Here is a 459,083-nt window from a genome sequence, read left to right on the forward strand (position 1 = left end):
ATCGCCAAAGGGAATCGGCTGATGGCTTATCATTTCTACTCCATCCGCGCTTCTCCTGTGGATGGTTCTTTTCTTTTGAATCAATGTGTGATATAGTAAAGTTATCTTCCGTAAGGGGACGGAAACCCGCAGGAGTCCTTGAAGAACCCCTTGATCTGGTATTGCAATTTATCCCCGTAAGGGGACGGAAACCGGAAAAACTCGTTCCAGATTTTGACGTATGCTCATTGCAATTTATCCCCGCAAGGGGACGGAAACCTTTCTTATTATTCACATTTATAATATATCATTATTGCAATTTATCCCCGCAAGGGGACAAAAAAGCACCTCTGCCACTGGCGTTTGCCAGCAGCGGAGGTGCTTTGCTTTTTCTTATATTCTATTTTACAGGTTGGGAGCTGCGCCCGACGGGATTGTCTTTGTGACAGGCAGCGCCTTGACGCCCTGCGGGACGTTCCGCTTCAAGGGGCGGATCTCATGCAGGTAGTCGGTGATCTTTCGCAGGGTCTCTTCAATGCTCTCGGTATCCAGCGGCAGAACGCGATCGCTCAACAGGCCCAAGTCACTGCCGCTGGCGTGATTGATCTGGTTGCGGTACTTCACCACGCGCTGGTAGAGCAGGGCAGCCTGCTCCAGCTGCGGGCGGATGGCAGGGTCGATGGCCAGTTGGTCAGAGGCAAGCACCATATCCAGATAATCGTGCATTTCTGCGGCATTTGCTACGCCAAGCAGCATATTGCCGCCCGCATCATCTTTACTTTTGGTCAGGCGCAAATCGGTTGTGCAAATTTCTTTCAATTTTCCATTCTGCAACAATGCCAACCAGCAGAAATGGAAATGGAACAGCGGGTACACCCACGGCTTGCCCTCGTTCTGCTTCTGATCTGCCAGATAGTCCCAGCCTCTTGCAGTGGGCTGCACAAAGAGATGCTGGCAGACATATTCCGGCATCTGCTCGCACAGCAGGGTCAGCGCCTGCTGGTACATCCCGTGCTTGGCGCACCAGCTCACCAGTGCAGGCAGCGCCTTTTCGCCGGAGGTAAGCAGCTCTGCAAACTCGGTGCTGAAACGGTCTTTCAGCAGCCGGAAGAACAGGTCGGTCAGGTTCTGGCTCTTCTTGGGCGTTTCTTTCAGCGCCTGGGCGATCTGGTTCAAATCGTCGTTCAGCTTCCGCACCCGGCACAGCGCCAGGTCATCTGAAAACTGGTTGATGCGGGTCAGCAGCGTGTGCAGCACCGGGTCTTTTTCGCCCTCGCTCCACAGATAGCTCTTCAGCTTTTGCGCGGTGCCGGTGGAGAAGAACTCGTCCATGGCGGTAACAAAGTCGAACAGATCATATAGCTGGGTGCGGTCGTGCGCGACAGGCTCTTCCCCGCGCAGCTCTGCATAAATCACCCGGCGGGTCTGCACACCGCGCAGGTCCCGCATACAGCGGGCAGCGGTCACCAGCAGCATGGCAGTGTCCCGCATACCGCCGGAAAGGTCGATGGAAAGGGTGTCCTCTTTTTCGATCTTGTCCAGTAGCTGCGAGATGGCCTGAAACTGCTTTTTCTCGTCATCCATGCTGTCCGGCACTTCGATCACCACCAGCCGCTCTGCCGGGATGCCCACCCTGCGCAACGCATCGCGGAAATATTCCAGCGTGGTGCAGGTGCTGCCGTCCGGCATTTCCACCATAGCTTTTTTGCGCACCGTCTCGCTGCACAGTGCCAGAATGCAGTCCGGGGTCTCCTTTTCCTTTATCAAATACCGCACCGCGCCCTCGTTGGTCTGGGTCTTGTAGTTCGGGTTTTTCGGGCTCATATATAAAAGTAAAACATCGCGTCCCATCTTATCCATCCTCCTGTTCCGTTTTCATCTGCGCCAGTTTTTGCTGCCATGTTTTGCGCCGCTGCGACACCGCCGCCCGGCTCACACCAAGAAATTCTGCCACGGTCTTATCCTGCGCCGGGTTGCGCTCCGGGTCCAGCAGGGCGTGGAGCGCGGCACATTCCAGCGCTTCGGGCGCATAGGGCGGCTGAACGGTAAACTCCACGTACCGGTGCAGCAGCAGGATATCCCACAGGCAGTTGTCCTGTTCCAGCGGATGCAGGTCATCGCAGTTTGCCAGCCGCGCGGGCGCATCCTCTGCCGGAGGCAGCGCGTCATTGTTGCGCAGAAAGCCCATCAGCACGCTGCTCCACAACGGGCCAGCTGTCTTGCCGTATTTTTCCTTCTGCTGCAGGTTCATCAGCCCTATGCCGCGGTGCAGCCATGCCAGCATTTCACTGCTCTGCTCCACCTTTTCTTCCACGCTTTTTTCTTGGGAAACCACCCGGTCGCCCAGCGCCGAATCCTCTCCGCCAGTGTCGTCCAGACTGAGCACCGACTGCTTATTGCGCAGTGCTTCCCGCAGGGTCTTTACACCCACCCCAACAATATCGGCGATCACCTGTTCTTTTTCCGGGTCACGGCAGAGCACACTCTCTGTCATTCCGTTCTTTTCCATGTACTCCAGCGCTTTTTTGATCTTGCGGTTCGTCTCGCGTCCGAAACCCGTCACAGCCATTTCTTCCTGCTGCTGGTCGTGTGCCTGTGCATGACGGACGGCGGCGCGCAGATACATACTGAAGGTCTGCCCCGGCTTTGCTTCCCAAAAATCAAACGCATCCAGAAACGCCTTGCAGAAATCCACGCTGTTCCATGCATCCTCTCCCCTTCCGGGAGCCTGTACGGTCAGAAAGCATTCCGCCCAGAACGTGCGGAACCGTTCATCATTGGCATCGTGCAGTTTTTTGCGCTGTTCCGGCGGCAGCTGCAGCAGCGGCGAAGCATCAATGTCCGCCCATGTTTTCACATCATTCATCGCTGCTCAGTCCTCCCGGTGCTCGTTCATCCAGATCAGCTGATGGAACACTTGTTCGGCGGTCCTGCTGTCGCGCATAGTACCTACCAGCCCGGAAAGCTGATACAGTGCCGCCATATCGTAAAGCCGCGCGCTGAGCACCCGCCCGTTTTCCCGCTTGACCTCACCATAATACACACCGCCTACTTCCAGTTCCGTATGGGTAGCTTCGGCGCAGGTCAATGCCGTCAGCGTGACCACCGGGATGCTCTTGGAGCCGTAAGTGATGCAGGCGTACACCCGGGTGACCTGCGGCAGGGCATCCACCAGATCCCGGCACAGGCCGATCAGTGTTTCCGGACACTGATTCAATCCTCCGGCAGGTCGATCTGCCGCACCTGATGTTCCGCAATTCCCAGCTGCGCCAGCTCTTCCAGCAGGCGCTGATAATTGCGGGCGGTATCGGCATTTTCCTGCCGGATGGCCAGCAGCTGCACCGTGTCCCCGGGTTCAAGGGTATCCCGCATCACCTGCACGATGGGAAAACAGGTGGCCGTGGGGGCCTCTGCCCGCTCCCGCTGGTACAGCATAGGGTCCAGCTTTCCCTGCAAAGGCACGGTGGTGATATAAGTCTTCAGCACAGGGCAACACTCCTTTTTATAAGATCCATTATTTGCATCATACCATAAAAAGACCGCTGCTACAATGGCTTAAAAAATTTATGCAGATTTATTTTTTTACGCCTTAACTGCGCCCCTGCCATGGGCTTCTGGTAGGTGAAAGGAGGTGAAAAACATGTTTGAGCTGATCTCTACTCTGGGCTGCGCCGCAGCCGGTGCCGTCGCAGGCGCCGTGAAGGGCGCCACCATGGGCATCGCCGTGGGCGGCCCTGTCGGTGCCATTGCCGGCACCATCCCGCTGGCCATCGTTGGCGGCGTTACCGGCGCTCTGGCCGGCAACAACATCGGCCACCGCATCGACAAGCGGTGAGCCCCGCGCCAGCGCTCCCGTCCGTTTTGTGCGGACGGGAGTCTTTTATAAAGAACCGGGAGGTACACGCTATGTTCATCAACTTTTCCAACCACCCCTACGCCCTGTGGAGCGCCGAGCAGCAGGCGGCGGCGCAGCGCTACGGCACGGTGGTCGATCTTGCGTTTCCCGCCATCGACCCCGCCGCCGACGAGGCCGCACTGGACTCCCTTGCCGCGGTATACGCCGACCACATCCTGCACCTTAACCCGGACGCTGTGCTCTGTCAGGGCGAGTGCACCTTTGTGTACCGGGTAGTCCAGCGTCTGGAAGCCGCGGGCATCCCCACGCTGGCCGCCTGCTCCCGCCGCAAGAGTCAGGAGACCACCTACCCGGACGGCAGCACCCTGAAGCGCAGCATCTTCGCCTTTGCAGGCTTCCGCCGCTATGGCTCGCCCTGAAAGAGGGTTTTCTTTCTATCCTCCACGGCACAATAGTGGTTCAGGATCTATCGTTGTCCTTTTCGCGCGGTTTCACTTTATTTCAATAAAGTGAATAGTTTTCAGGCATTCAGCTCTTCCATTTTACGATCTTCTGTGATATATTTAGTGTACCATCCCCGTAAGGGGGCGAAAACATATTCGTACCTCCTATAGTACGTTTTCTTTTGGTACCATCCCCGTAAGGGGGCGAAAACTAATAGCGATCGACAGCTTCTTCCGCTTTACGCGTACCATCCCCGTAAGGGGGCGAAAATCCATTGCTGCCATAGGTCTTCAGTCCAAAGCTGGTACCATCCCCGTAAGGGGGCGAAAACGCAGTCTTGGTGGTGGCGGACTTCTTCATATTCGTACCATCCCCGTAAGGGGGCGAAAACACAGCAACGGTGCATACGGCCTCAACCTTCTTAGTACCATCCCCGTAAGGGGGCGAAAACCGGTAGCAAAACCGACCACCTTCCTCAATACGAGTACCATCCCCGTAAGGGGGCGAATACTTCTTGCGGATGTTCTTGGTAGCAGTCTTGATGGTACCATCCCCGTAAGGGGGCGAAAACTGCTGCCTAGGAATACAACAGAACAGAACAGAAGTACCATCCCCGTAAGGGGGCGAAAACTGCCCGGATATCATCAAGGGACTTAAAGCGTTTGTACAATCCCCGTAAGGGGGCAGAAACTTCTTTGCCATGCCATCAAAGTCTTTGTACCAGACTTCAACTTCTCCCCGCAAAACCCTCTCAGGCGCTGCGCGCCAGCTCTCCCGAAGGGAGAGCTTTTGCAGCTGCCACTTACCTTGTACTAAGCTCCCCCTTTCGGGGGAGCTGGCACGGCGTAAGCCGTGACTGAGAGGGTTCTCCCCGTAAGGGGGCGAAAACTAAACATAGTAATTTCCTTTCTGCGTATCTTTAAGTACCATCCCCGTAAGGGGGCGAAAACACGCAGCCTCAAGTATTTCGTCATTAAATGGATTGTACCATCCCCGTAAGGGGGCGAAAACCTCGCCGTTCCACATGAGACCGCAGATAAGCATGTACCATCCCCGTAAGGGGGCGAAAACCTTTATGGACATTTTCAACGACCAAATGATTCAGTACCATCCCCGTAAGGGGACAAAAAACTCCGCATCAAAAAAAGATGCGGAGTTTTTCTTTTGCAAACCTTAACTTCTTGTTTTCCGTGGGCTGTTCCTCTATGAACGGAACGATTGCAGCTGCTGTGATATTTTCTCTGCTGCGGCTTTTACATAGCGACAAAATGTGTTATAATAAAGCCAATTCCAAGCATCTCTTACAAAATCAACAAATACATTTTCCGTTTATTGTGCAATTCTTCCACAATCCGTAAAGGAGATGGTATTTTGAACGTTCTCACCCTGCAGTCCACCTATGGCGGGCTGCTGCACGACACCGGCAAAGCGGTGTACCGTGCCGGTGGGCAGCGCGGCAGCCACAGTGAACAGGGCTACCAATTTTTGCACGGCGTTTTGTCCGGCGCAGACTGGGCCCCGGTTCTGGACTGCGTGCATTACCACCACGCCGCCGCGCTGCGCGGTGCAGCAAAGGCGCTGCCGGCCGATTCCCCGGCCTATATCGTTTATCTGGCAGATGATCTTTCTGCCGCCGCAGACCGCCGGGAGGTCGAAGGCGAAAGCAGTTCCTTCCGGCGGGACTTTCCGCTGGACTCGGTGTTCACCCATCTGAACGGTTCCCACCCCGGCTGGATGATGCCTGCGCAGCCGCAGGACGGCAGCCTGAAGCTGCCACGGCAGCAGCAGCCGCTTTCCGCTTCCGTCTATGCAGATGCCGTGCGCAAGCTGAGCGAGTGCCTGCCGGATTCTGCAGCCGCAGCCGGAGTGGATCAACTCGCTGCTGGGTCTGCTGGAAACGCAGTTCAGCTGTTTTCCGTCCAGCACCTTTACCGGCGAAAGCCCGGATGTTTCCCTGTTTGACCACGCCAAGACCACCGCAGCCATTGCGGCGTGCATCAGCGAATATGTGCAGGCAAACAACATCACCGACCTGCGCAAGGCACTTTTTGAGCAGGAGAAGGATTTTTGCCAGAAGGACGCTTTTCTGCTCTATACCGCCGATTTTTCCCGCATCCAGAAGTTTCTTTATACCGTCCATACCGAAAACGCCCTGCGCTCCCTGCGCAGCCGGTCGTTCTTTCTGGAGCTGCTCATGGAGCACTATCTGGACGAGCTTCTGGCCGGGTGCGGCGTGTCCCGCGCCAACCTGATCTACAGCGGCGGCGGGCACTGCTATGTGCTGCTGCCCAACACTGCCGCTGTGGCCGATACCCTGACCCGGTGGAACCGGCAGTTCAACCACTGGCTGCAGCAGCAGTTCGGCACCCAGCTGTTTCTGGCCAACGCATGGACACCCTGCTCCGGCAACGACCTGACCAATACCCCGGCTGAAAAAAGCCCCTACAAAGAGCTGTTCCGCCGGGTGAACCGGCTGCTGGAACAGCACAAATTCCACCGCTATACCGCAGAGGATCTGCGGCTGCTGAACAGTACCGCCGCTTACCCGGATGGCCGGGAATGCAAGGTGTGCGGCACCAGTGCCAACCTGAAGGATGATCTCTGCCCTTGGTGCAAACTGTTCGTAGATCTTTCCATTAAGATCCAGAACAAGCGCGTTCTGGTGGTAAGCCGTCAGCCCTCGGCTGCCGATGACTGTACGCTGCCCGCACTGGACGGCGGCAGCGAATATCTGTCCCTGACGGATCAGTTCTCTGCCCGCAAACGGCTGGCTTCCGGCGAGCCGGTCGTGCGTGTATATACCAAAAATGCACCGTTCACCGGCCTTACTTACAGCACCAACCTGTATGTTGGCGATTACGCCGCCAGCAACAGCATGGAAGAACTGGCCGGGCAGTCCGAGGGCGTGCGCCGCATTGCGGTCTGCCGTATGGATGTGGATAACCTCGGTCATGCCTTCATCTCCGGTTTTGAACAGGAAAACGAGAAAGACCCGGTCAAACGGATGCACTATGTTACCCTGTCCCGCACCTCGGCGTTCTCCCGGCAGATGTCACTGTTTTTCAAGTGCTACATCAACGGCATTCTAGAGGGCTTGCATGTAAGCATCGTCTATGCCGGCGGCGACGATGTATTCCTTGTGGGCGCATGGAACGATGTTCTGGAAGCAGCACAGCGCATCCAGCGTAATTTTACCGCATTCTCCTGCGGTGCACTGACTCTCAGCGCAGGCATCGGCATCTTTGATGACCATTACCCCATCCGGCTTTCCGCCGAGGAAACTGCCGCGCTGGAAGAAGCCGCCAAGCATCTGCCCGGCAAAAATGCAGTGGCCCTGTTTACGCCGGAGCGCAAAGCAGTCCGGGATGCAAAGGGCAATCTGCTGGTGCAGCCGGAGCAGGGACATATCTATGCGTGGGATGTATTCCGTACAAAGGTCCTGACCGAAAAGGTCGGCTGCCTGCAAAGCTTCTTCGGCAAGGATAACGCCGAGCATGGAAACGCCATGCTCTACAATCTTCTGGCACTGCTGCGGGAAGCAGAAAACGACCGCATCAACCTTGCACGGTACGCTTACCTGCTGGCGCGGCTTTCCCCCAAAAAGAATGCGCCAGATTATAAACTTTACGAGCAATTCTCTCACAGCATGATGGATTGGGCATTGGATGCCGTACAGCGTCACCAGCTCATCACCGCAATTTATATTTATGTCTATCAGAACAGAAAGGGTGGCGACACAGATGGCAGGATGGAATGATAATGGCCGGGGCGGCTATGGCGGCGGTGGCTATAACAACAACCGGAGCGGATATAGCAATAGCTACAACGGAAACCGCAGCAGTTCCGGCAGCTATAACAGCCGTAGCAGCTATGGGCAGCAGAAAGAGCTGCCGCCGGAGATCACGCCGAAAAAGGTGCCGGAAGATTATGTAGACGAAGCCGAGCGTATTATGCGCAGCCTCATGAGCGGCGGCAAGACCGTGACCACCAGCAAAATCCGCAACCTGTTGAGCCTCGTGACGGATATCTTTAATACGGAAAACATCCGCACCGATGAAAAGCTGCGGCCAGAAAGCATCGTGAAGCTCAACCTGATGCGGGTCCGGGTGGCTTATGAGTGCGGCCGTGATGATACCGTAAAAAGCTTTGTGGCGCAGACGAACCTGCTGGAATACCTCAAGGGCATTTCCACCGACCGTGCGGACCTGATCCGCTTTGCACACTACATGGAAGCGCTGGTCGCTTTCCACCGCTACTTCGGCGGCAAGGAGGGGTAATCATATGTATGGAAAAATTCTGATCCGGTGCGATCTGGAAGTGCGCACCGGTATGCACATCGGCGGTTCCTCTGCCTTTTCTGCCATTGGTGCTGTGGACAGCCCGGTGGTGCGTGACCCCTATACCGGTTATCCCATCGTACCCGGCAGCAGTCTGAAAGGCAAACTGCGCACCCTGCTGGCCCGCAGCACCTGTCAGGATATCGAACACATGCCTGCTTTCGACAAGGACGACGAGCGCATTCTGCGTCTGTTCGGTTCCTCGGAGCCGGTGCGCCGTTCCCGCCTGCAGTTTGCGGATGCCTTTTTGTCCAATGCAAAAGAGCTTTCCAATGTGGGTGTGACCGAGGTCAAGACCGAAAACGCAATTTCCCGTGCCAACTCTGTGGCCAATCCCCGCCAGATCGAACGTGTGATCGCCGGTGCAAAGTTCGGTGTCAGCATCGTTTACGATGTAATCGACCCGGCACAGGTCGAGGAAGATCTTTCTCTTCTGGCCAAAGGCATGAAGCTGCTGCAGATGGATTATCTGGGCGGCCATGGTTCCCGCGGCAGCGGCCGTGTCAGCCTGAAAAACTTTGCGCTGGAAGGCTATGGCGCGCAGGCGGATCTCAGCCACCTGAAATCCCTCTTTGATGAGGTGGATAGTTATGAACTATTTTCTGTTTAAGCTGCAGTTTGACACAGCTGTTCATTTTGGAGGGGCCGACTCTGCATTGTCGCTTTATACCTCCGAAGAAACCCTGCGGGCAGATACCCTGTTTTCTGCCCTCTGCCATGAGACCCTCGTCCAGCACGGAGAAGAAGCCTTAGAACAGCTTTGTGCGCAGGTCCGGCAGGGAAAATTCCTGCTCAGCGATACAATGCCCTGGTATGGCGAAACGTTTTACCTGCCAAAGCCCATTGCCGCGTCAGAATCCACTGAGGAAGTGGAAACCACCCTGCGCAAAAAGGTAAAAAAGCTAGCCTGGATCCCTGTGTTGGAATTCGACCGCTACGCCAGAAGCCTGCATGAAGGTCATTTTACCCCTGACGAGCAACCGGAAAGTTTTGGCACCCACTATGAGCAGACCAAGGCAGCCGTTCCCATGCAGGGGGATACCATGCCGTATCAGGTTGGACTGTTCCGTTTTGCACCGGACTGCGGACTGTATTTCATCTGCGGATTTACCGAAGATGGTCAGGATGAAGATCTGGAGTATTTGCTGGATTGGCTGGGCGCTACCGGCATCGGCGGCAAAGTCAGCTCTGGTTACGGAAAGTTCCATGTAGTGCAAAAGCTTTGTCTAAATACACCCTCTGACGCGCAGACCAAGTGGCTGCGCCGTGCACTTTCTGCCAACCGCGCACCCTATCTGCTGCTGACCACCAGCCTGCCGCAGACAGATGAAATGGATCATGCATTAGAGGGTGCCTCCTTCCAGCTGGTGCGCCGCAGCGGCTTCATGGCATCCGATCGTGTGGAAACTCCACTGAAGAAAAAAACGCAGTATGCCCTTTCGGCAGGGTCTGTCCTGCAAAATCGTTATCAGGGTGCTTTGTATGATGTTGGTTTGTCGGATGTGCATCCGGTATACCGCTATTCCAAGCCAATCTTTATGGGGGTGACATTATGATTCAGCAGGATCATCTGCAGATCTTTGACCTTACTCTGAATGTATGGGCACCTCTGTTTGTTGGCAACGGCAGCAGCTATACCAAAAAAGAGTACATGTACAACACCCGCAATGGCAAAGTCTCCTTTCTGGACGAGCAAAAATTTTTCAGTTTTCTGGTCGAGCACGATCTGGTGGACAAGTACGGACAGTTTATGCTTAGCGCGCAGTCCAATCTCTGGGCCTTTCTGACCAAAGACTGCGGCATTTCCGATGCAGAACTGAAAACGCTGACGCGCTATCAGATCGAGGTGGGAGATGCGCTGGATGCTGAGCACTCGCTGAAAGAGATCCATGCTTTCCAGCGTGATGCGCAGGGCCATGCCTACATTCCCGGCAGCAGCATCAAGGGTGCGCTGCGTACTGCATGGCTGCTGAGTGCGGTATTGGCTGACCGCAGCACCGGACACAGCCTTGCACCAAACCGCCGGGCCGCCTTTCCGGAAGAGAAATATGTCAACCAGCTGCATCTGCGCACTCTGAAAGATGGAAGCATCGCTTCGGACGCTGTCAACAGCATTTTCCGTGGCATTCAGGTTTCCGACAGCCTCTCAATCCCGGACAACTGCATGATGCTGGCCGGAAAAACAGACTCCGCCACAGATGGCGGAACCCACAGCATCAACCTCTGCCGGGAATGCGCCGCACCGGGCACAGCCATCCGGTTCAAGCTGACCCTGGATCAGTCTGTGCTGAAGGGCCGCATTACAAAAGACTCTCTGCTGGAAGCCATCCAACAGTTCGATGCATCCTATCAGCAGACCTACGCTCGGCATTTTACCCTGCCGCGCGGTGCCGTCAACCTGCCGCAGCAGCCCTATCTGATCCTGGGCGGCGGCTCCGGGTTCTTTGCCAAGTCGCTGGCATATCCCTATCTGGGCGAAAAAGAAGGTTTGCGCTGGACAGCAGAGCAAATGGCTCAGATGTTCCGTAAACATAAGCATGAGCGTGATGCCGAAAAAGGTATTTCCCCGCACACCATGAAATATGCTCGCTTTCGTGGTCGACTTTATCCCTATGGATATTGCGGGGTGAGTATCTTATGATCCAGCAGATTCAACTGGTTTTATCTTCGCCCAATGATGTGCGGATTCCCCAGTCGTGGTCCTATCGTCTGTATGGCTGGCTGATGTCACAGATTTCTTCTGAATTTGGAGAGCAGATGCATCTGCAAGGGGAACACCCCATTGCGCATTTTCTATGCTTTTCACCGGAAAAGCAGTCTTTGATCTGGACGGTCAACCTGCTGAATGACGCTGCTCGACAGGTAGTTTTTCCCGTTTTGGAATCTGCAAAGGAAATCCCTCTGCATGAATTGACACTCCCGGTTTCAGAGGTCCGCACCTTTCCGGCAATCTCCGCTGAAGAGCTGATCCGTTCTGGGCGCTCCCGCAGCGAAACCCGTGCCAAAATTGCTTTTCTGTCGCCTTGCGCCTTCAAACAGTCCGGCCGCTATACTATTTTCCCGCAGGAAACTCTGCTTTTGCAAAGTCTGATTACGCATTGGAACGCTGCCTTTCCAGAATATGCCCTTATCGATTCTGATGCACTGCAGGCTTTACAGCAAGGGCTTCATATTGTGGATTATAATCTCCATACCACACGTTATCTGTTGAAAGAAACGCGCATTCCAGCCTTTCAAGGCAATGTGACCATCGAGGCACGCCTTGCGCCGCCGCTTCTGGAACTTTGGAACGCGTTGCTCTCTTTTGCATCCCATGGCGGAGTTGGCATCAAAACCACTCTTGGAATGGGAGGCGCTGCTACGGATTTTTATAAAAAAATGCCCGTTATATAAGCCTCATTGCTATCGAGAGACTGTTGCACTGCATCAGTCTCTTTTTATTGTAGCATCATACTATCCATCTTGACCCCCGGGCCATCTACAGCAAAAAGGTCTGCTTCAGCAGGCTGTGCGTCCGCGCAGGGGCGGCATAAGGCCAATCAGCTGGTCAATGATGAAGTTCTGACCACAACGAAGGCATAACAACTTCAAAGAGAAAAGCTGCTGATCTGTGAGAATCTTTCTCTCATGGATACAAAAAATCGCCAATGCATGAGAGAAAAATCTCTCACGTTTGGCGATTTCCTTTTTACCCTAAAAGTACTCTTGCTCTGCGCTGTACCTCTTTTTCGATCATCTTCAAGCGATTTGGCGGCAGATTATAACGTGTCGCTCTGCGGTCAAAATGGAAATCCAGCAGCTTATGGAACATTGCACGGTGACGAGGTTTCATTGCGCTCTTTGCAGCTGCAAAGAAATCATCGTATGCAAGCGGAAGCAGTGTGCGGGCATATTCATCAAATGCTTTCTGGTTGTCCCAAAGATTCGTTCCGCCCAGACTGAACAGCGAGTTTCCGTGGTCAAACAGCGGTGCGGGTGCCGCAATCGTGTTGGTCTTATTATCCACCAACACGCCAAAGTTTCCATAGTGGCGGTCAGTGTTGCAGATGATTGCATCAAAGACCAGCATATCTTCCAGCGCATCCACAAAGGTCTGGCCTAACGTCTGATAATACGCAAAAATTGCTTTTATTCCACCTTTGGACACAAGCTGTCCGATGGGAATATAAGAATACTCTTTGCTGGTGAACAGCTCACACTTGGAACAAAGCGTCTTTTTCAGGTCTTTCGTTAGAGTGTAGCGAATTGCATTTACACCCATTGCCTGCGCAACTTGATAGGCGTACAGTTCCGAGTACGGTTCAAATCCCAGATTACTGAACCCTGACGTGCCACCTTTATAAAGATAGATTTTTCCGTTTTGTCTGCGCCAGCATTTTGGCAGCATCCCGTTGGTCGAGAACTCCGGGCAGGACGCAAGCGAAGTTCGTATGCTGCTGCCATATCCTGTAAAGGCGATTGCTGCCAGCACCTGACTGAATCGGTTATCGTAAAGATTTACTTTTTCAAAGGTGTCACCGGAGCCCTCTGCATCTACCCAAAAGCAATCATTGAGTGAAAGACCTTTATTGGCTGCAATAATTCCAAGCGGTCGATTCAAAGAAAGCCCCACCTTAGAGAGCAGAGCGTCTACATACGCTCGGTTCTTCGGAATTGTGCGATGCCGCAGCCAGCGTTCTACACCATCTTCTGATACAGTCAGGTTCAAAGGTAAAAAGGAACGGTTTTCTTCGTAGACCTTTATAATATGGAGGTCAGTATCTGCACTGTCCATGTTTGCTTCAAAGGTAAGCAGCGGCAAATCAAAATGCCTGATGGTGTAGCGCACAGTGCTTTCTCCTTTCATCCATGATCTTTTCCTTTATTGTACGGCATCAGAATCCGAATGGAAAGCGTCGCCGTCATTCTGCACAAAATTCAAGGATAAAATTTTATACCCCAAAATCTGCAAAAATCGGGTTTTCAGAGCCATTTTGCCGTTCGTCCCCGAATTTTGCTACAGATCTGCTACAAACTTGCTACAAACGACTGAAAAGGGGGCTTAAAGATTTCAAACCATTCTCTGACCAGCTGGACTTTTGAGCATCATCCCCGGTAGACATTCCTGACCGTTGGAACCCGCGCACGAATCAAAGCAACGGGTTGCGTTTGCTGATTTTTCTTCAGCCCCTTGGCAGGGCTTTGAAAAATCAGAACGCGGCCCCAACAACTCCTCCCTGCTTCAGCCGCAGGCTGCGGTCGTCGTTGCTGCTGCTAGGGCTTTGATTGCCCCGCCTGCGGCGCGGCCGTGCTGTTCGAGTCCCTAATTCTCCATACACCAACATAAGTCCGCGTATAACACAAAAAGAAAAGCCACTAACTTCTGTTAGTGGCTTTTGCATGGTGGAGCATTGTCCACAGCACTCGAACCCAACACTTCCTCACGGGTGACCGTTTTGGCATCATCCGTGAAGTTGAAATTGAGTACGACCCGGTCATCAAAGACGTAGACCGAGTTGACAAAGGTATCAATGATCTGCCGCTGGTGTTCCGTGCTGCCCACGTCACCCTTGCGGAATTTTTCAAGCCAGAACCGAATCCACTCACGGGTCAGGACGGGCTTTTTCAGCTCTTCTTCCAGAATGCTGGTGTTCAGGGCTTCTTTCCGGGCTTCCAGCTCGTCCAACCGCTGCTTGGTGGTCGGGGTCAGGATGCCCTGTTCAATGGCTTCCAGAAGGTTTGCGAGTCGTTTCTCCGTATCCCGGAGTTGCTCTTTCAGAACAGGCAGCCGGGTGTTCTCCTGCTGCTGGGCTTCCATGACCAAATCTATCAGCCGTTCGATGATTTCGTCGCTAAAAATCACCTTAATGGCGGTGTCCACCACGAACCGCTCCAGCGGCTCCTTGCGGATGGCTTTCAGGTCGCAGTGCGCCTTGCCGTGGCGTTTGGCGTTGCCGCACTTGTAGTAATAGTAGGTGTTTCCCATGTGGCTGGTGCCGCTTTCGCCACCCATCAGGGTGCCGCACTTGCCACAGAACAGCTTGGTGGTCAACAAATAGCTCACATCCTCTTTTGCAGGCCGACCATGGGCGATCCTGTTCTGCTCAAAACGCTGCTGCACCCGGTCAAACAGGTCCTGGTCAACAATGGCCGGAATGCCGCCCGGCGTCACAATGTCCTTGTAGCGGTATTCGCCGATGTAGCGGCGGTTGCGGAAGATCTGGAAGAAGCTGTTCTTCACGAACGGCTTCCCGGTGCGGGTACGCAGGCCGCGCTCATTCAGGGATGCTGCAATCTTCTCAGCCGGTTCGCCGTCGGCGTACCGGGTGAAGATCCTGCACGATGGGAGCCGTTTCCGGGTCGATATGGTACAGCCTGTCCTCCTTGCCGATGGTGAAGCCCAGCGGCACCACACCGCCGTTGTACTTGCACTGGAGGGCGTTTTCGCGCTCACCGCGCGCCACTTTCAGGGCGAGTTCGGCGGAATAGTATTCCGCCATACCAATCAGCATACTCTCCACCATAATGCCTTCAGGCCCCTGCGAGATGGGTTCCATGGCAGACACCAGATGGACACCGTTCTTTTCCAGCTGGTACTTGTAGTTCACGGCATCGAACCGATTCCGGGCAAAGCGGTCGAGTTTCCAGACCAGAACCACATCGAAGATTTTCTTTGCGCTGTCCTTAATCATCCGCTGAAAGTCCGGGCGGTCATCTGTTTTGGCAGAGTAGGCGCGGTCAATGTAGGTGCCGACCACGGTGATGCCGTTCTTCTCGGCGTAGTCCTTGCAGTCGCGCAGTTGTCCTTCAATGGACGCTTCACGCTGGCTGTCGGATGAATAGCGGGCGTAGATCACGGCGGTCATGGTTGCACCTCCTTGGCGCGTATTCGACTTGCCTTTATAGTATCGGGTCAAGCGCAGCTTGTCAACAATCTGCGAGCAGATTGAAATGTGAAAATTGCGAAACGCAGCGAAAAAGGTGAGAGCAAGAATCGTCCCGTGGCCACAAATTTTCAATTCTTGAAAATTCTTGCCCCTTTGGGACAGCTTCTTGTTGGGGCGTGCCTGCCCCAAACCCTGCTAGGAACGAGTACAGCAAACTGGAACTTGTCGGGGCGAGACCCCTCCATCTTGTTGCCGCAAGACCGTTCTGTCACTTAAAAGCCCCACTGGGGCTTTCATTGTTCCGCTTCGCTCCACAAACGCGAATTTTACTTTATTTCTACATTCTCTACTTTTACTTTGAACATAATAAAATGTTCCATTCCTACCGCACCAAATCTCTGTTGTAAAATAGGACATTCTTCAAGCATTCTTTGCTTTAACGCTTGATTATCACATTCTGTTGCTATACCAGTAATTCTAATCCATTCCCTTGATTCTGCTTTCTTTGCGACAATCTGAATATGCTCATTTTCTCGCATCTGTTTGTGAGCATCGTTCATGTCATTTGTAGATAAGTATAAATCATCTCCAACTTCCATTACTGCACCGAAAGGTCTACCTGCTGGATAGTCACCATTTATAGACAATACAAAAAATGCACCACATTCTTTCAAAAATTCATATGCTTTACTCATTTTATTTTTCCTCCGTTAAATTCTTATTTGTTGAACTAAGCCGAGTATACCATACTCTCCAATGAAAGAACACCCCGATATAGTGAAATTTTGCCATTTTTCTGCGTACGTACGTACACGCTCCGCAGGGATTCTAAGGGGCTTGGCCCCTTGGCATACAGACTTTGGCACAAAGTCTAGTGTGTTACACCTTGTCAGAGGTGTACAGGCTCCCGGTACGCACGTACGCAGCGACTACCCCCAAACGCGCCATATAGGGGGATGATCAAGTTCGCACAAAGCGAACTTGATTCCGCAAAGCAAAAGGCAGGATACCACCGTCATGGTGATACCCTGCCTTTGCTCGTTTACTGTTCCGAGTAGTCCTTTCGCAGAACCTCCGATAAACAAAAAACGTACCCGAACCCTTTTTCATAAAGAATCGGGTTCGAGTACGAACTGTATGGTGGAGAATTAGGGACTCGAACCCCAGACCCCCTGCGTGTGATGCAGGTGCTCTAACCAGCTGAGCTAATCCTCCATATTTTGTTTCGTGCGCTCCGAACTGGAACGTGATTATTATAGCACGGCCTTTGCCAAAATGCAAGCCCTAATTTTAAAAAAATCACACTTTTTCTTTTTACTTTCCGTTGCCCTTCGGGGCAAAATCGTGTATACTGAATGCGGAAACCTTTCCTTCCGGAAAAGAGGTACAGAAAAATGTTGACACTTCGTGGAATCATCACGCTGATCGTTCTGGTCATCCTGTTTGCACTGGCCGTTGTATGGATCTCCAAGCAGGGCGGCTGGAAGGGCGAAGGCTGCGGCGGCAACTGTGCATCCTGTCACAGCCGCTGCGAAAACCCGGACCCCGGCAAAAAGCACTGAAATCCATTTCGCAAGCAGGGCACGTCCAAGCAAAAAGCCGTTCCGGCGGTGCGCCCTGCGCATGGAACCGGTATCTCAACTTAAAATGCCCTCGGATGCTGCCTGCTGGCATGCTCCGGGGGCATTCGTATTCTTCAGCTGTCTGTTTCACGGTAGAACACGCCGCGCTCGGCCGCGTACACCGCCACGGTGCTCAGCAGATCCTGCTGGGCTTTTTTATAGGTCGTGCGCCCGATGTGCAACCGGTCCATGACATCGTCCTCTGTGCGGTGCTGGACATAGCGCAGCTCAAACAGGTCGGCGCGCAGCGGGTCGTGCTGGCGGTAATAGGTCAGGCTCTCTTCGATGGCGGCGCACCAGCTGTGTTCCACCGGATTGCGCGCCCTCTGCCGCATCCCGTACCGATACAGCGCCAGCCGGGTTTTATTTCTCTGCTCGTTTGTCACACTCTCCCCTCCTTTTTTCATCCGCACGGCGCGCCAGCGCCTCGCGGCGGTTCTGCTCTTCAAAAAAGCAAAGGTCCCGCTCGTACATGCTCAGACCCAGCACTGCGCTGAGCCGTTCCGCTTCGTTCAGCTTGAACTGCGTGTGGCCCTGCAGTTTTTGTCCCAGCGCGTTGGGGCTGATCTGCATTGCCCGTGCCACATACTGCAGCTTGTAGCCGCTGGCACGAATGTACTCCCGGATCATCTCTGTATTTGCCATGTTCCTCTCTCCTTTTTGTATTTGCATCGACGTGTAACAATCTTTGGTTGTAGTATATTCCTGTATTGATTTATTGTCAACACATTTTTCCAAATCCACCGAAAAAAGTTGATTTTAATGCAATTATCTGGTATACTGAGGGCAGCAGACCTTCACTTCAACAAACAACCATACGTTTATAAGAGAGGTTTTCCATGTCTGAATTATCCACCCGCCTGCGCCTGCGCCGCAAAGAGCTGGGCCTCTCGCAGGAGGAGCTTGCCCAGCGCATGGGCTACCGTTCCAAATCCTCCATCACAAAGCTGGAAAAGGGCGTCAACGACCTGCCGCAGGCCAAGCTCGAAGAGCTTGCCGCCGCGCTGGAGACCACTCCCGCCTACCTGCTGGGGCTGGATGCGCCCTGTCCGCCGCCGGGCTTTGAGCCGCTGCCTGCCATGGTGCGGGTCCCTCTGATCGGGTCCATCGCCTGCGGCACGCCCATCACCGCAGAACAGAACGTTGAACGCTATATCGGTGTTCCCGCCGCGTGGCGGGCCGACTTTGCCCTGACCTGCCACGGCAACAGCATGTCTCCCACCATCTGCGATGGGGATATCGTATGCATCCGCTGCCAGCCGGAGGTGGAGCAGGGCCAGATCGCAGCGGTGCGCATCGGCAGCGAGGCCACCCTCAAGCACTTCCATCGTCAGGGGAGCACCGTGATGCTCATTGCCGACAACGCTGCCGTCTGCCCGCCCATGGTCTACACCGGCCCGCAGCTGGAAGAACTGCACATCGAGGGCCGGGCCGTCGGCCTGTGCCGGGGGCTGTGAGCCGCCTGCAGTCTTTCAGGCACGTTTCATAAAAGAAGGAGGCTTCTCATGTTTTTCTCCCGCAAAAAGCCTGCCCGTTCTTACGACCCCGCCACCCAGCAGCCCGCACTGCGGTGCAGCATCTGCACCGGGGAGCAGGTGGCCGGTTTCATCTCCCCGGATGGCCATTTTGAGGACGTTCAGCTCATTCGCACGCCCCAGGAACTGGACGCATTCCGGGCACGGTACGGCATCCCGCCGGAATGCCCCCTGAAAAAGATCTATTAAAAGGAGTTCGCCATGCCAACTGCACCCGAAGAGATGACCCTGAAGGTCATTGCACATATCCACACGGCCTTTCCCACCAAGTTCGGCATCCCACGCCAGAGCGGCCTTGTAGAGGAGCTGCGCGGCGAGGTGGTGTTCACACCGGAATACCGCAGCGCCGACGCGGTGCGCGGGCTGGAAGATTTCAGCCACATCTGGCTGGTGTGGCAGTTTTCCGGTGCAGTGCGGGACAGCTGGTCTCCCACCGTGCGCCCGCCCCGTCTGGGCGGCAACACCCGCATGGGCGTGTTCGCCACCCGGTCGCCCTTCCGGCCCAACCCGCTGGGCCTTTCCAGCGTGCGGCTGGAAGCCATTGAGCACCGGCCGGACGTGGGCCCGGTGCTCATCGTACGCGGTGTCGACCTGATGGACGGCACCCCCATCTACGATATCAAGCCCTATATCCCCTATGCCGACTGCCACCCGGACGCCGCCGAGGGTTTCACGGGGCAGACCCGGTCCCACCATCTGCAGGTAGCGTTCCCGCCGGAGCTGCTGGCACAGGTGCCGCAGACCGACCGCGCCGCCCTGACCGGTGTGCTGGCAAACGACCCGCGCCCCTCCTACCAGCACGATCCCCAGCGGGTGTACGGCATGGAGTTCGGCCCGCTGGAAGTCCACTTCACCGTGGACGGGGAGCTTCTGACCGTGACCGGCGTCTGCCGCCGCTGAGGGGGTCTGTCTATGGAACTGCGGAACATCAACACCTTTTTGCACATTGCAGAGCTGCACAGCTTTTCCCGCACAGCCCGGCATCTGGGTTATTCCCAGTCTGCGGTGTCCTCCCAGATCGCCCAGCTGGAGGCTGAGCTGGGGGCCCCGCTGTTCGACCGGGTGGGCAAGACGGTGCGGCTTACCGATGCAGGCCAGACCTTTCTGGGCTACGCCCGCACCCTGCTTGCCACGGCCCAGCAGGCACAGGCCGCGCTGCAGCCCGCAAAGCAGATCAGCGGCAGCCTGCGCATCGCGCTGGCGGATTCGGTCTGTTCCACCTTTCTGCCCGGGCTGCTCAAGCGCTACCATGCCCTGTGCCCGCAGGTGGAGCTGGTGCTGTGCACCACCACGGCAGACGGGATGCTGCAGATGCTGGGCACCAATCAGGTCGATCTGGCCTACACGCTGGATCAGCCCCTTCTGCAGCCGAACCTCGTTCTTGCCGCCGACGTGCCGGAACCGGTGTGCTTCATCGCCCCCTCCGGCCATCCGCTGGCCGGGCAGGCAGAGGTCTCGCTGGAAGAGCTGACGCAGCAGGAGTTTCTGCTCACCGAGCGGGGCATGAGCTACCGGGACGCGCTGGACCAGTGCCTTGCGGCCCGCGGACTTGCCGTGCACCCGTATCTGGAGCTGGGCAGCGCCGCCCTGCTGTGCCAGATGGTGGAGCAGGGCATGGGGCTTTCCTTTTTGCCGGAATACATCGTGCGTCCGGCGCTGGCCGCAGGGCACCTTGCCCGGCTGAGCGTGCCGGACTGTGCCGTGGAGATGCACCGCCAGCTGTTCTACCACCGGGACAAATGGCTCACACCTCAGATGAAGGCTTTTATCGAATTGGTGCGCCAGCCCGCCGCCCCCACCTGAAAGGAGTGCTTTATGCACAAGCCAAAGATCCTCTTTTTTGACATTGACGGCACCCTCATCGACATGCAGAAAAAGTGCATCACACCGCTTATGCTCTCCACCCTGCACAAATTGCAGGCAAACGGCATCCGGCTGGCCATTGCCACCGGGCGTTCGCCCATGACGGTGCCGCTGGAAGAGTTCCCCGGTGTGCAGTTCGATGTGTTTATTACCTTCAACGGCTCCTACTGTTATGATAAGGACCGGGTGCTGTTTGCCAGCCCCATCCCCACAGAGGACATCCGCACCCTGCGCCGGAATGCCGCCGCGCTGGGCCGGCCCATGTGCCTTGCCACCGAGAGCCGCCTTGCCGCAAATGGCGCGGATGCAGACCTTGCCGATTACTGCGCCATTGCAAAGATCCCCGTGCCCATTGCAGAGGATTTTGACGCACTGGCCGCAGGCAAAGTGTACCAGATCATGATCGGCGGGCGCGCCGAGGAATATGGCCGCCTGATGCAGGATGTGCACGGTGCCAAGATCGCCGCATGGTGGGACCGCGCCATGGACATTATCCCCACCGCAGGCGGCAAGGGCACCGGCATCGCCCATGTACTGGCGGCTTACGGCATCGACAAAGCCGACGCCATGGCCTTTGGCGACGGCAACAACGATCTGGAAATGTTTGGCGCTGTGGGTACCGGCGTGGCCATGGCCAACGGCTCGGACGCATTGAAAGCCGCAGCCACAGACATCTGCGGTGCCTGCGCGGAGGACGGCATCTATCATTATTGTGTAGAGCATGGGCTGATTGAAGCATGAACAAGCGAGGTGTGCTATGACAGAGGAAGAAAAGCGGGAACAGCTCCGACAGCTGGCAGGCAAAGTTTCGGCCTGCCATTTGTGTAAAACGATTTATTCTTCTCCCGGCTATCGGAAGGGCGACCATTTGTGTCATGCGCCATCGGCCGATCCATCCGTTATCAATCACTGGAACACTTGGGTGAGAAATTACAATCCCGATATTCTGATCGTCGGGCAGGATTTTGGCAGACTTGACAGCCCGATCACGAACTTCGATTCACCAACAGACCGCCGGATCAAAAAATTTCTGGGGCCTTATCTGAACCGTTGTTTTTTCACGAATGCCGCCTGCTGCTACCGTCAGCGCAATAATTCCGGCCCTGTCAACGAAAGTTGGCTCACCCTTTGCGTCAGCCAGTTCTTCCGGGATGAGCTTGAAATTCTTGATCCCAAAATCATCATTGTTTTAGGGGAAGCTGCTTTTCGTTCACTGGCCTGCTGCCGGAACAGTCTGCTGGCCTTGCCGCAGGATCCCATGCCTGACACTTCGTTCCGCAGCCTTGTAGACAATACCGCTCTCGTCGAACTGCGGCTTTTGGATCGATCCGAGCAGGTAGAAAAAACTTATCCTGTTTATCCGGTCTACCACCCCAGCACCACTCGCAACCGGGATGATGATCTACAGAACCATGATTGGCAGCGCATTCTGTCTCGATTGAACAAACCCACCTAAACGAAAAACCGCCGAAGGTTTCTTTCCTTCGGCGGTTTCTCTTATGATAGGAGGATCAAAAATGATCGTCGCTAAAATGTTTAGTTCAGGATGGTCAGCTCGGTCTCGACGTCGAACAGGTGGACCTTGTGGGGATCGAATGCAACGCGGACGGTGTCTCCGTTGCGAGCCTTGGAGGTGGGAGCCACACGAGCGGTCATCTTGTTGCCCTTGTACTCCAGATACAGGTAGATCTCAGCACCCATCATTTCGGAGACGTCCACCTGAGTATCCAGCTGGCAGTCAGCGTGCTTTGCCATAAACTCGGGCTCATCGTCGATGTCCTCGGGACGGATGCCCATCTTGATCTTCTTGCCGACGTAAGCATCCAGCTTGCCGTCTGCGGTCTTCTCCTTGGGCAGGGGGATCACGTCGCCGCCCAGGTCAACACCGTACAGGTCGCCCTTCTTGATCAGGGTGCCGTCCAGGAAGTTCATCTGGGGGCTGCCGATGAAGCCGGCAACGAACATGTTGCAGGGCATATCGTACAGGTTCTGCGGGGTATCGACCTGCTGGATGATGCCGTCCTTCATAACAACGATACGGTCGCCCATGGTCATAGCCTCGGTCTGGTCGTGGGTAACGTAGATGAAGGTGGTAGCCAGCTTCTTGTGCAGCTTGATGATCTCGGTACGCATGGAGGTACGCAGCTTGGCATCCAGGTTGGACAGGGGCTCGTCCAGCAGGAAGACTGCCGGGTTACGAACCATTGCACGGCCCAGAGCAACACGCTGACGCTGACCACCGGACAGAGCCTTGGGCTTGCGGTCCAGCAGGTGCTCGATCTCCAGGATCTTGGCAGCCTCGTGCACGCGCTTGTCGATCTCGTCCTTCGGGGTCTTGCGCAGCTCCAGACCGAAAGCGATGTTCTTGTAAACGGTCATGTGGGGGTACAGAGCGTAGCTCTGGAACACCATGGCGATATCACGATCCTTCGGGGGAACGTCGTTGATCAGACGGCCGCCGATGTACATTTCGCCCTTGGAGATCTCCTCCAGACCGGCGATCATACGCAGGGTGGTGGACTTGCCGCAGCCAGAGGGGCCGACGAAGATGATGAACTCCTTATCCTGGATCTCCAGGTTGAAGTCGGTAACGGACGGGGCAGTTGCGCCCGGGTAGATCTTGTAGATGTGCTGGCAGCTGATGGAAGCCATAAGCGTTATCCTCCGTTTGATATTTTGTGTTTCACGCACTTGACGGCGTGTTGTTTCGTTGGTACTATAATAGCAGATAATTTTGTGATATAAAATAGCATTTTATTGATTAGAGGTGTCAGATATTGCTGTTTGACTGGAACGTTGTCGCCGCGCCCTCTTCGGTGCAGGATCTCCAGCTTTCCGCACCCCTCACCCTGTCGGGAGAAGGGCTGTGGGTCTGCCTTGTGTCCAGCGGCAAATGTACCGCCTCCGTCCCCGGGGCCGGGCCCTCGCCGGCGGGGGCCGCGCTGATCCTGCCGCCGCAGTCGGTGCCCGCCGGACACCTGATCCTGAGCCGTGCGCCGCTGTCTCTCGTGCCGGAAAGCGCCTGTCACCTGCTCTGCGTCCAGCTCACCGGGCAGGCCGCTTCTCAGTTTCTCACCGGGCTGCGGGAGCTGCCCTTCCTTGCCAAGGGCGGCTCCTGCCCTGCTGCCGCCGAGCTGATGGGCCGTCTGGCCGAGGAAAAATCCTCCCACAGCCGGGCGCGCAGCCAGCTGGCCTACGCGCTGCTGTGTGAGCTTTCTGACGCCGACAGCGCCGCCCCTGCCCTGCCGCCGCTGGTACAGGCCGCCATTGAGGACATCCGCGCCAACTACGCGGGCCTGTACGGCGTGGAAGAGCTGAGCGAGCGGCTGGGCGTGTCCAAGAGCCATCTGGTGCGCACCTTTACCGCTGCCATCGGGGTACCGCCGGGCCGGTATCTGACCACCGTGCGCATCGAGGCCGCCCAGCGGCTGCTGCTCCACCGGGAATACACACTGGACGTGGTCGCCAGCCTGTGCGGCTTTTCCGGGGCCAACTACCTGTGCCGCGTGTTCAAAAAGAAACCGGCCAATCCCCCGCACAGTGGCGGGCAATGGCCGGTCATGCCGCGCAGTCCGGGCTTTCCCCGGAAGAATCCCTGCGCGAACAGGAGCTTTATATCTGAGAAGCTGCGTCTGTTTCCTTCATGTGGGCCTCTTTGCACGCATTTTTGGCGTGATACATGGCCTCGTCGGCGCGGCGGAAGGCTTCCTTCACGCTTTCTGTGCCGGTGTCAAAGGCTTCCCACCCGACGGAAATGCTCATCACGGGCTGGCCGCTCTCAACATGTCCCTTGTGCCATGCGTCAAATTCAGCGTTCAATTGCTCCACCCTGTCCAGATCCCGGCGCAGCACCACGCAGAACTCGTCGCCGCCCATCCGGAAGCAGCGGCCGCTGGCGCCGTACACCTCGCGCAGGCCCTGCGCCACCGTGCACAGGCATTTGTCGCCGACCGCGTGGCCGTAGGTGTCGTTGATCATCTTGAAGTGATCCACATCAAAAAACAGGATCACACCGGCACCGCGGTACCGCTTGAGGTGGTCCTCAAAGCTCCACCGGTTGCCCAGCTCGGTCAGGCCGTCCACCTGCTGCAAGATGTCGCCGTAGAATTTGTACAGCATAATGGCCGAGATGGCCACCACCAGCCAGATGATCTCCACATTGTTATCGTACAGGGTCACCGCGATGCCGCTGGCCAGAAAGACCGTGAGCAGCAGCACCATAACGCTGCCGCTCTGCTGGTAGCGCCGGAAGGTCTGCAGCCCCTGCACCAGATAATATACGGTGCTGAAGCAATAGAACGCAATGTACACAATGTACAGCGGGCCGTGGTGGTAGATGTTCTGCGCATCCACATACCAGATCTGCCCTGTGAACAGGCTCACGGTCTCCAGCATCACATGGAATGCCAGCAGGCATCGGATGCCCTTTTCCCACAAAACGCGGCTGCTGAGGCTTTTGCCGCACAAAAGGCCCAGATACGGCGCACTGCACAGCTCGACATATTTTACCAGCTTATGCAGCCCGATAGATTCTGCCGGGGTGCCGTCCAGCGCATTGCCCAGCCACTCGCACAGTGCCGCCGTGCTGATGACCAGAAACAGGACCCGGGTGATATTCTTGCGCTGCTGATCCAGCGTTGTATTGAAGCTGACCGCCGCCAGCATGATCATCATGGCCAACACCACAAAGATGGTATTGGCTGTATAATAAGGATTCATAGCAGTTCCTTCATTTCATGATTAAGCTCCTCGACCATTCACCTCTCTGTGTATTATACCTGTTTTTTATTCCCATTTCAAGAAAATACTGGCTTATTTTTACATTTTATCCGCATCTCCGTGGGGGCATCCGTGCCTTATTCTGTCTTTGTTCGCCGCAGCAGCAGGAACAGGGTCAGCAGGGCCGTCAGCAGCTCCGACACCGGGAACGCCGCCCATACGCCGTTCATGCTGAACAGGCGGCTCAGCACCAGCGAGCAGACCACGATGGCCGCCATGCCGCGGCAGATGGAGGTGATGGACGCCTCTGCCGGGCGGTCGGTAGCGCTCAGGTAGCCCGCCGCCACGATGTTGAACCCGGCAAAGAAGTAGCCGACAAAGTACAGCCGCATCCCCATGTGGGCAAACTGGGCCATCCGGACGGAGTTCTCGCTGTTGAATATGCCCACCAGCGCATCGGTGGCACCAAAGACCACGCTGTACAGCACAGCGGCCAACACCAGCGCTGTGCCGCTGCCGAGGAGCAGCAGCTTTCTGGTCCCGGCCCGGTCGCCTTTGCCGTAGCACTCGCTCACCAGCGGCTGTGCACCCTGTGCTACGCCATTGAAGATGGCCGTTGCCACCAGCGCAAAGTTCGCCACCACGCCATAGGCCGCCACGGCCACATTGCCCGCCAGCCCCAGCAGCAGAAGGTTGAACACGGTGGTGGTAACGCCGGAGCTCATCTCGCCCACAAAGCCGGAAATGCCCAGCTGGCAGCTCTGCCCCAGCAGCTTCACCGAGGGCATCCGGCGCACGAACTCCACGCCGTTCTCCTTTTTAAAGAAGTGCCGGCTGCAGATAGAAATGCTGATGATGGGAGACACGGCGGTGGCCAGCGCCGCACCGGCCAGCCCCAGACCCATGGGGAACATAAAGATGTAGTCGAACATCACGTTGAACAGGCTGCTGCTCAGGGTAGCCACCATGGCAAGGGAGGGGTCGCCGTCGTTGCGCACAAAGGCCGACACGATGTAGTTGCACATGAAAAACGGCGTGAACATAAGGAAAATGCGGGCATACGGAATGCCCAGCGCCACGATCTCCGCGTCGCCGCCCATCAGCCGCAGCAGGCTGCCCGGCGCAAAAATGCCCGCCAGCAAAAACGGCACGCTGAGCGCGCAGGCGCAGAAGATGGCGTTGGAAAAATACCGCTGACAGCGTTCATCGCCCTGTGCCCTGAGGATGGCGTAGCGGGTAGCTGCGCCAATCCCGACCATGGCACCAATGGCAAAGATGAAGTTGTAGATGGGCAGGCAGAGGTTGAGCAGGGTGACGCCGTCGGTGCCCGCCGCCTGCGAGATAAAATAGGTATCGGCCAGAATGTAGCACGAGGTGCCCAGCAGACCGAAAATGTTCTGCGATACATATTTGAAGAATTGCTTTGTCAGGTTCATCCAAGTTCCCTTTCATGGCATTTTTTACGCATACCGGCATATTTTAGCACACCCCAAAATGCAAGTCAACACAAAAACGCCCTGCACCGTGCAAAAAAGCATTGACAGCCCGGGCTCTGGCCCTTACACTGGGAGCGGTCACAAAGCCATCCCCCGCGCCGGGGGAAGCCTTTTATTACCAGCATCTTAATTTGGGAGGTTCTCTATGTCCGGCAGCACACTGTTTTCCATTGGCGAAGCACTCATTGATATGATCCCGTCCAGAGCAGGCTGCTCTTTTGACGAGGTGCCCTCGTTCAGCCCGCGCACTGGCGGCGCACCGGCCAATGTGTGCGCAGCCTTCGCCCGGCTGGGCGGCAAAAGCGCCTTTTTGAGCCAGCTGGGCGATGACCCTTTCGGCCATAAGATCGCCCGGGAGCTGGCAGACTGCGGCATCGACCTCTCCCATCTGGCCTTTACCGACAAGGCCAGCACAGCCCTTGCCTTCGTCAGTCTGGAAGCGGACGGCAGCCGCACCTTCAGTTTCTACCGCAAGCCCTCTGCCGATCTGCTCTATTCTCCGGAGCAGATCGACCCGGCATGGTTTGCCGATGCCTTTGCCCTGCACTTCTGCAGTGTCTCGCTGGTAGACAGCCCCATGCGCTACGCCCACCTTGCGGCCATCTCCGCCGCCCGGGAGGCCGGCAGCATCGTCAGCTTTGACCCGAACCTGCGCTTTCCCCTCTGGCCGGACCGCGACATGCTGCGCGGGACGGTGCTGCAGTTCCTGCCGCTTTCCAACATCCTCAAAATTTCGGATGAAGAGCTGGAATTTCTCACCGGCACTGCGGACATCGAAGCCGCCCTGCCGCAGCTGTTCGTGGGTGATGTGCAGCTGGTGGTCTACACCTGCGGCAGCAGCGGTGCCCACGCCTACACCCGCACCGCCCATGGCTTTGCCCCCTGCCGGAAAGTCCGGGCTGTGGACACCACCGGTGCGGGCGACGGCTTCATCGGCTCCTTTCTGTGGCAGCTGGAACGTGACGGCGTAACGCGGAACAAGCTGGAAAAGCTGAGCCGTGCCCGTCTTTGCGAATATCTTGCCTTTTCCAACCAGTTCTGCGGCATCAGCGTGCAGCAGCACGGTGCCATCGACAGCTACCCCACCCTTGACCAGATGCAGTAAAGGATGCAAAAAGCCCTGCGTCCAGCACCGCAGGGCTTCTTTTCTATTTACAATTTGTAGTATTTCGTTGCTATATTCCGGTTTCATCCTGTTTCCGACATCTTTTCTGCCGGTTTAAGATTTGTTTATCCTTTGTACAAGCCTTGTTCTTATTCTCTGCCCGGTTCCATGTTACCATAAGGGCAAGAACAACAAGCAGGGAGGCTTTATCCATGTCCTTTGAATTTACCCTTCTGGATGCCTTGCAGGCTCTGCGCTGTCCGGTGCTGGATGCACTGGCGGTGTTTTTCGATCAGGCCGGTGCCCACGGCGAGATCTGGATCGCCTTCACGGCGGTGCTGCTGGCGTTCCGGCGCACCCGCCGGGCCGGGCTGGCCATGGCGCTGGCGCTGGGCCTTTACATGCTGGCAGGCCACTGCGCCTTAAAGCCGCTGTTCGCACGCCCGCGCCCCTGCGACCTCCGTCCGGAGATGCTCACGCTGGTGGCCCGGCCCCATGGCTGGTCCTTCCCTTCCGGACACACATCCTCCGCCTTTGCCGCTGCCTTTGCGCTCTGGCTGCAGAACCGCAAGCTCGGCGTCCCGGCTCTTGTGCTGGCCGGGTTCATCGGCTTCACGCGGATGTACCTGTATGTACATTTTCCCACCGACATTCTGGGCGGCGTGGCACTGGGCCTTGCAGTGGGGGCCTGCGGCTCTCTGCTGGCAGATAAAATCAGTAACAACTGGGCGAAACGCAGTGAAGTAAAACGAACTGTATAAACCAATTTCGTCTTGCACTCGTTCTTGCTTTGCTTTTTGCATTCAGATGAAGTATCTCGCTTCGACCCTATCCGTGAAAAAGAGCCTCGGAAAAATCCGCAGATTTTTCCGAGGCTCAACGAATGATAATAGAATTTCCGCTAAAACAGCCAAAGCGCACGCGGCGGCTATTCCCAATCGTTCTGTTGCATTCAGGTAAAAACAAAAGCAGCCAGCACCGTGGAAAGGAGGATAAAGCGGTGCTGGCTGCGGTATGAGAACTCCCGAACTTTGCGGTGGATCAGGAGGGATTTGGTAGTCTGTCCGCCGCCCGGGCTATTGCCTGGCATGGGACGGGGGACAGTGTTTTAATAAGGATCTGCTGGGTCGTGCCCAAAGCACCGGCCCCCGCAGAGGAAAGCCCTTGTCGGCTTTTGGGAGGTGTCTTTGCATCTCCCTGACTGCACCCTTATACTACCAGACAATCGTGGCATTTCTTTGTGGAGTTTTTGAACAATTTGCAAATAGATTTTCAGGTGTTTTCAAAGGGGCCCCAGCGCGTAAGCGTTGGGGCGGGACTGGAGTCCCGGGCTGTTCGCGGAGAAAGCTCCCTGCTGGCCTGCCCACATAGCGCTTACTGCGCCCCGAAAAATTCCTTGGCGATGTCGGCGCTGCGTTTGGCATCCTTGGCGTACCAGTCCGCGCCGATCTTCTCGGCATATTCCGGGGTCAGCACGGCACCGCCCACCATGATCTTGCAGTCCAAGCCCGCTTCGTGCAGGGCGGCGATGGTCTCCTCCATGCTCTTGAGGGTAGTGGTCATCAGGGCAGAAAGGCCCACCAGGTGCACATTCTTTTCCCGCACGGTGTTCACCACCGTCTCCACCGGAACATCACGGCCCAAATCGATCACCTCAAAGCCGTAGTTTTCCAGAATGACCTTGACGATGTTCTTGCCGATGTCGTGCACGTCGCCCTTGACGGTGGCCAGCACGATGCGGCCCTTGCTGGCGCTGCCCTCGCCCTTCTGGGCAATGACATTCTTGATTTCTTCAAAGGCGCTCTGGGCCGCACTTGCGGCCTGCAGCAGCTGCGGCAGGAACAGCGTGCCCTTCTCGTACTTTGCGCCCACGATGTCCAGCGCCGGGATCAGTGCTTCGTCCACCACTTCCAGCGGCTGCTTTTCGGCCAGCAGTGCCTTGGTCTGGGCGGCAGCATCACCCTTCAGGCCCTTTTCCACCGCCTTCATCAGCAGGGCATAAGGGCCGGTAAGCTCTGCGCTCTCACCGGATGCCGAAGCCGCAGGCACCGCCTGCGCGGCCTGCCGGATGGCTGCGGATGCAGGCACACGGTCGGCATACCGCTCAATGTACTTGGTGCTCTGCGGGTCGCGGTTGGTCAGCACGTTGTAAGCATACACCGCCGCCATCATCTCCTCGCTGGAAGGGTTCATGATGGCAAGGTCCAGCCCGGCGTACATGGCCATGGTGAGGAAGGTGGTGTTCAGATAGGGGCGGCAGGGCAGGCCGAAGCTGATGTTGGACACACCCAGAATGGTGCGCACCCCCAGCTCCTTTTTGCAGGCTTCCAGCGCCTGCACGGTGGCCAGAACGTCCTTCTGCTGGGCGCTGGCGGTCAGGGTCAGACAGTCGATGTAGATGTCCTCCCGCGGGATGCCGGCGGCAAGAGCCGCCTCCGTGATGCGGCGGGCAATGGCCACACGGTCCTCGGCGGCAGGCAGGATGCCCCGCTCATCGATGGCAAGGCCCACGATGGCCGCACCGTACTTTTTGCACAGGGGCAGAATGGCGTCCAGCTTTTCCTGCTCGCCGTTGGTGGAGTTGACGATGGGCTTGCCGTTGTACACGCGCAGACCGTTTTCCAGCGCCTCTACATTGGAGGAGTCCAGCTGCAGCGGCAGGCTGGTGACGCTCTGCAGGGCCTTAACCACCTTGGGCATCAGGGCAGGCTCGTCCACGCCGGGTGCACCCACATTCACGTCCAGCACCTGAGCCCCGGCCTCCACCTGACTGACCGCCTGTTCCAGAACGTAGTTCATATTCTCTTCCCGCAGTGCCTGCTGGAAGCGCTTTTTGCCCGTGGGGTTGATGCGCTCACCCACCACCGTGATACCGTCCACATTGACAAAGTCCACCGGCGTGCAGAGCACCGAGGGCATTTTGTGGGCCGGACGGCCGGGTACGCAGCCTGCAAAAACGCTGTTCAGCAGCTTGATGAACTCCGGCGTGGTGCCGCAGCAGCCGCCCGCCGCGAACAGATGCAGCTCCCGGTAGGGCTTCATTTCCATGGCGAAGAGCTGCGGGGTGATATCGTAGCCGCTGCCGTCGGCCCGGGGCAGGCCCGCATTGGGCTTGACGAACACCGGGAAATCGCCGGGCACAGCCTCCGCCAGACGCTTTGCCATGGGGAAGATCTTGGGACCCAGTGAGCAGTTGATACCCACCGCGTTGGCCCCCAGACCGCGGGCGGTCACGCCGAAGCTTTCCACCGTGCAGCCGGTAAAGGTGCGCCCGCCGGCTTCAAAGCTCATGCTGGCCAGAATGGGCAGGGTGCTGTTTTCCTTTGCGGCCAGCAGAGCGGCTTTCAGCTCGTAAAGGTCGGTAAAGGTCTCGAAGAAAATAAGGTCGGCCCCGGCGGCAGCACCTGCCCGGACGATGCGGGCGTACTCGCTCACCGCATCCTCAAAGGCCAGCGTCCCGCTGGGTTCCAGCAGTTCGCCCAGCGGGCCCACGTCCAGCGCGGTCAGGGCACCGTAGGGCGCACAGGCGCGCTTGCAGTTGGCGATGCCCGCCGCAATGATCTCTTCCAGACTGTAGGCGCTGCCCGCCAGCTTGTGGGCCGATGCGCCAAAGGTGTTGGCGTTGACAATGCGGCTGCCCGCAGCGGCATATTTTGCATGGATGCTCTCGATCAGCTCCGGGTTGGTGATGTTCAGTTCCTCCGGCTTTGCACCCAGCTTCAGGCCCGAAGCCTGCAGCATGGTGCCCATGCCGCCGTCCAGCAGGACGGTATTGCTCTGTTTGAAAAGTTCACTCGCTTGCACAGGTCTTTCCCCTCTTTCTGTATTCGCAACGGGTGCGCAGCACGCAGTGGCCGCACCCGGCCAGTTTTCCCTTTACCGGGTGGCCGCTGACCCCCAGAATGGCCGTCACGCTCTTGCGCGGAGTCATCAGATTGGTGTCGGTGACGCACAGGCCTGCACGGCGCACCGTGTCCAGCGCGTTTGCCACCAGCGGCTGCACCGCGATATCCCAGTCACCGTAGCCGGGCGAAAACCGCCCGGTGAGATACTTTCCCTCTTTTGCGGCCCACTGGCGCAGCTCCGCTTCTGCCGCGTCTGCGGCCTGCTCAGCCAGCGCGCTGCCCAGCGCGTCGGACGCTACGCCCGCCGCAATATCGCCCACACCGGCACGACGGATCTGTGCATCCACGCCGGGCCCCAGCGTCACAGCCAGCAGCACCGCCTGCGGACATCCTTCCAGATGGCGCATCACGTCCCCGCCCCGCAGGATGCCGGCTTCGGCAAGGGCAGCCGTGTCCGCTTCCAGCCAGACCGCCCGGGGCGTTGCCGCCGCCAGCAGCGGCAGGGCACATGTTTCCAGCAGCGCCATGGTTTTTTCGTCCGGCTCACCGCGGGCACCAAAATATCGTGCGGCCTGTGCCGTATCAATGGCTGCCGGTTTTGCCAGCGGCAGCGGCCTTGGAGCACCGATCATCCACCTCACCTCCCTGCTTTTTTAAAATAAAGTGGTTTTAAGTATACCGCACCTGTGGGATTTTCGCAATCCCGCACAGAGAAAGAAAGCGATTTAGACCGGCCTCCGCTGCGTTCTGACTCTCTTCAAAAAGGCAAACACGCATCCGGCAGCTTTCTGCTTTCCGGTTTTGTTCTTTTTTTATTTACAAACAGTACCTTGACACCGAAATATCCTTTTTGTAATCTGGAAGAGTATTCTGAATGTAAGTGAATGCCGTCCCGAATCAATACGGTTTTTCGGGCAGGACGGCAGTAGGAAAGGAGCAACACACCTATGGATCATCTGCAGAACGTGATGGGATATTTCGACCAGCAGCAGCCGCTGTGTGCCGAGCATGACCGCATCGCCAAAGATCTCTACCGGGAATTTGGCGTCAAGGCGGGCCTGCGCGACGAAAACGGCAAGGGCGTGCTGGCGGGCCTGACGAATATTTCCGATATCCGCGCCTTTCAGTATGTGAACGGCGTAAAAAAGCCGGCGGACGGCCAGCTGCTTTACCGCGGCTATGATGTCAAGGACCTGATCCGGGATCGTCCGGCAGCCGGTTTGCCTTTGAAGAGGCGGCCTACCTGCTGCTGTTCGGCGAACTGCCCACGCAGGAAAAGCTGGAGGAGTTCTGCCGGGTGCTGGGCGAGTGCCGCACCATGCCCACAAACTTTACCCGGGATGTCATCATGAAGGCACCCAGCCATGATATCATGAACTCCATGGCCCGCAGCGTGCTCACGCTGGCCTCCTACGACCCCATGGCCAACGATCTGGATATCTCCAATGTGCTGCGCCAGAGCATCCAGCTGACGGGCATTTTCCCCATGCTGGCCGTGTACGGCTACCACGCCTACAACCACTACGAAAAGGACGGAAGCATGTACATCCACCGTCCGGACCCGACCCTTTCCACCGCAGAGAACTTCCTGCGGATGCTGCGCCCGGATATGAAGTACACCGAGCTGGAAGCGCGGGTGCTGGATGTGGCCCTGCTGCTGCATGCAGAGCATGGCGGCGGCAACAACTCCACCTTTACCACCCGTGTGGTCACATCCTCCGGCACCGATACCTACTCTGCCATGGCGGCAGCGCTGTGCTCCCTCAAGGGCCCGCGCCACGGCGGCGCCAACCTGATGGTGATGCAGATGATGCAGAACATCCGCGAAAATCTGCATGACACCGAGGACGACGAGGAGCTGGAAGCCTACCTGAAAAAACTGCTGCACGGCGAGGCCTTTGACCGCAAGGGCCTAATCTACGGCATGGGCCACGCAGTCTACTCCCTCAGCGACCCCCGCGAGGTGGTGTTCAAGGGCTATGTGGAGCAGCTGGCCCACGAAAAAGGCCGGGACAAAGACCTTGCCCTCTACAACAAGATCGAAACGATGGCCCCGCAGCTGATCGCAGAAGAGCGCAGGATCTTCAAGGGCGTCAGCCCCAACGTGGACTTCTACAGCGGCTTTGTCTACGATATGCTGGGCATTCCCATGGAGCTGTACACCCCGCTGTTTGCCGTGGCACGCGTGACGGGCTGGAGCGCCCACCGCATTGAGGAGCTGCTCAGTGCCAACAAGATCATCCGCCCGGCCTACAAGAGCCTTGGCGGCGACCACGAATATATCCGCCGCAATGAACGGTAAGATGCTGCTTTTGCAAGCAGGATCGAGGACAAAAAACCGCTTCTGAAGGAGGAAACGATATGGAACTGAAACATCACCCGGAAGAATGGTTCTTTCTGCACAATTTTGATGCAGACAGGGTGTTCAATACCATCCAGCGGGCCGACTATCTGATTTTGTACTATATCAAGATGGAGGCCGACCAGCACCCGGAGCAAACGATCTATCTGGCAGATCTGGCTGCAGTGATGGGGCTGAAGATCACCGAGCTGTCCAAGGCGGTGGAAAAACTGCAGGACAAGGGCCTTGTGGCGTGGAAGACCGACCGCGAGGCGGGCCGCACCTACGTGGAGCTGTCCAGCAAGGCGGTGGAGCTGATGGCCGAAGAACGCGATTTTATGAAGCGCTGCTATGCCCGCCTGCGCACGGAGCTGGGCGACGATGAGCTGCGCCGCGCCGTGGACATCATGCAGAAGGTGACGGCTGTATTGCAGGAGGAGCGGGAGAAGAACAGCTGAACCTGTTTTGCTCTGCAATACAAAAAGCCCGCTTGACAGGCGGGCAGAAAATCACTATACTGAAAATAGAAAACGGAAAAGGTGCTGTGCCTGACAGCCAGCTCCTTACCGCGTATCACTCACAAAAAGCGAGTAACCGTATCCGGTTGGGGAACTAGAAGGCGGTCATTCGCTTTTTTTGTTGTCATCGTTCTGCCTGTCGTGAGACACTTTCCACGCGATGTCAAATGTAGTGTTGACCACACTGATGATCAGGGAACCAACTGCGACCAGAAGGGTCAGCAGTAAGAGCAATTCCGACAATGTCATGGGACATTCCTCCTCTCTCGCATTGCACGAGTGGGAGGTTCAACTTCAAAAAGCCAGCCTCCCGGCAATCCGTTCATTCCATGGGAACATGAAACGAGCTGATACCGGCAAGGGAGCCGCCTGCGTTCAGAACACAGCACCTATCCGCCGCTTTTCAGCGGCATTCTCAGTTTAACATACTTTTCGGCAGCAAACAAGGCCCCGCCCCTGTTCTCCACAGGAGCGGGGCCTTGCTGTTGAAAGTTTTACTTTCTGGCGATCATTTCGGTGTAGGCCAGCACCAGCGGGCCCACGCCCTTGGCGTCGTTGCAGACCACCGGCTCGCTGAAATAGTAAGCCAGAGAGCCGTCGCGGTGATCCTTGCCGCCAAGACCCGCCACCAGACAGATGCCGTCCAGCTGCAGGCTGCCGTCCGGGTTCTTGGAGAGGTACTTGTCACAGGTGCCGTAGAAGGCCTTTTCGGCCCATGCAGCCATGCGTTTGGGCAGGTAGCCCAGACGCACGCCCTTGAGCACGGCGTAAGCGAACAGGGCGGTGCCGCTGGTCTCGAGGTAGTTGCCCTCCACGCCGGGGTGGTCCATCACCTGCCAGAACATGCCGGTCTTTTCGTCCTGGAACTTGTGCACATCCTCAATGGTCTGCTTGAGCATTGCCATGATGCCGCGGTACTCGTTGTACAGCTGCTCGTCCATCCGCTCCAGCACATCTACCATTGCCACCATGAACCAGCCCATGGCACGCAGCCAGAAGTTGGGGCTGCAGCCGGTGACGGGGTCGGCCCAGTACATCTGACGGCTCTCATCGTAGCCGTGGTAGTACAGACCGGTCTTTTCGTCCCGCATGTGCTTTTTGATGTTCATGAACTGCTTGTAGCTGTCGATGCAGCCCTGCATCTTGTTGAAGCGGGTCTCGTATTCCATGTAGAAGGGCTGGGCCATGTAGGTGCCGTCCAGCCACACCTGCCACGGATAGATGTCCTTGTGCCAGAAGTTGCCCTCTTTGGTGCGGGGCTGGGTGGCCAGCTGGCTGCGGATGGTGTCAATGGCCCTGCGGTACTTCTCGTCACCAAAGATATCGTACAGGGTGAACAGGTTCTTGCCCTGATTCACGTTGTCCAGATTGTACTCCCTGGGGTCGTAGGTCTTGATGGAGCCATCCTCCTGCACGAACCAGTCGATGAAGTTCTTGGAAAAGCTCAGGTACTTCTCATCGCCGGTGGTCTTGTACAGGCTCAGGCAGGCGGTGATCATGCAGCCGTCGATGTAGTTCCACTTGTTGGGCTTTCCGCTGCGCACCTTTTCGATGTTCCACATGGGTGCTTCAGCGCTGGAATTGGCGATCAGATAGTCCACGTAGTCGCCCAGCATGGACAGGATCTCTTCATGGGTCATGGTTTCAGTCCTCCTCAAAATGGCCGACGTTGGCAAAATGCAGGCGTTCGCCCTCGTAGCCCTCGATCTTGACGTTGTGCAGGTCGATCTCCTTGACGTTTTCGGCATAGATGGCCAGCTTCTTCACCAGCGGGCGGTTATCTGCCATGGCGGCCTGACCTTCCTTGGCGTTGGGGTCAAAGGTGATGGTGACATTCTTCATGGTAACGCGCTCAATGGGCTGCTCCGGCAGGCCGTCGAAGTAGCAGCCGGCGAACTGGGCGTCGGTGGCCACGATGTCCTCCATGGTCAGGCTGCCCAGCTTGGGGGTGTACTCGTCCACGGGCATGGCGTCGCGGCACTGCACATAGGGGCCGTGGCCGTCCGGGTCGCAGAAATAGAACATGTTGATAACGAAGGGAGCCTTGACGCCGCGCATTTCCACATTGCGGAACACCAGCCCATCAATGACGGCGGTGTTGCCGCGGCCGCGGCGGGTCTTGACCCGCAGGCCGCGGTCAGTGTGGTCCATCAGGCACTGGGTGACCACCATATCCTTGACGCCGCCGCTCATTTCGCTGCCGATGACGATGCCGCCGTGGCCCTTGTCCAGCAGGCAGTTGCGGATAACGGTGTGCTCGCAGCTCTTTTTCAGCTTCATGCCAAGGAACACCTTGCTGGCCTTCATGGCGATGCAGTCGTCGCCCACATGGATGTTCACGCCGATGATGCGGATGTACTCGCAGCTTTCGGGGTCGATGCCGTCGGTGTTGGGGGCGTTGTAGGGGTTGTTGATGTTGAAGTTCAGCAGGTCAAGGTGCTTGACGAAGATGGGGTGGATGGTCCAGGAGTAGCTGTTCTGCACCGTGATGCCGTGCAGACAGATGTTCTCGCTGTCCACCATGGCCACGGCACGGGGACGCCATGCGATGCGCTTGATCTTGGGCGTCACCCACCAGTCGCCGTTCTCCGCGTCGCAGTCCAGCGTGCCCTCGCCGGTCACAACGACATCATGCACCTGCGTGATGTTCAAAAGGCCGGCAAAGCTGCTCAGAGGGTTGCCCTCCCAGCCGGTCAGGTAGTATTCGTCCACCTCGTTCTCGCTGGGGATGACACCGGGCAGGATGGGATAGTGGGTGCGGTCGTTGTCGCCCAGCAGCACAGCGCCCTTTTCAAGGTACAGGGTGGTGCAGCTCTTCATGAACAGGCTGCAGGTGCGGTAACGGCCCGCCGGCACATACACCGTGCCGCCCTTGGGGCAGGTGGACAGGGCAGCCTGCAGCTTGAGGGTGTTGTCCGTGGTGCCGTCGGCCACCAGACCGTAGCGGGATGCATCCACAAAGAAGGTCTCGGCCTCGGTGGTAAAGGTGCAGGTCAGGCTCTCGCCCTCAGCCTGCACGCCCACCGTGTATTCCGTGCCGGGCAGCAGGGAGAACAGGGAGAACACGTTGGTATTGCAGGCTTCGTAGACGGTCCTGCCGTTCAGGGTAACGATGAACGGATGGGCCGGACGGTAGCACAGGTCGTTTTCCAGCTCGAAAACAGCGCTGCGCGTCATGGAACGGATAAGCGACAGATTCATGAGAGAACCTCCTGATGGTTTTGTCTTGCCCAAATGCCTTGGGCATGGTATGATGAAAAAGAACCCTCTCAGTCAAACCCTTTGGGTTTGCCAGCTCCCCCGAAAGGGGGGAGCTTTTATGGAGCGGAACGGTCAAATGCATAAAACCTCGCCCTTTGGGAGAGGTGGCATCGCGCAGCGATGACGGAGAGGGTTTTCCCTCGGAAGATGATGAGAAGTGTATTATGAGATCAGAACGTGAAAAGATCACCGGCAAGGTGGCCGCTGCCACCCTGCGCCTGAATGCGAACCGCCACGAGCTGCTGCCCGACGAGGACACCTGTTATCTGCTGCTGGTGTCCGAAGGCAGCGTGATGCTGGAATCGGGCGGCCAGAGCGTACTGGTAAACCCCGGCAGCGCTGTGCTGCTGGGCCCGGGCGGCTGCAGCTTTCTGCAGACCGGCAGCGCCGTGCCCCAGATCGTGGGGTGCCATTTTCCGCTGGGGATGCTGCATGACCTGAAAACCACGGCAGGGCGGGATTTCGGCCGCCTGTTTGCGCCCGGGGAGCGCACCGTGCTGTATGCACCGGTGCAGTGGACCAGCCGGATACGCACCCTGCTGGAAATGATGAGCAGTGCAATGGACGAACAGGATTATCCCGGCCCGCTGTATCTGCTGCTGATCCTGCACTACGTGGAGCAGGAGTGCTTTGCGGAGAGCAGTGCCGTGGCACGCCCCCGCAACGAGACGGTGGAGCAGATCTGCGCCTACCTTGCGGCCAACTACCGGCAGAAGTTTTCCCTCACCGAGGTAGCAGCGCAGTTTTATCTTTCGCCCTACTACCTGAGCCGGTTGTTCCGGCGGGTGACAGGCCAGTCCATCGTGGATTACATCAACAACCGCCGCATCGAAGCGGCCCAGAAGCTGCTGGAGACCACAGAGCTGTCCATCAGCGCGGTGGCAGAGCAGACCGGCTTTGCCAGTGCCGCCCATTTCCGCCGGGTGTTCCGCGAGGTGATGGGCACCGGCCCGCTGCAGTACCGCAAAGGACATAAGAAATGATCATTCCGCTGCGGCGAATACATCATTAAAAACACCCCCTGTGCCATCTACGGGAACGGCACAGGGGGTGTTTGTATCAGAGATCTTATGCTTGTGCGCGGGGCTTAGCCCTTGACGGCACCGGCAGAGATACCTTCAACGAACTGGTCCTGTGCGCAGAAGAAAACGATCAGCTGCGGCAGGATGGAGATCAGCGACAGAGCAAGGATCTTGTTCCAGGCGAAACCGGTATCACCGTCCATGGACAGCTTGACGAACAGGGACATGGGATACTTGCCGGGGGTGCTGACGTAAAGCAGCGGGCCCATGAAGTCGTTGCAGCTCCACATGAACTGGAACAGTGCGCAGGACACCAGAGCGGGGCCCAGCATGGGCACGATGACCTTGTACAGGGTCTGGAAGGAGGAGCAGCCATCGATGGCGGCAGCTTCGTCCAGATCACGGGGGACATTGCGCATGAACTGCACCAGCTGGTAGACGAAGTAGGTCTCGGTCGCAAATGCGCAGTGCACCCAGATGGCCAGATAGAAGGGGCTGTCCAGCCAGCCGAACTTGTTGTACAGCAGGTACTGCGGCACGTTCAGAACGACCTGCGGCAGGAACAGAGTGGCCAGCATGATGTTGAACATCAGCTTACGGCCGGGGAAATCGAAGCGGCCAAAGCCGTAGGCAGCCACACAGGCGGAGACCACCGTGCAGATCACCTTGGGGATGACGTAGCTGTAGGTGTTCAGCATGGCCTGCAGGATGTTGATGGAACCGCCAAAGTTGTTCAGAGCGCCGCGGTAGCCATCCAGAGTGGGGTGCTTGATCCACAGGCTGATGCCTGCAAAGATCTCGCTGTTGTCCTTAAAGGTAGCGCTGATCATCCACAGCAGAGGATAGATCATGATGACGCCGACCAGGATCAGGACGAAATACTTGAAGAAGGTCGCGATTTTGTTCGATGCTTTCATTCCCATACTGGTCACCTTACCTTTCGTCAGAGTAGTAGACCCACTTCTTCTGGCTGGTGAATGCAATGATCGTCAGGATGCAGACGATGATGAACATGATCCATGCCAGAGCGGATGCCATACCCATGTCATAAGACTTGAATGCGTAGTTGTAAACCAGCAGAGAGATCAGCGTGGTGGAACCACGGGGGCCGCCGTTGGTGATGATGTACGGGCCATTGAACTCCTGGAAAGCCTGGCAGATCTGAGTGACCAGGTTGTAGAAGATGATGGGAGTGATCATCGGAACGGTGATGGAGAAGAACTGACGCCACTTGCCGGCACCATCAATGGTGGCAGCCTCGTACAGGTCGGCAGGCACGCCCTTCAGAGCAGCCAGGAACAGCACCATGGCAGAACCGAACTGCCAGATGCGCAAAAAGCAGATGATCCACAGCGCGTAGCTGGGGTCAGACAGCCACTCGGGGCCCTGCACCAGACCAAAGGTGACGGCGCGCAGAACGGTGTTGAGCAGGCCGTCCACACTGAATACAGCCTTCCACAGAACGGCGATAGCAACAGAGCCGCCCAGAATGGAGGGGATGTAGTACACAGTACGGAACAGGTTGACGCATGCGATCTTGAAGTTCAGGATGTATGCGATGAACAGCGCAAAGACCAGCTTCAGCGGCACGGTGATGAAAGCGTACTTGAAGGTGATGATCAGCGCCTTGGTGATCTTGGTGGTGGTAAAGGCCGTGATGTAGTTGGCCAGACCAACGAACTTGGTGCCGCTCTCGAAGAAGTTCATATCGGTGAAGCTGTAGTACAGCGACTGACCGAAGGGAACTGCCTTAAAGACGACGAAGCCGATGATCCAGGGGATCAGATAAAACAGGCCCTGATATTTGTCCAGCCACTTCTGGAACGGGGTGCGCCCGACGGCGGGAGCATTGCTTTCTTTCATCTGGGAAATCCTCCTTTTTAAGGAATTTCGGAGCATGAGACGGACGAAGGGGTAACAGACTGGATACAACTTTGTCAAGATTTTGTAATATATCTCTGACAAAAAAGGGGCATCTGCCGGTCGGGCGGCAGGTGCCCCTCAGGTTCAGTCAAAGGGTGCCCTTTTCTGTGCGTGACCGCACACGGCGGCACTCAAAAATGGTACTTAGCCGATGGTGTAGCCAACAGACTCCATGCCGTCCAGCAGGGTGTCGACAACGTCTGCGCCGGCAACGCCGTCGTAGTCAACGGTATCGAACACTTCCTGATAGATGCCGGTGCCGGAAGCCTTCAGGTCGTTGTTCTCGAACAGGGGATCCAGCTTGTTGGTGGTGAAGGCCATGACCTTGGCATTTGCCTCAGCGACCAGATCCTTGACAGCGCCGGCAGCCTGAGCAGCAGCCAGACCAGCCTTGGAAGCGGGGATGCCGCACTCGGAACCCATGATGGAAGCGCCCTTCTCCTCGTTCAGCAGGAAGTTGATCAGGGTAGCAGCCTCAGCAACACACTTGCTGGTCTTGGTGATGGCCAGACCCATGGAGACCTTGGAGAAGCCGCCGTTGTTGTCGCCGAACTTGATCTCTTCGCCAACGGTGAAGCCGTCCTTGTTGGCGTCATCCAGAGCGGAGGAGTACTTGGAAGCAGCGGAATCCCACTCGAAGATGCCTGCGATCTTACCGGTGATCCACTCGTTGGACTGGTGGGTAGCGGTATCGGAGTTTGCAGAGTAGTAGGTCTTCAGGTTCATCATGACGTGGCCGTCCACCAGGCTCTTGATGAAGTCGATGCCCTCAGCGATCTCGTCCTCGGTGTAGTTCAGGGTAGAGGTGACGGGATCAGCCCAGTCCTTGCCGTACTTGGACTCGAGGTAGAAGACCATCAGGATCATACGGTCGTATGCGCCCAGGTGCATGGGGTAGTAATCATCGCCCAGCTTCTCCTTGAATGCCTTGCCGGCAGCCATCAGATCATCCAGAGACTTGGGAACTTCGGTGATGCCAGCTTTGTTGAAGGTGGTCATGTTCCAGAAGAAGATACGGCCGGTCATGGAAACGGGCACGCACTGCTGGCTGTTTGCAACGTAGCAGGCGTCCATGGCAGCGGCATCCCACTGGGTCAGATCCAGGAACTTGGAAACAGTGTTCAGGTCCACGAACTTGCTGCCGTCGGCAGAGTAGTTGTACAGCCAGTTCCAGTTCACCTGGCACACATCCTGTGCGTTGCCAGCGATGAAGGCAGCTGCCATCTTCTCTTCCCAGCCGGACCATGCGGCGAAGGTGGGCTCGATGGTGATGTTGGTGTGCTCAGCCTGGAACTCCTTGATGGCGTTCTGGTAAGCCTCGTGACGGCTGTCGCCGCCCCACCAGCTGATGGTCATGGAAACAGGGCCGTCAGACAGTGCCAGGCTCTCGTCTGCAGAAGCAGCGGGAGCGGTGGAAGCAGCAGAGCTGGATGCAGCAGAGTTGCCGCCGCAGGCAGCCAGAAGGCCGGCAGCGCCCACAGCGCCGGTGACCTTCATGAAATCACGACGAGAAATTGCCTTGCTCATTTTCGTTCTCCTCCTAAATACAGAAAACATCATCTCGAACGGGGGTTCTGCACATACCCCGTTGTATACAATTATGATAACAAAACAACAGCCAAAAAGAAAGACGCAAATTGCAGATATCTAAACAAAAAACGTACAAATATTGCTCTTGTTTTCGCGCAAGAATTGACGCCTTCGCTGAAATGAATAAACTTGGCTCGAAAAACTGTGCAACATGTATACTTCGCTATTTTGCATAGAAAACTGGGATGCATCATAGGAGGAACGTCGAATTTTGCAATAATTTTGTAAACATTCCGTTTCAGAACGTAGAATCGTTGCATACATTGTGGACGAACAACAGCTTAAAAAGCCCGGATGGGAGCCTTTAAACTGATATATCAATAGCGCAAAAAATGTTCACTCTGATATATCAATTGTTTGCGGCGGGCATCCGGCACTGGTCTGCGGGCATGGAAATCGGTGCTTCTTCGCCCTTTTTGGGGGTAAAAAAGCACCGACAGCGACATATTTTGCGCTGCTGCGTGGACTGCGCCCGTAGGCCGGGGATAAAAAAGAAAGGCCGCCGTGTCGTTGGACACAGCAGCCTTGTATACAAGTTTCAGTCAGCCTGCGAAGCAGCTTTTTCGGCGTAGAACGCGCGCTTTGCCTTGAAATAGCACTGGGGGCACATGCTCACGTACTGCACATCGTTTTCCAGATCGATGGCCACCTGCTCGCCCTCAAAGACGAATCTGCCGTTCACCTTGCGGCAGTTGCAGATGGCCTTGCGGCCGCAGGTGCAGATGGTTTTCATTTCCTCGATGGTGTGGGCCAGCTCCAGCAGCCGGGTGGAGCCGGGGAAGCCCTTGAGGGAGAAATCTGCCCGCAGGCCGTAGCAGATCACCGGGATGTTCAGATCCACCGTGACCATGAACAGCTGCTCGGCCTGCTCCGGGGTGAAGAACTGGCTCTCGTCGCACAGCACGCAGGCAAGGGCAGCGGTGCTGTTGGCCTGACGCACCGCCTCGAACACATCCGTTTCCGGCGGGATCAGCAGATCGGCCTTGCGGCGGACGCCCAGACGGCTGACCAGCTCACCGCCGCCCTTGGTATCCACCTGCGGCTTGAGGATCAGCACCCGCATCCCCTGCTCCTCGTAGTTGTGGGCCACCTGCATCAGGGCGGTACTCTTGCCGCTGTTCATCGCGCCGTAACGGAAATACAGTTTTGCCATTTGAAAAACTCTCCTTACAGAAAGAACCCTCTCAGCCAAAGCCTGACGGCTTTGCCAGCTCCCCCGATGGGGGAGCTTTTCTGCATCTTCCGGGCAGGCTGTCCCTTCGCCGGAGAAGCAGAAACTTTCCCGTCCCCACTCATAAAGCTCCCCTTTTGGGGGAGCTGTCGAGCGTATGCGAGACTGAGAGGGTTCGGCGGCATCTCAGGCTTTGACTGAGAGGGTTCTCTTATTACTTATAATAGGTACGTTCAGTCCTGATTGCGCAAACGGTAGCCCAGACTCATCAGGCTGTCGCCCAGATGGACGTTCTCCACCACCACATCGGGATACGACACCGAAAGGTCATAGTGGGAGAAATTCCAGAAGCCCTCGATGCCCAGATCCACCAGACGGCCGCTGACCTGCTCCGCACCGTCGCGGGGCACACAGAGCACTGCGACCTTGGGGTGATGCTCGGCACAAAAAGACTCCAGCTCGTCGATATGGCGGATCTGGATGCCGCTGATCTCCTTGCCCACCTCGCTCTGTGCCACATCAAAGGCGGCGATCAGGCGGTAGCCGTTGGTATCGGTGGTGATAAAGCGGCTCACTGCCTTGCCCAGACGGCCGCAGCCGATCAGGATGGTGGGCAGGCGGTCGCCGTTGCCGAACAGCAGGCCTTCCAGAATGGAGAGCAGGTTTTCCACCGAGTAGCCGATGCCCTGCCGGCCATTCACATCGCCGATGCAGTTGAAGTCCTGTCGTACCTGCGAAGCGGTGGTGCCCATCTGAGCAGCCAGCTCGCGGGAGGAAATGCTGTTGATGCCGTCTTCCTGCAGAGAGCGCAGATAGCGGTAATATTTGGGAAGACGCTTGATAACGGGAAGCGAAGCCTTTGCAGGGGTGCTCATAGAATACTTTCTCCTTTCGCTCTATCGCAGTACTTGCCGCAGCTGCCTGCTTTACAGATGCGGCGCAGAGAAGCCCCGATCCATTTACGGGTTCATATTGCAGATATTACAGTTTGCAGATATTACAGTCAATTATTTAAAGTATACAGCACGGATGGAGAATGTCAAATCATTCTCAAAAAAATTTTATGAAATGTTACCGTTTTTTTGCTGCGGCGGGTCTGTATAGCCCGGCACAAGCCGGGGAATGCTGACAAAAAACGCAGGAGGAAAGCATATGAACGATGAAACGCAGCAGACCGACGCAGGTCGGCTGGAAAAAGAGGAGATCGAGGATCTGGGCACGGTCACACTGGCCCGCGGCGGGCATGTCATCCACTGCCTGACCGTCATCGGCCAGATCGAAGGCCATTCGGAAGCACCGCAGGGCCAGAAGACCACGAAGTACGAGCATGTCATCCCGCAGCTGGTGGCCGCGCAGGAAGATCCTCGCATCGAAGGTCTGCTGGTGCTGCTGAACACGGTGGGCGGGGATGTGGAAGCGGGCCTTGCGCTGGCGGAGCTGATCGCCAGCGTATCCAAGCCCAGCGCAACGCTGGTGCTGGGCGGCGGACACTCCATCGGCATCCCGCTTGCCGTCAGCGCCCGGCGCAGCTTCATCGTGCCCACAGCCACCATGACCGTGCACCCGGTGCGGCATTCCGGCGTCATTCTGGGGGTGCCGCAGACCATGCGCAGCTTTGAGCAGATGCAGCAGCGCATCACCGGCTTTGTGGCGGCCCACAGCGGCATGACCGAAAAGCGCTACACCGACCTGATGCTCCACACCGGCGAGCTGGTGATGGACATGGGCACCGTGCTGGACGGACGCCGGGCCGTGAAGGAAAAGCTCATCGACGAGCTGGGCGGGCTTTCGGATGCGCTGGCGTGGCTGTATAAAGAAATCGAAAAAGAGTAAGAAGACAGGACGGCAGATAGTTTCTCCAGCGAATGTCCTGGGGGTGGGACCCTGCTGCCGCAGGCAGTAGGGCGGGACTGGAGTCTTGCAACAGCGACGACCGCTGCCCGCGGCAGAAAACAGGGAGAAGCTGTTGGGGCAGCGGCCAGCAAGACGCAAGCGATAGCGAAGCGGATGCTGGGTGCCGCAACCCGTCGCTGTTCGCGGAGAAAGCTATCTGCTGGCCTGACGGGCTGAAGAAATTTGTACAACAATAGGTTTGCCATTTTCTTCCCTGCGTGGTACAATAATAAAATCAAATAGTGTGTCTACTACAAATGTGGGGAACAGAGAAGAATGGCGACAAGAAAACGTAAAACGACAACACGGCGTGCATCATCGCGCAAAAAGCGCGCCGAACAGCGGCTCCCGGCAGGGCTTGGCACCCTGTTCGCAGGCCTTTTGCTGGTGGTGCTGGCCTTTGTGGAGGGAGATTCGGCATGGAAGGCCCTGCACGATGTGCTGTTCGGACTTTTTGGCTGCGGCAGCTTTGTGCTGGGCGCGGCAGTGTGCTGCCTTGCTGTGCAGTATACCCGGGGCGAAGACCTTCTGCCCCCGATCTTCAAGCTGATTTTGGGGCTGGTGTTTGCCTGCGGGACCGTGATCGTTTTTTCGGATATCCAGCCGCAGGGCATGTCTGCATTCCAGATGACCGCTGCCTGCTATGCCAATGGCGTGAATGCATGGCTGGGCGGCGGCGCACTGGGCGCACTGCTGGGCGGCAATCTGCTGCTGCTCTGCGGCAGACCGGCGGCAAACCTGATCATGGCGGTGCTGGCGCTCTGCGTCAGTCTGTACATTTTTGACCTGACCCCGGCAGAGGTCTGGCAGTGGCTGTGCGCCGCATTCGGCGGGGTGCACGCAAAGGGCGCAGCCCTTGCCCGGCAGAGCGCGGAGCGCCGTGCGGAACGTGCGGCTGCCCGTGCGGCAGAGGCCGAGGAGGCCGAGGAGGAAGCCGAAGACGAATATGAAGAAGAGGAGCCGGAGGACGAACCGGCCGGCCCTGCATTCCATATCGGTGTGCCGGACTGGCTGAACGGCATCCGGCATTGGGGCCACAAGGTGACTGAAGAGATGGAAGCGGAGGAGCCGGAGGCAGCCCCGCAGCCGGAGCCGCCCGCAGACACTTCCGGCCAGCCGCTTGCCCAGCCGGAGCCTGCCGCCCCGGCCATCACGCCGGTGCAGGTACGGGTATCCCGGCCCCGGGCTTCCTTTGACGTAGACCTTGGCCCCGACCACACTGAGGTAAAGGAGGGCGGCAGCGAGCCCATCGAGCCGCTCATCGTGGGCCCGGGCGGCACCTTTGGGCAGAACCCGCTGCGCCCGGCCCCCGGACCTGCCCCGCAGCCCATCGTGGCAGATGCGGTGGAAACGGATGCGTCCGACTTCTTTGCAAAGTCCGCACAGCCGGTACAGCCTGCGGCAGAAAGCTTTGATACGCCGGTGATGCCCACCGTCCCGCCGGAAGCTCCGGCAGCGGCCATCACGCCGGAAATGCCTGCGGCACCCATCCAGCCCGCTGTGCCGACGGCACCCGCCCGTGTCAGTGCAGAAAACGCGGCGGCCATGCGCAGCGCACCGGATGAGGACGGCTGGATCAGCATTACCGCTGAACCGGTGGAGGAAAAGGACATCAGCACGCTGGTAGCAGCGGCAATGGAAAAGCCCGCCGCCTCCGAGCAGGCCGCGGCAGCGGCCCCTGTGGACGAGACCGAACCGGTGGATACCTATCAGTACCAGTACCCGCCCATCGAGCTGTTTGAAAAATCGCAGGACGAGACCGACCCCGGTGCGCAGGAAGAGCTCAAGGCCAATGCCCAGAAGCTGGTGGACACGCTGGAAAGCTTTGGCGTGCGCACCCGTGTGCTGGACATCTCCCGGGGCCCCTCCGTCACCCGGTACGAGGTGCAGCCCATGGCGGGCGTCAAGATCAGCCGCATCACCTCGCTGGCGGACGATATCGCACTGAACCTTGCGGTGGCGGACGTGCGCATGGAAGCGCCCATTCCCGGCAAGCCCGCCGTCGGCATCGAGGTGCCCAACCACAAAAAGACCCCTGTGTATATCCGCAGCGTGTTCGAGAGCCAGAGCTTTTTGCGCATGACCTCACCGTTGGGCATCGCGCTGGGCAAGGACATTGCCGGTGTGGCGCAGGTAGCCGACCTGTGCAAGATGCCCCATCTGCTGATCGCAGGCAGCACCGGCAGCGGCAAATCGGTGTGCGTGAACAGCATCATCATGAGCCTGCTGTTCCGCTCCAGCCCGGAGGACGTGAAGCTGCTGCTGATTGACCCCAAGGTGGTGGAGCTGGCCGAGTACAACGGCATTCCCCATCTGCTGATGCCGGTGGTCACCGAGCCGAAAAAGGCCGCCGGTGCGCTGGGCAGCGCCGTGCAGGAGATGGAGCGCCGCTACCGCCTGTTCGCGGAGAACAATGTGCGCGACATCAAGTCCTTCAACAAGCTGGCCGCAGAACGGCCGGAGCTGGAAAAGATGCCCTACATCGCCATTATCATCGACGAGCTGGCCGATTTGATGATGGTGGTGGGCAAGGATGTGGAGGACTCCATCTGCCGCATCGCCCAGAAGGCCCGCGCGGCCGGCATGCACCTGATCGTGGCCACCCAGCGCCCCAGCGTGGACGTCATCACCGGCCTGATCAAGGCCAACATCCCCAGCCGCATCGCATTTGCGGTGTCCAGTCAGGTGGACAGCCGCACCATTCTGGACGGCTCCGGCGCCGAAAAGCTGCTGGGCATGGGCGATATGCTGTTCATGCCGGTGGGTGCACCCAAGCCTACCCGTATTCAGGGCACCTTTGTGCGGGATGAGGAGATCAGCCGTGTGCTGGACTTCATCAAGCAGAGCGGCACCGTGCAGTACGACGAAGCCATGATCGAGGCCATGGAAAAGCACGCCATTCAGGACGGCAAAAAGGGCAGCAGCGGCGCAGATGCGGACGAAGAGCCGGACAGCGACCCCATGTTCAAGCAGGCCGTGGAGGTGGTCATCGATGCCGGTCAGGCCTCCACCAGCCTTTTGCAGCGCCGCTGTAAGCTGGGCTACGCCCGCGCGGCCCGCATCATGGACGAAATGGAGCAGAAAGGCGTCATTGGCCCCTACGAGGGTGCCAAGCCCCGCGCAGTGCTCATCAGCCGCCAGCAGTGGATCGAACAGCAGATGAACCAGCCGGAGGAATGACCCTCTCAGGCGCTGACGCGCCAGCTCTCCCGAAGGGCGAGCTTTATGAGTGGGTAAGATATCGTCTGCCTTCAAAGAAAAACCGGATGAAAAGATGCAAAAAGCTCCCCCTTTGAGGAAAGACTTCCCCCGCTCCGGGGGAAGATGTCGCGCAGTGACAAAAGGGGGAATCTGGCAACGCCGCAAGGCGTTGCCTGAGAGGGTTTAACAATAAAAGGAGCATTATGGACAACTCTTCCCCTAAGATCTACACCGAATTTCTTCCCATCAGCCGGGCCGATATGGAGGCCCGCGGGTGGGAGCAGCTGGACTTTGTGGTGGTGGGCGGCGACGCCTATGTGGACCACCCCAGCTTTGGCACCGCCATCATCAGCCGTCTGCTGGAAGCCGAGGGCTATAAGATCGGCGTGCTGGCCCAGCCCCGCTACACCGACTGCGAGGACTTCAAGCGGTTCGGCAAGCCCAAGTATGGCTTTTTCATCGGCGGCGGCAACGTGGACAGCATGGTCAGCCACTATTCCGTGGCAAAGATCCCCGCGCCGAGGACGAATACTCCCCCGGCGGCAAGGGCGGCGCACGCCCGGACCGCAGCGCCACCGTGTACACCCGCCTTGCCAAGCAGGCCTATCCCGACCTGCCGGTGATCCTGGGCGGTCTGGAGGCGTCCCTGCGCCGCTTTGCCCACTACGATTACTGGCTGGACACCGTGCTGCCCAGCATTGCCGAGGATTCCGGCGCGGACATCATCAGCTTTGGCATGGGCGAGCACCAGACCGTGGAGATCGCCCGCCGCCTTGCCGCCGGGGAGCCGGTGGAGAGCATCACGGACGTGGACGGCACCTGTTACATGACCGACTTCGACCATCTGCCCGAACGCTACGTGGAGTGCGCAGGCTTTAAAAAGGTGGCGTCGGATAAGACGGCGTATGCCAAGGCCTGCCGCATCCAGATGGACAATCAGGACGTGGTCAGCGGCCAGATCATCGTGCAGAAGCAGAGCGAGAAGTATCTGGTGCAGAACATCCCCGCAAAGCCGCTGGTGCGCGGGGAACTGGACAAGGTCTATGCCCTGCCCTACACCCGCCGGTATCACCCCATCTACGAGAGCATGGGCGGTGTGCCCGCCATCCGGGAGGTGCAGTTCTCCATCATCCAGAACCGCGGCTGCTTCGGCGGCTGCAACTTCTGCGCCATCCAGCTGCATCAGGGCCGCCGTGTCACCAGCCGCAGCGCGGACAGCATCGTGGCGGAAGCCGAGCGCATGACCCACGAGCCGGATTTCAAGGGCTACATCCACGATGTGGGCGGCCCCACCGCAAACTTCCGCTTTCCCTCCTGCCGGGAGCAGATGCTGCGGGGCATGTGCACCGGCGGCAAGCACTGTCTTGCCCCCACCACCTGCTCCCACATGATCGTGGACCACAGCGACTACCTGAAGATCCTGCGCCGGGTGCGGGAGCTGCCGGGCGTGAAAAAGGTGTTCATCCGCAGCGGCATCCGGTTCGACTACCTGATGGCCGACCCGGACGACACCTTCTTCAAGGAGCTGGTGGAGTACCATGTGTCCGGCCAGCTGAAGGTGGCTCCGGAGCACTGTGCGCCCAATACGCTGGCCTACATGGGCAAGCCGCCCATCGAGACCTTCAACAAGTTCAAGGATAAGTTCTATGAGCTGAGCAAAAAGGCGGGCAAAAAGCAGTATCTTGTTCCCTACCTGATGTCCAGCCACCCGGGCAGCACCCTCAAGGATGCGGTCTATCTGGCGGAATATCTCTACAAAAACCACATGCGCCCGGAGCAGGTGCAGGACTTCTACCCCACCCCCGGCACCGTGAGCACCTGCATGTTCTACACCGGTCTGGACCCCTACACCCTGAAGCCGGTGTTCGTGGAAAAGACCCCCGAGGGCAAGGCACTGCAGCGAGCGCTGCTGCAGTACTACGAGCCCCGCAACGCCGAGAAGGTGGTCAAGGCACTGAAGATGACCCACCGGGAGGACCTGATCCCCCTGCTGGTGCCCGCCGCAGGCCGCCGCGCCATGCAGCGCTCTGCCCGCCGGGCCGAAGCCGCCGATGTGACCATCCACAATGACGGCACCTATACGGTGCGCCCGAACCAGAAGGGCCATAACGGCAAGCCTGCCCACGGCCAGAGCCGCGGCGCTGGACCGGCAGGCCGTGCGCCCAGCCCCGGCGCACGCTTTGCGCCCCATTCGGCACCTGCGCACAAGCCCAAAAACGATCAACAGAAAGAGAACGCAACGTGGAAAACTGGAAAGAAGAAAAAGTGACCCCGCATAAAAAAAGCCTGTGGCAGCGCCTTGCTGCGCTGGCCACTGCCGCCGCGCTGGTACTGAGCCTTGCAGGCTGCAGCGGGCTGCCGTCCGTTCCGGGCGGAAGTGCCGATGTGGTGCCGAACCCGTCCTCTGCCGCTGCGACGGTGGACACGGTGGATGCACCGCTGGAGGTGCATTTTATCGATGTCGGTCAGGCGCTGAGCGTGCTGGTGGAGTGTGACGGACAGTTCATGCTCTACGACGGCGGCAATGTGGACGACGGCAGTCTGGTGGTGTCCTACCTGCAGAGTCAGGGGGTGGAGCAGCTGGAATATGTGTTCTGCTCCCATGCCCATGAAGATCATGTGGGCGGTCTGGCTGCGGCGCTGGCCTACTTCCCGGCGTACCATGTGTACAGCCCGGTGACCGATGCCTCCACCAAGTGCTTTCAGGATTTTGTCAAGTACACCCAGCAGCAGGGCCTGCAGGTGGAAGTGCCTGCCGTGGGCACCATGTGGCCGCTGGGCGGCGCTACCGTGACCATGCTGGGGCCAGTGGCACAGTACAGCGACACCAACGATACCTCCCTCGTGCTGCGCATCGACTACGGCTCCACCAGCTTCCTGCTGACCGGCGACATGGAAAAGACGGCGGAGACCGACCTTGTGAACAGCGGTGCCAACCTCAGGGCCGATGTTCTTCAGGTGGGCCACCACGGTTCCAGCACCTCCACCAGCTACCTCTTCCTGAATGCGGTGCTGCCGGAAATGGGAGTCATCTCCTGCGGTGTGAACAACAAGTACGGCCACCCCCACGAGGAGACCCTGAGCATCCTGCGGGACGCCGGGGTGGATGTCTACCGCACCGACCTGCAGGGTACCATCACCATTGGTTCCGACGGCCAGAACTACACCGTGGGCACCGAGCACTTTGCGGCAGATTCCGCACTGAATCCCACCGACCCGGCGGCGTCCAGCACAGCCCAGCAGAGCTACATCGGCAATGTGAACAGCAAAAAGTTCCACCTGCCCAGCTGCCCGAACCTGCCGGCAGAGAAGAATCAGGTCCTGTTCTCCAGCTACGAGGAAGCCGTGGAAGCAGGCTATACGCCCTGCTCCAGCTGCATCAAATAAACTCGTCAGATCTGATGAGACAAAGAAAAACCCACGGAAAGACGAATTTTACAACGTCAGACCGTGGGTTTTATTCATATCGGAGTGGCGAGACTCGAACTCGCGGCCTCCTGCTCCCAAAGCAGGCGCGCTACCAACTGCGCAACACCCCGGCATCCGGCGGCACTGCTGCACCGCCGGGATATAGTATATCGTTTTTTTAGCCGTTCGTCAATACGGCATTGTGCACCAACAAGGAAATCAACTTTTGCAGCTTGACCCGGAGCTAAAGCCTTCACCCCTTGGGGGAAGGTGGCGCGTAGCGCCGGATGAGGGGTATTTAGGGCAAGATGCTGTTGTCCTGCACCCTCATCAGTCACCTGCGGTGACAGCTACTCCCCTCTTTGTCACCTACGGTGACATTTCTCCCCGGCGCGGGGAGAATCTGTCCCTTCCGGGGGAAGCCTTTATTCGGAAAATTGATTTCCATGGTGCACCAATGGGGCAAAAACGGGCAGATCCTGCGCCTTCCCTTAATTAAAGGAGCGGAAGCCCTTGCCGATGATCTCGCTGGAGTTGACGATGGTGATAAAGCTCCGGGGATCGTTCTCGCGCAGGAAGTTGCGCAGCTGCAGTGCCTGACGGCGGGTCAGCACCGTGACCAGAACGCTGAGCTCGTGGTGGGTGTAGGCACCGTAGGCCTTTTCCACAGTAGCAGAGCGGTTCAATTCCTTGATGATGAAGTCCAGAATGGGCTGCGGGTTGGCCGTCACGATGGTGCACACCTTGCGCAGGCGGATGTTCTCGATGGCACCATCCACCACAAAGCTCTTGCCGATCAGGCCGAGGATACAGTACAGGCCGGTGCCCATGCCAAACCGCCATGCCGCCGCCAGCACGATGAGGATATCGCTGACCATCAGGGCCTTTCCGATCTCCATAGAGGTATATTTTGCCAGGATCAGGGCCACAATATCCGTACCACCGGTGGAGGCACCAATGTCGAACACGATGGCCGCACCAAGCGCCGGCAGGAACACTGCGAACACCAGATCCAGCATGGCGTCACCGCTCATGGAAACATTGACGGGATAGAGCCACTCGCACACCGACACGAAAAAGGACAGCGCAAAGGAAGAGTAGATCGTCCAGCCCATGGTCTTGATGCCCAGAAAGACGAAGCCTAGCACCACCAGGATCAGGTTGATGATCCACATGAAGCCGCCCACGTTGATCCGGGGGAACAGGTCTGCCAGCAGAATGGACAGGCCCGAGGTGCCGCCAAATGCAAAATGGTTGGGATTTTTAAAGTATACGATGCCGACCGCAGTCAGGATCAGGCCAAGGTTCAGCTCACAAAAGAAATTTAAATTCTTCAGCATATTTTTCCAGCTGAACACTTCTTTTAAACTGTTCATGGGGTTCCTCCTATTATAAACACGGCAAAATCCGCCTTACACCATGCAAAAATATACTCTCCTTCTCTGCCGGTGTCAAGGGATAGGACAAAAGTTGTGGAAAATAGGTATTTCTTTCTCCATGGGAAGCCTTTTATCGCTTTCTCTTGAAGAAATCGGCAGAATAGTGTATTATATAGTATTATGGAATATGTAGGCACTTTGTGCCTTTGACAGGGGGAAAACATATGGCAGATAAAAACTTTCTGACCGACATCATCGACGCCGATCTGGCCGAGGGCAAGATCCGCGAGATCCATACCCGCTTCCCGCCCGAGCCCAACGGCTACCTGCACATCGGCAGTGCCAAGGCCATCTACATCAACTGGTCCATTGCAAACCAGTACGGCGGCAAGTTCAACCTGCGTCTGGACGACACCAACCCCGCCCGCGAGGGTGAGGAGTACGTCAACAGCATCATCGAGGATCTGCACTGGCTGGGTGCCGACCCCAACGGCGGCATCTTCTACGGCAGCGACTACTTTGATAAATGCTACGAGTATGCCGAAAAGCTCATCATGGAGGGCAAGGCCTACGTGGACGACCTGACCCGCGACGAAATGCGCGAGTACCGCGGTGCCGACGCCGGCAAGCCCAGCCGTCCTTCTCCGTGGCGTGACCGCACCCCGGAAGAGAACCTGGATCTGTTCCGCCGGATGCGTGCCGGTGAGTTCCAGGAGGGCGAAAAGACCCTGCGTGCCAAGATCGATCTGGCCAGCCCCAACATGAATATGCGCGACCCGGCCATCTACCGCATCAAGTACGCCGAGCATCACCGTCAGGGCAGCAAGTGGTGCATCTACCCGATGTACGACTTCGCACACCCCATTCAGGACGCCATTGAGGGCATCACCCACAGCATGTGCAGTCTGGAGTTCGAGAACCACCGTCCGCTGTACAACTGGGTCATCGAGAACATCTTCGGCACTGCCTTCCCCAAGCAGCGTGAGTTTGCACGCCTGAACATGACCAACACCGTCATGAGCAAGCGCTACCTGCGTGAGCTGGTGGAAATGGGCATCGTGGACGGCTGGGACGACCCCCGTATGCCCACCCTGTGCGGTCTGCGCCGCCGCGGCTACACCCCCACCTCCATCTTCACCTTCGTGCGGGAGGCCGGTATCTCCAAGTCCGACAACCTCATCGACATGCGCCAGCTGGAAGCCTGCATCCGCAGCGAGCTGGACCTGACCGCACAGCGCCGCATTGCCGTGCTGGACCCCGTAAAGCTGATCGTGGACAACTACCCGGAGGACAAGACCGAGTACTTTGATGTGGCCAACAACCCCAACCGCGAGGCCAATGACACCACCACCCGCAAGGTGGCCTTCACCCGCGAGCTGTGGATCGAGAGCGAGGACTTTGCCGAGGTCCCGCCTCCGAAGTTCAAGCGCCTGACCGTGGGCGGTGAGGTGCGTCTGATGGGCGCATACATCGTCAAGTGCGAGAGCGTGGAAAAGAATGCCGACGGCAGCATTGCGGCCATCCACTGCACCGCCGACCTTGAGACCGGCAACGGCAATCCCGCCGACGGCCGCAAGGTCAAGGGCACCATCCACTGGGTGAGTGCTGCCCACGCCGTGGACGCCGAGGTGCGCCTGTACGACAAGCTGTTCACCGAGGCCAACATGAACGCCATCCCCGAGGGCAGCGACTACAAGGACTACCTGAACCCGGAAAGCGTGGTGGCACGCAAGGGCTGCAAGCTGGAAGAAAGCCTGAAGGACGCAAAGCCCGGCGATAAGTTCCAGTTCGTGCGCACCGGCTTCTTTACCCCGGACAGCAAGAACCCGGGCGTGTACAACCGCGTCGTCACCCTGCGTGACAGCTTCAAGCCCGCAAAGTAATCAAAGGAGCATCCACCTTTCATGAAAAACAAAATGACCCGGAACGTGATCCTCATGGCTGTTGTTACCGTTATCATGGCAGTTGCGCTCAGCCTGTACATCCAGAACACCGGCACCGTGCCTGCCGCCGACAACGCCGCCAGCCTGACCGATGGCACCTATACGTCCAGCGCGCAGGGCTACCTGAGTGATGTGACTGTCAAGGTCACGGTCACCGGCGGCCGGGTGACCGGTGTGGAGATCGACGCTTCCGGCGAGACTCCCGAATTGGGCGGCACCGCTGCCGAAGCTCTGGCAGCTGCATTGCTCAAGACCGGTTCTACTGCTGGCGTGGATGCTGTTTCCGGTTCCACTATGACCAGTCAGGCCATCTTTACCGCTATGGACGACTGCCTGCGTCAGGCTCAGTAAGCGGCAAAGCGCCTGCATCCCGGATCAATTCCAGGCATAGAAAAGGCCCCTGCGCGTCCTGCGCAGAGGCCTTTTTTCTGTTTTTCAACGCGCTGCCGCGTTTTCTCATTGCTTACTGAAAAAGATTGCGGAATGCACCGCCGCTCTGCTGCTTCTGCGCAGCCACAGCGCCGGTGTACACCTTGCAGGTGGCGTTCCGGCCTTCCGGGGTGGACGCCGTAATGGTGGCTTCGCCTTCGCCCACAGCCGTCACCGTGCCATTCACATCCACCGATGCCACCGCCGGGTTGCTGCTGCGCCATGTGATGGGCACTGCCGCCGGGTTTTCCACGGCCACGCTGGCGGTAAGAGCCGCCTTGCCGCCCATGTCTTCCAGATACAGGCGCGACTCGCTCAGGCTCACCCTGCCAATGTTGTTCGTCACCGTCACGGCACAGCTCAGGGTCGTGCCACTTGCCGTATCGGCATACACATTGGTGATGCCCTCCGCACAGGCAGTCACTACACCGTCCGGGCTTACGGTCACGATGGACGGGTCTGCACTGCGCCAGCTCACCACGCTGTCCCCTGCCGTGTCCAGCGACAGCTGCTCGTGGGGTGCGCGATCGTTGTACTCAATGTTCAGATACAGAAACGTACGGTTCAGCCGTGCACTTTCCTCGCGGGTTGCCGGGCCGTTTTCGGCCATCCGATAGTTGGATGCAGCCGCCGCACCCAGCGGCACCGCCAGCAGAATGCCGCAGGCCAATGCTGCCGCAAACACCACAGACTTTTTGACTTTCATAAAGGTTTCCTCCCTTCGCGCTGCAATCTCTACAGCTTTCCATTCTTATAATACCCTATTTGTGTGAATTTTTCTAGTTATTTTGCGAATTTCAAGAGAAACAGCAGCAGCTTGAGCAGGCTGCCTTCGCCCAGCAGCTTGGAAAGCAGTAAAATAGCAGATAACATGAAGTTCTTCTCCTTTGCGTGATTCCGGACCAGCGCCCGCGCAAAGGACAAACCTTCGGAGCGGTCTTCCGGGCCGTTCTGCCAGAGATACGTCCGGGCCGCGCAGAAGATTGCAGGAAAAAATTGGCAGCCTTTAAACAAAAAGCACCCGTACCGCCGAAAAAGCAGTACAGGTGCCATGGGAGCAGTTGGCGCGATGGGCCGCTCAGCGCTTCACGTTGAAGGCTGCCATGCCGGGGTAGACCGCGCTGCCGCCCAGCTGTTCTTCAATGCGCAGCAGCTGGTTGTACTTCGCCACACGCTCGGTACGGCTGGGAGCGCCGGTCTTGATCTGGCAGGTGTTCAGAGCAACGGCCAGATCGGCAATGGTGGTGTCCTCGGTCTCGCCGGAACGGTGAGAGCTGATGGCGGTGTAACCGGCCTTGTGGGCCATCTTGATGGCCTCCAGCGTCTCGGAAACAGAACCGATCTGGTTCAGCTTGATCAGGATGGCATTGCCGGCGCCCAGCCCGATGCCCTTGGCCAGACGCTCGGTGTTGGTCACAAAGAGGTCGTCGCCCACCAGCTGGACCTTGCCGCCCAGCTCGCGGGTCATCTCCTGCCAGCCCTCCCAGTCCTCTTCATCCAGACCGTCCTCGATGGAGATGATGGGGTACTTTTCCACCAGACTCTTCCAGTGTGCGATCAGCTCGCTGGAGGTGAACTCGGTGCCGGCCTTGGGCAGCTTGTAGAAGCCCTTGCCCTTGGGGCTCTTCCACTCGGAGGAAGCAGCGTCCATTGCCAGCATGAAGTCCTTGCCGGGCACGTAACCGGCCTTTTCGATGGCGGCCAGAATGGTCTCAATGGTCTCCTCGTCGCTGGACAGGTTGGGCGCAAAGCCGCCCTCATCGCCTACGGAGGTAGCCAGACCTCTGGCCTTCAGGATGGAAGCCAGCGCATGGAACACCTCAGCGCACCAGCGCAGCGCCTCCTTGAAGGAGGGTGCGCCCACCGGCATGATCATGAACTCCTGCGTATCCACCGTGTTGGTGGCGTGTGCGCCGCCGTTTAGAATGTTCATCATGGGCACGGGCAGACGGTTGCCGTTTACGCCGCCGAGGAAGCGGTACAGGGGCATTTCCAGCGAAGCGGCTGCGGCGCGGCAGGCTGCAATGGAAACGGCCAGAATGGCGTTTGCGCCCAGATTGGATTTATCCTTGGTGCCGTCGGCCCGGATCATGGCGGCGTCGATGGCGTAGATGTCGGAAGCATCCATGCCCACCACTGCGTCCGCAATGACCGTGTTGATGTTCTCCACAGCTTTGGTCACGCCCTTGCCCAGATAACGGCCCTTATCGCCGTCCCGCAGCTCCAGCGCCTCGAACTCGCCGGTGGATGCGCCGGAAGGTGCACAGCCGCGTGCCACGGTGCCGTCGGCCAGCGTGATCTCCGCTTCCACAGTGGGGTTGCCGCGGGAGTCCAGGATCTCGCGGCCTACAACAGATTCAATTTCCAGATAGTTCATCTCGAAAACCTCCTGAATATCATTTCCTTCCCGGTGCTGCCCGGGCGGGCAGACGGGTGGCTGCCTGTTTTGGATAGTTGTGTCTAACTAACCATGAATATCCTACCACGCTTTGTGCCCCGGTGCAAGAGCCGGTGCGCATGTTTGCAGGCATAAACTTTTGACCGGACGCAAAACAGAGGTCTCGCGGCCGTCAGAACGCAGCTGCGGCACCGGGCAGGGGAGAAAAAGCATATGGATAGTCTGCCCCTTTTGCAAAGCAGGGATGCGTTGTACCGACCATGTAAATTTCATATGGCAGATACGCCAAAATTTTTCTTTACTTTTTGGCATGGTCGTTCTATACTCTGTTTTGGTTCGGATCATGTTTTTTACAGGATAGAGGAGGATCTACATATGAATAAGGATCTGACGGTAGGCAAGCCGTCACAGGTTTTGTGGCAGTTCTGCCTGCCCATGTTCGGCAGCATCATTTTCCAGCAGCTGTACAACATTGCCGACAGCCTTGTTGCCGGCAAGTTCATCGGCGAAAACGCATTGGCTGCTGTGGGCAACAGCTATGAGATCACCCTGATCTTCATTGCATTTGCTTTTGGCTGCAACATCGGCTGCTCAGTCATCGTGTCCCGCTATTTTGGTGCCAAGGATTACGATGAAATGAAGACCTCAGTCTACACCTCGCTGATCGGCTCTGCGGTGCTGTGTGCGGTGCTGATGCTGATCGGTCTGGTGGGCTGCCACGGCCTGCTGGAGCTCATCAACACCCCGGAGGAGATCCTTGCAGATTCTTCGCTGTATCTGGATATCTACGTGCTGGGCCTGCCCTTCATGTTCTTCTACAACATCGCCACCGGCATCTTCTCCGCTCTGGGCGACAGCAAAACACCCTTCTACTTTCTGGCAGTCTCGTCCCTGTCCAACATCGGCGTGGATATCCTGTTCGTGGCCGGTTTCAAGATGGGCGTAGCCGGTGTGGCATGGGCCACCTTCCTGTGCCAGGGCGTGAGCTGCGTGCTGGCCATGGTGGTGGTGTTCCGCCGCATCGGTGCCTTCAAGTCCACCCACAAGGTGGTGCTCTTCTCCTGGAACATGCTGGGCAAGGTAGCCATGGTCGCCATCCCCAGCATCCTGCAGCAGAGCTTCGTCTCGGTGGGCAACATCATCCTGCAGAGCGTCATCAATACCTTCGGTGCCAGCGTCATCGCCGGTTACTCCGCAGCGGTCAAGCTGAACAATATGGTCATCACCTCCTTCACCACTCTGGGCAACGGCATTTCCAACTACACCTCCCAGAACATGGGTGCCGGCAAGATGGACCGTGTGCACGAGGGCTTTGGTGCAGGCCGCAATCTGGTGTGGATCATCTGCGTGCCCATCGTGCTCCTGTACTTCTTCTTCGGCCGCTTCCTGCTGCTGCTGTTCATGAATGACCCGCAGGGCCCGGCCATCGACACCGGTATGCTGTTTTTGCGCATCCTGTCTCCCTTCTACTTCGTGGTGTCGGTCAAGCTGGTCACCGACGGCATCCTGCGCGGCTGCGGCATGATGGTGCGCTTTATGATCGCCACCTTCTCCGATCTGATCCTGCGCGTCGGCATTGCCATCGTGCTCAGCAGCACCGCGCTGGGCTCCACCGGCATCTGGATGGCATGGCCTGTGGGCTGGTGCATCGGCACCGGTCTGTCGCTGGTGTTCTACTTTACCGCCATCCGCAAGGTCCTTGCAGAGTCTCCGGCCAAAGCAGAAGCAGAGGGCGAAGCTGCCGGGGCGCGTGCTGAGGCTGTGTTTGCCGCAGACGCCGAAATGGAGGCCCTGTAACCCTTTTGCAATTTGTGAATTGGATTCACCTGACGCACAAATGAAATGAATAACTTGAAATAGTGCACAAAAACATCTGTGTGGTTTTAGCCATTTTGTCAACAAAGTCCACAAACGGAAGCCAAAAGTATGGACGGTTTGTGAATTGCGCATTTGCGGCGGCTGGTCTATAATATTGATAACGAAGCAAGGTCGCTTTGAGGGAAGGGGCCTTGCTTCCGTTTTTATAATTGAATCACGAATGTTCCCAAGGAGGAAATTCACTATGAAAAAGATGATTTCTCGTCGTAATTTTCTGGCCGCTGCTGGCGTTGTTGCTGCAGCCGGCGTTCTGACCGCCTGCGGCGGTTCTTCCAGCAGCACTGCTGCTTCCACTGCTGCTTCCACCGGTGCTGATGCTGCCGCTTCCGGCGACACCATCAAGGTCGGTGTTCTGGGCCCCATGACCGGCGATGTTTCCGTTTATGGTCTGGCTGTCATCAACGGTGCTACCCTGTACCTGAAGCAGGTCAACGAAAAGGGCGGCATCAACGGCAAGCAGCTGGAGATCATCACCATGGATGAGCAGGGCGATGCAACACAGGCTGTCACCTGCTTCACCAAGATGTGTGATCAGGGCATCACCGCTCTGGTGGGCGATGTTACCACCACCCCGACTCTGGCACTTGCTGCCGAGAGCGCAGACTACAACATGCCCATGGTCACCGCTTCCGCTACCGCCGAGGCTGTCACCTACGATGCCGAGACCGACACCGTGAACGAGAATGTGTTCCGCGCAACCTTCACCGACCCGTTCCAGGGCATCAAGATGGCTGACTACGCTTACCAGAAGCTGGGCTACACCAAGGCCGCTGTCATCTTCCAGAAGGGCGCTGACTACAACGAGGGTCTGGCAGAGAACTTCGTCAACGAGTTCGAGAGCCTGGGCGGCACCATCGTCGATCAGGAGACCTACTCCGAGGGCGATGTGGACTACAAGACCCAGCTGACCACCATTCTGGGCAAGGCTCCCGAAGTGGTGTTCTGCCCCAACTACTATCAGGAAGTCGGTCAGATCCTGGCTCAGGCTGAGAGCGTCGGTCTGGCAGTTCCCTTCCTGGGCGGCGACGGCTGGGATGGTCTGGAAGGCTACGCAACGGCCGACCAGCTGAAGGACGCCTACTTCTGCGCAAACTACGCAAAGGGCTCCAACCCCGACTTTGAGAACGCATACAAGACCGAGTACGGCGAGGAGTACCCCAACGGCTTCGCTCCTCTGGGCTACGATGCTGCCATGACCGTTGTCTACGGCATTCAGGCTGCTGAGGATGCCGGTCTGGCTGCTGGCGATGACGACTACAAGCAGGCCGTCATCGATGCCATCGCAGGCGGCACCATCAATGGCATCACCGGCACCTTCACCTTCGATGAGCACCACAACCCCGTCAAGCAGACCGCTATCCTGTGCTTTGACGGTGCAACCCCCGTTCTGAAGGAAATGTTCTGATCTGCTTTGATCCTGCGCACCGGTGTGCGGCATAAAGGCAGTACTCAGAAATAAATGACCCATTGCGGAGACCGCCGGAACAGGTTTTGCTCGGCTGTCTCCGCTTTTTTGGTAAAAAAGTGTATCCCAAAAGGCGGGTCCTCCGCCGCAAAGAAAGGAAGTATCAGTCCATGACAGTGTTTTTTAGCCAGCTGATCAACGGCCTGTCCCTTGGCAGCATCTATGCACTGATCGCACTGGGTTACAGCATGGTGTATGGCATCATCCTGCTGCTGAACTTTGCCCATGGCGATGTCATCATGGTTGGTGCATACATGTCCTGGTTCGTGATGAACCAGCTGGGCCTTGGCCCGGTCACCGCTGTGTGCGCCACCATCATCACCTGCACGCTGCTGGGTGTCGTGATCGAAAAGATCGCCTACACCCCGCTGCGCAACGCGCCCCGTATCTCCCTGCTGATCACTGCCATCGGCGTGTCCTTCTTCCTGGAGTACGCCGCCGAGCTGATCCTGGGTTCCGGTGCAAAGGTCATTCCGGCCTACTACACCAACCAGACCTTCCGCATTGGCTCGGTGCCGCTGGGCCTCACCTCCATCATCACCCTGCTGGTCACGGTGCTGTCCATGCTGGTGCTGACCTTTCTGGTGCAGAAGACCAAACTCGGCAAGGCCATGCGCGCCGTCTCTGAGGATATGGACGCTGCCCGCCTGATGGGCATCAATGTCAACAGCACCATTTCCTTTACCTTTGCGGTGGGTTCCGCTCTGGCCGGCATCGGCTCGGTGCTGTACTGCTGCTCTTACCCGCAGGCGACCCCCACCATGGGCTCCATGCTGGGCCTGAAGGCCTTTGTTGCAGCCGTTCTGGGCGGCATCGGCTCCATTCCCGGTGCCATGATCGGCGGCATTGCCATCGGCCTGTGCGAGTGCTTTGTTTCCGCCATCGGCCTTTCCGCATGGAAGGATGCCGTCACATTTGCGATCCTGATCATTGTGCTGCTGGTCAAGCCCACCGGCTTCCTTGGCCGCAAGGTTCAGGAAAAGGTGTAAGGAGGGCATGAAGATGAATACCAAACGCAAAACGCTCAAAATGCCCGTGCGCTACCTGATGAACGCCGTGCTGGTGGCTCTGCTGTTCGTGGGTCTGTCCTTCCTCACCCAGAACGTGCTGTCCACCTACCAGAACAAGGTGCTGCTCACCGTGGGCATCAACATCATTCTGGCCGTCTCGCTGAACATCGCCACCGGCTATCTGGGCCAGCTGCCGCTGGGCCATGCCGGTTTCATGGCCGTGGGTGCCTACACCTGCGCTTTGTTCACCAAGTACAGCAATCTGCCCTCCGGCGTTGCTTTTGTCGTGGGTCTGGTTCTGGCCTGCATCGTGGCTGCGCTGTTCGGCGTGCTGATCGGCATTCCCGCCCTGCGCCTGACCGGTGACTATCTGGCCATCCTGACGCTGGGCTTTGGCGAGATCATCCGCATCACCCTGAACAACATCGATGATGTGCTGGGCTTCAAGCTGTTCTACGGTGCCAAGGGCCTGAAGAACATTCCCAAATATTCCAACTACTGGAACGTGTTCCTGTGCGTGGTCATCACCTGCTTTGCCATCCACGCCATGATGAAGAGCCGTCATGGCCGCGCCGTGCTGGCCATCCGCGACAACGAGATCGCAGCCGAGAGCTGCGGCATCCAGACTACTTATTATAAGGTCATGGCCTTTGCCTTTTCGGCTGCCTTCGCCGGTCTGGCCGGCGGTCTGTACGCCTGCTATCTGGGCGTTCTGGACCCCTCCACTTTCGGCTTTATGAAGTCCATCGAGATCCTGGTCATGGTGGTTCTGGGCGGCATGGGCTCCATGCTGGGCTCCATCCTGTCCGCGACCGTGCTGACCATCCTGCCCGAGGCTACCCGCAGCTTTGAGAGCTACCGCATGGTGGTCTACTCGCTGGTGCTGATCCTGATGATGATCTTCCGCCCGGGCGGACTGCTTGGCAGCTATGACTTCTCCATGAGCCGCATCGTGGAAAAGATCATGAACGGCGAGCTGTTCCGCAAGAAAGCAAAGGAGGGTGCAGACCATGAGTGAGTTCCAGACCAAGTTACACAGTGTGCCCTCCGGCGGCTTCCTGACCGACCGCGACAAGGACAAAAAGCCCATTCTGGACGTGCGTGAGCTGGGCATCGACTTCGGCGGTCTGACCGCCGTGGACGGCTTCAATCTGATGATCGGCCGCAACGAGATCACCGGTCTGATCGGCCCCAACGGTGCCGGCAAGACCACCGTGTTCAACCTGCTGACCAACGTCTACCAGCCCACCCGCGGCTCCATCCTGATCGATGGCATGCCCACCGCCGGCAAAAAGACCTATCAGGTCAACCGCATGGGCGTGGCCCGCACCTTCCAGAATATCCGCCTGTTCAAGGAACTGAGCGTCATCGACAACATCAAGGTGGGCCTGCATGAATCCATGAAGTACAATCTGGCCTCCTCTCTGATCCGCCTGCCCAACTACTGGAAGGAAGAGAAGAAGTGCACCGAGCGTGCACTGGAGCTGCTGGATATCTTCCACATGGCAGACCTTGCCAATGTTCAGGCCGGCAGCCTGCCCTACGGCGCACAGCGCCGTCTGGAGATCATGCGCGCACTGGCCACCAGCCCGAAGCTGCTGCTGCTGGACGAGCCTGCTGCCGGTATGAACCCCTCCGAGACCGCAGAGCTGACCGAGACCATCCGCCGCATCCGCGACGAGTTCAACATCGCCGTGCTGCTGATCGAGCATGACATGAGTCTGGTCATGGGCATCTGCGAGGGCATCGCCGTACTGAACTTCGGCCGCATCATCGCCAAGGGCACACCGGATGAGATCCGCAACAACCCGCAGGTCATTGAGGCCTATCTGGGCAAGAAGGAGGGCTGACAAATGGCTGATACGTTACTGAAGGTCGATAACATCAACGTTTATTACGGCAACATCCACGCCGTCAAGGACATCTCCTTCGAGGTGAATCAGGGCGAGATCGTCACCCTGATCGGTGCCAACGGTGCCGGCAAGTCCACCACCCTGAAGACCATTTCCGGCCTGCTGAAGCCCAAGACCGGCGATATCCTTTACAAGGGCAGCAGCATCAAGGGCATGCGCGCCCACAAGATCGTGGAAGCGGGCCTTGCCCACGTGCCGGAAGGCCGCCATGTGTTCCTGCACATGACCGTGGAAGAAAATCTGGATATGGGTGCCTACACCCAGCCCAACTCCACCATTGCCCCCAACAAGGAAAAGGTGTTTGAGCTGTTCCCCCGCCTGAAGGAGCGCCGCAAGCAGCTGGCGGGCACCATGTCCGGCGGCGAACAGCAGATGCTGGCTATGGGCCGCGCCCTGATGAGCAACGCCTCCATGCTGATGCTGGACGAGCCCTCCATGGGCCTTTCGCCGCTGCTGGTGCAGGAGATCTTCGACATCATCCAGAATGTGCACAAGGAAGGCATGACCATCCTGCTGGTGGAGCAGAACGCGCAGATGGCCCTTTCCGTGGCAGACCGCGCCTACGTCCTTGAGACGGGCCGTGTGGTCATGGATGGCACCGGTGCCGAACTGCTGACCAACGAGCGCGTGCGCAGCGCCTATCTGGGCGGCTGATCGCTGTAAAACAAAAAAGAGCTTCTGCACTGCAAAAGCTCATAAGACGGACCCCGGGACCGCAGGGCTGAAAAGCACCTTGCTGTTCCGGGGTCCTGTTTTTTTACGGCGGCAGGCTCTGCACCGGAAGCAGATACTTCTCCCCCATTGCCGCCCTATTTCATTTATGCTACAATAGTCCTATCAAACAGTTTGGAGATTTGCTCATGAACTACTACGCTGCTCCCATGGAGGGCCTGACCGACCGGGTGTGGCGGCAGGCGCACCAGAAATGGTTCGGCCCCGCCGGTGCCGCCGACCGCTATTACGCCCCGTTTCTCTCCCCGCCGGAGAACCGGGTACTCATCAAAAAGAAGATGGCCGAACTGGCCCCCGCAGCCAACCCCGGCGCACCGGTCAATCCCGCAGCTGCTGGCAAAGGACGGGGAGCTGGCCGCATGGATGATCGGCGAACTGCGCAAACTGGGCTACACCGAGGTGAACCTGAACCTCGGCTGTCCAGCCGGCACGGTAACAGCCAAGGGCAAGGGTTCCGGGATGCTGCGGGACCTTGCAAAGCTGGACGCCTTCCTTGCTGCCGTGTTCGCCAATGCGGAAGGGCCCATCTCGGTCAAGACCCGGCTGGGTGTGGACAAGCCGGAGGAGTTCGCCGCCATTCTGGACATTTATAACCAGTATCCCATCTGTGAGCTGACCATCCACCCGCGCGTGATGCGTCAGCAGTACCGCGGACAGGCCGACCGTGCGGCCTTTTCTGCCGCCCTGCCCGGTTGCCGGATGCCGGTGTGCTACAACGGCGACGTGACCACTGCCGCCGACCTGCACACGTTGGAAGAGCAGTACCCGCAGCTGTCCGGCATCATGGTGGGGCGCGGCCTCATTGCGGACCCTGCCCTGTTCCGGGTGGCGCGCGGCGGTGCGCCCGCCGCACGGGAAGAGCTGCGGGGCTATCTCGATGACCTTTACCACGGCTACACCGAGCTGTTCGGCAGTGCCGGGTGCGCCGTCAGCCGGATGAAAGGGCACTGGTTCTACCTGATCCACAAATTTGAGGACTCCGAAAAGCTGGAAAAGCAGCTGCGCAAGGCCCGGGAACCGTGGGAGTATGAGGTGGTGGTGAACCAGATCTTTACGCTGCCATTCCGGCCGTAACGATCGGCATGGCCTCCGTTTTGCTCTGGCCATCTTCACCGGAGGGGCTGTAACGGTAAACAGCATCTGCATTCTGTTATGAAAAAGCCCCGCCATCTGAAAGACGGCGGGGCCTGAGCAGATAAGGGGTATCAGACGTTCAGATAGCTGCGCAGCATGGCCTGCAGCAGATCGTCCCGATCCACCTTACGGATCAGGGCACGGGCATTCTTGTAGGTCGTGATGTAGGTGGGGTCTTCGGACAGGATATAGCCCACCAGCTGATTGACCGGATTATAGCCTTTTTCCTTTAAAGCATCGTACACCTGCTGCACGATCTCATGGATCTCATAGTCCTTTTTGTCGTGGATCGAAAAAATAGCAGTCTCGCCACTCACGGAATACACCCCCTTAGGAAGAACTACGTTCATTGTACACGAATTGCGGGGAAACTTCAAGATAAACGGACCGGATTTGCACAGTTTGCATAAAATTTCCGGTTCAGATTTTGCAGGCTGACGGCCTGCAGCGCCGCAAATGCGGCAGAAGGAGGCCTTTTTATGCTGTATGGCATCGGCTGCGACCTGTGCGAGCTGGCACATCTGGAAAAAAGCCTTACCGGCGCACATGCTGCGGCCTTTGTCCGCCGGGTCTACGGCGAGGCCGAGCGTGCCGCTCTCGGGCTGGACGCTCCCCTCCCCGCCGGGCGCAGCGCAGCCCACCGGCTGGCCAGTGCTGCCGCCAACTTTGCCGCCAAGGAAGCCTTTTTAAAGGCAGCAGGCACCGGCCTGCGGGAGCCCTTTTCGCTTTGCGAGATCGAAGCCATCCGGCAGGAAAACGGCGCACCGGCCTATCGCTTCAGCGGAAGGACGGCAGAATGGGTGCAGGCCCGCAGCCTGACCGCCCGGCTCTCCCTGAGCCATGAAGGCGGCATGGCGCTGGCGTTCTGTACACTGGAAACGGAAACCTGAGCCGCTTCTGTGCATACAATGGAATATCCCCCGTGCTTTCTGCTCATACTGAGAGCAGACGAACGATGCGCCGGACGCATCACATAGCGGGGCGCATCCTCCAAATGCAGGGAGGGAGATTCCATGGAGGTACACAGAGGAGAAGTTTTTTACGCGGATCTTTCGCCGGTGGTGGGGTCCGAGCAGGGCGGCGTGCGGCCGGTGCTCGAATCGTGCAGAACGAGATCGGCAACCGGCACAGCCCCACCGTCATTGCAGCGGCCATTACATCCCGGCTGGACAAAGCCCGCCTGCCCACCCACATCAACATCCGGGCGGCGGACACCGGCCTTGCCAAGGACAGCGTGGTGCTGCTGGAGCAGATCCGCACGCTGGATAAGCACCGCCTGCGGGAGCGGGCCGGGCAGATCACGCCGGAAGACCAGAAACGGGTGGATCAGGCTCTGGATGTCAGTCTCGGACTCACGTCCTATTGAGCGTCTGCCGGGAAGTGAAATCGTATACAAAGCAAAAAGACCCGGGATCTTTTCGAGCCATTTCGGCCCTGAAAGATCCCGGGTCTTATACGATCTTTTTTCAGCAGGCAGTCCTGTGGACGGAACGCTTACAGCAGCGGAATGCCCGCCTTGGCGCAGGCCTCACGGGTGGCAGCGTCCCAGACGCTGGCCTGCACCTCGCCGATGTGGGCGCTGCCCAGCAGCAGCATGCACAGACGGCTCTGGCCGATGCCGCCGCCGATGGAGTAGGGCAGCTCACCGTTCAGCACGGCCTTGTGGAAGGGCAGAGCACGGCGGTCATCGCAGCCGGCCATGGTCAGCTGTTTGTCCATGCTCTCGGGGCTGACGCGGATGCCCATGCTGCTCAGCTCGTAGCTGCACTGCAGCGGGTCGTTCCAGAACAGCAGGTCGCCGTTCAGATCCCAGTCGTCGTAGTCGGGGGCACGGCCGTCATGGGGCTTGCCGCTCTTGAGCGGAGCGCCGATCTTCATCAGGAAGGTGGTGCCGTTCTCCTTCACAAAGGCGTTCTCGCGCTCCTTCGGGGTCAGATCGGGATACTTGTCCTCCAGCTCCTGGGTGGTGATGAAGGTGACGTTGGGGCTGTGCAGCGGCAGCTCCTGCAGCTGGGGGAACATGGCGTGCAGGTTCATCTCGGTGGCGCAGACGGCAGACACGATGGAGCGCACCACGCTCTTCAGGTATGCTTCGCTGCGGTCCTCCAGACGGATCGCCTTTTCCCAGTCCCACTGATCCACATAGACGGAGTGCAGGTTGTCCAGCTCTTCATCCCGGCGGATGGCGTTCATATCGCAGTACAGGCCCTTGCCCACATGGAAGTCGTAGTCCTTCAGAGCTTTGCGCTTCCACTTTGCCAGCGACTGCACCACCTGTGCCTCAATGCCGCTGTCCTTGATATCAAAGGTGACCTTGCGCTCCACGCCGTTCAGGTCGTCGTTCAGGCCGGTGGACGCCTCCAGAAACAGCGGAGCGGACACGCGGTACAGGTTCAGCGTGGCGCACAGAGTGTCGGCAAACAGGCGCTTGACCGTGCCGATGGCGCGCTGGGTGTCGTACAGGTTCAGCGCAGGCGTGTAGTTTGCAGGAATGATGGTCTTGCTCATAAAGGATACCCCTCTTCTTGTTGGATTCCGGCCCTGCTTTCCCGGTACAGGGCGCAGTTTTTGAACCAAAAAATACTGGCTCCATTATGGCACATTTTCTTATGAAAGTAAAGTGAGGCGGCAAAAAAAGAGTACCCCGCGCAAGCCGCAGGAGCATCCCCGGTTTTGAGGGCACACGTTACGACTCAGAATTTAGTGATTGTGTCCGGCCCCGGAATCTGCTAGAATACAAAAAGGAAGTTTTTTCACTATATTATAAGGAGTGGGTCATTATGGGCGTATTAACCAACCTGGAACCGGCATCGGTTTTTCATTATTTTGAAGAGATCTGCAGCATCCCGCACACCTCTCATCACGAAAAGGCGCTGAGCGACTACTGCGTGCAGTTTGCAAAGGCACACGGCCTTGCCTGTCGTCAGGACGAAATGGGCAATGTGCTCATCAAGGCACCGGCCACGCCGGGCTACGAGAACCAGCCTGCCCTGATCCTGCAGGGTCATCTGGACATGGTGGGCGACAAGACCGCCGCCTGCCCGCTGGATCTGGAAAAGGATGCCATCCAGCTGGTGGTGGACGGCGATTATGTCCGCGCCGAGGGCACTACACTGGGCGGCGACGACGGCATTGCCGTGGCCTACGCACTGGCTGTGCTGGACGCAAAGGACATCCCCCACCCTGCGCTGGAGGTCGTGCTGACCGTCTGCGAGGAGGTGGGCCTGCTGGGTGCATCTGCCATGGAGCTTTCCGATCTGGAAGGTCGCCTGCTCATCAACATCGACTCGGAGGAAGAGGGGGTGCTGACCGCAGGCTGTGCAGGTGGACGCCGCGTTGAATGCCATCTGCCCGTCACCCGTGCAACTGTGACCGGCACCGCCGTAAAGGCAGACGTGACCGGCCTTGTGGGCGGGCACTCCGGCACCGAGATCCACAAGGGCCGCGCCAACGCCATCGCCCTGCTGGGCCGCTGGCTGACCCTGCTGACCGAAAACGGCGTGGACTACACGGTGCTGGCCCTTTCCGGCGGTGCAAAGGAGAATGTCATCCCCAAGGAAAGCAGCGTCACACTGGTGCTGCCCACCGGCATCACGGAGGGCGTCCGTGCTGCCTCTGCCCAGTTTGCCGCTCAAATGAAGGCCGAATACGGCACGGCCGACCCGGAGATCTGTCTGCAGCTCACCGAACAGGGCTGCGGCGGGTATCAGGCACTGGACGGTGCTTCTGTCCAGCGGCTGCGCAAGGCCCTGCTCCTGATGCCATGGGGCGTGCAGGCCATGAGCATGGATGTGCCGGGCCTTGTGGAGACCTCGCTGAACCTCGGCGTTGCCGAACTGGACGACAGCGAAGCCATCCTGCGCTTTTCCCTGCGCAGCTCGGTGCCCTCGGCGAAGGAGCTGCTGAGCTGCAAGCTGCAGACCCTGACCGAGCTGCTGGGCGGCACCGTGCGGTTCCACGGCGACTATCCCGCTTGGACCTACGCCCGCGAAAGCGCCCTGCGCGACCGCTGCGTTGCTATGTACGAGGCACAGTACGGTGCAAAGCCCCAGATCGTTGCCATTCATGCAGGTCTGGAATGCGGTATCCTCTCGGGCAAGATCGACGGGCTGGACTGCATCTCCTTTGGCCCGAACCTGCTGCATGTCCACACCCCCAATGAGCGCGCCGATATTGCATCGGTGGCCCGCGTGTGGGAGTACCTGAAGGCTATTCTGGCTTACAAAGCATAACGGCCCAAAACACAAAACGGCACCTGCGGAACTAGCAGGTGCCGTTTTGTGTATAACTCCCTCAGGCACGGCTCACGCCGCACCAGCTCCCTCAATGAGGGAGCCTCCGGCGAAAAGATAAAGTTTTCCGCTCGGCCAAAGCCTCCCTCCTTGAGGGAGGTGGCATTGCGAAGCAATGACGGAAGGAGTTTAGTCCAGATACCGGATCTTGCCCGGTTCGATGCCCTTGATGCCGAGGCCCGGCTCGTTGGAAACCGTGATCTCCTTTTCGTTGAACACGGCACCGCCGAGGATGGGGTCCTCGCTGCACAGCACGGGGCCGTCCAGATCCACGCGGGTGATCAATCTGCTTTGCGCAGGCCAGATGCACGGCGGCATTCACGCTGATCTTTGCTTCCAGCATACAGCCGATCATGCACTCCACACCGTACACCTCGGCGGCAGATGCGATCTTGAGGGCGTTGTACAGGCCGCCGCACTTCATCAGCTTGATGTTCACAAGGTCTGCGGCTCCCATCTGCATAATGGTCAGTGCGTCCTGCGGGGAGAACACGCTCTCGTCTGCCAGCACCGGCACATAGGAGCGCTCGGTGACGTACTTCAGGCCGTCAAAATCGTGGGCCTTGACCGGCTGCTCCACGAATTCGAGGTCCAGTCCCCGCTCCTGCATCCCGTTCAGGATGCGCACGGCCTCTTTCGGGGTCCAGCCCTGATTGGCGTCGATGCGGATGCAGGTCTCCTTGGGCACGGCGGCACGGATGGCGCTCAGGCGGGCGATATCCTTTTCCGGCTCCTTGCCCACCTTGACCTTCAGGCAGTCGTAACCGCGCTGGATGGCGTTCTGCGCGTCCCGCACCATCTCTTCAGGGTCGTTGACGCTGATGGTGATGTCCGTGACGATGGACTTCTTTGCGCCGCCCATCAGCTTGTACACGGGGATCTTGTACAGCTGGCCGTACAGGTCCCACAGGGCCATATCCACAGCAGCCTTGGCACTGGTGTTCTTCTGGATGCAGGCATTCAGGGCGATCATCAGGTCCTCAAAGTCGTCCACATCGCGGCCGATGATGGTCTTTGCGATGTGGTCGCGGATGGCACCGATGATGGCACCCGTGGTATCGCCGGTGATCACGCCGGTAGGAGGTGCTTCACCGTAACCCACCGCGCCGGTGTCGGTGTGGATCTCCACGATGACATCCTCCACGCTGCTGACCGAGCGCAGCGCCGTTTTGAAGGGCACACGCAGCGGCACGGAGATCAATCCGAGACGTACTTCCGTAATTTTCATACAAAACCTACCCCTTTCGAATAAAAAAATATTGCCAGATTCTATGATCTATGATAACATTGTATACGAAGTTGTCGATGTTGTAAAGACAATTGTCCGTGAAAAAATCGTAAAAAAGGAAAGGGGTCCGGAATTATGATCACCAATGGTTTCACCTATATTGCGGTGCTGATCTTCATTGCCGCAATGCTGGTATGGCTCCAGCGCTATACCAAATCGAAGTTCTTCGACTACGCACCTCCCATCGTTCTGCTGTATCTCATCACCATGATCCTCTGCACGCTGGGTGCATGGGACATGGAGGCCACCAAGCCTGCCTACTCCGTGCTGAAAAACAACCTGCTGTATGCAATGATCTTCCTGATGCTGCTGCGCTGCGACATCCGCAAGATCATCAAGCTGGGTCCCAAGATGCTGGGCGGCTTCTTTGCCGCTTCCGTCTCCATCTCGCTGGCCTTCATTGCCACCTTCGCCATCATGAAGGGGCCCCTTGGCTCCGAAGCATGGAAGGCGCTGGGCGCTCTGTGCGGCAGCTGGATGGGCGGCTCCGGCAACATGATCGCCGTGCAGGCTGCGCTGGACATCGGCGAAGGTGACATGGCCTACGCACTGGTGGTGGACTCCATCGACTACTCCATCTGGGTCATGTTCCTGCTGTGGGCCATCAATCTGGCTCCCAAGTTCAACAAGTGGGTCAAGGCCGATACCACCACGCTGGACGAAGTGTCCCGCCGTCTGGAAGAGGACGCAAAGGCCAACGAGGACAAGGCCAGCTTTGTCAACCTGATTTTCCTGCTGGGTCTGGCTCTGGTGATCTCCGCCTTCGGTCAGGACATCGGCGCAACCCTGAACAGCGCAATGCCCTTCCTGGACAAGGCCACCTGGACCGTCCTGCTCATCACGCTGTCCGGCCTGATCGGCGCTGTCACCCCCGTGGGCCGCATGGCAGGCAGCACCGAGCTGTCCAACCTGCTGCTGTACTCTGTGGTGGCTCTGCTTGCCTCCCGCGCAAGCTTCCTGGAGCTGACCGATGCACCCGCATGGATCCTGGCAGGCTTTATGATCCTTGCCATCCACGGCATCGTTCTGGTGCTGCTGGCAAAGATCTTCCATCTGGATATGTTCACCTGCGGCGTGGCATCTCTGGCAAACATCGGCGGTTCCGCATCTGCTCCCATTCTGGCCGGTGCCTACAGCGGCGCTCTGGTGCCCGTTGGCGTTCTGATGGCTCTGATGGGTTACGTTATCGGCACGGCAGGCGGCCTGATCACCGCAAACATCATGTCGCTGCTGGCATAATGTTCTCCGGCTTATAACGCAGTCCGTGGCCGTTGAAACCAACACGCGGCCTCAGTTTACAACAAAAAAAGAGATAGGCGGCCCCTTCCGGGGAAGCCTATCTCTTTTTTATCGGGACTGTTTTGCAGTCGTCCCTTTTATCTCGTCCGCGCAGGACCGGGACGGTCCCGGAGCATCACTCTGCAAACAGCGGAGTGGAAAGATAACGGTCGCCGGTATCGGGCAGCAGGACCACGATGTTCTTACCGGCATTCTCCGGGCGCTTTGCCAGCTGCAGCGCAGCATATACGGCGGCACCGGAGGAAATGCCCACCAGAACGCCTTCCTTGTGGCCGATCAGACGTCCGGTGGCAAAGGCGTCATCGTTCTCCACCGCGATGACCTCGTCATACACCTTGGTGTCCAGCACGTCCGGCACAAAGCCTGCGCCGATGCCCTGGATCTTGTGCGCACCTGCAACGCCCTTGCTCAGCACGGGAGAAGAGGCAGGCTCCACGGCAACCACCTTGACGTCCGGGTTCTTGCTCTTCAGGTACTGGCCCACGCCGGTGACGGTGCCGCCGGTGCCGACGCCGGCCACGAAGATGTCCACCTTGCCATCGGTATCCTCCCAGATCTCGGGGCCGGTGGTCTCGATGTGTGCCTGCGGATTGGCCGGATTCACGAACTGGCCGGGGATGAAGGAATCGGGGATCTCCTTTGCCAGCTCATCTGCCTTGGCAATGGCACCCTTCATACCCTTTGCGCCTTCGCTGAGCACCAGTTCTGCACCATAGGCCTTCATCAGCTGGCGGCGCTCCACGCTCATGGTCTCGGGCATCACGATGATGATGCGGTAGCCCTTGGCTGCAGCTACAGCCGCCAGACCGATGCCGGTGTTGCCGGAGGTTGGCTCGATGATGACGGAGCCTTCCTTCAGCAGGCCCTTTTCCTCGGCATCATCGATCATCTTTTTGGCGATGCGGTCCTTGACGGAACCGGCCGGATTGAAGTATTCCAGCTTGGCAATGATATGGGCAGACAGCTGCTGCTCCTTTTCGATGTGGGTCAGCTCCAGCAGCGGAGTATGACCGATCAGCTGATCTGCGGCAGTATAAATCTTGCTCATTGTAGTTTCCTCCCTGATACAGTTACGGGCACATGTGCCCTGCCGGATGACCCGGTTCTAAATCCTTTATACCAACATTGTTTGTGGGTTTGATGGTATTATAGTCTCCCTTGGGTCGCTTGTCAATGGATTTTTTGAAAAAAGTGGGATTGAAATATTATTTACCCTGTTGTATAATAGGTTAAAATTCAATTTATAACCAGCAAAGGAAGTACCGTATTATGATCGTGTCCACCAAAGGGCGCTATGCACTGCGCGTGATGATCGACCTTGCCGAACATCAGTCCGAAAAATATGTTCCCCTCAAAGAAGTCGCCGCCCGTCAGGAGATCTCGGAGAAGTATCTGGAAAACATCCTCAAGGTGCTGGTGCAGAACGGCTTTTTGGAGGGCCTGCGCGGCAAGGGCGGCGGCTACCGCCTGACCCGCAGCCCGGACCAGTACACCGTAGGCGAGATCCTGATGCTGACCGAAGGAAGTCTGGCCCCGGTGTCCTGCCTGACCCCCGGTGCGGCCTCCTGCTCCCGCATGGCCAACTGCCGCACCTATGAAATGTGGAAGGGCCTGAACGACCTGATCTCCAACTACTTCGGCAATATCACTCTGGCCGATCTGGCCCTGCCCGATCAGGCCGGGAACGATTATGTGATCTGAGAAAGCTCTGCCATCGGCGCACCGTTTCTGCGGTGCGCCTTTTTTTGCACAGTTCTGGGAAAAATGTGCAATTTTTCTTATCCAGAATCACGGTTGATGGTTTGGAGCTCCTGCGGTATACTTTACATTCGATGTGACTTTTTACACTTTTACCCGAGGAAGGAGCGTTTTGCTACGAAATACATTTTTCAGTTTGCACGCATTCTTGCGTTTTGCTTTTTAGGTGAGATCCTTCACTGTGTGCTGCCCCTGCCGGTGCCGGCCAGCGTGTACGGGCTGGTGCTTTTGCTGCTGGCTTTGAACTTCCGGCTGATCAAGCTGGAGGACGTAAAAGAGGTGGGTACCTACCTCACCGGCATCTTCCCGCTGCTGTTCGTGCCCGCTGCCGCCGGTGTGATGGAGCTGTGGGCAGAAATGGGCGAAATGCTGCTGCCCATCCTCATTGCCATCATCCCGGTGACGGTGCTGGTGATGGTAAGCGCAGGCAAGACCACGCAGGCCCTGAGCGGCCGCAAAAACAAGGAGGCCGACAATGACGCAGCTGCTGAATGATTTTCTGTCCGGCTCTGCCGCATGGGGCGTGCTGCTCACACTGGCCGCTTTTGCGCTGGGCGCCCTCATCAATAAGCTGACCGGCAAGGCCATCTTCAACCCGCTGCTGCTGGGCAGCATTTTTGTCATCGTGTTTCTTTCGGTGTGCAAGATTCCGTATGCGGACTATAAGATCAGCGCAGCACCGGTGAATTACCTGCTGCTGCCCGCCACGGTGGCACTGGCCATCCCGCTGTATGAGAAGATCGACCTGCTGAAAGAGAATGCCGCCGCCATCATCGCGGGCATTTCAGTGGGCACGCTGGTGAGCCTTGGCAGCGCGCTGGCGCTGGCACTGGCGCTGGACCTGACCCGGGAGCAGTATGCCACCCTGCTGCCCAAATCCGTGACCACCGCCATCAGCATGGATGTGGCCGCAGAGCTGGGCGGCATTGCGGCGCTGACCGGTGCCATCGTGATCGTCACCGGCATCGTGGGTGCCCTGCTGGCCGAGACTGTGTGCAAGCTGTTCCATATCACCGACCCCATTGCCAAGGGCGTGGGCATCGGCACTGCGGCCCATGCCGTGGGCACCAGCAAGGCCCTGCAGATGGGCGAGGTGGAAGGTGCCATGAGCGGCCTTTCCATTGCCGTGGCCGGTGTGCTGACCGCCGTGCTCTGCCCGGTGTTCGTGAATCTGATCAATTAAACGATTTAAAATGGCCTCCGCGTTCGCTCTGCAACAGCGACGACCGCTGCCAGCAGCAGAAACAGGAAGGAGCTGTTGGGGCCGCGGCCTGCAAGATGCGAGTGCCGTCCAAGGCACGAAGCAGCTGCAGGGAGCCGCAACCCGAATATATCAGCGGAAAATTTTTTGATATTGCAGATCAGCCAGGCCTGCGGGCCTGGCTGATCTGCTTTTTCACGAAAGGGGCCGGAAAGGAAAACGTCCTCTGCCTGCGCAGGCTCTCTGCCGGAGCAGCTGTGTGGAAGGAAGAAGCTGACATAAAATGGTTCCAAAGCAGAAGCCCCCGGCTGCGAATTGCAGCCGGGGGCTTCTGCTTCTCTATGAAAAGAGGTTCATCATGAGTTCTCGGAAATGGCTTATCAGAACTTGAACAGGTTCACGATGCGCTGCCACAGACGGGTGAAGATGTTGCCTTCCTTCACGGTCTCGGTCTCGGCTGCAGCAACGTCCACAGAGGCAGCCGTCTCGGCAGTCTTATAGACGAACTTGACGCTGCTCTCGGCGTCATCCGGTGCACCGGCAAAGCTGGTGTAGTCGTTCAGGCGGTCGGTCATCTCGTCCAGCACGGTCTTCAGACCATGGAGCTGATCCTGATCCAGCGCGCCGGTCAGCTTGGAGATGCCTTCCTCGTTGAACTGGTTCAGGCCGTCGTTCAGCCGGCCTGCGCCGTCATTCAACTGGCCTGCACCGGTGTTCAGGGTGTTCACGCCGTCATACAGGGTCTTGGTACCTGCGGCCAGCTGAGCGCTGCCATCCTTTGCGGAGTGGGCACCGTCCGCAGCGGTCTGCACGCCTGCGGTGTACTGGTTCACGCTGGAAACAAAGAACTGGATCTTGGAAAGGCTGTCCTTCAGGGCGCGGACATCGGCCATATCCTGACTGTTCTCCACCTGATACTTCAGCTCGGCCTTGGCGGTGTTCTTGGCATCCTCGCTGGTCAGCAGCTGCACCAGACCGCACAGCATGGAGGGGTCGTAGTTCTGCATCAGCTTGAGGGCTGCTTCCAGATCGTGGTTCGTCTTGGTCGCGGACAGGTACAGGGCCAGATCCAGCTGGCTGTCCTTGAAGCTGGGAGCCTGCTCCCACACGGTGCGCACGATCTTGCGGCGTCCGGCAGCGAGGGTCTTATCGTTCATGGTGAGGATGTTGTCGATCACAGCCTCGTAGTCCGACCATGTCATGTCCTCGTCGATCAGGCCGCCTTCCTTCAGGGTCTTGTTGGCAGAAGCCAGCACACCGTCCGCCACCTGCTGCGCACCGGCGTTCAGTGCGGAATTATTGGCACTCAGGGTGTCCAGACCGTTGGTCAGCTGGCCAAGGCCGTTGTCCAGAGCAGCAGCGCCGTTGTTCAGGGTGTTGGCACCGTCCAGCAGGGCCAGAACACCGTTTGCCAGCTGAGAGGTGCCGTCCACCAGCTGGGAAGCGCCGTCCATGAGCTGGCTCATGGCGTCGTTCAGCTGGTTGATGCCGTCGGTCAGGTCGTTGATGCTGCTCAGGTCGAACACATTGCTCGTGCCCAGAGCGGCCGTGCTGGTAGCGCAGGCCACCATGACCTGCGGGCAGGTCAGCTCGGTGACATCTGCCTCAACGGTAACGGTATCCTGCAGATAATCTTCGATGCTGTCCACCTCATCGGGCAGCAGGCCGGACAGGGAATCCTTCACGCCCGGCAGGGTGACAAAGGCGGCAACACTGCTCTTGGCGGCGCTCTCGACCATGCCGTGTTCTGCGGTCACGTTGGAAGCATCCCCGCCAAGAATAACGCCCACAGCGGTGATCAGCGGGGTGACGATGGTGCGGTCCTTACCGTTCACGTTCACGGTGCCGGTCTCATTGTTCTTCAGGGCAACGGTCACGGTCAGATGGCCGCTCTTACCGATGAGGTCTTCCAGCGCAGCTTCCTGCCCGTCCAGAGCGTAGGTCACCTTCACATCGATGGGCAGGGCCTTGTCGGTATTGCCCTTGTAGTAAACATCGGTGTCCTCGGTGTTCCAGACCAGCTCTTCGCCGTTCTGGGTGAACTCGGCATCGCTCTCGGTGTTCTGGATGTCGGTCAAGGTGGTCTTGTCGGTGACGCTGGACAGGCCGGAGGCGCTGTACAGGTGCTCGCTGACGGTGGTGTTCTTGATGGAGCCGTCGCCGTTCATCACGGCATAGACGGTCTCGGATTTGGAAAAGCTGCTCTTACCAGCTGCAAATGCAGGCATGGCGCAGCCTGCGGCGAGTGTCAGAGCCAGCGCCGCACTGGCGAAACGAAGCGATTTTTTCATAACGCAATTACTCCTTTTCAGACTTCTTGGCGTTGGCGGATTCGGGTATCATCCACTTGAGGGTGGTGTGGCGGATGATCCAGTCGCACAGCATCAGGGCTGCGGGCAGCATCACCAGAATGACCACCATGCTGATCAGTGCGCCGCGGGAGATCAGCAGGCAGATGCTCTTCAGCAGCTCCATCTTACTGATGGCAGCCACACCGACGGTGGCGGCAAAGAAGGTCAGGCCGCTGGTCAGGATGGACTGGCTGCAGTGCTCCAGCGACTGCTGGGCGGCTTCCTTCGGGGTGCGGCCAAAAGCGCGCTCCTCGTGGTAACGGGTGGTCATCAGGATGGAGTAGTCCACGGTAGCACCCAGCTGGATGGTGCCGATGACGATGCTGGCAATGAAGGGCAGCTGCGTACCGGTGAAGTACGGGATGCCCATGTTGATGGCGATGGCGGCTTCAATGCTGGCCACCAGCAGCGCCGGGATGGAAATGCTCTTGAAGGAAATGGCGATGATGACCAGAACGGCCATGATGGACCAGACGTTGACGTTCTTGAAGTCCACATCTGCCACTTCGATCAGGTCCTTGGTCATGGCACCCTCGCCGGTAATGACGCCCTCAGGGTCTACGTTCTTGATCAGGCCGATCATCTCGTCCAGCTGGTTGTTGATGGCATCCGTGCCGGTCTTATAGGAGCTGTTGGCCAAAATCAGCTTGTAGCCGCCGGACTGCAGAATCTCCATAATGCTGTCGGGCAGCAGCTCGGTCTGGAAGCCCGGGCCGGTGATGGAATCCAGACTCACGACCTGCGTAATGCCGTCCACGTCCTTGAGTTCATCGCACAGGTCGCTCACCTCAGTGGCGGTCAGGTCGTCATGCACCAGAATAAAGTGGCTGGTGGTCATGCCGAAGTCCTCGCCCAGCTTGTTGGTGCCCACGATACCGGTCAGGTCCTGCGGCAGGGAGTCAAACAGGGTGTAGTACACCTCGGTCTTGTTCTGCGCGATGACAAAGGGGATGAGGACGAGGATAAAGACGACCACGATGGGCACCGAGTGGTTGGAAACAAAGTAGCTGAGCTTTTTCAGCTTGGGGATCACGGTGCGGTGCTTGTACTTTTCCACCCATTTATCAAAGGTAAGGATCAGGGAGGGCAGGATGACCACGGTGCAGATAACGCCGAGGGCAACGCCCTTTGCCATGACAAGGCCGATATCGCGGCCCAGCGTCAGACGCATGGCACACAGTGCAAGGAAGCCTGCAATGGTGGTCAGGCTGGAAGCGGAGATGGAAGTCATGGTCTTGCAGATGGCGCTGGTCATGGCCTCCTCGTTAGAGGAGCGCAGCTCCTTTTCTTCCTGATAGCGGTGCAGCAGGAAGATGGAGAAGTCCATCGTGACGCCCAGCTGCAGCACGGTGGCCAGTGCTTCGGTGATGTAGCTGATCTGGCCCAGAAAGATGTTGGTGCCGAAGTTGTACGCAATGGGGAACAAAAGGCCCAGCATGAACAGCAGCGGGGTGATGGTGCTTTCCAGCGAAAGGAACAGCACCAGCAGGCTGGCACCCACAGCGATCAGGATGTACATGGGCATTTCCTGATTGACCAGTGCCTTGGTGTCCTGCAGGATGACGCTCATACCGCCGAAGAAGCAGTCCTTGCGCAGCACCTTTTCGATCTGAGCGACGGCTTCCATGGTCTCGTCGCTGGCGCTGGGAGCGTCAAAGCGGACGATTAGCATGGTGGAATCGTTCTTGCCGAACATGAACTGCTGCACATCGGCGGGCAGCATCTCGGTGGGAATGCTGGGGTCGATCACATCGCTGAGCCAGAAGGTCTGGGTGACGCCGGGAACGGCTTCGATATCCTTCTTCATGGCGATGAGCTCGTTTGTGGGCAGGCCCTCTACCGTGATCATACCGGTGGAGGCCAGATGGAAATCGTCCTCAAGGGCTACCTCGCCGATCATGGAATCCAGATCCTGCGGCAGGTAGGTGAGGATGTCATAGTTGATGCGGGTGGCGATCGCGCCGATCGCGGAAGGGATCAACAGCAGGAATGCTACTGTCAGGATCAGCTTGCGCAACCGCACGATGCCCTGTGCGATCTTTTTCATGAGAACCCTCCATAGAAAGTGGTTTGGTTAAAGAATCTTAGTAAAATGACTCTCGGTCATTTCTAAGCAAAATCTATTATAATCATGCCGGACCGGGTGTCAAGAATAAAAAATGACCAAAGGTCAGTTTTCTTATCAACTGCCTGAAATTGTATAAGAATTGGCCCTTGCGCTATCCTTCCGGGACTGCTAAAATATTGATACAGCACGAATGAACGAGAGAAAACAAGAGGAAAAGAGGAATCGTCAGGGACTATGGGTACCGTCGAGGGCAAAAAGCAGGAGAAGCGCCGGGCGCTGCTGGAGGCAGCCTATGATCTGTTTCTGGAGCGAGGTGCCGCAAAAACCAGCGTGGAGGACATCACCAGCCGGGCCAAGGTGGCCAAGGGCACCTTTTATCTGTATTTTCAGGATAAAGGTGCGGTGATGCAGGCGCTGCTGGGCCGGGTGAGCTACCAGCTGCTGAGCGACGCGTGCGAAGCGGTGGAAAAGCAGACAGAGCTCGAAAACTTCCCGGACAAGATGGTGGCGGTGATCGACCGCATCATCGAAGCGCTGCGGAAGGATACGCTGGTGCTCAAGTTTCTGGAGCACAACTTCATATGGCCGGGGCTGGACCAGATCGAGGCCAGCCGCGAAGCCGAGCCGCTGATGCGCAAGCTGCTGAACGTGGTGCTGACCAGCCCGGAAATGGCCGGCCGCACCGAGCGGGAGATCTACCAGCGCATCACGGCACTGGGCAGCATGTGCATGTCGGTGTGCTATTCCAGCGTGCTGGAAGGCAAGCCCGATGACATCGAGGCCATGAAGCCGGTGCTGTATGATATCGTCCGCAGGTCGCTGAAGGTGGAAAAATAAAAAATCACAGAAAAGTATTGCTTTTTTGCACAGGCTGTGGTAAACTATTCAAGTCGATATGACTTATGGACGGTTAGCTCAGCTGGTAGAGCATCTGCTTGACGTGCAGGAGGTCACAGGTTCGAGTCCTGTACCGTCCACCATACAGTTCGTACTCGAACCCGATTCTTTACGAGAAAGGGTTCGGGTACGTTTTTTGTTTATCGGAGGTTCTGCGGAAGGACTACTCGGAACGGTAAACGAGCAAAGGCAGGGTATCACTATGATAGTGGTATCCTGCCTTTTTCTTTGAAATCAAGTTATCATTGTGCGAACTTGATTGCCCTTATGGAGAAAATCATTTTACTGGTCTGCGCTTTCGTACATCTGGGTCGTTGTGCCGACCTGCTCCGTACCAGCGTTCTCGTCAATGGTCACATCGGCAGTGCAGCTTTCAATGGTGCTGCCCTCGGCGCGGCCTGCAACGGTACCGGGTGTAACGGCACCGTCAATGCTGCCCTTTACCGAGCAGTTGGTGATTTTGAAAACCGTCTCCTCACCGTAGTAGTACAGACCGGTACCCACAAGGCCGCCCACATGGGTGGCACCGTTTGCCTTGATGTTCACGGTCACATTGCAGTTGTCAATGACAGAGGGATAGTTTTTAGTGGAGAAGCCTTCCGTCTCAAGGCAGATATCCGGGTTGGAATGAGTACCCGCATAGCCGCATAAACCGCCAATGGCGTGACCGCCGTTTTCGCTCTCGATGGTCACATCAGCGGTGCAGTTGGTGATGGTGTCCATCATTTCCAGACAGCCACCGATGCCGCCCAGACCCACCGGCTCATTGCCGGTGGCTTTTACGGTGCCGGATGCGGTGCAGCTGTCGATGCTGCCGCCAAAGCTGCCGCCGACTACCAGACCGCCGCACTCGGCAATGTCTGCCTGGATGATCTGATCGGTAAAGTGATTGTCACCGATGACGACCACGGTAGCGCCCTCCACCGTGCAGTTGGTGATGGAGTTGTTGTTGCCGCCCACGATGCCGCCGACACAGTTGTTGCCGGTAATGGTGGAATCACCTTTCAGTGTGACGTTGTCTACAGAGCCCATGTTGTAGCCCACAACACCGCCAATGGCCATGGAAGTGCCTTCCGTTACTGCGACCGTGGCATTTTCCAGTGTCAGATTTTTCACCTCACCGCAGCTTACGCCGAACAGACCGGCACCGCAGTTGTAAACATTCGAAGTATAGTTCAGGTTGGAAATGGTATGGCCGTCGCCATCAAAGGAGCCGAGGAACAGGGTGGAGTGTGTTTCCATGTCGTTCATGTTGCCGATGGGAGCCCACTCGACGCCAGACAGGTCCAGATCACTGGTCAGCTTGAAGGAAACACCGGCATAGCCGCCCTGCGAGCCATCGTTGACGTTGGAAGCAAAGGTCAGCAGGGAATCTACGCTGTTGATCTGGTAGGGGTCTTCCTGCGTGCCGGAACCACCGTCATAGTTGGCGGAAACAGCAGTGGTGCTGATGGAAGAAGCTGCCGCAGAACTTGCGGCAGTGCTGCTTGCGGTACTCTGGGCGGAAGAACCTGCACAGCCTGACAGGAGAGCGGCGGCGAGGCATACGGCAATCACGCCGGTTTGAATTCGTCTCATAATGGAATATCCTTTCTTTGTTAGTTTCTTCTAACCAGAAAGTATAACAAAACAAAGACGGTCTGCCACTCCGAACCGTCAGGAAACATCCAATTCGGACGGCGAGTTTCGGAACAGAGTGGGGCTTATGCCGTATTCCTTTTTGAACGCTTCCGAAAATTTGCTAGGGTTATCATAGCCGAGTGTAGCTGCGATCTCGGTCACACTGCGGCTTGTATCCTGCAAAAGGACGCGGGCGGTCTGCATCCGGTAGGTTTTCATGTATTGATAAATGGAGCTGCCATAAACGGCTTTGAAGCAGAGCTTCATGGAAGTCTGCGCAATGCCGAACTGCCGGGAAAGCTCAGCCAATGTGTAATGGTGACTGAGATCTTGTATCATTGCATCGTGTATCGCCCGGACAGCCGTGACCTGACTGCGGGAGAAAAACTGCCGCTTTTCCGAGAAGGACTCCTGCGGTAGGTCGTTTAGGAGCATGAGCAGTTCCAGTACCTTGGCTTTCAGGTAGTGTGCCATCCGTTCCGGTGGGGCGGCATACAGCTCCGAGAAAATGTGCGCGACTTCCCGGTTGCTGCGCAGCACATAGCAGCTCTCTTCCCGGCAGAAACGCTCGGCGATGGCTTCCAAATGAATATCAAGATCGCCCATGATGGCTTCCAGAGAAGAAAGCGTCTGCTGCGCCCGCGGCAAGTCGATGGTGATGGAAATGCCGTGATAGTGCGCCAGTGGAAAACGGGTCTGCCGGGTGGTGTGGCTCAGCCGGTGAATGGACAGGTCGCCCGCACCGATATACTGATAATCGCCGTTCTGAAATTCGCACTCAAACCGCCCTTCCCGGCAGTGATTGATTTCGATGGTATCCGGCATGGGGCGTTTGTTCTGATTCTGCCCGTCCTTCATGTGAAAGTCATTGTAGAAAAGATCGATCCCCGACAGGATCGGATATTCAGAGATGAACCCTTCGCCGGTGTCGTTTTGCATCCGGTAAAGTCTGCACCCGGCAGATGCGGCCAAATGCTGCACCTCCGGGTCAAAGAAATCAATGGGACACTGCTTCATTCCAGCACCTCCTCACAGCCCTATTATAATAAATGCATGAGTTTGGAACAAGCCACACCTTTATCCATTGAATCTATAAATTCCAGCTTATAGCACGCGTTCCTAGCAGGGTTTGGGGCAGGCACGCCCCAACAAGAACACTTCGGAAACTCGCAAGAGTTGAAGAAGTGAAGTCCCGGATGGACAGGAAATTTTCAAGAACTGAAAATTTGTGGCCACGGGACGATTCTTGCTCTCAGCTAATAAGCTCAAATTCGATTTTCCGTAATTGTTTCCAAATTGTTAAAACGCATAAGCGGGCAAAGAACTTTTTTCATCTGAAGTGGTGGTGTTCACGATGAGCACCACCACTTTTCCGTTTTGTTTTTCTTGCAAACAGGTGTGAAATATGGTATATAGGTTATACGAAACATTGCGTTGATTCAATGATGTGCAAAGAGAGGTGCTACCATGACCGCCGTAATCTACGCCCGCTATTCATCCGACAGTCAGCGCGAAGCGTCCATTGAGGGACAACTGCGCGACTGCAAGGACTACGCCGAGAAGAACGGCATCACCGTGGTCGGCACCTACATTGACCGTGCCTACTCTGCCAAAACGGATGACCGCCCAGACTTTCAGCGGATGATCAAGGACAGCGGAAAGAAAATCTTCGATGTGGTTCTGGTCTGGAAGCTGGACCGCTTTGCCCGGAACCGATTCGATGCCGTGAACTACAAGTACCAGCTGGAAAAGAACGGTGTCCATCTGGTGTCTGCTATGGAACCCATCTCGCAGGGGCCTGAAGGCATTATGGTGGAGAGTATGCTGATCGGCATGGCGGAATACTATTCCGCCGAGCTCGCCCTGAAAGTGGCGCGCGGTGAGCGCGAAAATGCCCTTCAGTGCAAGTATAACGGCGGTGTGGTTCCGCTGGGCTTCACCATTGGCAAGGAGGACAGGCTGTACCATATCGACCCGGAAACGGCTCCCATCGTGCAGGAGATCTTCACCCGGTACGCCGACGGCGAACCGGCTGAGAAGATCGCAGCATCCCTGAACGAGCGCGGCCTGCGTACCCGCACCGGGAAGCCGTTCGTAAAGAACAGCTTCTTCCAGATCTTCCGCAACCGCCGCTACATCGGCGAATATCGCTACAAGGACATTGTGACGCCGGGTGGCATTCCGGCCATTGTTGACCAGGACTTGTTTGACCGGGTGCAGCAGCGTTTCGAGCAGAACAGGATCGCCCATAGTCGGCCTGCAAAAGAGGATGTGAGCTATCTGCTGACCACCAAGCTGTTCTGTGGCAAGTGCGGCACCCTGATGGGTGGCGAAAGCGGCACCAGCCACATGGGAAACACCTACTATTACTACAAGTGCGGCAACGCCAAACGCCACGGCAAGGCGCACTGCGACCTGAAAGCCATCCGCAAAGAGCCGCTGGAACGGTTCGTGGTAGATACTGCCATTAAGGTGATTTTCAGCGATAAAATTATCGAACGGCTGATAGATTTAGTCATGGAAGCCCAGCAGCAGGAGAACGCCCGGCTGCCTGTCCTGAAAGAGCAGCTCCGGGACACGGAGAAGCGGCTGGCAAACCTTCTGGAAGCTATTGAACAGGGCATCTTAACACCGACCACCAAGCAGCGGTTGGACGAGCTGGAAGCCCGGAAAGAAGCTCTGAACACCAGTATTCTGGAGGAAGAACTGAAAAAGCCCGTCCTGACCCGTGAATGGATTCGGTTCTGGCTTGAGAAATTCCGCAAGGGTGACGTGGGCAGCACGGAACACCAGCGGCAGATCATTGATACCTTTGTCAACTCGGTCTACGTTTTTGACGACCGGGTCGTGCTCAATTTCAACTTCACGGACGATTCCAAAACCATCTCCCGTGAAGAGGTGTTGGGTTCGAGTGCTGTGGACAATGCTCCACCAAAACAAGAGCCTCTGACTTTGGTCAGGGGCTTTTTTTGTTGCGTCATCCACTAACCCACGTCAGAGCAGGACGGTACAGGACTCGAACAGGGCGGCGGCGCATAGCGCCGTAAGCAAAGGCAGGGTATCATCGTGGTGATGGTATCCTGCCTTTTGCTAATTTTAACAGCGTATGGTATACTCGGCTTAGTTCAGCAAATCGGAGTTTGACAGAGGAGTGTGATTATATGGGTAAAGCGATTTTGGCAGCAATCGTTACATTGATTGTTGGTTATTTAGGTATGGTCGTAGGACTTGAACTTTTAGGTAATTGGGTTGAGTTTGGATTGCTCTTTGCTATTGCAGTAATGGGTGCTTTTATCATCTATTTCAATGACAAGAAGTAAGATAATTCCAGTTTGCCGTACTCGTTCTTAGCAGGGTTTGGGGCTCCGCACGCCCTAACAGGAATCATCAGCCTCGCGTCCGTAGTCATTTTGTGATACAATATTCCTGACAGGAGGTGTCCCGTATGATGCAGACGTTCGTTCGCCCTTCCCGGGATCTGCGCAACCATTACGCCGAAATTTCGGAAAAGATCATCTTTCCGCTGCAAAAATAAGTTAAGAAAACGGCAGCCGCCGCAGAAGTTCCGGAAACGGAAGGACTGCGGCGGTTTTCTTTTTGCAGCTTGTTGGATACATCTGCTTGTAAAAAACTTACAAATATATTAGTTCACATTTGGCAGTCCAAAACCGAATGCGCACGCAAAACGACCGATTTTCGCACGCATCTTGCGAAATACGGTCACTCTGATAAAATAATGACAAAGAACAGAAAGCAACAAAAAATCACTGTACCACAGCAAAAACAGGGGGAATCGGATGCGTAGTATTGCAAAGCTCATGAAGGACTGGCAGTTCACCGGCCCGAACGGCGTTACCACCGCCGTAGAGCTGCCCCATACATGGAACGCCCGGGACGGTCAGGACGGCGGCAACGATTACTGGCGGGGCTGCTGCACCTACTGCACCTGCTTTGCAGCACCGGTGTACGACCCGGCACAGCAACAGGTATGGCTGCAGTTCGAGGGCATCAACGCCAGTGCCGCCGTACTGCTGAACGGTCAGCAGCTCTGCACCCATGACGGCGGCTACTCCACCTTCCGGGCAGAGGTCACGGAACTGCTGCAGGCAGAAAACCAGCTCACGGTGCGGGTGGACAACAGCGTCAACGACCGCGTTTACCCCCAGAAAGCGGACTTCACCTTCTACGGCGGCATCTACCGGGATGTGAGCCTGCTGGTGGTGAACAAGAACCACATCGCACTGGGACACTTTGGCGATACCGGCGTGAAGATCACCCCGGCCCTGCAGGAGAACAGCGCCGACATCCGGGTGGAAACGCTGGTGGAAGGCAGCGGCACCGTGACGGTGGAGCTGCTGGACGCCGAGGGCCGCACCGTTGCAAAGGGCGAAGGCGAAAATGCTTCCCTCCATCTGGATGCTCCCCACCTGTGGAATGGCGTCAAAGACCCCTACCTGTACACCTGCGTGGTTCGTCTGCTGCAGGACGGCCAGCCGGTGGACGAAGTGACCACCCGGGTGGGCCTGCGCAGCTTCTCTGTGGATGCTATGTGTGCAGCGTGCCCTTCTTCCTGCTCACCGTCCGCACCAGCCAGAAGGAAGGCCAGAAGGCCAGCCTGATGAAGTACGTCAGCGTGGCACTGGTGTGCTATGTGGGCGTGCTGGTGCTGCTGCTGCTCTGGGGCCGCGGCGATGCCTTTACCCTGTCCATTCTGGGCGAGAACGGCCTTTCCATCAACCTGTACACCATCCTGTTCATCGCCTTCTTCGGCATCGGCTACGGTGCCTACTACGCCACTGCCGATATGCCCATCCCCATGGTTGCCGACTGCTCCGACTACGAGACCTACCGCAGCGGCAAGTATATCCCCGGCATCATGGGCACCCTGTTCAGTCTGGTGGACAAGCTGGTGTCCAGCCTGTCCGCCACCGTGGTGGGCATTGCGGTCAGCTTTGTGGGCCTGCAGAGCCTGCCCACCCAGTATGATCCTTACACCCCGGGCATGAACTGGGTGGTCATCGTGCTGTTCTGCATCATCCCCATGGTGGCATGGGCGGCTACCCTCATCGCCATGAAGGGCTACACCCTGACCGGTGCCAAGATGAAGGAGATCCAGGCGGTCAACGCCTGCCGCCGCGATGCAGTGGCCAAGGGCATGAAGCTGGAAGAGGCCATGGACAAGTGGCAGACTATGGATCAGCTGCCGGCGGAATACCGGAGCTGAGGCCCTGCGCGAAGCATCTCTCATTGTGGACGGCTGCCTGAACAAAAGCAGCCGTCCATTTTGTATGCCGGGAAAAGCTTTGAAAAAACTGTTGTGTTTCCCGGCGGCGCAGAGTATAATAAAATCATTCTAAGCGGTTCTTTTGTTGTTTCCGGTTTCCGGCACCTGCACAGCAGCGGCTGCACTGCAAGCCCGGCCTGTCTCCCCAAAACAGGCGCAAAACGCTGTGCACGCAATGGAAAGGAAGACTGTGAGCATGAAAAATATCCTGTGCTATGGCGATAGCAACACCTTCGGCTTTACCCTGCACGGCGGACGCCACCCTTATGACGTGCGCTGGACCGGGCGGCTGCAGCTGGCCCTTGGCCCGGCGTACCGGGTCATTGAGGAGGGCTGCGGCGGCCGCACCACTGTGTTTGAAGACCCCATCGATCTGGGCCGCAATGGCCGCACCAGTCTGCCGGTGTGCCTTGCCAGCCACAACCCGCTGGATCTGGTCATCCTGATGCTGGGCACCAACGATATGAAGCACTACTTCCAGAACAATGCCTGGAGCATCGGGCAGGGAGTGGCCCAGCTGCTGCACCTGATCCAGACCTATCCCTATGCGCCCAATTATTCTGCCCCGAAGGTGCTGGTGGTCTCGCCCATCCATATCGGGCCGGATGTGGCACACAGCCCCTTCGGCAGCTTCCAGCCGGAAGCCATTGAGATTTCCAAAGGTCTTGCCGCAGAGATACGGCGTGCAGCAGAACAGGCGGGCTGTGCATTCTTTGACGCCGCCGCCGTGGCGGGCCCCTGCGACGAGGACTCCATCCACATGGACGCCGCAAACCACGCAGCGCTGGCCCGGGCACTGGAGCCGCTGGTCCACCAACTGCTGGACTGAGAAACCGTTTTCGGAGAGATGCCTATGCCGACCAAGGAAAACAGCAGCCTGCCGCTGCTCATCAGCCCGCGGCTGGAGGGCGAGAACAACCGTGAATATGCCTACCGCGTGCTGCGGCAGAACATCATCACGCTGCAGTTCGCGCCGGGCCAGACCCTGAGCGAGGCAGAACTGAGCGAAAAGCTGGAAATGAGCCGTACCCCAGTGCATGAGGCTGTGATGATGCTCAAGAACGAGTGGCTCGTGGATGTGCAGGCCCAGCGCGGCAGCAGCGTTTCCATGATCCGCGTGGACTACCTGCGCGAGGGCTTCAATATGCGGCTGATGCTGGAAGCCAGCATCATGCAGCAGCTGGCGGGCCGTCTGACCATGCAGCAGCTCAAGCCGTTTGCCGCCTGCATCGAGGCGCAGGCCAAAGTGGCCAACAGCGGCAACTATGAGACCCCCGGGCAGGAGTTCGTCTCGCTGGACAACGACTTTCATCAGCTGCTGTACCACTATGGCGGTTACGACCGCGCATGGCAGGCTGTGCACAACGTCACCTCGCACTACGACCGGGTGCGCTACATGACCAATGCGGTCATCCGACAGGATGAGAACCGTGTGGTGGAAGAGCACCGCCGCTTTTACAACTACCTCATGCTTGGCATTCCGCCCACGGTGGATATCCGTCAGGAGATGGAGGAACATCTGGGGCATTTCCGCGATGGATTCCAGCAGCTGCTGGAAAAGTTCCCGGATTTCTTCGAGTGATATATCATAACAGGTCAAGACCCGTCAGCAGAGCTGTATCCGCTGGCGGGTCTTTTTTGCTTCACGATATAAAAAGTGCGAATCCACGCTTTTTAAGCAGTTCCGAAGCAAAAGCAGAAACTCGCATCTGTCAATGGATTGCATTCAATATATCAGTTAATGCCGTGAATCTTCCAAGAAAATCAGTCTTTGACTCCGTGAAAAAAGGCTTATTTTTGTGCATTATGCTCTATTTTCGCAGAAAATATTCGGTTTGAGAGAATATGTGTTTTCTATTGACGAATCTATTGAAATGAACTAATATATCATTAAAGAGACGGTCATCCCGTCAAAGTAAGATCACCGCCCGGCGTGGGGGCCGGGCCTGACGCAAAGCCGGAACACCAACCCGAACGAAGCAAGCAAAAAGAACGCTTACAAGCAAAAAATCCGACAAGCAGAAAAGGAGAAACACCATGCGTATTCACAAGATCAGCCGTCGCAACTTCATGCAGATCACTGGTATTTCAGCTCTGGCAATGGGTCTGGCCGCCTGCGGCGGTTCCTCCAGCAGCACAGCAGCAAGCTCCACCGCATCCCCTGCCGCTTCTTCCGCTGCGGGCAATGCCTCCTACAAGATCACCATTGCGCATCAGCAGGACGAGACCGACTCCATGCATCTGGGTGCTGTGGAGTTCCAGAAGTATGTGCAGGAAAAATCAAACGGCCAGATCGAGGTCGAGATCTTCCCCAACGGCCAGCTGGGCCCCGAGGTGGACATCATCCAGTCCATCCTCTCGCAGGGCGGCTGTGATATCACCTTTACCGGCGAGACCATGCAGACCTACGAGCCGGATCTGGGCATGATCGGTATGCCGTACCTCATCCAGAGCGATGAGCACATGGATAAGGTGCTCAACGGCGAAGTCGGGCAGGAGCTGGAGGACCTGATGGAAGCCGCAGGCATGAAGTGCCTTGCCTACTACACCCGCGGCCCGCGCTACATCACCTCCAACCGCAAGATCACCTGCGTGGCCGACTGCAACAATCTGGTCATCCGCACCCCAGCCGCCGCCATGACCGTGTCCGCCTTTGAAGCATTGGGCGCCAAACCCACCCCGATGGCTTTGGCCGAGGTGTTCACCTCTTTGCAGCAGGGCACCATTGAGGCACAGGAGAACCCGCTGGCCATGATCTACACCAAGAGCTTCTTTGAGGTGCAGAAGTATCTCATCCTCACTGCACACCTGCGTGCATGGGTGTATGTGGCCATGGGCAAGGCCCAGTTCGATGCCCTGCCCGCCGAACTGCAGCAGGTGGTGATGGACGGTGCCGCCGCCGCACAGGCCGCCGAGCATCAGCTGTTCCTGGACAACGAGGAAAAATATTACAACGAAATACAGGAAAAGGGCATGGAGTACGTTGAGGTGGATACGCAGGAGTTTGCCGACGCCATGATCGGCGGCGTGCTGCCCACCCTGACCGACAGCCAGAAAAAGCTGTACGATAAGATCGCAGCTCTTGCCTGAACCGCTTTCATCCCTGATGCAAACCAGATGAAAAATCCGACGGGCCCCATCCCTTGACTTTGCCCTTGCGGAAGAGTATACTGCGGGGCAGTGAAATATTCGGCTATGACGAGAAAGAGTACCCGGAAAGAATGCCGCAGAGAGCTGCCGGATGGTGCAAGGCAGTGCAGGGCGTCCGTGGGAAGATCCTCTCCGAGCTTTCCGGCTGAATGGGCAGCATCTGCGCCCCAGTAAGCGGGAACGGCAGGCCCCCGTTATCACGGGCCGCGCATTGTTGGATGCGCACTGAGGGGCCGGGCTTTGCACCGGCAATAAGAGTGGTACCGCAGAGGAATTTTTACGCCTTTGTCTCTTACGAACCGTAAGGGGCAAAGGCGTTTTTATTTGCGGGAAAGCCATTTTCCGGATGTTTCATCGTCTTTGCATCCGCAAAAATAAAGTGTTCAGAAAAAAGGAGAGTTCATCATGAAAACACTGGAAAAAGTAAGCGACTTTGTGGGCAAGTACATGGCCGCCATCGTCATCGTGGTGGCGGCACTGGCCCTGTTCTTCCCGGGTACCTTCAGCGTGGTCAAGACCGCATGGGTCAACACCCTGCTGGGCATCGTCATGTTCGGCATGGGCCTTACCCTGAAGCCGGAGGACTTCAAGGTGGTGTTCAGCCGCCCGAAGGACGTCGTCATCGGCTGCATTGCACAGTTCACCCTGATGCCCTTTCTGGCATGGGCACTGACCCAGGTGTTCCACCTGCCCACCGAGCTGGCCATCGGCGTCATCCTCGTGGGCACCTGCCCCGGCGGCACCTCCTCCAACGTGATGACCTATCTGTCCAAGGGTGACGTTGCACTGTCCGTTGGCATGACCGCCGTTTCCACCGTGCTGGCTCCATTCCTTACCCCGCTGCTCACCCTGCTGTATGCCGGTCAGCGTGTGGATGTGAACCCCATGAACATGTTCCTGTCCATCGTCAAGGTGGTGCTGGTGCCCATCGCACTGGGCTTTGTGGTCAACCACTTCTTCCATGCCTTTACCCAGAACGCCGTCCGCGTGCTGCCGCTGGTCTCCACCACTGCCATCGTGCTCATCATCTGCGCCGTTGTGTCCGCAAACTCCGCCAAGATCATGACCAGCGGCCTGCTGATCCTTGCTGTGGTCATCCTGCACAACCTGCTGGGCTACCTCACCGGCTTTGGCGTGGGCAAGCTGCTGAAGCTGGATTCCACCAAGTGCCGTGCAATTTCCATCGAGGTCGGTATGCAGAACTCGGGCCTTGCCACCTCTCTGGCCGCTGCCCACTTTGCACAGTATCCGCTGGCGACCATCCCCGGCGCTGTGTTCTCGGTGTGGCATAACATTTCCGGTGCCATCCTCGCCAACTTCTTTGCCCGCACCGCAGAGAAGAAGGACTGATCTTTCATAAAGCAGCAGGACCCCCGGCAGAGCATTGCATTCTGCCGGGGGTCCTGCTGTATTTTTTTGAAAAGCCGCTGTAACACTGGTTATTTTCACCAGAAAATGTTATAATTTTGGGTGGACAGACTGCGCTTTTGCTGCGCAGCAGATGCAGATTTTATGATGAATAGTACGGAGGGTTAAGCGTATGATCATCCAGAGCAAGAAGGTATGGCTTGCCGACCAGTTTGTGCCGGCTGCATTGGAGCTGGAGCAGGGCCGGATCACCGGCATCTTCCCCTATGGGGAAAAGCAGGCCGATGTGGACTACGGCTCCAAGCGCATCGTTCCCGGTTTTATGGATATCCACTGCCATGGTGCCTATGAGTTCGACACCAACGACGCAAAGCCGGAGGGCCTGCGCTACTGGGCCAAGCATATCGTCTCCGAGGGCGTGACCAGCTTTCTGGCCACTACCGTCACCCAGAGCGTGGAGGTGCTGACCAATGCCGTGGCCAATGTGGCCGACGTGATGGAGGGCGGCTACGAGGGTGCCGAGATCCTTGGCATCCACTTTGAGGGTCCCTACCTCGACATGAAGTACAAGGGCGCACAGCCGCCGGAGTACATTGCAAAGCCCAGCGTGGAGCAGTTCAAGCACTATCAGGAGGCCGCCCGCGGCCACATCCGTTATGTGACCCTTGCACCTGAGCACGACGAAGGCTTTGCCCTGACCCATTACCTGACCGAGCACGGCGTGGTGGTCAGCATCGGCCACAGCGCCGCCACCTACGAGCAGGCTGTGATGGCATGGGCCAACGGTGCCCGCTCCATGACCCACGTCTACAACGGCATGTCCCCCTTTGCCCACCGTGCAAACGGTCTGGTGGGCGCAGCCTACCGCATCCGCACCATGTACGGCGAGATCATCTGCGACGGCTGCCACTCCACCCCGGCTGCCCTGAACAACTACTTTATGAGCAAGGGCCCGGACTACGCCATCATGATCTCGGACGCACTGATGGCAAAGGGCACCCCCATCGGCAGTGAGTATATCTTTGGCGGCAACCATATCACCATCTACCCGGACGGCAGCGCGCATCTGGACAACGGCACGCTGGCCGGTTCCACCCTGAACATCAACAAGGGCCTGCGCATCCTCGTGGAAGAAGCCATGGTGCCCTTCAACTACGCGCTGAACGCCTGCACCATCAACCCGGCCCGCTGCCTGCATCTGGATGACCGCAAGGGTTCCATTCAGGTGGGCAAGGACGCCGACCTTGTGGTGCTGGACGACAACTACGATGTGCTGCAGACCTACTGCATGGGCAAAGCCCAGCTGTAAGTGCCCGGCCAACACGAACAAAGGATGTGGAAACCGCTATGATCCAAATCGCATTCTGCGACGACGACCAGACTGTTCTGGATCAGCTGTCTGCCCTGCTGGAAAAATACCGCACTCAGCGCTGCATCCAGATCCAGTGCACAGCGTTCCGCAGTCCGCTGGATCTGCTGGCCGAGATCGAAAAGGGCGTGCGGTATGATATCCTGTTTCTGGATGTCATCATGCCGGCTGAAAACGGCATCACCGTCGCCAAGGAGATCCGCCAGTACGACACCGCAGTCGAGATCATCTTTCTCACCTCTTCCACCGAGTTTGCGGTGGAATCCTATATGGTGGGTGCTTACTTCTATCAGCTCAAGCCCATCTGGGAGGAAAGCTTCTTCCGACTGACCGACTCGGTCATTGCCGAGTGCTGCCGGGCCGACCAGCGCAGTCTGGTGCTGCGGTGCAAGACCGGCATTTCCCGCATCGAGCTGGATCGGCTGCTGTACTGCGAGGTGCTGGGCCGCACCCTGCTGTTCCACCTTTCAGACGGCGGCGTTCTGGAGAGCACCGGCAGCATGGACGATCTGGCCCGGCAGCTGGCCCCCTATGAGATCTTTCTGCGCCCGCACCGCTCATTCCTTGTCAACATGGAATATGTCCAGAACATTTCCAGCCGGGCCGTCACCCTGACCAATCTGGTGCAGATCCCCATTCCCCACGGCAAATCCTCCGACATCCGCCGGCAGTATCTGGAATACGCCTTCCGCCGAAAGCAGGTGATGCTGTGAGCAGCCTCCTGACGGAAGCTCTTTCTCTGTGCAACCTTGCCGCAGTAGGCATTTTCGGCATCGTGCTGTCTGCCGCCTTCTGTGAGATCGAATGGACCCGCTGCCACAAACTCCTGCTTGTGGGATGCACCATCCTGATGCTGGCGCTGCAGGGCGTGGTCAGCCTGCGCTGGGGCACCGGCCTTGCCCGGTATCTCTATCCGCTCATCACCCATCTGCCGCTGTGGCTGCTGCTGGCCGCCATGACCCGCCGTGCGCTATGGCCGCTGGTATCCGTACTGACGGCTTACCTGTGCTGCCAGCTGCGGCGCTGGGCCGCGCTGCTGGTCATTGCGCTGTTCCCGGCAGGCGGCACCACGCTGCAGGACGCCACCGAGCTGATCGTCACCCTGCCGATCCTTCTGGTGCTGATCCGCTGGATCGCACCGTCGGTGCGGGCGCTGTCCCGCTCCCCGCTTTTGCTGCAGCTGCAATTCGGTATGATCCCGCTGCTGAGCTATCTCTTTGACTACTTTACCCGCATCTACACCGATCTGCTTTCCAGCGGCAACCAGGCGGCTGTGGAGTTCATGCCCTTTGTGTGCAGTCTGGCCTATCTGGGCTTTGTGCTGCACACTACACAGGAGCAGCAGCTGCGCAGCCAGCTGGAACAGACCCGGAACAGCCTGAACCTGCAGGTGGCTCAGGCCGTGCGTGAGATCGAAGCCATGCGGGAGAGCCAGCGCAAGGCCAGCACCTACCGCCACGACCTGCGCCATCATCTGCAGTATCTTTCTGCCTGCATCGAGAACGGCCGCACGGAAGCCGCACAGGAGTACATCCACAGTGTGTGTGCCGAGATCGAAGCCAGCAAGGTGAATGTTTACTGCGAGAACGAGGCCGCCAACCTCATCCTCTCCTCCTTTGCTGCCCGCGCACAGCACGATGGCATCGATTTCCGGGTCCATGCAGCCATTCCGCTGATTCTGCCGCTGCCGGACAGCGACCTGTGCGTGCTGTTTTCCAACGCGCTGGAAAACGCCCTGCACGCCGGGCAGCGCCAGAAGCAGGCCGGAAAGCCCGCTGTTGTGGAGACCACCGCCTACGAAAAGGATGGCAGGCTGTTTGTGCAGATCGCAAACTCCTGCTCTTTCCCGGTCCAGTTCGACGCGCAGGGCGTTCCCACCACCAGCCAGCCCGGCCACGGCCTTGGCGTGCGCAGCATCTGCGCCATTGTGGAGCAATACGGCGGCATGTACAGCTTTGCCCGGCAGCAGGATCAGTTTGTGCTGCGCATCTCCCTGTAAAAGGTCGATTCAATGCATTTTATGGGCGGTTCATGCCAAGTACCCCCCTTGCCGCACATTTTGTGTTATAGTAAGCTCAGACGACTGTACTGCCGCCCGATTTTACTTCTTTGAAGGGAGGTCTCCTGTATGATATACGTACTCATCCCATTGCTGCTTCTGCTTGCAGTCTGGGTCGGCGCAATATATCGCCGTCTCCGCCAGCTGGACGACAACATCAAAATTGCCATGGAACAGATCGGCCTGCAGCTTTCCTCCCGCTTCCGCGCACTGGAAGCGCTTCTGGAACTGCTCCGGAGCTATGGCCCTTCGGCTCAGCTGGTACTGCCGCCGTCTTCCATCCACGCGCTTTCCACTCCGGCACAGGTGCTGGAACAGGAGCAGCGGCTTGCGCAGGCCATGAGCTATGTGACCGCCGTGGCCGAGAGCCGCCCAGCCATCAAGGCAGACAAGACCTACCAGCGCTGCATCGAAGCGGCCAACTGCTACAACCGCATGATCTATACCAGCAGCCTGATCTACAACGATTCGGTCACACGGTTCAACAATACCCTGAAACAAAAGCATTTTGCCCCGCTGGCCGGGCTTCTGGGCTTTGCCCCGCGGGAATATCTGCAGTTTGCACCGGACGCCCCGGTGGTCTGCTCTGTTCAGCCCACCCCACCCACGCAAAAAGCACCCGCCTGAGATCGTTCCGGTCGTAAGCACACAAAAACAAAAGCAAGTGCAGCGCTCTTTTCAAAAACCAGCGTTTTTGATGGAGATGTGTGCACTTGCTTTTTTATATCGTTTGGTCTTTCAGCTGCTGTTCCTGCTGACCGGGCAAAATGCCCCGTCTATTCACGCAGCTTATGGGAAGCAGCTTCTTATTTATTCGTGATCCGGTTGAAGCGCTGCCTGTCCTCTTCGTCCTTCTTCGGCTCCGGCTTATCCGCCGGGGTCAAACGCACTTCAGTCACGCGGCGCTTGGCCGTGCGGGTAACGACACCGTCGTACTCGCCCAGCGTGAACCGGTCGCCCACCTTGGGCAGATGGCAGGTTTTTTCCTGCACCAGACCGTTCACCGTATTGGAATCGATATCTTCATCCTCCGGCAGGCCCAGCCTCTCATACAGGTCGTCCACACCGGCACTGCCCAGCACGATCCAGCTGCCGTCCGACTGCCTGCGGAAGTCCTCGGTCGCTTCGTCGTGCTCATCCCAGATCTCGCCTACCAGCTCTTCCAGAATATCTTCCAGCGTGATGATGCCCTCGGTGCCGCCATACTCGTCCACCACCACCGCCATGTGATGGTGCTGCTCGCGCAAGGTGCGCAGCAGCTGGGAGATCTGGGTGGAGCCGGTGGTATAAAGGGTGGGCTTCACAAGATCTTCCAGCGTGGTATCCTTGCGCAGACGGCCAAGGTAAAAGTCCTTTTCATGTACCACACCAATGATGTTGTCAATGGTGCCGTGGTAGACGGGCAGACGGGAATATCCCGATTCCGCAAAGGTATCGGCCACATCATCCAGCGAGAGGTCGTCCTCCACCGCGATCACATCCACGCGGGGCGTGAGGATCTCCTCCACCTCCACATCGTCGAACTCAATGGCGCTGCGGATGAGCTGGCTTTCCCGGTCGGTCAGCTCGCCGTCATTCTCGGCCTCGCTGACCATGGTCATCAGCTCACCCTCAGTGATGGTGTCCTCCTCGGTGCTGTGGATGAAATGCCCCAGCAGGCGCTTCCACTGGGTGAACAGCCAGGTCAGCGGGGTGAACAGGATCAGCAGCAGGTTCAAAAAGGGTGAAACCGCTGTGGCAACCGTCTCCGGCATCTCCTTTGCAAGGCTCTTGGGGGTCACCTCGCCAAAGATCAGCACCACCACGGTCAGCACTATGGTGGACACCGTCGCGCCCCGCTCCGGGTCCAGCAGGCGGGTGAACAGCACTGTGCCAATGGATGCTGCGGCAATGTTGACGATATTGTTGCCGATGAGGATGGTGGAGAGCAGCTTGTCGTACTTTTCCGACATAGCCAGCACGCGGGCTGCTGCCGAATCGCCATCCTCAGCACGGCTTTTCAGGCGGATCTGGTTCAGGGAAGAAAATGCGGTCTCAGAGGCGGAGAAAAAGGCGGAAAATGCCACCAGAATGATCAACGCCACTAAAAGCGTAATACTGCCATCGTCCATAAAAAGGGAAATCACACTCAACTTTCTGTTTTTGTTTGAGCCCTCTCAGGCATCACGCAGCCTGCCCCTTTCACGCAGAAGGTGCTGCTGCCCGGGATATTGCACACTGGCGCAACGCGCCTGAGAGAGTTTTGGGATAAATGTTCTTACATACAAAAATGTGCTCCCCATCGTTGCTGTTCCGCGATGAAAAGCACATCAATGTTATTTGTAATCATACCATATTCTGTACGGTGGTGCAAGCTTTCTGGCCGCAAAGTCCGTACAAAACAGGTAAAATCCGCGTTATCGCAGGGTCAAAGCGCCATTCTCGCAGTCTACCGTCAGGGTGTTGCCCTCGGTATAGCTGCCCTGAATGATGGCCTTGGCGATCAGGGTCTCCACGCGGCTCTGGATGAACCGCTTGATGGGACGTGCACCATAGACGCTGTCGTAGGCAGAATCGATGATGAAGTCCTTGGCGGCGGTGGTGACCTCCAGCTTGAGGTGCTTGCCCTCCTCCATGCGCTTGCGCAGATCCTGCAGCTGCAGATCCACGATCTTGCGCATCTCGTCCTTGGTCAGGCTCTTGTAGTAGACGATCTCATCCAGACGGTTCAAAAACTCAGGACGGAACTTGCTCTTCAGCAGCTGGTCGATCTGGTGCTTTGCTTCCTCGCTCAGCTCGTTGGAGCCGTTGGCACGGCGCTGCTCCAGATCGTTCAGGATGATGTCGCTGCCCAGATTGGAGGTGAGGATGATGACCGTGTTCTTGAAGTCCACGGTGCGGCCCTGACTGTCGGTGATGCGGCCATCGTCCAGCACCTGCAGCAGGATGTTGAACACATCGGGATGGGCTTTTTCCACCTCATCGAACAGCACCACACTGTAGGGCTTGCGGCGCACAGCCTCGGTCAGCTGGCCGCCCTCTTCGTAACCGACGTATCCCGGAGGCGCGCCGATCAGACGGCTGACGCTGAACTTCTCCATATACTCGGTCATATCGATTCGCACCATGTTGCGCTCGTCGTCAAACAGAGCCTGTGCCAGTGCCTTGGCCAGCTCAGTCTTGCCCACGCCGGTGGGGCCGAGGAACAGGAAGCTGCCGATGGGGCGGTTGGGGTTGGCGATACCGGCGCGACTGCGCAGGATGGCCTCGCTCACCTTGGTCACAGCCTCGTCCTGACCGATGACCCGCTGATGCAGCACATCGTCCAGATGCAGCAGCTTCTCGCGCTCACCCTCCACCAGTTTCTCCACCGGGATGCCGGTCCAGCGGGCCACGATGCGGGCGATCTCCTCGTCGGTCACGCGGTCACGCAGCAGGCTGTCCTCTTTCTTGGCGGCGGCGATCTTCTCTTCCTCTTCCAGCTGTTTCTGCAGCTGAGGCAGCTTGCCGTATTTCAGCTCAGCGGCCTTGTTCAGGTCGTACTCACGCTGAGCCTTTTCAATGTCGGCATTGGTCTGCTCGATCTGCTCACGCAGGGATTGCACCTTGCCGATGGCGTTCTTCTCGTTCTCCCACTTTGCCTTCATGCTGCGGAACTTGTCCTGCAGCTCGGCCAGCTCCTTTTCCAGATCCTTCAGGCGGCTCTGGCTCAGGGCATCGGTCTCCTTTTTCAGGCTCACCTGCTCGATCTGCAGCTGGGTGATGCGGTGGGCCAGATCGTCCATCTCGCTGGGCATGCTGTCCATCTCGGTCTTGATCATGGCGCAGGCTTCATCCACAAGGTCGATGGCCTTATCCGGCAGGAAACGATCCGTGATATAGCGGTCGGAAAGGGTGGCAGCGGCGATCAGGGCGCTGTCGTTGATCTTCACGCCGTGGAACACCTCGTAGCGTTCCTTCAGGCCGCGCAGGATGGAGATGGTGTCCTCCACGGTGGGTTCATCCACCTGTACCGGCTGGAAGCGGCGCTCCAGAGCGGGGTCTTTCTCGATATACTGGCGGTACTCGTCCAGCGTGGTGGCACCGATGCAGTGCAGCTCACCCCGGGCCAGCATGGGCTTGAGCAGGTTGCCTGCGTCCATGGCACCATCGGTCTTGCCGGCACCCACGATGGTGTGCAGCTCATCGATGAAGAGGATGATCTTGCCCTCGCTCTTCTTCACCTCGTTCAGCACGCTCTTCAGGCGCTCCTCGAACTCGCCGCGGTACTTTGCACCGGCCACCAGAGCGCCCATGTCCAGACTGAACACGATGCGGTCCTTCAGGTTTTCGGGCACATCGCCGCGCACGATACGCTGTGCAAGGCCCTCTGCAATGGCGGTCTTGCCAACGCCGGGCTCACCGATCAGGCAGGGGTTGTTCTTGGTCTTACGGGACAGGATGCGGATCACGTTGCGGATCTCCTGATCGCGGCCAATGACGGGATCCAGCTTCTGCTTGCGGGCAAGGTCTACCAGATCCTGACCGTATTTCTGCAGGGCGTTGTAGGTATCCTCCGGGTTGTCATTGGTGACGCGCTGGTTGCCGCGCACTGCGGTGAGCTGCTGCAGGAACTTATCCTTGGTGATGCCAAAGGCACGGAACAGCTCTGCCGTGTTCTGATCCTGCTCATTCAGCAGGCCCAGAAACACATGCTCTACGCTGACATAGTCGTCCTTCATGGCCTTTGCCTCGCGGGCTGCGGCGCTGAGCACCTTATCGGTGGCCTGCGAGATATAGACCTTGTCGGGGTCACGGCCGGAGCCGGACACCCGGGGCAGAGCCGAAAGCTTTTCGGCCACGGCGGCAGAAAAGCTGCCGGGGTCCACGTTCATCTTTTGCAGCAGCTGCGGGATCAGGCCCTGCTCCTGCGAAGCCAGTGCGTGCAGCAGATGTTCGGGTTCCAGCTGGTTATGCTGATACTCCACAGCCAGCTGCTGCGCTGCCTGCAGAGCTTCCAGCGTTTTCTGCGTATATTGATTGGTATTCATAAAGTCAAGCCTCCATTCATACCGGAAGGTTTATTTTAGCGGACATGACAGCCGTTTGCTAAAAGCCCGGCGCAGAGATGCTGCCAAACGGGAAGCAGCGGCTATCCTTCAGTTGTTTCACGGTTTCGTGCACCTCCTGCCGAACCGGTTTTGCTTGTTTTAGCACTCTATCTGTTCGACTGCTAAAAATATACTCCTGTTTCCCCACTTTGTCAATAGGGTTCATAAAAAGTTTGCAAATCATAATTTTTCAACAAAAAAAGCACCACACAGCTTTTCAGCCGTGCAGTGCATCCTTGCAATTTGTCGAATGATATGATACTCTATACTTGCTGCTTCTGTAAGCAGCAAGGCACTGCATACAACGGCAGGCGGTTCAGCCCTCGCTTCCGAAAGGAGGTGAGAGTCATGCCTATTACTTTTACATTCCATCTGCTTGGGCTTACGTTCACGCTTCGGATTTCTAAAGGTAAAAGATGAACCGCCACCCTGGCCGGTGACGGTTCGTTTTAGAATCCTAAACCTAAAGGGCTGACCGCTTGTCGCAGTGCCTTTTCTATTTGTAGTATAGTTACTTTTTATAAATTTGTCAAGGCTTTACGTTCAGCCCTGCTTTTTCCAGCGGCGCATCACGCCCATGCCCAGCGCATAGGGGCCGGTGTGCACGGCAATGGTGCAGCCGATCTGCAGCAGGCCCACTTCGCACTGTGCGCCGGGATACTTTGCACGCAGAGCCGCACGCGTCTGCATCCACAGGCGCTTGCCCTCGTCGGCATCGTAGCCGTAGCCTACGGTGATGCGGTAGTCGTCCGGGGTGCCGCCGTGGGCATCCAGATAGTTCATCAGCTGTTCCAGCGCTTTTTCAAAGCTCTTCTGACGTCCGCGGGCCACGCCGCCGGAGAAGATCTCGCCATCCTTGAACAGGATCATCGGCTTGATGCCCAGCATGTTGGCTGCACGGCCCGTCACCTTGCCGATGCGGCCGCCTTTGATGAGATAGTCCAGATTGCCTACCGTGAAGAAGATCTGGTTGGTGGCCTTCTCTGCTTCCAGCCATGTCACGGTCTCGTCCAGCGAGCAGCCTGCGTCCCGCATGGCCACGGCGTTTTCCACCATGGTGGACTCGGTAACGGTAGCTGCCGCGCTGTCAATGACCTCAATGCGGGCATCGGGAAAATCTTCCAGCACCAGATCCCGGGCATTGCGGGCGCTGCCCACGCAGCCGCTCATCTTTCCGGTAAACACCAGACACAGCACAGCCCGGCCCGCCTCAGCATGGGCACGGAAGATCTGTTCAAAGTCCTCGATGGAGGCAAGGCTGGTCTTGGGGTAGGCCGAGGGGTTGTCCACCATAAACTGGTAAAAATCCCGCACGGCGATCTCGGTGCCCTCCTTGCGGTAGTGCTCGCCGTCCAGCGAGACGTAGAAGGGCACGACCTCAATACCAAGCTGCCGGGCCGTATCCGGCGTCAGGTCGCATGCGCTGTCGGTAATGATATCAAACATCTGTGACGCTTCCTTTTCTGCAACATTCGGGGCTGCCGGGAACATCAGACGCGATGGATGTAAGCCTCACGCTCGGCACCCACCGAGATATAGGTGATCTTGCAGCCAACAGCCTTTTCCAGATATTCCACGTAGTCCTGTGCTTCCTTGGGCAGGTCTTCCCACTTGCGGGCCGCGGTGATATCGCAGTGCCAGCCGGGCAGGTACTCCACCACGGGCTGTGCGGTATCCAGAGCTTCACCCATGGGGAAGCGGGTGGTGGTGCTGCCGTCGGTCAGCTTATAAGCGGTGACCATGGGGATCTTTTCCATGTAGTCCAGCACGTCCAGCAGGGTCAGGGCAACTTCATCGCAGCCCTGGCAGAACACGCCGTAGCGGCTTGCCACCAGATCGATGGGACCCACGCGGCGGGGACGGCCGGTGGCTGCGCCGTACTCGTGGCCAGCCTCACGCAGGTCGTGCTTTTCCTCTTCGGTCATTGCCAGCTCGGCAGCGAAGGGGCCGTCGCCCACGCAGGAGGAGTAAGCCTTCATGACACCGATGGAGTTGTGCAGCTTGTGGCCCGGGATGCCTGCGCCGATGGGAGCGTAGGCACCGATGACGTTGGAAGAGGTGGTGTAGGGGTAGATGCCGAAATCGATGTCGCGCAGAGCGCCAAGCTGTGCCTCAAACAGCACCTTCTTGCCCTCGGCATCGGCATCGGCCAGATACTGGCCCACATCGCAGATGTAGTCCTTGAAGATGGCGGCATACTTTTCGAGCCATGCCCACATCTCATCCACGCTGATGGGAGCGGCGTTGTAGCTGCCCTCCATCACCAGATTCTTGGAATCCACCATGGTGACCAGGCGCTTCTTCACCGCGTCGTCCAGATGCAGCAGGTCGCCCATGCGCAGGGTCTTCTTCATGTACTTATCACCGTAAGCGTAGGCGATGCCGCGCTTGGTGGAGCCGAACTGTGCGCCGGTCTTGGACAGACGTGCCTCTTCCAGACCATCCTGCTCCACATGGTAGGGCATGGTGATGGTTGCACGGTCGGAGATCTTCAGGTTTGCCGGGCTGATTTCAACGCCCTGCTCCCGCAGCTTGTTGATCTCGCCGTCCAGATGATGCGGGTCGATGACCATGCCGTTGCCCATGACGCAGACGACATTGGGGCGCAGGATGCCGGAGGGCAGCAGGTTCAGCACGAACTTGCCGCGCTCGTTCTTCACCGTGTGACCGGCGTTGTTGCCGCCCTGATAGCGTGCAACGATGTCATACTCCTGGCTGATGAGGTCGACCATGCGGCCCTTGCCTTCATCGCCCCAGTTGATACCCGTAATTGCAGTAAGCATAATAAATGACCTCTTTATCATTTTTTCAAAAGACAGCCTTTTCCGTGCACCTTGCCCGGGATACGCCACCTTGGGAAAGCGCACCGGCGCATCATGCACGCACCAATGCTAGTATAGTATAGCACAGTTTCCCGCGCAAAAAAAGAGGAAAACGCAGCTTTGAGCTGCGTTTTCCTCCAAAAAAGTGCGCGTAAAATTGTGCGTTCAGCTGCGGGGCTTCTCAAGGTCGGCACGGAGGGTCACCTTGTGGATGGTGCCGTCCGGCTCCTGAATGGAGGTGTTGGCCAGCTGTGCGCGCAGGCTGGCCTTCATATCATCGATGTACTCGCGGCGCAGGGCCTGCTGCTCTGCCTTTTCGGCCTCGGTCAGGCCGGTGGTCTTGCTCTTTTTTGCCAGCTCGTTGATGCGGGCGATCTTTTCCTGTGTCATGGGGCCTCCTGTATTTTCAAGCGGAATATGTTATAATAAGAAAATAAACCCTCTCAGTCATTGCTATGCAATGCCAGCTCTCCCGAAGGGGCGAGCTTTTTAAGGAATTTTCTCAATCAGTATAGCAAAGGATGATAAAAATGGCAACTCAATTGAATTTTGCACAGCAGATGGATGCCGTGCTCAAGGAGCTGGGCGGCACCCGTCCGCGCCTGCTGCTGCACGCCTGCTGCGGGCCCTGTTCCAGCGCCGTGCTGGAACAGCTGTGCCAGTATTTTGAAATCACGGTGCTTTACTATAACCCCAACACCTGGCCTGCGGAAGAATACCACCGCCGCGGCGAGGAACTGAAGAAGTTCGTGGCGGCAGCCCATCCTCTGGGTGTGACCGTGGTGGAGGACCACTACGACCCGCAGGAGTTCTACTCCGCCGTCACCGGCCTTGAAAACGAGCCGGAGCGGGGCAGTCGGTGCACGGTCTGCTACCGGCTGCGGATGCGCCGGGCGGCACAGTACGCCAAAGAGAACGGCTTTGACTGGTTTACCACCACGCTGTCCATCAGCCCCCACAAGGACGCCAAGCGTATCAACGCCATCGGGCAGGAGCTGGAGGCAGAATTCGGGGTCAAGCATCTGCCCTCGGACTTCAAAAAGCACAACGGCTACCTGCGCAGCCTGCAGCTTTCGGAGGAATACGGCCTGTACCGGCAGGATTACTGCGGGTGCGAGTTCAGCGCGAAAGCACGTGGCATTGAGAGATAACCCTCTCAGTCATTGCTGCGCAATGCCAGCTCCCCCGAGAGGGGAGTTTTTTCTACTTCCCAACGGTTATTTTCTTTACTGAAAAGAGAATACCAAACGGTTTTAGCGCATAAAGCTCCCCCCTTCGGGGGGAGCTGGCGCGATAGCGCCTGAGAGGGTTTATTCTTCCGGCAATCTAGCTGCCAGCAGGGTGAAAATAATCAGCCCCACACAGGGCACGATGTTGGACGCCATACCGGCGGCAAGGCCCGCCTTTTCGGCCACGATGCCGATGATCCACGGCATGAGGATGGCACCGCTGGACGCCGCCGGCAGCATGATGCCCATGCTGGTAACGCTGGTCATGCGGCCTGCGCTGGCGACCGCAGTGGGGTTCAGACCTGCCATCGAGAATGCAAATGCAAACAGCAGCACAATGGCCATGCTCTGCGTGTCGGCCCGCACCAGCAGCACATAGAAGAAGGTGCACAGCACGCTCATACCCACCATGGCCTTGCGCGGGTTCTTGAACGGGAACACGAACGCAATGAGCAGGCGTGCCACCAATGTGGCACCCCACATCACCGTGACGGTGTAGGCCGCCAGCGAACCGGCAATGATGCCGCTGCCCTTAAAATAGGTCACCATCCAGCCGGTAACGCTCTGCTCCGCCGCGTTCTGGCAGAACAGAAGGCCGGTCAGCAGCCAGAAGCGCGGCGCGTGCAGAAAGCTCCAGTCGATGACCTCTTTCGTCCGGGCTGTTTTCTGACTCCCGCCGCCCAGCGGAGTAAATCCATACACCAGCCAGAGCATCAGGCCCAGCACTGCCAGCAGGAATACTGCCAGTGCGGTGCTCACCCTTGCCGCCGCTGCAATGAGGAAGGGGCACAGCAGCGCACCGCAGGCGTAGCAGCTGTGCATCAGGTTCATGCCCCGGGTGCGGTTGGCCGAGTTATCGCTGACCAGAATGGTGCAGGTGTTCATGACGCTGCCCTTGGCAATGCCCACCAGAAAAAACGCCAGCGCCAGCACCGCCACGGCCCCCGTCAGGCCCATCAGGCTGTAGCCCACCGCGTAGCCGATGGTCAGCAGCAGCACGCTGCGTTTCATGCCCAGCGCACCGGGCAGCACGCCCACCAGAAACCCGGCGATCAGGTTGCCGATGCTCATGAGCGAGAGCAGGGTGCCGGTCATGCCGTAGGCAAAGCCGTACTCTTCCTGCAAAAGACTGACCACAACGCCAGCGCTGATGGCGCAGATGCCGCTGAAGAAGAAGGTAAGAAAGCCTGTATTCCGCAGGCGTGCAGACTGTTGTTCCATAATCGTCCTCTTTCTGTGAAAATATCCTCCTTCTATTTAACCATAATTCCGCCTCATTGCAACCGGATTTTCTTACAAAAAGTTGCAAAAAGCCCGCCGGGTTCGGACGATTTAAAATGCCCTCCGCTTGCGCTCTGGGCATAATTCAAGGAAATATTACTCTGGATTTCGGTAGAACGGAACGCCTGCGGGCGTTCCGTTCTACCATTTTCACGAGAAGAGTCGCAATGGTAAACTGCATTTGCAGCGCCGCTTCCTTCGGAAGCGCGGCGCTGCGGAGTGCGTTGCTATTTGCCTTTACAGCCTCTCCCGTGAAAAAGTGGTTCAGAGCAACACGGAGGGCATTCCCAATCATTTTCTATGTAAAAAGCCCGCCGGGCATCGCTGCACGGCGGGCTTTGGTTTTTACAGTTTACTCTGCCTTGGTCTCGGGCTTTGCCTCAGCCTTGGCTTCCGGCTTTGCTGCGGGGGCAGCAGCGGGAGCGGCGGGCTTCACCACCGGCTTCGGGGGATTGGGGTCATCCTTCAGCGGGAAGAGGATGATGTGCTTGGGGCACTTCTGGGCACACATGCCGCAGCCCTTGCACTTGTCGTAGTCGATGCGGGCCACGCCGTCCACCACGTGGATAGCGTCAAACTTACAGGTGCGCTCGCACATACCGCAGGCAATGCAGGAGGTGGTGCAGGCCTTCATGGCCACAGGACCCTTGTCCTTGTTGGAGCACATGACTACCGGCTTGCGCGGGCCGCCCACGTCGATCATAATGACCTGCTTGGGGCAGATGTTTGCGCAGGCACCGCAGCCGGTGCACTTGTCCTTGTCCACCTTGGCAACACCGTCCACAATGTGGATGGCATCGAACTTACACACCTTGGTGCAGTCGCCCAGACCAACACAGGCAAAGGAGCAGGTCTTGGGGCCGCCGTACAGCGCAGCAGCGGCTGCACAGGTCTGGATGCCCTTGTAATCGTAAGCAGGCTTGCAGTGCTCGGAATTGCCCTGGCACTGGACAACCGCCTTCTTTTCCACAGCGCTGGCCGTGCCGCCCATGATCTTGGCAATGGCAGCGGCAGCCTTGGGGCCGCCGGGTGCGCACTTGTCGCAGGGCACGCCGTCCATGACCACAGCCTTTGCGTAGTCCGCACAGCCTGCGTAGCCGCAGCCGCCGCAGTTTGCACCGGCAAGGCAGTTGGTAACTTCTTCAATGCGGGGGTCTTCCTCCACCGCCATGAACTTGGCCGCTGCGACCAGAACGATCGCGCCGACTGCGCCCACGATGGTACACAGGATAACAGCAGATACAATATTCATAATCCTGTTCCTCCCTTACAGCGTGACATTGAACAGGTTTTCGACGATACCGCCGAAGCCCATGAAGGACAGGCTGGTGATTGCTGCTGCGATCAGGGTGATGGGCAGGCCCTTAAAGGGTGCCGGGGATCGCAGGCTTCCACGCGCTTGCGCACGCCGCTGAACATGACCATGGCCAGCATGAAGCCGCAGCCTGCGCCGATGGCACAGACCAGAGCCTCAATGTAAGCAACACCGAAGCCCATAGCAGCCACATCTGCGCCGTAGTCGCCCACGACCAGAATGGTGACAGCCAGAACACAGCAGTTGGTGGTGATCAGGGGCAGGTAAACGCCCAGAGAGTTATACAGTGCAACCACGTACTTCTTGAGGAAGATCTCGATGAACTGCACCAGAACAGCAATGACCAGAATGAACACGATGGTCTGCAGGTAGCTCAGACCAGCCGGGTCCAGAATGAAGATCTGGATGGGGAAGGTAACGGCCGTTGCCATGAACATGACGAAGATAACAGCGCCGGACATACCAACCGCAGAATCCAGCTTTTTGGAAACGCCCAGGAACGGGCAGATACCGTAGAACTTCACCAGCACGTAGTTGTTGACCAGGATCATGCTGAAGAAGATCGCAGCGAGTTTTACTAACATCTTATTCTGCCTCCTTCTTCAGGTTATCAAGGTCGCAGCAGCTCTTGCGCTCGATGCGGGCATCCAGCTTGCCTTCCAGCCATACACAGCCGGCCATCAACAGGCCAAAGCAGAAGAATGCGCCGGGAGCCTGCGTCATGATGGAGACCTTGGCAACGCTTTCCGGGATCACCTGGAAGCCCAGCCAGGTGCCGCTGCCCAGGATCTCACGGATGGAGGCCATCAAGGTAGCGGTGAGGGTGTAGCCAACGCCCATGCCCACGCCGTCCAGTGCGGAGTCCACGATGCTGTTCTTGCAGGCGAACATCTCGGCACGGCCCAGAATGATACAGTTGACAACGATCAGGGGCAGGAACACGCCCAGAGCGTTGTACAGGCTTTCCATGTAAGCCTGCATGAACATCTGAACGATGGTCACGAAGCTTGCGATAATGACGATGTAGCAGGGCAGATGCACCTTGCCGGGGATCACCTTGCGCAGCAGGGAGATCATGATATTGGAGCACACCAGCACGAAGGTGAAGGCGGCACCCATGCCCAGAGCGCTGGAAACTGCGGTGGTAACTGCCAGAATGGAGCAGGTACCCAGAACCAGACGCAGAACGGGGTTTTCTTTGATAATGCCGTTGGTAAGGATGCTTACCTTGGACTTATTTTCTTGTGCCATTTCTTACCAACCTCCTTTACGCCAGCTCGTTGTAGCAGTTGACACAGTCATTGATGGCAGCAAACAGAGCGGTGGACGAAATGGTTGCGCCGCTGTAGGCATCGTAATCCTGATTCATCACAATGTTCTGGGTGCCATCCATGCCATCGAACTGCGCCAGGAAGTCGTCACTGCTCACGTTGGAGCCGATGCCCTTGGTCTGGGTGGAAGCGTCTACCCAGATGCCGGTCTCGGCACCATTGGCATCAAAGCCCATGATAACGGTCAGGATACCGCCGTCAAAGCCCTTTTCCTCGGCCTTGATCGCAGTGCTGCCGTCCGGAGTCTTGACCACGCCGGTGATGCCGGCGGTGGTGTAATCGGTCACTTCTTCCAGCTCGCTGGCGTCCGAAACGGAGGGCAGCACGCCGACATAAGCGGCCAGAGTGGTGCGCTTGGTGTTCTCGGCAATGACCGGGGCGGTCATGCCGTTCACCAGTGCCAGCAGCAGGCTGGCGATCAGGGAGATAACGCTCAGCACAACAATGGGCTTGATGGTGCTCTCCCAGTTGGAAGACTTACTCATTTGCCAGCACCCTCCTTTGCTTTCTTTGCAGGCTTGATGTAGCCATACGGGGTCTGACGGGTCAGATCGTTGATGTAGGGGACCCACAGGTTCATGAACAGCAGTGCGAAGGACACGCCCTCGGTGTAGCTGCCCCAGTAACGGATGGCAAAGGTGACGATGCCCAGTGCCACGCCGTACACCAGCTTGCCCTTCAGGGTGAAGGGGCTGGTAACGTAGTCGGTAGCCATGAACACGGCACCGAACAGCAAGCCGCCGCTCAGCACGGCAACCAGAGCCTCGTGCACGCTGTGGGTAGCAATGAGGTAGAACACGAACATGCTGCCGACGTAAGAAGCCGGGATGGCGATGCTGATGGTCTTGGTGGCCACCAGATAGACAAGGCCCAGCACGATGGCCAGTGCGCAGGTCTCGCCCAGCACACCGCCATGGATGCCCATGAACAGATCCAGCAGGCTCAGCTTGGACTTATCGGCCACAGCCAGCGGGGTAGCGCTGGACAGCTGGTCCACCGCTGCATCCGGGAACACCCACTTGTTCATGGAACCGGCAAAGCTGATGAACAGCACGATACGGCCCACCAGAGCGGGGTTGGCAAAGTTCATGCCGATGCCGCCGAACAGCTGCTTGACGATGACGATGGCCACCAGATCACCGATGATGAGTTGGCCGATGGGCATGCCCACGGGCACGTTCATGGCCAGAATGATGCCGGTGACGACGGCGGACAGGTCGCTGATGGGGTTGGGCTTCTTGAGCAGCTTGCAGTACAGCCACTCAAAGGCCACGCAGGCCACCACGGACACGGCTGTTACCAGCAGTGCACGCACGCCAAAAATGATGGCAGAGGCCACCACGCAGGGGCACAGGGCGACGATCACGTTGGCCATCAGGCTCTGGGTGGTCTCTTCGCTGCGCACATGCGGGGAAGCCGAAACAATAAGCTTCGTATCCATTACTTATTGCCTCCTTTTTTGATTTCACCAAGGTAGAACGCCTTTGCCAGACTCATCATCTGGGTAACAGGGCGCTTTGCCGGGCAGACGAACGAGCAGCTGCCGCAGTTGAAGCAGTAGTCTGCATGCAGCTTGCCCAGCTCCTGCACATCGCGTGCAGCGTAAGCCTGATTGACCTCCACAGGCTCCAGACCCATGGGGCAGTACTCCACGCAGCGGCCGCAGCGGATGCAGGGATTTACCGGTGCAGGCTCTGCAGCGGCCTTGCTCAGGAAGATCAGGCCGGAGGTGGTCTTGGTGGTGGGGTAGCTCAGGTTCTCCACAGCGGGGCCCATCATGGCACCGCCGGCAACCACCTTGCCCAGCTCGCCCTTGACGCCCGCAAAATCGATGATGTCCTGATAGGCAGTGCCCACGGGGACAACGATGTTCTGGGGCTTTGCGCAGGCGTCGCCGTCCACGGTGATGGTGCGCTCGACCACCGGCATACCGGTAGCCAGATACTTGCCAAGGGTGGAGACGCTGGTCACGTTCATGACGATAGCGCCGGCATCTGCGGGCAGACCGCCGTGGGGCACTTCGCGGCCCAGACACTTTTCAATGAGGATCAGCTCTGCGCCGGTGCCGTAGACACTGGGCAGGGGCTTGACCTCGATGGTGCTGTCGCCATTGGTCTTTTTGCACAGCAGGTCGATGCACTCGGGCTTGTTGTTCTCAATGCCGATGACGCACTTCGGGATGCCGGTGTACTGCAGCACGGCCTTGATGCCGCGGATGATATCATCGCTGCAGTTCAGCATCTCCTGCGTATCGCTGGTCAGCCACACTTCGCACTCGGAAGCGTTGATCAGCAGGGTATCCACCTGCTGCTTGGGCTGCAGCTTTACGTCGGTCGGGAAGCCTGCGCCGCCCAGACCGACCAGGCCGCACTCACGCACAGCCTTGAGGAAGCTGGCCTTATCGGTCACTTCCGGTGCCTTGACAGCCGGGTCCACGGTCTGTTTGCCATCGGTCTTGATAACGACAGAGTCGCACATGCGGCCATTGGACAGACGGAAGGGCTCCACCGCGGCAACCGTGCCGGAGACGCTGGAGTGGATGTTTGCAGAGACGAAGCCGCCAGCCTCGCCGATCTTAGTGCCAACGAATACCTCGTCGCCCTTTTTGACCAGAGCTTTGGCGGGAGCGCCGATATGCTGGCTCATGAGGATGCGTACCTGCGCGGGCAGAGGCATCGGGATCGGTTTGCTTGCAGCAGTTGCCTTGTCATGCGGCGTATGCGCGCCAAGCGCCGCACGTTTCAGCTTGTTCAACATGGAATTCAAATCCCCCATTCTGCTTGAATTGCCGCCCCCACGCCCATGCAGGCGCACTGGTACAGGGACAGCAGCTGCTTAACACACTTATTGTATCATTTTGGCGTGGGAAGTCAACGACAATGGCACAAAAATGATGTATTTTCCTGAACTTTCTTTTCATTTTTTCGTGGTTATATACAACTAACCACCGTATTTTTCTTCCTGCATCCGGTGTTTGCCTTTGTATGCGGATTATGCTATACTAAGGGCAAGCAAAAACTGCGGAACGTCCCCCGCTCCGCGCCAGACTTACCAAGGAGGCTTGAAACGATGAAGGTTCTCAAAGCACTGCTCGCCGTCCTCACTGCTCTGGCGGTGGCCCTGACCGCCGCGCTGCTGTTCATTCAGGATAAGAACGCACCCCGTTATATCCAGATCTACGAGAACGAGCAGTAACCCCGCGTCCTGCACAAAAACATCCCCCAGCCTGAGCGGCACGCCGCTGCCCGGGCTGGGGGATTTGTGGTTTTTTTGCCGGGTCGGCAGATGTTGACAGACACAGAAAAGGCGCTGGCCGGAGCCAGCGCCTTTTTGTTACGCTTTAGAGTTTGGGTTTTGCTTAGTCTTTGGTGGTGCCAGAGGCAGGAGTCTCAACGGACTTCGCTACCACCACGATGTACTCCGTATCGCCGATCTTGACGGTGCCGGCACCAAGCTCCAATTCATCCACATTACCCAGATTAGCCGGCTTGCCGACTTTCTGAATATGATTCATGGTCTGATTTGCCATCCACGAGATTTTCCGTTCTTCGGTAGTAATCGGGCTCTGGGGTTTGTAGTTCTCAGCATAGCTGACAAAATAAGCCGTGTTCTTGAGGTCTTCCGCAGTAAAACCGGCAGCTTTAAGGACCGCGTCGTTAACCAAAAGATTCTTTATACCCGTTTCTTTGGCGTTCTCGGCATTTCCTGCACTTGTTGCCAGTGCGGCTGCCAGATCATCCATCTCACCGGTATGCTTGGCTCCGATCTGCTGACTCTGATTTAAGGTATCGACCAGCATATTTGCCAATTCACTTGCTGTACTGGTGCTGCCCTTACTGCCAGCACCGCAGCCCACCATGGACAGGGCCAGAACAACGGCCAGTGCGGCTGCTGCCATTTTCTTAAACAATTTCATGGTTCTATTCCTCCTAAAAAGCGATTCTTTCAGGCTTCGTTCTTATCGTTACTCATTTTCACGGCTGCTCTGTAGACGCAGATACTTTCACCAGCATCAGGAGGTACTCCGTACCACCGATTTTACCGTTTGCAAGGCCGTATTCTTCTGCCTTTACATTAACGCTCTGGTGTTCCATATTGGACAGCCCGTTGTACAGACCATTGCCAAGTGCCTCGACCTTATTATCATTATAGAAGTTGCTGGTGAAGGTGGACTTGACCAGCACAAACTGATAATTTTGGGCGTTTGTAATACCTGCAGCCGCAAAGACCGCTCGATCACCTACCAGCTGAAGGACCGTCTTACCCTTGTTTGCTTCGTCTTCAGAAGCCTCGTTTGCTTTCTGAATCAGCTTTTCTGCCAGTGTATCCAGCTCATCCTTGTGTTCAGCCGTAATGTCATAGTTCATTTTGATCTGGTCAGCCAGATAATCTTTGACTGCACCTGTAATGTCGCCGCTGCCCGTGCCGCCTGCACCGCAGCCCACCATAGACAGGGCCAGAACAGCTGCCAGAGCGGCTGCTGCCAGTTTCTTGAACAGTTTCATTTTGCATTTCCTCCTGAATATCAGAGTTTTTTCACACCCAAGCGGAACCCCTCCGGCTTGGATGAGTTAAGTTTACCCCCCCCCCGTACCCTTTTGTCAATGCGCGGATGCCACAAAAAAGCGGTGCACTTTTTGGCAGTAAAGTGCACCGCTGACACAGAAAAGGCGCTGGCCGGAGCCAGCGCCTTTTTGTTATGCTGTGAATTTCCGTATTTGTTTAGTCCCCGGTGCCCGGAGTAGTAGCAGTCTTTACTTTATGGGCATCATGACCACAACCGCATAGGTCTTGTCGCCAATTTTACCAACAGCAACGCCGACATCTGCTTTCTTTGTTGTATTGATCCGACTGCCCGGCAGCACAGTAACGCCGTTCTGCGTCAGCTGCACAGTAAAGCTGCTCTGCATCAGATTCATAAAGAAGAATTGCTGCTTATAAGCATTCGGCATCAGACTGCTATTGTACTGATGATCCTCTGCGCAGCTGACCAGATAGGTTTTGTCTGCTTCAAAGCCCATACCGTCTTCCTTGCTGGCAGCTATCAGCAGAGCATCCACAGACTTCTCATTCTGTTCTGCAGAGCCATAAAGCTCCGCTGCCTTATTCAGCAGGTTCTGTGCAATGCCATCCATTGCAGCAGTGTTGTTGATCTCTGCACCACCCTGATCTGCACTATCAGCAATCAGGTTCAGCACGAGCTGCTTGGTAGCGTTGACACTATTTGCCTTGCCGCAGCCCACCATGGACAGGGCCAGAACAGCTGCCAGTGCAGCAGCTGCCAGTTTTTTGAACAATTTCATGTTCTTGTTCCTCCTAAAATCTATTTACAGGTTGATGTTCTGTTTTAGCCGGTCGGTCAGGCCCTTGCATTTTGCACCAGCAGAACCAGATAGTTCCTGCCCTTGATCGTACCCGTAGCTACGCCCATCTCGATCGAATCGTTATCACTAATTCCAGGGGTGCCGATTTTAACGATCATATTATCATAGGAACTCGTCTCGCCGTAATTGTGGCTTTCGGTTGCCCAAGCGAGTGCGCCCTGCATGTCATAAACGTAGTTTTGCTGCCACATTTCTGTACGCAGCTGGGTATAAGGCGCAAAGATCGCAATGTAATTGCCCTTGTCGTACTTTTGCAGAAGTTCTTGCACCGTCTCATTATTGCCTTCTGCTTCTCCAGCCTTTGCAGCAGCAGCAATGAGTGCAGCCGCTTCCGTATCCATGGCAGTGGTGTGGGTCGCAGTCTTGCCACTCAGGTAGTATTCATCTTCGATCAGATTCAGCACTTCGTTCTTCAGATCAAGTGCCGAGCCCGTGCCGCCTGCACCGCAGCCCACCATAGACAGGGCCAGAACAGCTGCCAGAGCGGCTGCTGCCAGTTTCTTGAACAGTTTCATTTTGCATTTCCTCCTGAATATCAGAGTTTTTTCACACTCAAGCGGAGCCCCTCCGGCTTGGATGAGTTAAGTTTACCCCCCCCCCCCGTACCCTTTTGTCAATTCGCGGATAACACAAAAATAATGTGTATTTTTGTGCAGTCCCGCTTGATGGCCAACCGGAGTGGTTTTATGTTTTTTCATGGCATACAAAAAACACCGCCGGGTCTCCCTCAGCGGTGTTTTTATACAAAATATTCCTTTTAGTAATCTTTTTCGCAGCCCAGCAGGTATTTCATGTGCTCAAAGGTGCGGTCATGCCCAAGGTCACGCACCATTTTCAGCAGCTCTTCCAGCAGGGCACGGGTCTCCGGGTGGAGCAGGTAGTGGGTCTTGCTGCGCTCGTAGTATTCCCACGGGGAAGCATCCGTGTACTTGTCGCCCAGATAGATCTGGCTGGCGGCCACGCGGTCGCACACCATTTCGCACACATAGCGCAGGGGCATCTTCATGCCGGCAAGGCCCGCCTTCCGGGTGCTGTAGTCGATCCAGTATTCCAGATGGTGCTTGTTGCGGCCCTTGTGGTGCAGCCACGCGGAGGAGTAGCCCCGCGCCGCGCGCTCGGCCTCGTTGGGGCTGTGGTCGCCCTGATAGTAGATGCACCCCGGGATGAACTCGGTGGGGCTGTACTTGCTCAGGTCATGGGCAAGGCCCTGCTTGTAGAGTCCGCAGGCAAAACAGTATTTCATCACCAGCAGCTTGTGCCGGGTGATGGTCTCAAAATGGCCTTTGATGTTCATTTGGTGCTCCTCCTAATAACCCTCTCAGCCATCACTGCGCTCACGTCAGTGCGCCTGAGAGGGTTCACCCCCTCCACTGCACCGTGATGCGTCCCTCTTTCAGCCCGCGCAGATCATTGCTTTCGGAAAAATCCTCCCGGTCCATGGTCAGGTTGGGGTTATAGTAGGGGTCGTGCAGGATGTTCGCCTTGCCGTGCACGGCATACAGCCGCTGCTGCTCGGCGGCAAAGCGCCGGGCCTTCACCGGGTCTTTTTCGTCGCCGCCGCGGCTCTTGCTCTCGTAATGGGTCAACTGGGCGTAGGGTGTCCATGCAATGCGGCAGCCTGCATCCCGCACCCGCAGGCAGAAGTCCACATCGTTGAAGGCCACCGCAAAGGCTTCGTCCAGACCGCCCACTTCGTCCCATACGCTGGTCTTTACCAGCAGGCAGGCACCGGTGACGGCGGAAAAGTCCTGCACCGTTGCAGCGCGGAACATGTAGCCGCTGCCACCCGCCTTGCGGTATTTGTGGCTGTGGCCCGCGTAGCCGCCAAGGCCGGTCACAACGCCCGCATGCTGCAACGTCTCGTCCGGGTAAAGCAGCTCCGCGCCGCAGATGGCCGCGCCGCCGGGGTGAGCACACTGCCGCAGCAGCTCGGTGAGCCAGTCGGCATTGCGCACCTCCACGTCGTTGTTCAGCAGCAGCAGGTAATCCCCGCTGGCGTACTGTCGGCCAAAGTTGTTGATGCCGGAGAAGTTGAAGCCCTTCTGCGGGTAGTTGACCACCTGCAGGCCGTCGTAGCGCTGCCGGGCTTCCTTATAATAGGTAAAGGTGGCCGGGTCGGTGGAGTTGTTCTCGATGACGATGACCTCAAAGTTCTCCCAGCTGGTTTTGGTCCAGATGCTGTGCAGGCACTTTTCCAGGTCCCCGGTGTGGTCCTTATTGGGGATGAGGATGCTCACCTTCGGTTCGCCCACAATGTCCCACTTCACCCGGTAGGTGCTGGGAAACAGGCCATCCTCCACGGTGCCGGTGCGTCCGGTGCGGGCCAGATGGTCGGCCAGCGCCTTTTTTGCCGCCGCCGCCACATAGGGCTTGGCGTCCGCGCCGCCGGAGGTGGAGCCTGCGTGCACCCGCCAGTAGTACAGCACCTGCGGCACATGGGCCGCGCCGCCGGTCTTTTCGGCAAGGCGCAGGAACAGGTCGTGGTCCTGACTGCCGTCGCACTCCGGGCGCTCGCCGCCAATGGCGTCCCACAGGGCTTTCCGGAACACCGCCAGATGGCAGATGTAGTTGCAGCACAGCAGGTAGTCCGGGGCGTAGTCCGGCTTGAAGTGGGCCACCATGGGCCGCTGGATGCTCTTGGAAAAAAGTGCCTCATCGCTGTACAGAAAGCCGTCCGGCTCGCCGCGCTGCCGCAGCTGCAGAATGGCTTTGCCCATGGTGTACAGGGCATGGGGTGCCAGAATGTCATCGTGGTCGGCAAGGGCCAGATATTCCCCTGCGGCAAGCTCTGCCGCCGCATTTGTGTTGGCCGCAATGCCCTTGTTTTCGATCTTTTTGTATACGATACGTTGATATTTTGTCTGATATTCCTCTACGATGCGCTTCACATCGGCATGTTCTGCATCGGAAGCATCCGCAAGGCAGAGCTGACCGTTGGGGGACGTCTGGTTCACAAAGGAATCCAGAAATTCCCGCAGGTATTTTTCCGGTGTATTATACAGCGGGGTCAGGATGCTGATGGTGGGCAGGCCGCAGTCTGCCGCCGTTTTGCCGGCCATTTCTGCTTTTTGGGCTTCCAGCACCTTTTTGGCGGGCAGATAGCGGGCACGCTTGCCAAAGCAGCGGCGCTTGACAAAGCCCGCGCCCCGTTTGAGCATGGTGGGCAGGCCCTCGTCCCTCGTCAGCTGCACCGCATAGCCTGCCAGCTCTCGGGCGCGTTTCAGTCGTACATTCATATCAGGCCTCGCCGCGCTGCGTTGCCTTGTAGGCCGCGCAGACCGTTGCCGTATCGCCGTTCATTTTCAGGTGGCCGTGGCTCAGCCATGCCACCTTGCTGCACATGCGCTCGATCTGCTCGATGGAGTGGGACACCAGAATGACCGTGGTGCCGCCTGCCATCAGCTCCTGCATCCGCTTTTCGCACTTCTGCTGGAACAGGAAATCGCCCACCGAAAGCACCTCGTCCGCAATGAGGATATCGGGCTTGGTGATGGTGGCAATGGCAAAGCCGATGCGGGCCACCATGCCGGAGGAGTAGTTTTTGAGCGGCACATCCAGAAAGTTCTGCAGCTCGCTGAACTCCACGATCTCATCAAATTTTTCGTCCAGATACTTGGGCGAGAAGCCCAGCACCGTGCCGTTGAGATAGATGTTCTCGCGGGCGGTCAGGTCCATATCAAAGCCCGCGCCCAGCTCGATGAGCGGGGCGATGGAGCCGCGGACCGTCACCTTGCCCTTGCTGGGCTTGTACACGCCCGCAATGGTCTTGAGCAGGGTGGACTTGCCCGAGCCGTTCAGGCCCACAAGGCCGTAGAAATCGCCGGGCATGATGTCCAGACTCACGTCCTTGAGGGCGTAAAATTCATCGTACTGCAGGCGGCCCTGCACCATGGCAAGGAAGTATTCCTTCAGGCTCTCATGCTTTTCCTTGGAGAGGTTGAAGCACATGGAAACATTGTCCACTTTGATGATCGGTTCCATTGTTCTTCCTCCTTAAATATGCAGCACAAAGCGGTCCTGCGTTTTGCGGAACACCCACACGCCCACCAGCATGGAGAGCACGGCGCAGCAGCCGCACACCGCGAACATGTTGAAATCCAGCGGGATGCCCCACATCACGGTACGGCGGAAGCCTGTGATGTACCAGTACATGGGGTTCAGCTTGATGATCTGCTGCATGTTGAACCCGCCGATGGAAAAGGTCATCTGGGTGGGGTCGTAGAAGATGGCGGAAAAATACAGCAATGCGGTGATGAACACGCTCCAGATGTGCATGATATCCCGGAAGAACACGGTGGCCGCTGCCAGAAGCAGGCCCACGCCCAGACTGAAGAAGAACAGCGTCACCAGCGGGTAGACCGCCTCGATGAGGGTCAGGTGGAAGGGTGCACCGGTGAAGATCATCACCAGCAGCAGTGCCACAAAGCTGAACACGCAGTTCACCATGGCAAAGCAGCACTTTTCCAGCGGGAAGATATACTTGGGGATATACACCTTTTTGAGCAGGGGCGCTGCGCCCAGCACGCTGCTCATGCCGGTGGAGGTGGCCTCGTTGAAGAAGTTGAACAGCAGCTGGCCGCACATCAGGAACACGGCAAAGTTGTCGATGCCGCTGCCCCGCATGTCCATCAGACTGCTGAACACGGCCCAGTACACAAGGCACATGAGCAGCGGGTTCAGAACGCTCCACACCACGCCCAGCACGCTGCGGCGGTATTTGAGCTTGAAGTCACGGCTGACCAGATTCCACAGCAGGTAGCGGTAGCGCCAGAAGCCGTTCCACATTGCTTTGAATTTTGCCACAGGCGATCACCACTTTTCAAAATATTCAAACTTCTGTGCAGCAAAGGGCTCGTGCAGCTTGTCCTTTGCGCTGGTCTTGTGCTCACAGCCGCAGTCCGGCCACTGCACGTTCACGGTGGGGTCATCGTAGGGGATGCCGCCCTCGCTGGTGGGGTCGTAGACATCGGTGCACTTGTAGCAGAACTCTGCCACATCGCTCAGCACCAGAAAACCGTGTGCAAAGCCCTCCGGGATATAGAACATCTTCTTGTTCTCCTCGGACAGGGTGACGCCCACCCACTTGCCGAAGGTGGCGCTGTGGGGGCGGCAGTCCACGGCCACATCGAACACCTCGCCCTTGGTCACGCGCACCAGCTTGCCCTGCGTGTGGTTCTTCTGGAAGTGCAGGCCGCGCAGCACACCGCGGGTGGAGCGGCTCTGGTTGTCCTGCACGAACTCCTTATCGATGCCGGCTTCGGCAAACTGATCCTTCTGGTAGGTCTCCATAAAGTAACCGCGGTCGTCGCCGAACACCTGCGGCTCAATGACCACAACACCGGGGATCTCGGTCTGAGTAAACGTAAACTTGCCCATAGTTTTGTACCTCTCTTTTTGTAAAGCGATTTTGGAAGCGGTCTTCTTCGCGGTGTTCGTCCGCATAAAAGCCGCTTCTCATTTTTATCTGGAAAAGTCTGCTTCTGTGCAGGCTTTTGCGCATGATCACCGGCGGCCGGCCCGGCGCTTTTTCCGCTTTGCCAGCAGCCGCACCACCACAAGGGTCACTGCCGCTGCCGCCGCCGTGGACCCCAGCGAAATGCCCAGCAGCCACAGCACCCGGCTTTTGGGCTTTACCGCTTTGGCCGCTTCCAGCTCTACGCCGGTGCTGCCGTCCAGCAGCTGGGCAAGGCCGGTCACTTCGGCTTCCACCCGGACGCTGGTCTTTTCCTGCTTTGTGCCGCCTTTGACGGTGTACACTGCGTACACCTCCGGCTCGGTGCCCAGCAGATAGGTCTCCGGCAGCTCCAGCGCCACGTCCACATCCTCCGCGGTCAGGCCGTCGGCCAGAAGCAGCCGCACGCCGGGGTCGGAGACGGTCACGGCGCCAAGGCTCCCGCCGCCGCCCATCACCGGCAGCTGCGCGGTCACGCCCCGGGCGGGCAGGTCGGTGTAGCCGGTAAAGGTGCTGAAGGCGTAGTCCAGCAGGGTGCGGACATCGTTGTATTTATCGGTGCTCAGCTCGCTCTGCATGGTCACGCAGATGAGCCGGACGCCGTTCTGCTCTGCCAAACAGGCGTAGCTGTAGCGGGCCGTGTTGGTATAGCCGAGCTTGGAGCCCTTGACCGATGTGATATGGTACCGGCTGGAGCCGATGCGCAGCTTGTCCTGCTGGGAAAAGTAGCGGGTCACGGGCTGGATGTTGGTGGGGTCCATGGTGTACATCTCATTGCGGGTGAACACCTGCTCAAACCCCGGCTGCTCCAGTGCCCAGCGCAGGATCTGCGCCATGTCGTAGCAGCTGGTGTAGTGGTCCTCGTCGCTGATGCCATGGGGGTTGGAAAAGTGGGTGTGCGCAAGGCCCAGTTCCTTCACCTTTGCGTTCATCTTCTCTACGCCGTCCGTGATGGTGCCGCCGCCGAAATATTCGGCCAGCAGGTTGGCGCCGTCGTTGGCGCTGGCCATCTGGGTGGCATACAGCGCATCCGTCAGGGGGACTTCTTCGCCCTCAAGCAGGGCGATGTGGCTGGAATCGGTGCCTGCCAGCGAGTACACATCCTCGTGGCTCACGGTCAGCTTTGTATCCTCCCAGTTTCCCTGCGCCTTTTCACAGGCAAGACCCAGCGTCATCACCTTGGTGATGGACGCCGGGTGCAGCTCTTCGTTCATATCCTGCTGTGCCAGCACAAGGCCGGTGTCTGCATCGATGATGCAGTAAGCGCGGGTGGCACCAAGGGCAGGGCCAGCCGCCGCAGCCCCCGGCACGAACATACAGAACACAAGCAGCACAGCACACAGCGCTGCGGTCAGTTTTTTCATCTGGTTTTCTCCATCGAAGCTTATTTTGCCCGGCCGTACTGCACCGGCAAAGCATCAAATTCAGTATACCACATTTTGTCCCGGCTGAAAAGCCATTCAGACGTTGTTTTGCAGCAGAACGGGCTGCAGCTGCCGCCCGGCCAGCGCAGCGTCCAGTGCAGCGGGCAGACGGGCAAAGTCCGCCTTCAGGCTGCTGGGCTTGGCAATGGGGTCATCCTGCCCGTAAGGCACAAAATAGTAATGCTTGCGCTGGAAAAGCCGGGCGATGTTCTCCCCCGATGCTCCCAGCCCATCGTTGGTGGAAATGCCCACCAGCACCGGGCACCCCACCCGCAGCAGGCTCTTTGCCGCCAGCGTCACCGGCGTATCGGAAAGGCCCGCCGCCAGCCTTGCCAGCGTGGCCCCGGTGCAGGGCGCAATGACCAGCGCCTGTGCCATCTGTCTGGGGCCCAGCGGCTCCACGGCCTGCAGGGTATCCAGCACCGGGTGCCCGGTAAGGGCCTCCAGCCGTTCCTTCCAGAACGTTCCGGTGCCAAAGCGGGTGTCCTGCCCGGCCGCAAAGCTCATGATGGGCAGCAGATCCCAGCCCTGCAGTGTCAGCATCCGCGCCGCTTCCAATGCCGTTTCCAGCGTGCAGAAGCTGCCGCACACCGCAAATGCGGCGCTTCCCCTTTTCTGTGTGGTCATGTGCATTCCTCCCGCTCCCGCAAAATGGCCAGCACCGTGCGTGCCACCGCTTCGCCTGCTGTTTCCGGCGCGCAGACCGCCGGCAGGCTCAGTGCATGGATGGCACGGAGGCCCAGCCGCTGCGCTGCCGCAAAATCCGTTCCGCCGGGCTTCGAGGCCAGATCCACGATCAGGCTTCCGGGCCGCAGGGCCGTCAGCACCGGCTCTGTCAGCACCGGTGCAGGAATCGTGTTCACCACCCGGTCAAAGGCCGGGGCCAGAGCGCCCAGCCGGGCCAGCTCTGCACCGCGCAGGCCAAGGCTCTCGGCCAGAGCCCGCTGTTCCGGACGCCGGGCGCAGACAGTCACATCCGCTCCCAACGCTGCCAGCCGTACCCCCAGCGCCTGCCCCACCGGGCCAAAGCCCAGCAGCAGGATGTTTGCGCCCCACAGGGTGCGGGTGCTCTCCCGCAGCAGGATGCCGATGCACCCTTCCGCCGTGGGGATGGCATTGTAGATGGCCAGCTCCGGCCGCGCGTAGTAATCCACCAGCTCCACGCCCGCTTCCTGCGCGATGGTCTTTGCCTGAGCCGAGAGCCTGCCGCCCAGCGCCACCGCGCCGGGCTTTGCGGCACGCAGCAGCTCTGCCAGCGGGGTGCGGCTCTCGTCCAGCGGGAGCGGCAGCAGGATGCAGTCTGCCCGCGCCACCTGTTCGGCCCCGCTCACCGCACAGCCCGCCCGTTCCAGCGCCCGGCCTGCCGCCGCCTGCCGGGCATCGGTGCCTACGATCGCAAACTGCTTTGTCTCCATGCCGTTTCCTCCCCTTTTCCGCTGTGCGCCATCCTATGCAAGAAGATGAAAATACGTGAGAGGGACGATTTTGAATGCGCTCCGCGCATCTTCAGCGGAAAAAAGATTTTAAATTTCGGGTTTCAGGAAAGTCTGCGGACTTTCCTGAAACCCATTTTCACGGGAAGGGGCTTGGGCGGTGAACACCATATGCTGTCGCTGGCTCCCTGCGGGAGCATCCGCGTCAGCATGAAAACATGCATTTTTCAATACGGCCTTTTTGTGAAAATGCGTTTGGAGCAGCCTGCAGGCTGCGACAAACGCGAATAAAAAATAAAATTTCCGCTAATTATGGCCAAAGCGAACGCGGCGGCCATTTAAATCTGTATCCGTACAAAAAGAGACTGCCGCACGCAATGCACAGCAGTCCCTTTGAAAAACTATTTTTACGGAATGCGCCGCCCTGACATTCGGCACATCTTTTATTTTACGAACTTTGCCACGGCACGGGCTACGATGCCGCCCAGAATGCCGGAGACAAGGAACTCGGCCACGCCCTGCACGCCGACCAGCAGCACCACGAACATGAAGGGGTTCGCAGCGCCCTTGACGGACACCAGGTTCTGCACGTAGTCGCAGCCATAGAAGGCCAGCACGATCCAGCCCATGAAGAACACCGTGTTCAGGAAGGGTGCGCTCATGGCGCTGAGGATGTAGCTCCAGGTGCCGGGCTTGTCAAAGCGCTTCAGGCCGCTGAAGATTAGGCCGCAGCACAGGCCCATCAGCACACGCATGCCCACACACAGGATAAAGGTGTTGACGGGGCTCACCTGAAACAGTGCGCCGGTCATGGCGGAAGCACCGGTGATGGCGTCATAGAAGCTCACTGCGCCGAACACGCCGCCCAGCAGCGCACCCACCGCCGGGCCCATGGTGATGGCGCCCACCGCGATGGGAAGGGTCAGGAAGCTCATGTACAGCGGGCCCACAGGCACACTGCCCAGACCCACCATCTTCATGACCAGCTCAATGGCAACCAGCAGTGCCACACGGGTAAGAGTTTTCGTATTTTTCATATTCAGTTTTCCTCCTGCTGCCGTTCCGCCCGATACGTCGGATACGGCGCAAACCTGCCCGCTCTATGCGGGTTTTGGGTAAATATTCAAACAGATCGGAGCGCGTTTTGTCAGGGCGTGTTCCAATGGAAATGGCTGTTTTGGGGGTCAGCGGTCGCACGGGAAGCGGATGCCCGCACTGCGGCGGGCCACCGTCAGCACACGGCTGACCGCGATGGTGGTATCCTGCATCCGGGTGCACAGCTCCTGATCGCCGTTTTCCAGCGCACGGGCAAAAGCTTCAAACTCTGCCGCCTGCCGGGGCCTGCCGCCGTTCAGATTGTAGTGCTCCTCCTTGCCCTCGTTGGGGTGGAAGGTGATGCCGCCGCAGCAGTTAGCGGTGGATTTCTGCAGGATATAGCCCTTCGTGCCCTGAATGATGTACCGGGCCGGGGCCGCGCAGTCCTTGGCGGCAATGCTCACAGCCTTGAAGCCGCTGTAATCCATCGTCAGGATGCCGCTGGTGTCAATGCCGCGCTCCATGTTGGCGGTATATTTTACCTGATTCGGCTCGCCGAACAGGCCCACGATATAGCTCACATTGTACACGCCCAGATCCATCAGGGCACCGCCGGCACAGGCCGGGTCAAAGGCAGGCTGTACATCGCCTGCACAGAAGGCATCATACCGGCTGGAATACTGGCTGAAATTGCACTGTACCAGCTTTACGGTGCCGATGCGGGGCAGCAGCTCCCGGATCTTTGCGTAATTTTCAAGATACTGGGTGGTCACAGCCTCGAACAGAAACACCTTTTTGCGCCGCGCCAGCTCCACCAGCTCTTCGGTCTGTGCTGCCGAGGGGGCCAGCGGCTTTTCCACAATGACGTGTTTGCCCGCCTCCAGCGCCACGCGGGCGTAGCGCACATGCTGCAGGTTCGGCACTGCAATGTACACCACATCCACCCACTGCAGCAGCTCCAGAAAGTTGGTGGTGTGCTGCGGCACGCCATACTGGCCGCAAAGGCTTTGGGCCAGCTCGGCGCTGCGCTCGGTGCTGCAGATGGCCTGCACCGCAAAGGGCGTGTGCTCCACCAGCCAGGGCAAAAATTCCCGCACGATCTTTCCCGTGCCAAGAATGCCTAATTTCATCTGTTTTTTCTCCCTATCCTATCGTCCCGCATCAGCCTGCCAGTGCTTCCGGCTCGCGGCGGGTGCGCTTTTTGCTGTAGGAGCGCTGTTTTGCGTGGCCGTGCTGGTTCTGCTTGGCATAATGCCTGCCGCCGCCCGCACTGTGACGCGGCGGCTGCGGTGCGTTGAGCTGGTACAAAAGGGCCAGACCCTTCATCAGCAGCTCCGGGTCGTAGGTCAGCGCATGGCGGCACAGCGGCGTCACATATTTTGCCAGCCCTCCTGTTACCACCAGTGTTGCCGGGCGGCCCAGCTCTTCCTCAATGCGCTGCACCATGCCGTCGATGAGCACAGCGGTGCCCATCACGGAGCCGGACAGCATGCATTTTTCGGTGTTGGTGCCAATGGCACTTCTGGGTGAGCCCAGATGCACCTGCGGCAGCTGGGCACAGCGGTCGCCCAGTGCCCGCAGCCCGGTGGAAAGCCCCGGGCAGATGACGCCGCCCCGGAATACCCGGTTTTCATCCACCACATTAAAGGTCGTGGCAGTGCCAAGGTCCACCGTGACCACCGGCAGCGGGAAATTTGCCGCCGCGTAGGCCGCATCCACCAGTCTGTCCTTGCCCACGGCATGGGGTTCATCCACCCCCATGATCAGGCCCGTGTGGATCTCCGGTGATATGATGACCGGTTTCCTGCCGGTGTAATGACGAGCGCACTCCGCCAGCGCCCCCGTAATCTGGGGCACCACGCTGGTGAGCACAGCGCCCTCAAACCGCATGGGCCGTTCCGGGTGGCGGCGATGCGCAAAAATTTTATCCATTTCGGCACGATATTCTGCAGCCGTGCGGGTGCGCACCGTGTCCATGCGCGCCACAAAGCATACACGTCCGTCCCGAATGCCCCCAAGGGCGACGGTGGTGTTGCCTATATCAATGGCTAAGATCATAATTCTGTTTTCCCTTTATAACGCGGCAGTATCCGGCAGGACGGCGGGGAGTTTCTCCGGCGAACGTCCTGGGGTGGGACCCTGCTGCCGCAGGCAGCAGGGCGGGACTGGAGTCCCGGGCTGTTCGCGGAGAAAGCTCCCCGATAGCCTGCCCCTCACCGCAGTCTGTCCATTCTTTGTCAAGCTGTATTTTACCGCATTTTGCCCCCAGTTACAAGCCCGTACAAAGATTTTGTTGTGCTGGCGGAACTTTTGCATTATACTAAGGTAAGAAATGTGGAAACAGTACGTTTTTGCAGGAGGTTTAACCAATGGATCTGAACGGAAAATGCGTCCTTCTGGGCGTAAGCGGCGGCATTGCCGCCTATAAAATGGCCAACGTGGCCAGCGCACTGCGCAAGCTGGGAGCCGATGTGGAGGTCATCATGACCCGGAATGCCACCCAGTTCATCACTCCCCTCACCTTTGAGACCCTCACCGGCCACAAATGCATGGTGGATACCTTTGACCGCGATTTCAAGTTTGAAGTCACCCATATCTCGCTGGCCAAAAAGGCAGATGTGATCCTTGTAGCACCGGCCACCGCCAACATCATCGCCAAAATGGCCCACGGCATCGCCGACGACATGCTCACCACCGTGGTGCTGGCGGCAAAGTGCCCCAAGCTGGTCTCTCCGGCCATGAACACCGGCATGTTGGAAAACCCCATCACGCAGGATAACCTTGCCACGCTGCAGCGGTACGGCTTTACGGTGATCCCCTCCGAGAGCGGCGTGCTGGCCTGCAAGGATGTGGGCAGCGGACGTCTGCCCAAGGAGGATGTGCTGCTTGAATACATCCTGCACACCATCGCCCGCCCCAAGGACCTTGCCGGTCTGCGCATTGCCGTCACTGCCGGCCCCACGCAGGAGGCCCTGGACCCGGTGCGGTACCTGACCAATCACTCCACCGGTAAGATGGGCTACGCCCTTGCCCGGGCCGCCGCCATGCGCGGCGCGGATGTCACCCTCATCCACGGCGAGACCGCTCTGCAGCCGGTCCGCTTCACCACCGATGTGCCCGTGACCACCGCCCAGCAGATGTACGAGGCCGTCACCAGCCGCTTTGAGGACACAGATGTTCTCATCATGGCCGCTGCCGTAGCCGACTACCGCCCCGCTGCCGTAGCAAACGACAAGATCAAGAAAAAAGACGGCGACATGTCCATTCCTCTGGAACGCACGCCGGATATTCTGGGCACCATCGGCCCCCGGAAGGCCCACCAGTTCCTGTGTGGTTTTTCCATGGAGACCCGCGACCTTGTGGAAAACTCCTCTGCAAAGCTCACCCGAAAGAATCTGGATATGGTGGTGGCAAATAATCTCAAGGTGGCCGGTGCCGGTTTTGGCGTGGACACCAATGTAGTCACCCTCATCACCCCGGACGGTGCCCGGGAGCTTCCGCTGATGAGCAAGGCGGATGTGGCCGACGCCATTCTGGATGAAATTTTAAAACGCCGCTCCCAGTGAGAAAAAGTGGCTGTCGCATGTGCAACAGCCACTTTTTTATTTTTCCTTCCGTGCAAACACGATGCCAATGGTACCCGGGCCGGAATAGCCGCCGATGGTGGTGCCGATGTCTGTCTCGTGGCATTCCTTGAAGCTGCCGTATTTCTTCAGCCCCGCCTTCACTGCGTCCATGCAGCCGGGCTTCGGCTGGCAGGAGGAGATGAACACAAGGCTGTCCTCGATGTCGTCGCGTTCCACCAGACGGTCGGTGATGTACTTGCCCACGCAGATGGGCAGGCTGCCGCGGTATTTTTTGACTACCTTCAGCTCGCCGTCGATCACTTCCAGTGCGGGCTTGATGCCCAGCAGGTTTGCCCCGAAGGCCAGCACACCGGAGCAGCGGCCGCTCTTGGCCATAAAGTCCAGCCGGTCCAGTACAAAGCTCAGCTCTACCCGTTTGGCAAGGCTCTGCAGCCGCATCGTAATGTTGCGGGGGAGCAGGCCATCTGCAGCCCACTTGGCCGCTTTCAGCACCAGATAGCCCTGCCCGGTACAGATATTCTGGCTGTCCACCACATAGACATTCTCGAATTCGCCTGCCGCCAGCTTCGCATTCTGGAAGCAGGACGAAAGCTTGCTGCTGACCGAAATATGGATCACCGCATCGCACTCTTTGGCAAACGGCTCAAAAAATTCGGTATATTCCACCAGATTTGCGGCGGCGGATTTGGGCATTTTGCCGCCCGCATTCACATAGGCAAACACATCTGCCGGGTAGATCGTTACGCCGTCCAGATAGCTATCCTCGCCCATCAGAATGTGCATGGGCATCAGGGCAATGTCCCACTGTGCCAAAAGCTCTTCGGACAGGTCGCAGGTGCTGTCCGCTGTGATCTTGATTCTCACATTATTTCTCCTTTTATAAAACCGTTCTGCATCCTCTGTCGGCCGCACCGACGATCCCTTAAAAAATTGTCCTTTTCTATTTTACCACAGATGATTCAAAGTTGTTAAGTATTTTGTAAAGGCAAATGTAAATCTTTTATGAAGAAGTTGCCGGTTTCGGTTTTCTTGTACACTTATCACAAATTCCGAATTGGATTTATGGTTCTTTCCGAAAATTCGGGATTACCTGTTTATTTTGTCCGTCAAAAATTATATAATAAGATGTATCCTAATAGAATGGATCGAGCCGGTCTGCTCTGCGGCCGTTATTTATTTGGAGGTTGCCTTACTATGTTCATGTACACCGATTACAACCAGCACCTGCTGGACAATGTAAAAAAGATCCACTTCATCGGCTGCGGCGGCAGCGGCATGTATCCGCTGATCCAGATCCTTGCGGCCAAGGGCTACCAGATCTCCGGCAGCGATGTGCTGGATGGCAGCATCATCCGCTACGAGCGGGAGATGGGCGTCAAGGTCAGTCTGGGCCACAGTGCAGACAATGTCATCGGCACCGATATGGTGGTTTATTCCGCCGCTATTTCCAAGGATAACGTGGAGCTGAATGCCGCTGCCTCCTACGGCATCCCCACCATCGAGCGCAGCGTGCTGCTGGGCTATGTGAGCCGCCTGTACAAGCAGAGCATCTGCGTCTCCGGCACCCACGGCAAGACCACGACCACTTCCATGATCACCACCGCGCTGGAGCTGGCAGGCCGCGACCCGTCCGCTGTCATCGGCGGCAAGCTGCCCCTCATCAACGGCTACGGCAAGGCCGGCAAGGGCGACGACATCGTGATCGAGTCCTGCGAGTTCGCCGAGACCTTCCTCAAGCTGACCCCCTATCTGTCCGTTGTGCTGAACATCGACAACGACCATCTGGATTACTACGGCAGCATGGGCGAGCTGAAGTTCGCCTTCAAGCGCTTTGCCCTGATGACCAAGTTCATGATCTTTGCCAATGCGGACGACAAGAACACCATGGATGTCATGTACACGCTGGACCGCCGCGTGCGTACCTTTGGCATCCAGAACGACGGCGATTATCAGGCATTGAACGTGAACGAATACAAGCCCGGCTTCTTTGAGTTCGACCTGAAGGAGTGGAACAAGGTCACCGGCCATATCCGTCTGGCTGTGCCCGGCTACCATAACATTTACAATGCACTTGCCATGTGCGCCGTCTGCCGCTTCATCGGCCTGACCGTGGAGCAGTGCGCCGATGCCGCCCTGAACTTCAAGGGTGCCGGCCGCCGCTTTGAGGTCTACGGCGAATGCAACGGTGCTTTGGTCGTGGACGATTATGCCCATCATCCCACCGAGCTGCGCGCCACCCTGACCACAGCCAAGGAAATGGGTTATAAGCGGCTGATCGCCGTCCACCAGCCGTTTACATACAGCCGCACCAAGATGCTGTTCAACGACTTTGTGGATGTGCTCAAGATCCCCGACATCACGGTGCTCACTCCCATCATGGGCAGCCGTGAGCCCAACGATCCCAGCATCACCAGCGCAAAGCTGGCTGCCCAGATCCCCGGCTCTGTTCTGGTGAACAGTCTGGAGGAGGCCGCTGATTGGGTCAAGCAGAACGCCCGGGAAGGCGATCTGGTCATCACCCTCGGCTGCGGCGACATCTACAAGGCCAGCAAGATGATGGTGGCCGAGCAGCCGTAATTTTCGCTTATCACAGCAGACAGCCCGGTGCGAAAGGGTTTCGCACCGGGCTGTTTTCATTTTCTCTGTCGATACTTCAAAGGGGTCTGCACCTCGGCACGGATCTTTCCCAGATAGGTGCGGGTCTGCTCTGCACCCTGCAGAATCGCTTCCACCTGCGCCCGCTGTTCCTCAGTCAGGTCATCCTCCGCCAGTAGCTCCGCGTTGCCCTCGATGATGGTCAGCGGCGTTTTCAGCTTGTGGGACAGCTGAATGATCTGCTCCCGCTGCCGCTGCTCCATGTCCCACTGCTTCTGCAGGCTGCCGGTCAATTCATCGCCCATGGTCTGCAATGCCTGCAAAGCGCTCTCATACTCCCGCACCTTCGCACCGGAAAACACGGCGCTGTCCAGATCCTTCCGCGCCACCGCCTGCGCGGCGGCGGTCAGCTTTTCGGTCTCCCGGGTCAGGAAGCGCCCGGTCCTGCGGGTGCTCCACACCACCGCGCCTACCAACAGCAGAATGCCCAGAATGCAGTGCACGGTCTGCATATCCGGCAGCACGCCCCGCAGCGCAGGGTCGGCGTAGGGCACGGCATAGTCAAATTGCAGCAGGCAAACCGTTCCGTCCTGCAATTTCGACGTCATATAATACTGTGTATAGCCAAAATGCCAGTGGGTTTTCCCCTGCCGGTTCTCCATTGCCCGCTGCAAGTGCCCGGCATCCATGTTGGTGGCCAGCACCTCGCTGCTGTCCGGCGCGGCAAACAGGGCGTACCGGCACAAGGAGTCCAGCTGGGTCTCATCAAAGGTGGCGACAGTCATGCCCGGCAAAACGTCCTGTGCGGCCTTCTGGCAGGCCTGCGCGGCCTGATTCGCGGGCAGGAACAGCCCGCTGTTCTGGATCCACAACAGCAGCACCAGCAGCCACCCCACCGCGACCAGCAGGCAGGCCAGCGCCGTGCGCACCAGATATTGCAGCAGCACGCTGCGCAGAGAAATCAGTCTTCGCTTTTCCATCGGTACCCCACGCCCCATACGGTATTAAGCAGCTTTTCCGGCTCCGGCACGCCCGCCGCCCGCAGCTTTGCCCGGATATTCTTGATGTGCTGGGTCACGGCGGTGTCGTTCGCAGTGCCGTCAATGCCAAAAACTGCTTCGTAAATTTGTTCCTTGGTAAAGGTCTGCCCGGCGTGCAGCGCCAGATACTCGCAGATGGCATACTCCGAGCGGGTCAAGGGCAGCGCCTTCCCCTCTACCGCCGCGCTCCGGGCGGTCAGGTCAAAGGCCACGCCGCTGCGCACCATCCGGTGTGCCGGGGTGCGGCTCTGCCGCCGCAGATGTGCCGCCACCCGCGCCCTCAGCTCAGCCACCCGGAAGGGCTTGGACAAAAAGTCATCTGCCCCGATACCCAGCCCCTCCAGCACAGCAGCCTCGTCGGTGCGGGCGCTCAGAAACAGAATGGGTGCTTCGGTCAGGCTGCGGATGCGCCGACAGACCGCAAAGCCGTCCTCCCCGGGCATCATCACGTCCAGCAGGATGCAGTCTGCCCAGCGGCATAGCGGTTCGGTCAACGCCCCGCCCGCCTGCCGCGTTTCTACCCGGTGACCGTCCCGCTCCAAGGCGGTGCGGATCAGCTTGCAGACCTCCAGATTGTCATCCACTGCCAGAATGTTTGCCACAAGATCACCTCAACACGTTATAAAGCAGGCAGGACGCCCCATACAGCAGATACACATGGGCGGGATAGAACCAATAGAAAAGCTGCTTGTGCCCGCTGCCGCGCTGCCCGTTGTACAGCAGCATCAGCAGCACCGCCGCTACGCCGAACCACTCGTAGTAGTCGGTGAACATCTGCGTCCACACAAAGTCCGCCTGTCTGCAAAACATCCCAAAGGTCGGCACAAAATCACATAGGAAAATGAGCACGGCCCATGCCGTCAGCTGTACGCGGCGATGCCCCCGCAGGGCATACAGCAGCACACCGCCCAGCAAAAAGCTCCAGCCGCCGTCCGTGATGGTTGTCCACATGGGCAGCGGGCTTGTAATGACAAAGGCCACGATCGTTGAAGCAATGGGCATCTCCTGTACCCCGGGGAAGAGCAGCAGAAATACTACCACCACATACGGCCAGCACAAAACGGCGGCAATGGCGCCAATGCCCTTTGCGAATTTTTTCTCCCGCAGCCAGTCAATGCCCTGCCAGACGATGCACAGCAGCACAAGATCCTGAAAAATAGCATTCTGCGGGTAGAAGCCATCCCCGCGCCGGAAGGCCTTGGCGTAAATCATAAAAAATTCCAGCGCCGCCATGGCTGCGCCGATAGCCCAGATGCGGATAAAATACCGCCTGCGGTCATGGGTATGGGCAAAGCCCTCTACCGTGCAGAACAGAAACAGCGGCGCACTGAGCCGCCCCAGCATACTGAACACCGTCGGGATGCAGCCGGTGAACTCGAAGAAATAATGAATGTGGTCCAGTACCATCAGCACCAGTGCAATGGTCTTGAGCTGGGTACCGTCCAGCCCTTTTTTCGTCAATTTTTCCATATAGACTCTCCTTTCCTTGTGCATTCAGTGTAACAGGAAAATCTGTAGAAAGTATAAGGTTCTGCTTTTATAATACTATTTTCTGTCCCGAAACGCAACAAAAAAGCCCTAAGACTTTCATCTCAGAGCTTTCTGTTCAAGTCGGCGACTACCTATTTTCACGCGCCGTTTCCAGCGAACTATCTTCGGCACAAGTGAGCTTAACTTCTGTGTTCGGAATGGGAACAGGTGGAACCTCACCGTCATTGACACCGACCGATCTGACTGGCCTAGTATAACATATCTGTTGTACTTTGTCCAGTGTTTCTTAGAAGGACGTGCCTTCAAAACTGAATAATCACTGCTAACATTTTTTCGTTGACTCTCAGAGTCTCAAGCGAATTGTGGTCAAACCCTCGACCTATTAGTACACGCTTGCTGAATGGATTGCTCCACTTACACATCGTGCCTATCAACCTTGTAGTCTTCAAGGGGTCTTACTTGTTTGAAACAATGGGATATCTTATCTTTGGGTCGGCTTCACGCTTAGATGCTTTCAGCGTTTATCCGATCCGTACATAGTTGCCCAGCTATGCTCTTGGCAGAACAACTGGTGCGCCAGGTACGTCCGCTCCGGTCCTCTCGTACTAGGAACAGCTCCCATCAAATATCCTGCGCCCACGACAGATAGGGACCGAACTGTCTCACGACGTTCTGAACCCAGCTCGCGTACCGCTTTAATTGGCGAACAGCCAAACCCTTGGGACCGAATACAGCCCCAGGATGCGATGAGCCGACATCGAGGTGCCAAACCTCCCCGTCGATGTGGACTCTTGGGGGAGATCAGCCTGTTATCCCCAGGGTAACTTTTATCCGTTGAGCGATGGCATTTCCACTCACATACCACCGGATCACTAACTCCAACTTTCGTTACTGCTCGACCCGTCAGTCTCGCAGTTAGGCTCGCTTCTGCGTTTGCACTCTTTTGCTTGATTTCCGTTCAAGCTGAGCGAACCTTTGAACGCCTCCGTTACTCTTTAGGAGGCGACCGCCCCAGTCAAACTGCCCACCTAACAATGTCCCCCGCCTTGATTCAAAGGCGCAGGTTAGAATTCCAATATCGCAAGGATGGTATCCCAACGGCCACTCCACAAGCGCCAAAGCACCTGCTTCCCAGTGTCCCATCTATCCTGTGCATGCAACATCGAAACCCAATATTAGGCTACAGTAAAGCTCCATGGGGTCTTTCCGTCTTGTCGCGGGTAACCGGCATCTTCACCGGTACTACAATTTCGCCGGGCGGGCTGTTGAGACAGTGCCCAAATCATTACGCCTTTCATGCGGGTCAGAACTTACCTGACAAGGAATTTCGCTACCTTAGGACCGTTATAGTTACGGCCGCCGTTCACTGGGGCTTCGATTCAATGCTTGCACATCTCCTCTTAACCTTCCAGCACCGGGCAGGCGTCAGCTCGTATACGTCATCTTTCGATTTAGCACAAACCTGTGTTTTTGGTAAACAGTTGCTTGGGCCGATTCTCTGCGGCTGCATTGCTGCAGCACCCCTTCTCCCGAAGTTACGGGGTCAATTTGCCGAGTTCCTTAACAACCCTTCTCCCGTTGGCCTTAGAATCTTCTTCCTACCTACCTGTGTCGGTTTGCGGTACGGGCACCGCAGAAATACACACAGCTTTTCTCGCCATCTTCCATCCCGGACTTCGGTACTAATTTCCCTCGATCGCTACCGGAACCAACACCCGGCTCCGAGACTTCATATGTGTCCCTGTGTTTAACTCTTTTGGTGGTGACGGAATCTCTACCGTCTGTGCATCGGCTACGCCGTTAGGCCTCACCTTAGCTCCCGACTGACCTGGAGCGGACGAACCTTCCTCCAGAAACCTGAGGCTTTCGGCCATGCAGATTCTCACTGCATTCGCGCTACTCATTCCGGCATTCTCACTTCTATACACTCCACAGCCGCTTACGCTACTGTTTCACCGCGTATACAACGCTCCCCTACCCAATACATTGCTGTATTGCCTAAGCTTCGGTGTCAGGTTTAGCCCCGTTAAATTCTCCGCGCAAAGACGCTCGACCAGTGAGCTATTACGCACTCTTTGAATGAGTGGCTGCTTCTGAGCCAACATCCTGGTTGTCTGCGTATCTTCACATCGTTTTCCACTTAACCTGACTTTGGGACCTTAGCTGTAGATCTGGGCTGTTTCCCTTTTGACAATGACATTTATCTGACACTGTCTGACTCCCAAGCATCAATACTCTGGCATTCTGAGTTTGATAAGCTTCGCTAACCTCTCGGCCGCTAGGCTATTCAGTGCTTTACCTCCAGGTATCTAACTTGAGGCTAGTCCTAAAACTATTTCGGGGAGAACCAGCTATCTCCGGGTTCGATTGGAATTTCTCCGCTACCCACAGTTCATCCGCCGCCTTTTCAACGGAGGTCGGTTCGGTCCTCCATGGAATTTTACTTCCACTTCAACCTGACCATGGGTAGGTCACCCGGTTTCGGGCCCATTGTATGCAACTTAACGCCCTTTTCAAACTCGCTTTCGCTTCGGCTCCAGACCTTAAGTCCTTAACCTTGCTGCATACAATCGCTCGCCGGACCGTTCTACAAAAAGTACCCTATCACGCATTGACGCGCTCTAGGTGCTTGTAGGCACAGGGTTTCAGGTTCTTTTTCACTCCCCTCCCGGGGTGCTTTTCACCTTTCCTTCACAGTACTATACGCTATCGGTCACTGGGTAGTATTTAGGGTTGGAGGGTGGTCCCCCCGTATTCCGACCAGGTTTCACGTGTCTGGCCGTACTCTGGAATTCTGCGCAGCTCTCTCCGTTTTCACCTACGTGGTTCTCACACTCTCTGACCGGCCTTCCCATGCCGTTCGGTTAACAGACTTAAGTCCTAAAAGCAGTCCGTACCCCGAAAGTATTTCTACTCTCGGTTTGCCCTCTTCCGCGTTCGCTCGCCACTACTTACGGAATCTCGTTTGATGTCTCTTCCTCGCCCTACTTAGATGTTTCAGTTCAGGCGGTTCCCTCGATATACCTATTTTGAAGTTCAGTATAACGTACCTGAGTATGAACCCAGGTGAGTTTCCTCATTCAGAAATCTCCGGATCAATGCTTATTTGCAGCTCCCCGAAGCTTATCGCAGCTTATCACGTCTTTCATCGGCTCCCAGTGCCAAGGCATTCGCCCTGCGCCCTTGTTCGCTTGACCTTTCAAACGTTCTCTTGGAACATTTGGTATCCTCTTGATTCTCTCTTGCCAACGAAGATTATTGTTACCCTTCCTTTTGAAATTGTAATATTTCTTAAAAAGAACTTACTATAATCTTTGTTTCGCAGTTATTATTCAGTTTTCAAGGTACGTCTTTGAAGGTTCTTTCATGGTGGGAGACTCGAACCATCGACCTCACGATTATCAGTCGCTCAAAATAAGGGAACAATATCTAGGTGCTCTCCCAGCTACTCGTTTAAACCTGTCCTGTCCGACTGTCCATCTTTTGATGTCTGTCCTTGCCTGACTCCTTAGAAAGGAGGTGATCCAGCCGCAGGTTCTCCTACGGCTACCTTGTTACGACTTCACCCCAATCACCAGTTTTACCTTCGGCGGCGTCCTCCTTGCGGTTAGACTACCGACTTCGGGTCCCCCCGGCTCTCATGGTGTGACGGGCGGTGTGTACAAGGCCCGGGAACGTATTCACCGTGGCATGCTGATCCACGATTACTAGCAATTCCGACTTCGTGCAGGCGAGTTGCAGCCTGCAGTCCGAACTGGGACGTTGTTTCTGAGTTTTGCTCCACCTCGCGGTCTTGCTTCTCTTTGTTTAACGCCATTGTAGTACGTGTGTAGCCCAAGTCATAAAGGGCATGATGATTTGACGTCATCCCCACCTTCCTCCGTTTTGTCAACGGCAGTCTGGCCAGAGTCCTCTTGCGTAGTAACTGACCATAAGGGTTGCGCTCGTTGCGGGACTTAACCCAACATCTCACGACACGAGCTGACGACAACCATGCACCACCTGTCTCCTTGCTCCGAAGAGAAAACATATTTCTATGCCTGTCAAGGGATGTCAAGACTTGGTAAGGTTCTTCGCGTTGCGTCGAATTAAACCACATACTCCACTGCTTGTGCGGGCCCCCGTCAATTCCTTTGAGTTTCAACCTTGCGGTCGTACTCCCCAGGTGGATTACTTATTGTGTTAACTGCGGCACTGAAGGGGTCAATCCTCCAACACCTAGTAATCATCGTTTACGGTGTGGACTACCAGGGTATCTAATCCTGTTTGCTACCCACACTTTCGAGCCTCAGCGTCAGTTGGTGCCCAGTAGGCCGCCTTCGCCACTGGTGTTCCTCCCGATATCTACGCATTCCACCGCTACACCGGGAATTCCGCCTACCTCTGCACTACTCAAGAAAAACAGTTTTGAAAGCAGTTTATGGGTTGAGCCCATAGATTTCACTTCCAACTTGTCTTCCCGCCTGCGCTCCCTTTACACCCAGTAATTCCGGACAACGCTTGTGACCTACGTTTTACCGCGGCTGCTGGCACGTAGTTAGCCGTCACTTCCTTGTTGGGTACCGTCATTATCTTCCCCAACAACAGGAGTTTACAATCCGAAGACCTTCTTCCTCCACGCGGCGTCGCTGCATCAGGGTTTCCCCCATTGTGCAATATTCCCCACTGCTGCCTCCCGTAGGAGTCTGGGCCGTGTCTCAGTCCCAATGTGGCCGTTCAACCTCTCAGTCCGGCTACCGATCGTCGCCTTGGTGGGCCGTTACCTCACCAACTAGCTAATCGGACGCGAGGCCATCTCAAAGCGGATTGCTCCTTTTCCCTCTGCTCGATGCCGAGCCGTGGGCTTATGCGGTATTAGCAGTCGTTTCCAACTGTTGTCCCCCTCTTTGAGGCAGGTTCCTCACGCGTTACTCACCCGTTCGCCACTCGCTCGAGAAAGCAAGCTCTCTCTCGCTCGTTCGACTTGCATGTGTTAGGCGCGCCGCCAGCGTTCGTCCTGAGCCAGGATCAAACTCTTTATAAATGATATTTATCACTTAAAAGTGTTAAATCTTGTTCGCTCAGCACGCAATCGCTTGCGTCCTGTGTGAATTACTTTTGGAATTGTTTTAAGTGTTTTTCCAAACACATAAAGGTTCCTTACAAGTTTTTCGATATTGTTCAATTTTCAAGGTCCTGTGCGCCTCAGCCTTGCGGCTGACGACCTGTTTATTGTACCACCGAAGTGGTTTTTTGTCAAGCCTTATTTTTTAGAAGCTTTTGAACTTTCTGAACTTGGGCACTCAAGAAGTTTCTCAGAACAAACCGTGAGCTTGTCGGGGTGAGACCCCTCCATCTTGCTTTCGCAAGACCGCTCTGTTTGCTTGAACGCCCCACTGGGGCGGTTCATTGCTCTCGCAACCGCAAAACTTTTCAGCGTCTATTGGTTCTTTTCAAGGGCTTCCTGCTGAGGCTTCGGAAGTCATTCTTTTGCCTCAGCGCTTGGCGCTCAAGTATAATACCACACCCCCGCCTCCTTGTCAACACTTTTTGACAGATTTTTTCCAATTTCTTTGCAGGATAAAGGATCTCCCTGTTTTTCACCCGTTACAGGACGCGCCTTTTTCTTGACAAGGCAATGGGCAGAACGTATTATGGAGTCATCCCCGTATCCTGTATGATATAGCTATACTTATTCTATAAAGGAGAAGCGCCATGTCCTGTGTCAACATCCGCGGCTGCTGCATCGGCGAGGGCCGCCCCAAAGTTATTATTCCTATTGTAGAGCCCACAGAAACCGCCATTCTGGAAAAGGCCGCCGAGTTTTCCACATTGCGCGCCGATTGTGTGGAATGGCGCATCGATTGCTTTGAAGGTGCAAAAGACCTTCCGGCCATCGTGCACTGCGCCGCAAAACTTCGCGTTGCCTTAAAGGATCAGCTGCTTCTTTTCACCTTCCGCACAAAGTCCGAGGGCGGCAAAGTCGCTCTGGCCCACGAAGAGTATCTTCATTTTATCCGCACCGTTCTTGCCACCGACTGCGCTGATCTGATCGACATTGAATTTTTCACCGCAGGCGCAGAGCTTCCTGCGCTGATCGAAGAAGCCCGCACCGCCGGGGCTGCAGTGGTGTGTTCCAGCCACGACTTCCATAAAACGCCGCCGCGCGCCGAGCTGGTGAGCCGCATGGTTGCCATGCAGCGGGCCGGGGCTGACCTGCCCAAACTGGCTGTGATGCCCCAGAGCCGCACCGACGTGCTGGAGCTTCTGGCTGCCACCGCTGAAATGGCCGACCGGCATCCGGAGACTCCCATCATCACCATGAGCATGGGAGCTTTGGGCGCTGTGAGCCGCCTTTCCGGCGAAGCCCTCGGCTCTGCCATGACCTTTGCCAATCCCGGGCAGGCCAGTGCACCGGGGCAGGTGTCGCTGGACATCGTAAATGAAGTGCTAGATGCACTGCATTTGTAACCGACAAATCGGAACTTGTCGGGGCGATGCCCCTCCATCTTGCTGCCGCAAGACCGTTCTGTCACTTAAAAGCCCCACTGGGGCTTTCATTGTTCCGCTTCGCTCCACAAACGCGAATTTATATATAAAGGAGAATATTGATGAAACTGTTTTTATGTTCGCACTTTTCAAGTGTAGGAAGTCTGATAAAGGAAGAAATTGAAAATAAAAAAGTCGCATTTATTCCAACAGCTTCGCTGCGTGAAGGCTACACCGGTTATGTCGGCTCGGCTCGAAAATTATTCAAAAAGTTGGGAGCAATCGTAACTGAAATTGATATTTCAACGGAGGCTTCTTCAACGATACAGTCTGTTTTTGAAGATGCGGATGTGATATATTTTACCGGCGGAAATTCTTTTTTCCTTATAGACCAGCTCCGTAAAACGGGAACGGATGAGCTGTTGAAGAAAGAATTGGCAAAGGGAAAACTGATGATTGGGGAATCGGCAGGTGCGATTATATGCGCTCCAAGCATCCAATATATCGAGCAAATGGATGAAAAGCCGGAGGACTACTCACAAGAAGATGATGCAGGGCTTGATTTGATTGATTTCTATGTTCTTCCGCATTATCTTACAGCACCATTTAAGAAAGTTACCGAGAAAATAATGACTGAGTTTTCGGATTTGAATCTATGCCCAATTAACAATCGTCAGGGAATTGTAATTGATGGTGAAGGTTCAAAGGTTATTTGCAAAGACTAATTTGAAAGTTCGCGTTTGTGGAGCAAAGTGGAACAATAAAAGCCCCAGTGGGGCTTTTAAGCGACCGAACGGTCTTGCGTCAGCAAGATGGAGGGGCCTCGCTCCGACAAGTTCGCGTTTGCAAGTACAGAAACCCTCTCAGGCCGCTTCGCGTCCAGATTCCTCCTTTTGTCACCTGCGGTGACATCTTCCCCCGGCCGGGGGAAGTCTTTCCTCTCAGGGGGAGCTTTATAGGTGCTTTCCGTCAGCTGCAAAGAGCTCGCCCTTCGGGAGAGCTGGCAAAGCCGTCAGGCTTTGACTGAGAGGGTTTATGCTGCCCCGACAAGTTCCAGTTTGTCGCACATCCTGCCTAAAACACAAACCGGAACGATCTTCCCTTTTTCGGGTGGATCGTTCCGGTTTTTATGTTATATTGAAAATCGTTTTATGCCAGCTTGGCTTCCAGACGGGTGCGGATGGCCTTGATAAAGCCCTCACTGTCCACGGCGGTGGGGGTGATACCCTCAGCCAGACCGCACAGGTCTTTCGTCATGATGCCGTCGTTCAGGGTCTGCAGGCTGGCGGCTTCCAGTGCCTCGCCAAACTTCACCAGCTCCGGCAGGCCGTCCAGTTCACCGCGCTTCTTGAACGCGCCGGACCATGCAAAGATGGTCGCCATGGGGTTGGTGGAGGTCTTTTCGCCCTTCAGATACTTATAGTAATGGCGGGTGACGGTGCCGTGGGCGGCCTCGAACTCGTACTTGCCGTCCGGGCTGACCAGCACGCTGGTCATCATTGCCAGAGAGCCAAAGGCAGTGGAGACCATATCGCTCATCACGTCGCCGTCGTAGTTCTTGCAGGCCCAGACAAAGCCGCCCTCGCTGCGAATGACGCGGGCAACGATATCGTCAATGAGGCTGTAGAAGTAGGTGATGCCTGCGGCCTCGAACTTTGCCTTATACTCGGCGTCGTACACCTCCTGGAAGATATCCTTGAAGGTGTGGTCGTACTTCTTGGAGATGGTATCCTTTGCGCCGAACCACAGGTCCTGCTTCACATCCAGTGCATAGTTGAAGCAGCTGCGGGCAAAGCTGCGGATGGAATCGTCCTTGTTGTACTGGCCCTGCAGAACGCCTGCGCCCTCAAAATCAAAGACGGTGGCACGCTGCTCAGAGCCATCGGCACCAGTGAACACCAGTTCAGCCTTGCCGGCACCCGGGATGCGGAACTCGGTGCACTTGTACACATCGCCGTAGGCGTGGCGGGCAATGGTGATGGGCTTTTTCCAGTTTTTGACCACCGGCTTGATGCTGTCGATCATAATGGGTGCACGGAACACGGTGCCGTCCAGCACAGCGCGGATGGTGCCGTTGGGGCTCTTCCACATTTCGTGCAGCTTGTACTCGTCCATGCGCTGGGCGTTGGGGGTGATGGTGGCACACTTGACCGAAACGCCGTACTTCTTGTTGGCAAGGGCGGCATCCATGGTCACTTTATCTGCGGTAGCGTCGCGGTTGGGCAGGCCCAGATCATAGTATTCGGTCTTGAGGTCCACAAACGGAAGGATCAGCTCATCCTTGATCATCTTCCACAGAATGCGGGTCATTTCGTCGCCGTCCATCTCGACGAGGGGCGTGGTCATTTTGATCTTTTCCATAGCAGGGTTCCCTTTCCTCTCTTGCGGTTTGTTTTCAGCCCCGCGCAGCCGATCGCCGCGCCGGAGCGGTTCGGCTTGTTTATTTGCGGTAGGCCGCCGCCAGCTTTTCAAGGGCCGGCAGACTGCGCTGTACCTTCTCGGTGTCGATGCAGTAGGCAAGGCGCACGTAGCCCTTGACGCCAAAGCTGTCGCTGGGCACCAGCAACAGGTCAAACTCCCGGGCCTTTCTGCAGAAGGCGTTGGCGTCCTCTTCCAGCGCCTTCGGGAAAATGTAGAAGGTGCCGCCGGGACGCTCCACCTCAAAGCCCAGCGCGGTGAGCTTATCGTACAGCAGGTTCATGTTGGTCTCATACACGCTCAGATCGCTGGTCACATCCTGACAGCGGCTTACGGCCCGCTGGATGATGCTGGGCGGGCAGTTGTGGCCGGTGAAGCGGGAGAATCTGGGCCATCATGTCCACAAGGATGTCCTCGCCTTCACAGCCCGGACGCACCGCCACATAACCAAGGCGCTCGCCGGGCAGGCTCAGGCTCTTGGAATAGGAGAAACAGGTGAGAGTGTGGGGGTAGAAGGCTGCCGGGTAAGGCACCTTTTTGCCGTCAAATGCGATATCCCGGTAGGGCTCGTCGCTGACGAGGAAGATGTTGTGGCCGAATGCCCGGCTCTTTTCGGTCAGGATCTCTGCCATGCGGGTGAGCGTCCCGGCAGAGTAGACCACACCGGTGGGGTTGTTGGGGGTATTGATGAGCACCGCCGTCACCTTCTCGGTGAGCATCTGTTCAAAGGCATCCAGATTGGGCTGGAAGGTCGGTGCCTGCGGCGGCACCACCTTGAGGACTGCCCCGGTGCCCGCCACATAGGGGCCGTACTCCGGGAAGTAGGGTGCAAAGGTCAGCACCTCATCGCCGGGCCGGGTCACTGCGCGGATGGCATGGGCAATGGCACCCGCCGCACCGGTGGTGGGGAAGATGTGCTTCTGCTCATAGGACAGGCCAAAGGTCTTTGTCAGGTGCGCTGCCACATCGGTGCGGAAGCCCGGGTCACCCTGACTGGGGCAGTAGCCGTGCAGGTTTACCGGTTCCTCGTTGGCCAACAGGTCCTGCATGGCGGCAGTGAACTCTTGCGGGCAGGGCACGCTGGGGTTGCCCAGCGAGTAATCGAACACATTCTCATATCCGATCTCTGCGGCACGCTGTTTGCCGTACATGAAGGTCTCGCGGATGACGCTCTTATTGCCGAGCATCGCGCGGTAGGTCTCATTCAGCATAATACTTCCCCCTGAGAGTTTATTTGTGGGCAGCCGTATAGCTCTGCTCCACCTTGATGATGCAGCTGTAGGCTGCATCCTGTTCCTTGATGAACTGTTCCAGCTGAGTCAGCAGCTCCACCTTATCCCCTGCATAGCCTGCCGGAAGCACCAGATCGAACAGCACGTTGGTGTGGGTCCTGCCCGGCACGATGCGCAGGTCGTGCAGAGAAAGCTCCGGGTCCATCTGACGCAGCTTTTCGGTCAGACGGGCACGCAGCACCCCCACTGCGGCGTCCGAGGTGACGATGGGATCGTAGTGGATGGTCACCATGAGGTTGTCGTTTTTAAAGAAGTCCCGCTCGATGTTGTCGATCAGGTCGTGTGCCTCCAGCGGGTCCTGCTCGGCGGGCAGCTCCACATGCAGGGAGGCGAACTGGTGTCCCGGGCCGTAGTCGTGCACCATCAGGTCATGCATTCCCAGCACGCCGGGATAGGAGAGCACCTTCTGCTCGATGTGATCCACCAGATCCTCGCTGGGGCTTTCGCCCAGCAGCGGGCTGAGCGTATCCATCACAAGGCCCCAGCCGGAGATCAGGATGAAGGCCGCCACTCCTACGCCCATCAGACCATCCAGCACATCCCAGCCGGTCACGCGGCACAGCACCGCCGCAATGAGCACCGCGCCGGTGCTCAGCACATCGTTGCGGCTGTCGGCAGCAGTGGCAATGAGGGTCTCGGAGCCGATGATGCGCCCGATGGTGCGGTTGAAGCCGCTCATCCACAGCTTGACGAGGATGGACGCCGCCAGCACTGCCACCGTGAGCCAGCTGAACATCACCGGGGTGGGGTGCAGCACCTTGACCACCGATTCCTTCAGCAGCGAAAAGCCGATGCCGAGAATGGTCACACTGACTGCCAGCCCCGCCAGATATTCATACCGGGCATGGCCAAAGGGGTGCTCTGCGTCCGGGGCCTTGGCGGCCAGCTTGAAGCCCACCAGACTGACCACGTTGGACGAGGCGTCCGACAGGTTGTTCAGGGCATCTGCCATGATGGCAATGGAGCCGAACAGGGTGCCCACGGTCAGCTTGCCCAGACACAGCAGCAGGTTGCACGCCATACCCACCCAGCAGGCAAGGTTGCCATAGACGGCGCGCACCTTAGGGTCCTGCGCATGGTCGGGCTGGCGAATGAAAAGACGGATCAAAAACTGAGTCATAACGGTCCTCCATGGGCAGCGCTGGACACCTGCATACCCTGTTATCGCTTATAGTATAGCATTTCGCTTTATCGTTTTAAAGTATTTTCCGTAAACTTTTGCCCGGTATAGAAAGACCCCGGCAGAGCGGGATGCCCTGCCGGGGAGCTTTATGGGAACGGTAAACCGGGATTCTCGGATGAATTACTTCTCAGAAGGCTTGCTCAGGTCCACGCTGCGGATGATCTTGCGCACCGGCAGGATGCTCTTGGCGTTCATGGACAGCTCGTCCACACCCATGCGCAGGAAGGTCTCGGTGAGGGCGGTGTCTGCGCCCAGCTCACCGCAGATGCCCACCCAAATGCCGTGGCGGTGGCCCGCCTCAATGGTCATCTTGATGGCGCGCAGCACAGCGGGATGGTGCGGGTTGAAGAACGGCTCCAGCTTTGCGTTCTGGCGGTCCAGCGCGCAGGTGTACTGGGTCAGGTCGTTGGTGCCGATGGAGAAGAAGTCGCACTCGGCAGCCAGCTCGTCCGCGATCAGTACAGCGGCGGGGGTCTCGATCATGGTGCCGACCTCGATGTTCTGACCCATCTTGACACCCTCGGCGGTCAGCTCCGCACGGCACTCTTCCAGAACAGCCTTGGCGTCCTGCAGCTCTCGCAGGCTGGTGATCATGGGGAACATGATGCTCATGTTACCGTAGGCAGAAGCACGCAGCAGAGCGCGCAGCTGGGTCTTGAAGAAGTCCCTGCGGGTCAGGCAGATGCGGATGGCGCGGTAGCCCAGAGCGGGGTTATCCTCGTGATCCAGCTTCATGTAATCGACGGTCTTATCGGCACCGATGTCACAGGTACGGACGACCACCTTGCGGGGTGCAAGGCTTTCCACCACCTGCTTGTAGGCCTCGAACTGGTAGTCCTCGGTGGGGAAGTCCTTGCAGTTCAGATAGACGAACTCGGTGCGGAACAGGCCCACACCGCCGGCGTCGTTCTGCTGCACAGCGCCCACATCGCTCATGCCGCCGATGTTGGCAAAGACATTGATGGTCTTGCCGTCCAGCGTGGTATTGGGCTTGCCCTTCAGCTCCTGCAGCAGGGCCTGCTTCTTCTGATCTTCCTGCTGGCGCTTCTTCAGGCTCTTGAGCAGGTCGGGGGTGGGGTCAACGTAAACGCAGGCATTGTAGCCATCGATGACCGCCATCTTGCCGTCCCAGTCGTCCTGAATATCCTTGCACTGGATCAGGGCGGGGATGTTCATGCTGCGGGCCAGAATGGCAGTGTGGCTGTTGGAGCTGCCCTCCCGGGTGATAAAGCCCAGCAGCAGGCTCTTATCCATGCGGACGGTCTCAGACGGGGCCAGATCCTCCGCGACCAGAATGCTGGGCTCAGTACCCTGCAGGCTGGCGTTGTCCACCCCCTGCAGAATGTCCAGAATGGCCTGTGCAATGTCCAGCACATCTGCACTGCGGGCCTGCAGATACGGGTCATCCATGGCGGCGAACACCGCAGCCTGATTGTTGCCGGCGGTCTTGACGGCGTACTCGGCGCACATCTTCTGCCCGTTGATGATCTCCTTGATGGCGTCCACAAAGTCGTCGTCATCCAGCATCATGGCGTGGATGTTGAACACCTCGGCGATGTCCTCGCCGGCTTCTGCCAGTGCCTTTTCGTACAGGGCGGTCTGCTGCTCAATGGCCTTCTGGCGGGCAGCTTCAAAACGCTCCAGTTCTGCGGCAGTATCTGCCACAGGGGCGGTGGAAATAGCGGTATCTTTTTTCTTATAGATCTTCAGCTTGCCAATGGCGATGCCATTGAGTACGCTTTTGCCGGTGCCTACCTGCATTGCACACTACTCCTTCTTCATCTGTGCCGGGGCCGCACTGCTCCGACAGTCCAAAAAAAGCCCCCGCAGCTCACCCGCGAGGGCCTTCCTCATGTTAACTGCGGAATCAGACGTTCTCGGTCAGGAACTTCTGGACAGCTGCAGCTGCAGCTTCCTCATCGTCGCCCTCGACCTTGATGGTAACGGTCTCGCCCTGCTTAACGCCCATGCCCATCAGAGCCATCAGCTTGCGCATATCGCAGCTCTTGCCGTCCTTTTCAAGGGTGACGCTGCTGGCAAAGCCCTTGACGGTCTTGACGAGCAGGCCGGCGGGACGAGCGTGGATGCCGCATGCATCCTTAACGGTATACTGGAATTCCTTCATAATCATTTTCTCCTTACTTAGATCCCGTGCGGCGCTTCTGCACCTGCGCCGGACGCAGCCCAGCTGCGGCACGGTTGATACTTCTATTATAAACCCTAGTCGGAAATTTTTCACCATTTTATATTGCTAATTTTTTATGCAAAATTTTGGTACAATTGAACATACAAATGTGACAAAAATGCGCAAATTTCACTTTTTCTTCCGCTTGTGCGTAAATTTTAGGCATTTTGTCCTTTGGCTTTGCAGCAGGAGCCAAAGGCATTTCCGGCTGTTCCCGGTTTTTGCGGGCCATTCCGGTGCTCATTCCACCGGGTAGCCTTCCGCATCCAGCGGCAGTTCTGTATACGGCACCGCCTGCGGGGCAGCGTCCGGCTCACCGGAGGTCTGCTGCGCATCCAGCTCTTCGTCATGGCGTTCGCCCCAGTCGCCGCTGTAGTCCTCGCCGGAGGTCTGCTGTGCTTCGTCGGTCAGTTCCTCGTCGTGGCGCTCGCCCCAGTCACCGCTGTAATCCTCGCCGGATGTCTGCTGTACTTCTGCCTCTTCCATGGCGGCCTGCATGTCTTTCAGGCCCACCACCACGCCGGAAGGCCGTTCCAGCAGATAGGCCCCCACAGCCTTTTTCTTATACACCAGCAGCACGCCGTAGCGGCTGGTCTCGCCGCTGCTGGCTGCAGGATCAGGGCCGTCCATTTCTCCACCGTCTTGCCCTTATAGCGGGCAAGATCCATGCCGCTCTGCTGCACCACCCCGTTGAAGGCCGAAAAGCTGTCATCCCATTTGCGGGGGATCTTTACCTTATCTGCCGTGATGGACGCGCCGTCCACATCCAGACCATAACCGGTGAACCAGGTCTGGATATCCTGCGCGCTCTCGATCCGGTTCACCGCCGCCGAGACCGTGACCGTGCGCTGGCTGATGAACCGACCCAGCAGGGCACTGCACACCACCAGTGCGCAGCACATGGCGCCAAGACCCAGTTTTTTCAGGCTCGTTTTGCTCAGTGTAATTACAAACATATCCCCATGCCTCCCCAGCCTGTTTATTGCTCTGAGAACAATTTATTCAGAGTCCGGGCAGGTTATGACGATTTAAAATGCCCACCGCCCCTCTGGCGAAGAGGAGCGATTTTCGGTTTTGCCAAGGGCCCCCTCCGTGAGGGGGGGCTGTCTGCGGAGCAGACTGGAGGAGTTTGATAAGATGCAGTTTTCCTTCACGACCTCTCCCGTGAAAAAGTAAATCCGAAAAGCCCGCAGGCTTTTCGGATTTACTAATTATAAAATAATATTTCCGCTGATATTGCAACGGCGACGACTGCGGCCTGCGGCCAAAGACTTCCCCCGGCCGGGGGAAGATGTCGCATAGCGACAAAAGAGGGAATGCAGGGAGGAGCTGTTGGGGCCGTGGCCAGCAGGATGCAAGGCCCGCTCAAGGGCCGTAGTAGCCGCTGGGTGCCACAACTCGTCCAGAGCGAAGCGGAGACAATTCTAAATCAGATTTTTCTCAATGCGCCTTCACAAAATCCTCCGGCGAGACTTCGCCGTTCTGGCGGAGCACCTGTTTCAGCACCTGCATCACGCCGTATTCCCGGTGGGACGGTGCCAGAAACGGCACCTGCGCCCGCAGCGGTTCGCTGCCGTTCTCCATCAGGAAGCCGTACTTTGCGGTGGTGAGCATCTCGGCATCGTTGTAGGTGTCGCCAAAGGCCATCATGCTGTCGGCCGGAATGCCCAGTAGTGCTCCCACCTTTGCCAGCGCTGCGCCCTTGTGCACACCGGGGTTCATCACGTCCACCCAGTTTCTGCCTGCCACCGCCACCGAGAATGCACCGCCATTTCCGGTGTGGAATGCGCCGTAGGTCCGGTCGAAGGCTTTCTGCGCGTCGTCGTTGGGCAGATAGATGGTAAACTTATCCGCCGCCGCTTCCACAGCAGTCAGGTCATCCACGTACTCCACCCGGGTGTAGAAATTCTTGAACACGGCATCGTATCGTTCATCCCGCTTTTCCGCGTAGGCCGCCTGCAGTCCGCACAAAAGGCCCACATCTCCGGCCTGCTTCGTGCTCCGGGCCAGCTGCCGCCAGCCTTCGGCAGGCATTTCGGACACAAACAGATCCTTGCCTTTCCAGCGGGCCGCACCGCCGTTATCGCCAATAAGGATGATCTCCTCCAGCAATTCCGGGAACATGGTCTCCAATGTGTAAAGCGGTCTGCCGCTGGCGGCGGCAAACAGGATGCCCTGCCCGGCCAATGCGCGGATCGTTTCCGCAAAATCCGGCGGGAGCTGGCTGCGTTCGTCCAGAAGGGTCGCATCCATGTCCGACGCGATCAGGCGAATGTGGTCCATAGATTCCTCACTTATCCAATGTAGCTGATGTTCACATCCATATCGCCCTTATAGCCGGGCAGACGTGCCGTGCAGGTGCCCTGCCACAGTGCGCAGTCGATGGGGCTGCTGGCAACGCCATAATGTGCGTTCCAGATGGTATACTTTTTCAGTCTGTTCAGATCGATACGCTTGCGGTACCACAGGGTAGAGGCGTACACGCCGGGCTTGTAGCCCTGTGCCTTGACCTCCTCACAGAAAGCGATGGCACACTTGGTGCGGTCCTCCATACCCAGACCGTCTGCGCGGCCGGAGCCGTTGGAAGCGCCGGACGCCTCGGTGTCAAAGAAGATGGGGTAATCCAGCTTGCGTCCGTTCAGCACATAGGCGCAGGCAAAGGCTTCCTCCTTGGCTTCCGCTTCGGTGGTGGCCTGACTGAAGAAGTACACGCCCACCTTCAGGCCTGCGTTCTTCACATTGGTGAAATGCTCCTCGAACATGGGGTCCAGCACCAGCGTACCGGCCGCACCATAACCGCGGTAGCCGATGCGGACGATGACAAAGCTGACGCCCGCCTTTTTGATCTTCGCCCAGTCCACATTTTTCTGATACTTGGAAACATCCACGCCGAAGGTCTTGCCCTTTTCCAGCACGCCGTCCGCATTGAAATAATAGAGTTTATTGTCGATGCACTGGATGCCGGTCACCGGCTTGTTGGTGCTCTGGCTGTAGTAGTAGGTCTTGCCGCCGGAGGTGCGCCAGCCGGAGTAGGCCGGCTCCGGCTGGGACTCGTCTTTTTTGCCCAGCCAGCCAAACAGGAAATTGAACAGCCAGCTGAAAAAACCGTTCTCATCGCTCAGGTCGATGCACTGAGCTTCGGCGGCATCCATGGCACCGGCATCCAGCGCGGCACGGATCTCCTCCGGGGTCAGTACGACGCTGTTTTCCGGGGTGTGCTGGTTCGTGCTGTTTTCTTCGGCTTCTGTGGCCTGTACGGGCGGTGCCTCCGGGTCCTCGGCGGCCAGCTCCGGCGTCTCCGGCTGCAGGGTGGGCATATCCGCCTCCTGCACCGTCCCGACAGACGCTGCCGCTTCCTCCGGCTGTGCAGCCAGTGCCAGCGGTGCGCTCATCGAAAAGGCAAGTGCCGCCGCCAGAACCGCCGCCGCACTGCGGACCTTGAACTTGTTCCAGAACATTTTTTTCATGCTGTGCTCCAAACTTTCTGAATTTATCGGGATGCCGCCCTCGCAGAGAGCAGCATTTCATATTTCGGATACGGTTCCAGTATACACCCGCAGACAAGCTCCCGTCAATTGCCGCTCCTGTGCCGTGCGCCCTCTGCGCTGTCCAAGACCCCGTACCAGAAAATGCTCCAAAACAGATACGTCTGCACCGGCAAAAACATTGCACAAAGCCAAAAATTGCAGATATTTCCAGTAAAATCAACGTTTCATCTTGCTGTCTTGACATGTGTATGGTATTATACTTGACATGCAGTTTTTGCATCGAATCAACCATCTTGAAACAGAAAGGCAGTTTCTCATGTCAAATGTGAAAGATTTCTTAAAACGCAAGGATATCGTCATCACCCCGCAGCGCTATCTCATTGAGGCGCTGGGTGCCATGGCACAGGGCCTGTTTGCCAGCCTGCTGATCGGCACCATCATCAAGACGCTGGGCCAGCAGACCGGTCTGGACGTGCTGGTGGATCTGGGCGGCTACGCCACCGCCATGAGCGGCCCCGCCATGGCCTGTGCCATCGGCTGGGCACTGCACTGCCCGCCGCTGGTGCTGTTCAGCCTGATCACCGTGGGCTACTCTGCCAACGCTCTGGGCGGCGCAGGCGGCCCGCTGGCCGTGCTCATCATCGCCATCGCGGCTTCCGAGCTGGGCAAGGCCGTGAGCAAGGAGACCCGCGTGGACATCCTCGTGACCCCGCTGGTGACCATTTTTTCCGGCGTGGGCCTTTCCATGCTGATCGCCGCTCCCATCGGTGCCGCTGCAAGTCAGGTGGGCACCCTGATCATGTGGGCCACCGAGCAGGCCCCGCTGGTCATGGGCATTCTGGTGTCCGTCATCGTGGGCGTTGCGCTGACTCTGCCCATTTCCTCTGCCGCCATCTGCGCCGCGCTGGGCCTGACCGGCCTTGCCGGCGGTGCTGCCGTGGCAGGCTGCTGTGCCCAGATGATCGGCTTTGCCGTGATGAGCTACAAGGAAAACGGTGTAGGCGGTCTGGTGAGCCAGGGCCTTGGCACCAGCATGCTGCAGATGGGCAACATCGTCAAGAACCCCCGCATCTGGATCGCACCCACGCTGGCCAGTGCCATCACCGGCCCGCTGGCTACCTGCGTGTTCCACTTTGAGATGAACGGTGCCGCCGTGTCCTCCGGCATGGGCACCTGCGGTCTGGTGGGCCAGATCGGCGTGTACACCGGCTGGGTCAGCGACATTGCCGCCGGCGTCAAGACCGCCATCACCCCCATGGACTGGGCTGCAATGGTGCTGCTGTGCTTTGTTCTGCCCGCCGTGCTGAGCGTGATCTTCTGCGAGATCGAGCGGAAGATGGGCTGGATCAAAGAGGGCGATCTGAAGCTGAACTGATTTTTTAAGCGGAAAATTCTTTTTTGATAGAGCAAATCCCGGCAGGCTGCGGTCTGCCGGGATTTGTCTTTTCACGGTTAAACACACGACTACGCTCTGCACAGGAAGCGCTCAAACGATCCGTTTCCCGTCCAGCACCGCCTGTTTCAGCGTATCGCCTTCATACACCAGCTTGAGGGAAAAATAAGGCCGGTCCTCATTCAGCAGCCGGAAGAAGATCTTGTCGCCCTCCCAGATGGGCAGGCCGGTCACCTTCTCCTTCGGCACCCATTCCAGCACGCCCTCCCTGCAGGCGCTGCCCCGCACCATTTCGCCTTCCCAGCGGTCGGCGGTATACAGATGGATGAACTCGGTCATGTTGCCCCAAATAAAGGTCAGCAGGCCCCGGGCGCGGAAGCGCTTCAAAGTCAGGCCGGTCTCCTCCTTCACTTCCCGCAGCAGACAGTCCTCCGGGCTTTCAAACCGCTCAAACTTTCCGCCTACACCGATCCATTTGTCGTGGTTGTAGTCGTCCTGCTTTTTGATGCGGTGCAGCATCAGGTAGGCATCCTCCCGTTCCAGATAACACAGCGTGGTGCTGAAAATGGGAAATTCCGGGTTCATGAAGGCTCCTAGATTCATTGCGTTCTCCTTTTGATCTTGTTTTTGTGGAAAATGCCGTTTTTCGCTGCGGCCCCTCCCGGGAAAAAGCACCCCGGCAAAGCCCGCAGGCTTTGCCGGGGTGCAAACCAAAAATAACTTTTTCCTCTGAATATGCCAGAGCAACGCGGCGGCAATTTAAAGTCATTGACCCTTCCGGCTTGCTCTTCCCTTGCCCGCATTGTTCAGCTTGCGCACAAGGTCGTTCTGATGCTTGCGCTGGCTGGGCGTGGGCTGCGGGTCTTTGGCCTCCTCGGCACGGCGTCCGCTCTGGGCGGCGTCCGGGTCGATGCGTTCCAGCGTCCATTCCTGATTGCCGCCGGCCACAAAGTTCCAGATCTGGGCCTGTGCGCCGTTGGCGGTGTTCATGCCCACAAGGTCGATGTATTTATCCGCCAGCACATTGCGGATGCGGGTGCGCCCGCTGCGGGTGGGCTCCAGCGCCCAGCACTGACTCAGCCCGCTGGTGCGGCCCCACTGGTGCAGCCATGTGCCCTCCACCACACCGCCAAGGGCCAGATCCATCATCTTGCCGGTAAAGCGGTTGCAGATGCGCCAGCGGCCCTCGCCTGCATCCACGAACTGCCACTGCTGCCACGGATGGCCTGCATAGCTCCACAGCTGGATGGCCGCGCCATTCTCGGTGTTGAAGTTCTTTACTTCCAGCACCTTTCCATTGGGGGCTTTGATGATATAAAATTCATTTTCCAGAATGACTGCCTGTGATGCCTTTGCCATAGAGCACGACTCCTTTCCAGTTTGGTAGCCCTATTATAACGTATTTGTCCTTTGGCAGCAAGAATGCTTTTCCATAATCTTTTTACGTTTTATTGTGCATTTTGACATGATTCCCGCAACAATAACGTTTACGCGCAACAAAACCGTCTCTGCAGGGAATTTCTTTACACTCCGGCCCGTCTTGTGATACAATAAAGGCACACGCTTTTAGGGAGGGATTTGGAATGACCAACGAAACCTTGGAAACCATTAAGAGCCGCCGCAGCTGCCGTGCCTATAAGCCGGAGCAGATCACCGACGAAGAGCTGAATGCCGTGCTGGAAGCCGGCACCTACGCCGCCAGCGCCATGGGCCGCCAGAGCGCAAAGATCGTGGTGGTGCAGGACGCTGCCACCCGCGCCCAGCTCACCCGCATGAACGCCGCTGTCATGGGCAAGGACACCGACCCTATGTACGGCGCTCCCACCATTCTGGTGGTGCTGGCCGATGCCGGTTCCAAGAATGCCGTGCCCGACGGCAGCCTTGTCATGGGCAATCTGATGCTGGCCGCGGCCTCGCTGGGGCTGGGCAGCTGCTGGATCAACCGTGCAAAGGAAGAGTTTGAATCCGACGAGGGCAAGGCCCTGCTCCGGCAGTGGGGCATCGAGGGTGATTGGGTCGGCGTCGGCCACTGCATTCTGGGCTATCCTGCTGCAGACCCCAAGCCCGCCGCCCCCCGCAAGCCGGATTATATCGTAAAAGTATAAGGAGAATTATGAAGCCTGATTACAAGCTGGTCGCCAAGGCCAAATACATCCACGCCACCGCCGACCTTGCCAGTGAGCTCTGGCACGAGGTGTACAAGCGCTATTACCCCGCAAAGCAGCTGGACACCCTTGTGGAGGAGCTGCAGAGCGCAGACGCCATCGAAGCGGACATCGACAACGATGTGAACTATTTTCTGGTCGTTCTGGGCGGCAAAACCATCGGCTACTTTGCGTGGAAGATGGAGAACACCGCCCTGCACCTGATGCACCTGTACCTCAAGCCCGAATACCGCGGCAAGGCACTGGGCCGGGACATTGTGCTCTCCTGCGAGCGGCTGGCCCGCGGCGAGGGCAAGGGCCGTGTGTGGTGCACCGTGCACGCCAAGGCCCTGCCGGTGCAGCAGTTCTTCAAGGCACTGCGCTACCGCAATTTGAAGCCTGCTGAGCAGGACACCGGCACCGTCCCCCGGGACGAAGTGGTGTTTGAGCATACTCTGGGCTGATTTTGCTGCCGGAAAACCGTAAAATGCTATTGAATTTTTTCTTCGTTTGTTCTACACTAATGTAGTGTAATAAAGTGCCTGCCTGTGGGCGGCATCTGCAAAAAAGGAGAACGACATGGCAAAAGATCATCCTACCGGTCAGTCCGGTTTGTATCAGGCATTTTTGCAGCTCAAGACCCCGGAACAGTGCTACCGCTTTTTACAGGATGTGTGCAGCTATTCCGAGCTGAGCGCAATGGAGCAGCGCTACAACATTGCCGAAATGCTGGTGGACAAGCGCATCTACACCGAGATCATGGATAAGACCGGTGCGTCCAGTGCCATCATCAGCCGGGTCAGCCGGGTGCTCAGTGCCGACGACAGCGTGCTTCGCGGCCTGCTGGAAGCGGAGAAATCTGCCGGAAAAGCCCAAAAATGAGAAGCTGTGCCGCGTGCCGCCCGGAGCGGCATGCGGCTTTTTTGTCATCCAACCGGAAAGCAGCCGGTTCCCGCCGCGCGGGATCCCGCGCTGCCTTTCTCCGGAGAAAACCTTCACAGGAGGGATATTTTATGAGTAAAGCTGTTGTATTTTTTGCCGAGGGCACCGAAGAGTGTGAAGCCCTGCTGGTGGTCGATCTGCTGCGCCGCGCCAAGGTGGAGGTGACCATTGCCAGCGCCACCGGCAACCGTGCCATCACCAGCAGCCACAAGGTGCACATCACCGCCGACGCACTGGCAGAGGACATTGATTACTCGGATGTGGACATGGTGGTGCTGCCCGGCGGCATCCCCGGCACCCCGAACCTTGCCGCCAACAAGACCGTCACCGATACCTGTGTTTCCTTTGCACAGACGGGCAAAAAGGTCGCCGCCATCTGCGCCGCCCCCAGCGTGCTGGCACAGCTGGGCCTGCTGGAAGGCCGAAAGGCCACGGCTCACGCCGGTTTTCAGGATCAGCTGGCCGGTGCCGAGGTGCTGGATGCCGAGGTCGTCGTGGACGGCAATATCACCACCAGCTACGGTCTGGGCGGTGCCATTCCCTTTGCGCTGGAGCTGGTGCGCCAGCTGGCCGGACAGGCTGAGGCCGACCGCATCCGGAACGCCATCGCCTACCGCCACTGAGGGAGGGAGTCCACATGCGTTTTGTTACCTGCCGCCTGCCGGACGGCGTGGAAGATCCGGCCATTCTTTCTGCCGACGGCACACAGGTCTGGCCCCTGAGCTGGCTGGGCCTTTCCTATGAAACCTTGTCCGACGCCATCCCCTTTCTGACCCCGCAGGTGCAGGCCGGACTGCAGCTTGCCATTGCAGGCATCCCGGCCCTGCCCATCGATGCCGTACAGCTGCAAAGTCCCATCCCCTGCCCTGCGCAGGACGTGGTGTGCCTTGGCATCAACTACATGGCCCACTCGGACGAGGCGGAGAAATACTCTGCCGATGCCTTTGCCACAAAGCATCAGGACGCCATTTATTTTTCCAAGCGGGTCAGCCGCGCTGTGCCGGACGGCGGCTTCATTGAAGCCCACACCGACCTTGTGCAGAAGCTGGACTACGAATGCGAACTGGCTGTGGTGCTGGGCCGAGACGCCCGGGACGTGCCCGCCGGGCAGACGAAGGACTATGTGTTCGGCTACACCATCCTGAACGACGTTTCCGCCCGCGATGTGCAGACCGCCCACAAGCAGTGGTATTTCGGCAAAAGTCTGGACGGCTTTACGCCCATGGGTCCCTGCATCGTTACCGCAGACGAATTCGACACCTATCCGCCCAAAATGGGCATCCGCAGCTTTGTCAACGGCGAAAAGCGGCAGGACTCCAGCACCAGCCTGCAGATTTTTGACATCGACCATGTCATTCACGAGCTGACCCAGGGCATGACCCTGACAGCCGGAACCATCATCGCCACCGGCACCCCGGCAGGCGTGGGCATGGGCATGGACCCGCCGCAGTTTCTGAAGCCCGGCGACACGGTGCGCTGTGAGATCGACGGCATTGGCAGCCTGACCAACACCGTGCGGTGAGCACTGGCATTTGTGCCAAATATCCACTGCGTTTTCCGTCTGTTTGCATGAAAATCCGCAGCGGCACTGCTCTTTTCGGAGCGGGTGTGCTATACTGGCTGTATGAATGAAAAATGCGGCCCCGGGCCGCAGAAGGGGTAAATGAACTATGAAGGAATACGCATTCGGCATCGATCTGGGCGGTACCACCGCTAAGATCGGCCTGTTCAAGACCACCGGCGAGCTGCTGGAAAAGTGGGAAGTTCCCACCGACACCTCCAACGCCGGTGAACACATTCTGGAAAATCTGGCCGCTGCCGTGCAGGGCAAGATGCAGGAAAAGGGCCTTGCCGCCGCTCAGGTGGAAGGCGTGGGCGTGGGCGTGCCCGGCCCTGTGCTGGACAGCCGCATCGTGCCCATCATCTGCGCAAACCTCGGCGGCTGGGGCAAGCATAATGTAGCTGAAGAGCTGAGCACCATGCTGGGCGGCATCCGGGTCCTTGTGGGCAATGACGCCAACGTGGCTGCTCTGGGCGAGATCTGGATGGGTGCGGCCAAGGGCTGCCGCAGCGCGGTCATGGTCACGCTGGGCACCGGCGTGGGCGGCGGCGTCATCGTCAACGGCAAGGTCATCGATGGCACCCACGGTGCCGGCGGCGAGATCGGCCACATCACGGTGGACCGCCACGAGACCGCTGCCTGCGGCTGCGGCAAGCACGGATGTCTGGAGCAGTATTCCAGTGCTACCGGCGTTGTGCGCTGCATGAAGAAGCTGCTGGACGAGAACCCGGACACCCCCTGCACCCTGCGCGGCACCGAGTTTGCCGCCAAGGACGTGTTTGATGCCGCCCGCAATGGCGACGCCCTTGCCGCCCGCGAGGTGGACGAGATGACCGATACCCTCGGCATGGCGCTGGCAACCATTGCCGCCACCGTGGACCCGGAGATGTTCATGGTGGGCGGCGGCGTGTCCCGCGCAGGCGAGGTGCTGTTTGCCCCGCTGCGGGAGCACTTCAAGGTCTATGCCTTCAAGTCCTGCCGTGAGACCCCCATCGTGCCCGCCATCCTCGGCAACGATGCCGGTATCTATGGTTCTGTGCGCCTGATCGTGGGCGAATGATCCCTCTGTACGCAAAAAGCTCTGCCGTGCTTGCGGCAGAGCTTTTTTGTATGCGTGCTTTTTTACAGTGTATCTTCCCCCGGCAGCTGGTTCCACAGGCGGTAGTAGACGCCCTGCTTTGCCAGCAGCTGGTCATGGGTGCCGGACTCCACGATGCCCTCTTCGCCCAGCACAAGGATGCGGTCATAGTCCTTGATGGTGGTCAGGCGGTGAGCGATGGTAAGGGTGGTGCGGCCATGGGCCAGCTTTTCCAGGCTCTGGCCCACCAGAATCTCGCTTTCGTTGTCCAGTGCGCTGGTAGCCTCGTCCAGAATGAGGATGGTCGGGTTCTTCAGGAACACCCGCGCAATGGCGATGCGCTGCTTCTGCCCGCCGGAGAGCTTGACGCCGCGCTCACCCACATAGGTGTCAAAGCCGTCCTTCAGGGCCAGAATGAACTTTTCCGCACCCGCCAGCCGGGCCGCTTCCATCATCTTCGCGGGTGGCACCGGGCTTGCCGTAGGCGATGTTCTGGGCCACCGTGCCGCTGAACAGGTACACGTCCTGCTGCACGATGCCGATATCCTGCCGCAGGCTCTTCAGGGTGACATGGCGGATATCCTGTCCGTCGATCAGGATGCGGCCACTGGTCACCTCGTAGAAGCGGGGGATGAGGTTGCACAGGGTGGTCTTGCCGCCGCCCGAAGGGCCGACCAGCGCCAGCCGTTCGCCCGCCCGGATATCCAGACTGACGTTGTGCAGGACCTTGTTGTGGTCGTCCGGGTACTCAAAGCTGACGTTTTCAAACCGGATGTCACCGGGGCCGGGCTGCAGCGGCACCGCGTCCGGGGCGTCGTCGATGGTCACGGGGGTGTCCATGATCTCGGCAAAGCGCTCAATGCCGGTCATGCCGCGCTGGAACTGCTCGGCAAACTCCACGATGCGGCGGATGGTGGCAATGAGGGTGGTGACGTACAGCATATAGGCCACCATGTCACCGGCGGTGATCCTGCCGTACACCAGCGAGAGGCCGCCTGCCAGAATGACCACCAGATACATCAGGCCGTCGAACAGGCGGGTGGAGGTGTTGAAGGCACCCATGGCGTAGTAGCCGAGGGTCTTGATTTCCTCGAACTCCCGGTTGCCCTTGGCGAACTTTTCCCGTTCCTCATCCTCGGCGGCAAAGGCCTTCACGACGCCCTGTCCCAGCAGGCTGTCCTCAATGGTGGAGTTCAGCTCGCCGATCTGCACGCGCTGCTGGCGGAACCGTGCCCGCAGACGTCCGTTCAGGTATACCGATACCACCCCCATCAGCGGCACGCAGGCGAACACCGCCAGCGTCAGCGGCACACTGGCCCGGCACAGGATGACAAAAGACACCACGATCTTGATGGCCGCAATGAAAAATTCCTCCGGGCAGTGGTGGGCAAACTCGGTCACATCGAACAGGTCGTTGGTGATGCGGCCCATGATGGTGCCCACCTTGGTGTTGTTGTAGTAGGTGTGATCCAGCTTCAGCAGGTGATCAAAGGCATCGCGGCGCATGTCGGTCTCAATATGGACGCCCATGATATGACCGATGCTGGACATATAGTAGCTGGCTGCACCGTCGATGATGCGCAGCACAAAATAGAGCGCTGCCAGCCGCAGCACGATGCCCGCCGTCAGGGTGATGCCCACGCCCATGGCGGCGTTGGTGATGGTGCTCATGATCTTGGGCAGCACGATATCACACAGGGTGGTCAGTGCTGCACAGAACAGATCCAGAAACAGGGTCTTTTTGTACTTTGCCAGATAGGGCAGAAACCGCCGGATCAGCGCACCGCTGCCTGCGTGGTGCGCCCCGGGGTCGTTGATCTTGGTTTTTGACATGGTTCCTCCTGTTGTAAAACCCTCTCAGGCTCACTTCGTTCGCCAGCTCCCCCGAAAGGGGGAGCCTTTGCATCTTTCGGGAAGCTGTACAAAACCTCCCCCTTTCGGGGGAGGTGGCATTGCGCAGCAATGACGGAGAGGGTTCGTTCTCTTACTTTTTACTGTAATCCCGTTCGCCGTAGATGGCGGTGCCGATGCGCACGAGGGTGGCACCCTCCCGGATGGCGTTTTCAAAGTCGCCGCTCATGCCCATGGAGAGGGTCTCCATGGACACGTTGGAATAGCCGCGCTCTCCCGCCTGCACAAACAGCTTGTACACCTCGGCCAGATAGCGGCGGTTGCGGGCATCATCGTCGTTCACGGGCGGAATGGCCATCAGCCCCTTGACCCGGATGTGCTCCTGTGCGGCAGCGGCATCCAGCAGCGGCCAGAGTGCTTCCGGTGCCACGCCGGTCTTGCTCTCCTCCCCGCCGATGTTCACCTCCAGCAGCACGTCCTGCACGATGCCGGCCTTGGCGGCTTCCTTCTCGATGGCGTTCAGCAGATGCTCACTGTCCACGCTCTGGATGAGGCTGGCGCGGCCCAGCACCTTTTTGATCTTGTTGGTCTGCAGATGGCCGATAAAGTGGCTGGGCTTACCGCAGTAGGCACCGGCGTCAAAGTTTGCGCACAGCTCCTGCACATGGTTCTCGCCAAACACATCGATGGGCAGCGCAGCACTTGCGGCCACCGTCTGTGCAGTGCGGGTCTTGCAGGCAGCGCACAGCTGCACCGCTGCCGGGTCGCGGCCTGCTTCACGGGCCGCGGCTGCCATCTTTTCCCGGATCTCCGCCACGGCCTCCTTCATCTGTTCCAGATTCTTTTCTGCCATGATGCTCAGTCCTCCTCGGTATACTTGGCGCGCTCGCCGCCAATGAGCTTCGGGCGGGTGCGGGCGCACAGGATGTTGGCTTCGCCGATCTTTGAAAGGCTCAGCCGCACCGGCACTGCCACCCTTCTGAGGTGCATCCCGATGAGGGTGCCGCCGATATCAATGCCTGCGTGGGCACGGATCTCTTCCACGGCCACCGGCTCCCGGAACTTCTTCCAGCAGGTGGTGGCCCAGCTGCCGCCTGCATGGGGGCGGGGCACCACGCACACCTCTTCCCAGCCGTATTTTTCGGCGGCTTCCCGCTCAATTATGATGGCGCGGTTCAGATGCTCACAGCACTGCGCGGCCAGCCAGATGCCGTTTTCGGCCAGCACTGGGGCAATGCCCGCATACACGGCCTGTGCCGCCTCGAGGCTGGAATCCTTGCCGATGTGCCCGCCTACGATCTCGCTGGAGGAACAGCCCACTACGAACACGTCCCCTTTTTTCAGCTTAGCCTGCGCCAGCAGCTCTGTCACGGCCTGCCGCGCCTCGGTTTCGATCTGTTTTTTGAATTCCTCTGTCATAAAAAACACCTCGTTTTTTATCAAAAATCAAAGATTTGCACTGCGCACCTTTTCGCTGCCTGCAAGGCCGAGATACAGCCTGCTTTCCACCGGGCACAGCGCCGTCACGCTGCCTGCGCCCCGGCCGGAGACCACCCGCTGCCAGCTGCCGTCTGCAGTATCTACCGCCTCGGTGCAGGGGGCGTCCGCAGGCAGGCTGAACAGCTTCTCCTGCAGATTCCGGCCTGCACGCAGGGCGATACCCCGCAGCAGGGTGCTGCCTGCATTTTTTTCCAGCCAGCTGCTGCGGGCCCAGCGGTAGCCGATGTACAGGGTCCCGTCCGGGTCCATCGCCAGCGCACCGGGATATTCCGGCAGGCCGGAGACCAAGCTGCTGCAGTTCTTTCCGCCTGCGGTCAGATAATCTGCGCGTCAGCGCTCACCCTCCACACACAGCGGCTGGCAAGGTCGGAGACATACAGGGTGCTGCCGTCCGGGCTCAGTGCCAGACCGGCAGCACCGGCCACGCCGCCCAGCACCTTCTGCACCGAGCGTGCCGCCGGATCGTACACATACACACAGCCGGTGCCGGTGTGGGCCAGCAGTTCGGTACGCAGGGTGCTCTCCAGCCCGTCGGCAGCACCGGCAGCGGCAGCAACCGCAAAATAGATCCGGCCGTCCGGCGCGGCTTCCACCGCCGAGACGGCACCCAGCGGTGCACCGTCGATCTGGGTCACCACCTGCTCCACCGCCGTGCCCCAGCTGTCGTGGGCGGCACGGCACAGACTGCCGCCGCCGGGCGTGAGGATGCTCAGCCACAGGTCCCCGCTGCCGTCAAAGGCAAAGCCGGTCAGCTCTCCGTCCACCGTCAGTACCGCCGCCGTGTGACCGCCATCGGTGCGCACAAGGTCACTGCTGCACTTTTTCAGCGCGGCACCATCGCAGGCCGCAGCATATACAAGGCCGTCCCGGGCGCGGATGCAGTCCACATTCTGATACTCGCCTAGGTCCAGCGTGCCCTTATCGTCGGTTGCAAGGGCCGTCTGTGCTGCACCGGTATCCTGCCGTACAGCAGGGGCATCGTACGCCTGCGGCGGTGTATCGATGGGCCGGAACACCAGTGTATATACCAGTGCCAGCAGAATGCACACGCCAAACACCGTGCTGGCCGTGCGGAAGCGCTTGAGCAGGGCGTCCCGCTCGGCAGCCGCCTGCGCGGCATATTCTGCCCGGCGGCGGGCGGCTCTGGCATTGACGCGGTTTGCCCGCCGCAGCCAGCGGTTCACGAACAATGCCACCTGCGGCCCGATGGTGAGCGACGCAATGGCAAGGATGAGCAGAAATTCAACAAGTCCGATCCTCATAGGGCTATTTCCTTTGTTTGTCAGCAGTCTTGGCAGGTTTGCCTGCCCTTATCGTTTCAGTATAGCATTTGCGGCGCGGCAGTGCAAGCATCCGCCGTAGACCTTTTCCGCGTCTTTCCTGCAAAAGGCTTTTTTGCTGCACGAAAGTATGCTATAATCCGTTTGGTGATAACATCGTGCACAAACGACCGGAATCGAGGATGAAAATGGAGCCATTCAAATACAATGTTCTGCCGGGCCGCTACCGGCATTTCAAGGGCAACGAATACGAGGTGCTGGGCATGGCCCGGCACAGCGAGACCGAAGAGGAAATGGTGGTGTACCGCGCTTTGTACGGTGAGCGCGGCCTCTGGGTGCGCCCGGCCGCCATGTGGTGTGAGACCGTGGAGCGGGACGGCAGGGTGCAGCCGCGCTTTGTGCGCATTGAGGAATAAGCGCCGTGCCGCAGCCGAAAATGCATACAAAAAGAGGTCCTTCCGGGTGCATCCGGAAGGACCTTTTACGTTCTGCTGCGCCCCTGCACGGCGCAGCGTTCTTCATTTACCTGTAAAGCACTTATTCCTCAAAGCCCAGTACGTAGGTCACAATGGCAGCCACCACGATGGCAGTCACGATGGCGATGCTCATGGCGATGATGGTATCTTGGAAGATGGGCAGGGCCAGCACGGTGGAGTAGCCCATCACGTAAGCCTTAGCGCCCAGCAGGCCGGCCACAACGCCGCCCACAGCGCCGCCGGCCATCACGCCGTACATGGGCTTTTTGCGGGGCAGGTTGATGCCGTAGATGGCAGGCTCGGTAACACCGGCCACGATGCAGCCGAATGCGATGGACAGAGCTTCGGCACGCTTCTCAGCGCTCTTGGTGCGCAGGGCCACGCCGATGCAGGCACCGCCTTCTGCCATGTTGTGCAGAATGAATGCGGGGCGGAACACAGCGTCGTAGCCGGGGTTGGTCAGAGCCTGTGCCATGAAGGGCACCAGACCAATGTGCATACCGGTCATGACCAGCCAGGGCAGGCAGGCGGCCAGCAGGCCCACGGTGATAAAGCCGATCTTATCGCCCAGGAAGCTGAACGCGACGGCCAGATAGTTGCCCAAATAGCCGCCCAGAGGAGCCAGCACGGTGAAGCCCAGAATGGAGGTGACGGTAACGGTGCACAGGCCCACCAGCAGGGACTTGAAGATGCCCGGAACGATCTTGTTGAAGAACTTTTCCAGATAGTATGCGCACAGTGCGATCAGCAGCGCCGGCAGCAGGGAGCTGGAGTAGCTCATCAGGCGCACGGGGATGCCCAGCAGGGTAATGGGCTCACCGGCAGCCACCAGCGCGGTGTACTTGCCGTGCAGCAGGGCTGCGGCACAGATCATGGAGTAGATGGGGGTGCCGCCCAGCTTTTTGGCTGCGCCGTAGGCAACAAAGATGGGCATGAAGAAGAAGGCTGCATCCGCAACGCCGCTGAGCAGGGCGTATGTAGCGGTATCGGCAAAGCCTGCATTCACCAGCGTGATGAGCAGCAGCAGCACCTTGAGCATACCGCCGGCCACCAGGCCGGTGATCATGGGCGACACGGCAGCGGAAACGTAGTTCAGCACTGCAACACCTGCGCTCTTCACGGTGAGGGGTTGCTTTTCCTTGGGCACATCCAGATTCTCGTTGATGGCTACGCCTTCCTTGAGGTCAAAGTCCTTCACGACCGCCTCATACACGGGCAGCAGATTCTTGCCCAAAACCACCATCAGCTGGCCGCCGGCGTAGATCACGCCCAGCACGCCGGGGATCTTTTTCAGTGCTTCCTGATCCGCCTTGTTCAGATCCTTGACCACGAACCGCAGCCGGGTCATGCAGTGTGCCACGCTGGAAATGTTCTCGGTACCGCCCACCAGCTGAACCACTTCCGCAGCCGTTTTCTTTGCGTCAAATGCCATATTGTTTCTCCTTTGCTTTATTTATGATTCCTTTATTTGTTCCAGAGGCTTTCGCCGTTGGTGGCGATGACCTCTTTCATCCAATCGTAAGACAGCTTCTTGCGGCGTGCACAGGTGCCGTTGCCCTTATCGTCCATATCCACATAGATGTGGCCGTAGCGCTTCTTCATCTCACCGGTGGAAAGGCTTACCAGATCGATGCAGCCCCACATGGTGTAGCCCAGGCACGGCACACCGTCGATCACGATCGCGTCGATCATGGCCTTGAGGTGGTCGCGCAGGTAGTTGATGCGGTAGGTATCGTTGATGGTGCCGTCCTCTTCGATCTCGTCGATGGCACCCAGACCGTTCTCCACGATGAAGATGGGCTTCTGGTAGCGGTCGTAGATCTCGTTCATGCAATAGCGCAGGCCCAGCGGGTCGATGGGCCAGCCCCACGGGGTGCTCTGCAGATAGGGGTTCTGGTCTCCGCCGATCACGTTGAACTTGGTCTCGGTGCTCACGGTGCAGGAGCGATAGTAGCTGAAGGACACAAAGTCCAGCGTGCCGCTCTTCAGGATCTCGTCATCGCCCGGCTCGGTGTGCAGGGTCACACCGCGGCGGCCAAACAGGTCGCCGGTGTAGGAGGGGTAGTAGCCGCGGGCCATCACATCGATGAAGAACAGGCTTTCGCGGCGGCACTGCATCTGGCGGAACATATCCTCCGGCTTGCAGGTGGCGGGGTAGATCTCGCTCAGGGCATACATGGCACCAAACTGGGAGCCGGGCATCATCTCGTGGCCCAGCTTGACGGCCTGTGCGCTGGCAAGGAACATGTTGTGCACGGCGTTGTAGTGGGTCTGGTCGTCGGCGCTGGAGGTGCCGCAGGAGGCGTAGCCGCGCACGGCGTTGATCTCGTTGAAGGTGAGCCAGTAGCGGCACCGCATGCCGATGCGCTCAAACAGGGTGCGGCAGTAGTGCAGGTAGCAGTCGATGGTGTGGCGGCTCTCCCAGCCGTTGTACTTCTCGGCCAGAGCGGCGGGCAGCTCATCGTGATGGATGGTGATGAGTGGCTCCATGCCGTGCTTTTCCAGCTCGTCGATGAGGTCCAGATAGAACTTCAGGCCCTCTTCGTTGGGCTGCTGCTCTTCGCCGGTGGGGAAGATACGGCTCCAGCAGATGGAGAAACGGTACACATTGTAGCCCATACCGGCCATCAGCTCCACATCTTCCTTCATGTGGTGGTAGCCGTCCACAGCGTTGTGGCTGGGATAGTAGCAGTCCGGGTAGACGTGCGGCTTTGCGCCTTCCGGGAAGCTCTCGGCTGCAAAAAAGCTGCTGCGTGCCTTGGCAAAGCCGCCGTCTGCCAGCAGCAGGGTGTTGCCGCGCGGGTCCTGCACGGAGCCATCGGTCTCAAAATCGTGGGTAGAAAGGCCGCGTCCGCCCTCCTGCCAGCCGCCCTCGTACTGGAAGTCGGCGGTGGCACCGCCCCACAAAAATCCATCGGGTACTCTCATATGCGTCTCCTTTTCTTCGTCATTGTGCTTGAAAATCGCATTTGCCGTTCGTTGCTTCTATTATATTTGCCCGTAATGGATACATGGGAAATTTCGCATTTTGGAAACAAAAAGCGCGTACATTCGGCAGTTTGCTAAAATGTACGCGCTTTGATTTGTGCAGTATTCCAATATTACCGGTTTTTATGGGATTTTTCGTAGTAACGCCATGCGATCATATCCGTAACGAAGGGAAATGTCGTGCGGTGGGTGTGCACATTACCGCCCCGGTGGAACAGGATGCTGTAGGCCACGCGGGGGTCATGGGCCATTTTTTCGTCCGAGGTGATCAGCACGGTCTTTGCCTTTGTGGTGTTGAAGATTCCCTTATCATAGAAATCCTCAATGGCGTCGTACCGGTTCAGGTACTGGCCGGAATCGCTGAACACGATCAGCAACGTGTCCTCGTCCGCACGGGCAACATTGTCCATCTGCTGGATATCGTTCCGGGGTGCCACAATGAACTTGCCGCAGCGGCCCAGCTTGATCTGCAGATCCATGGCTGCGGTACCGGAGAACATCATGCCCAGCGCAAACACTTTTTTATAGTAAATCAGATCGTCCACCAGCCGGTCAACGGCATCCCAGTCCAGCTGCTGCGCTGTGAGCTGGATGTCTTTTGCGATCTCCTGCGTATACTCCTGCACCGAGTGGGATTCCAGATACCCGATTACATCCACGGAAAAATTGTAGGAGACATGATATTTGTTTTCCTCAAGCCTAGCCGCTTCCCGGAACTCGGCGTAGTCCTCGTAGCCCAGCGCCCGGATGAACTTGGAAATGGTGGACTTGGATACCCTGCACAGGTCCGCCACCTCGTTGATGGCAAGGCTGTGCAGCAGTTCCATATTTTGCAGCATGGCCAGCGCAATGTGATAAAAGGTGGAGTCGCTGCTGGATTCGTTCAGCAGGATCAGAAGTCTGTCGTACAGAATGCCCATGAGCCCGCCCTCCTGTATTCCGTTTTCCGGCAAAAAATCTTATCTTTATAGTATCATATTCCACGCTTTTGTGCAATAAAACTGTCTGTTTTATCCGCTTTGAAACTCCGGCTGTGCAGGGCCGGTTTTCTGTGGTATACTGACAGCAGGGCTGCAGGCTGGCCCGCCGATGCTTTTTGAAAAGCGTTCACGCAAACTTCACAGCTTTTTTTTATTCTTGCTGTATGATATGATAGAGATGAAGTCTATTTTCGAGGAAGGGGACTGTGTACTATGGCTAAGATCCTGATCGTTGACGATGAGCCGCGTATCCGCGAGCTGATCCGTGAACATTTACAATATTCCGGTTACATCTGTGAAGAGGCCGCTGACGGCACTGCTGCGCTGACACAGCTTTCCGGCGGGGCCTTTGATCTGGTCATTCTGGATCTGATGATGCCGTTCATGGACGGCATGACCTGCCTGCGGGAGATGCGTGCCCGCCACATCAACACGCCGGTCATCATCCTGACCGCCCGCAGCGAGGAATACGACAAGCTGGCGGGCCTTGAGGGCGGTGCAGACGACTATGTGGTCAAGCCGTTCTCGCCCCGGGAGCTGGTGGCCCGCGTGAAAGCGGTGCTGAACCGCACCATGCCCAAGCCTGCTGCCGCCTCCGACACCATGACCTTCGGCGAGCTGACCATCGACACTGCCAGCCACACGGTGCGTGTTTCCGGCGAGGAGGTCGCCCTGACCCCCAAGGAGTTCGACCTGCTGGTGTTCCTTGCTTCCAACAAGGGCATCGCCCTCAGCCGTGAAAAGATCCTGCAGAAGGTGTGGAACTACGACTACTTCGGCGAGGACCGCACGGTGGATACCCATGTCAAAATGCTGCGGGGCCATCTGGGCAAGTGCCGCAGCTACATTGCTACCGTGTGGGGCATCGGCTACAAATTCGACCCCGACGCAACGCGCTGATAAAGGAGTGTAGGGTTCATGCGGCACCATCACTCTCCCGGTATCCGCGGCCAGCTGATGTGGTTTTTGTGTTGTATCTGTCTGTTCCTGCTGGCACTGGTGTGGTTTCTGTCCACCCAGCTGCTGGAGCCGCTGTACACCAAGCACATTGAAAAGCAGCTGACCACGCAGGCCGAAAACATCACGGCAGATCTGGATAAAGCCCTTGCGGAGGACGAAACGCTTTCCTCATGGTCCTTTGGCCGGCTTTCTGTAAACACGTCTTTTTTTGACCGGCTGGCCACCCAGCTGTACGCCAGCGGTTCTCTGAACAGCTTTTGTGTGGATATCTCGGATTCCACCATGCGCACCATTTACAAGATCGAGAACCAGTCCTACTGCAACCTGCATGAAACGCTGCTTTCCGACTCTGCCAACAACGACATGATCGTTTCCACCGCCGTGGCCATGCGCAAAAAATGCCGCACCACCGGCGGCTTTGTGCAGACCCTGAATCCGCCGCGGCTGTCCGGCTCCGCCCAGCTGCTGGTGGGGCGCAACACGGCCGGCGGCGAATACACCGTGCTTGTCACTACCAGTCTTGTGCATGTGGCCGAGGCAGGCAAGATCCTGAGCACCGTGCTGCCCATGGCGGCAGCCGTGATCTTTGCCTTTGCCATGACGGCAGGGTGGCTGTTCAGCGAGTGGTTCACAAAACCGCTGCGCCAGCTTTCCAGCGCTGCCCGCCAGATGGCAATGGGCAACTACGCCGTGCAGGTGGACACCCGCCGCAGCGATGAGCTGGGCGATCTGGCGCAGGACTTCAACCACATGGCAAACGAGGTGCAGCGCTCTTCACAGATGCAGCGTGACCTGCTGGCCAACGTTTCCCACGACCTGCGCACCCCGCTGACCCTCATCAAGGGCTATGCCGAGACGGTGCGCGACATTACCGGCGACGACAAGGCCCACCGCGATGAACAGATGAACATTATCGTGGATGAGACCGACCGTCTGACCTCGCTGGTCTCCAGCGTGATGGAGCTGAGCAAGGTGACCAGCGGCGCGGCAAAATGTGAGCGCGTGCACTTTGACATGGCTCAGCTGTGTGACGAGGTGAGCGAGCGCTACGACGCCATCTGCGCCCAGAACGGCTGGCAGCTGAAGCTGGAGCTGCCGGACGAGGAGCTGCCGGTCTACGCCGACCCGGATATGATGCAGCGTGCACTGCACAACCTTTTGGGCAACGCCATGCACCATATCGGCAAGGACGGCATCTTTATCCTGCGGGCCCAGCGCTGCACCGAGGGCGTGCGGATCGAGGTGGAGGGATGACGGCCCCGGCATTGCCGCCGATGACCTGCCCTATATCTTCGACCGGTACTACCGCTCCCGCTCCGACGCCGGAAAGCAGGGCACCGGCCTTGGCCTTTCCATCACAAAGGCGATCTTCCAGCAGCACGGCTTCCGCTTTGGCGTGCAGAGCGCCATTGGCATGGGCACCACATTCTGGTTCGTCATGAACGATCTGCCCGCCAACGAAAAGAAAACGGTGGAAGACAGAGGCGGTGAAAATCCCGGGGAAAAGATGATAGAATAAGATATCGTCAAAAGCAGGAGGAGCCTTCATGAAGCAATTTTGGAAAAGAGCGGCGGTCGCCATCGTCAGTTTGGCACTGCTGGCCGGGATGCCCCCCGCGGCAGGAGCCGCTTCGGATGAAGTGGAAGCTGCACTCGCCTCCATGACTCTGCGGGAAAAGGTAGGCCAGCTGTTTGCCGTGCGGCCGGAAGCGCTGGATTTTGAGCAGCGCTCCGGCGGCATGAAGCTGACCTGCTCCATGCGGGAGCATCTGCGCTCCTACCCGGTGGGCGGTATCGTGCTGTTTGCCACCAATATTTCCAGCCAGTCCCAGATGACCGCACTGATCCGGGATTTTCAGCGTTCCGCCGGGAACAGCCTTCTGGTCGCGGTGGATGAAGAGGGCGGCCCGGTGGCACGTCTGGCAAACAGCTCTGCCTTCGACCTGCCGAAATTCCCGAGTGCTTCCGCCATCGGCACCACCGGCGATCCCGAGCAGGCCAGGACCATGGGACGCACCATCGGCGGCTACCTGAAGCATTACGGCTTCAATCTGGACCTTGCCCCCGTCGCCGATGTCAACTCCAACCCCCTGAACCCGGTCATCGGCCGCCGCGCCTTTTCCTCCGACCCGGACGTCACCGCCGGGATGGTCCGTGCTGCGGTGCAGGGCTTCCATGAAGCCGGGATGCTCTGCACGCTGAAACATTTCCCCGGACACGGAGACACCCTTGAGGATAGCCATGCCGGGACTGCCACCAGCACAAAGACATGGGAAGAGATGAAAGCGGTGGAACTGCTGCCCTTTGAGGCCGGCATTGCGGCCGGAGCCGATGTGGTCATGGCCGCACACATCACAACCCCCAACGCCACCGAGGACGGCCTGCCGGCCTCGCTTTCCTACACGATGCTGACCGAACGTCTGCGCGGCGAGCTTGGCTTTACCGGCGTGATCTGCACGGACGGGCTGGGCATGAAAGCCATCACCGACCATTATTCTCTGGCAGAGGCTGCCATTGCCGCTCTGGATGCCGGTGCCGATCTCCTTCTGCTCCCTGCCGACCTGCAGGAAGCCTTTGACGGTGTCGTTGCCGCCGTGGAGTCCGGCCGGATCTCCGAGGAACGGCTTGACGAGAGCGTCCGTCGCATCCTGACCCTGAAGGAAAAGGCCGGTCTTTCGCTCCGGGCCAGTACACCGGCCGACACATTGCTGGACCGGCTCTCCCGGCTCTGGAACTGAGTTCTCCCAGAAAAGCCAAAACGGCCTGCTGCTCAGCTGCAGCAGGCCGTTTTTCTGTTACGGGCCGATTACGAATTGGAATCTGCTGTGTGATAAATCCCAAATGTATTATCCGGTGCGGGCATTTCCACCCGGGAGGCACGATCGTTCACAGCCCACATCATCCAGCCCATTGCAGCCAGTGCCGCCAGAATGATGAGCCATTTGACAAAATTCGGCAGTTTTTTCATAGAAGATCCTTCAAATCCGTTTTATACTTTATTTTATATTTTTCGCTTTTATTCCGGTCTGCAAAGCTTCCGTGCACATCTGAGCAGCTCTTCGGCCTGCTGGCCGTCCAGCTGCTTCACCCATGCACCGCGCGCTGCTGCGCCCTCGCCGGTGCTGCCTGCTTCCGCAAAGCAGGCAAGGTCCGAGTCGGTGCGGCTCTGCCAGGGCGAAAAGCCTTCCGGTGCAATGTGGGCTCCCAGACGGCAGTCCAGCACGGCAGTCTTTCCGGTGGGCCTCCATGGCCTGCCCAGAAACACCGTGCCTGCCGGGCAGTCGTCCGAAACAAAGTCGCAGTCCCAGAACACAAACCCGAGGCCATCGGCATGGCCCGAGGGAGCCGTGACATAGCTGACGGGCAGGTGATTGTTCACGGTGCGGATGGTGCACTGCTCAAACAGGGCGTCCGCACCGCCAAAGATAAAATCAATGTCCCCTGCGATCTGGCAGTGCCGGTAATACTGGGCAGTCGGGCGGCGGGGCGCAAGGCCGCGCGGGCCCAGAAAGCCGTCCTTCTCCCGCTCCTTCTCCGGCAGAGGGGCGCAGAACAGGGTGTCCTGATTGCCCAGCAGCCGCACATCCGCAAAAAACGCGCGGGCGCTGTCCACGTAAGCCGCCACAGCCTGACCCACCTCGGCCCCGGGACCGGCATCATTCTCGATGGTCAAGTTTTCCACCCGCAGACTTTCTCCGCTGAAAAACGCCGTGTAGCTGCGGAAGGTATGGGTGGGCCTGCCGTCCGAGTGCGGCAGCCTGCCGCCGTCGCCCCACACGATGCGGGTCCTGTCCATGCCTGCACCGAGCAGGGCAATGTCCTGTTTTTCGCAGACCAGCTTTTCCCGGTAAGTGCCCGGCCCGATATGGATCTCTGCCCTGCAGTCATATGGCACGGCCAGCACTGCTTCGGACACCGAAGCAAAATCGCCGCTGCCGTCCTGCGCCACGGTAATGGTAAGCATCTTTCTGCCCTCCAGTTTTGTTTCTATGCTTCCATAGTATACCTTCTTCCCTGCCGAAAATCAACGAAGTTTGTGTGAACTCAGCACTTTTCCAGCCGCAGCACCGCCGCCGTGATGTCGTCCGGCCTGCCGGTCTTTTGGGCACGCACACGGGCCGTCTCCACCAGCGTCTTTGCGATCTGCTCCGGCGGCTCCCCTGCTGCCGCCGAGAGCTCCAGCTGTTTTGCCACCCAGCCCGGGCCATCCACCAGAAGGCCGTCCGACACCAGCACCGCGTAATCCCCGGCCGTCAGATGCACCACCCGGCTCTGACCGTTCACCCCGCTCAGGATCCTACCGGCAGGCTGGCATCCCCCACTGCCCGCACCCGCCCGCCGTGCACAAGGAACCCCGGCGCTGCCCCGGCCTTGAAGAGCCTTGCCGTACCGGTGTAAAGGTCCACGCTGATGAGATCCAGCGTAGCCCCGCTCTCATCCTCGCTCTTGAGGGCAAGGGCCACGTTGACCAGCCTTGCCGCCAGCTCCGCAGTAAACCCCGCCTTCAGCAGCCGGGCGGTGAGCTCTGCGGCAAGGTTTCCGTCCACCGCCGCAGGCCGGCCGGTGCCCATGCCGTCGCACAGGATCATCTGCGCCGCTGCCGGGCTGCAGAACTGCTGCACCGCATCGCCGGAAATGCTGCCCCGCGCCGCCGCGCCTGCCATGCCGAACACCGCCCGCAGGGCAGGCTTTTCACAGAACAGCAGGGTGGTCATCCCCTTGCAGGAGAGCACCTGCGGCACTTCCAGCGTGCGGCGGCAGATGCGGCCCACCTCCCCGGCCAGTGCGGCCAGCTCCTGCGCGGAAAAACGGGTGCGCGGCAGCGTGACCGCCGCGTGGGTGCGGCCCAAGTCGTCCAGCGTGACGGCACACTCCTGCGGCGGGGTGCCAAGGCCTGCAAAAAAGTCCGCCACCCGCCCGGAACTGTAGGGTTCCGGGTCTCCCGGGCGGCCCAGCTGCTCCCCCAGCACGCCCAGCGCTTCGGCCACCGCGCTGTATTGCTCGGTCAGGGCGGTGCGCATGGCTTCCGCGTGCAGGCGGGCCTCCCTGCGGCTGCGGTACAGCGCAAAGGAGCGGCTTGCGGCCGCACACAGTGCCGCCGGGTGGATGCATCGGGATAATTGCCCGGGCAATTGGGCGGTTTCCAGCCCGCCGTTCTGCTCCAGCAGCGGGCGCAGTGCCTCCATCCCCTCCAGCGTGGCGGCATATTCCTGTTTCCAGCAGGTATCCCGCCGCCCACAATTAAAACAGAGGGTATCATGCGTGTTGTCGATCACCCACCGGAAATTTTCACGCCGGTGCGGCAGCGTGTCGTAGACATCGTTCACGGTCTCGGCCAGCGATGCAAGACTCTGGGATACCTGTTCCAGCCGGGTAGCGGCAGCGCTGTACTGCGGGTGCTGTGCCTGCCGGGGCGGCGTCTTGTCCTCCGGCTCCGGCACGAGCCACCGCGCCGGCATCAATGCCAACGCCGTGATGCCGATGCAGACGTTCAGCAGGTACTGGAACGCGCTTCCGGGCGGCTGGACGCAGAGTGCGCCGGTCACGCAGCCGCCCGCATAGGCTGCGGCTGCTTCCATCCGCCGCCCGGGTGCCAGCACGGCTGCTGCCGCCGTGGCACAGGCAAGGCCTGCCGCCGCAAAGCTGAGGGCAGGGTCTGCGGCGCACAGGGCTGCCCCCAGCACCGCGCTGGCGGCAAGGACCGCCTTGACCTGCGCCTTGCTGCACAGGTACAGTTCCAGTGCCGCGCAGGCAATGACTCCCGGCTGCAGCTGCCACAGCTGCACGCTGCCCAGCGCCGCTGCCGCCGCAGCCCCTACCAGAAGCATCCCGGCACCCGGCTTTTCGGGCGCGAACTGCCGCAGACAGAGCCCGATGGCTGCAGCCAGCAGGGCATCTGCCGCACTGTAGAGCACCAGCTCCGTTCCTTCTCCGCCAAAGGCAAAGCACAGCGCCATTCCGACCAGCGTGCCGCAGCCCGCCAGCGCAGCCGGGGCCAGCTTTCTGGCTCCCATCCACCGTACCGCCACTGCAGCGCCCAATGCGCACAGCATACAGACGCTGCGCAGCGAGAGTGCGCCAAACCCGTGCAGCAGCATCCCCAGCGCCGCACCTGCCGCGCAGGGGGCAAAGCAGTCCTCTGCAAAGCCCAGCACAAAGCCCAGACCAAAGGGCATCAGTGCACCGTACAGAACGGCCCAGCCGCCTGCAAATCCCACTGCCACCGCCGCCAGCCTGCGGGCTGCCGGGCGCAGCTCTGCCCGCCGTGCCAATGCCGCCGAACGCCCGTCCTGCCGCCCTGCTGTTACCAGACCCATCCGCTCTGTCATAAAAACTCCCCGCTTTCCGGCGGGGTCCTGTTGTTCTGTGCCCCGCGCTTTCTGCATATACTGTAGCGCGGGGCGGCGGCGATTTTTAGCGCAGTGCAGTGTTCTGCCGCAAACCGGCCCAAAGACGCAAAAAAGCCCTGCGGCATCCAAAAACACCGCAGAGCTTTGTGTTATTTTGCAAAAAATCAGCCGTTCAGCAGAAATAGCGGATCTCGCCAAAAAAGGCGGTCCATTTTTCGATCACTTCGCCGCTGCGGGCCTCAATAACCGCCATAATGTTACGCAGCACCCGGGGTGGAATCTGGGAGTTATTATTGCACAGATAGCAGCCGCCCGCCTTGGTGATCCAGATCTTCGTGGCGTTGCTGTTGGGTGCGCCCTGCGCAACGTGCACATGGATCGGCTCCAATGGCTCATTCTCGTTGGCCCAGAAATAGACCCAGTAGGAACCAACCTTAAAAACCTGCGGCATTTTCCACGCCTCCTTCTTGGGAGAACCGCAAGATCAGATGCGCGGTAGACTCCACGATCTTCTGATACCGCGCGATCTCCTCGGGCGTGAAGCCGTGTACCTCCTGCCAGTCATAGCCCGGCAGCCAGCACACTGCTGAGTGGAAACAATCTTCTGCATCCGGTTTTTCAAGGTACACCTTTACCCGGCCATCGGGCTTCATCTCGGAATGCACGATCTCGGTATCGTCATCCAATGTCATAAACGGGTACATCATAGGTTCCACCTCCCAGATCTCTGTACTTATGCTTAACCGTTCAGCTTTTCAATTGCCGCATTGACGCGGGCAAGGGTGGTCTCACGGCCCATCATGCAGGCGAGGTCGGTGCCGCCGCCGGGGGTGCGCTGCTTGCCGGAAAGGGCAATGCCCAGCGGGTAGAGCAACCAGCCGTTCTTTTTGCCCAGCTCTTCGGCCTTGGCCTTGCAGGCATCGAACACGGCATCGCGATTGCCAAAATCCAGCGCCTCATCGCTCAGCACCGGCAGCAGGGCTTCCAGTGCCTCCTTGGCGGTCTCCGGGGTGGTCTTCTGCTTCTTGTTGGCATACAGGCTCACATCGTACTCGGGCATCGCATCAAAGAAATCCAGCTGTTCGGGGATCTCGCCCAGCACCTCGCAGCGGGGCTGCAGGTTTGCGCACAGCAGCTTCTTGTCGATGGAGGTATGCACGGCCTTGTCGATCCACGGCTCCGCCTTCTTCTGGAACTCCTCGGGAGACAGGCGGCGGATATATTCCGCGTTGATGGCCCGCAGCTTGAGGGGATCGAAGATGGCGGGAGACTTGGAGATGCCGTCCGGAGACCAGATCTTGACCAGCTCCGGCAGGGAGAAGATCTCCTGCTCGGCATACTCGCCCTTGGGGCTCCAGCCCAGCAGGCAGATATAGTTCAGCACGGCCTCGGTCAGGTAGCCCTTTGCCACCAGATCCTGATAGCTGGCGTCACCGTTGCGCTTGGACAGCTTGTTCTGGGCGTCCTTCATCACCGGCGGGCAGTGGATGTAGGTGGGGATCTCCCAGCCAAAGGCCTGATACAGCAGGTTGTACTTGGGGGTGGAGGACAGATACTCGCTGCCGCGGATGACGTGGGTGATGCCCATGAGGTGGTCGTCCACCACGTTGGCAAAGTTATAGGTGGGCATGCCGTCGGTCTTGATGAGGATCTGGTCGTCCATCTCGCTGTTGTTCACCTCGATGTGGCCGTACACCACATCGTCAAAGCCGGTCACGCCCTCGCGGGGGATCTTCTGGCGGATAACATAGGGTTCCCCGGCAGCAAGGCGCTTTTCCACTTCCTCCTTGGGCAGGTCGCGGCAGCAGCCGTCGTAGTGGGTCATCTCACCGTTGGCGCGCTGCTCAGCATGCAGGGCTTCCAGACGCTCCTCGGTGCAGAAGCAATAGTATGCCTTGCCCTCGGCCACCAGCTGCTCGGCGTACTGCTTGAACATGCCCATGCGCTCGCTCTGCACATAGGGGCCCACGGGGCCGCCGATGTCCGGGCCTTCGTCCCACAGCAGGCCGGTCTCCCGCAGGGTGTTGTAGATGACATCCACCGCACCCTCCACATAGCGGCCCTGATCGGTATCCTCGATGCGCAGGATGAAGGTGCCGTCCTCGTGCTTTGCCATCAGGTAGGTGTACAGGGCAGTGCGCAGGTTGCCAACGTGCATATAACCCGTGGGCGACGGCGCAAAACGGGTGCGGACTTTATTGCTCGGCATAGAAAAACGCTCCTTTATTCTCATGCAAAAAATTTGCGGATAGCTATGTTTTATTGTACTGATTCTGCGCTGTTTTGTCAATGCGGGATAACATCATACATTCACATCTAATCCTTTTCCTTTTGTTCGCAATATGCTATACTTGATTCAATAAATCGGAATTTGCTACGTTGGTTCATCAAGTACTCATCGTTCAACTTTTTTGCACAGGAGGTTCACCATGCTGGAACGATTCTTCAAGTCACAGGTAGCAACGGTTTCGGATTCAACCTATTGCCACCGTATTACAGATGCTTTGACAGCGGCTGGAATCAAATGCTATTGCAAAACCAAAGATGTGAATCAGCGAAGTGTTTTTGACGCAGCACGGATGCGAGCACAAATCGGGACTTTTGGAATAAAGCCTCGGTATATTACAGAGATTTTTGTAGACAAAGAAAATGCAGAACTTGCTTCTCATATCATTCATACCCTGTAAAATTCCAGTTTGGAGAATTGAAAAAAACGGAATTTACCTATTAAGACATATAAACTCTTGACAATAAAACTCCTATATAGTATGTTTTTAATAAACTACTATATAGGAGTTTTTGTATGGAAATGAATGGAGGATTTCTTGTCACCAAAATAAAACAGCTTGGAGACCGGATTTTCGAGAAGATTCTCAGTGAAAAGAATATTGATGCGTTTAATGGAGCCCAAGGGCGTATTCTTTATGTGCTGTGGCAGGAGGATGGAATCTCGATCAGGTCACTCTCGGTCAAATGCGGATTAGCGATAACATCTCTTACTACGATGCTGGAAAGAATGGAAAATCAAGGGCTGATAAGCCGTGTTCAGTCTGAAACGGACAAAAGGAAAACGCTCCTGTTTCTGACTGAGAAAGCACATGCCTTAAAGGGCGAGTACGATTCTGTATCTGATGAGATGGGCAGTATTTACTACAAAGGTTTTTCAGCGGAAGAAATTACCCGGTTTGAGGAATGCCTCGACCGCATCAGAAAGAATCTTGAGGAGTGGCAGAAGTCATGAGTATTTGTATCAAAGATCAGATTCAGAACATGAATATCGTCATTGGCTGCACAGTGGGGTGTACATATTGCTATGCCCGCAACAACGTGAACCGCTGGCATATGATTGATGACTTCACTGACCCTGAATTCTTTCCGAGTAAGCTCAAGATGATGGAAAAGAAACGTCCGCAGAACTTTCTTCTTACCGGCATGAGCGATCTCTCTGGATGGAAGCCGGAATGGAGAGACGAGGTATTTGCAAAGATCCGTGAAAATCCACAGCATCAGTTCCTGTTCCTTACCAAGCGACCTGATTTGCTGGATTTTGATACCGATCTGGAAAACGCATGGTTTGGCGTTACGGTGACGAGGAAAGCAGAACTGTGGCGTATCGACGCCCTTCGGAAAAACGTCAGAGCAAAACATTACCATGTTACCTTTGAGCCGTTATTCGACGATCCCGGCACAGTTGACCTTTCCGGAATCAATTGGATCGTTGTCGGCACCATGACCGGAGCTCAGAGCAGGAAGATTCATACGGAGCCGGAATGGGCATGGTCTCTGGCGGACCAGGCAGATAAGCTCGGCATTCCGGTGTTTATGAAGGAAGACCTTGTCCCTATCATAGGGGATGAAAATATGATTCAGGAAATGCCGGAAGAATTTAATAAAGTGTTAGAGGTACAGAAATCATGGAAGAAGTAATAAATGGAATCCTCATTCGTGAGGTGGAAACAAAGAACATCATGACTAAGTCTAGTCTGCCGGTAGGCGGTTACTCGGTCAATCCCTATGTAGGCTGTACACATGCCTGCAAGTATTGCTATGCTTCTTTTATGAAGCGCTTTACCGGGCACAAGGAGGAATGGGGCACTTTCCTTGATGTGAAGCATTGGCCAGAAATTAAAAATCCGAAGAAATATGCCGGACAGCGGGTGGTCATCGGTTCTGTGACAGATGGCTACAATCCACAGGAGGAGCAATTCGGGAATACCAGAAAACTTCTGGAGCAGCTGATCGGCAGTGACGCAGATATTCTGATCTGCACAAAGTCGGATCTTGTGGTACGGGATATTGATCTGCTGAAGAAGCTTGGACGTGTAACCGTTTCATGGTCGATCAACACACTGGATGAAAATTTCAAGAACGATATGGACTCTGCTTCGAGCATTGAGCGCCGTATCTCTGCTATGAAGCAGGTATATGAAGCAGGTATCCGTACAGTCTGTTTCGTATCCCCGGTATTTCCCGGTATCACGGATTTTGAAGCAATCTTTGAGCGGGTAAAGGATCAGTGCGATCTGTTCTGGCTCGAAAATCTCAATCTTCGAGGCGGTTTCAAAAAGACAATTATGGGTTATATTGCCGGAAAATATCCTGATCTTGTACCACTTTACGACGAGATCTATAACAAGCATAACCGCAGCTACTTTGAAGCACTTGAAGTAAAAGCCGAGAAAATGGCTAAGAAGTACGATTGTGCCTTTGTGGATAATGAAATGCCTTATGGCAGAGTCCCGCAGGGGCATCCGGTGATCGTAGATTATTTCTATCATGAGGAAATCCGTGGGACAGAGAATACCGGAAAAAGAAATCGCTAACTTCGCGTTTGTGGAGCGAAGCGGAACAATGAAAGCCCCAGTGGGGCTTTTAAGCGACCGAACGGTCTTGCGTTAGCAAGATGGAGGGGCCTCGCCCCGACAAGTTCGCGTTTGTGGAGCGAAGCGGAACAATGAAAGCCCCAGTGGGGCTTTTAAGCGACCGAACGGTCTTGCGGCAGCAAGATGGAGGGGCCTCGCCCCGACAAGTTCCAGTTTGCCGTACAGCACTGAACAGCGGAAAAGCCCCTGCATTCCAAAAACGGATGCAGGGGCTTTTTGTTTACTTCAAGATAATTTCGCCGTTTTCATCGGCATCCACCACAAGGGTGCCGCCGGAAGCAAGGCTGCCGTCGATCAGGCGCTCGGCGGCGGGGTCTTCCACGGCCTTGCGGATCACGCGGCGCAGGTCGCGGGCGCCGAACTTGCCGCCCTGACTCTTTTGCACCAGTGCCTTGAGCGCTGCCGGGGTGTAGCTGTAAGCGATGCCCTTGGCCTCCATGCCGGGCTTGTACTCGTCCAGCATCAGGGCCGCGATGCCCTGCAGGGTCTGTTCCGTCAAAGGCTTGAAGGCGATCACTTCGTCCACGCGGCCAAGGAACTCCGGCCGCAGGAACTGGGCCAGCGCCTTGCGGGTCTTTTCCTCGCTGAGCTGTTCCTCGCTCTTGTTAAAGCCAAGCCCGCCGGTGCTCTGGTCGCTGCTGCCGGCGTTGGAGGTCATGCAGATGACCGTGTTGGAGAAGTCCACCGTGCGGCCCTGCGCATCGTTGATCTTGCCCTCGTCCAGAATCTGCAGCAGAATGTTCATCACATCCGGATGTGCCTTTTCGATCTCGTCGAACAGCACCACGCTGTAGGGGCGGCGGCGCACCTTCTCGGTGAGCTGACCGGCCTCCTCGTAGCCCACATAGCCCGGAGGCGAACCGATCATGCGGGACACCGCGTATTTTTCCATATACTCGCTCATGTCCAGACGGATGAGCGGATCGGGGCCGTCGAACAGCTGATTTGCCAGCTGCTTGACCAGCTCGGTCTTGCCCACGCCGGTGGGGCCCACAAAGATGAAGCTTGCCGGACGGCGGCGGCCGGACAGGTCGGCGCGGCTGCGCTTGATGGCCTGCGCCACCAGATGCACGGCCTCGTCCTGCCCGATGATCTTCTTTTTCAGCTCACTCTCAAGGTTTGCCAGCTTCGCGAACTCGGTCTCGCGGATTTTCACCGCCGGGATGCCGGTCCACAGCTCGATGACCTTGGCCACATCGTCCATGGTCACCTGGATCTCGCTGGCGGCGGCCTGCTTTGCGGGCAGCTCTGCCTCCAGCTTGGCGATGCGGGTCTTGCGCTCTGCCACACGCTCGTAGTCGATGGGCTCATTGACATCCGCATTCTCCATCTCGGCTTCTTCCTGCTTCAGGGCATCCAGCTCCTTCTGCATCCCCAGATACTCGGAAATGACCGGATGGGCCAGATTGCAGCAGGCACAGGCTTCGTCCAGCAGGTCAATGGCCTTATCGGGCAGGAAGCGGTCGGTGATATACCGTTCGCTCAGGGTGACGGTGGCGCTGAGTACATCGGCCGGCACCTGCACATGATGGTGCTGCTCGTAGTAGCGCTTGATGCCGTTCATCACGGCCAACGTGTCGGCCACGCTGGGCTCCTCCACCCTCACGGGCTGGAAGCGGCGCTCCAGCGCCTGATCCTTTTCAATGTACTTGCGGTACTCGTTGAAGGTGGTGGCACCGATGACCTGAATTTCTCCGCGGGAGAGGGCGGGCTTTAAGATGTTGCCCGCGTTCATGGCGCCCTCGCTCTCACCGGCCGAGGTGATGGTGTGGATCTCGTCGATGAACAAAATCACATTGCCCGCAGCCTTTACCTCGCTCAGCAGACCCTTGACCCGCTGCTCGAACTGGCCGCGGAACTGGGTGCCTGCCACAAGGCTGGTGAGGTCCAACAGATAAATCTCCTTATCCTTCAGGCCGATGGGTACATTTCCCTTTGCGATGCGCTCCGCAATGCCCTCGGCAATGGCGGTCTTGCCCACACCGGCTTCGCCGATGAGGCAGGGGTTGTTCTTCTGGCGGCGGCTCAAAATCTGGATGGTGCGGTAAATTTCGCGGTCGCGGCCAATGATATCGTCCAGCTTTCCTTCCCGGGCCTTGCGGGTCAGATTCTCGCAATAGGTATCCAGAAATTTGCGCTTGGGCGGCTTTTTGCCGTTTTTGCGGTCGGTCTTTTTATCGCCTTCCTTTTTATCGCTGCTGGTAAAGCCCAGCGGGAAGGTGGCATTGCTGCCGGGCACAAGATCCTCGTCCATGCTGTCCGGGTCGGCGTCCTCGCCCCCCTGCGCCATGTTCATCATCATGGAGAGCGGGTTCGAGTCCCCCATTTCCTCCATCATGCTTTCCATGCGGCTCTCCATGTTATCGAGGTCCTGATCCGACATGCCGAATTGCTTCATCAGATCATCCACCGGCTTGATGTGCAGTTCCCGTGCGCAGTGCAGGCAGTAGCCCTCCTGCTTCATCTGACCGCCATCCATCCGCTGGATGAAGATGATCGCCGGACGTTTCTGGCATCGAATACAGAGCATAGTTCCTCCTTTATTCAAAACCCTTTACAGGAAAGGGTTGAAGAGATTGAAGATTTTGTAGTAAATGCTCGTGCTCATCACCGTATCGTTGAGCACATTCAGGCTGCCGCCTGTGATCACGATGAGGCCCCACAGGATGCACAGCACCAGATAGACATCCAGCAGTGCCGTACCGGCTCCCACCAGCCAGCCAAGGCCGCGGTTCACCGTGCCGATGACCGGCAGCTTGTTCACAAGGCCCAGCACCGTGACCAGCATACTCACCAGCAGGCGCAGAAGCGCGTAGAACAGGAAGAACAGCACCAGTGTGATCACCGGGGTGAGCAGGGGCTGCAGCACATTCTCCACAATGGAATCGGCCAGCACCACGGCATTGTCGGCCAGAACGGCCCCAATGGAGCGCTCGCAGGCCGCCACGATGGACGCGCGGAAGCTGGCGGGCAGAAAGCCTGCATACTTTTCCGCAATGCCGGAAAGGTCCACCGCACCGCCTGCGGCGATGCTGGCGGCGATCTGGGTGCGGAAGCCGCCGGCCAGCATGTGCTCGAACACCCATCCGGCACAGGCAGCGGAAAGCTGGTGGGCACCCAGCAGGCTGAGCAGATTGCCCACCAGCCCCACCATGGACGCAAGGAAGCCCTTGCGCGCATAGCGCACCATCAGGATCACCCATACTACAGTGCATATAATATCAAAAAGAAATGACGGATTCTTGAACATACCTTGTTTTCCCTGTTATTTTTATCACTTTCCCCGCAAGAGTGCTATTTCCGCATGATTTCCCACCTAAAAAGTCACTGTCCGCTGGAAGCTGCCTGCTCCGGCGGCGTGAGCACCTGCACCGTATTGCCGGTGAACACCAAGATCTGCCTGCCCTCGACCAGTGCCCGGGGCCGGGCCGAAAGCGGCTGGCTCCACTGGAACTCGCCCACATTGTTGAAGCGCTCCACCGTACTGTCGGTGAGCAGATAGAAGCCGTCGTTCTTTGCCCGGATGATCTGGCTGGCCGAGAGCACGCTGCCGCTGTAACCCACAGTCAGCTCCCCGTCCAGCAGCACCGCCGTGCTGGTCTGGCCATTGCTCAGCAGCAGGGCCACACCATTGTTTTCGGCAGACACGCTGACGAGGGTGCTGCCGCCAAAGTCATAGCTGGCGCGCTCGCCGATGCTGCCGCCGGTGGTGTTGTACAGCACGGCGCGGTTCTCGTAGATCACCAGCAGAAAGCCGTTGGACAGCCAGCCCATCCACTGGGGCACACTGTTCTCAGTGCTCAGCAGCACCGGGTCGCCCTGTGCAAGGGGCAGCGCATACAGGTTGGTGGTCAACTGCCCGCCCACTGCCGTCACAGCGGCTGCGGCAAGGCGGCGGCTGTCCGGCGAAAACGCCATGCGCAGGGGAACGCCCTGCTCGCTGGTCAGGTTCCAGACCAGCTGCTGCTGCATGCTGGAATTGTAAACGGTCAGCGCTGCCGCGCTGTCGGCATTGTCGGTCACAACAGCCACCTGCCCGGCGTCTGCCACGGCGCACAGGTAGATGGTGCTGTCCATGGTCTTGGTGTAAAGGTTCTGGGTGCGGCTTTCCACCCGCAGCTCACTGCCGGAGCGGTTGTACAGCACAAAGCGGGTCTTGCCGGCCGCAATGGCCGGGCGGGCGTAGCCGCTCTGGATGCTGTTGAGCCGGGTGCCGTTCATGCTGTAAACAGCACAGCTGTCCCCGCCCATCTCCACAAAGGCACCGGAAAGCTGCTGCACCGTGTCAGGGTCGGTGATGCCGGTCTGCTGCGGCCAGCCGGGCGCCGGGGCCAGCGTGATAACAGCCGTATCCACCAGATCCTTTGCCCGCGCGATGGAGGAGCCCACCGCACCGGTGGCAAACAGGACGAGGATGGTCAGCACCGCTACGATGATGACGGTGCGGCGGATGCGCCGTGTGCACACCCGGGCCCGGGCGGCTTCCAGATATTCGACGCGCCCGGCAGAAAGCGGCTCCCCTTCGCTGGAATGGTCGCCGCGGCGAATTTTGCTCATGGATGGTTCTCCTTACAGATCATACTCCACACATTTTAAAAACAGGCCTTTGGCGGGCAGGGTCGGCCCGGCGCGGCTGCGGTCGCGGCTTGCCAGAATGGCGGGGATTTCCGCCGGGTCCAGCCGGCCTGCACCCGCTTCGCACAAAGTGCCCGCCAGAATGCGCACCATGTTGTACAGGTAGCCGTCGGCGGTCACTTCAATGTCGATCTCGTCCCCCTTGCGGGTAACGTGACAGTCCGTGATGGTGCGCACCGTGTCGCCATGGGCTGCAGCGGAAGAGCCCGCCGCGCACAGGGCCAGAAAATCGTGCCTGCCCACGAACTGCTGTGCTGCCGCCTGCATTCTGGCTTCGTCCAGATGCCGGGGCACCCGGGTGTAATAGGCCGCATCAAAAGGCGAATCGATGGGGTGGTTGTGGATGCGGTAGAGATAGGTCTTGGTGTGGGCGGCGTACCGGGCGTGGAAGTCCTCCGGCACCGGCTGCGCATCCAGCACCCGGATGTCCGGCGGCAGATGCTGGTTCAGCGCCAGCGGCAGTTTTGCTGCCGGGATGCGGGTATCGGCGTGGAAGTTCAGTCGGAAGCCCAGCGCATGCACCCCCGCATCGGTGCGGCTGCAGCCCTTGATGTCGGGCCGGGAGCCCAGCACCGCTTCCAGCGCGTCCTGAAACGCAGCGGCCACGCTGCGCCCGTTGGGCTGCACCTGAAAGCCGCAGTAGTTCGTGCCGTCGTAGGCAAGGGTAAGTAAAAAATTCATACTTTAAATTTAAAATGGCCTCCGCTTCGCTCTGGCCATATTCAGCGGAAAAGAGTTTTTATTTCGCGTCTGTCGCGGCCTGCGGGCCGCGACAGACGCATTTTCACCGGAGGGGCCGCAGTGGAAAGCGGCATTTTTTCTCACACCAGAAAAGGTCATTTTCCAAAGTGGGAGTCTATAAGGCCCCCTCCTCGAGGGGGCTGTCGCCGAAGGCGACTGGGAGAGTTTTTAAAAATTCGGGAACACCAGCCGGGAGGCAAGGATCACTGCAAAGCAGGCGATGCACACGGCCAGATCGATATAATCCTGCTTTTCGCAGCGCAGCACCTTCAGGCGGGTGCGGCCATCGCCGCCCCGGTAGCAGCGGCATTCCATAGCCATGGCCAGCTCGTCCGCACGGCGGAAGGCCGAAATGAACAGCGGGATGAGCACCGGCACCAAGGCTTTTACCCGGTCGGTCATCTTGCCGGTGTCCAGCTGGGCACCACGGGCCTTCTGGGCGTTCATGATCTTATCCGTCTCCTCAATGAGGGTGGGGATGAAGCGCAGGGCAATGCTCATCATCATGGCCAGCTCATGCACCGGGAAGTGCAGTTTGCCCAGCGGCTTGAGCAGCTGCTCAATGGCGTCCGTGAGCACGATGGGGCTGGTGGTGTAGGTGAGCAGGCTGGTGCCCGCGATGAGCGCCATGACGCGCACCGCCATCAGCACCGCGTAGCGCACGCCCTCAGCATAAATGGTCAAAAACCAGATATGCACCAGCGGTTCGCCCTCGCCCGACACAAAGAACAGGTTGAGCACCGCCGTGAACACCACGATGGGCAGGATGGGCTTCAGGCTCTTCAGGATCATTTTGCCGGGGATCTTTGCCACCCGATACATCACTGCCAGAAACAGGATGGAAAGGGTAAGGCCCAGCGGATTGGAGGCTGCAAACAGCAGCACGATATAGGCGATGGTCAGCACCAGTTTCAGGCGCGGGTCGAACCGGTGCACCAGACTGTTGCCCGGGAAGTGCTGGCCAATGGTGATATCTCTCAGCATCCGGCAGCACCTCCTTTCTGCTTTGCTTCCCGCGGGAGCACGAGGCTCTCGCCTGCATCCCGGCGGCGCTTCGCCTCCAGGATCATCTTGACCGCATAGGGGATGGTGTACACATCGGCGGGCACATCCACCCCCATCTCCCGCAGCTTGAGGAAAATTTTCGTCACCTGCGGGACGGAAAGGCCCAGCTCCAGCAGCTCCGGAGCGCGGGCAAAGACTTTTTCCACCGTGTCGTACATGGCAATTTTCTTGTTGCTCATCACGAGGACACGGTTGGCATACTTGGCAATGTCCTCCATGCTGTGGGACACCAGCAGCACGGTGGTGCCGGTCTTTTTGTGGTACTCCTTCACCTCGCTGAGGATGTCGTCCCGTCCCTCCGGGTCCAGACCGGCGGCAGGCTCGTCCAGCACAAGGATGCGGGGCTTCATAGCCATGACGCCCGCCACGGCCACCCGGCGCTTCTGGCCGCCGGACAGCTCAAAGGGGCTGCGCTCCAGCAGGGCCGGGTCAAGGCCCACGAAATCGGCGGCTTCATGCACGCGGCGGTCGATCTCGGCTTCGTCCAGACCCATGTTCTTGGGGCCGAACGCGATATCTTTATAACAGGTCTCCTCGAACAGCTGGTATTCCGGATACTGGAACACCAGACCGGTGAGGAAGCGGAAATCCCGGATCTTCTCCGGGTCGGCCCACAGGTCGCGCCCATCGATATAGATTTTGCCGCTGGTGGGCTTGTTCAGGCCGTTCATATGGGTGATGAGGGTGCTCTTGCCGGAGCCGGTGGCCCCGATGATGCCCACAAAGTCGCCCTCTTCCACCGTAAAGCTCACATCGTCCAGCGCAGTGACCGCATTGGGCATGCCGGGGTTGTAGACGTAGCTCAGATGTTCTACTTTGATGATATCTGCCATTGCGTCTGCCCTCCCTTACTGCAAAAGCTCGTACAGAGCCTGTGCGCATTCGCCGGTGTTGATGATGCCCTCCGGCATCGGGATGCCGGCCTTCACCAGCTCGTCCCGCAGCTCTGCGGCCTGCGGCACATCCAGATGCAGGGAACGCACCTTCTCGGTCTGGCTGAACACCTCTTTGGGGGTGCCCTCCATCACTACATGGCCCTTGCTCATCACCAGCACACGGTCTGCCTGCGCAGCTTCCTCCATGTAGTGGGTGATGGACACCACGGTGATGCCCATATTCCTGTTCAGGTAGTGGATGGTCTGCATCACCTGCTCACGGCCCCGGGGGTCCAGCATGGCGGTGGCTTCGTCTAATATCAGACAGTCCGGCCGCATGGCAACCACGCCCGCAATGGCAACGCGCTGCTTCTGGCCGCCGGAAAGGTTGTGGGGCGCGCGCTCGCGGTACTCATAGATGCCGGCCATCTTCATGGAGTCGTCCACGCGGCGGCGCATTTCCTCCGGCGGCACGCCAAGATTTTCCAGTGCAAAGGCAACGTCTTCCTCCACCACGGTGGCAACGATCTGGTTGTCCGGGTTCTGGAACACCATACCCACGGTCTGGCGGATATCATAGATCTTGTCATCGTCTGCGGTGTCCATGCCCTCCACGTAGACCTTGCCGCTCTCCGGCAGCAGGATGGCGTTGAAGTGCTTTGCCAGAGTGGACTTGCCGCAGCCGTTGGCACCCAGCACGGCCACAAATTCGCCGCGCTTTACTTCCGTTGAGACACCGTCCAGTGCGTAGACCGGCTGGTCGCTGTCGTAGCGGAATTTCAGATTTTGTGCTGTTAAAATCGTCTCTTCCATTTGTGTTTCTCTTTCTGGTGGTGCGCCCCTCTGAAAGGGGCTGTACCCCATTCTATATCATTTTCAACACCACACTGCGTGTGGTGTTGAAAATCTCTTGCTTTTTATATTACTCTTCCCAGATGGCCGTTGCGCCGCAGGGCACCACGCCGCCGGTGGCAGAGACCGGCAGGCCGATCTCATCGCAGGAGGTCTGCCCGCCAAAGCGGGGCACCAGTGTGGTCTTGAGCATATATTCCATGACCGCCGGGGACAGGCCGGTGGTGTAGCTGTTCACTGCAAAAAACAGCGGCGTATCGCTCAGCACTTCCTCGCACTGGCTGATGAGGTCGTAGATGCAGTCCTCCAGCTTCCAGATCTCACCGCCGGGGCCGCGCCCGTAGCTGGGCGGGTCCATGATGATGCCGTCGTAGGTGTTGCCGCGGCGCTTTTCGCGGGCAACGAACTTGGCACAGTCGTCCACCAGCCAGCGGATGGGCCGGTCGGCAAGGCCGCTTGCCACGGCATTGTCCTTGCCCCACGCCACGATGCCCTTGGAGGCATCCACATGGCAGACGGTGGCACCTGCCGCCGCACAGGCCAGCGTGGCACCGCCGGTGTAGCCGAACAGGTTCAGCACCTTTACCGGGCGGCCTGCGGCACGGATCTTTTTGGCGTACCATGCCCAGTTGACAGCCTGCTCCGGGAACACGCCGGTGTGCTTGAAGCCGGTGGGGCTGACGATGAGGGTGAGCTTATCCTCGCCCTCGCCGCAGCTGATCTTCCACTTTTCGGGCAGACGGCGCTTGTATTCCCACTCGCCGCCGCCCTGATTGGAGCGGTGGTACACCGCATCTGCCTTTGCCCACAGGGGGCTCTGCTTGGGCGTTTTCCACACCACCTGCGGGTCCGGGCGGATGAGGATGGTCTCACCCCAGCGCTCCAGACGGTTGCCGTCGGTGGCATCCAGCAGTTCGTAATCTTTCCAGGTATCTGCAGGGCGCATGGCGTCCTCCCTTCTTTTACTGTCCCAGAATGCGTTTGTTGATCTTATCCACGATGCGGTCGGCGCAGCGGTGGATGGCGTCCAGATCCTGCCCCTCCACCATCACGCGGATCTTCGGCTCGGTGCCGGACACCCGCACCAGCACGCGGCCCATACCCATGAGCTTCTGCTGCTCGTTCTCAATGAAACCGGCCAGCACTTCGTCCTCTTTGTAGGCTTTTTTCTGGGCAGCGTTGGCGGTCACATTCACCAGCACCTGCGGGTACTGGGCATAGATCCCGTTCAGTTCGCTCATCTTTTTGCCGCTCTCCGCCAGCAGCTTGAGCAGCTTGCCGGCGGTCAGCTCACCGTCGCCGGTGGTGGCATGGTGCAGCAGGATCACATGGCCGCTCTGCTCGCCGCCGATGGCGAACCCGTTCTCGCGCATGTTTTCCAGCACATAGCGGTCGCCCACGGCGGTCTTTTCGGTGTTGATGCCCTGTGCCTCCATGTACTTGATGAAGCCCAGATTGGACATGACCGTGACCACAGCGGTGTCGCCGTCCAGACGGCCTTTTTCCTTCATGGTCATCGCCAGCAGGGCAATGATCTTGTCGCCGTCCATCTCCTGACCCTTTTCGTCGCAGCCAAGGCAGCGGTCGGCGTCGCCGTCAAATGCAATGCCGCAGTCAAAGCCGCCTTCCACCACGGCCTTTTCCAGATTTTCCAGATGGGTACTGCCCACGCCCTTGTTAATGTTCTGGCCGTCCGGTGCAATACCGATAAAGGTGCACTTTGCGCCCAGACGGGGGAACAGCTTCTGCGCCACAGCGGCAGAAGCACCGTTTGCACAGTCGATGCAGACGTTCAGGCCGGTCAGGTCGCCGTGGATGGACTCATACAGGTAATCCACATAGTCCTGCAGGCCATCGTCGCGGCGGTAAACACGGCCCACCTCGGCACCGGTTTTCAGCTCAATGCCCGCGCAGTCGTTGTCGATGTAGACCTCGATCTCGTTCTCCACCTCGTCCGGCAGTTTGTAGCCGGTACCGGCAAAGATCTTGATGCCGTTGAACTCCATCGGGTTGTGGGACGCCGAGATCACGATACCGGCATCTGCATTGTATCTGCCCACCAGATAGGCCACAGCGGGCGTGGGCAGAACGCCCAAACTCTCCACATCCGCACCCACACTGCACAGACCGGCGGTCAGGGCTGCTTCCAGCATATCGCCGGACTGGCGGGTGTCCTTGCCGATGAGGATGCGCGGACGGTGGCCGGTGCTGCCGGTCAGCACCGCAGCCGCGCCGCGGCCGATCTTCATAGCCAGTTCACAGGTCAGGTCTGCGCCCGCTACACCGCGCACGCCATCGGTTCCAAAATATTTTCCCATAATAAAACCCCACTTTCTATAGAAAGAAGAACCCTCTCAGTCAATGCCTTGCGGCATTGCCAGCTCCCCCAAAAGGGGGAGCTTTTTGGCATCTTTTGGTTTTTCGCTCATGAAGCTCTCCCTTCGGGAGAGCTGGACGCGAAGCGGCCTGAGAGGGTCAGAACAAACTCTGCTGCCCGTTCTCTTCGGGCGCGCCGGTCTCCGGCGCTTTCAGGCCCAGATGCTCGTAGGCCAGCCGGGTGGCACAGCGGCCCCGCGGCGTCCGGGTCAGAAAGCCCATCTGCATCAGATACGGCTCACACAGGTCTTCCAGCGTGACGGCCTCCTCACCCAGAGCCGCCGCCAGCGTTTCCAGACCCACCGGGCCGCCGTTGTACATTTCAATGATGGCGCGCAGCAGGCTGCGGTCCAGCTCATCCAGACCCAGCGCGTCCACGTCCATCCGTTTGAGGCCCATCAGGGCAACATCCCGGTCAATGATGCCATCGCCCAGCACAGTGGCAAAGTCGCGGATGCGCTTCAAAAAGCGGTTGGCTACACGGGGGGTGCCCCGGCTGCACTTGGCCAGCTCGTATGCGCCTTCCGGCGTGATGGGCTGATCCAGAATGCCTGCCGAGCGCTGGATGATGCGGCTCAGCTCGTCCGGGCCGTACAGCTCCAGTTTGAGCAGCACGCCGAAACGGTCCCGCAGCGGGCCGGTGATCTGGCCCGCACGGGTGGTGGCACCCACCAGCGTGAACCGCGGCAGATTGATGCGGATGCTCTGGGCGCTGGGGCCCTTGCCGATCATGATATCCAGCGCATAGTCTTCCAGCGCCGGATACAGCACCTCTTCCACCTGCCGGGACAGGCGGTGGATCTCATCGATAAACAGCACATCACCCTCCTGCAGGTTGGTCAGCAGGGCGGCAAGGTCGCCGGGCTTTTCAATGGCCGGGCCGCTGGTGATACGGATCTGCACCCCCATCTCGTTGGCGATGATGCCCGCCAGCGTGGTCTTGCCCAGACCCGGCGGGCCGTAGAGCAGGATGTGGTCCATGGGCTCCCCGCGCCGCTTGGCGGCTTCCAGATAGATCTTCAGGTTCTGCTTGACCTTTTCCTGCCCGATGTAGTCTTCCAGATGCTGCGGGCGGAGGTTGTTTTCCTCGCTGTCCGCCGCAGTCATGCCGGGCTGCATCATTTTTGCGCCATACAGCGCGGTTTCATCCTGCATCGTTTACCTCCTGCCTGCTGCCATGCCGCGCAGGGCCAGCTTGATGATCTCTTCCACGGGCAATGTTGCATCGATCTTGGAAACAGCCAGTGCGGCCTCGCTCTGGCTGTAGCCCAGCGATACCAGCGCCGCAATGGCCTGACTGCTGCTCTGGGCAGCGGGCGTCTGCGCGGAAGCACCCGCCACATCCTCCAGCGAAATGCCGTCCACAAAGCCCTTGGCGACCTTGTCCTTCAGCTCCAGCACGATGCGCTGGGCAAGCTTGGGGCCCACGCCGGAAGCCGCCTTGAACGCCTTGTGGTCCCCCGCCGAGATCGCCAGCGCCACCCGCTCCGGCTCCATCACGCTCAGGATGGCAAGACCCACCTTGGGGCCCACACCGGACACGGCAGTCAGCATCTCAAAGCAGGCCTGCTGTTCCTCGGTGGCAAAGCCGTAAAGGCTCACATCGTTCTCGGTGACGCTCATCACGGTGTAGATGGTGGCTTCCCTGCCAACGCCGGGCAGTGCGCCCGCCACGCTGGCCGGGCACTGGGCGTAGTAGCCCACACCGCCGCAGCTGAGCACCACGGCATTCATGCTTTTTTTGACGATTTTTCCTGTCAGACAGTAGATCATTTGAAACCCTCTCAGTTTCTGTGTCGGCCAATTTTCCTCTGTTCAGCTCTCCCTTCGGGAGAGCTCCGGCACCGCGCCGCCGCAGGCGGACGGAACCGGTGAGAGGGTCAGATCGGCCCCGCCACACGGCGGACAAAGCGGTTGAGTTGGTTGCCGTTGGTGTGGCAGAAGGTGATGGCCATTGCCAGTGCATCAGCGGTATCGTCCGGCTTTGGCACGGCGGGCAGATGCAGCAGCACACGGGTCATTTCCTGCACCTGCTTTTTCACGGCCTTGCCGTAACCGGTAACAGCCTGCTTTACCTGCATGGGGGTGTATTCGTAGATGGGCAGGCCCGCCTGCGCCGCCGCCAGCAGAATGACCCCGCGCGCCTCGGCCACGCCGATCACGGTGGTCTGGTTGTGCTGGTAGAACAGCTTTTCGATGGCCAGCACCTCAGGCCGGGTGCGCTCGATCACCCCTTTGATACCGGTGTACACCTCATCCAGACGCCGCTCGAACGGCACGCCCGCATCGGTGCACACCGCACCGAAATCCACCGGCGCAAACCGGTTGCCCCCGTAATCCACCACGCCCCAGCCCACGATGGCGTAGCCGGGGTCGATGCCCAAAACTCTCATGCTGCGATACCTTCCGATACTATTCCTATTATAACTTTATTATTATATCACAACAAAACAGTGTGAGCAACAGAAAGCCGCCGATCCTTTGCGCCGAAATCTGCGTTCCCGCGCAGAAAAGGCTTTTTTGAGGCCGTAATTTCAAAAAAGTTTTATATTTTTTGCAAAAAAGGCTTGCTTTTTTGCAAAAGGTATGATAACATAAACAAGCTGATTTCGGCAAAAACGGAATATGGACGGTTAGCTCAGCTGGTAGAGCATCTGCTTGACGTGCAGGAGGTCACAGGTTCGAGTCCTGTACCGTCCACCATACAGTTCGTACTCGAACCTGATTCTCTATGAGAAAGGGTTCGGGTACGTTTTTTGTTTGCAGGAGGTTCTGAGAAAGGACTACTCGGAACAGTAAACGAGCAAAGGCAGGGTATCACTATGACGGTGGTATCCTGCCTTTTGTTTTGCGGGATCAAGTTCGCCTTGTGCGAACTTGGTCGTCCACTCTATATGGCGCATTGGGGGCAATCGCTGCGTACGTGCGTACATGGCCGGTACGCACGTACGTAGTAAAAAGGAAAAGTTCTTGCATATAGGGGTGTTCTTTCGACTGACGGTATGGTATACTCAACTCAACAAATCGGAATTTGAGGAGATAGAATAGTGAGAACATATGTGAATAAAGACGAACTTAAAAACGAGATAAATAAAAGCTTTGCAAAGTATATATCAGAATTTAATGATATTCCAGAATCCTTAAAAGATGAGAGAATTGATGAGGTTGATCGAACTCCTGCAGAAAATCTTGCTTATCAGGTTGGATGGACAGCTCTCATTCTTAAATGGGAAGCAGACGAAAGAAAGGGTATTCAGGTCAAAACTCCCTCTGATAACTTTAAGTGGAATCAGCTTGGTGAATTATATCAGTGGTTCACAGATACATATGCGCACCTGTCACTGCAAGAGTTGAAAGACATGTTGAATGAGAATATCAATTCTATTTATGCAATGATTGATTCGCTAAGTGAGGAAGAATTATTCAAACCACATATGAGAAAATGGGCTGACGAGGCAACTAAAACAGCTGTCTGGGAAGTATACAAATTCATACATGTTAACACAGTTGCTCCATTCGGAACCTTTAGAACTAAGATTAGAAAATGGAAAAAGATAGCTCTATAACTTCCAGTTTATCGCAACCTCAACAGCAGGGTTTGGGGCAGGCACGCCCCAACAAGAGCACTTCAAAAATGCGGGAGCGTTGCAGAAGTGCAGTCCCGGAAGGGCACAATATTTTCAAGAATTGAAAATTTGTGGCCACGGGACGATTCTTGCTCTTCCCTTTTTCGCTGCGTTTCGTAATTTTCACATTTCAATCTGCTCGCAGATTGTTGACAAGCTGCGCTTGACTCGATACTATAAAGGCAACCCGAACGTGCTACCAAGGAGGTGCAACCATGACCGCCGTAATCTACGCCCGCTATTCTTCCGACAGCCAACGCGAAGCGTCCATTGAAGGACAGCTGCGCGACTGCAAAGACTACGCCGAGAAGAACGGCATCACCGTGGTCGGCACCTACATTGACCGTGCCTACTCTGCCAAAACGGATGACCGCCCAGACTTTCAGCGGATGATCAAGGACAGCGGAAAGAAAATCTTCGACGTAGTTCTGGTCTGGAAGCTGGACCGCTTTGCCCGGAATCGGTTCGATGCCGTGAACTACAAGTACCAGCTGGAAAAGAACGGTGTCCATCTGGTGTCTGCCATGGAACCCATCTCGCAGGGGCCTGAAGGCATTATGGTGGAGAGTATGCTGATTGGCATGGCGGAATACTATTCCGCCGAACTCGCCCTGAAAGTGGCGCGCGGTGAGCGCGAAAACGCCCTCCAGTGCAAGTACAACGGCGGTGTGGTGCCGCTGGGCTTCACCATCGGCAAGGAGGACAGGCTGTACCATATCGACCCGGAAACGGCTCCCATCGTGCAGGAGATCTTCACCCGGTACGCCGACGGCGAACCGGCTGAGAAGATTGCAGCATCCCTGAATGAGCGCGGCCTGCGTACCCGCACCGGGAAGCCGTTCGTAAAGAACAGCTTCTTCCAGATCTTCCGCAACCGCCGCTACATCGGCGAATACCGCTACAAGGACATTGTGACGCCGGGCGGCATTCCGGCTATTGTTGACCAGGATTTGTTCGACCGGGTGCAGCAGCGTTTCGAGCAGAACAGGATCGCCCACGGTCGGCCTGCAAAAGAGGATGTGAGCTATCTGCTGACCACTAAGCTGTTCTGTGGCAAGTGCGGCACCCTGATGGGTGGCGAAAGCGGCACCAGCCACATGGGAAACACCTACTATTACTACAAGTGCGGCAACGCCAAGCGCCACGGCAAGGCGCACTGTGACCTGAAGGCTATCCGCAAGGAGCCGCTGGAACGGTTCGTGGTGGACACCGCCATTAAGGTGATTTTCAGCGATGAAATCATCGAACGGCTGATAGATTTGGTCATGGATGCCCAGCAGAAGGAGAACACCCGGCTGCCTGTCCTGAAAGAGCAGCTCCGGGACACGGAGAAGCGGCTGGCAAACCTTCTGGAAGCCATTGAACAGGGCATCCTGACCCCGACCACCAAGCAGCGGCTGGACGAGCTGGAAGCCCGGAAAGAAGCTCTGAACACCAGTATTCTGGAGGAAGAACTGAAAAAGCCCGTCCTGACCCGTGAGTGGATTCGGTTCTGGCTTGAAAAATTCCGCAAGGGTGACGTGGGCAGCACGGAACACCAGCGGCAGATCATTGATACCTTTGTCAACTCGGTCTACGTCTTTGATGACCGGGTCGTACTCAATTTCAACTTCACGGATGATGCCAAAACGGTCACCCGTGAGGAAGTGTTGGGTTCGAGTGCTGTGGACAATGCTCCACCAAAACAACCCGACTCATTCGAGTCGGGTCTTTTTGTTTTGGTGGACGGTACAGGACTCGAACAGCACGGCCACGCCGCAGGCGGGGCAATCAAAGCCCCAGTAGGGCGCTTGAAAGTCCAGCGTTCTTTCGTTATAATAAAACTGAAAGAAGGTGGGCACAATGATTTTGCAATATTTTGTCACAGCATCCGATACGGGTAATAAGATTCCGGTTGAAATCGAAAAGTCAACTTCTGCCGACCTTGCAGCAACCAAAGAGAGTTGGCAGACCGACTGGACAAGTGAGTTCATCGGTGACCCCGCACTGGAAAAGTATACCGCCAAGACCGAAAGCGGCGAAATCGTAGCATTGGGTGCTTACCGCGAAACAGAAGCCAGTATGTTCGTGTATATTGAATACATCGAAAGCCACCCGGAAAGCAACCCCACGTTAACTGCAAAACGCAAATATCTGGACATTGGGCGCATGATGATCGCATTTGGCATCCAGCTTTCCATTGATTCCGGTAAAAATGGTGTTGTCACCTTTGAAGCTAAGACGGATGAACTTGCAAAACATTATATCCGGGACTTTGGCGCAATTCAGGTCTTTGCCAAACAATCCGGTGGGCCGATCATGTTGATGATTGCCGACAATGCGGCTCTTTCTCTTTTCAATACATATCTTTCCTGAAAGGTGGTGCTTCTATGGATATCGAGGTCAAACGAATGTCCCCTACTGCTGTCGAAATGCTCGACCAACTCAGCGCAGTCTGCAAGCGGTTCGGCGTTGATTACTATGCAGCTTCCCAAAATCAGCGCGATCTGCTGGACAGCATTGCCCTGCACGAATACCAACTGAAAAAAGCACACGAGCAAGGGCTGAAGCGTTCCGAAGTGCCTCCGTTTCTTGGTTTGAAGCGCTCTGACCGCAGCAACGATATGCCCGCTTAAAAGTTTGAGTGCTGTGGACAATATTCCACCACGAAAGCATGTACAAAACCCGGAACCTTTTCAGGGCCAACGGCTCAAAAAGGGTTCCGGGTTTCTGTTTGGATGGGATGCACGGCGGCGCGCGGGGCTTTTTATCTTCTGGTATATCCTGCCATGCCGTGCTCGGCGGGGTCGTAGTATTCCATCAGGGTGATGTAGTTTTCCGGGTAGTGGCAGAATGCCGCACGCAGAACGCTGTCTGCCGGACTGTTCACACTCATCAGGCTGATGATGTAGTACACCAGCAGCTTCAGCACATCGGTCTCCACCTCATAGCACAGGCCCACAGCCAGCACCGGGATCACGATCTGCCGTGCCTGCAGCGGGATGATGGCCCCCACCCGCTCCAGAATGGGGCGGCTCATGGCAGAGGCCGTCATTACGCAGCGCAGCACTCTGCTCCAGTCCATCTGCCGGATGTTCGGCATGCTGCGCAGACGGGCCATCACGGCCTCGTCGTCCAGGATCACGCCGTCGGCCACCTCTTCCTCCGAGCGGGTAAAGGCGCACTGGATCATATCCATGAATGCCGCTTCGTATTTCTGGTGATAGTTCTCGCGGCTCTTACAGAAACGCAGGGCCGCCGCGATCACCGAATCCACATCTTCCCGGGTCGCCAGCTGGTCGAACCGAAGCGGCACGCCGCCCATGCGGCTCTCGATGATGTTCAGATCGTCCAGCTCGTTCCGATAGGTCGTGGCGGGCAGGAAACGGTCGTTGCCGTTGCGGTGATAGCCCCACTCTTCCGGCATGACCCGGGCCACCACGTCGCCGCTGGAAATGAGATTGAAGATGTTGCTCCCGTCCCAGTCCGCTTTCAGCTGGCCGCTGGCAGTGTGGTTGTTGTCGTAGTCTGCCTGCAGCTCCGGCAGGTCTGCCGCTGTCAGTGCCGCCGGGGCTGCAAAGGTGTACACATAGGTGTCCTCCTGCGCGATCTGCGGCAGCTCCCTGCGCACCCGGGCGGCGGCCAGGTTTGCCACTGCCGCGCCGCGGCTGTAGCCGCCCAGCCACAATTTGATGGTGCCCAGCTCTCCGGCTGCGGCCTTTGCACAGGCCAGATAATCCTGCAGGTCTGCAAAGAACTGCTCTGCCGCCGTGACAAAGCCGTAATGCCAGCTGTTCTCCCCCAGATGCAGGTTGCTGACCCACTCTGCGCCATAACCCACGCCGCGCAGCATCGCCACGATGATGGTGGTGCGCCGTCCCTGCTGCACCAGCGTTTTCTGGGCAAAGGCGCAGCCCGCCCGGTCTGCCGGTGTATTCAGGCTGCTCTGATAGCTCACGCAGACCGGATTGGCAAAGCCCAGCTCCCGGTAGGCCGCTGCAATGTGGTCTTCGCGGCCCGCTTCCCCCTCCAGCCAGTAGAGGGCATCGCTGCGGTAGGTATTTCCGCATGCCGCCACAAGGCCCAGCGTGGCCAGCGCCAGCCGATGGTCATACTTCAGCGCCGTGTTCTCAAAAAAGGCGTCGGTATAGTAAAAGTCATGGGTCAGGTCGGTCTCGCTGTGGTCGCTGCGGAAGGTCATGGGATACCGGTCTTCCGGCACGATGCTGCCCACCACGGCCTGTGTTTCTTCCGGCAGCAGAGCCTCTGCCGCCGCGTGGGGAGTCAGTGTTCCCGCCGCCAGCAGCGCGGCAGCCGTTTTACAGAAATCTCTTCGTTTCATGGTCTTTTCTCAAACGCCCCGGCCCTGACGGGTCGTCTCGCCGTACCACTCCGGGCGGCGGTCCCGGAACACGCCCCAGCTCATGCGGTTTTCTTCCACCTTGTCCAGATCGAAGGTCGCGGTCAGCACCTGTTCGGTATCGCGGGTGCCGTCTGCCACCAGTGCACCGGTCTCGTCTGCAATGAAGGAGGAGCCGTAGAACCGCAGGGCAGACTTCTGCCCGCCGTTGGCCTCGCAGGGCTCCACCGTTTCCAGACCGATGCGGTTTGCCGCCAGAACCGGCACAAGGTTGCTGCCAGCATGGCCCTGCATGCAGCGGCGCCAGTGCCCGGCGCTGTCGCAGTCCAGAATGGGTTCGCTGCCAATGGCCGTGGGGTACAGCAGCAGCTCGGCCCCCATCAGGGCCAGACTGCGGGCCGTCTCCGGGAACCACTGATCCCAGCAGATGCCGATGCCGATGCGGCCAAAGCGGGTATCCCACACCTTGAAGCCGGTGTCGCCGGGGGTAAAGTAGAATTTTTCCTGATAGTAGTGGTCGTCCGGGATGTGGGTCTTGCGGTAGACGCCCAGCAGGGTGCCGTCTGCGTCCAGCACTGCGATGCTGTTGAACAGCTGGGTGCCCGCCTTCTCATAGAAGCTGATGGGCAGCACCACGCCCAGCTCCTTTGCCACTGCCCGGAAGTGCTGCACTGCCGGATTCTGTGCCGTGGGGGTGGCGTAGGCGTAATATTCATACTGCCGTTCCTGACAGAAATAGGGCCGCTCGAACAGTTCCGGCAGCAGGATGATCTTGGCCCCCTTTGCCGCTGCCTCCCGCACCATGGCATCTGCCTTGGCGATGTTGGCCTCCACCTCTTTGGCGCACTGCATCTGCACCACGGCCACCGTTACGTTTCTCATACTGCTTTCCTCCTCATATCGTTTCTGTCAGCCTCTGGGGATCTGCTGGGTGACGCAGTGGATGTTGCCGCCGCCCACCAGAATGCTCCGGGCCGGGATGGGGTACACCCTGCGGCCCGGGAACAGTCCGCCCAGAATGCGCACTGCCTCAGCGTCGTTCTCGTCCCCGAACTGCGGCAGGATGATGCCGCCGTTGGAGATGTAAAAGTTCACATAGCTTGCTGCAAGGCGCTCCCCGGCCTCGCGGGTATCCTCGCCCTCTTCAAAGGCATAGCCCTGCAGTTCCTCTTCGGTCACGCAGATGGGCTTTGCCGGGATGGGCAGCTTGTGCACCGTGAAGTGCCGGCCCTTTGCATCGGTGGCTGCTTCCAGCGCATCCAGACTTGCCCTGCTCAGGGCGTACTGCGGGTCGTTCTCGTCCTCCGTCCACGCCAGCACCACCTCTGCCGGGCCCACATAGGCGCACACGTTGTCCACATGCTCGTTGGTCTCATCGTTGTAGATGCCCCGGGGCAGCCAGACGATCTTCTGTGCGCCGAGATAGTTTTTCAGCTCCTGCTCGATCTCGGCCCGGCTCAGCTCCGGGTTGCGGCCACGGCTCAGCAGACAGGCTTCGGTGGCAAGGATGGTGCCCTCGCCGTCCGAGTGGATGGAGCCGCCCTCCAGCACAAAGTGCTGTGCATCATAGCAGTCCATGCCCAGTGCTGCGCAGATGGCGCGGGCGGCTGCGTTGTCCTTTTCCCAGTGGGCGTAAAGGCCGTCCACCATGCCGCCCCATGCGTTGAACTGCCAGTCCACGCCCCGCACGGTGCCGTGATCGTCCACCACGCAGGTGGGCCCCACATCCCGCGCCCATGCGTCATCGGTCTCGATGGTCAGCACATGGATGTTCTCGTCCCCGGCAAACTCCGCCTGCACGGCACCGGCATCTGCCGGGCCGGCCAGCATCCACACCGTCTCGCTCTCGGCAATGGCGCGGGCGGCCTGCGCAAAGGCGGGCTGGGCGTCCCGGCCGCCGTACAGCCAGGAACCGGGCCGCACCGGCCAGATCATCACACAGCCGCGGTGCGGCTCATATTCCGCCGGCATCCGGAAGCCCTCGGCGGCGGGCAAGGTAGAAAAAGTGTGCATTGCATTCTCCTGTTGTTTTTTGTTTAGTATACCGGATTTTCCCAGCAGATACAATAGACTTGCCACACGCACCCCTGCATCCGGGCGCATTTTGCAAAAAAATTCAGCCGGTGCACCAAACACCGGCTGAAATGTGCTATAGTAATAGGGATCCCGCGTTACTGCAGCTCGACCTGCTTGCAGTAGTCCACGATGTGGTGGAACATCTGCTCCACGGCAGGCGCCATCGCGGCAGGGCGCTGGACGGCCAGACCCACCACACGGTATTCCTCCGGCTCGATGGGGTAATCTTCACAGCGGCCTTGCAGTCCCGCAGCAGCATCTGCGGCATGATGGAAATGCCCAGACCGGCTTCCACCATGGCAATGTTGGACTGGTCGTCGATGACGTGGCAGCGGCGCTCGGTGCCGACCTTGTATTTCTTCAGGAACTGGCGCATTTCTGCGTCGGTGGCGTCACACTGCACTACAAAGCTCTGCCCGTTCATCAGGGCAGGGGTCATGACGCCGTTTTCCGGTTCGGGCCAGTCCTGCGGCACGATGCACAGCAGCGGCTCCCGGAACAGCTCGGTGAGGTTGAATTCCTCCCGGCAGGTGGAAGAAAGGAACGCAACATCCACCTGACCGGTGCGCAGCCATTCCTTCACATCATCGTAGGTGCCCTGATAGACCTCGATCTCGATCTGCGGGTAGTGGGTCATAAAGCTTTTCAGCAGCCCCGGCAGCAGCGACGCGCATACCGAGTTGAACACGCCCAGCCTCACCTTGCCCTTTTCAAGGCCGTTCAGGCGGGCGATGCTCTGCTTGAGGGCCTCGTCGCTGTTGAGCACATCGCGGATGGACGGGTACAGCGAGGCACCGTAGCTGGTCATGGAAACGCCGTTCTTGCCGCGGTTGAACAGAGCAAAGCCCAGCTCCTCCTCCATTACGGCAATGGCGTGGCTGATCGCGGAGGGAGTCAGATGCAGCTGCTGTGCCGCCTTGTTAAAGCTGCCCTGGCGTGCCACTGCATCAAAGATCTCGTAGGAAAAAAGCGTCATGCCCAAAGCCTCCTTCCTTCTGATCCGGTTCGGAGACGCCCGATTCTCTGTGAATCTTTTTCATCTTTGGTTTGCGATAGTTCAATTATCTTCTTGATTGTACTATCCCGCACCTTTTCTGTCAAGCATTTTTGCCCCGTTTTTGCACGCTCTGTGCAGATTTTGCCGCAGCAGACGCAGGAAATGCCGCCTTTCCTCCGTTATAATTCCTGTAACGATTTTTCAAACTGACCGAGGTATTTTTATGACCGCACTTTCCCCGCGCCGCAGCTTCAGCTTCAGCGGCACCGCTCTTAAAACCATTGCCTGCATCACCATGCTGGTGGACCACATCGGCGCGTCCTGCATCGAGGCCGGTATCCTTACGCCCGGGCTGGACGCCGGCACCCTCTCGCAGGACACCCTTTCCGCCTATCCGCTGTACCGGCTGGACATGGTGCTGCGCTTCACCGGGCGGCTGGCCTTTCCCCTGTTCTGCTTTTTGCTGGTGGAGGGCTTCATCCACACCCACAACGTCAAAGGCTACCTTGGGCGGCTGCTGCTGTTCGGCCTTCTGAGCGAAGTCCCCTTTGATCTGGCCTTCTTCCGCACGCCGTTCGCCCCGCAGCACCAGAACGTTTACTGGACGCTGGCGCTGGGCGTGCTGGCCATGGCAGGGCTCAAGCGCTTTGAAAAGGAAAACGGCCTGCCCGGCTGGCAGGGGCTTGTGTGGGCGGGCGGCTGCGCCGCGCTGGCGCTGGCCGCCAACACCGACTACCACGCCATCGGCGTGCTCATCATCTGCACCCTGTACCTGACCCGCGCAGACCGCAAGCGGCAGTGCCTTGCAGGCGCAGTGCTGTTTTTGTTCGAGCTCACCGCGCCGCTGGCCTTTGTGCTGGTCTGGTTCTATAACGGACAGCGCGGCGCGTGCAGTCCGCTGCTGAAAAAGGCCTTTTACTGGTTCTACCCGGTACATCTGCTGGTGCTGGCAATGATCACAAACCTTATGCTGTAAAAAAAGCCCGCCGTCCGGAGACGGCGGGCTTTTTACAGCTTCTCACATCGGGAACATCGCACCGGTCAGCAGCAGCATGGCAGGCACTGTGACCAGCATACACACGGTGGAGTGGGCCACTGCCTGACTGGCAAGGGTCGCCTCGGTGCCGGTCTGCTTGGCCAGCACCGCGGCAAGGCTGCCGGCCGGGCAGCAGGCGATGATGGACAGGCCGGTGCGCAGCACATTGTCCAGCGGCAGCAGCCACAGCAGCAGCATGAACAGCAGCGGGAACAGGATGCCGCGCAGCAGGGTGACCCGGTACAGAAAGCCGGTGTGCAGCAGCGCGCGGATATCGCTGTCTGCCAGCAGCACACCCACGATCATAAGGGCCAGCGGGGTGGTGCAGCCGCCCACCGCACTGCAGAACTGCTGCACCGGTGCAGGCAGGTGCCAGCCGGTCGCCAGCAGCACCAGCATGGCCACGGTGGCAATGTTGGTGGGGGTGATGAAGGTCTTGAGCCGGATCTTCTCGCCGGGGCGGAACAGGCACACCACATAGGTAAAGAACCATACATTATAAGAGGCCATTGCCATGCCCGCAAACACGGTGCCCCGTGCTGCACCCAGCAGAGCACTGCACAGCGGCAGGCCGATAAAGCCGCAGTTGGGCATAGCCGCCGTGCCCACCAGCACCGCATACTTTCCCGGCGTGTCGTGGTGCAGCCAGCTGCTCACACGGCACAGTGCCGTGGTTGCCACAAACAACAGCAGCAGCAAAACGAACAGGATGCCGGCCTGCGTGAGCAGTTCCGGCTCACCTTCCACCGCAGCGCCTGCCAGCATGGTGCAGGGCAGCAGGAGCTTCATGATGAAGTCGGACAAGAACTTGCTGTCCCGGTCTTTGATGATGCCGCTGCGGGCCCCCACATACCCCAGCAGCACCTCCAGAAAGATCACGGTGATCTGACCCGCCAAAACACCAAACGCCATTGGTTCCTCCTTTTTTGTTCCGCAAGCCGCATTTTTCCTTTATAAAGGAAAAAGCCCATTGATTTCAACGAATCAACGAGCTTTTTCTTGGCGGAGTAGGAGGGATTTGAACCCTCGCGCCGTTGTTTAGACGACCTACGCCCTTAGCAGGGGCGCCTCTTCGACCTCTTGAGTACTACTCCAGAGCAAAGTGCATTACACTTATTCAATAAAAAATGGCGGAGAGAGTGGGATTCGAACCCACGGTACGTTGCCGTACGGCAGTTTTCAAGACTGCTTCCTTAAACCACTCGGACATCTCTCCTTGTGGACATCCGCTTTACGCCGTGTCGAATGCCTATTTAATTTACCAGATTTGTGCCCCGCTGTCAAGCCTTTCATGCAAATTTTTTCACCAGACGCAAAAAAGAGAAAATTATCACAACCTTTTTTGGTCTCGGCCCATTCAGCCTCTTTACAAGCACACCTTTTTGTTGTATAATAATCACAAGAAAATTTCCTCGCGGTGTAAAGGAGAATATACCATGTCGTTTTCAGAACTTTTGAAGCAGTGCCGCAAAAAGCAGGGCGTCAGTCAGGCTGAGCTGGCTTCCAAACTGGGCGTGACCCAGCAGGCCGTCGGCAAATGGGAAAGCGGCAAATCCTCTCCCGACCCCACCACGGTGGCCCGCATTGCAGAGCTGCTGAACACCACCGCAGACTATCTGCTGGGCCTGTACCGTCCGGTGAGCAATGTATCTGCGCCGGAGGAGCGGTTCTTCGGCAGCTATTCCGAGAGCCTGATCCCGGTCATCGGTACGGTGAAGGCCGGCTACGGCGCCCTTGCCTTTGAGGAGGACTACGGTCAGGAATACGCCCGCGTGAAGGACCCCTCCAACTACTTCTATCTGGTGGTGCGCGGCGACAGCATGGAGCCCCGCATTCAGGACGGCGACCTTGCGCTGGTGCACCGGCAGGACACGCTGGAAAACGGCGATCTTGGCGTGCTGATCTACGGCGACGAGGGCGAGGGCACCCTGAAGCGCTACATCCAGCGCGGCAACTGTGTGGTGCTGCAGCCCTTCAACCCGGCCTACAGCGAAATGGTCATCAAGGGCGAAGACCTGAATCATCTGCACATCGCCGGGCGTGTGGTGGAGACAAAAGCGAAGTGGTGAGCCATTCAACCATTTGAATGGCCTCCGTTTCACTCTGGCCATGATCAGCGGAAAATTATTTTTATTTTCGCGTTTGTCGCGCCCTGCGGGGCGCTCCAAACGCATTTTCACGAAAAAGGCCGAAGCCATAAAAGCCATCTGCAATTTTGCGCATGGCTTTATTTTTTGACCCTTTTTCCGGTTTTTCCCACTTTGGAGGTGTATTCTGCATGGAACAGACCCTGATGGACAAGCTTACCATTCTGGCCGACAGCGCCAAATATGATGTGGCCTGCACCTCCAGCGGCGCTTCCCGCACTGCCCGGGCCGGAACGCTGGGCAGCTGCTATGCGCCGGGCTGCTGCCATGCCTTTACCGCCGACGGCCGCTGCGTAAGCCTTTTAAAGGTGCTCATGACCAACTGCTGCGCCTTTGACTGCAGCTACTGTGTCAACCGCCGCTCCAACGATATCCCCCGGGCTACCTTTACGCCCCGGGAGCTGGCCGAGCTGACCGTGGAGTTTTACCGCCGCAATTACATTGAGGGGCTGTTCCTTTCCAGCGCGGTGCTGGGCACGCCGGACTACACCACCGAGCGGATGCTGGCCGCCCTGCGGCTGCTGCGGGGCGAATACCGCTTTGGCGGCTACATCCACGCCAAGGCCATCCCCGGCACAAGCCCGGAGCTTTTGCAGCAGCTGGGATATCTGGCCGACCGTCTGAGCGTGAACGTGGAGCTGCCCAGCGAGCAGAGCCTGAATCTTCTGGCGCCGGACAAGGGCCGGCACTCCATCTTCCGCCCCATGAAGCAGATCGCAGTCTCCGGTGCCCAGAGCAAGCAGGAGCTGACGGTCTACCGCCATGCCCCCAAGTTTGCCCCCGCCGGGCAGAGCACCCAGATGATCGTGGGCGCTTCGCCGGAGACGGACTACCACATCCTGAAGCTCACCGAGGGCATGTACCGGAAGTACAGCCTGAAGCGGGTGTTCTACTCCGCCTATATCCCGGTAGCCGAGGACAGCCGCCTGCCTGCGCTGGACACAAAGCCGCCGCTGCTGCGGGAGCACCGGCTGTATCAGGCCGACTGGCTGCTGCGGTTCTATCAGTTCGAGGCGGATGAGATCTTAGATCGGGACAACCCCAACTTCAACCCTTATCTGGACCCCAAATGCAACTGGGCCGTGCAGCACTACGGGCTGTTCCCGGTAGATGTGAACCGCGCCCCCTTTGAAATGCTGCTGCGTGTGCCGGGCATCGGCCCCAAGAGCGCCCGTCGCATCTGGCACGCCCGCAAGCTGTCCAGCCTCGGGCTGAACGAGCTCAAGCGGATGGGCGTGGTGCTCAAGCGGGCGCAGTATTTTATCACCTGCAATGGTTTTTCCGGTGCGCACCCGGGCCGCGGCACCGCCGGGCGGGAGCGCATCACCCAGGCGCTCATCGACCCCAACGTGTTCGGCGGCAATTGTGAGCAGCTGAGCCTGTTCACGCCGCCTGCGGTGGACGAGCTCATCACGCAGGGCGTGGCACCGCGCGCCGCCCTGCGCATGGTGCGAGAGGAGGCAGTGCAATGTCTGGCGAAGGCACTGTGAACCCGCAGAGAGCCCGCAGACTCCACGATGCAGATGTGGTCTATCTCTACGACGGCAGCTTTAAGGGCTTTTTGTGCTGTGTATTCGAGAGCTTTGCCCAGCACGAGATCCCCTTTGCAGTGTGGACGCCCCAGCGGGAGACCTCCACGCTCTATCCGGTGAAGGACATCCCCACCGACCACGCCCGGGCGCAGCGGGTGTTCGCCAGCTTTGGCAGAAAGCTGGGGGCTGAGACCGAGTATCTTGTCAGCCGGGATTTTCTCTCCGGGCGGGAGGACAAGGAGCTGCTGCTCATCCGCTTTCTGCATCTGGCCTTTGCCCTAGGCCCCGGCACCGTAAAGCGCACCGGCCACCCGGACGTGGCCCCGCTGTACGAAATGAAAAAGAGTCTGGACTGGGAGGTGGACAAGTTTCAGGGTTTCGTCCGCTTCGAGGAGCACGACGGGATGCTGGGGGCCGTCATCCACCCCAAAAACTACATCCTGCCGCTGCTGCGGCCCCATTTCTGCGGACGGTTCCTGGAAGAGGACTTTCTGATCTATGATGCCGTGCATCAGGCCGTGCTGCTGCAGCAGGAGCACAAGGCCCGGCTGCTGGAGCTGGCTGCACCGCTGGAGCTGCCGCCGCCCAGCGCGCGGGAGCAGCAGTTTCAGGCCCTGTGGACGCAGTTCTACAAAACGCTGGAAATTCAGGCGCGTCACAACGAAAAGGGCCGCATGAGCCATTGCCCCAAGCGCTTCTGGGCCGATATGGTGGAGATGAAAGATGAATTTTAACAAAAACGTTGCATCTGCGCCGTTGCAACCCCCAAAACCTATGGTATACTATAAGAGATATCCGGCAGGCCTTCTGCCGAACACTCCCGCACTGCTGCGGGGCAACACAAAAGGAGTATTGTAGCGTTATGGTTCGCATTACTATGGAAGACGGCGGCATCATCGATATTGAGTTGAACGAAGAAGCCGCTCCTATCACCTGTGAGAATTTCAAGAAGCTGGTCAGCGAGGGCTTTTACAACGGCCTGACCTTCCACCGCGTGATCCCCGGCTTCATGATCCAGGGCGGCTGCCCGCTGGGCAACGGCACCGGCGGCCCCGGCTGGAACATCAAGGGCGAGTTTGCCGCCAATGGCGTGAACAATCCGCTCAAGCACACCCGCGGCGTCATCAGCATGGCACGCGCCATGAACCCCAACAGCGCCGGCAGCCAGTTCTTCATCATGCATCAGGATGCACCCCATCTGGACGGCCAGTACGCCGCCTTCGGCAAGGTAGTTGCAGGCATGGACGTTGTGGATAAGATCGCAGCGGTCCGCACCGACTGGAACGACAAGCCCACCACCCCGGTCAAGATGAAGACCGTGGAGCTCATTGAGGGCTGATTTTTAAACCTAAAAAATCCCGACACCTTGCGGTGCCGGGATTTTTTGTTTTTGTTGATGCTTGTTTTCAGCAGCCTTCTTTTTCGGCCAGCTTCCGGCCCATGAGCACGCCCATGACCGAAGCCATCATCAGGCCGCGGGTCCAGCCGGAGGAGTCGCCCAGACAGTGCAGGCCCTTGATGTTGGTGTCCAAGTTCTCGTCCATCTTCACCTTGTTGGAGTAGAACTTCAGCTCCGGGCTGTACAGCAGGGTCTCGTTGGCGGCAAAGCCGGGCACCACCATATCCAGCATCTTGATGAACTCGATGATGTTGGTCATGGCGCGGTAGGGCATGGCGGCGGTGATGTCGCCTGCCACGGCGTCCTTCAGGGTGGGCTTTACGTTGGACTGTGCCAGCTCCTTCTGCCACGTGCGCTTACCGTCCAGAATGTCGCCGTAGCGCTGCACCATGATGTGGCCTGCGCCCAGCATGTTGGTCAGCTCGCCCACCTTCTGGGCGTAGGCGATGGGCTGGTTGAAGGGCTCGGTAAAGTTGTGGGAGACCAGAATGGCAAGGTTGGTGTTCTCGCTCTTTTTCTCCTTGAAGCTGTGGCCGTTGACCACGGCAAGGTCGTTGTCGTAGTTCTCCTGCGCCACAAAGCCGCCGGGATTCTGGCAGAAGGTGCGCACCTTGTTCTTCCAGGGCTTGGGGTAGCCGATGAGCTTGGACTCATACAGCACCTTGTTCACCTTTTCCATGACCTCGTTGCGGCACTCCACGCGCACACCGATGTCCACGGTGCCGGGCTTATGGGCGATGTGGTGCTCCGCGCAGATCTTTTCCAGCCAGTCTGCGCCGCGGCGGCCGGTGCCGATGACCACGGTATCTGCATACACAGGCCGGACCTGATCGCCGTCCTTCAGCAGCACGCCCTTGCACTCCTCGTTCTCAAGGATGATGTTCTCGCACTCGGTATTGAACAGCATCTCCACGCCGCTGTCGGCCAGATGGTTCTGAATGGCCAGATACAGCTGCTGTGCCTTCTCGGTGCCCAGATGGCGGATCGGGCAGTCCACCAGCTTCAGGCCGGCATGGATGGCGTTCTTGCGGATCTCCTTGATCTCCTCGCCGGTGTAGATGCCCTCCACATGGGGGTCTGCGCCGAACTCAAGATAGATCTTGTCGGTGTAGTTGATGAGCTCCTGTGCAAACTCCTCTCCGATCAGGGTGGGCAGGTCGCCGCCCACCTCGTAGGAAAGGCTCAGCTTGCCGTCCGAGAAAGCGCCTGCACCGGAAAAGCCGGTGGTGATGGCGCAGGTGGGGCGGCAGTTGACGCAGTGACCCACCTCGGCCTTGGGGCAGTGCCGCTTTTCCACCGGCTTGCCCTTTTCCACCAGAAGGATCTTCTTTTTGCTGCCGTGGCGCAGCAGCTCCACAGCGGTAAAGATGCCGGCCGGACCGGCGCCCACGATGATCAGATCGTACTTTTCCATTTTCTCTTTTTCCTTTACTTAGTCGTTCGTATAAAACTCTCTCAGTCAACGCCTGACGGCGTTGCCAGATTCCCCTTTTTGTCACCTGCGGTGACATTTCTCCCCGGCGCGGGGAGAATCTGTCCCGGCCGGGGGAAATCTGTCCTCTCAGGGGGAGCTTTTTCCTACGGAAGGATGCGTTTGCATTCTTCACGGTATGAGGAAAACGTCATCAAAACAGCGCATTAAGCTCGCCCTTCGGGAGAGCTGGCGCGGAGCGCCTGAGAGGGTTTATTTCTCGTTCTCCTGCTCCACAGTGGCACTCTCGTCCACCTCATCCAGCTCCACAGCACTGGCTTCGGCATCGGTGCGGGTCACATCCGGGGCGACCACGCCGTCACCGTTCAGGTCTTCGCCGGTCAGGGACTCCAGCATGGACTGGGTCTCCGGGTGCAGCTTGGTAAAGCGGCGCACGGCCAGCACCGTGTACAGGGCGCTGAGCAGGTTGATGGCCCCCTCCACGATGAGGATGATGCCAATGGCCATCACCAGCTTTTCCATGGCACCGAAGGGGTTGATGACCAGCACCACGCCCAGCACCACGCTGAGCACCGGCAGGAACAGGAACCCTTTCCAGCTGTCGTAGCCGCAGCGGCGCAGATCCAGCGCATTCTGCACCCGGCCAATGGCGTCAAAGATGACGAACAGGCCGAACACGATGGGCAGGATGCTCACCACGATGTCGCTGCGGATGATGAGGAAAGCCCCCAGCGCCAGACACACGATGCCGGAGACCAGGGTAAGCTGGCTCTGGAACACCCCGCGCTCCACCGCAAAGTAGCGAACCAGCTGCACCGCTGCGCAGGCCAGCACCACGCCGCCCAGCGCATAGCACACGATGTTGAGGGCCGTACCGGGCTTCATGACCAGAAAAACGCCCAGACCCAGATACAGCAGACTCATGAGGACCAGATTCCACTTCAGCTTTTTTACCATAGAGTTCACGTTCCTTTCGTTTGCAGGGCCGTCTGCCCGCACCCGGGTCAGTGGTACAGGGGTGCGATGGTCGTTTTGTTGATACGCGCATAGAAGGCCAGACTCATCAGGATACTGACGATCTCAGCGATGAAGAAGGCCCACCAGACATTGTTGACATTTCCGGTCTGTGCCAGCAGCCATGCGGCCGGCAGCAGCACGAACAGCTGACGGCAGACCGAAACGATGAGGCTGAAGATGCCGTTGCCCAGTGCCTGAAACACCGAGCTGAGCACGATGCTGGCACCCGCCAGCAGGAAATGCAGGCAGATGATGCGCATGGCCGGGACGCCGATGGCCAGCATGGCATCGCTGGCTGCAAAGATGCCCAGCACCTGCCGGGGCGCGAACTGGAAGATGCAGAAGCCCACCAGCATGATGCCTTCGGCATAGCACACCGCCAGCTTGATGGTCTTTTTCACGCGGTCCGGTCTGCGGGCACCGTAGTTGTAGCTGATGATGGGCACCATGCCGTTGTTCAGGCCGAAAATGGGCATGAACACGAAGCTCTGCAGCTTGAAGTAGACGCCAAACACCGCCACCGCCGTAGCCGAGAAGGCCATGAGGATCAGGTTCATGCCAAAGGTCATCAGGCTGCCCACGCACTGCATGGCGATGCTGGGCAGACCCACCGTGTAGATGCGGCCAATGGCCTTGGCACTGGGCCGGAAGCCTTTGAAGCTGATCTGAATATCCGGGTTTTTGTTCAGGTTGAAGAACAGGGTCATGCCTGCGCCACAGAACTGGCCGATGACCGTTGCCACAGCTGCACCGGTGGTGCCGGACAGCGCCTGCCCGCAGTAGCCAAAGATGAAGATGGGATCCAGAATGATGTTCACCACTGCACCCACCAGCTGGCTGATCATACTCAGCTGGGTGCGGCCGGTCGCGGCCAGCAGCTTTTCGCCCATGGTCTGGGTGAAAAGGCCCAGACTGAAGATGCAGCACACCGAAAGATACCGGATGCCCTGCTGGGCAATGGCTGCATCACTGGTCTGTGCATAAAAATAGGGCTTCATGCAGGTAAGGCCGATGACCAGAAACACCACAAAGCTGCACAGTGAAAGAAAAATGCCGTTCTCTGCCGTAACGTTGGCACGGTGCTGGTTCTTTTCGCCCAGACTCTTGGACAGCAGGGCGTTGACGCCCACGCCGGTGCCCACGCCCACGGCGATCATCACGTTCTGCAGCGAGAACGCCAGCGAGACGGCGGTGAGGGCGCTTTCGCTCACATGGGACACGAACACCGAGTCCACCACGTTGTAAAGTGCCTGCACCAGCATGGAGATCATCATGGGCACGCTCAGCTTGACCAGCAGAGGGTTGATCTCCATGGTGCCCATGATATTTTCCCGCGCGGCGGGAGAGGTTTGGGATTGCTTTGTTTCCACGTTTGCTCCTTTTTTGACATTGGGATTCAGGGGATATGGCAAGGCAACTACCGAACAACTCCTTCCGTCATCGCTGCGCGATGCCACCTCCCTCAATGAGGGAGGCATTGGCAAAATCAGAAACTCCATCATACTGCCAAAGGCTCCCTCTCCGAGGGAGCTGGCACGGCGGGAGCCGTGACTGAAGGAGTAAAACCGTCGCCGTTGCCCGAAACGTGGGCAGGGCGCTTGCACACCCTACCCACGAATCATCGTTGTTTTATTTTTGAAGCGCCCCGGCGGTCAGCCGAGGTCCTTCTCCTTGGCGGCAGCTGCGTCCAGGATCATCTTCACGCAGGTCTCGCGGCCGAGAGCTGCGTTGATGGCCAGATCATAGTTGTGAGCATCGCCCCAGCGGTTCTGGGTGTAGTAGTTGTAGTAGGCAGAGCGGTTGCGGTCGGTCTTTTCCACCTCTTCCCTGATGCCCTTTTCGTCCTTGGCCTTGACCAGCGGGTTGGTCTTTGCGTATTCCAGCCGCCACTCCTTGGGTGCATACACGAACACGCGCAACACATCCTTGCGCTCGCGCAGCACGTAGTCGCCGCAGCGGCCCAGGATCACGCAGGGGCCTTCCTCGGCCAGCTGCTTGATGATGCGGCTCTGAAGAATGAACACCTGATCGCCCAGCGGCAGCTCATTGCCCATGGTGTACAGGCTGTACAGCAGGCTGTGGGTATGCCGCTTTTCACTGGCAGCAACAGCTTCTTCCGAAAGGCCGGAATGCTTTGCTGCCATGGTGATCAGCTCTTTGTCGTAAAGCTTGATGCCCAGTGCATTTGCCACATCTTCTGCGATGTAGCGGCCGCCCGTGCAGTATTCACGTCCCAAAGTGATGATCGTCTTTGCCATAATGTGTTCCTCCTGTGTGTATGATTTCGCTCAGGTGCTGCCGGTCACTTCTCCGGCTTTGCCTGTGCTTGGGAAGCCGGTCGTGCTGTATCCGGTGCAGGCTTCGGCTTGGGCAGCCGCACCTCCGCCACCCGCATGGTGCCGGTCTGGTCCACGGCGTACACGCTGCAGCGTCCGCCCTCGGCCATCTGCGCTGCCGGAAAGCGGATTCCGCCGTCCCGGGTGCGCTCCATGCAGTGGAAATCGCGGTGGGCGGTGGTGGCGTGGGCCACACCGTCGTGCAGAGCGTAGGCCGTCCAGCCGGAAAAATCCTCCGGCAGCGGGTCGGCCTCACCGTGCTGTTCAAAGAAATAAACGCCCTCTTCCTTGCCGGGGACAAGCTCGCAGCGCAGCCGCCGGGGGCGGTTGGCTGCCATGTCGCGGGGCTTTGCGCGCAGGGCAATGGCCCGCCCGGTAAAGTAGCGCATAAAATCCACCAGCGCCATGGTGGTGCTCACCGAGCCATCGGAATCTGCCGCAGGGTCGTTGAGCTGCACCAGATCCACCATCCGGGCCTCGTCATGATCGAAGCCCCGCAGGCCCATCCAGACCCGCACCGGGTCCCGCTGGCCCCGCACGCGCCGTTCCACCTGCACCGCCACACAGCAGCCGTCGTGGATCTGGGCGCGCAGGTCGGCAAGGTCCATCCATGCCTGCCAGCAGGGGTAGCCGCAGCAGCCCGCCGCAGCCGCTGCAAATGCGGCATTGCCGGTGGTCCTGTCGGCCATGTCCTCCATCACGTAGGCCACTTCCTCGGGCAGGATATCCTCGCCCCAGCAGTTCATCAGGGCCGCCATGACCAGCGGCAGGTCCATGGTGCGTCCAAAGCTGGGGTCGTGGGCGGAAAGGCAGTATTCCGGCAGATAGAGCTGCCGGTTCAGCGGGTGGCCGCTGTGCTTTTCCCACGCCAGCGGCCGCACCGCAGCGGCCAGCAGCCGCACCTGCGGCGAAACCTTGTCGTCGTTGGTGGAAAGGTTCACCTGCAGCTGCACGCCGGTGCCGCCGCCGGGCGTTGCCACGGTCACGGTATCGCCCATGAGGAAGATCATGCCGTCGTCGCTCTGGGAGGTGCAGCTGCAGCGGGGATAACCCGGTGCCCACTTGCCAAAGCTCATCCAGCCGGTCCATCGGCTGCCGGCATAGACCCGGCAGCGCACCTCCACCATGGTGTTGTGGGGCGCGAAGGCGTTCCAGCTGACGTTCAGGTTGCAGAACGGCGGCATGGCAAACTCCGGCGTGGTGTAGCTGCCGTACTGCAGGCAGCGGCCCGCCACACTGTCCAGCACCAGCGCACCGCCGTCCAGCGCCACATTGTCCAGCTGCCCGCGGGAGAAGGTCTCGGTGCCCTGCAGGACCAGATTATTCCGTTGTTCCATGGGACACATCTCCCTTCTTGAAATTCACGCTGTTCGGTCGGTCCCGGAAAGCTCTTTGAGAAGCTTCCCGGCAGAAGATCATTTTTCGGTGTCGTCCTCGCCGGAAGCATAGTCCTCTTTCAGGGCCGCTTCCAGCTCGGCATCCTTCATTTTGCGGATGCTCTCCTCGATGTGGAATACCTTTTCAATGTCGCCGTAGATGATCTGGCAGGACACCTCGGTGACGAACCAGAAGCCGAAAATGAGCATCAGCAGCAGGCCCAGCGGCATGCACAGGATCACCACGCCCCAGAACAGGATCTGCACGATGGCAGCCGCCAGTGCGTGGGGCAGGAAGGCGATCATGCAGTTGAGGCTGTTTTTCATCGTCAGGCTGAAGGGCTGATCCAGCAGCACCACCTGCGGCCACATGTAGGCAAACAGCATCTGGAAGATGAGCAGGTTCAGCACCGTGGCCACCCACAGCGGCACGCCCACATTGGTGCCCTGCGCCAGCATGCTGAAGCAGAAATACACAAGGAAGATCTGCATCGTGACCACGACGCAGTAGAAGATGCCCGGCGCAATGCTGGCCTTGAAGTTGCGCTTGAAGGCGCGGCGGTAGGTCACCCACCAGTAACCGGCCTCATCGCGCAGGGCGCGCAGCACGGTATCGTACATGCCGGCCAGCGCAGGCCCGGCCAGAATGCCGCCCACCACCGCGCTTGCCAGCATGACAGGCAGGCTGTTTGCCAGAAAGCCGATATACACCAGACAGATCACCGGCAGAAAGCCGATGCAGGCCAGCAGGTTTGCAAGGAACATGCCGTTCATATCACGGCCCACAAGCTCAAAAAAGCGGCCTATGCCGGTCTTGCGGGGGGTGTCTTTCTCCACGCCCTTACCGGCTTTGAAGTCGTTTGCAGAAGGAAATAAACCCATATTCTATGGTACCTTTCTCTTTCTCCCATTGGTCCAGCAAAGGTGTTTCACACAGAAAGTGCCATTGTGCTGGCTTTACAACTATAAATATACCCGCATTTTGTCAATTTTGCAAGACCGCAGATCCTCCGATTTGTAAAAAAAGTGTTATTTCTCCCCTTTTTCCAAAAAGTGTGATACAATGACAATGGCATATTTTGCCGAAGGGAGGAAAACACAATGAGTATTTTTCGCACGATTGCGATGTTTATCTACTTATTTGGTTATATGATCGTCCATTATGGCGTGCTGCGCCGGGCGGAACGCGCTCTGGCCGCAGGCGACACGCAGCTGGTGGAAGAGCTCGTCAACAAGCATATCCCGCACTGGAGCCGGGGCATTTTAAAGGTGACCGGCGTTTCCCTGAGCGTGGAGGGCCTTGAGAATATCCCCAAGGACACCCCCTGTGTGTTTGTGGGCAACCACCGCAGCTACTACGACATCCCGCTTTTGCTGGCCAGTCTGGATAAGCCCCATGGCATCCTTGCCAAGGAAGAGCTGGAAAAGATCCCGCTTCTGAACCGCTGGATGAAGCTGCTGGGCTGCGTATTCGTCCAGCGCGACGACCTGCGGGCTTCCGTCCGCGCCCTGAACGATGCCACCGCCATTGTGGAAAGCGGCAAAAGCTTCGTCATCTTCCCGGAGGGTACCCGCTACAAAGGGGAAGAAGGCGGCGCCGGCGAGTTCAAGGCCGGTGCGTTCCGCATTGCCGTCAAGACCGGCGTGCCGGTGGTGCCGGTAGCCCTGACCGGTGCCCGTGCCCTGTTTGAGGGCAACGGCAACCTGTGCCATCCGGGCAGCGTGCATATCAAGGTGCTGCCGCCCATCCGGACCGAAGGCATGAGCAAGGCCGAGCAGAAGCAGCTGCCCGATGCAGTGCGTCAGGCCATTCTGGCACAGCTGTAAGCGCCCGCGCAGCCGAATCGTCAAAATCAGGAGTTTTTTCTATGGCAAGCTACCGTTATGAACGTGATATCGACCCCAAAGACCTCCAGCCCCGCAAACAGCGCCAGTACACCCGCAAGGAGCGCTGGGCCAACTGGTGGGACTACAATCTCAAGTGGGTCATCATCATCGGCATCATCGTGGTGTTCTTTGGCTACAACTTCATCGGGCAGTACTTTTTTACCGTCCATGCAGATTATAACGTAGCGGTGGTGGCCCCCCACTACCTGCCGGAAGCCACCCAGACCGCCCTGCAGGACGCCCTTGCCGCCTACGGTGAGGACCGGAACGGCGATGGCAAGGTGGTGGTAAAGCTGAACCTCTATACCATGGACTTTGGCAACGAGGACTCGGACGCCTACCTTGACATGGCCGGCACCACCAAGCTTTCCACCGACATTCAGGGCGCGCTGAGCTCCATCTTCATCCTGTACGACCCCGCAGGCTTCCAGAAGACCACCGGGACCCTGCGCTACCTTGACGGCAGCCTGCCGCAGTCCGACGCAGACAGTGACTGGTGGAACATGGTCTACCGCTGGACCGACTGCCCGGTGCTGACCGGCCTTGATCTGGGCGATTACGCCTCCGATGCCGTGCAGAGCGAAAGCGGCTCCAGTCAGGAGCTGCTCAGCCGGTACTACATCGGCATCCGCGGTGCATGGAACAAGGACACCGCCGACCTGCTGGCTGGCGGCGAGGCGCTCTGGAGTGCCCTGACCGCCGGGGCTGTTTCCACCGCCGGGGCCGAGGGGTGAGCCATGCGGTTCCGGATAACGCGCGGCGGGCCCGCCGCACAGCTCCGCTTTGACCGGACGGCAAAACCGGTGGTAAAGCCACAGCCGGAAAATCCGGTCTCCCTTGCACAGGCGCTGGACAATCCCTACGGGAGATATTACGGCAAGGCAAGGAGCAGGGAAGAGCTTTTGGCAAAGCGGCACGATTGAAAATGGCCGCCGCGTTCGCTTTGGCCATCATGAGAGGAAATAATATTTTTATATTTGTATCTCCGAAATGACTGCGGTCGTTTCGGAGATACTTTTTTCAAGGGAAAAGTTGCAACGGCAACCGGCATCGATCCACGCAGTTCATCGCGCAAGCGACTTTCAAATCGGCGAAACACAAAAAATCCTTTAGCGTAGCGACTTGGATTTTTTGTATGGAGCCTTTCTGCTTTGGGATTATCAAGGGCGAGCAGCCCTTAGTTTGCAACGGCGACGACCGCGGCCAGTGGCCGAAACAGGGAGGAGCTGTTGGGGCAGCGGCCTGCAGGATGCGAGTGCCGTCCAAGGCACGAAGCAGACGCAGGGAGCCGCAACCCGCCGCCTCCCGCGCTTCGAAAGTAGCGGGCGCTTTTCTGGTACTCTTTTGTGCGTGCAAAAGAGTACATATCCGGCGGAGAAGAATTTTATAAAAGCGATATATCCTTTCCCACGCGAGAACGCTCCGTGTGGGAAGTCCCATTCTCAATGTCTTTGCAATTTTCGTCTTTTTACAAGGGGCTGATTTGAAATATTCTCCCCTTTGAAACACCGGAGGCCTTGTTGTTTCTCCGTCCCAGTTATGGTATACTTACTGGGTATCTGAGAATCAAATGGCCGATCTGAGCCATATAAAAGGATGTGAACCCATGGACGTACTGGAACAGGCACGCGCCGAGATCGACGCAGTGGATGCCCAGCTTGCCGCACTGTTTGAGCGGCGGATGGCCGCTGTGCTGCAGGTGGCCGAATACAAAAGAGCCCACGGCCTGCCCATTTACGACGCTGCCCGCGAGACGGCAGTGCTGGAAAAGGCTGCGGCCCGCATTCAGTCTCCCGCCCTGCGGCCCTATTATAAGGATCACGTGCAGAACCTGATGGACGTGGCAAAGCAGTACGAAGCCGTGGTGCTGGGCCAAAACCGCGCCGCCTATCAGGGCGTAGAGGGTGCCTTTGCCCACATCGCCCTCCGGGCGCTGTTCCCCCACGCCGAGGCTGTGAGCTGCCCCACCTGGGACGAGGTATTTGACGCGGTGGAACGCGGCGATGCCGCCCGGGGCGTCGTTCCCTTTGAGAACAGCCATGCGGGCGATGTTTCTGCCGTGCTGGATCTGTGCTACAATCACCCGGCGCTGTGGGTGGTGGATGTGTACGATCTGCCCATCTCCCAGAATCTGCTGGTGCTGCCGGGCACAAAGCTCGACCAGATCAGAAGCGTCTACAGCCATCAGCAGGCCATCGCCCAGAGCGAGACCTTTTTAAGGCAGTTCGGCCTGCCCGCCACCGCCATGGCCAACACCGCCATGGCCGCAAAGTTCGTGGCCGAAAGCGGCGACGCCTCCAAAGCGGCCATTGCAAGCGTGGAGACGGCGGCCCTGTACGGGCTGGAAGTGCTGGTGCCCAGCATCAACACCGACGGTGACAACACCACCCGCTTTATCGTGCTCAGCCGCGAAAAGCCCACCGGCGGCAACCGGTTCTCGCTGCTGTTCACGGTGGACAACAAGCCCGGCAAGCTGGGCGAGGTGATCCAGATCATCGGTGCCAGCGGCTTCAATATGGAATCCATCAAGAGCCGCCCCATGCCCCATGTGCCCTTTGAATATTACTTTTACGTCGAGCTGGTGGGCGACCCCACCGCCGATGAGACCGCCGCGCTGCTGCGCGAGCTTGACCGCACCTGCCGTACCGTGCGGCTGTTAGGAGTGTATACCAAATGAGTGAATTTATCGGAACCAAGCTGACCATGAATCTGGGCGAGCGCAGCTACGACATCATCGTCAAGAGCGGCTCGCTGGAAAACCTGTACCAGTTCGCCCGGCTGGACCGCCGGGTGGCGGTTGTGACCGACAGCGGTGTGCCCGCACAGTACGCCCAGATGGTGGCCGACCAGTGCAAGGATGCTCGCATCATCACGGTGCCCCAGGGCGAAGCCAGCAAGAGCTTTAAAATTCTGGAATCCGTGCTGCGCCAGATGCTGGAATTCGGCATGGGCCGCGGCGATCTGGTGATCGCCGTAGGCGGCGGCGTGGTGGGCGATCTGGCCGGTTTTGCCGCTTCCATCTACATGCGGGGCATCGACTTCATCAACTGCCCCACCACCACCCTTTCCATGATCGATTCCTCCATCGGCGGCAAGACCGCCGTGGATCTGGGCGATACCAAAAACATCGTGGGTGCCTTCTGGCAGCCCAAGCTGGTCATCGTGGACCCGGACACCCTTGCCACCCTGCCCCGCCGCCACTTCATCAACGGTCTGGCAGAAGCCGTCAAGGCCAGCCTGCTGGCAGACCCCGAGCTGTTCGCGATCTTTGAAAATGGCGATGTGGATGCCCAGATCGGCGAGATCATCTGCCGCAGCCTGCGGTTCAAGAAGAATATCGTGGAGCAGGACGAGACCGAGCAGGGGATGCGCAAGGCCCTGAACTTCGGCCACACCATCGGCCACGGCATCGAGGCCGTCAAGGGCATCAAGGGCCGCCGCACCGTGGGCCTTTACCACGGCGAGTGCGTGGCGCTGGGCATGCTGCCCATGATCGAATCCAAGGCATTGCAGAAGCGGGTGCGCGCGGTATACCGCCGCCTCGGCCTGCCCACCCGCACCACCTACGATAAGGAAAAGGTGCTGGCTGAAATGCTGCACGACAAAAAGGCACAGAGCGGCCAGATCACCATTATCAAGGTGCCGGGTCTGGGCTGCTGGCGCGCCGAGACCATCCCGGTGGAGGGTCTGCGTCCCCTGCTGGGCATTGAGGAGTAAGCCATGAAAAATACATTCGGCAGCGACCTTTCGCTGACCATTTTCGGCGAGAGCCACGGCCGCGCCATCGGCGCGGTGCTGGACGGCATGGCCGCAGGCCTGCCGGTGGACGAGGCATTTCTCGCCGCCTGCATGGACAAGCGCCGTGCCCGGGGCGACGGCCTGTCCACCCCCCGGGTGGAAGCGGATGCCGTGCAGCTGCTGTCCGGCGTGGTGAACGGCCGCACCACCGGCACCGCCATTGCCCTGATGATCGAAAATACCAACACCCGCAGCGGCGATTACGCCAAGACCGCAGATCTTCTGCGCCCCGGCCACGCAGACTATACCGCCTATGCCAAGTACCACGGCTTTCAGGATGCCCGGGGCGGCGGGCACTTCTCCGGCCGGGTGACGGCCGCCCTCGTGGCGGGCGGTGCCATCGTGCTGAGCGCACTGCACCGTGCGGGCATCGACATCACCACCCATATCGCGGAGTGTGCCGGCATTGCGGACACCCGCTTTGCGCTGGACGATGCCGCACAGCTGGCTGCACAGGTGGAAACCCTTGCCAGCAAGCCCGAGGGCTTTGCGGTGCTGGACGAGAGCGTAGAAGAACCCATGAAAGCCGCCATCCGTGCCGCCGGAGCCGAGGGCGACAGCGTGGGCGGAATGCTGGAAACTGCCATCCTCGGCCTGCCGGCCGGCATCGGCGAGCCCTATTTCGACAGTGTGGAGAGCGAGATCGCACATCTGGCGTTCTCGGTGCCCGCCGTCAAGGGCATTGAGTTCGGCACCGGCTTCGGCTTTGCCGGAATGCGCGGCTCCGAAGCAAACGACGCCTTCCGCATGACGCCGCAGGGAGCAGTCGTCACTGCCACCAACCACAATGCGGGCGTCAACGGCGGCATCGCCAACGGGATGCCGGTGGTGTTCCGCACCGTGGTCAAGCCCACACCCAGCATCTACAAGCAGCAGGATACGGTGGACTATCTTGCCAAAAAGGACGCACGGCTGTCCATTCAGGGCCGTCACGACCCCTGCATCGTGCCCAGAGCCGCCATCGTGCAGACCTGCGCCGCCGCACTGGCTGTGGGCGACCTGCTCACGGCACGCTACGGCGAGGCCTGGATGACCCACCCCACCAGCTTCCGGAAGGAGGACGAGTAAAATGGAATACGGACTCATCGGCGCAAAACTCGGCCACTCCTACTCCAAGATCATCCACGAGATGCTCTGCGGCTACCACTACGACCTGTGCCCTCTGCCCACGGAGGAAGAGGCCCGGGCCTTTCTGACCAGACGGCAGTTCAAGGCCATCAATGTCACCATCCCCTATAAGAAGCTGGTGATGGAATACTGTTCCTACATCGACCCGCGGGCCAAGGCCATCGGAGCGGTAAACACGGTGGTGAACAAAAACGGCCTGCTCTATGGATACAATACTGATTACATGGGCTTTGCCCACCTGTGCGACGCCCACGGCGTGAATTTTGCAGGCAGGACCGTGCTCATTCTGGGCACCGGCGGCACCCACAACACCACCAGCGCTGTGGCCCGGGACAAGGGCGCGGCAAAGGTGCTGACCGTCAGCCGCCATCCGGACCCGGAAAAGGGCGAGTTGAGCTATGCCGAGGCCGTTTCCAGCGGGGCACAGATCGTGGTCAACACCACCCCGGCGGGCATGTACCCGAATGTGGGTGTGTGCAATCTGGATGTTGCCGCCATGCCGGGCCTTGAAGCTGTGGTGGATGTGGTGTACAACCCCGACAAGACCGAGCTCATCCTCCGCGCCGAGGAAGCGGGCGTGCCGGTGGCTGTGGGCGGCCTTGAAATGCTGGTGGCGCAGGCAGTGTATGCCGCAGAATATTTTCTGGACCGCAAGTTTGAGGATGCGCCGGTTGAGATCGCCGCATCACCGCCGCACTGCGCCGCGACATGCTGAACATTGCCCTCATCGGGATGCCCTCCTGCGGCAAGACCACCCTCGGCAGGCTGCTGGCAAAGAGCCTTGGCCGCACCTTTGTGGACCTGGACGAGGAGATCGTAAAGACCGACGGCCGCAGCATCCCGGATATTTTTTCCGCCGAGGGCGAGGACGGCTTCCGCGCCCGGGAGACCGCCGAGGCCCGCCGTTTCGGCAGGGAGGGGCGGCAGCTCATCTCCTGCGGCGGCGGTATCGTGAAACGGCCCGAAAATCTGCGGGCGCTGCACCAGAACGGCGTCATTCTGTTCATCGACCGGCCATTGGATGCACTGACCGTGGGCGGCGGCAGACCGCTTTCTTCCAGCATGGACGCGCTGCGCCAGATGGAAGCCCAGCGCCGCCCGCTGTATCTGGCCGCAGCAGACGCCGTGATCCCCAACAACGGCACACTGGACGAAGCCCTGCGTGCCGCCATGGAGGCATTGGATGAAATTTTTGATTCTTAACGGCCCGAACCTCAATCTTATGCGCTGGTCAGAGCCGGGCGTGCCCGGAGAGCTGGACTACAACGCCATCATGGACTATGTGCAGGCAGGCTGTGAACAGCTGGGCATCGAGACCGACTGCTGCCAAACGAACCACGAGGGCGACCTTGTGGATGAAATTCAGGCCGCAGCGGGCCGGGTGGACGGCATCGTACTCAACCCCGGGGCCTACGCCCACTACAGCGTGGCCATTCTGGACGCCCTGCGCCTGTGCGGCGTGCCCGCCGTGGAAGTGATGCTGCACGCCCCGGACGAGCGGGAGCCCTTCCGCAAGACGGACGTGGTGTCCTTTGGCTGTCAGGGCCACTTTATCGGGGAAGGCCCGCAGGGCTACCTGCACGCCTGCATCTATCTGGCCCAGCTGCTGCGCACCGACGGCTCCAGCAAGGCGCATATCGTGATGTAAAAACGAAAGGAAATTATCACTATGATCATCTCCACCAAAAAAGGGACTCCGAAGGACGAACTGGAAAAGATCGTTGACAAATTCGAGAAGCAGGGTCTGGACGTGACCCTCATCACCGGCAAGAACTACAACGTGTTCGGTCTGGTGGGCGACACCACCAAGATCGACGAGCGGGACGTGCTGGCAAACCCGTGGATCGACAATGTTACCCGCGTGTCCGCGCCCTATAAGCGCGCAAACCGCCTGTTCCACCCGGCAGATTCGGTCATCGACTGCGGCGGCGTGAAGATCGGCGGCAAGGAAAAGATCGCCGTCATGGCAGGCCCCTGCAGCATCGAGGGCGCAGAGCAGGCTCTGCGCATTGCACAGGGCGTCAAGGCCGGCGGTGCCACCCTGTTCCGCGGCGGCGCTTACAAGCCCCGCACCTCTCCCTACTCCTTCCAGGGCCTTGAGACCGAGGGCATTCTGGACATGGTAAAGGCCCGCGAGGCCACCGGCATGCCCATCGTCTCCGAGCTGATGAGCGAGGACCGCATCCCCGAGTTTGAGGAGTACGTGGACGTGGTGCAGATCGGTGCCCGCAACATGCAGAACTTCCAGCTGCTCAAGGCCGTGGGCAAGATGCACAAGCCGGTGCTGCTCAAGCGCGGCCTGTGCAACACCATCGAGGAGTGGATCATGAGCGCTGAGTATATCATGGCCGGCGGCAACGAGCAGGTCATCCTGTGCGAGCGCGGCATCCGCACCTTTGAAAAGTATACCCGCAACACTCTCGACCTGTCCGCCGTGCCTATCATCCACGAAAAGACCCACCTGCCCATCATCGTGGACCCCAGCCACGCCACCGGCAAGGCAAACCTTGTGGAGCCCATGATGATCGCCGCCGTGGCCGCCGGTGCCGACGGTCTGGAAGTGGAGGTCCACTACGACCCCCAGCACGCATGGAGCGACGGCGCACAGTGCCTGACCCCGGACGCCTTCGCACAGGCCATGGCAAAGTGCCGTCAGGTAGCATGGGCCATTGGCCGGGATATGTAACGGCCTATGCTGGTAACGATTCAAAACGCGCGTCCCGTGGGCGGCACCATCACTGCCCCGCCCAGCAAGAGCATGGCCCACCGTGCTGTGCTCTGCGCCGCGCTGGCCGAAGGACGCAGCCCTATCACCAATCTGGAATTCAGCAAGGACATCTCCGCCACGCTGGGCGCAGCGGCACAGCTATGCGCCCGTGTGCGCACCGGCGCAGACGATGCCGTGGTGGAAGGGCTGGGGCATTTTGTGCCCCTCGCCGCACCGGTGGACTGCTGCGAGAGCGGCAGCACCCTGCGCTTTCTCATCCCCATCGCCAGCCTGACCGGACAGGCTGTGACCTTCACCGGCCGCGGGCGACTGATGGAGCGGCCCCAGTCGGTGTACGAAGCTCTGTACCGGGAGCAGGGCCTGCGGTTTGAGCAGAGTGCTGCCGGGCTGACCGTAGAGGGCGCACTGACCCCCGGCGAGTACCGGCTGGCAGGCAACGTGTCCAGCCAGTTCATCAGCGGGCTGCTGTTTGCCCTGCCGCTGCTGGCCGGAGACAGCACGCTGCACCTCATCCCGCCGGTGGAGAGCCGCAGCTACATCGACATGACCCGTGCGGTGCAGGCAGCCTTTGGCGTCGAGAGCCGCTGGCAGGACGAAAACGCCCTTGCCATCCCGGGAGGGCAGACCTACCACCCCTGCGATTATACCGTAGAGGGCGATTACAGTCAGGCCGCGTTCCCGGCGGTGCTGGGGGCCGCGTGCGGCGGCGTGACCATCACCGGCCTTGCCCCGGACACCCTGCAGGGAGACGCCGCCATTCTGGACATCCTGCGCCGGTGCGGCGCGGTGTTTACCCGCACGGCAGAGGGCATCACCTTTGAAAAGGCCCCCCTGCACGGGGTGGACATCGACCTTGCGGACTGCCCCGACCTTGGCCCCGTGCTCATGGTGATGGGCCTGTTGTGCGAGGGCACCACGGTCATCCACAACGCAGAGCGGCTGCGCCTGAAGGAGAGCGACCGCATCGCGGCCATGGAGGCCGAGCTGCGCGCAGTGGGCGGCATAGTGGAAAGCGAGGGCGGCACCATCACGGTGCAAGGCTGCGCGGACAGGCTGCACGCCCCGGCGGGCGTTTTGCACGGCCACAACGACCACCGTGTGGTCATGAGCCTTGCGGTGCTGAGCCTTGCCACAGGCATCCCCCTGACGGTGGACGATGCCGAAGCCATCACAAAAAGCTGGCCGAATTTCTTTGAAGCCATCAAGCCCTTGGGCGCGGAGGTGGAACATGTTGGATAAAACAAAGCGTTATCTCGTGGTGGGCCTTGGCCTGCTGGGCGGCAAGTACGCACTGGAGCTGACGAAAGCCGGCTTCCATGTGGACGGCATCAACCGCAGCGAGGGGCATCTGCAGTACGCCCTCAGCCACGGCTATATTGCCAGCGGCAAGACCCACGATTTTGAAGATCTGGTGCAGCAGGCCGACCACATCATCTTCGGTCTGTACCCCACAGCCCTGCTGGAGTGGTTCAAAACCTACGGGCATCTGCTCAAGCCCGGCTGCATTTTCACGGATGTGTCCGGTGTAAAGACCGGCCTTGTGGAGCCGGTGCAGGCCATGTGCCCGGCAGGCGTGGAGTTCATCGCCAGCCACCCCATGGCGGGCCGCGAGACTTCCAGCGTGGAGCACGCCGCCGAGGTGAATTTTGCCCCCGCCAACTTCATCATCACCCCCACCGAAAAGAACACCCCGGAGGCCATCCAGTGGGCAAAGGACCTGGCCGAAGTGCTGGGCTTCCACCACATCTGCACCCTGACCGTGCAGGAGCACGACAAGATGATCGGCTATGTGAGCCAGCTGTGCCATGCCATCGCCGTGAGCCTGATGTGCGCCAACGACAACTCTTCGCTGTGCGAGTACACCGGCGACTCCTTCCGGGATCTGACCCGCATTGCACGCATCAACGACAAAATGTGGGCCGAGCTGTTTTTGTGGAACAAGCAGAACCTGATCAGCGAGATCGACCAGTTCGATGCCGCTCTGCAGGAAATGCGCTCTGCTCTTGTGGCCAACGACCGGGATAAGCTGGAACAGATGTTCCGTCTTTCCACCCAGCGCCGTGCGGCCTTTGACAAAAAACTGCCCGAATAACCTGAATTTGGAAAGCCGGAGGTATTGCCATGCCCAAGCAGGAAGGCCAGAAATCCAAGCTTTTGACCCTTTTGCGCATCCTTGAGCAAAAGACCGATGAAGAACACCTGCTCAATGTTCCCCAGCTGGTGCAGCTGTTGGAGCAGCAGGGCATCCTTGCCGAGCGCAAGAGCATTTACAGCGATATCGACACCCTGCGCTCTCTGGGCTTTGATATCCAGCTGCAGCGGGGGCGCGGCGGCGGCTACTGGCTGGCCAGCCGCACCTTTGAGCTCTCGGAGCTCAAGCTGCTGGTGGATGCCGTGCAGGCCAGCAAGGTCATCTCTGCCCGCACCAGCCGAAAGCTCATCCACAAGCTGGAAGCCCTCTGCTCCGACTACGAGGGTTCCCAGCTGCAGCGTCAGGTGTATGTGGACGGCCGCCCCAAAAGCGACAGCCACACCCTGCTGTACAGCATCGACGCCCTGCACAGCGCCATCAACGCAGGCCGGATGGTGAGCTTCCGGTACAAAAAAGACGGCACCCGCACCGTGAGCCCATGGCGGCTGGCGTGGGACGGCGGGTGCTACTACCTCATTGCCTATCAGGACGAGAAAGAGCCTGCGGGCATCCGCAACTACCGTGTGGACCGCATGTCTGCCGTGACGGTGCTGGACGAAGCGCGCCGGGGCAAAGCCGAGTTCCGCCAGTTCGACCTGCCCGCCTATCTGCGCAAGCACTTCAACATGTTCGGCGGCACCGAATACCGGGTCACCCTGCGCTGCTCGGCTGACCTTGAAAGCGCCATGCGCGACCGTTTTGGCAAAGCACCGGTCTTTGTTCCGGAAGCGGACGGCACCCACTTCCACTTTGATGTGCCGGTGTGCGTCAGCCCCCAGTTCTACGGCTGGGTGTGCGGCTTTGGCGGCAAGGTGGAAGTGACCGCCCCCGCCGAGGTGCGGCAGGAAATGCGGCAGACGGCAGAAAAACTGGCAGCGCTGCACGCCTGAAAGCAGGAATGCGCACCGCGCTGCTTTGTGCAAAAACATTTTTTGACCGGATAGCTCAGGGAGATCTGTGGATCTGTCTGGGCTTTTTATTTGCACGGCCAAATCATTTCCCGGATTTTTGTGCAGCTTTGCCCTGTCATTCTGCCGCAAATTTTTGGCTTATTTTGTACTTGTTTTACAAAATTGCTACCCCCCCCCCCTGAAAATTCAGCATTTTGTCTTGACATTCTCCACGGCACAGCACTATACTTGTGCTGCAAAGAGACGCCGGGTATGAAAATGCGCAGCTATGTGATTTTATGCCCTGAAATCCCGGTTTTTGCCGGTTTTCGGTATCGTTCCCGGTAACGTTCACGGTAACGTTCGCGTCTCTGTAAGCTTTTTTGTTTGGAGGGTTTTGCAATGAGGAAAAACGTGAAAAAACAGCTTGCCTTGCGGGTGCTGTCCACGGCGGTTCTGATGGCAATGGTCTCGTCCATCGCCACAGCGGCGTTTGCGGATACCTACGACCTGAACAAGGGCAGTGTGACGGTAGAGACCAGAGATGACGGCTATACCTATGTGACGCAGGAGAACAGCAAGGGTTCAAACGGGCAACCAGACACTACCGGCGTTACCATCACCAGCGACGGCAAGCAGACTTCAAATACCATCACGGTGAATACAGCTGAAAATCAGACCACCAATGTGACCCTGGAGAATGTGCACATTCAGCCAGACTCCGAGTGGAGTTCTGACCCCGCACCCATCGAGATCACGGGCAAGGGCAATACCAACCTTGAGCTGAACGGCAATAACATCGTTCTCAGCGGCAATTCAGAACACGCCGCCATCGAAAAAGCGGACAAATACGGCACCGGCACTTTGACCATCAAGGACGATGTGAACAATGATGGTTCTGAAAAAAAGGGTACCGATAAGGACACTACCGGCAAGCTGCTGGCAGGCGGCTTCGATAATAGTGCTGGCATTGGCGGTGGTGGAACCGGTGACACTGCCGACACTTCAAAGATCACGATCACCGGTGGTGATATCACTGCTGTCGGCGGTTATTACGGCGCAGGCGTCGGCAGCGGCAATGGCGGAGATGCATCGAATATCCGCATTGAAGGCAATGCACATGTTACCGCCTTTGCTGACGATGGTGCTGCCATTGGTGCTGGTTACGGAGGATCGAGTGATGTCACTATCACCGGCCATGCCAATGTGGATGCTGCTGGCAGATGTGGTGCTGCCATTGGTCTTGGTAATCTCGGATATCAAACCACTATCACGATTTCTGGTGATGCAACGGTAAACGCCGAAGGGGTAGACGGCACTGGTGCCATCGGCGGTGGTCGGAACAGCGGGTCTAAAGTTACGGTCAATATAAAGGATAATGCCAATGTCACTGCCATCGCCGATGGTGTTGCCATCGGCAACAACGGTGGCGGCAGCTCTACCACAATCAACATTACCGGTGGAACGGTAGACGCTGTTGCACACTGTTTTAATTCCAAACCTGCCATTGGCGCAAATAGCGGCAGTTTAAACCTTACGGTCAACAGCTCTACCGGAAAAACGACCATCAATGCTTATAATTCAGATGATTATTCGCCCATTGGTACCGGGTATACAAACGATATTACCATTCCTGCCAGTGCCGATTATGATGAGACCGGCACTTCTCAGTTGGGCGAAAGCAATGCTGCCGTCATCAATTTCTACCGCAAGGCTACTTTGAAAACCAGCGACTTTAACTGTCCCAAAACGCTCGACCCATATGCAACCCAGATTCATAAAAGGTACACCCTCTCTGACAAAGGTGACCTCTACAAGGTCGTCCACAACCGCAAGTACATGGAAGAGCACCCCGATATTGTTGACACCAGCAAGCTGGAAAACAGTGACCTGCACGACTGGCAGCTGGTGGACAAGGTCGCGCCTACGCTGGAAAAGGACGGCTATGCAGACTACATCTGCAACATTGACAAGTGCTGCCAGACCAGGCATGTGGTGCTGCCCAAACTGACCCCGGAGGAATCCGGCAGTGTCGAAATGCGCGAGGTCGGCGTGATCTTCTGGGATGCCGCCGCACAGGCTGCCCCGGCAGCCCTGCAGGGCAAGGTGCTCTCGGCAGATGAGCAGACCGCGACGGCAGAAAAAGCACAGGTCGAGTCTCTGCTGGCAGACAAGGCAAACTGGAAGCTGGCGGAGGACGTGGGCGATTTGATGATCCACCCTGCTGCAGACGCTGCGGGCACGGTCTATGAGCAGGCCGTGAAGGCGAGCGGCTGCCAATATTACGTCATCGCCAACGTGACGGCACAGTAAACACTGCCTCCTCTGCCGTGCTGGCCGCAAGCGGTGCGGCAGATTTCTCAAAAAGAGGGACGGATGCACATCATCGAGTGCATCCGTCCCTCTTTTTATTCCTCAAATTCCAGATCGCCGGGCAAAATCAAATCCAGCTCCGCGTCCGGCTCTGCCACAAGGCGGCGGCTCTGGTGGAAGATGGCCTTTTCCAGCGTGTTGCGGGCAAGACGGCCGTTGCCGGCGGTGCGGCTGTCCAGCGCCTGACGGCGCTTGTAGTAGCCCAAAAGCGGGAAGGTGCAGCCCTCGGCAAGGCGGTAGCCCTTGCCCTTTGCCAGCACGTTGGTGATGTCCAGCAGCTCGTCTGCCGTGTAGTCCGGGAACTCGATCTTGTTGGGGAAGCGGCTGGCAAGGCCGCTGTTGGCGGTAAGGAACACCTCCATCTCCTTGGTGTAGCCCGCCAGAACGACCACCAGCTCGTCCCGGTGGTCCTCCATGCCCTTCACAAGGGTATCGATGGCCTCGAGGCCAAAGCTGTCCTGCTCGCCGCGGTAGAGGCTGTAGGCTTCGTCGATGAACAGCACGCCTCCCAGCGCGCTCTCGATAACGCTATTGGTCAGCGGGGCGGTGTGGCCGGTGTAGCGGCCCACAAGGTCGGCACGGGTCACTTCCACCAGCTGGCCGCCCTTCAGCGCGCCGATGGCCTTGAGGTACTTTGCCACCAGCCGGGCAATGGTGGTCTTGCCGGTGCCCGGGTTGCCGGTGAAGATCATGTGCATGGAAAGGCTGGCAGTCTTGAAGCCTGCCGCCGCGCGGCGCTGCTGCACCTGCAGGTTATCCGCCAGACCGAACACATACTCCTTGACCGCCCCAAGGCCCACAAGGCTGTCAAGCTCTGCGCGGACCGCTTCCGCAGCCCCCGTGTACTCGGCGGGCTGCAGGGCAGACAGGTCGGCGGGGGCGGCATCGTTCAGTGCAAACTGCACGCCCTCCGGCTTTGCGGTCAGGGTGACGGTGCCGGTAAGCTTTGCATCGGTCTGCAGGCAGTATTCACTCAGGGCACGGAAGATCTGATCACAGGCTTCCCCAAGGCCCGCTGCGCCCTTTTCCTCGGTGCACCGGGCTGCAACATAGTCCCGCACATCGGCCCCTGCACAGAGGGTCAGACCGAGGCGGGCGCTCACCTTCTGGGCCAGCGCATTCAGCTGCTGCGCCGCCAGCGCGGCAAGATCCTCGCGGGCAAAGGCGCTGGTGGCGCACACATCCCCCACCGCCGCCACAAAGGGCGCACCGAACTTATCTGCCAGCGCGTCCCGGCCCTTGCGGGAAAAGAAGATGAGGTACTTGCCGCAGGGCGTGATGCTGCTCACTGCGCCCGGGGCCAGCGCCGTGCCCGCATCCACAAGGATGCCCTCCTTGTTCACCAGATACCGGCTGGAAAGCGGCGCACTGCCCTTGACGGCCAGATCGGACAGCGTTTTCAGAAAACCGGGATGGCAGCTTTCGTAGTGCTCAAAGATCACGATCTCCCCGGGTGCGTGCAGGGCCGCGTACAGATCCTGCAAAAACAGCTTTTCCGCACCGGAATTGGGGTAGAGGGCAAGATCCACCACCGCGGTTTTGTCGCTCTGCAAAAGGCCCCGCGCCGCCATGATGCGGGCGGTCTCTGCCAGCGCAAAGTGCCGTCCGGTGCCCGCACCTCCGCAGAGCAGGATCACGTTGCGTGCCGCCGGGCGCTCGGTGCCCAGCACAAAGGGCCGGCGCATGGCGCGCACCACGCTGTCCACAAAGGCGTCCTGCCCCAGCACGGTCTTTTTTACCTCGGCGGCAAGGCCCTCAAAGCTGCCCAGCTGCTCGGCGGGCAGGTCTGCCGTGCCCTTGGCAAGCAGGCCGTCCGCTTCCATATCCCGCAGCATCTGGCGGCTGTCCTTCAGTGCAGACTGCACCGCGTCATCCTTCGTTCGGAGCTGGGCATTCTGCTTTTTGAGCAGGGCATCCAGCTGCTTCTGGTTTTCCAGCAGGGCAGCGTTCAGATCCGGCACGGCTGAGGTCCCGGATTTCTGCGGCTTCGCCTCCGGCTGGGCGGTGCCGCCAAAGCGCGGCCTGCCCCCTGCACCGAACACACCGTTCATAAGGTTTTCCCAATCGTCGGTATATGCCATGGTTTGCCCTCCGTTTTTGTCGTTTTCTTCCAGTATAGTGTACCCGGACAGGTTTTGCAATTCCCTCTTGAAAAATCCACACCGGTTGTTTACACTTACTGTATGGAAAATAAGAAGAAGGAATGAAGGAAACCATGAGTGCCAGAACCCCCGCTGAACTGAAAGAACTGTTCGAGAGCGACACCTTTGCCCGGGACACCACCTGCACCGGGCCGCTGGGGCCGGAGTATACCCTTTCCGGCACGCGGCTGCGTCTGTGGGCGCCTACAGCTCAGAGCGTGTGTGTGAACCTTTACCGCAAGGGCCGTGGCGGCGTGTGCATAGGCACCCTGCCGTTGGAGCGCGGGCCGCAGGGCGTGTGGAGCATCTATCTGCCCGGCGACCAGCACGGACGATACTATACCTATACGGTCACAGTGGATGGCATTTCGCGCCAGACCGGCGACCCCTATGCCCGTGCGGCAGGCGTGAACGGCACCCGCAGCATGATCGTGGACCTTGCCCGCACCGCTCCCTCCGGGTGGGAGCGGGATGTGCGTCCGGTCATCCCACCGGAGCAGCGCGCAGTGTGGGAGGTAAGCGTGCGCGACTTCTCGCAGGATGCTGCCAGCGGCGTGCGCCCGGCATGGCGGGGCAAGTTCATGGCCTTTACCCAGCAGGGCACCACCCTGCACGGGGACGGCATCCACCCCACCTGCCTGAACTACCTCCGGCGTCTGGGCGTGAAGTATGTGCAGCTGATGCCCATTTTCGACTTTGGCAGCGTAGACGAGGCAAAGCCGCTGCTGCGGCAGTACAACTGGGGCTATGACCCCACCAACTACAATGTGCCCGAGGGCAGCTATTCCACCGACCCCACCCGCGGCGAGGTGCGCATCCGGGAGTGCAGGGAGATGATCGCAGCCCTGCACGCGGCGGGCATCGGTGTGGTGATGGATGTGGTGTATAACCACATGTATCGCAATGAGAACCCGCTGAACGATACCGTGCCCTGCTACTTTTTCCGCCAGAACGAGGACGGCAGCTTTTCCAACGGCAGCGGCTGCGGCAACGAATTTGCCAGCGAGCGGCCCATGGCCCGGCGGTATATGATCGATTCCATCCTCTACTGGGCGCAGGAATACCATATCGACGGCTTCCGGTTCGACCTGATGGGCCTGTACGATGTGGAGACCATCAACGCCGTGCGCGCCGCGCTGGATGCGCTGCCCGGCGGGCGGGATATCCTGATGTACGGCGAGCCGTGGCAGGGCGGCGGCAGCCAGCTGCACCGGTACGAGGCCAACAAGGCCAATCTGTCCATGCTGAACGAGCGCATCGGCATCTTCTGCGACGACACCCGCGACACCATCAAGGGCGGCTGCTTCAACGCCCGGGAGCCGGGCTATGTGGAGGGCAGGCCCGGCAGCTTCTGGGACATCGGCGGTGCGGTAGCGGCATGGTGCCGCAGTGACCGTCTGCCGCCCCACGCACCCAGCCAGATCGTGAGCTATGTTTCTGCCCACGACAACTTCACCCTGTGGGACAAGCTGCTTTTGGTCCGGTACGAAAAGCCGGAGTTCACGGCGGCAGACGGCACAGCCCTTGCCCAGAACCGGCTGGCGGCGGGCATTTACCTGACCAGCTTCGGTCTGCCTTTCCTGCAGGCGGGCGAGGAGTTTGCCCGCACCAAAAAAGGGAAGGGCAACAGCTACCGCTCCTCGCCTGCGCTGAACCGGCTGGACTGGGAGCGGGCCGAAAAATACCATGCGCTGGTGGACTACTACCGCGGCCTGCTGGCGCTGCGGGCAAGGTTTCCGCAGCTTTCCAGCACCGACCCCCACGCGCCGGATGCCCTGCACTTTTTCTCGCTGGAGCAGCCGCTGGTGGGCTGGCTCCTGCCGGCACAGTGGGGCGATGGTGCGGCATGGCAGGCGCTGTGTGTGTTCTACAACCCCACCGATGCCAGCAGGACCGTGCCGCTGCCGGTTGGGCGCTGGCAGATGCTGAGTGACGGCATTTCTTCCAGCCTGTGGCGCGGCCCGGCAAGGGTGTACGAGCACGAGGCTGTGCTGATGCCTTACAGCGCCACCATCTTCGGACAGATATAAAAAACAGGAGCGGATGGAAAACTCTCATCCGCTCCTGTTTTCTATTTTGTTCAGCTGTTGGAAGCCGTCTTTTCGCCCAGCGTCACATTGACCGTCTGCATCTGGCCTTCACGCGCAATGGTGATGGAGAGGGTGTCGCCTGCGGCATGCTTCTGCATCAGGGTGCCAAGGTCGTCTTTCGAGGCGATCTCGGTGCCGTCCACGCTCACGATGCGGTCTCCGGTCTGCAGACCCGCCTTCTCGGCAGGGCCGCCCTTGACCACCTCCACAACGTAGACGCCGTAGGCGTTCACGCCCAGCTGGGCTGCGGTCTGTGCATCCTCAACGGCCAGATAGGTGATACCCAGATAAGGCCGTCCGGTCACATAGCCGTTCTCCAGCAGCTCCTGCGCCACCTTGATGGCGTCGTTGATGGGGATGGCAAAGCCCAGACCCTCGGCGTCGCTGGAAGAGGATTTTGCGTTCACAATGCCGATCAGCTCACCGTTCATGTTGAACAGGCCGCCGCCGGAGTTGCCGGGGCTGACCGAAGCATCCATCTGGATCAGGGACATGGTGTTCACAGAACTGCTGCCCTGAATGGTGACGCTGCGGTTCAAAGCGCTGATCATGCCGCCGGTGACGGTGCCGCCCAGCTCACCCAGCGGGTTGCCCACAGCCATCACACTCTGGCCCACCTTCAGGCCGTCGCTGTTGCCCACGGTGGCGGGGGTCAGGCCGTCGGCGTCGATCTTAATGACCGCGATATCGCTGGTGGTATCCTCGCCCACGAGGGTGGCGGTATAGTCCTTGTCACCAATGGTAACGGTGATGGTAGAAGCGCCGTCCACCACATGTGCACAGGTGAGGATGTAGCCGTCCGAGCTGATGATGACGCCGCTGCCGGCGCCGCTCTCCACCTGATTCTGGCCGTACCAGGACCACTGGGAATAGACCACCTGCTCGGTGGTAATGACCACCACGCTGGGGCTGACCATATCGGCCACCTGCTCGGTGGTCAGGTCGGTGCCGGTGCTGGACGCTGCGGCGATGCTGCTGTCCGCACTGTCGGAGCTGCTTGCCGTGGAGGAAGGTGCCACCTGCTGGATGACCACCTTACCACTGCCGCCGAACTTTGCGCCCACAAAGCCGCCGGCAAAGCCCATGGCTGCGGCCAGCACCAGCGCCACCGCACTGCGTGCGATGCGCCTGCCGGTGCCCTTCTTCTTTTTGCGGGGCGGCTTTGCGCCGGTCTGCGGCTGCACCGGCTGTACCGGCGGCGTGGTGCCGCCTGCTCCGCCGGCCGTCTCAGGCTCTGCTGCGCATGCCTCCGGCTGCGGGTCATTGTACTGGTTGGCGGTATTCATACCGCTGCTGCCCACATTGGGATAGCCGGTGCCGCCTTCGGGTTTATTCTGAGAGGAATAATCATATTCCCACTTGTTCTCGTTGCCCATGTTGATACTTCCTTTCCGTAGAGGATCTGCCCACAGGAGCCATGCTCCTTTGAACTGCTCTCATTGTAGCGGACAATTGTGAAAATCAATCGCTTGCGCAGTGAAGAAACTGTGAAATAAAGACACACTTTCTGCCCTTGACAGCAGCCCCCGCACTTGCTATTTTAGAAGCAGATTCAGGAGGGAACACACCATGGACCTGCACCGCACGAAGGAGGGCTTTGCCCTTTACAAAGAGAAAACACAGATCGGCTTTTGCACCCTGACCCCGGCCCCGAAGGGGGCCGCCATCGCCGCCCTTTGCATCCAGCCCCAGTGGCGGCGCAAAGGCTACGGTTCCTATTTTCTAAAAGAAATCTTACGCAGCTTTGCCGGATATGACCGCGAGCAGGCCACGGTGTTCACCGCACCTCTGCCCACCGATGCCGCAGAGCTTGCGTTCTGGGCAGGGTTCGGCTTTGCGGCAGAGGGGCCGCAGCTGGTGCGCCGCCGCACCCCGGACCTGACAGCCGTCCGGTTCGTGCAGGACTTTTTAGCCGCACGGCTGGGCCGCCCGCGCCTTTGCATCGATGCCACCTGCGGCAACGGCGGCGACACAGCCTTTCTGTGCGGGCTCACCGCTCCGGAGGGCAGGGTGCTGGGCTTCGACATCCAGCCCGAGGCCATTGCATCCACCCGGAAGCATCTGGAGCAGCTGGGCGTGCCAGCCTCCCGGTATGAGCTGCACTGCCAAAGCCACGCAGACCTTTTACAGGTTGTGCAGCCCGGCACGGCAGATGCGGTGATGTTCAACTTTGGCTGGCTGCCCGGGGCCGACCACGCAGTGTTCTCCACGGCAAGCAGCAGCATCCCCGCCCTGCAGGCGGCTTTGGAAGCCGTGCGGCCCGGCGGCGTGGTGAGCGCCATCCTCTACAGCGGGCAGGTCATCGGCACAGACGAAAAGCAGACGGTGCTGGAATATCTCCGGGCACTTCCGCTCAAAAGTTTTACCGTTCTGGTGTGTGATTTTGCCAACTGGGCCGAAACCGCCCCTCTGCCCTGCATCATCCTGAAAAAATAACGAAAACACTTGCATTATGGAGCGTTTTCGGATAAAATAGGGTACGTATGTGTAAAAACGAACTCCTTCAGTCTCGCATTCGTTCGACAGCTCCCTCTGGGAGGGAGCCTTTGACGCTGCGGGAAGGCAAAAGCCTCCCTCCTTGAGAAAGACTTCCCCCGGTCGGGGGAAGATGTCACACAAGTGACAAAAGGGGGAACAGTGGCATCGCGGAGCGATGACGGAAGGAGTTTTATCCGTATAGGAGAAATAATAGTTTATGACAAATCGTGAAGAAATCGAGCGCCGCCGGACGTTTGCGATCATCAGCCATCCCGACGCCGGTAAGACCACTCTGACCGAAAAGCTGCTGCTGTACGGCGGAGCCATCAATCAGGCAGGCTCCGTCAAGGGCAAGCAGAGCGCAAAGCACGCCGTGTCCGACTGGATGGACATTGAGAAGCAGCGCGGTATTTCCGTCACCTCCTCTGTCCTGCAGTTCAACTACGCGGGCAAGTGCGTGAACATTCTGGACACTCCGGGCCATCAGGACTTCTCGGAGGATACCTACCGCACCCTGATGGCGGCAGACTCTGCCGTCATGGTCATCGACGCCGCAAAGGGCGTGGAGGCACAGACCATCAAGCTGTTCAAGGTGTGCACCCTGCGCCACATCCCCATCTTCACCTTCGTCAACAAGATGGACCGCGAAGCCCGCGACCCCTTTGAGCTGATGGAGAACATTGAGGAGATCCTTGGCATCAAGACCTACCCCATGAACTGGCCCATCGGCTGCGGCAAGGAGTTCAAGGGCGTGTTCGACCGCAACACCCGCAAGGTGCTGGCATTTTCCAGCGACGGCCGCGCCAACGGTGTGAAGAAGGTGGATGAGACCGAGGCCGAGCTGGGCGATCCGCACTGGACGAGCTGCTCACCCCCTACCTGCACCAGCAGCTGGTGGATGAGATCGAGCTGTTGGACGGTGCCGCCGAGGAATTTGACCTCGACAAGGTGCTGCGCGGCGAGCTGAGCCCCGTGTTCTTTGGTTCTGCCCTGACCAACTTTGGCGTGGAGCCTTTTCTGGAGAACTTCCTGCGGCTCACTCCCACCCCGCTGGCCCGCGTGGACAGCCTGACCGGCGAGACCGTGGACCCCTGCCGCGACGAGTTCTCGGCATTCATCTTTAAGATCCAGGCCAACATGAACAAGGCCCACCGCGACCGCATCGCCTTTATGCGCATCTGCTCCGGCAAGTTCGAGCGCGGCATGGAGGCCTTCCATGTGCAGGAGGGCAAGAACATCAAGCTGGCCACCGGCACCCAGCTGATGGCGCAGGACCGCGCCATCGTGGACGAGGCCTACGCCGGTGATATCATCGGCCTGTTCGACCCGGGCATCTTCTCCATCGGCGACACCCTGTGCACCGGCAAAAAGAAGGTCCAGTTTGCGGGCATCCCCACCTTCTCGCCGGAGCACTTTGCCCGCATTGAGCAGAAGGACACCATGAAGCGCAAGCAGTTCGTGAAGGGTATGGAGCAGATCGCGCAGGAGGGCGCCATCCAGATCTTCCGCGAAGTGGGCGGAGGCATGGAAGAAGTGGTAGTCGGTGTGGTGGGCGTGCTGCAGCTGGAAGTGCTGGAGTACCGCCTGAACACCGAGTACAACGTGGAGATCCGGATGCAGCAGCTGCCCTTTGAGCAGCTGCGCTGGGTGCAGAACGACCCCGACACCTACAATCTGCGGGATCTGGACTTGACCAGCGACACCAAGGCTGTGGAGGATATGAAGGGCAACCGCCTGCTGCTGTTCACCTCTGACTGGGCCGTGCGCTGGGCCGAGACCCACAACGAAACGCTGAAACTGAGCGAGTTCGGCAATATCTGAGTTGAAAGAGAGCTGCGGTGCGGGAATATCCTGCAGCTGCGGCTCTCTTTTCATAAAGCACAAAAAATACAACAAAGAATGCCAGTTACGGAATGAGATGCTCCCATTGCGGGGAACACTGCTGGCATGGAGGGAAGTATATGCAAAACATCAATATTGGCAAAAGCGGCATTCAGGTGCCGTTTCTGGGCATGGGCACCTGGGCCATCGGCGGCGGCTCCTGGTGGGGCGACAACGACGACGCCCTGTCGGTAAAGGCCATCCAGACTGCTGTGGAGCAGGGCATCCAGTGGATCGACACCGCTCCCATCTACGGCCTGTACCACAGCGAGACCGTGGTGGGCGAGGCCATGAAGCACATCGACCGCGACAAGGTGGTGCTTTCCACCAAGTGCGGTCTGGAGTGGCGGCACGAGACGCCGGTGCTGCACAAGGTCGTGGACGGCACTGCCGTCTACCGCGACCTGTCTGCCCAGAGCATCATCGAGGATGTGGAGGACAGCCTGCGCCGCCTGCACACCGATCATCTGGATGTGCTGTACACTCACTGGCAGAGCCCCGATTTCGGCATCTACCCGCTGGAAGAGACGGTGGAGGCCATGATGAAGCTAAAGGAGCAGGGCAAGATCCGTGCCATCGGTGCATCCAATGTCACTGCGGACATCATCCGCGGCTACTGCAAGTATGGTCAGCTGGACGTCATTCAGGAAAAGTACAGCCTGCTGACCCGCCGCGTGGAAAAGCAGCTGCTGCCCACCTGCAGGGAGCTGGGTGTTTCGGTGCAGGCATACTCTCCGCTGGAGCAGGGCCTGCTGACCGGCAAGGTGACCATGGACACCACCTATCCCGAGGGCAGCACCCGCAACTCCAACCCCAGCTTCCAGCCCGCCCGCCGGGCACAGGCGCTGGACATGCTGGCAAAGTGGAGCGACCTGACCGAAAAATACGACTGCTCTCTGGCACAGCTGGTCATCGCCCTGACCGCCCGCATGATCCGGGCCTGCATGTGCTGTGCGGTGCCCGCACCCCGCAGCAGGTGATGGACAACGCCGGTGCACTGAACATCAAACTGGACGGTGCCGATGCCGTCCGCATGAAGTGGGACGTGGATGCCATTTCCTGAGTTTTTGATTTAAGACGCAAAAAGCCTCTGACCGCAATGGTCAGAGGCTTTTTTGCATCTCAGCTGTTCTCCTTCCAGAACAAACCGCCGGAGGTCTGGAACAGCGGCCATGGGTTCACGCTCTTGCTGCCAAGCTTGAAGTCCATGGTCAGCTCCTCGCCCAGCACGCCCACGGCCTGCCCCTTTTCCACCGTCTGCCCGGCAGAGACAGAAAGTGCCTGCAGCCCGTACAGGTAGCTGCGCATCCCGCAGCCGTGGTCGATGACCACCGTGTTTCCGGTAAGAGCCAGCTCTGCGGCCAGCACCACCACGCCGTTTGCCGGGGCGCGGCAGGGCTCGCCGGGAATGGTGTAGAGCTTTGTGGAGTTTGAGCGGCTGCCCTGCCGGCCGTTGACCACCCTGACCTGACCGTAATCCACCAGCGTGGTGTAGCTTTCCGCAGGGTTCACAAAACCGCCCTGCCAGAGCTTTTCCCGGGCAGGTGCTTCGTACAGGCCCCAGACCGCATTGCGGAACTGGGTGTTCGCCGCTTCCGATGCATCCGGCTCCGGCTCCGCATCCACCGTGCCGAAATCTCTGGGCAGCACGACAATGCTGCGGCTGACCGTTTCGCCGTTCACCGTGATGTTCACCTCATGCCCGCCGGAGGAAGCGTTGTAAGCCGCCGGGATATAGGCCCGCCAGCCATCCGGTGCACGCACGCACTGCACATTGCCAAGGTCTGTTTCCACCGTGGGGGCCGCATCGCCGGTCATGCCGGAAATGCGCAGGCCCACCACGCCGCCCTGCTCCACCCGCTCGGCCGAAAGCTCTGCCTCTGCGCTGGCCTGCAGGGTAAACCGGAAGGCATAACGATACCAGCCGGTGGGCTTTGCGGGCTTTTCCAGCCTCAGATTCCTGCGCACAGCTTCGGTGCTGCCGCCCTCGAACTGCATCACGGTGCCGCCCTCCGGCACCCGCCAGACGGTCAGTTCGGCCTTGTATTCGCCATTGGCCGGGAACAGAAAGCTCTCGTATTCACTGGCTGTGCCCGTGAATACCGTCTCGCCGGAAGCCGTCCGGATGGTCAGGGTGGTGTAGACGGACCAGTCCGGCAGGGTGAGGGCCGGGTGGGCCGTGTACAGGATGCCCAGCTTCTGCACCGTGAGGGTCGCCGGGCTGGCGAACACCTTATCCAGCTGTCCGCCGATCAGCGGCACCTGCCAGCAGGCTCCGTTGCTCTCCAGCGCTTCGGCGCCGAACTGCGCCGAACTGTCCGGGCAGCTGCCCTCGGTGGTAAAGGCGTAGCTCACCCCCATCACCGCCCCCAGAAACACCCCGACGCCCAGCACCACACCCACGAGCCAGAGCAGAAAACGCTTCATGATGTACTCCTTCCGCAACGCTGTTTTTCTGCATCCCGCCGATAAAAACAGCTTCTATGTAACAAAAAGGGCGCACCGAAACAGTCTTGTGCAGACTGCCGGTGCGCCCGAAAGGTCTTTTGCAGTTCAGGGATTATTCTGCGGCGTCCTCGGCAGGGGCAGAATCCTCAGCGGGAGCAGCAGGCTCAACGGTCTCAGCATCGTCCTCGCCGAACAGCAGACGCTCGTACTCGTCCAGTTCCTTCTCACGGCGGTGCAGATAAACAGCAACAGCGGCAAGGGCACCGGCAACAGCAGCCAGAACAGTGATCACAGCGACCAGGCAAGATTTCTTCATAGGTTCGTACACTCCTTTTTTGATTGAAACGGTGTTTCAGCTTTTATCCAGTGCTTGTTGGCTTTTATTATACCCGTTCCTGTCAAAAATTACAACCATTCAGGTCAAAAAGGCCGAAATTTCATACCATAAGCTTCTTATATGACTTAAATGCACCGGGCAGGGTATACTCCGCCTGCAAAGCTTCCCGGCTGGCCCAGACGCAGCCCGCCGGGGCGCTTTGGGCAGGCAGATGCAGCAGGATGCCGCTCATGTGCCACTCGATATGGCTGAAGATATGCTTTGCGGCGGGCAGGGCGTCCGGCGCAGCGCAGCCCGTGTCCAGCCCCATGGCCCGCAGACGGGCAAGGACCTCTCCGGCAGCAAGAGCTTCGCCCTCCCACAGCACCGGCTGCCACAGCCCGGCCAGCAGGCCTTTTGCGGGGCGCTGCTGCAAAAGGAAGCCCGCCGGGCTTTCCAGCAGGGCCAGTGTCACCGGCTCCATGCGCCGGGGCTTTGGTGCAGCCTTATGGGGCAGCTCCGGCGCGGTGCCCGCCGCCCGGGCGCGGCAGACTGCCGCCAGCGGGCATTTTTCGCACAAAGGCGCACCGTTCGGCACACAGACCAGCGCCCCCAGCTCCATGAGGGCCTGATTGTAGTCGCCCGCAGCATCCGGCGGCTGATGCTCCATGACCCGGGCCGTAAAGGCCTTTTTCACCGCCGGTTCGGTGACGACGGCAGGGTCGTTGTACAGGCGGGAAAACACCCGCAGCACATTGCCATCCACCGCAGGCACCGGGATGCCGAAGCTGATGGAGGCAATGGCCCCCGCCGTGTAGTCCCCGATGCCGGGCAGGGCCCGCAGGGCATCGTAGTCGGCGGGTAGCTGTCCGCCGTACTGCTCGCAGACGATGCGTGCAGCCTTTTGCAGGTTGCGCACCCGGCTGTAATAGCCAAGGCCCTCCCACAGCTTGTGCAGCTTTTCCTCCCCGCAGGCGGCAAGGGCCGGGATGTCCGGCAGGGCGGCGAGAAAGCGTTGGTAGTAGGGCAGCGCCGCCGAGACCCGGGTCTGCTGCAGCATGATCTCGCTGAGCCATACATGGTAGGGGCTGGGGTCGGTGCGGAAGGGCAGGCTGCGCTGGTTTTTGTAGAACCAGTCCAGCAGGGCAGGAGAGATATTTTCCACTTGTTTTGTGCTCCTTGTTGAAAAGTCGGACATCTTGCGATTTAGAATTGCCTTCGCTTTGCTCTGGCAATCATAGCGGTAAAATTTTTATAGAAAGCGATCCCGGAAAGTCTGTGGACTTTCCGGGATCGCACTTTCACAGGTAAGGCCGCCGCGGTCAACAGCTGTATCATTTTAAAGCAGCAGTTTCCGGATACGGCCCCTTGCGTGAAAATGTGTTTGGAGCGGCCCGCAGGCCGCGACAAACACGAATATTAAAAATTCATTCCGCTGAATATGCCCAAAGCGCAAGCGGAGGGCATTCAAATCGTCATACTCAGAATCCGTATGCGGTGCGGGGGAAGGGCAGCACGTCACGGATGTTCTGGATGCCCGTGAGGTACATGATCATGCGCTCGAAGCCCAGACCGTAGCCGGAGTGCTCCACGCCGCCGAACTTGCGCAGGTTCAGGTACCAGTCGTAGCTGGACTTGTCCAGACCCAGCTCGTCCATGCGGGCTACCAGCTTGTCGTAGTCCTCTTCACGCTGGCTGCCGCCGATCAGCTCGCCGATGCCGGGCACCAGCATATCTGCGGCTGCCACGGTCTTGCCGTCGGCGTTCTGCTTCATGTAGAAGCTCTTGATCTCCTTCGGGTAGTCGGTAACGAACACAGGCTTCTTGAACACTACCTCGGTCAGGTAGCGCTCGTGCTCGGTCTGGATGTCCACGCCCCACTCCACGGGGAACTGGAACTTCTTGTTGTTCTTCTTCAGGATCTCGATGGCGTCAGTGTAGCTGATGCGGCCAAACTCGCTGTTTGCCACCAGCTCAAGGCGCTCGATGAGGCCCTTGTCGATGAACTGATTGAAGAAGGCCATTTCATCCGGGCAGTTGTCCAGCACGTAGCGGATGACGTACTTGGTCATGGCCTCGGCAGTGTCCATGTAGCCGGACAGGTCGCAGAATGCCATCTCCGGCTCGATCATCCAGAACTCGGCGGCGTGACGGGTGGTGAAGCTCTTCTCGGCGCGGAAGGTGGGGCCGAAGGTGTACACCTTGCCGAATGCCATGGCCATGGCTTCGGCTTCCAGCTGGCCGGAAACGGTCAGGTTGACCGGCTTCTCGAAGAAGTCCTGGGTGTAATCCACAGTGCCGTCCTCGTTCTTGGGCACATTCTCCAGATCCAGCGTGGTGACGCGGAACATTTCACCGGCGCCCTCACAGTCGGAGGCTGTCAGCAGCGGAGAGTGTGCATAGACGAAGCCGTTCTCCTGGAAGAACTTGTGGATCGCATAAGCGGCGACGCTGCGCACCCGGAATGCAGCGTTGAAGGTGTTGGTGCGGGGGCGCAGGGTGGGCATGGTGCGCAGATACTCCATGCTCATCTTCTTTTTCTGCAGGGGATATTCCTCTGCGGGGCAGTCGCCCAGGATCTCCACGCTGTCGGCGTTCAGCTCAAAGGGCTGCTTTGCCTGCGGGGTGAGCACCAGCCTGCCCTTGATGCGCAGGCTGCTGTACAGACCGGTGTGGATGACCTCATCGTAGTTGGCCAGCTTGCCGGCTTCCAGCACCACCTGCAGGGTCTTGAAGCAGCCGCCGTCCGACAGGGCGATGAAGCCGATGTTCTTGGAGTCTCGGATGTTCTTTGCCCAGCCGCAGACGGTGATCTCGGTGCCGTCGGCGGGGGTGTTTTTGAACAGCGAAACGATCTCGGTACGTTCCATGATAGTTCTCCTTTATAACACAAAAAAGACAGCTTTTTCTCCCTGAAAGTTCAGGGCGAACAAGCTGTCTTGTAATGTCCGCGGTGCCACCTGAATTACCGGAAGTGTCCGGTCGCTCACGCGCTCAAAAAAGCGCTGTCCCCCTAACGCAGGACCTGCGGCGCACCTACTGGCGGTCCATTCCAAAAGGCCGTGTTCAGCTTGCTGCTCCCGGGTGTTCGTTCGCGCGGCGCACGGGCGCGGCTCTCAGCTGTGCCGCACTCTCTGGGCCGGACGGCCCGCGCTACTTTTCCCGATCAAGGCATTTGACCTTTAAAAAATAGCACTTTGGCGGCGTTTTGTCAAGCACCGCCCAGCAATGCGGCGGCAAGGCCCTTTGCCGCCAGCTGCCCGGCGTAGAGGGCCTCGTTCAGGTTGTTGCCGTGCCCGCCGATCTCAATGAGCAGGCTGCCGGTGGTCAGGTCCTGATTATAGAACCGGTAGCTGAACAGCACCGGCCGGGTGAACCCGGGGTACATCTCCTCCATACTGCGCTCCCACGCGGCAGCAAAGCGCAGGTTTTGCCGCCAGCCGGGCAGCCGGACGGTGGTGCCGTTGTCGCACCCGCAGATGATCATGACCTGCGCGGCCTGCCGCCCGTCCACCGTGCACACCGGGGCATAGCGGGAGCCGCTTTCGGTCTCGATGGCGTCCCGGTGGACGTCCAGCACCACCTTGATGCTGGGGTACCGGGCCAGATACTGCTGCACTACGGCCCGGCTGTTGGCATAGCTGCCGGTGTAGCTGGGGTAGTCGTTCAGGGTCTCGTCGTGCAGGGTGTTGATGCCCGCCGCATTGAGGGTGTCGGCCACCACGCGTCCCACCGCACACATGTTCACGCTGCAGTCGGTGCTGCGGGCACCGTCGCCGGGGGCGAACCACAGCCCTGCCGAAAGACGGTAGTCCTCGGTGGCGTGGGTGTGCATCACCAGCACCTGCGGGTCGGGGCTGTCCGGCTCGATGGCAAAGGGCAGCGGATTCTGGATCTCTGCCGCAATGTCCGCTGCGCTCTGCCGGGTGTTGTTCTTGATGCTGCCCGCCCCGCAGGGGATGTACTTTTCGCCGCTGCCCTGCGGATATTGCTTTTCAATGATCTTTCCCGCATCTGCCGGGCGGGCATCCTCCCCCAGCAGGGGCACAAGGTAGTCCTCAATGTTCCCGGTCAGCGCCTGCACGGCCTGCGGCAGGGAAGAAGCGGGCCCTTGCGGTACGGACTCCGGCTCTGCCTGCTCCTGCACCGAGGATGCCGTTTCTCCTGCGGACTGCCGGCCCAGCCAGAGAAGGGTCTCGGCCATGGGCAGCGGTGCCGCGATGGCCGCTGCCAACCCCAGCGCCGCGCTGCGGGCAAAGATACATAGTGCGGCAAAAAGCACTGCCGCTTCCAGAAATGGCCTGACCTGCCCCTGTCCCCGGGCGGGCAGCGGGGTCCTGCTGCGCATGGCGGCACCTCCTTCCGGCTGTTTTTATTATTGTATGCCGGGCCGGGTGCAAAATAGCGCAGAATCCCAAGGGGGCTGTGCACTTTCAGGCTGCAGCCGCCACGCTCTGCAAAAAACGTTATCAGCCGGTCAGCCAGCACAGCTGCGCCACGCTCAGCCGGGGCTGCAGGGCCCGGTTGATGGCTGCTGCCAGCAGAGCCGAGCCGTGGGCAATGACGCTGTCCAGCGCCCGGGGCGTCACCACAAGATCCGCCCCCTCCTCCGCTTCCATCAGGGTGGGGATGCCCGCTGCGACCACCGGCACGCCCAGCATTCCGGCGTCCAGATGCCTTGCGTGGTCTGCCTGCGCCGGGTGCAGCCCGGTATCCGAAAACTGGATGCTGCGGCCCAGACGCACCCCCTCGGTGCTGCAAAGGCTGTCCACACAGATGAGGGCTGCAGGCCGCACCGCTTCCACCATTGCTCCGGCCAGCTGGCACAGGGTGAGCCCGGTGCTGCCCGACACCCCCGGCGCAATGGCGGCCACGGGCCGGATGCCGCGCACCGGCAGCGCATGCTGCGGCCCCATCGTGACCAGCACCTTCTGCACCGTGCGGGGGCCCAGCGCATCTGCCGTGATGCGGCGGCTGCCCACCCCCAGCACCAGCACCGGCCCCTCCGGCGGCAGCAGGGCCCGCAGCTCCGCCGCGCAGGTCTCGATGACGTCGGCGTCCCGCTCGTCCAGCACGCTGACGCTGGGCATCTCCAGTGTCACATACCGTCCCCGGGGCCGGCTGAGCCCCTCCCGCGCGATCTCTACCCGTGTAACGGTGACGCCGCCGCGTTTTGCCGTTGCCAGCCGCACCCCCGCGGGCAGGGCCCCCTCTGCCGTGCCAAACAGCTCATCGGCCATATCCGTAAAGCGCATTTTCTCGCCCCTCCTGCCTGTTTTGGGGCCAAATGCCCCCTCTGTACGCAGAAAGTATGGCAAAAATCAAACTTTTCTAAACAAAAATCAAAAAAACGCTTGCGTTAATACGACAAATATGGTATCATAAGGTGCGCTGTTATAGGTAGCCAAGGAGGTGGAACGAATGCCTAACATCAAATCTCAGAAGGACCGTGTCGTGCAGGCTGTTGCAGAGCAGGCTCACAACAAGGCCATTAAGACCAACCTGAAAACAGTCGTCAAGAAGGCAGACGCTGCCATCGATGCGAATGCCGCTGACAAGGACGCAACCGTCCTGGCTGCTGTTTCCGCGATCGACAAGGCTCGCGCTAAGGGTGTCATCAAGAAGAACACCGCCAGCCGCAAGATCAGCCGTATGGCAAAGCGTGCTAACAAGAACGCTTGATTGCTTTCTGATTGACGAACAAAACCCCTGTACCGGATCTCCGGCACAGGGGTTTTTGTTTTGCCCGCTTTATGGCACGGCAGCAGGCTGTTCCAGATCGCACAGGGCGGCAAGATCGAACTCCGACACCGGCCCCAGAAGCCGCTCCGGCGGCAGGGATCGGGCGGCTCGGCAAACAGCGCCCACGCAGCCCATGCCGTGGGCACCGCCGCCGCAAGGGCAAGCCCCGGCAGTACCAGAGCCGGGCATGTATGGAACCCGCTGCCCGGCGGCAGTGCTGCCGCCGCACAGACAGCCTGCGCGGCCCACAGCTCCCACAAAAGGGTGGTCCAGCGGTGCTTCATGCACATCACCTCCTGTTTTCCACAGTTTACCGCCGTGCGGTGGAAAAACAGGGCGAAGAGTGGCGGACAAAGTGACGATGTTCTGGTGTATTTCTTCTTCAGTTCTGGTCATGGCTTTTCCCTGCCCAGCTGCACACCACGCCGCACACAAGGCTGGTGGTGATGCCGGCCGCAGCAGCGGTCAGCCCGCCGGTGAGGATGCCCACGGCCCCCTCCTCGGCAAGAGCGGTGCGGACCCCCTTTGCCAGCAGATGCCCAAAGCCCAGCAGGGGCACGGTGGCACCGCAGCCTGCGAACTCGGCCAGCGGGGCATACCACCCGATGGCGGAAAGGACAACGCCCGCCGCCACGTATCCGGTCAGGATGCGGGCCGGGGTCAGGCCGGTCAGGTCGATGAGCAGCTGCCCCGCCGCGCAGATGGCCCCGCCCACGCAGAACGCCCAGAAATAATTCATGCCGTACCTCCTTTCTGCGGGGCGCGCAGCTCCACCAGATGGGCCACCGCAGGGATGCTTTCCTTCTGCAAAAAGGTCGTCTGGCTCATCAGGGCCCCGGTGGCTACGAACAGCACTCGTTTCTGGCTGCCCCGGCGCAGGCGCGGCAGGATATGCCCGCACAGCACCGCTGCGCAGCAGCCCGGGCCGGAGCCGCCGCTCTTCACCCGCTGCTCGTTCGGGTCAAACAGGATGCATCCGCAGTCCACATGGTTCCGGATGAGCAGGCCCTCGGCGGCCAGCAGCTCCCGCAGCAGCTGACTGCCGGTCTGTCCAAGGTCGCCGGTATAGATGCAGTCGAACTCCTGCGGTTCGGTGTTGGTATCCTTGAAATAGTGCAGCAGGGTCGAAGCCGCTGCGGGAGCCATGGCGGCTCCCATGTTGTTGATGTCCTTTACCTGATAATCCTGCACCCGGCCAAAGGCGGCTGCTGCAATGCCCACGCCCGCACCCTGCGGCTGCAGAAGGCAGCACCCGGCAGCGGTGGCCGTCCACTGGGCCGTAGGCGTGCGCACAGCCCCATAGCTCAGGGGCGTGCGGAACTGCCGTTCTGCCGCGCAGAAGTGGCTGGACGCCATAGCCAGCAGCGCCCGGGCCGCGCCGCTCTCGCACAAGGCAGCCCCCAGCGCCAGCCCCTCGGCCATGGTACTGCAGGCCCCGAACAGCCCGGCAAAGGGCACGCCCAGCTCCCGCATGGCGTAGCTGGACGCCGTGCACTGGGCCTGCAGGTCCCCTGCAAGGGCAAGCTGCACCTTTTCCTGCGGGAGCGCCGCTTTTTGCAGGCAGAGCCGTGCGGCACGCAGCTGCAGGTATGTTTCCGCAGCTTCCCAGCTGGACTGGCCAAAGCGGTTGTCTGCGCTCAGTTCATCGAACTCTGCAGCCAGCGGGCCTTCGCCCTCTTTTTTGCCGCCCACTGCCGCCCCTGCAGCAATGACCGGCGGCGTCTGGAACAGCAGGGTGTCCCCGCACCGGATCGACATAGGCAAAATTTCTCCTTCGTGGAAAATAGATGGAAAAAGTTCCATAAAATGTTGTATAATAACAGCATGCTGCAATCTTACGGCACACTTGCCCGTTTTTATAAAAGGACGGGCATCCCCAGCGTGTTCAGCCCCCACAGCACCGCGCCGTACACCACCGCCGCCAGCGTACCATATACGATGACCGGCCCGGCGATGGTGAACATCTTGGCCCCGGTGCCCAGCACCCGGCCCTCGGCCTTGAACTCGATGGCTGCGCTGACCACTGCGTTGGCAAAGCCCGTGATGGGCACCAGCGACCCGGCCCCCGCCTTTGCCGCCAGCTTCTGATACCACCCCAGCGTAGTAAGCACCGCCGAAAGGGCGATCAGGGTGCAGCTGGTCAGGGTAGCGGCAAGGTCGGCTTCCATCCCCATGGCAAGATACCGCTGGCGCAGTATCTCGCCCAGCAGGCAGATGCCGCCGCCCACGCAAAAGGCCCACAGACAGTCTGTTCCCAGAGGTGAGTGCGGCCCCACACGCCGCACCCGGCGCGCATATTCCTGTGCTGTCATCTTCATATCCTGTTCCCTCCGGGCATAGTCTGCCCATGGGATGCCCATTCTATACACAATGGTACAACCCCGCCGGAAAGGAGGCTTTCCATGCATCCAACTCCCCATCACCGCCATCCTCTGCGCCCGGCTGCGCGCCGTTTGCTTGCTTTCACCCTTGCGGCCTGCGCGGCTGCGGGCGGAGTCTCTTTCCTGCTCAGCCGTCATGCCGCCGTTCCCAGTGCATCGGCGGCTTCTGTCAGCAGTACAGCAGCCGCCAGTCCTGCTTCCGGTGCGGCTTCGGCCGTGGAGGAAGAGCCCGGCCTGCTCTCCGCTCAGCAGGCGCAGGCCATGCTGGACGACCCCCGCATGGTGCTGGTGAACCATACCAACAAGATGCCGGAGGACTACACCTTTACCACCAGAGAATGCGGTTCGGCCACCGCCGTCAATAAGACCCTGCAGACCGAAGCCGCCGACGCCTTTCTTGCCATGCAGGCCGCTGCCGCCAAAGAGGGCGTGACCATCTGGATGCAGAGCGGCTACCGCAGCGTGAAGTATCAGGAAGGGCTCTACAACAAAAAGACCCAGTATTATCTGGACAAGGGGCTGAGCCGGGCCGAGGCCCTGCAGAAGGCCGCTTCCATCGTGAATCCTCCGGGCTACTCCGAGCACAACTGCGGCCTTGCCGCCGACCTGAACAGCCCGGAGCACACCGGCCTTGACACGGGCTTTGAAAAGACGGCTGCCTTCCGATGGCTGAAGGCCCACGCCGTGGAGTACGGCTTCATCCTGCGGTATCCCAAGGACGCCGAAGCCGTCACCGAGATCACCTATGAGCCGTGGCACTGGCGCTATGTAGGGCCGGAGAATGCGGCTCTCATCCAGCAGAGCGGCCTGTGCCTTGAGGACGCCGTTGCCCTGCTGCAGAAGCTGGCCGCAGGGGAAAACACGGCCGGTTAAAAATCCGTAAAACCGGTGGTCTGCGCGTTGCATTTTGCACGCGGTTATGGTAAGATAACAATAGTCTGCCCTGATGCAGGACCGCTTTGGGCAGCTGCGAGAATGTTTTGAACAAAAGAAGGAATATTTTATGATAAATCGCACAAAAATTATTGCAATCACCCTCACCGGTGCGCTGGCTGCAGCTGCACTGACCGGCTGCGGCAGCAGCAGCTCTTCCGCTGCGCCGTCCTCCGTTTCCACCGCTGCGGCGGAATCTTCCGCTTCCAGCGCCGCTGTGTCCTCTGTGGTGGACAATGCGGAAAACGGCACCGACACACTGGACGGCATCTACAACGCCCTGCTGGAGCAGGACCCCATTTCCAACCAGTTCGAGATCGCAGCCATGAACATCGAGTACGACTTCGGCCTGAAGGCTGAGGACGTGGTGAGCTACAAGGGCGTCAAGAGCAACGACAACGGCGACGCCGGTCTGGTGCTGGTGATGGAAGCCGCCGACGGCAAGGCCGAGGATGTGGCAAACCAGCTGGCTGCCTACCAGCAGGATCAGGTGGCCTTCTACGGCAACTACGCCGAGTTCGCACAGGCACAGGACAACGTGGAGAACGCCGTCATCGCCTTCAAGGACAACACCGTGGTCATGGTGATCGCATCCAACGAGTGCACCGCTGATCTGGACAGCGCCGTGAACAACGCTCTGGCATAAACCCGAACCACCCGAAGCCGGTGCCATTTGCGGCATCGGCTTTTTTCGGTAGTGACCCTCTCAGTCAACGCCTTTCGGCGTTGCCAGCTCCCCCGAAAGGGGGAGCTTTGGAGACGCGGGCCTTGTTGTCTTGCAAAAAAGCTTCCCCCTCGGGGGAGCTGGACGCGAAGCGGCCTGAGAGGGTTTCTTCCGATTTAATTCAAAAGGAGGCTGACGCCTTGGTTTTCAGCACCATAATCTTCCTGTTCCGCTTTCTGCCCATCACGCTGGCGCTGTACTACCTTGCACCCCCGAAGCTCAAGAATACCGTGCTGTTTTTGTGCAGTCTGGTGTTCTACTGCTGGGGCGAGGTACGCTTCTTCCCGGTGATGGTGGCCCTGATCCTGATCAACTATATCAGCGGCCTTGCCATCGAGCATTTTGACCAGCGCCCGGCCCTGCGCAGAGCGTTCCTGCTTGCCGCCCTGATCGGCAGCCTTGGGATGCTGTTCTATTTCAAATACGCAAACTTCGTTCTGCGCAGCGTCAATGCCCTGCTGGGCACCGGCTTTGCCGAGATCCAGGGCATCGGCACCCTGCCGCTGGGCATCAGCTTCTACACCTTCCAGACCCTGTCCTACTCCATCGACGTCTACCGCCGGGATGTGAAGGCGGAGCGCAATATCATCGACTTCGGTGCCTACGTGGTCATGTTCCCGCAGCTCATCGCGGGCCCCATCGTCAAATACCGCGATGTCTCCAGCCAGCTGCACGTATACCGGCACCGCTACAGCCTGCAGCAGATCGAAGAGGGCATGACCCTGTTCACCTTCGGCCTTGCCAAAAAGGTGCTGCTGGCGGACGCCATCGGCGCTTTGTGGACCGACATCATCGGGGTGGCAGACAGCCCCTCCACCACCTTTGTGGGTCTTGCCAACGCCTCCACCCCGCTGGTGTGGCTGGGCATCATCGCCTACAGTCTGCAGCTCTATTTTGACTTTTCCGGCTACTCCATGATGGGCATTGGCATGGGCAAGATGCTGGGCTTCGACTTCCCCGCAAACTTCAATTACCCGTATATCTCCGCATCCATCACCGAGTTCTGGCGGCGCTGGCACATGACCCTGTCCGGCTGGTTCCGGGAGTATGTATATATCCCGCTGGGCGGCAACCGCAAGGGCCTGAAGCGCCAGATCTTCAACCTGTTCGTGGTGGAGCTGCTCACCGGCATCTGGCACGGCGCGAACTGGAACTTCATCTGCTGGGGCCTGTACTACTTTGTACTGCTGGCGGCAGAAAAGCTGTTTTTGCTGCCCCACCTGCAAAAGGGTAAAGTCTGGCCCCACATCTACACCCTGTTCCTCGTGGTGGTGGGCTGGGCCATGTTCGTGGGCAACGACACAGGCGTAAGCTTCGGCCTGTTGTTCCAGAAGCTGTTCATCCCCTCCGGCGGCGTATCTCCGCTGTATTTCCTGCGCAACTACGGTGTGCTACTGGCGGTGAGCGTGGTGTGCTGCACCCCGCTCATTGAAAAGCTCTGGGATGTGCTCCGCAGGAACATGGTCACCCGCTGTGCCGCCATCCTGACCTTGCTGGTGATCTCCACCGCCTATGTGGTGGGCAGCACCAACAGCCCGTTCCTCTACTTTAACTTTTAAGGAGGCGTGAAGATGGACAAGCATTCCAAACGATCCTCTTCGCTCCTGCACTACCCGGTGCTGGTGGTGTTCAGCCTGTTCTTTATTGGTCTGTTCGCACTGGACCTTATTACACCGGATCGTGCCTACAGCGAAATGGAGAACACCACCCTCAGCCAGCGCCCGGCGCTGACCCAGCTTTCCGCCAAGGGGCTGAACAGCTATTTTACCGCCTACACCAAATACGTGAAGGATCAGGTGTTCGGCCGCGATAACTGGATCAGCCTGCAGAGCGTGGTGGAGACCACCCTGCTGCAAAAGGAGCAGAGCGGCGGCATCCTGCTGGGCAAAGAGCACATGATGTTCCCCCGCACCTTCGGCCTGCTGGACAGCGAGAACCGCACCCTGCCCAAGAACACCGCCGCCGTGGAAGCGCTGTGTCAGCGGTACCCGGGCAAGGTGGATGTTCTGCTGGCACCGGCAGCATCGGTGATCTATCCGGAGAAAGTGCCTGCAAATGCGCCGCTGCTGGACGAGGATGCCTACCTCGACCAGCTCTCTGCCGCCGTGCAGGCGGCAGGCGGCCGCTTTGTGGACGTGCGGCAGACCCTTGCCGAGCACAAGGACGAATATATCTACTACCGCACCGACCACCATTGGACGAGCCTTGGCGCATACTACGCCTACCAGCAGCTCTGCGGTGCGCTGGGCCTGACCCCCTTCGACCCCGCCGCCCACACCGCTCTGACGGCCGAAAACTTCTACGGCACCCACTACTCCAAGGCCCGCACATGGAATGCAGTGCCGGATACCATCACCTACTACGACCTGCCGAACGCCCTGACCATCTGGAACGTGACGGCGGCAGGCCAGCCGACGGACGGCCAGACCACCGGTCTGTACGACACCGACAAGCTGAATGTGTACGACAAATACGCCATGTTCCTGCACGGCAACAACGGCCTGAGCCGCATCGAGGGCAATGGCACCGGACGCATTCTGGTCATCAAGGACAGCTACGCCAACTGCTTTGCGCCCTACCTGACCGCAAACTACGCCGAGATCGACGTGGTGGACTTCCGCAACTACAACTATGGACTGGATCAGCTGATCGCCGACAACGGCTACGACCAGATTTTGGTGCTGTACAGCTTTGACAGCTTCAAGAGCGACCCGTACCTCTACCGTGCCGGAGTAACGGGGTAAACCCGCCTTCTCCCGCACAGGAACACGCCCCTCTGCCGACCGCCCAGCGCGGTTTGCGGAGGGGTGTATTTTATTGCAGTGCTTTTCCACAAATTTTTCCAGTTCTTTTCGGAAGTCTCTCCAGTTTTTGCGCAGACTGCCCATTCACCCCTTGAAAAAATGCAACGGGTGTTGTACAATGGCGATATAGAGCAGCTGCTCTTCACCGATGGTTCAATCTGGTGTGAACAGTGCATAGAATGTGCTGATACGATCTTTGATTCAAAGGAGTGTTATTATGGAAAACAAGATCATGATGCCTGCTTCCTACAACGTTCTTTCCTGCGAAGAAATGACCTACACCGAAGGCGGTGCTACCTTTACGGAAGCTCTGCTGAACTGGATCCCGCCCATTGGCTGGTACATGGGTGTTACCGCCATGCGCCGCTACCGCAAGAGCCACCCCAACGACTGGCTGGATACCGGTCTGGATGCTCTGAGCCGCGATATGGATTCCAGTACGCAGAACATGCTGCGTGATCTGGGACGCATCGTCTGGGTCACTGCAACCAGCGCTACCGGCGTCGGCCTGCTGGTCAATGCTGCCATCGTCCTGCTCTGACCCTGCTCATAAGATCCGTCCGGAGAGACCAAAGACCCCTTTACCCGCGGCCTTTTCCGCCAGAGAGGGCCGCGGGCTTTTCATCAAGCAGAACTAAGAAGCCGACTGCAAGGGCAATGTGACCAACACCTTCTGCCATGCCGGCATGATCTTCTGGAATGCTGCATCGACCATCAGGCTTTTCTGCTGTTATGTCTCTGGGCATTATCTACTTCTAACTTTCAGGAGTACCCCAAAGGGCTTTTTGCGGCGGCTCTTCATGAGAAGAGCCGCCGTTTTTATTTCCATACAAAAACAAAGGAGTTTGCTTTATGACGAACACCATTACGTATCCCGCTGCATACCATGTTTTATCCTGTGATGAGATGACCTACACCGAGGGCGGCGTAGGCGTCGTGCAGGCCGTCATGGCCTGGTTCCCGCTGTACGGCTGGTATAAGGCTGTTTCCACCATCCACGATTACCGCAAGGCAAACATCAACTCCAACTGGGTGGAGAACGGCATGAACGCTCTGGTCGTCCACGCTGAAAAGAGCTCTCTGAACACCATCCACGATGCAGGATGCAGCTTCTGGTTTGCTGCATCCTGTGTGAGCATCATCGGTCTGGTTCCCAATGCACTGATCGTCTTTGGCTCCTGAGCGTCCCCTGTATCTCCCTGAACAAGCAAAAAGCGGCGGCACCTCCCGGTTGGGAGGTGCCGCCGCTTTTACGTTATGCCATGCTTTTTATGTTCAGCTGTTGAACATGTCCTTCAGCTTTTTGAAGAAGCCCTTGCGCTTTTCGTAGTTTTCCTCTTTCAGGGTGCCCTCAAATTTCTTCAGGGCCTCCCGCTGGGTCTTGTTCAGCTTCTTGGGGATCTCCACCTCGCACTTGACGTACATATCGCCCCGGCCGCGGCCGTTCAGATACTGGATGCCCTTGCCGCGCAGGCGGAAGGTGGTGCCGCTCTGGGTGCCCTCGGGCACGGTGTACTCCACCTTGCCGTCAATGGAAGGCACCTGCACGGTGTCACCCAGCACGGCCTGACTGAAGGTGATGGGCACGGTGACCCACACATCATAGCCGTCGCGCTGGAACACCTCGCTGGGGCGCACCGTGACCATGACGATCACATCACCGGCAGGACCGCCGTTGGCACCGGCATCGCCCATGCCGCGCAGTGCAAAGCTCTGATCGTCGTCGATGCCCATGGGGATGGACACCTCCAGCGTCTTTCTGGTAGCCACCTTGCCCGCGCCATGGCAGACCTTGCAGGGGTTCTTGACCAGCTTGCCCTTGCCGCCGCAGCGGGAGCAGGGCTGCTGGGTCTGCATGACGCCAAAGGGGGTGCGCTGCTGGCGGATTGACGAAGCCGCGGCCGCCGCAGTCCGGGCAGGTCTCAGGGCTGGAACCGGCAGCACAGCCGCTGCCGTGGCACTCGGTGCACTCCTGCTGGCGGGTGATGGTGATGTTCTTCTTGCAGCCGTGCACGGCCTCGTCAAAGCTCAGGGTGATGCGTACCCGGATGTCCTGACCCTTGCGGGGGGCATTGGGGTTTGCCTGACGGGACGAACCGCCAAAGCCGCCGAAACCGCCGCCAAAGATATCGCCGAAAATGTCGCCCAGATCCACGCCGTCGCCGCCAAAACCGCCAAAGCCGCCCGCACCGGGGCCGCCGCCGTTCTGTGCTGCATAGGCAGGGTCAACACCTGCAAAGCCGTACTGGTCGTACAGCTGGCGCTTCTTCGGGTCCGAAAGCACCTCGTTTGCTTCGTTTACTTCCTTGAACTTTTCCTCGGCGTTCTTATCGCCGGGGTTATAGTCCGGGTGGTATTTCATTGCAAGCTTGCGGTATGCCTTTTTGATCTCGGCATCGGTCGCAGTCTTGGATACCCCCAGCACTTCGTAGTAATCACGCTTTTCCTGTGCCATATCCACTCACCTCTCCGGGAACGTTTGATCCGGGAAACGCCCCGGTTGGTTCCTCGCTCTATAACCAGCAAGAGCCGCTCCGGCAAAACCGGAGCGGCTTTTGCTATTCTACGCATGTGTCCGCCGGTTTGGCCGGGCACACACTGCTGTGTTTTTTATCAGACTTCCTTGAAGTCGGCATCCACAACGCCGTCATCATTGGGCTTCTGCTGGTTGTTTGCACCTGCATCGGGGCCGGGCTGTGCACCGGCGGCCTGCTGTGCGGCAGCGGCTGCCTGATACATCTTCTCGAACACCTGGCTCAGGGCTTCCTGCTTTGCCTTGATGTCGTCCACATTGCCGGACTGAACAGCGGTCTTCAGGTCGGCCAGCTTGCTCTCAGCCTCGGTCTTGACGTCGGCGGGCAGCTTGTCGCCGTTCTCCTTCAGCATCTTCTCGGTCTGGAACACCATCTGGTCGGCACCGTTGCGGATATCGACCTCTTCACGCTTCTTCTTATCGTCGGCAGCAAACTGCTCAGCTTCCTTCACAGCCTTGTCGATGTCCTCCTTGGACATGTTGGTGGAAGCGGTGATGGTGATGTTCTGCTCCTTGCCGGTACCCAGATCCTTTGCGCTGACCTTCACGATGCCGTTTGCATCGATATCGAAGGTAACTTCGATCTGAGGCACACCACGGGGAGCCGGAGCGATGCCGTCCAGATGGAAGACACCCAGGCTCTTGTTGTCGCGTGCGAACTCACGCTCGCCCTGCAGCACGTTGACCTCAACAGAGGGCTGGTTGTCGGCAGCGGTGGAGAACACCTGGCTCTTGTGGGTGGGGATGGTGGTGTTGCGGTCGATGATCTTGGTGCACACGCCGCCCAGAGTCTCAATGCCCAGGCTCAGCGGGGTGACATCCAGCAGCAGCAGGCCCTTGACATCGCCCTGCAGCACGCCGCCCTGAATGGCAGCACCCACAGCCACGCACTCATCGGGGTTGATGCCCTTGAAGGGCTCGCAGTTCAGTTCCTTCTTGACTGCATCGTAGACAGCGGGGATACGGGTGGAGCCACCGACCATCAGGACCTTCTTCAGGTCAGAGGGACGCAGACCTGCATCCTGCAGAGCCTTGCGGACGGGGCCCATGGTGCGATCCACCAGATCAGCGGTCAGCTCGTTGAACTTTGCGCGGGTCAGGGTCATATCCAAGTGCTTGGGGCCGGTAGCGTCGGCAGTGATGAAGGGCAGGTTGATCTGGCTGCTCATTGCGCTGGACAGCTCGATCTTTGCCTTCTCAGCAGCTTCCTTCAGACGCTGCGCAGCCATCTTGTCCTTGCGCAGGTCGATGCCGTTCTCGGTCTGGAAGGCGTCTGCCATCCAGTTGATGATGCGCTCATCGAAGTCATCGCCGCCCAGATGGGTATCACCATTGGTGGCCAGAACCTCGGTGACGCCGTCGCCCATCTCGATGATGGACACATCGAAGGTGCCGCCGCCCAGGTCGTAGACCATGATCTTCTGGTCCTCTTCCTTATCGATGCCGTATGCCAGAGAAGCGGCAGTGGGCTCGTTGATGATACGCTTGACGTTCAGGCCTGCAATGGTGCCTGCGTCCTTGGTAGCCTGACGCTGGCTGTCGTTGAAGTAGGCAGGAACGGTGATGACGGCCTCGGTAACGGACTCGCCCAGATAAGCCTCGGCGTCAGCCTTCAGCTTCTGCAGGATCATAGCGCTGACCTGCTGGGGAGTGTACTCCTTGCCGTTCAGGGTCACCTTGTGATCGGTGCCCATGAAACGCTTGATGGAAGCGACGGTGTTCTCGGGGTTGGTGATGGCCTGACGCTTTGCGACCTGACCCACCAGACGATCGCCGGTCTTGGTAAAGCCGACCACAGACGGGGTGGTGCGTGCACCCTCAGAGTTTGCGATAACAACGGGCTCGCCGCCCTCCATGACAGCCACGCAGCTGTTGGTAGTACCAAGGTCGATACCAATGATCTTACTCATAATGAAAACTCCTCTCGAAAGAACAAATCGTATTGTTTATGTGATGCTCAAATGTTTGTAAGCGGATGTTATATTCAAAACCCCTGCGGGTTTCTGCATTGTTACTCGGCCACCACAACGGTCGCATGGCGGACGATCTTATCGCCCAGCCTGTAACCCTTCTGGTAGACCGTGATGACGGTGCCGCTCTCCTGTCCGTCCGGGGCGGGGATCTGCTGCACCGCGTTCATGAAGTTGGGGTCAAAGGGCTTGCCCAGCGCTTCGATCTCCTCCACATGGAGGACGTCCAGCGCCTTGGCGGCTTTGTCCAGCGTCATGGTCACACCCTTTTTGTAGTTCTCGTCGGTGGTGGGGGCGTTGGCCGCCATCTCCAGCGTGTCCAGAATGGGGATGATCTGGTTCACCGCAAAGGAAATGCCATCGTTGAACTTCTGGTCGGCTTCGCGGGTGGAGCGCTTGCGGTAGTTCTCGTACTCGGCAGCCATGCGCAGCAGCTGGTCTTTGGCCTGTGCAGCATTGGCTTCGGCCGCGTCCAGCTTTGCCTTTACGGCTTCCAGCTCGCGGGCCTTCTTGTTGAACCAGCCGCCATCCTTCTTCTTATCATCCTTCGGGTCGGCAGCTTCAGCAGCAGGTTCCTGTTCGGGTGCTGCCTGCTGGGCCTTTTCCTCGGGAGCCGTTTCGGGCTGCTCCGCTTCCTGAGCCGGAGCCGTCTTTTTTGCTTCTTCGCTCATTCCAGATCCTCCTTATAGATCACAGTCCGCCGGGGTACGGCAGCCTGTGGGGTGTCTTTTCGTTTGCCGCTCATGCCCTCGCCCAGCTGGTCTGCAAAATAATGCAGCAGCGGCATCAGTTTCTGGAAGGGCATCCGGGTGGGGCCGATCAATGCAATGGAGCCCCACAGGCCTCCGCCCACCAGATACCGGTCACTCACGATGCACAGGCCCGGATCTGCGGTTCCAGTCCTCGCCCAGCAGCACGCTCTCGCTGCGGTCTGTCGGGGGAGCGATCAGGGCCGCTGCCTCTTCTTCGTCGTTCAGCAGGGTAAGGATGTCACCCACCTTGCCGTCCAGCTGAGGCCAGTCCAGCAGATACTGCTCACCGCCCAGAAATACGTGGGGCTTGACGGAATCCTGCAGGATGGCCGCCGCCGCGCTGATGACAGGCACCAGCTCCGGGTCGATCTGGCTGCACAGCTCTGCCAGCAGCCGGGGCGAAAGATCCACCGGCGCCACAAAGGTGAGGTTGCGGTTCAGCAATGCGGCAAGAGCCGCTGCATTCTCGCGGGAGAGGCCGGTGCGTACCCGCGCCACACGGGTGCGGACGTAACCGGCAGTTGTTACAGCCAGCACAGCGGCTGCGCTGCGGCCCACCTGAACAACTTCATAGTGGGCAATGCACAGATCCTCTGCACACGGGGTGCTGATGGCGGCGGTGCAGCCGCTGATGGCGGCCAGCGCCCGGGCTGCACCCTGCGCCAGCTTTTCCGGCTCGTGGTCGAGGCTTGCGAACACCGCATCCACACGGGCGCGGCTCACGCGGTCCAGCGGCTGATCGTCGGTCAGCAGATTATCAAGGTAGTAGCGGTAGCCCTTGGCACTGGGCACACGGCCCGCGCTGGTGTGGGGCTGCTCCAGCAGGCCCAGCTTTGTCAGCGCCGCCATTTCATTGCGGAGCGTTGCGCTGGAAACTGCCATGTCAAAGTAGTTTGCCAGCACGCTGCTGCCAACGGGCTCGCCTTCGAGACCATACAGCGCCACGATCGCCTGCAAGACTCGCTGCTTGCGTGCATCCATCGTCATAGCGCCTGCCTCCTTTTTGCGTTTGCTTTGTTTGTTTAGCACTCCTTGTTCCTGAGTGCTAAGACCATTATAGCCAATTTTCCGGTGCTGTCAAGCCCCTTGGAAAAATGTTATCAAAGATTCATAATTCTGTCATAAAAAGAGGTGTGGCCTCGGCAGTACGTCAGGCTTTCCGGTTTGCCAAAGCGTCTGAGGGGGCAAGCCCGCTTCCCGCTGCGCCGCGCTTTCGCAGAAAGCAGCGCCGCAAATGCCGTTTGCCGTCACGACCCCCCACCCGTGAAAACGCAATGCCGAGCGGTCCGCAGACCGCCCGGCATTGCTCTATTATAAATAATTTTTCCGCTGAATATGCAACGGCGACGACTGCGGCCTGCGGCCGAAGCAGGGAGGAGCTGTTGGGGCCGTGGCCAGCAGGATGCAAGGCCCGCTCAAGGGCCGTAGCAGCCGCTGGGTGCCACAACTCGTCCAAAGCAGCGCGGCGCGCATTCAAAATCGTCCCGCCTTACTCCTCCATCTGTCTGGCCAGAAACGCTGCCGCCACATTCACCGCCTTGAGCTGGGCGGCATCCGGCACAGCGGTGCGGTCTTCGGTCAGCAGACCCACCACGCCGATCACATCGCCCGACGCAATGATGGGTGCGGCGCACAGCACCACCCGGGGCGAGCCCTCGCAGGGCAGGATGCATTTTTCCGCAACGCCCTCGCACTGGTACAGCCTGCGGCCATCCATCAGCTTTTCCAGCGGCTGGCTGATGCTGCGGTCGGCCAGCTCCCGCCGGCCGCTCCCGCTCACCGTGAGGATGCGGTCCCGGTCTGCCACAAAGGTGGTAAGCGCAAAGCTTTTGCTCAGCACCTCGGTGTATTGGGCCGCCACTGCGTTCATTTCGCCAATGGGGGAATACTTTTTAAAGATCACCTCGCCGTCGCCTGTCGTGAAGATCTCCAGCGGGTCGCCGCGGCGGATGCGCTGGGTGCGGCGGACCTTTGGGGATCACCACCCGTCCCAGCTCGTCGATGCGGCGCACGATACCTGTTGCTTTCATTGTTGGCTCCTCCGTTTCCTTGAAAATGCCTGCACCTCTAGTATCTGTCAGCCCGGGCAATTTATACCTACGGAAAGCTGCCCCTTCGTTGCGTTTCCGGCAGGGTTCTGCTACAATGATACAAAAAGCCGTTTTCATAAGCACAGCACCCCGCTTATGAGGACAGCTTCTGAAATTCTGCTGAGAAAGGCAGGTGTCAGGATGCCGAACATCCTCATTCTGGGCGGCGGTGCCGCCGGGCTGGCCGCCGGGCTGGCCGCCGCACAAAGTGCACCCCGCGCACAGGTGGTCGTGCTGGAACGTAACCCAAGGCCTGGCAAAAAGCTGCTGGCCACCGGCAACGGCCGCTGCAATCTGGACAACACCGGCATCGCGCCGGAGCGGTATTTAACAGCCGACCCGGCGGCGCTGCTCCCGCTGCTGGACGCTGTGAATGCAGCCGACCCGCTGGGCTGGTTCCGCGCTCTGGGGCTCTATACCCGCACCGACGAAGCGGGGCGCATCTATCCCTATTCCAATCAGGCAGCGGACGTGCTGGCCCTGCTGGAGCACCACCTTGCGCAGCACCATGTGCAGCTGCGCACCGGCTGCACCGTGCGCACCCTGAGCCAGAGCCGCAGCGGCTACGCTGTGCAGTTCGAGACAGCAGAGGGCAGCACCGAGACCCTGCGCGCCGATGCCGTCATCTGCGCCATGGGCGGTGCTGCCGGGCCGCAGTTCGGCACCGACGGCTTCGGCACCCGGTTCGCCGCCCAGTGCGGCGGCAGAACGGAGCCGCTGTATCCCAGTCTGACCGCTCTGCAGTGCGCAAAGCCCAACAAGACTCTGGCCGGCATCCGCGCCAAGGCCGCGGCCTCCCTGTTGGACGGAAGCCGTGTGCTGGCCACAGAGACCGGCGAGGTGCAGTTCACCGACTATGGCCTTTCCGGCATCTGCATCATGCAGCTGTCCGGCCTGCTGGCACCGGGCCGCAGTCCAAAGGCTCCTGCGGTGGAGCTGGATCTTTTCCGGCACTGGACGAAGCAGAGCTGACCGCCCTGTTCCGTTCCCATGCCGCCCAGACGGCAGGGGACAGCCCTGACGGGTTCTGGCTGGGCCTGCTGAACCGGAAGCTGGGCTGCGCTGTGTGGTCTGCCGCCGGGCTGAGGGACGGCGATGCGCCCGCCGTTCTCACCGCCGGGCAGTGGCAAAAGCTGGCCCACACTGCCAAGCACTGGCGCTTTGAGGGCCTGACCCCCTGCGGCTGGAAGCAGGCGCAGGTGACCGGCGGCGGGCTCTCGCTGCGGGAAGTGGATGCGCATTTTCAGTTTCAGGGCTGCCCGGGCCTGTATTTTGTGGGCGAAACGCTGGACTGCGCCGGCAGCTGCGGCGGCTTCAATCTGCACTGGGCCTTCGGCAGCGGGATTGCAGCCGGGCGGGACGCCGCCCGCCGCATTCAGCGGCAGCGGAAAAAATAACCGTCCGGGAGCAGAAATGATGAGCGGCACCGCCGTATATTGCTGCCGTTCCGTTCACCACCAAGTAACAAAACAATTCACTATGTGCTGGTACATCCTGATTATCAGGGGAAAGGCATTGCCGGAGAGATGCTGGAACGTATCAAAGAAAAATATAAGAACCACCTATATATCGAAGGAATGCCAGAGGACGAAAAGAATGTCCCGTTCTATGAAAAGCACGGCTTTCAGCGGATGGAGCATGGTGCGGCCATCCAAATTTGCAACTATTCTGATAAACGCTAAAAAGCAAAAGGAGATTCAGTTATGAAAATCGCAATTCCTTACGAAAACGGTCAGGTGTTCCAGCACTTCGGACACTCTGCACAGTTCAAGATCTATAACATCGAAAACGGTCAGCTTCCGACCGGCGAGGTCGTTTCTACCAATGGGCAGGGTCATGGTGCATTGGTGGGCTTCCTTGTTCAGAACGGTGTAAATGTCGTTCTCTGCGGCGGTATTGGTGCCGGTGCGCAGAACGCTCTTGCACAGGCCGGGATTCAGCTGTTTGGCGGCATTTCTGGCGCAGCTGACAGCGTTGTTGCGGATTACCTTGCAGGAAATCTTGTTTTTGATCCAAATGCCCACTGCGACCATCACAGCCATGAGGAGGGGCACACCTGTGGCTCACACTCCTGTCACGAGGACAAGGGTGGTTGTACCGGAAATTGTCACTAACACTTTTTGATTTCCGTTTTACTCCCCCGAGAAAACCGCCTGCATCGTTTGTGATGTAGGCGGTTTTTGTTTGAAATACACGGCTCATTTTCTCGCAGAAATTAACATTCGGTTTCAAATCAAGTAATATTTCAATCAGAAGCGTGATCCTGTTTCTGTGCAGAGAAAACGGTGATTTCGGAGGGCTGCTATCCACGATCTCAGGAGCAACGGCAAACTCCATATCAGCGACCCATAGATGCTCAAGACAGCTTTTTCTTGTGCCGGTAAAAGAAAATCTGCCGGACAGCATCCATGACTTGGTGGCGATTTGAGTGACCACAGAGGTAAATTTGATACACGGAAAGAAGAATGCCCACTCGTCTGAGGAGTTCTCAGGGGAGTGGGCATTTCTGCGCAGGCGGTTAATATAATTTCGATTATGATAATTCAAATTATATTAAGACGTTCCATGGGCTGTAACAGCATCACCGCTTGGTTTTCAAAAACCACCTGTTGATAGCGGTGTTACTTCTTCACAAATTGGTATACGCCATATTCTGGTGACGTCACCAATCCATGCTTGATAAGATTCTTGATGATAGAGGATGCACGAGATTTCTGAACGCCATATAGCTGTGCAACGTTTATGCTGCGGAACTGATATTGATACCGATATCTCTTGAAAAGTTCAAGCGTATTATACCGTTTTTTATCAGTACATTCTACCACTTTATGCGGTCACATGGGTGGCATTCTCTTTCACCGAATTGATCGTCTCCATCAGTTCACTGCCTGTTTTGCCGTCAAACAGGCGGGTAAACAGAATGGGTTGGTCAAAGGGTGGTTTCATCAGCACCGCTTTGCTTTCCACATAACCGTTCTGCTCGATGTAATGAATGACCTTCTGCACGAACGCGATCTGCTTTGCATTCAGCGATTCGTCGTTGATGAACTTGGAAAATGCCTGCATGGCAGCATCGTGGTCCAGCTTTGCCACTTTACGCACCAGCAGACCAAAGGGCGTATCCCGAAACTCCCGTGCATAGTCCTCTTTGCTGCCCAGCTCACAGGTAAAGATATGTTCCAGCTCGGTATAGTCGCCCCGGGAAAGTGGAATGTTCTGGGTCAGCTTGTGGATGGCCAGCGTATCGCTGCGGTGCTCCATGATGTAGCGGTTCACACGTTCCCGGTACTCGCCGAAATCGTAGCCGGAATCCAGCGTTTTGCCCTCGGTCTGTTCCAGTACCGGGTCGGCAAGGGCCGTGTAGACAGGCTTTTGCCCTTCTACACCGTCCACCAGAAACTTGATAAGCTCCCGCAGTTCCTGCCGCATTTCCTCAAAGCGGAGCAGATCGTGCGAGGTCAAAAATTCGTCTGTCTGCACCTCCCGGATGAGGGGCAGCTTTGCCTGCACCTGCGGGATGGTAGCCTTCCCTTCCAGCAATGCCGCTGTGCTGCGCAGCTGTTTCTGGGCGCGGCCCAGCCCCGGCAGACCTTCCAGTTCACAGAGCAGCAAGCCATACACAAAGTTATCGAACCGCTTGGCGGCTTCATCTTTGTCGTCCAGCGAGATGAGCGGTGCCACCTCTTTCATCAGAGTACCCTTGTCCGTTTCGGTCAGGCTGACAAAGGCTTCCGGCTTTTGATAGTGTTCCACGGCCTGTCGGTGCAGCCGCACGGATACCAGCTCCGGGTTCAGCGCTCCCACTTCGGCACGGCAGGTTTCTGTTAAAATTTTACGCCAATTCTGGTGTTTTTCGTCCCCATAGGCTCCATCCTGCAGCGCGGCGGCAATGCGCACCTGCTTGCAGAAAATGCTCTCGGACAGGCTTTTGGTGTCCGCGCTCTCGTAGCCGTTGGGTTTCTGACGGAAAAACTCAAAGTTGCCGCAGTAGTCGAAGATCAGAAAACGCCGTTTGCCCGTATATTCGCCGTCGATGGCATCCACGCAGGCAAGGGACGGGCAGAGCCGTGTACCACGGCCGATCATCTGCCAGAACTTCGTTTTGCTGCGCACTTTTTTGAAGAACACCAGATTCACGCACTCCGGTACATCGATGCCCGTGTCCATCATATCCACCGAAACCGCAATAAACGGCGGCTTGTCCGGCTGCTTGAAGTCGTCAATGATGGACTGTGCATAGGCGTCGTCGCAGACCACCCGCTGGATGAATCCCGGGTACTGGGTCTCCAGCTGCGGGTAGAGCTTGCCAAAGCGTTCCCGGATAAACTCCGCGTGGCGCTTGTTCTGGGCAAAGATGATGGTCTTGCCGATGCGGTCGCCGCCTGCCGTCTGGATGCCCCGTTCCATCAGGTCTTGCAGCACCGTGTCCACGGTGTTGGCGTTGAAGATGAACTTGTTCAGCTTTTCGGATGGGATAAAGGTGGGCAGGGTGTCGTCCTCGGCAAAATCGTCCTCGTAGCGGGCCTTATCCTCCGGTGAAAGCTGGTCGTAGTGGATGCCCTCTTCTGTGAATTTCGTCTTGACCTCGTAGTTGTAGTAAGGCACCAGCACATGGTCGGTGTAGACCGCCGTGTCGTAATCGTAGGCGTAGGTGGGGATGCCGTGTTCCATCTCGAAAAAGTCGTAGGTGTTGCGGTCCACATCGGTTTTCGGGGTGGCGGTCAGACCCACCAGAATCGCATCGAAATAATCAAAAATGGCGCGGTATTTCTTGAAAATGCTGCGGTGGCTCTCGTCCACGATGATGAGGTCAAAGTGGGCGGGCGAAAACAGCGGCACGCCGTCCTTGGTCTTGGCGTTGTCGATGGCGTTGAGCATGGTGGGATAGGTAGAAAACACGATGCGCGCGGCCTTATCGTCCTTGGAGGAGCACAGATTGCACAGCGACTGGTCGGGCAGATACTTTTTGAAGTCGTCCTTTGCCTGCTTGACCAGCGCGGTGCGGTCCGCCAGAAAGAGCACGTTGGTCACATGACCGCCCCGGCTCAGCACATCGGTCAGGCTGGATGCGGTGCGGGTCTTGCCCGTGCCAGTAGCCATGACCAGCAGATTGCGCCGGAAGCCCTGCGCGATGTGGGCGCAGACAGCCCGGATGGCGTTTTTCTGATAGTAGCGGTCGGTGATTTTATCGTCAATTTCGATGGTGTCCAGCGGTTTTTTCTCGGTGCGGCGGTTCATCAGTTTCTGTAAATCGTCCTTGCAGAACACCCCGCTTACAGCACGCTGCGGGCCGCTCTGCTCATCCCAGAAATAGGTGTTGTAGCCGTTGGTGGTAAACAGCATCGGACGGCGGCCAAACTTCTGCTCCAGACAGTTTGCATAAAGCTGAGCCTGCTTGCGCCCGATGTTGGGGTCTTTGGTGCTGCGCTTGGCTTCAATGACCGCCAGCGGCAAGCCGTCCTTGCCCATCAGCACATAGTCCGCATAGCCCTTCTGCCCCAGCACGCCGTTCATGTTGTCCACTTCGTACTCGGTGCGCACATCGGCATCCGGCCCGGTGAATTTCCAGCCCATGGCCTTGAGGTCGATATCGATGATCTTCTGCCGCGTCTCGGCCTCGGTCAGGTCGGCGGCGGTGAAACTGCGGCTCTGCTGGTTCTGCTGTTTGCTGGCCGTGTACGCCGTCGAAAGGCTCTCCACCTGCTTGCGCAAGGCTTCCAGCTCGGCATCCTTCTGGGTCAGCAGGCTTTCCTGCTCCCGGATCTTCTTTTCGTCCAGTGTTACCTTTTCACCGGGGATGGCTGTTTCATCAAAGGAGCGCTCCACATAGTCCGTGCCGTAGCAGTAATCCACCCACTGGATGAAGTCGAACAGCCCCCGCAGGCTGAACACTGCATCCGCCGCCGACACGCTATGCCCTGTATGTACCGCCAGATTGCCCGCCTTCACGATGCTGGGCAGCACGCTCCACACGTTGCGGTCCACCGCGAACCGGAAACTCGGCTCATGCAGCAGGAATTGCAGGTTGTCCTTGTAGGGCATCGTGATGGTTTTGTCTGCCGCATACACCCACTTCACCGCCAGCTCCAACGCCTTCCGGCACCCCACCGCGCACATCGCCGGGGAGGTGGAGAACACTTTCTCGGCCTCGATGGCAGAATTAGCGAAGAGGGAATATTCGGGGCGGGTGGAGAGATAGGAGAAGTTGGACATGGTGGAGGGCTCCTTTCTGAATGATTCTTGTGATGCTCGTTTAATTATGACCTAGGATTTTTCAGTTCAGCTTTCTGCTGTAATTACAGTATGTATCTGTATGGTCATGCAAGCTTTACAAAAGGCTTTTCCATAGTCTGACAATTCAAAAAAGCCTGCCATCAGCAATGGCCTGTTATATGTTTGTTGTTGTCGGATGTTGTTCATCTTATCATGCATATATTTATTGTTTTCCAAAGGTTCATACAGACTTTCATCACTTAATACGACCATATTGCCGCCATTTGAAACTAAACCAAGCCGTTGCAAATTGTCAAAATAAAATCCGGTATTATATGGAACTTCACAACCAGTTAATTCGCCAACATTTGAAAAATTCTTGACCACGCTAAAGCCAGCCCTTTTTTCATCGGTTGCGCGTAATGTAACCGTTGGCACTGTCGGATGCTGATTCATATACTTTAATATTTTTGCTTCGTCCGAAGAAAGTTGCCTTATTACGTCTACAAAACCCGGATGAATCCCACTTTGCATAAATTTGTCCATTGAATTTGCTAAAACGGTCGCATACATTTTTAAAAGGTCTGGCTCCTCCGTAAGACTTGCATTTTGCAACACAGGCACAACGACATTTGCCTTAGGAGGAATAATGTTTTCTGCCGGGATCAATTTTAAATGTTCTTCAACCAATTTTTGCACAGTATCCAATGCTTCTTTTTGTAGTTGAGGGTAGTATTCACGAAACATTTGAAGTGCCATCCGAGTAACATCCGTTACCGATAGACCATAGTTGTTTACCACGCCTGCAAAGGTATTATGATGGGAACCCAAGGCCGCAGTTTGGTTGACTTCATGATTTTCGTCCATTATTACTTCTCCCGCTTATCTGTTTGCACACCAATTACAGTATTGTTATTGCCTGAGACTGTTTGATTGACGCTTATTTTATCCTCAGACTTTTTCTTGCTGTCTTTCTCCGGCTTTTTTATCAAGCCAAAAACTCCATTGATAACTGCTACTACTACAACGCCGACCAATCCAATAATTGCAACCCAAATAGCTTCTGACATACAACAGGGCACTTCCTTTTTCTTCCACTATACCGCTAAAATCCGCTGTTGCCCACTCTTTTACCCAAAATATTCCTGCATCAGCGCCTTTTTCATCAGTTTCAGCTTTTCAAGGCTCTGCTGTACGGTCTGCTTCTGCTGGTCTACGCGCTCTACAAAATTGGCAAATTGATTTTGAAGTTCAAGAGGCACATCGAAAATTTTGCATTTTTTCAGTGCAAAAATTTTCAACTCTGCAAATGTCGTTCCCGATGCAATACTTGCATAGTCCGTCATAATTCTGTCTTTTAGAGTATAAAGCAAAAACACAGAATTATAATTCGCACTTGTCAAGTGCACCCACAACACTCGACCATCCTTAAAATAAAAGGGTTCATCCGTATCAACAATCCAGATTCGTCCGTCAGGACAAATAGATGGCATTAACAAATCGCCTTTTTGTGGCTTTCCTGTGGTTTCGCACAATTGTTTATAATGCTCTTCTGTAATGAAAAGCGCTGGTATGACAGCTTTTTTCTCAGCTAATGCGCCAATTTCTGTTCCCCTATAAAATGGAATGCCACTGTCTTGAAGTTCTTCAACAAAAACGCGCTTGCTCGAACCAACATTTGCAATTTTTTCAAGAGTTTTCGTTTTCCAATTTTTAGGGTTTGCCTTACAGTCTCCAAACACCTCCACAAATCGCGCCTTTACCAGCTCGTCTAGTTTGAAAAGCTGTTGCTTGCGAAGAGAAATCAACTGCTCTAACTTCTTGAATTTTTCTGCAACTTCTTTCTGCTGGTTTACTTCAGGTAACGGGATTTCAATATTTTCAACGATGGATTTAGAAATTTCTTTAAAAGTTGCGCCACGTCCCAATGAATTGAGATAGTCTGTTTTTGATTTCAAGAAAAAATAGAGGTATTCATTATAAATCGCATCTGAGCAAATAAGGTTCTTGAATCCTTGATTGCAACACATTTCACAACCGGCAATTGCGGTTTTGCCAATCGGCGCGCGAGAAGATAAAATGACTGTTCCTGTCGGCAGATAAGACAATCCGGTTTTTTCTTTTCCCTCTTCAGTAATGTGCCGAACTGAATCCATAATATAAAAAGTATCTTCGTTCAATTCAGCAGGTGTTATCCATTTGATGTTGCCATCCCAGTAGGACGTAACAGATGTTTTTGGTGTCGAACCAGATACAATAGTACAAACCTCTCCCAACTTCGCCATCACACCATCTCCTCCAACTCTGCCAGACCCTTGGTGATCTCCATTTCCAGCTCATGCAGGTCGGCAAGGATCTCCGTGGTCGAGGGATACTCCACCGGCACATACTCGGTCTCTTTGTACTTATTGATGGACAAATCGTACCCATTGGCGGCAATTTCTTCTTTGGGCACAAAGAAGCTCTGCTCGGTGCGCTTGCGGTCAGTTTCGGCATCAAGGTTCTGAAACCGGGCGATGATGTCCGGGATGTCGTTTTCCTTCACCTCGGTGCGCTTGTCGTCCAGTGAGAAGCCGTCGGCTTTCATATCGTAGAACCACACCCTGTCGGTGCCGCCCGCGCCGGTCTTGGTAAACACCAGCACCGCCGTAGACACGCCTGCGTAGGGCTTGAACACGCCGGAGGGCATGGAGATGACCGCCCGCAGTTGATGGTTTTCAATCAGTTCTTTTCGGATGCTCTGGTGCGCTTTGCTGGAACCGAACAGCACGCCGTCCGGTACGATGCAGGCGCAGCGTCCGCCCGTTTTGAGCATCCGCAGGAAGAGCGCAAGGAACAGAAGTTCCGTCTTTTTGGTGTTGGTGACGGCTTTCAGGTCATCGTTGATGCTCTCGGCATCCACAGTGCCCTTGAACGGCGGGTTCGCAAGGCAGACGGTGTACTTGCTGCAAATGGAGTTTTGCTTCGACACGCTGTCCTTGTAGTCGATCTCCGGGTTCGTGATGGAGTGGAGCATCAGATTCATGGCCGAAATGCGCAGCATGGTGCGGTCCGTGTCAAAGCCGGTGAACATCGGGCCGGCAAAATGCTGCCACTGCTCCGGGGTCATGCTGTCCTCGTAGTGGGCGCGGAGGTACTGCGCACTGGACACCAGAAAGCCAGCCGTGCCGCAGGCGGGGTCGCAGATGAAGTCGTCCGGCGTGGGCTGCACCAGCTCCACCATCATGTCGCGGATGTGTTTGGGCGTGCGGAACTGGCCGTTCTGCCCTGCTGTTGCCAGTTTGCCCAGCATATACTCGTACAGGTCGCCCTGCATATCAAGGTCGGCAATGTCGTGGGTGTAGAGATCCTCCAGCCCGGTGATGATCTTTTGCAGCACCTGCGGCGTGGGAATGAGGAACATGGCATCGTCCATATACCGCGCAAAGGCGGTGTTGCCCTCATCCGGGCGGGTGGGGTCGTCCTCAATCTCCACCAGTTCACCGTTTGCGTCAAAGTCCGGCAGACGGCCATACTTCATCTTTTTGATGGCCGGGAACACCCGCTGCTGCATGGTCAGGAAAATTTCGCGGGAATCTTTATCCTTGAAGCGGCTCCACCGCATGGACTGTCCTGCTTCGCTGGCCGGGAAGATGTGCTCCATCTTTTCGCCCGCCATGTTTTCAAAATCTTCGGTGGCAAGCTCTTTCTCGTCCAGTGACCGGATGAACATGAGATAGGTCAGCTGTTCAATGACGGTCAGCGGATTGGTGATGCCGCCTGCCCAGATGTCTGTCCAGATCTTGTCTACCTTATTTTTAATGGCTCCTGTTACCATGCGTTCCTCCTGAATGTTTGCCAATCGCAAACGCTTTGCATCTTGAATTTTTGGTGATAATATCACAATTTTATTATAGCAGTGTACGATTGCATTTTCAATGTAGAGCGTTTAGCAGAAGTGCTTTCTTGATCGCAAGGCAAGAAATCAGTGGAACGTTAAAACAGCAATTTACGATATGCAATTCAACGCTGTTGCTGTTACATGAAGATGTTGAATTGCTATAAAACGGTAAAGTGGATTTTATCTGCTTTGCCGTTTTTTCTTTACATCTGGACTCCAACATGCCTTTGTGCTATTCAGCGATTCCATCGCGCAGCCTGCGCTCTGCTTACCAACTGATGATCTCCGGCGGTGATGTGAAAGCCGTACAGGGAACAACACCTGTGCAGGCTGCCCCGGTTGAAGCAGAACCGACCATCTCCGTGTCGGCACTGCTGGAGCTTCTGAAGGACGCAGACCCCTCTGTAAAAGCGCAGCTCCGCCTGGCTTTGCTGACCTGAATTGCAAAAAAACAGCACGAATTGCAGAGTAATTCACAGACTTACTCCATCTGACACGAAAAATGCGGACCGTGCAAAAACCGTGCAGAGACCGTGCAAATGGCGTATAAAAAGAAAATCCCACGAAGAATCTTACGATTCTTCGTGGGATTTTGGTGCGCTCGAGGGAACTCGAATCCCTGGCCCTCTGATTAAAAGAATCCAAGGTGCATCATTCGTCAAATTTCAAAAGTTCGAAGAAACGTTATTTTTATCGTATCATCGTAAAACACGCCTTTGCACACACCGCATTGTTTGCATACAGTGTAATGCTTTGCAACCGTTATCCAGCTATTCAGGTGTGCAAAAAGTGTGCAAAAATGTGCAGACGGGCAAAACAAAGCCCAATGGACAAATCAACCACCGGTTTTATGGCAGGGTTTAGGACATCCGAACAGACACCGTTTGATATAGAAATGAGGTTCACCATGAACAAACTGCTTTCCTGCCGCTTCAATATGGACACCAACCGGGTGGAAGCCCGGTTCGAGGATGGCACCACTCTTGCCATCGACTGCATCGCCGTGGAGGACGAGTACGGCAGCACCCCGGCACAGCGGGCAGAGCTGGACTGGCTGCTGTATAATAAGCCCTTGGAGTACACCCAGCTTGTGCTGGGTAGAGAGATAGAGCGTTATCTGTCGCTTGGCTGCGACCATGGCAGACTGGAAGATTGATTACTTTGAAAGGCCATTGCCATTTGAGTACCAATCGAATATACTATAAACAGGAGAGCGGACGTCACTCCGCTGGTGTGGCTGACACCTAAAATCCGATCTGATGCAAGACGTAAGGGCTTGAGGCTGGCGGGCAGCGATAAAACTCGAAAGCGATGCAGGACATAGGAGTCTGAGGTTGGCGGACAACGATAAAATCAGTCACAAGGGACATCGGACAGCACCACGGTGTTGTAGGTGTCCCTTTTATGTTATTTGCTATTCAGTTTACTGCCGAATAACAAAAAACACCCGCCCACCGATGGAGCTGAATCTCCACGGTGAGCGGGCATTTTGCGTTTTCTTTCGATTCATCGAATCTATTCGGCTTGTGGTTATCGCTTAACCCACGGTTTGGCTCCACAACAGGCTGATGCCGAACCAGTCCATTGCTTCAACGCCACCGATAGCTGGTCAATGCCGCTATCCTCTAGCTTTATTATACCACAAAAGGACGTAAGTTCAGGCACTTAAATTTAAAAAGCACTCAATCATATAATAGCAATTTTCAAAAAAGACGAATATCCACAGGAATAGAACCAGCCTGAGCAGTCAGAAGGTGAAACAGTCTTAAAAGCACGTCGGATCGCATTCGGAAGAGCATCGAGCGTTCGAGATTTGAATTTGCACAGGAAGGACTTCACTTTCGACCAGAGTTTTTCAATAGAATCCAGGTCAGGACTATACGGTGGAAGATAAATGGATCGAACACCGGAGCTGTCCAGCAGATTTTTCACTGCCTTTGCATGACGCAACTTCATATTATCCATTACGAGAACAGAATCGCCGTTCAGATGAGGCAGCAAATCAGTTTCCAGATATCGCTTAAATCTCTCCACAGTCGTTCCGCCTGAGAAAGTCGTATAGTGTAGTGTCCCATCCAACTGGACAGATACAAACCGTTGGTTTAGAGTTCCGGCAGTGCATCCCACACCGGCAGATGGTGCAGCGCACGCACAATGTTGCACTTTTCCAGCAAAGCACCATCTCCATCGCAGACGGTGGCATACCACATGGGGTTGTGCAGTTTCTGGGTCTCCGGATCCACAAGCAGGTTTCGCTGGCTGGCATACTGGAAGTGCAGGTGGCTCAGCAGGCCGCCGATCTGGCGGGCCGTGCGGGGCGGCATGGGTTCCATGGCCAACAGGCAACGGAAGGGCCAGTTTTCCGGCATATCTTCTGCCACAAACAGTGCGTTCTCCTTGCCTTCCAGACCTTTTTCCAACACGCTTTCCAGATGATACACCGCCTTGCCCAGACTTGCGCCATCTTCGTCCAGCCACTCGATGCAAAGCTTCTCCCCTGCCGCCATAGTGATGTTCCAACCGCCGAGAGTGTGCGGATTTTCCGAGCTGGTGGTTACGCAGGCTCTCTGCCAGAAGGCCTTTACACCGCCGCAGAACATGGGCATTGCTGCGGCAGCTGTCTCGGCATCCTGCCATGCACGGGTCAGATACGGATCACTGCTCGTGAGATAGGCTTCAAAATTCTGCCACCGGCCCAGCCAGTCATTTGCATGGTATTCCATTTTCCATTCTCCTTTATATCGCAAATCAAAAAATAGTGCAGCATTCAAACAACATCTTTGCGACATACAATTCAGCGTTATTGCCGTTGCACGAAAAAGCCGACTTGCCATCAATCCTGCAGGGCTATAATACGGTCGCACCAGTCGGCGGCCAGTTCTTCATCGTGTGTAATAACCACAATGGTCTTGCCCTGTGTTTTGAGTTGCTGCAATAGCCGCCCGACCTGTTCCATATTGCCTCGGTCCAGACCGCTGGTTGGTTCGTCCAGCAGGATGAGTGGTTTGTCGCTCAGCATGGCTGCTGCCACTACGACCCGCTGCTTCTGCCCGCCGGAAAGGCTCATGGGGTGGCGGTCGGCAAGGCCGTTCAGACCCAGCGCCTGCATCACGGTATCCACCAGTTTCGGGTGGGCTGCTCCCAGCAGAATTTCTTCTCGCACGCTGTCACTGAACAGCTGGTAGTTCACATCCTGCATGACCAGAAAGCTTTTGTGCAGGCGGGTCCTTGCGTTGGCCGTCTTGCCCTCCCACAGAATCTGCCCGCCCAGCGGCTCCATCAGGCCGCAGAGAGTTTTGGCCAGGGTGCTTTTACCAATGCCGTTATGCCCCATCAGGCCCACGATCTCCCCGGCAGCAAAACTCATATCTGGAAGCGCCCGGATGAGGTTGCGCCTGTGGTAACCAAGGGTCAGGTTCTGCACTTCCAGTATCGGCACCCCAGTGCATTGCATCGTCGTTTTTTGCCGCAACTTCTCCCGACACGCAGTCAGGTCCCGGGCGCGCAGACCTGCGTTCTGCAAGGTCGTTTCCGGCAAGGCGGCAAAGTCCGCAGCCGTCCAGACGGCTGTCAGCTGCCCCGCCTCAAAAAAGAAGTAGCGGTCCACCACATCCTGCACCCAGGCCAACCGGTGTTCGGCCAGCACAATGGTCATGCCCTCCTGCTTCATTGCGGCGATCATATCGTGCAGCTGCCGGATGGCCCCGGCATCCAAATTGCTGGTGGGTTCGTCCAGCACCAACAGCTTCGGACCAAGCATACAGGCCGCTGCAAAGGCCACCCGCTGCTTTTCGCCGCCGGAGATCTTGAACACACTGCGATCCATGAGAGCTTCCAGATGGAACTGTGCCACCACTTCCTGTACTCTCTGACGGATGGCTGTGGGCGGCATCCCGCTGTTTTCACAGGGGAAGGCCAATTCTGCTGTGGTGTCCACATTGAAATACTGCGTTTTGGGGTTCTGAAACACGCTGCCCACCAGTGGTACATACTGCTCAATGGCTGCGCTCCCTGCCAGCAAATCGCTCACCGTACAGCTGCCGGTCAGTTCTCCGGGATAAAACATCGGGGCAAGGCCATTCAGCAGGCGGGAAAAGGTCGTTTTACCGCAGCCGCTTCGACCACAGAACAACACGCACTCACCGGGCCGAATCCGCAGTGAGATATCCTGCAACGCCGGTTCTGTGCTGTTCTGATAAGCAAAGGAAACATTGTTGCTTTCCACCAGTGTTCTCACAGCAGTATACCCCCCTTCCACAGCAGCGGCAGCGTACACAGTGCCGGGTAGATGAAATCCCACACAGTCAGGTGCAGCTCGGTCATGCAGGTATGGGTGCCCGGCAGGCCGATGCCTTTAGTCAGTGCCGCTACCGAGAGGTCCTGCGCGACATTGTTGCCGTTCATCAGCAGCGGCATGAGGATGTATTCCAATGACTGCATCGGGTGCAGCAACAGAGCCCCCTTGCCCTCAGCGATGCCGCGCAGGGCCATGGCGTTGTGAATCTGGTGGTAGTCCTCCTGTACAGTAGGGAAGAACCGCACCACAACGGCGCACGGGATGATGACGCTTTCCGGCACATGCATCCGGCGCAGGGCGGCGGTCAGCTCGCCGATGGTCGTGGTCGAGAACGCATACGCACCGGTGATAATGCAGGGCAGCATCATCCGCACGCCGACCGAAACCAGCGACAGCAGGTTCAGAAGCACGCCCTCCCCTGCCAGCGGCACCACAAACAGATCAATGGCCAGCAGGCCAAAGTAGACCACACTCAACCGGATGCCGGTGCGAGTGTGCCCGGAGAGGAAAAACAGCAGCAGGAACAACCCGGTCGCTACTGCCTCGGCCCCAGTCCCAACATGGAAAAAGAGCATCAGGTTGGCCAGCAGCAGCAAATACAGCTTGGCACGTGGGTCCATGCGGAATCTCATGCCACGATCCCCGCTTTCTCAAAGTGCTTTTTCATCATGCGCTGGCCGAACAGCCCGCCCAGCACGGCGCAGACCAAAATCGCCGCTATAGCCGCAACGAAACTGCCGTTGTTGATGGGCGCGAACAGCGTATCGATGTAGGCGGCATCCTTGCCGCGGGCGGTCAGGTTAGCAATGTAGGCATCCTTCATGAACCACAGCGGCAGGATCGGGCCGGTGAGACCATACGAAAAGATGACATAACTGGCCAACAGCACCTTTTTGCTGCGGTACTGGCTGCGGCTTGCCACCCAGTCTGCCAGCACGCCGCAAACGATGTTGGCGGCAAAGGACAACACAAAGTGACCAGACACAAAAAAGAACAGGCCCATAACAAGACCCATGATGCTGATGCCGCCAAACTTCTGCAGCTTGGCGGCCAGCAGCATATACACGCTGCCGGAGATCAACGCCGCCACTGCCGGAAGCAAAATGTTGCCAACACCAGGCAGCAGCGCACAGCTGAAGGTGGCAATAGTCACCAGCACAAAATAGATGGCGGTGAACACACCAACAGAAATCAGATCCGGGATGGTCAGTTTTTTGGAATTCAGGTTCATAGAGTACCTCCATTTATTGTTAGCCGTTTCTAACTTTCAGGTTCATAAAAATGCCATGATTTCTCATGGCACACTTCAACCAAAAATCTGTGCACAGATGCCCTGGGCCATCCATAGCAGTATCTGCGGATAATCCTCGCCCAGCTTTTTACGCATGGGTACGGTCAAAATCAGGCTGCGCAGGGCGTTCATGGCCTGTTCCTCCGGGATATCCGCCGCTTTGTTCTGCGCCAGGAACCGGTGGAACACCGCATATTCCTGCTCCTGTTGCGCCCTGCGTTCTTCTGACGGGATGGCGCACAGAATTTCCGGCGCATCCTGCTCCCAGAAACGGCACAGTCCGCTTTCATCCAGCGCACGGCAGCCTTCCAGAATGGCGCAAGTCAGCTGCTGTGCGGGCGTGCCCTTAGGCTGTTCCAGCAGCTCCATGGCCGGGCCGTACAATTCGGTATGCATCTGGCGCAGCAGCGCATAAAACAGGTGTTCCTTGGACGGATAAAACAGGTAGAACGCTCCTTTGGAAATGCCGACGCTGTCTGTCAGCTGTTCGACCGTGACCTTGCGCGCGCTCTGCTCTTTGACAAAGCGGCGAGCGCTTTCCAACAATTGTCTGGTCAGAACTGTGCGTTCCTCCGCAGTAAACGCAATTGGCATGTGCTTCCTCCTTGTGACTCGTTTTTCAATCCAGTCACAGCATGGCTAGAATAGCACAACCATTGATTTCTGTCAAGTGGAAGGGGTTGCTAACTTTTTTGCGCATCTAACTGTTCTCTCTTTGCTGACTGCTATTTTCAGATTCTTCTGCAATTTCACCGGTGCAATTGTTCTATATAGGAATTGAGTTCGCCGCACGGCGGTATTCCCTGCTTATCGCTGCCCCTGCCATGTATATCAAGGAACAATTCACGCTGACAAGGTGATTGCATATCTTCCAGAGCGCAGTGAGTTTGAAATTATCCAGCATCGGAATGTCAAAGACGTGCAGGAAATCACGCCGCTGAGAGGGTACAGTCCTCCATTCAATGCCTTCAAATCATCAAAAAAATGGGTTCACGATGAAGAGGAAAGCAACCGCTATTTTAATGAATGGTATCAATCGCAGAACAGCTGATTTCTGTGCGGTTTTAGATGATAAGTCCTACTATCACCGCTTTACTGCAATAAAATTTGCAAAACCATCTTGACGTGCTCTGCAATCCATGATACTCTCTATCGCAAATCCCACCAAATTTGTAGAAAAGTACAGAACGGTGTGGGTTTATTCTCCGTGAAGATTTTTACCGCCCCGCAACACACCCGATTTGTTTTGCCGCCGTTTCACCCGACAAAATTTTTCGCCTGTCTTGCAGGGCGGTATTTTTCTTTTGGGGAGCTGTACCTTGAATCCTTCATAAGCCGTCTGAACGAGATACTGTGCCATGACCTCACGCTTTCTGTGGGCGAGCCGGACAACGCCGCTGCAAAACAGGGGCAGGAACTGCGTTCGGTGTGAACGGTGACCATGAGCAGGGGCTTTGCCTTTTCACACGTTTTGCTCTGCAAAATTTTCAACGTGCATTGCGGTTCGACTTCTGAAATTTTCAGTGTTGCACGGAAAGGGCGAAAGCAAGTATCGACCTGTGGCCACAAATTTTCAATGCTTGAAAATGTTCTGTCACATGGTCTGCCACTTGTTGGGGAGTGCCTTCCCCAAACCCTGCTCCAGCATTGCGCTGGTTTCAGCGCAAAAGCGGCGTGTCGCATTACATAGCCCTCTCCATCCCGGAGTGGGCATTTATCATTTTCACAGGAGGTCGAATATGGCTGAAATGAAAAGTACGAACGCACACGCACGAGAGAACCGCAATGACACGCCGCGAAAACGAAAGACACACATCATCAAAGTCCGAGTGACCGCAGAAGAAAAACTGCGGATCGCATACGCCTGTAAAGAACTCCACCTCACCCAATCCGAGCTCGTTCGCCGCGTCCTGTACGGCGTGAACGTCAAGCACACCGTTGTGGTGGCGCAGGGCGGCGAGGATGCACTGGCGGCGCTTGCTGCCTTGTCTGCTCAGTGCAGCAAGGTGGGAAGCAACCTCAACCAGCTTGCACGGCACTTCAACTCTGGCGGCAAAGACACCGAGCAGCTCCGGGCGCAAATTCTGGAGGAACTGTCCGCACTCACGAACTTTCGGCTGAAAGCCGAAGAAACGGTTGGTGAACTGTATGGCAACCATCAAGCATTTGACCTCGAAAAACTCTAACTATGCCGCCGCCGAAAGCTATCTCACCTTTCAGCACAACGAGTACACCGGTCTGCCCATTCTGGACGAGAAGGGCAGACCCAAGCTGCGGGATTCGTACCTGCTCGACACCCTTGAGTGCGGCGAATCTTCGTTTGCTATGGCCTGCCTGATTGCCAACCGCAAGTACGGCAAGAATGGCAGGCGGGAGGACGTGAAGACCCACCATTATATCATCAGCTTCGACCCGAAGGACGCAGTAGAGAACGGCCTGACCATGGAGCGGGCGCAAGCCCTTGGCTTGCAGTTCTGCAAGGAAAATTTCCCCGGTCATCCCGCCATCGTCTGCACCCACCCGGACGGTCACAACAGTGCGGGAAACATCCACGTCCACATCGTCATCGGCAGCTTGCGTGTCCGCACCGTGGAACGGCAGCCTTTCATGGACAAGCCGTGCGACTGGGAAGCGGGCAAGAAGCACCGCTGCACCTCTGCCATGCTCCGGCACCTCCGTGTCGCGGTCATGGAAATGTGCGAGCAAGCCGATCTGAATCAGATCAATCTGCTGGAAGCCCAAGGCGACCATGTTTCCGAGCGGGAGTATTGGGCGCAGCGGCGCGGACAACGCCGCCTCGACCATGCCAACGCCAAACTTGCCGCCGAAGGGCAGCAGCCCACCCAGACCGTCTACCAGACCGAGCTGGACAAGCTGCGAAAGCAGATCTACGCTGTGCTGAACAAGACCACCACCTTCGAGGAATTTTCTGCATTGCTCATGCAGGAACACGGCATCGCCGTGAAGGAGAGCCGAGGCCGGTTGAGCTACTGCCCGCCCGGCCGAACAAAGTTCATCACCGCCAAGAAACTGAGCAAGAAGCTGGAAAAGGAGCAGGTGCTGACCGCCTTCTCCCAGAACATCCAGCTTGCCGCCATCATCCAGCCCAGCAGCGAGAAGAAGCCGGATAAGATCAGGAAACTGGTTGACATTCAGGCGAACGTTGCTGCGGGCAAGGGCATCGGCTATGAGCGTTGGGCGAAAAAGTTCAACCTCAAACGCTGGTCGCAGACCTTGTGTCTCCTGCAGGAGAAGAAGCTGCTCAGCGAAGATGCCCTACGTCAGCGCATTGCCGAACTGCAAACCCAGCACGACGATGCACTGGCGGTGGTTAAAGACTTGGATGCCCGCATGGTCTCCCTCAAGGAGCTGCGCGGGCATCTTGCGGTCTATCGGCAGTACAAGCCTCTTGCACAGAAGCTCCAGACTGTGCGGAATCCCGCCAAGTTCAAGGAGCAGCACCGTGCAGAGCTTGCCGTGTACGAGGCCGCTTGCGCCTATTTCAAGGCCAACGGGCTCAGGACGCTGCCGGACCTCAAAAAGCTGGATGCCGAATACCAGACCCTTTCCTCGGAGAAAAACGGTTTCTACACCCGCTACAAGAAAGCGCAGATCGAACTGCGTGAACTCCGCACCGCACAACAGAACGTGGAAGCCTTCTTCCGCAAGGAAGAGCGCAGCCACGCCGTACCGCAGCAGGAGGTCAAATGAACAACACTCTGACGGATCGATGTGTGAATAAACCCAACCTCACCCACGCCCCTCACCGGGCTTCGTCCTTTCGCCTGTACCCCACCCATTGGGACGGAGGGTAGAACCTCTGTCTTTTCGGACGTAAAAAACGCCATCTCGACCCGGCAGGCAGCGGAGCTATACGGCTTCGCCGTAAACCGGAACGGCATGATGTGCTGTCCCTTCCACGGGGATAAACACCCCAGCATGAAGGTGGACAGCCGTTTCCACTGTTTCGCCTGTCAGGCAGATGGCGATATGATCGATTTTGTCGGCAGACTTTTTCAACTTTCTCCCTATAAGGCTGTGGAAAAGTTGAAGGAGGACTTCGGCATGGCACTTGCCGACGGCAAGGTGCGGCTTGCTCCCCGCAGACCGCCCACCGTCCGGCAGCAGCTGCTGGACTATTACCGCTGTCTGCAGCGTTGGCGGGTCCGATACGCACCGCAGTCACCCACAGAAGAACTTCACCCCTGCTTCCTTGAAGCGATAAAGAACCTTGACATCGTTGAATATTATCTGGACTGTTCGGTGCTCCCGGACCCGCAGACCGAAAACGAGCTACGGAAGTATTGGGAGGGATTGCATGAGCGACTGGAAAAAGAGGAACGACGATTGGCGTGATGAGGACGACCTGGAAGAAGAGGAAGAATGCGAATGCCCTTGGGTAGACAGCAAGGGCAAAGTGCGTGAAACCGCTTACTGCCAGTACCTTTTAGAGAAACACCCCATGATGTGCCTGAAACAGAAGCTGTTCGACCAGAACGGCGAGGTGGACGAGGACGCACTGCTCTACGAAGTCCACAGCGACCTCCGTGACTTTGTGCTCGACAACCTTGCCAAGAAGGAGAAGCAGGTTCTGGACGCACTCCGTATCGAAACCTATACCCCTGAATGGAAACCCCAGCTTGACCGCATCCATCTCCAGAACGGAACCTACTTTCTGGACGAGCGGGGATTTGTGCCGGAAAAGGAACTCTGCCTGAACCGGCTCCCCGTGGAATACCAGCCCGATGCCCCTGCACCGACCAAGTGGCTGGAATTTCTGGACGGTCTGCTCATCCCGGAGGACATTCTGACCTTGCAGGAATACCTTGGCTATCTCCTGATCCCGTCTACCAAGGCGCAGAAGATGCTGGTCATGACCGGCAAGGGCGGCGAGGGGAAGTCCCGCATCGGCTTGCTGCTGAAGAAGCTGTTCGGGGAAGCCTCTCACTCCGAATCCATCCTCCGCATCGAAACGAACCGCTTTGCCAGTGCAAATCTGGAGTACAAGCTGGTCATGGTCGATGACGACCTGAACATGGTGGCTTTGCCCGAAACACGGAACATCAAGTCCATCGTCACCGCTGAAGACCGTTTGTGCATCGAGCGGAAAAACAAGCAGGCTGTCCAAGGCTTGCTGTACGTTCGTTTCATCTGCTTCGGCAATGGCAACCTTGTGGCCGCTCACGATGACAGCGACGGCTTCTGGCGCAGACAGATCCTCATCACGGTGAAAGACCGTGACCCTGCCCGGGTGGATAACCCGTTCCTCATCGAAGAGTTGTCCGAGGAGCGACCCGGCATCCTGCTGTGGATGCTGGAAGGTTTGCACCGTCTGCTGGCGAACCGCTATCAGTTCACCATCAGCGAGCGCTCCATCCAGAACCTTGAAGCAGCCATGGCGGACAGCGACAACCTGACCCAGTTCATGCAGGCAACGGCGTATGTCCGCTTCAAGCCCGACACCGAGGAACGCTCCACCTATCTCTACCGCGCCTACACCAAGTGGTGCGAGGATAATCTGGAATCGCCTGTTCCGCAAAAGAAGTTCAGCCAGTTCCTGCTGAAAAATGCAGGGAAGTATGGCCTGACCTTTTCCAAGCACATTGAGGGGAAGTACCGCGGCTTCCGGGGCGTATGCGTCCACCCCGCCTTTGCTGCGGCATAAAACACACGAAAAGTGAAAATCTCCCGCCCCACGCGCCCCAAAGCATTTGTTTTTACCTGTTATCGTTGTTTTCTCCGGGCGGATGCAGGGCGGCAAAACGCCCATCGGGGCGGGAGAAAAACCAGGATGCGCCCCAAGAGGGCGCGTGCATCCCAGCCATGCGCCCTGTAAAATCAGCACAGGAAGGTACTTTTGTGTGGTTTGGGGCGCGTAGGGCGCGTAAATTCAAGTTCTCGCACTTTTTTGGGCTGCTGCTTCGGGTCAGGAGCGGCAGGCCCTTACATATTTACCAGCCCATAATGGTTGCAGCTCAATCGGAGCTGCGCCGGGTCTGGAGAAGTGCAAAGGAGACATGCCTATGACGAATGTCCGCAAAAATTCCGCTAAACTGACCCGTGAGGACTTGAAAATCGCGCCCGAATCCCCTACAATGAAATTGTCCGAAACCCCTGCCGTAGAACCTTCTGACCAGACCAGCAAAACCGTCCGACACGCCCCGCTCGTTTACCGGGTGGAGGAGATCGCCCAGCTTTTGGCGATCTCCAACCGTGCTGCGTACAATCTGTGCAACACCACGAAAGACTTCAAGGTGATCCGCCTCGGTACCAGCATCCGGGTAAGCAAGCAGAGCTTCGATGATTGGTTTGCTGCGGTCTGAGGGAGGGAACATCTATGGCATCTATTCTCAGGCGCGGAGATTCCTACTCCGTTCGTTTCAAATACAAAGACCATGCTGGCCGGATCTGTGAAGGCTGGGAGAGCTTCAAAACCAAGAAGGAAGCGCAAGACCGCAAGATCTCGGTAGAGAAGGAACTCTTGGACGGTACGTTCCTCATACCCGATGCAATGACGGTAGCGGAAATGCTGTACAAGTGGCTCCCCATCCAGTCCAGCAAGCACAAGTGGGCACCCAAAACCTACACCCACACGGTAGCCATGATTCAGAATCTTGTCGTGCCCTATCTCGGCAAGAAGCAGATTCAGAAGGTTCAGACGTATGACCTCGAACAGTTTTACGCTACGCTGAGCCGGACACCGCGCGGACTGTATAAGCAGGGTGTCAAGCAAACGCTCACCGACAAGCAGAAGCGGCAGTTTCTGACGGGTGCTTCCATCCGGGAAGTCCACGCCATGCTCAAGACTGCTTTTTCCTATGCCGTTGAGTGGGGTCTGCTCCTCAAGTCACCGATTCCGAGAGAAGCCCCGAAATCGACCTCGGAAGAACGTGCCATCTGGGACGAAAAGACCATGCTTGCTGCGTTGCAGACCATGACCGACCCTACGCTCCACCTTGCTGTTCATCTGAGCATGATTCTCTCGCTGCGTGTCGGAGAGATCCTTGGCTTGCAGCCGGGAGACATCGACTTCGATGCAGCGGATGGACGTGGGACCATCACGGTCGGCAGGAGCTTACAGCGCACCGAAAAGGCTGCACTGGAAAAGACCGACCCGAATCAGATCTACCACATCTTCCCCGACCAGCGTGAGGGCAGCAGCTCCGCACTGGTGCTGAAGAAGCCGAAAACCAAGAAATCCAGCCGCACCCTTTATCTGACGAGACCCTTGAAAGAGGAACTGCTGGCTTGGCTGGAAAAGCTCCGTCAGGACGAGCTTGCCATGGATGGCAGGTATCGCAACTGTGGCCAGCTCTTCCGCCTTCCCAACGGTATGCCTGTTGCCCCGGAAGCCCTTTCTAAATGGTACCGCGCATGGCGTGCGGAGCACCCGGAGTTTGAGAAGATCGTGTTCCATGGTCTGCGCCACTCCAGTGCCACTTACCAGTTGATTGAATCCGGCGGCAACATTAAAGCCGTGCAGGGCAACACCGGTCACGCCACCACCGGCATCCTGATGGACACCTACGCCCACACGCAGGACAAGCCCCGGTTGGAGCTGGCTGAGAAGCTGGAAGCAGACTTCTATTCACAGGACATCGGCTCCCCCAAATCCGGCTCTGTGCCGGTAAAAGAAAATCTGCCGGACAGCATCCAGATCACCCCGGAAGGGATGCTGAAAGTTGTCCGACAGATGAACCCCGAGCAGCGGCGTGAGTTCACCCGCCTGCTGTTCGCCTGAAAAAAGTATGGAAAAAACGCTCACGATGCACAGAATGCAGACAATGCAAGGAAAAACACGGCTTTCCCGCCGGTGTGCAAAAAGTGTGCAAAAGTGTGCAGAGCCCCAGAAAATGGAAAATCCCACGAGGAATCTTACGATTCTTCGTGGGATTTTGGTGCGCTCGAGGGAACTCGAATCCCTGGCCCTCTGATTAAAAGTCAGATGCTCTACCGGCTGAGCTACGAGCGCATATTTCTGCAGTGAACATACTGCCGAATAATATTACCACAACTTGCGCAAAAATGCAAGAGTTCCCGGGCAAAAAGGCGCAAAAAGCTCCTGCATCGGTGTGGGCTTCCGCTTTCCATCCGCGCAGCAGGTCGAAGATGCTCCGGTGTCGGCAGGGGGCAGGGGCTTCATCCCGATAACTTCCTCTTTACAAACGCGGGCAGAACCGTTACAATCAAATCAAATCCGTCTGCTCCACGCCGTGTTTTCTGCCCGGCAGTGCTGCACCCGTCCGCCTTTTCCGGCACCGGCGTCCTGCCGGGCCACACCGATACTGTTTTGAGCAGGAGGTTTTTCGTATGAAGCTCACTCGTCGTGCCGTTCTCCGTCTTACCGGTACTGCCGCTGCAGCACTGGCGCTTTCCGGCTGCAGCGCTTCTGGCAGCGCCATTCTGGGCAGTAATTTCTCTGCCTGGCTCCAGCAGACTTTCGGTGTCAGCTCTTCCGGCGCCGCCTCTTCTGCTGCATCCTCGGAGGCCATGGCTGCCTCCCCGCTGCCGACAGGCGAGCAGCCCGCTGCCAGCCTTGCCGCACTGCCGGCGTACGATGCCGACCCGCTGACCGGCGAAGCCAAGCGCAGCAATGGGCGCATCGTGGGCGTGATGGTCAACAACATTTCCAACACCACCCGGCAGAACGCCCGCCCGCAGCGCGGCCTTTCTTCTGCCGACCTGCTCATTGAATGCAAGGTGGAGGGCGGTATCACCCGCTTCTGCGCGGTGTTCCACGATGCCGATTCCATCCCAGAGATCGGCCCGCTGCGCTCTGGCCGCGACCAGTTTCTGCAGCTGCTGATGCCCTATCAGGCCCTGTACTATCACGATGGCGAAAGTGCCGCCTGCACCAAGTTTATCAGTGTATACAACTACTCCGGCCTGAACATCGGCGGCAAGAGCTACTTTAATACTCCCACCCATCCGCATGTGGCTCACCGCGACAGCCGCGGCCGGGATGTGGCCTATGAACACACTGAGTTCACCTCCGGCAAGGAGATCCGGCAGGCCGCTTCCAACGCCGGCATCGGGCTGAAGTACGATTACGACGCCACCTTCTTCCGCTTTGCGGACTACCGCACCGGCGAGGAGAATGCCATGGCGGGCGCTTCCTCCGGCAAGGCGGTCAGCATCACCCACTCGGACCACTACAAGACCAGCTTCCGCTATGATCCGCAGTCCCGCACCTATAAAATGCAGATGTACAGCCGCATCTCCGGCAAATTTGAAAACACCGTGGACGAGCTGAATGCAAAGCAGCTGAGCTTTGACAATCTGCTGGTCTGCTTTGCGCCCATCGAGCGCTATCCCGGTGACTCCGGCGATGTGCAGCAAGTGAGCTACATCTCCGGCGGCGACGCTTACTGCTTCAGCCGCGGCGGCGTGCAGCATGGCCGCTGGGAGAAGGCTTCGCCGGAGCACCCGCTGCGGGTCTACGATAAGACCGGCGCTGAGATGCTCTTCAACCGCGGCAAGACCTATCTTGCCATCGTGGACGATGACGAGTGGTCCAATTTCAGCTATCAGTAACGAGGAAACAGCATGAAACGCATCTGGAATCTGGCCCTTGGCACTGCGGTGCTGTGCGCTGCGCTGCTGTGCGGGTGCACCTTTAACGGCAGCACCGCACCGGCCGGCTCTGCGCCTGCCGACCCGCTGACCGGGCAGGAGCTGCAGTATCCCGGCGAGCGGGTCGCCGCTGTCGTCATCGACAATGCGCCCGCCAGCACCACCCAGTGGGGCATTGGCAGCGCTTCGGTGGTGCTGGAGGCCCTGACCGTAAACGACCGGCCCACCAGCCTGTGTCTGGCCTATCCGTCGGTGTCGGCCATGCCCACCGTCGGCCCGGTCACGCTGGGGCAGGACCTTTACTGGCGGCTGCTCAGCGGGCAGGAGGTGCTGCCCATCCAGCGGGGCGCAGGCCAGTTTACCCGCAACTATCTGGACTACTATAACCTCCGGGCCGTAGATGCGCTGGAAGTGGGCCGCAACGCCTTTTCCTGCGATGATGTCTGGAGCGGCGCGCCGCTGTGGCACACCAGCGGCGAGGAGATTACTTCCGTGCTGGGCCGCCTGAACCTTTCCGGCGCATTGGGCGACCACGGCAGCAGCGCTTCCTCCTCGGCCAGCACCGCCGAGGACAGCTCTGCCATTTCCGCTCTGCCCGCCCTTCTGCCGCAGGCCAAAGAGCCCCGCCTGCCGGAGCCCGGTTCCCGGGACGCCGAACAGGTGCTGATAAACTTTGCCCCGCAGAGCACCACCGGCTTTGCCTACGATGCCGCCAGCGGCAGCTATGGGATGCTCCGCGCCGACGGCAGCGCCCAGCTGGACGCCAACACCGGCACGCAGGCCCAGTTCGATAATCTTCTGGTCCTCTACTCCGCGTCCAGCCTGCGGGACGACGGTCTTACGCTGGACTACGACCTTTCCTTTGGCGGCGGTGTATGGCTGAACGGCGGGCGGCTGTGGCACATCACATGGACGCAGGGGACCGATTCCACTTTTGTCTTCTACGATGCAGACGGCAGGCCGCTGTCCATCTGCGCCGGCCGCAGCTACATCGCAATGGTGTCCAGCGTGACCGGGCAGGAGCTGACCGTGCTGGACTCTGCCGGGCAGAATGCGCTGAACTGACAGAACAAAAAAGACCATCTGAGGCATTTTGAATGCTTCTCAGATGGTCTTTTTCTATGTTTTGGGTTCGACCCTCTCAGTCATCGCTGCGCGATGCCAGCTCCCCCAAAGGGGGAGCTTTTGAGGTGGAAACCGGCAGATACATCCAAGCTCGCCCTTCGGGAGAGTTGGCGCGTCAGCGCCTGAGAGGGACCTTTACAGATCCACTACGCTGCCCACTTCGGCAGGGGAAGCAGGCACCATACCCAGAACAGCCTTGTCGGTGCTGCGGTGGACGGTGAAGGCCACGCTGCGGCCTGCCGCAAAGTCCGGGTGGTAGGTCAGTTCCAGCGTCTGCCAGCTCTCCGGCACAGCGCAGAAGCAGTGCAGCAGCGCGCCGCGGCCCGCCGTCAGGTTCAGGGTGAACACCGAAGCGTCCGCCGCGTTCTCGCCATAGAGCGGCGCGGCAAAGCTGCCGCAGCGCACCGGCTTGCCGTCACATACGGCGGTGACGCCGGTGCCCATGCTGTACAGGTCGCTGAGGGTGTGCACCTCGCGGCTTTGCAGATAGCTTGCGCCCACCGGCAGGGCAGCGGCAGAGAGGTTTTCCACCGAGAGATACACCAGCACATTGCCCATTTCCTGCGCAGGGGCATAGCCCAGCAGCTCCACGGCCGCCTTGCCGTCCAGCAGGGCAGGCTCGCCCGCAAGATGCGGCTGCTGCGCCGCAGCAGATACACCGGTGAGCAGCGCTGCCGCAAGGCTGACCGCACCGGAACCGGCACATTTCAGGAATGACCGGCGGGAAATGGACTGGGACATGGAACTTCCTCCTAAAGCAATCGTTTCCTTATACAATAAAGGATTGTGCTGTTTCTGTCAAGGGATAGGCCAAAACTGTAACTGTTTCCTTACCCGCACTTTCAACTGTAAAAGCGGCTTGTTATTCAAAGGCCTCGTTTTCCTCGGCTTCGGCCTGACCGCGCAGGGTGTCGGCATAGCCAAAGGGAACGATGTCGATGGCTTCCACCAGACGGTCCCGCATCCACAGCTGCACATCGGTCTGCACGGTGTAGCCGCAGCCGGGGTCTGCCATCCACTGCTCCGGGTGGCGGGTGGGCACGGCGCGCTGGCTGAGCATGCTCATAATGACGCCGCCGTGGGTCACGCAGGCAGCCTCGGTCACATCCATGCGGATCATATACTCAAACAGCTTCATCAGGCTCTCGGCGCAGCGGGCGTGGAACTGGTCGGTGGGCTCTGCCCCTTCCGGCAGATAGTTGGAACCCGGCGTGATCCACTTTTTAAAGTCCTCGTCGTGCACCAGCTCCTTGACAGGCTTGTTCTCAAACTTGCCAAAACCGGCCTCCCGCAGGTCGTGGACCGTAAAAGTGTGCTTTGCATCCGGGAACAGGATGTTTGCCGTCTCCACTGCACGCAGCAGGGGAGAGGAGAACACGGTATCCACCTGCGGATACTCGAACCGCTCCTTTAGCTCCGCCAGCTGAGCGCGGCCCTCATCGCACAGAGGGATGTCCGTGCCGCTGCCGATGTACAGGCCCTGCAGGTTGCCGGCAGTCATGCCGTGACGGATGAGGTGAAGCTTGAAAGTTTTCATGGGTAGTGCCTCTCTTTATCGCTGTGCGGCCTGCGCGAAAACAGGCTGCCGGTTCCGCTGCGGAGAAAAAATCTGGCAGAAAATCATCCCGTCTGCCAGATTTTTCACCTTTTGGCGGCGGCAGCCGCTTTGCGCACGCCACAAAATGTATGCGTTAATACCTTTAGTTTAACATAGATATGGTATCCAGAGCAAGCCTTTTGACAAAAATGACGAAAATCAACGGAAAATATCGTCACTTTTCTTGCTTTACAAAAGGTTTTCCGTTGTGTATAATCAACCTGCTGTAAACCAAAAACAAGGATGTTCCATTCCACCGAACTTTGAGGAGCCAAAAATCATGGAATTCAACCGTATCATCAAGCTGCTGCGCAAGGAGCGCGGCATCACCCAGAAGCAGGCCGCCGAGGATCTGGGCGTTTCGCAGGCTTTGCTTTCCCACTATGAAAAAGGCATCCGCGAATGCGGTCTGGATTTTGTGGTGCGTGTGGCCGATTATTATAATGTCTCCTGCGATTATCTTCTGGGCCGCAGTGCAGAGCGCAACGGCATGATGCTCTCCGCAGAGGACATCCCGAACCCGGATAAGATGAAGGATAATATCTACCACGGCAGTGTGCTGCCCACCATGAACAAAAAGCTGATCTCCAACAGCCTGAATGTGCTGTACGCCAAGATCGGCCAGTGCCACAGCAAGGCCCTGACCACCGAGGTAAGCACCTACCTGATGATGGCGGTGGCAAAGATGTTCCGCCTGCTGTACTCGGCAGAGCCCCACAACGCCGCCAGCCTGTTCAGCATCGAGCCCATCCGCTGGCGCGGCTGCTCCGACGCCGTGATGCGCATGTCCGAGGCCAACGTGGAAGCCCTGCTGACCGGCCAGGATGTGAACGGCGGCGAGGGCGTCAAGGACCCGGCCTGCCTTTCCATGACCACCGAAAGCCTGACCCGGGAGTTCCCGCTTTATACCCCCAGCCTGTTAAATCTGGTCAAAACCAGCGAGACGCATGTGAAGGGCCTTTCTCCCGAAGGGTGATATTCCTGTGAAAAAGCTGTAAATTCAGCCCCGAAACCCTTGCATCTTGCGGGCAGAAAGGGTATAAACAAATTAGAATATTCTGGAATACGTTTTTTCCGATCGATAAGGAGGATCTCTTTATGTCGAATCCCATTTCCCGCCGTACGTTCCTCAAGTGCACCGGCGCATCCGCTGTTGCTCTGGGTGCAGCAGGCCTGCTGGGCGGCTGCCAGCAGAGCGGCGGTGACACCATCGTGGATGTCAAGGTCGGCGATAAGATCAGCAACTGGAACGGCCTTGGCGTGATGCTGACCAGCCTGTTCCGCATCGACACCGCTCCTGCACAGGAGGGTTATGAATATATCGCTGTGCTGGTCACCGTGGTCAACCGTACCAAGAACCAGACCTTCAACATCGGCGCACAGAATCTGGCCGAGATCAACGCAGCTTATCCTGTGCCCCCGCAGGAGAACGTGGACGCCAACTTCCACGCACTGGCTGCTGCTTCCACCGACTTTGCCGCTTCCTGCGACGGTCAGGGTGTGGAGTGCGGTGCCAATATCTCGCTGTACAACTCCAACTCCCAGACCTTCTCCGAGTCCACCAACCTGCCCCCGCAGGGCAGCGGCTATCTGCAGCTGATGCTGATGGTCCCCAAGGGCTGGCAGAACCTGCAGATCACCTACATGCCCACCTTTGTGGCGGATAAGACCATCACCTTCAACATGGCCGCCGCCGACATGACCCGCGCCTGAGAGAACGGTTTCCTGAGACGAAATTTCGTCCGGAATGTACGTTGCTGCTCAAATTTTCATACTTTTATTTTGCCAAAAGCATTGACTTTTGCCCCGTTTTCGCCTATTTTATAGGTAACGCCGCAAGGCCTTATACTTATATGATTTGTTATTCAAAGGAGGAATTATTATGTCTTATACATTCTCCCGCCGTGACTTTATGAAGTACTCTGCTGTTGCAGCCGTTGCCGTTGCCGGTTCCAGCATGTTCACCGGATGTGGCAGCTTCTCCAACCCCAACCGTCCTTTCGGCACCTATAACAAAGAAGCTGACTGCAAGCTGACCTTTAGCGGCAAGTCTGGCGGCTTTTTGGGTATTGGCGGCACACAGGATTACCTCGTTCTGAAGAAGGACGGTTCGTATACTTCTAGTTCCGGCACTCTCAATCTGGTATTCACCCACTATCCTATTTCGGAAGGCACCGGTATCACAGCTCCCCACTATCAGTTGAAGTATGTTACTGATGACGGAAACCATTATGTTACCAGTGCTGACGGTTCTCTGACGTCCACCGGTGGCGATGGTCTGCCAATCAAAGAAGAAGCGCATGCCACGGTAACTGTTATCATCCCGACTAGTGTAAAGGCTGATGTGGAAAAAGCTAAGGCTGTTTACATCCAGTACTTCCCCCGCCACAATGCTCTGGGCAAGGATAACGACACTTATGGCGATGTTTACGCAACTTGGGATATTACCTCCCTGTTCAAAACCACCATCTGATTTTCTTGATACATCAAAGGCCCGCACCCGCAGGGTGCGGGCCTTTTTGTATCCCAGTTTTTGGAAGTTATGCTGTAAAACAGCCAAAGCATTTTAGTTGTTTTGTGCCTTGTGCACAGGGCCGTTTTTCGGTACAATAGGGATATAAAAACGTGAAAGAGCATCGCAGGGATGCGGTGCTTTTTGCATTTGAGGGGCGACCCGAAGAACCTGAAAAAAGGAGTGCTGTTTCGATGATCAACATGGTAAAGCTTCCCACCAAGAAAAGCAACTTGTTCCTGCGCGTGGCAAAGGGCCACTTTGCCACCAGCCACAGCCATATCAACTATTACATCGACGTCACTACCCAGAAGTCCCGTCTTTCCGAGGCCAGAGCCGTGGCAAAGGAGCTGGTTTCCGCCTACCAGCACAGTACCATCGTGGATACCGTGCTCTGTCTGGACGGCACGCAGGTCATCGGCACCTGCCTTGCCAACGAGCTGACCAAGGACGGCTTTGCCAACATGAACGCCCACCAGACCATCTATGTCATCACACCGGAGTACACCACCGGCAGTCAGATCATTCTGCGCGACAATCTGGCCCCCATGGTCAAGGGCAAGCATGTGCTCATTCTGGCCGCTTCCCTCACCACCGGCTACACCGTACAGGCCGCTGTGGAAGCCGTGAACTACTACGGCGGCATGGTGGCGGGCCTTTCTGCCATCTTCGCCACCACCCACGAGTGCATGGGCTATGAGGTCACCTCGATCTTCGACCCCTCCAGCCTGCCGGACTACGCCAGCTTCGACAGCCGCGACTGCCCCATGTGCAAGGCCGGCCAGCACATCGATGCGCTGGTGAACAGCTTTGGCTATTCGGCGCTGTAACGTAAAAAGGCTGTCAAGTGCTCACGGATGCGCCCTTGACAGTCCCTTGTGAAATGATTATACTATAAATAGAAAGGCGCTGGCCCGCAAACGGCTCGCTCCTTACTGAATCAGATCAAGAAAAATGACCGTTCAAGTTGGTAGCTGGAGGCGGTCATTTTTTCTTGCGTCTATCGCTGTGAGAAACAGTCCATGTAATTTCAAACGTAACGTAGATCGCTCCGCCGAGAAGCGTGAGCAGCAATACGACCTGTTCAAACGTCATGGTGCATCCCCCCTTTCCGCCCTCAAGCGTCCGGGGGAGCGAGATTTCAAGAAAAATCTCTTTACCCGGCGCGCTCAGGTGCCGGTAAGGAGAAAAGCTGCAACAGCGACGACCGCTGCCTGCGGCAGAAGCAGGGAGAAGCTGTTGGGGCCGCGGCCAGCAAGACGCAAGTGCCGTCCAAGGCACGCAGCGGATGCTGGGAGCCGCAACTCGTACTGCGTTTATAATGTTATACTTTTCATCAAAACACAACAGGGCTTTGCAGTCGCTTTTATCGCTGCAAAGCCCTGTTTTTACTTCTTTTTCGGGAACACAAAGGGCTCGTGCAGATACACCAGCACCAGATACAGCGCCATGAAGCACCAGATGATGGGCTCGCACAGGATGACCGCATTGTACTGGAATTTCGGGATGAACACCAGCACAAAGATCACCTTGCCCACCAGCTCGATCACGCTGGAGAACAGCGGCAGGACCTTCTGGCCAAGGCTCTGCAGCGCGTAGCGGGTGCACAGCAGCACCCCCAGCACCGCATAGAACGGTGCGTTCCACAGCAGGTACCGCGCACCGTTTTCCAGCACGATGGGCTCCGTGGAGCCGGAGATGAGCCGCACCATCCATTCTGCGCCAAACTTCATCAGGAAGACCGCCGCGATCATCACCGCCACGGAGTACAGATACATCTGCCGCATCCCCCTGCGCACACGGTCGGGCTGGTTTGCGCCGCGGTTCTGGGAGACGAAGGTAGAGCCTGCATTCGCCATGGAGATCAGCGGCATATCCGTAAAGGCGAACAGCTTACGGGCGGCGGTGTGGCCTGCGATGGTCAGGGTGCCCAGACCGTTGATGCCGTACTGCAGCACCACAGAGCCCGCCGAGACGATACTGCTCATCAGGCCCATGGAGATGCTCTGGCTGAACAGCTCCCAATAGAGGTGGGAGCCCACGGCAAGGTGCTTCTTCTCCGGGATGAGGATGCGCACCTTTGCCAGCACATACAGGATGCACAGCACCACCGAAATGCCCTGTGCAATGACCGTTGCCACCGCTGCGCCCCGCACGCCCATGCCAACGCCGGCAATGAACCACAGATCCAGCCCCACGTTCAGCGCCGAGCTGATGAGCAGGAACACCAGCGGCATCACGCTGTTGCCGATGGCGCGCAGCAGACCGGCGCACAGGTTGTACAGGAACATGACGATCACGCCAAGATCGATGACGATGATGTAGCTGTAGGCTTCTTCCAGGATCTCCGCCGGGGTGTCCAGCAGCTGCAGCAGGGGACGCAGCCCCAAAAAGCCCGCCGCCGTGATGACCAGCGAAGCAATCAGCCCAATGACGATGGAGCCGGTCACGGTGCGCTTGAGCAGGTCTTCGTCCTGTGCGCCGTAGGAGCGCGCCGCAACGATGGCAAGGCCATTGCCGATACCGATGCCAAAGCCGACTAAAAGCTCGTAGATCGAACCGCAGGAGCCAATGGCGGCAAGGGCCGTGTCGCCCAGCACATTGCCCACGATCATGGTATCCACCGTGTTGTAGAGCTGCTGGAACAGATTGGAAACCAGAATGGGCAGCATGAAGAGCAGCAGGCTTTTAAAAATAGGCCCGTGCATCAGGTCCACATTCATGTTCCATAAACTTTTCTTTTGGGGCTGCGCGTGGGTCATAGGGTTCCTCCAAAGTTCTATTTTTACCGCAAACAAGGGACTGCACAAAAGTCAGCCCCTTGTTTTGCCGTGTGATGCTGTTGCTTTTTCCGATGAAGCTGCCCGCACGGGCTCTTCTCGTGAAAAGACAAATCTGGAAAATCCGCAGATTTTCCAGATTTGCAAAGATAAACCAATTTTCCGCTATTTATTGCCAGAGCGCAAGCGGAGGCAATTCTAAATCGTTACAGCTCCTGCGTCTCAAAGCCGTTACCAGTGAGCACCTGCACACTGGTAAAGCCTGCAGCCTTGATGGCGGCGGCAGCTTCGTCAAAGCCGAAGGTCAGGCTGTTAATGTCGTGAGAGTCCGAGGTGATGATGACCTTGCCGCCCATCTTCTGCCACTCGCCCAGCAGCCACGGGCCGGGGTAGAAGTCCTTGCGGTAGCCGCGGTAGACGCTGCCGGTGTTCACTTCCAGCAGGCAGTCGTTCGCCTTTGCGGCCTGCAGGGCCTTGAGGGCAGCGGCCTTGTAGCGGGGCGACTCTTCGTCGAAGAACTCGCCGTTGGCATTCAGCTTCTTGATCAGGTCGATGTGGGCCAGAATATCCGGCTTGAGGGCAGCCACCTTTTCCACCTCGGCAAAGTAGGCTTCCACTGCGGCCAGCGGATCTGCGTCAAAGTCGTCGTTGATGCAGTCCCACAGGTCCTGCGGACGGAAGTCGATCTCATAATACTTGCCGGTGTTCTTGCCGTACAGGTGGTGTGCGCTGCCGATCCAGTAATCGTAGCCGGTGCGCTTGTCCTCGCTGAGGATGTCCCACTCGATGCCGCACAGGATATCCACCTTGCCCCTGTATTCGGCCTTGAGCTTTGCGATGGTGGCCTTGTACTGGGCGGTGCGGCTGGGGCTCATGCAGTATTCGCGGTCGCGCTGGGTGTAGCTATGGCCGGTAAAGCCCAGCGTGGTCAAGCCCTGCGCACATGCAGCACTTGCCATATCCTGCAAGGTATTTTTGCCATCACACATGGTGGAGTGGCAATGGACACTGGACTTCTTATAATCTGCCATAGATAATTCACTGCATCCTTTCCTGTTTGACCTTGTGGTCAATGACGTGACGTTTTTCCAGTTCACGGGTCACATCCTCCACCGTGATGCCGGCGCTGACCATCAGCACCAGAACATGGTAGGCAAGATCGCTGATCTCGTAAACGGTTTCTTCCTTATCCTCTTTTTCGCCCGCAATGATGACCTCGGTGCACTCTTCGCCCACCTTTTTCAGGATCTTCTCCTTGCCCTTCTCGAACAGGTAGGTGGTATAGCTGCCCTCCTGCGGATCGGTCTTGCGGCCCTTGATGAGCTCATACAGGCCCTGCCAGCTGAACTGCTTCAGCTCCGGCGAGACGTATACTTCGTTGAAGAAGCAGCTCTCGGCGCCGGTGTGGCAGGCGGGGCCGGATTTGACCACTTCCACCACCAGTGCATCTGCGTCGCAGTCGGCGGTGATGGACACCACCCGCTGCACATTGCCGCTGGTCTCGCCCTTGCGCCAGATCTCCTGACGGCTGCGGCTCCAGAACACGGTACGGCCCTCGGCGATGGTGAGTGCCAGCGTCTCGGCGTTCATGTATGCGAGGGTGAGCACCTCTTTGGTGTAGTGGTCCTGCACGATGGCAGGGATCAGGCCCTTCTCATCAAATTTCAGATTCATAACGGTTCTCCCTCCCCGGATGGGGATATTACTAGTTTAGCGTATTCGGTGCGCAAACGCAAGAGTTTGCGGGTTGTTTTTGCGGAAATCCAGTTTCGCGTTACGGCTTTTCCCCGCGCCGGGGAGAAATGTCCCGGCGTTACAGCCGCATCTCCACGCCGTTTGCGTTGAGGTATTCCTTCAGATCCCGGATGGTCAGCAGCTTCTGGTGGAAGATGCCCGCGGCAAGGCCTGCATCGATGCCCTTGTGGTGGAACAGCTCCAGAAAGTCTTCCTTTTTGCCTGCGCCGCCGCTGGCAATGATGGGCACGTTCACCCGCGCCGCAACTGCATCCAGCATCTCAAGGTCGAATCCGCTGCGCACGCCGTCGGTATCGATGCTGTTCAGGCAGATCTCACCCGCGCCGTGGTCCACGCACCAGCTGATCCAGTCCAGTGCATCCCGGCCGGTGTCCTCGCGCCCGCCCTTGGCGAACACCCGGAACTGGCCGTCCACCCGCTTTACATCGGCAGAGAGCACCACACACTGGTTGCCGTAGCGCTGTGCCGCCGCCGGGATGAGGCCGGGGTCCTTCAGTGCGCCCGAGTTGACGCTGACCTTATCCGCACCGCACTTGAGCACCCGGTCGAAGTCTTCCAGCGTATTGATGCCGCCGCCCACCGTGAGCGGGATAAAAATTTCGCTGGCGACGCGGGTCAGGATATCCGTGAACAGCGCCCGCCCTTCAAAGCTGGCGGTGATATCGTAGAACACCAGCTCATCGGCACCGGCAGCGTTGTACATGCGGGCCATTTCCACCGGGTCGGCCACGTCCCGGATGCCTTCAAAGTTCGTGCCCTTGACTATGCGGCCATTACGCACATCGAGACAGGGGATAATGCGTTTGGTAATCATGTCGTTTCCCCTCCGTTCACACCTGCACCAGCTGCACGCAGCGCGCAAGGTCCAGTGCGCCGGTGTACAGGCTCTTGCCCAAAATGGCAGCGGCAGTGCCCATTTTTTTCAGCTCCAGCAGCTCCGCTTCGGACGAGATGCCGCCGCTGGCCGTAAAGGCTACGCCGGGCACTTTCTCTGCCAGCTGGCGGTACAGGCCCAGATTGGTGCCCTTCATGGCACCGTCGCAGGCAATGTCCGTATAGATGATGGCGGTGCATCCGGCGGCGGCCAGACGCCTGCAGAAGTCCACGCCCGGCTCCCGGCTTACCTCCTTCCAGCCATGGATGGCCACATAGCCGTCCTTTGCGTCCACACCCACGGCAATTTTATCGCCGTATTTCTGCAGCATCCGGGCGGTAAAGTCAAAATCCGTCACCGCCACACTGCCCAGAATGCAGCGGCCCACGCCGAGGGAGAGATATGTTTCAATGCGTTCCTCGGTGCGGATGCCGCCGCCCACCTCAATGTACAAACCGCCCTGCTTTGCCAGCGCGGCAATGGTATCATAGTTGGAAAGGGTACCGTCCTTTGCGCCGTCCAGATCGACGACGTGCAGGTTTTTGGCACCCGCCGCAAGGAACTCCCGCGCCTGTGCGCAGGGGTCCTCGCCGTAGACGGTCATGCGGTCGTAATCGCCCTGCGTCAGACGCACCACTTTGCCGCCCCGCAGGTCAATGGCTGGAAATAATTGCATTTAAATCTCCTTCAGAAACGAACCCTCTCAGGCTCGCATTCGCTCGCCAGCTCTCCCGAAGGGAGAGCTTTTTGCATTTTACGGTTGACTCTTTAGAAGCTCCCCCTTCGAGGAAAGACTTCCCCCGCTCCGGGGGAAGATGTCACCGTAGGTGACAAAAAGGGGAATCTGGCAACGCCGCAGGCGTTGACTGAGAGGGTTATAGCTCCGCAAACGCCTTCAAAATCCGCAGTCCGGTGTCGCCGCTCTTTTCCGGGTGGAACTGGGTGCCGTACACCCGCCCCGCCCGCACCGCGCCGGTGACCGGGATGGAATAATCGCTCACGGCCAGCGTGCTTTCGGCGCAGTTTTTGCCGTAGTAGCTGTGGACGTAATAGACGTATTCTCCCTCACGGATGTACTGGAACAGCGGGTCGTCCTTTACAATGTGCAAGGCGTTCCAGCCGATCTGCGGCACCTTCAGGCTCTTGTCCGCAAGGTCGGGCTCCAGCGGGCAGACTTTGCCCTTCACAAAGCCAAGGCCTTCGTGCTCACCGTACTCGTAGCTCTTTTCAAACAGCAGCTGCATACCGAGGCAGATGCCCAGCAGCGGCTTCTTTTCGGCTTCTTCTTTGATGACCGGCACAAGGCCCGTTGCCTCCAGCTTTGCCATGGCATCGGCAAAAGCGCCCACGCCCGGCAGGATGAGCCGGTCGGCTTTGCGGATGGTGTCCGCGTCCGCAGTCACAACGGCTTCCAGCCCCAGCTGCTTCAGGCTGGACTTCAGGCTGAACAGGTTGCCCACGCCGTAATCGATAATTGCGATCATACCAGCAGTCCTTTCGTGGAAGGGATCTCGTCCTTGTGAGCTTCGTCGATCTTCACGGCCGCGCCCAGTGCATGGCCTGCGCCCTTGAAGCAGGCCTCGAGGATGTGGTGGGTATTTTCTCCCGCAAATTGTACAAAGTGGACAGTGGCAGGCACGCTGCGGGCAAAGCCCAGCCAGAATTCCTTAGCGCACTCCACGTCAAAATCGCCCACCTTTTCGGTGCTGCAACGGACGTCCCAGTTCAGGGTGCAGCGGCCCGAAAGATCAACGGCGCACAAAATCAGTGCTTCGTCCATGGGCAGGTAGAAGCTGCCGTAGCGCTGGATGCCGCGCATATCGCCCAGTGCCCGTGCAAAGGCCTGCCCCAGCGCAATGCCCACATCCTCGGTGGTGTGGTGGTAGTCCACCTGCACATCGCCGTGGCAGGTAAGCACCAGATCGAACCGGCCATGGCGGGCGAACAACTCCAGCATGTGGTTCAGAAAGCCGCACCCGGTGTCCACCTCGTAGCGGCCGGTGCCGTCCAGATCAAGGGTCAGGTCGATCTGGGTCTCATTGGTGTTGCGTTCCAGCGAGATCATTCGGTTCGGCATGGTTCATTCCTCCATGATCTTATCCAGTGTGTTCACGAATATCTTCATCTGTTCCGATGTGCCAATGGTGATGCGCAGCCAGTTCTGGATGCGGGGCACGTCAAAATGGCGCACCAGAATGCCGTTTTTCTTCAACTCTTTGTAGAGTATCTTGCCGTCTTTCCGGTCGGTACTTGCGAACAGGAAGTTGGAGCGGCTGTTCAGCACGGCAAAGCCCCGCTGTTCCAGCTGCTGTTTTGTCCATGTGCGGGTATCCACGATGGCGGCGCGGGTCCTGTCAAAATAAGCGGTGTCTTCCAGCGCGGCCTGCCCGGCTTTCAGGGTCAGGCGGTTGATGTTGTAGGGGTTCAGGCTGAACTTGACCCGGTTCAGGTCGGCAATGAGCTTTGCATTGCCCATGGCCAGACCCAGACGCGCACCGGCCAGCTGCCGGGACTTGGAAAAGGTCTGTACCACCAGCAGGTTCTCGTACTGGTCGATGAGGGGCACGCAGCTCTCGCCGCCAAAGTCCACATAGGCCTCGTCCACGATCACCACGCTGTCGGGGTTTGCTTTCAGGATGCCTTCTATTTCTGCCCGGGGCAGTGCAATGCCGGTGGGGGCGTTGGGGTTTGCAAGGACGATGGTCTGGTTCAGGCCGTAGTAATCCTTCGGGTCAAGGGTGAAATCCGCTTTCAGCGGGATGATGTGGCTGGGAATGTGCATCAGCCCACACCACACGCCGTAGCAGCCGTAGGTGATGTCGGCATAGGCCAGCGGGTGGTCTGCGTCGCAGAAGGCACGCAGCGCAAAGAAGAGGTTCTCGTCGCTGCCGTTGCCGGGCATGATCTGCTCCGGCTGCAGGCCGAAGTGGGCTGCGGCCGCCTTGAGCAGGTCGGCACAGGCGGGGTCGGAGTAAAGGCGCAGCTTTTCCACCTCGTGCTCGCTCACGGCGGCTATCACCGCCGGGGAGGGCAGATAGGGGCTTTCGTTGGTATTCAGTTTGATGTACTGCTGATCCTGCGGCTGCTCACCCGGGGTGTAGGGGGTGACAGCGGCCAGCGTGGGAGAAAGGAATTTACTCATGGTTCAAATCCTCACTTTTCATACCGGATGGTCACGCTGCGGGCGTGGGCGTGCAGGCCCTCGCGCTCGGCAAAATCGGCGATGCGGGGGGCTACTTCGCCCAGCGCTTCCCGGGTGTAGTAGAGGAAGCTGGACTTCTTTACAAAGTCGTCTACGCCCAAGGGGCTGGAGAAGCGGGCGGTGCCGCTGGTGGGCAGGGTGTGGTTGGGGCCTGCAAAGTAATCGCCCAGCGCTTCCGGCACGTTGCGGCCAAGGAAGATGCTGCCTGCGTTTTTGATCTCGTTCAGCACACCGAAGGGGTCCTCCACGCACACTTCCAGATGTTCCGGTGCAATGATATTGCAGGCCTCGATGGCCTTGTGCAGGTCGGTGCAGAGGATGATCTTGCCGTTGTCGTCCACGCTGGCGCGGGCGATGGCGGCACGGGGCAGCTGCGGATCTGCACCTCCAGCTCCGCCTGCACGGCCTTGGCCAGCTCCGGGCTGTCGGTGACGAGAACGGGGCTTGCCAGTTTGTCGTGTTCGGCCTGACTCAGCAGATCCGCCGCCACCCATGCGGGGTTGCAGCCGCCGTCGGCCAGCACCAGAATTTCGCTGGGGCCTGCGATCATATCGATGCCCACCTTGCCGAATACCTTGCGCTTGGCGGTGGCAACGTAGATGTTGCCGGGGCCAACGATCTTATCCACCGCGGGGATGCTCTGGGTGCCGTAGGCGAGAGCCGCCACAGCCTGTGCGCCGCCGGTCTTGAAGATTTTGGTCACGCCTGCGGTGGCAGCGGCGGCAAGGATGACCGGGTTCACCCTGCCGTCCTTTCCGGCGGGGGTGGTCATGACGATCTCGGATACGCCTGCCACCTTTGCCGGGATCACGTCCATGAGCACGGTGGAGGGATAGGCCGCCGTGCCGCCGGGCACATAGACACCGGCCTTTTCAATGGGGGTATATTTCTGGCCCAGCACGATGCCGGGCTTGTCGTTCACCACAAAATTCTTGTGCACCTGCTGGCGGTGGAAGCTCTCGATGTTGGCAGCGGCTTCGCGCAGCGTTTCGAGGAAGTAGGGGTCCATATTCGCAAAGGCCTCGTCGATTTCCTCCTGCGTCACCTGCAGGGCATCGATCTTCGCGCCGTCAAATTTCAGCGCGTAATCCTTCAGGGCATCGTCGCCCCGGGCGCGCACATCGGCAATGATGCCGTCCACCACGTCCTCCACGTTCTTTTCCGCGCGGATATCGCGGTTCAAAATTTCTTCGGGCCTGAGCTCGTCAAAGTTATACAGCTTGATCATTTTGCTTCCTCCTTGTTCTGCAGTTCTGCCCGCAGCTTTTCCAGCATGGTGTCCATTTCGGCGTGCTTGAACTGGTAGCTGGCCTTGTTGGCAATGAACCGGGCCGAGATGGGCATGAACTCGGTGACCACCTTCAGGCCGTTCTCCCGCAGGGTGGTGCCGGTCTCCACGATATCCACGATGACGTCCGAAAGGCCCAGAATGGGGGCCAGCTCAATGGAGCCGTTCAGCTTGATGATATCGATGTCCCGCCCTATGGATGCGTAGTAGCTCTTTGCAATATTGACGAATTTGGTGGCCACCCGCACCGGGCGGCTGGGGTCGTCTTGGTAATCGGCCGGGGCGGCAACGCACATGCGGCATTTGCCAAGGCCGGTGTCCAGCAGCTCGTACACATCGGCAGAAGCCTCGGTGAGGATATCCTTGCCCACGATGCCCACATCGGCGGCGCCGTGCTCCACATAGATGGCAACATCGCTGGGCTTGACGAGGAAGTAGCGGATGCCGGCCTCCGGGTTTTCCACCACCAGCTTGCGGGTGGCGTTGTAGTCCTCCGGGCAGCCGTAGCCGATGCCCGCCAGCAGATGATACACCTTATCACCCAGACGGCCCTTGGGCAGGGCCACGTTCAGCATCACCCTGTCGGTGCTGTTCTTCTGCACCGGCGGCAGCGGGGCGCTCAGGCGGTCCAGCTCGTCCAGATAGACCGCAAAGCCAATAGCACCGGCACCGGGGGTGAACTTCTGCATCAGCAGGTCGTAGCGGCCGCCCTTGAGCAGGGGGCGGGGCAGGGCTTTCAGATAGCCCTGAAACACAAGGCCGTTGTAGTATTCCATCTCACCGGCCAGGGTCATGTCCAGCCGGATGACGCCGCCCGCCTTTTCCAGCGGCACAGCCAGCGCTTCCAGCTCGGCCACCGCTGCGCGCATGGCGTCATTGCGGCACAGGGCAGCGGCCTTTGCAAGGGTATCGGCATAGCTGCCGCAGAGGCTCAGCACGCTGCACAGGGTATCGGCCGCATCGGCAAGACCGGCGGCTCCGGCTGCAGCCCGCAGCTCGTGGGCGTTTTTCTCCCGCAGCTTTTCCAGCAGCTTTGCGCGGGCGGCATCCGGCACGCCCAGCGCGTCGAACAGGCCGAACAGGTAGCCCATGTGGCTCACTTCCAGCACCCACTCGGCCCCCAGCGCATCCAGCGACCGCGCCGCCAGACACACGGCCTGCTGCACCTGTGCTTCGCCCACCGCGCCCAGCATCTCAAGGCCCATCTGGCTGATCTCTTTAAAGGTGTGGCTCTCGGCGGAAGGGCGGTAGACATTCTCGTGGTAGTAGTAGCGCAGGGTCTCGCCGGGGGCGGGCTGCGCCGTCTTGGCAATGGAGAGGGTCACGTCCGGCTTGAGGGCCAGCAGACGGCCATCCAGATCGGTAAAGGTGATGACCTGCTCGGACGACAAAAAGCTGCGGTTCTCCTGATACAGGCCGTACTCCTCAAAGCGGCCCATGTGGTACTTGCGGCAGCCCGCCGCTTCGTACAAGGCGCGCAGCGCAAAGGAGGCGCGCTCCTTGGGCTGCAGGTTTGCAAGGCTGAATTCCATCGTCGGTCCCCCCTGTTTCTTACATCCATCGCCGGCGTTCTCCGGCACTTTTCGACTCCTCTATCTCATCCGCCGGGCCTCACTGCCCGGCGATCCTTTGCGCGGCACCTCCGCGCCTTTTCCATACGGAATTGGTTCCATTGTTATTTTACTTTATCCAGATAAAGTTGTAAAGTAGGAAAGTGCCAGTGTTTTCTGTTTTATGGCATGATTTTTCTGTGCGTTTGTACAGAGGGCAGGAAAAAGGAGCCGCCGCACCGAATGCAGCAGCTCCTTTTCAGGCAGATCTTATCCCAGCAGGTCCAGCACACCGGCCTTCGGGCGGGCACCCACGGCCTGACGCACCAGCTTGCCCTGCTCAAACACCAGCAGGGTGGGGATGCTCATGACGCCGAACTCCCCGGCCAGCTCCGGCTGTTCGTCCACATTCACCTTGCCCACCTTCACATCGGTGCGCTCCTCGGCCACCTCGTCCACGACGGGACTGAGCATCCGGCAGGGGCCGCACCAGCTGGCCCAGAAGTCCAGCAGGACGGGCTTTGTGCTCTGCAGCACCTCCTGCTCAAAATTTTCCTTCGTGATCGTAACAACTGCCATATTTCTACCTCCTGAAAGGGTTCGTTCGTGGTTGTTCTTATGGCATCAGTATACCCCAAATGCCGGGGCTTTTCCGTAACCGGGTCACATTGGGGCGCAAAAAAGCCCGGAGCAGGAAGAAAGAATACTGCTCCGGGCGGGGAATGGTTCTTTTATTGCGGCTTCAGGATCAGACTTCCTGCATGGCGTTCTTGCCGGCAACGTAGCCGTAGTACATGGCCATGGAGTGGCTGACGCCCTTCAGACCGATGGGGTACTCGGTGGCAAAGCGGTTGCCCTGCACGTTGCCTGCCACATACAGGCCGGGGATCACGTTGCGGTCGGCGTCGAAGGTGTGGCAGTTCTCGTCGCTCTCCAGACCGCCGATGCAGACCAGCAGCAGGGCGGTGGTGAACTTGTCGGCGTAGAAGGGGCCGTTCTCCACAGCCCACATGCGGGATGCGGGCTTGTGGAAGTCCTCGTCGTAGCCGTCCTTGGCCAGCTGGTTGTAGCGCTGGATGGACTCCAGCGCGGTCTGCTGGGCAGCGGTGTCATCGGGGTAGATCTTCGCCACCAGCTCTTCCAGCGTGTCGGCCTTGACGGCACGGCCATCGGCCACGGCTGCTTCCAGCTGATAGGGGCTCTTGTAGTTGCGGTAAGTGGTGTTGTTCTTGGGGCCCTCTGCCTCGCTGGCGTAGTCCTCGTAGTAGCAGGCACCGCCGTGGGCTGCGGGCATGTAGGGCAGCTGCTGGGGCCAGTTGGAGTCGAAGATCTGCCAGCTCTCGCGGTTCTTCTGCAGCTCGATCTGGTTTTCCAGCTGCTGGCCGGGCAGGTCCTCGTTCATGAAGCGCTTGCCGTTCAGATCCAGATTCAAAAAACCTGCGTTGCCCATGACGCCCACACCGGACAGGTCGGCACCGCCGCCCATATGGTGGATGATGGGTGCGTGGCTCTGCTGCACCTGAGCGCCTGCCCACATGCCCAGCTGGATGCCGTCGCCCTGATTGGTGAAGCTGCCCTCCACGTCCACGTTGGTGAACAGGCACTGGATGTTGTTCTCAATGACTTCGGGGCAGAAATGCTGCAGCATCTTGGTGTTCTGGGAGTAATCGCCGGTGGACAGGATGACGCCCTTGGCGGCGTTGCACTTGATGTACTCGCCGGTGGCAGCATCGCGGGCATACAGGCCCACGCAGCGGCCGTCCTCCATGATGAGCTTTTCCACAAAGCAGCCGTAGAAGGTTTCCACGTTGCCGGTGTCAACGGCCTTCTGCATGTTGGCATTGACGGTGACGGACTGGTTGGGCAGGAACTCCACGGAGGTGGGGTAGCAGGGGAAGCGCTCCTGCTTCCAGTCGTAGTTCTCGGGCAGCGGGTAGAAAATGGGGATCAGGAAGTTGTTTGCGTTCTCGTCGGGGATGGCGCTGCGGGTGGTCTCGGCGTAGTACAGATCCGGGTTTGCTTCCACCCACCAGTCAAAGGCATCGCCGATGTTGTGGGCCCACTTGCTCATAATGGAGCGCTTGCAGCGGTAGGTGCTCTCCACCATGTGAGAGTCCACGATTTCGTCGATCTGCTCACGGGTCCAGGTGTTGCGGCCCCACTTGGCCTGCACATTGCCGTTGATGACGGCATACTCGCCGCTGCGGCACTGGGGACCGTCAGCCTTTTCAAAGGCTGCTACCTTGCCGCCGTCCTCGGCGATGCTGCGCACAGCTGCCACACCGGCAACGCCGCAGCCCACCACGGCCACATCCACATCCACCGTCTTGGTGACCTTGCTCTCGTCGATCTCCGGCTCGGTGCCCAGCCAGTCGTTCTCCGAAGCGGCAGCAGAGCTGTCTGCGCCGTCTGCCTTGACGCCCATGGCCTGCTCGATGCAGCTGGCAGCCGCCTTCTTGACGGCGTTGGTGGTGACGGTAGCACCGGAGATGTTGTCGATCTCGGTGCCCTGTGCGGCCATGATGGCCTCCTGCAGGGTGGGCGCAGCCACGCCGCCGATGCTCTCGGTCTCGTTGGAAGCATCGATGACCACCTCGGTGATGGCGGTCTCGCTGAAGGTCATGGTCACCTTCACCTCACCGATGCCGGTGGCCGTGCCGGTGTAGGTACCGGCGGTGTAGATGGCATCGCCGGAAGCGGCGGTGCTGGAAGAAGCTGCGGAGTTGCAGGCAGCCAGTGCACCGGCGGTGACGCCGCTCATGGCGGCAGCGGCGGCGACCTTCAAAAAGCCTTTGCGGGAGATCTTTTCCATTTGGATTTCCTCTTTCTTCTCATCAATTTCTCTTCGTCTCTGCGGGAGTTTTTCCCGCGCCGCACTTAGTATAAAATATAACGAAGTAAAAGGGAAACAAAAAAATTTTGCCATGCTAATAAAAAGTGTTTATAACCGGCTTCCTCCATGCTATACTGAGAGCAGACGGATCTTTCCCTGCACAGAAAGGAGCTTTTTTCGGATGAACGACCACCAGCTGCTGTGTTTTCTCACCGTGAGCCGGACCCTGAATTTTACCACAGCCGCCCGGGAGCTGTACTGCACCCAGCCCGCCCTCAGCTACCAGATCCGCAGTCTGGAAAAGGAGCTGGATCTGGCCCTGTTTGAGCGCAGCACCACCCGCGTGGCGCTGACCGAAGCAGGCCGGGCCTTTGTGCCGCAGGCGGAGGATCTATCGCAGCATCCTGAACGCCCGCACCGCACTGAAGGGCTTTGCCCGGCGGCGCACGCTGACCCTGCGCCTGCCGCCGGTGCTGCTGCAGCGGGACCCCATTTATCCCATCCTGATGGCACGGCTGCACGCCGCGCTGCCGGGGTATGAGTTTGCGGTGGATACTCGGCCCGTGTCACGCAACCCCCACGAAATGCTCTGCAGCGAGGCAGACGCAGCCCTCTATCTGCCCTTTGGGCCGCTGCAGCCAGAGATCGAGCGCCTCCCCATCCTGCACAACACCTTTTACCTGATCGTATCGCCGGAGCACCCGCTCACAGGGCGCAGCACTCTGGCGCTGGCCGATCTTGCCGGGCAGCAGCTGTTTTATGAGCCGCTGTATCAGGAAATGGTGGATCTTGCCGTTGTTCAGCCCGGCCTGCCGTTTTCCGCACCAAGCTGGCACATGGTGGAAAACTACGAGTGTGTTTACAACGATCTGCTTGCCGGGCGCGGCATGTTTTTGTGTCCGATGAAATACCCGGCCTTTCCGGCGGCATGGTATCTGCCGCTGCAGCTGCCGTTGCCGGACACCTGTCTGCTGACCCTGCGGGACGACCCGCGCCCCGAGATCCAACGGCTGCGGGAGGTATTTACCGCTGTATACGCCAGCCGCGCAAAGCTGCTGGGCGAAGAATGAACGCAAAAAGGGGCTGCTGCACATTCTTTTGAACGAACGTGCAGCAGCCCTTCAGCTCTTATAATATTCCGACAGCTTTATTTGCCCAGCATTTCGTGGGCAGTCTTGCAGATGGTGGCAGCATCCAGACCGTAGAACTTCAGCAGGTCCCATGCCGGGCCGGAGCAGCCGAACACGTCCTGCACGCCCACGCGGCGCACCGGAGTGGGCAGCTTTTCGCTCAGCACGGCGCAGACGGCCTCGCCCAGACCGCCGATGACGTTGTGCTCCTCGGCGGTGATGACCTTGCCGCACTCCTTTGCAGCCTTGAGGACGATCTCCTCATCCAGAGGCTTGATGGTGTGGATGTTGATGACCCGGGCATGGATGCCCTCAGCGGCCAGCTGCTCCGCAGCCATGCGGGCTTCGTTGACCATCAGGCCGGTGGCGATGATGGCAATGTCGCTGCCCTCGGTGATCTGCTCGCCCTTGCCGATCTCAAAGTGATAGTTCTCGGCATCGTGGAACACCGGCACGGCCAGACGGCCAAAGCGCAGATAGACGGGGCCTTCCATTTCGTAGGCGGCACGCACAGCGGCGCGGGCCTCCACATCATCCGCCGGGCAGATCACGGTCATGCCGGGGATGCTGCGCATGAGGGCAAAGTCCTCACAGCACTGATGGGAAGCACCGTCCTCGCCCACCGAGATACCGCCGTGGGTGGCACCGATCTTCACGTTCAGGTGGGGGTAGCCGATGGAGTTGCGCACCTGCTCGAAGGCGCGGCCGGCGGCGAACATGGCAAAGCTGGAAACAAAGGGCACGTAGCCCATGGTGGACAGGCCCGCGGCCACGCCCATCATGTTGCCCTCGGCAATGCCGCAGTCAAAGTGGCGGTCCGGGTAAGCCTTGCGGAACATGCCGGTCTTGGTGGCAGCGGCAAGGTCTGCGTCCAGCACCACCAGATCCTCGTGGCCCTCTGCGGCCAGCTCCTTCAGGGTGTTGCCGTAGCTTTCACGGGTAGCGATCTTCTTCACATCTGCCATCTTAGTTTTCCTCCTGCTCCAGCGCGGCGTATGCGGCGTTCAGTTCCTCAATTGCGATCTTGTACTCGTCATCGTTGGGGCCCTTGCCGTGCCAGTCCACAGAGTTGGTCATATAGGAAACGCCCTTGCCCTTTGTGGTGTCCATGATGATGCAGGTGGGCTTTACAGTCTCTGCATGGAACGCCTGCATGGCGGCTTCGATCTGGTCGTAGTCGTGGCCGTCAATGGTGACGACATTGAAGTTGAAGGCCTTCAGCTTCTCTTCCAGCGGGGCGCTGTTCATCACGGTCTCGGTGGTGCCGTCGATCTGCAGATGGTTGCGGTCCAGCACAACGCACAGGTTGGAAAGGCCGTAGTGTGCGGCAAACATGAAGGCTTCCCAGCACTCGCCCTCTTCCACCTCGCCGTCGCCCACGATGGTGTAGACGTTGATGGGCTTGCCGGCGTGCTTGGCGCCCAGTGCCATGCCGCAGGCGGCAGAGATGCCCTGACCCAGACTGCCAGTGGACATATCCACACCCGGGGTCTCGTTCATGTTGGGGTGGCCCTGCAGATAGCTGCCGATCTTACGCAGGGTCTTGAGGTCTTCCACCGGGAAATAGCCGCGCTCTGCCAGCGCTGCATACAGTGCCGGTGCAGCATGGCCCTTGGACAGCACCAGACGGTCGCGATCGGCCATCTTGGGGTCCTTCGGGTCAATGTTCATTTCCACGAAATAGAGGTAGCTCAGCAGCTCGGCGATATCCAGACTGCCGCCCGGATGGCCGCACTTTGCGCTGTGCGTGCCCTCGATCACGCCCATGCGGATGTGGCAGGCGTGCTTGGCCAGAGTAAGTTTTTCTGCATTTGTCATGATGGTCCTCCCGTATGAACCTCAGATTTGCACATGTTCAAAAAAGCCTTTCGTCAGCGCCGGTGCAGTCCTGCTGCCCGCAGCGCGCTCTTTTTCAATTTTATATTAGCTATTCTATGCAAAAAGGTCAAGCTTCTTCATGCAAAATGTACATACGCGGGGAAATATTCATGGAAATTTGCCGCTTTTTGGTTAAATTGCAGGCTTTTTGCCGTATCTTGACAAAGCCAGAGGCATCTGCTATATTTTTCACAGATTCCGGCAGGAAGCCGGATGCGCAGGCAGAAGCCTGTTTTCTCCATTTGTGCGGAGCATCTGCGCGCTGCGCATGTGCGCGGCGCGGCGGGCCGGTCCAGGCCCTGCCATCTTATTTTTGTTGCTATAGACGCCACGAAGGGGTCTGCCTTTGGCTTGCAAGCCGGGCAGGCCCCTTTTTTATCTGGCAAAAGGAGGAAGCTTTTTTATGAAAACCAACCCCCGTTCCACCACCCGCAGCCTTGTGCTGGCTGCACTGTTCCTTGCACTGGCCTTTGTGCTGCCCATGATCACCGGCCATGTGCCGCAGGTGGGCAACATGCTGTGCCCGATGCACTTTCCCATTCTGCTGTGCGGCTTTGTGCTGGGCGGTCCATGGGGCCTTGCCGTGGGCTTTATTGCTCCGCTGGTGCGGTCGGTGCTGTTCGGCATGCCGCCCATGTTCCCCATCGCCATCTCCATGGCCTTTGAGCTGGCCGCTTACGGCCTTGTGTCCGGCGTGCTCTGGCGCAAGGTGAAGCACACCGTTCCCATGATGTACGCTTCTCTCGTCACCGCCATGGTGGCAGGCCGTCTGGTGTGGGGTGCCGTCCGCTTTGTGCTGGCAGGCCTGACCGGCTCGTCCTTCCCGTTCAGCGCGTTTTTGTCCGGCGCGCTGCTCACCGCCGTGCCGGGCATTGTGGCACAGCTGGTGCTCATCCCGCTGATTTTAGTGGCTTTGCAGAAGGCAAAGGTCATGGATTGACTTACTATTTAGAATGCCCTCCGCTTTGCTCTGGGCATAAACAGCGGAAATTTTATTTTTATTATTACAAAAGAGCAGCGGCTGCGGCCGCTGCTCTTCTGCTTTTTCACGGGAGGGGCCGTAATTTTAAGTTTGTTCTATAAAAAACGAACCAGCAAAGTCCGTAAGCTTTGCTGGTTCGCAATTCAAAAACAAGTTTTCAGTTCTTCTTACGGGTCAGGAACTCCGGCAGGGGCTTGCCCTGCTTGCGCCACTGATGATATTCTGCCGTAGCAGCGAACTCCACGTCACCGGCAGAGTTCAGGGCAGTCTCCACAGAGTCCTGCACCACGCCGATGATGAAGCCGACGCCTACCATCTGCATGGCGACATCGTTGGAAATGCCGAACAGGGAGCAGGCCATGGGGATCAGCAGCAGGGAACCGCCGGCCACGCCGGAAGCACCGCAGGCACCCAGAGCGCTCATGGCGCTCAGCACGATGGCTGCAGCCAGAGACACCTGAATGCCCAAGGTGTTGGCAGCGGCCAGCGTCATGATGGTAATGGTGATGGCGGCACCGTCCATGTTGATGGTAGCGCCCAGCGGGATGGAGACGGAGTACATGTCCTTGTCCAGACCCAGCTTTTCGCACAGGGCCATGTTCACGGGGATGTTGGCGGCGGAGCTGCGGGTGAAGAAGGCGGTCAGGCCGGACTCACGCAGGCAGCGGAACACCAGCGGATAGGGGTTGCAGCCCAGATAGATAAACATGATGAAGGGGGAGACGATGAGGGCCATGAACAGCATGGTGCCCACCAGCAGGGCCAGCAGCTTGCCGTACTGGGTAAAGATGGCAAGGCCATTGCCGGAAACATTGGTGTAGACCAGACCCATGATGCCGAAGGGAGCCAGATTGATGATCCAGCGCACGATCTGGGAGACCGCATCGGCGGTGTTTGCCATAAAGGTCTTGGTGGTGTCAGAGCCGATTTTCTTCATAGCCACGCCGAACATGCAGGCCCAGAACAGGATGCCGATGTAGTTGCCGCTCATGATGGCACTGACGGGGTTTGCCACAAAGTTGGTGAGCAGGGTGCCCATCACTTCGCCCAGACCCTGCGGCACCACGTCCGACTGGGCAGCGTCTGCCAGCACGACCGTGACCGGGAACAGAAAGCTGGTCACCACTGCGATGGCCGCAGCCAGAAAGGTGGTGAGCATGTACAGCCAGATGACCGTGCCGAAGCGGCGGTCCAGCTTGGAAGAGCCCTGTGCCAGAGCACTTGCCACGATCACGAACACCAGCACCGGGGCAATGCCCTTCAGTGCGCCAACGAACAGGCTGCCCAGTTCACCCACCCAGCCTGCACCGGGGGCCACCAGAGCCAGCACCGCACCAATGATCAGACCGATCAGGATGCGAACGATCAGGCTGATGCCGTTGTAGCGGGCAACTGCCTTGTTCAACGTTTTCATATAGACACTCCTCTTTCCTATTGTACGCCATTGGCGCACAGTTTCCTGTCTCTTACACGAGGACGGGTGTTATTATAGCACACACGGCAGAGAAATGAAAGCGTTTTCAGACATTTTTCGTTCACAAATTTGCGTTCCGGTCGGTGCCCATAGGTTTTTTCCGTCGATCTGTATTTGTGGCAAGGACAGATTTGGCCGTTCGCGGCTTTGTTCTCTCCGTCACCGTCGAGCGGCGCAGGGCGGAGCGGGCGGGGCAAACAAAAAAGCCTGCGTGCACAGTCCTGCATGGCAGGCTCTGCATCCGCAGACCGGGGCTCTTTGGGGGTGTATTCTGTTTTCAGCGCAGCGGCTGGGTGGGCGCAAGCTTCTGGTAGGCAAAGCGGGGCGAGCCGTCCCGCACATGGATGACGCCGCAGCGGGTAAAGCCGTTCTGTTCCAGCAGATGCTGCATGATCTTGTTATCGGCATGGGTGTCCGCACGCAGGCTCTGGCAGTGCTCCAGACTCCAGTCCAGCACGGCCTTGCCCACACCCTTCTGTTTACCGGCCGATGCCAGACGATGCACCGTGCCGTAAGGCAGGGTATCGTCCAGCCACTGACCGTCCTCAATGACGGCGTAGGTGGGGTCCGCCCCCAGAACAAAGGCAAACACGGCCTCGATCTGGCCGTTGACCACATAGAGAAACAACCGGTTCGAGTCGATATCCTCCTCCAGCAATTCCTGCGGCGGGAAATCATCCCCCCACTGGGTCGGGTTGCCCGATGCCTTCATGACTGCACGTGCATGGGCGTAGATCTTCAGGATCTGGGGCAGATCCCCTCTCACTGCTCCACGAAACATTCATTCCACCTCTTTCGACAGCGCCGCACCGACGCTGCTAGAATGGTTCTATTGTACTCCATTTTTCCATAAAAATCCAGTTTTTTGCATCGATCTGCCATAAAACGTTCCGAAACGACAAAACAGGGCACGGCGTCTGCTGTGCCCTGTTTTGTCTGGTCAGGCTGTGGTTCATGCACTGGTGCGGGTATGGCCCGTGCGCACCAGCCGGTATTCCCGGGGGCTGAGGCCGTAGCGCTCGTGGAACAGGCGGTAGAAATAGCTGGTGTTCTCGTAGCCCACCAGAGAAATGATCTGCTGGATGTTCATGTCACTGCGGCGCAGCAGGCGGGCAGCGGTCTCCATACGGTGCTTTTGCAGCAATTCCTTATAGGTGCGGCCGGTCTCGGCACGCACGCACTCGCTGACGTATGCCAGCGAAACGCCATACTCCCGCGCCACGTTGGAAAGGCTGGCTTCCCGGTAGTTCTGGGTGATCTCTTTCAGTGCCGCCTGCACCAGCGCTTCGCGGCTGACCGTTCCGGCCCTGACTTCCGGCAGGATAAGATTCGTCTGTGTCATCTGCGTTTCCTCCGTAAAGGGTGCGGCGGGCGGGGACTGGGGGATGCCGGACGCCCGCCGCACAGGGAATGGCGGCTCCTGCCGCCCTACACCTCAGATACGAACCGACGCACCGGAATATTGCAGAAAGCTAAAAAATTTTTAGTCAATTTTCGTCCTGCAGAAAAAGACCGCCTCTGCACAGGGCAGAAACGGCCTTTTTCAGGAGAAATAAAGAAAACACGAACCCTCAAAAATGAGGAAGGGAAATGCTCAGAACATGCTCTCGTCCTTATAGCGGCCGGTTCGCACGAACTGCACCCACTCGGCCACATTCACGGCGTGGTCGCCGATGCGCTCCAGATACTTGATGACCATCAGCAGATCCAGCGCTGCATCCACCTTGCCGGGGTCTTCGGCGATCTCCTGCGCCAGCTGATGCTTGATGGCGTTGAAATCGTAGTCCACCGCGTCGTCTGCGGCAATGACCTTGCGCGCCGCCAGCTCGTCCTCTGCCGTCAGGGCATCGAGGGCATCCAGGATCATCTGGTGAGCCTTTTTGCCCATGGCAATGGCCTGACTTACCGCCGGGTCGCCCTCTTTGCGGACGGTGACAAGGTGGGGGATGATCTCGGCGATGTCGGCGGCATGGTCACCGATGCGCTCGATGTCCGTGACCACCTTCATGGCCGTGGAGATGCGGCGCAGGTCGCCCGCCACCGGCTGCTGACGCAGCAGCAACGTCATGCAGCGGTGCTCGATATCCCGCTCCATGTTGTTGATGCGGGCGTCCCCCTTCACGATGGTCGCAGCTGCATCAGCGTCAGCGACGCAGAGCGCTTCCAGAGCGTTCTCCACGGCATCGGCAGAGTTGCAGCCCATTTCGGTCAGCGATTTTTTCAGCGATTCCAGATCGGTGTCGTACTGTTTACGGATACTCATAGCTGTTTCCTCCTTTAACCGAACCGACCGGAAATGTAGTCCTCGGTGCGTTTATCCTGCGGTGCGCTGAAGATCTGGGCCGTGGGGCCCACTTCCACCAGCTCGCCCAGCAGGAAAAAGGCGGTGCGGTCACTGATACGGGCCGCCTGCTGCATGTTGTGGGTAACGATGACCACCGTGTAGTTCTTCTTCAGCTCGCTCATCAGCTCCTCCACCTTCATGGTGGAACCGGGGTCCAGTGCGCTGGTGGGCTCGTCCATCAGCAGCACTTCGGGCTTCACCGCCAGTGCACGGGCGATGCACAGACGCTGCTGCTGGCCGCCGGAAAGGCCCAGCGCGCTCTTTTTCAGGCGGTCCTTTACCTCGTCCCACAGGGCCGCGCCCCGCAGCGAGCTTTCCACCAGCTCGTCCAGCTCAGCCTTATTGCGCACACCGTGCAGCTTGGGGCCGTAGGTGATATTGTCGTAAATGCTCATGGGGAAGGGATTGGCCTTCTGGAACACCATGCCCACCCGGCGGCGCAGGTCGGTAAGCTGCATTTCCCGGGCAAAGATGTCCTCGCCCTTGAGCCGCACATCGCCCTCGATGCGCACATTCGGCACAAGGTCGTTCATGCGGTTGAGGGTTTTCAGAAAGGTGGATTTGCCGCAGCCGGAAGGGCCGATGAGAGCAGTGATCTCCCGCTCGCCCACGTCCAGCGAGATGCCTTTCAGCGCCTTGAAGTCGCCGTACCAGAGGTTCAGGTCTTTTGCCGATATCACCGGCACATTCGTGTTTTCCATAGAGTACCTCATTGTTGAATTGGAACGAACCCTCTCAGTCACGCCTGACGGCGTGCCAGCTCCCCCGAAAGGGGAGCTTTTGATCATCTGCCGGTCAGCACCGCTCTAGCTCCCCCTGAGAGGAAAGGCTTCCCCCGCTCCGGGGGAAGATGTCGCGTAGCGACAAAAGGGGGAATCTGGCATTGCGAAGCAATGACTGAGAGGGTTTCTTCTCTTTTTACTGTTTCTGTTTCAGCTTAGTCTTTGCCAGCCGCGCCGCAAGGTTGATGGCCAATACCAGCACCAGCAGCACCGCACCGATGCCCCAGGCCGAAGCGAAATCGCCGTCCTCAAAGGCACGCAGGTACAGCAGCACCGACAGGGTGGCACCGTTGGAGGTGTAGGCTTTGGCCACGCTCTTGGCAATGACCTCTGCGGCACCGGCGGTGAAGAGCAGGGCGGCGCTTTCGCCCACGATGCGGCCCACAGCCAGAATGCAGCCGGTCACGATGCCGTCGATGCTACAGGGCAGCACGATGGTGCGGATGATGTGCCACTTGCCTGCACCCAGACCCATGGCACCCTCCCGGTAGCCCTGCGGCACCGTCTTGAGGGATTCCTGCGTGGTGCGGATGATGGTGGGCAGGTTCATGACCACCAGCGTGAGCGAACCGGACAGCAGACAGGTCTGGAAGCCCAGTGCCTGACTGAACACCAGCATACCCACCAGACCGTAGATGATGCTGGGGATGCCCGCCAGCGTTTCGTTGGTGAACTCGATGACCTCGATAAGCCGCCGGTTGGAGGCGTACTCGGTCAGGTAGACCGCCGCGCCCACGCCCAGCGGCAGTACGATCAGTAATGTCAGCACAATGACATACAGTGTGTTGAGGATGGCAGGCAGGATGCCGTCGGTTTTTTTCAGCACACTGGCGGTGGTGGAAAGGAATTTCCAGCTGATGTGGGGGATGCCCCGCACCAGCACCATGCCGATGATCCCGGCCACCAGCACCATCACCAGCACGGCGCTGGCCCAGACCAGTGCGGTCATGACCCGGTTCCACATCTGACGGGAAGGCGAAAGGCCCTTATTCATCCCGGCTTCCCCCCTTCAGCACAACGTTCAGCACAACATTGATGATCATGATAAAGACGAACAGCACCAGCGCGATGCTGAACAGCGCCTGTCGCTGCAGACCGCCGGCGTAGCTCATCTCCTTGGCGATGGCGGTGGTCAGGAAGGTGACGCTGCGGAAGGGACTGTCCGGCATGTTGGGGCTGTTGCCTGCCACCATCATCACCGCCATGGCCTCGCCGATGGCACGGCCGATGCCCAGCACAATGCCTGCGGCAATGCCGCTTTTGGCTGCCGGGATGCTGATCTTGAACCATGTTTCGGTGTCGGTGGCACCCAGTGCCAGACTGCCCTGCTCATACTCCGGCGGCACGGCATTCAGCGCCGTGACTGACACGGACACGATGCTGGGCAAGATCATGATGGAAAGCACCACGATAGCGCTCAGCAGGCAGGCACCGGAAGCCTTGCCGAAGGTCTTTGCCACGGCAGGCACCAGCACCTGCATGCCCAGCAGTCCGAACACCACGCTGGGGATGCCGGACAGCAGCTCGATGGCGGTGACCACCACGGTGCGCAGCTTGGGGTCGGCGGCCTTGGAGAGGAACACCGCCGTCAGCAGGCCGATGGGCACACCGATGATGGCAGCGCCCAGCGTGCCGTAGATGCTGGACAGGATAAAGGGCAGGATGCCGAACAGCGGCTGGGCCGCCGTGGAGGCCCACTTTGTGCCGAACAGGAATTGGAACAGGCCGATCTTGTGGATGGCCGGCACGCCGGAGATCACCATGTACACCGAGATGAGCACCACGCAGCCCACCGCCAGCATACCGCACAGGAAGAAGATGAAGTTCATCACCGCTTCCAGCCATCCGGCGGGGGTGCGGGGCAGCCGCACCCGGCTCAGATAGGATTTTTTGTTCATAGCTGAGATCCTTTATAAAAGCCGCGTCGGCCCGCAGAAACGACAGCCAGACGCGGCGGGGTATTTTGTGAACGGCCTCGCCCTCTCAGTCTCGGCACTTCATGTCTCGACAGCTCTCCCAAAGGGAGAGCCTCTGGCGAAACCGGAGACTTTGCATGGACTGCCAAGGCCTCTCACTTTGGGAGAGGTGGCATTGCGCAAGCAATGACGGAGAGGGCGAGCCCGCTAACCGTTACTCGTTCACCGGCACAGCGCCTGCGGTGCGGATGAGGTCGGCTGCGTCCTTGCTGGTGGCAAAGTCCACAAAGGCCTGTGCCTGCTCCGACAGGGTCACGCTCTTGTTGGTGACGAACACGAAGGGACGCTGGATCTTGTAGCTGCCATCCTTGACGGTATCCTCGCTGCACTCCACACCCTCCACAGTGACCATGGCAACGGTGTCGCCCACAGCGGACAGGGAAGCGTAGCCGACGGCCAGAGGATTGGCCTCCACAGCGCTGATGACTGCGCCGGTAGCGGTCAGCTCCTGTGCGTACTTGCAGCTGTCCTTCACGTCCACGATGCTCTCAAAGCCATCACGGGTGCCGGAACCGGCCTCGCGGCCTACCAGAACGATCTCGCCGTCGTCGCCGCCCACATCCTTCCAGTTGGTGATCTCGCCGGTGAACATCTGCTTCAGCTGGTCTACGGTCAGGTCTGCCACCTTGCTGGCCTTGTTGACAACGATGGCGATGCCGTCCAGAGCCACGATGGTGCCGTCCACGTCGTTCTTCTCGTCGTCCTTCAGGGCGCGGGAGGACAGTCCGATGTCCAGCGTCTTATCGGTAGCACCGGTGATGCCTGCGCCGGAACCGGTGGGGTCGTAGCTGACGGTGACACCCGGCTCCACCTCGGCAAAGCCCTCGGTCAGGGCAGCGATGACGTTCTTCATGGAAGTAGAACCGCCGGTAGCCACATTGCCGGACAGGGTGCCTGCAGCGGTCTCAGCAGCGGCAGAAGAAGAGGCGGACTCTGCAGCAGAGGATGCCACAGTGGAAGAGGCTGCGCCGCCGCAGGCGGTCAGAGCCATCGCTGCAGCAGCAGCGCCGCAGACAGTGATAAACGAACGACGAGTGATCTTTTTCATAACCCTTTTCCTCCAATAAATGCCGGAATGCAGTTCCGGCCGATGTTTTCTTGTTTCTATGTGTTTTCCTCGGGAACGGCCTTATTGTACCGCACCGCCATGCGCGCTGCGACCATGTACGCGCAAAATGGAGGTAAAGCTTTGCACACCGTTTTTGCGGGCGTGTCAGCTCTGTGTAAAGCCGGGATGAAAAACCTGCACTCGGATTTTACAAACAGGATAAATATGCCGAAAATGCCATTTTCTGGCTGGGCAAAGTGACAAAAAAGAAGGCGCCCTCCATGGAGCGCCTTCTGCTCAGCAGTATTTTGTTCCGTCCGGGCAGTAGAACTGCACATACTTCTGCCACTCGGTCTCGCTGATGGTGCGGCGGTAGCAGTCCACCAGTGCATCCACGGCCTGCCGGTCCGCAAAGGTACCGGTACCCGGGCAGTCCAGCACCAGAATGCGGAACCATGCATCAAACAGATGCTCGGTGAAGCCGGTGTCCCGGGCCCCGCACCGGGCATAAAAGCCCAGCCGCCGCACCGCCATTGTCTCGTCCTCCGCCTTATCCGGGCATTCGGCCTCAATGAGGATGGCCTGTGCACCCCGCTCGTGCTGCGGCAGATCGGCCAGCAGCTGCGCGCCCAGCCCTGCAGCACGGTATTCCGGCAGCACAGCAAAGTAATCCAGCTGGCTCACCCTGCTGCCCGCCGGGCGCACCATGAGCAGGTACGCCGCCAGTGTTTCGCCGTCGAACACGCCCCATGTGTGGGCTGTGCCGTTGGCTTCGCTGTTCAGGATCATGCTCAGGGGCTTGAGCTCCGTGGGCGGGAAGTCCCGCCGCATTTCGTCCAGATAGACCCGCGTCAGCTCTTTTTCGTTCAGTTTCCGCCAGTTGTACGTTTTGCTCATCGCTTTCTCCTCCCGGGCAGGTGCGCCCTGTTTTGCTGCTTCCAGTATAGCATACTCCGTGCGGGAACGCAAAAAGCCGCCGGGAGCGGACAGCTGAGTCCCGTCTCCCGGCGGCAGTTTTATGATGGTGCGGGATCAACCAGTCTCCCGCATCGGGTCAGATGGAATGCCTTGTGTTACAGCATCTTCTTCAGCTCGTCGTACACGAACTGGACCTTGGTGCCGATGATCACCTGGCAGGCAGTCTTGCTGGGACGGATGACACCGGCAGCACCAGCAGCCTTGACGGCCTTCTCGTCCACCTTTGCGTTATCCTTGACCTCAAAGCGCAGACGGGTTGCGCAGTAACCAACGTCCTTCACGTTCTCCTTGCCGCCGACAGCAGCCAGAACAGCGGAAGCAACTTCGGTGTAGTTGTTGTTTGCCAGAACGACCTTCTTCTCGGACTCTTCGTCCTCGTCCTCACGGCCGGGGGTCTTCAGGTCGAACTTGGTGATGGCAAAGTAGAACACTGCGTAGAACACCACGAAGGCTGCGATGCCCAGAGGAATGATCATCCAGGTCTTGGCAGCTGCGGGCAGGGAAGCGGAGAACACCAGGTCGGTAGCGCCTGCAGAGAAGCAGAAGCCAGCACGGAAACCGGAGTAGTAGGTGATGATGGTGAAGATGCCGTACAGAGCAGCGTACACAACGTACAGCGGGAAGCACAGGAACATGAAGCCGAACTCGAAGGGCTCGGTGACGCCGCAGACGAATGCGCAGATTGCAGCAGACAGAACCAGACCGATGGCGGCCTTCTTGTTCTTAGCGGTCTTGACCATAGCCAGAGCAGCGCCCAGGACACCGAACATCATGCAGGGGAAGAAGCCGGACATATACATGCCAAGGCTCCAGCCCACATCAGCAGAGGTCTCGCCAGCCCAGAAGTGGGACAGGTCGCCCAGACCGATGGTGTCGAACCAGAACACGTTGTTCAGAGCGTGGTGCAGGCCGGTGGGGATCAGCAGACGGTTCAGGAAGGCGTAGATGCCAGCGCCGATGCCGCCCATGCCAGCGATGCCGTTGCCGATTGCGACCAGAGCGTCGAAGATGACGGGCCAGACGAACAGCAGAACAACGGACACCAGAATGGAGATCAGACCGGTAGCGATTGCAACGAAGCGCTTGCCGGAGAAGAATGCCAGCCAGTCAGGCAGCTGGATATCCTTGAACTTGTTGTAGCAGGCAGCGCCCACAACAGCGGCCAGAATGCCGATGAAGGAGTTGCCGGCGACCTTCTGGAAGGCGATGTAGGTAGCAGTGCCTTCTTCCAGGTGACGGACCATGCCGACCACGCCGGGGTTCAGCAGCTGCTGCATCATCAGGAAGCTGACCAGACCGGCCAGACCTGCGGTGCCGTCGTTGTCAGCAAGGCCGACAGCGGCACCAATGGCAAACAGCCATGCCATGTTATCGATCAGAGCGCCGCCTGCCTTGACCAGCAGGAAGCCAACGGTGTAAGCTGCACCGGAGGTTGCAGCACCGGGAACGCCCATGACGCCCGGAGCAAGGGCATAACCGAGACCCATCAGGATACCGCAGATCGGCAGGACCGCGACGGGGAGCATCAATGCTTTGCCCAGTTTCTGGAGATACTTCATCATAAAGCACATTCCTCCTTAAGAAATGTTTGTGTTTACAGACGCCTCTGGTTGTCGGCTGTCCATAATTCCGTAATAGAATAGTAACATATTTTTGAAAGAAAAGAAAGCCCCTTTCTCATTTTTTCTATCAAAATGCGTCAAAAGTCCTTATTTACCGGCTTTATAGTCGATAATTTTTGGCTTTTCCGCACGCGTACCGTTTTTATGTTGAAAATTCCTTTCTTTTTGCGTACATTTTGCCCAAAGGCTTGCATCCCACAGCCGAATCGGGTACTATACTATTATAAGAAAAGCCGGAAACCGAAGGAGGTTTACTTTATGGAATGGACTGATATCCGCCTGACCGTGGCCAAGGCCGATGCCGACAACGCCGAAGCCGTTGCCACCATGATCGCCGAGGGCGGTATTTATATCGAAGACTACAGCGACATCGAGCAGCAGGTGGCCGAGATCGCCCATGTGGATCTGATCGAGCAGGAGCTGCTGGACAAGCCCCGCGACACCGTTATCATCCATATGTATCTGGAGCCGGGCGCTTCCCCCGTGGAGACGCTGGCCCTCATTGCCGCCCGCATGGAAGCCGCCGGCATCGCCTACACCGCAGAGACCGAGGGCGTGGAGCAGGAGGACTGGCAGAACGGCTGGCGCAAGTATTATCACCCTCTGGAGATCGGCAAACGGCTGGCAGTGGTGCCCTCGTGGCAGCAGTACGACACCGACCGGGTAAAGCTGATCCTTGACCCGGGCCTTGCCTTCGGCACCGGCGGCCACGAGACCACCAGCCTGTGCATGGAAGCGCTGGACGAGCGGGTGACCGGCGGCGAGCGGGTGCTGGATATCGGCACCGGCAGCGGCATCCTTGCCATTGCGGCGCTGAAGCTGGGCGCTGCCGTGGCCGAGGGCGTGGACATCGACCCTGTGGCGGTGCGCACCGCCGGGGAAAACGCCGCGTTGAACGGCGTGCAGGACAAGCTGACCGTGCTGGTGGGCGACCTTTCGGACAAGGCCAGCGGCAAATATGACATCATCACCGCCAACATCGTGGCCAACGCCATCCTGTCTCTGGCTCCCGCCGTGCCGGGCCTGATGGCGGAGGGTGCCACCTTTATTGCCAGCGGCATCATCGACAGCCGCAAGGAGGAAGTGATCGCAGGTCTGGAAAAGGCCGGCCTTGCCGTTGTGGAAGTGAAGGAGAAGCGCGGCTGGGAGTGCATCGTCTGCAAGAAAGCGTAAGGAGAACCCTCTCAGGCGCTGACGCGCCAGCTCTCCCGAAGGGCGAGCTATAAGATGTAAAAGGATTGATAAAATGCCGCACCGTTATTTTACCACCGAGATCTCTGACGGCACCGCCACCCTGCGCGGGGCCGACGCCCACCATCTTGCCCGCGTGATGCGCGCAAAGCTGGGCGATACTGTCATTCTATGCGACGGCAACGCCGTGGAATACACCGCCACCATCACCGGCTTTGGGGACGAGTGCGTGGAGTTCCGGGTGGAGCCGGGCTATCCCAGCGCCGCCGAACCCGGCGTGGAAGTGACCCTGCTGGCCGGTTATCCCAAGCAGGATAAGCTGGAACAGATCATCAAGCACGGGGTGGAGCTGGGCGCAGCCCACTTCATCCCCTTCTTCAGCCGGTACTGCGTGGCCGCGCCCAAAAAAGAGGAGCAGAAGAACGAGCGCTACAACCGCATTGCAGCGGAAGCCGCCAAGCAGTGCGGCCGGGGCGTTCTGCCGGATGTGGCCCTGCCGCTGCCGAACTTCGAGGCCGTGTGCCGCACCTTTGACCAGTATGACCTTGTGCTGTTCTGCTACGAGTGCGGCGGCGCACCCCTGCGCCAGCTGCTGGCCGAGACCGCGCCTGCCGACGGCAGAAAGCGGAAAATTGCCATCGTGACCGGAGCCGAGGGCGGCTTTGCCGCCGAGGAAGCCGAAATGGCCGCAAAGGCCGGTGCCAGAACGGTGGGCCTTGGCCCCCGCATCCTGCGGTGCGAGACCGCCCCGCTGGCAGTCCTTGCGTCCGTCATGACCCTGACCGGGGATCTGGAATAACCGGGGCTCCGGCGGGCGGCGCACCTTCCATAAAAGAAAAATTCTGACCTACGGGTTCGGGAAAGTCTGCGGGCTTTCCCGGGCCCGTCTTTTATTTTTTGCCCCGTATAAAGATTTCCCGGATTTTTGTGCAGCTTTGCCCTGTCATTCTGCCGCAAATTTTCGGCTTATTTTGTACTTGTTTTACAAAATTGCTACCCCCCCCCCCTGAAAATTCAGCATTTTGTCTTGACATTCTCCACAGCACAGCACTATACTTGTGCCGCAAAGAGACGCCGGGCATGAAAATGCGCAGCTATGTGATTTTCTGTCCCGAAATCCCGGTTTTTGCCGGTTTTCGGTATCGTTCCCGGTAACGTTCGCGTCTCTGTAAGCTTTTTTGTTTGGAGGGTTTTGCAATGAGAAAAAACGTGAAAAAACAGCTTGCCTTGCGGGTGCTGTCCACAGCGGCTCTGATGGCCATGGTCTCGTCCATCGCCACAGCGGCGTTTGCGGATACCTACGACTTAAACACGGGCAGTGTGACGGTAGAGACCAAAGCTGACGGCTATACCTATGTGACGCAGGAGGACACAGAGAAGGGCGGCTACGCCCAAAATAGCAAGGGCGATACTTTGGACGGTACTTATAAGGACACGGACCCGAACGGCGTCACCATTACCAGCAACGGCGAGCAGACTTCAAATACCATCACGGTGGAGACGGCAAAAGATCAGACCACCAATGTGACCCTGCAGGATGTGGACATTGAAGTTGACACTGCTAAAACCAAGTCCGGTGCGATCGAAATAAAGGGCGACGGCAAAACCAACCTTGAGCTGAACGGCGATAATACCGTTCTGGTTAAGAACCATTGGTTTGAAGACGAACACGCCGCCATCGAAAAAGCGGACAAATACGGCAACGGCACCCTGACCATCAAGGACGATGTGAACGATGATGGCAAGCTGCTGGCAGGCGGCTACAAAGATACCTCTGCCATCGGCGGCGGTGGTACGGCAGACCTTTGTGATACATCCAACATTACCATCACCGGCGGTGAGATCAAAGCCATTGCCGGATATGATGGCGGCGCCGGCATTGGCGGCGGCTACGGCGGTACCGGCAAAAACATCTGCATTAAGGGTAACGCCCATGTTACTGCCGTTTCCAGCGCTGGTGCTGCGATCGGCGGTGGTATCGGCAGTGGAAACAGCGTCACCATTACGGACGATGCCGTTGTTGATGCTTATTCTGCTTTTGCCGCTGCGATTGGAAATGGCGATCAAGTCGGCCGCTCCAACGAGCCTACTACTATTACGATCTCCGGAAATGCCACCGTACATGCAGAAACCAGTGAAGGCAGCTGCGCCATTGGTACTAGTCGGGATGGCAGCCTTTCTGATCTCACGATCAATATTGAAAAAAATGCCAATGTTACAGCTATTGCTTCCGTTGATCGTCCTGCGATTGGAAATGCTGGCTGTCACGGTGATACCACAACAACCATCAACATTACCGGCGGCACTGTAAATGCGATCAACTCCTATGGTTCTGATATTCCTTCCTACCCAAATGATGGAACCGGTAACTACAGCCCTGCGATTGGTGGCAAGATTCACAGCTGGAATGTCGATGGCGACCATACCGCCACCTGTAACGTCAACATCAATAGCAGCACCGGTGATACCATTGTCAACGCATACATTTATGGAAAAGGCTCCGGCCCTGCGGTCGGTTCCGCAACTGAAACTACTAGCTATAACCCATACAACGTCGAATATCAGTATGTCCCTGCCGACAGCGCCAGCTACAAGGCAGACGGTTCCTCCCACTTTGGCGAACGCAACTCTGCCATCGTCAATTGCTATAAGAATGGTACTGTCAAAAAAGAAAACCTTAAAGAAAAACTTGACCTGCCGGACACACTGGATTCTAATGCCCTGAATTCTATCCACAATCACCACGAAATCACCGGCGGCACTCTCACCAAGGTCGTCCACAACCGCAAGTACATGGAAAAGCACCCCGAAATTGTTGATGACTTCAACAAGCTGGAAAACAGCGACCTGCATGACTGGCAGCTGAAGGGCGAGGTCGTGGAGCCCACGCTGGAAAAGGACGGCTATGCAGACTACGTCTGCCGCATTGACAAGTGCGGCCAGACCAAGCGTGTGGTGCTGCCCAAACTGACCCCGGAGGAATCCGGCAGTGTTGAAACGCGCGAGGTCGGCGTGATCTTCTGGGATGCCGCCGCACAGGCTGCCCCGGCAGCCCTGCAGGGCAAGGTGCTCTCGGCAGATGAGAAGACCGCGACGGCAGAAAAAGCACAGGTCGAGTCTCTGCTGGCAGACAAGGCAAACTGGAAGCTGGCGGAGGACGTGGGCGATTTGATGATCCACCCTGCTGCAGACGCTGCGGGCACGGTCTATGAGCAGGCCGTGAAGGCGAGCGGCTGCCAATATTACGTCATCGCCAACGTGACGGCACAGTAAACACTGCCTCCTCTGCCGTTCTGCCCCAGACCGGTGCAAACTGGCTGGCGGTGGTGGGCACTGCTTTCAGCGGCATGTTCCTGCTGGCCGCAGGCTTTGTGCCGGACCGCAAGAACCGCCGCATGAACTGAGGAACCATTTTTAAAAGCCATCTCCTCCTGCTGTGCATTCCGCAAGCTGCACGGCAGGTTCCCCAAACAAAGGGGGCTGCTGCACACATCCATGCGTGCAGCAGCCCCTGTTTTTATTTGATCTCTGCTTCCCGCAGAGCTTTCTTCACGTTCAAAAGGTTCTGCGGGCTCACCGAGAAGCTGCGCAGGCCCAGCTGCAGATACTGCACCGTGTTGGCCGGGTTGCCCACCGCAAGGCCGCAGATGGTCACCGGCACATCCCGTTCTCTGGCGGCGTCCATCACCATGGTGATAAGCTTTTTCATGGCGCTGCTGGCCGGGCGGTAGTAGTGCTCCGCGCTGGCAAGCTCCCGGTCGGCGGCGTGGGTGTACTGGGTCAGGTCGTTGGTGCCGACCACAAGAAAATCGACCCCATGCGCCACGAACTCCTCCGCCGTCAGGCAGGCGGCAGGCACACTGAGCATCACGCCGAACTTGGTATCCTCCTTGAAGGGCACGCCCCGCTCCCGCAGATGCTCCCGGCAGCGCTCCACCACGCGCATGGCGGCGTCCCAGTCCTCCACCGTCGTCACCATGGGGAACATCACCTGCAGCGGGCCACGGGCGGCGGCGCGCATCAGCGCGCAGAGCTGCGTCTCGAACTGGCGGGGCTGGCGCAGGCTGTTGCGGATGCCCCGCAGCCCCAGCTTGGAGGACTGCAGGCCCTGATAGGCGTCGGAAATGGTGCGGTCTGAGCCAAAGTCGAAGGTGCGCACGGTCACCTGACGGCCCTGCGCCGCTGCCAGACAGGAGCAGTAGAAGAAATACTGCTCCTGCTCGTCCAGAATGCGGCCCGGCAGCATCATGTAGCCGGTGCGCAGCAGGCCCACGCCCTGCGCGCCGGACTGCATGGCCGTGTCGATGTCCTCCGGCCCAAAGCAGTTGGCCAGCAGCTCAAAGGGCTGGCCGTCCTTTGTCCTGTTGGGCAGAGCATGCAGCTGCCCCATCTCTTCGTTCTCCCGCTGCAGCTCACAGATGCGGGTCTCGGCCTGCTGGCGGGCGGCAGCGTCCGGGTCCAGCGTGCACTGGCCCCCGGTGGCGTCCAAAATCACGGTGCGGCCGTCGCAGTCGTCCAGAAAATCCCGGCCCACCTGCACGATGCCCGGGATATTCATTGCCCGGGCAATGATGGCCGCGTGGCTCTGGCCGCTGCCCTCTGCCGTGATGATGCCTAAAATCATGCCGGAGGGCACGCTGAACAGGTCGGTGGGCATCAGCCGCTCTGCGGCAAGGATCACCGGGTGGTCCAGCGCCAGCCACATGCGGGGCCGGTTGGTGATGATGTTGATGACCCGCCGGGTGGCGTCCAGAATATCCACGCTGCGCAGCTGCATGTAGGGGTTATCCTTCATGTTGGCCAGCTGGTCGGCGTAGCGCTGGCCCACCTGATTCATGGCCGCAGCGGCGCCAACGCCCGCATTGATGCAGAAACGCACCTCGTTCATCATGCCCTCATCGTCCAGCATCATGCTCTGGAACTGGAAGATGGCCTGCTCGCTGGGCGCAGCGCGGTCTGCCATGGATTCCAGCTCGTCCTGCGCGGTGCGGATGGCATCGGTGAGCAGCTGCAGCTCCCGGGACGGTTTAAAGGGGCCAACGGTCGTGGTCTCCACATGGTGCTCCAACCGGCTCACCTGACCCAGCACAAGGCCCGGCGAGGCACAGAAACCTTTATAGATCTTCATTCTGGTTCACCTCCGGCAAAAGTTCCGCTTCCGGCGCGGTCAGGGTGTGCCAGACCAGCGCCTGCAGAAAGGTATTGGGCAGCAATGCCGCCAGCGCAGCCCGCGCCGCATCGGCGCTGCCCTCAAACAGCGGTGCAAAACTCTGCATCCGTGCCTGATCGCACTTTGCAAGGAACGCATCACACAGGGTGTGGGTGGTATAGTAGCCGGTAGGGCTCACGCCCACATCCTCGGCAGCAGCTTCCAGCGGGGCAAGGTCCGCATCCTTCATGTTGGCCAGCAGCAGGGCGGCGTCCGCCGTCAGGGTGACGGGGTATTTCTCCCGCACCTGCTTTTGCACCCGCTCAAATTTTGCATGGAAAGCAGCAGCGTCCGCGCAGCTCTGGGCGTCACAGGAGACCGCATAGGCGCACCCCCGCAGATAGCCCATAGCGCGGCGGGTGTCGTAGTAGCCCAGCTCGATGTTGCGGCGGGCAGTGTCCGGGTCAAAGTGCAGGATGTCCCCCAGCTCCCAGTAGCTGCGCACCATGACGGTGGGCAGGCCGGTGAGGTTCGGGCGGGTGATGCCCACCCCCTCAAGGTCCACGCACACCAGCTCCTCTGCGCCCATCCGTTTGGCAAGGCCGGTGGGCATGTTGTCGCTGTAGCCGCCATCCAGAAACTTGACCCCATCGATGTCCCGCGCCCGCAGGGCAGGGAAGCAGGCGGCGGAGGCCATCAGGTAGTCCTTGACCTTTCCTGCCGGGATCTCGTCCAGCGTCAGCTCCCGGGCCTTGAGGCCCCGCTGCTCCACCGTGACAAGGCCAAAGCGGATGGGCGCGGCGCGCAGGGCATCCTCGTCCAGCACCCGCTCCACGATCTCCTCCAGCGGGGTCACGTCCATGCCGCCGGCCTTCACCACACTGCGCAGGAACTGGTGCAGGGCCGAGAGGTCGGCATCCTCTTCCGGCAGCTCCATCACGTCCTTGCTGCGGATGCTCAGCCACATGTCCCGCGCCGTTTCGTACTGGTCCAGCACGAACATGGCACCGTTCAGGCTGCCCACACTGGTGCCGGTGATCAATCTGCGGGTGCCAGTCCAGCTCCATCAGCGCGCGCCACACACCCACCTGATAGCTGCCGCGGGCACCGCCGCCGGCCAGCACCAGAGCCCTGCACGGGACACTGCGTTCTTCCATTGCCTCCGCCTCCTTTGATTGGTTCCGGTTTTGTTCAGATTATAGCATATTTCCGGAGAAATTTCTCCCTTTTTTTGTAAATTGAATGCTTTCTCCCGGCTAAGAAACATGGTATACTTGTCAGGATACTTTAAAGGAGGCATTCTCATGCACTGCAGCCAATGGATCTTTGATATGGACGGCACCCTGACCGACAGCATGACCGTGGTATGGGAGGGTGCGCCGGACGCCCTGCTGCGCCGCTACGGCCGCACGCCCCGGGCCGACCTGCGTGCCACCCTGCTGAGCATGGGGATGCAGGAGGGCGCACGGTACCTGATCCGGGAATACGATCTGCCGCTGACCGAGGAGAGCTACTTTGCCGTGATGCGGGAGGTGATCGCCGAGCTGTACGAGACCGTGGAGCTCAAGCCCGGCGTGCGCACGATGCTGGCAAAGCTGCAGGCCGAGGGTGCCCGCATGTGCATCTGCTCCAACACATGGGCCGACCAGTGCCGCACCGTGCTCACCCGGCTTGGTATTGCCGGGTATTTTTCCTTCATCGTGGAGGCGCAGGGCGCGCTGCACAAGAGCCGCCCGGAAGTGTTCTTTGAATGCATGAGCCGTCTGGGCGGTGCAGACCCCGCCCGGTGTGCGGTGTGCGAGGATGCAGTGTACGCTGCTTCCACGGCGCACGGGGCCGGATTTTACGTCGTGGGCATCGCGGACCCCACCTCTGCCGCCGACGAGCCGGAGATGCGCCGCGTCTGCAGCCAGTTCCTCCCCCGGTGGGATGCGCTGGACTGGACCGCCGTGTAATAAAAAAGGGCCGCAGAGTGCGGTTCTTTTTCATATTAAAGGGGTATTACTCTTGCTTTTTGCCGTCAAGAAGAGTATGATATTATAAACAGGACTGTCCCAAGGGGGCAGTGCCCTCATTTCCCGGTTTTTGTAAGATATGTGAGAATACACCGTTTGATTTTCAAAATATAAAGGTATAATATCCGTAAAGAGGAGACCTTCCGTCATGAACAACCCACTCGTCAGCATTATCGTGCCAGTGTACAATGTGCAGAATAGTGTTGCCCGCTGCCTGGAGAGCATCTGTGCGCAGACGTGGAAGAATATCGAGATCATTTTGGTCAACGACGGTTCCAGAGATGAAAGCTTTTCGGTCTGTGAGCAGTTCCGCGAAAAAGACCCGCGTATCGTTTTGGTGGACAAGTCCAATTCCGGCGTGTCGGACACCCGCAACTGCGGCATGACCCTTGCATCCGGCAAGTACGTACAGTTTGTGGACAGCGACGATTATATCGAGCCTGATTTTACCGAGCGGTTGGTAACGGCCGCCGAGACCAACAATGCCGATCTGGTGATCGCACCCTATTGGATGGTGATCCCGGCAAACTCCTGCAAGGCCGGTCAGGCTCTGGAAAGCCTGCAGGAGAACCTTGGCATTGAGGAAAAGCGTCCCGATGATGTGCGCGAATACGGTTTTCTGCCCGAGGGCATCTATGACCGCGACACCTTTGCCCTGCGCCTGATGGAAAAACCCGCATCCTTCTTCTACAGCGTTCTGTGGAACAAGCTCTACCGCCGCGACATCCTTGTGGACAACCATCTGCAGTTCACCAGCGAGGTGCGCTGGGCCGAGGATCTGGTATTCAATCTGGAATATATCCTGTACGCCAACGTATTCGTTTCCATCCCCAAGGCAGGCTACCACTATGTGCAGAACCCTCAGAGCATCTGCCACACCCAGATCAATCTGGCTTCCATCGTGCAGAACAAGCTGCAGGTGTTCCGCTATTACAAGGAGCTTTACACAAAGCTGGGCCTGTACGACAAGGTGCAGCCGCAGCTGTACAAATTCCTGACCGCATTCTCGGAGAATGCCTATCCCGCCGGTTCGCCCCAGAAGATCATCATGGACATGGCCAACCGCTGGGGCTTTGGTGTTCTGGATGCTTCCGATAAGGAAAAGAAACGCCACGCCAAATCAGAGGCCTGAACTTCCGTACATGAGAAAGAGCTGCACAAGGCAGCTCTTTTTTGTTTGCCATTTTACCGGTCGGTCCAGCTGCGGACGGCCTCGCGCACCATGCCCTCCCGCCCGCGGGGGATGGGGATGCGCGCGCCGCTGCTCATCTGCAGCTCGCCCGCCGTCAGCAGCCGGGCCGCCGCCAGATTGACCACATAGGAGCGGTGCGGCTGCAAAAAGCGGCCATCCGCCAAAAGCGGCCTTGCCACCTCGGCAAAGGATACCCGCAGCGAAAGGGACATCACATCCTCCCCGCTGAGCAGGTGGAAACGCACCACATGGTGGGTGCACTCCAGATACTCGAGCTGGGCATAGGGCAGCAGCCGCAGGCCCTCGGCCGTGGCCACGGTGAGGGCCGGGCCATACTCCGGCTCGGTGGCGCGGGCCAGCAGGGCCGAAAGCTCCTGCTGATGCACCGGCAGCAGCAGATACTGCATGGCGTCCACCCGGAAGGCACTGTAGGCGTGGGCCGCCGTGCGGGCCGCAAAGGCCAGCGGAGCCCTGCGGCCCCGGCGGCGCAGCTCCGCAGCCGCCGAAAGCCCGGCCGGAGCCGCCACCGCTGCCAGCTCTATGAGATACAGGTCGAACCGCTCGCCCTCGGCGTCACGGCGCAGAAGCGCATCTGCGTCCGGCAGCTGCTGCACGATGCACGCATCCTGCCGCCGGGCAAAATATTCCATGCACTGACGTTCCAGCCCGCTGCGCAGGGCCGCATCCGTGCTGCATACCGCAATGTGAAAGACCATCCGACATTCCCCTCTTTGCCAGCCGCCCGCCTTGATTTTTGCGCAGGGCTGGAGTATGATAAATGAAACCTCGCTGCACCGAAAAAACAGAAATGGAGACCATTGCCATGCCGGAACCCCTTGTCAGCATCATTGTGCCCGCCTATAACGCCGCAGGCTGCATTGCCCGCTGTGTGGAGAGCATCGTCTCCCAGAGCTATCAGGAGCTTGAGATCCTTCTGCTGAACGACGGCTCCAGGGATGACACCCTTGCCATCTGCCGGAAGCTGGCCGAAGCCGACCCCCGCATCCGGGTGATCGACAAACCGAACACCGGCGCAGCAGACACCCGCAGCTGCGGCCTTGCGCTGGCCAGAGGCGAGTACATCCAGTTCGCGGACAGTGACGACTATCTGCTGCCGGGCTGCACGGCAAACCTTGTGGCAGCTGCCCGGCGCAGCCGTGCCGACCTTGTGCTGGCCCCCTACCGGATGATGGTGCCCCGCAGAGACGGCGGCTATGACACCCGGGAATACAGCCTGCTGCCCGCAGGGGAGTACAGCAAGGTGGATTACCTGTGGCAGCTCACCGGCCACGCCGCCGCCTTTTACTACGGCGTGCTGTGGAACAAGCTCTACCGCCGCGACCTGATCCGGATGGCGCAGATCCGGTTTGAAAATGTCGTTTTCGCCGAGGATCAGCTGTTCAACACCCGGTATCTGCAGGCGGCGCAGCGGTTCGCCGCCATCGACGAGGCCGTTTACTGCTACATCCAGAACCCGCAGAGCGTCTGTCACACGCAGGTGAGGGTGGCAGACATGCTGCGCCACCGTGACCGGATGTACCGCGCCTACCGGCAGATGTGCATTCAGCTGGGCGTGTACGACCGGTTCCGTCTGCGGCTGCGGGGCATCTACCTGAGCCTGTTTGAAAGCCCCCTGCCCAACGGCCCGGTGCAGCGGCTCTCCGACGCCGCCGCCCGCACCCACAGCCGCATCTGAGAAAAGGAGACGCTATGGAATTTCCCCTTGTCAGTATCATCGTGCCCATGTACAACGCCGCAGGCTGCATTGCCCGCTGTGTAAAAAGCATCTGTGCCCAGAGCTACAAAAGCATTGAGATCATCCTGCTGAACGACGGCTCCAAGGACGGCACCCTCTCGGTCTGCCGCGCTCTTGCCGCTCAGGACCACCGTATCGCGCTGGTGGACAAGCCCAATTCCGGCGCGGCGGACACCCGCAATCAGGGGCTTGCGCTGGCCCATGGCCGCTACGTCCAGTTCGTGGACAGCGACGACTGGCTGGCCCCGGACTTTACCGAAAAGCTCGTCACCGCCGCCGAGACCCATGCCGCCGATCTTGTGATCGCGCCCTTCTGGATGGTGTATCCGAAGGACTACGTGGAGCACACCCGCCCGTGGGAAAAGGTGCTGGGCACCGTGCTCCGGCGCAACCCGCCCCGCACCCGGGCCTACGGCTATCTGCCCGCCGGGGTGTACACCGGGCAGGAGTACGCCCGGCAGCTGATCGAAAAGCCCAATACCTTTTACTACGGTGTGCTGTGGAACAAGCTCTACCGCCGGGATCTCCTTGCCGGGCACGGCATCCGCTTCCGGCAGGAGCTGTTTGCAGAAGATCAGCTGTTCAACACCGAATACCTGCGCTATGTGCGCACTGCCGTTTCCATCCCGGACATCGGCTACTATTACCTGCAGTGCAGCCAGAGCGTTTCCCACTCCAGAGTGACCACCGCCGATATCCTTCTGCTGCGGCGGCGGGTGATGGGCCTGTACAAGAGCATCTATACCGAACTGGGCATCTACCCGGAGACCCGGGCCGCCATTCTGCGCTCCGCTTTTGGCGAAAACGAGTTCACCCTGCCGCCGCTGGACACCCCGCAGGCCCATTCCTGCAGACTGTAACCAGCTGTTTCCGCGGGCAGAACGGCGCACCGCTTTTCTGAGAACCACACACCCGGACTGCCGCTGTACGGCATCCGGGTGTTTCTGTTTTTATCCGGCTCAGCAGCCGATGGAGGCGCACTTTTCGGCCAGCCAGACCCGCTCTTCCGCGTTCAGGTGCGGGGCCAGCTTTGCAAACACCTGGCGGTGGTAGTCGTTCAGCCATGCAAGCTCGTCTTTGTCCAGCACACCGGGCAGGATGGGCGAGGTGGCAATGGGCACAAAGGTCAGCGGCTCAAAGCCCAGAAAAGTGCCGTACTGGTTATCCGCCTTGTGGATGCACACCAGCTCGTTCTCGATGCGGATGCCCACAAGGTCGGTCTCGTAGACGCCGGGCTCATCGGTGACCACCATGCCGGGACGCATCCGGGTGGTGTTGCGGCTGTTCAGGGCATGGGGGCCCTCGTGCACATTGCCCACAAAGCTGACGCTGTGGCCGGTGCCGCAGCGATAGTTGATGAGGTGGCGCCACAGGGGCTCCCGGGCGATGGTATCGATCATCTTACACTCGCAGTAATCCAGCCAGACAGCCCTGGCAAGGTCGATATGGCTCTGCAGGGTCCATGTGTAGAAGCGCTTTTCGTCCTCGGTCAGCTCACCCAGCGGATAGGTGCGGGTGATGTCGGTGGTGCCGTCCATGTAGGTGGCACCGCTGTCCACCAGCAGAAAGCCCTTCTTTTCCAGCACAGCGTGATCTTCCGGGGTGGCGTGGTAGTGCATCATAGCCGCATTGCCGCCGTAGGCCGCAATGGTGCCAAAGCTCTCCACAAGGAATTTATCGTCCGCACTGCGGTACTTGTGCAGGATCTCGTCCACGGTCAGCTCGGTCAGGGTCTCACTGGCGGCAAGGCGGCTTTCCAGCTCCATCTGGAACCGCACCATGGCCACAGCGTCCCGGATATGGGCCTGCTTTGTGTGGGCAAGCTCCGTTTCGTTCTTTACGCCCTTCATCATCAGCAGCGGGTCGGTGCCGTCCTTCACGGTGAGGGCGGCATTCTGTTCCAGCACCTGATACACGGCGTAGTTGACGGTGGCCGTCTCGGCCAGCACGGTCTGCGGCTCGGTCTCGGCCGCAAGGCAGGACAGCACATCATCATACTCCGCCAGCGTGACTCCGTTTGCTTCCAGCTCTGCCCGGGCTTCCGGGGCCACGCGGGCTGTGTTGATGAACAGTACCGCCCGGTCCGGAGTCACGTAGCAGTAGGCCATGGCGTAGGGGGTGCACTCGATGTCCATGGCGCGCAGGTTCAGCAGCCATGCCAGATTGTCCAGCTTGCCCACGAACTGCGCAGTGCAGCCCAGTTTCCGGAGCCTGCCGCGCAGCTGTTCCAGCTTTTGGGCAGGGGAGAAGCCCGCATACTCCTCCGGCAGGGTCCACGCCGGGGTGTCCGGCAGGGCGGGGCGGCCCTCGGTCCACAGCTCGTCCTCGAGGCGCAGCGTCCGGATGGAAGCGCCCTTTTTCTCCAATGCCTTTTTCAGGCCGTTCACAAGAGCCGTGCTGGCGGTCAGGCCGCACAGGCCCAACACCTCCCCCTCGTTCAGGGCGTTGGCACAGTATTCCTCCACGGTGGGCACACCCGGCTCGCCCATGCGCTGCAGCCGGATCTCGGTACCGGCAAGCTCTTTTTCCGCCTGCACGAAGTACCGGCCATCGGCCCACAGGGCGCTCCCGGTGCGGGTGACGACAAGGTTGGAGTTCTCGCCGTGGAACCCGGAGAACCAGGTCAGGCTGGTGTAGTGGGCGGGCAGGTACTCACTGGCATGGGGGTCCCCCACCGGGATCAGATAAACAGCCACGCCGTTTGCGGCCATGGCGGCACGCAGCGCGGCAAGGCGCTCGGGTACGGTATTCATGCTCATAATGACAGCTTCCTTTTTTCTATGGTCAGACCGCCGGAAAAGCCCCCGGCGGCAGGGAATTTTTCTGTGTCCTATTGTATCATTCCGGGAAAAAGATTGCAATGCAGGGGCGGGACGAACCCTCTCCGTCATCGCTGCGCGATGCCACCTCCCCCGAAAGGGGGAGGTTTTACTCCACTTATCGGCAGATGGCAAAAAGCTCCCCCTGAGAGGGTTGGCGTCCTCTCAGCAAAACCGTCAGGTTTTGACTGAGGGAGTTCGTTCTCCCTCAAAATGCCGCCAATTTGCAAAAAAAGTTACAATTTTTTCTTGAAAAAGGCCGTTTTCCCATTGACAGCCTTGTTATAATAGGAATGTAAGATATTTGAGCCAGCACTCTGCGGCTCTTTGCGCTAAAAAGAAAGAGGCAATTGAATCATGACCAAAATCGATATTTTTTCCGGCTTCCTGGGTGCCGGTAAGACTACGCTGATCAAAAAGCTCATCAAAGAGGCCTTTGCCGGCCAGCAGGTCGTTCTGATCGAGAACGAGTTCGGCGAGATCGGCATTGACGGCGGCTTTCTGAAGGAAAGCGGCATCCAGATCAACGAGCTGAACGCCGGCTGCATCTGCTGCTCTCTGGTGGGCGACTTCCGCACCGCCCTGCAGCAGGTGGTGGAGCAGTACCACCCCGACCGCATCGTGATCGAGCCCTCCGGCGTGGGCAAGCTCTCCGACGTGACCCGCGCTGTGGAAGGCGTGGCCGAACATCTGGATGTGCAGCTGAACAGCTTTGTCACCGTGGCCGATGTGAACAAAGTCAAGATGTATATGAAGAACTTTGGCGAGTTCTACGACGACCAGATCAGCCACGCAAGCTGCATCCTGCTCAGCCGCACCCAGACCGCCAGCGAAGAGAAGATCGCCGCTGCAGTCGCCCTGCTGCGCGAGAAGAACCCCACCGCTACCATCGTGACCACCGCATGGGACGAGCTGACCGGTGAGCAGATCCTGAAGGCCATGTCCACCAAGGACGACTTCAAGGCAGAGCTGATCGCCATGGCTGCAAAGGCCAACGAAGAGCACACCCACGAGGACGAGGAAGAAGAGCATCACCACCATCATCACCACTATGACGAAAACGGTGTGTGCAGCTGCGGCCATCATCACGACCACGATGATGATGACGACGAGGATGAGCACGAGCATCACCACGATCACGATGAGGATGATGACCACGATGAGCACGAGCACCATCATCACGACCATGACGGCCACTGCTGCTGCGGCCATCACCATCATCATGACCACGATGCCGATGAGGTGTTCACCAGCTGGGGCGTCGAGACGGCCCGCAAGTTCACCAAGGCAGAAGTGGAGCACGCCCTCACCGAGCTGGATACCGGCAATTACGGCATGATCCTGCGCAGCAAGGGCATCGTGAACGGCGGCGCAGACGGCTGGCTGGAGTTCGACTATGTGCCCGGCGAGTGGGAAGTGCGTGCCCGCGGTGCAGATGTGGGCGGCAAGCTGGTGGTCATCGGCTCCAAGCTGAACGAAAAGGCCATTGCAGAGCTGTTCGGCTGCTAACCCCCTCTTCCGGCGCTCCGCGCCAGCTCCCGCAGCGAGGGAGCAGAGAGGACGAATCATCGATAAGGAGAAACCATTCCTATGGCAAAAGAAATTCCGGTCTACCTGTTTGTGGGCTTTCTGGAAAGCGGCAAGACCAAATTCATTCAGGAGACCTTTGAAGACCCCAACTTTGACTCCGGCGACAAGACCCTGCTGCTGATCTGCGAAGAGGGCGAAGAAGAGTATAATCCCAAAAAGTTCGCCTTTCCCGGCGTGACCGTCAAGGTGCTGGAGGACAAGGCCGAGCTGAACCCGCAGAATCTGCTCAAGCTGGAAAAGGAATCCGGCGCAGGCCGTGTGGTCATTGAGTACAACGGCATGTGGCTGCTGCAGGATCTGGCCGAAGCTCTGCCCGAGAGCTGGATCGTATACCAGTGCATCGCCACCGCTGACGGCACCACCGCCCTGACCTACGCCCGCGACAACTCCATGCGCAGCCTGCTGCTGGACAAGATCGCCCGCAGTGAGCTGATCGTGTTCAACCGCGCCGAAGCTGTGAACAACGACGCCGCCCGTCAGGAGCTGCACAAGCTGGTGCGTCAGGCTTCCCGCAAGTGCGACATCGCCTACGAGTTTGCCGACGGCAGCGTGGCCTATGACGACATCCCCGACCCGCTGCCCTTTGACATCAACGCGGATATCATCGACATTCCGGATGACGACTTCGGCATCTGGTATATGGACTGTCAGGACGAGCCCCAGAAGTACACCGGAAAAACGGTCAAATTCCTTGCACAGGTGTGTCAGACCAATCGTGCCGGCAAGAACAGCTTCGTGCCGGGCCGTTTCGCCATGACCTGCTGCGTGCAGGACATCCAGTTCGTGGGCTTCCCCTGCAGCTACGATGGCTACAAGGCGCTGGAGCAGCGCGCATGGGTGCGGGTGACCGCAAAGGTAGGCTACAAGTTCCATAACATCTACCGCGGCAAAGGCCCGGTGCTCACCGCTGTGTCGGTGGAGCCCGCCGAAAAGCCGCTGGAAGATGTAGTAACATTCTCTTGATCTGATCTTTCAAGGAGGTCCCGGCATGAAAACACTGTTCCGTATCCTTGGCACGGTTGCTGCGGTAGCCGTTACCGGTGCTGCCATCGTGGCACTGGACAAGATCCTGAACCAGAAAGACCCGCTCCACGTGGAGGAAGTAGAATTCCCCGAGGACGCCGAGCTGGACCCCAAGGAGGCCGAAAAGGCTGCCGAGGCCTACGCCGAGGGCGAGGCAAAGGCGGCAGACGAGGCCAACGCAGAGGCCGCTGCCGCCGAAACCCCGGAAGCGGCTGCCGAACCTGCTGCCCAGCCCGCCGAAGAAGCCGCTGCCCCGGCAGCACCCGCAGAGGGCGGCGAGAAGCCGGTGTGCGACCCGGAGGCTCCCAACCCGAACCCGGTGGAAGCCGGCCCCGCCGTGGCGCCCAAAGACGCGAGCGGAAAATTCGATCCCACCAAGATCGCCGAAGCCAGTGACTTTGGCGACTGGGAAGAACAGGGCTGCAAAGGATAACATATGACCAGAAAAGGGACGATGTGAACATCACATCGTCCCTTTTTGGTTATTCTCCTCTTGCCAGCTGCTGCAGCTTTTTCCGGTCCAGCACCTGCACGCCGCCCCGGAACAGCCGCACCCAGCCCTCCTGTGCAAAGTATTTCAGCATCCGGCTCACCACCTCGCGGGCGGAGCCCATATACTTTGCCATCTGGTCGTGGGTCATGCGCACCTCATCACCGCCGGTCTTGGCCAGCTCATCGGTGAGAAAAATGGCAAGCCTGCGGTCTGCGCTCATGAACAGCACCTGCTGCATGGTCCACATGCTGTCGGAAAAGCGCTCTGCCGTCATCTGGTAGGCGTAGCAGCGCACATGCACGTTCTGCTGCATCAGCCTGCGGAAGATGCCCGCACTGATGCAGTAGGCTTCGGTGTCCTCTTCGGCGTCGATATACAGGTCGATGTTCACCGAGTCCATGACGCAGGACGCCGACAGGATGCACACCTCCCCGCCGAACAGGCGGTAAAGGGTCACGTCCCGCCCGTCCTCCGAGAGCAGATAGGCCCGCAGCTGGCCCGAGCGCAGCAGCAGGATGCCCACACAGCTTTCCAGCGGGCTGTGCACCCTTGCCCCCTTTGCGTAGTGCACCGGCCGGGTGTAACGGCAGAGCATCTCCTGCTCCTCCGGCGTCAGGTCGTTCCAGAAGGGAAAGCCTTTGGCAAGACAGCCACGGTGGTCGGTCGCTTTTTCCGTCATTCCATTCATCCTTTCCGCAGGGCCTTGGCGGCTTCGGTGCCAGCCTGTGCGCCCTCATACACGGCCTTTGCCACCTGCAGCAGGCCGCCGGTGCAGTCGCCCGCCGCATACAGGCCGGGCACGGTGGTCTGCATCCGCGCATCCACAACGATGCGGTTCCCGTCCACCTCTGCGCCGATCTTCCGGGCCAATGCCGTGCTGCCCGCCACGCCCAGCGCCACGAACATGCCGCTGACAGGCAGCTGCGCTCCGCCGGACAGCTGCACGCCGGTGACGACGGTTTCGCCCAGAACAGCCTCCACGGCCTGCGGACAGACCGTGACCTCCGGCGGGAAGTCCGCCGTCAGCGGTGCGCCGTTGGTCAGCAGGGTGACGCTGCGCACCACCGGCAGCAGCGCCTGCACCTCGTGCAGGGCGTACTCGCCGCTGCCCAGCACCGCCACGTCCTTTCCACGGTAGAAAAAAGCGTCGCAGGCGGCGCAATAGCTCACACCGTGCCCCTCCAACCCGGCAAGGCCCGGGATGCGCGGCACCGCCCGGGATGCGCCCGTGGCCAGAATAACAGCGTCCGCAGGGTAATCTTTGCCCACAGTTTCTACGGTGAGTTTATCTGTATAGGTCAGGCCCACCGCTTCGGCCGTGACGAACTGCACGCCCAGACGTCTGGCGTTTTCGATGCTGCGGCGTTCCAGCTCCGCACCGGAAACAGGCTGGGCAAGGCCGTAGTAGTTTTCAATTTTTTCGGCGCGGTCAAGGGCACCGGGGCCTTTGGTGAGCACCGTGGTATCCACACCGGCGCGGACAGCGTACAGAGCAGCGGAAATGCCCGCCGGGCCGGAACCGATAATGATAATGCTGGGCATGGGATAACCCTCCTTCGGATGCATTTTTCTACAGTATACACCTTTTTTTGAAAAATTTCCGTGACCGGGTCGCAAAGCATCGTTTTTTCGGACGGTCCTGCTCCGGTTCGCGGTCAGCGGATCGTCCCATGCACAAACGCGCTGTCCTACAGGAATCTTCCTGCGCGGCAGCGCGCTTTTTTCTTTCTTCAGAACACCAGCTGCACCAGCAGCACATAGCACAGCGTACCGCCCGCGACGCTGAGCAGGGTCTCATGCTTCCACTTGTGCAGGCCCACCGTCACCAGCAGGGCGATGGCCTCCGGAATGCCGCGGCTGCCCGCAAAGGGGGTGACGCTTTTCAGGCAGTAGACGATCAGCATTCCAAAAATGGCTGCGGGCAGCACCCGGCCCAGATACCGCACCACCTCCGGCGGCTGCTGGTCCTTGGAAGAGAACACCACAAAGGGCAGAAAACGGGTGAGCATGGTGGCGGCTGTGCACACCGCAATGGTCAGGTCCATCTGAACGGCGGTCATGCGCCCACCTCCCCGGTCTCTTCTGCGGGACTCTCGGCTTTTTCAATGGGCTTGCGCAGGGCCAGCAGCAGGATCAGGATGCATCCCATGGAGGGCAGCAGAAAGCTGCCGGAACCAAAAACAGCCAGACACACCAGCGGGGCGGCAAGGCCGATCAGGGCGCTGTAGTGCTGCCGGTCCTTTTCCCACTGGTTGAGGAAGATCACCGTGAACATGGCGGTCATCACAAAGTCCACACCCTCGGTGCTGAAGGGCAGCACCGAACCCACCACCGCGCCAAGACCGGCGCTGAACACCCAATAGCACTGATCCAGCAGGGTGATGAAGAACATGAACCAGCCCCTGTCTACCCCTTCCGGCGGCTCGGCCGAGCAGGTGATAGAAAAAGTCTCGTCGCTCATGGCAAAGATCATATAAAAGCTGCGCAGGCCGTAGCCCTTGTAGCGCTCCAGCATGGCAAGGCCGTAGAACAGATGCCGCGCCTGGATCATCAGCGCCATCAAAAAGGCCGAAAGGGGCGAGAACGCGCTCAGCAGCAGGCTTGCCAGCACAAATTCCAGCGAACCGCCGTAGACCACCGTGCCCATGAGCATGGGCATCCACACCGGCAGGCCCAGCGACTGCACATAAATGCCATAGCCCATCCCCAGCACAAAATAGCCCGCCAGCACCGGGATGGTCTGCGGTGCGGCGGCGTGCAGTGCCCGCCATACGGGGCTCTGCCGCCTTGTCAGTTGTTGTCCGGTTGCATATTCCATTGGTCTTCCCTCAAAAAAAAAACAGCATAGGGCCTTTGACTGCAGCCGCAGTGCTGCCGTCAAACCCACTTATTCGATATGTAGATGTATGTATTATTATAGCAGGTTTCACGGCTTTTGCAAGAGCAGCGGCCCCGCTGCCATGGAAACCAGTTTTCCGCATGAAGGCTTTCCTGCCGGCCCTGTTCGGCTCCATGGCGCTGGGTCTGTTCGTCAGCTCGTCCAGCGGCAGCAAGGTGGTCAAGGGCGGCATCAAGGGCGTGCTGCCGGTGCTGGTCATCATGACGGTGCTCTCCCTCGCCGCACGCCTTGCAGGCTACGGCTCCGCGCTGGGCGGCCTTGTGGGCATCTTTATCATCGTGATGCTGCCCATCGGCATCCTGACCTCCTACGTGCTGTGGAAGAAGGGCAAGATCCAGGTAGTGGATAAAGAGAAGAAGTAACGATACATAAAAAACCCTCCCGGCCAGCGACCGGGAGGTTTTTTGCTTATTCTGCGTTCTTTTTGGGCAGATCCAGTTCCGGCATCAGCTCCTCGCTCACGATGGTGAGCATCTCTTCCAGCTTTGCGCAGTCCTCGGGGGAGAAACGCTCGCGGGCGCGCTCCACTACGGTGTGCAGGTAGGAATAGCTGATGTTGTAGTAATCGATATACTTCTGGGTGGGACGCAGGTTGTATTCGCGCCGATCGGTGGTGGACTGGATCTTTTCCACATAGCCTTTTTTCACCAGACTGCCGATCTTATACGCCGCATTGGGGGTGGAGATCTGCATCATGCGGGAAAACTCCGCAATGGTGGGCTCGCCCATGGCCATGATGCCCTCCATGCAGAAAGATTCCACCGTGGTCAGGGTGGCTTCCCGGGTGGCAAAGCGCTGAAAAATGTTCTGGTAAAAGTGCAGCTTGAATTTGGTATATACGTCCTGAAATGCCTGTTCCAGCATGGGTCGTGCGCCTCCGATGGTTCATTTTCTTTCAGTATACCACATTTTGCACGCAGCGCAAAGGGAAATCACAGAGAAGCTGAACAGCCTTTTCAGGCCTGCTTCGTCTTTTTGGTGCGCAGGCGGATCACGTTCAGCACCGCCAGCTCCACCGCAATGGCAATAGCCAGCAGGATCAGCGAGGTGAGCAGGCTGCCGTTGGCACCCAGAAAAGCCTGTGCAATGCCTGTAATGACATAGCACACTGCCGCGCAGGAAGCCGCCGTAATGGCGTAGGGCAGCTGGGTGGACACATGATTCACATGGCTGCAGTGGGCACCGGCGGAGGCCATGATGGTGGTGTCCGAGATGGGGGAGCAGTGGTCGCCGCAGACGGCACCGGACAGGCAGGCCGCAATGGAAATGACCAGCATCTCACCCTCCGGGAAGGCATGGCACACAATGGGGATGAGGATGGAGAAGGTACCCCAGGAGGTGCCGGTGGCAAAGGCAAGGAACACTGCCACAAGGAAGATGATGACCGGCAGCATGTACTGCAGGGCAGAGGCAGAGCCGTTCAGCAGGTTTGCAACGTAATATTTTGCGCCCAGCAGGCCGGTCATGCCGGACAGGGTCCATGCGAGGGAGAGGATCAGCATGGGGCTGACCATGGCCTTGAAGCCCTCGGGGATGCAGGCGGCAAAGTCCTGAAAGGTCATCACGCTGCGCACGCGGTAGAACACAAAGGTGAACAGCAGGGCGATGCTGCTGCCCAGCACAAGGCCGGCAGAAGCGTTGCAGTCCGCAAAGGCGGTAACGAAGTCCACGCCCTCAAAGAAGCCGCCGGTGTAGATCATGCCAAAGATGCAGGCTGCGATCAGCACCAGCACCGGGGCGATCAGGTCCGCCACATGGCCGCAGGTGTCGGTGCCGTCGTCCACATCGTTGCCGTAGGGACGGTCCTCGGTGGTGAACAGGTCGCCGTTTTTCGCGTTGTCCTCGTTGAGCTTCATGGAGCCGAAGTCCGTGCCGGTGAAGATGAGGAACAGGCTCATCACAATGGTGAGCACGGCATAGTAGTTATAAGGAATGGTACGCAGGAACATGGTAAAGCCGTTGATGCCGGAGCCTTCGGGCACGCTGGAAGTGACCGCAGCCGCCCAGCTGGACACGGGTGCAATGATGCACACCGGGGCCGCAGTGGCGTCGATCAGGTAGGCCAGCTTTGCGCGGGACACCTTCTGCCGGTCGGTGACCGGGCGCATGACGGAGCCCACGGTCAGGCAGTTGAAGTAATCGTCCACGAAGATCATCACACCCAGCAGCAGGGTGGAAAACTGCGCACCGGCCCGGGAGTGGATGTGGGTGGAGGCCCAGCGGCCAAAGGCGGCCGAGCCGCCGGCCTTGTTCATCAGGGCCACCAGAATGCCCAGCATCACCAGAAAGATCAGGATGCCCACATTGCTGCTGTCCGAGAGCTTGGCGACCATGCCGCCGTCTTCGTTGAAGAACAGGGTGTTGATGGCCAGTTCCAGATTGCCGTTGGCGTACAGCAGTGCACCGGACGCGATGCCCACCAGCAGGGAGGTGTACACCTCCTTGGTGTTCAGCGCCAGCACAATGGCGATCACCGGCGGCAGCAGCGAAAAGAGGGTGCTGTACACCGCACAGGTATAGGTGGACGGGTCCGCGATCTTGCCGGGCGTTGCCGCTGTGCACCACAGCAGCAGGGCAAACACCAGCAGAGCTGCGAACCATGAAAGGTTCTTGTTTTTCATAACGGATTCCTCTTTTTTCAAATTTCCGGGAATGCATACCCCTCTTTGCGCAGGAAAAACTATCCCCATCGAATGCAAAGGGAGGTGCGCACCGCGCCGGATTATAAAGCGATGTATTTTGAGCTGTTCCGGGCCAGCGTGCAGGCCGCACAGCTTTTGCAGGCCGCGCAGCAGCAGGCCGAAAAACAGCTGCTGGAAGCAGACCTGCCGCCGATCCGATTGGATGAGAAGGAGGACGAGAAGTAAGCCGGCTCCTTCCGTCACGGCGTTGCCGTGCCAGCTTCCTCAGCGAGGACGGAAGGAGTTTTAGCCCTTCTTTGCCTCCGCCTTGGCGGCGAACTTTGCGTCGTTCACCACAAAGCGCTCGTGGGTACCGCCGCCCACGGGGCCTTTTTCGTCGTGCAGGGCCACCTTGAAGGTGAGCTTGCGGCCTTCCACCGCCACCAGCTCGCTCTCGCAGGTCACGGTCATGCCCACGGGGGTGGGGGCGGTGTGCTCCAGCTCGAGCTTGGTGCCCACCGAGCCATTGCCTTCGCCCAGCGCGTCGGCCACGCTCATCCAGCAGGTCTTTTCAGCCAGCGCCACCAGTGCCGGGGTGGCAAACACCTCCAGCGTGCCGCTGCCCATGGTCTTTGCAGTATTGGCTGCGGTGACGAGCACGCTCTGTGCCCCGCGGATACCAGTTTCCAATGTCATATACTTTCCTCTCCTTTTGCGCGCCGTATGGCGCATTTTATTTTTGAACACCTTTATAAGATACCACATTTTGCACCAGAACGCACCCTGTTTTGCGCTTTTTTGTAAATTTCTCTTTTTCTTTTTGCGCAAACGGGCTGTTATGCAGCGGAAAGGGCGGCGTCCCGGCGCGGGGGAAGTCTTTCCTCAAAGGGAGATGCCTTGGCAAAAAGATGTAGTTTGCGGGGACTGCCAAAGGCTCTCCCTTTGGGAGAGCTGGCAAGCCCGACAGGGATTGACTGAGAGGGCGAGGATGCTGACCGTGGGGGTGCAAAGCCTCCAATCTGCACCCTTCTTGCGATTCAAAAATGCAAATTTCCTGCGTTTTAAGGCAGATTTCATCAATTCAGCGCAGATGTCCAAAATCTTTGAAAAAAGCCTTGACAAGGGGCATTCCGCGTGCTACTATGAACACATGAACAGACGTTCATATGAATCTGCTGCGAAAGGAGCTGTCAACATGCCTGAGACAAAAGACCCCGCGCCCGCCCTGCAGCCGGAAGGCCCGGATATGCCGGACGACGAGGTGCTGTACGAGCTGGCCGACCTGTTCCGGGTGTTCGGCGACTCCACCCGCATCAAGATCCTGTATGCACTGCACGACAACGAGCTGTGCGTGCAGGACATTGCAAATGCGGTGGCGCTGAGCCAGTCGGCGGTGAGCCATCAGCTGCGGGTGCTCAAGGATTCCAAGCTCGTGCGGTTCCGGCGCGAGGGCAAAACCGTTTACTACGCACTGGACGATGACCATGTGCGCAGCATCCTCTCCATGGGGATGGATCATATCGAAGAGTGATTCCAAGAAAGGCTGGTATTGACGATGAAGAAGAGCTACAAGATCGAAGTGGACTGCGCAAACTGCGCACAGAAGATGGAGGACGCTGCCAACAAGGTCGCAGGCGTGGCAAGTGCGACCGTCAGCTTCATGACCCAGAAGATGAAGGTGGAGTTTGCCGAGGGTGCAGACCCCCACGACACCATGGTGAATGTTCTGGCCGCCTGCAAGAAGGTGGAGGACGACTGCGAGATCTTTGACATCTAAGTGCATTTTCTCCCTTCAAAATGCCCCGCTCCCCTTCGGGGGAGTTTTTTATAGGGAATGTTTTTTGTGTTGAAAAAACAGACTGTTTTCAACAGTTTCCACCCGGTTTTCAACATCCTTTGCGGAAAACTTGCAAAAGGAACGTGAAAAAGTGCTTTTCCGGCAGAAAAACTGCGTGGAAAGCCCGGGTAAAACCGTGGAATATCCATTTTCATGGGGAAAAATTGTTGAAAAGTCCCCGCCTGCCGCAGCGCAATGCGGCCCATGATCCCCCAAAAAAGGAGAGCTTTACTATGAATAAAAAGCAGAAAAAGAACCTGCAGCGCATCATCGCTGCGGTGGTTCTGGTGCTCATCCTCAAGCTGCTGCCTCAGTTCCCCACACCGGTGGAGCTGGCGCTGTACTGCATCCCGTACCTCGTGGTGGGCTGGGACGTGCTGCGCAAGGCACTGCTTGGCATCAAGAACCGCCAGCCCTTTGACGAGTGCTTCCTGATGGCCGTTGCCACCGTGGGTGCGTTTGCACTGGGCGACTACATGGAGGGCTGCGCCGTCATCATCTTCTACCAGATCGGCGAGCTGTTCCAGAGCGTGGCCGTGGGCAAGAGCCGGCAGAGCATTTCCAGCTTAATGGACATCCGCCCGGACTACGCCAACATTGAGGGCGAGGGCGGCAAACTGGAGCAGGTGGACCCGGACGACGTGGAGATCGGCACCGTGATCGTGGTGCAGCCCGGTGAGCGCGTGCCCATCGACGGCGTGATCGTGGAGGGCGCTTCTGCCCTGAACACCGCCGCCCTGACCGGCGAGAGCCTGCCCCGCGACGTGCAGACCGGCGATGAGGTCATCAGCGGCTGCGTGAACATGACCGGCCTGCTGAAGGTAAAGACCACCAAGGAATTCGGCGAATCCACCGTTTCCAAAATTCTGGACCTTGTGGAAAATTCCAGCATGAAGAAGGCCCGCGCCGAGAACTTCATCACCCGGTTTGCCCGCGTGTACACCCCCGCCGTGTGCTACAGCGCACTGGCTCTGGCCTTTATCCCGCCGGTAGTGCTGCTGCTCATGGGCCAGCCCGCCCGCTTTGGCGACTGGGTCTACCGTGCATTGACCTTCCTGGTCATCAGCTGCCCCTGTGCACTGGTCATCAGCATCCCCCTGAGCTTCTTTGGCGGCATCGGCGGTGCCTCTGCCTGCGGTATTCTGGTCAAGGGTTCCACCTATCTGGAAGAGCTGGCCCGCACCGGCATCGTTGTGTTCGACAAGACCGGCACCCTGACCCAGGGCACCTTTAAAGTGACCGGCATCCACCCCGCAAAGGGCACCACGGAGCAGCAGCTGGTGGAAGCTGCCGCGCTGGCCGAGAGCTGGTCCAAGCACCCCATCTCCCTCAGCATCAAGACCGCTTACGGCAGGGAGATCGATCCGAACCGCGTCACCGACGTGCAGGAGCTGGGCGGCCACGGCGTGACCGCCAAGGTGGACGGCAGGACCGTTGCTGCCGGCAACGCCCGCCTGATGGAAAAGCTGGGCCTGAACGTCCCCGCCGTCAGCGAGACGGGCACCCTTGTACATGTTGCCATTGAGGGCAGGTACGCGGGCTATCTGCTGATCGCCGATGTGGTGAAGCCCCACAGTGCACAGGCCATCCGGGGCCTGAAGGACGCCGGTGTGCGCAAGACCGTCATGCTGACCGGCGACGCCGAGCCCGTGGCAAAGGCCGTTTCCGCAGAGCTGGGTCTGGATGAATACCATGCAGGCCTGCTGCCGGGCGACAAGGTAGACCAGATCGAAACGCTGCTCGCCGCAAAGCGGCCCAAAGAGAACCTCGCCTTTGTGGGCGACGGCATCAACGATGCGCCGGTGCTGTCCCGTGCCGATGTGGGCATCGCCATGGGTGCGCTGGGCTCCGATGCCGCCATTGAGGCCGCAGACGTGGTGCTGATGGACGACGACCCGGCCAAGATCGCACTGGCCATGCGCATCGCCCGCCGCACCCTGCGCATCGTGTACCAGAACATCGTGTTTGCACTGGCCATCAAGTTCGCCTGCCTTGTGCTGGGCGCGATCGGCATGGCCAGCATGTGGACCGCCATTTTTGCCGATGTGGGCGTGATGGTGCTGGCCGTGCTCAACGCCACCCGTGCCCTGTACACTAGGGACCTTGCCCGGAAAAACGAACCGTAAGGCCCATCCTGTTTCATAGCGGATCTGCCGTGCATCCTGCAAAGGATCCACGGCATTTTTTTATCCGGCGCAAGGTGTCCCCCCATCCGTTTTGCCGCCGCCGCAGCTGCATGATGGCTGCGCGCGCTGCGCTGTGAGAGACGCAGGATGCCGGCTTTCATGCACCAAAATCCCGCTCCATGGCTGGAACTTCCGCAATTCCAATTTCTTCCGGAAATGATTGCCCTTTCGCCGAGAACGTGGTAAAATGAAAGTCTGACACTCAAAAAATGCACATTTTTATCAGGGTGTATCTGAAGCATCAAAAATTCAGTCTATTTCTACATAAAGGGGCCGTTTGGGGCAGCGTTTTCGGAAGAGCAGGTGTTTTGTGCTCGGTTGGAAGCGTTTTCGTAAGCAGAGTGCACCGAATGGATATGGGCAAAAAGGCCGTTCCGGCAGTGTGCACTGCTTATGAAAACGGTTCCCCGTTCAAAACAAGAGGAAGGATGGAAATATGAAGCTGTTTTCCTACCTGTCTGTGGCGGTGCTGCTTCTAAGCAGTCTCGCACTTGCAGCGTACTCTCCGGATCTGCTCTCGGCGCTGATCGTTGGTCTTATGTGCATCATTGCACTGGCCGGGTGCATTCACGGCCTTTTACCGACCATCTCCATTACGGGCGGTCTGCTGAACGGCCAAAAAAAGCATCCGCAAGGCGTCTGAGACCGAAGGCAGCTCCGCATGGGTCGCGGCCCTGCAGATCGAACGCTTTTTTCAGCAGAAGACGCTGGACGGACTGTTTGAGGATTATCGCGAAAAAGTGCAGCATCAGCGTGAGACCGGGCAGATCGTCAGCGATCTTGACGAAGTGCTCAATGAAGATGTGCTGGCGCTGCACACATGGAAAGGGGTCATCGCGCAGCTGCCCGGCACCCTGACCGGTCTGGGCATCCTTGGCACCTTCGTGGGTCTGCTGCTGGGCCTGCGGGGCATCAGCTTCGTCACGGTGGAAGCCGCGCTGGGCAGCGTGCAGTCCATTCTGGCCGGCATCAACACGGCATTCTATACCTCTATTGCAGGCGTGATCCTGTCGATCCTCTTCAACATCACAAACAACGTCCTGCGCACTATCATGAATCGTGAGACCGGGCTGTTTCTGGAAGAGTTCCACAAGTCGGTCATTCCCACCACCGACGAGCAGGCGCGCTACAGCAGCCGCCGCGAAGTGCGGCAGAGTCCTGGAGCTGCTGGAGCGCCTGCCCAGAAATGCGGGCAACGGCGTTCTGAGCCGCGAGACGGTGCAAAGTGCAGGCCTCAACGAGCGCGTTCTGATGCCGCAGATCCTGGACGGCCTGCGCAAGAACGAGTTCACCTTCTTCCTGCAGCCCCGATATGATCTGAACACCCGCAGGGTGGTCGGTGCCGAAGCACTGGTGCGCTGGAACCACCCGGTGCTGGGCGTGATCTCGCCCGCCGTGTTCATCCCGGTGCTGGAAAACAATGGTTACATCACCAAGCTGGACCAGTACATCTGGGAGGAAGTGTGCAAGACCATCCGGGTGTGGATCGATGCGGGAGTCCGCCCGGTCCCCATCGCGGTCAATGTTACAAAGACGGATATTCTGGCCATCGATGTGGCGGAGTTTTTCTCCGAAATGCTCAAAAAGTACCGTATCCCGCCAAAATATCTGAACATCGATATTGCAAAGTCTGCCTATCTGGAGACCCATGGTGCGCTGAGCGATATGGAAGCACAGCTGCAGCAGATGGGCTTCCGGGTGATATTGGACGGCTTCGACGGCGACTATGTGGAACTGAGCGCACTGGGCGGCTTTGGCACCGACCTGCTCAAGCTGGATCTGCGCAGCGCTGCGCTGCAGAATAAGACCGATGTGCTGCCCGGTATTTTTGCACAGGCCCGCACGCTCCGGCTGAATCTGCTGGCCGAGGGCATTGAAAGCACCGAGCAGCTGAACGTGCTGCGCAAAGCCGGCTGCACCGAAGGGCAGGGATACCTCTTCTCCCGTCCGCTGTCGGTGGATGAATTTGTCAGGATCCTGAAAGTGGGGCACTCCGGATGAAAACGAGAAAACGCAGACAGGATCCGGATGCAGAATACAATTTCTGGCAGCCGGCAACCGATATGATGAGCGCTCTTGTGTATGTGCTGCTTCTGATCATTGCACTGCTGGGCCTTTATCTTCTGAGCGATTATACCGGCCTCGAAGAGCCCTCCTCTTCCAGTGAGGAGGCCGCGTCCAGCGGCTGGCATGACGATGACTACGACGGCTGGCACGATGGCGGTGCCGATGATGACCCCGGCGATGGCGACGGCGATGGACGATACGATCAGCAGATGATCCAGACCGGCGGCGGTGGCGGCGGCTACGACGAGGACGGCGTTAAGGCCGCCGTGTTTGCCGAGCTGATCGATGAAGAGACCGAGCGGCGCATTCAGGAAGCCGGTGTGCGCTTTGAGCTGTACCGCACGGATACGGCCCATCTGATAAACGGCAGCCTGCAGACCCTGAATACCTACTACCCGGAAAAGATCAGCTACCGGGAGTATGAGACCACCGGGGAAGGCACCTTCTATCTGCCGGAAAAGATCTGGCAGGGCAGCTACTACTTCCGTCAGCTCAGTGAGCCGGAAGGATACGATGCGGCAGCGGACACCTACTACGATGTGGACCGCATGTACGACTGGCCGGAGCCCTACATCGTGCAGATCCGGGTGGCTCCCTGCAAAAACATCATCCGGCTGCAGATGAACGATGCCGAAACACAGCAGCCTGTAGGCGGCGGCACCTTCCGGGTGATCGCAGCCGAAGATATCATCACAAAGGATGGCACGGTGCGCTATACGCAGGGCCAGCAGGTGGATACCATCACCTGTGACGAAACCGGCTACGGCGAAAGTGTGGAATTGTATCTTGGCAAGTACACAGTGCAGCAGCAGTCGTCCCCCAACTACTACACCACCATGCAGCAGGATCTGGATGCAGACGTGGAAAAGAAGAACGGCAGCGACCCGGAGCTGCACAAGATCGATACCGAAAAGACAAAGATCATTCTGAACGTCACGGACGAGCTTACCTCCTCTGCTCTGAAGGGTGCAGTCTTTACGGTAACCAACCGGCACACCGGCACCACCCAGACGGTGGCGACCGATGGGGCGGGCCAGATCCGTCTGACTGATCTGGATAAGAGCACGACCTATCTTATCCGCGAACAGCAGGCACCGGAAAATTACCGTCCGGATGACACGGATCACACGGTGATCATCGCTGCGGACGGCCGCATTGACGGTGCAGGCAGCACAACGCTGGACATCACCAACCGGCTCCTGCGGGTATCCATCTCTGCCGTGGATACGGTGCTGCGCAGCAATACGGAGGGCGAACAGCTCTCCCTGTACAACGAGCAGGATCAGCTGATCCGGAGCTGGACGTCCAGCGATTCCGGCCAGCTGTTCACCGATCTGACCGAGGGCAGCTACTATGTGGTACGCGGCAAGGCAGATCCCGCAAATGCCCGGAAATATCCCTTCACTGTACAGGATACGGCAAGTACGCAGAACTGGACCGTGCCGGTGTTTACGCTGCGCAGTGCGGTGGCTCTGGCCGTTCTGGCTGTGGTCGCCGCCGGTGTGGTCTGGCTGCTGGTGTTCCTGTGGGGCATCCTTGCACGCCGCCGCAAGGCGCGGAAAGCTGCTGCAGCTCAGGACGAGACCCTCGACCAGAGCGAAAATAAATCGTAAAGGTGGTGAGAAACAATGGACAATGACGAGATCCGCATCAGCGACCTGCTGTACACCGTCTTCAAGCACCGGAAGACGATCCTTGTGCTGGGCCTGCTGGGCTTTTTCTGCGGATTCGTGTTCAGCGGCGTCTCCTTTCTGCGGAACAGCCGTACCAACTACGCGGTCAATTGTTCCGTTGCGATCACCTCCCAACCCTCTGCAGACGGCGTTGTATACAATAATTCTGATTATCTGAGTTCAAACACCTTTTATCAGACCCTGGATATGATGGACGCCGCGACCTTTGTGATGAAGAGCGAGCGCACCCTGCAGGCTGCCATTGATCGTGCGGGCCTTGTATCGGTCACAACACAGGATGTTTCTCAGAATCTGCAGGTGAACCGCTACAATGAGACGCAGGTGCTGCTGCTTACTTTGACCTGGAACAATGCCGAGGCCGGCGTCCAGCTGATGAATGCGCTGGTGGATGCCATCAAGGAGATCCTGCCGGAAACGCTGATGATGGGCTCTGTGGCCATGATCGATGCTCCGGAAGCAGCTTCTACAACGGGCGGCGGTGCCGGCCAGTATGTCCGCCTGTGGGTGATCTTCTGTGTGCTGGGTCTGGCCGCCGGTGCGGGTCTGGCGGTGCTGGAGTTTTTCCTGCGGCCCACCCTGCTGAATGTAAAGGACGTGGAGGACGTCCTGAAGCTCGAAACCTTAGGCAGCATCCCCAAGGACAACAGCTACTTCCAGAAGAACATGCAGCTGTTGAGCGAAACGCACCGTGCAGATGCCGATGCCGTGCAGAACTTTGCTTCGGCCGCGCATATCCTGATCAACCGGTTCGGCACCACGGCAGAGCCGCACTGGTTCTATGTGACCTCGGCTGAGGATGGAGAAGGCAAGAGCACGGTGGCGGCCAATCTGGCCCTGCAGCTGTCCGATATGGAAAAGCGCACCCTGCTGCTGGATCTGAACACCCGTGCTCCCCGCCTGGGCGGAATGTTTTTGCAGGATCTGCCGTACAGCCGGACGCTGAATGCCCTGTACAAAGGCGAATCTGCCGAGCCGGAAGCGGTTATCTCGCTGACCGGCTATCTGGACCTTCTGCCGATGGTTCTGGAACCCGATGCGGTGCCGCTGGATGCCGCCCTGTTCGACTTTTTGAAACCGATCATGGAGCCCTACGAATATGTCATCATTGATGCTTCCTCGGTGGGACGTTCCTCGGATGTGCTGCGCCTGAACAAGCTGGCAGACCATGCGCTGTTCGTTGTGCGTCACGATGCCACCCCGCTGTCTGTCATACAGGATGCCATTGAAAAGCTGAGCAAGTCCGGTGTGCAGCTGCTGGGCTGTGTGGTCAACGAAGTGCAGTCGCTGGAAATCTTTCCGCTCCATCCGGAGCACGTCGCAGCTCCTATCCGGAAGAAAAAGAAGAAACCGGAGAATGCCGACAGCCCGCTGCCGGAGGACCTGCTCCGTCCGGCAGATTCCGCGCTGGAGCCGACATGGAAACCGGCAGGAGATGGCCGAAGCGTGATGGACGAACTGACCGATGATCTGCAGCGCAGCCAGAATACCCGGAGCGATGATGAGATCATGTGGGAGCTGCTCCGCATGGGAAAAGACGGCAGCTGGAAGCGGCCTGAGCGGAAGCCGACAGCGGACAGCAGCACTGCCCAGCAGCCGCAGTCCGTTCCGGATGCACCGCCGGCTTCGGGGTCAGCTCTGACCCCCCAGCCTGTGCCGGAAACGCCGGCTGCACCCGTGCCAGCGGAGAAGCCAAAGACCGTACCGGAAGCACCGCCTGCGCCCGCGCCGGCAAAGAAGCCGAAACCCGTACAGCCGGAGCCCGAAGCGGAGTCCAAGGCCGGTCTGCTTCCATGGACCGAGCCGGAACCCGAACCAAAGCCAGAGAAGAAGCGCAGCCGTACACCGAAGCCGGCTGCAGCGCCCAAGCACGGCAAAGCATCCAGCCGCGGCGGACTGGGGCTCTGGGGCAAAAAACCGAAGCACTGAGAACCGAAAAGAGACAAAAAGCCCACAGGTCAGATGGATTTCCGGCCTGTGGGCTTTTTTATATTCATGCAGGTTCTGTTCCGGTTTAGCGGCAGACCGGGTCTGCAGCATCGTAAAGGGCCTGCGCCATGCGGCTGGCATCCTCCGGGGTCATCAGATCCTGCACCACGTTGCGGACGGCAGTGCCTACTGCAAATTCGTATTTCGGGATGGAGAACCGCTCCGGGGTCTGGTTTATCACCCCGCGCTGTCCCAATCCAAAGCTCTTTTTGGAAGTGTTCATCCACGGGAAGATATGGGAAACGTTCTGGTTCGATTTGACCCGGAGCTGTTTATGGACCGCTATTCCCTCACCGGCGAGGACCGCAGGCTGATCCGCAACGAGGTGTTCCGCTCGGTGGAGTGGACCATGCTGGACCGGGGCGTGATCGACGAGGAGATCGCAGAGCAGCGCATTCTGCCCCGCCTGCCGGAGCGTCTGCACGATGCAGCCCGCGGGCTGATCGAAACGTGGGATGACCCCATCGTGCCGGTAGAGGGAATGCTGGAGCTTTTGCAGGCCCTGAAAGCAACGGGCTACCGTCTCTATCTGCTTTCCAACGCTGCCACCCGCCAGCCCATCTACTGGGCACGGGCAGAGGCCAGCAAGCTGATGGACGGTGCCCTGATCTCCGCAGAGGTCAAGCTGCTGAAGCCCGACCCGCAGATCTACCGCGCCTTCCTGCACAAGTTCGCCCTTCGCCCGGAGAAATGCGTCTTTATTGACGATACGCCCATCAACGTGGAGGGCGCACTCTACGAAAATATGGCAGGCATCGTGTTCAACATGGATGTTGCTGCCCTTGCCGAGAGCCTGCACGCTCTGGGCGTGGAATGGTAAGGTTTTGATTGGAGAAATGCTTATGATGATCTGGATCGGTTTGATGCTTTTGATTTGTGCCGGATTCTCCGCTTATGCGGGGGCATCCCAGTTGGAACAGGCAAAACAGCGTGCAAAGTGTTCTCTGGACGCTTTCACGGAACGAAGAAACGGGGTAAGCTGCATCTGTCTGGCGATCCTGTTCGTGATCCTTGGAATCAGCATCAACCTGTGACAGTGCATTTCTCCTGAACCTTTTCGCTTCTTCCAAAGCCTGTCTGATGGATTTGTTATGGCTCCCCATCGCTGCAGCAGTCCACAGGCGGTTTTGAAAGATAAATCTCCTTCATTTTCATTTTCTGCTTAACGGCAGCAACAAGAGCGGAGCCTTGCAAAAGGCTCCGCTCTTGTTGCTGCGGCATAGCACTCCTGCAATCATCACGCTTCCGTGATGGCTACACCCTCCTACGATGCAGGCAAGGGTTTGGGATTTCCCAACAAGCCCTGCTTGCTGCGAATGCGAACGCCTTTTTGAATTGCAAAATGATTTTTCAGTTGCTATACTGGGCTTATCAAAGTTTTTTCGGGAGGATGCCGCAATGACCGCACAGACAATGCAAATCGGGAACAGACCTTGCCGCATTTACGGCGAAGCTCATGCAGAATACCTGCTGCTCCAAATGACCGGCGAACACGAGCTGCAGAGCATAGACCATGAAGTGACAGTGACTGCGCAGAGCGGCCGAAATTTTCTGTTTGCGGCCGTGCCCGTGGAAAGCTGGAACGATGCACTTTCTCCATGGGAAGCCCCTGCCGTGTGGGGAAAGCAGGGTTTCGGTGGCAATGCTGCGGACACCCTGCGCTTTCTGACAGAACAGGTCATCCCCACGCTGAAACAACAGTTTGAACTCTCGGAGAACATCAAAATCATTCTGGGCGGCTACTCGCTGGCGGGATTGTTTGCTTTGTGGGCCTCCACCCAGATAAATCTGTTCTACGGTGTCGCCGCTGCATCTCCCTCGGTGTGGTTCCCGGGCTGGATGGAGTTTGAACAGCGGCACCCGATACAGGCACAGCACATTTATCTGAGCCTTGGTGACAAGGAAGAGCACACGAAAAACGCCGTCATGGCTGCGGTGGGCAATAACATCCGCACCCTGCACAGTCGGCTTGCAGAGCGCGGCGCAGACTGCACCCTTGAATGGAACAGCGGCGGGCACTTCAAAGACGCCGACCTGCGCACCGCGAAAGCATTTCGGTGGGTGATGGCGGAACACGCATGACCATTTTGATCGATACCGATTCTCCCGCGGGCTAAGCAACAGCCCGCAGGGCTGGTTGCTTGCGGTCTGCGGGCCGCCGCCCTGTTCTCATCCTCACCATCTAGCCGCAAAAAAGGCACCAGCCTGAGCTGATGCCTTTTGTTGGCGGAGATTTTCTTCTTTGAAATACCAAACGAACATTGCCGGCATATCCAAGATACGTTTTACCCGCCCTGCAATTTCCCTTATAATAGCACCGCAGTCTTGAAACAGCTGCAATATTCCCATATCACAAAGGAGGCTTTCCGGTATGGGACAACGGCAAAGTGAGATCATCAAAAATCACATGGAAGTCTACTGGCACGACTATGCGTCGGCCAGCAAGGGCGTCCCCATTACCGAGGCGGGGCTTGTGGAAAAAGCCTCCGTCATTGGACGCACCGGGCTGATGCTGCTGGAATGCGGCACCGGCGCATGGCGTGTCCGAAGCTCCATGAACACCCTTTCGCGGGAGCTGGGAGTCACAACAACAGCGGACATCGGCCTGTTGTCCATTGAGTTCACCTGCTTTGACGGTGACCAGTGTTATACCCAGTCACTCTGTCTGACAAATACGGGCGTGAATACCTCCCGACTGAACCGACTGGAGCATTTCGTCAACGACTTCGACCGGGAAGGAAAATTTATGACCGGCGAAGAACTGCACAGCCACCTCGATGAGATCGAGCGCATCCACGGCTTGTATTCGCCCATCGCACTGGGCTTTGCAGCTGCACTGGCCTGCAGCTGCTTCACCTTTCTGCTGGGCGGCGGCATTGTGGAAATGCTGTGTGCCTTCTGCGGTGCAGGCATCGGCAACTTTGTACGGTGCAAGCTGACAAAACACCATTTCACCCTGTTTCTGGGCATTACGGCGTCGGTCTGTTCAGCAAGCCTCGTATATGCCATCCTGCTGAAGCTGGCAGAGGTGCTGTTTGCCGTATCGGCGCAGCACGAGGCGGGGTATATCTGCTCCATGCTCTTCATCATTCCGGGCTTTCCGTTCATTACCAGCGGCATCGACCTTGCCAAGCTGGATATGCGCTCCGGGCTGGAACGTCTGGCCTACGCCGTCCTCATCATTCTGGTGGCAACCATGACGGCTTGGATCATGGCACTGCTGCTGCATTTGCAGCCGGTGCAGTTCCCTGCCCTGAGCCTGACACTCCCGGAAGAGATCGTGTTCCGGCTGCTGGCAAGTTTTGGCGGTGTGTTCGGCTTTTCGCTCATGTTCAACAGTCCCCGGAACCTGGCAGTCTGCGCTGCCCTTATCGGTGCGGTAACGAACACGTTCCGGCTGGAGCTGGTGAGCCTTGCGGGCTTTCCGCCCGCTGTTGCAGCGTTTCTGGGCGCACTGCTGTCCGGATTGCTGGCCTCCTGCCTGAAGAGCGCCGCCGGTTATCCCCGCATCTCCGTCACCGTGCCGTCCATCGTTATCATGGTACCGGGACTGTATTTCTACCGTGCCATCTATAATCTGGGCATCCTGTCTCTGATGGACTCCGCCACATGGTTTGCAGATGCCATTCTCATCATCGTGGCACTGCCGTTAGGGCTGATCTTCGCCCGTATTGTCACTGACAAGACTTTCCGTTATTGCACCTGATGTGCAGCATTTCCATTCTCCCTTATAAGGCAAAACGCAGCGAATCTTTTAACGGTTCGCTGCGTTTTGTTTTGCTGTGATGCACTTATAAAGGGAGTTCGTTTACAGGGCGTTTACTCGCCGTAAACGATCTTGGTAGCAGTTTCCACATGGCGTTCCAGCCGGTCGGCAAAGTGTTCCAGCGGCAGAAAAACGCCAAGTTCATCATAGCGGGTTCCGCCGTCCTTGAGCGTATCCTGTCCATAGTAGACCACGGAACGGGGCAGTGCGTGCTGCAGCTTCATCTGGATATCCCAGACGGTGGAGTAGGCCTCCGCTTCCGTTACCTTCTGCTTCACGGTGTCCGGCAGTTCGTAGATCAGCAGCAGCCCCAAATGCTGGTTGTAGTGGTACTCCACCACATCCATCGAGCCTTCGTCGTAGCTGTGATACTTGCAGTAGCCGCTGGCAAGGTACATTTTTACCTTTTCCTGCTTCTGGAACACCCGGATGAACCGGTCGTATACTTTGCTGCTCACGGCAAATTTGTTGTTCGGCAAAAGAACGCCGGCATCATCCGTCAGGATCACCGGGTTCGGCTGACCATCGGCGTTGAATTTGAACGGGATCAGGGCAGCGTTCCGTAGCAGGTCAAACATACTGTGCTGGCAGATCGCCATCAGAAAGGCAGACAGATCCTTGTTCTCGTAGGCATTGAACAGCGCCGCGGCAAACTGCTGTGCACTCACGGTCGGCGCATCCAGTACGTCTGCCATGTCCAGCGAGTCGTTGAAGGTATCCATCAGGCGGTGGCAGGCTTCTGGATTTTTCAGGATCTCCCCGAACAGTGCCTCTGCCTTTTCTTCTCTTGGAAATATCGTTGCCATCAAAAAGACCCTCTTTCTGTTTATTTCCAACTACCTATTATAGATTCATAATGCCCCGCTGTGAAATACTGCTTTCATATTGCTGCTATATGCAGAACACTTTTTACACAACCTCATCAATGCAGGGGTCTGGTCGCCGTACTCTCTGTATCGTGAGGACATCGCCACCTTTGCCGCCGGCGGCGACTACAAGCAGAGCGATGCCACCGGTTTCATCAGCATCTATGGTCTGCCCACCAAGGTGCAGGCTATCGTAAACAGCGAAAAAGAAGGGGAATGAAGTAGTTTATAGCAGTTTGTGCTTTTAATCTACGCCCACCTCGATTACGCTTCCAAGCTCTCGTCTGCACAGGCTATGATGGAGGGGCTGGGCTATGGCAATGCATCAGCATGATGCCATATGCCCCAAAGACAGGGTGGACGGGCGATGTTCCGGCAAAAAAGAATGGACAGACGAATAAAATTCATCTGTCCATTCGATTTGGCGGAGCATCAGGGAGTCGAACCCTGGCACCGGTCTCCCGGCCTATCGCATTTCGAGTGCGACCTCTTACGACCACTTGAGTAATGCTCCAGATATTAAATTCTTAGAATGCACCGTGCATTCCGGGAAAACTTTGGAGAGAATTTCAGGAGAGAACGACCGAAAATCGTTCACTCTCGAAGTCGGAAAACCCGCATGAAACCTAGCAAAACCGGAAACCCACTTCCAAAAAGCCAGTTAGATTTCGAGTCGTTCTCGTTACGACCACTTCGATACATCTCCACGATAAACCTTATATAGTATAGCAAAAAAGCCTGTTGGCGTCAACACTTTTTCGCGTTCCAAGCTCCGGGTCTGCTGTGCGGCAGACCCGGAGCTTTTTGCACTTTTGAGCGGAACATGGAAAAATTTGCGAAAAGGGACTGGTATTTTTGCGGGTTTTGAGTATAATAGAGGAGATATAGATGATATAGTTCAAATTTGAAGTAAAAAGGAGAATCACATCCATGGCACAGTCAAAACAGGACATGGGCAGTGGGAACGTCCGCAGCCTGATGCTGCAGCTCATGATCCCTGCGGTGGTAGCGCAGGTCGTGAACCTGTTGTACAACATCGTGGACCGAATTTACATCGGCCATATCGCGGGCATCGGTGCGGCAGCGCTGACCGGCGTGGGCCTGTTCACTCCCATCCTGATGCTGCTGAATGCATTCGCCATGCTGGTGGGCGCAGGCGGTGCGCCCCGCACCGCCATTGCTCTGGGGCAGGGCGACAGGGAACAGGCAGAAAAGATCATCTCCAACAGCTTTACCATGCTGCTGCTCTTTTCGGTGGTGCTGACCATCAGCTTCTATGCCGGGGCGCCGATGCTGCTTCGGCTGTTTGGTGCCAGCGATGCCACCCTGCCGTATGCCCTGAGCTACAGCCGTATCTACCTTCTGGGCTCGGTGTTCGTGCTGCTGGTGCTGGGCATGAACCCCTTCATTACCACGCAGGGCTTTGCCAAAACCAGTATGCTCACCACCGTGATCGGTGCGGTCATCAACATTATCCTTGACCCCATCCTCATCTTCGGGTTCGGGCTTGGCGTGCGGGGCGCGGCCATTGCCACGGTGCTCAGTCAGGCTGTGGGCGCGGTGTGGATCCTGCGCTTCCTCACCGGCGAAAAGACCCTCCTGCGCCTGCGCAGGGACTATCTGCGCCCGGAGCGCAATGTCATCCTGCCGGTGATGGCGCTGGGCATCTCCACCTTTGTGATGCTCTCCACCGAGAGCCTGCTGTCTATCAGTTTCAGCTCCAGTCTGGCGCGGTACGGCGGCGATGTGGCCGTGGGTGCCATGACCGTCATCACCAGTGCATCCCAGCTGTGCACCCTGCCCATTCAGGGCATCTGTCAGGGCGGTCAGCCTGTCATAAGCTTCAACTTCGGCGCAGACAAAAAGCCCCGCGTCAAGGAAGCTTTCCGCTTTCAGCTGACCCTGTGCGGCGTATACACCTGCGTATTCTGGCTTCTGATGATGCTGGTACCCGGCGCGGTGGCCGGTATCTTCACCTCGGACAGTGCGCTGATCTCCTACACCACCTGGGCCATGCGCATTTACATGGCGGGCATTTTTGCCATGGGCTTCCAGATCGCCTGCCAGCAGAGCTTTATGGCGCTGGGGCAGGCCAAGGTAAGCCTGCTGCTGGCCTGCCTGCGCAAGATCATCCTGCTGATCCCGCTCATCTTCATCCTGCCGCACCTGCTGCCGAACCCGGTGTTCGGCGTGTTTCTGGCCGAGCCGGTCAGCGACATTCTGGCCGCCACCATCACCACCATCACCTTCTTTGCCCGGTTCGATAAAATTCTCGACCGCGGTGCAGCAAAGGTTTGATGTCTGCATAAAAATAACGCCTGCCAACTGAAAATGGCAGGCGTTATTTTGGGTTCAGAGCAGGTTACAGTTCTTCGCCGTTCGTTTCAATTACCTTTTTATACCAATAAAAACTGTCTTTTTTATAACGTTTAAAGGTGCCGTTGCCGGAATCGTCTGCGTCTACATATACAAAGCCGTAGCGCTTTGCCATCTCGCCGGTGGAAGCGGACACAAGGTCGATGCAGCCCCAGGGAGTATAGCCCATCAGGTCTACGTCGTCTTCTTCCACGGCTTTCTTCATCTGTTCAATGTGGGCACGCAGATAATCGATGCGGTAGGGGTCGTGGATGGAGCCATCCGCTTCCAGCGTATCAAAAGCTCCCAGGCCGTTTTCAGCAATAAACAAAGGTTTCTGGTAGCGGTCATACAATACGTTCAATGTATAGCGCAGTCCTATCGGATCGATCTGCCAGCCCCAGTCACTGGCGTTCAGATAGGGGTTCTTTACACCCAGCACAAGATTTCCGTTTGTAACTTCTTTCTGTGCAGTTGTGGTGATGCAGTTGGACATATAGTAACTGAATCCGCAAAAATCCACTGTTCCGTTTTGCAGGGCATCGATATCTGCTGCGCTCTGCTCGATCTTTACACCATTCCGGTGCCAGATCCTCTTTGCAAAGGCGGGATAAGAGCCACGCACCATAACATCCCCGCAGTAAAAATTCTGATGCTGCATTGTTTGCTGACATTTCAGTTCATCTTCTGGTGCGCAGGTGAGTGCATAAGAACTGAGGTAGGCCAGCATTCCACCGACTTTATTTTCCGGATCGATACGATGCGCTAACTGTACGGCCTTTGCGCTGGCTACAAGCTGATAATGCAACGCCTGAAAACGCTGCTGCGGATCATCGGTCTGCTGCAAAATCGAACAGGCACCTGCGTTCAAAATTCCCAACGAATTGTAATTTCCAACAGACAGCATTCCGCAGTTGATTTCATTGAATGTGATCCAATAATGTACTTTGCCCTTATAGTGTTCAAACAGTACCGTACAGTAGCGCAGATAGAGTTCGATCATTCGGCGGTCTGCCCAGCCATTATAGTGCTGCGTCAGTGCAAAGGGGAGTTCATAATGGCTGATCGTGACCAGCGGCTCAATACCTGCTGTGCGCAATGCGTCAAATACCGCGTCATAAAATGCAAGCCCTGCTTCATTGGGCTGTGTATCATCTCCATGAGGAAAAATTCTGCTCCAGTTGACGGACATCCGGTATACTTTAAATCCCATTTTTCCCATCAAGGCAATATCTTCCTTATAGTGATGATAAAAGTCGCTGGCTTTATGACTTGGGTAAAACTGCTCCGGCTGCAAGACGGGCGTGATCTGCCGTGGTTGTGCAGCGCTGCCTTTTGTCAGCATGTCCGCAGTGCTGGGGCCTTTGCCATCTTCGTTCCAGCCGCCCTCAAACTGATTGGCTGCTGTGGCACCGCCCCATAAAAAGTCTGATTGAAAGCCCATTGTTACATCTTTTCCTCCACAGGATCCTTATACAGAAACAGCGTGGCCACAAAAGTAACTACTGCACCGATCACAAGGCCGATGATTGCGTTGATGATACTCCACGGATCTTCCGAAATGTACATTACAATGCTGAAAATACCGCCGGCACCTGTAAACGAATGCATGTAAACATGGGTCAGACCCAAGTAGGCGGCACCCACAAAGCTGCCGATGCAAGCTGCGATCATAGGGGTTTTATACCGCAGGTTGATACCATACATGGCAGGCTCGGTGATACCGCCAATGACTGCTGTAAATCCGCTGCTGGCAGCCAGTGACTTCACATCGCTGCGCTTGCTCTTGATGGCTACCGCCAGACAGGAGATGCCCTGATTCAGGTTTGCAACAGTACAAGCAGGAGAATAGAACGGTTCATAGCCAACAGTTGCCATAGCATTGAGCACATACGGGGTAAACGCAGTGTGCATACCGGTCATGACAAGGAACGGACGCAAAACGGCCAGCAGTGCAATCCCAAAGAAGCCCGTCACGCCATAAAGCCAGATCATACCATTTGCCAGCCAGTTGCCGATGATTTTGCCCAGTGGTGCAAAGGCGCAGAATGTAAGCGGGATCATAACCAGCAGGGTGCAAGCGGGCACTGCGATCGTTTTAATAAAGTCGGGTATCCATTTGCGGAAGAACCGTTCCACATAGCTCATAACGAACACGGCCAGGATCGTGCCAATAAAATCGCTCTTATAGCTGGCGGCATAGATTGGTAGCCCAAAAATCGTGAGAGAAGTGCCCTCCGATACGCTGCTGATAAAAGTGGGGTGTACCAGAATTGCGCCAAGGAACATGCCCAGTACCGGCGTTGCCTTGAACTTTTTGGCGGCCATGCCTCCTACAAAGATCGGCAGGAAATAGAATGCTGCGTCCGCCGCAAAATTCAGCACAATATAGGTGGAATTGTCCGACGCCAGCCAGCCGGCCATGTTCAGAAGCATGATAATGATCTTGATCATGCCTGCACCCATCAGCATCGGGATCAGCGGGATGATACAGCCGGATATCGCATCAAAAAAAGCGTTCACATAGGTGCCAAATGTTTTCTTTGCTTTCGGCGCATCAAGATTTTCAGAGACGGACTCCTGTTCTTCCAGCTCTGCTTCCTTACGAATACGGTCATAAACGGTTCCAACATCCTGCCCAATGATCACCTGCAGCTGGTTTCCGGCCCACTGTACGCCTACCGCACCGGGCAGCTTTTCGATCTCCGGCACGTTCACCATTCCTTTATCTTTTACATTAAAGCGCAGCCGCGTGACACAATGTGCAAAAGAGCGGATGTTTTCTTTTCCGCCAACCAGGCCAACAATGCTGCTGACCATCGTATCATATTTGTTTGCCATTTTGTTCTCCTCCTGTTTTTGAAAAACAGTTTTCCAAGTGTTTTTGCTGAAAGATTTATCACAAACCCGTTCGGGGCGCGCTCCCGGTCGGTTCTGTTTCCAAATAAAAACCCCAGCGCACCGCAAAGCGTGTACCGGCTGACCAGATGGACAGACACGGTGCATCTTCTGCGGTACTCTGGGGTAAAGCCCTCCAAAGGCGGTATGCCTTTATCGGTCACAATCCTCACGAGCACACAAACGATTGATGTGTAGGATCAGATATAGGATCTCCTCTTCGGAAAGAGATTTTTTCAGCTGTTGTTCGATCAGGGCGGCTACCTTGCCCGAGCAGGAATAAATGGAGGGATACTCTTTTTTCATGGATTCAAAAATATCCCGGTTCTGGGTGTCGATCATGGCATCATCCAACGTGCGCTTCATCATGTAGTGCATGTGGGTGACGAACCGGTAGTAGTTGAAACTGTCACGATCCACCGTCACCTGCAGTTCCTGTTCAATAATACCCGTAGCCTGCTCAATGATGGAACCATAGTCGATGTCCGGTGTGGTTTCCGCCTGTGCCTTGTAGTTGACAAAATGTAGGGCGATGGCGGCGGCTTCCTCCCGGGGAAGGGCGATATCCAGCCGCTTTTTCAGGATGTTCAATGCCTGTTTTCCAATCTCGGATTCTTTGGGATAAAGCTGGCGCACCTCGTAAAAGAGCGGCAGCTTGATGTTGATGTTTTTGCGGTAGCGCTGGACGGAAAAATCAATGTGATCTGCCAGCGTGAACACCACATTTTCGCGGAACTGGTTGTCCATCTTCTCGTTGGCAAGGTCTACGATCTCGGCGGCGGCTTCCAGCACATTTTCCGGGATGCGGTTGAGCACGGCCAACTGTTCCTCGTCCACATCGTAAAAGGTGCGGTCGATTTTGGAAAGTGGTACATCGTAGGGTGGCTTTGTGAAACCAATGCCTTTCCCGAAGGCTACAACCTCGTTGTTGCGGCTGTCCAGACAAAGGGAGATGTTGTTATTGATGTTTTTAATGACCTTCATCTTCCCACAACCCCCATAGAAAGAAAAAAACCGAAAGTTCACCCCTATCTGCAATGGATAAGGGAAAGCCTCCGGAGAGTAACAAACCTTACTTGATTGACCACGCTCAGTATAGCAAACCGGATCGGTTTTCGTCAATCGGCAAAGGGCATAAGAATTTTACAGTATTTTCAGACAGGATGTGCAAAGACTGGGATACAAAAAGCCCCTGCCAATGGCAGAGGCTCTTGCGCTTTATGCAATTTTATTTCCCCGCCAGCAGAATGGCCAGCACGGCTTTCTGCACATGCAGGCGGTTCTCGGCTTCATCGAAGATCTCCGGTGCGTGCTGCTCGAACACCGCCGAGGAGATCTCCTCGCCCCGGTGGGCGGGCAGGCAGTGCAGCACCATGACGTCGGGCTTGGCGCTTTCCAGCAGCTTGCTTGTGAGCTGGTAGCCCACGAAATCCCGCAGGCGCTGCTCACTTTCCGGCGTGCCGGGCTGGGCGGTGTTCCATACAGCCGTTGCCACCACATCGGCGTCCTGAACGCCCTCGGCAGGGTCTGCGGTCAGGTGGAAGGCGCTGCCGTACTTGTGGGCGAACATCAGCACATCCGCCGCCGGGCGGTAGCTCTGCGGGCAGACGCAGGTGACCTGCATCCCGGCCAGCAGTCCGCCCACGATGAGGCTGTTTGCCATGCTGCTGCCGTCGCCGACAAAGCAGAGCTTCCGGCCCGCAAGGCTGCCCCTGCGCTCCCGAATGGTCATCAGGTCGGCCAGCACCTGACAGGGATGGGCGTAATCCGTCAGGCCGTTGATCACCGGCACACCGGCCAGCTCGGCAAACTCTTCCAGATCGCTCTGGCGGTAGGTGCGCCACACCACGCAGTCGTAGTAGCGGCCCAGCACCCGGGCGGTGTCCTTGAGGGGCTCGCCGCGCCCGGCCTGCAGCTCGGTGGTGTTCATGTAGTTGCCCAGACCGCCCAGCTGGTACACACCCACCTCAAAGCTGGTGCGGGTGCGGGTGGACGCCTTGGAGAAGATCAGAGCCACCGTTTTGCCCGCCAGCAGCGGGGCCGTGCCGCCCAGCTTCTGCTGTGCCTTGAGCTGGTCGGCCACATCCAGAATGTGGGTCAGCTCGGCAGGGGAGAGGTCGCTCATTTTCAGCAGATTTTTCATGCCTGCTCCTTTGGAGCCGTCGGCTCCATTTTGCTCAGCACATCGCCCAGGATCTCCAGCGCCATGTCCACATCGTGCTCGCTGAGGGTCAGCGGCGGCAGCAGGCGCAGGCGGGTCTTGGCCGTCAGCACCAGCAGGCCCGCTTCGCGGCAGGCGGCCAGCACATCGGCGGCCTTGAGGTCGTAGAACTCGATGCCCACCATCAGGCCGATGCCGGAAATGCTCTTGACATGGGGCAGCTTTGCGATGCCTGCACGCAGCTGGACGGCGCGCTCGTTGACATTGGCAAGGAAGCTCTGGTCCATGCGGTCCACCACCACATTGGCACCGGCGCAGACCACCGGGTTGCCGCCGAAGGTGGAGCCGTGGGTGCCGGGGCCCATGCCTGCGGCCACCTTTTCGTTCATCAGCACTGCGCCGATGGGCAGGCCGCCGCCCAGACCCTTGGCCAGCGTGACCACGTCCGGCTTGAGGTTGTAGTGCTCGCAGCACAGGAAGGTGCCGGTGCGGCCCACGCCGGTCTGCACCTCGTCCACGATGAGCACAAGGTCTTTTTCGTCACAGAGCTTGCGCACGGCCTGCACATAGTCCGGGTCCAGCGCCATCACGCCGCCCTCGCCCTGAATGAGTTCCAGCATCACGGCGCAGGTGTTGCGGTCCACCAGCTCCTGCAGCGCTTCCATATCGCCTGCCGGAGCATACAGGAAGCCCTCGTTGAAGGGGCCGAAGTAGTTGTGGAACACCTCCTGACCGGTGGCGGTCAGGGTGGCGATGGTGCGGCCGTGGAAGCTGTTTACCAGCGTGATGACCGTGGTGCGGTCCTTGCTGTAGTGGTCCACGCTGTACTTACGGGCGGCCTTGATGGCACCCTCGTTGGCCTCGGCACCGGAGTTGCCGAAGAAAACCTTGCTCATGCCGGTGCGCTTGCACAGCTTTTTGGCCAGCTTGCCGCAGGGGGCCGTGTAGTAGAGGTTGGAGGAGTGCTGCAGCTTATGGGCCTGCTCGGAAACGGCTTCGGCCCAGTCCAGATCACAGTAGCCCAGACTGTTGACACCGATGCCGCTGGTAAAATCCAGATACTGCTGGCCTTCGGGCCCGATGGCACGCAGGCCGTGGCCTTTTTCCAGCACGATGGGGTTGCGGTTATAGGTGTGCAGGACGTATTCGCCGTCCCGCTTGATGACCTTTTCAGAATCCATAGGTGTACCTCCTACTGACGATAAAAACCCTCTCAGGCGCTGACGCGCCAGAAAATGCTGGCAAAGGCTTGAGAGGGTCATTTTTCTTATTATACCGCCTGCGCGGCACCTGCGCAATGCTTATTCGCGGTGGCTGCGGCGGTAGAAGCGGGTGCCGGAGCCGCGGTTGGAGAACAGCTCCAGCAGGATGGAGTGGGGCACCCGGCCATCGATGATGACCGCCTCGTGCACGCCCTGATAGATGGCGTCGGCCATGCCGCCGATCTTGGCGATGATGCCGCCCGCAATGACACCGGCGGACTTGTAGCCCTCGATCTCGGACACCTCCACCTCGGGGATGAGGGTGCTTTCGTCGTCCTTATCCCGCAGCAGGCCCGCGATATCGGTCATGGACACCAGCTTCTCAGCCTTGAGCGCAATGGCGATCTGCGCAGCGGCAGTGTCCGCGTTCACGTTGTAGGCCTGACCCAGATCATCCATGCCCACCGTGGCAATGACCGGGATGTAGCCGCCATCCAGCAGGCTGCCGATCAGGGTGGCGTCCACATGCACGATCTCGCCCACATGGCCCAGCTGGGGGTCCAGCTCGGTGCAGCGCAGCATCTGGCCGTCCATGCCGCACAGGCCCACGCCGCGGCCGCGCAGCTTTGCCACCAGATCCTTGTTCACCTTACCGGCCAGCACCTGCTGCACGATCTCCATGGTGGCGTCGTCGGTCACCCGCAGACCGTTTGCGAAATGGCTTTCCACACCCACCTTTTTCAGCATCTCATTGATGGCCGGGCCGCCGCCGTGCACCAGCACGACGCGCACACCCAGCAGGGTGAGGGTGACCAGATCGTTCATGACGGCATTTTTCAGTTCTTCGTTGATCATGGCATTGCCGCCGTATTTCACGACCATGGTCTTTCCGTGATACTTCTGGATGTAGGGTGTCGCCTCAGAGAAAAGGCGCGCCATTTCTTCGTTTTTCATATGCTCTCCTTGCCGCCAGCACGCTTGCTCCGGCATTCGTTTTCCACCAGACGAACTCCTTCCGTCATCGCTTGCGCGATGCCACCCATTCCCCTTCTGGCACTTTCGTGCCACCTCCCCCGGCCGGGGGAGTCTTTCTCAAGGAGGGAGGCTTTCAGGCTCCCTCCGTGAGGGGGCTGTCGCCGCAGGCGACTGGGGGAGTTCCATTAAGTTCTATAATCGCCGTTGATCTTGACGTAATCGTAGGTCAGATCGCAGCCCCATGCCTTGGCGGATGCATCGCCGGTGCCCATGTCCACCTTGACCAGGATATCATGCTCGGCCAGCACCTTGGCGGCCTCCTCCTCGCTGTAGGGGTGGTAGGCGGCGTTCTCGCACACATACACCTCGCCCGCCTTGCTGGAAAGCCACACGCAGACCTTATCAATGGAGAAATCGCCGGGGGTGTAGCCGATGGCGCAGAGGATGCGTCCCCAGTTGGCATCGCGGCCGAACACTGCGGCCTTGAACAGGTTGGAGCACACCACGCTGCGGCTGACGGCACGGGCGGTCTTCAGGTCGGGGGCGTGGGTCACTTCGCAGGTGATGAGGTGGGTGGCACCCTCGCCGTCACCGGCGTGCTCGGCGCACATGTGCTCGGCAATGGCGGTCAGCGCAGCCACAAATGCATCGTAGTCGGCGTTTTCCTCTGTGATCTCGGGGTTGCCGGCAAGGCCGGAAGCCATGACGATGAGGGTATCGTTGGTGGAGGTGTCCAGATCCACGCTCATCTGATTGTAGGTGCCGGGCACCACGGTCTTGAGAGCCTTTTCCAGCAGGATGGGGGAGACCGCCGCATCGGTGGTGTAGAATGCCAGCATCGTGGCCATATTGGGGGCGATCATGCCGCTGCCCTTGCCGATGGCACCCACGGTGCACACCTTGCCGCCCAGCTCGAACTGGATGGCGTATTCCTTCTTGTGGGTGTCGGTGGTCATGATGGCGGTGGCGGCATCAGCGCTGCCCTGCTCGTCCGCAGCCAGCCTTGCGGCGGCGGCGGGAATGCCCCGGGCAAAGGGGTCGATGACCATGGGCTGACCGATGACACCGGTGGAAGCGGGCAGAACGTCCTGCGGGTCGATGCCCAGCTCTCTGCCCACCAGCTCGCAGCATTCTTCGGCCAGAGCCACGCCGTTGGCGGCGCAGGTGTTGGCGTTGCCGCTGTTCACAAGGATCGCCTGTGCATAGCCGTCCTTCAGGTGGGCACGGTCCACCTTGATGGGTGCGCCGCAGACCTTGTTGGTGGTGTACACACCGGCGGCGGCGCAGCGCACGTCCGCCTTGATGAGTGCCAGATCGTATTTTTCTGCATGGTTTGCGCGGATGCCGCAGTGCACGCCAGCCGCTGCAAAGCCCTTGGGCGCGCAGATGCCGCCCGCAACTTCTTGATACTGCATAATGATCTTCCTTTCCCACAAAGAAATACTCCCTCAGTCACGGCATTCGCCGTGCCAGCTCCCTCATGGAGGGAGCCTTTGCGTAACCGTCAACTGCAAAAGCCTCCCTCTTCGAGGGAGGTGGATGCGAACACCGTGAGCAGACGAAGGGAGTTTTTTATTCCAATCCTTCGGTCTCTTCCAGCCCCAGCATCAGGTTCATGCACTGGACGGCGGCACCGGAGGAGCCCTTGCCCAGATTATCGAACACAGACACCAGCATCATCTGGTCGCCGGCGGCGTTCACGGTCAGATACAGCTCCATGCGGTCGGTACCGGCCATGGCGTTCGAGTACAGGCCGTTCTCCGGCAGAGTCTCGTTCAGCCCGTGCACCTTGACAGTGGCGGCGTCCTTATAGTACCCGGCAATGCCTGCAGCCACCTGTTCGGCGGTGGTGCCCGCCAGCGTCAGGTCCAGCGGCACCAGCACCTGCATGCCGCAGTAGTAGTCACACACCACCGGCACGAACATGGGGGTGTGGGCAAGGCCGCTGATCTTCTGCATCTCGGGCAGATGCTTATGGGCAAGGCCCAGACCGTAGCTCTTGGGTGCATCCAGTTTGCTGTGTGCCGGGCGGTCGGGGCTCTCGTACTCGGCGATCATCTTTTTGCCGCCGCCGGAGTAGCCGGAGATGCCGGTGCAGCTGAAGGGATACTCTGCCGGGACAAGGCCCAGCTCCACCAGCGGGCGGGCAATGCTGATAAAGCCGCTGGCATAGCAGCCGGGCACTGCCACGCGGCAGGAGTTTTTGATTTTTTCCTTCTGGCCCGCCAGCTCCGGGAAGCCGTAGTCCCATGCGGCATCGGTGCGGAAGGCGGTGGAGGTGTCCAGCACCTTCACGTCCGGGCGCAGCAGGGGCATGACCTCTTTGGATGCCGCATCCGGCAGGCAGAGGAAGGCGAGGTCGGCGGAGTTGATGACCTTCGCACGCTCGTTCACATCCTTGCGGCCCTCGGCGGAAATGGACAGCAGCTCGATCTCCGGGCGTGCAGCCAGCCGGTCGGCAATGCGCAGGCCGGTGGTGCCGGAGGAGCCATCAATAAAAACTTTCACGCTCATGCGTTATTCGCCTCCCAGGCATTCAGCTGTGCAGCGGCCAGCTCGATCTGGTTCTTCACGCTGGCTTCGCTGGGGCCGCCGTAGCTGGTGCGGCCCTCACAGCATTTGACCAGATCGATGGCCTCGTAAATGTCGTTCTCAAACAGATCGCTGTAGCTCTTGAACTCGTCAAGGGTCAGCTCTTCCAGAGTCTTGTCCTTTGCGATGCAGTCCGACACCATGCAGCCGGTGAGCTTGTAGGCATCCCGGAAGGGCATTCCCTTCTTGGTGAGGTAGTCGGCGCAGTCGGTGGCGTTGATGAAGCCCTTGGCGGCGGCGCGGCGCATGTTGGCCGGCAGGGTCTTCATAGTGTCCAGCATGGGGGTCACGGTCTTGAGGCACAGCTCAAGGGTATCCACCGCGTCAAAGATGGCTTCCTTGTCCTCCTGCATATCCTTGTTGTAGGCCAGAGGAATGCCCTTCATCATCACCAGCAGGGTGTTCAGGTCGCCGTAGACGCGGCCGGTCTTGCCGCGGATCAGCTCGGTGACGTCAGGGTTCTTCTTCTGGGGCATGATGGAGGAGCCGGTGGTAAAGGCGTCGTCCAGCTCAATGAACTTGAACTCCCAGCTGCACCACAGGATGATCTCCTCGGAAAGACGGGACAGGTGCATCATGCAGATGGAGATGGCATTGGCCAGCTCGATGCAGAAATCGCGGTCGGACACGCCGTCCAGACTGTTGGCGCAGGGAGCCGCAAAGCCCAGCTTTTCGGCGGTGAACTGGCGGTCCAGCGGGTAGGTGGTACCGGCCAGCGCGCCGGAGCCCAGCGGGCACTGGCTGTCCATGCGGGCGGTGGCGTCCTCGAAGCGCTGCAGATCCGCAGCAGCATGGAGGCGTAGGCCATCAGAGCGTGGCCAAAGGTGATGGGCTGGGCACGCTGCAGATGGGTGTAGCCGGGCATGACGGCGGTGGTGTTCTCACCGGCCTTTTTGCAGATGACCTTGATGAGCTCCACGATGTAGGCCTGCAGGGTGTGGCTGTAGTCCCGCAGGGTCAGGCGGATATCCAGCGCCACCTGATCGTTGCGGCTGCGGCCGGTGTGCAGCCGCTTGCCGGCATCCCCGATGCGGGCGGTGAGGGTCTGCTCCACAAAGGTGTGCACATCCTCGGCATTGGGGTCGATCTCCAGCCTGCCGGCTGCCAGATCGTCGGCGATGGATGCCAGACCGTTGAGGATGTCCTCACAGTCCTTTTCGGAGATGATGCCCTGCTTTGCCAGCATGGCGGCATGGACGCCGCTGCCGCGCATATCCTGCGCGATCATGCGCTGGTCGAACCGGATGGAGGAGTTGAAGTCGTTCACGCGGGAATCCACGGCCTTGGAAAAACGGCCCTTCCAGAGTTGTTCTGCCATAGTTTTATCCTTTACTTTATGTCCAAACCCTCTCAGTCAAACCCGTCAGGGTTTGACTGAGAGGGTTCGTCAATTTCTTCTAAAAACGGCAAAGCCGCCGCAGGGGAAAACGCTCCTGCGGCGGTGCCGCCGGCAACGATGCCGGTTGGATGAAACTTCCGTGTGAAAGTGTGAAAACACACGAAAGGGAAGATGTTACAACTGATTACTTGATCTCCGGCCAGTCCTTGGACAGCTTTGCGTGCTCCTTGATGGACAGGCCGAACAGGTTGATGAAGCCGGTGGCATCGGCCTGATTGTAGTCCTCGTCCTCGCCGAAGGAAGCGGTCTGCTCGTCGTACAGGGTGTACGGAGAGGTGACGCCGGCGTTGATCATGTTGCCCTTGTAGAGCTTGAGCTTCACATCGCCGGTGACGGTCTTTTCCAGACTGTCGGCAAAGGCGTCCAGAGCCTCGCGCAGCGGGGTGAACCACTGGCCGTTGTAGACGATATCGGCATACTTCTGGGCCAGCTGAGCCTTGAAGTGAGAGCTCTCCTTATCCAGAGTGATGGTCTCCAGAACATTGATAGCCTTGTACAGGATGGCACCGCCGGGGGTCTCATAGACGCCGCGGCTCTTCATGCCCACCAGACGGTTCTCCACGATATCCAGCAGGCCGATGCCGTTCTCGCCGCCCAGCTTGTTCAGGTGCTCCACCAGCTCCACAGCGCCCATCTCCTTGCCGTCCACAGCGGTGGGGATGCCCTTTTCAAAGTGGATGGTCACATAGGTGGGAACATCGGGTGCCTGCTCGGGGCTGACGCCCAGCTCCAGGAAACCGGGCTTGTTGTACTGGGGCTCGTTGGCGGGGCTCTCCAGATCCAGACCCTCGTGGCTCAGGTGCCACAGGTTCTTATCCTTGGAGTAGTTGGTCTCGCGGTTGATCTTCAGGGGGATGTGGTGAGCCTCGGCGTAGTCGATCTCCTCGTCACGGCTCTTGATGTCCCACTCACGCCACGGAGCAATGATGGCCATATCGGGGCACAGGGCCTTGAGAGTCAGCTCAAAACGCACCTGATCGTTGCCCTTGCCGGTGCAGCCGTGGCAGATGGCGTCTGCGCCTTCCTTGATGGCGATATCAGCCAGAGCCTTGGCAATGCAGGGACGTGCAAAGCTGGTGCCCAGCAGGTAGTCCTCGTACTTTGCGCCGAACTTCAGGGTGGGGAAGATGTAGTTCTCCACAAAGTCCTTCTTCAGGTCCAGCACGTACAGCTTGGAAGCGCCGGTCGCCTTGGCCTTTTCTTCCAGACCGTCCAGCTCGGTGCCCTGACCCACGTCACCGGAGACGGCGACGACCTCGCAGTTGTTGTAGTTTTCCTTCAGCCAGGGAATGATGATGGAGGTATCCAGACCGCCGGAGTATGCCAGAACGACTTTTTTGATGTTTTCCTTTTTCATGATGATTGCTCCTTTTAAAAATACACTTTTGTTTTCTGATGCGTACTTTCCCTTCGCATCCTCTTCCGTTGCGTTTCGGTTGATGCTTTTATTATACGCCGCGCGGCTTTTTCGTCAATGCCGAAAACCGCCAAACCTTACACGGATTTGACTTCCGTTTTGGTTCAATTTGTATCTTTATGCGTTATTTGCAGAATATATTCACGCTTTATGCATTTACGCGGTATATATTCGTTGCGTTCTGCATCCTGCCCGGGGCATGTGCGGACTACAGCACACGGAAAGAATCCACACCGCAAAAACAAAAAGCCCGGGACCCTTTCGTGAGCCGTCTGGCCCTGAAAGAGTCCCGGGTTTCGTTTTGGCTTTATGCGCCGGAAAATGGCCCGCCCGCCGCACTCCATGCGCGGCACAGCAGCTCTTTTTGCGCCTTGGGCAGCTTTTTGAGCGCAGCTTCCCGCCGCAGGGCGCTGCGCTTATCCGCACAGCGCTCCACATAGGCAAAGGCCGCTGCACCTCTGGCCCGGGTGTAGCGGGCCCCTCTGCCGCTTTTGTGGGCCTGCAGGCGGGCGGCGGGGGCGTTGGTCCAGCCGGTGTACAGCTGGCCGCCGGTACACCGCACCATGTACACGAAGGCGGGCTTGGGCCGGGCCGGATGCTCAGATGCGGCCATTGTTCTTTAACACCTGACGGCAGGCCGCAAGGGCGGTCTCCTTATCCTTGGCCGTGATGAGGAAGCGGCTGGCGTGGCAGAAGCTGATGCCCGGGATGCCGCTCTTCTGTTCAATGACCTCCTGCGGCTGGCCGGCCCAGCTCTGGGGGAAGGGGAGCTTGGGGCGCTTGGTTTTGTGGTCGGTGACGCACTGGGCGCTCCAGCCGCCGCGCTGGCTGGGATAGACCACGAACAGCGCATCCGTTTTGTACAGGCCGTTTTTCCACGGCAGGTAGCAGGGCAGCACCACGATGCCGTCCCGGGAGTTCTGATAGGCCTGCTGCACCTTTTCGTCGGCGCGGTTCACGGCGTTGGCGCTGGCGATCTGGTTTTCCAGAATCTGCTTTGCCACGGCCACGGCCTTGAAAAAGCAGGCGTCCTGATCCTCCTTGGAGTCCCACACCGGGTTAAAAAAGCCGATGGCATCGCACAGGCTGTTCTGCTCGCCGGTGTTGTCGTTGAGGTCCAGCGGCTGGATAAAGTTCTCGTCGATGAGCCGGGCCTGCCGCTCGCCCACAAGGCCGGGGCCCAGCACCCGCCACAGCAGACCGAAAGCTGCGTAGGGCACACCGTTTGCGCGGTACTCCCGGGGCTCCTGATGATGGTCGAACATGCCATAGCCCACATCGTACACGATGCCGTCAAAGCCGTCCGGCACCACAAAGCCGCGGGTGATCTTGATATCCGGGCGCAGGATCTGCAGCAGCGCAGTGGCAAACACATCGTCGGCGTGGAACTTGCCGGCATGGGTAAAGCCGTTTGCAGGAATTTTCATAGATGTACCTCGTTCCCAATAAAATCTCTGGCAACAGTATACCACACTTTGCCAAAAGGGACAACGAAAAGCCCCGGGGCGGCAGATGCCGTTCCGGGGCTGAGGATTGATGCAGTCAGTGCATTTGTTTTACTTTTTCTTTGCGGTGCGGGCAGGCTTGGCGGCGGGCTTGCTCTCGACCTTTTGGGCCGGGGCAGTCTCCGGCTCGCCCAGAGCCAGAATGCTGCTCAGCTCCTTCTGCACGGCGGCGTTGTTTTCGTCGGTGACGGCCAGCACATCGGAGTAGAACTGCTCCATGCCCTCGCGGGTGGAGAAGGTGGCAACGTACATCTGGTTGCCCATGGCGCCGCTCAGCGCGTCCGGGATGCGGTCCACCATACGCATGTTCTGCTGGTACTTCTGCATGATCTGCTCGTGGCTGTACACAAAGTGCTTGCCGTCGCGGCGGCCTGCAAACGGGCAGTAGAAGTGCTCGCCCACCGGCATATCGGTGCCGCCAAAGGCGATCATGTCCGCCCAGATCTTGTAGACGTTGGTGGAGCGGGCAAAGTTGATCATATCCGGGGTGAAGCCGCCGCAGGGGCGCATGTTGACTTCCAGTGCCACGATCTGGCCCTTTTGGCCCATGCTGGCCTGATCCTCGGTCATGCGGAAGAACTCAAAGTGGATGAAGCGGCTCCGGACGCCAAAGCTCTTGACGGCGGCGCGGCCTGCGGCGCGGGTGTCCTCGGGCAGGTCCTTGATGATGTAATAGATGGAGTTGTCGTTGTCGTTGACGATATCCATGATGGACATGGGGCTCACGTTGCCGGCCTCAAAGATGGGGTTGCCGTTGGCATCGATGATGGCATCGTAGCTGTTCACCTCGGCCCGGACGAACTCCTCCATGATGTACTCCACATCCGGGTGATGGGCCGTCTTCTGCACGAGAAACTTTTTCAGGTCCTCGTCGCTGGACAGCTTGTGGGTATCGGATGCGCCCACGCCGTTATCCGGCTTTACCACCACCGGGTAGCCCACCTCGTCGATGAACTTCCGGCAGCCCTCGTAATCGTCCACCATGTGGTAGCGTGCGGTGGCAATGCCGGCCTTCTTGTAATACTCCTTCATCTTGCTCTTGTACTTGATGCGGGGCATATCGTCGGTCTGGAAGCCGGTGGTGATGTGGAAATCGGTGCGCAGGGCTGCGTCCCGCTCCAGCCAGTATTCGTTGTTGGACTCCAGCCAGTCGATGCGGCCATACTTGAAGGCAAAGAAGGCCACGGCGCGGTAGACCTCGTCGTAGTTTTCCAGACTGCCCACCTTGTAGTACTCGTTCAGGCTGTCCTTCAGCTCCGGCTTCAGCTCATCGTAGGGCTGGTCGCCGATGCCCAGCACGTTCATGCCATTGTTTTTCAGTTCATGGCAGAACTGCCAGTAGTTGGTGGGGAAGTTGGGCGAAATAAAAATGAAATTCTGCATGGTTTTACGATTCCTCTTTCCTCTATAAGAAAACCCTCTCAGTCAACGCTTACAGCGTTGCCAGCTCCCCCGAAGGGGGAGCTTATTTGCTGCAAACCGTCAAACGCATCAAAGCTCGCCCTTCGGGAGAGCTGGCGCGTCAGCGCCTGAGAGGGATTGTTTTACTGCTGCCCCAGAATATACGGCATGTAATATGCAGTCTGCTTATACCACCAGTTCCAGTCGTGGTTGACATCGTGGCCCCACAGGTCCACCCAGATGGGGATGTTCTTGGCCTCGAAGATGCGCTTGAGGAACCATGTGGTGTCCGGCCGCTCCCAGTCGCCCTGACCGCAGCAGATGACCGCCTTCTGGCTGCGGTACAGCTGCATGTAGGGGTGATCCTCCGGGAAGTTCTTCATGTAGTCCACGGGCGAGTTCATGTACACCAGCTCGTCCATATAATTGCCGAAGCCGTAGTGGGCCGTGTAAATGCCGCTGAGGGCCAGACAGCCGCAGAACACATCCGGGCGGCGCAGGTACAGGTTGACCGCATGGGTGGCGCCCAGACTGCAGCCAAAGGCAATGACGCCGGGCAGGTCGTCCCAGCCGTTGCGCTCCTTGGCCAGATACTGGATCTTGGGCACAGCCTCCTCCACGATATAGCGCAGCCACTGCTCATAGCGGCGGATGCGCCAATAGGGGTCGCCCTGCGTGTCGGACCAGGTCTCCTTGTCCATGGTGTCGATGGAGAGGACCATGATCTGCCCGGACTCGATCCACGGGGCAAGGGTATCGTTCATGTGGAAGTTCTCGAAATCGAAGAAGCGGCCATCCTGACAGGGGATGTACAGCATCGGGCGGCCTGCGTGGCCGTAGATCTTGCACTCCATGTCACGGCCCAGCGCCGGACTGTAATCCTTGAAATACTGCATTTCCATGGTGTTTCCTCCTTTGATATGGACCCTCTCAGGCTCACTTTGTTCGCCAGCCCCCCGAAAGGGGAGCTTTTTCTGCCTTACCGCCAGATGCATAGAAGCTCGCCCTTCGGGAGAGCTGGCAGCGCCGTCAGGCGATGCCTGAGAAGGTTTTACTCCTCCACCTCATACATCAGGGTGTGGAACATAAAGGGCAGCTGCTTTTCCCAGCTGGCTTCGCTGTGGGTGCCGCCGGGCACGATGCGGCTGGTGAGGTGGATGCCCCGGGTCAGTACCTTGCTGCACATCTCGGCAAAGCCGCGGCGCATGCCCTCGTGGTTGCCCATCTCGCGGGAGCCGTAGTCCATGTACAGCACGGTGCCGGGGGCCAGATTTGCCCGGCCCACAAGGCCGGAGAGCTTTTCCGGCGAGACCCAGATGGACGGCGACAGCGCCGCCGCACGGCTGAAGACGTCATTGTACTGCAGCAGGGCGTACAGGCTCATCAGGCCGCCCATGCTGCTGCCGCCAATGAAGGTGTGCTCCCGGTCGGGCAGGGTGCGGAAATTGTGGTCGATGAAGGGCTTGAACCGGTGGATATACCAGCTCATGGTGGCCTGCCCCTTGCCGTCAAAGTGGCCGAACTGCGGGTCGTCGAACCGGTAGGGCGAATACTCCACCAGCCGCTCGTTGTTGGCCCCGGCATTGCACTCCACCGCCGCCACGATCAGCGGGGTGTCGGTGTAGTCCAGATAATCGGCCACGCCCCAGCTCTTGCCAAAGGTGGCGTCCTCGTCAAAAAAGACGTTCTGGCCATCGAACATATACAGCACCGGATACCTGCGGTCCGGCTCGGCTTCATACATCGTGGGCAGATAGACATAAACTCTGCGCTGCTCGGTGCCATTGACGGCAGGGTAGCTCACGCTCCATTTTTTAACCATGGGTCCATTCCTCTCAATCTTTCCTGCACATGGCCTGCCGCAATGCAGGCCGCTGTTCTGTTTTCAGTTTAGCACTGCAGGGCACAGAAAGCAATTGCGCCGGGAAATTTTGGAGTTTTTCCGATGAAGAACCCTCTCAGGCTCACTTCGTTCGCCAGCTCCCCGAGGGGGGAGCTTTTTTCTGCTTGGCCGCCAGATGCGTAAAAGCTCGCCCTTCGGGAGAGCTGTCAGGCGCCGACTGAGAGGGGGCAATATACGGCAAACGCCGCCGAGCGGAGGCCTGGCGGCGTTTGCTGCTATTCTGAATAAAAGGTTCTCTCCGGAGAATCGGGATCAGTTCTTTTTCTCCACCGGCACGATCCAGCCCTTGGTGTCGGGGAGCTTGCCCCACTGCATACCGGTCATGGTGTCGTACAGCTTCTGGGTGACAGGGCCGATCTTGCCGTCGCCGATGTAGGCGTGCTCGCCCTTCCAGACCAGCTCCTTGACGGGGGAGACGACAGCGGCGGTGCCGGTGCCGAACACCTCTTCCAGCTTGCCTTCGCGGGCAGCAGCCATGATGTCGGCAATGGCGATCTTGCCTTCTACCACCTCATAGCCCCAGTCCTTCAGCAGCTCGATGCAGCTGCGGCGGGTGACGCCGGGCAGAACGGTGCCGACGGTAGCAGCGGTGTACACCTTGCCGTCGATCTTGAACATGATGTTCATGCTGCCGACTTCCTCGACGTACTTCTTTTCCACGCCGTCCAGCCACAGCACCTGTGCGTAGCCCTGCTCCTCGGCCAGCTCGCCGGCCTTGATGGAAGCAGCGTAGTTGCCGCCGCACTTGGTGAAGCCGGTCAGGCCGGGAGCGGCACGGATGTACTCGTCTTCCACGTAGATGCGCACGGGGTTGATGCCCTCGGCATAGTAAGCACCCGAGGGAGCGCAGATGATGCAGAAGATGTAGTGCTTGGAAGCGTGCACGCCCAGACCCACATCATTGGCAAAGATGAAGGGACGGATGTACAGGGAAGCACCGTCGGAATGGGGCACCCAGTCACGGTCCACATCCACCAGCGTCTCAACGGCCTGAATGTAGTCTTCCACAGGGATCTTGGGGATGCACAGACGGTCGGCAGAGTCCTGGAAACGCTTTGCGTTGCAGTCCGGGCGGAACAGCTGGACGGTATCGTCGGCCGTGCGGTATGCCTTCATGCCCTCAAAGATCTCCTGAGCGTAGTGGAACACGACAGTAGCCGGGTCCAGCTCAAAGGGGCCATAGGGAACGATGCGGGCATCGTGCCAGCCTTCGCCCTCGGTGTAATCCATCACGAACATATGGTCGGTAAACTTCTTGCCAAAACCCAGATTGCTCTCGTCAGGCTTTGCCTTCGGAGCAGTGGTACGGGTGATCTTGATATCCAACATGATTTATTTTCCCTCTTTCCTGATCTCGGGCGCAGCGCGTGAAAATGCGCCCGCAAACACCGAATGTTGTTTTCTATTATAGTATTATGAAATCGTTTTACAAGGAAACGAAAAATCTTTCATCTTTCCCCCTGTTAAGTTGCGCGGAATTGCCTGCTTTTCTATGTGCAATCTGCCCAAAATATGATACAATGAGGGCATAAGCCGGATCTTACAGGCTCAGAAAGGAGCTTTTTGCACAATGATAAAAGGTGTTATTTTTGATATGGACGGTCTGATGTTCGACACCGAGCGCATCTGGGCCACCCTGTGGCGGCCCGCGCTGGCCACACTGGGCCTTTCTTATAAGGAAGGGCTGGACGACGCCGTCCGGGGCACGGCAGGCGACTCCATGCGGGCGGTGCTGCGCCGCTTCTTCGGCCCGGACTGCGATACCGACGCCATCATAGAGGCGCTGCACCAGCAGGCAGAGACGGCGTTTCAGGCACCGCCGCCCAAAAAGCCGGGGCTGGATGAGTTGATCGCCTATCTGGAAGCGCAGCACATCCCCATGGTGGTGGCTTCCTCCAGCCGGATGGCGTCCATTCTGCGGCACCTCAACAACTGGCACATGACCGATCACTTCAAGGCCCTTATTTCCGGCGAGCAGTTCTCCACGTCCAAGCCCGACCCGGAGATCTTCCTCACAGCGGCCAAGGCGCTGGGCACCGTCCCGGCTGAAACGCTGGTGCTGGAGGACAGCTACAACGGCGTGCGGGCCGGTGCCCGGGGCGGCTTTGTCACCGTGATGGTGCCGGACCTTGCCCCCGCCGATGACGAAATGCGCAGCCTGTACACCGCCGAGTGCAGGGATCTGTTCGAGGTAAAGAAGCTGCTGGAAGCAGGGAAGCTGTAACGGCGTTTCCCCGCCGTTTTCCGGCACAGCTTGCATCCAAAACATGTCGGCCATGTAAAACTGATATCAGCCGGGCCGCAAAAATGTACTATAATGGGAGAGCAAAAAAATGGGAGAGCAAAAAAAGAAGGTGCAAGCATGAAATCAAAACATCGCGGACAAATGTCCGAATCTTTTCTTACAGCCGTATTCCTGTCCCTGTCCGGCGGCCTGCAGGACGCCTACACCTACCTGTTCCGCGGCAAGGTATTTGCCAACGCGCAGACCGGCAACATCGTGCTGCTCAGTTCCAACCTGATGGACGGAAACTGGGAGCGGGTGCTGCATTATCTGGTGCCCCTGTGCGCCTTTGCGCTGGGCGTACTGACCGCCGAAAAGATGCAGGAGCACTTCCGGAACATGCAGCGGCTCCACTGGCGGCAGCTGGTGGTGCTGGGCGAGGTGCTGCTGCTGTTCCTTGTGGGCTTTCTGCCGCAGGAGCAGAACCTGCTGGCCAACGCCATCGTCTCCTTTTCCTGCGCCATGCAGGTGCAGGCGTTCCGCAAGGTGAACGGCTACGCCTTTGCCAGCACCATGTGCATCGGCGACCTGCGCAGCGGCGTGGAGGCCCTGTGTGTCTGGAGCCGCACCCGCGAACCCAAGGCCAAAGACCGGATGCTGCGCTATTTTGGCATCATTCTGCTGTTTGCTCTGGGCTCCGGCATTGGCAGCAAGAGCTGCGTCTGGCTTGGCGGCAGGGCCATCTGGATCTCCTGCGGGCTGCTGCTGGTCAGCTTTGCGCTGATGTTCATTCGTGAGGATCTGGAAGAGAACCCGGTGATCGAAAAAGACCTTGCCGAGATCCGGCAGGAGACCCGGGAGATCGACCACGCCCTCCGGCAGGAGCTGCAGGAACAGCAGCAGGAATTAAGGGAGAGCGCCGTGCCGCACCACAGATGATCTCTCTGAATTTTTTGTTTTACGCCTGAGCGCATTCTGCGCAGGGGGGCAGCTGCATCGTATCTGTTGCAGCCGCCCCCTCTTTTTATGTAAAAATCATATTGCCGCCATGTGCAGGATACTTTTTACACATCCTCTGTCTGCTCGTATAATAAGCACTGCAATCGAACGTTGCAAGAGGGAATCGAATGTATATCAAGTAGTTTTGTGAAGGGAGGCAGTTCCTATGTCTGAGATCAAAAAGGTCGTGCTGGCCTACTCCGGCGGTCTGGATACTTCCATTATCATCCCGTGGCTGAAAGAGCACTACAACAACTGCGAGGTCATTGCCGTGTGCGGCAATGTGGGCCAGAAGGGTGAGCTGGAAGGCTTGGAGGAGCGCGCCAAGGCAAGCGGCGCATCCAAGCTGTACATCGAAGACCTGACCGACGAATTTGTGGAGGATTACGTCATCCCCACCATGCAGGCCGGGGCCGATTACGAGGGCTATCTGCTGGGCACCAGCTTTGCCCGCCCCATTCTGGCAAAGCGGGTGGTGGAGATCGCCCGCGCCGAGGGTGCGGATGCGGTCTGCCACGGCAGCACCGGCAAGGGCAACGATCAGGTGCGCTTTGAGCTGGCCATCATGCACTTTGCACCCGACCTGAAGATCATCACCCCGTGGCGCGAGTGGGACATCCAGAGCCGCGATGAAGAGATCGACTACGCCGAGGCCCACCACATCCCGCTGAAGATCAGCCGCGAGACCAATTACTCCAAGGACAAGAACCTGTGGCACCTGAGCCACGAGGGCCTTGATCTGGAAGACCCGGGCAATGAGCCCCAGTACGAAAAGCCCGGCTTCCTTGAGCTGGGCGTCAGCCCCAAGACCGCCCCGGACAAGTCCGAGTTTGTGGAGCTGGAATTTGAACAGGGCGTACCGGTGGCCCTGAACGGCGAGAAGCTGAAGCCCGCTGCCATCATCGCAAAGCTCAACGAGATCGGCGGACGCAACGGCATCGGCCTGTATGACGTGGTGGAAAACCGTCTGGTGGGCATGAAGAGCCGCGGCGTCTACGAGACCCCCGGCGGCACCATCCTGTACAAGGCCCACGAGGTGCTGGAGACCCTGACGCTGGACAAGCTCACCGCCCACAAGAAGCGTGAGCTGGCCATCACCTTTGGTGAGCTGGTCTACGACGGCCAGTGGTTCAGCCCCCTGCGCAAGGCCCTGAGCGCCTTCGTCACCTCCACTCAGGAGCATGTTACCGGCAAGGTGCGTCTGGAACTGTACAAGGGCAACCTCATCAATGCAGGGGTCTGGTCGCCCTACTCCCTCTACCGGGAAGACATCGCCACCTTTGCCGCCGGCGGCGACTACAAGCAGAGCGATGCCACCGGCTTCATCAACATCTATGGTCTGCCCACCAAGGTGCAGGCCATCGTAAACAACGAAAAAGAAGGTAAATAAAGAGTTATGCTTACCGCAGTTACTGGTATCAATTGGGGCGATGAGGGCAAGGGCCGCGTCATCGACCTGTTAGCCGAAAACGCCGATGTGGTGGCCCGCTATCAGGGCGGCAACAACGCCGGCCACACAGTCGTCACGGAGCAGGGCAAGTTCATCCTGAACCTGCTGCCCTCCGGCATCCTGCACCCGGACGTGACTTGTGTGCTGGGCGCAGGCATGGTGATCGATCTGGACCATCTGGCCGGGGAGATGGACGCCATCGAGCAGCGCGGCATCCGGGTCGGCCCCGAAAACCTCAAGCTCTCGGATAAGGCCACCATTTCCATGCCGTGGCACAAGGTACAGGACGGGCTGGAAGAAGACCGCCTTGCCAGAAAGGGCACCGCTTTCGGCTCCACCCGGCGCGGCATCGCCTACGCCTACAGCGACAAGTACCGCAAAAAGACCCTGCGTCTGGGGGATCTGCTGCACCTGAACGAAAAGCGGGTGCAGGACCGCCTGCACATGATCCTGGAATCCAAGAATCTGGAGCTGGCAGGCTGTTATCATCAGGAGCCCATGAGCTATGACGCCCTGTTGGAATGGTGCCGGATGCAGGCGGGACAGTTCTCTCCCTATATCTGTGATGCAGGCGCATTCCTGCAGCAGGCCCACGACAGCGGCAAGCGCATCGTGCTGGAAGCGCAGCTGGGTGCCATGCGGGATATCGATTACGGCATCTTCCCCTTCACTTCCAGCTCCAACACGCTGGCCGCCTATGCGCCGCTGGGTGCAGGCATCCCCAATTGCAAGCTGGACCACGTGGTAGGTGTGCTGAAGGCCTACTCCACCTGTGTGGGTGCAGGCCCCTTTGCCGCCGAGAATGCCATGAGCGAAAGCTGGAACGAGCAGCTGCGCAAAGCAGGCGGCGAATACGGTGCCGCCACCGGCCGTCCCCGCCGGGTAGGCCCCTTTGACTGCGTGGCCAGCCGCTACGGTCTGGCCTGTCAGGGCGCGGACAAGATCGCCCTCACCAAGCTGGATGTGCTCAGCAGCATGAAGGAGATCCCGGTGATCACCGGTTACACATTGGATGGCGTGCAAGTCCCCAGCTTCGACCCGCTGTCCGATCTGGACCGGGTGGAGCCCGTCGTCACCATGCTGCCCGGCTGGCAGAAGGACATCTCCGGCTGCAGGAGCTGGGATGAGCTGCCCAAAGAGGCCAAGGCTTACGTGGAATTTCTGGAAAAGCAGCTGGGCCATGAGATCCAGTTCGTTTCCACCGGTGCCGAGCGCGAGAAGTTCGTGCTGAAAGGAGCATGGCTGTGAGACACTTTATTGAGCCCAACAGCTTTTCTCTGGAAGAGCAGCTGGCCCTTCTGGATCTTGCCGACCGGATGGAGGCCGACCCGGCACCCTATGCCCACCTGTGCGATGGGCGCATTCTGGCCACCCTGTTCTATGAGCCTTCCACCCGCACCCGCCTTTCGTTTGAATCGGCCATGCTGCGGCTGGGCGGCAAGACACTGGGCTTTGCAGGGGCCCAGCTGTCCAGTGCCAGCAAGGGCGAGACGGTGGAGGACACCGCCCGCGTGGTGAGCAACTACGCCGATGTGATCGCCATGCGCCACCCCAAAGAGGGCGCACCGCTGCGGGCATCCCTTTCTGCACGTGTGCCGGTGATCAATGCAGGCGACGGTGGGCACGCGCATCCCAGCCAGACCATGATCGACCTGATGACTATCCGCCAGCGCAAGGGGCGGCTGGACCATCTGACCATCGGTTTCTGCGGCGACCTCAAATTCGGGCGCACGGTCCACTCCCTGACCGCTGCGCTGAGCCAGTTTGAGGGCAACCGGTTCGTATTCATCTCGCCGGAAGATCTGCGCCTGCCGCAGTATGTGAAGAATGAATCGCTGGAGCCGACCCATCAGATCTATAAGGAAACGGCTGACCTTGAAGCCGAGCTGCCACATCTGGATGTGCTGTACATGACTCGTATCCAGCAGGAGCGCTTTTTCAACGAGGAAGAATACCTGCGCCTGAAAGGCTGCTACCAGCTGGACGAAGCGCTGCTGCAGAAGGCACCGCAGGATATGCCGGTGCTGCATCCGCTGCCCCGCATCGACGAGATCAAAAAGGATGTGGACAACGACCCCCGCGCCGCCTACTTTGATCAGGTGCACAACGGCGTTTACATCCGCATGGCGATCATTCTGGCCCTGCTGGGCATCCCCGACCCGCTGACCGGGAAAAAAGTCCTGCAGCGCTGAGCCTCACTCTCCCGGAAAAACATCATGCCCGCCCACCGTGGAAAACCCACAGTGGGCGGGCATTTTGCGTTTGATCCAGATACCGGTTCATCCATTCGGCACGGGTGTGGGCACCGGAACCTTTTATGCAGGTTATTCTTCGGGGATGGCTGCATCATTTTCCACGCGCAGCATCCGGTATCCTACGCCAACATGGGTCTGGATCAGATGCGGCGCATCCGGGCATCGTTCCAGTTTTTTGCGCAGGGATGCCATATAAACACGCAAGGAGGCAATGTCATTTTCCTGCGTACTGCCCCATACTTTCTGCGTGAGGGAGGTATGCGTCAGCACTTTGCCCACATTATGCGCCAGCACACACAGCAGTTTGTACTCGATGGGGGTCAGATGCAATTCATTCTCGCTCAACCAGACGCAGCCGGCCGAGAAGTCGATCTTCAAAGGGCCATTGACAAAAACCGGGCTGTTGATGCCGTCAGAAGCCAGCAGATTCAATCGGCGCTGCGTTACACGCAGTCTTGCCAGCAGCTCGTCCACGGAAAACGGCTTTGTCAGATAATCGTCTGCGCCGTTGTCCAGTGCTTCGATCTTATCAGAATCCTCGCTCCGGGCACTCAGGACGATGATGGGCAGGTTCGACCATGTGCGGACGCTGCGGATGACCTCGATGCCGTCTATATCGGGCAGCCCAAGATCCAGCAGCATGATGTCCGGATTGTGGCTGGTGGCCATCATGATTGCCGTTTCCCCATTGGAAGCAGTCAGATATTTATAGCCGTGGGTCTTCAGGGTCGTTGTGATCAGACACCGTACAGGAACATCATCCTCTACGACCAGAATGGACGGCTTATTCATGAATGTTCACCTCACTTTGCGGCAATGCAAAGGAAAAGACACTGCCATTGGGAATGTTGTCACGCAGGGTCAATGTTCCGCCGTGAGCCGTCAGGATCGCACGGCAGAGGGGCAGGCCCAGTCCAAGGCTGCGGTGGCTGTCTGCAATGCGGCTCTGCCCGGTATAAAACATCTCGAACACCTGTGCTTTTGCGCGATCCGGAATGCCGGGACCGTTATCTGCCACCTCCACTACAACCTGATGGTCTTTCCGGTAAGCCGAGATCTGAATGACCGAGCCCACAGGGGTGTATTTGATGGCGTTATCCACCAGATTGACAACGACCTGCATGATCAGCCGTGCATCCACATTGACCAGGAGGATCTCGTCCCCATACTGTGTTGTGATGGTGTGTTCGCAGCTTTTCCGGTTGACATGATGCAGTGCTTCTTCGATCATTTCGTCCATCAGCTGCGGTGAGATCTGCAGATTCATCCGTCCATCTTCAATGCGGGTGATGGAAAGCAGATTTTCCACCAGACCGATCAGCCATTGTGCATCGTCAAAAATATCGGTGCAGATCTTGTTCCGGGTCTCTGTATCCAGCGTTTCTCCGTTGGAAAGCAGATTGCTGGCATTGCCGGAAATGGAGGTCAGCGGGGTGCGCAGGTCATGGGAGATCGTGCGCAGCAGGTTTGCCCGCAGCTCTTCATTTTTTGCCTGCACGGTTGCCTGCTCTTTTTCCAGTGCGTTTCTGCGGTTTTCGATGGCCAGCGCACCTTCGCCCAGAATGGAGAGCAGCACGCTGTTTTCAAAGGCATCCAGCGGTTTTTCGGACAGATCGATCCCAATCACTCCAAACACGCCGCCTCCGGTCCGAAGTGCAAGATAAAGCCCCTTTGCGTCCGGGTAGCTATCCGTGCCTGCACCGGAACGCTTTTTGTTGGCAAACGTCCAGTTTGCCGCATCCCGTTCTTCCGGTGCAGAAAAGATGTTTTGCGCCGTTTCCCCGTCAACCGAAAAAATCTGTTCTGCCCCAAGACCTCCGTTTTGTTCCGGGTAGACGATCAGGCTCCGGTTCAGCAGCTTCATCAGCTGGGAAGCTGTCTGAGAGAGGATCTCTTCCTCGCTTTTTGCTCTCTGTAAAAGCTGATTTGTGTCAAACAGTATTTTTGTCCGGAACGCTGCCTGCGCAGACATTTTTGCATGGTCTTTCAACCGTGTCGTCAACGCACAGGTAATGATCGCAGAGGTCAGCATCAGGGCAAATGTGACCTGATAACCGGGATCATACGCATGGAATGTCAGGCGCGGTTCCGTCAGGAAAAAATTGTACAGCGCAACACTGGCAACAGAGCCCAGCACACCACAGGTGTAGCCGCTGGTAAACCATGCGGTGAACAGCACCCCCAGCATATAGAGCATGATAATGTTATAACGCGCAAAGTCCAGCTGCAGGAAAAAGAAGCCGATGAGCGTGATGCCGCTCAGGATGCCTGCGGTGATCAGCAGATCACGGACAGACGGCAGAAGCGGACGGGTGAACAGCTTCCGTCCCGAACCGTAGCCGTTCTCTGCAGAAGCATCCGGGATGATATAAATATCCAGATTGGGTGCAGTCAGCGTCAATTTTTCGGTCAGGGACGGCCCGCTCCAAAAATGGCGGCGATGTACGCTGGAGCGCCCCAGCACGATTTTTGTAATGCCGGAGATCCGGGCAAACTCTGCGATCTGCTGCGGAATGTCATCCCCGTAAATCGTAGAAATGTCGGCACCTGCCTGTTCTGCCATACGAATGTGCTGCTGCAAGCGCCGACGATCTTCTTTTCCCATCTGATCCGAATCCGGAGTCCGGACATACAGAGCTGTAAAGGTCCCGCCAAACGCCTTTGCCATCGTTGCTGCCGTCCGCACGATCTTTGCATTGGAGGGAGAGGACGACAGACACGCCAGAATATGTTCAGTGGGTGGGTCGTTCTGATTCATAAAGATCACCTGCCTTGCCCACAGTATAGCACAATTTGATGGTCACGACCACCAGCCGCGTCTTTTTCCTTCCTGTTGAAGGATCTCCCGTCGTATGTGATCCAGTGCATCTGCTGCCCAAAAACCACTCGACATGACTCCAAGAACCATCAATAACAAAACGACATCCATATGATCCGTCCTATCTTTTCAGAGCCGGAAACACTTTTGGATCGATGCGTATTTTCCCAAAACCAGCATACTTTCGTCCCGGCACAGCTGCGTATCCGGCGTGATGCTCATATCGAGCTTTCCGTCTTTTTTCAGTGCAAGAATGTTGATGTTATACTTTTTTCGGATATTGATCTCACCGATCGTGCGATCCATCCATTCCGGCGGAATGGTCACTTCCATGATGGCGTGGTCGTCCTGCAGCTCGATGTAATCCAGAATGTGTTCAGAGCTGTATCGGATCGCTGCCCACTTTGCCAGCTGCTTTTCCGGGTAGACCACTTCATCCGCACCGTTGCGCAGCAGGAACTTGGCTTGTACATCCCGCTCTGCACGCGAGACTACAAGCTTTGCGCCCAGCTCCTTGAGCAGTGAAGTGGTTTCCAGCGAGTTTTGAAAATTACCGCCGATGGTTACGATGCACACATCAAAATTGCCGACACCAAGGGAGCGCAGAAAGTATTCGCTGGTGCTGTCACCGATCTGTGCATTCGTCACATAGGAAAGCACGGCGTTCACACGGTCTTCGTTGTTGTCGATCGCCATGACCTGATGACCCAGCTCATTCAGTTCCTGCGCAATATGGCGGCCAAAACGGCCAAGCCCAATCAAAAGAATCGATTTCATAGTTACCTCCTTTATCCGATTGCGATCTTCTCCTGCGGCAGACGAGAGTGGGCAGGGCTGCTGCCAAATGCCGCATAGATCAACGTCAATCCGCCAACACGTCCCAAAAACATCAGTGCGATCAGCACCCCCTGCGAAAGGATGCCCAACTGCGGCGTGATGCCCAATGTCAGACCCACCGTTGCCACAGCCGAAGCAGTCTCATACAGACAGACCGACATCGGCAGCTGCTCTGCCGCAGCAATGACAAAGGCTCCGAGAAAGAACAGCGTCAAATACATCCCTGCGATGGTGGCAGCATTCTTGACCGCGGAACCATCTATGCGCCGCCCGAAAAATTCGGCATCTTCTCTGCGGCGGAAGGTCGCCCACATATTGGCCAGCAGAACGGCAAATGTTGTGGTTTTCATGCCGCCTGCCGTGGAGCCGGGCGAACCGCCCAACAGCATCAGAACCACCATCAATGCCTGTGAAGTGCTGCCCATCGCAGCAAGATCGGCGGTGTTAAAACCGGCAGTACGAGGGGTAACGGATTGGAACATCGACAATAAAATGCGCTGCCGGGCAGAGCCTGCCGTGAACTCGAAGCAGTAAAAGTACAGCGTCGGCAGTACCAGAAGAAATGCCGTTGTGACAAGGATCACCTTGCTCTGCATCCGGTAACGGTGAAAATTAAGGCGATATGTACAAATGTCCTCCCATGTCAGAAAGCCAAGGCCGCCAAAGACGATCAGGGCCGCGATCACTGTGGTAAGCAATGGGTTTCCTGCATACTGTGTCAGCGAAACAAATTTTGCCCCCTCTGTTCCCAGCAGGTCAAACCCGGCATTGCAGAACGCCGAAATGGAATGAAACAGTGCATACCAGATCCCGCGCAAACCATAATCGGCGCAAAATGTCGGCAGCAGCAGTGCAGCACCGGCCAATTCAAACAGGGCGGTGATCCGCAGAATAAAGCCTGTCAGCCGCACGATGCCGCCCATCTGCGGGGCAGCCGTAGCTTCCTGCATCGTGCTGCGCTGCTTGAGGGAGATCTTTCGCCCGGAAAGCAGTGCAAAGGCAGCGCCCACCGTAATGACACCCAATCCTCCGATCTGGATCAGAAGAAGAATCACGCTCTGCCCGAATGCCGACCAGTAACTGCCGGTATCCTGAACCACAAGGCCGGTCACACAAAGGGCGGAGGTAGAGGTAAACAGTGCCTCATGGAACGGTGTGATGCACCGCTGCTGTGCAGCGATCGGGAGCATCAGAAGCAATGCGCCCACCAGATCAACTGCCGCAAAACCTGCAATAATGACCTGAAAAGAAGAAAAACGGTGCTGCCTGTAACGAGGATATTGAATCATAAAAGCTCCTTTACCTATCCGTGTGCATAAAGATTAGCATGGAACAGATAAAAGAGCCGTAAAGAAAATTGTAGAAGTATAAAGATTCCATTAAAATCGATCAGCCAACACTAAAAAATGCCGGGCATCACCAGCTCAAAAAAAGCGGTAATGTCCAGCATTCATTCAGATCTCTGACCCATGGCTTCCAGCCACATTCTTCAAATATTTCTCCGGGTCGCCATTCAGGATCAAATCGGCATAGCCCAGCGGGTCATTGTAAATAAGGTAGTCTAACTCTGCCCGCTGCGACCACGGCAGGCTGGAGGATTGAATCTTAGAAAACGCACGGCAAAATCGCTAATCGCGCGGCGCGCATAAATGATGCCCACCCAGCTGTGGAAAAGCCACAGTGGGCGGGCATTTTGCTTTTTAATCCAGATATCGGTTCATCAGGCTCAATACGATGCCAAGTCCTGCCGGGAGACTTTTCAGGTCTACCCACTCGGCACGGGTGTGGGCACCGGCACCTTTTACGGTGCCAATGGTATTGGCCAGAACATTGCGCGAGAGAGGAATGTTGGCATCGGTGGAATAGGGACCAAGATCCAGTTCGCCCTCATAATACTGCCGGATGCAGGCGGCGTTTTCTGATGTCCACTTTTTCAGCTCGGTCTTGTCTCCATCGCCGCAGCCCGGACGAACGCCCAGCACTTCCAGATTGATCTTTTTGCCCTTGGCGCGGAATTCATTCACCACCCGGTTCAGTTCTCCCTTCATGACCTGCAGGCACGCTTCACTGGCAGAGCGGTACTCGTACAGCAGGGTAACTTCCTGTGCAATGGAATTGACTGTGCTGCCGCCCTCAATGCGGCCCACATTGTAGGTGGTGTATTCCTGCTGCGGCGGGGTGATCCGGTACAGCTCGTGAATGATCTCGGCAGCGATCTGAATCGCGTTGTCTTTGCCGAAGTCCAGATAGGAGTGCCCGCCGGGGCACTGCACCTGCATCCGGTAGCGGTGGGAGCCTACGGCGATGCTGGTGCACTGGGACATATAACCGTCGAAGGAATAAAACCTCCTGATACGGTCGCCGTAGTTATTGAAGAGCTCCTTGCAGCCCTTCAGATTGCCAAGGCCTTCTTCGCAGCTGTTGGCCACGATCATCAGACCGGTGTGCAACCGGTCTTTGTGCTGCACCAGAAAGCGGGTGGCCAGCATCAGGTTCACCAGATTGGCAGTGTCATCGCCGATGCCGGGTGCCCGCAGGATGTCGCCGTCACGGCGCATAGGCAGTTCTTCCGTGTCATTGAACACTACGTCCATGTGAGCCATCATCACGGTGATCTCATCGTACCGGTCACAGTTGAACTTGCAGATCACGTTTTTGGCTTCATCGATCCACACCTCGTTGCAGCCCTCGTGCTCGAACCACTTTTTGCAGAACGCAGCGCGCTTTTCCTCGTGGTGGCTGGGGGCCGGGATGCGGCCCAGCGTCATGAGCAGTTCTGCCTGTTCATCCTTGCAGGACGCTATAAACCGATCCAGCTCTTCTTTTTCGATCATACAGTTTCCTCCGTTTCGCATAGCAGCCGTACCACCGCAAAAAAGGAGCAGAGCTGTGGTTGGTCAGCTCTGCTCCTTTGCAGAATGGGGATCTCCGGTTATGCAGGTTATTCTTCGGGGATCGTCACATCATTTTCCAGATCCGCGCCGTTGGAAGCAATGAGCTTTTTATAGTAGTAGAAGGACTTCTTGCGCAGGCGCTTGCCGGTGCCTTTGCCGTAGTCATCCTGATCCACATAGATCATGCCGTAGCGCTTGGTCATCTCGGAAGTGCCGGAAGAGATCAGGTCGATGGGGCCCCACCATGCGTAGCCGAACACGTCCACGCCATCTGCGATTGCCTCCCGCAGCTGCTCCACATGGGCGCGCATGTAGTCGATGCGGTAGTCGTCCTGGATCTGACCCTTTTCATCAAAGTGATCCACGGCTCCCAGACCATTCTCGGAGATGAAGATGGGCTTGTGGTAGCGGTCATAAATGCGGTTCAGGGTGATACGGAAGCCGATGGGGTCGATGGTCCAGCCCCAATCGGACTTGGGCAGGTAGGGGTTCTTGATATCGGACACCAGACGGCCGGTGGGCTGCGGCACCGGGCTGCCCTTATAGCGCATGATGTAGGTCATGTAGTAGCTGATGGTAATGAAGTCCACCGCACCCTCTTTGAGGATCTTCATATCATCCTTGCCCATCTCGATGTGGATGTTGTTCTCATCAAAGAAGCGCTGCATATAGTAGGGATACTCACCGGTGGCCTGCACATCGGTGAAGAACCAGTTGAAGTGATCCTCGAACATGACCTGCAGCTGATCCTCGGGCTTCGGGGACTCGGCGTAGTTCTCCAGACGGCAGAGCATGTTGCCCATCTTGGCATCCGGGTCGATCTCGTGCAGTTTTTTGGTGGCCAGTGCGCTTGCCACGAACTGGTTGTGCACAGCCTGGAACTTCTCCTGCCAGTGGCCCAGATAGGGGTTGCAGCTGCTGGGTTCCGGTGCACCGTCAAAGATGACGCCGCTGCTGGTAAAGGGGTTGGACAACACATTGTTGATCTCGTTGAAGGTGAGCCAATACTTGACTTTGCCCTTGTAGCGGCGGATGACCGTCTCGGCATACTTTTCAAAGGCTTCTACGGTATGGCGGCTGCGGAAGCCGCCGTACTCCTCGGCCAGATGCAGCGGAGTATCAAAATGGGACAGGGTGACCAGCGGCTCAATGCCGTACTTGTGCAGCTCGTCGAACACTGCATCGTAGAACTTCAGACCCTCTTCGTTGGGGATGGCATCATCACCGTTGGGGAAGATGCGGCTCCAACTGATGCTCATGCGGAACACCTTGAAGCCCATCTCGGCGAACAATTTAATGTCGTCCTTATAGGTGTGGTAGAAGTCGATGCCGCGGCGCTTGGGCAGCTCCCAATTTTCCGGGTGAGCCTTCATGTCCTCCACCATTTCCTTGGAGGCTGCATTGTGGGGCACATGCACATCAAAGGTGCCCTCGGTATCACGGATCTGTTTGGTGATCAGACGGGCGAAGTCTGAAGTAGCCGGACCTCGGCCGCCCTCGTTCCATGCGCCTTCGATCTGGTTGGCGGCGGTGGAGCCGCCCCAGAGGAATCCTTCCGGGAATGCCTTTGCCATGGTTCAGTCTCCTTTCTTGTTCAGCAGCATCTTGACGATGGGCAGCAGTTTCTGGGTCATGCGCAGCTCGGTGGTGATGGTCATGACCGTATCCTGCGCATGGACGAACAGCAGGGAGTACTCCATGCTCTCACCGCTGACCTGACTCTGAATGACCTCGGTCTGGGCGTTATGGGCTTTGACGATCAGAGCTTCTGCCTCTTCCAGCAGCTTGTCCACCTCGTCCAGCTTGCCCTCGGCCATAGCGGCCAGTGCTTCGTCGATCTTGTCGCGGCCATCGCCTGCGTTCATGATGACTTCCATCGCCACCATATTGATATCGCGCTTTTCGTTTTCTTCCATAGGATGTTGCCTCTCCCTCATTTTCCTCTTATCTTACTCGAAACAATTATGCCTTTGCCGCAGCCTTGGCAGCCTTCTTGGCAGCCTTGGCGGCTTCGCGCTCGGCTTCCTTCTTGCATTCTGCCTTGTCCGCAGCCTTAAAGAACGGGTACCAGATCAGTGCAGCCAGCACGAAGTTGATGCAAACCAGCAGAACGTTGCGCCAGTCGCCGCCGGACATGAAGAAGGCAGACACGGCGTTGGGGGCAAAGTTCATATCGAAGTTGACATAGTTGATGGTGCCCCAGCCCATGGTGAACCACAGGTAGGAGAAGCCGGGCAGGATGATGGCGATGAGCACGGTGGGGATCAGCATAAAGGGGTTGCCGACGACTGCACCGTACTGCAAAGGCTCGTTGATGTTGAAGATGGAGGGCACCAGCGTAGCCTTGCCCAGCAGACGGAACTTCTTGGATTTTGCACGCAGCATGAACAGCGCCAGCGGAAGGGTAGCGCCCTGACCACCGATGTGGTGATAACGGCTGAAACCGTAAGCGTAGATATTCTTGGGCGCAAGGCCGGCAGCTACCAGTTCTGCATTCTCAGCAATAGCAGCCTGCGTAATGCTGCGGGTAACAGGGGTAAACACCCAGCCGGAGACACCGAAGAAGTAGAACACATTCTGCAGGAACACGATTATAATGACGCCAGGTGCGCTCTGTGCAAAGCTGGTAACCGGCTTCATGAGGACCTGCACCATGGCAAACACATCGATCTTTGCAACATAGGTGAACAGATAGGCAACGGTCAGGCTGATGAGGATGGCCGCGATGTTGTCGAACCAGTTCTTAACAAAGTCGGGGATCACACTGTCCTCACCAAAGAAGGAATACTTGGCCAGCAGCTTGTAGATGACAGCCACCATCAGACCGACCACCATAGCAGTGAACATACCGCCTGCGCCGAACTTGTTCATGGAAACCAGCGAGCCGCCGTCCACCGTTTGAAAGTTCATGCACATCATGTAGGCACCGATGCCGGTAAAGCCTGCGATCATGGAGCGGTCTTTCTTTTCGATCTTCTGCAGGCAGTTGTAGGGGATCACGAATACCACGAACAGACCAATCAGACCAAACGAGAAGGTGCTCAGCGGGCTGATGTCCGGCAGCACCGGAACAAAGCGGCGGAGGATGGCCCACAGGGACGGGATGGCACTGACCATCGAGAAGGGAACAATGTACAGGATTGCATCTGCCACGATGCCGAACCAGAAGTTCGACGTGATCTTGTTAATGACCGGAACGAGATGTTTCTCGATCCATGCCTGAATCTTCTCCATCATAGTTTTTTCCTCCCATTTCAACCTTCTTCATAAAACTCGAGGGCCGACTCCAGAATGGCTTCGCCATCCAATGCAGCATAGTCGTCCGGATCAATGGAAGTCACCTTCACATTGTGGTCCTTCAGCATCTCCTTGTACTTGGGAACCTCGGCTGAAAAGTGGGGACCAAGCAGCAGCACGTCGATCTTGTCGGCGTACTCAGGCACCTGAGATTTGCTCACAGCGTGGATGGAAACATCCAAACCCTGAGCCTTTGCAGCCTTGCGCATGTTGGCGGCCATAAAGCCGGTGGAAGCGCCGATGCCGCAGGCAAGTAAGATACGGGTCATAACAATTGCTCCTTTCCATATCCAATGAAACAATTCTTTTCTCCGGAACAGCTTCCGGGTTTCGTTGTGCCCAGTATATCAGGCCCGTTTGTGAAATCAAAACAAAGTTTTTCCCCGATTCCGGCAAATTCCTCATCTTTCCAACAAGGCGGAAAAAAGTATGGTTTTGTTTTCTTCTTCCATTTGCTATACTATATAATATGAATTTTTATTCTGTCTTTCACCTGTATTTTTATAGAAGGAGTGTCTCTGCATGAAAACCGATAAGCGCACGCAGCTGCTGAAGATCTTATCCGACGCATCGCAGAGCATTTCCTCTGCAGCACTTGCCAATATGCTTGGTACCAGTGAACGGACGGTGCGCAACTACATCAAAGCCATCAACGAGGAGGGCAAGGCCGTTATTACTTCCTCCCGGGAGGGCTACCGTCTGGAAAGCCATACCGCCAGTCTGGACACCTTGCCCAACGAAGCAGAATCCCGCGTCTGGAAGGTGCTCTCTGATCTATTGACCAGTAAGGAGGGTGTCAACGCTTTTGACGAAGCGGAAGCCCTGTATGTCAGTTCCAGCACCATTCTGAATACCGTCATCCCACAGGTAAAAGAGATCGCCAAAGAATACGACCTGCGCATCGAATCTCAGAAATACCAGTTCTATCTGCGTGGCAGCGAGCAGAACCGTCGCAAAATGATCGGCAGCCTTGCCGTGCGCAACACCTACGGCTTTTTTAATTCTAAAGATGCATTGGAACAGCTGTTTCCCTCTCAGGATATCGATGGCATTATGCAGGAGCTGTTCACGACCTGTCAGGAGTCCAAACTGTTTCTGAACGATTTTGCGCTGAATAATCTGCTGATTCATATTCTGGTCATCCTCATCCGGCTGAACATCGGCAATGAGCTGGACGACAAAGAACCGCCCATCTCGGTAGACGAGCTGCTGGCATCCTCTCAGGATCGGGAAGACATCGTGAATCTGGCCGACATGATCTCGGCAAATTTCGAGCAAAAATACAGCATCCGCATCCCGGAGCGGGATTATAAACAGATTCTGATGCTGATTGCCCTTTCGGTGGAGCACGAAACCGTGGATATCCAGTGTGTCATCAGCCCGGAGTTCATCCATAATGTGGCTTCCATCCTTTCCATGATGTCCCAGCGGTACTGCACCCCGGAATTTGACAACGACTATATCCTGCAGTTCTCCCTGCACATGTATTATGCGCAGCAGCGATGTGCCTTCCATATCAGCTACCCCAATCCCATTGCGCTGCAGTTTAAGAAAGACTATGCCCCTGTCTACGATATGGCGGTCTACTTTGCACACCGCTTTGCGCAGATCTACCATATCGAAGTGAGCGAGGACGAGATCGCATTCATTGCGTTTCACATTGGTTCCTATCTGGAGAACAACAAGCAGAGCCGGGAACACGCCACCTGTGTAGTGATTGTGGAGTCCTACCATATGCTGGCACGGCAGCTGATCCACGAGATCAATGTTGCTTTTGCCAACCAGATCATCGTAAAGGAAGTTCTGCCCCTGAACCGGTACCTCAACCGTCAGCCGGAATGCGACCTTGTGCTGACAACCCTGCCGCTGGGCATACAGCATCCGCATGTGGTGCAGATCAGCCCGATCCTGACCAAAGCCAACTGTGAAGGTATCCGCGCCCAGCTAAGCTCCATCAGCACCGAGCGGGAACTTGCCCGTGCCCACCAGTTTTTGCAGAGCCTGCTGCACAAAGAACTGTATTTCCGCAACGTGAGTCTGTCCGATGCCGCAGCCTACATTCGTTTCATGGGAGAACAGTGTGTCAAACATGGCTATGCGAAAGAGGAATTTGTACAGGACGTTCTGCAGCGCGAATCGTTTTCCAGTACCGCCTTCACCGATGTACTGGCTGTGCCTCACGCCATCAATCAGTACGCCGACCGTTCCTTCATCTGTGTTATCCATAATGATATGCCAATTCAGTGGAAAAAGAAAACGGTGCATTTCGTTCTGATGATCGGCATTACTGAAGCTGAGATGAAGTTCTTTAAACCCGCCTTCGACAGGATCGTGGAATTGTTCAACTCCACATCCCGCACCCTTGAATTGCTTAAAACCAATACCTTTGAAGAATTCTGTGCACAAATGCGGTAACCTATAAAAAGCCGGGTGTCATCTACTTTAAGATGGCATCCGGCTTTTCTATTTTGATGGGTTTCCAAAGGGGCCGCAGAAGGCGAACCCACCATCTCCATGACGGCTCTCTTGGAATTGCTCAAGGATGCCGACCCGGAAATGAAGGCAAAGCTCCGCCTGGCACTGCTCACCTGATGCAAAAAAGGGCACTGATTGCAATGCAATACAGCGCCCTACATCATCGGACATGGAAAACACCGACCGTGCAGAAACCGTGCAGAAACCGTGCAGCCATGGCTTACAAAACAAAAAAGCCATGAAATCTTTCGATTTACAGCTTCCACGGTAGACATTCCTACGCGTTGGAACCCGCGGGCTAAGCAACAGCAACGGGTTGCGTTAGCTGATTTTTCCGCAGCCCCTTGGCAGGGCTTTGAAAAATCAGAACGCGGCCCCAACAACTCCTCCCTGTTTCAGCCGCAGGCTGCGGTCGTCGTTGTTGCACTGGGCTGATTGCTTGCGGCGCTATGCGCCGCCGCCCTGTTCGAGCCCCTTCCATCACGCAAACAAAAAAGAAAAACCAGCACACAATGTGTACTGGTTTTTCTTGGTGCGATGGAAGGGACTCGAACCCCCGGCCTACTGATTCGTAGCGCACGCCGGGCGATTCCCTCAATTTTTGGAAGTTACGTTTTACCGTCATTTCTCTGCGATACATCGCAAGTTTTGAGCTTGGAGTTTCTGCACCCTTTGTCCGATTTTGCAACGATTTGCACCCTTTGCACGTTTTGAAACCGTGCAAAAACCGTGCAGAAACCGTGCACTTACTCCCAGACAAACTAAAATCTACTTCATCCGACAAAGACTTGACGGCATTGGTTCGAGTGACCGCACACCATAAATCAAGTCTTGGAGGATACTATTATGACAAAATTGCTTTCCTGTCACTACAACATGGACACCAACCGGGTGGAAGCCCGGTTCGAGGATGGCACCACCCTTGCCATTGACTGCATCGCCGTGGAGGACGAGTACGGCAACACATCGGCACAGCGGGCGGAGCTAGACTGGCTGCTCTACAACAAGCCCTTGGAGTATGCACAGATGGTGCTGAGAGGGGAGATGGAGCACTACCTGTCGCTGGGATGTGACCACGGCAGGCTGGAAGATTGAGCCACAGAAAACGCGCGGTAAAACCGCTAATCGCGCGGCGCGCATTTTTATCGCTGACTTTTATTCAGGCAACATTGCACGCGTGCATTCCAGCGTGCAATCCCACTTTTCCGAAATTCAATCGTATTACAGTTTATTTTTACAAGTTTCAACTTTCACGTCGCACCTTCCCACGCATGAAGAATGCACGCCCGTGCAATCTTTGTTCGCGGTTTATTCGCGGTCAGCCGGATTTATTCGCGCTTTGTTCGCGCGATTGAGCGTTTTCAGCGTAAATTCAGCGTAAACCATGCCAAGTCAGCGTATTTTCAGCGTAAATCCTGAAATGTCAGCGTAAAATGCTCCTTTAGTGTAAGACTCAGCGCAAATCTTACCGACAATGCCCGTCTATCTATCCAGAAAACCTCGTGGGCAAGCATCTTGCGTTTTCTTTCGATTCATTTTCTGATTCTCAAGAATTTTTATTATCAGTTGATCTTTCTGTGCTTTCGGGTGTATAATCAAGACACATCGATTCCTTACTCACTTTGTAACCGCTACACAGGAGGTTCAACATGAATTCTGAAATGCTTGGCCTTAGCTATCTTCAAATTGCCTTAGGCAAGACTGACCATTTAGTCGCCCATATCAATTCCAATGATAAGGAACCCTCTTGGGATGGCGATGTTGAAGTATACCGAAAAGCTGGTCACGTCCACGCTAAGGCCGATTTAATTCTAAAAGTCCCTGTCCAGGTCAAAGGGCACTGTAAACCAAATTTGAAAAAGAAGAGCATTAAATACTCTATCCAATACGCCGACTTGAAGAACTATCTTGCTATAGGCGGAACCATATTTTTTGTTATTTATATCAACGATTCTGGCGATAAGGCAGCTATATATTATGCAGACTTGCTTCCATACGACCTAAAGAAACATCTAAAGGCATATGACGGAGATCCTTATAAGTATAAGAGCATTGAACTGAAAACATTTCCCAAAAAGAAAAACGACATCGCAGATGTTTTCCTCAACTTCACGCATCATATGAATATGCAGCGTGCGTCCATTAACAGCACCCCTGTTACTTTAGAGTCGTTGTGCACATCTGATCCTGCACAATTTTCCAATATAGAACTTACTATGGGCTATTCTACTACATCACGAAATTATCAATTTCCCTTCGACTATTTTTTCGACCACGAAACATATCTTTATGTTAAGCAGCCACACGATGTGACCTTGCCCATTGCTCATCTAAAAAATGTCGAGACTGTGAACTATACAGTAAATGCCCCAATCAGTGTAAAGTCAGTAGTATTCTACGACCACTATACTGTTTCCCGCACGAAAAATTTGTCAACCATAAATTTTGGTGCGGATATTCATCAAGCTCTACAAGTTGGCACTCAAGCCAAACCTGATTTTCATTTTTCTCTGTCGGGTTCACTTTCCGAACGCATCCGAGATGCTCGATTCATTATTGCTGTACTAAACGCTCAGCAATACGAAATAAATGGTGGCGTACTAAATTTTAGTGGCGCATCTTCCAACAGTTCCGGTTTCATTGACGTTTCTTCCATCCAAAAACAACTTGACTTCTTGGTCGGTATGCAGGACACTCTAAACCTTCTCCATGTGAAAAAGGATTTAGACCCCTCGCTTATCGATGAAGCCGGGCAAAATTGTCTTAACATCTTAAAAATCGCACTTCTAGACAAAAAATCAGTCAAATTAGTTCCTTCTGACTCTATTTTTAGACCCTGCCATGTTGCCAATCTAAATCTTCTTTTATGCACACTTCCCATTGAGGGAACCGATAATTTCTATGACGTTTATGACTTCAATCAAGCTCCTATAACTTTTACGACAGAGGATTCTTCCGGCAATGAAAATCCATCTTCTTATTATGTCCAATTAAATCGTAACCTCATGGTGTGGTGTGATAATATTGACTACGACATCATGCTCGACACACTTAAGGGAATCCCTTTCTCTGAAGAATACTCGCAGTCTCTCAACACTCTCATTCTTGAAATGCTTCATGCATATGATTGTAGCAATTCTACGAGAGAAGACATTCTCTCAGCAGTTATAGAACTTACTGACTGGGTGCGAAAAAATGACACTTTCTCTCTGCCCTCTGTCACAACCATCAATCATTATCAGGCTATCAAACGGTCACGCAAATTAACGGTTTCCGAACAAGCCGACTTATACCAACTCACCGAATCTCCTCAAGAAGATGAACAAATATATGTGGGTGCTTACTTATTATTGGATTCACCTGTTGCAGCCACTGTACACTTTTCAAAACTTTCTCCTGAAGAACAATCCACTTTTTTAGGATTTCCAATTAGTCACTTTATGCCAAACAACCATTGATTCACAAGTCCAGCCATTCTTCCCTTCGGCTTTCAACCAGTTCCCGAATCGAACTGATGCATCCATCCGTATCTTTCAACACTTCCTTCTCCCAGAAGTGGATAACATACCAATCCTGCGCCCGCAGAGCCTTGTCATCCCGGATATCTCGCGCAATATTCTCCTCGATTTTGGCTATCCAGTACTCCCGGTTACGTTTCAGCTTCGGCTTGCGTTCTTCCCAGTTCTGTCCATGCCAAAACTCACCATCCACGAAGATAGCGATATTATATCTCAGGACGGCAATGTCGGGAGAGCCGGGGAGCCGCTTATCGTTCAGCCTATATCGAAACCCCTGATGCCACAGACGCTTTGCCAAAAGGACTTCCGCCTTGCCTTGCTTCAGGTGGACACGAGACATCCGTTTGGATGTTTCCGGGGTCGTATCATATGATTTTGGATGTTTCATTATCCTCTATCTCTTATCATTTATATTCGCATTTGAAATAATCATCCTTTTTGTGCCTCCATCAATGTGACAATTTTGGTAGCATGCTTACGGCATGATAAAACAAACATTACTGTACACAGGGCAAAAATCATCATATATATCTTTTTTCCTGAAAAAAGTGAACTTATAAACAACAATGCAAACAATAAGCTACTCGTTCTGGAGAGTGCATATTCTCGTGATAGAACTTTCATAATAGGATATTCTTTTGACATATCATTATACAGCTTATAATCATCGTTAAACGGAATAATTTTCAGTTTTTTAAATACTGGCTCAATAAAAACAGAGCCCGCTCGATTTAGGACAAATCCAATTTCATACGCAATAGCGACAATGCAAAGCAACAATAATGTTTCTGACATTGCCGTGATTTTATCATAGTATTCACTCAAAATAAAATTTCCTGCGTAGTCAGGATACATTAATAATCCACAACCAACAAATACTAGTCCTGTTAACAAAAAATTAAGAATGTTATAGATAGGCACTTTAATTTCCATCATTTGTTCTCCTTCGGGCAAAATGTTCCCAAGTAATGTCCAATATCAGCATCAATTTTATTTTCATCTTTAAGGAAGCCCACATCATAGGAATACTTGCTACAGTAGACGTGAACTTTTTCTCCTTCGCATTTAAAAATAATATCGCCTGCACTATTTTGTGTAATTGTATTATACCCTTTATAATAGTCCAAATGCTGAGACGGTGCCTCTCCAATCACAACAATAAATGGATTCAATTTTTTCAAGACATCGCTTGACACTTTTCCAGATGCCCGCCCATGATGTGGAGCAAAAAGCAAATCCACCTTCGGCCATTGAACTTCATCTTTAATTTTTTCTAAGAAATCATGTTCCATATCTCCCATCCACAAAGCCGTGATATTATTCTCAACCGAATATTTAATTATTGGAGATAAATTATTGTATGCAATTCCATCTTTTGCCTTTTGTAGTGCCTCCTTAAAATTCTCATTCGAAATTTCCGGCCACAAGCAAAAAAGTCCTGCACTCCCTCGCACTTCGTCAGTTTGGTTCATCCATTTTCTAGAACAGCCTTTATATAAATAGAACGCCTTCTTAGAATTATCTCTTAGCTCACAATATTTTTTAAAGTTCTCCGTTTCCTCCGGTTTTGTTGCTTCATTTTTTACACAATAGAAATTAGCTATGCCTACTGTATCGCAAAACTCTGGAAGTCCTTTTATGTGATCCTCATCGGGATGAGTTGAAATAAATCGTTTGATTCCTACTTTTTTAGACTTACTTTTAATTTCCTCAAAATATTTATCTCGACTGTCATCCTCATCATAACAACAATCAATAACTGTGAAGTTATCACTGTTATGCTCTATGTAAAACATATCTCCCTCTCCGACCGAAAAAGATTTAATAACGCTCATTATTACACTTCCTTTGTAATTTTTTCAACATACGAATTGTTTAACCAGAAGCACTGCTTCGTCATAGAACCACCAGTGGGCAGGGGAGCCGTGTCCATGCTGTCCTTTCCATGGGGGCGAACGTGAGCCACACGGCTTTCCGATGCCTTGGGCAAGTTATTGCGATTCCGCCCGCTGGCATCTTTCCAGATGTGAACGCCCTCCCGCAGGGTATCGACCGTACGCTGCCACACATGATGCACCTCTTCCAGATCCTCTGCCGGGATATTCCAGAATTTCACCCTCTGGAAGTAGCACTCGCCGTCCCTCGACTTTTGGAAGATGATGAACAGGAATTTGGTCGGTGCAAGAAGGTCATAGAGCGCAGACTCTTCCCACGTTTCGTTCATCATTGCACAGAAGTTCATCACAGGGAAGGACATACTCTCTTTTATACTGCCATTCGGTTCAATGGCGATGGTCTTGAGTTGGATGCCTGCCTTTTGGAATTCCTCTGTGTTCGACAGATGCCCTTTCACGCCAAGCATCGCTGCCACTAAAAGCTCGTTGAGGTTCTTGGCATTCGTTTCTACGCCCAGCCGTGCCTTAAGTTCCGTCCTGCTCATTCCCACATAAGGCCGGACTTTTGCGCTGAACCAGTCCTCAAAGCTGGTCGTTCTTAACGCTGCCGGGTCTTTGATGATCTTCTCGCAGGGTTCGTCCCCGAAGATGTACCGCCGCAGGATCTGCGTCATATAGCTGGACTTCAGCGAGTACGCCCGCTTCATGGCCGGGATAGGGCTGAATGGCTGCGACCGGGTATCCTGCGAGTTGCGGCCTTTCGGACACGCTGCCAGATACATGGTATCGCCCTCACTGATCAGGTGTGCCTGTCCTGCCTTGATCTTGTCCATCAAGATCTTCCAGTCATTACGGATGACCTCTAAATCTTCGTCCGGAAACTGGAACAGCACCGCCTTGTCGATGGTGAAATCGACTTTTGGAACACCATCCTTGTGTTCATAGGACATCAGGAGCATACAGGCGCACTTTGTCCAGAAAGCACTGGTTGCGAAGGTCTTGCCATATTCTTCTTCATAGTTCAGCATATCGCAGACCAACCGCTCCTTGGCCTGAATGCCACGAGGTGTCCGGCGATAGGGAGTCACTTTCAGCTCCACGCCAGCTTCTTCAAAGTCCGGGGCGGGTTTGCTATTGGGCTTGTACCCGAACCAGCTTTCTTCTACCACCGTGCCGATTGCACCTTTACCTGTGGCGATACGCCCGGTCTTGTCGATCTCGCCCAGCGTTTTACCCACCGCTTCCTGTCCGCGAATGAGAACTTCCTGCTTGGTCTTGTACTTCCGCTGCTCCATCACACCTCTTGACCTCCTCAAAAAAATAGCTTGATCTTTTTATCTATTTTTGCTATAATCATATCGAGCCATAGAAAGCCCACCGATATAAAAGAAAGGCTTTCTATAAAAACTTTCAAAAAAGTCTTGATCTTTTTAACGAAAAATTGTATACTTATTACTAAGTATATCACAAAATGAGGTGTTATGAAAGTGTCAGCAAATAGCGATATCCGTGTTGTCGAGCTATTTGCCGGCGTTGGCGGTTTCCGCGTTGGATTAGAGCGTTGTTCCGAAAGATTCAAAACGATTTGGGCAAACCAATGGGAACCCGGCCAAGCTGGTCAATGGGCTTATAAGTGCTACAGCAAGAACTTTGGCGAAGATTCCCACTGTGTGAACGCAGACATCGCCACTGTTATCGATCAAGTGCCGCCGCACGACCTTCTGGTGGGCGGTTTTCCATGTCAGGACTATTCCGTTGCCAGCACAGGTGCCAAAGGCATCGAAGGCAAAAAAGGCGTCCTCTGGTGGTCTATCTATCAAATCATCCAGAAGAATCATCCGAACTATGTCCTGCTGGAAAACGTAGATCGTCTGCTGAAGTCTCCTGCATCCCAGCGTGGCCGTGATTTCGGCATCATCCTGAAATGCCTACAGGAAGAAGGCTATGGCATCGAATGGCGTGTGATCAATGCCGCAGACTATGGCTGCGTCCAGCGCAGACGGCGCACCTTCATCTTTGCATTCAAAAACACCACCAAGCAATATGAGCGTATGACCTCGTGTTTCTCTGCGGACACAAAGGACGGTCGTGTCTGGCTGATGCAGGAGGGCTTCTTTGCCCATGCATTCCCGGTGCATTCTGAGGTCGCAGACCCTAAGAAAGTGACCACCGTCGATTTCAATGAATATACCGACACCGTTGACGTAACGAACCGTTTCAGAGCCGCTTTCTACAACAGCGGTGTGCTGTGCAACGGTAAGATCTTCTCTCTGGAAGCCGTCCCGAACGGTAAGGAACCGATGCTGCTCGGCGATATCGTTGTCAACGGCGATATCGACAAAAGCTTCTTCATCGAGGATGAGGATCTGGAAAAGTGGAAGTACATGAAGGGTGCCAAGACCATCGAGCGCACTTCCAAGACCGGCTACTCCTACACCTTTTCCGAAGGTCCCATTGCGTTCCCAGACCCTCTCGACCGTCCCGGTCGTACGATGCTCACCAGTGAGGGCACCAAGAACCGCAGCTCCCATGCGATCATCGACCCTAAAACAGGGAAGTTACGCATCCTGCTGCCGGAGGAGTGCGAACGCATGAACGGTTTCCCGACGGGCTGGACCGACACTGGGATGCCGAAGCGTCAGCGTTACTTCATCATGGGCAATGCCCTTGTCGTTCCGCTCATCACCCAAATGGGCAAGCAATTACTGGATATCTTATAACAAAAAACCAAGGCTGCTTAGTCAGCCTTGGTTTTTATGCTTTTTCGCCACAATCAAGAGGTGCCCTATCATGGAGAATATCCGTGTTGTTGAGCTTTTCGCCGGGGTCGGCGGCTTTCGCCTTGGGCTGGAGCAGGCTTCCTCCTGCTTTCAGACTGTCCGGGCGAATCAGTGGGAACCATCCATGCGTTCCCAATTTGCTTTCGAGTGCTACGAACGGCATTTCGGGCATCGCACAGAACACGTTTGTCAGGACATCGTGACCGCCAAAGGAAACATTCCTCCACACGACCTTTTGGTCGGTGGCTTTCCCTGTCAGGATTACTCCATCGCCAAAAAGGGCGCACGAGGGATAGAAGGGAAGAAGGGCGTTCTTTGGTGGGAGATCAACGCTATCCTACGGGCACACAAGCCTCGCTATGTCCTTTTGGAAAACGTAGACCGGCTCATCAAATCTCCGGCATGGCAAAAAGGGCGTGATTTTTCCATCATCCTGCGGTGCTTCTATGAAGCAGGCTATGCCGTTGAATGGCGGGTGATAAATGCCGCCGACTATGGCGAAGCACAGCGCAGGCGGCGCACCTTTCTCTTTGCCTTCCGAAACGATACCGCCCTGTTCCGAAAAGCGGCGGAGCTCATCTGTGTGGAGGGTCTGAAGGGTGCCCATCAGTTGCTCCTGCAGGACGGCTTCTTTGCCCCCATCTTTCCCTTGTATGGCTTTGAACGGAAATACAGCGAGGGATGGCTCGATGAGTTTCGCTACCTCGATCTGAAGGATCTGTCTGCCGCACAATCCTGCCACTTCTATGCCTCCGGGCTTATGGTCAACGGCCGCTTCTATTCCGTCGAGAGTATCCCTCTTCAATTCCCATATAAGCCGCTCCGCTCCGTGTTGGAGACCACCCCACTTGCAGAGCGATATTTCCTCTCTGCTGCCGACATCGACCACTGGCGGTATCTCAAGGGCGCAAAGCAGGAGACCCACCACCGCAGGAACGGTTCTACTTATTTCTTTTCGGAAGGTTCCATGGCCTTTCCCGATCGTCCCGACCTTCCTGCCCGCACGATGCTCACCAGCGAAGGCTCCGTTTCCCGCAGCACCCATGTAGTCGCAGACCCACGGACCCAACGTCTGCGTACGCTAACGCCCATCGAATGCGAACGACTCAACGGCTTCCCGGATGATTGGACAGCCGGGATGCCGGAACGACTGCGCTATTTCACTATGGGGAATGCGCTCGTCGTTCCGCTGGTCAAGGCCATGGGCAAGCGGATCAGCGCACTGGCCGAGGACGAGCAGTGCAGTTGATAGGCGTTTCTCTTGGGTTTCCAAAGGGGCCGCAGCACCCCTTTGGCACACGACTTTGCCCGCAAAGTCTAGTGTGTTACACCTTGGTTCCGGCTGACGCGGAAAAGGGGCTGCGAGAGGTTCCGGCAAGCACCTGTTCTGTGGCAGAAGGATGCGCGGATGGGCGTGGCAGTTGACGGTCTTTGCCCACCCAGCGCAGGCTTGCAGAGGAACCAATGGTGTACGTTCTCCCGTCCTGCCGCAGCAGCGTTTTTCCTATAAGCCGCAGGGCAAATGATCAGCGTCTGTGCTTGCCCCGGTTGCCTGCAAGTGTCCCCGGTTTTAGCATTGCCGTTTTATAAAGGATCTTCTTTATCAGCTTTCTTTCATCCTCTGTCAGCTTATCGTAGTTGATGCCGATTGCCTTCAATGCCGTTCGGATCTTCTTTTCATCCTCAGACCCTTCAAGTTTCTGTGCATCCTCCAGTTCCTTTATCAAGTTATCGACCATTGCACCATCCGAAGTGGTCTTGTCCTTGCGGTGTTCCGTCTTGATGTTCTTCAGGATAGCCACCAACTCGTCATACAAGACCCGACCAAAGTACTCATCTTCATTGATCTGCCCCAGCTTCAAGGTGCTCATGTATAGATCGTTTTCATCTGCTGCATACTTCTTTTTCAGCATTTGCCGGGTCGCTTCCAAACCGGCATTGAGGTTTTGAATGTTTGCGCTGACATATCCATCCACATAGATTTCCAGATCGGTCATGAACCGCTGGAAATTCTCATGCACGATCAACTCACTCAGCAGTCGATGATTGAATTTTCCATTCCTTAATACGTCCACTGCGCCGTCGCTCAGATGCAAGTCCGAAAGGACTGCATCTGGGCGTTTTTTGTTTTCCGTCACACCCAGCAGGTAGTCGGTGGTCACACCATAAAACTCAGCCAGCGTTGTCACCGCATAAATGCTGAGGTCGGTCACATCGTCGCTCTCATATTTCGACAGTGCCGATTTGGACAGACCCGTCTGCTCTGCCAGCGTTTCCAGCTTCAGATTCCGCTCCACACGCAGGTCTTTGAGCCGTTCTCCCAGTGTCAGCTTGATGTTCATGGTCGCACCTCCGATGTTTTTTGCACAGTATACCACTTCCAGCGGTTCCTGTCCATAAGCGTGGAATTTTGCAGTTTCTGCACCTGTTTTCCGACATTATGGATATACGGCACAGCGGCCATTGCAGTGCTATCCTATAGACAGAAAGAAAACATATTAACTCCCCAGCAGCGAACATATTAAGGGCTTCCCGCGAAAGCCCTCTGAAATATCTTTCATACCAGAACCTTGACAACAGAATGACCGTCCGAACTGCCCAGACCGCCAAGACCTCCCATCGGGGGAGCGAGCGCCCTGCATGGGGCCGACACAGAGTCCAAAAAGATTTCCTGTCGGGAGGCAGCAAGGGAGACCGGCTTTGAACGTGGCAGGGATCAAATTGATCCGTGCCAGAGCCTTTGACCAAAGGAGAAATTTTGAGTTTATATCAAAAGATCAAGTCCGCCATCACCGTTCGGCAAGTGGGAGAGATGTACGGCATGGAGCCCGACCGCCATGGCATGGTGTGCTGTCCGTTCCATTCTGACAGCGACCCCAGCATGAAGCTGAACGACACCTATTATTACTGCTTTGGCTGCGGAGCCAACGGCGATGCCATCGACCTCACCGCCAAGCTGTTTGACCTGAACCCCCGGCAAGCCGCCGAGAAGCTCGCAAGTGACTTCGGGCTTGACCCGGACAAGCCACCCGCCAATGCCATCGCCCTGCCGCCGCCCAAGCGTGGCCTGACGGACGAGCAGTGGGCAGACATCGCCTACTGCCTGCGGGTGCTGACCGATTATCTCGACCTGCTGCACGACTGGCGAGAGCGTTACAAGCCCGCCAGCCCGGAAGAACCGCTGGACGAGCGGTTCGTGGAAGCCCTCCACATGACCGAGACCATCGAGCACCTGACGGACTGCGTTGCATTTGGGACGTCCCAACAGAAGGCCGATGCCGCTGCACGGCTGCTGTCCGGGTCGTACCTGCTGATGCTGGAAGAGCGCACCGACCGCCTTGCTCTGGCAAAGTGCGCCTAATAGTTTATTCACCCGAAGTGGTGGGTCTCACCGTGAGACCCACCACTTCACTTTTCTAAAGGAGAACCACCCTATGAAGAAAAACATTTCCCGCAACCCCTTATGGCCGGACTGGTACAACGGCAAGAAGATCGATGAAGTCCAGTTTGGCCGTGCCTTTCTGGAACAGTGGCCGCTGAAATGCGTCAACGGTACGCTGTACACGCTGGACGGCCCGGTGGAGGACGAAAGCGAGATCAAGCAGCGCATCTTGGAGAACGTCGAGGAATATGTCACCTCCGGCCTGTCCAAAAAGGTCACCAACATTCTGGAGACCATCAAGCTGCTGGCCTTTTCCGACCCGTTCCCCATCGAGCAGGACTGCATCCACCTCCAGAACGGCGTGTACCATCTGCCGGACGGCTCTTTTCAGGAGAGCCGCCTGTTCTGCCAGAACCGCTTGCCTGTGAGATATGACCCCAAAGCCGCCAGCCCTGACCGCTGGCTGACCTTTCTGCACGAGCTGCTGGACGATGCTGACATCCCCACCTTACAGGAATATCTGGGCTACTGCCTCATTCCCAGCACCAAAGGCCAGAAGATGATGCTCATTGTCGGCAAGGGCGGCGAGGGCAAGTCCCGCATCGGGCTGGTGCTCAAACGGCTCATGGGAGATGCCGCCAGCAATGGCAGCGTCCAGAAAGTGGAGAATAACCGTTTTGCCCGCGCCGATCTGGAACGCCGCCTGCTGATGATTGACGATGATATGGATATGAACGCCCTGCCCAAGACCAACTATATCAAGACCATCGTGACCGCCGAAGCCAAGCTGGACTTGGAGCGCAAGGGTGTCCAGAGCTACCAGCGGGATATTTACGCCCGGTTCCTCTGCTTCGGCAACGGTGCGCTGACCTCGCTGTATGACCATTCGGACGGTTTCTTTCGCCGCCAGCTTATCCTGACCACTAAGGACAAGCCTGCCGACCGCACAGACGACCCTTTCCTTGTCGAAAAGATGTGTGCCGAGTTGGAGGGCATCCTGCTGTGGTGTCTGGAAGGGCTGCACCGGCTGGTACAGAACAACTTCCGTTTCACGGTCAGCGAACGAGCCGCTGCCAACGTGGACACCATCAAGCGCAGCAGCAACAATGTCATCGACTTCATGGAGTCCGAGGGCTATTTCCGCTTCAAGGCGGACTACTCCATCAGCTCCAAGGAGTTCTACGACATTTATAAGCAGTGGTGCGAGGACAACGCCTACCACAGCGTATCGGCGATCCGTTTCAGCGCGGAACTGCGCCAGAATGACCGCCGCTATAACCTTGAAGCCACCAACAACATCTACCTGCCCGGTGGCCGCAGGGTGCGGGGTTTTGTAGGCATCGAGCCGCTTGTCCACCCCTGCCCGTAAAAAGTGCATTTTTTCACGGAAGAAGTTCGTACAACCTGTACAGTCTGTACTTGTACGCACCTGTACGGCAGATTGCAAAAAATTAAAGCGTGTTATCGTTTATATTTTGCATTTCTGTACGTCGTACAGACCGTACGGGTTATTTGAAGTCCGTACAGATTTTTTGTACACCAAAAAAGGAGCGTGATCTATGAAAGCCCAATACGGCATTTTACGATTCAAAAAGTACAAGGGGCCTGCCATCAGCCCCATCGAAGCCCACAACGAGCGCACCAAGGAGCAGTACGCCAGCAACCCGGACATCGACACGGACCGGAGCCGCTACAACCTCCATCTGGTGCAGCCGCAGGGCAGGTACCGGGAAGAAGCCGACCGCATGATAGCCGCCGCCCACTGCCGTGTCCGCAAGGACAGCGTGCGAGTGGTGGAAGCACTCGTCACCGCCAGCCCGGAGTTTTTCAAAGGCAAGACGCACAGCGAAGTCAAGGCGTACTTTGCGTACGCCCTGAAATTTTTGGAGGGCAGACAGCACCCGGATACCTTTCTCTCTGCCGTTGTCCACATGGATGAGAAAACGCCCCACCTGCACCTCTGCTTCGTGCCCCTGACTGCTGACGGACGGCTGAGCGCCAAGGAGATCATTGGCAACCGCAAGAATCTTGTGAGGTGGCAGGATGAGTTCTGGCAGCACATGGTCAAGCAGTACCCGGAGCTGGAACGGGGTGAAAGCGCCAGCCAGACCGGGCGGGAACACATCCCGCCCCGCATCTTCAAGGAGATGACCCAGTTGACCAAGCAGAAGGAGCAGTTGGATGCCCTGCTGGTGGATATCAATCCCTTCAACGGCAAGAGCCGAGCGGCGGAGATCAGCAAGGTGCTGGACAGCTATATCCCCAATGTGGCACGGATGAAGGACCAGTTGCGGAAGTACAATGTCGCCTTTACGGAGACCGCCGCCGAGAACAGACAACTGAAAAAGAAAAACAAGACGCTCTCTGCCTCGCTGGACAAAGCGAAGGAAGGGAGCGTCTTGAAGCGTCTGGAGGATGCCAAGCTGCGGCAGGACTATGAAGCCGCCCTGAAAACGCTGGACAGCATCCCGCCGGAGGTCATTCGATTCTACGAAAACCGCACGCAGGAACCTGTGGTGCGCCACGATAAGTAAGGAGCAACGCCTATGTGTAATAAAATGTACGAGAATGTGAAATCTTCGGATTATACGAAAAAGTCCTTGCAGTCGGACTCTGATCCGGCTACAATGGAGGTGGTCACTCGAACCAATGCCGTCAAGTCTCCGACCAACAGCCCTAAAGCCCCGAAGCTGGTGTACACGGTGAAGGAGGTCGCGCAGATGCTGGCTATCAGCCAGCGTGCCGCCTACAACCTGTGCAACAGCACCACCGAGTTCCGTGTCCTGCGGGCAGGCGGAAGCATCCGCATCCCGAAAGACAGCTTCGATGCGTGGCTTTACCGGGCAGCTTGATAAGGAGGCAAATCTATGGCATATATCACGAAACGCGGCAGTTCTTACAGTGTCCGCTACACCTATCAGGACGAGCACGGCAAGAGCTGCGACAAATGGGAGAGCTTTCCCACCAAAGAGGAGGCGGTGAAACGCCAGAAGCAGATCGAGCATGAGCTGACGACCGGCAATTTCCTGATTCCGTCCACGGTGACGGTAACAGAGTTCCTGATGGACTGGCTGCCCAAGCAGTGCAGCAAGCACAAGTGGGCACCCAAGACCTACCAGTCCAATCTGGCCCTCATCCAGAACCTCATCATCCCTTATATCGGGGAGATGCAGATGCAGAAGCTGCGTCACTATCACATCGAAGCCCTGTACGACACCCTGAGCAAGACCCCCTGCGGACAATATGTGGGCGGCAAGCGGCGAGACCTCTCGCCCAAGCAGCAGAAGCGCACCCTCTCCGGCACTACCCTCCATGAGGTCCACCAGCTTCTGCACAATTCCTTTCTGCTGGCGGTAGAGTGGGGCATCCTCATCAAAAGCCCCGTCCCGGTGGAGGCGCCCAAAAAGACCACCCAAGAGCGCAGCATCTGGGAGGTGGAGGAGATGCGGGCGGCACTGGACAGCATGGAGGACCCCATCCTGCATCTGGCGGTGCACCTGACGCTGGTGGGTGCGCTGCGGGAAGGGGAGGTGGCAGGTCTGACCCCGGAGGACATCGACTTTGATGCCGCCAACGGCATGAGCACCTTCACCGTCAACCGTTCCATGCAGCGGGTGCAGAAGGACACGCTGGCACAGGTGGACAAGGGCTGCATCCTCCGCATCTTCCCGGACAAGCTGGAGGGCAGCAAGACCTCTCTTATCCTGAAGGACACCAAGACCGAAGCCTCCTGCCGCACCATCTTTATGACTGCCGCCCTGCGGGAGGAACTGAAGCAGTGGCTGGAACGGCTGAAGCGGGAAGAAGCCCTCGACCCGGAGCGGTACCGCAACAGCGGGATGCTGCTGCGGCTCCCCAACGGTCTGGCGGTGGAGCCGGTGCTCATCCGCAAAAAGTTCCTGAAATGGCAGGATACACACCCGGAGTTCCCGCGCATCGTGTTCCACGGTCTGCGGCATTCCAGTGCCACCTATCAGTTGATGATCTCCGGCGGCGACATCAAGGCGGTGCAGGGGACCACCGGTCACGCCAGTGCGGATATGCTAGTGAACACCTACGCCCATATCCAGCAGTCCTCCCGTATGGAGCTGGGCAAGAAGTTTGAAAGCGGCTTCTATGCCAAGCCCGACACCTCCAGCCCGCAGGCTGTACCCGCCGCAGGCGAACCCACCATCTCCATGACGGCTCTTTTGGAATTGCTCAAGGATGCCGACCCGGAAATGAAGGCAAAGCTCCGCCTGGCCCTGCTCACCTGATGCAAAAAAGGGCACTGATTGCAAAGCAATACAGCGCCCTACATAATCGGACATGGATAACACCGACCGTGCAAAAACCGTGCAGAAACCGTGCAGCCATGGCTTACAAAACAAAAAAGCCATGAAATCTTTCGATTTCACGGCATTTTCTGGTGCGATGGAAGGGACTCGAACCCCCGGCCTACTGATTCGTAGGAACCGAATGGCACATTTTGTCCATTTCATCATTTGACGTTAAAACGTCATTTTAATCGAATCACCGTTATTTTGCCGTTGTTATTCTGTTGCATCCTTTGCATTGCTTGCACGCCTTTGCACCTGTTATCCATCCTTGCGATGTGCAGAAAATGTGCAAAAGTGTGCAGAGCTAAAATCAGCCCGACAAGATGGTCTCAAAATGAGCGACTTTCCTGCTGGATTTTTGAGGCATCAGCAGCACAAAAATTCCCAGTTTTATCCAAACAACAATCTTACATGACACATCGGTTCTATGGCAGGGTTTAGGACATCCGAACAGACACCGTTTGATATAGAAATGAGGTTCACCATGAACAAACTACTTCCCTGCCGCTACAACACGGACAGCAACCGGGTGGAAGCCCGGTTCGAGGATGGCACCACCCTTGCCATCGACTGCATCGCCGTCGAGGATGAGTACGGCAACACCCCGGCACAGCGGGCAGAGCTGGACTGGCTGCTGTATAATAAGCCCTTGGAGTATGCACAGATGGTGCTGAGAGGGGAGATGAACTTGCAAACGGAACGTTTCTGATTCCATCCACGGAGAAAGTGCATCGTTCCAGCTTTCCACCGGAATAGCCGCAAACAGAAAGTGGTGCGCACTCTGTGCAATAGCGGTAACCTCGCTTTCCATGCTTTGCAGCTCATGTTCACCGGTCATTTGGAGCAGTAGGTATTCTGCATGGGCTTCGCCGTAAATGCGGCAAGGTCTGTTCCCGATTTGCATTATCTGTGCAGTCACTGTAGCAGCCTCCTGACAAAATTTTGGTAAGCCCAGTATAGCAACTGAAAAATCATTTTGCAATTCGAAAGGCGTTCGCATTCGCAGCAAGCAGTGCAAGTTGGTACCAACTTGCGATTTTTGAATCGGATTTTTTAAAATCCAATTTCAAAATGCTTGTTGGGAAATCCCAAACCCTTTCAGATCTGCACCGTACCGATGCAGGCTGCGCGTTTTTACAAAACGCTTTTTGGTGCGCCGTAGAAGCGCGCAGCCATCACGGAAGCATGATAATTACAGGGTTTGAGGTTTCCCAATAAGTGCGCAGATGTATATACGTCTGCATTGCTTAAGAAAAAAGCCAAACCTCAAGCAGTACAGGATGTACGGTGAGATTTGGCTTTTTAACATCAGCTGGTTTTCTGATTTTCATTCATGATCCTTCTGGCTCGGCCGCACGTGGTGTCCTCAAAGGTTTCATCCTCGCTGAATCGCAGCCAATAGGGGGCTTCCATCAGGCAGGCATTGGTGCGCTTGACGATTTCCCAAGCGTTGTAGTCCGGCAGACCCAGCACCTGTGCAATCAGCGAGGCCATCACCTCAGAATACGGCTCATACCCAGCGGTTCCGGCCTCTGTAATGGAGTTGCCCCTGACCATGAAAAGCTGGTCGTCTACATGATGCCAACTGTATTATTAGCATATCCCATGCGCTGCAAGCGCCTCAGCTATACCATCATGGTCACGATCGGTAGTATGCCTGGGCAGATGCTTCTTCAGCAGCTCCGGTGCATTGCTCATCAGATAGCCGTGACCAACAAGCTCCAGCATTTCCACATCATTGTAGTTATCCCCAAAGGCAACAGCATCCTTCGGGGAGATATCCCGCAGGGCGCAGATCCTTTTCACGGCTTCTCCCTTGGTCGTTCCTCCGGGCATGATTTCCAGCAGAGCATTCGATGATTTGACAATTTCGTATTGCGGAAACTGAGCCTTCAATGTGGCTTCTATGGTGTCTGTCCAAGCGGGAGCACAGATGAACAACAGCTTATGCACTTCATCGGCGATCATATCCGCGATCACGCCCTGCTGGGCGGTCGCCTTAACGATTCGCTCTTCCCGTTCAATGCGCGGATCCGTACGGTCCGGTGTGACCCACTGGTCAAACGAGTATGCACCCCATGCCATATCAAAGTGCTGCTGCGCCGTAAAGTCAAGGATTTTTGCTGCTTCTGCTCGGCTCATCCCGCGGTGATAGATGATCTGTCGCTCCTCGTTCAGTATCAGGCTTCCACTATAGGAAACAATACTACACCGCAGGCCGTATTTCCTCACAATGGGTTCGATGCCAGAAGGACTGCGCGCCGAGATAATAACGAATGGGATCTCCTTTTTTTGCAGGAGCTTCAAGGCCCGAAGCGTCCTTGGCGTGATCTCCTGACGAGAATCAAGCAGCGTTCCATCTACATCACTAAATACGATTTTAAGGTCGTCCATGATCGTTCTTTCCTGCGAAAGCATTATTAAAAATATCCGTTGTGTCGTCCGGCTCCTTATCTTGTTTGTTAGCTCTTCGCCACGCCGGTCTCGCGGGCAGCCTTTGCCACGGCATTTGCCACAGCCTCGGCCACGCGGGGGTCGAACGCGCCGGGGATGATGTTCTCCTCGCTGCGGTCGGCATCGGTGATGAGGTCTGCAATGGCGTAGGCAGCAGCCAGCTTCATCTCATTGTTGATATCCCGTGCGCGGACGCTGAGCGCGCCCTTGAACAGGCCGGGGAAGCACAACACGTTGTTCACCTGATTGGGGAAGTCGCTGCGCCCGGTGGCCATCACCCGCACGCCGCCGGCCTTCGCCTCGTCCGGCATGATCTCCGGGGTGGGATTGGCCATGGCAAAGACGATGGCGTCCTTGTTCATGGTCTTGCACAGCTCGGTGGTCAGGATGCCGGGGCGGGACACACCGATGAACACGTCGGCACCTTCCAGTGCTTCCTTCAGGCCGCCCTTGACCTGACGGGGATTGGTCACCTCGCCCAGCCAGTTCTTGTGGGCCTCGGCGCTGTTGCAGCCCTTGTACAGGGTGCCGAACTGATCCACTGCAATGATGTCCTTTGCGCCTGCGGTCATGAGCATCTTGATGATGGCAGTACCGGCAGCACCGGGACCGTTCAGCACGATGTGCACATCCTCCATCTTCTTGCCCACCACACGCAGGGCGTTGATGAGGGCAGCGGTGACAACGATAGCGGTGCCGTGCTGGTCATCGTGGAACACCGGGATGTCCAGCTCCCGCTCCAAGGTCTCCTCGATCTCAAAGCACTCCGGGCTCTTGATATCCTCCAGATTGATGCCGCCAAAGGTGGGCGCAATGGCCTTGCAGGCGGCGATGACGCTGGCAGCGTCGTGGGCGTCGATGCAGATGGGGAAGGCGTCCACACCACCGAACTCCTTGAACAGCACGGCCTTGCCCTCCATGACCGGCAGACCGGCTTCCGGGCCGATATCGCCCAGACCCAGCACGGCAGTGCCGTTGGAGACAACGGCTACCATGTTGCCCTTGAAGGTGTACTTATACACGTCCTCGGGGTTTTCCTTGATCTTGCGGCAGGGCTCGGCCACACCGGGGGTGTAGGCGGTGGACAGGTCATCGCGGGTAGCGACCTCCACCTTGCTCACGATGCCCACCTTGCCCTTGTGGGTCTCGTGCATTTCCAGAGCAGCTTTATTGTAATCCATTTGAATTTCCTCCTATTGGTTCAAAACTCATTTTTCCAAGGACTTTCATCGCTGTAATCGTGGGAAATATAATCGTAAATATAGCCGATCTCACTGTCCGGCAGGTTGATGCGGTACTGCTCGGCAATGTTGGCAAAGCAGCGCCGCGCCAGTGCCACAAAGTCCCGGTGCTCTTCACAGAAGCGTTCCAGCTCACGGTAGCTCTTGATCTCCTCTTTTTTCACCAGCCGCTCGATCAGGCAGCTGATGTGCAGGTTCAGACCCACCACCGTCTTGGGCTGGAAATGGGAGCCAAGCGCCCGCTGCATCTCCTCCAGCATATCTGCCACCAGAGAGAGCACCCGGGAAGCATTCAGAATGGTGAGCGATTCCACCACATTCTCCAGCGAGAACTGGTTGACCAGATTCTGCTTGAAGTGCTCGAACTCTTCCTCGGTCAGATAGCCGCTGAGACCGCTCTTGATCTTATCCAGTCCGCGCTGGGTGATGATGTCCTCCACGGCCACCACCGGGAAATCCGCCGGGCCAAGCTCCATGGTGGACGCTGCAAACAACACGTTGCAGGTGTCCCAGTGGCCATTCTGACGCAGCTGCTCATAGGTCTGCACATCGTAGCACAAAAAGCGCGCGTTTACCTTCGTGTTCAGATGATTCAGGCTGTGCATGAACAGCTCGCTCACCTTTGCAGCGACGTTGCTGCCGCTCTCGCTCACAAACAGGATCACATCCTCTTTGCGGGCTTTTTCCAGGATCTTATAGCGGATCTGCGAAGCATTTTTGGCATTTTCCAGAACCTCTGCCAGCGGCATCCCGTCCAGAATATGGCTGCCCACCGAAAGTGCCATCGCTGTGGAAACATTGTTGATGATCCCGAGGTTGACATTCGGCAGGTCGTCCAGAAGCTCGGTGATGTTTTCCAGTGAGCCGAGGTCTACCAGGATCAGCACATCGCGGTTCTCGTTGAAATAAAGGATCTTTTTGACCTGACTGACGATCTCGCTGACCGGCACATCATAGGGCATATCGATGGCGTTGAACAGATACTTATGCAGCATCTTGTTGCACACATCTGCAATGCTGCTGGCCGTAGCGTAACCGTGGCAGATGATGAATGCCTGCACTGGCAGCTTGTTGCCGGGGCGGTGCAGCACCTCCACAAAGGCGCTGATCATCAGGATGCCGATGGACGAGAAATGCACATCGGTGGTGTTCTGCACCATCAGCAGCAGATCACTTGCCACCGCAAAACTGTAGGGCGCATCCCGCCGGACAGCCTCGGTCAGGTCTGCCACCAGCTGCTGCATCTCGGCGCTGTCCTCCGGCAAGGCATCATCGAACACATTGCCGAAATACACCCACCGCGCCAGCATCAGGATAAAGCTGTTGGGGAAGCCGACGCCGTACAGCTCATGGATGCGCTCCGAGATGCGCAGCATCCCCTGTTCGATGCCCTTGATGCGCTCATCTGCGATCTTGTTCTGGAACAGGATGTAGTTGTTGTACTCCTCCAGCCGGTGCACCATGCGGGTGCAGAATCCGGCACATTCCAGACTGCCCTGTAAATACAGCCGCCCCTGCTCCCGGATCTCCTCCAGCAGACGATGCTCCCTTTCAAAGCCGCAGTCCTCCCGCAGGTCGTCCAGTGTCAGCGTACGGTTCTGCGCACCGGCCTCCGGCAGCAGCAGGCAGCTCTCAAACACGGCATCCGGCAGCACCGGCAGACCGATGCAGATGTCGCCGTCCCGGCTGCGGGAGTATGCATTGGTGCAGCTGGTACGGATGACCTGCTCCAGCTGACCCACGTTCCGCTCATACGGATACTGCATCAGCATCTGGTATGCCTGACCCGTCACCTGCACCCTGCGGCCGATGCGCTGCTCCTCCTGCATCAGAAAACGATAGATGAGCCGTTTTTTCTCCAGCAGCGACCGGCTGCGCAGCGGCAGAAGCTCTGCCTGCACCGGCACACTGTTCTTGAGCGAGGGCGGCACCGTCTGCACACCGAAGATCAGGCGCGGATACTTCGCGCCCAGCTCCGGCAGCACTGCCGTTAAAAAGCGCACCGCCTCGGCCTGCACACTGCTCTCCAGCTGGTCAAAGCCGTGCAGGTACAAAAAATCGCTGCCGGTGCCAGCCTCCAGCCTGCGTTTGAACGAAGCGGCAAAGCCGGTGCCGCCCGGCTCTGCTGCGCCCCACATGGCGCAGTCCAGCTCGGCAAAACGGCTCTCTGCCGGCACGACCTGCTTTTCCTTTGCATACTCCCAGGTCTTGCCGGCCAGCAGACGCTTGCCGGTGCCTTTTTCGCCCGCCAGCACCAGCGGCAGGCCGGTGGGCGGATACTCCACCGCCACACGGCATTTTTCCACGGCGGATTTCAGGCTGAGGTGATAGCCGATAACTCCCGCAAAGCAGCTGTCCGCACGGCGGCCATGGTTCAGATCCTGCTGCAGAAACCGCAGATCCTCATATTCAGCATCCAGCGTCTGAACGTTGAATTTCCGGCTCAGCGTCTCCCGCAGGAAATAATAGACCGGCCGGGTATTGATCTTGACCATCCAGCCCTCTTTGAAAAACTCGTTCAGGTACTGGCTCACCGTGTTGCGGCTGATGTGCAGCACCGCACCCATTTCCTGCGTGGTAAACGGTTGCAGCACCTCAAAGTTCACCTGTCCGGTCTGCTGTTCCAGATAGTTGTACAGCTCCTGCTGGGTCGGATTCAGCTTCTGCAGATTTGCCATTGTCACCTTTGCTCCTGTTGTTTTTTACGCTCAGCCCTTGTTCAGAAAGGGGACTACCAGCTCCGACCACACATCGTCGAAGAATTTTTTACTGTCCAGCGCCTGCACCGTGACCACCGCTTTGCTCTTGGGCACCACCACGATGTACTGACCATACATACCGTCTGCGCGGTAGGATTCGTCGTCCGGGTTCGTCCAGAAGAAATAGCCGTAGCCGTGCTTGGGGGCATTGACCGGGTACTGGTTTTTTTCTGCCTCATGCAAATATGCGGGGTCCAGAAGCTGCTCGCCGTTCCAGCAACCGTCGTGCAGCAGGAACTGCCCGATGCGGGACATCTCGTCAATGCTCAAAAACAGGCCGTTCGCTCCGGCAGAATGTCCCATGGGGCAGGTGAGCCAGTCCGGGTTGCCGATGCCCAGCTTATCAAAAAAGCGGGGCGTCATGTAGTCCTTTAGGGTGCAGCCCGCAGCGCGCTCCACGATGCAGCTGCACATATAGCTGTTGAAATTGTTGTACTCGAACCGGGTGCCCGGCTCGTAGGGGAACGCATTGCGCAGAAAATAATCCTGCCAGTCCCTGCACTGCAGCCGCTGCGCATCATTCCAGAAGAACATTTTATCCTTGGAGCCGCAGCCCATCATCAGCAGGTCTCGCACGGTCATGCGGCGCAGGTTCGGTGCAAGCTCTGCGGGGTCATACTCCGGATAGAACCTGAGCACCCGGTCGTCCAGTCGCAGCAGCCCCTCCTGCACGGCAAGCCCCACACCGATGGAGGTAACGCTCTTGCTTACCGAATAAGCGTGCAGGCGCGTAGGCTTATCCAGACGGGCATAGCTTTCCTCCAGCGTATCATTGCGCCATGCCTGCACAAAGTTGATGACGATATCCTTCTGCTTCATTTTCGCAATAAATTCTTCGGTACAGTTCATTGCAGCCTCCTGATAAGTGGGAAAGCGGATGTCAGCCCACGCTCCCATCCGCTTTCCATTTTACTATAAAATCGCCGTCTTGAAAAGTTCTGCTCAGAAAATACCGATGGCAGTGAGCAGCACACTGACTACGATGATGCCAAGCAGGATCGTGTTGGGCTTCGTGCCCTTCTTGAGCAGCCTGTAGACGCCCAATGTGGTAAGCAGCGAGAGCACCTTGGGCATGATGCCGTTGATGACATCGATCAGCTTGATGGCGTTGTCGCCGCTGCCAATGGCAACGACCGGGTTGATGCTGACCATGGAGGCCGACATGCCGCCGATGACCAGCAGACCGATAATGGCCGCTGCGGTAAAGATCTTTTCGGTCAGGCCCAGCTCCTCAAAGCGGTTCAGTGCCTTCATGCCGGAGTTGTAGCCCCAGTGGCAGCCGAAGTAGCGCACCAGCACGTTGGGGATGTTGAACAGCAGCAGGAACAGGAACGGCGCAAACAGGTTGCCCGTAAGTGCCAGCGAGCAGGCGATGCCGCCGGCCAGAGGACGCAGGGTGCCCCAGAATACCGAGTCGCCGATACCGGCCAGAGGGCCCATCAGACCAGCCTTGACCGAGTTGATGGTGTTGGGGTCAAAGTCCTCCTGTGTGGCGTTCTCCTCCTCCATGGCCGCTGTAATGCCGAAGATAAAGGGGCAGAGCATGGGCGTGGTGTTGAAGAACTCGGCGTGACGCTGCAGTGCCTCGCCCAGCTCCTTCTTGTCCGGATACAGCTTCTGTAGAATCGGGGACAGCGCATACTGCGCACCCTGACTCATCTGACGCTCGTAGTTAAAGGATGCATTGACCGTAAAGGATCTCCAGAAAACCCTGTTGATATCGCTCTTGGTGAGCAGCTTTTTCTCGTTATTAGAAGTCATCGTCAGCACCTCCGTCAACCACAGCAGTATTATTCGGCTTGTTCTGGTCGTTGACCAGCATCAGAGCCACAATGATCACGCCCAGCAGTGCAATGCCCAGCACGGGAACATTGAGGTATGCAGCCAGCAGGAAGCCCAGCAGGAAATACGGAGCAACCTTGGGGCTGATGAGGATCTTGCCCAGCATAGCAAAGCCCAGTGCAGGCAGGATGCCGGCGGCCACGGAAATGCCGCGGATGATGAATGCGGGGATGATGGCCAGGAAGCTCTGCACCGCGTCGCTGCCGCAGTAGAAGCAGATGGCGATGACCAGAGACATGACGATATCGTAGGAAAGGAAGCTGATCATGTGCATGGCATTCACGCCGGCGGCGTTGCCTTCAGCCGCATATTTATCAGACTTATGCAAAAACCAGCTGCGGGCGGTCAGATAGAAGGTGTTCTTGATCAGCAGAGCCACCGTTGCAATGGGCAGTGCCAGTGCAAGGGCAGCCTCTGTGCCATTTCCGGAAACAATGGCCAGCGCCGTACCCAGAATGCCGCCTGCGGTAATCTCCGGCGGCAGCGCTGCGCCGATGGTCACGTTGCCCATGAAGGCCAGCTCCAGCGTAGCACCCACGGCCAGACCCGCGTTCACATCGCCCAGCACCAGACCGACCAGCGGGCCCATCACGATGGGGCGCTGGATCATGGAGTTGCCGACGCCGCATTCCAGAAAACCGATAAAGGAAACCAGTGCGATCAATAATGTCTTTACAAGCATGTTGTTTTCCTCCTGTTCTTGATGGATCAGGTCAATATTTTCTTGGCATCACTGGGCACTGCCTGGATGAACACCTCAATGCCCTCCGCAGCGGCCTCGTGCAGCAGCTTTTCCTCTTCGTCCGATACATAGACCGTATGGGACAGTGCGTGGCGGTCCGGCGCAGACTTTGTGCCGCCCAGATTGATGCTCTTGATCTGGGTGGTCTCCCGCGCCAGACGCACCGCATCCTTGACATTGCCGGTCACGATCATCAGGCTGTACTTGTCCGTCTTGCCTTCATTGATGGCGGCGATGGAATCATCCACCGTCTTGATGACGAGTTTGGCATTGTTGGGCTTGCCCAGACGCAGCGCAGCCTTGCGCACATCATCGGTAGCGGCCGCATCGTTTGCGATCAGGATGCAGTTGGGGTTCAGCTGGCCACACCAGCTGAAAACCACCTGACCATGCAGCAGACGATGGTCAACGCGCAGTAGTTGGATCATAAATTTTTTCCTCCTTATCAGAAATCTTCTTCTTTACTGACGAACTCCGGCTGCTGAATGGAAGCCTGTGCCTCTGCGATGCCGGTTCTGACCAGTTCATCCAGCGGCAGCTCCTCCTCGGTCAGCAGAGTTGCGACCAGCGTCAAATTCATTCCGGTGATCACGCGCACACCAGGCTGTGCCGCAAAGACGACAGCTTCCTTATTCACGCTGCCACCCAGCACATCCGTAACGATGACGCATTCTCCGTCTGCCTGACGGAGCATCGCCTCCAGTGTGTCATGGACATTGCACTCCGGCGTTGTGTAGGCATCGAACGCCTTGAGCGCCTCCTGTTCTCCCAGGATCATCTCCACCGTGTTCTTCATGCCGGATGCCAAATGTCCGTGTGACGCTAGGATTACAGTTCTCATATGCATCCCTCCTTGTGCTTGCAGTATACACCCTGCACAGTTTTTATTTCATTGTGACAGTCTTTTTGGTAATTAAATCCCGCGCTTTCGACACTGTTCGCGCTCTCCTCGACACTGCTGCGATAAAACCGTGCATACAAGCACCGGTTTCCATCAAATTTCCCAGAATATAAGTCCTACTATCACTGTTTTACTGCAATAAAACTTGCAAAACCATCTTGACGCTCACCGCAATCCATGATACCCTTTATCGCAAATCCCACCAAATTTGTAGAAAAGTACAGAGCGGCGAGGATTTATTCTCCATGAAGATTTTTACCGCCCCGCAACACACCCGATCTATTTTGCCGCCGATTCACCCGACAAAATCATCGCTGCGCTGCATGGGCGGTATTTTTCTTTTTCACAAATAAAATCTTATGTAGTTGTTCAATCTTCCAAAATTTGTTTTTGGTTGTTGACTGCACAACCGCAAAGTGTTATTCTTGTGCTTGAAAGAAGCAGGTTGTAGTGTCCGCACTGCGTCCGGCTTTCTTCATACTGTACCTTGAATCTTACATAAGCCGTCTGAACGAGATACTGCGCCATGACCTCACACTTTCTGTGGGCGAGCCGGACAACGCCGCTGCAAAACAGGGGCAGGAACTGCGTTCGGTGTGAACGGTGATCATGAGCAGGGGCTTTGCCTTTTCACACGTTTTGCTCTGCAAAATTTTCAATGTGCATTGCGGTTCGACTTCTGAAATTTTCAGTGTTGCACGGAAAGGGCGAAAGCAAGTATCGACCTGTGGCCACAAATTTTCAATGCTTGAAAATGTTCTGTCACATGGTCTGCCACTTGTTGGGGAGTGCCTTCCCCAAACCCTGCTCCAGCGTTGCGCTGGTTTCAGCGCAAAAGCGGCGTGTCGCTTTACATAGCCCTCTCCATCCCGGAGCGGGCATTTATCATTTTCACAGGAGGTCGAATATGGCTGAAATGAAAAGTCCGAACGTACACGCAAAGAAGAACCGCAATGACACGCCGCGAAAACGAAAGACACACATCATCAAAGTCCGAGTGACCGCAGAAGAAAAACTGCGGATCGCATACGCCTGCAAAGAACTCCACCTCACCCAATCCGAACTCGTCCGCCGCGTCCTGTACGGCGTGAACGTCAAGCACACCGTTGTGGTGGCGCAGGGCGGCGAGGATGCACTGGCGGCGCTTGCCGCCTTGTCTGCTCAGTGCAGCAAGGTGGGAAGCAACCTCAACCAGCTTGCACGGCACTTTAACTCCGGCGGCAAAGACACCGAACAGCTCCGGGCGCAGATTCTGGAGGAACTGTCCGCACTCACGAACTTTCGGCTGAAAGCCGAAGAAACGGTTGGTGAACTGTATGGCAACCATCAAGCATTTGACCTCGAAAAACTCTAACTATGCCGCCGCCGAAAGCTATCTCACCTTTCAGCACAACGAGTACACCGGTCTGCCCATTCTGGACGAGAAGGGCAGACCCAAGCTGCGGGATTCGTACCTGCTCGACACCCTTGAGTGCGGCGAATCTTCGTTTGCTATGGCCTGCCTGATTGCCAACCGCAAGTACGGCAAGAACGGCAGGCGGGAGGACGTGAAGACCCACCATTATATCATCAGCTTCGACCCGAAGGACGCAGTAGAGAACGGTCTGACCATGGAGCGGGCGCAAGCCCTTGGCTTGCAGTTCTGCAAGGACAACTTCCCCGGTCATCCCGCCATCGTCTGCACCCACCCGGATGGGCACAACAGTGCCGGGAACATCCACGTCCACATCGTCATCGGCAGCTTGCGCGTCCGCACCGTGGAACGGCAGCCCTTCATGGACAAGCCGTGCGACTGGGAAGCGGGCAAGAAGCACCGCTGCACCTCTGCCATGCTCCGGCACCTCCGTGTCGCTGTCATGGAAATGTGCGAGCAAGCCGATCTGAACCAGATCAATTTGCTGGAAGCTCAAGGCGACCATGTTTCGGAGCGCGAGTATTGGGCGCAGCGGCGCGGACAACGCCGCCTCGACCATGCCAACGCCAAACTTGCCGCCGAAGGGCAGCAGCCCACCCAGACCGTCTATCAGACCGAACTGGACAAGCTGCGAAAGCAGATCTACGCTGTGCTGAACAAGACCACCACCTTCGAGGAATTTTCTGCATTGCTCATGCAGGAACACGGCATCGCCGTGAAGGAGAGCCGAGGCCGGTTGAGCTACTGCCCGCCCGGCCGGACAAAGTTCATCACCGCCAAGAAACTGAGCAAGAAGCTGGAAAAAGAGCAGGTGCTGACCGCCCTCTCCCAGAACATCCAGCTTGCCGCTATCATCCAGCCCGCCTACGAACAGAAGCCGGATAAAATCAGGAAACTGGTTGACATTCAGGCGAACGTTGCTGCGGGCAAGGGCATCGGCTATGAGCGTTGGGCGAAAAAGTTCAACCTCAAACGCTGGTCGCAGACCTTGTGTCTCCTGCAGGAGAAAAAGCTGCTCAGCGAAGATGCCCTAGACCAGCGCATTGCCGAACTGCAAACCCAGCACGACGATGCACTGGCGGTGGTCAAAGACCTGGATGCCCGCATGGTCTCCCTCAAGGAGCTGCGCGGGCATCTTGTGGTCTATCGGCAGTACAAACCTCTTGCACAGAAGCTCCAGACTGTGCGGAACCCCGCCAAGTTCAAGGAGCAGCACCGTGCAGAGTTTGCTGTGTACGAGGCCGCTTGCGCCTATTTCAAGGCCAACGGGCTCAGGACGCTGCCGGACCTCAAAAAGCTGGATGCCGAATACCAGACCCTTTCCTCGGAGAAAAACGGTTTCTACACCCGCTACAAGAAAGCGCAGATCGAACTGCGTGAACTCCGCACCGCACAACAGAACGTGGAAGCCTTCTTCCGCAAGGAAGAGCGCAGCCACGCCGTACCGCAGCAGGAGGTCAAATGAACAACACTCTGACGGATCGATGTGTGAATAAACCCAACCTCACCCACGCCCCTCACCGGGCTTCGTCCTTTCGCCTGTACCCCACCCATTGGGACGGAGGGTAGCACCTCTGTCTTTTCGGACGTAAAGAACGCCATCTCGACCCGGCAGGCAGCGGAGCTTTACGGCTTCGCCGTAAACCGGAATGGCATGATGTGCTGTCCCTTCCATGGGGATAAACACCCCAGCATGAAGGTGGACAGCCGTTTCCACTGTTTCGCCTGTCAGGCAGATGGAGATGTGATCGATTTTGTCGGCAGACTTTTTCAACTTTCTCCCTATAAGGCTGTGGAAAAGTTGAAGAACGATTTCGGCATGGCACTTGCCGACGGCAAGGTGCGGCTTGCTCCCCGCAGACCGCCCACCGTCCGGCAGCAGCTGCTGGACTATTACCGCTGTCTGCAGCGTTGGCGGGTCCGATACGAACCGCAGTCACCCACAGAAGAACTTCACCCCTGCTTCCTTGAAGCGATAAAGAACCTTGACATCGTTGAATATTATCTGGACTGTTCGGTGCTCCCGGACCCGCAGACCGAAAACGAGCTACGGAAGTATTGGGAGGGATTGCATGAGCGACTGGAAAAAGAGGAACGACGATTGGCGTGATGAGGACGAACTGGAAGAAGAGGAAGAATGCGAATGCCCTTGGGTAGACAGTAAGGGCAAAGTGCGTGAAACCGCTTACTGCCAGTACTTTTTAGAGAAACACCCCATGATGTGCCTGAAACAGAAGCTGTTCGACCAGAACGGCGAGGTAGACGAGGACGCACTGCTCTACGAAGTCCACAGCGACCTCCGTGACTTTGTGCCCGACAACCTTGCCAAGAAGGAGAAGCAGGTTCTGGACGCACTCCGTATCGAAACCTATACCCCTGAATGGAAACCCCAGCTTGACCGCATCCATCTCCAGAACGGAACCTACTTTCTGGACGAACGGGGATTTGTGCCGGAAAAGGAACTCTGCCTGAACCGGCTCCCCGTGGAATACCAGCCCGATGCCCCCGCACCGACCAAGTGGCTGGAATTTCTGGACGGTCTGCTGATCCCGGAGGACATTCTGACCTTGCAGGAATATCTTGGCTATCTCCTGATCCCGTCTACCAAGGCGCAGAAGATGCTGGTCATGACCGGCAAGGGCGGCGAGGGGAAGTCCCGCATCGGCTTGCTGCTGAAGAAGCTGTTCGGGGAAGCCTCTCACTCCGAATCCATCCTCCGCATCGAAACGAACCGCTTTGCCAGTGCAAATCTGGAGTACAAGCTGGTCATGGTCGATGACGATTTGAACATGGTGGCTTTGCCTGAAACGCGGAACATCAAGTCCATCGTCACCGCCGAGGATCGTTTGTGCATCGAGCGGAAGAACAAGCAGGCTGTCCAAGGTCTGCTGTACGTTCGTTTCATCTGCTTCGGCAATGGCAACCTTGTGGCCGCTCATGATGACAGCGACGGCTTCTGGCGCAGACAGATCCTCATCACGGTGAAAGACCGTGACCCTGCCCGGGTGGATAATCCCTTCCTCATCGAAGAGTTGTCCGAGGAGCGTCCCGGCATCCTGCTGTGGATGCTGGAGGGGTTACACCGTCTGCTGGCGAACCGCTATCAGTTTACCATCAGCGAGCGCTCCATCCAGAACCTCGAAGCAGCCATGGCGGACAGCGACAACCTGACCCAGTTCATGCAGGCAACGGCGTATGTCCGCTTCAAGCCCGACACCGAGGAACGCTCCACCTATCTCTACCGCGCCTACACCAAGTGGTGCGAGGATAATCTGGAATCACCCGTTCCGCAAAAGAAGTTCAGCCAGTTCCTGCTGAAAAATGCAGGGAAGTATGGCCTGACCTTTTCCAAGCACATCGAGGGAAAGTATCGCGGCTTCCGGGGCGTATGCGTCCACCCCGCCTTTGCTGCGGCATAAAACACACGAAAAGCGAAAATCTCCCGCCCTACGCGCCCCAAATCGGAAGTTTCTACTTGTTATCGTTGCTTTCTCCGGGCGCGTGTCCGCCCTTTCGGGCGGATACAGGGCGGCAACACGCCCTTCGGAGCGGGAGAGAAACCAGGATGCGCCCCAAGAGGGCGCGTGCATCCCAGCCATGCGCCCCATAAAATCAACACAGAAAGGTACTTTTGTGTGGTTTGGGGCGCGTAGGGCGCGTAAATTCAAGTTCTCGCACTTTTTTGGGCTGCTGCTTCGGGTCAGGAGCGGCAGGCCCTTACATATTTACCGACCCACAAGGGTGCAGCTCAACCGGAGCTGCGCCGGGTCTGGAGAAGTGCAAAGGAGACATGCCTATGACGAATGTCCGCAAAAATTCCGCTAAACTGACCCGTGAGGACTTGAAAATCGTGCCCGAATCCCCTACAATGAAATTGTCCGAAACCCCTGCCGTAGAACCTTCTGACCAGACCAGAAAAACCGTCCGACACGCCCCGCTCGTTTACCGGGTGGAGGAGATTGCCCAACTGTTGGCAATCTCCAACCGTGCTGCGTACAATCTGTGCAACACCACGAAAGACTTCAAGGTGATTCGCCTCGGTACCAGCATCCGGGTAAGCAAGCAGAGCTTTGACGATTGGTTTGCTGCGGTCTGAGGGAGGGAACATCTATGGCATCTATTATGAAACGTGGCAACACGTATTCCGTCCGATACAACTACAAAGATCATGCTGGCAAGCCCTGCAAGGGCTGGGAAACCTTCAAGACCAAGGCCGAAGCGCAGGAGCGCAAGATCACGGTGGAGAAGGAACTGCTGGACGGCACCTTCCTCGTGCCCGACACCATGACGGTGGAGGAGATGCTGTACAAGTGGATCCCCATTCAGTCCAGCAAACACAAGTGGTCTCCCAAGACCTACACCCAATCTGTGGCGATGGTGCAGAACCTCATCGCGCCGTATATCGGAAAGCGGAAGGTGCAAGATCTCCGCACCTACGACATCGAACAGTTCTACGCCACCCTGAGCCAGACCCCTTGCGGCCAGTACGTTCACGGCGAGAAGCAGGAGCTGACGGAAAATCAGAAGAAGCGGCTGTTATCCAGCACGTCCATTCACGAAGTCCACACGCTCCTGAAGACCGCCTTTTCGTATGCCGTTGACTGGGATCTGATCCACAAATCGCCTACTCCCCGTGAAGCCCCCAAGATCAACACCGAAGAACGCACCATCTGGGATGAGCGCACCATGTTGGCGGCGCTGCAGACCATCGAGAACCCCGCCCTGCATCTGGCGGTGCACATGAGCATGATCCTCTCGCTCCGTGAGGGCGAGATCCTCGGCTTGCAGCCGGGAGACCTCGACTTTGATGCAGCAGACGGACGGGGAACCATCTCGGTGAACAAAGCCCTGCAGCGTGCCGACAAGGTCGCCTTGTCCAAGATCGACCCCACCCAGATCTACCACACCTTCCCGGACAGACGGGAGGGGAGTAAGTCCTCGCTGATCCTTAAGCGGACTAAGACCAAAAAGTCCAACCGCATCCTGTACATGACCAAGCCCTTGAAAGAGGAGCTTCTGGCATGGCTGGAAAAGATGAAGCAGGACGAGCAGAGCGCCCCGGAAAAGTACAGCAACTGCGGTCAGCTGTTCCGCTTACCAGATGGCTTACCCATTGCCCCGGACGTTCTGACCAAGTGGTATCGTATGTGGCGGGCAGAGCACCCGGAGTTTGAGAAGATCGTGTTCCACGGTCTGCGCCATTCCAGTGCCACCTACCAGTTGCTGCAATCTGGCGGTGACTTCAAATCGGTGCAGGGCAACACTGGCCACGCAACTGCCACCGTCCTGATGGACACCTACGCCCACACGCAGGACAAACCCCGGTTGGAGTTGACCGAGAAGATCGAAGCCGACTTCTACACGCAGGATGTGGCCGGTGCAAAGCCGCAGGAACCCCCGGAAAACAAAACGCCGGTGGCAACAAAAATCACGGGTAAAATGATCCTTGAAGCCATCCGGCAGATGGACGCAGAGGAGCGCCGCGAGCTGACGCGGGTACTCTTCGCGTAAAAGATTCTTTTTTGTGCAGCGAAATACACGCTGTGCAAGCGATGCAAAGAGTTCATGGCTTTTTTGTAAAGTGTGCAGGAGATGTGCAAAAGTGTGCAGCCCCTGTCAGAAAAACAAAAAAGCCATGAAATCTTTCGATTTCACGGCATTTTCTGGTGCAGTAAAGCAATCCAAATCCGAACCATTTTCCTTTGATGCGGCTTGGGCCGCTTCCTCAAACGTGATGGTCTGTGTACCTTCTTTATAGTTAAAGGTTATCAAAACCTTATCATCGTACAGATAAATCGAATTGATGAACGTATCCACCAACGCTTGCCTCTGGTCTTTCAGGCTCATGTCCAGTTTACGGAAGCGCATCAGCCAGAAACGGATAAATTCCTCTTTGATTTTTGGCTTTGCCAGCTTTTCTTCCGCAATGCGGGCTTCAAGCTCACGCTTGGTTTCTTCGAGCTGTTCCAACCGTTCCTTGGTGGAACTGGTGAGGATTCCGGCTTGAATTGCGTTGAGCATATTCTGGATACCCGATTCTGCATCCCGGAGCTGTTTCTCATAGAGAGGAAGGTTGGTGTTCTCTCGGTCTTGCAGCTCCATGACCTTGGCGATAATGGATTCCATAGCGGCATCGTCTTTCACAAGCTGCATGGTCTGGTTGACTACCAAATCTTCCAGCCACTGTTTGCGGACGGTCTTTTTCTTGCAGCCCTTGTGCTTTTTGGCAGTAGCACATTTATAGTAGCGGTGAACTTCACCCGTCCGGCTTGTGCCGCTCTCGCCAAACATCAACGCCCCACAGTAGCCGCAGAACAGCTTGGTGGTGAGCAGATAATCGTCCTCTGCCTTTCTACGGGCAGGGGCTTTCTTGTTTTTTGCGATCTTCTCCTGCACATCCTCAAACAGTTCCAGTGGAATGATGGGCGGGATAGCATTCGGCACGACCACATCCCGGAATTTCAGTTCTCCGATGTACCGCCGGTTTTTGAGCATATGTTCGACACTGTTATAAGTGAACGCACCGCCCACCGGGTTCTTGATGCCGTTTTCGTTCAGCCAGTCCCGGATCTCCTTCATGGTGGAGCCTTCATTGTACTTCTTGAATGATTCCAGCACAAAAGGCGAGGTGAGAGGATCAATATGGAACTTCCGCTCGGGATCCAGCGTGTAGCCAAAGGTTCCACGACCACCGTTGCAGCGGCCTTTCAGGATGTTCTCAGTCTGTCCACGCACGACCTTCTCGGCAAGGTCGGCGGAGTAGTATTCCGCATAACCTTCCAGCACCGATTCCAGAATGATGCCTTCCGGCCCCTCGGAGATGATCTCGGTGGCAGACATGAGCTTGACGCCATTCTTCTTCAGTTGGGTCTTGTACCGGGCACTGTCGTAGCGGTTCCGAGCAAAACGGTCCAGCTTCCAGACCAGCACAATGTCAAACAGCTTCTTGTCGCTGTCCTTAATCATCTGCTGGAACTCCGGGCGGTTGTCCGTCTTGGCGGAGATAGCACGGTCAATATAGTGCTTGACGATGGTGATGCCATTTTTCTCGGCATAAGCCGTGCATTCCCGGATCTGGCCTTCGATGGATTCTTCGCGCTGGTTGTCCGAGGAATAGCGAGCATAGATCACGGCGGTCATGGCGGGCACCTCCATTTTATACGTCATTGAACGGTAATACGTTCATCAAAGCAATGTTTCGTATAATGTATATACCACAGTTTTGCCCTGATTGCAAGCCCAATGATTTATTTTCATGATTCCAACAGACAAATTGTCTTAAGATTATATTCCGAGCAAAATGTGAAGTCCAAGCCCGGCCACGCCGCACAGGCACATGGTCAGGATGGGATTCCACTTGAGCTTCCGTAGGACAAAAAATGCCGATGCAAAACTGCCGATGCCGATCCAGTCTACGTTGGCGAGCGTCTTTGCACTCTCTCCGAACACCACCATAGACAGTATAGAAAGACCTGCACCAAAGATAAGCGCTACAATGACCGGACGCAGGCAGGCCAGAACACTTTGCAGCAGAGAAATATCCTTGTATTTACGATAGATGTAGGATAGAAGTGAAACAAAGAACAGCGCCGGTGTAATGCAACCTAGTGTTGCAATGATGGCTCCGGGTACCTGCGCGATACGCAAACCAACAAAAGTTGCCGAGTTGACCGCAATGGGACCAGGGGTCATTTCTGCAATCGTGATGAGGTCAGTAAACTCCTGCATCGTCAGCCAGCCATGTTGTTCCACCACTTGGCTCTGGATCAGGGGCATGGCCGCATAGCCGCCGCCTACGCTGAACATACCCACCTGCAAAAAGCTGAGAAAAAGCTGTAAGTAGATCATTTTGCACCACCTTTTTTCCACTGGACCAGAGCCAGCACCACGCCGAATACTGCAGCGGCAAGGATGACCACCACCACATTGACATCAAACACCGTATTTGCGACAAACGCTGCGACCATCAGGGCAATATACACCCATGAGCGGGTCTTCAGCACCTTGCCGCCGAGGTCGAATACAACATCCAGAATGACCGCCACCACACCAGCCTGCATTCCCTTGAGTAACAACGCGATATAGCGATTGGTGGCAAAAGCATTGTAGAACACAGAAATGACTGAAAGAATGACCATAGGTGGGATGATGGTGCCCAACACTGCCACGATCATTCCAATCAAGCCTTCTACCTGCCAGCCTACCAGAATTGCAGCATTGACCGCGATTGCGCCCGGAGAGGACTGCGCCAACGCTGTCATATCCAGCATTTCCTGTTCATCGATCCAGTGCAGCTCATCTACAAATTTTTTCTTCATAAAGGTCACGATGACAAAGCCGCCGCCGAAGGTAAAGCTGCTAATGTACAGCGTACTCAAAAACAGCTTCCAAAGCCGTGCTGACCGTGTACCGTATGTTTTATTTTCATCCATACAAGTTTTCTTCTCCTTTTTTTGATTTTCGGACAACTATATTCGTTTTCTTACTATTTCAAACAGCTTTTAACTGTTACTGCTTGCGAAAGCCCGTATTTTCCGGTATCCTTGTTTTAAGAACTGCGAAGCACGGAGGGAATCTCTATGAAACATAATACATTTCTCGTCAAGCCAGCGTCCAGCCTGTGCAATCTGCGTTGCCGGTACTGCTTTTATGACGATGTTTCCAACAGCCGAGCCTGCAAAAATATGGGACTGCTTTCCCATGAAATGGCAGGAGAACTGGTTGAAAAGGCTTTTGCAGCCACAGAGGAAGGCGGCAGCGTCCATTTTCTGTTTCAGGGCGGCGAACCGACTCTTGCCGGGTTGGATTTCTTCCGGTTCTTTCTGGAAACGGAGCGTTCCATGCAGCGCAATATCTCTGTGTTCCACAGCATCCAGACCAATGGCATTTGTCTGGATGAAGAGTGGGCTTCCTTTTTCAAAGCCAACTCTTTCCTCGTAGGCCTCTCTCTGGACGGCACACAGGAGAACCATGATCTCTATCGGCTGGACGCAGCTGGGCAGGGCACATGGGATAAAGTAACTCATGCGCTTGCGCTGCTGGATGCCTACAGGGTCGAAACGAATCTGCTCTGTGTTGTGACCGGACAGCTGGCCAGAAAGCCGCAGCGAGCCTTCAAAAGCCTCTGCGAGTTGGGACAGCACAATCTGCAATTCATCCCATGTCTTGACCCACTTGATACGATTGGAGGGCAGGCATATTCTTTAACGCCGGAACTTTATGGTCGTTTTCTGTGCGGCGTCTTTGATACTTGGTATCAGCAGCTGCAACGAGGCAATTATATCAGCGTTCGCAATTTTGAGGACTATCTGCGTATCCTGCTGGGAATGCCGCCTACCTCCTGCGCTTCCTCCGGTTCCTGTGGACATTATCTTACCGTAGAAGGTGACGGAAGCCTTTATCCCTGTGACTTTTATGTTCTGGATGAGTGGAAGCTGGGAAATCTGAGCCACTGTACCGTTGAAGATGCGCTTGATTCTCCCACAAGCCAGACATTTCTGGCACAGGGCCGCAAACGCCCGGCGGAATGCGCAGAATGTGCTTATCAGCTGCTCTGCCGGGGCGGATGCAAGCGAGATTGGGATGCCTCTGGAAGCAACCGCTTTTGCGCAGCGTATAAGCAGTTCTTTGCCTATGTGCTTCCGCGCCTGCATACTGCTGCACATTTTCTGGCACAACAAAACCGATAAAGAGATTCTCCCGGAGAGCAGTACTGCCTCCGGGAGAATCTTTATTTTACCTTTTTGATCTTCCGGATGGAATGGCCATCGTAGAGGATGGGCTTCATGACATAAGTGTAGTTCCGGTCATCGCATTCGCCGGTGGAAATCATCTCCATAAGCCGCAGCGCAAGCTGACGTCCCATCTCGAAGCCTTGCTCCACGGAGCAGGTAACATCCTCCTGCCGATAAGTTTCTTCGGAATAATCAAAACAGACCAGCGAATAATCTTCGGGTACAGTCTTCCCCATTTTCTGCAGGGTTTTCATGACCAGTCGATAGATGATGTAGTTGCAGCAGACGATAGCGGTGCATTTAGGGATGCTCTTCAGAAATCTTTCAATGGAACGGACATAGCTTTCGTTGTGGGCTTCGTCCGAAATACACCACTTGATGTAATCATCGTTCAGTTCCAAACCACGATTTCGCATCGCTTCCGCCATGCCTTGAAACTTTTCTACGCTCTGGTAGTTGTCGTACACGAAGATGCCTGCAATGTGGCTGTGTCCGGCATCCATCAGGCGTCCTATCAGCTGATGGGCACATTCGATGTCATTGATCGTTACGCGGGGGCAACGCAAGTTCCGATAGAAGTTGTTGTAGAATATCACCGGGATCTTACGTCGGTAAAGCTCCTTGTAGCAGTCAAGATTTGGGCTGAGGATGCTCGATTTGACACCATCCACGATGAAACCGTGAAAATTCTGATGTACCACAGTCTCCAGACAGCGGCGTTCGTTGCAGAATTTGTTATCGGTCAGAAATACATGGAGGTCAACCTGCTCCTGCGTCAGAACACTGCGAACCCCTTCGATTAATCCCGAATTGGCACTTGTATCCTGTCCCTGCAGGACAAGGCCGATTTTATAAAGGGCATCATCTGTGTTCAAATCCCGCGTCATTACTTTTTCCCGGTGGAAATAAGTCCCACTTCCCTTGAGCTTGTACACGAGTCCTTCTGCTACCAACTGGTCGATGGCCACTCGTATCGTTTCTCGGCTGACACCCAGCTTCCGGCAGAGCGCATTTTCCGAAGGCAAACGCTGGTTCCCGGAAAATTTGTTTTCGTCAATATAAGCCAGAAGCCAACGATATACCTGAGCAGATTTTTTCTCAGCAGCCGAGAGCATGGGCAAACGCTCCTTTTCAGTCGGTGATGGTGGGGCGGGTGCCTTCTGCGTGCTGTATCCAGTTCAGCAAGCGCTCACGAAGCTCCGCTTTGACGTCGGCGTATGCAGGATCTGCGACAACATTGTTCAGCTGCCACGGGTCTTTCTGCATATCATAGAGGAAGTCGTCCGCATACACATCAGATGCCGCAGCCTCGCCGCCATTGACACCGGGGGCATAGACAGAGTACATATAATCTGCCGTGCGGATGCAGCGGCCGCAGCGGCTCTCCGAGATTTGGGCGTAGACCTCATTTGCTCTATTATGATTTTTCTTTTCCACAACGTCAAGCAGATTTTCGCCGATCATCTTGTCGCCGACATCCACGCCTGCCAAAGCCAACAGAGTCTTGGGGATGCTCTCGGTGCTGACCAGCTCGGTGACTTCCTTGCCGCCCTTGAACGGGCCGCCGCAGATGACCAGCGGCACATGCAGGCAGCCGTCGTGGCACGAGCGCTTATAGTCATCGTATCCGTTCAGATGGGCGTCGCGGTTGCGGGTCTTGAAATGAGAGCCATGGTCGGAAGCGTAAAGGATAACAGTATTCTCATACAGACCCTTTTCTTTCAGTTTTTCCACCAGCTTGCCGAGGTTCTCGTCGAGGCTTGCGCACTGTCCCAGATAATCCGGATACTCTTCTGCTGCATTGCCGCCCAGAGCCTTCAAGTCTTCGGGGAGGACAAAATCCGCAAATCGCTGCTTCGAGCCGTTGGGGCCTTCGTAGTGGTTGTGGTCATTCTGATGGTGCGGCTCAATTTGGGATACGGTCATGAAGAAGGGCTTTTCGCCGGTGTACTGGTCGAGGTAGTCCAGCGCGAACTGGTTGATGCAGTCAGCACGGTAGCCCTTAAAATCGATGCGGTTGTTGTTCTCGTCGAACACATAGCCGTCGTAGCCGTGGGAGGTAAATTCCAGCACATCGGCTGCACGCCAGTAGCCGGTGTAGCCGCCGCGCAACTCCAACGGAACGGCTGTAATGGTATGGTCAATGGTCGGCTTCTTTTCCAGCTCGCCATCCGAGGCCAGATGCCACTTGCCGACATAGGCAGTTTCGTAGCCGGCATCTTTTTCCATATACTCGCCCAGAGTCTTGATATTCGAGGGCAGCATCAGGTTATTGCGGAAACAGCCTGTCTCAGTGGGGTATTTTCCGGTCTGGAATAGGGCGCGGCAAGGGCCGCACACCGGCTGGGGAGAGAAAGCATTGTCAAATTTTACGCCCTCCTCTGCCAGCTTGTCCAGATTGGGTGTGACGTTGAGCGGCTGGCCGAAGCAGCCGCAGGTATCCCAGCGCTGCTGGTCACTGAAGTAGAAAATAATGTTATATGCCACGGTCTTTACCTCCTTTTACTGTTCCACTTTCGCGTTCTTCGTTTCCTTCATCTTGCCGCGCAGGATGCCGATGATAACCACCACGATTAGCGCGATAAAAATCCAGCAATACACACTGCTGAAGAAGATTTTGGGACTTCCATCCGAGATGAGCAGGGCGCGGCGGAAGTTCGTCTCGGTCATATTGCCCAGCACCATGCCCAGCAGCACAGGGACAGCGGGCAGCTCCAGCTTGCGCATGAACCACGCCATCACGCCGAACACCAGCGCAACGCTCAAATCAAAATAGCTGCTGTTCACCGAGTAAGCACCGGCGAAACAGAAAATCACGATGATGGGAGTCAAGATCTGCTGAGGGATGGAGACGACCTTTGCAAACAGGCTAGTCAGGTATTTGCCCTGCAGGAACATGAAGATGTTCACGAGGATAAGGCCCAGCATGATGGCATACATGATAGCGCCGTCGGTGGTGAACAGCGAGAGACCAGGGTTCAGGCCATTTATCATCAGGGCCGACAACATGATGGCCACGCAGCCGTCGCCGGGGATGCCCAGCGTCAGCAAGGGAATCAGGGTCGCGCCACAGACGGCATTGTTGGCAGACTCAGCAGCCGCAACGCCCTCCACAGAACCGTGGCCGAATTCCTCGGGATGCTTGGACAGGTTCTTCGCAGTGTTGTAGGAGAACCACGAGGCCTCCGACGCACCCGTGCCAGGTACGATACCAACACAGGAACCGATGATAGAACCCATCAGCACTGGTCGGAACATCCGCTTGTATTCATCTTTTGTGATTTTGCCGTCATCATTGCCGATTTTTCCGGCGTGAAGGTTCAACTCATTCCGCTTCAGCTCTGCCTTGCCAATGATTTCCACCAGTGCGAACAAACCGATGAGGGTAACGGCAAGGTCAAGACCCAGATACAGACGGGGAATACCAAATGTAAAGCGGTCATAGCTGGTCATGGGGTCTGCGCCCACACAGGAAATAAGCAAACCAAGGCAGGCGGCGATGATGCCCTTGACAAGGCTCTTACCAGAAACGCCTGCAATAATCGTCATGCCGAACAGGCAGACCATAAAGTACTCCGCCGTGCCGAGCTGTGCCGAAATTTTTGCGACCTGAGGGCCGAGGAAGAGCAGCACCAGCGCAGAGAAGATACCGCCAAAGGTAGATGCATAAAGTGCAATTTTCAACGCCGCCTTAGTGCGGCCCATTTTGGACAGCGGATAGCCGTCCAGCATAGTAGCCGCCGCGTGGGGCGTACCCGGCGTGTTGATAAGGATAGCCGATACCGATCCACCATAGCCACCTGCGCAGTAAATGCCCAACAGGAACATCATGCCGGGAATCGCACGCATGGTATAAGTGACAGGCAGGAATAGGATGATGCAGAGGATAACACTTAATCCCGGGATGGCCGCGAACACGCAGCCAATAAAGACGCCGAGGTTTATCCAGATGATATTTTCGAGGGTGAAAAGCAGCCCGGAGGCCGGGCCGATAAAGTCAAACAAACCCATATTCTGCCTCCTCAGAAACTAACATTCAGCACAAAGTGGAACACGACCCAGATCAGCACAGCCATTGAAACTGTGATGGCATAGTAAAGGGGTTTCTTGCAGCGGAAAAAGACCAGAAATGCCAGTGCGCAGAATACAGCGCCCACAACAAACAGATCCGTGACCTCTGCCAGCAGATAAGTGACCACCAGAATGAGGACGATGACGAGTGCTTTTGTTTCCACCAAAAGATTCAGCGTTTTAGTTTTGGTCGGGCGGTGCATCACCATGTTGTATGCCTCGCGGCCCACCAGAAGGGCGCTCATGGCCAGCATGAGCCAAATCAGCATCGTCGGGAAAGCGCGGCCATTCACAACGTCTTTTTCCGAGATCTGCACCTGCTGCGGCATGATGAGCAGCAGCACGATGCCAATGACCAGAAACAGAATGCCGCAAATCAGGTCTACCGGGTACTCGATGTTCTTCTGTTCGAGCTTTGCGCCCCATTCATCCAGTTTTGCTTCGGCACGTTCTATCAGATTTTTCACTTGTTTCAACTCCTTTTGGAAACATAAAAGCAGGGAGAAGGGGATGTCCCCGTTCCCCCTGCTTCAGCTTTTTGTCGCTATGAGGGCTTTTTATCAGCCTGCCACGATGTCCTTATACTGCTCGACGATGCTCTTGACGTTCTCAATGTGAGCCTTCACATCGTCCTCGGTCATGGTATCGACTTCCAGCAGCATGGTGTCGTTCAGCCACTCGACCATCTCATCATCGGCGAGGATCTTATCATACAGCTCTTTCAGCTCGGCAACCTTTGCGGCGTCAGTACCTTTGCGAGCCATGACGAAGCAGCGGTTGCGGAAGTAGGGGTAGCCCTTGGAGCCAACGCCCTCAACGCCTGCGAAGGGGCCGTTTTCGATAGCCTTGTCATCGAATGCGCAAACCACATCAACGCCGCTCTGCTGGTAGGTCTCAAGAATCTGAGACTGGTGAGAGACCGCGAAGTTCGTTTCACCCTTAGCTACAGCCTGTGCAGCCTCCGCAGCGGACTGGTACGGAGTCAGTTTCAGCTGGTCGCCGGCACCCATAGAGCCGAACAGAGCCGCTGCCAGGAAAGCCTCGGAGCCGGTAGCGCCGTTAACGGCCACGGATACGGGGTTGCCTGCCTTGACATAGGCCTCCAGATCGTCCAGATTCTTGAGGTTCAGTGAAGAATCAGCGGACAGGACGAAGACGGAGGAGTACAAGTTCTCCACGAACTCAAAATCGTCGTAGCTGAACTGCAGCTTGGCCGGATCCAGAGTCTCGGTAATGGCGAACAGACCCTCACCGGCGAAGACCAGTTCCTTATCATTTGCCTTAGTACTGGACACCCAAGTGTTGACAGTAGCAGCATCGCCCTTGACGGCTTCAGCAACCAGTGTGATTTTATTATCAGAATAATCAGGGGACTTGGCAGCAGCCTTTTGGCTGACCATCGCTGCTACACCAGACGGTGCCCACGGGCAGGTAACTTTCCAGCTCTCCTGTTTGCTTCCGCAGCCGGTAAGCATCGACAAAGCAAGGACACCGGCGGTGACCAACGCCGCAATACGCTTTTTCATCATTTTACTCTCCTTTTTTGTTTTGCCTTTTCGTGTGGTAGCAAGCACTTCACCGTGCTTTTGTTACCAACAAGATAACATTTCAAGCAATTTCAAGTCAACAAATTTTTTTATTTTATAAAAAAAGTTGTCTGGTAAAAGAGCTAAATGACCACATCTGTATTTTGCTGTAGAAAACTTATTGTGCACATTGCACATCCGCTTGAATCATCTTTGTGCAGCTTAAATTCTTTCATGATGTAAAGTGTATCATATTCATAATAGAAGTCTTACTATTGTCTCCATTCATAAATAATTTCTTCGGAATCATCTTGACGTACCCTACGAACCATGATATTCTCTATCACAAATCCCACTGAACTTGTAGATTGATTGCAAATCTTCTGCAAAAGTGGTTGGTTATCACCGTGAGCCCCACCACTTCAGTGAGGAAAAATCCACGAAAGAAGCTACCGCCCCGCAACACACCCGATTCATTTTGCCGCCGATTCACCCGACAAAATCATCGCTGCGCTGCGTGGGCGGTATTTTTCTTTTACGGGAGCTGCACATTGAAAATTTCATGAGCCGACCGGACGTGATACCGACTTTTTGTCAACGCCGCTGCAAAACAGGGGTAGGAACTTCGTTCGGAGCAAACGGCGATCAACATACACGAGCAGCGGAACCCTCTACTTATTTTTGCGTCTTAACCATTCGGAAACAATTACCCAGAAATGGTTTTGAGCGCAGCGGTAGAGGGCAAGAACCGTCCCGTGGCCACAAATTTTCAATTCTTGAAAATTTTTTGTCCATCCGGGACTTCACTTCTGCAATGCGTCCGCATTTCCGAAGTGATCTTGTTGGGGCGTGCCTGCCCCAAACCCTGCTTAGAACGGACGAGGAGGAATTGTGTCAATTTGACGCAATTCCTCCAACTTATAGAGAGAAACAGAGTGTTCCCGACGGGGAACGCCCTATTGTACATATCGCTATTGTCTGTGGTCTTTGGCAGGGTGCGTCCTATTCAGGGACGCACCCTGTTTTTATTTTGAGCCTTCACCGACTTTTTGAGATTCCGCCCTCTGCTTCCCGAATCAGAATCGTCAGCCGCTTCTGAACGCTATCATCTGCTGTGACGGTCAGATGAATTTTGCCCGCTGCTTCTCCTGCACGGACCACCGCCATGCAGCAGCCGCAGCATGGCAGGGGAGCCCAGCAGGCCGATGAGCAACAGCACCACACCGGCAACGGCGCTGATAATGGCCGCCGAGTGGACGGTCTTTTCCACGTCCTTGGGGTGGCGCGCACCGTAAAAACGCGCCACCAGCAGGTTGGAAAGTGCCAGCGGCAGACTGACCAGAAAGATCTGCTTGGCCAGAGGGCCTTCCGTCAGCGTATTCGTTTGAGAACTCATACTCTTTTTCCCTTTATCCTATATATCCCTAAACCGTGCCCGCGCACACCGGGGCACAGCCTCTTTTATAAGGCACTACGCTACTTTTGCAAGATGGAAACGGCAAAATGGCGCAAAAAAAACACGGCACCCGGCGGGGCGTCGTGTTTTTTGCGGAAAATATCTCAGCCCAGGTCCTCACCGTTGGTGGCAATGACCTGCTTGTACCAGTCAAAACTCTTTTTCTTATAGCGGTTCCCGGTGCCGGAGCCGTCGTCGTTGCGGTCCACGTAGATAAAGCCGTACCGCTTGCGTAGTTCGCCGGTGGTAAAGGACACCACGTCGATGCAGCCCCACGGGGTGTAGCCCAGCAGGTCCACGCCGTCCAACTCCACGGCCTTTTTCATCTCCTCGATGTGGGCGCGCAGGTAGTCGATGCGGTAGCTGTCGTCACAGGTGTGGTCGGGCTGGAGTTTGTCGATGGCGCCGAAGCCGTTCTCCACGATAAACAGCGGCTTCTCGTACCGCTCGTACAGGGTGGCCAGTGCGTAGCGCAGGCCCACCGGGTCGATCTGCCAGCCCCAGTCGCTGGCCTTGACGTAGGGGTTCGGCACGGTGTGGGCATTGCCGCCGCTGATGCCGTCGCTCTCCACGGCCACGTCCGAACGCACCGCGTTGCTCATGTAGTAGCTGAAGCCCAGATAGTCCACAGCACCCTCGGCCAGAATGGCCTCGTCGCCCGGCTCCATCACCGGGGCAGTGCCCTCGCGCTCCCATTCCTTCTTAGCGTAGGCGGGGTAGTGACCGCGGCAGTGCACATCCGCAAAGTAGTAGCGCTCGTGCATGGATTCCAGCGCCAGCATCACGTCGTCCGGGTTGCAGGAGTAGGGATAGTACGGCACAAAGGAGCACATGCAACCGATCTGGAAGTCCGGGTTGATGGCATGGCCCTTTTTGACCACGAGGGCCGAGGCCACCAGTTCGTGGTGTACCACCTGATACAGGGCCTTCTTCTTGTTCTCGAACTGGGAGAACCGCACGCCGGAGTTGGTCCAGCCAAAGATGTCGTTGGTGGTGTTGCTCTGGTTGTTGATCTCGTTGAAGGTCATCCAGTACCTGACCTTGTGTTTGTAGCGCTCCATCACAGTGACGGCGTAGTGCACGAAGAAGTCGATGCACTTGCGGTTGTACCAGCCGCCGTACTCCTTGGCAAGGGCGTAGGGCATCTCAAAATGGCTCAGGGTGATCACCGGCTGGATGCCGTACTTGAGCAGTTCGTCAAACAGATCGTCGTAGAACTGCAGACCGGCCTCGTTGGGCTGCTGCTCGTCCCCGCGGGGGAAGATGCGGCTCCACGAGATGGAGGTGCGGAAACACTTGAAGCCCAGTTCGGCAAACAGCTTCACATCTTCCTTGTAGGTGTGGTAGAAGTCGATGCCCTCGTGGTTGGGGTAAAATTCGCCGGGCACAATGCCATCGGTGATGCGGCGGGCCACACCGTTGGCACCGCCGGTCATCACGTCGCTGACGGACGGGCCGCGGCCATCGGCGTTCCAGCCGCCTTCCAGCTGATGGGCAGCAACGGCACCGCCCCACAAAAAGTTTTCAGGAAGCATATTCTTTCTCCTTGGTCAAATGTATATCAGTTTTTCTGGGATTCTTTTTCGTCGCAGCCCACCACCTGCACCAGAACAATGGTGATGATAATGGTGGCCAGCACGCCGATCATCATGCCGGTAAAGGAAGAGGGATTGGCGTCGCTCATGGCGTTGACGGTGGTCAACAGGCCGGGCAGACCAGCGTATACATAGTACTTGGTGTTGAAGAAGCTGATGATCAGCGCACCGATGGCACCGCCGATGCAGCCGCAGACGAAGGGCTTCTTCAGGCGTAGGGTCACGCCGTAGATGGCGGGCTCGGTGATGCCGAAGATGCCGGTCAGGCCAGCGGACAGGGAAACGTTCTTGATGTCGGCCTTTTTGGTCTTGAGGAACACGCCGAAGCAGGCAGCAGCCTGTGCGATGACGGCGCAGGTCTGGAATGCCTGAAAGGAATCGCAGCCGTAGTTGGCAAAGTTGGCAAGGCACATGGGAGTGACGCCCCAGTGCACGCCGAAGATGACGAACACCTGCCAGATGCCGCCCACCAGAATGGCGGCCAGTGCGGGAACGTTGTTGGCAAGGAAGTTGTAGGCAGCAGCAATGGCGTTTGCCAGCACATTGGACACCGGGCCGATGACCAGAATAGTCAGGGGAACCATAACAATGGTGCAGATAAAGGGCACAGCCAGCGCCTTGATGATGTCGGGCAGATGCTCGTCCAGCCAGTGCTCCAGCCAGCTGAGCACCAGCACCAGGAACAGCGGCGGCAGCACGGTGGAGGTGTAGGTGGTCTGGCTCATGGGGAAGGCCAGGAACTTGATGACCTCACCGTCTGCGATGCGGGCAGCGATGGAAGCCCAGTCCGGGTTGACCAGCGCCATGCAGCACCACATGGCAATGAAGGTGTTACACTTGAAGTGCTTGGAAGCAGTGACGGCGATCATGACCGGCAGGAAGGTGAAGGGCGTCCAGCTGATGAAGCTGAGCACGGAATACGTACCGGTGGCCGCAAAAGCGGGGAAGAAGTGGGTAATGATGATCAGTGCGCCTTGCACCAGACCGGCTGCGGCCAGAATGTACACAAAGGGTGCGAACACGGCGGACATGGTGGCGATGATGCGGCTGCCGAGGCCCTGCTTGACTTCCGGCGCGGCAGCGGTGCTGTTGTCCAGATCCAGCAGCTGGGCCAGTGCTTCGTACACGTCCTTGGCATGGGTGCCGATGACCACCTGATACTGGCCGCCGCTTTCCATCACCTTGATGACGGCGGGCATCTCGGAGATCTGTTTGGTCACTTCGTCCGAGGGTGTTTCCCTCAGCACCAGACGCAGGCGGGTGGCACAGTGGGTCGCGCTGAGGATATTGTCCTTGCCGACGGCGGCACAGATGTCGGCGGCAAGCTTTGTGTAATCGCGGATTTTGTTTGCCATGATGTTCTCTCCTTTTCATCAGATCACGGGTTTGCCTTGTGTCCTCATTATACAGAGGAAAAACCGCATTGTCAGCTGATTTGATGCGCCAAAAAACAAAAATGTGCAGAAAAAACAGCTTGTTTTTTCTGCACATGGATACAAACATCTGTACAAATTGACGGAGCGTTTCTGCGGTCACTCCAGCAGGCGGTTGTACACCCGGCGGGCCAGTGCTTCCAGCAGGTAAAGTGCAGGCATCTGACTGGTCAGGTCGTAGCTTTCGGTGGTCACGCGGTGCACGGAACTGTAGTACGGCAGGGTGATGTCGGAAAGCTTTGCCGCAGAACTCTGGTCGGAACAGGTAATGGCGATCAGTCCGGCGTTTTTCTCCTTCAGCTGCCGGGCCAGATGCAGCACCTGCTTCGTTTCGCCGGATACCGAAAGAATGACGGCTGCGATGGTGGTGTTGGGCGTGACGGTGATGGGATAGAACGGGTCGGTCACGCCCAGCGCGAATTTGCCCAGATTGGACAGATACCGTGCACCATACTCGGCTATGCTGCCGGAATTGCCGATGCCCACCAGAAACACCCGCTCTGCCCGTGCGATCATACCGGCGGCTTCGTCCAGCGCTGCATCGTATTCCGGCGTGCCGACTTTCCACAGAAAGTTCTGCAACTCGCCCAGCGTGTCCGGCAGACGGGATCCCTGCGCGGAACCGGCCTGCTCCTTCAGCTTCCATTTGAATTGCGCATAACCGTCACAGCCCACCTTTTTGCAGAAGTGCAGCACTGTGGTGGTGGAAACGTGCGCTTCCGCTGCCAACTCCCGGATGCGCATGAAGGGCACCGTGTTCGGATGCTCGATGATGTACTGGTAGACCAGCAGTTCCAACTCGTTCAGATTTTTGATCTGCTGCGGGGTGAATAGTTCCATGAAAAGGCTCCCTCCTTGTCCCGATATCTGTCCTTATTATAGCAAAAGGAAGAACGGAAAAACAGGGCGAACATTTCCGTTTGCATTTTTAGCGCGGCTGTGCTATACCGTTTTATACTGACAGCATCAGTATGTGCGATCGTAGCTCAGCTGGATAGAGCCTTCATTCTGCTTTCCGAAGAAAACAAAAAATCCGAACCCTTCTCCTATCGAGAAAAGGTTCGGATTTTCATTGTTTGGTGCGATGGAAGGGACTCGAACCCCCGGCCTACTGATTCGTAGTCAGTCACTCTATCCAGCTGAGCTACCAACGCATACGTTCCGTCCGGAACAAGATGTATTTTATCACTCGGCCATGGTTTTGTCAACACCTTTTTGCAATTATTTTTATTCTTTTTGACCGTACTCGTTTTTCACGCGTGTGCACGGCATTTTTCACAGGCTTCCTTTTGCGTCCATCGCCGCGCTTTCTGCCTGCCGCCTGCACAGCTGGGCTCCGTTCCGATATTTTTGTTCTGTTCCTCTTATGTGGGCATCCTGCGGCAGACGCTTTGCGCCCGCAGGGTCTGCGCACTTTTTCCGGCAAAAAGCCGTTCAAAGCGCAAAACCAGCATTTTTTATGATTTTTCTTGTATCGCTTTTGTCATTCTTGTGTTATAATAACCTTACTATATGTTTTAATCTGTGTCCGTGCAGGGGTACAGGAACTTTGCGGCGGGCGTCGATCAGGCGCCGGGCCGCCGGGTTTTCTCTGCAGCGAGACACCACGGAGGGTAGATCCTATGAAACTGGTAAGCGTGGAAACTCCTGAAAAGAGTGTCTGCAAAATGACCTTCAGCGCCAGCCCGGAAGAGCTGGAAGCTGCATCCAATGCCGTTTATGAGCGCACCCGCGCCTCTTATACGATCCGGGGCTTCAAAAAGGGCGAAGCTGACCGTGCACAGATCGAGGCTGATCGCGGCGAACACACCTTCTGGTACGACGCCATCAACGATCTGATGGACAAGGACGTGCCCGCACTGTACGATGCTGCGATGGCAGAGCACGGCTTTGTGGCTGTTGCCGATCCCGTATACGATCTGGTAAGCGTGAAAAAAGACGAGGGCTTTGTGGCCACTGCCACGGTTGCTCTGCAGCCTGAGCTGAATCTGACCAAGACCAACGGTTTTGTGTCCGAGTGCGTTACCCCTGAGGTGTCCGACAAGGAGATCGACAATGTGCTGGAGCGTCACCGCGCGGCTGCCGCAGAGCTGGTGCCTCACAAGGGCCCTGCCGTGAAGGGCAACATCGTACATATCGATTACGAGGGCCTGCTGGAGGGCAAGCCCTTCCAGGGCGGCACCGCACAGAATCAGGCCGTTCAGCTGGGCAGCGGCCGCATGATCCCCGGCTTTGAGGAGGGCATTCTGGGCCACAAGGCAGGCGAAGAGTTTGAGATCTTTGTCACCTTCCCCAACCGCTACCACGCAAAGGATCTGGCCGGCAAGCCGGTGGTGTTCAAGGTCAAGCTGATCGACGTCTGCGTGCGCCAGATCCCGGCCCTGAACAGCGATTTTGCCAAGAAGGTGGCCAATCTGGACACCATGGACCAGCTGCGTGCGCAGATCGGCCAGCAGCTGCACGACGGCAAGCATGCCGCCGCGCTGAACCGCGCCAAGGATCAGAGTCCTGACCCAGCTGGCCGATGCTTCCGAGGGCGAACTGCCCAGCGTGCTGGTGGAGACCACTTACCAGCAGCAGATGGAGCAGATCCAGCAGCAGCTGCAGATGCAGCGCCTGAGTCTGGACCGCTACCTGAGCCAGATCCACGAGACCCGCGAGAGCTTTACCGCCAAGGTCCGTTCTTCTGCCGAAAAGACCTCCCGCGTGCACATGGCTCTGCTGCAGATCGCACAGCAGGAGAACCTGCTGCCCACCGAGGAAGAGATCGAAAAGACTCTGGCCGAACGTGCAGAGCGCTCCAAAAAGACGCTGGACGAGGTCAAGGCCAACTCCAACATCCCTGCCATGCGCCGCAACGAGGGCATCCGCAAGGCTGCCGACTGGGTGATCGAGCACTCCACCATCGAGGACAAGGCAGAGAACCAGTAAGCGCTGACGATCTGGAATGCGCGCCGCTTCGCTCTGCGCATATTCAGTGGAAAAATCATTTATAATAGAGCAATGCCGGGCGGTCTGCGGACCGTCCGGCATTGTGTTTTCACGGGAAAGGTCGTGGAGGAAAACAGCATTTGCTGGTCAGGACGAACTCCTTCCGTCAAACCCTGCGGGTTTGCCACCTCCCTCAATGAGGGAGGCTCTGGCGAAACCAAAAGTTTTGCACTTGAGTCGGAAGCTTTTCCGACGCGAAAGGCTCCCTCTTTGAGGGGACTGTCGCCGTAGGCGACTGGAGGAGTTTTTCAGGTCAGCAGGTTGAAGCCCATGATGACCACGCCCAGCACCACCAGCACGACACCGGTGGCGCGGTTCAGGGTCTTGGGTTCAGCCTTATTGGCAAACACCGCTGCAATGCGTGCCCACAGCAGAGTGAACACCACGCACAGGATCCACACCAGCCAGTCGGGCGTGCCGCCGATCATGAAGTGGGAGACCGCACCGGTCAGGGCCGTAAAGGTCATGATGAACACGCTGGTGCCCACGGCGGTCTTCAGCTCGTAGCCCAGCACGCTGGTGAGGATGAGCAGCATCATCATGCCGCCGCCCGCGCCGATAAAGCCGCAGATGAAGCCGATGAGCATTCCGCACACCACCGACTGGACCGCACGCTTTTTTGCGCTGACGCCCTGCATGGCTTCCTTGGTGGTCATTACCGGGCGCACAATAAACTTGACGCCCAGCAGGAAGGTCATGAACACCGAGAAGCCGCCCATGGTGGCAGAGGGCACTCTGCTGGCCACCCAGCTGCCCACCACCGTGAACACCAGCACGCTGGCCATCATGATCAGGCCGTTTTTGAGATCCAGATTCTTGTTTTTGTGGTAGGTATAGGCCGAAACGGCGCTGGCCAGCACATCCGACGACAGGGCAATGCCCACCGCCATATAGGGGTCCATGTGCAGGAAGGTAATGAGCATGGGGCTGATGACCGCCGCCGCGCTCATACCGGCAAAGCCGGTGCCAAGGCCGGCTCCCATGCCGGCAAAAAAGGTGACAAGCACCGTAAACAACACGCTCATTTTATCCGTTCTCCTTCAGGATCTCGTCCAGATTTTTCCCGATCAGCTCCATGGTCCGAAAAAAGACCTCCTGATCGGCCGGCTCCACATGGTCCAGCAGGCGCTTGAAAAAAGCGTTCTGCACGGCACGGCCCCGGCGGATGATCGGGTCTGCCTTGCCGGTGCAGAGCAGCTTTGTTTTGCGGCGGTCGCTGGCCACGGCATAGCGTTCCAGATAGCCCTCCTGCACCAGCTTGTCCACATTCATGGAGACGAGGTTCGCTTTGATATGCCGCACCTCCACGATGTCCCGGGCCGTTTTATAGTCCGGGTTGTTGGCGAGGAACAGCAGGATATCCAGCGCCGTCTGCGACAGGCCAAGCTCCTGACACAGCGGTTTGCAGACAGCATTGTACGCCTGCGCGGTCTTGATGGAAAATTCGATATTCGGGTTCACAGCAGGTCTATCCTTTCATCTTTGAATGATTCATTTTTGAAGTATTATAGTGCAGAAGAGGGGAGATGTCAAGGGGAAAGACGCTCCGCTGGGGGTACTCTCGGGCAAACGCCCTGCGCCCTCATCCGGCGCCACGCGCCACCTGCTCCCCTCTTTGTCACCTGTGGTGACATTTCTCCCCGGCCGGGGCGAATCTGTCCCGGAGCGGGGGAAGTCTTTCCTCTCAGGGGGAGCTTTTGGGTATCTGGCGGTAAGTAGAGCAAAACCTCCCCCCCCTTCGGGGGAGGTGGCATCGCGCAGCGATGACGGAGAGGGTTCAGCCAGCTGAAAATCAGCAGCACTTTTCCCCCGCGCCGCGCGGCTGTTTCCGCAGGAAACCAGCGCGGCAGATGCTGTTTTCCTCCACGACCCCACCCGTGAAAACGCAATGCCGGGCGGTCCGCAGACCGCCCGGCATTGCTCTATTATAAGTAATTTTTCCGCTGAATATGCGCAGAGCGCATTCCAATCGTTTTTCTCAGAACAGCGCCACAGCCGCCAGACGCACCAGCAAAGCGCACAGCCATGCCACGGCGCACTGGTTCACCACCATGATGACCGCCCACTTGTTGCCCAGCTCCCGCTTGACCGAGGCCACCGCCGCGATGCAGGGGGTGTACAGCAGGCAGAACACCAGCAGGGGAGCCGCCTGCGCCGGGGTGAGGGCCGCCGACAGCACCGCTTCGGAGCCAAAGAGGATGAGCAGCGAGGACACCACGCTCTCCTTTGCCATAAAGCCGGTGATGAGGGCGGTGGAGATGCGCCAGTCCGCAAAGCCCAAAGGTCCGAACAGCGGGGCGATGTCGCCCGCAATGCGGGCAAGGATGCTGGCCTGCGGGTCGGCGGTCAGCCGCAGCTGCAGGTCAAAGTTCTGCAAAAACCAGATGACGATGGTGGCCGCAAAGATCACCGTGAAGGCCTTCTGCAAGAAGTCCCGGGCCTTTTCCCACAGCAGCTGTGCCACGTTTTTCAGGCCGGGCAGGCGGTAGTTGGGCAGTTCCATGACAAAGGGCACGGCCTCACCCTTGAACACGGTGCTCTTGAGCAGCAGTGCCGCCAACACGCCCACCGCGATGCCGGTAAAGTACAGCAGCACCATCACAAGGCCCGCATACTGCGGGAAGAACGCCGCTGCAAACAGGCTGTAGATGGGCAGCTTTGCCGAGCAGCTCATGAACGGGGTGAGCAGGATGGTCATTTTGCGGTCCCGCTCCGAGGGCAGGGTGCGGCTTGCCATGACGCCGGGCACCGTGCAGCCAAAGCCGATGAGCATGGGCACGATGCTGCGGCCCGAAAGGCCGATGCGGCGCAGCAGCTTATCCATCACAAAGGCCACGCGGGCCATGTAACCGGTATCCTCCAGCATGGAGAGGAAGAAGAACAGCACCACGATGATGGGCAGAAAGCTCAGCACGCTGCCCACGCCGGTAAAGACGCCGTCGATGAGCAGGGAGTGCACCGCCGCATTGACGTTCCAGTTGGTAAGCGCCGTGTCCACGATGCCGGTCAACGCGTCGATGCCCGTTTCCATCAGGTTCTGGAAGAACAGGCCGATGACGTTGAAGGTGAGGAAGAACACCAGACCCATGATGGCGATAAAGGCCGGGATGGCGGTGTACTTGCCGGTGAGGAATTTGTCGATGCGGTTAGAGCGCAGCTGCTCTTTGCTTTCGTGGGGCTTGACCACCGTCTTGGCCACCAGCTCCTGAATAAAGGAGAACCGCATATCCGCAATGGCGGCGGCGCGGTCCAGCCCGCGCTCCTGCTCCATCTGCACGATGATATGCTCGATCATCTCTTTTTCGTTCTGATCCAGCTTCAGGGCTTCCTCGATGCGCTGGTCGCCCTCCACCAGCTTGGTGGCGGCAAACCGCACCGGAATGCCCGCCGCCTTAGCGTGGTCCTCGATCAGGTGGATGATGCCGTGGATGCAGCGGTGCACCGCGCCGCCGTGGTCGTCCTCACTGCAGAAATCCATGCGGCCGGGCCGCTCCTGATACTTTGCCACATGAAGGGCGTGGTCTACCAGCTCATCCACGCCCTCATTCTTGGCGGCAGAGATGGGGATGACCGGGATGCCCAGCATGGCCTCCATCTTGTTGATGCGCACCGTGCCGCCGTTGCCGCGCACCTCGTCCATCATGTTCAGCGCCAGCACCATGGGAGTGTCCAGCTCCATGAGCTGCATCGTCAGGTAGAGGTTGCGCTCGATGTTGGTGGCATCCACGATGTTGATGATGCCGGTGGGCTTTTCACCGATGATGAACTGCCGGGTGACGATCTCCTCGCTGGAATAGGGGGACATGGAGTAGATGCCCGGCAGGTCGGTGACTTCGGTCTCCGGGTGGCCCTTGATGGCACCGCTCTTGCGGTCCACCGTCACGCCCGGGAAGTTGCCCACATGCTGGTTGGAGCCGGTGAGCTGGTTGAACAGGGTGGTCTTGCCGCAGTTCTGGTTGCCCGCCAGCGCAAAGGTGAGGGTCCTGCCCTCGGGCAGGGGATTCTCCCCCTTTTTGATGTGGTATTTGCCGCCCTCGCCAAGGCCGGGGTGATCCACCATTTTGTCATCTGCCGGAGCCGCCGATATTGCCGGGGCCTTTTCGGTGGGGGTGATGCCGATCTGCGCGGCATCGTCCAGCCGGAGGGTCAGCTCGTAGCCATGGATGCGCAGCTCCATGGGGTCGCCCATAGGAGCCAGCTTGACCAGCGTGACCTCCGCCCCCGGGATCAGGCCCATATCCAGAAAATGCTGGCGCAGTGCGCCGCTGCCGCCGACGGTATCCACAACAGCGCTTTTTCCGATCTGCAATTCTTTTAATGTCATAAGATCGACCTTCTCATTTTATCCACTGTCAAAGCGTGTTAGTTTGCGTTAACAATAGTAATATAGGCTAACTTTGCGCGGTTGTCAATAGATAAAATGGGGAAGGTTTAACTCCCCCAGTCTGCTGCGCAGACAGCCCCCTCTGGGATGGGGCCTTTGGCATAACGGTACAGTTTCCGGCTAAAGCGCAAAGTTTGCGGTTTTGGCTGAGGGAGTTCACACAAAAAAGCCGTGCACCCTCTTTTTCAGAGAATGCACGGCTTTGGAGGTTTATGCGTTTACTTCACGGTGTGGTAGCCATCGGGGTTGTTCTTCTGCCAGTTCCAGCTGTCAGCGCACATCTCCTCAATGCCGTACTGAGCCACCCAGCCCAGCTCACGCTTGGCCTTGGAGGGGTCCGCATAGCACTCGGCAATGTCGCCGGGACGGCGCGGGTCGATCACATAGGGGATCTCCTTGCCGCAGGCCTTGGAGAAGGCATGGATCACGTCCAGCACGCTGTAGCCCTTGCCGGTGCCCAGATTGCAGATGAACAGGCCGCAGTTCGTTTCCAGCTTCCGGATGGCGCAGACATGGCCGCGGGCCAGATCCACCACATGGATGTAATCGCGCACGCCGGTGCCGTCCGGGGTGGGATAATCGTTGCCAAAGACATGCACCTTTTCCAGCTTGCCCACAGCCACCTTGGCGATGTAGGGCATCAGGTTGTTGGGGATGCCGTTGGGGTCCTCGCCGATGAGGCCGGACTTATGGGCGCCAATGGGGTTGAAGTAGCGCAGCAGGGCCACGTTCAGGCTGGGGTCAGCCTTGCAGACGTCGGTCAGGATGCGCTCGGTGAAGGCCTTGGTGGTGCCGTAGGGGTTGGTGGTGGCACCCACGGGGAAGTCCTCGGTGATGGGCACACTGGCGGGGTCGCCGTAAACGGTGGCGGAGGAGCTGAACACGAAGTTGTGGCAGTTGTGCTTCCGCATCACGTCCAGAATGACCAGGGTGCAGTTGAGATTGTTATAGTAGTATTCGATGGGCTTGGACACGCTCTCGCCCACAGCCTTGTAGGCAGCAAACTGGATGACTGCGGTGATGTCCGGGCATTCAGAGAAGATCTTCTCCACGTCCTCGTGCCGGGTCATATCTGCGTTGTAAAAGCGGAAGTCCTTGCCGGTGATCTGCTTGACGCGGTCCAGCACCACCGGGGAAGCGTTGTAGTAGTTATCTGCCACGACCACGTCGTAGCCGGCGTTCAGAAGCTCGATGCAGGTGTGGCTGCCGATATAACCGGCACCGCCGGAAACCAAAATTGCCATAGTCCAGTACCTCTCTCACTCATTCACATTACAGTTGACGCCGGGGTTTCCGGCTCTGCCTAAAGAATACCTCTTTTGCGGTGCAGAATCAAGGGATGTGTTTTCTATTTGGATGCATTTTTGTTGCTTATTTGTTTTAGAGTTTTTGATTCAAAAGCGTTTTTTGGCATTCTGTCATGGATAAAAGGCACGGTTTGTGCAAAACATAGAAATGGGGATGGAAAACCCTCTCAGTCACGGCTTACGCCGTGCCATCGGGAGCAGACTGAGAGGGTTGTCGCCGTAGGCGACTGGGAGAGTTCTCCTCCTGCCACGCAAAAAACGCCTGCCGGAGCAGACGTTTTTGTGTGGTGCATCATTTTTAAAGTTTCCCGCACTGCTTGCCGGTGAAGAACCGCAGGGTGGTGGTGGCACGGAACACCTTGCCCGCCCGCAGCACAGTGGTGGGGAACTCCGGGTGCGAAGGGCTGCAGGGATAGTGCTGGGTCTCCAATGCAAAGCCGCCGTACTTCTGCATGGGCACGCCGCCCTTGCCGGGGGTAGGACATTCCTGCAGGAAGTTGCCGGTGTATAGCTGGATGCCCGGCTGGGTGGTGTACAGCTTCATGCTGATGCCGGTCTTTTCGCTGGTGGCCCATGCACAGATGCTCTGGCTGGAACCCCGGGCGCGGTCGATGACAAAGCAGTGGTCGTAACCTCCGCCCACCATAGTGGTCTGGGCAAAGCCGGTGTCGATGTCCCGGCCGATGAGCTTACCCTCGGTAAAGTCCATGGGCGTATCCGCCACCGGCAGGATGGCACCGGTGGGGCAGGTCTGGTTGTTGCCCTCCAGATAGTTGGAGGCATAGATGCGCAGCTTCTGGCCCAGAACATCCCCCTCACCGTTCAGGTTGAAGTAGCTGTGGTTGGTCAGGTTCACGATGGTGTCCGCATCGGAGGACACCCGGTAATCCATGCGGAAGGTATTGTCCTCCGTAAGGGTGTAGCGCACCGCCAGCTTCAGGTTTCCCGGGAAACCGTCCTCACCGTCCGGGCTCTCGGCCTCCATCAGCAGGGTGTCGCCAAAGGCCTTCACCCGGTACAGCTTACGGGAGAAGCAGCCGTGCAGGTGGTTGGGGCCGTTGTTTGCTTCCAGCTGGTAAGTCTTGCCGCCCACGCTGAACACCGCGTTCTCGATGCGGTTGGCATAGCGGCCTACGAATGCACCGCAGCAGGTGCTGCCGGAGGACGTGAAGTCATCCTCATAATCTGCCATGGTGTCATGGCCCAGAACGACATCCACAGGGCCGTTTTTGGCCGGAACGATGATGTTTTTAATGATGCATCCGTAATCCAGGACGCTCACGGTCAAGCCGCCGGGGTTGGAAAGGATGTACTCTGTAACATTTGCGCCCTGTCTGGTCACACCGAAGGGCTTAGAGCGGATCTGTGCCATTGGGCATTCGCCTCCTCAGATTTTACTTGGAGATACAGTCAGACAGACTTCCACTGTATTCTAGCTTATTTATGATTATATCACAGTTTTACATCTTTGTGGGGAACGAATTTTAGAATTTGAATCCAATTTTTCAGGCTATTTTTTGTTGAAATTATTCAGTTGGCGGGGCATGCAGCCAGAAAGATGTGCTTCTCTCGCAGAGCGTTTTCGCGTGGATTGAGTGTTACGCCTTTTGCAAAAAACATTGCCGCCGGATATGTTCTCTTTTGCGTGCCAAAAGAGAACCAGAAAAGCACCCGCTACTTTCGAGGCGCGGGAGGCACGAATTAAGGGCTGCTCGCCCTTAATAATCCCAAAGAAGATGGGCTCCATACAAAAAATCCAAGTCGCTCCGCTAAAGGATTTTTTGTGTTACGCCGATTTACAGTCGCTTACGCGACGAAACGTAAGGGCAGCAGCATGTTTTCATGCTGACGCGAATGCTCCCGCAGGGAGCCAGCGTCGGCAAATGCCGTTTGCCGTTACGGCCTTTCCCGTGAAAACGCAATGCCGGGCGGTCCGCAGACCGCCCGGCATTGCTCTATTATAAATAATTCTTCCGCTGATGATGCAAGGCCCACGCAAGGGCCGTAGCAGCCGCTGGGTGCCACAACTCGTCCAAAACAAAGCGGCGCGCATTCTAAATCGTCATGCTGTCGTCAGGCTTCCGGCTGTGCCGTGCCCGCAGACTTCTGCGCCGCAATGAACTCTGCCGCATCGTCCGGGATATCGTCCAGATCATCGTCGCTGCCGACATCCACATTGAGCGGCGGCTTCCTGAACATCACGTCATACAGCACCGGCACGATATACAGGGTCATCAGGGTGGCATAGCTCAGGCCGCAGATGATGACGATGGCCATGCCGCTCATGAGCTGGCTTGCCATATCGCCGCTGAACACCAGCTGTAGCATGGCCAGCACGGTGGTCAGGGTGGTCATGAGGATGGGGCGCATACGGGTCCTGCCGGTGGCCACCAGCGCGGCGCGGCGCTCCATGCCGCCCAGACGCAGCTGGTTTGCATAGTCCACGAACACGATGCCGTTGTTGACAACGGTGCCCATCAGCACGATGAAGCCCATCAGGGAGATCATGGTCAGCTGCTGACCGGTGATCAGCAGGCCCAGCAGGCCGCCGGTAAAGGCCAGCGGCACTGTGAACAGCACGATGAAGGGGGACAGCAGGCTCTGGAACTGTGCCACCATGACAAGGTACACAAAGGGCAGGGCCAGAGCCATCCACTGCACCATTTCGTTCACCATATAATCGGTGCTCTCGGTCTCGCCGCCCAGCGTGATGCTGCAGCCCTCCGGCATTTCGCCGCTGGCTGCGTACTCATCCAGCTTCTTCTGCAGCACGCGGGACTGCACCATGGTGTTGTAGCCCTTCAGCGTATCTGCCGTCACGGTGACATACTCGGTCTGGTTCTCGCTGGTGATGGCATCCGGCGCAGTGCCGGTGGACCAGCTGGCAATGTCGTTCAGGGTGCAGGTGCCCGTGGTCACAGTGCCATCTGCCGACATTTCGGTGGTCTCAAAGGTGAGCTCCATCATATTTTCCTTGGTGACGGGGTCCAGATTGTTGGTGATCTGCACATCCATGGTGGTGCCGTTCACCGTGACGGGGGTCTGGGCGGTGGCGGTGGTGGTCAGCTTGGCTGCGATCTGCTGGTACACCTGCGCCACGGTCAGGCCGTAGGCACGCACCTTGTCGCGGTCCACCTTCAGGATGATGGTGGCATCGCCGCTGCCAAGGCCGTTGTCCGCGTTGGCAAAGCCCTCGGTGTCGTTCACCATCTCCACCACCTTTTCGGAGACGGCGGTCAGGGTCTCGGCATCCGCGCCATAGACCTTGACCGACAGGCCGGTCGCCAGCTGGCTGGTCAGATCATCGGTCATGCCGTACAGCTTGACCTCGGCGGTGCAGTTCTCGATCTGGGACACTGCATCCTCCATGGCCTGCCGGGTCTTTTCCACCTCACGGGAGGAAAGGCTCTCGTTCATCATGACATTGATCTTGTATCTGCCGTAGGCATTGGCGGCATTCAGGATATCGGTGATGGCGGTGGGCAGGCCCAGCTGGCTGATGTCCAGACCCGCCATGCTGGTGTCGGTGGTGATGCCCACCTCTTCCACGTTTTCCACATTCAGGGCCGCCTCTGCCACCTGACCCGCAATGGCATAGGATTCCTCCTTGGTCAGGCCGTCGGCGGTGGACAGGGTGATCTGCGCCTCGTTGCTGGTGATGCTGGGCAGCAGCTCCACGCCCATGTTCAGCACCTGCCATCCGCTGAACACCAGCAGCGCCACCGCCGCGATCAGGGGCAGGGCACGGTGCTGCAGGCACCATTCCAGACTATGGGCGTACTTTTCCTGCACCTTTTCAAACCAGACAAGGCGCTTGGGCTCGGCCTTTTTCAGCACGGTGGAGGCTGCCGCCGGGACCACCGTGAGCGCCACGATGAGGGAAGCCATCAGGCAGTAGCCGATGCACAGAGACATGGGCATCATCAGGCTGCGCACGAGGCTGGCCGAGAACACCACCGGCAGGAACACGCACACCGAGGTGAGGGTGGAGGCCACCACCGACATGCCCACCTGCCTTGTGCCCTGCACGGCAGCGCGGGCCGCAGGCACGCCGCGGCTGCGCAGGCGGTAGATGTTCTCAATGACGACCACCGAGTTGTCCACCAGCATACCAATGCCAAGGGACAGGCCGGCCAGAGTCATCACATTCAGGTCCAGACCCGTGAAGTACATGAGCACCACCGCAAACAGCACGGACAGCGGGATGCTGATGCCGACCACAAGGGTGGGCTTGACGTCCTTGAGGAAGATGGCCAGCACGATGATGGCCAGCGCGGCACCCACCACCATGCTGGTGAGGATGCTCTGGATGACGATGGTGATGTAGTTGCCCTGATTGGACAGCACCACCATGTGCAGGCCGTCGTACCGGCTCTCCATCTGTTCAAAGGCGGTCAGGCAGTTGTCGGAGACCTCGCCCGCACTGGAGGTCGCATTTTTATAGATCTTGAGGATGGATGCCTTTTCGCCGTTCAGGCGGGTGTAGCTGTCCGCAGAGTTGTCGATGACCTCCACATCCGCCACATCGGAAAGGCGCACGTCACCGTAGCCCTCCACATGCAGCAGCAGAGCACCGCTGATGTCCTCCACGCTGTCGTACTCTTCGCCCACCTTCAGCAGCCAGGACTCGCCGTCCTTGTCCGGCACATAACCGGCCGGCATGGAGAAGTTCTGCGCGTAGATGAGCTGGGCCAGTGTATCGATGTCCAGCTGCTTTGCCACATCGGCCTGTGCCAGCGCATTGGTCTTGGCCGTCTCGTACTCTTCCTTGGCGGCCTCCAGCTGCTTTTCGTACTCGTTCAGCATTTCACGCGCTTCGGTGAACTGCATATAGGCATTGAGCTGCTGCTGAGAGAAGCTGCCCAGCGCACCGGAGAACTCGCTCATCAGCTGCGGCACATTGTCCATGGCCTTGATGGTGCTTTCCAGCGCGTTGTAGACCACATTCAGGCTTTCCTGCAGCTGCATCTCATTGGCAAGATCTTCCGCCGTGCTGCCCTCGGTGCCGGTCTCGGTGTTCATGCGCTCCTGCAGCTTCTGCAGTGCGCCGGTGAGCTTATCCGTGATGGTGCGCAGCTCTGCCACGATATCGATGAGGGAATCGATGTCCCGCATACCGGTCTCGTTGAACTTGTCCAGCACCTTCTGCAGGCCGTCGCGCACCTCGATAAGGGCCTGCTGGATCTCGGGCTCCTTGACCACAGCGATCAGGTCATTGACGCTTTCCAGCAGGGCCTGCGCCTGCGCACGCACCGTTTCCACTGCGGCACCCACCTCGGTGCTCATCTGGCTCATGACCGAGTTGGACACCGTATTGCCAAAGTTTTTCAGCTGCTTTTCGTACTCTTTACGGCCTGCGGTGATCTGCGCCTCGGCAGCATCCAGCTGCCCACGGGCCGCCGCCAGCTGGGTGTCGATGAGCTCCAGCAGCTTTGCATTGATATCGTTGATCTTATCCTGATTCAGCTGCACCTGAACCATCTTATCCACCAGACCGCTGGAGGAAACGCTGGAAACGCCGCCCCTGCGCTGGAGCTCCGGCACCAGCGTTTTCTGGATGAACTCCGAAAGCTCGTACTGGTCCGCGCCTTCGCGGCTGACAGCCACCGTCATAAAGGCGTTCATGTTCAGGCTGTACTCAATGACAGAGGGGGTCAGGCAGGTGCTCGGCAGGTCGCTTTTGGCCTGATCCAGCTTGTTGGACACCTTGACCATCGCACTGTTCATGTCGGTATCGTCCACAAATTTCATCAGCAGCAGGCTGTAGTTTTCTGCCGATGTTGCGGTGATATCGGACACGCCCGGCACGGTGAGCGCATTTTCCAGAACATCGGAGACCTCACTCTCCACACGCTCCGGGCTTGCGCCGGGATACACGGTGACCACCATCAGATACGGCGTACTGACGTTGGGCAGAAGGTTCGTATCCATCTTTGTGACTGCCACAAAGCCCAGGATCAGAACCATAACGACTGCCACCAGCACCGTAAATGGTTTTTTAACACTGAATTTTTCCATTTTTTCCTACCATTTCTCTGCCGTGCCGCAAAGCAGGGCAGCCGCTTTCTTTCCAGAAAGGCCACACTTCAACATTTTTATTATACACGCAAGCCCCCGCCTTGCAAGGGCAGGGAAGGATTCTTTTGTGATTCTTTAGATTCTTTCGCAGGATTTTAACAATTACCGTTCCGTTTTTCCATTTTCCGGCAGCGGATGCGACCAAATTCGGTCTGTCTCCCCCGATTGATACGCCTCAGCCGGGCAGATTGTTGCACCCCACAGAAATTTTCTGCAGGGCGCACGGCAGCAGCTTTTTGTTTTTTGCGTGGAAATGTGCATTTGAATATGTTATACTAAGATGCAGAATGGATCAGCAGGCCCTTTTTCGGGCCTTATCCTATAGATTCGACCGATAAAAACGAGGAACGCTATGAAAAAAGTCATTTCCGTCCGTTTCAAAGAGAACGGCAAAAGCTATTATTTCGACCCCGCCGGGGCCGACATCAAAACCGGCGAATACGTCATTGTGGAAACTGCCCGCGGCATCGAGTGCGGCGAGGTGGTGCAGGGAGTGAGGGAGATGACCGATGCAGCGGTGCCCAAGGCCCTCAAGCCCATCACCCGCATGGCCGACAGCGTGGACATCCGCCGGATGCGCCAGAACCGTGAGGACGAGAAGCGCGCCTACCACACCTGTCAGGAGTGCATCGCCCGCCACGGCCTGGAAATGAAGCTGGTGGAAGCGGAATACACGCTGGACCGCTCCAAGATCATGTTCTACTTTACCGCGGACGGCCGGGTGGACTTCCGCGAGCTGGTCAAGGATCTGGCCGGCATCTTCCACACCCGCATCGAGCTGCGCCAGATCGGCGTGCGGGACGAGAGCAAGATGATCGGCGGTCTGGGCATCTGCGGCCAGCCCTTCTGCTGCAGCCGCTTCCTCAAGGACTTCCAGCCCGTGTCCATCAAGATGGCAAAGGAGCAGGGCCTTTCGCTGAACCCCACCAAGATCAGTGGTGCCTGCGGCCGCCTGATGTGCTGCCTTGCCTACGAGGAAAGCGCCTACGAGTACCTGAACAGCATCATGCCCATGGTGGGCAGCACCGTGCGCACGCCGGACGGCCTTGGCACTGTGCTGGAAGTGAACCCGGTATCCGGCTACCTGCGGGTGCGCTGCGGCACCGAGAGCCTTTCGCCCCGGTACTACAAGGTAGGCGTGTGTGAGTATGTCAGCGGCGGCAAGCGTGCGCCCCGCCGCCCGGACCCGGACGACGATTACTCCGGCGTGCGCAACCCGGCACCGGTGGTGGCCTGCTCCGACGAGGGGGAAAAGCGCTGCGCCGGCGGCTGCTGTGCCAGAAAGCGCCCTGCCGAAAAGGAGTGAGAGCCGCGCCGGAGGCTCTGAGGGGTTAGTCTGGCAAAACTAACTATTCTTCGTGATTTTTGCCAAAAAACTCCTGCAAATTTGTCCATAAGTTAGCCTGTGCTTTTGTGCAACCCAACAAAAAACAAACTTTTGTGTTTTTTGGGCCACGGTTAGTCTTGCCTTTTCTCACCTGCTTTGTTAGAATGCAGTCAAGGATATGATTTCCGGAGAGACATGCACAGCCGTGCCATACATGACTCTTCATACGATACTTCGGGCACGGAGATAAAAAGGAGAGTTTATTATGGCACACAAGGTTTCTGACGCATGTGTTGGCTGCGGCGCTTGCGAGGGCGCTTGCCCGGTTGGCGCTATCACCGTTGACGGTGTTGCATCTGTGAACGCAGACGCTTGCATCGACTGCGGCGCTTGCGAGGGCGCTTGCCCCACCGGTGCTATCACTGCTGAATAATTTTAGCAGCGGCACAAAAACGCTTCAAGAGCAGCAGGCCTGTCCAAAGCAGGTCTGCTGCTTTTTGTTTTGCAGTAATTCGCACAAATTCCACGGGCAATTCCACCTATTTTTTTGAGAGGGTCAGGCGCACTTATCTATGGAACATTCTACCGAAGTCTTGTATAATAGAACTATGGTATATTGCTCGCCGGAGCATCGTTTCGGCTCGGACGCGCTGCTGCTGGCCCGTTTTTGTGAGCCGAAGCGTGCCCAGAAGGCCGCAGACCTGTGCTCCGGCTGCGGCATCGTGGCACTGGAATGGCACGACCGGGGCCACCGGGGCCCCTGCATCGGGCTGGAGCTGCAGCCGGAGGGCAGCGCCCTGCTTTCTGCTGCGGTGGAAGAGCAGGGCATCGGGCATCTCACGCCGATCTGTGCCGACCTGCGCACCTTCCGGCAGGGCGAGGGCAGTTTTGACGTGTGTGCGTGCAATCCGCCCTACTTCACGGATGGGCCCCAGAGCCAGAACGCAGCCCACGCCCTTGCCCGGCACGAGAACACCTGCACACTGGACGATGTGTGCGGGTGCGCCTTTCGTCTGCTGAAGGACGGCGGACGCTTTTCCCTCTGCCACCGGCCGGAACGGCTGGCGGAGGTGCTGGCGGTGCTGCGGGCCCACCGGCTGGAACCCAAGCGGCTGGCCTTTGTAAAGAACAGGGCAGACGGCGTGCCATGGCTCTTCCTTGTGGAAGCGCAGAAGAACCGCAAAACCGGCCTGCGGGTGGAGCCGGATGTGTTGATCAGCGCCGGTGCGGCGTTATATGGCAGATGACGGGCTGCGAATCAGGCTGAGAGGATCATCTTCAGGAGGTAACTATGGCAGGAACTCTTTATATCGTGGCAACGCCCATCGGCAACCTGGACGATATGCCGCCCCGGGTGGCCGCCACCTTTGGCGCGGCCGACTTCATTGCCGCCGAGGACACCCGTGTGACCATGAAGCTGCTGAACTTTCTGGGCCTGAAAAAGCCCATGGTCAGCTACTATGAGCACGCCCTGCAGAAGGGCGAGGGCATCCTGCGCCGCATCGAGGCGGGCGAGAGCTGCGCGCTGTGCAGTGATGCGGGCATGCCCTGCGTCTCCGACCCGGGCGAGGTGATCGTGCGGGATGCGCTGGCCCGGGGCATCAAAGTGGTGCCGGTACCGGCGGCCTCTGCCTGCGTCACCGCGCTGGCCGTGTCCGGGCAGGACACCTCCCGCTGGGTGTTCGAGGGCTTTCTGCCCGTGAACCGCAAGCAGAAAAAAGAGCGTCTGGCTGAGCTTTTGCAGGAAAAGCGCACCACCATCTTCTACGAAGCCCCCCACAAGCTGCGCACCACGCTGGACGATCTGACCAGCGCATTCGGTGCCGACCGCAGCATCACCCTGTGCCGGGAGCTGACCAAGCTCCATGAGGATATCTGGAAGACCACCCTCGGCGAGGCGGTGGAGCACTACAAAGCCAACGAGCCCCGGGGGGAATACGTGCTGGTGATGGCCGGTGCGCCGGAGACCGCCGACCCGGAGCAGGAGCTGACGCTGGAGCAGGCAGCGCAGCGGGCGCTGGAACTGACCGGACAGGGCTTTGGCCCCACCGCAGCGGCCAAGGCGGCGGCGCAGGGCACGCCCTATTCCAAGAGCGAAGTGTACAAGCAGCTGCTGGTATTGCAACAGGGCCAGCAGGCAGCGGAATGATACGTAACTGGTAAACAGAGGAGGACCCTTTTTGTGACAAAGCTTCTGGTTTTGAGCGACAGCCACGGCGGACGCACCGCCATTGAGCGTGTGCTGATGAAAGAGAGTAAAAACATCGATGCCCTGATCTTTCTGGGTGACGGCCTGCGGGATCTGGAACTGGCCCTGACGCTGTATCCCAAGCTGCGGGCCTACTCGGTGGCCGGCAACTGCGATTACGGCGCACTGGAACCCACCGACGGCCTTGCCGCCTTTGACGGCGTGGTGATTT

The 459,083-nt window shown here is 57.7% G+C and carries 416 protein-coding genes, 9 tRNA genes, 3 rRNA genes, 15 pseudogenes, 1 CRISPR repeat array and 2 other annotated features (2 of these 446 running past the window's edge); of the genes and pseudogenes, 191 read left to right on the forward strand and 252 right to left on the reverse strand.

Annotated elements, in window-relative coordinates; translation table 11 throughout:
* The 5 genes from ACKXF7_RS02080 to ACKXF7_RS02100 form a co-directional block, all read right to left on the reverse strand.
* Positions 1-8: the start of a DUF7695 domain-containing protein gene (locus ACKXF7_RS02080; protein ID WP_423741996.1), read on the reverse strand. The gene continues 130 nt to the left of window position 1, outside the view; 8 of the gene's 138 nt are visible here — the first part of the coding sequence; it begins with the start codon at positions 6-8; its stop codon lies off the left edge, out of view.
* Between the two features lie 376 nt (positions 9-384).
* On the reverse strand, positions 385-1,830 hold the full coding sequence (locus ACKXF7_RS02085; RefSeq protein ID WP_423741997.1) for a TM1812 family CRISPR-associated protein: 1,446 nt from the start codon (positions 1,828-1,830) through the stop codon (positions 385-387).
* Between the two features lies 1 nt (position 1,831).
* Positions 1,832-2,845, reverse strand: a complete 1,014-nt coding sequence (locus ACKXF7_RS02090) for a hypothetical protein (protein ID WP_423741998.1) — start codon at positions 2,843-2,845, stop codon at positions 1,832-1,834.
* A 6-nt stretch (positions 2,846-2,851) separates the two neighbouring features.
* Positions 2,852-3,196 (reverse strand): hypothetical protein, encoded by a 345-nt coding sequence (locus ACKXF7_RS02095; RefSeq protein WP_423741999.1) that lies wholly within the window; start codon positions 3,194-3,196, stop codon positions 2,852-2,854.
* Positions 3,193-3,465, reverse strand: coding sequence for a hypothetical protein (locus ACKXF7_RS02100; protein ID WP_423742000.1), 273 nt, complete (start codon positions 3,463-3,465; stop codon positions 3,193-3,195). The genes ACKXF7_RS02095 and ACKXF7_RS02100 overlap by 4 nt, the downstream gene beginning before the upstream one ends.
* 154 nt (positions 3,466-3,619) lie before the next feature.
* Between ACKXF7_RS02100 and ACKXF7_RS02105 the strand changes: the two genes are divergently transcribed.
* From ACKXF7_RS02105 to cas6, 9 genes are all read left to right on the forward strand, one after another.
* Positions 3,620-3,814 (forward strand): hypothetical protein, encoded by a 195-nt coding sequence (locus ACKXF7_RS02105; RefSeq protein WP_339395488.1) that lies wholly within the window; start codon positions 3,620-3,622, stop codon positions 3,812-3,814.
* Positions 3,815-3,885: 71 nt separating this feature from the next.
* Entirely contained in the window at positions 3,886-4,254 is a 369-nt protein-coding gene (locus tag ACKXF7_RS02110; protein ID WP_423742001.1) for a hypothetical protein, read from the forward strand.
* 149 nt (positions 4,255-4,403) lie between these two features.
* A CRISPR array of direct repeats spans positions 4,404-4,971; the repeat unit is 27 nt; unit sequence GTACCATCCCCGTAAGGGGGCGAAAAC.
* A gap of 679 nt (positions 4,972-5,650) precedes the next feature.
* Complete coding sequence (locus ACKXF7_RS02115; protein ID WP_423742002.1) at positions 5,651-6,241, forward strand: HD domain-containing protein; 591 nt, start codon at positions 5,651-5,653, stop codon at positions 6,239-6,241.
* On the forward strand, positions 6,171-8,036 hold the full coding sequence (gene cas10 / locus ACKXF7_RS02120) for a type III-A CRISPR-associated protein Cas10/Csm1 (RefSeq protein ID WP_423742601.1): 1,866 nt from the start codon (positions 6,171-6,173) through the stop codon (positions 8,034-8,036). Before ACKXF7_RS02115 ends, cas10 begins: the two co-directional genes overlap by 71 nt.
* Positions 8,020-8,556 carry a type III-A CRISPR-associated protein Csm2 gene (gene csm2 / locus ACKXF7_RS02125; RefSeq protein WP_423742003.1) on the forward strand — a complete coding sequence of 179 codons (537 nt, stop codon included), beginning with the start codon at positions 8,020-8,022 and terminating at the stop codon, positions 8,554-8,556. Before cas10 ends, csm2 begins: the two co-directional genes overlap by 17 nt.
* 4 nt (positions 8,557-8,560) lie before the next feature.
* Positions 8,561-9,226, forward strand: coding sequence for a type III-A CRISPR-associated RAMP protein Csm3 (gene csm3 / locus ACKXF7_RS02130; RefSeq protein WP_423742004.1), 666 nt, complete (start codon positions 8,561-8,563; stop codon positions 9,224-9,226).
* Complete coding sequence (gene csm4 / locus ACKXF7_RS02135) at positions 9,207-10,172, forward strand: type III-A CRISPR-associated RAMP protein Csm4 (RefSeq protein ID WP_423742005.1); 966 nt, start codon at positions 9,207-9,209, stop codon at positions 10,170-10,172. The genes csm3 and csm4 overlap by 20 nt, the downstream gene beginning before the upstream one ends.
* Complete coding sequence (gene csm5, locus ACKXF7_RS02140) at positions 10,169-11,257, forward strand: type III-A CRISPR-associated RAMP protein Csm5 (protein ID WP_423742006.1); 1,089 nt, start codon at positions 10,169-10,171, stop codon at positions 11,255-11,257. The genes csm4 and csm5 overlap by 4 nt, the downstream gene beginning before the upstream one ends.
* Positions 11,254-12,009, forward strand: a complete 756-nt coding sequence (gene cas6, locus ACKXF7_RS02145; RefSeq protein WP_423742007.1) for a CRISPR system precrRNA processing endoribonuclease RAMP protein Cas6 — start codon at positions 11,254-11,256, stop codon at positions 12,007-12,009. Before csm5 ends, cas6 begins: the two co-directional genes overlap by 4 nt.
* A 295-nt stretch (positions 12,010-12,304) precedes the next feature.
* Here the strand turns inward: cas6 and ACKXF7_RS02150 are convergent, their stop codons facing one another.
* The 4 genes and pseudogenes from ACKXF7_RS02150 to ACKXF7_RS02165 form a co-directional block, all read right to left on the reverse strand.
* Entirely contained in the window at positions 12,305-13,444 is a 1,140-nt protein-coding gene (locus ACKXF7_RS02150; protein WP_423742008.1) for an XRE family transcriptional regulator, read from the reverse strand.
* Between the two features lie 537 nt (positions 13,445-13,981).
* Positions 13,982-15,461, reverse strand: a pseudogene (locus ACKXF7_RS02155) (recombinase family protein).
* Between the two features lie 347 nt (positions 15,462-15,808).
* Entirely contained in the window at positions 15,809-16,177 is a 369-nt protein-coding gene (locus tag ACKXF7_RS02160) for a pyridoxamine 5'-phosphate oxidase family protein (RefSeq protein ID WP_112144476.1), read from the reverse strand.
* 443 nt (positions 16,178-16,620) lie between these two features.
* Positions 16,621-16,697 (reverse strand) — tRNA-Val (locus tag ACKXF7_RS02165).
* A 179-nt stretch (positions 16,698-16,876) separates the two neighbouring features.
* Here ACKXF7_RS02165 and ACKXF7_RS02170 point away from each other — a divergent pair.
* A complete protein-coding gene (locus ACKXF7_RS02170) occupies positions 16,877-17,044 on the forward strand; it encodes a FeoB-associated Cys-rich membrane protein (protein ID WP_418265452.1) in 168 nt (55 codons plus the stop codon).
* A gap of 134 nt (positions 17,045-17,178) precedes the next feature.
* On the opposite strand, the gene ACKXF7_RS02175 is transcribed toward ACKXF7_RS02170, so the two are convergent.
* Both ACKXF7_RS02175 and ACKXF7_RS02180 read right to left on the reverse strand, forming a co-directional pair.
* Complete coding sequence (locus ACKXF7_RS02175) at positions 17,179-17,490, reverse strand: hypothetical protein (protein ID WP_249238002.1); 312 nt, start codon at positions 17,488-17,490, stop codon at positions 17,179-17,181.
* Entirely contained in the window at positions 17,468-17,749 is a 282-nt protein-coding gene (locus ACKXF7_RS02180) for a helix-turn-helix domain-containing protein (RefSeq protein ID WP_249238001.1), read from the reverse strand. The genes ACKXF7_RS02175 and ACKXF7_RS02180 overlap by 23 nt, the downstream gene beginning before the upstream one ends.
* Positions 17,750-17,943: 194 nt before the next feature.
* On the opposite strand from ACKXF7_RS02180, the gene ACKXF7_RS02185 reads away from it, so the two are divergent.
* Genes ACKXF7_RS02185 through ACKXF7_RS02210 form a run of 6 tightly spaced genes read left to right on the forward strand, consistent with a single transcriptional unit; the run spans position 17,944 to position 21,958 of the window.
* Positions 17,944-18,561 carry a LexA family protein gene (locus tag ACKXF7_RS02185; RefSeq protein ID WP_249238000.1) on the forward strand — a complete coding sequence of 206 codons (618 nt, stop codon included), beginning with the start codon at positions 17,944-17,946 and terminating at the stop codon, positions 18,559-18,561.
* 48 nt (positions 18,562-18,609) lie between these two features.
* On the forward strand, positions 18,610-18,828 hold the full coding sequence (locus ACKXF7_RS02190) for an aspartate dehydrogenase (RefSeq protein ID WP_339395477.1): 219 nt from the start codon (positions 18,610-18,612) through the stop codon (positions 18,826-18,828).
* Between the two features lie 12 nt (positions 18,829-18,840).
* Entirely contained in the window at positions 18,841-19,539 is a 699-nt protein-coding gene (gene tsaA, locus ACKXF7_RS02195) for a tRNA (N6-threonylcarbamoyladenosine(37)-N6)-methyltransferase TrmO (protein ID WP_423742009.1), read from the forward strand.
* A 12-nt stretch (positions 19,540-19,551) separates the two neighbouring features.
* Positions 19,552-20,442, forward strand: a complete 891-nt coding sequence (locus ACKXF7_RS02200) for a LysR family transcriptional regulator (RefSeq protein ID WP_339395475.1) — start codon at positions 19,552-19,554, stop codon at positions 20,440-20,442.
* 12 nt (positions 20,443-20,454) lie between these two features.
* Entirely contained in the window at positions 20,455-21,243 is a 789-nt protein-coding gene (locus ACKXF7_RS02205) for a Cof-type HAD-IIB family hydrolase (RefSeq protein WP_423742010.1), read from the forward strand.
* A gap of 16 nt (positions 21,244-21,259) precedes the next feature.
* The gene (locus ACKXF7_RS02210; protein WP_348584541.1) at positions 21,260-21,958 is read left to right on the forward strand and encodes a uracil-DNA glycosylase family protein; all 699 of its coding nucleotides are present in this window, start codon (positions 21,260-21,262) and stop codon (positions 21,956-21,958) included.
* Between the two features lie 80 nt (positions 21,959-22,038).
* Here the strand turns inward: ACKXF7_RS02210 and ACKXF7_RS02215 are convergent, their stop codons facing one another.
* Positions 22,039-23,154, reverse strand: coding sequence for an ABC transporter ATP-binding protein (locus tag ACKXF7_RS02215; RefSeq protein WP_249237996.1), 1,116 nt, complete (start codon positions 23,152-23,154; stop codon positions 22,039-22,041).
* Between the two features lie 485 nt (positions 23,155-23,639).
* Here ACKXF7_RS02215 and ACKXF7_RS02220 point away from each other — a divergent pair.
* Positions 23,640-23,978, forward strand: a pseudogene (locus ACKXF7_RS02220) (helix-turn-helix domain-containing protein); the annotation flags it as partial.
* A gap of 136 nt (positions 23,979-24,114) precedes the next feature.
* On the opposite strand, the gene ACKXF7_RS02225 reads toward ACKXF7_RS02220, so the two are convergent.
* Both ACKXF7_RS02225 and ACKXF7_RS02230 read right to left on the reverse strand, forming a co-directional pair.
* Entirely contained in the window at positions 24,115-25,221 is a 1,107-nt protein-coding gene (locus ACKXF7_RS02225; RefSeq protein WP_423742011.1) for a GGDEF domain-containing protein, read from the reverse strand.
* A 137-nt stretch (positions 25,222-25,358) separates the two neighbouring features.
* Positions 25,359-26,657, reverse strand: a complete 1,299-nt coding sequence (locus tag ACKXF7_RS02230) for an MATE family efflux transporter (RefSeq protein ID WP_423742012.1) — start codon at positions 26,655-26,657, stop codon at positions 25,359-25,361.
* Between the two features lie 205 nt (positions 26,658-26,862).
* Here ACKXF7_RS02230 and ACKXF7_RS02235 point away from each other — a divergent pair, with 205 nt between their 5' ends.
* Entirely contained in the window at positions 26,863-27,822 is a 960-nt protein-coding gene (locus tag ACKXF7_RS02235; RefSeq protein ID WP_423742013.1) for a carbohydrate kinase family protein, read from the forward strand.
* Positions 27,823-28,034: 212 nt separating this feature from the next.
* On the forward strand, positions 28,035-28,583 hold the full coding sequence (locus tag ACKXF7_RS02240; RefSeq protein ID WP_423742014.1) for a phosphatase PAP2 family protein: 549 nt from the start codon (positions 28,035-28,037) through the stop codon (positions 28,581-28,583).
* Positions 28,584-29,196: 613 nt separating this feature from the next.
* On the opposite strand, the gene ACKXF7_RS02245 is transcribed toward ACKXF7_RS02240, so the two are convergent.
* Positions 29,197-31,626, reverse strand: coding sequence for a homocysteine S-methyltransferase family protein (locus ACKXF7_RS02245; protein ID WP_423742015.1), 2,430 nt, complete (start codon positions 31,624-31,626; stop codon positions 29,197-29,199).
* On the reverse strand, positions 31,613-32,299 hold the full coding sequence (locus ACKXF7_RS02250; protein ID WP_249237989.1) for a methionine synthase: 687 nt from the start codon (positions 32,297-32,299) through the stop codon (positions 31,613-31,615). The genes ACKXF7_RS02245 and ACKXF7_RS02250 overlap by 14 nt, the downstream gene beginning before the upstream one ends.
* A gap of 336 nt (positions 32,300-32,635) precedes the next feature.
* Between ACKXF7_RS02250 and ACKXF7_RS02255 the strand changes: the two are divergent.
* Positions 32,636-33,969, forward strand: a pseudogene (locus ACKXF7_RS02255) (citrate/2-methylcitrate synthase).
* Positions 33,970-34,028: 59 nt separating this feature from the next.
* The gene (locus ACKXF7_RS02260; RefSeq protein ID WP_249237987.1) at positions 34,029-34,466 is read left to right on the forward strand and encodes a MarR family winged helix-turn-helix transcriptional regulator; all 438 of its coding nucleotides are present in this window, start codon (positions 34,029-34,031) and stop codon (positions 34,464-34,466) included.
* Between the two features lie 165 nt (positions 34,467-34,631).
* Here ACKXF7_RS02260 and ACKXF7_RS02265 read toward each other — a convergent pair whose 3' ends face one another.
* The 3 genes from ACKXF7_RS02265 to ACKXF7_RS02275 form a co-directional block, all read right to left on the reverse strand.
* Positions 34,632-34,775, reverse strand: coding sequence for a hypothetical protein (locus ACKXF7_RS02265; RefSeq protein WP_423742016.1), 144 nt, complete (start codon positions 34,773-34,775; stop codon positions 34,632-34,634).
* 245 nt (positions 34,776-35,020) lie between these two features.
* Complete coding sequence (locus tag ACKXF7_RS02270; protein ID WP_423742017.1) at positions 35,021-36,166, reverse strand: glycoside hydrolase family 88/105 protein; 1,146 nt, start codon at positions 36,164-36,166, stop codon at positions 35,021-35,023.
* A gap of 4 nt (positions 36,167-36,170) precedes the next feature.
* A complete protein-coding gene (locus ACKXF7_RS02275) occupies positions 36,171-37,727 on the reverse strand; it encodes a glycoside hydrolase family 28 protein (protein ID WP_423742018.1) in 1,557 nt (518 codons plus the stop codon).
* A 224-nt stretch (positions 37,728-37,951) separates the two neighbouring features.
* Here ACKXF7_RS02275 and ACKXF7_RS02280 point away from each other — a divergent pair, with 224 nt between their 5' ends.
* Positions 37,952-38,770 carry a helix-turn-helix domain-containing protein gene (locus ACKXF7_RS02280; protein ID WP_423742019.1) on the forward strand — a complete coding sequence of 273 codons (819 nt, stop codon included), beginning with the start codon at positions 37,952-37,954 and terminating at the stop codon, positions 38,768-38,770.
* Between the two features lie 104 nt (positions 38,771-38,874).
* Here ACKXF7_RS02280 and ACKXF7_RS02285 read toward each other — a convergent pair whose 3' ends face one another.
* From ACKXF7_RS02285 to ACKXF7_RS02305, 5 genes are all read right to left on the reverse strand, one after another.
* Entirely contained in the window at positions 38,875-39,732 is an 858-nt protein-coding gene (locus ACKXF7_RS02285) for a carbohydrate ABC transporter permease (protein ID WP_005942942.1), read from the reverse strand.
* A gap of 10 nt (positions 39,733-39,742) precedes the next feature.
* Complete coding sequence (locus ACKXF7_RS02290; protein WP_154259430.1) at positions 39,743-40,672, reverse strand: carbohydrate ABC transporter permease; 930 nt, start codon at positions 40,670-40,672, stop codon at positions 39,743-39,745.
* Between the two features lie 204 nt (positions 40,673-40,876).
* Positions 40,877-42,259 carry an ABC transporter substrate-binding protein gene (locus ACKXF7_RS02295; RefSeq protein ID WP_423742020.1) on the reverse strand — a complete coding sequence of 461 codons (1,383 nt, stop codon included), beginning with the start codon at positions 42,257-42,259 and terminating at the stop codon, positions 40,877-40,879.
* 601 nt (positions 42,260-42,860) lie between these two features.
* Entirely contained in the window at positions 42,861-43,475 is a 615-nt protein-coding gene (locus ACKXF7_RS02300) for a thymidine kinase (RefSeq protein ID WP_249237982.1), read from the reverse strand.
* Positions 43,476-43,726: 251 nt separating this feature from the next.
* Entirely contained in the window at positions 43,727-44,368 is a 642-nt protein-coding gene (locus ACKXF7_RS02305; protein ID WP_339395461.1) for a redox-sensing transcriptional repressor Rex, read from the reverse strand.
* A gap of 277 nt (positions 44,369-44,645) precedes the next feature.
* Here ACKXF7_RS02305 and ACKXF7_RS02310 point away from each other — a divergent pair, with 277 nt between their 5' ends.
* From ACKXF7_RS02310 to ACKXF7_RS02325, 4 genes and pseudogenes are all read left to right on the forward strand, one after another.
* Complete coding sequence (locus tag ACKXF7_RS02310; RefSeq protein ID WP_249237980.1) at positions 44,646-45,326, forward strand: ClpP family protease; 681 nt, start codon at positions 44,646-44,648, stop codon at positions 45,324-45,326.
* Between the two features lie 336 nt (positions 45,327-45,662).
* Entirely contained in the window at positions 45,663-48,566 is a 2,904-nt protein-coding gene (locus ACKXF7_RS02315) for a DNA translocase FtsK (protein WP_423742021.1), read from the forward strand.
* 224 nt (positions 48,567-48,790) lie between these two features.
* Positions 48,791-50,856 (forward strand): annotated as a pseudogene (locus ACKXF7_RS02320) (YgiQ family radical SAM protein).
* The gene (locus tag ACKXF7_RS02325; protein WP_423742022.1) at positions 50,829-51,974 is read left to right on the forward strand and encodes a ComEC/Rec2 family competence protein; all 1,146 of its coding nucleotides are present in this window, start codon (positions 50,829-50,831) and stop codon (positions 51,972-51,974) included. Before ACKXF7_RS02320 ends, ACKXF7_RS02325 begins: the two are co-directional and overlap by 28 nt.
* A 79-nt stretch (positions 51,975-52,053) precedes the next feature.
* Here ACKXF7_RS02325 and ACKXF7_RS02330 read toward each other — a convergent pair.
* Positions 52,054-52,126 (reverse strand) — tRNA-Pro (locus ACKXF7_RS02330).
* A 360-nt stretch (positions 52,127-52,486) separates the two neighbouring features.
* Positions 52,487-53,371 carry a YitT family protein gene (locus ACKXF7_RS02335; protein WP_339395456.1) on the reverse strand — a complete coding sequence of 295 codons (885 nt, stop codon included), beginning with the start codon at positions 53,369-53,371 and terminating at the stop codon, positions 52,487-52,489.
* A 227-nt stretch (positions 53,372-53,598) separates the two neighbouring features.
* Between ACKXF7_RS02335 and ACKXF7_RS02340 the strand changes: the two genes are divergently transcribed.
* A complete protein-coding gene (locus tag ACKXF7_RS02340) occupies positions 53,599-55,257 on the forward strand; it encodes a glutamine--tRNA ligase/YqeY domain fusion protein (protein WP_423742023.1) in 1,659 nt (552 codons plus the stop codon).
* A gap of 21 nt (positions 55,258-55,278) precedes the next feature.
* Positions 55,279-55,668 (forward strand): FMN-binding protein, encoded by a 390-nt coding sequence (locus ACKXF7_RS02345; RefSeq protein WP_348584519.1) that lies wholly within the window; start codon positions 55,279-55,281, stop codon positions 55,666-55,668.
* 112 nt (positions 55,669-55,780) lie between these two features.
* Here the strand turns inward: ACKXF7_RS02345 and ACKXF7_RS02350 are convergent, their stop codons facing one another.
* Positions 55,781-56,452 (reverse strand): Ig-like domain-containing protein, encoded by a 672-nt coding sequence (locus ACKXF7_RS02350; RefSeq protein ID WP_423742024.1) that lies wholly within the window; start codon positions 56,450-56,452, stop codon positions 55,781-55,783.
* A gap of 372 nt (positions 56,453-56,824) precedes the next feature.
* Positions 56,825-58,123, reverse strand: coding sequence for a phosphopyruvate hydratase (eno, locus tag ACKXF7_RS02355; protein ID WP_348584516.1), 1,299 nt, complete (start codon positions 58,121-58,123; stop codon positions 56,825-56,827).
* Positions 58,124-58,519: 396 nt separating this feature from the next.
* On the opposite strand from eno, the gene ACKXF7_RS02360 reads away from it, so the two are divergent.
* From ACKXF7_RS02360 to ACKXF7_RS02390, 7 genes are all read left to right on the forward strand, one after another.
* Positions 58,520-59,941 carry an MATE family efflux transporter gene (locus tag ACKXF7_RS02360; RefSeq protein WP_423742025.1) on the forward strand — a complete coding sequence of 474 codons (1,422 nt, stop codon included), beginning with the start codon at positions 58,520-58,522 and terminating at the stop codon, positions 59,939-59,941.
* A 265-nt stretch (positions 59,942-60,206) separates the two neighbouring features.
* The gene (locus ACKXF7_RS02365) at positions 60,207-61,427 is read left to right on the forward strand and encodes an ABC transporter substrate-binding protein (protein ID WP_423742026.1); all 1,221 of its coding nucleotides are present in this window, start codon (positions 60,207-60,209) and stop codon (positions 61,425-61,427) included.
* A 170-nt stretch (positions 61,428-61,597) separates the two neighbouring features.
* Positions 61,598-62,476: a branched-chain amino acid ABC transporter permease gene (locus ACKXF7_RS02370; RefSeq protein ID WP_423742027.1), complete on the forward strand. Its 879-nt coding sequence runs from the start codon at positions 61,598-61,600 to the stop codon at positions 62,474-62,476.
* Positions 62,477-62,489: 13 nt separating this feature from the next.
* The gene (locus ACKXF7_RS02375) at positions 62,490-63,515 is read left to right on the forward strand and encodes a branched-chain amino acid ABC transporter permease (RefSeq protein ID WP_249237968.1); all 1,026 of its coding nucleotides are present in this window, start codon (positions 62,490-62,492) and stop codon (positions 63,513-63,515) included.
* Complete coding sequence (locus ACKXF7_RS02380; protein WP_097777223.1) at positions 63,508-64,347, forward strand: ABC transporter ATP-binding protein; 840 nt, start codon at positions 63,508-63,510, stop codon at positions 64,345-64,347. The genes ACKXF7_RS02375 and ACKXF7_RS02380 overlap by 8 nt, the downstream gene beginning before the upstream one ends.
* Positions 64,348-64,350: 3 nt before the next feature.
* Positions 64,351-65,064: an ABC transporter ATP-binding protein gene (locus tag ACKXF7_RS02385; RefSeq protein WP_249237967.1), complete on the forward strand. Its 714-nt coding sequence runs from the start codon at positions 64,351-64,353 to the stop codon at positions 65,062-65,064.
* 288 nt (positions 65,065-65,352) lie between these two features.
* Positions 65,353-66,216, forward strand: coding sequence for a tRNA dihydrouridine synthase (locus ACKXF7_RS02390; protein ID WP_423742028.1), 864 nt, complete (start codon positions 65,353-65,355; stop codon positions 66,214-66,216).
* Between the two features lie 131 nt (positions 66,217-66,347).
* On the opposite strand, the gene ACKXF7_RS02395 is transcribed toward ACKXF7_RS02390, so the two are convergent.
* A complete protein-coding gene (locus ACKXF7_RS02395; RefSeq protein WP_249237965.1) occupies positions 66,348-66,593 on the reverse strand; it encodes an IreB family regulatory phosphoprotein in 246 nt (81 codons plus the stop codon).
* 162 nt (positions 66,594-66,755) lie between these two features.
* On the opposite strand from ACKXF7_RS02395, the gene ACKXF7_RS02400 reads away from it, so the two are divergent.
* Complete coding sequence (locus tag ACKXF7_RS02400) at positions 66,756-67,166, forward strand: holo-ACP synthase (RefSeq protein ID WP_249237964.1); 411 nt, start codon at positions 66,756-66,758, stop codon at positions 67,164-67,166.
* Between the two features lie 123 nt (positions 67,167-67,289).
* A pseudogene (locus tag ACKXF7_RS02405) lies at positions 67,290-67,642 on the forward strand (type II toxin-antitoxin system PemK/MazF family toxin).
* A 128-nt stretch (positions 67,643-67,770) separates the two neighbouring features.
* On the opposite strand, the gene asnA reads toward ACKXF7_RS02405, so the two are convergent.
* Positions 67,771-68,784, reverse strand: coding sequence for an aspartate--ammonia ligase (gene asnA, locus ACKXF7_RS02410; RefSeq protein ID WP_339395444.1), 1,014 nt, complete (start codon positions 68,782-68,784; stop codon positions 67,771-67,773).
* Positions 68,785-69,056: 272 nt separating this feature from the next.
* Here asnA and ACKXF7_RS02415 point away from each other — a divergent pair, with 272 nt between their 5' ends.
* Complete coding sequence (locus tag ACKXF7_RS02415; protein WP_423742029.1) at positions 69,057-70,508, forward strand: aminoacyl-histidine dipeptidase; 1,452 nt, start codon at positions 69,057-69,059, stop codon at positions 70,506-70,508.
* 189 nt (positions 70,509-70,697) lie between these two features.
* On the opposite strand, the pseudogene ACKXF7_RS02420 reads toward ACKXF7_RS02415, so the two are convergent.
* Positions 70,698-71,796: pseudogene (locus ACKXF7_RS02420) on the reverse strand (dipeptide epimerase).
* Between the two features lie 135 nt (positions 71,797-71,931).
* Here ACKXF7_RS02420 and ACKXF7_RS02425 point away from each other — a divergent pair.
* Positions 71,932-73,095 carry a DUF819 domain-containing protein gene (locus tag ACKXF7_RS02425; RefSeq protein WP_423742030.1) on the forward strand — a complete coding sequence of 388 codons (1,164 nt, stop codon included), beginning with the start codon at positions 71,932-71,934 and terminating at the stop codon, positions 73,093-73,095.
* Positions 73,096-73,270: 175 nt separating this feature from the next.
* Here ACKXF7_RS02425 and cysK read toward each other — a convergent pair whose 3' ends face one another.
* On the reverse strand, positions 73,271-74,203 hold the full coding sequence (gene cysK / locus ACKXF7_RS02430) for a cysteine synthase A (RefSeq protein ID WP_423742031.1): 933 nt from the start codon (positions 74,201-74,203) through the stop codon (positions 73,271-73,273).
* Between the two features lie 221 nt (positions 74,204-74,424).
* On the opposite strand from cysK, the gene ACKXF7_RS02435 reads away from it, so the two are divergent.
* From ACKXF7_RS02435 to ACKXF7_RS02445, 3 genes are all read left to right on the forward strand, one after another.
* On the forward strand, positions 74,425-74,856 hold the full coding sequence (locus ACKXF7_RS02435) for an RrF2 family transcriptional regulator (RefSeq protein WP_249237959.1): 432 nt from the start codon (positions 74,425-74,427) through the stop codon (positions 74,854-74,856).
* 240 nt (positions 74,857-75,096) lie between these two features.
* Complete coding sequence (locus ACKXF7_RS02440) at positions 75,097-75,408, forward strand: CidA/LrgA family protein (RefSeq protein WP_418265425.1); 312 nt, start codon at positions 75,097-75,099, stop codon at positions 75,406-75,408.
* The gene (locus tag ACKXF7_RS02445; protein ID WP_249237956.1) at positions 75,389-76,096 is read left to right on the forward strand and encodes an LrgB family protein; all 708 of its coding nucleotides are present in this window, start codon (positions 75,389-75,391) and stop codon (positions 76,094-76,096) included. Before ACKXF7_RS02440 ends, ACKXF7_RS02445 begins: the two co-directional genes overlap by 20 nt.
* A 398-nt stretch (positions 76,097-76,494) precedes the next feature.
* Here ACKXF7_RS02445 and ACKXF7_RS02450 read toward each other — a convergent pair whose 3' ends face one another.
* Entirely contained in the window at positions 76,495-78,405 is a 1,911-nt protein-coding gene (locus ACKXF7_RS02450; RefSeq protein ID WP_423742032.1) for a hypothetical protein, read from the reverse strand.
* Positions 78,406-78,412: 7 nt separating this feature from the next.
* A complete protein-coding gene (locus ACKXF7_RS02455) occupies positions 78,413-80,512 on the reverse strand; it encodes an efflux RND transporter permease subunit (protein WP_423742033.1) in 2,100 nt (699 codons plus the stop codon).
* 255 nt (positions 80,513-80,767) lie between these two features.
* On the opposite strand from ACKXF7_RS02455, the gene ACKXF7_RS02460 reads away from it, so the two are divergent.
* Together ACKXF7_RS02460 and ACKXF7_RS02465 are read left to right on the forward strand one after the other, a co-directional pair.
* Positions 80,768-81,370, forward strand: coding sequence for a TetR/AcrR family transcriptional regulator (locus ACKXF7_RS02460; protein WP_423742034.1), 603 nt, complete (start codon positions 80,768-80,770; stop codon positions 81,368-81,370).
* A gap of 67 nt (positions 81,371-81,437) precedes the next feature.
* Positions 81,438-81,513: transfer RNA gene (locus tag ACKXF7_RS02465), tRNA-Val, on the forward strand.
* A gap of 199 nt (positions 81,514-81,712) precedes the next feature.
* On the opposite strand, the gene ACKXF7_RS02470 is transcribed toward ACKXF7_RS02465, so the two are convergent.
* Both ACKXF7_RS02470 and ACKXF7_RS02475 read right to left on the reverse strand, forming a co-directional pair.
* Positions 81,713-83,008, reverse strand: coding sequence for a GLUG motif-containing protein (locus ACKXF7_RS02470; protein WP_423742035.1), 1,296 nt, complete (start codon positions 83,006-83,008; stop codon positions 81,713-81,715).
* Between the two features lie 78 nt (positions 83,009-83,086).
* Entirely contained in the window at positions 83,087-84,067 is a 981-nt protein-coding gene (locus ACKXF7_RS02475) for a helix-turn-helix transcriptional regulator (RefSeq protein WP_423742036.1), read from the reverse strand.
* 450 nt (positions 84,068-84,517) lie between these two features.
* Here ACKXF7_RS02475 and ACKXF7_RS02480 point away from each other — a divergent pair, with 450 nt between their 5' ends.
* From ACKXF7_RS02480 to ACKXF7_RS02535, 12 genes are all read left to right on the forward strand, one after another.
* Positions 84,518-86,038: a recombinase family protein gene (locus ACKXF7_RS02480; protein ID WP_423742037.1), complete on the forward strand. Its 1,521-nt coding sequence runs from the start codon at positions 84,518-84,520 to the stop codon at positions 86,036-86,038.
* A 173-nt stretch (positions 86,039-86,211) separates the two neighbouring features.
* On the forward strand, positions 86,212-86,370 hold the full coding sequence (locus ACKXF7_RS02485) for a binding-protein-dependent transport permease (protein WP_423742038.1): 159 nt from the start codon (positions 86,212-86,214) through the stop codon (positions 86,368-86,370).
* 477 nt (positions 86,371-86,847) lie between these two features.
* The gene (locus ACKXF7_RS02490) at positions 86,848-87,669 is read left to right on the forward strand and encodes a glycoside hydrolase family 2 protein (protein ID WP_423742039.1); all 822 of its coding nucleotides are present in this window, start codon (positions 86,848-86,850) and stop codon (positions 87,667-87,669) included.
* On the forward strand, positions 87,609-88,274 hold the full coding sequence (locus ACKXF7_RS02495) for an MFS transporter (RefSeq protein WP_423742040.1): 666 nt from the start codon (positions 87,609-87,611) through the stop codon (positions 88,272-88,274). The genes ACKXF7_RS02490 and ACKXF7_RS02495 overlap by 61 nt, the downstream gene beginning before the upstream one ends.
* 256 nt (positions 88,275-88,530) lie before the next feature.
* The gene (locus ACKXF7_RS02500; RefSeq protein WP_339395430.1) at positions 88,531-89,163 is read left to right on the forward strand and encodes an SGNH/GDSL hydrolase family protein; all 633 of its coding nucleotides are present in this window, start codon (positions 88,531-88,533) and stop codon (positions 89,161-89,163) included.
* A 24-nt stretch (positions 89,164-89,187) separates the two neighbouring features.
* Complete coding sequence (locus ACKXF7_RS02505; protein ID WP_339395429.1) at positions 89,188-89,916, forward strand: GntR family transcriptional regulator; 729 nt, start codon at positions 89,188-89,190, stop codon at positions 89,914-89,916.
* Positions 89,917-90,371: 455 nt separating this feature from the next.
* Positions 90,372-91,424, forward strand: a complete 1,053-nt coding sequence (locus tag ACKXF7_RS02510) for a DctP family TRAP transporter solute-binding subunit (RefSeq protein ID WP_423742041.1) — start codon at positions 90,372-90,374, stop codon at positions 91,422-91,424.
* Between the two features lie 96 nt (positions 91,425-91,520).
* Positions 91,521-91,780, forward strand: a binding site (T-box leader).
* A 109-nt stretch (positions 91,781-91,889) separates the two neighbouring features.
* Positions 91,890-92,834 (forward strand): bile acid:sodium symporter family protein, encoded by a 945-nt coding sequence (locus tag ACKXF7_RS02515; RefSeq protein WP_249237946.1) that lies wholly within the window; start codon positions 91,890-91,892, stop codon positions 92,832-92,834.
* Positions 92,835-93,024: 190 nt separating this feature from the next.
* Complete coding sequence (nagA, locus tag ACKXF7_RS02520; RefSeq protein ID WP_249237945.1) at positions 93,025-94,161, forward strand: N-acetylglucosamine-6-phosphate deacetylase; 1,137 nt, start codon at positions 93,025-93,027, stop codon at positions 94,159-94,161.
* A gap of 38 nt (positions 94,162-94,199) precedes the next feature.
* The gene (locus ACKXF7_RS02525; protein ID WP_423742042.1) at positions 94,200-94,934 is read left to right on the forward strand and encodes a LytR/AlgR family response regulator transcription factor; all 735 of its coding nucleotides are present in this window, start codon (positions 94,200-94,202) and stop codon (positions 94,932-94,934) included.
* Positions 94,931-96,220 carry a sensor histidine kinase gene (locus ACKXF7_RS02530; RefSeq protein ID WP_423742043.1) on the forward strand — a complete coding sequence of 430 codons (1,290 nt, stop codon included), beginning with the start codon at positions 94,931-94,933 and terminating at the stop codon, positions 96,218-96,220. The genes ACKXF7_RS02525 and ACKXF7_RS02530 overlap by 4 nt, the downstream gene beginning before the upstream one ends.
* A 129-nt stretch (positions 96,221-96,349) precedes the next feature.
* On the forward strand, positions 96,350-96,907 hold the full coding sequence (locus tag ACKXF7_RS02535) for a LemA family protein (protein ID WP_423742044.1): 558 nt from the start codon (positions 96,350-96,352) through the stop codon (positions 96,905-96,907).
* A gap of 179 nt (positions 96,908-97,086) precedes the next feature.
* On the opposite strand, the gene ACKXF7_RS02540 is transcribed toward ACKXF7_RS02535, so the two are convergent.
* The 5 genes from ACKXF7_RS02540 to ACKXF7_RS02560 form a co-directional block, all read right to left on the reverse strand.
* Entirely contained in the window at positions 97,087-98,391 is a 1,305-nt protein-coding gene (locus ACKXF7_RS02540) for an HlyC/CorC family transporter (RefSeq protein ID WP_423742045.1), read from the reverse strand.
* A 285-nt stretch (positions 98,392-98,676) separates the two neighbouring features.
* A complete protein-coding gene (gene clpB / locus ACKXF7_RS02545) occupies positions 98,677-101,289 on the reverse strand; it encodes an ATP-dependent chaperone ClpB (protein ID WP_339395423.1) in 2,613 nt (870 codons plus the stop codon).
* 603 nt (positions 101,290-101,892) lie between these two features.
* The gene (locus tag ACKXF7_RS02550) at positions 101,893-102,795 is read right to left on the reverse strand and encodes a DegV family protein (protein ID WP_423742046.1); all 903 of its coding nucleotides are present in this window, start codon (positions 102,793-102,795) and stop codon (positions 101,893-101,895) included.
* 44 nt (positions 102,796-102,839) lie between these two features.
* On the reverse strand, positions 102,840-104,132 hold the full coding sequence (locus ACKXF7_RS02555) for an adenylosuccinate synthase (RefSeq protein WP_418265408.1): 1,293 nt from the start codon (positions 104,130-104,132) through the stop codon (positions 102,840-102,842).
* A 204-nt stretch (positions 104,133-104,336) separates the two neighbouring features.
* Positions 104,337-104,561: a DUF896 domain-containing protein gene (locus ACKXF7_RS02560; protein ID WP_154260758.1), complete on the reverse strand. Its 225-nt coding sequence runs from the start codon at positions 104,559-104,561 to the stop codon at positions 104,337-104,339.
* Between the two features lie 131 nt (positions 104,562-104,692).
* Here ACKXF7_RS02560 and ACKXF7_RS02565 point away from each other — a divergent pair, with 131 nt between their 5' ends.
* A complete protein-coding gene (locus ACKXF7_RS02565; RefSeq protein WP_423742047.1) occupies positions 104,693-105,322 on the forward strand; it encodes an epoxyqueuosine reductase QueH in 630 nt (209 codons plus the stop codon).
* 159 nt (positions 105,323-105,481) lie between these two features.
* On the opposite strand, the gene ACKXF7_RS02570 is transcribed toward ACKXF7_RS02565, so the two are convergent.
* From ACKXF7_RS02570 to rsxC, 7 genes and pseudogenes are all read right to left on the reverse strand, one after another.
* On the reverse strand, positions 105,482-106,621 hold the full coding sequence (locus ACKXF7_RS02570; protein WP_423742048.1) for an MFS transporter: 1,140 nt from the start codon (positions 106,619-106,621) through the stop codon (positions 105,482-105,484).
* 412 nt (positions 106,622-107,033) lie between these two features.
* On the reverse strand, positions 107,034-107,933 hold the full coding sequence (locus tag ACKXF7_RS02575) for an RnfABCDGE type electron transport complex subunit B (protein ID WP_249237934.1): 900 nt from the start codon (positions 107,931-107,933) through the stop codon (positions 107,034-107,036).
* A 15-nt stretch (positions 107,934-107,948) separates the two neighbouring features.
* Positions 107,949-108,580: pseudogene (locus ACKXF7_RS02580) on the reverse strand (electron transport complex protein RnfA).
* Position 108,581: 1 nt separating this feature from the next.
* A complete protein-coding gene (gene rsxE, locus ACKXF7_RS02585) occupies positions 108,582-109,247 on the reverse strand; it encodes an electron transport complex subunit RsxE (protein WP_005943886.1) in 666 nt (221 codons plus the stop codon).
* Between the two features lie 16 nt (positions 109,248-109,263).
* Positions 109,264-109,812: an FMN-binding protein gene (locus ACKXF7_RS02590; RefSeq protein ID WP_249237933.1), complete on the reverse strand. Its 549-nt coding sequence runs from the start codon at positions 109,810-109,812 to the stop codon at positions 109,264-109,266.
* Complete coding sequence (locus ACKXF7_RS02595; protein WP_418265406.1) at positions 109,809-110,768, reverse strand: RnfABCDGE type electron transport complex subunit D; 960 nt, start codon at positions 110,766-110,768, stop codon at positions 109,809-109,811. The genes ACKXF7_RS02590 and ACKXF7_RS02595 overlap by 4 nt, the downstream gene beginning before the upstream one ends.
* Positions 110,768-112,102, reverse strand: a complete 1,335-nt coding sequence (rsxC, locus tag ACKXF7_RS02600; protein ID WP_097777390.1) for an electron transport complex subunit RsxC — start codon at positions 112,100-112,102, stop codon at positions 110,768-110,770. Before rsxC ends, ACKXF7_RS02595 begins: the two co-directional genes overlap by 1 nt.
* Before the next feature lie 294 nt (positions 112,103-112,396).
* Between rsxC and ACKXF7_RS02605 the strand changes: the two genes are divergently transcribed.
* Complete coding sequence (locus tag ACKXF7_RS02605; RefSeq protein WP_005943878.1) at positions 112,397-112,522, forward strand: hypothetical protein; 126 nt, start codon at positions 112,397-112,399, stop codon at positions 112,520-112,522.
* Between the two features lie 163 nt (positions 112,523-112,685).
* Here the strand turns inward: ACKXF7_RS02605 and ACKXF7_RS02610 are convergent, their stop codons facing one another.
* The 15 genes from ACKXF7_RS02610 to ACKXF7_RS02680 form a co-directional block, all read right to left on the reverse strand.
* Complete coding sequence (locus ACKXF7_RS02610; RefSeq protein ID WP_423742049.1) at positions 112,686-113,243, reverse strand: hypothetical protein; 558 nt, start codon at positions 113,241-113,243, stop codon at positions 112,686-112,688.
* Positions 113,244-113,301: 58 nt separating this feature from the next.
* Positions 113,302-113,832 carry a hypothetical protein gene (locus ACKXF7_RS02615; protein ID WP_423742050.1) on the reverse strand — a complete coding sequence of 177 codons (531 nt, stop codon included), beginning with the start codon at positions 113,830-113,832 and terminating at the stop codon, positions 113,302-113,304.
* A 249-nt stretch (positions 113,833-114,081) separates the two neighbouring features.
* Positions 114,082-114,630 carry a hypothetical protein gene (locus ACKXF7_RS02620; protein ID WP_423742051.1) on the reverse strand — a complete coding sequence of 183 codons (549 nt, stop codon included), beginning with the start codon at positions 114,628-114,630 and terminating at the stop codon, positions 114,082-114,084.
* Between the two features lie 56 nt (positions 114,631-114,686).
* Positions 114,687-115,226: a hypothetical protein gene (locus tag ACKXF7_RS02625; RefSeq protein WP_423742052.1), complete on the reverse strand. Its 540-nt coding sequence runs from the start codon at positions 115,224-115,226 to the stop codon at positions 114,687-114,689.
* A 242-nt stretch (positions 115,227-115,468) separates the two neighbouring features.
* Positions 115,469-116,005 carry a DUF5662 family protein gene (locus ACKXF7_RS02630; RefSeq protein WP_423742053.1) on the reverse strand — a complete coding sequence of 179 codons (537 nt, stop codon included), beginning with the start codon at positions 116,003-116,005 and terminating at the stop codon, positions 115,469-115,471.
* Positions 116,006-116,069: 64 nt separating this feature from the next.
* Positions 116,070-117,947, reverse strand: coding sequence for a glycosyltransferase family 2 protein (locus ACKXF7_RS02635; RefSeq protein ID WP_423742054.1), 1,878 nt, complete (start codon positions 117,945-117,947; stop codon positions 116,070-116,072).
* 1 nt (position 117,948) lies between these two features.
* Positions 117,949-118,692: an ABC transporter ATP-binding protein gene (locus ACKXF7_RS02640; RefSeq protein WP_005943870.1), complete on the reverse strand. Its 744-nt coding sequence runs from the start codon at positions 118,690-118,692 to the stop codon at positions 117,949-117,951.
* A 12-nt stretch (positions 118,693-118,704) separates the two neighbouring features.
* The gene (locus tag ACKXF7_RS02645) at positions 118,705-119,514 is read right to left on the reverse strand and encodes an ABC transporter permease (RefSeq protein WP_339396304.1); all 810 of its coding nucleotides are present in this window, start codon (positions 119,512-119,514) and stop codon (positions 118,705-118,707) included.
* Positions 119,515-119,520: 6 nt separating this feature from the next.
* Positions 119,521-120,087: a dTDP-4-dehydrorhamnose 3,5-epimerase gene (gene rfbC, locus ACKXF7_RS02650; protein WP_044953950.1), complete on the reverse strand. Its 567-nt coding sequence runs from the start codon at positions 120,085-120,087 to the stop codon at positions 119,521-119,523.
* A 126-nt stretch (positions 120,088-120,213) separates the two neighbouring features.
* Complete coding sequence (locus ACKXF7_RS02655; RefSeq protein WP_423742055.1) at positions 120,214-121,527, reverse strand: D-alanyl-D-alanine carboxypeptidase family protein; 1,314 nt, start codon at positions 121,525-121,527, stop codon at positions 120,214-120,216.
* Between the two features lie 96 nt (positions 121,528-121,623).
* The gene (locus ACKXF7_RS02660; RefSeq protein WP_348584466.1) at positions 121,624-122,214 is read right to left on the reverse strand and encodes a dipicolinate synthase subunit B; all 591 of its coding nucleotides are present in this window, start codon (positions 122,212-122,214) and stop codon (positions 121,624-121,626) included.
* Complete coding sequence (locus ACKXF7_RS02665) at positions 122,211-123,002, reverse strand: NAD(P)-dependent oxidoreductase (protein WP_423742056.1); 792 nt, start codon at positions 123,000-123,002, stop codon at positions 122,211-122,213. Before ACKXF7_RS02665 ends, ACKXF7_RS02660 begins: the two co-directional genes overlap by 4 nt.
* A gap of 461 nt (positions 123,003-123,463) precedes the next feature.
* Entirely contained in the window at positions 123,464-124,057 is a 594-nt protein-coding gene (locus tag ACKXF7_RS02670; RefSeq protein ID WP_005943857.1) for an ECF transporter S component, read from the reverse strand.
* 147 nt (positions 124,058-124,204) lie between these two features.
* Positions 124,205-125,185 carry a Gfo/Idh/MocA family protein gene (locus ACKXF7_RS02675; protein WP_339396308.1) on the reverse strand — a complete coding sequence of 327 codons (981 nt, stop codon included), beginning with the start codon at positions 125,183-125,185 and terminating at the stop codon, positions 124,205-124,207.
* 31 nt (positions 125,186-125,216) lie between these two features.
* Complete coding sequence (locus tag ACKXF7_RS02680) at positions 125,217-126,113, reverse strand: type III pantothenate kinase (protein ID WP_423742057.1); 897 nt, start codon at positions 126,111-126,113, stop codon at positions 125,217-125,219.
* A gap of 311 nt (positions 126,114-126,424) precedes the next feature.
* Between ACKXF7_RS02680 and coaBC the strand changes: the two genes are divergently transcribed.
* The gene (gene coaBC / locus ACKXF7_RS02685) at positions 126,425-127,621 is read left to right on the forward strand and encodes a bifunctional phosphopantothenoylcysteine decarboxylase/phosphopantothenate--cysteine ligase CoaBC (RefSeq protein ID WP_423742058.1); all 1,197 of its coding nucleotides are present in this window, start codon (positions 126,425-126,427) and stop codon (positions 127,619-127,621) included.
* Between the two features lie 36 nt (positions 127,622-127,657).
* Here coaBC and ACKXF7_RS02690 read toward each other — a convergent pair whose 3' ends face one another.
* Complete coding sequence (locus ACKXF7_RS02690; protein WP_423742059.1) at positions 127,658-128,506, reverse strand: DegV family protein; 849 nt, start codon at positions 128,504-128,506, stop codon at positions 127,658-127,660.
* A gap of 330 nt (positions 128,507-128,836) precedes the next feature.
* Here ACKXF7_RS02690 and murC point away from each other — a divergent pair, with 330 nt between their 5' ends.
* The gene (gene murC / locus ACKXF7_RS02695) at positions 128,837-130,219 is read left to right on the forward strand and encodes a UDP-N-acetylmuramate--L-alanine ligase (protein ID WP_249237923.1); all 1,383 of its coding nucleotides are present in this window, start codon (positions 128,837-128,839) and stop codon (positions 130,217-130,219) included.
* A gap of 56 nt (positions 130,220-130,275) precedes the next feature.
* Here the strand turns inward: murC and ACKXF7_RS02700 are convergent, their stop codons facing one another.
* From ACKXF7_RS02700 to ACKXF7_RS02725, 6 genes are all read right to left on the reverse strand, one after another.
* The gene (locus ACKXF7_RS02700; protein WP_249237922.1) at positions 130,276-131,217 is read right to left on the reverse strand and encodes a histidine kinase dimerization/phospho-acceptor domain-containing protein; all 942 of its coding nucleotides are present in this window, start codon (positions 131,215-131,217) and stop codon (positions 130,276-130,278) included.
* On the reverse strand, positions 131,199-131,879 hold the full coding sequence (locus ACKXF7_RS02705; RefSeq protein WP_423742060.1) for a response regulator transcription factor: 681 nt from the start codon (positions 131,877-131,879) through the stop codon (positions 131,199-131,201). The genes ACKXF7_RS02700 and ACKXF7_RS02705 overlap by 19 nt, the downstream gene beginning before the upstream one ends.
* A gap of 4 nt (positions 131,880-131,883) precedes the next feature.
* On the reverse strand, positions 131,884-132,747 hold the full coding sequence (locus tag ACKXF7_RS02710; protein ID WP_423742061.1) for a TraX family protein: 864 nt from the start codon (positions 132,745-132,747) through the stop codon (positions 131,884-131,886).
* Between the two features lie 139 nt (positions 132,748-132,886).
* Positions 132,887-133,003, reverse strand: a 5S ribosomal RNA gene (rrf, locus tag ACKXF7_RS02715).
* A gap of 127 nt (positions 133,004-133,130) precedes the next feature.
* Positions 133,131-135,965, reverse strand: a 23S ribosomal RNA gene (locus tag ACKXF7_RS02720).
* A gap of 315 nt (positions 135,966-136,280) precedes the next feature.
* Positions 136,281-137,791 (reverse strand): 16S ribosomal RNA (locus ACKXF7_RS02725).
* Together the 16S, 23S and 5S rRNA genes form the textbook arrangement of a ribosomal RNA operon.
* 671 nt (positions 137,792-138,462) lie before the next feature.
* Between ACKXF7_RS02725 and aroD the strand changes: the two genes are divergently transcribed.
* Together aroD and ACKXF7_RS02735 are read left to right on the forward strand one after the other, a co-directional pair.
* The gene (aroD, locus tag ACKXF7_RS02730; protein ID WP_423742062.1) at positions 138,463-139,218 is read left to right on the forward strand and encodes a type I 3-dehydroquinate dehydratase; all 756 of its coding nucleotides are present in this window, start codon (positions 138,463-138,465) and stop codon (positions 139,216-139,218) included.
* Positions 139,219-139,358: 140 nt separating this feature from the next.
* Positions 139,359-139,961 carry a Type 1 glutamine amidotransferase-like domain-containing protein gene (locus tag ACKXF7_RS02735; protein WP_423742063.1) on the forward strand — a complete coding sequence of 201 codons (603 nt, stop codon included), beginning with the start codon at positions 139,359-139,361 and terminating at the stop codon, positions 139,959-139,961.
* Between the two features lie 424 nt (positions 139,962-140,385).
* Here the strand turns inward: ACKXF7_RS02735 and ACKXF7_RS02740 are convergent, their stop codons facing one another.
* The 10 genes and pseudogenes from ACKXF7_RS02740 to ACKXF7_RS02785 all read right to left on the reverse strand — a co-directional run bounded on the left by ACKXF7_RS02740 (position 140,386) and on the right by ACKXF7_RS02785 (position 149,781).
* Positions 140,386-141,597, reverse strand: coding sequence for an NADP-dependent isocitrate dehydrogenase (locus ACKXF7_RS02740; protein ID WP_005937607.1), 1,212 nt, complete (start codon positions 141,595-141,597; stop codon positions 140,386-140,388).
* 79 nt (positions 141,598-141,676) lie between these two features.
* Positions 141,677-142,865, reverse strand: a pseudogene (locus tag ACKXF7_RS02745) (pyridoxal phosphate-dependent aminotransferase).
* A gap of 19 nt (positions 142,866-142,884) precedes the next feature.
* Positions 142,885-144,066, reverse strand: a complete 1,182-nt coding sequence (locus tag ACKXF7_RS02750; RefSeq protein ID WP_423742064.1) for a cation diffusion facilitator family transporter — start codon at positions 144,064-144,066, stop codon at positions 142,885-142,887.
* A gap of 183 nt (positions 144,067-144,249) precedes the next feature.
* A complete protein-coding gene (gene ptsP / locus ACKXF7_RS02755) occupies positions 144,250-145,890 on the reverse strand; it encodes a phosphoenolpyruvate--protein phosphotransferase (protein WP_423742065.1) in 1,641 nt (546 codons plus the stop codon).
* A 106-nt stretch (positions 145,891-145,996) separates the two neighbouring features.
* Entirely contained in the window at positions 145,997-146,260 is a 264-nt protein-coding gene (locus ACKXF7_RS02760) for an HPr family phosphocarrier protein (RefSeq protein ID WP_249237914.1), read from the reverse strand.
* 112 nt (positions 146,261-146,372) lie between these two features.
* Positions 146,373-146,546, reverse strand: coding sequence for a hypothetical protein (locus tag ACKXF7_RS02765; protein WP_418268252.1), 174 nt, complete (start codon positions 146,544-146,546; stop codon positions 146,373-146,375).
* An 8-nt stretch (positions 146,547-146,554) separates the two neighbouring features.
* Entirely contained in the window at positions 146,555-146,866 is a 312-nt protein-coding gene (locus ACKXF7_RS02770; RefSeq protein WP_423742066.1) for a hypothetical protein, read from the reverse strand.
* Positions 146,818-147,270: a DUF4830 domain-containing protein gene (locus tag ACKXF7_RS02775; RefSeq protein ID WP_423742067.1), complete on the reverse strand. Its 453-nt coding sequence runs from the start codon at positions 147,268-147,270 to the stop codon at positions 146,818-146,820. Before ACKXF7_RS02775 ends, ACKXF7_RS02770 begins: the two co-directional genes overlap by 49 nt.
* A 484-nt stretch (positions 147,271-147,754) precedes the next feature.
* The gene (locus tag ACKXF7_RS02780; protein WP_423742068.1) at positions 147,755-148,597 is read right to left on the reverse strand and encodes a Cof-type HAD-IIB family hydrolase; all 843 of its coding nucleotides are present in this window, start codon (positions 148,595-148,597) and stop codon (positions 147,755-147,757) included.
* 11 nt (positions 148,598-148,608) lie between these two features.
* Positions 148,609-149,781 carry a GH25 family lysozyme gene (locus ACKXF7_RS02785; protein ID WP_423742069.1) on the reverse strand — a complete coding sequence of 391 codons (1,173 nt, stop codon included), beginning with the start codon at positions 149,779-149,781 and terminating at the stop codon, positions 148,609-148,611.
* A 337-nt stretch (positions 149,782-150,118) separates the two neighbouring features.
* Here ACKXF7_RS02785 and ACKXF7_RS02790 point away from each other — a divergent pair, with 337 nt between their 5' ends.
* A complete protein-coding gene (locus tag ACKXF7_RS02790) occupies positions 150,119-151,177 on the forward strand; it encodes a PTS transporter subunit IIC (RefSeq protein WP_418265385.1) in 1,059 nt (352 codons plus the stop codon).
* 111 nt (positions 151,178-151,288) lie between these two features.
* On the opposite strand, the gene ACKXF7_RS02795 is transcribed toward ACKXF7_RS02790, so the two are convergent.
* Together ACKXF7_RS02795 and ACKXF7_RS02800 are read right to left on the reverse strand one after the other, a co-directional pair.
* Positions 151,289-151,798 (reverse strand): 8-oxo-dGTP diphosphatase, encoded by a 510-nt coding sequence (locus tag ACKXF7_RS02795; RefSeq protein ID WP_348584444.1) that lies wholly within the window; start codon positions 151,796-151,798, stop codon positions 151,289-151,291.
* Between the two features lie 162 nt (positions 151,799-151,960).
* Positions 151,961-152,554, reverse strand: a complete 594-nt coding sequence (locus tag ACKXF7_RS02800) for an RICIN domain-containing protein (RefSeq protein WP_249237907.1) — start codon at positions 152,552-152,554, stop codon at positions 151,961-151,963.
* 224 nt (positions 152,555-152,778) lie between these two features.
* Here ACKXF7_RS02800 and ACKXF7_RS02805 point away from each other — a divergent pair, with 224 nt between their 5' ends.
* The 6 genes from ACKXF7_RS02805 (at position 152,779) to ACKXF7_RS02830 (ending at position 156,902) form a co-directional block, all read left to right on the forward strand.
* A complete protein-coding gene (locus ACKXF7_RS02805; protein ID WP_339394658.1) occupies positions 152,779-153,300 on the forward strand; it encodes a nitroreductase family protein in 522 nt (173 codons plus the stop codon).
* Positions 153,301-153,308: 8 nt separating this feature from the next.
* Complete coding sequence (locus tag ACKXF7_RS02810) at positions 153,309-153,803, forward strand: GNAT family N-acetyltransferase (protein WP_249237905.1); 495 nt, start codon at positions 153,309-153,311, stop codon at positions 153,801-153,803.
* Between the two features lie 115 nt (positions 153,804-153,918).
* Positions 153,919-154,221 (forward strand): YerC/YecD family TrpR-related protein, encoded by a 303-nt coding sequence (locus ACKXF7_RS02815; RefSeq protein WP_423742070.1) that lies wholly within the window; start codon positions 153,919-153,921, stop codon positions 154,219-154,221.
* A gap of 131 nt (positions 154,222-154,352) precedes the next feature.
* Positions 154,353-154,904, forward strand: a complete 552-nt coding sequence (locus ACKXF7_RS02820; RefSeq protein WP_249237903.1) for a DJ-1 family glyoxalase III — start codon at positions 154,353-154,355, stop codon at positions 154,902-154,904.
* A 14-nt stretch (positions 154,905-154,918) separates the two neighbouring features.
* Positions 154,919-155,803: a fumarylacetoacetate hydrolase family protein gene (locus tag ACKXF7_RS02825; protein ID WP_423742071.1), complete on the forward strand. Its 885-nt coding sequence runs from the start codon at positions 154,919-154,921 to the stop codon at positions 155,801-155,803.
* A 148-nt stretch (positions 155,804-155,951) separates the two neighbouring features.
* A complete protein-coding gene (locus ACKXF7_RS02830) occupies positions 155,952-156,902 on the forward strand; it encodes an ROK family glucokinase (protein WP_348584434.1) in 951 nt (316 codons plus the stop codon).
* A 62-nt stretch (positions 156,903-156,964) separates the two neighbouring features.
* On the opposite strand, the pseudogene ACKXF7_RS02835 reads toward ACKXF7_RS02830, so the two are convergent.
* From ACKXF7_RS02835 to ACKXF7_RS02855, 5 genes and pseudogenes are all read right to left on the reverse strand, one after another.
* Positions 156,965-158,753: pseudogene (locus tag ACKXF7_RS02835) on the reverse strand (ABC transporter ATP-binding protein).
* Between the two features lie 151 nt (positions 158,754-158,904).
* Entirely contained in the window at positions 158,905-159,624 is a 720-nt protein-coding gene (locus ACKXF7_RS02840; protein ID WP_423742072.1) for a YggS family pyridoxal phosphate-dependent enzyme, read from the reverse strand.
* A gap of 5 nt (positions 159,625-159,629) precedes the next feature.
* Positions 159,630-160,190 (reverse strand): TIGR01440 family protein, encoded by a 561-nt coding sequence (locus tag ACKXF7_RS02845; RefSeq protein WP_348584429.1) that lies wholly within the window; start codon positions 160,188-160,190, stop codon positions 159,630-159,632.
* Between the two features lie 27 nt (positions 160,191-160,217).
* Positions 160,218-160,559 carry a hypothetical protein gene (locus tag ACKXF7_RS02850; RefSeq protein WP_423742073.1) on the reverse strand — a complete coding sequence of 114 codons (342 nt, stop codon included), beginning with the start codon at positions 160,557-160,559 and terminating at the stop codon, positions 160,218-160,220.
* Between the two features lie 26 nt (positions 160,560-160,585).
* Entirely contained in the window at positions 160,586-161,533 is a 948-nt protein-coding gene (locus ACKXF7_RS02855) for an SMP-30/gluconolactonase/LRE family protein (RefSeq protein WP_423742074.1), read from the reverse strand.
* A gap of 206 nt (positions 161,534-161,739) precedes the next feature.
* On the opposite strand from ACKXF7_RS02855, the gene ACKXF7_RS02860 reads away from it, so the two are divergent.
* Entirely contained in the window at positions 161,740-161,967 is a 228-nt protein-coding gene (locus tag ACKXF7_RS02860; protein WP_418265378.1) for a DUF1653 domain-containing protein, read from the forward strand.
* Between the two features lie 121 nt (positions 161,968-162,088).
* Here ACKXF7_RS02860 and ACKXF7_RS02865 read toward each other — a convergent pair whose 3' ends face one another.
* The 3 genes from ACKXF7_RS02865 to ACKXF7_RS02875 all read right to left on the reverse strand — a co-directional run bounded on the left by ACKXF7_RS02865 (position 162,089) and on the right by ACKXF7_RS02875 (position 165,935).
* The gene (locus ACKXF7_RS02865; protein WP_423742075.1) at positions 162,089-163,459 is read right to left on the reverse strand and encodes a PTS transporter subunit EIIC; all 1,371 of its coding nucleotides are present in this window, start codon (positions 163,457-163,459) and stop codon (positions 162,089-162,091) included.
* 32 nt (positions 163,460-163,491) lie between these two features.
* A complete protein-coding gene (locus tag ACKXF7_RS02870; RefSeq protein ID WP_423742076.1) occupies positions 163,492-164,955 on the reverse strand; it encodes a family 1 glycosylhydrolase in 1,464 nt (487 codons plus the stop codon).
* Between the two features lie 173 nt (positions 164,956-165,128).
* Positions 165,129-165,935: a MurR/RpiR family transcriptional regulator gene (locus tag ACKXF7_RS02875; RefSeq protein ID WP_418265376.1), complete on the reverse strand. Its 807-nt coding sequence runs from the start codon at positions 165,933-165,935 to the stop codon at positions 165,129-165,131.
* A 273-nt stretch (positions 165,936-166,208) separates the two neighbouring features.
* Between ACKXF7_RS02875 and ACKXF7_RS02880 the strand changes: the two genes are divergently transcribed.
* Genes ACKXF7_RS02880 through nagZ form a run of 4 tightly spaced genes read left to right on the forward strand, consistent with a single transcriptional unit; the run spans position 166,209 to position 169,693 of the window.
* Positions 166,209-166,895 carry a response regulator transcription factor gene (locus tag ACKXF7_RS02880; RefSeq protein ID WP_339394650.1) on the forward strand — a complete coding sequence of 229 codons (687 nt, stop codon included), beginning with the start codon at positions 166,209-166,211 and terminating at the stop codon, positions 166,893-166,895.
* A gap of 18 nt (positions 166,896-166,913) precedes the next feature.
* A complete protein-coding gene (locus tag ACKXF7_RS02885; protein WP_423742077.1) occupies positions 166,914-168,209 on the forward strand; it encodes a sensor histidine kinase in 1,296 nt (431 codons plus the stop codon).
* Positions 168,097-168,474 carry an ATP-binding protein gene (locus ACKXF7_RS02890; protein ID WP_423742078.1) on the forward strand — a complete coding sequence of 126 codons (378 nt, stop codon included), beginning with the start codon at positions 168,097-168,099 and terminating at the stop codon, positions 168,472-168,474. The genes ACKXF7_RS02885 and ACKXF7_RS02890 overlap by 113 nt, the downstream gene beginning before the upstream one ends.
* A gap of 28 nt (positions 168,475-168,502) precedes the next feature.
* The gene (nagZ, locus tag ACKXF7_RS02895; protein WP_339394648.1) at positions 168,503-169,693 is read left to right on the forward strand and encodes a beta-N-acetylhexosaminidase; all 1,191 of its coding nucleotides are present in this window, start codon (positions 168,503-168,505) and stop codon (positions 169,691-169,693) included.
* Positions 169,694-169,761: 68 nt separating this feature from the next.
* Here the strand turns inward: nagZ and ACKXF7_RS02900 are convergent, their stop codons facing one another.
* The 7 genes from ACKXF7_RS02900 to gltX form a co-directional block, all read right to left on the reverse strand.
* Positions 169,762-169,923, reverse strand: coding sequence for a hypothetical protein (locus tag ACKXF7_RS02900; protein ID WP_339394647.1), 162 nt, complete (start codon positions 169,921-169,923; stop codon positions 169,762-169,764).
* Between the two features lie 48 nt (positions 169,924-169,971).
* On the reverse strand, positions 169,972-170,919 hold the full coding sequence (locus ACKXF7_RS02905) for a pectinesterase family protein (RefSeq protein ID WP_423742079.1): 948 nt from the start codon (positions 170,917-170,919) through the stop codon (positions 169,972-169,974).
* Positions 170,920-170,999: 80 nt separating this feature from the next.
* Entirely contained in the window at positions 171,000-171,239 is a 240-nt protein-coding gene (locus tag ACKXF7_RS02910; RefSeq protein WP_423742080.1) for a SpoIIE family protein phosphatase, read from the reverse strand.
* Between the two features lie 5 nt (positions 171,240-171,244).
* The gene (locus ACKXF7_RS02915; protein WP_423742081.1) at positions 171,245-173,284 is read right to left on the reverse strand and encodes a SpoIIE family protein phosphatase; all 2,040 of its coding nucleotides are present in this window, start codon (positions 173,282-173,284) and stop codon (positions 171,245-171,247) included.
* A 193-nt stretch (positions 173,285-173,477) separates the two neighbouring features.
* Positions 173,478-173,756, reverse strand: a complete 279-nt coding sequence (locus tag ACKXF7_RS02920) for a DUF4160 domain-containing protein (protein WP_005921956.1) — start codon at positions 173,754-173,756, stop codon at positions 173,478-173,480.
* Positions 173,740-174,012 (reverse strand): hypothetical protein, encoded by a 273-nt coding sequence (locus tag ACKXF7_RS02925; protein ID WP_339394644.1) that lies wholly within the window; start codon positions 174,010-174,012, stop codon positions 173,740-173,742. The genes ACKXF7_RS02920 and ACKXF7_RS02925 overlap by 17 nt, the downstream gene beginning before the upstream one ends.
* Positions 174,013-174,044: 32 nt before the next feature.
* Positions 174,045-175,514: a glutamate--tRNA ligase gene (gene gltX, locus ACKXF7_RS02930; protein ID WP_423742082.1), complete on the reverse strand. Its 1,470-nt coding sequence runs from the start codon at positions 175,512-175,514 to the stop codon at positions 174,045-174,047.
* Positions 175,515-175,734: 220 nt separating this feature from the next.
* Here gltX and ACKXF7_RS02935 point away from each other — a divergent pair, with 220 nt between their 5' ends.
* From ACKXF7_RS02935 to ACKXF7_RS02950, 4 genes are all read left to right on the forward strand, one after another.
* Entirely contained in the window at positions 175,735-175,992 is a 258-nt protein-coding gene (locus ACKXF7_RS02935) for a hypothetical protein (RefSeq protein WP_339394642.1), read from the forward strand.
* A gap of 116 nt (positions 175,993-176,108) precedes the next feature.
* Positions 176,109-176,546, forward strand: a complete 438-nt coding sequence (locus ACKXF7_RS02940) for a radical SAM mobile pair system MarR family transcriptional regulator (RefSeq protein WP_423742083.1) — start codon at positions 176,109-176,111, stop codon at positions 176,544-176,546.
* The gene (locus tag ACKXF7_RS02945) at positions 176,543-177,232 is read left to right on the forward strand and encodes a radical SAM mobile pair protein A (protein ID WP_423742084.1); all 690 of its coding nucleotides are present in this window, start codon (positions 176,543-176,545) and stop codon (positions 177,230-177,232) included. Before ACKXF7_RS02940 ends, ACKXF7_RS02945 begins: the two co-directional genes overlap by 4 nt.
* Positions 177,220-178,128, forward strand: coding sequence for a radical SAM mobile pair protein B (locus ACKXF7_RS02950; RefSeq protein ID WP_423742085.1), 909 nt, complete (start codon positions 177,220-177,222; stop codon positions 178,126-178,128). Before ACKXF7_RS02945 ends, ACKXF7_RS02950 begins: the two co-directional genes overlap by 13 nt.
* A 280-nt stretch (positions 178,129-178,408) precedes the next feature.
* Here the strand turns inward: ACKXF7_RS02950 and ACKXF7_RS02955 are convergent, their stop codons facing one another.
* From ACKXF7_RS02955 to ruvC, 12 genes are all read right to left on the reverse strand, one after another.
* Positions 178,409-180,718: an AAA family ATPase gene (locus ACKXF7_RS02955; protein ID WP_423742086.1), complete on the reverse strand. Its 2,310-nt coding sequence runs from the start codon at positions 180,716-180,718 to the stop codon at positions 178,409-178,411.
* Positions 180,719-180,742: 24 nt separating this feature from the next.
* Positions 180,743-181,438 carry a hypothetical protein gene (locus ACKXF7_RS02960; RefSeq protein WP_423742087.1) on the reverse strand — a complete coding sequence of 232 codons (696 nt, stop codon included), beginning with the start codon at positions 181,436-181,438 and terminating at the stop codon, positions 180,743-180,745.
* 74 nt (positions 181,439-181,512) lie between these two features.
* Complete coding sequence (locus tag ACKXF7_RS02965) at positions 181,513-182,745, reverse strand: DUF5711 family protein (RefSeq protein WP_423742088.1); 1,233 nt, start codon at positions 182,743-182,745, stop codon at positions 181,513-181,515.
* 12 nt (positions 182,746-182,757) lie between these two features.
* Positions 182,758-183,504, reverse strand: coding sequence for a tRNA pseudouridine(38-40) synthase TruA (gene truA / locus ACKXF7_RS02970; RefSeq protein WP_348584409.1), 747 nt, complete (start codon positions 183,502-183,504; stop codon positions 182,758-182,760).
* Between the two features lie 228 nt (positions 183,505-183,732).
* Positions 183,733-184,548 (reverse strand): energy-coupling factor transporter transmembrane component T family protein, encoded by an 816-nt coding sequence (locus ACKXF7_RS02975; protein ID WP_423742089.1) that lies wholly within the window; start codon positions 184,546-184,548, stop codon positions 183,733-183,735.
* A complete protein-coding gene (locus ACKXF7_RS02980; RefSeq protein ID WP_348584407.1) occupies positions 184,542-185,462 on the reverse strand; it encodes an energy-coupling factor transporter ATPase in 921 nt (306 codons plus the stop codon). The genes ACKXF7_RS02975 and ACKXF7_RS02980 overlap by 7 nt, the downstream gene beginning before the upstream one ends.
* A gap of 15 nt (positions 185,463-185,477) precedes the next feature.
* Positions 185,478-186,317 (reverse strand): energy-coupling factor transporter ATPase, encoded by an 840-nt coding sequence (locus ACKXF7_RS02985; RefSeq protein WP_249237882.1) that lies wholly within the window; start codon positions 186,315-186,317, stop codon positions 185,478-185,480.
* Between the two features lie 109 nt (positions 186,318-186,426).
* A complete protein-coding gene (locus ACKXF7_RS02990; protein WP_291013552.1) occupies positions 186,427-187,302 on the reverse strand; it encodes a class I SAM-dependent methyltransferase in 876 nt (291 codons plus the stop codon).
* Between the two features lie 16 nt (positions 187,303-187,318).
* Positions 187,319-188,674 (reverse strand): phosphoglucosamine mutase, encoded by a 1,356-nt coding sequence (glmM, locus tag ACKXF7_RS02995; protein ID WP_423742090.1) that lies wholly within the window; start codon positions 188,672-188,674, stop codon positions 187,319-187,321.
* Between the two features lie 157 nt (positions 188,675-188,831).
* On the reverse strand, positions 188,832-189,887 hold the full coding sequence (gene ruvB / locus ACKXF7_RS03000; protein ID WP_423742091.1) for a Holliday junction branch migration DNA helicase RuvB: 1,056 nt from the start codon (positions 189,885-189,887) through the stop codon (positions 188,832-188,834).
* A 3-nt stretch (positions 189,888-189,890) separates the two neighbouring features.
* Complete coding sequence (gene ruvA / locus ACKXF7_RS03005) at positions 189,891-190,505, reverse strand: Holliday junction branch migration protein RuvA (protein ID WP_339394633.1); 615 nt, start codon at positions 190,503-190,505, stop codon at positions 189,891-189,893.
* A 107-nt stretch (positions 190,506-190,612) separates the two neighbouring features.
* The gene (ruvC, locus tag ACKXF7_RS03010) at positions 190,613-191,125 is read right to left on the reverse strand and encodes a crossover junction endodeoxyribonuclease RuvC (protein ID WP_423742092.1); all 513 of its coding nucleotides are present in this window, start codon (positions 191,123-191,125) and stop codon (positions 190,613-190,615) included.
* Between the two features lie 234 nt (positions 191,126-191,359).
* Between ruvC and ACKXF7_RS03015 the strand changes: the two genes are divergently transcribed.
* The 5 genes from ACKXF7_RS03015 to ACKXF7_RS03035 all read left to right on the forward strand — a co-directional run bounded on the left by ACKXF7_RS03015 (position 191,360) and on the right by ACKXF7_RS03035 (position 194,973).
* A tRNA-Val gene (locus tag ACKXF7_RS03015) sits at positions 191,360-191,435 on the forward strand.
* Between the two features lie 344 nt (positions 191,436-191,779).
* Positions 191,780-192,298 carry a ClbS/DfsB family four-helix bundle protein gene (locus ACKXF7_RS03020; protein WP_117485977.1) on the forward strand — a complete coding sequence of 173 codons (519 nt, stop codon included), beginning with the start codon at positions 191,780-191,782 and terminating at the stop codon, positions 192,296-192,298.
* A 275-nt stretch (positions 192,299-192,573) separates the two neighbouring features.
* Positions 192,574-194,241 (forward strand): recombinase family protein, encoded by a 1,668-nt coding sequence (locus ACKXF7_RS03025; protein ID WP_423742093.1) that lies wholly within the window; start codon positions 192,574-192,576, stop codon positions 194,239-194,241.
* On the forward strand, positions 194,201-194,713 hold the full coding sequence (locus ACKXF7_RS03030; protein WP_423742094.1) for a hypothetical protein: 513 nt from the start codon (positions 194,201-194,203) through the stop codon (positions 194,711-194,713). Before ACKXF7_RS03025 ends, ACKXF7_RS03030 begins: the two co-directional genes overlap by 41 nt.
* A 14-nt stretch (positions 194,714-194,727) precedes the next feature.
* Positions 194,728-194,973, forward strand: coding sequence for a hypothetical protein (locus ACKXF7_RS03035; RefSeq protein ID WP_249241181.1), 246 nt, complete (start codon positions 194,728-194,730; stop codon positions 194,971-194,973).
* Positions 194,974-195,104: 131 nt separating this feature from the next.
* On the opposite strand, the gene ACKXF7_RS03040 is transcribed toward ACKXF7_RS03035, so the two are convergent.
* The 4 genes from ACKXF7_RS03040 to ACKXF7_RS03055 form a co-directional block, all read right to left on the reverse strand.
* A complete protein-coding gene (locus ACKXF7_RS03040) occupies positions 195,105-196,679 on the reverse strand; it encodes a lipase family protein (RefSeq protein WP_423742095.1) in 1,575 nt (524 codons plus the stop codon).
* Positions 196,680-196,688: 9 nt separating this feature from the next.
* Positions 196,689-197,579 carry an N-carbamoylputrescine amidase gene (aguB, locus tag ACKXF7_RS03045; RefSeq protein ID WP_423742096.1) on the reverse strand — a complete coding sequence of 297 codons (891 nt, stop codon included), beginning with the start codon at positions 197,577-197,579 and terminating at the stop codon, positions 196,689-196,691.
* 27 nt (positions 197,580-197,606) lie between these two features.
* Positions 197,607-198,710: an agmatine deiminase gene (gene aguA, locus ACKXF7_RS03050; RefSeq protein WP_339394628.1), complete on the reverse strand. Its 1,104-nt coding sequence runs from the start codon at positions 198,708-198,710 to the stop codon at positions 197,607-197,609.
* 136 nt (positions 198,711-198,846) lie between these two features.
* Entirely contained in the window at positions 198,847-199,749 is a 903-nt protein-coding gene (locus ACKXF7_RS03055; RefSeq protein ID WP_423742097.1) for a LysR family transcriptional regulator, read from the reverse strand.
* A gap of 244 nt (positions 199,750-199,993) precedes the next feature.
* On the opposite strand from ACKXF7_RS03055, the gene ACKXF7_RS03060 reads away from it, so the two are divergent.
* Positions 199,994-200,746 carry a TraX family protein gene (locus tag ACKXF7_RS03060; protein ID WP_423742098.1) on the forward strand — a complete coding sequence of 251 codons (753 nt, stop codon included), beginning with the start codon at positions 199,994-199,996 and terminating at the stop codon, positions 200,744-200,746.
* A gap of 42 nt (positions 200,747-200,788) precedes the next feature.
* Here ACKXF7_RS03060 and ACKXF7_RS03065 read toward each other — a convergent pair whose 3' ends face one another.
* From ACKXF7_RS03065 to ACKXF7_RS03075, 3 genes are all read right to left on the reverse strand, one after another.
* Positions 200,789-201,718, reverse strand: coding sequence for an AEC family transporter (locus ACKXF7_RS03065; RefSeq protein ID WP_423742099.1), 930 nt, complete (start codon positions 201,716-201,718; stop codon positions 200,789-200,791).
* Between the two features lie 88 nt (positions 201,719-201,806).
* Positions 201,807-201,900, reverse strand: a tRNA-Ser gene (locus ACKXF7_RS03070).
* A gap of 34 nt (positions 201,901-201,934) precedes the next feature.
* Positions 201,935-202,022: transfer RNA gene (locus ACKXF7_RS03075), tRNA-Ser, on the reverse strand.
* Positions 202,023-202,242: 220 nt separating this feature from the next.
* Between ACKXF7_RS03075 and ACKXF7_RS03080 the strand changes: the two genes are divergently transcribed.
* The 4 genes from ACKXF7_RS03080 (at position 202,243) to ACKXF7_RS03095 (ending at position 205,824) form a co-directional block, all read left to right on the forward strand.
* A complete protein-coding gene (locus ACKXF7_RS03080) occupies positions 202,243-202,875 on the forward strand; it encodes a LexA family protein (RefSeq protein WP_249237871.1) in 633 nt (210 codons plus the stop codon).
* A 209-nt stretch (positions 202,876-203,084) separates the two neighbouring features.
* A complete protein-coding gene (locus ACKXF7_RS03085) occupies positions 203,085-204,443 on the forward strand; it encodes a putative DNA modification/repair radical SAM protein (RefSeq protein WP_423742100.1) in 1,359 nt (452 codons plus the stop codon).
* On the forward strand, positions 204,422-205,219 hold the full coding sequence (locus ACKXF7_RS03090; RefSeq protein ID WP_423742101.1) for a TIGR03915 family putative DNA repair protein: 798 nt from the start codon (positions 204,422-204,424) through the stop codon (positions 205,217-205,219). Before ACKXF7_RS03085 ends, ACKXF7_RS03090 begins: the two co-directional genes overlap by 22 nt.
* Positions 205,220-205,347: 128 nt before the next feature.
* Positions 205,348-205,824 carry a peptidylprolyl isomerase gene (locus ACKXF7_RS03095; RefSeq protein WP_005943496.1) on the forward strand — a complete coding sequence of 159 codons (477 nt, stop codon included), beginning with the start codon at positions 205,348-205,350 and terminating at the stop codon, positions 205,822-205,824.
* 67 nt (positions 205,825-205,891) lie between these two features.
* Here the strand turns inward: ACKXF7_RS03095 and ACKXF7_RS03100 are convergent, their stop codons facing one another.
* From ACKXF7_RS03100 to ACKXF7_RS03125, 6 genes are all read right to left on the reverse strand, one after another.
* Positions 205,892-207,298, reverse strand: coding sequence for an NAD(P)/FAD-dependent oxidoreductase (locus ACKXF7_RS03100; protein ID WP_423742102.1), 1,407 nt, complete (start codon positions 207,296-207,298; stop codon positions 205,892-205,894).
* Between the two features lie 270 nt (positions 207,299-207,568).
* Entirely contained in the window at positions 207,569-208,273 is a 705-nt protein-coding gene (locus tag ACKXF7_RS03105) for an HdeD family acid-resistance protein (RefSeq protein ID WP_339394621.1), read from the reverse strand.
* A gap of 47 nt (positions 208,274-208,320) precedes the next feature.
* On the reverse strand, positions 208,321-209,703 hold the full coding sequence (locus ACKXF7_RS03110; protein WP_423742103.1) for an MATE family efflux transporter: 1,383 nt from the start codon (positions 209,701-209,703) through the stop codon (positions 208,321-208,323).
* Between the two features lie 282 nt (positions 209,704-209,985).
* On the reverse strand, positions 209,986-210,591 hold the full coding sequence (locus ACKXF7_RS03115; RefSeq protein WP_418265359.1) for an AAA family ATPase: 606 nt from the start codon (positions 210,589-210,591) through the stop codon (positions 209,986-209,988).
* A gap of 44 nt (positions 210,592-210,635) precedes the next feature.
* Positions 210,636-212,006, reverse strand: a complete 1,371-nt coding sequence (locus ACKXF7_RS03120) for a hypothetical protein (protein WP_423742104.1) — start codon at positions 212,004-212,006, stop codon at positions 210,636-210,638.
* 78 nt (positions 212,007-212,084) lie between these two features.
* On the reverse strand, positions 212,085-212,927 hold the full coding sequence (locus ACKXF7_RS03125) for a DUF624 domain-containing protein (RefSeq protein ID WP_339394618.1): 843 nt from the start codon (positions 212,925-212,927) through the stop codon (positions 212,085-212,087).
* Positions 212,928-213,146: 219 nt separating this feature from the next.
* Between ACKXF7_RS03125 and ACKXF7_RS03130 the strand changes: the two genes are divergently transcribed.
* The 14 genes from ACKXF7_RS03130 to ACKXF7_RS03195 all read left to right on the forward strand — a co-directional run bounded on the left by ACKXF7_RS03130 (position 213,147) and on the right by ACKXF7_RS03195 (position 226,980).
* Complete coding sequence (locus tag ACKXF7_RS03130; protein ID WP_249237861.1) at positions 213,147-213,872, forward strand: lysophospholipid acyltransferase family protein; 726 nt, start codon at positions 213,147-213,149, stop codon at positions 213,870-213,872.
* 41 nt (positions 213,873-213,913) lie between these two features.
* Positions 213,914-214,666, forward strand: coding sequence for a hypothetical protein (locus ACKXF7_RS03135; RefSeq protein WP_339394616.1), 753 nt, complete (start codon positions 213,914-213,916; stop codon positions 214,664-214,666).
* Between the two features lie 3 nt (positions 214,667-214,669).
* Positions 214,670-214,855, forward strand: a complete 186-nt coding sequence (locus ACKXF7_RS03140) for a hypothetical protein (RefSeq protein WP_423742105.1) — start codon at positions 214,670-214,672, stop codon at positions 214,853-214,855.
* A gap of 683 nt (positions 214,856-215,538) precedes the next feature.
* Positions 215,539-216,609 (forward strand): bifunctional chorismate mutase/prephenate dehydratase, encoded by a 1,071-nt coding sequence (locus tag ACKXF7_RS03145; protein WP_423742106.1) that lies wholly within the window; start codon positions 215,539-215,541, stop codon positions 216,607-216,609.
* Complete coding sequence (gene aroB, locus ACKXF7_RS03150; RefSeq protein ID WP_249237857.1) at positions 216,606-217,649, forward strand: 3-dehydroquinate synthase; 1,044 nt, start codon at positions 216,606-216,608, stop codon at positions 217,647-217,649. The genes ACKXF7_RS03145 and aroB overlap by 4 nt, the downstream gene beginning before the upstream one ends.
* 3 nt (positions 217,650-217,652) lie before the next feature.
* Complete coding sequence (gene aroC, locus ACKXF7_RS03155; RefSeq protein WP_423742107.1) at positions 217,653-218,798, forward strand: chorismate synthase; 1,146 nt, start codon at positions 217,653-217,655, stop codon at positions 218,796-218,798.
* 1 nt (position 218,799) lies between these two features.
* Positions 218,800-219,573 (forward strand): shikimate dehydrogenase family protein, encoded by a 774-nt coding sequence (locus ACKXF7_RS03160; protein ID WP_423742108.1) that lies wholly within the window; start codon positions 218,800-218,802, stop codon positions 219,571-219,573.
* Positions 219,567-220,061, forward strand: coding sequence for a shikimate kinase (locus tag ACKXF7_RS03165; protein WP_423742109.1), 495 nt, complete (start codon positions 219,567-219,569; stop codon positions 220,059-220,061). Before ACKXF7_RS03160 ends, ACKXF7_RS03165 begins: the two co-directional genes overlap by 7 nt.
* Entirely contained in the window at positions 220,042-220,506 is a 465-nt protein-coding gene (locus ACKXF7_RS03170) for a type II 3-dehydroquinate dehydratase (protein WP_249237854.1), read from the forward strand. Before ACKXF7_RS03165 ends, ACKXF7_RS03170 begins: the two co-directional genes overlap by 20 nt.
* Before the next feature lie 21 nt (positions 220,507-220,527).
* Positions 220,528-221,544, forward strand: coding sequence for a 3-deoxy-7-phosphoheptulonate synthase (gene aroF, locus ACKXF7_RS03175; RefSeq protein WP_423742110.1), 1,017 nt, complete (start codon positions 220,528-220,530; stop codon positions 221,542-221,544).
* 6 nt (positions 221,545-221,550) lie between these two features.
* Positions 221,551-222,825: a 3-phosphoshikimate 1-carboxyvinyltransferase gene (gene aroA, locus ACKXF7_RS03180; protein ID WP_423742111.1), complete on the forward strand. Its 1,275-nt coding sequence runs from the start codon at positions 221,551-221,553 to the stop codon at positions 222,823-222,825.
* Complete coding sequence (locus tag ACKXF7_RS03185) at positions 222,815-223,678, forward strand: prephenate dehydrogenase (protein ID WP_423742112.1); 864 nt, start codon at positions 222,815-222,817, stop codon at positions 223,676-223,678. Before aroA ends, ACKXF7_RS03185 begins: the two co-directional genes overlap by 11 nt.
* A gap of 29 nt (positions 223,679-223,707) precedes the next feature.
* Positions 223,708-224,667: a helix-turn-helix transcriptional regulator gene (locus ACKXF7_RS03190; RefSeq protein ID WP_423742113.1), complete on the forward strand. Its 960-nt coding sequence runs from the start codon at positions 223,708-223,710 to the stop codon at positions 224,665-224,667.
* Between the two features lie 402 nt (positions 224,668-225,069).
* Positions 225,070-226,980, forward strand: a complete 1,911-nt coding sequence (locus ACKXF7_RS03195) for a hypothetical protein (protein WP_423742114.1) — start codon at positions 225,070-225,072, stop codon at positions 226,978-226,980.
* A 95-nt stretch (positions 226,981-227,075) separates the two neighbouring features.
* Here ACKXF7_RS03195 and ACKXF7_RS03200 read toward each other — a convergent pair whose 3' ends face one another.
* On the reverse strand, positions 227,076-229,121 hold the full coding sequence (locus tag ACKXF7_RS03200; RefSeq protein WP_423742115.1) for an AAA family ATPase: 2,046 nt from the start codon (positions 229,119-229,121) through the stop codon (positions 227,076-227,078).
* 134 nt (positions 229,122-229,255) lie between these two features.
* Here ACKXF7_RS03200 and pulA point away from each other — a divergent pair, with 134 nt between their 5' ends.
* Positions 229,256-231,211 (forward strand): type I pullulanase, encoded by a 1,956-nt coding sequence (gene pulA / locus ACKXF7_RS03205; protein WP_423742116.1) that lies wholly within the window; start codon positions 229,256-229,258, stop codon positions 231,209-231,211.
* A gap of 50 nt (positions 231,212-231,261) precedes the next feature.
* Here the strand turns inward: pulA and ACKXF7_RS03210 are convergent, their stop codons facing one another.
* On the reverse strand, positions 231,262-232,647 hold the full coding sequence (locus ACKXF7_RS03210) for a S1C family serine protease (RefSeq protein WP_423742117.1): 1,386 nt from the start codon (positions 232,645-232,647) through the stop codon (positions 231,262-231,264).
* Positions 232,648-232,840: 193 nt separating this feature from the next.
* Here ACKXF7_RS03210 and ACKXF7_RS03215 point away from each other — a divergent pair, with 193 nt between their 5' ends.
* The 3 genes and pseudogenes from ACKXF7_RS03215 (at position 232,841) to ACKXF7_RS03225 (ending at position 236,610) form a co-directional block, all read left to right on the forward strand.
* Positions 232,841-233,707 (forward strand): GNAT family N-acetyltransferase, encoded by an 867-nt coding sequence (locus ACKXF7_RS03215; RefSeq protein ID WP_339394605.1) that lies wholly within the window; start codon positions 232,841-232,843, stop codon positions 233,705-233,707.
* 259 nt (positions 233,708-233,966) lie between these two features.
* Positions 233,967-235,570: pseudogene (locus ACKXF7_RS03220) on the forward strand (peptide chain release factor 3).
* 140 nt (positions 235,571-235,710) lie between these two features.
* A complete protein-coding gene (locus ACKXF7_RS03225) occupies positions 235,711-236,610 on the forward strand; it encodes an aldo/keto reductase (protein ID WP_423742118.1) in 900 nt (299 codons plus the stop codon).
* A 142-nt stretch (positions 236,611-236,752) separates the two neighbouring features.
* Here ACKXF7_RS03225 and ACKXF7_RS03230 read toward each other — a convergent pair whose 3' ends face one another.
* The 6 genes from ACKXF7_RS03230 to gpr all read right to left on the reverse strand — a co-directional run bounded on the left by ACKXF7_RS03230 (position 236,753) and on the right by gpr (position 243,649).
* Positions 236,753-238,057, reverse strand: a complete 1,305-nt coding sequence (locus ACKXF7_RS03230; RefSeq protein WP_423742119.1) for a murein hydrolase activator EnvC family protein — start codon at positions 238,055-238,057, stop codon at positions 236,753-236,755.
* Positions 238,058-238,190: 133 nt separating this feature from the next.
* Positions 238,191-238,394, reverse strand: coding sequence for a phosphatase (locus ACKXF7_RS03235; RefSeq protein ID WP_249237844.1), 204 nt, complete (start codon positions 238,392-238,394; stop codon positions 238,191-238,193).
* A gap of 121 nt (positions 238,395-238,515) precedes the next feature.
* Positions 238,516-239,559, reverse strand: a complete 1,044-nt coding sequence (locus ACKXF7_RS03240) for an A/G-specific adenine glycosylase (RefSeq protein ID WP_423742120.1) — start codon at positions 239,557-239,559, stop codon at positions 238,516-238,518.
* A gap of 316 nt (positions 239,560-239,875) precedes the next feature.
* Entirely contained in the window at positions 239,876-241,264 is a 1,389-nt protein-coding gene (asnS, locus tag ACKXF7_RS03245) for an asparagine--tRNA ligase (RefSeq protein WP_339394602.1), read from the reverse strand.
* Positions 241,265-241,312: 48 nt separating this feature from the next.
* Positions 241,313-241,573, reverse strand: a binding site (T-box leader).
* A gap of 32 nt (positions 241,574-241,605) precedes the next feature.
* The gene (gene spoIIP, locus ACKXF7_RS03250) at positions 241,606-242,742 is read right to left on the reverse strand and encodes a stage II sporulation protein P (protein ID WP_423742121.1); all 1,137 of its coding nucleotides are present in this window, start codon (positions 242,740-242,742) and stop codon (positions 241,606-241,608) included.
* A gap of 121 nt (positions 242,743-242,863) precedes the next feature.
* Entirely contained in the window at positions 242,864-243,649 is a 786-nt protein-coding gene (gene gpr, locus ACKXF7_RS03255; protein ID WP_423742122.1) for a GPR endopeptidase, read from the reverse strand.
* Between the two features lie 166 nt (positions 243,650-243,815).
* Between gpr and rpsT the strand changes: the two genes are divergently transcribed.
* Positions 243,816-244,076 (forward strand): 30S ribosomal protein S20, encoded by a 261-nt coding sequence (rpsT, locus tag ACKXF7_RS03260; protein ID WP_149793985.1) that lies wholly within the window; start codon positions 243,816-243,818, stop codon positions 244,074-244,076.
* Positions 244,077-244,145: 69 nt separating this feature from the next.
* Here rpsT and ACKXF7_RS03265 read toward each other — a convergent pair whose 3' ends face one another.
* The 4 genes from ACKXF7_RS03265 to ACKXF7_RS03280 all read right to left on the reverse strand — a co-directional run bounded on the left by ACKXF7_RS03265 (position 244,146) and on the right by ACKXF7_RS03280 (position 246,454).
* Entirely contained in the window at positions 244,146-244,532 is a 387-nt protein-coding gene (locus ACKXF7_RS03265; RefSeq protein WP_423742123.1) for a hypothetical protein, read from the reverse strand.
* Positions 244,519-244,875 (reverse strand): SpoVA/SpoVAEb family sporulation membrane protein, encoded by a 357-nt coding sequence (locus ACKXF7_RS03270; protein WP_339394600.1) that lies wholly within the window; start codon positions 244,873-244,875, stop codon positions 244,519-244,521. Before ACKXF7_RS03270 ends, ACKXF7_RS03265 begins: the two co-directional genes overlap by 14 nt.
* A complete protein-coding gene (locus ACKXF7_RS03275) occupies positions 244,872-245,894 on the reverse strand; it encodes a stage V sporulation protein AD (protein WP_423742124.1) in 1,023 nt (340 codons plus the stop codon). Before ACKXF7_RS03275 ends, ACKXF7_RS03270 begins: the two co-directional genes overlap by 4 nt.
* Before the next feature lie 98 nt (positions 245,895-245,992).
* A complete protein-coding gene (locus ACKXF7_RS03280; protein WP_423742125.1) occupies positions 245,993-246,454 on the reverse strand; it encodes a SpoVA/SpoVAEb family sporulation membrane protein in 462 nt (153 codons plus the stop codon).
* Between the two features lie 84 nt (positions 246,455-246,538).
* On the opposite strand from ACKXF7_RS03280, the gene ACKXF7_RS03285 reads away from it, so the two are divergent.
* The 6 genes from ACKXF7_RS03285 to ACKXF7_RS03310 all read left to right on the forward strand — a co-directional run bounded on the left by ACKXF7_RS03285 (position 246,539) and on the right by ACKXF7_RS03310 (position 252,160).
* Positions 246,539-247,390, forward strand: coding sequence for a M15 family metallopeptidase (locus tag ACKXF7_RS03285; RefSeq protein WP_423742126.1), 852 nt, complete (start codon positions 246,539-246,541; stop codon positions 247,388-247,390).
* A gap of 130 nt (positions 247,391-247,520) precedes the next feature.
* Positions 247,521-248,096, forward strand: coding sequence for a DUF4358 domain-containing protein (locus ACKXF7_RS03290; protein WP_418265335.1), 576 nt, complete (start codon positions 247,521-247,523; stop codon positions 248,094-248,096).
* Positions 248,097-248,314: 218 nt separating this feature from the next.
* Positions 248,315-249,733 carry an MBOAT family O-acyltransferase gene (locus ACKXF7_RS03295; protein ID WP_423742127.1) on the forward strand — a complete coding sequence of 473 codons (1,419 nt, stop codon included), beginning with the start codon at positions 248,315-248,317 and terminating at the stop codon, positions 249,731-249,733.
* Between the two features lie 12 nt (positions 249,734-249,745).
* Positions 249,746-250,918 (forward strand): DHHW family protein, encoded by a 1,173-nt coding sequence (locus ACKXF7_RS03300; RefSeq protein WP_423742128.1) that lies wholly within the window; start codon positions 249,746-249,748, stop codon positions 250,916-250,918.
* A gap of 277 nt (positions 250,919-251,195) precedes the next feature.
* Positions 251,196-251,519, forward strand: coding sequence for a hypothetical protein (locus ACKXF7_RS03305; protein WP_339394594.1), 324 nt, complete (start codon positions 251,196-251,198; stop codon positions 251,517-251,519).
* Positions 251,520-251,830: 311 nt separating this feature from the next.
* Positions 251,831-252,160 carry a hypothetical protein gene (locus tag ACKXF7_RS03310; RefSeq protein WP_339394593.1) on the forward strand — a complete coding sequence of 110 codons (330 nt, stop codon included), beginning with the start codon at positions 251,831-251,833 and terminating at the stop codon, positions 252,158-252,160.
* Positions 252,161-252,253: 93 nt separating this feature from the next.
* Here ACKXF7_RS03310 and dnaJ read toward each other — a convergent pair.
* The 6 genes and pseudogenes from dnaJ to ACKXF7_RS03340 form a co-directional block, all read right to left on the reverse strand.
* Positions 252,254-253,433: pseudogene (gene dnaJ / locus ACKXF7_RS03315) on the reverse strand (molecular chaperone DnaJ).
* Positions 253,434-253,591: 158 nt separating this feature from the next.
* A complete protein-coding gene (gene dnaK, locus ACKXF7_RS03320) occupies positions 253,592-255,421 on the reverse strand; it encodes a molecular chaperone DnaK (RefSeq protein WP_339394591.1) in 1,830 nt (609 codons plus the stop codon).
* Between the two features lie 101 nt (positions 255,422-255,522).
* Positions 255,523-256,152, reverse strand: coding sequence for a nucleotide exchange factor GrpE (locus ACKXF7_RS03325; RefSeq protein ID WP_249237825.1), 630 nt, complete (start codon positions 256,150-256,152; stop codon positions 255,523-255,525).
* A complete protein-coding gene (locus ACKXF7_RS03330) occupies positions 256,149-256,352 on the reverse strand; it encodes a hypothetical protein (RefSeq protein WP_423742129.1) in 204 nt (67 codons plus the stop codon). The genes ACKXF7_RS03325 and ACKXF7_RS03330 overlap by 4 nt, the downstream gene beginning before the upstream one ends.
* Positions 256,345-257,220: a heat-inducible transcriptional repressor HrcA gene (locus ACKXF7_RS03335; protein WP_423742130.1), complete on the reverse strand. Its 876-nt coding sequence runs from the start codon at positions 257,218-257,220 to the stop codon at positions 256,345-256,347. The genes ACKXF7_RS03330 and ACKXF7_RS03335 overlap by 8 nt, the downstream gene beginning before the upstream one ends.
* A gap of 502 nt (positions 257,221-257,722) precedes the next feature.
* Positions 257,723-258,263 (reverse strand): annotated as a pseudogene (locus tag ACKXF7_RS03340) (stage V sporulation T C-terminal domain-containing protein).
* Between the two features lie 201 nt (positions 258,264-258,464).
* On the opposite strand from ACKXF7_RS03340, the gene ACKXF7_RS03345 reads away from it, so the two are divergent.
* From ACKXF7_RS03345 to ACKXF7_RS03360, 4 genes are all read left to right on the forward strand, one after another.
* Positions 258,465-259,295, forward strand: a complete 831-nt coding sequence (locus tag ACKXF7_RS03345) for an aminoacetone oxidase family FAD-binding enzyme (RefSeq protein WP_423742131.1) — start codon at positions 258,465-258,467, stop codon at positions 259,293-259,295.
* A 92-nt stretch (positions 259,296-259,387) separates the two neighbouring features.
* A complete protein-coding gene (locus tag ACKXF7_RS03350) occupies positions 259,388-259,720 on the forward strand; it encodes an NAD(P)/FAD-dependent oxidoreductase (RefSeq protein WP_423742132.1) in 333 nt (110 codons plus the stop codon).
* Between the two features lie 39 nt (positions 259,721-259,759).
* On the forward strand, positions 259,760-260,005 hold the full coding sequence (locus ACKXF7_RS03355) for a GNAT family N-acetyltransferase (protein ID WP_423742133.1): 246 nt from the start codon (positions 259,760-259,762) through the stop codon (positions 260,003-260,005).
* Positions 260,006-260,026: 21 nt separating this feature from the next.
* Entirely contained in the window at positions 260,027-260,437 is a 411-nt protein-coding gene (locus ACKXF7_RS03360) for a NifB/NifX family molybdenum-iron cluster-binding protein (RefSeq protein WP_423742134.1), read from the forward strand.
* A gap of 712 nt (positions 260,438-261,149) precedes the next feature.
* Here the strand turns inward: ACKXF7_RS03360 and ACKXF7_RS03365 are convergent.
* From ACKXF7_RS03365 to ACKXF7_RS03385, 5 genes are all read right to left on the reverse strand, one after another.
* Positions 261,150-264,536, reverse strand: coding sequence for a DEAD/DEAH box helicase family protein (locus tag ACKXF7_RS03365; protein ID WP_423742135.1), 3,387 nt, complete (start codon positions 264,534-264,536; stop codon positions 261,150-261,152).
* A 66-nt stretch (positions 264,537-264,602) separates the two neighbouring features.
* The gene (locus ACKXF7_RS03370) at positions 264,603-265,403 is read right to left on the reverse strand and encodes a DUF4393 domain-containing protein (RefSeq protein ID WP_423742136.1); all 801 of its coding nucleotides are present in this window, start codon (positions 265,401-265,403) and stop codon (positions 264,603-264,605) included.
* A gap of 2 nt (positions 265,404-265,405) precedes the next feature.
* Positions 265,406-265,606, reverse strand: a complete 201-nt coding sequence (locus ACKXF7_RS03375; RefSeq protein WP_423742137.1) for a hypothetical protein — start codon at positions 265,604-265,606, stop codon at positions 265,406-265,408.
* A 60-nt stretch (positions 265,607-265,666) separates the two neighbouring features.
* Positions 265,667-266,821 carry a restriction endonuclease subunit S gene (locus tag ACKXF7_RS03380; protein WP_423742138.1) on the reverse strand — a complete coding sequence of 385 codons (1,155 nt, stop codon included), beginning with the start codon at positions 266,819-266,821 and terminating at the stop codon, positions 265,667-265,669.
* Positions 266,821-268,353 (reverse strand): type I restriction-modification system subunit M, encoded by a 1,533-nt coding sequence (locus ACKXF7_RS03385; protein WP_423742139.1) that lies wholly within the window; start codon positions 268,351-268,353, stop codon positions 266,821-266,823. Before ACKXF7_RS03385 ends, ACKXF7_RS03380 begins: the two co-directional genes overlap by 1 nt.
* Before the next feature lie 236 nt (positions 268,354-268,589).
* Between ACKXF7_RS03385 and ACKXF7_RS03390 the strand changes: the two genes are divergently transcribed.
* Both ACKXF7_RS03390 and ACKXF7_RS03395 read left to right on the forward strand, forming a co-directional pair.
* Positions 268,590-268,856, forward strand: coding sequence for a hypothetical protein (locus ACKXF7_RS03390; RefSeq protein WP_423742140.1), 267 nt, complete (start codon positions 268,590-268,592; stop codon positions 268,854-268,856).
* Positions 268,857-269,323: 467 nt separating this feature from the next.
* Positions 269,324-269,572, forward strand: coding sequence for a DUF6061 family protein (locus ACKXF7_RS03395; RefSeq protein ID WP_423742141.1), 249 nt, complete (start codon positions 269,324-269,326; stop codon positions 269,570-269,572).
* A 530-nt stretch (positions 269,573-270,102) separates the two neighbouring features.
* Here ACKXF7_RS03395 and ACKXF7_RS03400 read toward each other — a convergent pair.
* From ACKXF7_RS03400 to ACKXF7_RS03425, 6 genes are all read right to left on the reverse strand, one after another.
* Positions 270,103-270,624 (reverse strand): transposase, encoded by a 522-nt coding sequence (locus ACKXF7_RS03400; protein WP_423742142.1) that lies wholly within the window; start codon positions 270,622-270,624, stop codon positions 270,103-270,105.
* The gene (locus tag ACKXF7_RS03405; RefSeq protein ID WP_423742143.1) at positions 270,519-271,139 is read right to left on the reverse strand and encodes a hypothetical protein; all 621 of its coding nucleotides are present in this window, start codon (positions 271,137-271,139) and stop codon (positions 270,519-270,521) included. Before ACKXF7_RS03405 ends, ACKXF7_RS03400 begins: the two co-directional genes overlap by 106 nt.
* A 110-nt stretch (positions 271,140-271,249) precedes the next feature.
* Positions 271,250-272,653, reverse strand: coding sequence for an ABC transporter ATP-binding protein (locus tag ACKXF7_RS03410; protein ID WP_423742144.1), 1,404 nt, complete (start codon positions 272,651-272,653; stop codon positions 271,250-271,252).
* Complete coding sequence (locus ACKXF7_RS03415) at positions 272,650-273,333, reverse strand: energy-coupling factor transporter transmembrane component T family protein (protein ID WP_423742145.1); 684 nt, start codon at positions 273,331-273,333, stop codon at positions 272,650-272,652. Before ACKXF7_RS03415 ends, ACKXF7_RS03410 begins: the two co-directional genes overlap by 4 nt.
* A gap of 8 nt (positions 273,334-273,341) precedes the next feature.
* Positions 273,342-273,944 (reverse strand): MptD family putative ECF transporter S component, encoded by a 603-nt coding sequence (locus ACKXF7_RS03420; RefSeq protein ID WP_055186983.1) that lies wholly within the window; start codon positions 273,942-273,944, stop codon positions 273,342-273,344.
* 75 nt (positions 273,945-274,019) lie between these two features.
* On the reverse strand, positions 274,020-274,598 hold the full coding sequence (locus ACKXF7_RS03425; protein ID WP_423742146.1) for a TetR/AcrR family transcriptional regulator: 579 nt from the start codon (positions 274,596-274,598) through the stop codon (positions 274,020-274,022).
* Positions 274,599-275,211: 613 nt separating this feature from the next.
* Between ACKXF7_RS03425 and ACKXF7_RS03430 the strand changes: the two genes are divergently transcribed.
* The 7 genes from ACKXF7_RS03430 (at position 275,212) to ACKXF7_RS03460 (ending at position 281,745) form a co-directional block, all read left to right on the forward strand.
* Positions 275,212-275,436 (forward strand): hypothetical protein, encoded by a 225-nt coding sequence (locus tag ACKXF7_RS03430; protein ID WP_423742147.1) that lies wholly within the window; start codon positions 275,212-275,214, stop codon positions 275,434-275,436.
* Between the two features lie 307 nt (positions 275,437-275,743).
* Positions 275,744-276,190 carry a plasmid mobilization protein gene (locus tag ACKXF7_RS03435; protein ID WP_423742148.1) on the forward strand — a complete coding sequence of 149 codons (447 nt, stop codon included), beginning with the start codon at positions 275,744-275,746 and terminating at the stop codon, positions 276,188-276,190.
* The gene (locus ACKXF7_RS03440; protein ID WP_423742149.1) at positions 276,153-277,715 is read left to right on the forward strand and encodes a relaxase/mobilization nuclease domain-containing protein; all 1,563 of its coding nucleotides are present in this window, start codon (positions 276,153-276,155) and stop codon (positions 277,713-277,715) included. Before ACKXF7_RS03435 ends, ACKXF7_RS03440 begins: the two co-directional genes overlap by 38 nt.
* A 192-nt stretch (positions 277,716-277,907) precedes the next feature.
* On the forward strand, positions 277,908-278,360 hold the full coding sequence (locus ACKXF7_RS03445; protein WP_423742602.1) for a CHC2 zinc finger domain-containing protein: 453 nt from the start codon (positions 277,908-277,910) through the stop codon (positions 278,358-278,360).
* Positions 278,323-279,669, forward strand: coding sequence for a DNA primase family protein (locus ACKXF7_RS03450; protein ID WP_423742150.1), 1,347 nt, complete (start codon positions 278,323-278,325; stop codon positions 279,667-279,669). The genes ACKXF7_RS03445 and ACKXF7_RS03450 overlap by 38 nt, the downstream gene beginning before the upstream one ends.
* A gap of 352 nt (positions 279,670-280,021) precedes the next feature.
* Complete coding sequence (locus ACKXF7_RS03455; protein WP_006735272.1) at positions 280,022-280,327, forward strand: helix-turn-helix domain-containing protein; 306 nt, start codon at positions 280,022-280,024, stop codon at positions 280,325-280,327.
* Between the two features lie 14 nt (positions 280,328-280,341).
* Complete coding sequence (locus tag ACKXF7_RS03460; RefSeq protein WP_112121786.1) at positions 280,342-281,745, forward strand: site-specific integrase; 1,404 nt, start codon at positions 280,342-280,344, stop codon at positions 281,743-281,745.
* Positions 281,746-281,900: 155 nt separating this feature from the next.
* Here ACKXF7_RS03460 and ACKXF7_RS03465 read toward each other — a convergent pair.
* Positions 281,901-281,976 (reverse strand) — tRNA-Lys (locus ACKXF7_RS03465).
* 338 nt (positions 281,977-282,314) lie between these two features.
* On the opposite strand from ACKXF7_RS03465, the gene ACKXF7_RS03470 reads away from it, so the two are divergent.
* Entirely contained in the window at positions 282,315-283,538 is a 1,224-nt protein-coding gene (locus ACKXF7_RS03470; protein WP_423742151.1) for a DUF3048 domain-containing protein, read from the forward strand.
* A 12-nt stretch (positions 283,539-283,550) separates the two neighbouring features.
* Positions 283,551-284,642, forward strand: coding sequence for a DUF3048 C-terminal domain-containing protein (locus ACKXF7_RS03475; protein WP_423742152.1), 1,092 nt, complete (start codon positions 283,551-283,553; stop codon positions 284,640-284,642).
* Positions 284,643-284,837: 195 nt separating this feature from the next.
* On the opposite strand, the gene ACKXF7_RS03480 is transcribed toward ACKXF7_RS03475, so the two are convergent.
* Both ACKXF7_RS03480 and ACKXF7_RS03485 read right to left on the reverse strand, forming a co-directional pair.
* Positions 284,838-285,443 carry a Tat pathway signal sequence gene (locus ACKXF7_RS03480; protein ID WP_423742153.1) on the reverse strand — a complete coding sequence of 202 codons (606 nt, stop codon included), beginning with the start codon at positions 285,441-285,443 and terminating at the stop codon, positions 284,838-284,840.
* Between the two features lie 121 nt (positions 285,444-285,564).
* Positions 285,565-286,239 carry a histidine phosphatase family protein gene (locus ACKXF7_RS03485; RefSeq protein ID WP_249237797.1) on the reverse strand — a complete coding sequence of 225 codons (675 nt, stop codon included), beginning with the start codon at positions 286,237-286,239 and terminating at the stop codon, positions 285,565-285,567.
* Between the two features lie 340 nt (positions 286,240-286,579).
* On the opposite strand from ACKXF7_RS03485, the gene ACKXF7_RS03490 reads away from it, so the two are divergent.
* The 4 genes from ACKXF7_RS03490 (at position 286,580) to ACKXF7_RS03505 (ending at position 289,641) form a co-directional block, all read left to right on the forward strand.
* Positions 286,580-287,275, forward strand: coding sequence for a helix-turn-helix transcriptional regulator (locus ACKXF7_RS03490; protein ID WP_348584335.1), 696 nt, complete (start codon positions 286,580-286,582; stop codon positions 287,273-287,275).
* A 122-nt stretch (positions 287,276-287,397) separates the two neighbouring features.
* Complete coding sequence (locus ACKXF7_RS03495) at positions 287,398-288,012, forward strand: twin-arginine translocation signal domain-containing protein (protein WP_339394571.1); 615 nt, start codon at positions 287,398-287,400, stop codon at positions 288,010-288,012.
* A 169-nt stretch (positions 288,013-288,181) separates the two neighbouring features.
* On the forward strand, positions 288,182-288,772 hold the full coding sequence (locus tag ACKXF7_RS03500) for a twin-arginine translocation signal domain-containing protein (protein ID WP_423742154.1): 591 nt from the start codon (positions 288,182-288,184) through the stop codon (positions 288,770-288,772).
* A 233-nt stretch (positions 288,773-289,005) separates the two neighbouring features.
* A complete protein-coding gene (locus ACKXF7_RS03505) occupies positions 289,006-289,641 on the forward strand; it encodes a phosphoribosyltransferase (protein WP_339394569.1) in 636 nt (211 codons plus the stop codon).
* A 558-nt stretch (positions 289,642-290,199) separates the two neighbouring features.
* On the opposite strand, the gene ACKXF7_RS03510 is transcribed toward ACKXF7_RS03505, so the two are convergent.
* The 12 genes and pseudogenes from ACKXF7_RS03510 to ACKXF7_RS03565 all read right to left on the reverse strand — a co-directional run bounded on the left by ACKXF7_RS03510 (position 290,200) and on the right by ACKXF7_RS03565 (position 303,072).
* Positions 290,200-291,573, reverse strand: coding sequence for an MATE family efflux transporter (locus ACKXF7_RS03510; RefSeq protein ID WP_423742155.1), 1,374 nt, complete (start codon positions 291,571-291,573; stop codon positions 290,200-290,202).
* 224 nt (positions 291,574-291,797) lie between these two features.
* Positions 291,798-292,622: a histidinol-phosphatase HisJ family protein gene (locus tag ACKXF7_RS03515; protein ID WP_249237791.1), complete on the reverse strand. Its 825-nt coding sequence runs from the start codon at positions 292,620-292,622 to the stop codon at positions 291,798-291,800.
* A gap of 7 nt (positions 292,623-292,629) precedes the next feature.
* Entirely contained in the window at positions 292,630-293,265 is a 636-nt protein-coding gene (hisIE, locus tag ACKXF7_RS03520; protein WP_249237790.1) for a bifunctional phosphoribosyl-AMP cyclohydrolase/phosphoribosyl-ATP diphosphatase HisIE, read from the reverse strand.
* Positions 293,266-293,404: 139 nt separating this feature from the next.
* Entirely contained in the window at positions 293,405-294,160 is a 756-nt protein-coding gene (gene hisF / locus ACKXF7_RS03525) for an imidazole glycerol phosphate synthase subunit HisF (protein WP_423742156.1), read from the reverse strand.
* A gap of 16 nt (positions 294,161-294,176) precedes the next feature.
* Positions 294,177-294,896 (reverse strand): 1-(5-phosphoribosyl)-5-[(5-phosphoribosylamino)methylideneamino]imidazole-4-carboxamide isomerase, encoded by a 720-nt coding sequence (gene hisA, locus ACKXF7_RS03530; RefSeq protein WP_423742157.1) that lies wholly within the window; start codon positions 294,894-294,896, stop codon positions 294,177-294,179.
* 199 nt (positions 294,897-295,095) lie between these two features.
* Complete coding sequence (gene hisH / locus ACKXF7_RS03535; RefSeq protein ID WP_423742158.1) at positions 295,096-295,704, reverse strand: imidazole glycerol phosphate synthase subunit HisH; 609 nt, start codon at positions 295,702-295,704, stop codon at positions 295,096-295,098.
* A complete protein-coding gene (hisB, locus tag ACKXF7_RS03540) occupies positions 295,701-296,297 on the reverse strand; it encodes an imidazoleglycerol-phosphate dehydratase HisB (RefSeq protein ID WP_044953903.1) in 597 nt (198 codons plus the stop codon). The genes hisH and hisB overlap by 4 nt, the downstream gene beginning before the upstream one ends.
* Positions 296,298-296,300: 3 nt before the next feature.
* Positions 296,301-297,362 (reverse strand): histidinol-phosphate transaminase, encoded by a 1,062-nt coding sequence (gene hisC / locus ACKXF7_RS03545; protein ID WP_423742159.1) that lies wholly within the window; start codon positions 297,360-297,362, stop codon positions 296,301-296,303.
* 11 nt (positions 297,363-297,373) lie between these two features.
* A pseudogene (gene hisD / locus ACKXF7_RS03550) lies at positions 297,374-298,650 on the reverse strand (histidinol dehydrogenase).
* Complete coding sequence (hisG, locus tag ACKXF7_RS03555; RefSeq protein WP_423742160.1) at positions 298,647-300,242, reverse strand: ATP phosphoribosyltransferase; 1,596 nt, start codon at positions 300,240-300,242, stop codon at positions 298,647-298,649. Before hisG ends, hisD begins: the two are co-directional and overlap by 4 nt.
* A 288-nt stretch (positions 300,243-300,530) precedes the next feature.
* Positions 300,531-300,839: a thioredoxin gene (gene trxA, locus ACKXF7_RS03560; protein WP_423742161.1), complete on the reverse strand. Its 309-nt coding sequence runs from the start codon at positions 300,837-300,839 to the stop codon at positions 300,531-300,533.
* 169 nt (positions 300,840-301,008) lie between these two features.
* Positions 301,009-303,072, reverse strand: coding sequence for an FAD-binding protein (locus ACKXF7_RS03565; RefSeq protein WP_423742162.1), 2,064 nt, complete (start codon positions 303,070-303,072; stop codon positions 301,009-301,011).
* A gap of 202 nt (positions 303,073-303,274) precedes the next feature.
* On the opposite strand from ACKXF7_RS03565, the gene ACKXF7_RS03570 reads away from it, so the two are divergent.
* The gene (locus ACKXF7_RS03570) at positions 303,275-303,634 is read left to right on the forward strand and encodes a LysR family transcriptional regulator (RefSeq protein WP_423742163.1); all 360 of its coding nucleotides are present in this window, start codon (positions 303,275-303,277) and stop codon (positions 303,632-303,634) included.
* Entirely contained in the window at positions 303,600-304,163 is a 564-nt protein-coding gene (locus ACKXF7_RS03575; RefSeq protein WP_423742603.1) for a LysR substrate-binding domain-containing protein, read from the forward strand. Before ACKXF7_RS03570 ends, ACKXF7_RS03575 begins: the two co-directional genes overlap by 35 nt.
* Positions 304,164-304,240: 77 nt before the next feature.
* On the opposite strand, the gene ACKXF7_RS03580 is transcribed toward ACKXF7_RS03575, so the two are convergent.
* Positions 304,241-305,188, reverse strand: coding sequence for a transketolase family protein (locus ACKXF7_RS03580; RefSeq protein ID WP_339394559.1), 948 nt, complete (start codon positions 305,186-305,188; stop codon positions 304,241-304,243).
* Between the two features lies 1 nt (position 305,189).
* The gene (locus ACKXF7_RS03585) at positions 305,190-306,041 is read right to left on the reverse strand and encodes a transketolase (RefSeq protein ID WP_418265294.1); all 852 of its coding nucleotides are present in this window, start codon (positions 306,039-306,041) and stop codon (positions 305,190-305,192) included.
* A gap of 463 nt (positions 306,042-306,504) precedes the next feature.
* On the opposite strand from ACKXF7_RS03585, the gene ACKXF7_RS03590 reads away from it, so the two are divergent.
* Positions 306,505-307,041: an ECF transporter S component gene (locus tag ACKXF7_RS03590; protein WP_339394558.1), complete on the forward strand. Its 537-nt coding sequence runs from the start codon at positions 306,505-306,507 to the stop codon at positions 307,039-307,041.
* A gap of 199 nt (positions 307,042-307,240) precedes the next feature.
* Here ACKXF7_RS03590 and sstT read toward each other — a convergent pair whose 3' ends face one another.
* The 10 genes from sstT to ACKXF7_RS03640 all read right to left on the reverse strand — a co-directional run bounded on the left by sstT (position 307,241) and on the right by ACKXF7_RS03640 (position 317,247).
* Positions 307,241-308,488 carry a serine/threonine transporter SstT gene (gene sstT, locus ACKXF7_RS03595; RefSeq protein ID WP_423742604.1) on the reverse strand — a complete coding sequence of 416 codons (1,248 nt, stop codon included), beginning with the start codon at positions 308,486-308,488 and terminating at the stop codon, positions 307,241-307,243.
* Positions 308,489-308,834: 346 nt separating this feature from the next.
* Positions 308,835-309,338 carry an N-acetyltransferase family protein gene (locus ACKXF7_RS03600; RefSeq protein WP_423742164.1) on the reverse strand — a complete coding sequence of 168 codons (504 nt, stop codon included), beginning with the start codon at positions 309,336-309,338 and terminating at the stop codon, positions 308,835-308,837.
* A gap of 171 nt (positions 309,339-309,509) precedes the next feature.
* Entirely contained in the window at positions 309,510-309,899 is a 390-nt protein-coding gene (locus ACKXF7_RS03605) for a helix-turn-helix transcriptional regulator (RefSeq protein WP_423742165.1), read from the reverse strand.
* A 252-nt stretch (positions 309,900-310,151) separates the two neighbouring features.
* Entirely contained in the window at positions 310,152-310,820 is a 669-nt protein-coding gene (gene phoU / locus ACKXF7_RS03610; RefSeq protein WP_423742166.1) for a phosphate signaling complex protein PhoU, read from the reverse strand.
* 14 nt (positions 310,821-310,834) lie between these two features.
* Entirely contained in the window at positions 310,835-311,602 is a 768-nt protein-coding gene (pstB, locus tag ACKXF7_RS03615) for a phosphate ABC transporter ATP-binding protein PstB (protein WP_005943706.1), read from the reverse strand.
* A 217-nt stretch (positions 311,603-311,819) separates the two neighbouring features.
* Positions 311,820-312,677 carry a phosphate ABC transporter permease PstA gene (gene pstA, locus ACKXF7_RS03620; protein WP_097774559.1) on the reverse strand — a complete coding sequence of 286 codons (858 nt, stop codon included), beginning with the start codon at positions 312,675-312,677 and terminating at the stop codon, positions 311,820-311,822.
* On the reverse strand, positions 312,670-313,581 hold the full coding sequence (gene pstC / locus ACKXF7_RS03625) for a phosphate ABC transporter permease subunit PstC (RefSeq protein WP_423742167.1): 912 nt from the start codon (positions 313,579-313,581) through the stop codon (positions 312,670-312,672). The genes pstA and pstC overlap by 8 nt, the downstream gene beginning before the upstream one ends.
* 232 nt (positions 313,582-313,813) lie before the next feature.
* Positions 313,814-314,707 (reverse strand): phosphate ABC transporter substrate-binding protein, encoded by an 894-nt coding sequence (locus tag ACKXF7_RS03630; RefSeq protein WP_423742168.1) that lies wholly within the window; start codon positions 314,705-314,707, stop codon positions 313,814-313,816.
* Positions 314,708-315,004: 297 nt separating this feature from the next.
* Positions 315,005-315,604: a GNAT family N-acetyltransferase gene (locus ACKXF7_RS03635; RefSeq protein ID WP_423742169.1), complete on the reverse strand. Its 600-nt coding sequence runs from the start codon at positions 315,602-315,604 to the stop codon at positions 315,005-315,007.
* 176 nt (positions 315,605-315,780) lie between these two features.
* Positions 315,781-317,247, reverse strand: a complete 1,467-nt coding sequence (locus ACKXF7_RS03640; protein ID WP_339394551.1) for a PTS transporter subunit EIIC — start codon at positions 317,245-317,247, stop codon at positions 315,781-315,783.
* Positions 317,248-317,565: 318 nt separating this feature from the next.
* Between ACKXF7_RS03640 and prmA the strand changes: the two genes are divergently transcribed.
* The 4 genes from prmA (at position 317,566) to ACKXF7_RS03660 (ending at position 321,902) form a co-directional block, all read left to right on the forward strand.
* Positions 317,566-318,480: a 50S ribosomal protein L11 methyltransferase gene (gene prmA, locus ACKXF7_RS03645; RefSeq protein ID WP_423742170.1), complete on the forward strand. Its 915-nt coding sequence runs from the start codon at positions 317,566-317,568 to the stop codon at positions 318,478-318,480.
* Positions 318,481-318,553: 73 nt separating this feature from the next.
* Positions 318,554-319,297, forward strand: coding sequence for an RsmE family RNA methyltransferase (locus tag ACKXF7_RS03650; RefSeq protein WP_423742171.1), 744 nt, complete (start codon positions 318,554-318,556; stop codon positions 319,295-319,297).
* Between the two features lie 398 nt (positions 319,298-319,695).
* On the forward strand, positions 319,696-321,771 hold the full coding sequence (locus ACKXF7_RS03655; RefSeq protein ID WP_423742172.1) for a hypothetical protein: 2,076 nt from the start codon (positions 319,696-319,698) through the stop codon (positions 321,769-321,771).
* Between the two features lie 20 nt (positions 321,772-321,791).
* Positions 321,792-321,902: an LPXTG cell wall anchor domain-containing protein gene (locus ACKXF7_RS03660; RefSeq protein ID WP_423742605.1), complete on the forward strand. Its 111-nt coding sequence runs from the start codon at positions 321,792-321,794 to the stop codon at positions 321,900-321,902.
* Positions 321,903-322,015: 113 nt separating this feature from the next.
* Here ACKXF7_RS03660 and ACKXF7_RS03665 read toward each other — a convergent pair whose 3' ends face one another.
* Positions 322,016-323,626: a phosphoenolpyruvate--protein phosphotransferase gene (locus ACKXF7_RS03665; protein WP_348584300.1), complete on the reverse strand. Its 1,611-nt coding sequence runs from the start codon at positions 323,624-323,626 to the stop codon at positions 322,016-322,018.
* Entirely contained in the window at positions 323,613-324,689 is a 1,077-nt protein-coding gene (locus ACKXF7_RS03670) for a patatin-like phospholipase family protein (protein ID WP_423742173.1), read from the reverse strand. The genes ACKXF7_RS03665 and ACKXF7_RS03670 overlap by 14 nt, the downstream gene beginning before the upstream one ends.
* Positions 324,690-324,951: 262 nt before the next feature.
* On the opposite strand from ACKXF7_RS03670, the gene ACKXF7_RS03675 reads away from it, so the two are divergent.
* Together ACKXF7_RS03675 and ACKXF7_RS03680 are read left to right on the forward strand one after the other, a co-directional pair.
* The gene (locus ACKXF7_RS03675) at positions 324,952-325,602 is read left to right on the forward strand and encodes an HAD family hydrolase (RefSeq protein WP_423742174.1); all 651 of its coding nucleotides are present in this window, start codon (positions 324,952-324,954) and stop codon (positions 325,600-325,602) included.
* A 208-nt stretch (positions 325,603-325,810) separates the two neighbouring features.
* On the forward strand, positions 325,811-326,794 hold the full coding sequence (locus ACKXF7_RS03680; protein ID WP_423742175.1) for a glycosyltransferase: 984 nt from the start codon (positions 325,811-325,813) through the stop codon (positions 326,792-326,794).
* Between the two features lie 53 nt (positions 326,795-326,847).
* Here ACKXF7_RS03680 and ACKXF7_RS03685 read toward each other — a convergent pair whose 3' ends face one another.
* Positions 326,848-327,570: a LytR/AlgR family response regulator transcription factor gene (locus ACKXF7_RS03685; protein ID WP_339394542.1), complete on the reverse strand. Its 723-nt coding sequence runs from the start codon at positions 327,568-327,570 to the stop codon at positions 326,848-326,850.
* A 62-nt stretch (positions 327,571-327,632) separates the two neighbouring features.
* On the opposite strand from ACKXF7_RS03685, the gene ACKXF7_RS03690 reads away from it, so the two are divergent.
* Positions 327,633-328,550: a glycosyltransferase family 2 protein gene (locus ACKXF7_RS03690; RefSeq protein WP_249237761.1), complete on the forward strand. Its 918-nt coding sequence runs from the start codon at positions 327,633-327,635 to the stop codon at positions 328,548-328,550.
* Between the two features lie 14 nt (positions 328,551-328,564).
* Positions 328,565-329,470 carry a glycosyltransferase family 2 protein gene (locus ACKXF7_RS03695; RefSeq protein ID WP_423742176.1) on the forward strand — a complete coding sequence of 302 codons (906 nt, stop codon included), beginning with the start codon at positions 328,565-328,567 and terminating at the stop codon, positions 329,468-329,470.
* A 99-nt stretch (positions 329,471-329,569) separates the two neighbouring features.
* Here the strand turns inward: ACKXF7_RS03695 and ACKXF7_RS03700 are convergent, their stop codons facing one another.
* Entirely contained in the window at positions 329,570-331,369 is a 1,800-nt protein-coding gene (locus ACKXF7_RS03700) for an aminopeptidase P family N-terminal domain-containing protein (RefSeq protein WP_423742177.1), read from the reverse strand.
* 417 nt (positions 331,370-331,786) lie between these two features.
* Here ACKXF7_RS03700 and ACKXF7_RS03705 point away from each other — a divergent pair, with 417 nt between their 5' ends.
* The 3 genes from ACKXF7_RS03705 to ACKXF7_RS03715 all read left to right on the forward strand — a co-directional run bounded on the left by ACKXF7_RS03705 (position 331,787) and on the right by ACKXF7_RS03715 (position 334,475).
* A complete protein-coding gene (locus ACKXF7_RS03705; protein WP_423742178.1) occupies positions 331,787-332,938 on the forward strand; it encodes a CobW family GTP-binding protein in 1,152 nt (383 codons plus the stop codon).
* An 81-nt stretch (positions 332,939-333,019) separates the two neighbouring features.
* Complete coding sequence (locus ACKXF7_RS03710) at positions 333,020-333,982, forward strand: outer membrane insertion C- signal (RefSeq protein ID WP_249237757.1); 963 nt, start codon at positions 333,020-333,022, stop codon at positions 333,980-333,982.
* Positions 333,983-334,007: 25 nt separating this feature from the next.
* Positions 334,008-334,475 carry a hypothetical protein gene (locus ACKXF7_RS03715; protein ID WP_423742179.1) on the forward strand — a complete coding sequence of 156 codons (468 nt, stop codon included), beginning with the start codon at positions 334,008-334,010 and terminating at the stop codon, positions 334,473-334,475.
* 49 nt (positions 334,476-334,524) lie between these two features.
* On the opposite strand, the gene ACKXF7_RS03720 is transcribed toward ACKXF7_RS03715, so the two are convergent.
* The 4 genes from ACKXF7_RS03720 to ACKXF7_RS03735 all read right to left on the reverse strand — a co-directional run bounded on the left by ACKXF7_RS03720 (position 334,525) and on the right by ACKXF7_RS03735 (position 337,353).
* Positions 334,525-335,214: a Crp/Fnr family transcriptional regulator gene (locus ACKXF7_RS03720; RefSeq protein ID WP_249237755.1), complete on the reverse strand. Its 690-nt coding sequence runs from the start codon at positions 335,212-335,214 to the stop codon at positions 334,525-334,527.
* A 5-nt stretch (positions 335,215-335,219) separates the two neighbouring features.
* Positions 335,220-336,077, reverse strand: a complete 858-nt coding sequence (locus ACKXF7_RS03725; protein ID WP_423742180.1) for an NAD(P)/FAD-dependent oxidoreductase — start codon at positions 336,075-336,077, stop codon at positions 335,220-335,222.
* Between the two features lie 188 nt (positions 336,078-336,265).
* Positions 336,266-336,595: a branched-chain amino acid transporter permease gene (locus ACKXF7_RS03730; protein WP_423742181.1), complete on the reverse strand. Its 330-nt coding sequence runs from the start codon at positions 336,593-336,595 to the stop codon at positions 336,266-336,268.
* A complete protein-coding gene (locus ACKXF7_RS03735; protein ID WP_423742182.1) occupies positions 336,592-337,353 on the reverse strand; it encodes an AzlC family ABC transporter permease in 762 nt (253 codons plus the stop codon). The genes ACKXF7_RS03730 and ACKXF7_RS03735 overlap by 4 nt, the downstream gene beginning before the upstream one ends.
* A gap of 161 nt (positions 337,354-337,514) precedes the next feature.
* Here ACKXF7_RS03735 and ACKXF7_RS03740 point away from each other — a divergent pair, with 161 nt between their 5' ends.
* Positions 337,515-337,796 carry a hypothetical protein gene (locus ACKXF7_RS03740; RefSeq protein ID WP_423742183.1) on the forward strand — a complete coding sequence of 94 codons (282 nt, stop codon included), beginning with the start codon at positions 337,515-337,517 and terminating at the stop codon, positions 337,794-337,796.
* A gap of 46 nt (positions 337,797-337,842) precedes the next feature.
* On the opposite strand, the gene ACKXF7_RS03745 is transcribed toward ACKXF7_RS03740, so the two are convergent.
* Entirely contained in the window at positions 337,843-338,298 is a 456-nt protein-coding gene (locus tag ACKXF7_RS03745; protein WP_418265275.1) for a MarR family winged helix-turn-helix transcriptional regulator, read from the reverse strand.
* A 92-nt stretch (positions 338,299-338,390) separates the two neighbouring features.
* Positions 338,391-340,055: a Na+/H+ antiporter NhaC family protein gene (locus ACKXF7_RS03750; RefSeq protein ID WP_423742184.1), complete on the reverse strand. Its 1,665-nt coding sequence runs from the start codon at positions 340,053-340,055 to the stop codon at positions 338,391-338,393.
* Between the two features lie 111 nt (positions 340,056-340,166).
* Between ACKXF7_RS03750 and ACKXF7_RS03755 the strand changes: the two genes are divergently transcribed.
* The gene (locus ACKXF7_RS03755) at positions 340,167-340,301 is read left to right on the forward strand and encodes a hypothetical protein (protein WP_256469114.1); all 135 of its coding nucleotides are present in this window, start codon (positions 340,167-340,169) and stop codon (positions 340,299-340,301) included.
* A 60-nt stretch (positions 340,302-340,361) separates the two neighbouring features.
* Here ACKXF7_RS03755 and ACKXF7_RS03760 read toward each other — a convergent pair whose 3' ends face one another.
* On the reverse strand, positions 340,362-340,751 hold the full coding sequence (locus ACKXF7_RS03760; protein WP_418265273.1) for a thioesterase family protein: 390 nt from the start codon (positions 340,749-340,751) through the stop codon (positions 340,362-340,364).
* A gap of 37 nt (positions 340,752-340,788) precedes the next feature.
* Positions 340,789-340,986, reverse strand: a complete 198-nt coding sequence (locus tag ACKXF7_RS03765) for a hypothetical protein (protein ID WP_423742185.1) — start codon at positions 340,984-340,986, stop codon at positions 340,789-340,791.
* Positions 340,987-341,250: 264 nt separating this feature from the next.
* Between ACKXF7_RS03765 and ACKXF7_RS03770 the strand changes: the two genes are divergently transcribed.
* The 8 genes from ACKXF7_RS03770 to ACKXF7_RS03805 all read left to right on the forward strand — a co-directional run bounded on the left by ACKXF7_RS03770 (position 341,251) and on the right by ACKXF7_RS03805 (position 349,765).
* Positions 341,251-341,586 carry an ArsR/SmtB family transcription factor gene (locus ACKXF7_RS03770; protein ID WP_249237749.1) on the forward strand — a complete coding sequence of 112 codons (336 nt, stop codon included), beginning with the start codon at positions 341,251-341,253 and terminating at the stop codon, positions 341,584-341,586.
* 24 nt (positions 341,587-341,610) lie between these two features.
* Positions 341,611-341,832, forward strand: a complete 222-nt coding sequence (locus ACKXF7_RS03775) for a cation transporter (protein ID WP_249238732.1) — start codon at positions 341,611-341,613, stop codon at positions 341,830-341,832.
* 293 nt (positions 341,833-342,125) lie between these two features.
* A complete protein-coding gene (locus ACKXF7_RS03780; RefSeq protein WP_423742186.1) occupies positions 342,126-344,018 on the forward strand; it encodes a heavy metal translocating P-type ATPase in 1,893 nt (630 codons plus the stop codon).
* Between the two features lie 496 nt (positions 344,019-344,514).
* Positions 344,515-344,721, forward strand: a complete 207-nt coding sequence (locus ACKXF7_RS03785) for a hypothetical protein (RefSeq protein ID WP_423742187.1) — start codon at positions 344,515-344,517, stop codon at positions 344,719-344,721.
* Positions 344,722-344,818: 97 nt separating this feature from the next.
* Positions 344,819-345,394 (forward strand): MotA/TolQ/ExbB proton channel family protein, encoded by a 576-nt coding sequence (locus ACKXF7_RS03790; protein WP_423742188.1) that lies wholly within the window; start codon positions 344,819-344,821, stop codon positions 345,392-345,394.
* Positions 345,330-346,079 carry an EAL domain-containing protein gene (locus ACKXF7_RS03795; protein WP_423742189.1) on the forward strand — a complete coding sequence of 250 codons (750 nt, stop codon included), beginning with the start codon at positions 345,330-345,332 and terminating at the stop codon, positions 346,077-346,079. The genes ACKXF7_RS03790 and ACKXF7_RS03795 overlap by 65 nt, the downstream gene beginning before the upstream one ends.
* On the forward strand, positions 346,076-347,758 hold the full coding sequence (locus tag ACKXF7_RS03800) for an MSCRAMM family protein (protein WP_423742190.1): 1,683 nt from the start codon (positions 346,076-346,078) through the stop codon (positions 347,756-347,758). Before ACKXF7_RS03795 ends, ACKXF7_RS03800 begins: the two co-directional genes overlap by 4 nt.
* Before the next feature lie 15 nt (positions 347,759-347,773).
* Positions 347,774-349,765, forward strand: a complete 1,992-nt coding sequence (locus ACKXF7_RS03805; RefSeq protein WP_423742191.1) for a hypothetical protein — start codon at positions 347,774-347,776, stop codon at positions 349,763-349,765.
* An 85-nt stretch (positions 349,766-349,850) separates the two neighbouring features.
* On the opposite strand, the gene ACKXF7_RS03810 is transcribed toward ACKXF7_RS03805, so the two are convergent.
* Entirely contained in the window at positions 349,851-350,021 is a 171-nt protein-coding gene (locus tag ACKXF7_RS03810) for a hypothetical protein (protein WP_423742192.1), read from the reverse strand.
* A 39-nt stretch (positions 350,022-350,060) separates the two neighbouring features.
* Here ACKXF7_RS03810 and ACKXF7_RS03815 point away from each other — a divergent pair, with 39 nt between their 5' ends.
* The 4 genes from ACKXF7_RS03815 to ACKXF7_RS03830 all read left to right on the forward strand — a co-directional run bounded on the left by ACKXF7_RS03815 (position 350,061) and on the right by ACKXF7_RS03830 (position 353,531).
* Entirely contained in the window at positions 350,061-350,645 is a 585-nt protein-coding gene (locus tag ACKXF7_RS03815) for an HAD family hydrolase (protein WP_423742193.1), read from the forward strand.
* Positions 350,646-350,667: 22 nt separating this feature from the next.
* On the forward strand, positions 350,668-350,859 hold the full coding sequence (locus ACKXF7_RS03820) for a hypothetical protein (protein WP_423742194.1): 192 nt from the start codon (positions 350,668-350,670) through the stop codon (positions 350,857-350,859).
* Between the two features lie 379 nt (positions 350,860-351,238).
* A complete protein-coding gene (locus tag ACKXF7_RS03825) occupies positions 351,239-351,907 on the forward strand; it encodes an alpha/beta hydrolase-fold protein (protein ID WP_423742606.1) in 669 nt (222 codons plus the stop codon).
* 289 nt (positions 351,908-352,196) lie between these two features.
* Positions 352,197-353,531 (forward strand): threonine/serine ThrE exporter family protein, encoded by a 1,335-nt coding sequence (locus tag ACKXF7_RS03830; protein WP_005942733.1) that lies wholly within the window; start codon positions 352,197-352,199, stop codon positions 353,529-353,531.
* 113 nt (positions 353,532-353,644) lie between these two features.
* On the opposite strand, the gene ACKXF7_RS03835 is transcribed toward ACKXF7_RS03830, so the two are convergent.
* A complete protein-coding gene (locus tag ACKXF7_RS03835) occupies positions 353,645-354,397 on the reverse strand; it encodes a DUF4866 domain-containing protein (protein WP_423742195.1) in 753 nt (250 codons plus the stop codon).
* 79 nt (positions 354,398-354,476) lie between these two features.
* Here ACKXF7_RS03835 and ACKXF7_RS03840 point away from each other — a divergent pair, with 79 nt between their 5' ends.
* Positions 354,477-354,677, forward strand: coding sequence for a hypothetical protein (locus tag ACKXF7_RS03840; protein WP_339394521.1), 201 nt, complete (start codon positions 354,477-354,479; stop codon positions 354,675-354,677).
* Positions 354,678-354,879: 202 nt separating this feature from the next.
* On the opposite strand, the gene ACKXF7_RS03845 is transcribed toward ACKXF7_RS03840, so the two are convergent.
* A tRNA-Ser gene (locus ACKXF7_RS03845) sits at positions 354,880-354,971 on the reverse strand.
* 416 nt (positions 354,972-355,387) lie between these two features.
* On the opposite strand from ACKXF7_RS03845, the gene ACKXF7_RS03850 reads away from it, so the two are divergent.
* Positions 355,388-356,755, forward strand: a complete 1,368-nt coding sequence (locus tag ACKXF7_RS03850; RefSeq protein WP_423742196.1) for an MATE family efflux transporter — start codon at positions 355,388-355,390, stop codon at positions 356,753-356,755.
* A 64-nt stretch (positions 356,756-356,819) separates the two neighbouring features.
* Here the strand turns inward: ACKXF7_RS03850 and ACKXF7_RS03855 are convergent, their stop codons facing one another.
* From ACKXF7_RS03855 to ACKXF7_RS03930, 16 genes and pseudogenes are all read right to left on the reverse strand, one after another.
* Positions 356,820-358,256: a glycoside hydrolase family 1 protein gene (locus tag ACKXF7_RS03855; RefSeq protein ID WP_423742197.1), complete on the reverse strand. Its 1,437-nt coding sequence runs from the start codon at positions 358,254-358,256 to the stop codon at positions 356,820-356,822.
* A gap of 2 nt (positions 358,257-358,258) precedes the next feature.
* A complete protein-coding gene (locus ACKXF7_RS03860; RefSeq protein WP_423742198.1) occupies positions 358,259-359,653 on the reverse strand; it encodes a PTS transporter subunit EIIC in 1,395 nt (464 codons plus the stop codon).
* A 210-nt stretch (positions 359,654-359,863) separates the two neighbouring features.
* The gene (locus ACKXF7_RS03865; RefSeq protein WP_423742199.1) at positions 359,864-360,694 is read right to left on the reverse strand and encodes a PRD domain-containing protein; all 831 of its coding nucleotides are present in this window, start codon (positions 360,692-360,694) and stop codon (positions 359,864-359,866) included.
* A 244-nt stretch (positions 360,695-360,938) separates the two neighbouring features.
* A complete protein-coding gene (gene argF / locus ACKXF7_RS03870; protein ID WP_423742200.1) occupies positions 360,939-361,853 on the reverse strand; it encodes an ornithine carbamoyltransferase in 915 nt (304 codons plus the stop codon).
* Complete coding sequence (locus ACKXF7_RS03875) at positions 361,850-363,052, reverse strand: aspartate aminotransferase family protein (RefSeq protein WP_418265247.1); 1,203 nt, start codon at positions 363,050-363,052, stop codon at positions 361,850-361,852. Before ACKXF7_RS03875 ends, argF begins: the two co-directional genes overlap by 4 nt.
* A 120-nt stretch (positions 363,053-363,172) precedes the next feature.
* Entirely contained in the window at positions 363,173-364,027 is an 855-nt protein-coding gene (argB, locus tag ACKXF7_RS03880; protein WP_423742201.1) for an acetylglutamate kinase, read from the reverse strand.
* Positions 364,028-364,233: 206 nt separating this feature from the next.
* Positions 364,234-365,463, reverse strand: coding sequence for a bifunctional glutamate N-acetyltransferase/amino-acid acetyltransferase ArgJ (gene argJ, locus ACKXF7_RS03885; RefSeq protein ID WP_423742202.1), 1,230 nt, complete (start codon positions 365,461-365,463; stop codon positions 364,234-364,236).
* A gap of 157 nt (positions 365,464-365,620) precedes the next feature.
* The gene (argC, locus tag ACKXF7_RS03890; RefSeq protein WP_348584260.1) at positions 365,621-366,562 is read right to left on the reverse strand and encodes an N-acetyl-gamma-glutamyl-phosphate reductase; all 942 of its coding nucleotides are present in this window, start codon (positions 366,560-366,562) and stop codon (positions 365,621-365,623) included.
* Positions 366,559-367,958 (reverse strand): annotated as a pseudogene (gene argH, locus ACKXF7_RS03895) (argininosuccinate lyase). The gene argC and the pseudogene argH overlap by 4 nt, the downstream one beginning before the upstream one ends.
* Before the next feature lie 205 nt (positions 367,959-368,163).
* Positions 368,164-369,396 carry an argininosuccinate synthase gene (locus ACKXF7_RS03900; RefSeq protein ID WP_423742203.1) on the reverse strand — a complete coding sequence of 411 codons (1,233 nt, stop codon included), beginning with the start codon at positions 369,394-369,396 and terminating at the stop codon, positions 368,164-368,166.
* Between the two features lie 367 nt (positions 369,397-369,763).
* A complete protein-coding gene (locus ACKXF7_RS03905) occupies positions 369,764-370,069 on the reverse strand; it encodes a GIY-YIG nuclease family protein (RefSeq protein ID WP_348584258.1) in 306 nt (101 codons plus the stop codon).
* Entirely contained in the window at positions 370,056-370,883 is an 828-nt protein-coding gene (locus tag ACKXF7_RS03910; protein ID WP_249237714.1) for an MYG1 family protein, read from the reverse strand. The genes ACKXF7_RS03905 and ACKXF7_RS03910 overlap by 14 nt, the downstream gene beginning before the upstream one ends.
* Positions 370,884-371,012: 129 nt before the next feature.
* Entirely contained in the window at positions 371,013-372,344 is a 1,332-nt protein-coding gene (locus tag ACKXF7_RS03915; RefSeq protein WP_423742204.1) for an ATP-grasp domain-containing protein, read from the reverse strand.
* Between the two features lie 161 nt (positions 372,345-372,505).
* Entirely contained in the window at positions 372,506-373,264 is a 759-nt protein-coding gene (locus ACKXF7_RS03920; RefSeq protein WP_339394495.1) for an esterase family protein, read from the reverse strand.
* 149 nt (positions 373,265-373,413) lie between these two features.
* Positions 373,414-374,184 carry an alpha/beta hydrolase gene (locus ACKXF7_RS03925; RefSeq protein WP_423742205.1) on the reverse strand — a complete coding sequence of 257 codons (771 nt, stop codon included), beginning with the start codon at positions 374,182-374,184 and terminating at the stop codon, positions 373,414-373,416.
* Between the two features lie 333 nt (positions 374,185-374,517).
* Positions 374,518-375,594: a branched-chain amino acid aminotransferase gene (locus tag ACKXF7_RS03930; RefSeq protein ID WP_339394493.1), complete on the reverse strand. Its 1,077-nt coding sequence runs from the start codon at positions 375,592-375,594 to the stop codon at positions 374,518-374,520.
* Positions 375,595-375,835: 241 nt separating this feature from the next.
* Here ACKXF7_RS03930 and ACKXF7_RS03935 point away from each other — a divergent pair, with 241 nt between their 5' ends.
* From ACKXF7_RS03935 to pyrB, 5 genes are all read left to right on the forward strand, one after another.
* Positions 375,836-376,489 (forward strand): HAD family hydrolase, encoded by a 654-nt coding sequence (locus ACKXF7_RS03935; RefSeq protein ID WP_423742206.1) that lies wholly within the window; start codon positions 375,836-375,838, stop codon positions 376,487-376,489.
* A gap of 138 nt (positions 376,490-376,627) precedes the next feature.
* A complete protein-coding gene (locus ACKXF7_RS03940) occupies positions 376,628-377,428 on the forward strand; it encodes a YoaK family protein (RefSeq protein WP_423742207.1) in 801 nt (266 codons plus the stop codon).
* A 226-nt stretch (positions 377,429-377,654) separates the two neighbouring features.
* The gene (locus ACKXF7_RS03945; protein ID WP_423742208.1) at positions 377,655-378,878 is read left to right on the forward strand and encodes an argininosuccinate synthase; all 1,224 of its coding nucleotides are present in this window, start codon (positions 377,655-377,657) and stop codon (positions 378,876-378,878) included.
* Positions 378,879-378,884: 6 nt separating this feature from the next.
* On the forward strand, positions 378,885-380,186 hold the full coding sequence (locus tag ACKXF7_RS03950; protein ID WP_423742209.1) for an adenylosuccinate synthase: 1,302 nt from the start codon (positions 378,885-378,887) through the stop codon (positions 380,184-380,186).
* A complete protein-coding gene (gene pyrB / locus ACKXF7_RS03955) occupies positions 380,177-381,130 on the forward strand; it encodes an aspartate carbamoyltransferase (RefSeq protein WP_423742210.1) in 954 nt (317 codons plus the stop codon). Before ACKXF7_RS03950 ends, pyrB begins: the two co-directional genes overlap by 10 nt.
* A gap of 132 nt (positions 381,131-381,262) precedes the next feature.
* Here the strand turns inward: pyrB and ACKXF7_RS03960 are convergent, their stop codons facing one another.
* The 10 genes and pseudogenes from ACKXF7_RS03960 to ACKXF7_RS04005 all read right to left on the reverse strand — a co-directional run bounded on the left by ACKXF7_RS03960 (position 381,263) and on the right by ACKXF7_RS04005 (position 391,308).
* The gene (locus ACKXF7_RS03960; protein ID WP_249237702.1) at positions 381,263-381,985 is read right to left on the reverse strand and encodes a response regulator; all 723 of its coding nucleotides are present in this window, start codon (positions 381,983-381,985) and stop codon (positions 381,263-381,265) included.
* Entirely contained in the window at positions 381,978-383,861 is a 1,884-nt protein-coding gene (locus ACKXF7_RS03965; protein WP_423742607.1) for a DUF4118 domain-containing protein, read from the reverse strand. The genes ACKXF7_RS03960 and ACKXF7_RS03965 overlap by 8 nt, the downstream gene beginning before the upstream one ends.
* Before the next feature lie 279 nt (positions 383,862-384,140).
* Positions 384,141-384,788: a potassium channel family protein gene (locus ACKXF7_RS03970; protein ID WP_298638328.1), complete on the reverse strand. Its 648-nt coding sequence runs from the start codon at positions 384,786-384,788 to the stop codon at positions 384,141-384,143.
* An 11-nt stretch (positions 384,789-384,799) separates the two neighbouring features.
* Positions 384,800-386,137, reverse strand: a complete 1,338-nt coding sequence (locus ACKXF7_RS03975) for a TrkH family potassium uptake protein (protein WP_348584246.1) — start codon at positions 386,135-386,137, stop codon at positions 384,800-384,802.
* A gap of 165 nt (positions 386,138-386,302) precedes the next feature.
* Positions 386,303-386,428 (reverse strand): annotated as a pseudogene (locus ACKXF7_RS03980) (DUF6061 family protein); the annotation flags it as partial.
* Between the two features lie 120 nt (positions 386,429-386,548).
* The gene (locus ACKXF7_RS03985) at positions 386,549-387,682 is read right to left on the reverse strand and encodes a M20/M25/M40 family metallo-hydrolase (protein WP_348584245.1); all 1,134 of its coding nucleotides are present in this window, start codon (positions 387,680-387,682) and stop codon (positions 386,549-386,551) included.
* Positions 387,683-387,789: 107 nt separating this feature from the next.
* Positions 387,790-389,316, reverse strand: a complete 1,527-nt coding sequence (locus ACKXF7_RS03990; protein WP_423742211.1) for a glycoside hydrolase family 1 protein — start codon at positions 389,314-389,316, stop codon at positions 387,790-387,792.
* Between the two features lie 3 nt (positions 389,317-389,319).
* On the reverse strand, positions 389,320-389,658 hold the full coding sequence (locus tag ACKXF7_RS03995; RefSeq protein WP_097774500.1) for a PTS lactose/cellobiose transporter subunit IIA: 339 nt from the start codon (positions 389,656-389,658) through the stop codon (positions 389,320-389,322).
* 46 nt (positions 389,659-389,704) lie between these two features.
* Complete coding sequence (locus ACKXF7_RS04000; RefSeq protein ID WP_423742212.1) at positions 389,705-390,979, reverse strand: PTS sugar transporter subunit IIC; 1,275 nt, start codon at positions 390,977-390,979, stop codon at positions 389,705-389,707.
* Positions 390,980-390,996: 17 nt separating this feature from the next.
* Entirely contained in the window at positions 390,997-391,308 is a 312-nt protein-coding gene (locus ACKXF7_RS04005; RefSeq protein WP_118529269.1) for a PTS sugar transporter subunit IIB, read from the reverse strand.
* 253 nt (positions 391,309-391,561) lie between these two features.
* Between ACKXF7_RS04005 and ACKXF7_RS04010 the strand changes: the two genes are divergently transcribed.
* From ACKXF7_RS04010 to ACKXF7_RS04020, 3 genes are all read left to right on the forward strand, one after another.
* Positions 391,562-393,454 carry a BglG family transcription antiterminator gene (locus tag ACKXF7_RS04010; RefSeq protein ID WP_339394481.1) on the forward strand — a complete coding sequence of 631 codons (1,893 nt, stop codon included), beginning with the start codon at positions 391,562-391,564 and terminating at the stop codon, positions 393,452-393,454.
* A gap of 906 nt (positions 393,455-394,360) precedes the next feature.
* Positions 394,361-394,609, forward strand: a complete 249-nt coding sequence (locus ACKXF7_RS04015) for a DUF6061 family protein (protein WP_097778986.1) — start codon at positions 394,361-394,363, stop codon at positions 394,607-394,609.
* 554 nt (positions 394,610-395,163) lie between these two features.
* Complete coding sequence (locus ACKXF7_RS04020) at positions 395,164-396,972, forward strand: hypothetical protein (RefSeq protein ID WP_423742213.1); 1,809 nt, start codon at positions 395,164-395,166, stop codon at positions 396,970-396,972.
* A 1-nt stretch (position 396,973) separates the two neighbouring features.
* Here the strand turns inward: ACKXF7_RS04020 and ACKXF7_RS04025 are convergent, their stop codons facing one another.
* The 4 genes from ACKXF7_RS04025 to ACKXF7_RS04040 are packed head-to-tail and all read right to left on the reverse strand — an operon-like array spanning position 396,974 to position 400,222.
* Entirely contained in the window at positions 396,974-397,420 is a 447-nt protein-coding gene (locus ACKXF7_RS04025; RefSeq protein WP_423742214.1) for a very short patch repair endonuclease, read from the reverse strand.
* Positions 397,421-397,461: 41 nt separating this feature from the next.
* Positions 397,462-397,968 (reverse strand): hypothetical protein, encoded by a 507-nt coding sequence (locus ACKXF7_RS04030; RefSeq protein WP_423742215.1) that lies wholly within the window; start codon positions 397,966-397,968, stop codon positions 397,462-397,464.
* Positions 397,965-398,867 (reverse strand): MBL fold metallo-hydrolase, encoded by a 903-nt coding sequence (locus ACKXF7_RS04035; protein ID WP_302274949.1) that lies wholly within the window; start codon positions 398,865-398,867, stop codon positions 397,965-397,967. The genes ACKXF7_RS04030 and ACKXF7_RS04035 overlap by 4 nt, the downstream gene beginning before the upstream one ends.
* 2 nt (positions 398,868-398,869) lie before the next feature.
* A complete protein-coding gene (locus ACKXF7_RS04040; protein WP_423742608.1) occupies positions 398,870-400,222 on the reverse strand; it encodes a Sau3AI family type II restriction endonuclease in 1,353 nt (450 codons plus the stop codon).
* 186 nt (positions 400,223-400,408) lie between these two features.
* Between ACKXF7_RS04040 and dcm (ACKXF7_RS04045) the strand changes: the two genes are divergently transcribed.
* Complete coding sequence (gene dcm / locus ACKXF7_RS04045; protein WP_208936266.1) at positions 400,409-401,647, forward strand: DNA (cytosine-5-)-methyltransferase; 1,239 nt, start codon at positions 400,409-400,411, stop codon at positions 401,645-401,647.
* 70 nt (positions 401,648-401,717) lie between these two features.
* Positions 401,718-402,956, forward strand: a complete 1,239-nt coding sequence (gene dcm / locus ACKXF7_RS04050) for a DNA (cytosine-5-)-methyltransferase (protein WP_423742216.1) — start codon at positions 401,718-401,720, stop codon at positions 402,954-402,956.
* A 277-nt stretch (positions 402,957-403,233) separates the two neighbouring features.
* Here dcm (ACKXF7_RS04050) and ACKXF7_RS04055 read toward each other — a convergent pair whose 3' ends face one another.
* Positions 403,234-404,049 (reverse strand): helix-turn-helix domain-containing protein, encoded by an 816-nt coding sequence (locus tag ACKXF7_RS04055; RefSeq protein ID WP_423742217.1) that lies wholly within the window; start codon positions 404,047-404,049, stop codon positions 403,234-403,236.
* Positions 404,050-404,465: 416 nt separating this feature from the next.
* On the opposite strand from ACKXF7_RS04055, the gene ACKXF7_RS04060 reads away from it, so the two are divergent.
* The 6 genes from ACKXF7_RS04060 (at position 404,466) to ACKXF7_RS04085 (ending at position 410,117) form a co-directional block, all read left to right on the forward strand.
* Positions 404,466-405,068, forward strand: a complete 603-nt coding sequence (locus ACKXF7_RS04060; RefSeq protein WP_423742218.1) for a CHC2 zinc finger domain-containing protein — start codon at positions 404,466-404,468, stop codon at positions 405,066-405,068.
* A 73-nt stretch (positions 405,069-405,141) separates the two neighbouring features.
* On the forward strand, positions 405,142-406,458 hold the full coding sequence (locus ACKXF7_RS04065; RefSeq protein WP_423742219.1) for a DNA primase family protein: 1,317 nt from the start codon (positions 405,142-405,144) through the stop codon (positions 406,456-406,458).
* 190 nt (positions 406,459-406,648) lie between these two features.
* Positions 406,649-407,623 carry a MobV family relaxase gene (gene mobV / locus ACKXF7_RS04070; protein WP_423742220.1) on the forward strand — a complete coding sequence of 325 codons (975 nt, stop codon included), beginning with the start codon at positions 406,649-406,651 and terminating at the stop codon, positions 407,621-407,623.
* A 24-nt stretch (positions 407,624-407,647) separates the two neighbouring features.
* Complete coding sequence (locus ACKXF7_RS04075; RefSeq protein WP_117506008.1) at positions 407,648-407,941, forward strand: helix-turn-helix domain-containing protein; 294 nt, start codon at positions 407,648-407,650, stop codon at positions 407,939-407,941.
* Between the two features lie 15 nt (positions 407,942-407,956).
* Positions 407,957-409,345: a site-specific integrase gene (locus tag ACKXF7_RS04080; protein WP_423742221.1), complete on the forward strand. Its 1,389-nt coding sequence runs from the start codon at positions 407,957-407,959 to the stop codon at positions 409,343-409,345.
* A 547-nt stretch (positions 409,346-409,892) separates the two neighbouring features.
* Positions 409,893-410,117: a DUF6061 family protein gene (locus tag ACKXF7_RS04085; protein ID WP_316542593.1), complete on the forward strand. Its 225-nt coding sequence runs from the start codon at positions 409,893-409,895 to the stop codon at positions 410,115-410,117.
* Positions 410,118-410,716: 599 nt separating this feature from the next.
* Here ACKXF7_RS04085 and ACKXF7_RS04090 read toward each other — a convergent pair.
* The 9 genes from ACKXF7_RS04090 to ACKXF7_RS04130 all read right to left on the reverse strand — a co-directional run bounded on the left by ACKXF7_RS04090 (position 410,717) and on the right by ACKXF7_RS04130 (position 419,287).
* Positions 410,717-410,902 carry a hypothetical protein gene (locus ACKXF7_RS04090; RefSeq protein WP_117529929.1) on the reverse strand — a complete coding sequence of 62 codons (186 nt, stop codon included), beginning with the start codon at positions 410,900-410,902 and terminating at the stop codon, positions 410,717-410,719.
* A 99-nt stretch (positions 410,903-411,001) separates the two neighbouring features.
* Entirely contained in the window at positions 411,002-411,802 is an 801-nt protein-coding gene (locus ACKXF7_RS04095) for a Cof-type HAD-IIB family hydrolase (RefSeq protein ID WP_158576320.1), read from the reverse strand.
* A 68-nt stretch (positions 411,803-411,870) separates the two neighbouring features.
* Entirely contained in the window at positions 411,871-413,043 is a 1,173-nt protein-coding gene (locus ACKXF7_RS04100; protein WP_423742222.1) for an NAD(P)-dependent malic enzyme, read from the reverse strand.
* Positions 413,044-413,063: 20 nt separating this feature from the next.
* Positions 413,064-415,781 carry a PRD domain-containing protein gene (locus tag ACKXF7_RS04105; RefSeq protein ID WP_423742223.1) on the reverse strand — a complete coding sequence of 906 codons (2,718 nt, stop codon included), beginning with the start codon at positions 415,779-415,781 and terminating at the stop codon, positions 413,064-413,066.
* A 30-nt stretch (positions 415,782-415,811) separates the two neighbouring features.
* Complete coding sequence (locus tag ACKXF7_RS04110; protein ID WP_423742224.1) at positions 415,812-416,711, reverse strand: serine hydrolase domain-containing protein; 900 nt, start codon at positions 416,709-416,711, stop codon at positions 415,812-415,814.
* A 93-nt stretch (positions 416,712-416,804) separates the two neighbouring features.
* Positions 416,805-417,623: a PTS system mannose/fructose/sorbose family transporter subunit IID gene (locus tag ACKXF7_RS04115; RefSeq protein ID WP_117529934.1), complete on the reverse strand. Its 819-nt coding sequence runs from the start codon at positions 417,621-417,623 to the stop codon at positions 416,805-416,807.
* Positions 417,613-418,386: a PTS mannose/fructose/sorbose/N-acetylgalactosamine transporter subunit IIC gene (locus tag ACKXF7_RS04120; RefSeq protein ID WP_117529935.1), complete on the reverse strand. Its 774-nt coding sequence runs from the start codon at positions 418,384-418,386 to the stop codon at positions 417,613-417,615. Before ACKXF7_RS04120 ends, ACKXF7_RS04115 begins: the two co-directional genes overlap by 11 nt.
* 26 nt (positions 418,387-418,412) lie before the next feature.
* Complete coding sequence (locus ACKXF7_RS04125; RefSeq protein WP_117529936.1) at positions 418,413-418,874, reverse strand: PTS sugar transporter subunit IIB; 462 nt, start codon at positions 418,872-418,874, stop codon at positions 418,413-418,415.
* Between the two features lie 17 nt (positions 418,875-418,891).
* The gene (locus ACKXF7_RS04130) at positions 418,892-419,287 is read right to left on the reverse strand and encodes a PTS sugar transporter subunit IIA (RefSeq protein ID WP_249235310.1); all 396 of its coding nucleotides are present in this window, start codon (positions 419,285-419,287) and stop codon (positions 418,892-418,894) included.
* A 967-nt stretch (positions 419,288-420,254) separates the two neighbouring features.
* Between ACKXF7_RS04130 and ACKXF7_RS04135 the strand changes: the two genes are divergently transcribed.
* The 6 genes from ACKXF7_RS04135 (at position 420,255) to ACKXF7_RS04160 (ending at position 426,272) form a co-directional block, all read left to right on the forward strand.
* Complete coding sequence (locus tag ACKXF7_RS04135; protein WP_117535524.1) at positions 420,255-420,701, forward strand: plasmid mobilization protein; 447 nt, start codon at positions 420,255-420,257, stop codon at positions 420,699-420,701.
* On the forward strand, positions 420,664-422,226 hold the full coding sequence (locus tag ACKXF7_RS04140) for a relaxase/mobilization nuclease domain-containing protein (RefSeq protein ID WP_412620515.1): 1,563 nt from the start codon (positions 420,664-420,666) through the stop codon (positions 422,224-422,226). Before ACKXF7_RS04135 ends, ACKXF7_RS04140 begins: the two co-directional genes overlap by 38 nt.
* Positions 422,227-422,418: 192 nt before the next feature.
* Positions 422,419-422,871: a CHC2 zinc finger domain-containing protein gene (locus ACKXF7_RS04145; protein ID WP_423742609.1), complete on the forward strand. Its 453-nt coding sequence runs from the start codon at positions 422,419-422,421 to the stop codon at positions 422,869-422,871.
* Positions 422,834-424,180 (forward strand): DNA primase family protein, encoded by a 1,347-nt coding sequence (locus ACKXF7_RS04150; RefSeq protein WP_423742225.1) that lies wholly within the window; start codon positions 422,834-422,836, stop codon positions 424,178-424,180. Before ACKXF7_RS04145 ends, ACKXF7_RS04150 begins: the two co-directional genes overlap by 38 nt.
* A gap of 371 nt (positions 424,181-424,551) precedes the next feature.
* Complete coding sequence (locus ACKXF7_RS04155) at positions 424,552-424,857, forward strand: helix-turn-helix domain-containing protein (RefSeq protein ID WP_156062334.1); 306 nt, start codon at positions 424,552-424,554, stop codon at positions 424,855-424,857.
* 14 nt (positions 424,858-424,871) lie between these two features.
* Entirely contained in the window at positions 424,872-426,272 is a 1,401-nt protein-coding gene (locus tag ACKXF7_RS04160; RefSeq protein WP_423742226.1) for a site-specific integrase, read from the forward strand.
* A gap of 105 nt (positions 426,273-426,377) precedes the next feature.
* Here ACKXF7_RS04160 and ACKXF7_RS04165 read toward each other — a convergent pair whose 3' ends face one another.
* From ACKXF7_RS04165 to ACKXF7_RS04175, 3 genes are all read right to left on the reverse strand, one after another.
* Positions 426,378-427,901: a recombinase family protein gene (locus tag ACKXF7_RS04165; RefSeq protein WP_423742227.1), complete on the reverse strand. Its 1,524-nt coding sequence runs from the start codon at positions 427,899-427,901 to the stop codon at positions 426,378-426,380.
* Positions 427,902-428,045: 144 nt separating this feature from the next.
* Positions 428,046-428,609 (reverse strand): chromate transporter, encoded by a 564-nt coding sequence (locus ACKXF7_RS04170; RefSeq protein WP_015536709.1) that lies wholly within the window; start codon positions 428,607-428,609, stop codon positions 428,046-428,048.
* The gene (locus ACKXF7_RS04175; RefSeq protein WP_423742228.1) at positions 428,606-429,193 is read right to left on the reverse strand and encodes a chromate transporter; all 588 of its coding nucleotides are present in this window, start codon (positions 429,191-429,193) and stop codon (positions 428,606-428,608) included. Before ACKXF7_RS04175 ends, ACKXF7_RS04170 begins: the two co-directional genes overlap by 4 nt.
* Before the next feature lie 147 nt (positions 429,194-429,340).
* On the opposite strand from ACKXF7_RS04175, the gene ACKXF7_RS04180 reads away from it, so the two are divergent.
* Positions 429,341-430,450: an anaerobic sulfatase maturase gene (locus ACKXF7_RS04180; protein WP_423742229.1), complete on the forward strand. Its 1,110-nt coding sequence runs from the start codon at positions 429,341-429,343 to the stop codon at positions 430,448-430,450.
* 41 nt (positions 430,451-430,491) lie between these two features.
* On the opposite strand, the gene ACKXF7_RS04185 is transcribed toward ACKXF7_RS04180, so the two are convergent.
* From ACKXF7_RS04185 to ACKXF7_RS04230, 10 genes are all read right to left on the reverse strand, one after another.
* Positions 430,492-431,610 carry a GntR family transcriptional regulator gene (locus ACKXF7_RS04185; RefSeq protein ID WP_118659023.1) on the reverse strand — a complete coding sequence of 373 codons (1,119 nt, stop codon included), beginning with the start codon at positions 431,608-431,610 and terminating at the stop codon, positions 430,492-430,494.
* A gap of 16 nt (positions 431,611-431,626) precedes the next feature.
* A complete protein-coding gene (locus tag ACKXF7_RS04190) occupies positions 431,627-432,982 on the reverse strand; it encodes a sulfatase-like hydrolase/transferase (RefSeq protein ID WP_097776425.1) in 1,356 nt (451 codons plus the stop codon).
* Between the two features lie 15 nt (positions 432,983-432,997).
* Positions 432,998-434,506 carry a tripartite tricarboxylate transporter permease gene (locus ACKXF7_RS04195; protein WP_015536705.1) on the reverse strand — a complete coding sequence of 503 codons (1,509 nt, stop codon included), beginning with the start codon at positions 434,504-434,506 and terminating at the stop codon, positions 432,998-433,000.
* A gap of 11 nt (positions 434,507-434,517) precedes the next feature.
* Positions 434,518-435,033: a tripartite tricarboxylate transporter TctB family protein gene (locus ACKXF7_RS04200; protein ID WP_113991662.1), complete on the reverse strand. Its 516-nt coding sequence runs from the start codon at positions 435,031-435,033 to the stop codon at positions 434,518-434,520.
* Between the two features lie 93 nt (positions 435,034-435,126).
* Positions 435,127-436,092 (reverse strand): tripartite tricarboxylate transporter substrate-binding protein, encoded by a 966-nt coding sequence (locus tag ACKXF7_RS04205; protein ID WP_412621009.1) that lies wholly within the window; start codon positions 436,090-436,092, stop codon positions 435,127-435,129.
* A 1,105-nt stretch (positions 436,093-437,197) separates the two neighbouring features.
* Positions 437,198-437,488 (reverse strand): MATE family efflux transporter, encoded by a 291-nt coding sequence (locus tag ACKXF7_RS04210; RefSeq protein ID WP_242702941.1) that lies wholly within the window; start codon positions 437,486-437,488, stop codon positions 437,198-437,200.
* Positions 437,489-437,652: 164 nt separating this feature from the next.
* Positions 437,653-439,083, reverse strand: a complete 1,431-nt coding sequence (locus tag ACKXF7_RS04215; protein ID WP_112121592.1) for a 6-phospho-beta-glucosidase — start codon at positions 439,081-439,083, stop codon at positions 437,653-437,655.
* 26 nt (positions 439,084-439,109) lie between these two features.
* Complete coding sequence (locus tag ACKXF7_RS04220) at positions 439,110-440,498, reverse strand: PTS transporter subunit EIIC (RefSeq protein ID WP_112121591.1); 1,389 nt, start codon at positions 440,496-440,498, stop codon at positions 439,110-439,112.
* A gap of 177 nt (positions 440,499-440,675) precedes the next feature.
* Entirely contained in the window at positions 440,676-441,416 is a 741-nt protein-coding gene (locus ACKXF7_RS04225) for a MurR/RpiR family transcriptional regulator (RefSeq protein WP_112121590.1), read from the reverse strand.
* 237 nt (positions 441,417-441,653) lie between these two features.
* A tRNA-Arg gene (locus ACKXF7_RS04230) sits at positions 441,654-441,730 on the reverse strand.
* Positions 441,731-442,198: 468 nt separating this feature from the next.
* Here ACKXF7_RS04230 and tig point away from each other — a divergent pair.
* Positions 442,199-443,572, forward strand: coding sequence for a trigger factor (gene tig, locus ACKXF7_RS04235; protein ID WP_423742230.1), 1,374 nt, complete (start codon positions 442,199-442,201; stop codon positions 443,570-443,572).
* A gap of 243 nt (positions 443,573-443,815) precedes the next feature.
* Here the strand turns inward: tig and ACKXF7_RS04240 are convergent, their stop codons facing one another.
* From ACKXF7_RS04240 to ACKXF7_RS04265, 6 genes are all read right to left on the reverse strand, one after another.
* Positions 443,816-444,592, reverse strand: a complete 777-nt coding sequence (locus ACKXF7_RS04240) for a sulfite exporter TauE/SafE family protein (RefSeq protein ID WP_249237675.1) — start codon at positions 444,590-444,592, stop codon at positions 443,816-443,818.
* Between the two features lies 1 nt (position 444,593).
* Positions 444,594-445,028, reverse strand: coding sequence for a MarR family winged helix-turn-helix transcriptional regulator (locus ACKXF7_RS04245; protein ID WP_423742231.1), 435 nt, complete (start codon positions 445,026-445,028; stop codon positions 444,594-444,596).
* A gap of 517 nt (positions 445,029-445,545) precedes the next feature.
* Positions 445,546-447,891, reverse strand: a complete 2,346-nt coding sequence (gene feoB / locus ACKXF7_RS04250; RefSeq protein WP_423742232.1) for a ferrous iron transport protein B — start codon at positions 447,889-447,891, stop codon at positions 445,546-445,548.
* Between the two features lie 278 nt (positions 447,892-448,169).
* Positions 448,170-449,195: a UDP-glucose 4-epimerase GalE gene (galE, locus tag ACKXF7_RS04255; protein ID WP_339394472.1), complete on the reverse strand. Its 1,026-nt coding sequence runs from the start codon at positions 449,193-449,195 to the stop codon at positions 448,170-448,172.
* Positions 449,196-449,556: 361 nt separating this feature from the next.
* Entirely contained in the window at positions 449,557-450,630 is a 1,074-nt protein-coding gene (locus tag ACKXF7_RS04260; protein WP_339394471.1) for an aldose epimerase family protein, read from the reverse strand.
* Positions 450,631-451,331: 701 nt separating this feature from the next.
* Positions 451,332-455,276 (reverse strand): efflux RND transporter permease subunit, encoded by a 3,945-nt coding sequence (locus ACKXF7_RS04265; RefSeq protein WP_423742233.1) that lies wholly within the window; start codon positions 455,274-455,276, stop codon positions 451,332-451,334.
* 412 nt (positions 455,277-455,688) lie between these two features.
* Here ACKXF7_RS04265 and ACKXF7_RS04270 point away from each other — a divergent pair, with 412 nt between their 5' ends.
* From ACKXF7_RS04270 to ACKXF7_RS04290, 5 genes are all read left to right on the forward strand, one after another.
* A complete protein-coding gene (locus ACKXF7_RS04270; protein WP_423742234.1) occupies positions 455,689-456,642 on the forward strand; it encodes a PSP1 domain-containing protein in 954 nt (317 codons plus the stop codon).
* A 286-nt stretch (positions 456,643-456,928) separates the two neighbouring features.
* A complete protein-coding gene (locus ACKXF7_RS04275; protein ID WP_005937576.1) occupies positions 456,929-457,096 on the forward strand; it encodes a DUF362 domain-containing protein in 168 nt (55 codons plus the stop codon).
* Between the two features lie 139 nt (positions 457,097-457,235).
* Positions 457,236-457,910 (forward strand): tRNA1(Val) (adenine(37)-N6)-methyltransferase, encoded by a 675-nt coding sequence (locus ACKXF7_RS04280; protein ID WP_423742235.1) that lies wholly within the window; start codon positions 457,236-457,238, stop codon positions 457,908-457,910.
* 44 nt (positions 457,911-457,954) lie between these two features.
* The gene (rsmI, locus tag ACKXF7_RS04285) at positions 457,955-458,812 is read left to right on the forward strand and encodes a 16S rRNA (cytidine(1402)-2'-O)-methyltransferase (RefSeq protein ID WP_423742236.1); all 858 of its coding nucleotides are present in this window, start codon (positions 457,955-457,957) and stop codon (positions 458,810-458,812) included.
* A 33-nt stretch (positions 458,813-458,845) separates the two neighbouring features.
* On the forward strand, positions 458,846-459,083 hold the start of the coding sequence (locus tag ACKXF7_RS04290) for a metallophosphoesterase (protein WP_339394466.1). Its footprint extends 254 nt past the window's final position; 238 of the gene's 492 nt are visible here — the first part of the coding sequence; the start codon lies at positions 458,846-458,848; its stop codon lies beyond the right edge, outside the window.

Origin of the sequence: Faecalibacterium sp. 7, from assembly GCF_049562865.1 — a bacterium.
GTDB lineage: Bacteria > Bacillota > Clostridia > Oscillospirales > Ruminococcaceae > Faecalibacterium > Faecalibacterium wellingii.

Bases quoted from the DNA above. Each gene is read 5' to 3' on its own strand.
- ACKXF7_RS02085 (WP_423741997.1), bottom strand. From the start codon at position 1,830: ATGGGACGCGATGTTTTACTTTTATATATGAGCCCGAAAAACCCGAAC.
- ACKXF7_RS02090 (WP_423741998.1), bottom strand. From the start codon at position 2,845: ATGAATGATGTGAAAACATGGGCGGACATTGATGCTTCGCCGCTGCTG.
- ACKXF7_RS02105 (WP_339395488.1), top strand. From the start codon at position 3,620: ATGTTTGAGCTGATCTCTACTCTGGGCTGCGCCGCAGCCGGTGCCGTC.
- ACKXF7_RS02110 (WP_423742001.1), top strand. From the start codon at position 3,886: ATGTTCATCAACTTTTCCAACCACCCCTACGCCCTGTGGAGCGCCGAG.
- csm2 (WP_423742003.1), top strand. From the start codon at position 8,020: ATGGCAGGATGGAATGATAATGGCCGGGGCGGCTATGGCGGCGGTGGC.
- csm3 (WP_423742004.1), top strand. From the start codon at position 8,561: ATGTATGGAAAAATTCTGATCCGGTGCGATCTGGAAGTGCGCACCGGT.
- csm4 (WP_423742005.1), top strand. From the start codon at position 9,207: ATGAACTATTTTCTGTTTAAGCTGCAGTTTGACACAGCTGTTCATTTT.
- csm5 (WP_423742006.1), top strand. From the start codon at position 10,169: ATGATTCAGCAGGATCATCTGCAGATCTTTGACCTTACTCTGAATGTA.
- cas6 (WP_423742007.1), top strand. From the start codon at position 11,254: ATGATCCAGCAGATTCAACTGGTTTTATCTTCGCCCAATGATGTGCGG.
- ACKXF7_RS02160 (WP_112144476.1), bottom strand. From the start codon at position 16,177: ATGAGTAAAGCATATGAATTTTTGAAAGAATGTGGTGCATTTTTTGTA.
- ACKXF7_RS02170 (WP_418265452.1), top strand. From the start codon at position 16,877: ATGTTGACACTTCGTGGAATCATCACGCTGATCGTTCTGGTCATCCTG.
- ACKXF7_RS02180 (WP_249238001.1), bottom strand. From the start codon at position 17,749: ATGGCAAATACAGAGATGATCCGGGAGTACATTCGTGCCAGCGGCTAC.
- ACKXF7_RS02185 (WP_249238000.1), top strand. From the start codon at position 17,944: ATGTCTGAATTATCCACCCGCCTGCGCCTGCGCCGCAAAGAGCTGGGC.
- ACKXF7_RS02190 (WP_339395477.1), top strand. From the start codon at position 18,610: ATGTTTTTCTCCCGCAAAAAGCCTGCCCGTTCTTACGACCCCGCCACC.
- tsaA (WP_423742009.1), top strand. From the start codon at position 18,841: ATGCCAACTGCACCCGAAGAGATGACCCTGAAGGTCATTGCACATATC.
- ACKXF7_RS02200 (WP_339395475.1), top strand. From the start codon at position 19,552: ATGGAACTGCGGAACATCAACACCTTTTTGCACATTGCAGAGCTGCAC.
- ACKXF7_RS02205 (WP_423742010.1), top strand. From the start codon at position 20,455: ATGCACAAGCCAAAGATCCTCTTTTTTGACATTGACGGCACCCTCATC.
- ACKXF7_RS02210 (WP_348584541.1), top strand. From the start codon at position 21,260: ATGACAGAGGAAGAAAAGCGGGAACAGCTCCGACAGCTGGCAGGCAAA.
- ACKXF7_RS02215 (WP_249237996.1), bottom strand. From the start codon at position 23,154: ATGGCTTCCATCAGCTGCCAGCACATCTACAAGATCTACCCGGGCGCA.
- ACKXF7_RS02225 (WP_423742011.1), bottom strand. From the start codon at position 25,221: ATGAATCCTTATTATACAGCCAATACCATCTTTGTGGTGTTGGCCATG.
- ACKXF7_RS02230 (WP_423742012.1), bottom strand. From the start codon at position 26,657: ATGAACCTGACAAAGCAATTCTTCAAATATGTATCGCAGAACATTTTC.
- ACKXF7_RS02235 (WP_423742013.1), top strand. From the start codon at position 26,863: ATGTCCGGCAGCACACTGTTTTCCATTGGCGAAGCACTCATTGATATG.
- ACKXF7_RS02240 (WP_423742014.1), top strand. From the start codon at position 28,035: ATGTCCTTTGAATTTACCCTTCTGGATGCCTTGCAGGCTCTGCGCTGT.
- ACKXF7_RS02250 (WP_249237989.1), bottom strand. From the start codon at position 32,299: ATGATCGGTGCTCCAAGGCCGCTGCCGCTGGCAAAACCGGCAGCCATT.
- ACKXF7_RS02260 (WP_249237987.1), top strand. From the start codon at position 34,029: ATGGAACTGAAACATCACCCGGAAGAATGGTTCTTTCTGCACAATTTT.
- ACKXF7_RS02265 (WP_423742016.1), bottom strand. From the start codon at position 34,775: ATGACATTGTCGGAATTGCTCTTACTGCTGACCCTTCTGGTCGCAGTT.
- ACKXF7_RS02270 (WP_423742017.1), bottom strand. From the start codon at position 36,166: ATGACCCATGAAGAGATCCTGTCCATGCTGGGCGACTACGTGGACTAT.
- ACKXF7_RS02275 (WP_423742018.1), bottom strand. From the start codon at position 37,727: ATGAATCTGTCGCTTATCCGTTCCATGACGCGCAGCGCTGTTTTCGAG.
- ACKXF7_RS02280 (WP_423742019.1), top strand. From the start codon at position 37,952: ATGAGATCAGAACGTGAAAAGATCACCGGCAAGGTGGCCGCTGCCACC.
- ACKXF7_RS02285 (WP_005942942.1), bottom strand. From the start codon at position 39,732: ATGGGAATGAAAGCATCGAACAAAATCGCGACCTTCTTCAAGTATTTC.
- ACKXF7_RS02290 (WP_154259430.1), bottom strand. From the start codon at position 40,672: ATGAAAGAAAGCAATGCTCCCGCCGTCGGGCGCACCCCGTTCCAGAAG.
- ACKXF7_RS02295 (WP_423742020.1), bottom strand. From the start codon at position 42,259: ATGAGCAAGGCAATTTCTCGTCGTGATTTCATGAAGGTCACCGGCGCT.
- ACKXF7_RS02300 (WP_249237982.1), bottom strand. From the start codon at position 43,475: ATGGCAAAACTGTATTTCCGTTACGGCGCGATGAACAGCGGCAAGAGT.
- ACKXF7_RS02305 (WP_339395461.1), bottom strand. From the start codon at position 44,368: ATGAGCACCCCTGCAAAGGCTTCGCTTCCCGTTATCAAGCGTCTTCCC.
- ACKXF7_RS02310 (WP_249237980.1), top strand. From the start codon at position 44,646: ATGAACGATGAAACGCAGCAGACCGACGCAGGTCGGCTGGAAAAAGAG.
- ACKXF7_RS02315 (WP_423742021.1), top strand. From the start codon at position 45,663: ATGGCGACAAGAAAACGTAAAACGACAACACGGCGTGCATCATCGCGC.
- ACKXF7_RS02335 (WP_339395456.1), bottom strand. From the start codon at position 53,371: ATGAACAGTTTAAAAGAAGTGTTCAGCTGGAAAAATATGCTGAAGAAT.
- ACKXF7_RS02340 (WP_423742023.1), top strand. From the start codon at position 53,599: ATGGCAGATAAAAACTTTCTGACCGACATCATCGACGCCGATCTGGCC.
- ACKXF7_RS02345 (WP_348584519.1), top strand. From the start codon at position 55,279: ATGAAAAACAAAATGACCCGGAACGTGATCCTCATGGCTGTTGTTACC.
- ACKXF7_RS02350 (WP_423742024.1), bottom strand. From the start codon at position 56,452: ATGAAAGTCAAAAAGTCTGTGGTGTTTGCGGCAGCATTGGCCTGCGGC.
- eno (WP_348584516.1), bottom strand. From the start codon at position 58,123: ATGAACTATCTGGAAATTGAATCTGTTGTAGGCCGCGAGATCCTGGAC.
- ACKXF7_RS02360 (WP_423742025.1), top strand. From the start codon at position 58,520: ATGAATAAGGATCTGACGGTAGGCAAGCCGTCACAGGTTTTGTGGCAG.
- ACKXF7_RS02365 (WP_423742026.1), top strand. From the start codon at position 60,207: ATGAAAAAGATGATTTCTCGTCGTAATTTTCTGGCCGCTGCTGGCGTT.
- ACKXF7_RS02370 (WP_423742027.1), top strand. From the start codon at position 61,598: ATGACAGTGTTTTTTAGCCAGCTGATCAACGGCCTGTCCCTTGGCAGC.
- ACKXF7_RS02375 (WP_249237968.1), top strand. From the start codon at position 62,490: ATGAATACCAAACGCAAAACGCTCAAAATGCCCGTGCGCTACCTGATG.
- ACKXF7_RS02380 (WP_097777223.1), top strand. From the start codon at position 63,508: ATGAGTGAGTTCCAGACCAAGTTACACAGTGTGCCCTCCGGCGGCTTC.
- ACKXF7_RS02385 (WP_249237967.1), top strand. From the start codon at position 64,351: ATGGCTGATACGTTACTGAAGGTCGATAACATCAACGTTTATTACGGC.
- ACKXF7_RS02400 (WP_249237964.1), top strand. From the start codon at position 66,756: ATGCTGTATGGCATCGGCTGCGACCTGTGCGAGCTGGCACATCTGGAA.
- asnA (WP_339395444.1), bottom strand. From the start codon at position 68,784: ATGAGCAAGACCATCATTCCTGCAAACTACACGCCTGCGCTGAACCTG.
- ACKXF7_RS02415 (WP_423742029.1), top strand. From the start codon at position 69,057: ATGGGCGTATTAACCAACCTGGAACCGGCATCGGTTTTTCATTATTTT.
- ACKXF7_RS02425 (WP_423742030.1), top strand. From the start codon at position 71,932: ATGATCACCAATGGTTTCACCTATATTGCGGTGCTGATCTTCATTGCC.
- cysK (WP_423742031.1), bottom strand. From the start codon at position 74,203: ATGAGCAAGATTTATACTGCCGCAGATCAGCTGATCGGTCATACTCCG.
- ACKXF7_RS02435 (WP_249237959.1), top strand. From the start codon at position 74,425: ATGATCGTGTCCACCAAAGGGCGCTATGCACTGCGCGTGATGATCGAC.
- ACKXF7_RS02445 (WP_249237956.1), top strand. From the start codon at position 75,389: ATGACGCAGCTGCTGAATGATTTTCTGTCCGGCTCTGCCGCATGGGGC.
- ACKXF7_RS02450 (WP_423742032.1), bottom strand. From the start codon at position 78,405: ATGAAAAAATCGCTTCGTTTCGCCAGTGCGGCGCTGGCTCTGACACTC.
- ACKXF7_RS02455 (WP_423742033.1), bottom strand. From the start codon at position 80,512: ATGAAAAAGATCGCACAGGGCATCGTGCGGTTGCGCAAGCTGATCCTG.
- ACKXF7_RS02460 (WP_423742034.1), top strand. From the start codon at position 80,768: ATGGGTACCGTCGAGGGCAAAAAGCAGGAGAAGCGCCGGGCGCTGCTG.
- ACKXF7_RS02470 (WP_423742035.1), bottom strand. From the start codon at position 83,008: ATGAGACGAATTCAAACCGGCGTGATTGCCGTATGCCTCGCCGCCGCT.
- ACKXF7_RS02475 (WP_423742036.1), bottom strand. From the start codon at position 84,067: ATGAAGCAGTGTCCCATTGATTTCTTTGACCCGGAGGTGCAGCATTTG.
- ACKXF7_RS02480 (WP_423742037.1), top strand. From the start codon at position 84,518: ATGACCGCCGTAATCTACGCCCGCTATTCATCCGACAGTCAGCGCGAA.
- ACKXF7_RS02485 (WP_423742038.1), top strand. From the start codon at position 86,212: ATGGGTAAAGCGATTTTGGCAGCAATCGTTACATTGATTGTTGGTTAT.
- ACKXF7_RS02490 (WP_423742039.1), top strand. From the start codon at position 86,848: ATGCGTAGTATTGCAAAGCTCATGAAGGACTGGCAGTTCACCGGCCCG.
- ACKXF7_RS02500 (WP_339395430.1), top strand. From the start codon at position 88,531: ATGAAAAATATCCTGTGCTATGGCGATAGCAACACCTTCGGCTTTACC.
- ACKXF7_RS02505 (WP_339395429.1), top strand. From the start codon at position 89,188: ATGCCGACCAAGGAAAACAGCAGCCTGCCGCTGCTCATCAGCCCGCGG.
- ACKXF7_RS02510 (WP_423742041.1), top strand. From the start codon at position 90,372: ATGCGTATTCACAAGATCAGCCGTCGCAACTTCATGCAGATCACTGGT.
- ACKXF7_RS02515 (WP_249237946.1), top strand. From the start codon at position 91,890: ATGAAAACACTGGAAAAAGTAAGCGACTTTGTGGGCAAGTACATGGCC.
- nagA (WP_249237945.1), top strand. From the start codon at position 93,025: ATGATCATCCAGAGCAAGAAGGTATGGCTTGCCGACCAGTTTGTGCCG.
- ACKXF7_RS02525 (WP_423742042.1), top strand. From the start codon at position 94,200: ATGATCCAAATCGCATTCTGCGACGACGACCAGACTGTTCTGGATCAG.
- ACKXF7_RS02535 (WP_423742044.1), top strand. From the start codon at position 96,350: ATGATATACGTACTCATCCCATTGCTGCTTCTGCTTGCAGTCTGGGTC.
- ACKXF7_RS02540 (WP_423742045.1), bottom strand. From the start codon at position 98,391: ATGGACGATGGCAGTATTACGCTTTTAGTGGCGTTGATCATTCTGGTG.
- clpB (WP_339395423.1), bottom strand. From the start codon at position 101,289: ATGAATACCAATCAATATACGCAGAAAACGCTGGAAGCTCTGCAGGCA.
- ACKXF7_RS02550 (WP_423742046.1), bottom strand. From the start codon at position 102,795: ATGTTTGATATCATTACCGACAGCGCATGCGACCTGACGCCGGATACG.
- ACKXF7_RS02555 (WP_418265408.1), bottom strand. From the start codon at position 104,132: ATGCTTACTGCAATTACGGGTATCAACTGGGGCGATGAAGGCAAGGGC.
- ACKXF7_RS02560 (WP_154260758.1), bottom strand. From the start codon at position 104,561: ATGACACAGGAAAAGATCGCCCGCATCAACGAGCTGGCAAAAAAGAGC.
- ACKXF7_RS02565 (WP_423742047.1), top strand. From the start codon at position 104,693: ATGATAAAAATGGCAACTCAATTGAATTTTGCACAGCAGATGGATGCC.
- ACKXF7_RS02570 (WP_423742048.1), bottom strand. From the start codon at position 106,621: ATGGAACAACAGTCTGCACGCCTGCGGAATACAGGCTTTCTTACCTTC.
- ACKXF7_RS02575 (WP_249237934.1), bottom strand. From the start codon at position 107,933: ATGAATATTGTATCTGCTGTTATCCTGTGTACCATCGTGGGCGCAGTC.
- rsxE (WP_005943886.1), bottom strand. From the start codon at position 109,247: ATGGCACAAGAAAATAAGTCCAAGGTAAGCATCCTTACCAACGGCATT.
- ACKXF7_RS02590 (WP_249237933.1), bottom strand. From the start codon at position 109,812: ATGAGTAAGTCTTCCAACTGGGAGAGCACCATCAAGCCCATTGTTGTG.
- ACKXF7_RS02595 (WP_418265406.1), bottom strand. From the start codon at position 110,768: ATGGATACGAAGCTTATTGTTTCGGCTTCCCCGCATGTGCGCAGCGAA.
- rsxC (WP_097777390.1), bottom strand. From the start codon at position 112,102: ATGGGGGATTTGAATTCCATGTTGAACAAGCTGAAACGTGCGGCGCTT.
- ACKXF7_RS02605 (WP_005943878.1), top strand. From the start codon at position 112,397: ATGAAGGTTCTCAAAGCACTGCTCGCCGTCCTCACTGCTCTGGCGGTG.
- ACKXF7_RS02610 (WP_423742049.1), bottom strand. From the start codon at position 113,243: ATGAAATTGTTTAAGAAAATGGCAGCAGCCGCACTGGCCGTTGTTCTG.
- ACKXF7_RS02615 (WP_423742050.1), bottom strand. From the start codon at position 113,832: ATGAAACTGTTCAAGAAACTGGCAGCAGCCGCTCTGGCAGCTGTTCTG.
- ACKXF7_RS02620 (WP_423742051.1), bottom strand. From the start codon at position 114,630: ATGAAATTGTTCAAAAAACTGGCAGCTGCTGCACTGGCAGCTGTTCTG.
- ACKXF7_RS02625 (WP_423742052.1), bottom strand. From the start codon at position 115,226: ATGAAACTGTTCAAGAAACTGGCAGCAGCCGCTCTGGCAGCTGTTCTG.
- ACKXF7_RS02630 (WP_423742053.1), bottom strand. From the start codon at position 116,005: ATGAACATCAAAGGCCATTTTGAGACCATCACCCGGCACAAGCTGCTG.
- ACKXF7_RS02635 (WP_423742054.1), bottom strand. From the start codon at position 117,947: ATGAATGTACGACTGAAACGCGCCCGAGAGCTGGCAGGCTATGCGGTG.
- ACKXF7_RS02640 (WP_005943870.1), bottom strand. From the start codon at position 118,692: ATGGAACCGATCATCAAAGTGGACAATGTTTCCATGTGCTTCAACCTC.
- rfbC (WP_044953950.1), bottom strand. From the start codon at position 120,087: ATGGGCAAGTTTACGTTTACTCAGACCGAGATCCCCGGTGTTGTGGTC.
- ACKXF7_RS02655 (WP_423742055.1), bottom strand. From the start codon at position 121,527: ATGAAAAAACTGACCGCAGCGCTGTGTGCTGTGCTGCTTGTGTTCTGT.
- ACKXF7_RS02660 (WP_348584466.1), bottom strand. From the start codon at position 122,214: ATGACCACACAGAAAAGGGGAAGCGCCGCATTTGCGGTGTGCGGCAGC.
- ACKXF7_RS02665 (WP_423742056.1), bottom strand. From the start codon at position 123,002: ATGGAGACAAAGCAGTTTGCGATCGTAGGCACCGATGCCCGGCAGGCG.
- ACKXF7_RS02670 (WP_005943857.1), bottom strand. From the start codon at position 124,057: ATGAAAAATACGAAAACTCTTACCCGTGTGGCACTGCTGGTTGCCATT.
- ACKXF7_RS02675 (WP_339396308.1), bottom strand. From the start codon at position 125,185: ATGAAATTAGGCATTCTTGGCACGGGAAAGATCGTGCGGGAATTTTTG.
- ACKXF7_RS02680 (WP_423742057.1), bottom strand. From the start codon at position 126,113: ATGATCTTAGCCATTGATATAGGCAACACCACCGTCGCCCTTGGGGGC.
- coaBC (WP_423742058.1), top strand. From the start codon at position 126,425: ATGGATCTGAACGGAAAATGCGTCCTTCTGGGCGTAAGCGGCGGCATT.
- murC (WP_249237923.1), top strand. From the start codon at position 128,837: ATGTTCATGTACACCGATTACAACCAGCACCTGCTGGACAATGTAAAA.
- ACKXF7_RS02700 (WP_249237922.1), bottom strand. From the start codon at position 131,217: ATGGAAAAGCGAAGACTGATTTCTCTGCGCAGCGTGCTGCTGCAATAT.
- ACKXF7_RS02710 (WP_423742061.1), bottom strand. From the start codon at position 132,747: ATGGAAAAATTGACGAAAAAAGGGCTGGACGGTACCCAGCTCAAGACC.
- aroD (WP_423742062.1), top strand. From the start codon at position 138,463: ATGTCCTGTGTCAACATCCGCGGCTGCTGCATCGGCGAGGGCCGCCCC.
- ACKXF7_RS02735 (WP_423742063.1), top strand. From the start codon at position 139,359: ATGAAACTGTTTTTATGTTCGCACTTTTCAAGTGTAGGAAGTCTGATA.
- ACKXF7_RS02740 (WP_005937607.1), bottom strand. From the start codon at position 141,597: ATGGAAAAGATCAAAATGACCACGCCCCTCGTCGAGATGGACGGCGAC.
- ACKXF7_RS02750 (WP_423742064.1), bottom strand. From the start codon at position 144,066: ATGACTCAGTTTTTGATCCGTCTTTTCATTCGCCAGCCCGACCATGCG.
- ptsP (WP_423742065.1), bottom strand. From the start codon at position 145,890: ATGCAGGTAGGCACCGGCAAAAGCGTACTCAATGGCATCGCCATTGGC.
- ACKXF7_RS02760 (WP_249237914.1), bottom strand. From the start codon at position 146,260: ATGATTATGAAGGAATTCCAGTATACCGTTAAGGATGCATGCGGCATC.
- ACKXF7_RS02765 (WP_418268252.1), bottom strand. From the start codon at position 146,546: ATGGCCCGCAAAAACCGGGAACAGCCGGAAATGCCTTTGGCTCCTGCT.
- ACKXF7_RS02775 (WP_423742067.1), bottom strand. From the start codon at position 147,270: ATGTTTGTAATTACACTGAGCAAAACGAGCCTGAAAAAACTGGGTCTT.
- ACKXF7_RS02780 (WP_423742068.1), bottom strand. From the start codon at position 148,597: ATGGACCACATTCGCCTGATCGCGTCGGACATGGATGCGACCCTTCTG.
- ACKXF7_RS02785 (WP_423742069.1), bottom strand. From the start codon at position 149,781: ATGAAAAAAATGTTCTGGAACAAGTTCAAGGTCCGCAGTGCGGCGGCG.
- ACKXF7_RS02790 (WP_418265385.1), top strand. From the start codon at position 150,119: ATGTCAAATGTGAAAGATTTCTTAAAACGCAAGGATATCGTCATCACC.
- ACKXF7_RS02795 (WP_348584444.1), bottom strand. From the start codon at position 151,798: ATGAATCTAGGAGCCTTCATGAACCCGGAATTTCCCATTTTCAGCACC.
- ACKXF7_RS02800 (WP_249237907.1), bottom strand. From the start codon at position 152,554: ATGGCAAAGGCATCACAGGCAGTCATTCTGGAAAATGAATTTTATATC.
- ACKXF7_RS02805 (WP_339394658.1), top strand. From the start codon at position 152,779: ATGACCAACGAAACCTTGGAAACCATTAAGAGCCGCCGCAGCTGCCGT.
- ACKXF7_RS02810 (WP_249237905.1), top strand. From the start codon at position 153,309: ATGAAGCCTGATTACAAGCTGGTCGCCAAGGCCAAATACATCCACGCC.
- ACKXF7_RS02815 (WP_423742070.1), top strand. From the start codon at position 153,919: ATGGCAAAAGATCATCCTACCGGTCAGTCCGGTTTGTATCAGGCATTT.
- ACKXF7_RS02820 (WP_249237903.1), top strand. From the start codon at position 154,353: ATGAGTAAAGCTGTTGTATTTTTTGCCGAGGGCACCGAAGAGTGTGAA.
- ACKXF7_RS02825 (WP_423742071.1), top strand. From the start codon at position 154,919: ATGCGTTTTGTTACCTGCCGCCTGCCGGACGGCGTGGAAGATCCGGCC.
- ACKXF7_RS02830 (WP_348584434.1), top strand. From the start codon at position 155,952: ATGAAGGAATACGCATTCGGCATCGATCTGGGCGGTACCACCGCTAAG.
- ACKXF7_RS02840 (WP_423742072.1), bottom strand. From the start codon at position 159,624: ATGGCAGAAAAGAATCTGGAACAGATGAAGGAGGCCGTGGCGGAGATC.
- ACKXF7_RS02845 (WP_348584429.1), bottom strand. From the start codon at position 160,190: ATGACAGAGGAATTCAAAAAACAGATCGAAACCGAGGCGCGGCAGGCC.
- ACKXF7_RS02855 (WP_423742074.1), bottom strand. From the start codon at position 161,533: ATGAGGATCGGACTTGTTGAATTTCTGCTCATCCTTGCCATTGCGTCG.
- ACKXF7_RS02860 (WP_418265378.1), top strand. From the start codon at position 161,740: ATGGAGCCATTCAAATACAATGTTCTGCCGGGCCGCTACCGGCATTTC.
- ACKXF7_RS02865 (WP_423742075.1), bottom strand. From the start codon at position 163,459: ATGGCATTTGACGCAAAGAAAACGGCTGCGGAAGTGGTTCAGCTGGTG.
- ACKXF7_RS02870 (WP_423742076.1), bottom strand. From the start codon at position 164,955: ATGAGAGTACCCGATGGATTTTTGTGGGGCGGTGCCACCGCCGACTTC.
- ACKXF7_RS02875 (WP_418265376.1), bottom strand. From the start codon at position 165,935: ATGGGCATTCTGTACGACAGACTTCTGATCCTGCTGAACGAATCCAGC.
- ACKXF7_RS02880 (WP_339394650.1), top strand. From the start codon at position 166,209: ATGGCTAAGATCCTGATCGTTGACGATGAGCCGCGTATCCGCGAGCTG.
- ACKXF7_RS02885 (WP_423742077.1), top strand. From the start codon at position 166,914: ATGCGGCACCATCACTCTCCCGGTATCCGCGGCCAGCTGATGTGGTTT.
- nagZ (WP_339394648.1), top strand. From the start codon at position 168,503: ATGAAGCAATTTTGGAAAAGAGCGGCGGTCGCCATCGTCAGTTTGGCA.
- ACKXF7_RS02900 (WP_339394647.1), bottom strand. From the start codon at position 169,923: ATGAAAAAACTGCCGAATTTTGTCAAATGGCTCATCATTCTGGCGGCA.
- ACKXF7_RS02905 (WP_423742079.1), bottom strand. From the start codon at position 170,919: ATGCTTACCATTACCGTGGCGCAGGACGGCAGCGGCGATTTTGCTTCG.
- ACKXF7_RS02915 (WP_423742081.1), bottom strand. From the start codon at position 173,284: ATGACAGAGCGGATGGGTCTGGTAACAGCAGGGCGGCAGGACGGGCGT.
- ACKXF7_RS02920 (WP_005921956.1), bottom strand. From the start codon at position 173,756: ATGCCGCAGGTTTTTAAGGTTGGTTCCTACTGGGTCTATTTCTGGGCC.
- ACKXF7_RS02925 (WP_339394644.1), bottom strand. From the start codon at position 174,012: ATGATGTACCCGTTTATGACATTGGATGACGATACCGAGATCGTGCAT.
- gltX (WP_423742082.1), bottom strand. From the start codon at position 175,514: ATGCCGAGCAATAAAGTCCGCACCCGTTTTGCGCCGTCGCCCACGGGT.
- ACKXF7_RS02935 (WP_339394642.1), top strand. From the start codon at position 175,735: ATGCTGGAACGATTCTTCAAGTCACAGGTAGCAACGGTTTCGGATTCA.
- ACKXF7_RS02940 (WP_423742083.1), top strand. From the start codon at position 176,109: ATGGAAATGAATGGAGGATTTCTTGTCACCAAAATAAAACAGCTTGGA.
- ACKXF7_RS02945 (WP_423742084.1), top strand. From the start codon at position 176,543: ATGAGTATTTGTATCAAAGATCAGATTCAGAACATGAATATCGTCATT.
- ACKXF7_RS02950 (WP_423742085.1), top strand. From the start codon at position 177,220: ATGGAAGAAGTAATAAATGGAATCCTCATTCGTGAGGTGGAAACAAAG.
- ACKXF7_RS02955 (WP_423742086.1), bottom strand. From the start codon at position 180,718: ATGCTCTGTATTCGATGCCAGAAACGTCCGGCGATCATCTTCATCCAG.
- ACKXF7_RS02960 (WP_423742087.1), bottom strand. From the start codon at position 181,438: ATGTTCAAGAATCCGTCATTTCTTTTTGATATTATATGCACTGTAGTA.
- ACKXF7_RS02965 (WP_423742088.1), bottom strand. From the start codon at position 182,745: ATGAGCAAAATTCGCCGCGGCGACCATTCCAGCGAAGGGGAGCCGCTT.
- truA (WP_348584409.1), bottom strand. From the start codon at position 183,504: ATGAATTTTTTACTTACCCTTGCCTACGACGGCACGAACTACTGCGGC.
- ACKXF7_RS02975 (WP_423742089.1), bottom strand. From the start codon at position 184,548: ATGCTGAGAGATATCACCATTGGCCAGCACTTCCCGGGCAACAGTCTG.
- ACKXF7_RS02980 (WP_348584407.1), bottom strand. From the start codon at position 185,462: ATGGCAGATATCATCAAAGTAGAACATCTGAGCTACGTCTACAACCCC.
- ACKXF7_RS02985 (WP_249237882.1), bottom strand. From the start codon at position 186,317: ATGGAAGAGACGATTTTAACAGCACAAAATCTGAAATTCCGCTACGAC.
- ACKXF7_RS02990 (WP_291013552.1), bottom strand. From the start codon at position 187,302: ATGCGCCCTGCAGATACCTGGAAAGATTACGAACTGCTGGATGCCACC.
- glmM (WP_423742090.1), bottom strand. From the start codon at position 188,674: ATGGGAAAATATTTTGGAACCGATGGCGTGCGCGGTGTAGCGGGCGCA.
- ruvB (WP_423742091.1), bottom strand. From the start codon at position 189,887: ATGCAGGATGAAACCGCGCTGTATGGCGCAAAAATGATGCAGCCCGGC.
- ruvA (WP_339394633.1), bottom strand. From the start codon at position 190,505: ATGATCTACTGTCTGACAGGAAAAATCGTCAAAAAAAGCATGAATGCC.
- ruvC (WP_423742092.1), bottom strand. From the start codon at position 191,125: ATGAGAGTTTTGGGCATCGACCCCGGCTACGCCATCGTGGGCTGGGGC.
- ACKXF7_RS03025 (WP_423742093.1), top strand. From the start codon at position 192,574: ATGACCGCCGTAATCTACGCCCGCTATTCTTCCGACAGCCAACGCGAA.
- ACKXF7_RS03030 (WP_423742094.1), top strand. From the start codon at position 194,201: ATGATTTTGCAATATTTTGTCACAGCATCCGATACGGGTAATAAGATT.
- ACKXF7_RS03035 (WP_249241181.1), top strand. From the start codon at position 194,728: ATGGATATCGAGGTCAAACGAATGTCCCCTACTGCTGTCGAAATGCTC.
- ACKXF7_RS03040 (WP_423742095.1), bottom strand. From the start codon at position 196,679: ATGAAACGAAGAGATTTCTGTAAAACGGCTGCCGCGCTGCTGGCGGCG.
- aguB (WP_423742096.1), bottom strand. From the start codon at position 197,579: ATGAGAAACGTAACGGTGGCCGTGGTGCAGATGCAGTGCGCCAAAGAG.
- aguA (WP_339394628.1), bottom strand. From the start codon at position 198,710: ATGCACACTTTTTCTACCTTGCCCGCCGCCGAGGGCTTCCGGATGCCG.
- ACKXF7_RS03055 (WP_423742097.1), bottom strand. From the start codon at position 199,749: ATGACGCTTTTTTCCTACGAGATCTTTGATGCAGTGGCACGCCAGGGC.
- ACKXF7_RS03060 (WP_423742098.1), top strand. From the start codon at position 199,994: ATGACCGCACTTTCCCCGCGCCGCAGCTTCAGCTTCAGCGGCACCGCT.
- ACKXF7_RS03065 (WP_423742099.1), bottom strand. From the start codon at position 201,718: ATGGCGTTTGGTGTTTTGGCGGGTCAGATCACCGTGATCTTTCTGGAG.
- ACKXF7_RS03080 (WP_249237871.1), top strand. From the start codon at position 202,243: ATGTCGTTTTCAGAACTTTTGAAGCAGTGCCGCAAAAAGCAGGGCGTC.
- ACKXF7_RS03085 (WP_423742100.1), top strand. From the start codon at position 203,085: ATGGAACAGACCCTGATGGACAAGCTTACCATTCTGGCCGACAGCGCC.
- ACKXF7_RS03090 (WP_423742101.1), top strand. From the start codon at position 204,422: ATGTCTGGCGAAGGCACTGTGAACCCGCAGAGAGCCCGCAGACTCCAC.
- ACKXF7_RS03095 (WP_005943496.1), top strand. From the start codon at position 205,348: ATGGTTCGCATTACTATGGAAGACGGCGGCATCATCGATATTGAGTTG.
- ACKXF7_RS03100 (WP_423742102.1), bottom strand. From the start codon at position 207,298: ATGGAAAAGTACGATCTGATCATCGTGGGCGCCGGTCCGGCCGGCATC.
- ACKXF7_RS03105 (WP_339394621.1), bottom strand. From the start codon at position 208,273: ATGGTAAAAAAGCTGAAGTGGAATCTGGTCCTCATGAGTCTGCTGTAT.
- ACKXF7_RS03115 (WP_418265359.1), bottom strand. From the start codon at position 210,591: ATGGCAAAGACGATCATCACTTTGGGACGTGAATACTGCACGGGCGGC.
- ACKXF7_RS03120 (WP_423742104.1), bottom strand. From the start codon at position 212,006: ATGGAACAACGGAATAATCTGGTCCTGCAGGGCACCGAGACCTTCTCC.
- ACKXF7_RS03125 (WP_339394618.1), bottom strand. From the start codon at position 212,927: ATGGGTTTATTTCCTTCTGCAAACGACTTCAAAGCCGGTAAGGGCGTG.
- ACKXF7_RS03130 (WP_249237861.1), top strand. From the start codon at position 213,147: ATGAGTATTTTTCGCACGATTGCGATGTTTATCTACTTATTTGGTTAT.
- ACKXF7_RS03135 (WP_339394616.1), top strand. From the start codon at position 213,914: ATGGCAAGCTACCGTTATGAACGTGATATCGACCCCAAAGACCTCCAG.
- ACKXF7_RS03140 (WP_423742105.1), top strand. From the start codon at position 214,670: ATGCGGTTCCGGATAACGCGCGGCGGGCCCGCCGCACAGCTCCGCTTT.
- ACKXF7_RS03145 (WP_423742106.1), top strand. From the start codon at position 215,539: ATGGACGTACTGGAACAGGCACGCGCCGAGATCGACGCAGTGGATGCC.
- aroB (WP_249237857.1), top strand. From the start codon at position 216,606: ATGAGTGAATTTATCGGAACCAAGCTGACCATGAATCTGGGCGAGCGC.
- aroC (WP_423742107.1), top strand. From the start codon at position 217,653: ATGAAAAATACATTCGGCAGCGACCTTTCGCTGACCATTTTCGGCGAG.
- ACKXF7_RS03160 (WP_423742108.1), top strand. From the start codon at position 218,800: ATGGAATACGGACTCATCGGCGCAAAACTCGGCCACTCCTACTCCAAG.
- ACKXF7_RS03165 (WP_423742109.1), top strand. From the start codon at position 219,567: ATGCTGAACATTGCCCTCATCGGGATGCCCTCCTGCGGCAAGACCACC.
- ACKXF7_RS03170 (WP_249237854.1), top strand. From the start codon at position 220,042: ATGAAATTTTTGATTCTTAACGGCCCGAACCTCAATCTTATGCGCTGG.
- aroF (WP_423742110.1), top strand. From the start codon at position 220,528: ATGATCATCTCCACCAAAAAAGGGACTCCGAAGGACGAACTGGAAAAG.
- aroA (WP_423742111.1), top strand. From the start codon at position 221,551: ATGCTGGTAACGATTCAAAACGCGCGTCCCGTGGGCGGCACCATCACT.
- ACKXF7_RS03185 (WP_423742112.1), top strand. From the start codon at position 222,815: ATGTTGGATAAAACAAAGCGTTATCTCGTGGTGGGCCTTGGCCTGCTG.
- ACKXF7_RS03190 (WP_423742113.1), top strand. From the start codon at position 223,708: ATGCCCAAGCAGGAAGGCCAGAAATCCAAGCTTTTGACCCTTTTGCGC.
- ACKXF7_RS03195 (WP_423742114.1), top strand. From the start codon at position 225,070: ATGAGGAAAAACGTGAAAAAACAGCTTGCCTTGCGGGTGCTGTCCACG.
- ACKXF7_RS03200 (WP_423742115.1), bottom strand. From the start codon at position 229,121: ATGGCATATACCGACGATTGGGAAAACCTTATGAACGGTGTGTTCGGT.
- pulA (WP_423742116.1), top strand. From the start codon at position 229,256: ATGAGTGCCAGAACCCCCGCTGAACTGAAAGAACTGTTCGAGAGCGAC.
- ACKXF7_RS03210 (WP_423742117.1), bottom strand. From the start codon at position 232,647: ATGGGCAACGAGAACAAGTGGGAATATGATTATTCCTCTCAGAATAAA.
- ACKXF7_RS03215 (WP_339394605.1), top strand. From the start codon at position 232,841: ATGGACCTGCACCGCACGAAGGAGGGCTTTGCCCTTTACAAAGAGAAA.
- ACKXF7_RS03225 (WP_423742118.1), top strand. From the start codon at position 235,711: ATGCAAAACATCAATATTGGCAAAAGCGGCATTCAGGTGCCGTTTCTG.
- ACKXF7_RS03230 (WP_423742119.1), bottom strand. From the start codon at position 238,057: ATGAAGCGTTTTCTGCTCTGGCTCGTGGGTGTGGTGCTGGGCGTCGGG.
- ACKXF7_RS03235 (WP_249237844.1), bottom strand. From the start codon at position 238,394: ATGAAGAAATCTTGCCTGGTCGCTGTGATCACTGTTCTGGCTGCTGTT.
- asnS (WP_339394602.1), bottom strand. From the start codon at position 241,264: ATGGAACGTACCGAGATCGTTTCGCTGTTCAAAAACACCCCCGCCGAC.
- spoIIP (WP_423742121.1), bottom strand. From the start codon at position 242,742: ATGCGCAGCAGGACCCCGCTGCCCGCCCGGGGACAGGGGCAGGTCAGG.
- gpr (WP_423742122.1), bottom strand. From the start codon at position 243,649: ATGCGCTTTACGGATATGGCCGATGAGCTGTTTGGCACGGCAGAGGGG.
- rpsT (WP_149793985.1), top strand. From the start codon at position 243,816: ATGCCTAACATCAAATCTCAGAAGGACCGTGTCGTGCAGGCTGTTGCA.
- ACKXF7_RS03265 (WP_423742123.1), bottom strand. From the start codon at position 244,532: ATGACCAGAACTGAAGAAGAAATACACCAGAACATCGTCACTTTGTCC.
- ACKXF7_RS03270 (WP_339394600.1), bottom strand. From the start codon at position 244,875: ATGAATTATTTCTGGGCGTTCTGCGTGGGCGGGGCCATCTGCGCGGCG.
- ACKXF7_RS03275 (WP_423742124.1), bottom strand. From the start codon at position 245,894: ATGTCGATCCGGTGCGGGGACACCCTGCTGTTCCAGACGCCGCCGGTC.
- ACKXF7_RS03280 (WP_423742125.1), bottom strand. From the start codon at position 246,454: ATGAAGATGACAGCACAGGAATATGCGCGCCGGGTGCGGCGTGTGGGG.
- ACKXF7_RS03285 (WP_423742126.1), top strand. From the start codon at position 246,539: ATGCATCCAACTCCCCATCACCGCCATCCTCTGCGCCCGGCTGCGCGC.
- ACKXF7_RS03290 (WP_418265335.1), top strand. From the start codon at position 247,521: ATGATAAATCGCACAAAAATTATTGCAATCACCCTCACCGGTGCGCTG.
- ACKXF7_RS03300 (WP_423742128.1), top strand. From the start codon at position 249,746: ATGGACAAGCATTCCAAACGATCCTCTTCGCTCCTGCACTACCCGGTG.
- ACKXF7_RS03305 (WP_339394594.1), top strand. From the start codon at position 251,196: ATGGAAAACAAGATCATGATGCCTGCTTCCTACAACGTTCTTTCCTGC.
- ACKXF7_RS03310 (WP_339394593.1), top strand. From the start codon at position 251,831: ATGACGAACACCATTACGTATCCCGCTGCATACCATGTTTTATCCTGT.
- dnaK (WP_339394591.1), bottom strand. From the start codon at position 255,421: ATGAGTAAGATCATTGGTATCGACCTTGGTACTACCAACAGCTGCGTG.
- ACKXF7_RS03325 (WP_249237825.1), bottom strand. From the start codon at position 256,152: ATGAGCGAAGAAGCAAAAAAGACGGCTCCGGCTCAGGAAGCGGAGCAG.
- ACKXF7_RS03335 (WP_423742130.1), bottom strand. From the start codon at position 257,220: ATGACGATGGATGCACGCAAGCAGCGAGTCTTGCAGGCGATCGTGGCG.
- ACKXF7_RS03345 (WP_423742131.1), top strand. From the start codon at position 258,465: ATGCCGAACATCCTCATTCTGGGCGGCGGTGCCGCCGGGCTGGCCGCC.
- ACKXF7_RS03360 (WP_423742134.1), top strand. From the start codon at position 260,027: ATGAAAATCGCAATTCCTTACGAAAACGGTCAGGTGTTCCAGCACTTC.
- ACKXF7_RS03365 (WP_423742135.1), bottom strand. From the start codon at position 264,536: ATGTCCAACTTCTCCTATCTCTCCACCCGCCCCGAATATTCCCTCTTC.
- ACKXF7_RS03370 (WP_423742136.1), bottom strand. From the start codon at position 265,403: ATGGACGAAAATCATGAAGTCAACCAAACTGCGGCCTTGGGTTCCCAT.
- ACKXF7_RS03375 (WP_423742137.1), bottom strand. From the start codon at position 265,606: ATGTCAGAAGCTATTTGGGTTGCAATTATTGGATTGGTCGGCGTTGTA.
- ACKXF7_RS03380 (WP_423742138.1), bottom strand. From the start codon at position 266,821: ATGGCGAAGTTGGGAGAGGTTTGTACTATTGTATCTGGTTCGACACCA.
- ACKXF7_RS03385 (WP_423742139.1), bottom strand. From the start codon at position 268,353: ATGGTAACAGGAGCCATTAAAAATAAGGTAGACAAGATCTGGACAGAC.
- ACKXF7_RS03395 (WP_423742141.1), top strand. From the start codon at position 269,324: ATGAACAAACTGCTTTCCTGCCGCTTCAATATGGACACCAACCGGGTG.
- ACKXF7_RS03405 (WP_423742143.1), bottom strand. From the start codon at position 271,139: ATGGAATACCATGCAAATGACTGGCTGGGCCGGTGGCAGAATTTTGAA.
- ACKXF7_RS03415 (WP_423742145.1), bottom strand. From the start codon at position 273,333: ATGGACCCACGTGCCAAGCTGTATTTGCTGCTGCTGGCCAACCTGATG.
- ACKXF7_RS03420 (WP_055186983.1), bottom strand. From the start codon at position 273,944: ATGAACCTGAATTCCAAAAAACTGACCATCCCGGATCTGATTTCTGTT.
- ACKXF7_RS03425 (WP_423742146.1), bottom strand. From the start codon at position 274,598: ATGCCAATTGCGTTTACTGCGGAGGAACGCACAGTTCTGACCAGACAA.
- ACKXF7_RS03435 (WP_423742148.1), top strand. From the start codon at position 275,744: ATGGCTGAAATGAAAAGTACGAACGCACACGCACGAGAGAACCGCAAT.
- ACKXF7_RS03440 (WP_423742149.1), top strand. From the start codon at position 276,153: ATGGCAACCATCAAGCATTTGACCTCGAAAAACTCTAACTATGCCGCC.
- ACKXF7_RS03445 (WP_423742602.1), top strand. From the start codon at position 277,908: ATGTGCTGTCCCTTCCACGGGGATAAACACCCCAGCATGAAGGTGGAC.
- ACKXF7_RS03450 (WP_423742150.1), top strand. From the start codon at position 278,323: ATGAGCGACTGGAAAAAGAGGAACGACGATTGGCGTGATGAGGACGAC.
- ACKXF7_RS03455 (WP_006735272.1), top strand. From the start codon at position 280,022: ATGCCTATGACGAATGTCCGCAAAAATTCCGCTAAACTGACCCGTGAG.
- ACKXF7_RS03460 (WP_112121786.1), top strand. From the start codon at position 280,342: ATGGCATCTATTCTCAGGCGCGGAGATTCCTACTCCGTTCGTTTCAAA.
- ACKXF7_RS03470 (WP_423742151.1), top strand. From the start codon at position 282,315: ATGAAGCTCACTCGTCGTGCCGTTCTCCGTCTTACCGGTACTGCCGCT.
- ACKXF7_RS03475 (WP_423742152.1), top strand. From the start codon at position 283,551: ATGAAACGCATCTGGAATCTGGCCCTTGGCACTGCGGTGCTGTGCGCT.
- ACKXF7_RS03480 (WP_423742153.1), bottom strand. From the start codon at position 285,443: ATGTCCCAGTCCATTTCCCGCCGGTCATTCCTGAAATGTGCCGGTTCC.
- ACKXF7_RS03485 (WP_249237797.1), bottom strand. From the start codon at position 286,239: ATGAAAACTTTCAAGCTTCACCTCATCCGTCACGGCATGACTGCCGGC.
- ACKXF7_RS03490 (WP_348584335.1), top strand. From the start codon at position 286,580: ATGGAATTCAACCGTATCATCAAGCTGCTGCGCAAGGAGCGCGGCATC.
- ACKXF7_RS03495 (WP_339394571.1), top strand. From the start codon at position 287,398: ATGTCGAATCCCATTTCCCGCCGTACGTTCCTCAAGTGCACCGGCGCA.
- ACKXF7_RS03500 (WP_423742154.1), top strand. From the start codon at position 288,182: ATGTCTTATACATTCTCCCGCCGTGACTTTATGAAGTACTCTGCTGTT.
- ACKXF7_RS03505 (WP_339394569.1), top strand. From the start codon at position 289,006: ATGATCAACATGGTAAAGCTTCCCACCAAGAAAAGCAACTTGTTCCTG.
- ACKXF7_RS03510 (WP_423742155.1), bottom strand. From the start codon at position 291,573: ATGACCCACGCGCAGCCCCAAAAGAAAAGTTTATGGAACATGAATGTG.
- ACKXF7_RS03515 (WP_249237791.1), bottom strand. From the start codon at position 292,622: ATGGCAGATTATAAGAAGTCCAGTGTCCATTGCCACTCCACCATGTGT.
- hisIE (WP_249237790.1), bottom strand. From the start codon at position 293,265: ATGAATCTGAAATTTGATGAGAAGGGCCTGATCCCTGCCATCGTGCAG.
- hisF (WP_423742156.1), bottom strand. From the start codon at position 294,160: ATGATTACCAAACGCATTATCCCCTGTCTCGATGTGCGTAATGGCCGC.
- hisA (WP_423742157.1), bottom strand. From the start codon at position 294,896: ATGCAATTATTTCCAGCCATTGACCTGCGGGGCGGCAAAGTGGTGCGT.
- hisH (WP_423742158.1), bottom strand. From the start codon at position 295,704: ATGATCGCAATTATCGATTACGGCGTGGGCAACCTGTTCAGCCTGAAG.
- hisB (WP_044953903.1), bottom strand. From the start codon at position 296,297: ATGCCGAACCGAATGATCTCGCTGGAACGCAACACCAATGAGACCCAG.
- hisC (WP_423742159.1), bottom strand. From the start codon at position 297,362: ATGAGTAAATTCCTTTCTCCCACGCTGGCCGCTGTCACCCCCTACACC.
- hisG (WP_423742160.1), bottom strand. From the start codon at position 300,242: ATGGAATTCAGCCTTGCAAACCTGCAGCCCAAGGAGCGCGCCTCCTTT.
- trxA (WP_423742161.1), bottom strand. From the start codon at position 300,839: ATGGCAGTTGTTACGATCACGAAGGAAAATTTTGAGCAGGAGGTGCTG.
- ACKXF7_RS03565 (WP_423742162.1), bottom strand. From the start codon at position 303,072: ATGGAAAAGATCTCCCGCAAAGGCTTTTTGAAGGTCGCCGCCGCTGCC.
- ACKXF7_RS03570 (WP_423742163.1), top strand. From the start codon at position 303,275: ATGAACGACCACCAGCTGCTGTGTTTTCTCACCGTGAGCCGGACCCTG.
- ACKXF7_RS03575 (WP_423742603.1), top strand. From the start codon at position 303,600: ATGGCACGGCTGCACGCCGCGCTGCCGGGGTATGAGTTTGCGGTGGAT.
- ACKXF7_RS03580 (WP_339394559.1), bottom strand. From the start codon at position 305,188: ATGGCAGATGTGAAGAAGATCGCTACCCGTGAAAGCTACGGCAACACC.
- ACKXF7_RS03585 (WP_418265294.1), bottom strand. From the start codon at position 306,041: ATGACAAATGCAGAAAAACTTACTCTGGCCAAGCACGCCTGCCACATC.
- ACKXF7_RS03590 (WP_339394558.1), top strand. From the start codon at position 306,505: ATGAAAACCAACCCCCGTTCCACCACCCGCAGCCTTGTGCTGGCTGCA.
- ACKXF7_RS03600 (WP_423742164.1), bottom strand. From the start codon at position 309,338: ATGTTTCGTGGAGCAGTGAGAGGGGATCTGCCCCAGATCCTGAAGATC.
- ACKXF7_RS03605 (WP_423742165.1), bottom strand. From the start codon at position 309,899: ATGACACAGACGAATCTTATCCTGCCGGAAGTCAGGGCCGGAACGGTC.
- phoU (WP_423742166.1), bottom strand. From the start codon at position 310,820: ATGAGTATCCGTAAACAGTACGACACCGATCTGGAATCGCTGAAAAAA.
- pstB (WP_005943706.1), bottom strand. From the start codon at position 311,602: ATGGAAAACACGAATGTGCCGGTGATATCGGCAAAAGACCTGAACCTC.
- pstA (WP_097774559.1), bottom strand. From the start codon at position 312,677: ATGAATAAGGGCCTTTCGCCTTCCCGTCAGATGTGGAACCGGGTCATG.
- pstC (WP_423742167.1), bottom strand. From the start codon at position 313,581: ATGAACAAAAAATCCTATCTGAGCCGGGTGCGGCTGCCCCGCACCCCC.
- ACKXF7_RS03630 (WP_423742168.1), bottom strand. From the start codon at position 314,707: ATGAAAAAGATCACTCGTCGTTCGTTTATCACTGTCTGCGGCGCTGCT.
- ACKXF7_RS03635 (WP_423742169.1), bottom strand. From the start codon at position 315,604: ATGAGCAAAACGTACAACTGGCGGAAACTGAACGAAAAAGAGCTGACG.
- ACKXF7_RS03640 (WP_339394551.1), bottom strand. From the start codon at position 317,247: ATGATGAAGTATCTCCAGAAACTGGGCAAAGCATTGATGCTCCCCGTC.
- prmA (WP_423742170.1), top strand. From the start codon at position 317,566: ATGGAATGGACTGATATCCGCCTGACCGTGGCCAAGGCCGATGCCGAC.
- ACKXF7_RS03650 (WP_423742171.1), top strand. From the start codon at position 318,554: ATGCCGCACCGTTATTTTACCACCGAGATCTCTGACGGCACCGCCACC.
- ACKXF7_RS03655 (WP_423742172.1), top strand. From the start codon at position 319,696: ATGAGAAAAAACGTGAAAAAACAGCTTGCCTTGCGGGTGCTGTCCACA.
- ACKXF7_RS03665 (WP_348584300.1), bottom strand. From the start codon at position 323,626: ATGAAGATCTATAAAGGTTTCTGTGCCTCGCCGGGCCTTGTGCTGGGT.
- ACKXF7_RS03675 (WP_423742174.1), top strand. From the start codon at position 324,952: ATGCACTGCAGCCAATGGATCTTTGATATGGACGGCACCCTGACCGAC.
- ACKXF7_RS03680 (WP_423742175.1), top strand. From the start codon at position 325,811: ATGAACAACCCACTCGTCAGCATTATCGTGCCAGTGTACAATGTGCAG.
- ACKXF7_RS03685 (WP_339394542.1), bottom strand. From the start codon at position 327,570: ATGGTCTTTCACATTGCGGTATGCAGCACGGATGCGGCCCTGCGCAGC.
- ACKXF7_RS03690 (WP_249237761.1), top strand. From the start codon at position 327,633: ATGAAACCTCGCTGCACCGAAAAAACAGAAATGGAGACCATTGCCATG.
- ACKXF7_RS03695 (WP_423742176.1), top strand. From the start codon at position 328,565: ATGGAATTTCCCCTTGTCAGTATCATCGTGCCCATGTACAACGCCGCA.
- ACKXF7_RS03700 (WP_423742177.1), bottom strand. From the start codon at position 331,369: ATGAGCATGAATACCGTACCCGAGCGCCTTGCCGCGCTGCGTGCCGCC.
- ACKXF7_RS03705 (WP_423742178.1), top strand. From the start codon at position 331,787: ATGACCAAAATCGATATTTTTTCCGGCTTCCTGGGTGCCGGTAAGACT.
- ACKXF7_RS03710 (WP_249237757.1), top strand. From the start codon at position 333,020: ATGGCAAAAGAAATTCCGGTCTACCTGTTTGTGGGCTTTCTGGAAAGC.
- ACKXF7_RS03715 (WP_423742179.1), top strand. From the start codon at position 334,008: ATGAAAACACTGTTCCGTATCCTTGGCACGGTTGCTGCGGTAGCCGTT.
- ACKXF7_RS03720 (WP_249237755.1), bottom strand. From the start codon at position 335,214: ATGACGGAAAAAGCGACCGACCACCGTGGCTGTCTTGCCAAAGGCTTT.
- ACKXF7_RS03725 (WP_423742180.1), bottom strand. From the start codon at position 336,077: ATGCCCAGCATTATCATTATCGGTTCCGGCCCGGCGGGCATTTCCGCT.
- ACKXF7_RS03730 (WP_423742181.1), bottom strand. From the start codon at position 336,595: ATGACCGCCGTTCAGATGGACCTGACCATTGCGGTGTGCACAGCCGCC.
- ACKXF7_RS03735 (WP_423742182.1), bottom strand. From the start codon at position 337,353: ATGGAATATGCAACCGGACAACAACTGACAAGGCGGCAGAGCCCCGTA.
- ACKXF7_RS03740 (WP_423742183.1), top strand. From the start codon at position 337,515: ATGAAGGCTTTCCTGCCGGCCCTGTTCGGCTCCATGGCGCTGGGTCTG.
- ACKXF7_RS03745 (WP_418265275.1), bottom strand. From the start codon at position 338,298: ATGCTGGAACAGGCATTTCAGGACGTATATACCAAATTCAAGCTGCAC.
- ACKXF7_RS03750 (WP_423742184.1), bottom strand. From the start codon at position 340,055: ATGAAAAACAAGAACCTTTCATGGTTCGCAGCTCTGCTGGTGTTTGCC.
- ACKXF7_RS03755 (WP_256469114.1), top strand. From the start codon at position 340,167: ATGTATTTTGAGCTGTTCCGGGCCAGCGTGCAGGCCGCACAGCTTTTG.
- ACKXF7_RS03760 (WP_418265273.1), bottom strand. From the start codon at position 340,751: ATGACATTGGAAACTGGTATCCGCGGGGCACAGAGCGTGCTCGTCACC.
- ACKXF7_RS03770 (WP_249237749.1), top strand. From the start codon at position 341,251: ATGCCTGAGACAAAAGACCCCGCGCCCGCCCTGCAGCCGGAAGGCCCG.
- ACKXF7_RS03775 (WP_249238732.1), top strand. From the start codon at position 341,611: ATGAAGAAGAGCTACAAGATCGAAGTGGACTGCGCAAACTGCGCACAG.
- ACKXF7_RS03780 (WP_423742186.1), top strand. From the start codon at position 342,126: ATGAATAAAAAGCAGAAAAAGAACCTGCAGCGCATCATCGCTGCGGTG.
- ACKXF7_RS03785 (WP_423742187.1), top strand. From the start codon at position 344,515: ATGAAGCTGTTTTCCTACCTGTCTGTGGCGGTGCTGCTTCTAAGCAGT.
- ACKXF7_RS03795 (WP_423742189.1), top strand. From the start codon at position 345,330: ATGCCGCAGATCCTGGACGGCCTGCGCAAGAACGAGTTCACCTTCTTC.
- ACKXF7_RS03800 (WP_423742190.1), top strand. From the start codon at position 346,076: ATGAAAACGAGAAAACGCAGACAGGATCCGGATGCAGAATACAATTTC.
- ACKXF7_RS03805 (WP_423742191.1), top strand. From the start codon at position 347,774: ATGGACAATGACGAGATCCGCATCAGCGACCTGCTGTACACCGTCTTC.
- ACKXF7_RS03815 (WP_423742193.1), top strand. From the start codon at position 350,061: ATGGGAAACGTTCTGGTTCGATTTGACCCGGAGCTGTTTATGGACCGC.
- ACKXF7_RS03820 (WP_423742194.1), top strand. From the start codon at position 350,668: ATGATGATCTGGATCGGTTTGATGCTTTTGATTTGTGCCGGATTCTCC.
- ACKXF7_RS03825 (WP_423742606.1), top strand. From the start codon at position 351,239: ATGCAAATCGGGAACAGACCTTGCCGCATTTACGGCGAAGCTCATGCA.
- ACKXF7_RS03830 (WP_005942733.1), top strand. From the start codon at position 352,197: ATGGGACAACGGCAAAGTGAGATCATCAAAAATCACATGGAAGTCTAC.
- ACKXF7_RS03835 (WP_423742195.1), bottom strand. From the start codon at position 354,397: ATGGCAACGATATTTCCAAGAGAAGAAAAGGCAGAGGCACTGTTCGGG.
- ACKXF7_RS03850 (WP_423742196.1), top strand. From the start codon at position 355,388: ATGGCACAGTCAAAACAGGACATGGGCAGTGGGAACGTCCGCAGCCTG.
- ACKXF7_RS03855 (WP_423742197.1), bottom strand. From the start codon at position 358,256: ATGGGCTTTCAATCAGACTTTTTATGGGGCGGTGCCACAGCAGCCAAT.
- ACKXF7_RS03860 (WP_423742198.1), bottom strand. From the start codon at position 359,653: ATGGCAAACAAATATGATACGATGGTCAGCAGCATTGTTGGCCTGGTT.
- ACKXF7_RS03865 (WP_423742199.1), bottom strand. From the start codon at position 360,694: ATGAAGGTCATTAAAAACATCAATAACAACATCTCCCTTTGTCTGGAC.
- argF (WP_423742200.1), bottom strand. From the start codon at position 361,853: ATGAAAAATCTGCTGAAAATGAGCGACCTCTCCCCTGCCGAGCTGACC.
- ACKXF7_RS03875 (WP_418265247.1), bottom strand. From the start codon at position 363,052: ATGGATTCTGAAAAGGTCATCAAGCGGGACGGCGAATACGTCCTGCAC.
- argB (WP_423742201.1), bottom strand. From the start codon at position 364,027: ATGAAAAACGAAGAAATGGCGCGCCTTTTCTCTGAGGCGACACCCTAC.
- argJ (WP_423742202.1), bottom strand. From the start codon at position 365,463: ATGCAGTATCAAGAAGTTGCGGGCGGCATCTGCGCGCCCAAGGGCTTT.
- argC (WP_348584260.1), bottom strand. From the start codon at position 366,562: ATGAGCGTGAAAGTTTTTATTGATGGCTCCTCCGGCACCACCGGCCTG.
- ACKXF7_RS03900 (WP_423742203.1), bottom strand. From the start codon at position 369,396: ATGAAAAAGGAAAACATCAAAAAAGTCGTTCTGGCATACTCCGGCGGT.
- ACKXF7_RS03905 (WP_348584258.1), bottom strand. From the start codon at position 370,069: ATGGCCGCATCTGAGCATCCGGCCCGGCCCAAGCCCGCCTTCGTGTAC.
- ACKXF7_RS03910 (WP_249237714.1), bottom strand. From the start codon at position 370,883: ATGAAAATTCCTGCAAACGGCTTTACCCATGCCGGCAAGTTCCACGCC.
- ACKXF7_RS03915 (WP_423742204.1), bottom strand. From the start codon at position 372,344: ATGCAGAATTTCATTTTTATTTCGCCCAACTTCCCCACCAACTACTGG.
- ACKXF7_RS03920 (WP_339394495.1), bottom strand. From the start codon at position 373,264: ATGGAAATGCAGTATTTCAAGGATTACAGTCCGGCGCTGGGCCGTGAC.
- ACKXF7_RS03925 (WP_423742205.1), bottom strand. From the start codon at position 374,184: ATGGTTAAAAAATGGAGCGTGAGCTACCCTGCCGTCAATGGCACCGAG.
- ACKXF7_RS03930 (WP_339394493.1), bottom strand. From the start codon at position 375,594: ATGTTGGATATCAAGATCACCCGTACCACTGCTCCGAAGGCAAAGCCT.
- ACKXF7_RS03935 (WP_423742206.1), top strand. From the start codon at position 375,836: ATGATAAAAGGTGTTATTTTTGATATGGACGGTCTGATGTTCGACACC.
- ACKXF7_RS03940 (WP_423742207.1), top strand. From the start codon at position 376,628: ATGAAATCAAAACATCGCGGACAAATGTCCGAATCTTTTCTTACAGCC.
- ACKXF7_RS03945 (WP_423742208.1), top strand. From the start codon at position 377,655: ATGTCTGAGATCAAAAAGGTCGTGCTGGCCTACTCCGGCGGTCTGGAT.
- ACKXF7_RS03950 (WP_423742209.1), top strand. From the start codon at position 378,885: ATGCTTACCGCAGTTACTGGTATCAATTGGGGCGATGAGGGCAAGGGC.
- pyrB (WP_423742210.1), top strand. From the start codon at position 380,177: ATGGCTGTGAGACACTTTATTGAGCCCAACAGCTTTTCTCTGGAAGAG.
- ACKXF7_RS03960 (WP_249237702.1), bottom strand. From the start codon at position 381,985: ATGAATAAGCCGTCCATTCTGGTCGTAGAGGATGATGTTCCTGTACGG.
- ACKXF7_RS03965 (WP_423742607.1), bottom strand. From the start codon at position 383,861: ATGGCAAAGGCGTTTGGCGGGACCTTTACAGCTCTGTATGTCCGGACT.
- ACKXF7_RS03970 (WP_298638328.1), bottom strand. From the start codon at position 384,788: ATGAAATCGATTCTTTTGATTGGGCTTGGCCGTTTTGGCCGCCATATT.
- ACKXF7_RS03975 (WP_348584246.1), bottom strand. From the start codon at position 386,137: ATGATTCAATATCCTCGTTACAGGCAGCACCGTTTTTCTTCTTTTCAG.
- ACKXF7_RS03985 (WP_348584245.1), bottom strand. From the start codon at position 387,682: ATGATCGAAAAAGAAGAGCTGGATCGGTTTATAGCGTCCTGCAAGGAT.
- ACKXF7_RS03990 (WP_423742211.1), bottom strand. From the start codon at position 389,316: ATGGCAAAGGCATTCCCGGAAGGATTCCTCTGGGGCGGCTCCACCGCC.
- ACKXF7_RS03995 (WP_097774500.1), bottom strand. From the start codon at position 389,658: ATGGAAGAAAACGAAAAGCGCGATATCAATATGGTGGCGATGGAAGTC.
- ACKXF7_RS04000 (WP_423742212.1), bottom strand. From the start codon at position 390,979: ATGATGGAGAAGATTCAGGCATGGATCGAGAAACATCTCGTTCCGGTC.
- ACKXF7_RS04005 (WP_118529269.1), bottom strand. From the start codon at position 391,308: ATGACCCGTATCTTACTTGCCTGCGGCATCGGCGCTTCCACCGGCTTT.
- ACKXF7_RS04010 (WP_339394481.1), top strand. From the start codon at position 391,562: ATGAAAACCGATAAGCGCACGCAGCTGCTGAAGATCTTATCCGACGCA.
- ACKXF7_RS04015 (WP_097778986.1), top strand. From the start codon at position 394,361: ATGACAAAATTGCTTTCCTGTCACTACAACATGGACACCAACCGGGTG.
- ACKXF7_RS04020 (WP_423742213.1), top strand. From the start codon at position 395,164: ATGAATTCTGAAATGCTTGGCCTTAGCTATCTTCAAATTGCCTTAGGC.
- ACKXF7_RS04025 (WP_423742214.1), bottom strand. From the start codon at position 397,420: ATGAAACATCCAAAATCATATGATACGACCCCGGAAACATCCAAACGG.
- ACKXF7_RS04030 (WP_423742215.1), bottom strand. From the start codon at position 397,968: ATGATGGAAATTAAAGTGCCTATCTATAACATTCTTAATTTTTTGTTA.
- ACKXF7_RS04035 (WP_302274949.1), bottom strand. From the start codon at position 398,867: ATGAGCGTTATTAAATCTTTTTCGGTCGGAGAGGGAGATATGTTTTAC.
- ACKXF7_RS04040 (WP_423742608.1), bottom strand. From the start codon at position 400,222: ATGGAGCAGCGGAAGTACAAGACCAAGCAGGAAGTTCTCATTCGCGGA.
- dcm (WP_208936266.1), top strand. From the start codon at position 400,409: ATGAAAGTGTCAGCAAATAGCGATATCCGTGTTGTCGAGCTATTTGCC.
- dcm (WP_423742216.1), top strand. From the start codon at position 401,718: ATGGAGAATATCCGTGTTGTTGAGCTTTTCGCCGGGGTCGGCGGCTTT.
- ACKXF7_RS04055 (WP_423742217.1), bottom strand. From the start codon at position 404,049: ATGAACATCAAGCTGACACTGGGAGAACGGCTCAAAGACCTGCGTGTG.
- ACKXF7_RS04065 (WP_423742219.1), top strand. From the start codon at position 405,142: ATGAAGAAAAACATTTCCCGCAACCCCTTATGGCCGGACTGGTACAAC.
- mobV (WP_423742220.1), top strand. From the start codon at position 406,649: ATGAAAGCCCAATACGGCATTTTACGATTCAAAAAGTACAAGGGGCCT.
- ACKXF7_RS04075 (WP_117506008.1), top strand. From the start codon at position 407,648: ATGTACGAGAATGTGAAATCTTCGGATTATACGAAAAAGTCCTTGCAG.
- ACKXF7_RS04080 (WP_423742221.1), top strand. From the start codon at position 407,957: ATGGCATATATCACGAAACGCGGCAGTTCTTACAGTGTCCGCTACACC.
- ACKXF7_RS04085 (WP_316542593.1), top strand. From the start codon at position 409,893: ATGAACAAACTACTTCCCTGCCGCTACAACACGGACAGCAACCGGGTG.
- ACKXF7_RS04090 (WP_117529929.1), bottom strand. From the start codon at position 410,902: ATGGCCTCGCTGATTGCACAGGTGCTGGGTCTGCCGGACTACAACGCT.
- ACKXF7_RS04095 (WP_158576320.1), bottom strand. From the start codon at position 411,802: ATGGACGACCTTAAAATCGTATTTAGTGATGTAGATGGAACGCTGCTT.
- ACKXF7_RS04100 (WP_423742222.1), bottom strand. From the start codon at position 413,043: ATGGATTACAATAAAGCTGCTCTGGAAATGCACGAGACCCACAAGGGC.
- ACKXF7_RS04105 (WP_423742223.1), bottom strand. From the start codon at position 415,781: ATGGCAAATCTGCAGAAGCTGAATCCGACCCAGCAGGAGCTGTACAAC.
- ACKXF7_RS04110 (WP_423742224.1), bottom strand. From the start codon at position 416,711: ATGAACTGTACCGAAGAATTTATTGCGAAAATGAAGCAGAAGGATATC.
- ACKXF7_RS04115 (WP_117529934.1), bottom strand. From the start codon at position 417,623: ATGACTTCTAATAACGAGAAAAAGCTGCTCACCAAGAGCGATATCAAC.
- ACKXF7_RS04120 (WP_117529935.1), bottom strand. From the start codon at position 418,386: ATGCTTGTAAAGACATTATTGATCGCACTGGTTTCCTTTATCGGTTTT.
- ACKXF7_RS04125 (WP_117529936.1), bottom strand. From the start codon at position 418,874: ATGATCCAACTACTGCGCGTTGACCATCGTCTGCTGCATGGTCAGGTG.
- ACKXF7_RS04130 (WP_249235310.1), bottom strand. From the start codon at position 419,287: ATGAGAACTGTAATCCTAGCGTCACACGGACATTTGGCATCCGGCATG.
- ACKXF7_RS04135 (WP_117535524.1), top strand. From the start codon at position 420,255: ATGGCTGAAATGAAAAGTCCGAACGTACACGCAAAGAAGAACCGCAAT.
- ACKXF7_RS04140 (WP_412620515.1), top strand. From the start codon at position 420,664: ATGGCAACCATCAAGCATTTGACCTCGAAAAACTCTAACTATGCCGCC.
- ACKXF7_RS04145 (WP_423742609.1), top strand. From the start codon at position 422,419: ATGTGCTGTCCCTTCCATGGGGATAAACACCCCAGCATGAAGGTGGAC.
- ACKXF7_RS04150 (WP_423742225.1), top strand. From the start codon at position 422,834: ATGAGCGACTGGAAAAAGAGGAACGACGATTGGCGTGATGAGGACGAA.
- ACKXF7_RS04155 (WP_156062334.1), top strand. From the start codon at position 424,552: ATGCCTATGACGAATGTCCGCAAAAATTCCGCTAAACTGACCCGTGAG.
- ACKXF7_RS04160 (WP_423742226.1), top strand. From the start codon at position 424,872: ATGGCATCTATTATGAAACGTGGCAACACGTATTCCGTCCGATACAAC.
- ACKXF7_RS04165 (WP_423742227.1), bottom strand. From the start codon at position 427,901: ATGACCGCCGTGATCTATGCTCGCTATTCCTCGGACAACCAGCGCGAA.
- ACKXF7_RS04170 (WP_015536709.1), bottom strand. From the start codon at position 428,609: ATGATCTACTTACAGCTTTTTCTCAGCTTTTTGCAGGTGGGTATGTTC.
- ACKXF7_RS04175 (WP_423742228.1), bottom strand. From the start codon at position 429,193: ATGGATGAAAATAAAACATACGGTACACGGTCAGCACGGCTTTGGAAG.
- ACKXF7_RS04180 (WP_423742229.1), top strand. From the start codon at position 429,341: ATGAAACATAATACATTTCTCGTCAAGCCAGCGTCCAGCCTGTGCAAT.
- ACKXF7_RS04185 (WP_118659023.1), bottom strand. From the start codon at position 431,610: ATGCTCTCGGCTGCTGAGAAAAAATCTGCTCAGGTATATCGTTGGCTT.
- ACKXF7_RS04195 (WP_015536705.1), bottom strand. From the start codon at position 434,506: ATGGGTTTGTTTGACTTTATCGGCCCGGCCTCCGGGCTGCTTTTCACC.
- ACKXF7_RS04205 (WP_412621009.1), bottom strand. From the start codon at position 436,092: ATGAAAAAGCGTATTGCGGCGTTGGTCACCGCCGGTGTCCTTGCTTTG.
- ACKXF7_RS04210 (WP_242702941.1), bottom strand. From the start codon at position 437,488: ATGAGTTCTCAAACGAATACGCTGACGGAAGGCCCTCTGGCCAAGCAG.
- ACKXF7_RS04215 (WP_112121592.1), bottom strand. From the start codon at position 439,083: ATGCTTCCTGAAAACTTTTTGTGGGGCGGTGCCGTTGCTGCCCATCAG.
- ACKXF7_RS04220 (WP_112121591.1), bottom strand. From the start codon at position 440,498: ATGGCAAACAAAATCCGCGATTACACAAAGCTTGCCGCCGACATCTGT.
- ACKXF7_RS04225 (WP_112121590.1), bottom strand. From the start codon at position 441,416: ATGGAACTATTCACCCCGCAGCAGATCAAAAATCTGAACGAGTTGGAA.
- tig (WP_423742230.1), top strand. From the start codon at position 442,199: ATGAAACTGGTAAGCGTGGAAACTCCTGAAAAGAGTGTCTGCAAAATG.
- ACKXF7_RS04240 (WP_249237675.1), bottom strand. From the start codon at position 444,592: ATGAGCGTGTTGTTTACGGTGCTTGTCACCTTTTTTGCCGGCATGGGA.
- feoB (WP_423742232.1), bottom strand. From the start codon at position 447,891: ATGACATTAAAAGAATTGCAGATCGGAAAAAGCGCTGTTGTGGATACC.
- galE (WP_339394472.1), bottom strand. From the start codon at position 449,195: ATGGCAATTTTGGTTTCCGGCGGTGCCGGTTATATCGGCAGCCACACC.
- ACKXF7_RS04260 (WP_339394471.1), bottom strand. From the start codon at position 450,630: ATGGCACAGATCCGCTCTAAGCCCTTCGGTGTGACCAGACAGGGCGCA.
- ACKXF7_RS04265 (WP_423742233.1), bottom strand. From the start codon at position 455,276: ATGGAAAAATTCAGTGTTAAAAAACCATTTACGGTGCTGGTGGCAGTC.
- ACKXF7_RS04270 (WP_423742234.1), top strand. From the start codon at position 455,689: ATGAAAAAAGTCATTTCCGTCCGTTTCAAAGAGAACGGCAAAAGCTAT.
- ACKXF7_RS04275 (WP_005937576.1), top strand. From the start codon at position 456,929: ATGGCACACAAGGTTTCTGACGCATGTGTTGGCTGCGGCGCTTGCGAG.
- ACKXF7_RS04280 (WP_423742235.1), top strand. From the start codon at position 457,236: ATGGAACATTCTACCGAAGTCTTGTATAATAGAACTATGGTATATTGC.
- rsmI (WP_423742236.1), top strand. From the start codon at position 457,955: ATGGCAGGAACTCTTTATATCGTGGCAACGCCCATCGGCAACCTGGAC.